General features: G+C 71.6%; 395 protein-coding genes, 7 tRNA genes, 6 pseudogenes and 1 riboswitch (2 of these 409 running past the window's edge). Of the genes and pseudogenes, 225 read left to right on the top strand and 183 right to left on the bottom strand.

What is annotated here, in order from left to right; genetic code table 11:
- Positions 1-366, top strand: the 3' portion of a protein-coding gene (gene dxs, locus ACFMQL_RS03070; protein WP_364067692.1) for a 1-deoxy-D-xylulose-5-phosphate synthase. It extends 1,515 nt beyond the left edge of the window; 366 of the gene's 1,881 nt are visible here — the last part of the coding sequence; its start codon lies off the left edge, out of view; it ends in the stop codon at positions 364-366.
- Positions 367-495: 129 nt separating this feature from the next.
- Positions 496-1,968, top strand: coding sequence for an amino acid permease (locus ACFMQL_RS03065; protein WP_364067347.1), 1,473 nt, complete (start codon positions 496-498; stop codon positions 1,966-1,968).
- 28 nt (positions 1,969-1,996) lie between these two features.
- Here the strand turns inward: ACFMQL_RS03065 and ACFMQL_RS03060 are convergent, their stop codons facing one another.
- From ACFMQL_RS03060 to ACFMQL_RS03045, 4 genes are all read right to left on the bottom strand, one after another.
- The gene (locus ACFMQL_RS03060) at positions 1,997-2,380 is read right to left on the bottom strand and encodes an SSI family serine proteinase inhibitor (RefSeq protein WP_364067349.1); all 384 of its coding nucleotides are present in this window, start codon (positions 2,378-2,380) and stop codon (positions 1,997-1,999) included.
- A 98-nt stretch (positions 2,381-2,478) separates the two neighbouring features.
- Positions 2,479-4,578 (bottom strand): 3-hydroxyacyl-CoA dehydrogenase NAD-binding domain-containing protein, encoded by a 2,100-nt coding sequence (locus ACFMQL_RS03055; protein ID WP_378784484.1) that lies wholly within the window; start codon positions 4,576-4,578, stop codon positions 2,479-2,481.
- On the bottom strand, positions 4,575-5,738 hold the full coding sequence (locus ACFMQL_RS03050; RefSeq protein WP_364067694.1) for a thiolase family protein: 1,164 nt from the start codon (positions 5,736-5,738) through the stop codon (positions 4,575-4,577). The genes ACFMQL_RS03055 and ACFMQL_RS03050 overlap by 4 nt, the downstream gene beginning before the upstream one ends.
- 62 nt (positions 5,739-5,800) lie before the next feature.
- The gene (locus tag ACFMQL_RS03045; RefSeq protein ID WP_364067351.1) at positions 5,801-6,532 is read right to left on the bottom strand and encodes a hypothetical protein; all 732 of its coding nucleotides are present in this window, start codon (positions 6,530-6,532) and stop codon (positions 5,801-5,803) included.
- 400 nt (positions 6,533-6,932) lie between these two features.
- Between ACFMQL_RS03045 and ACFMQL_RS03040 the strand changes: the two genes are divergently transcribed.
- The 6 genes from ACFMQL_RS03040 to ACFMQL_RS03015 all read left to right on the top strand — a co-directional run bounded on the left by ACFMQL_RS03040 (position 6,933) and on the right by ACFMQL_RS03015 (position 16,192).
- Positions 6,933-8,318, top strand: a complete 1,386-nt coding sequence (locus ACFMQL_RS03040; RefSeq protein ID WP_378784482.1) for an LCP family protein — start codon at positions 6,933-6,935, stop codon at positions 8,316-8,318.
- Between the two features lie 227 nt (positions 8,319-8,545).
- On the top strand, positions 8,546-9,901 hold the full coding sequence (locus tag ACFMQL_RS03035; RefSeq protein ID WP_378784480.1) for a hypothetical protein: 1,356 nt from the start codon (positions 8,546-8,548) through the stop codon (positions 9,899-9,901).
- A 202-nt stretch (positions 9,902-10,103) separates the two neighbouring features.
- Complete coding sequence (locus ACFMQL_RS03030; RefSeq protein ID WP_378784478.1) at positions 10,104-11,096, top strand: LacI family DNA-binding transcriptional regulator; 993 nt, start codon at positions 10,104-10,106, stop codon at positions 11,094-11,096.
- Positions 11,093-11,758, top strand: coding sequence for a sugar phosphate isomerase/epimerase family protein (locus tag ACFMQL_RS03025; protein WP_378784477.1), 666 nt, complete (start codon positions 11,093-11,095; stop codon positions 11,756-11,758). The genes ACFMQL_RS03030 and ACFMQL_RS03025 overlap by 4 nt, the downstream gene beginning before the upstream one ends.
- An 855-nt stretch (positions 11,759-12,613) precedes the next feature.
- The gene (locus ACFMQL_RS03020) at positions 12,614-13,534 is read left to right on the top strand and encodes an alkaline phosphatase family protein (protein ID WP_364067361.1); all 921 of its coding nucleotides are present in this window, start codon (positions 12,614-12,616) and stop codon (positions 13,532-13,534) included.
- 75 nt (positions 13,535-13,609) lie between these two features.
- On the top strand, positions 13,610-16,192 hold the full coding sequence (locus ACFMQL_RS03015; protein WP_378784474.1) for a PEP/pyruvate-binding domain-containing protein: 2,583 nt from the start codon (positions 13,610-13,612) through the stop codon (positions 16,190-16,192).
- Positions 16,193-16,218: 26 nt separating this feature from the next.
- Here ACFMQL_RS03015 and ACFMQL_RS03010 read toward each other — a convergent pair whose 3' ends face one another.
- The 5 genes from ACFMQL_RS03010 to ACFMQL_RS02990 form a co-directional block, all read right to left on the bottom strand.
- The gene (locus tag ACFMQL_RS03010) at positions 16,219-17,085 is read right to left on the bottom strand and encodes a sugar phosphate isomerase/epimerase family protein (RefSeq protein ID WP_378784472.1); all 867 of its coding nucleotides are present in this window, start codon (positions 17,083-17,085) and stop codon (positions 16,219-16,221) included.
- 17 nt (positions 17,086-17,102) lie between these two features.
- Complete coding sequence (locus tag ACFMQL_RS03005) at positions 17,103-18,269, bottom strand: dihydrodipicolinate synthase family protein (RefSeq protein WP_364067367.1); 1,167 nt, start codon at positions 18,267-18,269, stop codon at positions 17,103-17,105.
- Positions 18,266-19,411: a Gfo/Idh/MocA family protein gene (locus ACFMQL_RS03000; RefSeq protein WP_378784471.1), complete on the bottom strand. Its 1,146-nt coding sequence runs from the start codon at positions 19,409-19,411 to the stop codon at positions 18,266-18,268. Before ACFMQL_RS03000 ends, ACFMQL_RS03005 begins: the two co-directional genes overlap by 4 nt.
- Before the next feature lie 530 nt (positions 19,412-19,941).
- Positions 19,942-21,165, bottom strand: coding sequence for an HRDC domain-containing protein (locus ACFMQL_RS02995; protein ID WP_378784469.1), 1,224 nt, complete (start codon positions 21,163-21,165; stop codon positions 19,942-19,944).
- Between the two features lie 45 nt (positions 21,166-21,210).
- The gene (locus ACFMQL_RS02990; RefSeq protein ID WP_378784467.1) at positions 21,211-21,807 is read right to left on the bottom strand and encodes a DUF3000 domain-containing protein; all 597 of its coding nucleotides are present in this window, start codon (positions 21,805-21,807) and stop codon (positions 21,211-21,213) included.
- Between the two features lie 598 nt (positions 21,808-22,405).
- On the opposite strand from ACFMQL_RS02990, the gene hemE reads away from it, so the two are divergent.
- The 4 genes from hemE (at position 22,406) to ACFMQL_RS02970 (ending at position 27,663) form a co-directional block, all read left to right on the top strand.
- The gene (hemE, locus tag ACFMQL_RS02985; protein WP_364067375.1) at positions 22,406-23,428 is read left to right on the top strand and encodes a uroporphyrinogen decarboxylase; all 1,023 of its coding nucleotides are present in this window, start codon (positions 22,406-22,408) and stop codon (positions 23,426-23,428) included.
- An 807-nt stretch (positions 23,429-24,235) separates the two neighbouring features.
- Positions 24,236-25,639, top strand: coding sequence for a protoporphyrinogen oxidase (hemG, locus tag ACFMQL_RS02980; RefSeq protein ID WP_378784466.1), 1,404 nt, complete (start codon positions 24,236-24,238; stop codon positions 25,637-25,639).
- 5 nt (positions 25,640-25,644) lie between these two features.
- A complete protein-coding gene (gene hemQ / locus ACFMQL_RS02975; RefSeq protein WP_364067379.1) occupies positions 25,645-26,346 on the top strand; it encodes a hydrogen peroxide-dependent heme synthase in 702 nt (233 codons plus the stop codon).
- 492 nt (positions 26,347-26,838) lie between these two features.
- On the top strand, positions 26,839-27,663 hold the full coding sequence (locus tag ACFMQL_RS02970) for a hypothetical protein (protein ID WP_378784463.1): 825 nt from the start codon (positions 26,839-26,841) through the stop codon (positions 27,661-27,663).
- A 181-nt stretch (positions 27,664-27,844) separates the two neighbouring features.
- On the opposite strand, the gene msrB is transcribed toward ACFMQL_RS02970, so the two are convergent.
- On the bottom strand, positions 27,845-28,246 hold the full coding sequence (gene msrB, locus ACFMQL_RS02965; protein ID WP_364067383.1) for a peptide-methionine (R)-S-oxide reductase MsrB: 402 nt from the start codon (positions 28,244-28,246) through the stop codon (positions 27,845-27,847).
- Between the two features lie 506 nt (positions 28,247-28,752).
- Here msrB and ligD (ACFMQL_RS02960) point away from each other — a divergent pair.
- Positions 28,753-29,754 (top strand): non-homologous end-joining DNA ligase, encoded by a 1,002-nt coding sequence (gene ligD / locus ACFMQL_RS02960; RefSeq protein WP_378784462.1) that lies wholly within the window; start codon positions 28,753-28,755, stop codon positions 29,752-29,754.
- 101 nt (positions 29,755-29,855) lie between these two features.
- On the opposite strand, the gene ACFMQL_RS02955 is transcribed toward ligD (ACFMQL_RS02960), so the two are convergent.
- Together ACFMQL_RS02955 and ACFMQL_RS02950 are read right to left on the bottom strand one after the other, a co-directional pair.
- Entirely contained in the window at positions 29,856-30,668 is an 813-nt protein-coding gene (locus ACFMQL_RS02955; protein ID WP_378784461.1) for an MBL fold metallo-hydrolase, read from the bottom strand.
- A 6-nt stretch (positions 30,669-30,674) separates the two neighbouring features.
- Positions 30,675-30,860 (bottom strand): hypothetical protein, encoded by a 186-nt coding sequence (locus tag ACFMQL_RS02950; RefSeq protein ID WP_364067386.1) that lies wholly within the window; start codon positions 30,858-30,860, stop codon positions 30,675-30,677.
- Between the two features lie 354 nt (positions 30,861-31,214).
- Between ACFMQL_RS02950 and ACFMQL_RS02945 the strand changes: the two genes are divergently transcribed.
- Together ACFMQL_RS02945 and ACFMQL_RS02940 are read left to right on the top strand one after the other, a co-directional pair.
- Positions 31,215-31,550, top strand: a complete 336-nt coding sequence (locus ACFMQL_RS02945; protein WP_364067388.1) for an RNHCP domain-containing protein — start codon at positions 31,215-31,217, stop codon at positions 31,548-31,550.
- Entirely contained in the window at positions 31,550-31,957 is a 408-nt protein-coding gene (locus ACFMQL_RS02940; RefSeq protein ID WP_364067389.1) for an RNHCP domain-containing protein, read from the top strand. Before ACFMQL_RS02945 ends, ACFMQL_RS02940 begins: the two co-directional genes overlap by 1 nt.
- Before the next feature lie 176 nt (positions 31,958-32,133).
- Here the strand turns inward: ACFMQL_RS02940 and ACFMQL_RS02935 are convergent, their stop codons facing one another.
- The 3 genes and pseudogenes from ACFMQL_RS02935 to ACFMQL_RS02925 form a co-directional block, all read right to left on the bottom strand.
- Entirely contained in the window at positions 32,134-32,994 is an 861-nt protein-coding gene (locus ACFMQL_RS02935; RefSeq protein ID WP_378784459.1) for a tetratricopeptide repeat protein, read from the bottom strand.
- Positions 32,995-33,037: 43 nt separating this feature from the next.
- A complete protein-coding gene (locus ACFMQL_RS02930) occupies positions 33,038-33,403 on the bottom strand; it encodes an aldehyde dehydrogenase family protein (protein ID WP_378784458.1) in 366 nt (121 codons plus the stop codon).
- Positions 33,404-33,585: 182 nt separating this feature from the next.
- Positions 33,586-34,104, bottom strand: a pseudogene (locus ACFMQL_RS02925) (aldehyde dehydrogenase family protein); the annotation flags it as partial.
- 182 nt (positions 34,105-34,286) lie between these two features.
- Between ACFMQL_RS02925 and ACFMQL_RS02920 the strand changes: the two are divergent.
- Positions 34,287-35,360, top strand: a complete 1,074-nt coding sequence (locus ACFMQL_RS02920; protein WP_378784457.1) for a class I SAM-dependent methyltransferase — start codon at positions 34,287-34,289, stop codon at positions 35,358-35,360.
- A 32-nt stretch (positions 35,361-35,392) separates the two neighbouring features.
- Here the strand turns inward: ACFMQL_RS02920 and ACFMQL_RS02915 are convergent, their stop codons facing one another.
- Positions 35,393-36,775 (bottom strand): MFS transporter, encoded by a 1,383-nt coding sequence (locus ACFMQL_RS02915; protein ID WP_378784456.1) that lies wholly within the window; start codon positions 36,773-36,775, stop codon positions 35,393-35,395.
- 211 nt (positions 36,776-36,986) lie between these two features.
- On the opposite strand from ACFMQL_RS02915, the gene pgeF reads away from it, so the two are divergent.
- Positions 36,987-37,694, top strand: a complete 708-nt coding sequence (gene pgeF / locus ACFMQL_RS02910; RefSeq protein ID WP_364067395.1) for a peptidoglycan editing factor PgeF — start codon at positions 36,987-36,989, stop codon at positions 37,692-37,694.
- Positions 37,695-37,988: 294 nt separating this feature from the next.
- Here the strand turns inward: pgeF and ACFMQL_RS02905 are convergent, their stop codons facing one another.
- From ACFMQL_RS02905 to ACFMQL_RS02895, 3 genes are read right to left on the bottom strand one after another with little or no spacing between them, the layout of a single operon-like run.
- Entirely contained in the window at positions 37,989-38,351 is a 363-nt protein-coding gene (locus ACFMQL_RS02905; protein WP_364067397.1) for a hypothetical protein, read from the bottom strand.
- 24 nt (positions 38,352-38,375) lie between these two features.
- Positions 38,376-39,533 (bottom strand): ATP-dependent DNA ligase, encoded by a 1,158-nt coding sequence (locus ACFMQL_RS02900; protein WP_364067398.1) that lies wholly within the window; start codon positions 39,531-39,533, stop codon positions 38,376-38,378.
- Positions 39,526-40,251, bottom strand: a complete 726-nt coding sequence (locus ACFMQL_RS02895) for a pyrimidine reductase family protein (protein WP_364067399.1) — start codon at positions 40,249-40,251, stop codon at positions 39,526-39,528. The genes ACFMQL_RS02900 and ACFMQL_RS02895 overlap by 8 nt, the downstream gene beginning before the upstream one ends.
- A 145-nt stretch (positions 40,252-40,396) precedes the next feature.
- Here ACFMQL_RS02895 and ACFMQL_RS02890 point away from each other — a divergent pair, with 145 nt between their 5' ends.
- Positions 40,397-40,789: a hypothetical protein gene (locus tag ACFMQL_RS02890; protein WP_378784453.1), complete on the top strand. Its 393-nt coding sequence runs from the start codon at positions 40,397-40,399 to the stop codon at positions 40,787-40,789.
- A 152-nt stretch (positions 40,790-40,941) separates the two neighbouring features.
- Here ACFMQL_RS02890 and glgX read toward each other — a convergent pair whose 3' ends face one another.
- Positions 40,942-43,074, bottom strand: coding sequence for a glycogen debranching protein GlgX (glgX, locus tag ACFMQL_RS02885; RefSeq protein ID WP_364067402.1), 2,133 nt, complete (start codon positions 43,072-43,074; stop codon positions 40,942-40,944).
- Positions 43,075-43,154: 80 nt separating this feature from the next.
- A complete protein-coding gene (locus ACFMQL_RS02880; protein WP_364067403.1) occupies positions 43,155-43,580 on the bottom strand; it encodes an OsmC family peroxiredoxin in 426 nt (141 codons plus the stop codon).
- Between the two features lie 514 nt (positions 43,581-44,094).
- Between ACFMQL_RS02880 and ACFMQL_RS02875 the strand changes: the two genes are divergently transcribed.
- Entirely contained in the window at positions 44,095-44,655 is a 561-nt protein-coding gene (locus ACFMQL_RS02875) for a hypothetical protein (RefSeq protein WP_378784451.1), read from the top strand.
- Between the two features lie 166 nt (positions 44,656-44,821).
- Positions 44,822-45,400 (top strand): HD domain-containing protein, encoded by a 579-nt coding sequence (locus ACFMQL_RS02870; RefSeq protein ID WP_364067406.1) that lies wholly within the window; start codon positions 44,822-44,824, stop codon positions 45,398-45,400.
- A 46-nt stretch (positions 45,401-45,446) separates the two neighbouring features.
- Here the strand turns inward: ACFMQL_RS02870 and ACFMQL_RS02865 are convergent, their stop codons facing one another.
- The gene (locus ACFMQL_RS02865) at positions 45,447-46,790 is read right to left on the bottom strand and encodes an ankyrin repeat domain-containing protein (RefSeq protein WP_364067407.1); all 1,344 of its coding nucleotides are present in this window, start codon (positions 46,788-46,790) and stop codon (positions 45,447-45,449) included.
- A 184-nt stretch (positions 46,791-46,974) separates the two neighbouring features.
- Here ACFMQL_RS02865 and ACFMQL_RS02860 point away from each other — a divergent pair, with 184 nt between their 5' ends.
- Positions 46,975-47,691, top strand: a complete 717-nt coding sequence (locus tag ACFMQL_RS02860) for a DUF1707 domain-containing protein (RefSeq protein WP_364067408.1) — start codon at positions 46,975-46,977, stop codon at positions 47,689-47,691.
- A 79-nt stretch (positions 47,692-47,770) separates the two neighbouring features.
- Here ACFMQL_RS02860 and ACFMQL_RS02855 read toward each other — a convergent pair whose 3' ends face one another.
- From ACFMQL_RS02855 to ACFMQL_RS02835, 5 genes are all read right to left on the bottom strand, one after another.
- Complete coding sequence (locus ACFMQL_RS02855; protein WP_378790127.1) at positions 47,771-48,469, bottom strand: sirohydrochlorin chelatase; 699 nt, start codon at positions 48,467-48,469, stop codon at positions 47,771-47,773.
- A 59-nt stretch (positions 48,470-48,528) separates the two neighbouring features.
- Positions 48,529-49,257: a phosphoadenylyl-sulfate reductase gene (locus ACFMQL_RS02850; protein ID WP_364067410.1), complete on the bottom strand. Its 729-nt coding sequence runs from the start codon at positions 49,255-49,257 to the stop codon at positions 48,529-48,531.
- Positions 49,258-49,423: 166 nt separating this feature from the next.
- Positions 49,424-51,112, bottom strand: a complete 1,689-nt coding sequence (locus ACFMQL_RS02845) for a nitrite/sulfite reductase (RefSeq protein WP_364067411.1) — start codon at positions 51,110-51,112, stop codon at positions 49,424-49,426.
- Positions 51,113-51,222: 110 nt separating this feature from the next.
- The gene (locus tag ACFMQL_RS02840) at positions 51,223-51,306 is read right to left on the bottom strand and encodes a putative leader peptide (RefSeq protein ID WP_311132608.1); all 84 of its coding nucleotides are present in this window, start codon (positions 51,304-51,306) and stop codon (positions 51,223-51,225) included.
- 74 nt (positions 51,307-51,380) lie between these two features.
- Complete coding sequence (locus ACFMQL_RS02835) at positions 51,381-51,506, bottom strand: hypothetical protein (protein WP_378790275.1); 126 nt, start codon at positions 51,504-51,506, stop codon at positions 51,381-51,383.
- An 18-nt stretch (positions 51,507-51,524) separates the two neighbouring features.
- Between ACFMQL_RS02835 and ACFMQL_RS02830 the strand changes: the two genes are divergently transcribed.
- The 5 genes from ACFMQL_RS02830 (at position 51,525) to glyA (ending at position 56,644) form a co-directional block, all read left to right on the top strand.
- The gene (locus tag ACFMQL_RS02830) at positions 51,525-52,307 is read left to right on the top strand and encodes a TIGR03084 family metal-binding protein (RefSeq protein ID WP_378784450.1); all 783 of its coding nucleotides are present in this window, start codon (positions 51,525-51,527) and stop codon (positions 52,305-52,307) included.
- A 54-nt stretch (positions 52,308-52,361) separates the two neighbouring features.
- Positions 52,362-52,736 carry a YccF domain-containing protein gene (locus tag ACFMQL_RS02825; RefSeq protein WP_378784449.1) on the top strand — a complete coding sequence of 125 codons (375 nt, stop codon included), beginning with the start codon at positions 52,362-52,364 and terminating at the stop codon, positions 52,734-52,736.
- Between the two features lie 63 nt (positions 52,737-52,799).
- Positions 52,800-53,732, top strand: coding sequence for a YihY/virulence factor BrkB family protein (locus ACFMQL_RS02820; protein WP_378784448.1), 933 nt, complete (start codon positions 52,800-52,802; stop codon positions 53,730-53,732).
- Between the two features lie 38 nt (positions 53,733-53,770).
- Positions 53,771-55,216 carry a serine/threonine-protein kinase gene (locus tag ACFMQL_RS02815; RefSeq protein WP_378784446.1) on the top strand — a complete coding sequence of 482 codons (1,446 nt, stop codon included), beginning with the start codon at positions 53,771-53,773 and terminating at the stop codon, positions 55,214-55,216.
- Between the two features lie 177 nt (positions 55,217-55,393).
- Complete coding sequence (gene glyA / locus ACFMQL_RS02810; RefSeq protein WP_378784445.1) at positions 55,394-56,644, top strand: serine hydroxymethyltransferase; 1,251 nt, start codon at positions 55,394-55,396, stop codon at positions 56,642-56,644.
- 175 nt (positions 56,645-56,819) lie between these two features.
- On the opposite strand, the gene ACFMQL_RS02805 is transcribed toward glyA, so the two are convergent.
- Both ACFMQL_RS02805 and ACFMQL_RS02800 read right to left on the bottom strand, forming a co-directional pair.
- A complete protein-coding gene (locus tag ACFMQL_RS02805; protein WP_378784443.1) occupies positions 56,820-57,551 on the bottom strand; it encodes an anti-sigma factor family protein in 732 nt (243 codons plus the stop codon).
- Positions 57,548-58,036: a sigma-70 family RNA polymerase sigma factor gene (locus tag ACFMQL_RS02800; protein ID WP_378790126.1), complete on the bottom strand. Its 489-nt coding sequence runs from the start codon at positions 58,034-58,036 to the stop codon at positions 57,548-57,550. Before ACFMQL_RS02800 ends, ACFMQL_RS02805 begins: the two co-directional genes overlap by 4 nt.
- Before the next feature lie 353 nt (positions 58,037-58,389).
- On the opposite strand from ACFMQL_RS02800, the gene rsgA reads away from it, so the two are divergent.
- Together rsgA and ACFMQL_RS02790 are read left to right on the top strand one after the other, a co-directional pair.
- Positions 58,390-59,487 (top strand): ribosome small subunit-dependent GTPase A, encoded by a 1,098-nt coding sequence (rsgA, locus tag ACFMQL_RS02795; protein WP_378784442.1) that lies wholly within the window; start codon positions 58,390-58,392, stop codon positions 59,485-59,487.
- 508 nt (positions 59,488-59,995) lie between these two features.
- On the top strand, positions 59,996-60,655 hold the full coding sequence (locus ACFMQL_RS02790; RefSeq protein ID WP_364067422.1) for a phosphoribosyltransferase family protein: 660 nt from the start codon (positions 59,996-59,998) through the stop codon (positions 60,653-60,655).
- Here the strand turns inward: ACFMQL_RS02790 and ACFMQL_RS02785 are convergent.
- Positions 60,620-61,093, bottom strand: coding sequence for an ATP-binding protein (locus ACFMQL_RS02785; RefSeq protein WP_364067423.1), 474 nt, complete (start codon positions 61,091-61,093; stop codon positions 60,620-60,622). The two genes, ACFMQL_RS02790 and ACFMQL_RS02785, sit on opposite strands and share 36 nt — an antisense overlap.
- A gap of 188 nt (positions 61,094-61,281) precedes the next feature.
- On the opposite strand from ACFMQL_RS02785, the gene ACFMQL_RS02780 reads away from it, so the two are divergent.
- Entirely contained in the window at positions 61,282-62,106 is an 825-nt protein-coding gene (locus ACFMQL_RS02780; RefSeq protein WP_378784441.1) for a helix-turn-helix domain-containing protein, read from the top strand.
- Between the two features lie 132 nt (positions 62,107-62,238).
- Entirely contained in the window at positions 62,239-62,472 is a 234-nt protein-coding gene (locus tag ACFMQL_RS02775) for a DUF397 domain-containing protein (RefSeq protein ID WP_364067425.1), read from the top strand.
- Between the two features lie 86 nt (positions 62,473-62,558).
- Here ACFMQL_RS02775 and ACFMQL_RS02770 read toward each other — a convergent pair whose 3' ends face one another.
- The 6 genes from ACFMQL_RS02770 to ACFMQL_RS02745 all read right to left on the bottom strand — a co-directional run bounded on the left by ACFMQL_RS02770 (position 62,559) and on the right by ACFMQL_RS02745 (position 67,136).
- The gene (locus ACFMQL_RS02770; RefSeq protein ID WP_364067427.1) at positions 62,559-62,909 is read right to left on the bottom strand and encodes a hypothetical protein; all 351 of its coding nucleotides are present in this window, start codon (positions 62,907-62,909) and stop codon (positions 62,559-62,561) included.
- A 179-nt stretch (positions 62,910-63,088) separates the two neighbouring features.
- Complete coding sequence (locus ACFMQL_RS02765; RefSeq protein WP_364067428.1) at positions 63,089-63,217, bottom strand: hypothetical protein; 129 nt, start codon at positions 63,215-63,217, stop codon at positions 63,089-63,091.
- A 511-nt stretch (positions 63,218-63,728) separates the two neighbouring features.
- Complete coding sequence (locus ACFMQL_RS02760) at positions 63,729-64,040, bottom strand: WhiB family transcriptional regulator (protein WP_080036407.1); 312 nt, start codon at positions 64,038-64,040, stop codon at positions 63,729-63,731.
- 100 nt (positions 64,041-64,140) lie between these two features.
- On the bottom strand, positions 64,141-64,986 hold the full coding sequence (locus ACFMQL_RS02755; protein WP_364067429.1) for a sucrase ferredoxin: 846 nt from the start codon (positions 64,984-64,986) through the stop codon (positions 64,141-64,143).
- Between the two features lie 127 nt (positions 64,987-65,113).
- The gene (locus tag ACFMQL_RS02750) at positions 65,114-66,631 is read right to left on the bottom strand and encodes a glycerol-3-phosphate dehydrogenase/oxidase (protein ID WP_378784439.1); all 1,518 of its coding nucleotides are present in this window, start codon (positions 66,629-66,631) and stop codon (positions 65,114-65,116) included.
- The gene (locus ACFMQL_RS02745; RefSeq protein WP_364067432.1) at positions 66,624-67,136 is read right to left on the bottom strand and encodes a helix-turn-helix domain-containing protein; all 513 of its coding nucleotides are present in this window, start codon (positions 67,134-67,136) and stop codon (positions 66,624-66,626) included. The genes ACFMQL_RS02750 and ACFMQL_RS02745 overlap by 8 nt, the downstream gene beginning before the upstream one ends.
- A 31-nt stretch (positions 67,137-67,167) precedes the next feature.
- Between ACFMQL_RS02745 and ACFMQL_RS02740 the strand changes: the two genes are divergently transcribed.
- Positions 67,168-68,730 (top strand): FAD-binding oxidoreductase, encoded by a 1,563-nt coding sequence (locus tag ACFMQL_RS02740; RefSeq protein WP_364067700.1) that lies wholly within the window; start codon positions 67,168-67,170, stop codon positions 68,728-68,730.
- Positions 68,731-68,778: 48 nt separating this feature from the next.
- Here the strand turns inward: ACFMQL_RS02740 and ACFMQL_RS02735 are convergent, their stop codons facing one another.
- Complete coding sequence (locus tag ACFMQL_RS02735) at positions 68,779-69,132, bottom strand: hypothetical protein (protein ID WP_364067433.1); 354 nt, start codon at positions 69,130-69,132, stop codon at positions 68,779-68,781.
- A 545-nt stretch (positions 69,133-69,677) separates the two neighbouring features.
- Here ACFMQL_RS02735 and ACFMQL_RS02730 point away from each other — a divergent pair.
- Genes ACFMQL_RS02730 through ACFMQL_RS02720 form a run of 3 tightly spaced genes read left to right on the top strand, consistent with a single transcriptional unit; the run spans position 69,678 to position 72,432 of the window.
- Entirely contained in the window at positions 69,678-70,835 is a 1,158-nt protein-coding gene (locus ACFMQL_RS02730; protein ID WP_378784438.1) for a metallophosphoesterase family protein, read from the top strand.
- A 29-nt stretch (positions 70,836-70,864) separates the two neighbouring features.
- A complete protein-coding gene (locus ACFMQL_RS02725; RefSeq protein WP_378784437.1) occupies positions 70,865-72,283 on the top strand; it encodes a bifunctional 3'-5' exonuclease/DNA polymerase in 1,419 nt (472 codons plus the stop codon).
- Positions 72,223-72,432, top strand: a complete 210-nt coding sequence (locus ACFMQL_RS02720; protein WP_378784436.1) for a hypothetical protein — start codon at positions 72,223-72,225, stop codon at positions 72,430-72,432. Before ACFMQL_RS02725 ends, ACFMQL_RS02720 begins: the two co-directional genes overlap by 61 nt.
- Before the next feature lie 109 nt (positions 72,433-72,541).
- On the opposite strand, the gene ACFMQL_RS02715 is transcribed toward ACFMQL_RS02720, so the two are convergent.
- The 9 genes from ACFMQL_RS02715 to ACFMQL_RS02675 all read right to left on the bottom strand — a co-directional run bounded on the left by ACFMQL_RS02715 (position 72,542) and on the right by ACFMQL_RS02675 (position 83,109).
- Positions 72,542-73,810 (bottom strand): MFS transporter, encoded by a 1,269-nt coding sequence (locus tag ACFMQL_RS02715; RefSeq protein WP_378784435.1) that lies wholly within the window; start codon positions 73,808-73,810, stop codon positions 72,542-72,544.
- A gap of 351 nt (positions 73,811-74,161) precedes the next feature.
- Entirely contained in the window at positions 74,162-74,983 is an 822-nt protein-coding gene (locus ACFMQL_RS02710; RefSeq protein ID WP_378784433.1) for an MOSC domain-containing protein, read from the bottom strand.
- Complete coding sequence (locus ACFMQL_RS02705; RefSeq protein ID WP_364067438.1) at positions 74,980-76,176, bottom strand: Cmx/CmrA family chloramphenicol efflux MFS transporter; 1,197 nt, start codon at positions 76,174-76,176, stop codon at positions 74,980-74,982. The genes ACFMQL_RS02710 and ACFMQL_RS02705 overlap by 4 nt, the downstream gene beginning before the upstream one ends.
- A 52-nt stretch (positions 76,177-76,228) precedes the next feature.
- Positions 76,229-76,801, bottom strand: coding sequence for a TetR/AcrR family transcriptional regulator (locus ACFMQL_RS02700; RefSeq protein WP_364067440.1), 573 nt, complete (start codon positions 76,799-76,801; stop codon positions 76,229-76,231).
- A 41-nt stretch (positions 76,802-76,842) separates the two neighbouring features.
- Positions 76,843-78,132 carry a hypothetical protein gene (locus ACFMQL_RS02695; protein WP_378784431.1) on the bottom strand — a complete coding sequence of 430 codons (1,290 nt, stop codon included), beginning with the start codon at positions 78,130-78,132 and terminating at the stop codon, positions 76,843-76,845.
- Complete coding sequence (locus ACFMQL_RS02690; protein WP_378784429.1) at positions 78,087-79,037, bottom strand: serine/threonine-protein kinase; 951 nt, start codon at positions 79,035-79,037, stop codon at positions 78,087-78,089. The genes ACFMQL_RS02695 and ACFMQL_RS02690 overlap by 46 nt, the downstream gene beginning before the upstream one ends.
- Before the next feature lie 235 nt (positions 79,038-79,272).
- Positions 79,273-80,661 carry a DUF1116 domain-containing protein gene (locus tag ACFMQL_RS02685; RefSeq protein ID WP_378784428.1) on the bottom strand — a complete coding sequence of 463 codons (1,389 nt, stop codon included), beginning with the start codon at positions 80,659-80,661 and terminating at the stop codon, positions 79,273-79,275.
- Between the two features lie 121 nt (positions 80,662-80,782).
- Complete coding sequence (locus ACFMQL_RS02680) at positions 80,783-82,246, bottom strand: FdrA family protein (protein WP_378784426.1); 1,464 nt, start codon at positions 82,244-82,246, stop codon at positions 80,783-80,785.
- Entirely contained in the window at positions 82,243-83,109 is an 867-nt protein-coding gene (locus ACFMQL_RS02675; protein ID WP_364067445.1) for a DUF2877 domain-containing protein, read from the bottom strand. The genes ACFMQL_RS02680 and ACFMQL_RS02675 overlap by 4 nt, the downstream gene beginning before the upstream one ends.
- Before the next feature lie 130 nt (positions 83,110-83,239).
- Between ACFMQL_RS02675 and ACFMQL_RS02670 the strand changes: the two genes are divergently transcribed.
- From ACFMQL_RS02670 to ACFMQL_RS02625, 10 genes are all read left to right on the top strand, one after another.
- The gene (locus tag ACFMQL_RS02670) at positions 83,240-84,841 is read left to right on the top strand and encodes a PucR family transcriptional regulator ligand-binding domain-containing protein (RefSeq protein ID WP_364067446.1); all 1,602 of its coding nucleotides are present in this window, start codon (positions 83,240-83,242) and stop codon (positions 84,839-84,841) included.
- A gap of 21 nt (positions 84,842-84,862) precedes the next feature.
- Positions 84,863-85,066 carry an RNA-binding S4 domain-containing protein gene (locus ACFMQL_RS02665; protein ID WP_364067447.1) on the top strand — a complete coding sequence of 68 codons (204 nt, stop codon included), beginning with the start codon at positions 84,863-84,865 and terminating at the stop codon, positions 85,064-85,066.
- A 148-nt stretch (positions 85,067-85,214) separates the two neighbouring features.
- Complete coding sequence (locus ACFMQL_RS02660) at positions 85,215-85,859, top strand: NYN domain-containing protein (protein WP_364067449.1); 645 nt, start codon at positions 85,215-85,217, stop codon at positions 85,857-85,859.
- 75 nt (positions 85,860-85,934) lie between these two features.
- Positions 85,935-87,257: a solute carrier family 23 protein gene (locus tag ACFMQL_RS02655; RefSeq protein WP_364067450.1), complete on the top strand. Its 1,323-nt coding sequence runs from the start codon at positions 85,935-85,937 to the stop codon at positions 87,255-87,257.
- Between the two features lie 184 nt (positions 87,258-87,441).
- A complete protein-coding gene (locus ACFMQL_RS02650; protein WP_364067451.1) occupies positions 87,442-88,851 on the top strand; it encodes a solute carrier family 23 protein in 1,410 nt (469 codons plus the stop codon).
- Positions 88,848-89,690: an FAD binding domain-containing protein gene (locus ACFMQL_RS02645; protein WP_364067452.1), complete on the top strand. Its 843-nt coding sequence runs from the start codon at positions 88,848-88,850 to the stop codon at positions 89,688-89,690. Before ACFMQL_RS02650 ends, ACFMQL_RS02645 begins: the two co-directional genes overlap by 4 nt.
- The gene (locus ACFMQL_RS02640; protein ID WP_378784422.1) at positions 89,680-90,189 is read left to right on the top strand and encodes a (2Fe-2S)-binding protein; all 510 of its coding nucleotides are present in this window, start codon (positions 89,680-89,682) and stop codon (positions 90,187-90,189) included. The genes ACFMQL_RS02645 and ACFMQL_RS02640 overlap by 11 nt, the downstream gene beginning before the upstream one ends.
- Positions 90,186-92,546: an aerobic carbon-monoxide dehydrogenase large subunit gene (gene cutA / locus ACFMQL_RS02635; protein ID WP_364067455.1), complete on the top strand. Its 2,361-nt coding sequence runs from the start codon at positions 90,186-90,188 to the stop codon at positions 92,544-92,546. The genes ACFMQL_RS02640 and cutA overlap by 4 nt, the downstream gene beginning before the upstream one ends.
- Before the next feature lie 18 nt (positions 92,547-92,564).
- Complete coding sequence (locus tag ACFMQL_RS02630) at positions 92,565-92,990, top strand: hypothetical protein (RefSeq protein WP_378784420.1); 426 nt, start codon at positions 92,565-92,567, stop codon at positions 92,988-92,990.
- A gap of 38 nt (positions 92,991-93,028) precedes the next feature.
- Positions 93,029-93,445 (top strand): hypothetical protein, encoded by a 417-nt coding sequence (locus ACFMQL_RS02625; protein WP_364067459.1) that lies wholly within the window; start codon positions 93,029-93,031, stop codon positions 93,443-93,445.
- Positions 93,446-93,449: 4 nt separating this feature from the next.
- On the opposite strand, the gene cydB is transcribed toward ACFMQL_RS02625, so the two are convergent.
- The 3 genes and pseudogenes from cydB to ACFMQL_RS02610 form a co-directional block, all read right to left on the bottom strand.
- Positions 93,450-94,331: a cytochrome d ubiquinol oxidase subunit II gene (gene cydB / locus ACFMQL_RS02620; protein WP_364067461.1), complete on the bottom strand. Its 882-nt coding sequence runs from the start codon at positions 94,329-94,331 to the stop codon at positions 93,450-93,452.
- Between the two features lie 58 nt (positions 94,332-94,389).
- Positions 94,390-95,704: pseudogene (locus ACFMQL_RS02615) on the bottom strand (cytochrome ubiquinol oxidase subunit I); the annotation flags it as partial.
- 196 nt (positions 95,705-95,900) lie between these two features.
- Complete coding sequence (locus tag ACFMQL_RS02610) at positions 95,901-96,737, bottom strand: polysaccharide deacetylase family protein (protein WP_364067463.1); 837 nt, start codon at positions 96,735-96,737, stop codon at positions 95,901-95,903.
- A 134-nt stretch (positions 96,738-96,871) separates the two neighbouring features.
- Here ACFMQL_RS02610 and ACFMQL_RS02605 point away from each other — a divergent pair, with 134 nt between their 5' ends.
- The 3 genes from ACFMQL_RS02605 to ACFMQL_RS02595 are packed head-to-tail and all read left to right on the top strand — an operon-like array spanning position 96,872 to position 99,244.
- On the top strand, positions 96,872-97,582 hold the full coding sequence (locus tag ACFMQL_RS02605) for a carbon monoxide dehydrogenase subunit G (RefSeq protein ID WP_364067465.1): 711 nt from the start codon (positions 96,872-96,874) through the stop codon (positions 97,580-97,582).
- 57 nt (positions 97,583-97,639) lie between these two features.
- Positions 97,640-98,536: a hypothetical protein gene (locus ACFMQL_RS02600; protein WP_364067467.1), complete on the top strand. Its 897-nt coding sequence runs from the start codon at positions 97,640-97,642 to the stop codon at positions 98,534-98,536.
- A gap of 39 nt (positions 98,537-98,575) precedes the next feature.
- The gene (locus ACFMQL_RS02595; RefSeq protein WP_364067469.1) at positions 98,576-99,244 is read left to right on the top strand and encodes a DsbA family oxidoreductase; all 669 of its coding nucleotides are present in this window, start codon (positions 98,576-98,578) and stop codon (positions 99,242-99,244) included.
- Between the two features lie 57 nt (positions 99,245-99,301).
- Here the strand turns inward: ACFMQL_RS02595 and ACFMQL_RS02590 are convergent, their stop codons facing one another.
- Positions 99,302-99,961, bottom strand: coding sequence for a thymidine kinase (locus ACFMQL_RS02590; protein WP_364067471.1), 660 nt, complete (start codon positions 99,959-99,961; stop codon positions 99,302-99,304).
- A 77-nt stretch (positions 99,962-100,038) separates the two neighbouring features.
- On the opposite strand from ACFMQL_RS02590, the gene ACFMQL_RS02585 reads away from it, so the two are divergent.
- The 6 genes from ACFMQL_RS02585 to ACFMQL_RS02560 all read left to right on the top strand — a co-directional run bounded on the left by ACFMQL_RS02585 (position 100,039) and on the right by ACFMQL_RS02560 (position 107,295).
- The gene (locus tag ACFMQL_RS02585) at positions 100,039-100,410 is read left to right on the top strand and encodes a hypothetical protein (RefSeq protein WP_364067472.1); all 372 of its coding nucleotides are present in this window, start codon (positions 100,039-100,041) and stop codon (positions 100,408-100,410) included.
- A gap of 7 nt (positions 100,411-100,417) precedes the next feature.
- Positions 100,418-102,418: a hydantoinase/oxoprolinase family protein gene (locus ACFMQL_RS02580; RefSeq protein WP_378784416.1), complete on the top strand. Its 2,001-nt coding sequence runs from the start codon at positions 100,418-100,420 to the stop codon at positions 102,416-102,418.
- Complete coding sequence (locus tag ACFMQL_RS02575; protein WP_364067476.1) at positions 102,411-104,219, top strand: hydantoinase B/oxoprolinase family protein; 1,809 nt, start codon at positions 102,411-102,413, stop codon at positions 104,217-104,219. The genes ACFMQL_RS02580 and ACFMQL_RS02575 overlap by 8 nt, the downstream gene beginning before the upstream one ends.
- Before the next feature lie 11 nt (positions 104,220-104,230).
- Positions 104,231-105,115 carry a Gfo/Idh/MocA family protein gene (locus ACFMQL_RS02570; protein ID WP_378784414.1) on the top strand — a complete coding sequence of 295 codons (885 nt, stop codon included), beginning with the start codon at positions 104,231-104,233 and terminating at the stop codon, positions 105,113-105,115.
- 82 nt (positions 105,116-105,197) lie between these two features.
- Entirely contained in the window at positions 105,198-106,205 is a 1,008-nt protein-coding gene (locus tag ACFMQL_RS02565) for an NAD-dependent epimerase/dehydratase family protein (RefSeq protein WP_378784413.1), read from the top strand.
- Positions 106,206-106,239: 34 nt separating this feature from the next.
- Positions 106,240-107,295 carry a dihydrodipicolinate synthase family protein gene (locus ACFMQL_RS02560; protein ID WP_378784412.1) on the top strand — a complete coding sequence of 352 codons (1,056 nt, stop codon included), beginning with the start codon at positions 106,240-106,242 and terminating at the stop codon, positions 107,293-107,295.
- Positions 107,296-107,395: 100 nt separating this feature from the next.
- Here ACFMQL_RS02560 and ACFMQL_RS02555 read toward each other — a convergent pair whose 3' ends face one another.
- Positions 107,396-108,637 (bottom strand): hypothetical protein, encoded by a 1,242-nt coding sequence (locus ACFMQL_RS02555; RefSeq protein ID WP_378784411.1) that lies wholly within the window; start codon positions 108,635-108,637, stop codon positions 107,396-107,398.
- Between the two features lie 61 nt (positions 108,638-108,698).
- Here ACFMQL_RS02555 and ACFMQL_RS02550 point away from each other — a divergent pair, with 61 nt between their 5' ends.
- The 5 genes from ACFMQL_RS02550 (at position 108,699) to ACFMQL_RS02530 (ending at position 113,893) form a co-directional block, all read left to right on the top strand.
- Complete coding sequence (locus ACFMQL_RS02550; protein ID WP_378784410.1) at positions 108,699-109,850, top strand: DegT/DnrJ/EryC1/StrS family aminotransferase; 1,152 nt, start codon at positions 108,699-108,701, stop codon at positions 109,848-109,850.
- Positions 109,851-110,045: 195 nt separating this feature from the next.
- The gene (locus ACFMQL_RS02545; RefSeq protein ID WP_378784408.1) at positions 110,046-111,179 is read left to right on the top strand and encodes an extracellular solute-binding protein; all 1,134 of its coding nucleotides are present in this window, start codon (positions 110,046-110,048) and stop codon (positions 111,177-111,179) included.
- A gap of 33 nt (positions 111,180-111,212) precedes the next feature.
- Positions 111,213-112,079, top strand: a complete 867-nt coding sequence (locus tag ACFMQL_RS02540) for a carbohydrate ABC transporter permease (protein WP_378784406.1) — start codon at positions 111,213-111,215, stop codon at positions 112,077-112,079.
- Complete coding sequence (locus ACFMQL_RS02535) at positions 112,076-112,945, top strand: carbohydrate ABC transporter permease (RefSeq protein WP_378784404.1); 870 nt, start codon at positions 112,076-112,078, stop codon at positions 112,943-112,945. The genes ACFMQL_RS02540 and ACFMQL_RS02535 overlap by 4 nt, the downstream gene beginning before the upstream one ends.
- Before the next feature lie 15 nt (positions 112,946-112,960).
- The gene (locus ACFMQL_RS02530; protein ID WP_378784403.1) at positions 112,961-113,893 is read left to right on the top strand and encodes a dihydrodipicolinate synthase family protein; all 933 of its coding nucleotides are present in this window, start codon (positions 112,961-112,963) and stop codon (positions 113,891-113,893) included.
- On the opposite strand, the gene ACFMQL_RS02525 is transcribed toward ACFMQL_RS02530, so the two are convergent.
- From ACFMQL_RS02525 to ACFMQL_RS02515, 3 genes are read right to left on the bottom strand one after another with little or no spacing between them, the layout of a single operon-like run.
- A complete protein-coding gene (locus tag ACFMQL_RS02525; RefSeq protein WP_378784402.1) occupies positions 113,828-115,828 on the bottom strand; it encodes a hypothetical protein in 2,001 nt (666 codons plus the stop codon). The genes ACFMQL_RS02530 and ACFMQL_RS02525 overlap by 66 nt on opposite strands.
- A gap of 43 nt (positions 115,829-115,871) precedes the next feature.
- Entirely contained in the window at positions 115,872-116,603 is a 732-nt protein-coding gene (locus ACFMQL_RS02520; RefSeq protein WP_378784400.1) for an amidohydrolase family protein, read from the bottom strand.
- Positions 116,600-117,370, bottom strand: coding sequence for an amidohydrolase family protein (locus tag ACFMQL_RS02515; protein WP_378784398.1), 771 nt, complete (start codon positions 117,368-117,370; stop codon positions 116,600-116,602). The genes ACFMQL_RS02520 and ACFMQL_RS02515 overlap by 4 nt, the downstream gene beginning before the upstream one ends.
- A gap of 148 nt (positions 117,371-117,518) precedes the next feature.
- Here ACFMQL_RS02515 and ACFMQL_RS02510 point away from each other — a divergent pair, with 148 nt between their 5' ends.
- From ACFMQL_RS02510 to ACFMQL_RS02495, 4 genes are read left to right on the top strand one after another with little or no spacing between them, the layout of a single operon-like run.
- Entirely contained in the window at positions 117,519-119,486 is a 1,968-nt protein-coding gene (locus ACFMQL_RS02510; RefSeq protein ID WP_378784397.1) for a PQQ-binding-like beta-propeller repeat protein, read from the top strand.
- A 19-nt stretch (positions 119,487-119,505) separates the two neighbouring features.
- Positions 119,506-120,177 (top strand): amidohydrolase family protein, encoded by a 672-nt coding sequence (locus ACFMQL_RS02505; protein ID WP_378784396.1) that lies wholly within the window; start codon positions 119,506-119,508, stop codon positions 120,175-120,177.
- Complete coding sequence (locus ACFMQL_RS02500) at positions 120,174-120,896, top strand: amidohydrolase family protein (RefSeq protein WP_378784394.1); 723 nt, start codon at positions 120,174-120,176, stop codon at positions 120,894-120,896. The genes ACFMQL_RS02505 and ACFMQL_RS02500 overlap by 4 nt, the downstream gene beginning before the upstream one ends.
- 13 nt (positions 120,897-120,909) lie before the next feature.
- On the top strand, positions 120,910-122,070 hold the full coding sequence (locus ACFMQL_RS02495; protein ID WP_378784392.1) for a DegT/DnrJ/EryC1/StrS family aminotransferase: 1,161 nt from the start codon (positions 120,910-120,912) through the stop codon (positions 122,068-122,070).
- 166 nt (positions 122,071-122,236) lie between these two features.
- Here the strand turns inward: ACFMQL_RS02495 and ACFMQL_RS02490 are convergent, their stop codons facing one another.
- Together ACFMQL_RS02490 and ACFMQL_RS02485 are read right to left on the bottom strand one after the other, a co-directional pair.
- Positions 122,237-122,659 carry an NAD-binding protein gene (locus ACFMQL_RS02490; protein ID WP_378784390.1) on the bottom strand — a complete coding sequence of 141 codons (423 nt, stop codon included), beginning with the start codon at positions 122,657-122,659 and terminating at the stop codon, positions 122,237-122,239.
- Positions 122,660-122,742: 83 nt separating this feature from the next.
- Positions 122,743-123,051, bottom strand: a pseudogene (locus tag ACFMQL_RS02485) (NAD(P)-binding domain-containing protein); the annotation flags it as partial.
- Positions 123,052-123,161: 110 nt separating this feature from the next.
- On the opposite strand from ACFMQL_RS02485, the gene ACFMQL_RS02480 reads away from it, so the two are divergent.
- Positions 123,162-123,827, top strand: a complete 666-nt coding sequence (locus tag ACFMQL_RS02480) for a histidine phosphatase family protein (RefSeq protein ID WP_364067480.1) — start codon at positions 123,162-123,164, stop codon at positions 123,825-123,827.
- On the opposite strand, the gene ACFMQL_RS02475 is transcribed toward ACFMQL_RS02480, so the two are convergent.
- Positions 123,828-124,358, bottom strand: coding sequence for a hypothetical protein (locus ACFMQL_RS02475; RefSeq protein WP_364067482.1), 531 nt, complete (start codon positions 124,356-124,358; stop codon positions 123,828-123,830).
- Between the two features lie 80 nt (positions 124,359-124,438).
- Between ACFMQL_RS02475 and ACFMQL_RS02470 the strand changes: the two genes are divergently transcribed.
- Both ACFMQL_RS02470 and ACFMQL_RS02465 read left to right on the top strand, forming a co-directional pair.
- Positions 124,439-125,596 (top strand): CoA transferase, encoded by a 1,158-nt coding sequence (locus tag ACFMQL_RS02470; protein ID WP_364067484.1) that lies wholly within the window; start codon positions 124,439-124,441, stop codon positions 125,594-125,596.
- 74 nt (positions 125,597-125,670) lie between these two features.
- Positions 125,671-127,155, top strand: coding sequence for a carboxyl transferase domain-containing protein (locus tag ACFMQL_RS02465; RefSeq protein ID WP_364067486.1), 1,485 nt, complete (start codon positions 125,671-125,673; stop codon positions 127,153-127,155).
- Between the two features lie 114 nt (positions 127,156-127,269).
- On the opposite strand, the gene ACFMQL_RS02460 is transcribed toward ACFMQL_RS02465, so the two are convergent.
- From ACFMQL_RS02460 to ACFMQL_RS02440, 5 genes are read right to left on the bottom strand one after another with little or no spacing between them, the layout of a single operon-like run.
- Positions 127,270-127,665 (bottom strand): hypothetical protein, encoded by a 396-nt coding sequence (locus ACFMQL_RS02460; RefSeq protein ID WP_364067488.1) that lies wholly within the window; start codon positions 127,663-127,665, stop codon positions 127,270-127,272.
- Complete coding sequence (locus ACFMQL_RS02455) at positions 127,662-128,108, bottom strand: hypothetical protein (RefSeq protein ID WP_364067490.1); 447 nt, start codon at positions 128,106-128,108, stop codon at positions 127,662-127,664. The genes ACFMQL_RS02460 and ACFMQL_RS02455 overlap by 4 nt, the downstream gene beginning before the upstream one ends.
- Before the next feature lie 45 nt (positions 128,109-128,153).
- Positions 128,154-128,930, bottom strand: a complete 777-nt coding sequence (locus ACFMQL_RS02450; RefSeq protein ID WP_364067492.1) for a carbon-nitrogen hydrolase family protein — start codon at positions 128,928-128,930, stop codon at positions 128,154-128,156.
- Entirely contained in the window at positions 128,890-129,810 is a 921-nt protein-coding gene (locus ACFMQL_RS02445) for a DUF418 domain-containing protein (RefSeq protein ID WP_364067494.1), read from the bottom strand. Before ACFMQL_RS02445 ends, ACFMQL_RS02450 begins: the two co-directional genes overlap by 41 nt.
- Complete coding sequence (locus ACFMQL_RS02440) at positions 129,807-131,453, bottom strand: hypothetical protein (RefSeq protein WP_378784387.1); 1,647 nt, start codon at positions 131,451-131,453, stop codon at positions 129,807-129,809. The genes ACFMQL_RS02445 and ACFMQL_RS02440 overlap by 4 nt, the downstream gene beginning before the upstream one ends.
- A gap of 25 nt (positions 131,454-131,478) precedes the next feature.
- Here ACFMQL_RS02440 and ACFMQL_RS02435 point away from each other — a divergent pair, with 25 nt between their 5' ends.
- A complete protein-coding gene (locus ACFMQL_RS02435; protein ID WP_364067498.1) occupies positions 131,479-132,645 on the top strand; it encodes a pyridoxal phosphate-dependent aminotransferase in 1,167 nt (388 codons plus the stop codon).
- A 28-nt stretch (positions 132,646-132,673) separates the two neighbouring features.
- On the opposite strand, the gene ACFMQL_RS02430 is transcribed toward ACFMQL_RS02435, so the two are convergent.
- Together ACFMQL_RS02430 and ACFMQL_RS02425 are read right to left on the bottom strand one after the other, a co-directional pair.
- Positions 132,674-133,768: an FUSC family protein gene (locus ACFMQL_RS02430; protein WP_364067500.1), complete on the bottom strand. Its 1,095-nt coding sequence runs from the start codon at positions 133,766-133,768 to the stop codon at positions 132,674-132,676.
- Positions 133,769-133,843: 75 nt separating this feature from the next.
- A complete protein-coding gene (locus ACFMQL_RS02425) occupies positions 133,844-134,224 on the bottom strand; it encodes an alpha/beta hydrolase (RefSeq protein WP_364067502.1) in 381 nt (126 codons plus the stop codon).
- A 91-nt stretch (positions 134,225-134,315) separates the two neighbouring features.
- Between ACFMQL_RS02425 and ACFMQL_RS02420 the strand changes: the two genes are divergently transcribed.
- The 8 genes from ACFMQL_RS02420 (at position 134,316) to ACFMQL_RS02385 (ending at position 140,757) form a co-directional block, all read left to right on the top strand.
- Positions 134,316-135,407 carry a ring-opening amidohydrolase gene (locus ACFMQL_RS02420; protein ID WP_378784386.1) on the top strand — a complete coding sequence of 364 codons (1,092 nt, stop codon included), beginning with the start codon at positions 134,316-134,318 and terminating at the stop codon, positions 135,405-135,407.
- Positions 135,408-135,462: 55 nt separating this feature from the next.
- Positions 135,463-136,011 (top strand): SseB family protein, encoded by a 549-nt coding sequence (locus ACFMQL_RS02415; protein ID WP_364067506.1) that lies wholly within the window; start codon positions 135,463-135,465, stop codon positions 136,009-136,011.
- Positions 136,012-136,196: 185 nt separating this feature from the next.
- On the top strand, positions 136,197-136,778 hold the full coding sequence (locus ACFMQL_RS02410) for an A24 family peptidase (RefSeq protein WP_364067508.1): 582 nt from the start codon (positions 136,197-136,199) through the stop codon (positions 136,776-136,778).
- A gap of 44 nt (positions 136,779-136,822) precedes the next feature.
- Positions 136,823-138,004: a chorismate synthase gene (gene aroC, locus ACFMQL_RS02405; RefSeq protein ID WP_364067510.1), complete on the top strand. Its 1,182-nt coding sequence runs from the start codon at positions 136,823-136,825 to the stop codon at positions 138,002-138,004.
- Positions 138,001-138,504: a shikimate kinase gene (locus ACFMQL_RS02400; protein ID WP_378784384.1), complete on the top strand. Its 504-nt coding sequence runs from the start codon at positions 138,001-138,003 to the stop codon at positions 138,502-138,504. Before aroC ends, ACFMQL_RS02400 begins: the two co-directional genes overlap by 4 nt.
- The gene (gene aroB, locus ACFMQL_RS02395; protein WP_364067514.1) at positions 138,501-139,571 is read left to right on the top strand and encodes a 3-dehydroquinate synthase; all 1,071 of its coding nucleotides are present in this window, start codon (positions 138,501-138,503) and stop codon (positions 139,569-139,571) included. Before ACFMQL_RS02400 ends, aroB begins: the two co-directional genes overlap by 4 nt.
- Positions 139,568-140,002: a type II 3-dehydroquinate dehydratase gene (gene aroQ / locus ACFMQL_RS02390; protein ID WP_364067516.1), complete on the top strand. Its 435-nt coding sequence runs from the start codon at positions 139,568-139,570 to the stop codon at positions 140,000-140,002. Before aroB ends, aroQ begins: the two co-directional genes overlap by 4 nt.
- Positions 139,999-140,757 (top strand): SGNH/GDSL hydrolase family protein, encoded by a 759-nt coding sequence (locus tag ACFMQL_RS02385; protein WP_364067518.1) that lies wholly within the window; start codon positions 139,999-140,001, stop codon positions 140,755-140,757. Before aroQ ends, ACFMQL_RS02385 begins: the two co-directional genes overlap by 4 nt.
- Before the next feature lie 186 nt (positions 140,758-140,943).
- Here ACFMQL_RS02385 and ACFMQL_RS02380 read toward each other — a convergent pair whose 3' ends face one another.
- Entirely contained in the window at positions 140,944-142,944 is a 2,001-nt protein-coding gene (locus tag ACFMQL_RS02380; RefSeq protein ID WP_364067520.1) for an ATP-dependent DNA helicase, read from the bottom strand.
- A gap of 374 nt (positions 142,945-143,318) precedes the next feature.
- Here ACFMQL_RS02380 and ACFMQL_RS02375 point away from each other — a divergent pair, with 374 nt between their 5' ends.
- Positions 143,319-144,410 (top strand): hypothetical protein, encoded by a 1,092-nt coding sequence (locus tag ACFMQL_RS02375; protein ID WP_378784382.1) that lies wholly within the window; start codon positions 143,319-143,321, stop codon positions 144,408-144,410.
- A gap of 80 nt (positions 144,411-144,490) precedes the next feature.
- Entirely contained in the window at positions 144,491-146,059 is a 1,569-nt protein-coding gene (locus ACFMQL_RS02370; protein WP_378784380.1) for a Na+/H+ antiporter, read from the top strand.
- A gap of 45 nt (positions 146,060-146,104) precedes the next feature.
- Here ACFMQL_RS02370 and ACFMQL_RS02365 read toward each other — a convergent pair whose 3' ends face one another.
- Complete coding sequence (locus tag ACFMQL_RS02365) at positions 146,105-146,362, bottom strand: UBP-type zinc finger domain-containing protein (RefSeq protein ID WP_364067526.1); 258 nt, start codon at positions 146,360-146,362, stop codon at positions 146,105-146,107.
- A 93-nt stretch (positions 146,363-146,455) separates the two neighbouring features.
- Between ACFMQL_RS02365 and ACFMQL_RS02360 the strand changes: the two genes are divergently transcribed.
- Together ACFMQL_RS02360 and ACFMQL_RS02355 are read left to right on the top strand one after the other, a co-directional pair.
- Positions 146,456-147,034: a GntR family transcriptional regulator gene (locus ACFMQL_RS02360; RefSeq protein WP_378784379.1), complete on the top strand. Its 579-nt coding sequence runs from the start codon at positions 146,456-146,458 to the stop codon at positions 147,032-147,034.
- Positions 147,035-147,095: 61 nt separating this feature from the next.
- The gene (locus ACFMQL_RS02355; protein ID WP_364067530.1) at positions 147,096-147,908 is read left to right on the top strand and encodes an NAD(P)-dependent oxidoreductase; all 813 of its coding nucleotides are present in this window, start codon (positions 147,096-147,098) and stop codon (positions 147,906-147,908) included.
- A gap of 249 nt (positions 147,909-148,157) precedes the next feature.
- Here ACFMQL_RS02355 and ACFMQL_RS02350 read toward each other — a convergent pair whose 3' ends face one another.
- The gene (locus tag ACFMQL_RS02350) at positions 148,158-150,350 is read right to left on the bottom strand and encodes a transglycosylase domain-containing protein (RefSeq protein WP_378784377.1); all 2,193 of its coding nucleotides are present in this window, start codon (positions 150,348-150,350) and stop codon (positions 148,158-148,160) included.
- Complete coding sequence (gene bla, locus ACFMQL_RS02345) at positions 150,350-151,297, bottom strand: class A beta-lactamase (RefSeq protein ID WP_364067534.1); 948 nt, start codon at positions 151,295-151,297, stop codon at positions 150,350-150,352. Before bla ends, ACFMQL_RS02350 begins: the two co-directional genes overlap by 1 nt.
- 414 nt (positions 151,298-151,711) lie before the next feature.
- Between bla and ACFMQL_RS02340 the strand changes: the two genes are divergently transcribed.
- From ACFMQL_RS02340 to ACFMQL_RS02325, 4 genes are read left to right on the top strand one after another with little or no spacing between them, the layout of a single operon-like run.
- The gene (locus ACFMQL_RS02340; protein WP_364067536.1) at positions 151,712-152,098 is read left to right on the top strand and encodes a hypothetical protein; all 387 of its coding nucleotides are present in this window, start codon (positions 151,712-151,714) and stop codon (positions 152,096-152,098) included.
- Between the two features lie 56 nt (positions 152,099-152,154).
- On the top strand, positions 152,155-152,487 hold the full coding sequence (locus tag ACFMQL_RS02335) for a DUF202 domain-containing protein (RefSeq protein WP_364067537.1): 333 nt from the start codon (positions 152,155-152,157) through the stop codon (positions 152,485-152,487).
- Between the two features lie 21 nt (positions 152,488-152,508).
- Positions 152,509-152,844 (top strand): DUF202 domain-containing protein, encoded by a 336-nt coding sequence (locus ACFMQL_RS02330; RefSeq protein ID WP_364067706.1) that lies wholly within the window; start codon positions 152,509-152,511, stop codon positions 152,842-152,844.
- 55 nt (positions 152,845-152,899) lie between these two features.
- Positions 152,900-153,202 (top strand): hypothetical protein, encoded by a 303-nt coding sequence (locus tag ACFMQL_RS02325; protein ID WP_378784375.1) that lies wholly within the window; start codon positions 152,900-152,902, stop codon positions 153,200-153,202.
- 194 nt (positions 153,203-153,396) lie between these two features.
- Here the strand turns inward: ACFMQL_RS02325 and ACFMQL_RS02320 are convergent, their stop codons facing one another.
- Positions 153,397-155,247 carry an ABC transporter ATP-binding protein gene (locus tag ACFMQL_RS02320; protein WP_378784374.1) on the bottom strand — a complete coding sequence of 617 codons (1,851 nt, stop codon included), beginning with the start codon at positions 155,245-155,247 and terminating at the stop codon, positions 153,397-153,399.
- On the bottom strand, positions 155,244-156,968 hold the full coding sequence (locus ACFMQL_RS02315; protein WP_364067542.1) for an ABC transporter ATP-binding protein: 1,725 nt from the start codon (positions 156,966-156,968) through the stop codon (positions 155,244-155,246). The genes ACFMQL_RS02320 and ACFMQL_RS02315 overlap by 4 nt, the downstream gene beginning before the upstream one ends.
- Positions 156,969-157,190: 222 nt before the next feature.
- On the opposite strand from ACFMQL_RS02315, the gene ACFMQL_RS02310 reads away from it, so the two are divergent.
- Positions 157,191-157,682: a nucleoside deaminase gene (locus ACFMQL_RS02310; RefSeq protein ID WP_364067544.1), complete on the top strand. Its 492-nt coding sequence runs from the start codon at positions 157,191-157,193 to the stop codon at positions 157,680-157,682.
- A gap of 36 nt (positions 157,683-157,718) precedes the next feature.
- Entirely contained in the window at positions 157,719-159,029 is a 1,311-nt protein-coding gene (locus ACFMQL_RS02305; RefSeq protein WP_378784372.1) for a sensor histidine kinase, read from the top strand.
- Positions 159,030-159,043: 14 nt separating this feature from the next.
- Here the strand turns inward: ACFMQL_RS02305 and ACFMQL_RS02300 are convergent, their stop codons facing one another.
- Positions 159,044-159,802: a hypothetical protein gene (locus ACFMQL_RS02300; protein WP_378784370.1), complete on the bottom strand. Its 759-nt coding sequence runs from the start codon at positions 159,800-159,802 to the stop codon at positions 159,044-159,046.
- Between the two features lie 53 nt (positions 159,803-159,855).
- On the opposite strand from ACFMQL_RS02300, the pseudogene ACFMQL_RS02295 reads away from it, so the two are divergent.
- Positions 159,856-159,903 (top strand): annotated as a pseudogene (locus tag ACFMQL_RS02295) (hypothetical protein); the annotation flags it as partial.
- 47 nt (positions 159,904-159,950) lie between these two features.
- Positions 159,951-160,322 (top strand): TetR/AcrR family transcriptional regulator C-terminal domain-containing protein, encoded by a 372-nt coding sequence (locus tag ACFMQL_RS02290; protein ID WP_364067550.1) that lies wholly within the window; start codon positions 159,951-159,953, stop codon positions 160,320-160,322.
- Between the two features lie 28 nt (positions 160,323-160,350).
- Here ACFMQL_RS02290 and ACFMQL_RS02285 read toward each other — a convergent pair whose 3' ends face one another.
- Positions 160,351-160,803 (bottom strand): transglycosylase SLT domain-containing protein, encoded by a 453-nt coding sequence (locus ACFMQL_RS02285; protein WP_364067552.1) that lies wholly within the window; start codon positions 160,801-160,803, stop codon positions 160,351-160,353.
- A 334-nt stretch (positions 160,804-161,137) separates the two neighbouring features.
- The gene (locus tag ACFMQL_RS02280) at positions 161,138-161,539 is read right to left on the bottom strand and encodes a transglycosylase SLT domain-containing protein (RefSeq protein WP_364067553.1); all 402 of its coding nucleotides are present in this window, start codon (positions 161,537-161,539) and stop codon (positions 161,138-161,140) included.
- 189 nt (positions 161,540-161,728) lie between these two features.
- On the opposite strand from ACFMQL_RS02280, the gene ACFMQL_RS02275 reads away from it, so the two are divergent.
- Both ACFMQL_RS02275 and ACFMQL_RS02270 read left to right on the top strand, forming a co-directional pair.
- On the top strand, positions 161,729-162,214 hold the full coding sequence (locus ACFMQL_RS02275; protein WP_364067555.1) for a glutathione peroxidase: 486 nt from the start codon (positions 161,729-161,731) through the stop codon (positions 162,212-162,214).
- 96 nt (positions 162,215-162,310) lie between these two features.
- Complete coding sequence (locus ACFMQL_RS02270) at positions 162,311-163,459, top strand: hypothetical protein (protein ID WP_364067557.1); 1,149 nt, start codon at positions 162,311-162,313, stop codon at positions 163,457-163,459.
- Positions 163,460-163,533: 74 nt separating this feature from the next.
- Here ACFMQL_RS02270 and ACFMQL_RS02265 read toward each other — a convergent pair whose 3' ends face one another.
- The gene (locus ACFMQL_RS02265; protein WP_364067559.1) at positions 163,534-164,598 is read right to left on the bottom strand and encodes a LacI family DNA-binding transcriptional regulator; all 1,065 of its coding nucleotides are present in this window, start codon (positions 164,596-164,598) and stop codon (positions 163,534-163,536) included.
- A gap of 177 nt (positions 164,599-164,775) precedes the next feature.
- Here ACFMQL_RS02265 and ACFMQL_RS02260 point away from each other — a divergent pair, with 177 nt between their 5' ends.
- Positions 164,776-165,990 (top strand): sn-glycerol-3-phosphate ABC transporter ATP-binding protein UgpC, encoded by a 1,215-nt coding sequence (locus ACFMQL_RS02260; protein WP_364067561.1) that lies wholly within the window; start codon positions 164,776-164,778, stop codon positions 165,988-165,990.
- Positions 165,991-166,118: 128 nt separating this feature from the next.
- On the opposite strand, the gene ACFMQL_RS02255 is transcribed toward ACFMQL_RS02260, so the two are convergent.
- A complete protein-coding gene (locus tag ACFMQL_RS02255; protein WP_364067563.1) occupies positions 166,119-166,868 on the bottom strand; it encodes an SDR family oxidoreductase in 750 nt (249 codons plus the stop codon).
- A gap of 254 nt (positions 166,869-167,122) precedes the next feature.
- Positions 167,123-167,458 carry a carboxymuconolactone decarboxylase family protein gene (locus tag ACFMQL_RS02250; protein WP_364067565.1) on the bottom strand — a complete coding sequence of 112 codons (336 nt, stop codon included), beginning with the start codon at positions 167,456-167,458 and terminating at the stop codon, positions 167,123-167,125.
- Positions 167,459-167,706: 248 nt separating this feature from the next.
- Here ACFMQL_RS02250 and ACFMQL_RS02245 point away from each other — a divergent pair, with 248 nt between their 5' ends.
- Positions 167,707-169,902, top strand: coding sequence for an AAA family ATPase (locus ACFMQL_RS02245; RefSeq protein ID WP_364067567.1), 2,196 nt, complete (start codon positions 167,707-167,709; stop codon positions 169,900-169,902).
- Positions 169,903-169,924: 22 nt separating this feature from the next.
- On the opposite strand, the gene ACFMQL_RS02240 is transcribed toward ACFMQL_RS02245, so the two are convergent.
- Positions 169,925-170,923, bottom strand: a complete 999-nt coding sequence (locus ACFMQL_RS02240) for a methyltransferase domain-containing protein (RefSeq protein WP_378784365.1) — start codon at positions 170,921-170,923, stop codon at positions 169,925-169,927.
- Here ACFMQL_RS02240 and ACFMQL_RS02235 point away from each other — a divergent pair.
- Positions 170,805-171,971 carry a TerC family protein gene (locus tag ACFMQL_RS02235; protein WP_364067572.1) on the top strand — a complete coding sequence of 389 codons (1,167 nt, stop codon included), beginning with the start codon at positions 170,805-170,807 and terminating at the stop codon, positions 171,969-171,971. The two genes, ACFMQL_RS02240 and ACFMQL_RS02235, sit on opposite strands and share 119 nt — an antisense overlap.
- A gap of 18 nt (positions 171,972-171,989) precedes the next feature.
- Here ACFMQL_RS02235 and ACFMQL_RS02230 read toward each other — a convergent pair whose 3' ends face one another.
- Both ACFMQL_RS02230 and ACFMQL_RS02225 read right to left on the bottom strand, forming a co-directional pair.
- Positions 171,990-172,394, bottom strand: a complete 405-nt coding sequence (locus ACFMQL_RS02230) for a hemerythrin domain-containing protein (protein WP_378784364.1) — start codon at positions 172,392-172,394, stop codon at positions 171,990-171,992.
- A complete protein-coding gene (locus tag ACFMQL_RS02225) occupies positions 172,331-173,482 on the bottom strand; it encodes an LLM class flavin-dependent oxidoreductase (protein WP_378784363.1) in 1,152 nt (383 codons plus the stop codon). The genes ACFMQL_RS02230 and ACFMQL_RS02225 overlap by 64 nt, the downstream gene beginning before the upstream one ends.
- Before the next feature lie 71 nt (positions 173,483-173,553).
- Between ACFMQL_RS02225 and ACFMQL_RS02220 the strand changes: the two genes are divergently transcribed.
- Positions 173,554-174,036: a hypothetical protein gene (locus tag ACFMQL_RS02220; RefSeq protein WP_378784362.1), complete on the top strand. Its 483-nt coding sequence runs from the start codon at positions 173,554-173,556 to the stop codon at positions 174,034-174,036.
- 89 nt (positions 174,037-174,125) lie between these two features.
- The gene (gene glnII / locus ACFMQL_RS02215) at positions 174,126-175,145 is read left to right on the top strand and encodes a glutamine synthetase (RefSeq protein ID WP_364067578.1); all 1,020 of its coding nucleotides are present in this window, start codon (positions 174,126-174,128) and stop codon (positions 175,143-175,145) included.
- 69 nt (positions 175,146-175,214) lie between these two features.
- Here glnII and ACFMQL_RS02210 read toward each other — a convergent pair whose 3' ends face one another.
- The 4 genes from ACFMQL_RS02210 to ACFMQL_RS02195 form a co-directional block, all read right to left on the bottom strand.
- Positions 175,215-176,753 (bottom strand): aldehyde dehydrogenase family protein, encoded by a 1,539-nt coding sequence (locus ACFMQL_RS02210; RefSeq protein ID WP_378784359.1) that lies wholly within the window; start codon positions 176,751-176,753, stop codon positions 175,215-175,217.
- 205 nt (positions 176,754-176,958) lie between these two features.
- Entirely contained in the window at positions 176,959-177,861 is a 903-nt protein-coding gene (locus tag ACFMQL_RS02205; protein WP_378784358.1) for an alpha/beta fold hydrolase, read from the bottom strand.
- A gap of 74 nt (positions 177,862-177,935) precedes the next feature.
- Entirely contained in the window at positions 177,936-178,205 is a 270-nt protein-coding gene (locus ACFMQL_RS02200; RefSeq protein ID WP_364067584.1) for a DUF1876 domain-containing protein, read from the bottom strand.
- A 281-nt stretch (positions 178,206-178,486) separates the two neighbouring features.
- On the bottom strand, positions 178,487-179,029 hold the full coding sequence (locus tag ACFMQL_RS02195; protein WP_364067586.1) for a cupin domain-containing protein: 543 nt from the start codon (positions 179,027-179,029) through the stop codon (positions 178,487-178,489).
- 355 nt (positions 179,030-179,384) lie between these two features.
- Between ACFMQL_RS02195 and ACFMQL_RS02190 the strand changes: the two genes are divergently transcribed.
- The 5 genes from ACFMQL_RS02190 (at position 179,385) to ACFMQL_RS02170 (ending at position 188,099) form a co-directional block, all read left to right on the top strand.
- The gene (locus ACFMQL_RS02190) at positions 179,385-181,169 is read left to right on the top strand and encodes an SWIM zinc finger family protein (protein ID WP_378784357.1); all 1,785 of its coding nucleotides are present in this window, start codon (positions 179,385-179,387) and stop codon (positions 181,167-181,169) included.
- Positions 181,170-181,200: 31 nt separating this feature from the next.
- Positions 181,201-182,634: a DUF5691 domain-containing protein gene (locus ACFMQL_RS02185; RefSeq protein ID WP_378784356.1), complete on the top strand. Its 1,434-nt coding sequence runs from the start codon at positions 181,201-181,203 to the stop codon at positions 182,632-182,634.
- The gene (locus tag ACFMQL_RS02180; RefSeq protein ID WP_364067590.1) at positions 182,631-183,695 is read left to right on the top strand and encodes an AAA family ATPase; all 1,065 of its coding nucleotides are present in this window, start codon (positions 182,631-182,633) and stop codon (positions 183,693-183,695) included. Before ACFMQL_RS02185 ends, ACFMQL_RS02180 begins: the two co-directional genes overlap by 4 nt.
- Positions 183,696-184,276: 581 nt before the next feature.
- Entirely contained in the window at positions 184,277-186,880 is a 2,604-nt protein-coding gene (locus ACFMQL_RS02175; protein ID WP_378784353.1) for a DUF5682 family protein, read from the top strand.
- A gap of 58 nt (positions 186,881-186,938) precedes the next feature.
- A complete protein-coding gene (locus tag ACFMQL_RS02170; protein WP_378790125.1) occupies positions 186,939-188,099 on the top strand; it encodes a VWA domain-containing protein in 1,161 nt (386 codons plus the stop codon).
- Between the two features lie 10 nt (positions 188,100-188,109).
- Here the strand turns inward: ACFMQL_RS02170 and ACFMQL_RS02165 are convergent, their stop codons facing one another.
- Positions 188,110-189,555: a DHA2 family efflux MFS transporter permease subunit gene (locus tag ACFMQL_RS02165; RefSeq protein ID WP_378784352.1), complete on the bottom strand. Its 1,446-nt coding sequence runs from the start codon at positions 189,553-189,555 to the stop codon at positions 188,110-188,112.
- A 102-nt stretch (positions 189,556-189,657) separates the two neighbouring features.
- Here ACFMQL_RS02165 and ACFMQL_RS02160 point away from each other — a divergent pair, with 102 nt between their 5' ends.
- The 3 genes from ACFMQL_RS02160 to ACFMQL_RS02150 all read left to right on the top strand — a co-directional run bounded on the left by ACFMQL_RS02160 (position 189,658) and on the right by ACFMQL_RS02150 (position 192,887).
- On the top strand, positions 189,658-190,404 hold the full coding sequence (locus tag ACFMQL_RS02160) for a TetR/AcrR family transcriptional regulator C-terminal domain-containing protein (RefSeq protein WP_364067596.1): 747 nt from the start codon (positions 189,658-189,660) through the stop codon (positions 190,402-190,404).
- A 72-nt stretch (positions 190,405-190,476) separates the two neighbouring features.
- On the top strand, positions 190,477-191,871 hold the full coding sequence (locus ACFMQL_RS02155; RefSeq protein ID WP_378784351.1) for an MFS transporter: 1,395 nt from the start codon (positions 190,477-190,479) through the stop codon (positions 191,869-191,871).
- A gap of 11 nt (positions 191,872-191,882) precedes the next feature.
- Positions 191,883-192,887, top strand: a complete 1,005-nt coding sequence (locus tag ACFMQL_RS02150; RefSeq protein WP_364067600.1) for an enolase C-terminal domain-like protein — start codon at positions 191,883-191,885, stop codon at positions 192,885-192,887.
- A gap of 105 nt (positions 192,888-192,992) precedes the next feature.
- Here the strand turns inward: ACFMQL_RS02150 and ACFMQL_RS02145 are convergent, their stop codons facing one another.
- Both ACFMQL_RS02145 and ACFMQL_RS02140 read right to left on the bottom strand, forming a co-directional pair.
- On the bottom strand, positions 192,993-193,211 hold the full coding sequence (locus ACFMQL_RS02145; protein ID WP_364067602.1) for a hypothetical protein: 219 nt from the start codon (positions 193,209-193,211) through the stop codon (positions 192,993-192,995).
- Positions 193,212-193,279: 68 nt separating this feature from the next.
- Positions 193,280-194,737 carry an LCP family protein gene (locus ACFMQL_RS02140; protein WP_378784349.1) on the bottom strand — a complete coding sequence of 486 codons (1,458 nt, stop codon included), beginning with the start codon at positions 194,735-194,737 and terminating at the stop codon, positions 193,280-193,282.
- A gap of 222 nt (positions 194,738-194,959) precedes the next feature.
- On the opposite strand from ACFMQL_RS02140, the gene ACFMQL_RS02135 reads away from it, so the two are divergent.
- The gene (locus tag ACFMQL_RS02135) at positions 194,960-195,820 is read left to right on the top strand and encodes an enoyl-CoA hydratase-related protein (RefSeq protein WP_364067606.1); all 861 of its coding nucleotides are present in this window, start codon (positions 194,960-194,962) and stop codon (positions 195,818-195,820) included.
- Position 195,821: 1 nt separating this feature from the next.
- Positions 195,822-196,799: an alpha/beta hydrolase gene (locus ACFMQL_RS02130; RefSeq protein ID WP_378784347.1), complete on the top strand. Its 978-nt coding sequence runs from the start codon at positions 195,822-195,824 to the stop codon at positions 196,797-196,799.
- Here the strand turns inward: ACFMQL_RS02130 and ACFMQL_RS02125 are convergent.
- On the bottom strand, positions 196,772-198,265 hold the full coding sequence (locus ACFMQL_RS02125) for an alpha/beta hydrolase family protein (RefSeq protein WP_378784346.1): 1,494 nt from the start codon (positions 198,263-198,265) through the stop codon (positions 196,772-196,774). The two genes, ACFMQL_RS02130 and ACFMQL_RS02125, sit on opposite strands and share 28 nt — an antisense overlap.
- 107 nt (positions 198,266-198,372) lie before the next feature.
- Here ACFMQL_RS02125 and ACFMQL_RS02120 point away from each other — a divergent pair, with 107 nt between their 5' ends.
- The 3 genes from ACFMQL_RS02120 (at position 198,373) to ACFMQL_RS02110 (ending at position 204,418) form a co-directional block, all read left to right on the top strand.
- The gene (locus tag ACFMQL_RS02120; RefSeq protein WP_364067612.1) at positions 198,373-199,491 is read left to right on the top strand and encodes an exonuclease SbcCD subunit D; all 1,119 of its coding nucleotides are present in this window, start codon (positions 198,373-198,375) and stop codon (positions 199,489-199,491) included.
- Entirely contained in the window at positions 199,492-203,457 is a 3,966-nt protein-coding gene (locus tag ACFMQL_RS02115) for an AAA family ATPase (RefSeq protein ID WP_378784345.1), read from the top strand.
- A 76-nt stretch (positions 203,458-203,533) separates the two neighbouring features.
- On the top strand, positions 203,534-204,418 hold the full coding sequence (locus ACFMQL_RS02110; RefSeq protein WP_364067616.1) for an NAD(P)-dependent oxidoreductase: 885 nt from the start codon (positions 203,534-203,536) through the stop codon (positions 204,416-204,418).
- A 63-nt stretch (positions 204,419-204,481) separates the two neighbouring features.
- Here the strand turns inward: ACFMQL_RS02110 and ACFMQL_RS02105 are convergent, their stop codons facing one another.
- Complete coding sequence (locus ACFMQL_RS02105; protein WP_364067618.1) at positions 204,482-205,114, bottom strand: HAD family hydrolase; 633 nt, start codon at positions 205,112-205,114, stop codon at positions 204,482-204,484.
- Positions 205,115-205,221: 107 nt separating this feature from the next.
- On the opposite strand from ACFMQL_RS02105, the gene ACFMQL_RS02100 reads away from it, so the two are divergent.
- On the top strand, positions 205,222-206,508 hold the full coding sequence (locus ACFMQL_RS02100) for an MFS transporter (protein WP_378784343.1): 1,287 nt from the start codon (positions 205,222-205,224) through the stop codon (positions 206,506-206,508).
- Positions 206,509-206,536: 28 nt separating this feature from the next.
- Entirely contained in the window at positions 206,537-207,976 is a 1,440-nt protein-coding gene (locus ACFMQL_RS02095) for a citrate synthase (RefSeq protein ID WP_378784341.1), read from the top strand.
- Between the two features lie 140 nt (positions 207,977-208,116).
- Here the strand turns inward: ACFMQL_RS02095 and ACFMQL_RS02090 are convergent, their stop codons facing one another.
- The 3 genes from ACFMQL_RS02090 to ACFMQL_RS02080 are packed head-to-tail and all read right to left on the bottom strand — an operon-like array spanning position 208,117 to position 213,702.
- Positions 208,117-211,221 carry a chromosome partitioning protein ParA gene (locus ACFMQL_RS02090; RefSeq protein ID WP_378784339.1) on the bottom strand — a complete coding sequence of 1,035 codons (3,105 nt, stop codon included), beginning with the start codon at positions 211,219-211,221 and terminating at the stop codon, positions 208,117-208,119.
- A gap of 56 nt (positions 211,222-211,277) precedes the next feature.
- Entirely contained in the window at positions 211,278-212,510 is a 1,233-nt protein-coding gene (locus ACFMQL_RS02085) for a hypothetical protein (protein WP_378784338.1), read from the bottom strand.
- A complete protein-coding gene (locus ACFMQL_RS02080; RefSeq protein ID WP_378784337.1) occupies positions 212,503-213,702 on the bottom strand; it encodes a hypothetical protein in 1,200 nt (399 codons plus the stop codon). The genes ACFMQL_RS02085 and ACFMQL_RS02080 overlap by 8 nt, the downstream gene beginning before the upstream one ends.
- 249 nt (positions 213,703-213,951) lie before the next feature.
- Here ACFMQL_RS02080 and ACFMQL_RS02075 point away from each other — a divergent pair, with 249 nt between their 5' ends.
- Positions 213,952-215,133 carry an AAA family ATPase gene (locus tag ACFMQL_RS02075; protein WP_378784335.1) on the top strand — a complete coding sequence of 394 codons (1,182 nt, stop codon included), beginning with the start codon at positions 213,952-213,954 and terminating at the stop codon, positions 215,131-215,133.
- Positions 215,134-215,136: 3 nt separating this feature from the next.
- On the opposite strand, the gene ACFMQL_RS02070 is transcribed toward ACFMQL_RS02075, so the two are convergent.
- From ACFMQL_RS02070 to ACFMQL_RS02050, 5 genes are all read right to left on the bottom strand, one after another.
- Positions 215,137-215,364, bottom strand: coding sequence for a hypothetical protein (locus ACFMQL_RS02070; RefSeq protein WP_378784333.1), 228 nt, complete (start codon positions 215,362-215,364; stop codon positions 215,137-215,139).
- 73 nt (positions 215,365-215,437) lie between these two features.
- Positions 215,438-216,556, bottom strand: a complete 1,119-nt coding sequence (gene corA / locus ACFMQL_RS02065) for a magnesium/cobalt transporter CorA (RefSeq protein ID WP_378784332.1) — start codon at positions 216,554-216,556, stop codon at positions 215,438-215,440.
- A gap of 25 nt (positions 216,557-216,581) precedes the next feature.
- The gene (locus tag ACFMQL_RS02060) at positions 216,582-217,058 is read right to left on the bottom strand and encodes a nuclear transport factor 2 family protein (protein WP_364067633.1); all 477 of its coding nucleotides are present in this window, start codon (positions 217,056-217,058) and stop codon (positions 216,582-216,584) included.
- A gap of 7 nt (positions 217,059-217,065) precedes the next feature.
- Positions 217,066-217,947, bottom strand: a complete 882-nt coding sequence (locus tag ACFMQL_RS02055) for an amidohydrolase family protein (protein ID WP_364067635.1) — start codon at positions 217,945-217,947, stop codon at positions 217,066-217,068.
- A gap of 21 nt (positions 217,948-217,968) precedes the next feature.
- A complete protein-coding gene (locus tag ACFMQL_RS02050) occupies positions 217,969-218,481 on the bottom strand; it encodes an LLM class flavin-dependent oxidoreductase (RefSeq protein ID WP_378784329.1) in 513 nt (170 codons plus the stop codon).
- A 109-nt stretch (positions 218,482-218,590) separates the two neighbouring features.
- Here ACFMQL_RS02050 and ACFMQL_RS02045 point away from each other — a divergent pair, with 109 nt between their 5' ends.
- Both ACFMQL_RS02045 and ACFMQL_RS02040 read left to right on the top strand, forming a co-directional pair.
- Complete coding sequence (locus ACFMQL_RS02045) at positions 218,591-219,289, top strand: M50 family metallopeptidase (RefSeq protein WP_364067639.1); 699 nt, start codon at positions 218,591-218,593, stop codon at positions 219,287-219,289.
- Positions 219,290-219,335: 46 nt separating this feature from the next.
- Positions 219,336-221,111, top strand: coding sequence for a protein kinase (locus tag ACFMQL_RS02040; RefSeq protein ID WP_364067641.1), 1,776 nt, complete (start codon positions 219,336-219,338; stop codon positions 221,109-221,111).
- Here ACFMQL_RS02040 and ACFMQL_RS02035 read toward each other — a convergent pair.
- A complete protein-coding gene (locus tag ACFMQL_RS02035) occupies positions 221,100-223,274 on the bottom strand; it encodes a thiamine pyrophosphate-dependent enzyme (protein WP_378784328.1) in 2,175 nt (724 codons plus the stop codon). The genes ACFMQL_RS02040 and ACFMQL_RS02035 overlap by 12 nt on opposite strands.
- Positions 223,275-223,518: 244 nt before the next feature.
- Between ACFMQL_RS02035 and ACFMQL_RS02030 the strand changes: the two genes are divergently transcribed.
- The gene (locus tag ACFMQL_RS02030; protein ID WP_378784327.1) at positions 223,519-224,577 is read left to right on the top strand and encodes a hypothetical protein; all 1,059 of its coding nucleotides are present in this window, start codon (positions 223,519-223,521) and stop codon (positions 224,575-224,577) included.
- 11 nt (positions 224,578-224,588) lie between these two features.
- On the top strand, positions 224,589-224,828 hold the full coding sequence (locus ACFMQL_RS02025) for a hypothetical protein (protein ID WP_378784326.1): 240 nt from the start codon (positions 224,589-224,591) through the stop codon (positions 224,826-224,828).
- Positions 224,829-225,240: 412 nt separating this feature from the next.
- Here the strand turns inward: ACFMQL_RS02025 and ACFMQL_RS02020 are convergent, their stop codons facing one another.
- Entirely contained in the window at positions 225,241-225,840 is a 600-nt protein-coding gene (locus ACFMQL_RS02020; protein ID WP_378784325.1) for a TetR/AcrR family transcriptional regulator, read from the bottom strand.
- A 61-nt stretch (positions 225,841-225,901) separates the two neighbouring features.
- Here ACFMQL_RS02020 and ACFMQL_RS02015 point away from each other — a divergent pair, with 61 nt between their 5' ends.
- The 6 genes from ACFMQL_RS02015 (at position 225,902) to ACFMQL_RS01990 (ending at position 235,236) form a co-directional block, all read left to right on the top strand.
- Complete coding sequence (locus tag ACFMQL_RS02015; protein WP_378784323.1) at positions 225,902-227,473, top strand: carboxyl transferase domain-containing protein; 1,572 nt, start codon at positions 225,902-225,904, stop codon at positions 227,471-227,473.
- A 3-nt stretch (positions 227,474-227,476) separates the two neighbouring features.
- On the top strand, positions 227,477-229,429 hold the full coding sequence (locus tag ACFMQL_RS02010) for a biotin carboxylase N-terminal domain-containing protein (RefSeq protein WP_364067651.1): 1,953 nt from the start codon (positions 227,477-227,479) through the stop codon (positions 229,427-229,429).
- Positions 229,429-230,334: a hydroxymethylglutaryl-CoA lyase gene (locus ACFMQL_RS02005; RefSeq protein WP_364067653.1), complete on the top strand. Its 906-nt coding sequence runs from the start codon at positions 229,429-229,431 to the stop codon at positions 230,332-230,334. Before ACFMQL_RS02010 ends, ACFMQL_RS02005 begins: the two co-directional genes overlap by 1 nt.
- A gap of 4 nt (positions 230,335-230,338) precedes the next feature.
- A complete protein-coding gene (locus tag ACFMQL_RS02000) occupies positions 230,339-231,475 on the top strand; it encodes an acyl-CoA dehydrogenase family protein (protein WP_364067655.1) in 1,137 nt (378 codons plus the stop codon).
- A gap of 93 nt (positions 231,476-231,568) precedes the next feature.
- On the top strand, positions 231,569-232,003 hold the full coding sequence (locus tag ACFMQL_RS01995; RefSeq protein WP_364067657.1) for a GNAT family N-acetyltransferase: 435 nt from the start codon (positions 231,569-231,571) through the stop codon (positions 232,001-232,003).
- Positions 232,004-232,149: 146 nt separating this feature from the next.
- Entirely contained in the window at positions 232,150-235,236 is a 3,087-nt protein-coding gene (locus ACFMQL_RS01990; protein WP_378784320.1) for an AAA family ATPase, read from the top strand.
- A 624-nt stretch (positions 235,237-235,860) separates the two neighbouring features.
- Here the strand turns inward: ACFMQL_RS01990 and ACFMQL_RS01985 are convergent.
- The 3 genes from ACFMQL_RS01985 to ACFMQL_RS01975 all read right to left on the bottom strand — a co-directional run bounded on the left by ACFMQL_RS01985 (position 235,861) and on the right by ACFMQL_RS01975 (position 240,435).
- Entirely contained in the window at positions 235,861-238,500 is a 2,640-nt protein-coding gene (locus ACFMQL_RS01985) for a hypothetical protein (RefSeq protein WP_378784319.1), read from the bottom strand.
- Between the two features lie 82 nt (positions 238,501-238,582).
- The gene (locus tag ACFMQL_RS01980; RefSeq protein WP_364067663.1) at positions 238,583-239,512 is read right to left on the bottom strand and encodes a sugar kinase; all 930 of its coding nucleotides are present in this window, start codon (positions 239,510-239,512) and stop codon (positions 238,583-238,585) included.
- Positions 239,509-240,435 (bottom strand): pseudouridine-5'-phosphate glycosidase, encoded by a 927-nt coding sequence (locus ACFMQL_RS01975; protein ID WP_364067665.1) that lies wholly within the window; start codon positions 240,433-240,435, stop codon positions 239,509-239,511. Before ACFMQL_RS01975 ends, ACFMQL_RS01980 begins: the two co-directional genes overlap by 4 nt.
- A gap of 231 nt (positions 240,436-240,666) precedes the next feature.
- Between ACFMQL_RS01975 and ACFMQL_RS01970 the strand changes: the two genes are divergently transcribed.
- Positions 240,667-242,187 (top strand): phytoene desaturase family protein, encoded by a 1,521-nt coding sequence (locus ACFMQL_RS01970; protein WP_378784318.1) that lies wholly within the window; start codon positions 240,667-240,669, stop codon positions 242,185-242,187.
- A gap of 30 nt (positions 242,188-242,217) precedes the next feature.
- On the opposite strand, the gene ACFMQL_RS01965 is transcribed toward ACFMQL_RS01970, so the two are convergent.
- Positions 242,218-242,811: a helix-turn-helix domain-containing protein gene (locus tag ACFMQL_RS01965; RefSeq protein WP_364067669.1), complete on the bottom strand. Its 594-nt coding sequence runs from the start codon at positions 242,809-242,811 to the stop codon at positions 242,218-242,220.
- Between the two features lie 86 nt (positions 242,812-242,897).
- Here ACFMQL_RS01965 and ACFMQL_RS01960 point away from each other — a divergent pair, with 86 nt between their 5' ends.
- From ACFMQL_RS01960 to ACFMQL_RS01950, 3 genes are all read left to right on the top strand, one after another.
- Positions 242,898-244,097 carry a cytochrome P450 gene (locus ACFMQL_RS01960; RefSeq protein ID WP_378784316.1) on the top strand — a complete coding sequence of 400 codons (1,200 nt, stop codon included), beginning with the start codon at positions 242,898-242,900 and terminating at the stop codon, positions 244,095-244,097.
- Positions 244,098-244,162: 65 nt separating this feature from the next.
- Complete coding sequence (locus ACFMQL_RS01955; RefSeq protein ID WP_364067671.1) at positions 244,163-244,861, top strand: response regulator transcription factor; 699 nt, start codon at positions 244,163-244,165, stop codon at positions 244,859-244,861.
- Positions 244,858-246,258, top strand: coding sequence for a HAMP domain-containing sensor histidine kinase (locus tag ACFMQL_RS01950; protein ID WP_364067673.1), 1,401 nt, complete (start codon positions 244,858-244,860; stop codon positions 246,256-246,258). The genes ACFMQL_RS01955 and ACFMQL_RS01950 overlap by 4 nt, the downstream gene beginning before the upstream one ends.
- Before the next feature lie 129 nt (positions 246,259-246,387).
- Here ACFMQL_RS01950 and ACFMQL_RS01945 read toward each other — a convergent pair whose 3' ends face one another.
- From ACFMQL_RS01945 to ACFMQL_RS01895, 11 genes are all read right to left on the bottom strand, one after another.
- A complete protein-coding gene (locus ACFMQL_RS01945; protein ID WP_364067675.1) occupies positions 246,388-246,654 on the bottom strand; it encodes a hypothetical protein in 267 nt (88 codons plus the stop codon).
- Between the two features lie 69 nt (positions 246,655-246,723).
- Entirely contained in the window at positions 246,724-247,575 is an 852-nt protein-coding gene (locus tag ACFMQL_RS01940) for a helix-turn-helix transcriptional regulator (RefSeq protein ID WP_364067677.1), read from the bottom strand.
- Between the two features lie 109 nt (positions 247,576-247,684).
- Positions 247,685-247,912, bottom strand: a complete 228-nt coding sequence (locus ACFMQL_RS01935; protein ID WP_364067679.1) for a hypothetical protein — start codon at positions 247,910-247,912, stop codon at positions 247,685-247,687.
- 153 nt (positions 247,913-248,065) lie between these two features.
- Entirely contained in the window at positions 248,066-249,079 is a 1,014-nt protein-coding gene (locus ACFMQL_RS01930; RefSeq protein ID WP_364067681.1) for a phosphotransferase family protein, read from the bottom strand.
- Between the two features lie 222 nt (positions 249,080-249,301).
- Positions 249,302-250,072: a hypothetical protein gene (locus tag ACFMQL_RS01925; RefSeq protein WP_364067682.1), complete on the bottom strand. Its 771-nt coding sequence runs from the start codon at positions 250,070-250,072 to the stop codon at positions 249,302-249,304.
- A complete protein-coding gene (locus tag ACFMQL_RS01920; RefSeq protein WP_378784313.1) occupies positions 250,069-251,310 on the bottom strand; it encodes an acyclic terpene utilization AtuA family protein in 1,242 nt (413 codons plus the stop codon). The genes ACFMQL_RS01925 and ACFMQL_RS01920 overlap by 4 nt, the downstream gene beginning before the upstream one ends.
- Before the next feature lie 5 nt (positions 251,311-251,315).
- Positions 251,316-252,080: an enoyl-CoA hydratase-related protein gene (locus tag ACFMQL_RS01915; RefSeq protein WP_378784311.1), complete on the bottom strand. Its 765-nt coding sequence runs from the start codon at positions 252,078-252,080 to the stop codon at positions 251,316-251,318.
- Positions 252,077-254,008 carry a biotin carboxylase N-terminal domain-containing protein gene (locus ACFMQL_RS01910; protein ID WP_378784310.1) on the bottom strand — a complete coding sequence of 644 codons (1,932 nt, stop codon included), beginning with the start codon at positions 254,006-254,008 and terminating at the stop codon, positions 252,077-252,079. Before ACFMQL_RS01910 ends, ACFMQL_RS01915 begins: the two co-directional genes overlap by 4 nt.
- Positions 254,005-255,540, bottom strand: a complete 1,536-nt coding sequence (locus ACFMQL_RS01905) for an acyl-CoA carboxylase subunit beta (protein ID WP_378790124.1) — start codon at positions 255,538-255,540, stop codon at positions 254,005-254,007. Before ACFMQL_RS01905 ends, ACFMQL_RS01910 begins: the two co-directional genes overlap by 4 nt.
- Positions 255,541-255,696: 156 nt before the next feature.
- Positions 255,697-258,348 carry a serine/threonine protein kinase gene (locus tag ACFMQL_RS01900; RefSeq protein WP_378784308.1) on the bottom strand — a complete coding sequence of 884 codons (2,652 nt, stop codon included), beginning with the start codon at positions 258,346-258,348 and terminating at the stop codon, positions 255,697-255,699.
- Positions 258,349-258,516: 168 nt separating this feature from the next.
- Positions 258,517-259,878: an FAD-linked oxidase C-terminal domain-containing protein gene (locus tag ACFMQL_RS01895; protein WP_364066678.1), complete on the bottom strand. Its 1,362-nt coding sequence runs from the start codon at positions 259,876-259,878 to the stop codon at positions 258,517-258,519.
- A 52-nt stretch (positions 259,879-259,930) separates the two neighbouring features.
- On the opposite strand from ACFMQL_RS01895, the gene ACFMQL_RS01890 reads away from it, so the two are divergent.
- The gene (locus tag ACFMQL_RS01890; RefSeq protein ID WP_364066676.1) at positions 259,931-260,503 is read left to right on the top strand and encodes a hypothetical protein; all 573 of its coding nucleotides are present in this window, start codon (positions 259,931-259,933) and stop codon (positions 260,501-260,503) included.
- Between the two features lie 32 nt (positions 260,504-260,535).
- Here ACFMQL_RS01890 and ACFMQL_RS01885 read toward each other — a convergent pair whose 3' ends face one another.
- A complete protein-coding gene (locus tag ACFMQL_RS01885) occupies positions 260,536-261,816 on the bottom strand; it encodes an aminotransferase class I/II-fold pyridoxal phosphate-dependent enzyme (protein ID WP_364066674.1) in 1,281 nt (426 codons plus the stop codon).
- A 164-nt stretch (positions 261,817-261,980) separates the two neighbouring features.
- Between ACFMQL_RS01885 and ctaD the strand changes: the two genes are divergently transcribed.
- The 3 genes from ctaD to ACFMQL_RS01870 all read left to right on the top strand — a co-directional run bounded on the left by ctaD (position 261,981) and on the right by ACFMQL_RS01870 (position 267,596).
- Positions 261,981-263,690, top strand: coding sequence for a cytochrome c oxidase subunit I (gene ctaD / locus ACFMQL_RS01880; RefSeq protein ID WP_364066672.1), 1,710 nt, complete (start codon positions 261,981-261,983; stop codon positions 263,688-263,690).
- A 223-nt stretch (positions 263,691-263,913) separates the two neighbouring features.
- The gene (locus tag ACFMQL_RS01875; protein WP_364066670.1) at positions 263,914-266,610 is read left to right on the top strand and encodes an immune inhibitor A domain-containing protein; all 2,697 of its coding nucleotides are present in this window, start codon (positions 263,914-263,916) and stop codon (positions 266,608-266,610) included.
- 47 nt (positions 266,611-266,657) lie between these two features.
- Positions 266,658-267,596: a diacylglycerol kinase family protein gene (locus ACFMQL_RS01870; protein ID WP_364066668.1), complete on the top strand. Its 939-nt coding sequence runs from the start codon at positions 266,658-266,660 to the stop codon at positions 267,594-267,596.
- Positions 267,597-267,688: 92 nt separating this feature from the next.
- On the opposite strand, the gene ACFMQL_RS01865 is transcribed toward ACFMQL_RS01870, so the two are convergent.
- A complete protein-coding gene (locus ACFMQL_RS01865) occupies positions 267,689-268,489 on the bottom strand; it encodes an SWIM zinc finger family protein (RefSeq protein ID WP_364066666.1) in 801 nt (266 codons plus the stop codon).
- Positions 268,490-268,505: 16 nt separating this feature from the next.
- Positions 268,506-270,998 (bottom strand): DEAD/DEAH box helicase, encoded by a 2,493-nt coding sequence (locus tag ACFMQL_RS01860; RefSeq protein WP_378784305.1) that lies wholly within the window; start codon positions 270,996-270,998, stop codon positions 268,506-268,508.
- A gap of 1,298 nt (positions 270,999-272,296) precedes the next feature.
- Between ACFMQL_RS01860 and ACFMQL_RS01855 the strand changes: the two genes are divergently transcribed.
- The 11 genes from ACFMQL_RS01855 to ACFMQL_RS01805 all read left to right on the top strand — a co-directional run bounded on the left by ACFMQL_RS01855 (position 272,297) and on the right by ACFMQL_RS01805 (position 281,028).
- On the top strand, positions 272,297-273,112 hold the full coding sequence (locus tag ACFMQL_RS01855; protein WP_364066662.1) for a methyltransferase domain-containing protein: 816 nt from the start codon (positions 272,297-272,299) through the stop codon (positions 273,110-273,112).
- 9 nt (positions 273,113-273,121) lie between these two features.
- Positions 273,122-273,307 carry a hypothetical protein gene (locus ACFMQL_RS01850; protein WP_364066660.1) on the top strand — a complete coding sequence of 62 codons (186 nt, stop codon included), beginning with the start codon at positions 273,122-273,124 and terminating at the stop codon, positions 273,305-273,307.
- A gap of 61 nt (positions 273,308-273,368) precedes the next feature.
- Positions 273,369-273,749 (top strand): phage holin family protein, encoded by a 381-nt coding sequence (locus tag ACFMQL_RS01845; RefSeq protein WP_364066658.1) that lies wholly within the window; start codon positions 273,369-273,371, stop codon positions 273,747-273,749.
- Positions 273,746-275,104 carry a DUF3618 domain-containing protein gene (locus tag ACFMQL_RS01840; protein WP_378784303.1) on the top strand — a complete coding sequence of 453 codons (1,359 nt, stop codon included), beginning with the start codon at positions 273,746-273,748 and terminating at the stop codon, positions 275,102-275,104. Before ACFMQL_RS01845 ends, ACFMQL_RS01840 begins: the two co-directional genes overlap by 4 nt.
- Positions 275,105-275,168: 64 nt before the next feature.
- Positions 275,169-275,624: a protease inhibitor I42 family protein gene (locus tag ACFMQL_RS01835; protein ID WP_364066706.1), complete on the top strand. Its 456-nt coding sequence runs from the start codon at positions 275,169-275,171 to the stop codon at positions 275,622-275,624.
- Positions 275,625-275,649: 25 nt separating this feature from the next.
- Positions 275,650-276,384, top strand: coding sequence for a DUF1838 family protein (locus ACFMQL_RS01830; RefSeq protein WP_364066654.1), 735 nt, complete (start codon positions 275,650-275,652; stop codon positions 276,382-276,384).
- Between the two features lie 21 nt (positions 276,385-276,405).
- Positions 276,406-276,810 carry an HIT family protein gene (locus ACFMQL_RS01825; protein WP_364066653.1) on the top strand — a complete coding sequence of 135 codons (405 nt, stop codon included), beginning with the start codon at positions 276,406-276,408 and terminating at the stop codon, positions 276,808-276,810.
- A 270-nt stretch (positions 276,811-277,080) separates the two neighbouring features.
- Complete coding sequence (locus tag ACFMQL_RS01820; protein ID WP_364066651.1) at positions 277,081-278,262, top strand: histidine kinase; 1,182 nt, start codon at positions 277,081-277,083, stop codon at positions 278,260-278,262.
- Positions 278,263-278,295: 33 nt separating this feature from the next.
- On the top strand, positions 278,296-279,045 hold the full coding sequence (locus ACFMQL_RS01815; protein WP_364066649.1) for a LytTR family DNA-binding domain-containing protein: 750 nt from the start codon (positions 278,296-278,298) through the stop codon (positions 279,043-279,045).
- Positions 279,042-279,515 (top strand): hypothetical protein, encoded by a 474-nt coding sequence (locus tag ACFMQL_RS01810; protein ID WP_364066647.1) that lies wholly within the window; start codon positions 279,042-279,044, stop codon positions 279,513-279,515. Before ACFMQL_RS01815 ends, ACFMQL_RS01810 begins: the two co-directional genes overlap by 4 nt.
- 25 nt (positions 279,516-279,540) lie before the next feature.
- Positions 279,541-281,028 carry a cation acetate symporter gene (locus tag ACFMQL_RS01805; RefSeq protein ID WP_364066646.1) on the top strand — a complete coding sequence of 496 codons (1,488 nt, stop codon included), beginning with the start codon at positions 279,541-279,543 and terminating at the stop codon, positions 281,026-281,028.
- Here the strand turns inward: ACFMQL_RS01805 and ACFMQL_RS01800 are convergent.
- The 3 genes from ACFMQL_RS01800 to ACFMQL_RS01790 form a co-directional block, all read right to left on the bottom strand.
- Positions 281,025-281,153, bottom strand: coding sequence for a hypothetical protein (locus ACFMQL_RS01800; RefSeq protein ID WP_364066644.1), 129 nt, complete (start codon positions 281,151-281,153; stop codon positions 281,025-281,027). The two genes, ACFMQL_RS01805 and ACFMQL_RS01800, sit on opposite strands and share 4 nt — an antisense overlap.
- Complete coding sequence (locus ACFMQL_RS01795) at positions 281,146-282,075, bottom strand: hypothetical protein (protein ID WP_378784301.1); 930 nt, start codon at positions 282,073-282,075, stop codon at positions 281,146-281,148. Before ACFMQL_RS01795 ends, ACFMQL_RS01800 begins: the two co-directional genes overlap by 8 nt.
- Positions 282,076-282,143: 68 nt before the next feature.
- Positions 282,144-283,190 (bottom strand): LacI family DNA-binding transcriptional regulator, encoded by a 1,047-nt coding sequence (locus ACFMQL_RS01790; protein ID WP_364066640.1) that lies wholly within the window; start codon positions 283,188-283,190, stop codon positions 282,144-282,146.
- 11 nt (positions 283,191-283,201) lie between these two features.
- On the opposite strand from ACFMQL_RS01790, the gene ACFMQL_RS01785 reads away from it, so the two are divergent.
- The 11 genes from ACFMQL_RS01785 to ACFMQL_RS01735 all read left to right on the top strand — a co-directional run bounded on the left by ACFMQL_RS01785 (position 283,202) and on the right by ACFMQL_RS01735 (position 296,282).
- Positions 283,202-284,359 (top strand): PLP-dependent aspartate aminotransferase family protein, encoded by a 1,158-nt coding sequence (locus tag ACFMQL_RS01785; protein WP_364066638.1) that lies wholly within the window; start codon positions 283,202-283,204, stop codon positions 284,357-284,359.
- A 163-nt stretch (positions 284,360-284,522) separates the two neighbouring features.
- Positions 284,523-285,683 (top strand): sugar ABC transporter substrate-binding protein, encoded by a 1,161-nt coding sequence (locus ACFMQL_RS01780; protein ID WP_364066636.1) that lies wholly within the window; start codon positions 284,523-284,525, stop codon positions 285,681-285,683.
- The gene (locus ACFMQL_RS01775; RefSeq protein WP_364066634.1) at positions 285,680-286,564 is read left to right on the top strand and encodes a sugar ABC transporter permease; all 885 of its coding nucleotides are present in this window, start codon (positions 285,680-285,682) and stop codon (positions 286,562-286,564) included. The genes ACFMQL_RS01780 and ACFMQL_RS01775 overlap by 4 nt, the downstream gene beginning before the upstream one ends.
- On the top strand, positions 286,561-287,412 hold the full coding sequence (locus ACFMQL_RS01770) for a carbohydrate ABC transporter permease (RefSeq protein WP_364066633.1): 852 nt from the start codon (positions 286,561-286,563) through the stop codon (positions 287,410-287,412). Before ACFMQL_RS01775 ends, ACFMQL_RS01770 begins: the two co-directional genes overlap by 4 nt.
- A 205-nt stretch (positions 287,413-287,617) precedes the next feature.
- Complete coding sequence (locus tag ACFMQL_RS01765; RefSeq protein WP_364066631.1) at positions 287,618-287,947, top strand: DUF485 domain-containing protein; 330 nt, start codon at positions 287,618-287,620, stop codon at positions 287,945-287,947.
- A gap of 17 nt (positions 287,948-287,964) precedes the next feature.
- A complete protein-coding gene (locus ACFMQL_RS01760; RefSeq protein ID WP_378790123.1) occupies positions 287,965-289,563 on the top strand; it encodes a cation acetate symporter in 1,599 nt (532 codons plus the stop codon).
- A 340-nt stretch (positions 289,564-289,903) separates the two neighbouring features.
- The gene (locus tag ACFMQL_RS01755) at positions 289,904-291,295 is read left to right on the top strand and encodes an ABC transporter substrate-binding protein (RefSeq protein WP_378784298.1); all 1,392 of its coding nucleotides are present in this window, start codon (positions 289,904-289,906) and stop codon (positions 291,293-291,295) included.
- Between the two features lie 49 nt (positions 291,296-291,344).
- Positions 291,345-292,229, top strand: coding sequence for a sugar ABC transporter permease (locus ACFMQL_RS01750; protein WP_364066627.1), 885 nt, complete (start codon positions 291,345-291,347; stop codon positions 292,227-292,229).
- Positions 292,226-293,053 carry a carbohydrate ABC transporter permease gene (locus ACFMQL_RS01745; protein WP_364066624.1) on the top strand — a complete coding sequence of 276 codons (828 nt, stop codon included), beginning with the start codon at positions 292,226-292,228 and terminating at the stop codon, positions 293,051-293,053. The genes ACFMQL_RS01750 and ACFMQL_RS01745 overlap by 4 nt, the downstream gene beginning before the upstream one ends.
- Before the next feature lie 8 nt (positions 293,054-293,061).
- Positions 293,062-294,771 carry a hypothetical protein gene (locus ACFMQL_RS01740; protein ID WP_364066621.1) on the top strand — a complete coding sequence of 570 codons (1,710 nt, stop codon included), beginning with the start codon at positions 293,062-293,064 and terminating at the stop codon, positions 294,769-294,771.
- The gene (locus ACFMQL_RS01735; protein ID WP_364066618.1) at positions 294,768-296,282 is read left to right on the top strand and encodes an FAD-dependent oxidoreductase; all 1,515 of its coding nucleotides are present in this window, start codon (positions 294,768-294,770) and stop codon (positions 296,280-296,282) included. The genes ACFMQL_RS01740 and ACFMQL_RS01735 overlap by 4 nt, the downstream gene beginning before the upstream one ends.
- Before the next feature lie 55 nt (positions 296,283-296,337).
- Here ACFMQL_RS01735 and ACFMQL_RS01730 read toward each other — a convergent pair whose 3' ends face one another.
- Positions 296,338-297,960 (bottom strand): beta-N-acetylglucosaminidase domain-containing protein, encoded by a 1,623-nt coding sequence (locus ACFMQL_RS01730; RefSeq protein WP_364066615.1) that lies wholly within the window; start codon positions 297,958-297,960, stop codon positions 296,338-296,340.
- Between the two features lie 32 nt (positions 297,961-297,992).
- Between ACFMQL_RS01730 and ACFMQL_RS01725 the strand changes: the two genes are divergently transcribed.
- The 7 genes from ACFMQL_RS01725 to ACFMQL_RS01695 all read left to right on the top strand — a co-directional run bounded on the left by ACFMQL_RS01725 (position 297,993) and on the right by ACFMQL_RS01695 (position 309,494).
- Positions 297,993-299,840 (top strand): MBL fold metallo-hydrolase, encoded by a 1,848-nt coding sequence (locus tag ACFMQL_RS01725; RefSeq protein ID WP_364066612.1) that lies wholly within the window; start codon positions 297,993-297,995, stop codon positions 299,838-299,840.
- Positions 299,837-300,880: a LacI family DNA-binding transcriptional regulator gene (locus ACFMQL_RS01720; protein ID WP_378784295.1), complete on the top strand. Its 1,044-nt coding sequence runs from the start codon at positions 299,837-299,839 to the stop codon at positions 300,878-300,880. The genes ACFMQL_RS01725 and ACFMQL_RS01720 overlap by 4 nt, the downstream gene beginning before the upstream one ends.
- A gap of 1,524 nt (positions 300,881-302,404) precedes the next feature.
- Positions 302,405-303,370 (top strand): ROK family protein, encoded by a 966-nt coding sequence (locus ACFMQL_RS01715; protein WP_378784294.1) that lies wholly within the window; start codon positions 302,405-302,407, stop codon positions 303,368-303,370.
- Positions 303,371-303,510: 140 nt separating this feature from the next.
- Complete coding sequence (locus ACFMQL_RS01710; RefSeq protein WP_364066603.1) at positions 303,511-304,095, top strand: SIS domain-containing protein; 585 nt, start codon at positions 303,511-303,513, stop codon at positions 304,093-304,095.
- Positions 304,096-304,124: 29 nt separating this feature from the next.
- Positions 304,125-306,671, top strand: a complete 2,547-nt coding sequence (locus ACFMQL_RS01705) for a glycoside hydrolase family 38 C-terminal domain-containing protein (RefSeq protein ID WP_364066600.1) — start codon at positions 304,125-304,127, stop codon at positions 306,669-306,671.
- A complete protein-coding gene (locus ACFMQL_RS01700; RefSeq protein WP_378784291.1) occupies positions 306,668-308,665 on the top strand; it encodes a hypothetical protein in 1,998 nt (665 codons plus the stop codon). The genes ACFMQL_RS01705 and ACFMQL_RS01700 overlap by 4 nt, the downstream gene beginning before the upstream one ends.
- 118 nt (positions 308,666-308,783) lie before the next feature.
- Entirely contained in the window at positions 308,784-309,494 is a 711-nt protein-coding gene (locus ACFMQL_RS01695; protein ID WP_364066594.1) for a TioE family transcriptional regulator, read from the top strand.
- Positions 309,495-309,657: 163 nt separating this feature from the next.
- On the opposite strand, the gene ACFMQL_RS01690 is transcribed toward ACFMQL_RS01695, so the two are convergent.
- The 4 genes from ACFMQL_RS01690 to ACFMQL_RS01675 are packed head-to-tail and all read right to left on the bottom strand — an operon-like array spanning position 309,658 to position 313,328.
- Positions 309,658-310,245 carry an ATP/GTP-binding protein gene (locus tag ACFMQL_RS01690; RefSeq protein ID WP_364066591.1) on the bottom strand — a complete coding sequence of 196 codons (588 nt, stop codon included), beginning with the start codon at positions 310,243-310,245 and terminating at the stop codon, positions 309,658-309,660.
- Positions 310,226-310,567, bottom strand: coding sequence for a DUF742 domain-containing protein (locus ACFMQL_RS01685; RefSeq protein WP_364066588.1), 342 nt, complete (start codon positions 310,565-310,567; stop codon positions 310,226-310,228). Before ACFMQL_RS01685 ends, ACFMQL_RS01690 begins: the two co-directional genes overlap by 20 nt.
- 35 nt (positions 310,568-310,602) lie before the next feature.
- Positions 310,603-311,025 (bottom strand): roadblock/LC7 domain-containing protein, encoded by a 423-nt coding sequence (locus tag ACFMQL_RS01680; RefSeq protein ID WP_364066585.1) that lies wholly within the window; start codon positions 311,023-311,025, stop codon positions 310,603-310,605.
- Positions 311,022-313,328, bottom strand: coding sequence for a nitrate- and nitrite sensing domain-containing protein (locus tag ACFMQL_RS01675; RefSeq protein ID WP_364066582.1), 2,307 nt, complete (start codon positions 313,326-313,328; stop codon positions 311,022-311,024). The genes ACFMQL_RS01680 and ACFMQL_RS01675 overlap by 4 nt, the downstream gene beginning before the upstream one ends.
- A 329-nt stretch (positions 313,329-313,657) precedes the next feature.
- Between ACFMQL_RS01675 and ACFMQL_RS01670 the strand changes: the two genes are divergently transcribed.
- A complete protein-coding gene (locus tag ACFMQL_RS01670; RefSeq protein ID WP_364066579.1) occupies positions 313,658-314,695 on the top strand; it encodes a terpene synthase family protein in 1,038 nt (345 codons plus the stop codon).
- Positions 314,696-314,710: 15 nt separating this feature from the next.
- Here ACFMQL_RS01670 and ACFMQL_RS01665 read toward each other — a convergent pair whose 3' ends face one another.
- Positions 314,711-315,550 (bottom strand): prenyltransferase/squalene oxidase repeat-containing protein, encoded by an 840-nt coding sequence (locus ACFMQL_RS01665; protein ID WP_378784288.1) that lies wholly within the window; start codon positions 315,548-315,550, stop codon positions 314,711-314,713.
- Positions 315,551-315,627: 77 nt separating this feature from the next.
- On the opposite strand from ACFMQL_RS01665, the gene ACFMQL_RS01660 reads away from it, so the two are divergent.
- Both ACFMQL_RS01660 and ACFMQL_RS01655 read left to right on the top strand, forming a co-directional pair.
- Positions 315,628-315,786 carry a hypothetical protein gene (locus tag ACFMQL_RS01660; RefSeq protein WP_378784287.1) on the top strand — a complete coding sequence of 53 codons (159 nt, stop codon included), beginning with the start codon at positions 315,628-315,630 and terminating at the stop codon, positions 315,784-315,786.
- A 63-nt stretch (positions 315,787-315,849) separates the two neighbouring features.
- Complete coding sequence (locus tag ACFMQL_RS01655; RefSeq protein WP_378784286.1) at positions 315,850-316,050, top strand: hypothetical protein; 201 nt, start codon at positions 315,850-315,852, stop codon at positions 316,048-316,050.
- Between the two features lie 232 nt (positions 316,051-316,282).
- Here ACFMQL_RS01655 and ACFMQL_RS01650 read toward each other — a convergent pair whose 3' ends face one another.
- A complete protein-coding gene (locus ACFMQL_RS01650; protein ID WP_378784284.1) occupies positions 316,283-317,656 on the bottom strand; it encodes a cytochrome P450 in 1,374 nt (457 codons plus the stop codon).
- Between the two features lie 401 nt (positions 317,657-318,057).
- Here ACFMQL_RS01650 and ACFMQL_RS01645 point away from each other — a divergent pair, with 401 nt between their 5' ends.
- Together ACFMQL_RS01645 and ACFMQL_RS01640 are read left to right on the top strand one after the other, a co-directional pair.
- A complete protein-coding gene (locus ACFMQL_RS01645; protein WP_364066570.1) occupies positions 318,058-319,080 on the top strand; it encodes a polyprenyl synthetase family protein in 1,023 nt (340 codons plus the stop codon).
- 269 nt (positions 319,081-319,349) lie between these two features.
- Positions 319,350-320,279, top strand: coding sequence for an aldo/keto reductase (locus ACFMQL_RS01640; RefSeq protein WP_364066567.1), 930 nt, complete (start codon positions 319,350-319,352; stop codon positions 320,277-320,279).
- 288 nt (positions 320,280-320,567) lie between these two features.
- On the opposite strand, the pseudogene ACFMQL_RS01635 reads toward ACFMQL_RS01640, so the two are convergent.
- Positions 320,568-320,906, bottom strand: a pseudogene (locus ACFMQL_RS01635) (STAS domain-containing protein); the annotation flags it as partial.
- A 143-nt stretch (positions 320,907-321,049) separates the two neighbouring features.
- Between ACFMQL_RS01635 and ACFMQL_RS01630 the strand changes: the two are divergent.
- Positions 321,050-321,499, top strand: a complete 450-nt coding sequence (locus tag ACFMQL_RS01630) for a helix-turn-helix domain-containing protein (RefSeq protein ID WP_378784283.1) — start codon at positions 321,050-321,052, stop codon at positions 321,497-321,499.
- 185 nt (positions 321,500-321,684) lie between these two features.
- Here the strand turns inward: ACFMQL_RS01630 and ACFMQL_RS01625 are convergent, their stop codons facing one another.
- Positions 321,685-322,260 carry a TetR/AcrR family transcriptional regulator gene (locus tag ACFMQL_RS01625; RefSeq protein WP_378784282.1) on the bottom strand — a complete coding sequence of 192 codons (576 nt, stop codon included), beginning with the start codon at positions 322,258-322,260 and terminating at the stop codon, positions 321,685-321,687.
- Positions 322,261-322,407: 147 nt separating this feature from the next.
- Here ACFMQL_RS01625 and ACFMQL_RS01620 point away from each other — a divergent pair, with 147 nt between their 5' ends.
- A complete protein-coding gene (locus ACFMQL_RS01620; RefSeq protein WP_364066559.1) occupies positions 322,408-322,953 on the top strand; it encodes a helix-turn-helix domain-containing protein in 546 nt (181 codons plus the stop codon).
- On the opposite strand, the gene ACFMQL_RS01615 is transcribed toward ACFMQL_RS01620, so the two are convergent.
- Both ACFMQL_RS01615 and ACFMQL_RS01610 read right to left on the bottom strand, forming a co-directional pair.
- On the bottom strand, positions 322,891-324,378 hold the full coding sequence (locus ACFMQL_RS01615; RefSeq protein ID WP_378784281.1) for a wax ester/triacylglycerol synthase family O-acyltransferase: 1,488 nt from the start codon (positions 324,376-324,378) through the stop codon (positions 322,891-322,893). The two genes, ACFMQL_RS01620 and ACFMQL_RS01615, sit on opposite strands and share 63 nt — an antisense overlap.
- A 137-nt stretch (positions 324,379-324,515) precedes the next feature.
- A complete protein-coding gene (locus ACFMQL_RS01610) occupies positions 324,516-325,562 on the bottom strand; it encodes a sulfite oxidase (RefSeq protein WP_378784280.1) in 1,047 nt (348 codons plus the stop codon).
- A 1,137-nt stretch (positions 325,563-326,699) separates the two neighbouring features.
- On the opposite strand from ACFMQL_RS01610, the gene ACFMQL_RS01605 reads away from it, so the two are divergent.
- Positions 326,700-327,137 carry a YkvA family protein gene (locus tag ACFMQL_RS01605; protein ID WP_378784278.1) on the top strand — a complete coding sequence of 146 codons (438 nt, stop codon included), beginning with the start codon at positions 326,700-326,702 and terminating at the stop codon, positions 327,135-327,137.
- Between the two features lie 839 nt (positions 327,138-327,976).
- Here ACFMQL_RS01605 and polX read toward each other — a convergent pair.
- A complete protein-coding gene (gene polX, locus ACFMQL_RS01600) occupies positions 327,977-329,656 on the bottom strand; it encodes a DNA polymerase/3'-5' exonuclease PolX (RefSeq protein WP_364066547.1) in 1,680 nt (559 codons plus the stop codon).
- 242 nt (positions 329,657-329,898) lie between these two features.
- On the opposite strand from polX, the gene ACFMQL_RS01595 reads away from it, so the two are divergent.
- On the top strand, positions 329,899-330,096 hold the full coding sequence (locus ACFMQL_RS01595) for a hypothetical protein (protein WP_378784275.1): 198 nt from the start codon (positions 329,899-329,901) through the stop codon (positions 330,094-330,096).
- Here the strand turns inward: ACFMQL_RS01595 and ACFMQL_RS01590 are convergent.
- Positions 330,093-331,061 carry an aldo/keto reductase gene (locus ACFMQL_RS01590; RefSeq protein ID WP_378784274.1) on the bottom strand — a complete coding sequence of 323 codons (969 nt, stop codon included), beginning with the start codon at positions 331,059-331,061 and terminating at the stop codon, positions 330,093-330,095. The two genes, ACFMQL_RS01595 and ACFMQL_RS01590, sit on opposite strands and share 4 nt — an antisense overlap.
- Positions 331,062-331,235: 174 nt before the next feature.
- Positions 331,236-332,273, bottom strand: a complete 1,038-nt coding sequence (locus tag ACFMQL_RS01585) for a zinc-dependent alcohol dehydrogenase family protein (RefSeq protein WP_378784272.1) — start codon at positions 332,271-332,273, stop codon at positions 331,236-331,238.
- 112 nt (positions 332,274-332,385) lie between these two features.
- On the opposite strand from ACFMQL_RS01585, the gene ACFMQL_RS01580 reads away from it, so the two are divergent.
- Together ACFMQL_RS01580 and ACFMQL_RS01575 are read left to right on the top strand one after the other, a co-directional pair.
- Positions 332,386-333,783, top strand: coding sequence for a glutamate--cysteine ligase (locus ACFMQL_RS01580; protein WP_378784270.1), 1,398 nt, complete (start codon positions 332,386-332,388; stop codon positions 333,781-333,783).
- A gap of 177 nt (positions 333,784-333,960) precedes the next feature.
- Positions 333,961-334,875, top strand: coding sequence for a hypothetical protein (locus ACFMQL_RS01575; RefSeq protein ID WP_378784269.1), 915 nt, complete (start codon positions 333,961-333,963; stop codon positions 334,873-334,875).
- A 7-nt stretch (positions 334,876-334,882) separates the two neighbouring features.
- Here the strand turns inward: ACFMQL_RS01575 and ACFMQL_RS01570 are convergent, their stop codons facing one another.
- Positions 334,883-335,635 carry a PaaX family transcriptional regulator C-terminal domain-containing protein gene (locus ACFMQL_RS01570; protein ID WP_378784266.1) on the bottom strand — a complete coding sequence of 251 codons (753 nt, stop codon included), beginning with the start codon at positions 335,633-335,635 and terminating at the stop codon, positions 334,883-334,885.
- A 31-nt stretch (positions 335,636-335,666) separates the two neighbouring features.
- Here ACFMQL_RS01570 and ACFMQL_RS01565 point away from each other — a divergent pair, with 31 nt between their 5' ends.
- Positions 335,667-337,325 (top strand): acyl-CoA dehydrogenase family protein, encoded by a 1,659-nt coding sequence (locus ACFMQL_RS01565; protein ID WP_364066529.1) that lies wholly within the window; start codon positions 335,667-335,669, stop codon positions 337,323-337,325.
- Here the strand turns inward: ACFMQL_RS01565 and ACFMQL_RS01560 are convergent.
- A complete protein-coding gene (locus ACFMQL_RS01560) occupies positions 337,302-338,192 on the bottom strand; it encodes a hypothetical protein (protein ID WP_378784265.1) in 891 nt (296 codons plus the stop codon). The genes ACFMQL_RS01565 and ACFMQL_RS01560 overlap by 24 nt on opposite strands.
- A 240-nt stretch (positions 338,193-338,432) precedes the next feature.
- On the opposite strand from ACFMQL_RS01560, the gene ACFMQL_RS01555 reads away from it, so the two are divergent.
- Together ACFMQL_RS01555 and ligD (ACFMQL_RS01550) are read left to right on the top strand one after the other, a co-directional pair.
- Positions 338,433-339,179 carry a crotonase/enoyl-CoA hydratase family protein gene (locus ACFMQL_RS01555; RefSeq protein ID WP_378784264.1) on the top strand — a complete coding sequence of 249 codons (747 nt, stop codon included), beginning with the start codon at positions 338,433-338,435 and terminating at the stop codon, positions 339,177-339,179.
- A gap of 53 nt (positions 339,180-339,232) precedes the next feature.
- Entirely contained in the window at positions 339,233-340,426 is a 1,194-nt protein-coding gene (ligD, locus tag ACFMQL_RS01550; protein WP_364066520.1) for a non-homologous end-joining DNA ligase, read from the top strand.
- A gap of 130 nt (positions 340,427-340,556) precedes the next feature.
- Here ligD (ACFMQL_RS01550) and ACFMQL_RS01545 read toward each other — a convergent pair whose 3' ends face one another.
- Both ACFMQL_RS01545 and ACFMQL_RS01540 read right to left on the bottom strand, forming a co-directional pair.
- Positions 340,557-341,975 (bottom strand): NAD(P)/FAD-dependent oxidoreductase, encoded by a 1,419-nt coding sequence (locus tag ACFMQL_RS01545; protein ID WP_378784262.1) that lies wholly within the window; start codon positions 341,973-341,975, stop codon positions 340,557-340,559.
- A gap of 72 nt (positions 341,976-342,047) precedes the next feature.
- Positions 342,048-342,941 carry an NAD(P)H-binding protein gene (locus ACFMQL_RS01540; protein WP_364066514.1) on the bottom strand — a complete coding sequence of 298 codons (894 nt, stop codon included), beginning with the start codon at positions 342,939-342,941 and terminating at the stop codon, positions 342,048-342,050.
- An 82-nt stretch (positions 342,942-343,023) separates the two neighbouring features.
- Between ACFMQL_RS01540 and ACFMQL_RS01535 the strand changes: the two genes are divergently transcribed.
- Positions 343,024-344,781 carry a thiamine pyrophosphate-dependent enzyme gene (locus tag ACFMQL_RS01535; protein ID WP_378784260.1) on the top strand — a complete coding sequence of 586 codons (1,758 nt, stop codon included), beginning with the start codon at positions 343,024-343,026 and terminating at the stop codon, positions 344,779-344,781.
- 7 nt (positions 344,782-344,788) lie between these two features.
- Here the strand turns inward: ACFMQL_RS01535 and ACFMQL_RS01530 are convergent, their stop codons facing one another.
- Complete coding sequence (locus tag ACFMQL_RS01530) at positions 344,789-345,535, bottom strand: IclR family transcriptional regulator (RefSeq protein WP_378784258.1); 747 nt, start codon at positions 345,533-345,535, stop codon at positions 344,789-344,791.
- Positions 345,536-345,615: 80 nt separating this feature from the next.
- Between ACFMQL_RS01530 and pobA the strand changes: the two genes are divergently transcribed.
- Entirely contained in the window at positions 345,616-346,776 is a 1,161-nt protein-coding gene (pobA, locus tag ACFMQL_RS01525) for a 4-hydroxybenzoate 3-monooxygenase (RefSeq protein WP_364066505.1), read from the top strand.
- A gap of 299 nt (positions 346,777-347,075) precedes the next feature.
- The gene (locus ACFMQL_RS01520) at positions 347,076-347,387 is read left to right on the top strand and encodes a DUF6401 family natural product biosynthesis protein (protein ID WP_364066503.1); all 312 of its coding nucleotides are present in this window, start codon (positions 347,076-347,078) and stop codon (positions 347,385-347,387) included.
- Between the two features lie 157 nt (positions 347,388-347,544).
- Here the strand turns inward: ACFMQL_RS01520 and ACFMQL_RS01515 are convergent, their stop codons facing one another.
- The gene (locus tag ACFMQL_RS01515) at positions 347,545-348,339 is read right to left on the bottom strand and encodes a hypothetical protein (RefSeq protein ID WP_378784256.1); all 795 of its coding nucleotides are present in this window, start codon (positions 348,337-348,339) and stop codon (positions 347,545-347,547) included.
- Between the two features lie 1,179 nt (positions 348,340-349,518).
- Positions 349,519-350,283 (bottom strand): HpcH/HpaI aldolase/citrate lyase family protein, encoded by a 765-nt coding sequence (locus ACFMQL_RS01510; RefSeq protein ID WP_378784255.1) that lies wholly within the window; start codon positions 350,281-350,283, stop codon positions 349,519-349,521.
- A gap of 263 nt (positions 350,284-350,546) precedes the next feature.
- Here ACFMQL_RS01510 and ACFMQL_RS01505 point away from each other — a divergent pair, with 263 nt between their 5' ends.
- From ACFMQL_RS01505 to ACFMQL_RS01495, 3 genes are all read left to right on the top strand, one after another.
- Positions 350,547-351,725 (top strand): four-carbon acid sugar kinase family protein, encoded by a 1,179-nt coding sequence (locus ACFMQL_RS01505; RefSeq protein ID WP_378784253.1) that lies wholly within the window; start codon positions 350,547-350,549, stop codon positions 351,723-351,725.
- Entirely contained in the window at positions 351,722-352,720 is a 999-nt protein-coding gene (gene pdxA, locus ACFMQL_RS01500; protein WP_364066494.1) for a 4-hydroxythreonine-4-phosphate dehydrogenase PdxA, read from the top strand. The genes ACFMQL_RS01505 and pdxA overlap by 4 nt, the downstream gene beginning before the upstream one ends.
- A 422-nt stretch (positions 352,721-353,142) precedes the next feature.
- Complete coding sequence (locus ACFMQL_RS01495) at positions 353,143-353,946, top strand: DeoR/GlpR family DNA-binding transcription regulator (protein WP_378784251.1); 804 nt, start codon at positions 353,143-353,145, stop codon at positions 353,944-353,946.
- Here ACFMQL_RS01495 and ACFMQL_RS01490 read toward each other — a convergent pair.
- The 6 genes from ACFMQL_RS01490 to ACFMQL_RS01465 form a co-directional block, all read right to left on the bottom strand.
- Positions 353,943-354,689, bottom strand: a complete 747-nt coding sequence (locus ACFMQL_RS01490) for an alpha/beta fold hydrolase (protein ID WP_364066490.1) — start codon at positions 354,687-354,689, stop codon at positions 353,943-353,945. The genes ACFMQL_RS01495 and ACFMQL_RS01490 overlap by 4 nt on opposite strands.
- Positions 354,690-355,239: 550 nt before the next feature.
- A tRNA-Val gene (locus ACFMQL_RS01485) sits at positions 355,240-355,311 on the bottom strand.
- A gap of 19 nt (positions 355,312-355,330) precedes the next feature.
- Positions 355,331-355,402: transfer RNA gene (locus ACFMQL_RS01480), tRNA-Gly, on the bottom strand.
- Between the two features lie 51 nt (positions 355,403-355,453).
- Positions 355,454-355,524 (bottom strand) — tRNA-Cys (locus ACFMQL_RS01475).
- A gap of 15 nt (positions 355,525-355,539) precedes the next feature.
- Positions 355,540-355,611 (bottom strand) — tRNA-Gly (locus tag ACFMQL_RS01470).
- A 179-nt stretch (positions 355,612-355,790) separates the two neighbouring features.
- Positions 355,791-357,656 (bottom strand): N-acetylmuramoyl-L-alanine amidase, encoded by a 1,866-nt coding sequence (locus ACFMQL_RS01465; RefSeq protein ID WP_378784250.1) that lies wholly within the window; start codon positions 357,654-357,656, stop codon positions 355,791-355,793.
- 381 nt (positions 357,657-358,037) lie between these two features.
- On the opposite strand from ACFMQL_RS01465, the gene ACFMQL_RS01460 reads away from it, so the two are divergent.
- The 8 genes from ACFMQL_RS01460 (at position 358,038) to ACFMQL_RS01425 (ending at position 367,553) form a co-directional block, all read left to right on the top strand.
- On the top strand, positions 358,038-358,313 hold the full coding sequence (locus tag ACFMQL_RS01460) for a hypothetical protein (RefSeq protein WP_364066484.1): 276 nt from the start codon (positions 358,038-358,040) through the stop codon (positions 358,311-358,313).
- Positions 358,314-358,326: 13 nt separating this feature from the next.
- Positions 358,327-360,147 carry a glutamine--fructose-6-phosphate transaminase (isomerizing) gene (gene glmS / locus ACFMQL_RS01455; RefSeq protein WP_364066481.1) on the top strand — a complete coding sequence of 607 codons (1,821 nt, stop codon included), beginning with the start codon at positions 358,327-358,329 and terminating at the stop codon, positions 360,145-360,147.
- A 58-nt stretch (positions 360,148-360,205) separates the two neighbouring features.
- Entirely contained in the window at positions 360,206-360,961 is a 756-nt protein-coding gene (locus ACFMQL_RS01450; protein WP_364066479.1) for an SAM-dependent methyltransferase, read from the top strand.
- 100 nt (positions 360,962-361,061) lie between these two features.
- The gene (locus ACFMQL_RS01445) at positions 361,062-362,027 is read left to right on the top strand and encodes a tripartite tricarboxylate transporter substrate-binding protein (RefSeq protein ID WP_378784248.1); all 966 of its coding nucleotides are present in this window, start codon (positions 361,062-361,064) and stop codon (positions 362,025-362,027) included.
- Between the two features lie 4 nt (positions 362,028-362,031).
- Positions 362,032-362,236: riboswitch (cobalamin riboswitch) on the top strand.
- Positions 362,237-362,363: 127 nt separating this feature from the next.
- Complete coding sequence (locus ACFMQL_RS01440) at positions 362,364-364,523, top strand: ribonucleoside-diphosphate reductase subunit alpha (protein WP_364066473.1); 2,160 nt, start codon at positions 362,364-362,366, stop codon at positions 364,521-364,523.
- Between the two features lie 12 nt (positions 364,524-364,535).
- Positions 364,536-365,531 (top strand): ribonucleotide-diphosphate reductase subunit beta, encoded by a 996-nt coding sequence (locus ACFMQL_RS01435; protein WP_364066470.1) that lies wholly within the window; start codon positions 364,536-364,538, stop codon positions 365,529-365,531.
- 19 nt (positions 365,532-365,550) lie between these two features.
- Positions 365,551-366,672, top strand: a complete 1,122-nt coding sequence (locus tag ACFMQL_RS01430; RefSeq protein WP_364066467.1) for a mechanosensitive ion channel domain-containing protein — start codon at positions 365,551-365,553, stop codon at positions 366,670-366,672.
- Between the two features lie 410 nt (positions 366,673-367,082).
- Complete coding sequence (locus tag ACFMQL_RS01425; RefSeq protein ID WP_364066464.1) at positions 367,083-367,553, top strand: TspO/MBR family protein; 471 nt, start codon at positions 367,083-367,085, stop codon at positions 367,551-367,553.
- 3 nt (positions 367,554-367,556) lie between these two features.
- On the opposite strand, the gene ACFMQL_RS01420 is transcribed toward ACFMQL_RS01425, so the two are convergent.
- Both ACFMQL_RS01420 and ACFMQL_RS01415 read right to left on the bottom strand, forming a co-directional pair.
- Positions 367,557-368,540: a DUF2804 domain-containing protein gene (locus ACFMQL_RS01420; RefSeq protein ID WP_364066461.1), complete on the bottom strand. Its 984-nt coding sequence runs from the start codon at positions 368,538-368,540 to the stop codon at positions 367,557-367,559.
- A gap of 77 nt (positions 368,541-368,617) precedes the next feature.
- Entirely contained in the window at positions 368,618-369,559 is a 942-nt protein-coding gene (locus ACFMQL_RS01415; RefSeq protein WP_364066458.1) for a type II CAAX endopeptidase family protein, read from the bottom strand.
- Between the two features lie 202 nt (positions 369,560-369,761).
- Here ACFMQL_RS01415 and ACFMQL_RS01410 point away from each other — a divergent pair, with 202 nt between their 5' ends.
- Positions 369,762-371,030, top strand: coding sequence for a sensor histidine kinase (locus tag ACFMQL_RS01410; protein WP_378784245.1), 1,269 nt, complete (start codon positions 369,762-369,764; stop codon positions 371,028-371,030).
- A 2-nt stretch (positions 371,031-371,032) separates the two neighbouring features.
- On the opposite strand, the gene ACFMQL_RS01405 is transcribed toward ACFMQL_RS01410, so the two are convergent.
- A complete protein-coding gene (locus ACFMQL_RS01405; RefSeq protein WP_378784243.1) occupies positions 371,033-372,004 on the bottom strand; it encodes a zinc-binding dehydrogenase in 972 nt (323 codons plus the stop codon).
- A 178-nt stretch (positions 372,005-372,182) separates the two neighbouring features.
- Here ACFMQL_RS01405 and ACFMQL_RS01400 point away from each other — a divergent pair, with 178 nt between their 5' ends.
- A complete protein-coding gene (locus tag ACFMQL_RS01400) occupies positions 372,183-372,710 on the top strand; it encodes a GNAT family N-acetyltransferase (protein WP_378784241.1) in 528 nt (175 codons plus the stop codon).
- Between the two features lie 8 nt (positions 372,711-372,718).
- Here the strand turns inward: ACFMQL_RS01400 and ACFMQL_RS01395 are convergent, their stop codons facing one another.
- Genes ACFMQL_RS01395 through ACFMQL_RS01385 form a run of 3 tightly spaced genes read right to left on the bottom strand, consistent with a single transcriptional unit; the run spans position 372,719 to position 375,325 of the window.
- Positions 372,719-373,261, bottom strand: coding sequence for a TIGR00730 family Rossman fold protein (locus ACFMQL_RS01395; protein WP_364066446.1), 543 nt, complete (start codon positions 373,259-373,261; stop codon positions 372,719-372,721).
- 24 nt (positions 373,262-373,285) lie between these two features.
- The gene (locus ACFMQL_RS01390) at positions 373,286-374,380 is read right to left on the bottom strand and encodes a zinc-binding dehydrogenase (RefSeq protein WP_364066443.1); all 1,095 of its coding nucleotides are present in this window, start codon (positions 374,378-374,380) and stop codon (positions 373,286-373,288) included.
- 24 nt (positions 374,381-374,404) lie between these two features.
- On the bottom strand, positions 374,405-375,325 hold the full coding sequence (locus ACFMQL_RS01385; protein ID WP_364066440.1) for a LysR family transcriptional regulator: 921 nt from the start codon (positions 375,323-375,325) through the stop codon (positions 374,405-374,407).
- A 68-nt stretch (positions 375,326-375,393) separates the two neighbouring features.
- Between ACFMQL_RS01385 and ACFMQL_RS01380 the strand changes: the two genes are divergently transcribed.
- The 4 genes from ACFMQL_RS01380 (at position 375,394) to ACFMQL_RS01365 (ending at position 383,786) form a co-directional block, all read left to right on the top strand.
- Positions 375,394-376,947, top strand: a complete 1,554-nt coding sequence (locus tag ACFMQL_RS01380; RefSeq protein WP_378784239.1) for a sensor histidine kinase — start codon at positions 375,394-375,396, stop codon at positions 376,945-376,947.
- 535 nt (positions 376,948-377,482) lie between these two features.
- Positions 377,483-379,375 carry a cellulose binding domain-containing protein gene (locus ACFMQL_RS01375; RefSeq protein ID WP_378784238.1) on the top strand — a complete coding sequence of 631 codons (1,893 nt, stop codon included), beginning with the start codon at positions 377,483-377,485 and terminating at the stop codon, positions 379,373-379,375.
- A gap of 269 nt (positions 379,376-379,644) precedes the next feature.
- A complete protein-coding gene (gene rpoB, locus ACFMQL_RS01370) occupies positions 379,645-383,112 on the top strand; it encodes a DNA-directed RNA polymerase subunit beta (protein WP_364066433.1) in 3,468 nt (1,155 codons plus the stop codon).
- An 86-nt stretch (positions 383,113-383,198) separates the two neighbouring features.
- Positions 383,199-383,786: an AAA family ATPase gene (locus ACFMQL_RS01365; protein WP_378784236.1), complete on the top strand. Its 588-nt coding sequence runs from the start codon at positions 383,199-383,201 to the stop codon at positions 383,784-383,786.
- Between the two features lie 5 nt (positions 383,787-383,791).
- Here ACFMQL_RS01365 and ACFMQL_RS01360 read toward each other — a convergent pair whose 3' ends face one another.
- From ACFMQL_RS01360 to argG, 9 genes and pseudogenes are all read right to left on the bottom strand, one after another.
- Complete coding sequence (locus ACFMQL_RS01360; protein WP_364066425.1) at positions 383,792-385,000, bottom strand: MFS transporter; 1,209 nt, start codon at positions 384,998-385,000, stop codon at positions 383,792-383,794.
- A gap of 221 nt (positions 385,001-385,221) precedes the next feature.
- A complete protein-coding gene (locus ACFMQL_RS01355) occupies positions 385,222-385,740 on the bottom strand; it encodes a hypothetical protein (protein WP_378784235.1) in 519 nt (172 codons plus the stop codon).
- Between the two features lie 236 nt (positions 385,741-385,976).
- Positions 385,977-386,591 (bottom strand): annotated as a pseudogene (locus tag ACFMQL_RS01350) (nucleoside hydrolase); the annotation flags it as partial.
- Positions 386,592-386,607: 16 nt separating this feature from the next.
- Positions 386,608-386,982, bottom strand: coding sequence for a hypothetical protein (locus tag ACFMQL_RS01345; RefSeq protein WP_378784233.1), 375 nt, complete (start codon positions 386,980-386,982; stop codon positions 386,608-386,610).
- A gap of 412 nt (positions 386,983-387,394) precedes the next feature.
- Positions 387,395-388,573 (bottom strand): glycosyltransferase family 4 protein, encoded by a 1,179-nt coding sequence (locus tag ACFMQL_RS01340; RefSeq protein ID WP_378784232.1) that lies wholly within the window; start codon positions 388,571-388,573, stop codon positions 387,395-387,397.
- On the bottom strand, positions 388,570-389,439 hold the full coding sequence (locus ACFMQL_RS01335; RefSeq protein WP_364066412.1) for a sulfotransferase: 870 nt from the start codon (positions 389,437-389,439) through the stop codon (positions 388,570-388,572). Before ACFMQL_RS01335 ends, ACFMQL_RS01340 begins: the two co-directional genes overlap by 4 nt.
- A gap of 382 nt (positions 389,440-389,821) precedes the next feature.
- Positions 389,822-390,181, bottom strand: coding sequence for an ATP-binding protein (locus tag ACFMQL_RS01330; RefSeq protein WP_364066409.1), 360 nt, complete (start codon positions 390,179-390,181; stop codon positions 389,822-389,824).
- A 156-nt stretch (positions 390,182-390,337) separates the two neighbouring features.
- Entirely contained in the window at positions 390,338-391,138 is an 801-nt protein-coding gene (locus tag ACFMQL_RS01325) for an SAM-dependent methyltransferase (RefSeq protein ID WP_364066406.1), read from the bottom strand.
- 940 nt (positions 391,139-392,078) lie between these two features.
- Entirely contained in the window at positions 392,079-393,545 is a 1,467-nt protein-coding gene (argG, locus tag ACFMQL_RS01320) for an argininosuccinate synthase (RefSeq protein WP_364066403.1), read from the bottom strand.
- Between the two features lie 298 nt (positions 393,546-393,843).
- Between argG and ACFMQL_RS01315 the strand changes: the two genes are divergently transcribed.
- The 5 genes from ACFMQL_RS01315 to ACFMQL_RS01295 are packed head-to-tail and all read left to right on the top strand — an operon-like array spanning position 393,844 to position 397,787.
- The gene (locus ACFMQL_RS01315) at positions 393,844-394,512 is read left to right on the top strand and encodes a TetR family transcriptional regulator (protein WP_364066400.1); all 669 of its coding nucleotides are present in this window, start codon (positions 393,844-393,846) and stop codon (positions 394,510-394,512) included.
- The gene (locus ACFMQL_RS01310; protein ID WP_364066397.1) at positions 394,509-394,709 is read left to right on the top strand and encodes a ferredoxin; all 201 of its coding nucleotides are present in this window, start codon (positions 394,509-394,511) and stop codon (positions 394,707-394,709) included. The genes ACFMQL_RS01315 and ACFMQL_RS01310 overlap by 4 nt, the downstream gene beginning before the upstream one ends.
- Complete coding sequence (locus ACFMQL_RS01305) at positions 394,706-395,929, top strand: cytochrome P450 (protein WP_364066395.1); 1,224 nt, start codon at positions 394,706-394,708, stop codon at positions 395,927-395,929. The genes ACFMQL_RS01310 and ACFMQL_RS01305 overlap by 4 nt, the downstream gene beginning before the upstream one ends.
- Positions 395,930-395,977: 48 nt before the next feature.
- Positions 395,978-396,634, top strand: a complete 657-nt coding sequence (locus ACFMQL_RS01300) for a nucleoside/nucleotide kinase family protein (RefSeq protein WP_378784229.1) — start codon at positions 395,978-395,980, stop codon at positions 396,632-396,634.
- 58 nt (positions 396,635-396,692) lie between these two features.
- Positions 396,693-397,787, top strand: coding sequence for an MFS transporter (locus tag ACFMQL_RS01295; protein WP_378784227.1), 1,095 nt, complete (start codon positions 396,693-396,695; stop codon positions 397,785-397,787).
- Between the two features lies 1 nt (position 397,788).
- Here the strand turns inward: ACFMQL_RS01295 and ACFMQL_RS01290 are convergent, their stop codons facing one another.
- Positions 397,789-398,211, bottom strand: a complete 423-nt coding sequence (locus tag ACFMQL_RS01290) for a hypothetical protein (protein ID WP_364066388.1) — start codon at positions 398,209-398,211, stop codon at positions 397,789-397,791.
- Positions 398,212-398,453: 242 nt separating this feature from the next.
- Here ACFMQL_RS01290 and ACFMQL_RS01285 point away from each other — a divergent pair, with 242 nt between their 5' ends.
- On the top strand, positions 398,454-398,936 hold the full coding sequence (locus ACFMQL_RS01285; RefSeq protein WP_364066385.1) for a hydrogenase maturation nickel metallochaperone HypA: 483 nt from the start codon (positions 398,454-398,456) through the stop codon (positions 398,934-398,936).
- Here the strand turns inward: ACFMQL_RS01285 and ACFMQL_RS01280 are convergent.
- A complete protein-coding gene (locus ACFMQL_RS01280) occupies positions 398,924-400,216 on the bottom strand; it encodes an ArsB/NhaD family transporter (RefSeq protein ID WP_378784224.1) in 1,293 nt (430 codons plus the stop codon). The two genes, ACFMQL_RS01285 and ACFMQL_RS01280, sit on opposite strands and share 13 nt — an antisense overlap.
- Before the next feature lie 152 nt (positions 400,217-400,368).
- On the opposite strand from ACFMQL_RS01280, the gene ACFMQL_RS01275 reads away from it, so the two are divergent.
- The 6 genes from ACFMQL_RS01275 (at position 400,369) to ACFMQL_RS01250 (ending at position 405,156) form a co-directional block, all read left to right on the top strand.
- Positions 400,369-401,103: a class I SAM-dependent methyltransferase gene (locus ACFMQL_RS01275; RefSeq protein WP_364066381.1), complete on the top strand. Its 735-nt coding sequence runs from the start codon at positions 400,369-400,371 to the stop codon at positions 401,101-401,103.
- A 199-nt stretch (positions 401,104-401,302) separates the two neighbouring features.
- Positions 401,303-401,737 (top strand): hypothetical protein, encoded by a 435-nt coding sequence (locus ACFMQL_RS01270; RefSeq protein ID WP_378784222.1) that lies wholly within the window; start codon positions 401,303-401,305, stop codon positions 401,735-401,737.
- Positions 401,738-401,875: 138 nt separating this feature from the next.
- Positions 401,876-404,122 (top strand): protein translocase subunit SecD, encoded by a 2,247-nt coding sequence (gene secD, locus ACFMQL_RS01265; RefSeq protein ID WP_364066376.1) that lies wholly within the window; start codon positions 401,876-401,878, stop codon positions 404,120-404,122.
- Between the two features lie 205 nt (positions 404,123-404,327).
- Complete coding sequence (locus ACFMQL_RS01260; protein ID WP_364066374.1) at positions 404,328-404,717, top strand: VOC family protein; 390 nt, start codon at positions 404,328-404,330, stop codon at positions 404,715-404,717.
- A 51-nt stretch (positions 404,718-404,768) separates the two neighbouring features.
- Positions 404,769-405,017, top strand: a complete 249-nt coding sequence (locus ACFMQL_RS01255) for a hypothetical protein (protein ID WP_378784219.1) — start codon at positions 404,769-404,771, stop codon at positions 405,015-405,017.
- Positions 404,983-405,156, top strand: coding sequence for a hypothetical protein (locus ACFMQL_RS01250; protein WP_364066369.1), 174 nt, complete (start codon positions 404,983-404,985; stop codon positions 405,154-405,156). The genes ACFMQL_RS01255 and ACFMQL_RS01250 overlap by 35 nt, the downstream gene beginning before the upstream one ends.
- Positions 405,157-405,186: 30 nt before the next feature.
- Here ACFMQL_RS01250 and ACFMQL_RS01245 read toward each other — a convergent pair whose 3' ends face one another.
- The gene (locus ACFMQL_RS01245) at positions 405,187-407,277 is read right to left on the bottom strand and encodes a SpoIIE family protein phosphatase (protein WP_378784217.1); all 2,091 of its coding nucleotides are present in this window, start codon (positions 407,275-407,277) and stop codon (positions 405,187-405,189) included.
- Between the two features lie 164 nt (positions 407,278-407,441).
- Positions 407,442-408,068, bottom strand: a complete 627-nt coding sequence (locus tag ACFMQL_RS01240; protein ID WP_364066364.1) for a TetR/AcrR family transcriptional regulator — start codon at positions 408,066-408,068, stop codon at positions 407,442-407,444.
- A gap of 141 nt (positions 408,069-408,209) precedes the next feature.
- Between ACFMQL_RS01240 and ACFMQL_RS01235 the strand changes: the two genes are divergently transcribed.
- The 4 genes from ACFMQL_RS01235 (at position 408,210) to ACFMQL_RS01220 (ending at position 413,331) form a co-directional block, all read left to right on the top strand.
- Complete coding sequence (locus ACFMQL_RS01235; RefSeq protein WP_364066362.1) at positions 408,210-409,397, top strand: SGNH/GDSL hydrolase family protein; 1,188 nt, start codon at positions 408,210-408,212, stop codon at positions 409,395-409,397.
- A gap of 198 nt (positions 409,398-409,595) precedes the next feature.
- Positions 409,596-410,996, top strand: a complete 1,401-nt coding sequence (locus tag ACFMQL_RS01230) for a xylan 1,4-beta-xylosidase (protein ID WP_364066359.1) — start codon at positions 409,596-409,598, stop codon at positions 410,994-410,996.
- Positions 410,997-411,152: 156 nt separating this feature from the next.
- Positions 411,153-412,151, top strand: coding sequence for a sporulation protein (locus ACFMQL_RS01225; RefSeq protein WP_364066357.1), 999 nt, complete (start codon positions 411,153-411,155; stop codon positions 412,149-412,151).
- A gap of 202 nt (positions 412,152-412,353) precedes the next feature.
- Entirely contained in the window at positions 412,354-413,331 is a 978-nt protein-coding gene (locus tag ACFMQL_RS01220; protein WP_364066355.1) for a winged helix-turn-helix domain-containing protein, read from the top strand.
- A gap of 69 nt (positions 413,332-413,400) precedes the next feature.
- Here ACFMQL_RS01220 and ACFMQL_RS01215 read toward each other — a convergent pair whose 3' ends face one another.
- Both ACFMQL_RS01215 and ACFMQL_RS01210 read right to left on the bottom strand, forming a co-directional pair.
- Positions 413,401-413,937, bottom strand: a complete 537-nt coding sequence (locus tag ACFMQL_RS01215; RefSeq protein WP_364066353.1) for a hypothetical protein — start codon at positions 413,935-413,937, stop codon at positions 413,401-413,403.
- A gap of 133 nt (positions 413,938-414,070) precedes the next feature.
- On the bottom strand, positions 414,071-415,549 hold the full coding sequence (locus ACFMQL_RS01210; protein WP_378784214.1) for an Nramp family divalent metal transporter: 1,479 nt from the start codon (positions 415,547-415,549) through the stop codon (positions 414,071-414,073).
- Between the two features lie 199 nt (positions 415,550-415,748).
- Here ACFMQL_RS01210 and ACFMQL_RS01205 point away from each other — a divergent pair, with 199 nt between their 5' ends.
- The gene (locus ACFMQL_RS01205; RefSeq protein WP_378784213.1) at positions 415,749-416,159 is read left to right on the top strand and encodes a hypothetical protein; all 411 of its coding nucleotides are present in this window, start codon (positions 415,749-415,751) and stop codon (positions 416,157-416,159) included.
- A gap of 325 nt (positions 416,160-416,484) precedes the next feature.
- Here the strand turns inward: ACFMQL_RS01205 and glgC are convergent, their stop codons facing one another.
- The gene (glgC, locus tag ACFMQL_RS01200; protein WP_364066346.1) at positions 416,485-417,720 is read right to left on the bottom strand and encodes a glucose-1-phosphate adenylyltransferase; all 1,236 of its coding nucleotides are present in this window, start codon (positions 417,718-417,720) and stop codon (positions 416,485-416,487) included.
- A 157-nt stretch (positions 417,721-417,877) separates the two neighbouring features.
- On the opposite strand from glgC, the gene glgA reads away from it, so the two are divergent.
- Complete coding sequence (gene glgA, locus ACFMQL_RS01195) at positions 417,878-419,050, top strand: glycogen synthase (RefSeq protein WP_364066343.1); 1,173 nt, start codon at positions 417,878-417,880, stop codon at positions 419,048-419,050.
- A gap of 165 nt (positions 419,051-419,215) precedes the next feature.
- On the opposite strand, the gene ACFMQL_RS01190 is transcribed toward glgA, so the two are convergent.
- Entirely contained in the window at positions 419,216-419,620 is a 405-nt protein-coding gene (locus tag ACFMQL_RS01190; RefSeq protein ID WP_364066341.1) for a nitroreductase family deazaflavin-dependent oxidoreductase, read from the bottom strand.
- Positions 419,621-419,727: 107 nt separating this feature from the next.
- Between ACFMQL_RS01190 and ACFMQL_RS01185 the strand changes: the two genes are divergently transcribed.
- A complete protein-coding gene (locus ACFMQL_RS01185; RefSeq protein WP_378784210.1) occupies positions 419,728-426,774 on the top strand; it encodes a CHAT domain-containing protein in 7,047 nt (2,348 codons plus the stop codon).
- Between the two features lie 113 nt (positions 426,775-426,887).
- Here ACFMQL_RS01185 and ACFMQL_RS01180 read toward each other — a convergent pair whose 3' ends face one another.
- From ACFMQL_RS01180 to ACFMQL_RS01160, 5 genes are all read right to left on the bottom strand, one after another.
- A complete protein-coding gene (locus ACFMQL_RS01180; RefSeq protein ID WP_378784209.1) occupies positions 426,888-427,334 on the bottom strand; it encodes a hypothetical protein in 447 nt (148 codons plus the stop codon).
- Positions 427,335-427,445: 111 nt separating this feature from the next.
- A complete protein-coding gene (locus ACFMQL_RS01175) occupies positions 427,446-427,994 on the bottom strand; it encodes a GNAT family N-acetyltransferase (protein ID WP_378784207.1) in 549 nt (182 codons plus the stop codon).
- A 43-nt stretch (positions 427,995-428,037) separates the two neighbouring features.
- Positions 428,038-428,745 (bottom strand): hypothetical protein, encoded by a 708-nt coding sequence (locus ACFMQL_RS01170; RefSeq protein ID WP_364066332.1) that lies wholly within the window; start codon positions 428,743-428,745, stop codon positions 428,038-428,040.
- Positions 428,746-428,907: 162 nt separating this feature from the next.
- A complete protein-coding gene (locus ACFMQL_RS01165; protein ID WP_378784204.1) occupies positions 428,908-429,840 on the bottom strand; it encodes an SPFH domain-containing protein in 933 nt (310 codons plus the stop codon).
- 132 nt (positions 429,841-429,972) lie between these two features.
- Entirely contained in the window at positions 429,973-431,304 is a 1,332-nt protein-coding gene (locus tag ACFMQL_RS01160) for an MFS transporter (protein WP_378784201.1), read from the bottom strand.
- 103 nt (positions 431,305-431,407) lie between these two features.
- Between ACFMQL_RS01160 and ACFMQL_RS01155 the strand changes: the two genes are divergently transcribed.
- The 3 genes from ACFMQL_RS01155 to ACFMQL_RS01145 all read left to right on the top strand — a co-directional run bounded on the left by ACFMQL_RS01155 (position 431,408) and on the right by ACFMQL_RS01145 (position 433,144).
- A complete protein-coding gene (locus ACFMQL_RS01155; RefSeq protein ID WP_364066325.1) occupies positions 431,408-432,079 on the top strand; it encodes a GntR family transcriptional regulator in 672 nt (223 codons plus the stop codon).
- 11 nt (positions 432,080-432,090) lie between these two features.
- Complete coding sequence (locus ACFMQL_RS01150) at positions 432,091-432,450, top strand: DUF2203 domain-containing protein (RefSeq protein WP_364066323.1); 360 nt, start codon at positions 432,091-432,093, stop codon at positions 432,448-432,450.
- 64 nt (positions 432,451-432,514) lie between these two features.
- On the top strand, positions 432,515-433,144 hold the full coding sequence (locus tag ACFMQL_RS01145; RefSeq protein ID WP_364066320.1) for an alpha-ketoglutarate-dependent dioxygenase AlkB: 630 nt from the start codon (positions 432,515-432,517) through the stop codon (positions 433,142-433,144).
- Positions 433,145-433,279: 135 nt separating this feature from the next.
- Here ACFMQL_RS01145 and ACFMQL_RS01140 read toward each other — a convergent pair whose 3' ends face one another.
- Positions 433,280-434,158 carry a D-alanyl-D-alanine carboxypeptidase family protein gene (locus tag ACFMQL_RS01140; RefSeq protein ID WP_378784199.1) on the bottom strand — a complete coding sequence of 293 codons (879 nt, stop codon included), beginning with the start codon at positions 434,156-434,158 and terminating at the stop codon, positions 433,280-433,282.
- A gap of 323 nt (positions 434,159-434,481) precedes the next feature.
- Positions 434,482-435,660: a glycosyltransferase family 4 protein gene (locus tag ACFMQL_RS01135; protein WP_378784198.1), complete on the bottom strand. Its 1,179-nt coding sequence runs from the start codon at positions 435,658-435,660 to the stop codon at positions 434,482-434,484.
- Between the two features lie 284 nt (positions 435,661-435,944).
- Between ACFMQL_RS01135 and ACFMQL_RS01130 the strand changes: the two genes are divergently transcribed.
- The gene (locus tag ACFMQL_RS01130) at positions 435,945-436,919 is read left to right on the top strand and encodes a LacI family DNA-binding transcriptional regulator (RefSeq protein ID WP_364066703.1); all 975 of its coding nucleotides are present in this window, start codon (positions 435,945-435,947) and stop codon (positions 436,917-436,919) included.
- Positions 436,920-437,037: 118 nt separating this feature from the next.
- Here ACFMQL_RS01130 and ACFMQL_RS01125 read toward each other — a convergent pair whose 3' ends face one another.
- Positions 437,038-438,534 (bottom strand): alpha-N-arabinofuranosidase, encoded by a 1,497-nt coding sequence (locus ACFMQL_RS01125; protein ID WP_364066314.1) that lies wholly within the window; start codon positions 438,532-438,534, stop codon positions 437,038-437,040.
- Between the two features lie 303 nt (positions 438,535-438,837).
- Between ACFMQL_RS01125 and ACFMQL_RS01120 the strand changes: the two genes are divergently transcribed.
- Genes ACFMQL_RS01120 through ACFMQL_RS01110 form a run of 3 tightly spaced genes read left to right on the top strand, consistent with a single transcriptional unit; the run spans position 438,838 to position 441,919 of the window.
- Positions 438,838-440,172 carry an extracellular solute-binding protein gene (locus ACFMQL_RS01120; RefSeq protein ID WP_364066311.1) on the top strand — a complete coding sequence of 445 codons (1,335 nt, stop codon included), beginning with the start codon at positions 438,838-438,840 and terminating at the stop codon, positions 440,170-440,172.
- Positions 440,169-441,089, top strand: coding sequence for a carbohydrate ABC transporter permease (locus tag ACFMQL_RS01115; protein WP_378784196.1), 921 nt, complete (start codon positions 440,169-440,171; stop codon positions 441,087-441,089). Before ACFMQL_RS01120 ends, ACFMQL_RS01115 begins: the two co-directional genes overlap by 4 nt.
- On the top strand, positions 441,086-441,919 hold the full coding sequence (locus tag ACFMQL_RS01110) for a carbohydrate ABC transporter permease (protein WP_364066307.1): 834 nt from the start codon (positions 441,086-441,088) through the stop codon (positions 441,917-441,919). The genes ACFMQL_RS01115 and ACFMQL_RS01110 overlap by 4 nt, the downstream gene beginning before the upstream one ends.
- A gap of 382 nt (positions 441,920-442,301) precedes the next feature.
- Here ACFMQL_RS01110 and ACFMQL_RS01105 read toward each other — a convergent pair.
- The 4 genes from ACFMQL_RS01105 to ACFMQL_RS01090 form a co-directional block, all read right to left on the bottom strand.
- A tRNA-Val gene (locus tag ACFMQL_RS01105) sits at positions 442,302-442,376 on the bottom strand.
- A gap of 4 nt (positions 442,377-442,380) precedes the next feature.
- Positions 442,381-442,451: transfer RNA gene (locus ACFMQL_RS01100), tRNA-Cys, on the bottom strand.
- A 19-nt stretch (positions 442,452-442,470) separates the two neighbouring features.
- Positions 442,471-442,542, bottom strand: a tRNA-Gly gene (locus ACFMQL_RS01095).
- A 42-nt stretch (positions 442,543-442,584) separates the two neighbouring features.
- A complete protein-coding gene (locus ACFMQL_RS01090) occupies positions 442,585-443,220 on the bottom strand; it encodes an ACT domain-containing protein (protein WP_378784195.1) in 636 nt (211 codons plus the stop codon).
- 83 nt (positions 443,221-443,303) lie between these two features.
- Here ACFMQL_RS01090 and dusB point away from each other — a divergent pair, with 83 nt between their 5' ends.
- Complete coding sequence (dusB, locus tag ACFMQL_RS01085; RefSeq protein ID WP_364066302.1) at positions 443,304-444,416, top strand: tRNA dihydrouridine synthase DusB; 1,113 nt, start codon at positions 443,304-443,306, stop codon at positions 444,414-444,416.
- A 117-nt stretch (positions 444,417-444,533) separates the two neighbouring features.
- Here the strand turns inward: dusB and ACFMQL_RS01080 are convergent, their stop codons facing one another.
- Positions 444,534-445,688, bottom strand: a complete 1,155-nt coding sequence (locus ACFMQL_RS01080) for an ROK family protein (RefSeq protein WP_364066299.1) — start codon at positions 445,686-445,688, stop codon at positions 444,534-444,536.
- 171 nt (positions 445,689-445,859) lie between these two features.
- On the opposite strand from ACFMQL_RS01080, the gene ACFMQL_RS01075 reads away from it, so the two are divergent.
- The 8 genes from ACFMQL_RS01075 (at position 445,860) to ACFMQL_RS01040 (ending at position 455,496) form a co-directional block, all read left to right on the top strand.
- Complete coding sequence (locus ACFMQL_RS01075) at positions 445,860-447,179, top strand: glycoside hydrolase family 36 protein (protein WP_364066297.1); 1,320 nt, start codon at positions 445,860-445,862, stop codon at positions 447,177-447,179.
- Positions 447,176-448,120: a sugar ABC transporter permease gene (locus ACFMQL_RS01070; protein WP_364066295.1), complete on the top strand. Its 945-nt coding sequence runs from the start codon at positions 447,176-447,178 to the stop codon at positions 448,118-448,120. The genes ACFMQL_RS01075 and ACFMQL_RS01070 overlap by 4 nt, the downstream gene beginning before the upstream one ends.
- A gap of 7 nt (positions 448,121-448,127) precedes the next feature.
- A complete protein-coding gene (locus ACFMQL_RS01065) occupies positions 448,128-448,769 on the top strand; it encodes a carbohydrate ABC transporter permease (RefSeq protein ID WP_378784194.1) in 642 nt (213 codons plus the stop codon).
- Positions 448,697-448,954, top strand: coding sequence for a hypothetical protein (locus ACFMQL_RS01060; protein ID WP_378784192.1), 258 nt, complete (start codon positions 448,697-448,699; stop codon positions 448,952-448,954). Before ACFMQL_RS01065 ends, ACFMQL_RS01060 begins: the two co-directional genes overlap by 73 nt.
- 41 nt (positions 448,955-448,995) lie before the next feature.
- Entirely contained in the window at positions 448,996-450,342 is a 1,347-nt protein-coding gene (locus ACFMQL_RS01055; protein WP_378784189.1) for an ABC transporter substrate-binding protein, read from the top strand.
- 8 nt (positions 450,343-450,350) lie between these two features.
- Positions 450,351-451,892 carry an alkaline phosphatase D family protein gene (locus tag ACFMQL_RS01050; RefSeq protein WP_364066288.1) on the top strand — a complete coding sequence of 514 codons (1,542 nt, stop codon included), beginning with the start codon at positions 450,351-450,353 and terminating at the stop codon, positions 451,890-451,892.
- Positions 451,893-452,029: 137 nt separating this feature from the next.
- Complete coding sequence (locus tag ACFMQL_RS01045; RefSeq protein ID WP_378784187.1) at positions 452,030-453,874, top strand: NPCBM/NEW2 domain-containing protein; 1,845 nt, start codon at positions 452,030-452,032, stop codon at positions 453,872-453,874.
- Between the two features lie 14 nt (positions 453,875-453,888).
- Positions 453,889-455,496, top strand: coding sequence for a beta-N-acetylhexosaminidase (locus tag ACFMQL_RS01040; protein ID WP_378784185.1), 1,608 nt, complete (start codon positions 453,889-453,891; stop codon positions 455,494-455,496).
- A gap of 85 nt (positions 455,497-455,581) precedes the next feature.
- On the opposite strand, the gene ACFMQL_RS01035 is transcribed toward ACFMQL_RS01040, so the two are convergent.
- A protein-coding gene (locus ACFMQL_RS01035) for a DUF2087 domain-containing protein (RefSeq protein ID WP_378784182.1) crosses the window boundary here: on the bottom strand, positions 455,582-455,589 show its end. It continues 496 nt past the right edge of the window; only the last 8 of its 504 coding nucleotides appear in the window; its start codon lies off the right edge, out of view — the gene reads right to left on this strand; it ends in the stop codon at positions 455,582-455,584.

Below are 455,589 nucleotides of genomic sequence, written 5' to 3'. Positions count from 1 at the left end.
GCGCAGGTCTGTCTCGACGCCGCGAAGCTGCTCGACGCGCAGGGCATCGCCACCACCGTGGTCGATCCGCGCTGGGTCAAGCCGCTCGACGAGGCGCTCGTCACGGCCGCGGCCGCGCACAAGCTGGTGGCGGTCGTGGAGGACAACGGCCGCGTGGGCGCGGTGGGCGACGCCGTGGCGCGGCTGCTGCGCGACTCCGACGTGGACGTCCCCGTCCGCACCTACGGCATCCCGCAGCAGTTCCTCGACCACGCCAAGCGGGCCGCCATCCTCGGCCGGATCGGCCTGACCGGGCAGGACCTCGCCCGCCAGATCACCGAGGCCGTCGCGCGGCGCACCTCCTCGGTCGAGCCCGCCCGCCGCTGACCCTGCACAAGCCCCGCCTGGCGTCCCGTTCGCGGCGGTGATCATGCCTGATCACCGCCGCGAACCAGGTGCTCCAACGGGTCCGCCGCACGAGAGAATGATCACTGTGGGTGTGGGAAGGATCACCCAGTGGACATCTTTCGCACGAAGAGCGTGGAACAGTCGATCCGCGACACCGAAGCCCCCGAGCACCAGCTGCGTAAGCGCCTGACCGCCGTCGACCTCACCGTCTTCGGCATCGGCGTGATCGTCGGCACCGGGATCTTCGTGCTGACGGGACAGGTCGCCAGGGACGTGGCGGGGCCGGCGGTGGCGGTCTCGTTCATCGTCGCCGGCGTCGTGTGCGGGCTCGCCGCGCTGTGCTACGCCGAGTTCGCCTCCACCATTCCGGTCGCCGGGTCCGCCTACACCTTCTCCTTCGCGACCCTGGGTGAGTTCCCCGCCTGGGTGATCGGCTGGGACCTGATCCTGGAGCTGGCGCTGGCGGCGGCCGTGGTGTCGGTCGGCTGGTCGGGCTACTTCGCCTCGCTGCTGGCCTCGCTCGGCCTTGAGCTGCCCGCCTCGATCGCGGGTGAGGACCCGGTGGTGAACGTGCCCGCCGTGGTGATCGTGGCCGTGCTCACGGCGGTCCTGGTGGCCGGGATCAAGCTGTCCTCCCGGGTCAACCTCATCCTGGTGATCACCAAGGTCGCGGTGGTGCTGCTGGTCATCTTCGCCGGCCTGTTCTTCATCAACGGCGCCAACTACACGCCGTTCATCCCCGACCCCATCTCCACACCCCGCGTGGAGGGCCTTCAGGCGCCGCTCGTGCAGGTGCTGTTCGGCATCCAGCCGGTGGCCTTCGGCGTGATCGGCATCTTCTCCGCCGCCGCCATCGTGTTCTTCGCCTTCATCGGCTTCGACATCGTGGCGACCGCCGCGGAGGAGACCATCGAGCCGCAGCGCGACGTGCCGCGCGGCATCATCGGCTCGCTGGCCATCTGCACGCTGCTGTACGTCGCGGTCTCGCTCGTCGTGGTCGGCATGCAGAAGTACAGCAGCCTCAGCGAGGCGGCGCCGCTGTCGGACGCGTTCATCTCGGTCGGCCAGGCGTGGCTGGCCACGATCATCAGCGTGGGCGCGATCGCGGGCCTGACGACCGTGGTGCTGGTGCTGCTGCTCGGCCAGGCCAGGGTGCTGTTCGCGATGTGCCGCGACGGGCTGCTGCCGCGCCAGCTGGCCGTGGTGCACCCGACGTTCGGCACCCCGGCGCGGCTGACCGTCCTCATCGGCGTGGTCACGATGGCGCTCGCCGGGTTCGTCTCGTTCGGGGAGCTGGCCGAGCTGGTGAACATCGGCACGCTGTTCGCGTTCGTGGTGGTGTCGCTGGGGGTGATCATCCTGCGGCGCACACGGCCCGACCTGCCGCGCGGCTTCCGCACGCCGCTGGTGCCGGTGCTGCCGATCCTGTCGGTGCTGGCCTGCGTCTACCTGATGCTCAACCTGCCGGTGCAGACCTGGCTGCGCTTCGTGGTCTGGATGCTCATCGGCATCGTGCTCTACTTCGCCTACGGCTACCGGCACAGCAGGACCGCGGCCCCCTGGCGGGCGTCAGAGGAGTGAGGGTTCCGCCAGGGGGCCGGGGGAGTGGTCAGAGCGCGAGGACCGCTCCGGCGGTGGCGCGCATGTAGCAGCCGTTGACGAAGACCTTGCCCCAGCGGACGTCCTTGCCGTACCACTTGCCGACGATCACGGCCGCGTGCGGCTGGACCTCGTGCGTGCAGGTGGGGTTGGGCTTGACGTTCAGCTTGTTCGGGTCGCCGCCGGCCTTCTGGAGCAGGCGGCAGGCGGCCCGAGCGTTGGGGTGGGTGCCGCCGGTGGGCGCGCAGTTGAGGTAGGCCGACTTGGCGCTGCCGCCCTTGACCCCGTAGACGACCTTGAGACGAGCCTTGGGGGCTGCCGCGGCCAGCACCGGGGAGGACGACGTGGCCAGGAGGGCGGCGCAGAGCATGAGGGTGCCTGCTGCTCTCATCATGGTTACTCTCCGTTCGTAGGACGGCACCAAACGCTACGACGGAAAGGGTGAAGAGGAGAGGAGGTCCGCGTACGGACCTCCTCAAGGACGGTTAAAACTCAGGCTTGCCGAGGTTTCGGCACGGAGGCCACGCCGGGCGGCAGGAAGCGCGGCGTGGCGAAGCCGGTCCTGTCGAGGTACGGCGTGATCCCGCCGAGGTGGAACGGCCAGCCCGCGCCGAGGATCATGCACAGGTCGATGTCCTGCGGTGCGGCGACCACGCCTTCGTCCAGCATGATGCGGATCTCCTCGGCCAGCGCCTTCAGCACCCGCTCGCGCACCTGCTCGGCCGTGGAGGGCGAGGTGCCGCCGGAGAACAGCGCGACCGCCTCGGGGTCGAGCGTGAGGTCCGGCCGGTAGACACCGGGCTTGCCGGACTCGACGAGCTTGGCGAGGTTCTCCGAGACGCCGAAGCGGCCGGGGAACGCCTCGTGCAGCGTCTCGGCCACGTGCAGGCCCACGGCGGGGCCGACGAGCTGCAACAGCGCGAACGGCGTCATCGGCAGCCCCAGGCCGTCGAGCGCGTGCTCGGCCGTCTCCAGCGGCGTGCCCTCGTCCACGGCCGCGACGACCTCGCCCATGAAGCGGGTGAGCAGCCGGTTGACCACGAACGCGGGCGCGTCCTTGACCAGCACCGACGACTTCTTCAGCGTCTTGCCCACGGAGAACGCGGTGGCCAGCGTGGCGTCGTCGGTGGCCGCGCCCCTGATGATCTCCAGCAGCGGCATGACGGCGACCGGGTTGAAGAAGTGGAAGCCGACCAGCCGCTCCGGGTGCTTCAGGTCGGCGCCCATGGCGGTCAGCGACAGCGACGAGGTGTTGGTGGCCAGCACGCACTCGGCCGAGACGACCTCCTCGACCTCGGCGAACACCTGCTTCTTGACCGCCAGATCCTCGAAGACGGCCTCGATGACGAAGTCGGCGTCGGCGAAGGCGTCCTTCGTCAGCGAGCCGGTGACCAGCGACTTGATGCGGTTGGCCTGGTCGGGCGAGAGACGGCCCTTGGCGAGCAGCTTGTCCACCTCGCCGTGCACGTACCCCACGCCCTTGTCGAGGCGGGCCTGGTCGAGGTCGGTCAGCACGACCGGAACCTCCAGGCGGCGGGCGAACAGCAGCGCCATCTGCGAGGCCATCAGGCCCGCGCCCACCACGCCGACCTTGGTGACCTTGCGGGCCAGCGACGGGTCGGGCGCGCCCGCGGGCCGCTTGGCGCGGCGCTGCACCAGGTCGAAGGAGTAGAGCCCGGCCCGCAGCTCGTCGCTCATGAGCAGGTCGGCCAGCGCCTCGTCCTCGGCGGCGAAGCCTTCGTCCCTGGAGGCGGTCTCGGCCAGCGCGATCAGGTCGAGCGCCCGGTACGGGGCGGGCGAGGCGCCCCGCAGCTTCATGTCCACCAGGAAGCGCGCGTCGGCCACGGCCTTCTCCCAGCCCTCGTGGGCCGGCCGCTCCACCGTCACCTCGCCCTTGACGACCCTGGCGGCCCAGCGCAGCGACTCCTCCAGGAAGTCGGCGGGCTCGAACATGGCGTCGGCGACGCCCAGCTCGTACGCCTCCTTGCCCTTGATCATGCGGTTGTTGGAGAGCGGGTTCTCGATGATGAGCTTGACCGCCTTCTCCGGCCCGATGAGGCGCGGCAGGAGCTGCGTGCCGCCCCAGCCCGGCACCAGCCCGAGGAAGCACTCCGGCAGCGCCACCGCGGTCACCCCGGAGGAGATCGTCCGGTACGTGCAGTGCAGCGCGATCTCCAGGCCGCCGCCCATGGCCGCGCCGTTGACGAACGCGAACGACGGGATGCCCAGCTCGCCGAGCCGGCGGAACACGTAGTGGCCGAGCGCGCCGATGGCCTGCGCCTCCTCGCGGGTGGCCAGCGCGGCCGCGCCCTTGAGGTCGGCGCCGACGGCGAAGATGAACGGCTTGCCGGTCACGCCGACGGCCGCGAGGTCGGTGCGCTGGGCGATCTCCGACAGGGCGCCGTTGAGCGCGAACAGGCCGTGCGGGCCGAAGGTGTTGGGCTTGGTGTGGTCGAAGCCGTTGTCCAGGGTGATGAGCGCCATCGTGCCCGCGCCGTACGGCAGCTGCACGTCGCGTACCAGCGCCTTGGTGACCACTTCGTCGGTGTTGCGCTCGCTCAGCAGCGACCGCCAGGTCTCGAACTCGCTCATGCCAGGTTCTCCCAGATCACGGTGCCGCCCATGCCCATGCCGACGCACATGGTGGTGATGCCGTAACGCACGTCGGGACGCTCGCCGAACTGCCGGGCGAGCTGCGTCATCAGCCGCACGCCCGAGGAGGCGAGCGGGTGTCCGTAGGCGATCGCGCCGCCGTACGGGTTGACGCGGGGGTCGTCGTCGGCGATGCCGAAGTGCTCCAGGAAGGCCAGCACCTGCACGGCGAACGCCTCGTTGATCTCGAACAGCCCGATGTCGGAGATGTCGAGCCCGGCCAGGCGCAGCGCCCGCTCCGTGGACGGAATCGGCCCCACGCCCATGACCTCGGGGTCCACGCCCGCGAACGCGTACGACACCAGCCGCATCTTCGCGGTCAGGCCCAGCTCCTCCGCGACCTCGCGGGCGGCCACCACGCACCCGGTGGCGCCGTCGTTGATGCCCGAGGAGTTGCCCGCCGTGACGCGGCCGTGCGGCCTGAACGGCGTCTTGAGCCCGCTCAGGCCCTCCATGGTCGTGCCCGGCCTGGGCGCCTCGTCCTCGACGGCCAGGCCCCAGCCCTTCTCGGCGGTCCTGATCGCCATCGGCACGAGGTCGGGCTGGATCTTGCCGTCGGCGTACGCCTTGGCCGCCCGCTCCTGCGACAGCACCGCGAAGGCGTCGGCGCGCTCCTTGGTGATGGAGGGGTAGCGGTCGTGCAGGTTCTCCGCGGTCATGCCCATGACCAGCGCGCTCGGGTCGACCAGCCGCTCCGACAGGAAGCGCGGGTTGGGGTCGACGCCCTCGCCCATCGGGTGGCGGCCCATGTGCTCGACGCCGCCGGCGATCGCCACGTCGTACGCGCCGAACGCGATGCCGCCGGCGACCGTGGTCACGGCGGTCATCGCGCCCGCGCACATGCGGTCGATCGCGTAGCCGGGCACGCTCTTGGGCAGCCCGGCCAGCACGGCGGCGGCGCGGCCGATGGTCAGGCCCTGGTCGCCGGTCTGGGTGGTCGCGGCGATGGCGACCTCGTCGACGCGCTCGGGCGGCAGGGCGGGGTTGCGGCGCATGAGTTCGCGGATGACGCGGACGACCAGGTCGTCCGCGCGGGTCTCCGCGTACAGCCCTTTCGGCCCGGACTTGCCGAAAGGTGTGCGCACGCCGTCGACGAACACGACGTCACGAGAGGAAGGCACGGATTCGCTCCTCGTAGTCAGCTGAGGTTCCGTGCCCAATGCTACTCGTCAGTAACTACTCCGCAGACGAGGGCGGCGGTGAGCAGGCCGTAGACGATGCCGGTCGCCGGCTCCCATAGGTGGGCGCGGGCGCCGAGCAGGGCGGCGATGGCCACGGCCGCGCCGGTCCACAGCAGCGCGCTTTCGCGCCTGCGCATCCCGCGGCCGGGGTCCCAGGGGTCGCCCGGCGCGCCGCCGCCGGAGCGCAGGGCGCGGGTCACGGTCACCGCGACGTCGCGGCCCCACCACAGCAGGAACAGCACGCCGGCGGCGACGGCGATCGGTGCGGTCGCCTCGATGACGGCGTTCAGGGTGTCGGCCACGCCGTACTGGGCGGCCTGGCCGAACAGTCGCGGAACGGTCCAGCCGAGTAACAGCGTCACCGCCCAGCAGCCGGCGACCGCGAGCCTGGCCAGGGCCCGGGTGCGGCCGGAGAATGCGGTGGCGTACAGCTCGCGCTCACGGTCGCGGACGCGGCGGGCGCGGGCGCCCCAGACGTACTGGGTGATCGCCATGGCGGGCAGGGCGGCGGTGAAGACCGCCAGCGACAGCACCGCGAGCGGGAGCGTCTGCTCCCTCGTCGCGGCCCTGTCGGCGAGCAACTGCGCGGTGGTCAGCAGCGCGATCGAGGCGGTGAGCGCCACGAGGGCGCCGCGCCTTGCGGACCTGGCCTGGGCGCGCAGCCCGGCCAGCTCCTGGGCGCCGGGAGGAGGAGCCATCTCGGTCAGAAGCATGACGTCATGATGGCGTCACCCTGTGTGGTCACGCCCGGTGTTCGCGCGCTTTGGATGGAGCCCACGCTCGGGTAAGGCAGGAGTGCCCCTGAGGGCACCCTCCGGCCGGTGCTTCCTTACGAACCTTGACGTGATGACAGGAGTCATCCTCGTAGAGCGTCGTTTATGACTATGCTTCGCGATCATGGCGCGAGGGGTGAACCGCATGAGGGAACGGCACGACGAAGCGGTTCTGGGCCGGCGCGTCGCTCCACGGTCACCGTCTCGCGAGCCGTCGCCCCCGCAGCGGCCGCGCGAGAGGCCGCGGGAGGAGCCGCGTGACGATCCGCATCCGCGGTCCGGTGGCAGGGGCGGGTCGCGGTCCGGCAGGAGCCGCCTCACGCTGGGCGGCTGGATCAGCGTGGGGCTGACGGTCGTGCTGGTGGGCGTCACGCTCGGCGGTTACGCCTACTACCGCTATCTCGACAGCGGCATCGATCGCCAGCCGTTCAACGTGGGCGCGAGCCGTCCGCCCGAGACCGGCGCGCTCAACGTGCTGCTGGTGGGCTCCGACTCGCGGGCGGGCGACAACAAGAAGTACGGCCCGAAGTCGCAGCACCTCGGCGAGCGCACCGACACGATCATGCTGCTGCACATCTCCCCGAACCGGGACAACGCCACCATGATCAGTTTCCCGCGCGACTCGATGGTGCCGATCCCGGAGTGCACGGGCCGCAACGGCCAGGTGGTGCCCGCAGGGCTCCGGCAGATCAACTCCGCCTTCAACGACGGCGGCATCGAGTGCACGGCCAAGACGCTCGAGTCCCTCACCAACATCAAGATCAACCACTTCGTGAAGGTGGACTTCACCGGCTTCAAGGGCATCGTCGACGCCCTCGGCGGCATCGAGATCTGCCTTCCCAAGCCGGTCAACGACCCCAAGGCCAAGCTGGTGCTCAGCGCCGGCAAGCACGTGGTGAAGGGCGAGCAGGCGCTGGGGTACGTACGGACCCGCTACGCGCTCGGCGACGGCAGCGACCTGGGCCGCATCCAGCGGCAGCAGGTCTTCCTCACCCAGGTCATGAAGAAGGTCACCGACGGCGGCCTGCTGACCAACCCCGGCAAGCTCAACGCCTTCCTGCACGCCGCCACCCAGTCGGTGACCGTGGACGAGGGGCTCACGCTCGAACGCATGCTGGAGATCGCCAACAGCGTGCGCGGCATGACGGCCAAGGAGCTCAAGGGCATCACGGTGCCGGTGGAGCCGTACCCGCCGGACAAGAACCGCGTGCAGTTCGCCCAGCCGGCCGCCCGCGACTTCTTCGAGAACGTGCGCAACGACGTCGAGGTCACCAAGTCGCCCACGCCCGGCAAGTCCACCGCGCCCGCGGTCAAGCGCGAGCAGGTGCGGCTGCAGGTGCTCAACGCCTCCGGCGAGGAGGGCAGGGCCGTGCAGGTGGCCGACGCGCTCGCCGCCCAGGGGTTCGTGGTGACGCAGGTCGGCAACGCCGCCCCCGCCGACGTCACGACCATCCGGTACGCCAAGAAGGACGCCAAGGACGGCCCCGCCTACGGCGACGCGGTGGCCGCCCGGCTGTCGAAGGAGAAGCGCACTCCCATCGAGGGCAAGGTCAAGGCGCTGGTCTCGCAGCCGTACACGCTGAAGAGCCCGCCCGCCCAGATGCCCAAGGGCCCGATCATCCAGCTCGTCATCGGCAAGGACTGGCCGGGCGTGCGGGTCCTGTCGGCGATCCCCGACTCGCTCAAGGACAAGGTGGTCGACACCAGCACCAATCCCTGTCTTTGACCAGGTCAGCGGCGCTGGATGCATCTGGAGATCAGGTGGTCGTACCCGGGCGGTGTGACGCTGAAACACCTTTGGGGCGAAAGTTACGGGGGTAGTTTCAGCGAAACAAGTGAAATTTCCGGACAAGTAGTGGTAGGAAGGGGCGCGGTCCGTATACGCACTAGAGAGGTTCCACCGTGGCGCGCGACGATAACGACAGGCCATACGACGACGGGCAAGGTAGGTCGTTGAACCCGGAGCTGATGACGGGTGACGTGCTGTCTCCGCGGTGGAGCACCGAAGACACCGACGAGCAGCCCGCGATCCAGGTCAGCGGCAACGAGACCTACATCATGCCGGACAGGGGCGGGCGTGACGTGCTCGACGACCCCGCGCCGCCGCGCGATGTGCTCGACGACCCCGTGCGGCCGCACGACGTGCTCGACGACCCGCACGACGTGCTCGGCGGGCGCGAGCCCTCCGCGTCCCATGACGTGCTGGGCGGCTACGACCAGGGCTATGACCATGGCTACGACCAGGACGCGCGCGAGTACGGCGCGCGCGACCTGAGCGGTCGCGGCGTGGACGACGTGCTCGGCGCGCGCGAGTACGGCGGATCGAACGGGCCGCACGACCTGCCCGCCGACGACTACAGCGGGCCCCACGCGCTCGACGACTACAGCGGGCCGCATCGGGTGGACGACTACAGCGGGCCGCACCGGATCGATGACTACAGCGGGCCGCATCGCACGGATGACTACAGCGGGCCGCACCCGATCGAGGACGACAACGCGTACCTGCCGCTCGACCGCGGCTACGACCCGAGCCGTGACGACGACCTGGACGACGACCGGCCCAAGCGCGGCTTCCTCGGCTCCGGCTGGACCGACGACAGCGACGACGACCGTGACGACCGCGGCTCCCGCGGCTCGCGCGACTACGACGGGCGCGGCGGCGACGGCGAGGGCGAGGTGCGCCGCCGTACCAGGATGCTGCTCGTGGCGGCGGCCGCTGTGGTGCTGGTCGGCGTCGGTGTCGGCTGGATGCTCACCGGCACGTCCTCCGACGACCCCTGCGCGGGCGCCCAGTGTGCGAGCGCCGGCGAGGTGTCCTCCCCGTCCGACGAGGCCGTTCCCGAGGAAGAGGAGGAGGCACCGGTCGAGGACGAGGAGGCCGAGCCTGCGGACGAGGCCACCGACGACACGGCCGACGACTCGACCGCCACCACCAACACCAACAACACCGACACCACCGGCAACCGGCCGAACCGGCCCACCGCGACCACCCCGGCCGAGCCCGTGCAGCAGCAGCCGCGCCAGCGGCCGACCCGCGAGCCCTCGGCCGAGCCGTCGACCCGGCAGCCGCAGCGCCAGGAGCAGAACACCCCGGAGCGGAGCGAGCGCTCCGACCAGGAGACCGAGCGTCAGGCGAACAACGACCAGCCGAAGGACGTCGACGACTCCAACACCAACAGGAACGACACCGGCTCGCAGGAGAGCACGCAGGAGACGGACACCGGTAACCCGGCGGAGTCGGCCACCGAGGCCCCGGTCCAGGAGGACAGGGGCGGCGGCTTCCTCGACATCCTGTTCCCCTGGCTCTGACCGGTTTCCCCTGGCTCTGACCGGTTTCCCCTGGCTCTGACCGGCGCGGGCTCCCGACGGTCGCGGGGCCGGGGCCGGTCGGCCTCCCGGTGTGGTAGATCGTGTTCCCGGTAGGGCATTCTGTTGCCGCCGGGCGTGGACATGGCAGGATGCGGGTCCAGGCGCCGGCGGCAGCTGTGGAAACCGCTTTCCGGGAGGTCTCGTGGTCACGCTTGAGGACGTCGCCAGGCAGGCGGGCGTCTCGCTCGCGACCGCCTCGCGGGTGCTCAACGGCAGCACCCGCCAGGTGGGCGCGACACTCCGGGCACGCGTCGAGCGGGCCGCGGACGAGCTCGGCTACCGGGCCAACATCGCCGCCCAGACGCTCGCCAGGGGGGCGAGCAACGTCATCGGCATCGTCGTACACGACCTGACCGACCCCTACTTCGCCGCCCTGGCCGACGGCGCTATGCGGGCGGCGGCCACCCACGGACTGCTGGTCATGGTCGGCACCACGCACCGCGACCCCGAGCAGGAGATCGCCTACGTCTCCACGCTCAATGCCCAGCGGGTGCGCGCGGTGCTGCTGGCCGGCTCCCGGGTCGCCGACCCCGCCGTCACCGGCAGGCTCCGCGATGAGCTGGCCCGCTACCAGGCGGGCGGCGGCCGGGCGGCGTGCGTCGGCCAGGACCTCCTGGGCGTCGACACCGTCGCGCCCGCCAACCGTCGCGGCGCCGCCGCGCTGGCCAAGGCGCTCGCGGAGCTCGGCCACACCAGGTTCGCGGTGCTGGCGGGGCCGCCGCATCTGGTGACCGCCGCCGACCGCAGCGCCGGTTTCGCCGCGGCGCTCGCCGAGCTGGGCCTGCCGGAGCCGCAGATCATCCACGGGCCCTTCGACCGCGACGGCGGATACGCGGCGGCCCAGCAGGTCCGCGACGCCACCTGCGTGTTCGCGGTCAACGACGTGATGGCGGTGGGCGCGCTCGCCGCCTACAGGGAGCGCGGTGTGCGGGTGCCCGACGACGTGTCGGTGGCCGGGTTCGACGACATCGTCACCCTGCGCGATCACGTGCCCGCGCTGACCACCGTACGGCTGCCGCTGCAGGACATGGGAGCGCGCGCGCTCGAGCTCGCGCTGAACGAGACCGACCAGGTGGTGGTCGAGGAGGTCGCAGGCGAGGTCGTGCTCCGCGAGAGCGTCAGGAGGATCGCGTGAGGCTGGCGGTCAGCACGCTGGGCATGCCCGGCGAGGACCTGGACCGGGCGATCGAGATCGCGACCGGTCACGGGTGCCAGGGGCTCGAACTGCGGCTGCATCCGGACACCGGGGTGCACGCCGGGCTGGACGAGCGGGAGCGGGCCTCCGTACGGGAGCGGATCGAGGCGGCCGGGCTGGAGATCTCCGCCCTTGCCGGATATGTCGGCATCTGCGAGCCGGGGTCCGACGAGCCGGTGATCGAGGCGCTCATCGCCGACCTGCGCCTCGCCGCCGACCTCGGCGCGCCCGGCGTCCGCGTCTTCCCGCGCGGCGGCGACCCGTCCGTGGGCGCGCGCCGGCTCAAGGCGGTCTCCGGTACGGCCGCCGACCTCGGCCGCCGCGTGCTGGTCGAGACGCACGACGAGATGGCGACCGGCGCCGCCGTGGCCGCTTTGCTCGCCGAGGCCGACTGCCCCGGCACGACCGGCGCGATCTGGGACCTGCTGCACCCGTGGCGGCACGGCGAGCCGCCCGCCCGTACGCTCGCCGAGCTGCGGCCGTACCTCGGCTACGTTCAGGTCAAGGACGCGGTCTCCGCGCAGGACACCACCCCCGTGCCCATGGGCAGCGGCACGGTGCCGCTGGAGGAGTCGGGCGAACTGCTGCGCGCGGCCGGCTGACGACGGGTGGGTGTCGCTGGAGTGGGAGCGCACCTGGTACCCGCAGGTGCCGCCGGTCGAGGAGATCCTCCCGGGCGCAGCCGGCTGGGTCCGCCGCTTCTCCGCCTGACCCCGCACCTCTCCGTCTGACCTCGGACGTCTCTCCGCCTGACCCCGCACGTCTCCTTCCGCCCTCTGGCGTCTGCGGTCTCTTCGCGCCCTGCTGGCATTCGCGCGTCTCTTGGCGTTGCCGTCCGATGCTCGTCGGTCTTCTCGCGTTGCCGTCCGTCGCTCGTCGGTCTTCTCGCGTTGCCGTCCGATGCTCGCCGGCCTCCTCGCGCCGCCGCCTGGCGCTGCCTTTGCCGCCGTCCGGTGCCCTCCGCGTTTCTTCCGCGCTGAGCGTGCTCGCGTGCCGGGCCTGCCCCGGCCGCTCGTGCGGGCCGCGCGTGTCGCCTTCCGGCTTCGAGGGGCGTGACGAGTCGCGTGCGCTGGACGCTCGTGCGGGCCGCGCGTGTCATGCCCGCCCGTGTAGTCCGCCGGTTCGTGCGCCTTGCCTGTTCGGGCGCTGCCCTGCCGAGGCGCCGATCGTCCGAGTGTCGACCTGTCCGGGGTGCCCGGCCTGTCCGGGGTGTCGGCCCGTTCGGGGTGCCGGCCCGTTCGGGGTGCCGGCCTGTCCGGGGTGCCCGGCCTGTCCGGGGTGTCGGCTCGTCCGGGGTGCCCGGCCTGTCCGAGGTGTCGGCCCGTCCGGACGCCGGCCTGTTCGGGGCGGGGCTCATTCGCGCGTCTTGTGTGACTCTCTGGTGTGCTTGCGCGGGCGAGGGCGTTCACCGACATCCGCTGATTTCTCCGGCGGGGCGGTGGTGTTGAGTTGGGGGCATGTCCCCTTCCCAGAACAAGGTGCTCGTCGTCGGCATGGACGGGCTCCGCTTCGATCGGCTGGTCGCGCTGGACGCCCCCGTCCTGGCCGGCCTGATGTCCACCGGCGCGTACGGCACCAGCAAGCTGCCGTACGGCGAGGCCGGCACACCGCGTACGGGGTCGCCCGGCGAGGTCGTCCCCAAGAGCCCCGAGCCCGGAGACTGCGACCGGGTGATCAGGTCGCGTACGGACTCGGGTCCGGGCTGGTCGTCGATCGCCACCGGCGTCTGGCCGGACAAGCACGGCGTCGTGGACAACGCGTTCACCGACCCGCGTTTCCTGAAATATCCGGACTTCTTGACGCGGGCCGCGACGGCCGATCCCGGCCTGGACACCGCCGCCTTCTTCTCCTGGGCCGCGCTCGCCGAGCACGGCGCGTTCGGCCCCGCCATCGGCCACCGCTTCGTGCTCGACGGCTACGCCATCGGCTGGGCGAACGCCGACGCCCAGGTCACGGCGGCGGCCGAGAGCTACGTGACCGGCAACAGCCCTGACGCCGTCTTCGTCTACCTGGGCGACACCGACGAGGTGGCCCACGCGCTCGGCCCTCACCGCCCCGAGTACGCCGCCGCGCTGCGCACCCAGGACGCCCAGCTCGGCCGCCTGCTCGACGCCGTACGCGCCCGCCCCTCCTTCTCCCGGGAGAGCTGGACGGTGCTGGTCACCACCGACCACGGCCACGTGGACGCGGGCGGCCACGGCGGCGTCTCCGACGAGGAGCGCACGGTCTTCGTGATCCTCAACCGCCTGGGCGACGACCTGGGCGGGCGCTCCCTGGAGGCGCCCCGGCTGGTGGACGTCGCCCCCACGGCGCTGGCCGCGCTCGGCGTGGCCGTGGACCCGGCCTGGAACCTGGACGGGGTGCCGCTGGAGATCTGATTCATCGTGTGTTGAATTCTTGCCGGGGAAGCGCCACACTGAGGGCGAGACGCCGAACGGCAGGGGAAACACGCGATGAAGACCATCCTGAGCTTCGCCGAGATCGATGCGGGGATGCTCGCCGAGGTGGGCGGCAAGGCGGCCAACCTCGGTGAGCTGACCAGGGCGGGCCTGCCGGTGCCGCCCGGGTGGGTGCTCACCACGGAGGCGTACCGCCAGGTCGCGGCGGGGCTCGACACGAGCGGCCCGCAGGTGGCGGAGCGGGCCAGGAAGCACCTGCTCGACGCGCCGATGCCGGACGAGGTGCGCGAGGCGATCGTGGAGGCGTACCGGGGGCTCGGCGACGGGGTGCCGGTCGCGGTGCGCTCGTCGGCCACCGCCGAGGACCTGCCGTTCGCCAGCTTCGCGGGCCAGCAGGACACGTTCCTCAACGTGGTGGGGGAGGAGGCCGTGTTAACGGCCGTACGCCGCTGCTGGGCCTCGCTATGGACCGATCGCGCGGTCGCCTACCGCGAGTCCAACGGCATCGGCCACGCCGCCGTACGCCTCGCCGTGGTCGTGCAGGAGATGGTGGACGCCCGCACGGCGGGCGTGATGTTCACCGCCAACCCCGTCACCGGCAGGCGGCGCGAGATCGTCATCGACGCGAGCCCCGGCCTGGGCGAGGCGGTGGTCTCCGGTGCCGTCAACCCCGACCGGTTCCGCTTCCGCGACGGCCGGGTCATCGAGCGCCGCGCCGGGGACAAGCCGCTGGCGATCAGGCCGCTGCCCGGCGGCGGCACCGAGCGCGTCGAGCAGCCGCACGACGGGCTCTGCCTGACCGACGACGAGGTACGCCGCCTGGCCGGCCTCGGCGCCCGCGTCGAGGAGCACTACGGCGCGCCCCAGGACACCGAATGGGCCATCGACGCCGCCGGAACGCTCTGGCTCACCCAGGCACGGCCCATCACGACGCTCTATCCGCTGCCCGAGACCACCCGGCCGGGTCTGCGGGTGTACTTCTCGGTCAACGTCGCGCAGGGCGTCATGGGGCCGCTGACGCCCATGGGCGTGGCCGCGTTCCGGATGATCAGCGCGGGCGGGGCCGGGCTCGCCGGGCACGCGCCCGCAGACCCGTACGACGGCGCGGGGTTCCTGGCCGAGTCGGGGCACCGGATCTGGCTCGACATCACCGCCGCCGTGCGCAACCGCGCCGGCCGCGCCCTCCTGCCGCGCGTGCTGACGTTGGGCGAGGCCAGGGCCGTGCCCCTCGTACGCGGCCTGTTCGAGGACCCGCGGCTCGCCCCCGCGTCCCGCTCGCTGCGCCCGTTCCTGCGCGGCGCGCTGCGCTTCGCCCGCAACGTGCGGGTGCCCGAGCGCGTGCTCGTGGCGCTCACCAGCCCGCGCAGGGCGCTCGCGCACACCGTCCGGCTCGGGGCCGAGCTGGACCGGCGGCTGCGCGTGCCCGAGTCCGCCACCCCCGCCCAGCGGCTCGACCACGCCGAACGCGTGCTCGCCGGGACGTTCCCGCTGATCATCCGGATCATGCCGACCGCGATCACCGGCTACGCCCTCTACGCGCTGTCCTCGAGGCTGTCGGGCGTGCCGATCGACGAGATGAGCGACGTCCTGCGCAGCGTCCCGCACAACCCGACCACCGAGATGGACATCGAGCTGTGGCACCTCGCCACCCGCGTCGAGCCCGAGCCGTTCCGCGAGCTGCCGGTCTCCGAGCTGGTCGCCCGCTACCAGGCCGGAGAGCTGCCGCCGGTCGCCCAGCGCAAGATCACCGCGTTCCTCGCCAGATACGGACACCGCGGGGTGGCCGAGATCGACGCCGGAGTGCCGCGCTGGTCGGAGGAGCCCGGCCACATCCTCGGCGTGCTCGCCAACTACCTGCGCATGGACGGCGGGCTCACCCCGGCCGAGCTGTTCGAGAAGGGCGCGCGGCAGGCAGGGAAGACGATCGGCGAGCTCGCCGCGCGGGCCGGGCGGCGCGCGCGGTGGCGGGCCCCCGTCGTGCGGTGGGCGCTGGGACGCACCCGGCAGTACGCGGGGCTGCGCGAGCTGCCCAAGTTCTACCTGGTCAAGACGCTCGCGGCGGTCCGCCGCAGCCTGCTGGTGGTGGGGGAGCACCTTGTGGAGCAGGGCGTGATCGACCGCGCCGGCGACGTCTTCTTCCTCGACCTGCGCGAGGCCAGGGCCGCGCTGCGCGGCGGCGACCTGCGCACGCTGGTGGCCGGGCGGCGGGCGACGTACGAGCGGGAGCGGCGCCGCAGGCACGTGCCCAGGCTGCTGCTGTCCGACGGCACGGAACCCGAGGCGGCATTCGAGGCGGAAGCCACCGAAGGAGCCGCGGACGGGGCCGCGCTCACCGGCACGCCCGCCTCGCCCGGCACGATCACAGGCGTCGCCCGCGTCGTGCTCGACCCGCACGGCGCGCACCTGGAGCCGGGCGAGATCCTCGTCTGCCCGTCCACCGACCCGGGCTGGACACCGCTGTTCCTCACGGCGGGCGGGCTGGTGATGGAGATGGGCGGCGCGATGTCGCACGGCGCGGTGGTGGCCAGGGAGTACGGCATCCCCGCCGTCGTCGGCGTCCCCGAGGCCACCCAGCGCATCGGCACCGGCGAGCGGATCACCGTGAACGGCGCCGCCGGCACGATCACCCCCGCCTGACCGCCGCCAGGCGAGGGATCTCACCCTCAGGCCGGCACGACCTGCTCGAAGCGGGCCTTCATGGTGGCCACCACCTCGTCGGGATCGGCGGCCCAGATGTCGGCGTTGAAGATCTCGACCTCGACGTCGCCCGCGTACCCGGCGGCCTGGACGGCGCGCGTGATCGGCGGGAAGTCGATCACGCCGTCGCCCATCATGCCCCGCCCGAGCAGCACGTCCTCGGGCAGCGGGTGCAGGTAGTCGCACACCTGGTAGCTCGCGATCCTGCTGCCCGCCCGCGCGATGTCCTCCGCCAGGCGCGGGTCCCACCACACGTGGAAGGTGTCCACGACCACACCGACCTGCTCCTCGGGGTAGGGCAGGCTCAGCTCCAGCGCCTGGCCGAGCGTGGACAGCACCGCCCGGTCGGGGCAGTAGATCGGGTGCAGCGGCTCCAGCGCCAGCTTGACGCCGCGCTCGCCGGCGTACGGGGCCAGCTCGGCCAGCGCCTCGGCCACGCGTTCGCGCGCGCCCGCGAGGTCGCGGGTGAAGCCGTCGTCCGGCAGCGCCTCGCCGGGCTTGACGCCGGGCAGGCCGCCCACCACCATCACCAGGCAGGCCGCCTCCAGCTCGGCGGCCTCGTCGATGGCCCGCCGGTTGTCGTCGAGCGCGCGGGCGAACGCCTTGCGGCCCTCCTCGCCCGGCAGCCCGCCCGCGGTCAGGAAACCGCCCCGGCACAGCGACGACACGCGCAGCCCGGCCGCGCGCACCAGCTTGACGCTCTCCGCGAGGCCCTGCTCGGCGACCTTCTCCCGCCACAGCCCGATGGCCTCAAGGCCGTGGCGGACGCAGCCGTCCACCGCCTCGGCCACCGACCAGCGCCGGGTCGTCCACTGGTTCAGCGACAGGCTCATGCGGCCTCCGTCCCCGCTCACAGACCGTTCACCGCCAGCAGCGCCTGCATCCTGCGCACGGCGAGCTCCTGGTCCGCGAGCAGACCCGCCTGGTCGGCCAGCCGGAACACCTCCGACAGGTGCAGCAGCGAACGCGCCGACTGCGCGCCGTTCACCATCGCGAACGCGTCCTGATGGCCGTTCAGCCAGGCCAGGAAGACGATGCCGGTCTTGTAGTGATACGTCGGCGCTTCGAAGATCTTGCGCGACAGGGTGACCGTCGGGGCGAGGATCTCGTCGTACCGGGTGAGCAGCCGCTCCCGCTCCGCCTCGTCGGTGGCCGACTCTGCGGCGTCCAGCACCCGCAGCGCCGCCGCGGCGGCCGGGGCGATCGCGTCGAAGATGCCGAGCAGCGCGTGGGAGCCGCTCTTGATCAGCGACGGGTAGTTGAAGTCGTCGCCGGTGTAGAGCTTGACGCCCTCGGGCAGCGCGGCGCGCAGCCGCACCTCGTGCTCCTCGTCAAGCAGCGACACCTTCACGCCGTCCACCTGCGCGGCGTGCGCGTGGATCAGCTCGAGGAACGACTCCGTGGCCGCGTCGATGTCGCGCGAACCCCAGTAGCCCGCCAGGTTCGGGTCGAACATCTCGCCCAGCCAGTGCAGGATCACCGGGCGGTCGGCCAGGCCGAACAGCTTCCCGTACACCCGGTGGTAGTCCTGCGGGCCCGTGGCGACCGCGGCGAGCTGGCGCGAGGCCATGATGATCACGCCCGCGCCCGCCGACTGCACGGTCTCGATCTGCTCGGCGTACGCGGCGGTGATCGCGTCCAGGTCGGCGGCCTGCGGCGCGTGGTCGGTGCCCGCACCGCAGGAGACCAGCGTGGCCGGGTCGCCGAACGCGCGGGCCTCGGCGGCGCTGCGCGTGATGAGCTGCTGGGTCGCCGCCCAGTCGAGGCCCATGTTGCGCTGCGCGGTGTCCATGGCGTCGGCCACCCGCAGCCCGTGCGACCACAGGTGGCGGCGGAAGCGCAGCGTCGCGTCCCAGTCGACGGCGGCGGGGGAGCCCGGCGTGTTGTCGCCGAGCGGGTCGGCGACGACGTGCGCGGCGGCGTACGCGATGCGCCCGCTCGCCGGCGTGGCCTCCACCGGCCAGCTCGCAGGCTCCCGCAGCGGATACGACCCGAATCCGGGCAGTTCGATCCTCACAGCTCCGGCACCTCGATCCTGCGGCCCTCGGCGTTCGAACGCAGCCCCAGCTCGGCGAGCTGCACGCCCCTGGCGCCCGAGGCGAAGTCGTTCGGGAACGGCGCGTCCTCCAGCACGTGCCGGATGAAGTTCTCCCACTGCACCTTGAAGCCGTTGTCGAACTCGGCGTTGTCCGGCACCTCCTGCCAGTCGTCGCGGAAGCGCGCGGTGGCGGGCAGGTCGGGGTTCCAGACCGGCTTCGGCGTCACCGAACGGTGCTGGACGCGGCACTTGCGCAGGCCCGCGACCGCGCTGCCGTGCGTGCCGTCCACCTGGAACTCCACCAGCTCGTCGCGGTTCACCCTGACCGCCCAGGAGGAGTTGATCTGCGCGATGATGCCGCCTTCGAGCTCGAAGATCCCGTACGCGGCGTCGTCGGCGGTCGCCTGGTAGGTGTTGCCCTGCTCGTCCACCCGCGACGGGATGTGCGTGACGGCCTTGGCGTAGACCGACTGCACCCGGCCGAACAGGTTCTCCATCACGTAGTGCCAGTGCGGGAACATGTCGAGCACGATGCCGCCGCCGTCCTCGGCGCGGTAGTTCCACGACGGGCGCTGCGCCTCCTGCCAGTCACCCTCGAACACCCAGTAGCCGAACTCGCCCCGCACCGACAGGATGCGGCCGAAGAAGCCGCCGTCGATGAGCCGCTTCAGCTTGAGCAGGCCCGGCAGGAACAGCTTGTCCTGCACGACGCCGTTCTTGACGCCCTTGGCCGCCGCGGCCTCGGCCAGCGCGATCGCCTCCTGGGTCGACTCGGCGGTGGGCTTCTCGGCGTAGATGTGCTTGCCGGCCTCGATGGCCTTCAGCACGGCCTTGACCCGGGCGCTGGTGACCTGGGCGTCGAAGTAGATGAGGTTGGCGTCGTCGGAGAGGGCGGCGTCGAGATCGGTGGTGAAAGCCGAAATTTCGTGCTTCTTAGCGATATCTGCAAGCTTGTCGGCGTTACGGCCGACCAGGACGGGCTTGAGAGTCACCCTGGAGCCGTCCGAGAGCGCGACGCCGCCCTGCTCGTTGATGGCCAGAACGGAACGGACCAAGTGCTGGCGGTAACCCATCCGTCCGGTGACGCCGTTCATCACGACGCCGATCGTGCGCACGCTCATGAGGATCCCTTCAGGCACAACCAGTGGAAAGCGCTTTCCCGAACGGTAAGGCCCGCCTGCCAAGGGCGTCAAGAGCCCCACCCGCCCGCGGCCTGCGGCGAGCGCCCCTGACCCGGCACTCAGTCCCACCCGCCAGGCTCCGGCCGCCCTGCGGCGAGCGCCCTTGACCCTGGCACTCAGCCCCACTCGCCAGGCTCCGGCCGCCCTGCGGCGAATGGCCCCTGACCGGGCGCTCAGCGCCATCCGGTCAGGGCGCGGACGGCGGCCACGGCGGGCTCACGTCACGAGCGGCATCGCCCGCTTCGCGCACGGGCCGGGTCGTGGCGGGCTCGTTCTTTGGCTCGACGTCCGCCCGCTGCTCGCCTGACTGTGGCGGGGCGTCGCCCGCTCACGCGCACGGACGGGGACCGTGGCGTCAGGGGCGGGGCCGTGGGTGTTGCGGCCGGCCTGCGGGTTCGCTTGGTCAGCCGGCTTCAAGGCGGCGGCGGGTGGGCGGTTCCCGGGTGGACGGCCACCCGGGAACCGCCGCATTACGACTCGCCCTGTGTCTCCAGGCGGGCCAGTGCCTTGGCGATGGGGTGGGCGGCGAGGGCGAGCTGCCACTCGCGGGCGCCGAGCTTGCGCAGCCGGGCGGTCACGGTCTCGTCCGTGATCTCCTCGGGCGGCTCCCAGGTGAGCCTGCGCACGGCGTCGGGCTGCAGCAGGTTCTCCGCCGGCATGTGGTGCTCGTCGGCCAGCGCGGCGACCACGGCCCTGGCGGCGGCGAGCCGCTTGGCGGCGGCCGGGTCGCGGTCGGCCCAGCGGTTGGGCGGCGGCGGGCCGTCGCCGGGGGTGCTGGGTTGGGGAAGCTGGCTGTCGGGCAGCTCGCGGGCGCGGGCGACGGCGGCGAGCCAGTCGTTGATGTGACGACGGGCGCTTCGCCCGGTGAATGCCGAAATTTCGGTCAATGCCTTCTTGGTGCGCGGCCCTTCCAGCGCCGCCGTCACGATCGCCGCGTCGGGCAGCACCCGGCCGGGCGCCAGGTCAGCCTCGCGGGCGATGCGGTCGCGCATGTTCCACAGCTCCCGCACGATCGCCAGCGCGCGCACGTTCCGTACCTTGTGGATGCCGGACGTGCGCCGCCACGGGTCGGGACGCGGCGCCGGCGGCGGGGTGTTGAGCACGGCCTCGAACTCCTCGCGCGCCCACTCCAGCTTCCCGGCATCGGCGAGCTCCTGATACAGCGCGTCGCGCAGCTCGACCAGGACCTCCACGTCGAGCGCGGCGTAGCGCAGCCAGTCCAGCGGCAGCGGCCTGGTGGACCAGTCGGCCGCCGAATGACCTTTCTCCAGGCGCAGGCCGAGCACGGTCTCCACCATCGTGCCCAGGCCCACCCGCTCGTAGCCGAGCAGGCCGGCCAGCTCGGTGTCGAACATCTGCCGCGGCTTGAACCCGATCTCCATCAGGCACGGCAGGTCCTGGGACGCGGCGTGCAGCACGATCTCGGCCTCGGCCAGGGCCTCGTCGAGCGAGGACAGGTCGGGGCAGCCGATCGGGTCGATCAGCGCGGTGCCCGCGCCCGCCCTGCGCAACTGCACGAGGTAGGCGCGGTTGCCGTAGCGGTAGCCCGAGGCGCGCTCGGCGTCGACGGCGACGGGGCCGCTGCCCGCCGCGAACCTCGCCACGACCTCGGCCAGCCCGGCCGCGTCGGCGACGACGGGAGGGATGCCTTCGCGTGGCTCCAGCAGCGGCTCCACGGTGCGTTCTTCTGTCATGAGTTCACCGACCTCATGACGCAGGTGCTGTCTTGACTGGTGCCCTCACTTCGTTCGGTCACTCTCCGGATCATCACGTCGACGGGGCAGGGCGGCCACGTCGGGCGGAAGGGGCGGAATGCCCGCGGCCAGGCACATCAGATCACACCAAGCGGCGACATGGCCGGACAGATCCTCCTGAGCGGGGGACCAGGAGGCCCGCAACTCCAGCTCGGTCGTGACCGGATCGTCGGCCTTGTTGCCGAACCCCTCCGACACGGCTCTTGTCACGGTACCGCCGGCGGCGGAGTAGTCGGCTTGGTGGGCCTCGAGGGCCTCGGTCAGCCAGCTCCAGGCCACGGGGCCGAGCAGCGGATCGGAGGTGATCTCCGGCTCCATGTCGGCCCTGACGTAGGCAACCAGCCGGAACGGGCCCTCCCAGCCGCGCTGGCCGTCGGGATCATAGAGCAGGATCAGCCGGCCCACCGCCAGCTCGTCGTCGCCGCGGTAGACCGACGCGCCGATGGCGGCCGAGTAGGGGGCCAGCCGCTGGGGGGCGGGCAGGTCCTCAAGCTCGATCTCCTGCCGTACCTCGGTCAGCCGCATGCTCTCCGCGGCCCGCGTGAACGCGGCGGGAGGCGGCGGCTGGTCACCGAGCGTCATAGCCGAAGCGTAGGCCGAAGTCGGACGAAAGGGGACCACGGGGGTGCTCATCCTTCGTGATCAAGCCGCTGCCGTAACCAGCTGGCGAACCGGACGGGTGGCCTCGGCGGCGCCGGACATCAGGGCGTGACCGCAGTCGACACAGGCCCACTCGGGGCACAGGCCCGGCTCGTGCCCGTCGGCGCACGGCGGCTGCTCGAACGGCCGCTCACCGTCGCAGGACGGGCAGCGCACACTGCGGCGCTCTGGGGAACTCCACAACGCGGTCATCGCACGAGTCATCGAACCGGGGCCTTTCTTCGGGTCGTGGCTCCGACGTTGGCACGAGCCGCTGACAATTCCCCGCAACGCGCTCGGCGTGTCCCGAAAGTGGTCGATGAATCGGTGCCGCGCGGTGGCTTGGGGAACTTTTGGCCCAGTCGAGACCGGCTCTCTGGGCGGGCATGGGGTGTGTTGGACCCGTGCGGGACGCCGATGCCGAGCAGACCGGTAAACCTTCATCTGGCTATCTGATCATGATTTGGGGTGTCCAATGCATGTTTTTCCGACACCTCGCACCCGTGTCCTGACCGCGCCCCGCCCATGGCACCCTGGTGAGGTGAACCTCGCCGACTCAGCCTTCCTGCGCGCCTGCCGCCGCCAGCCCGTCCCGCACACCCCCGTCTGGTACATGCGCCAGGCCGGCCGTTCGCTGCCGGAATACCTGAAGGTCCGCGAGGGCGTGCCCATGCTGACCGCCTGCTCGACGCCCGACCTCATCGTCGAGATCACCATGCAGCCCGTCCGCCGCTACGGCGTCGACGCGGCCATCTTCTTCAGCGACATCGTCGTACCGCTCAAGGCCATCGGCGTCGACCTCGACATCAAGCCCGGCGTCGGCCCCGTCGTCGCCGAGCCCATCCGCGACGCCAAGGGCCTCGACGCGCTGCGTCCCCTCGAGCCCGGCGACGTCCCCTACATCACCGAGGCCGTCAAGGCGCTCACCGCCGAGCTCGGCGACACCCCGCTCATCGGCTTCGCCGGCGCGCCCTTCACCCTCGGCTCCTACCTCATCGAAGGCGGCCCGTCGAAGAACCACGACCGCACCAAGGCCATGATGTACGGCGCGCCCGAGCTGTGGCACGCGCTCATGGAGAAGCTGTCCGACATCGTGCTGCAGCACCTGCGCATCCAGATCGCCGCAGGGGCCTCCGCCGTGCAGCTCTTCGACTCGTGGGTCGGCGCCGTCGCGCCCGACGACTACCGCGAGTTCATCCTGCCCCACACCCGGCGCATCTTCGAAGGCGTCGCCGGCGTGCCCCGCATCCACTTCGGCGTCGGCACCGGCGAACTGCTCGGCGTGCTCGGCGAGGCCGGAGCCGACGTCGTCGGCGTCGACTGGCGCGTCCCTCTCGACGAGGCCGCCCGCCGCATCGGCCCCGGCAAGGCGCTCCAGGGCAACCTCGACCCCGCCATCCTCCTCGCCCCCTGGGAGGTCGTCGAGCGCAAGGCCCGCGAGGTGCTGCGGCGCGGCGAGGCCGCCGAAGGCCATGTGTTCAACCTCGGCCACGGCGTGCTCCCCAACACCGACCCCGACCAGCTCAAGCGCCTCACCGACCTCGTCCACGAGCACACCCGCTGACGGGTTCTCTTTCGCCGCATCCGAGCGCGCCTCCGGTCCGGACCTGGCCCTCTGCTTGGCGTCGCCGTTGTTCGGCTGAACGAGGGTTCATTTCTCCGCGTCTCGTGCCTCCGCTCAGGCCCGGGCCCTCCGCTCGGTCTCGCCGTTGTTCGTGCGCGAGGGTTCGTGCTCGGGGGGTCGGTGTGCGGGCGCGGGCGGTCCGGCCGCTCCAACGCGGCCTCGCCGTGCCGTGCGTGAGTGCTCGTGTGCGTGCGCGGCCGGTCGGCCGTTTTCCGCCGCTCTGGGGCGCGGGCGCGCGACCACGCCGCCGGCCTCCGCCGAGCGCGCGCCGGCCGCCGGTTCGCTCCTCTCCCGCCGTTTCGGTGCTCGGCGTTCTTTGGGAAAACCCCTCGGGCTGGGCGCCGTTATGCGTGTCGGAGACCCGCTGCGCTCGCCGTAGTTCACGCATCGGTCGCCCGCCGTCCGGTGGTGGCCCGCCGCTGAGGGGGGTCCCCGAAGCAGTGCGCAGGGTGCGCGGCGTGTGGCGTTCCGGCCCTCCGACGGGGCTGGGATGGTCTCCGGGGCAGTGTCCAGGGGTGCGCGGCGCGTGACGTTCGAGCCGCCGCCGATAGGGCTGGGTGGCCTTTCCGCGGTGTGCGGGGCGTGGTGTTCGGGCCGCCGTGCGTAGGGCGTGGTGTTCGGGGGCGTCGTGCGTAGGGCGTGGTGTTCGGGGGCGTCGATTTGTGCCGCTCTGCGGTGGCGGGGTGTGTTGTGGGAGGTCTGCCCCGCGGGGATGGGCGCGTATGAGAGGCGGTAGCGTTCGGAGGCGTGGAAGGGAATCGGGCGCACGTGGTCGTCGTCGGCGCGGGTATCTCCGGACTCGCCGCGGCGTGGTATCTCCGCCAGGGCGCGCGTGAGCGCGTGAAGGTGACGGTCCTGGAGGGCTCGCCCCGCATCGGCGGCAAGCTCTATGCCTCGGAGGTCGCCGGGGTGAGCGTCGACGCGGGCGCCGAGGCGATGCTGGCCCGCCGTCCCGAGGGCAAGGAGCTGGCCAAGGCGGTCGGGCTCGGTGACGACCTGGTCCTCCCCGGCACCACCCGCTCCGCCGTCTACAGCCGCGGCGCCGTCCGCTACCTGCCCAAGGGCCAGGTCATGGGCGTGCCCGCGGACCTCGCCGAGCTGGCCAAGTCAGGCATCATCTCGCCGGGCGGGCTGCTGCGCGTGCCGCTCGACCAGGTGCTGCCCGCGACGCTCGTGCGCACCGACGTGTCCGTCGCCGCCTACATCCGCGCCAGGATGGGCGCCGAGGTCGTGGACCGGCTGGTCGAGCCGCTGCTCGGCGGCGTCTACGCGGGCCGCGCCGACATGCTGTCGCTGGAGGCGACGATGCCGCGGGTGGCCGCGATCGCGCGATCCGAGCGTTCACTGCTCAACGCCGCCCGCCACCTGGTCGAGGAGACACCGAAGAACCAGGGCCCGGTCTTCACCACCCTGCGCAGCGGCCTCGGCGGCCTGCCCGAGGCGGTCGCGAAGGCGTCCGAGGCCGACATCAGGACCGGCGTCACCGCCCGCGAGCTGCACCGCACCGAGACCGGCTGGCGGCTGGTCACCGGCCCGGTGCCGCGCCCCGAGGTCGTCGAGGCGGACGCGGTGATCCTGGCCACGCCGGGCCCGGCGACGAGCCGCCTGCTCAAGACCGAGGCCCCCAAGGCGGCCGACGAGCTGGCCCGCATCCAGTACGCCAGCATGGCCGTCGTCACGCTCGCCTACCCGGTCGACGCCTTCCCCGAGCCGCCCGGCACCAGCGGCTACCTGGTGCCGCCGGTGGAGGGACGGCCGGTCAAGGCGGTGACGTTCAGCTCGGTGAAGTGGCCCCACCTGTCGAAGGACCTGGTGATCCTGCGCTGCTCCATCGGCCGCGTCGGCGAGGAGCACCTGCTGCAGCGCGACGACGTGGAGCTGGTCGCGCTGGCCACCGCCGAGATGGCCGACGTGATGGGCGTGCGCGGCCTGCCCATCGACAGCCGGGTGACCCGCTGGGGCGGCGGGCTTCCGCAGTACAACGTGGGCCACCTCGACCGGGTGGCCAGGGTGCGCGCGGCGGTGGCCGTGCAGCCCGGCCTGGCCGTCTGCGGGGCCGCCTACGACGGCATCGGCATCCCCGCCTGCATCGCCACCGCCCGCACGGCCGCCGCCCGGATTCTGGACCACCTCTCCCTGAGAGCAGAATAGGCAGCATGACAGAGGGCGCACCGCGGCTCAAAGCCCGCGATCTCAATCAGGTGATCCGTTACACGATGTGGTCGGTCTTCCAGGCGACCGAGCCGTGCCCAGGCGACCGCGACGGCCTGGCGGCCGAGGTGCAGGAGCTGCTCGACCAGGCGGCCGGCAAGGGCGTCGTGACCAGGGGGGTCTACGACGTCGCCGGGTTCAGGGCCGACGCCGACTTCATGTTCTGGTGGCACGCTCCCACGCCCGAGGACCTCCAGGACGTCTACGCCAGGTTCCGCCGCACCCGCCTGGGCCGCCACAGCAGGCCCGTCTGGTCGGCGATGGCGCTGCACCGGCCCGCCGAGTTCAACAAGTCGCACATCCCGGCCTTCCTGGCCGAGGAGGAGCCGCGCGCCTACGTCAGCGTCTACCCGTTCGTGCGCTCCTACGAGTGGTACCTGCTCGACGAGTCCGAGCGTCGGGCGATGCTGGCCGAGCACGGCAGGATGGCGCGCGACTACCCCGACGTGCGGGCCAACACGGTGGCGTGCTTCTCGCTCAACGACTACGAGTGGATGCTCGCGTTCGAGGCGAACGAGCTGCACCGGATCGTCGACCTCATGCGTACGCTGCGGGGCGCCCAGGCGCGCCGGCACACCCGCGTCGAGATCCCCTTCTACACCGGCGCGCGCAAGCCGCTGCCTGAGCTCATCGCCGCCCTGCCGTAGTTCTCCCGGCCAGGCCCCGCCCTCTCGGCTGGATGCACCGGCCTGGGCGGCCGGACGCATCAGCCCGGCGAATCGGTCGCGAGCCAGACCCAAATCGGCGATCTCGCTGCAGCGCTCTATCCGCTTTGTCACAATCGGGGAAATCTCTGCCTCGCAGGGCGTGAGCGGGGTGGCACGTTCCAGGTGTGCGGGCTTGGAGGGCTGGTGGAGAGGTCCGGAAGGCGGGGCCGTCGGGGGCGGCACGCGGCAGGACGCCGATCGGCGCGGTCCGAAGGAGACGGTCCCGGACCCGCCGGGCGGTCTCCGGCGGAGGTCCGGCGGTCGGAGCGGATCGGGCGCGCCGGGCGGTCTGCGGAGGACGTCCGGCGGTCTGCGGAGGACGTCCGGCGGTCTTCGGGGGAGGCTCGGCGGTCCCGGCGGGGCGGCTCCGGCGGGAGGGCCAGACGGCGCCGAGGGCTGCTGCGACGGGCGGGACGGGCGGCGCGCGGGCGGGTGGCCGTCGCCGCCGGGGTGACCGTGGGCGGCGCGGTCGTGGCGCTCGCGATGCAGGGGATGTTCGGCACCCCGGTCACGTACGGGCTGCTCGGCACGGTCGTCGCGCCCCCGGCGAGCCAGGCGGCCGAACACCACGCGAGCGACGGACGGCGGGCCAGGGGCGGGCCCGCGGCCGCCGCGGCGGCGTCGCCGGGTGGAGCGAGCGCAGGCAGAAGCGCCGACAGCGGCGCAGGCGGAGGCACCGACGGCAAAGAGGGCAAAGAGGGCAAAGAGGCGGACGGCGGCAAAGGCGCGAACGCGCAGGCCACCAGCAAGGGGGCGCGCAAGCCGGAGCCGCCCGAGCCGTCGAAACCGGCCCCGAGCACGAACTCCGGCCTGGTGCCCGGCACGACCGACCCGAACGACCTGCCGGCCGCAGGCCCGGCCACGCGCGGCGCCGAGCCGAGCGGTGCGAGCGAGCCGACCGGGGGCGACGGCAAGGACTACAAGGCCGACGGCCCCTCGCGGCATACGGATCATCAGGCGGCCGAGTACTTCCGCGCGAACTGGGGGCCGAACGACAAGGCCGTGAAGCGTCTCAGGGACATCCGCACCGTGGGCGGATATCTCCGCATTTATACGGACCTACCGGAGAGCGCGGACAACTCCCGTACCGCCATCACCTTGTGCGAGCGCGGGCTCGCCTACCTCCACGAGCGCGGCGTCGAGAACCCCGTGGTGTTCGTGCACTCGGAGTTCGGCCAGAACGGCAACCCGGTGCTCGCCAACATCATCGGCCCCTCGGATCGGAGCTGCCGCGTCACATATCCAGACCCCCGATGACCGGCGGCAGCCGCGGGCCCGGGTCAGCGGACCCGGACCCGTGTCTTCGAGCACACCTCGCATCGCTGTGTGACCACCCGCCCGATGGTCTCAATCGTCACCCACCGGTGGCGAAGATGGACAAAGCGCACGCGGTGCTCGTACCCCTCGCGGGCGATCGATACGCCCCGTCGTTACCCGATCACGCCTTGGGTTCGAGCCGGAGCGAGATCGAGTTGATGCAGTAGCGGTCGTCCGTCGGCGTGGGGTAGCCCTCGCCGTGGAAGACGTGCCCCAGGTGGCTGTCGCACCGGGCGCAGCGCACCTCCGTACGGACCATGCCGAGGCTGCGGTCCTCAAGCAGCCGGACCGCGTCACTGTCGGACGGCGCGTAGAAGCTCGGCCACCCGCAGTGCGACTCGAACTTCGTGTCAGAACGGAACAACTCGGCACCGCAGGCGCGGCACGAGTAAACCCCCTCGGTCTTGGTGTCGACGTATTCCCCCGTGAACGGGCGCTCGGTCCCGGCCTCCCTGAGGACGTGGAACTCCTCAGGCGTCAGCTGGGCCCGCCATTCCGCCTCGCTCTTGACCACCTTGTCCATAACTCCAGAGTACGAGATACGGCAAAAAGAGATCTCCGCAGGGTGAAGCATCCGTTCTCGGGGAAATTCGCGTCTTTCTCGGCAAGGAGGTGTCTTCACCTCCTGCCAAGGGGTGAGATCACCTGCGGATCCCGCCGAGCGGCACAGCCCACGCCCGTGCTGGCGCCGCTGGGGATCGAAACGGCCGGCCGGGTGGCGCGCCAGCGCCCGGAACGGCGGAAGGGTGATCTGGCGGCCCGTCCCGTCGAGCCCTCGGTCCCGCCACCGAGGAGGCTCCGGGACGGGCCCACCCCGTCCGGCTCTCTCCGTCTCCGGCCCAACTCCGTCCGGTTCTCCGAAGACGGTGGCCTCTCCGGACGACGAGCGGAAGCGGCGCGGCGAGAGCGCCGGAGCCGTGCGGGTTCCTGGCGAGCTGCCGCACCGGCCCAGCGACCAGCGGCCGGAGGAATTCTGTTACGGCTCGTGATGACCGGTCATTGTCGGTCCCTCGGGGTAGGTTCGGGGGCATGGCATCGCCGTACATCGAGCTCGAGGTGGGGAAGCGGACCGTCAAGGTCACCAATCCCGACAAGGTCTACTTCCCGGAGATCGGCGCCACCAAGCGTGAGCTGGTCGAATACTACGTGAGCGTCGGCGAGGGCGCCCTGCGGGCGCTGAAGGACCGTCCGACCAACCTCAAGCGTCATCCCGACGGCGTGCAGACCGAGGCCATCTATCAAAAGCGCATGCCGCCCCGGCATCCCGACTGGCTGGAGTCGGTGGAGGTGACGTTCCCCAGCGGCCGCACGGCGCGTTCGCTGCGCGTCACCGAGGTGGCCGCCATCGCCTACTGCGCCAACCTCGGCACCATCGACTTCCACCCGTGGCAGGTGCGCGCCGCCGACGTCGAGCGTCCCGACGAGCTGCGGGTCGACCTCGACCCGCAGCCCGGCCTGGAGTTCGACGCGGCGCGCAAGGCGGCGTTCCTCACCAAAGAGGCGCTGGACGAGCTCGGCATGACCGGCTTCGTCAAGACCTCGGGCAACCGCGGCGTGCACATCGCCGTCCGCATCGAGCCGCGCTGGGACTTCATCCAGGTGCGCCACGCCGGCATCGCGCTGGCCAGGGCCGTCGAGGCGCGCGATCCGAGCCTGGTCACCACGGCGTGGTGGAAGGAGGAGCGCGGCGAGCGGGTGTTCATCGACTTCAACCAGAACGCGCGCGACCGCACGATCGCCAGCGCCTACTCGGTCAGGGCGAAGCCGCACGCGCCCGTCTCGACCCCGCTGACCTGGGACGAGCTGGCCGACGCCGACCCGCGCGACTTCGACATCCGCACGGTGCCCGCCCGCTTCGCCGAGGTGGGCGACGTGCACGCCGCCATCGACGACCGGGCCTACTCGATCGAGCCGCTGCTGGAGATGTACGCCGAGGACGAGCGCGGCGACATGCCGTACCCGCCTAACTACCCGAAGATGCCGGGCGAGCCCAAGCGGGTGCAGCCGAGCAAGGCCCGCTCCGACACCTGACCACCAGCCGGTCAGCGGCGCACGAGGCGCCGTTCCGCGGCTGACGCGCAGCGCTTTCAGCGGCGCACGACGCGCCGTTCCGCGGCTGACGCGCAGTGCTTTCAGCGGCGCACGAGGCGGTGCGGGGCCAGCTCGCACGTCTCGCCCCGGCTCAGGCAGACCACCCGGTCGGCGAGGCCCGCCTGCTCCATGTGGCGCAGGAAGTCGTCCAGCGGGGAACTGAAGACCGTGTAGTCGTCGTAGTGGATCGGTACGACGGTGCGCGGGTTGATCATGTCGGCCCAGGCCGCGCCCTGCTCGCCGTCCATGGTGACCATGAGCGTGCCGAGCAGCTTGGTCCCGCCCAGGTGGACGAGGGCGACGTCGATGTCGGGGAAGCGGCGCGGGATCGCGTCGAGCCGCCGGTCCAGCACGGTGTCGCCGCTGATGTGCAGGCGCAGCTCGACCCGCTCGTCCGGGCCGCAGAACTCCAGCATCGTGCCCATCACGGGCGGCAGCAGCGCGTCGGCGGAGCCCGGCGCGTGCTTGGCGGGCAGCGCGGTGATCCGTACGCTGCCGCCTGGGCCGTGCAGGCGGTACTCCGCCCAGGTCATCAGCCCGACGGCCTGGCCGAAGCCCTGCCGATGGAGGGTGCGGGAGGCGGCCGGGGTGGTGACGATGAGCATGTCCCTGTCGATGCCCTTGCGCGCCACCCGGTCCCAGTGGTCGCCGTGCATGTGGGAGAGCACGACGGCATCCAGCGGCGGCAGGTCCTCGATCCGCAGCGCCGGGTCGGTACGCCGCCGCGAGGCCAGGCCCCACCCGAGGTAGGCGAGCTGGCCGCGGTGCAGGAAGTTCGGGTCCGTCAGCAGCGTGAAGCCGTTGTAACGGATGAGCGTGGTCGCGTTCCCGATGAACTGAAGGCTGCCTGCCACCGCTGATCACTCCGGATGCTTCGGCCGCTGCTCCGGAGGCACGCCGCCGCCCTTGCCTCCGCCCCTGCGGCCCTTGTCCGTGCCGTGCGGGTGGCCGGAGCGCTGTTTGCCGCCGCGTACGAGGCCGGCCGAGTTCGTGTTGACGGCGGACTTGCCTGACCTGCGAAGCTCTGGCTGTTGCGGATTGCTCATGGCATTCGTCCCCCCTCGTTCAGGGGTCCACTGCCACGGCCGTACGACGCCAAACACCCCCGTACGCCGCCCCGCGCGGAAATTCGATGGCGGTCCGGAGCCGTGCCCCGTTACCCTCGCATCCGTCCGTGGATCAGCCGTATCGCGTGGTCGCGCACCGCGCCAGAAGGAGGGACTTGATGCCTGGCACCGCGCCTAGCGCGCCTCGCAGTCGTGCCACCGGCGGATCCCGCCTCTGAGCGAGAGACGACGACCACAACCGGACAGGCCGTACCGGCCGGCGTGCCCGCGAGGCTCGCTCGGCGCTCCCTTGCTGCGTGACATCGAAGACCAATCCGGCAAGGAGTACCCAGGTTGTCCACCAACGGCAATCCTCTTCTCAACACCTTCGTGTGCGTGCGCTGCGGCCTCACGGTCACCGCGAACGCCCCCGACGGCACCCGGCGCAACCACTGCCCGAGCTGCCTGCACTCGCTGCACCTGCAGGACGAGTGCAGCTCACGGATGATCCCGATCTCGATCGCCGTGCTGCGCACCGGGGAGTGGATGATCATCCATCGCTGCACCCGCTGCGGCGAGCTGACCTCGAACCCCATCTGCGGGGACGACAACCAGCTCATCCTCATGCGCATGGCGGTACGCCCGCTCGCGCAGCCGCCGTTCCCGCTCGAGGCGTTCGGTGATCTGTGATGCCGAGGAGGAACGTCACACGCGACCGCGCCCGGCCGCAGCGGCGCAAGAAGGTCCATCACGCGGAGCCCGCGGACGCCTTCCGCTGCGTCGCCTGCCGGCTCGACGTGCCCATGGTCGCGCCCGGCACGGCGCACCGTAACCACTGCCCCAACTGCCTGACCAGCCTGCACGTGGATCACCGCGTGCCCGGCGACCGCCGGGCGGGCTGCCGGGGCCGGATGGCGGCGCTGAGCGTCACCGTCCGCGGTGACGGCGAGTGGCTGATCATCCACAGTTGCCAGTCGTGCGGCGAGCTGAGCGCCAACCGCATCGCGGGCGACGACAACGCGCTGGCGCTGCTGCGCATCGCCATGCGGCCGCTGTCGGACGCCCGCCTGCCGGTCAACGCCCTGCTCGCGCTCTGACCGTGGCTGCTCCGGCCAGGGCTGTTCTGGCCGGGCTGCTCTGACTGGGGCCGTTCCGACCAGGACTGTTCTGGCTGGACTGTTCTGGCTGGGCTGCTCTGGCCAGGGCCGTTTCAGCCAGACCGGGACCGCGCACCGCGCCCGCGGCGGCGCGGTCCCGGCGTGGCCCGTCAAGCTCAGTCGCCGAACTCCAGGTGCAGGGCCCGGGTGAAGTCGGCGATGGCCTCCTCGTGCCGGTCCAGGTCCTGCAGGATCTCGCCGCGCACCTTGAACGCCCAGATGTACTCCTGGTCCAGCTCGATGGCGGCGTTCAGGTCCTTCAGCGCGCCCTCGTTGTCGCCCATCTCGCTCAGCACCGCGCCCCGGCTGCCGAGCGCGCGGGTGGCGGTGGGCTTCAGCTCGATCGCCCGGTTGAGGTCGGCGAGCGCCTCGTCGTACCGGTCGATCATGCGCAGCGCCTCGCCCCTGCGGCTCAGCGCCCGCACGTAGTCGGGGTCGAGCTCCAGCGACTTGGTGTAGTCGTCGATGGCCTCGGCGTAGAGGTTCATGTCCTGGTAGAGCTCGCCACGGGCGAACCACGAGTACGGCTGGTCCTCGTTCAGTTCGATGATCTTGGTGTGCACCGCCAGGGCCTCGTCCATCCGGTCCAGCCCCACCAGCGCCTCCGCCTTCCCTTCGAGGATCCACGACGTCTCGGGGGAGAGGGTGAGCGCGTGCTCGAAGTCCTCCAGCGCCTCCTCGTAGCGCTCCATCGCGGTGTACGTCTGGCCGCGCGAGCCGAGCGCGTACGCGCTGTCCGGCTCCAGCTTCAGCGACTCCTCGAAGTCGTCGAGCGCGGCCTGGTACCGCTTGATCAACCGGTGGCACTCGCCGCGCAGCCGCCAGGCGCGGGCGTCATCCGGCACCAGCGCGATCGCCTCGGTCAGGTCCGCTATCGCGGCGTCGTGCCGTAAAAGGGCGTTGTACGACACCGCCCGGCTGCGCAGCACCGAGGCCCGGGACTGTGCGGCCGCTTCGGACAGCCCCGAATGATCCATGATCCCCTGATCTATGGGGGGTAAATCTATCCGACTGATACGACTAGATCCGGATGATGGCGGCCTTCTCCCGGGTGTACTCCAGGACCGCGTCGTGGCCGTACCCGCTGTCCTCGACCCCGCCGAACGGCAGCCCCGGCGGCATCTGGCGGAACGTGTTCACCCAGACCGTGCCGGTCCGCAGGTCCCGGACGAACCGGTGCGCCCGCCGCAGGTCGCGCGTCCACACGCCGGCCGCCAGGCCGTAGCGGGAGTCGTTGGCGATGGCCAGGGCCTCGTCATCGGTCTCGAACGGGATGGCCACCGCGACCGGACCGAAGATCTCCTCCTGGCACACCCGCAGCCCGTTGTCCTCGGTCGTATACAGCGTGGGCGCCACCCAGTAGCCGCCGGGCAGCTCAGGCACCACCTCGGCCCCGGCCCGGCCGCCGAAGACCAGCCGGGCGCCCTCCTTCCCGGCCGGCTCCAGTACGACGTGACGCGCTCGTACTGGCCCGCCGAGACGATCGGCCCCATCGTCGTGGCGAGGTCGAGCGGGTCGCCGACCTCCTCGCCGAGGCCGCTGACGATGTTGAGCACGCCGGGCGGCAGCACCTCGGCCAGCAGCTCGCCGATCCGCAGCACCGACGCGCTCGCCTGCTCGGCCGGCTTGACGACCACCGTGTTCCCGGCGGCCAGCGCGTACGCGGCCTTGGCGGAGAACGTCGAGATGGGGGAGTTCCACGGGATGATGCAGACCGCCACTCCGTACGGCTCGCACCGGGTCAGCCCGAGCGCGTCCGGCCCGAGCTGCACGGTGTCGCCCTTGACCGCGTCGAGGCACTGCCCGGCGGCGATCTGCCACAGGTGCGCCATGCCCGGCAGGTCCTTGGTGAGCGTGTCGCGCAGGATGCGGCCGTTGTCGCGGGTCTCCAGCCTGGCCAGCTCCTCGGCGTGCCGGCCGAACAGCTCCGACACCTTGCGCAGGTAGTGCGCCCGCGCCAGGGCGGGCAGCGCCGACCAGGAGGGGAAGGCGCGGCTCGCGGCCTCGGCGGCCGCGGCTGCCTCGGCGGGGCCCGACGCGGGGATGCGGGCCCAGGGCTCGCCGGTCGCGGGGTTGACCGTCTCCATCGTGCGCGGGGCCGGGACCAGCTCGCCGCCGATGAGGTTGCGATAGTCGGGCACGTGGCCAAGCGTACGCTTGCTCAAGCAGCATGACCAGGAATAGCACTTGATCCCGCAAAGTGGCCAAATATGGACGCATGGTAAAGGTACGGCCGGGGCACAACCGCTCGCGAGGCGGGGTGATGGCGATGGCGAAACGATTGCTCGCGCGGCTGGCGTACGGGTCGCGCTATGACGATGTGCCCTGGGGCCAGCGGGTCTACGTACGGCCGGGGGAGCGGCTGGCCCGCGAGGCGCAGTGGCTGTGGCTGACCAGGCGGGCGCCGGTGATGTCCAGGGCCGCGTACGAGAGCATGCGGCCGCTCGGCGCGATCGAGGAGTTTCTCGACTGCATGATGTGCGGGGAGTCTGTGCAGCAGCCGCTGTTCGAGCCCACCGGCGGCAAGGGCTGGCGCTATCACGTCGTACGCTGCCCCTCCTGCGGCTTCCTCTACCGCAACCCGAACGTCCGGCCCGAACGCCTCGGCGACCTCTACGCCAGCGGCTACAGCACCTTTCTGACCGGCAAGTACGCCGCCAACCGGCAGCGTCGCTACGACCTGACGATGCGGGCCTTCTCCCCGGTCTTCGACGAGGGCAAAGAGCGCAGGCTGCTCGACTTCGGCTCCGGCGTCGGGCTCTTCCTGGAGCTCGCCGAGGAGCGCGGGTTCGACGCGTGCGGCGTGGACCTGTCGCCCGAGTCGGTCGAGCAGGCCAACAAGCGGCTGCACAAGGCGCGCACGTACTTCGGCGCGCCGCAGGACGTGCCCGAGATCGCCGCGGGCGGCTTCGACGTCATCACGCTCTGGTCGGTGCTCGCCCACCTGCCCAGGCCGCTCGACGACTTCCGGCTGTTCAGGAGCCTGCTCGGGCCGGGCGGCGTGCTGCTCATCCTCACCGTGAACGCCAACTCGCTGCTGCTCAAGGCGTACGGGTCGAAGTGGAGCGGCTTCACCAAGAACCACCTGATGTTCTACTCGGCCGATACCGTGCGGACGCTGCTCGCCCGTACCGGCTTCGCGGGCGTGGCCTTCGCCCCCCACTACGGCGACACGGTCGAGGCCGGCACCACGAATCTGCCCGCCGGCCTGGTGGCGCGGCTGCGCAGGAACGTGCGGCTCAGCGACGGCGGCAACATGCTGCGCGTGCTCGCCTTCGCCGATGAGGAGGCCATCGGCCGCTACTGCGGCGGCCCGCTGACGATCCACCGCCTCGCACCGTGAGGAGTTCCGCTGAGGCGGCGGCGCGTATCGGCTCACGCTCTGGCGGGCTCTTTGAGCGCGGCGGCGGTGCGAATCCGTTCGCGGGTGAGCGGCGTGAGCAGCAGGCCCGCCGCGACGGCGGCGGCGCCGACGAGCACGCACACTACGAAGCCGTCCTGCAGGCGACCCTGCACGGTGCCGAGGAGCGGACCGAACACGGCGATGCCGACCGCCCCGCCGACCTGCCGCGAGGTGTTGAACGCCGCCGACGCCGCCCCGTGCAGGGCGGGCCCGACGGCGGCGATCGCCTGCGAGGTCATCGTCGGCACGAGCAGCCCCGAGGCGAACCCCGCGGGCACCAGCGCGAGCGCCAGCGGCCATAGCGCCGGAGCCGTGCCCGCCCACGCCACCAGCAGGAACGTCACCACCAGCACCGCCTGAGCGGCCCCCAGCACGGCCGGCCGCCCGAAGCGGCGCGCGAGGCGGGCCGCGCACAGGTTCGCGACCGCGATGAGCCCGGTCAGCGGCAGGAACAGCAGCCCGCTGGCCAGCGCCCCGAGCCCGCGCCCCTGCTGCAGCATCAGGCTCATCGCGAACAGCAGCCCGTAGAAGGCGAAGTTGAACAGCGCGCCTTGCGCCGCCGTCGCGACGAACGCCCGGTCGGCGTAGAGGCCCGGCGGCAGCAGCGGCGCCCGGCTCGCGCGTACGGTCAGGATGAACCCGGCGAGCCCGGCCACGGCCAGCACCGCCGCGGTGACGACCGGCGCGCTCGACAGCCCCTGGGCGGGCGCCTCGATGAGCGCGAACACCAGCCCGCCGATCAGCAGGGTCGCGGTCGCCATGCCGGCCACGTCCAGGCGGCGCTCGCCACGCGGCACGGCCGGCATCGACCGCACGCTCCAGATGGCGGCGGGGACGCCGATGAGCACGTTGACCCCGAACACCGTCCGCCAGTCCGCGACCGCCACGAGCGCGCCGCCCAGCAGCGGACCCGCCGCCATCCCGACACCCCCCGCCGCCGACCACCGGCCGACCAGCCGGTTCCTGGCATGCTCGTCGGGTGCCGCCGCCGTCGCCAGGACGAGCGCGCTGGGCAGCAGCAGCGCCGCCCCCACGCCCTGCACCAGCCGGGCCGCGTTCAGCACCCCCATCGTGGGCGCCGCCGCGCAGGCCGCCGAGGCGATCGTGAAGACGAGCAGGCCCGCCACGAACGCCCGCTTCGCCCCGAGGGTGTCGGTGATCGCGCCCGCACCCAGCATCACCGCCGCGAACGACAACGTATAGGCGTTGACCGCCCACTCCAGCTCGGCCCGTGAGGCGTCGAGGTGGGAGGCGAGCTGGGCGAGCGTGAGGTGCACGATCGTGCCGTCAACGAAGACCATGAAGGCGGCGATCAACGCCAGTACGATGACAACCCGTCGGTGTTCGATAGCCATAGAACGAACTGTACGTGGTGTTCTATGTCAATCGAACACCGGGGTTCGTTCTGGCCGGATACGCCCGGGGGTCCGCCTGATCAGAAGCTGCGCATCAGACGAACCGTCGCTTGCCAGAGGGCCGCTCGTGGAAAGGGGGTCAGCCGCCCGGCGGGCGTCTCCGGAGGAAGCGGGGCGTCGGGGTGAGGGCGCGGTCGCCTAAGATCGGGGCATGGAGCTCGCCCCCGGCGTACACGTGGCCATCACCGACCGGAACGGCGGCGTCGGCGCCCCGCCGTACGGTTCGCGCAACCTCGGCGGCATGGTCGGCGACGACCCGGAGGTCGTGCGTGCCAACCGGGCGGGCCTGGTGGCCGAGCTGGGCGTGCGGGCGGTGGTGTTCATGCGCCAGGTCCACAGCGCCGAGGTGGCGTACGTCAGCGAGCCGTTCGGCGACGACCCGCCCCCGCTCGACGGCGTGTTCACCACCGAGCCCAAGCTGGCGCTGGCGTCGCTCGGCGCCGACTGCCCGGCCGTGCTGGTGGCCGATCCGGTGGCCCGCATGGTCGGCGCCGCCCACTCCGGGCGTCCCGGCACCGAGGCGGGCATCGCCACCGCGCTGGTGACGGCCATGGCGGGCAAGGGTGCGGAGCCGGGCAGGATGGTCGCATTCATCGGCCCCGGCGCGTGCGGGCGCTGCTACGAGGTACCCGCAGAGATGCGGGAGAAGGTCGCCGCGAAGGTCCCCGCCACCTGGTCCACGACCTCGTGGGACACCCCCGCCCTCGACCTGCGGGCCGGCATCGAGGCGCAGCTCAAGGCGGCGGGCGTGAGCGACGTACGCCATGACGCGCGCTGCACGATCGAGTCTCAGGAGCTTTACTCGCATCGCCGCGAACAGCCCACCGGCCGCTTCGCCGGCCTCATCTGGCTCGCCTGACCGCCCGCTCGGTTCCTGGGCCGCCCGCTCGTTCCTCGGCCGCCCGCTCGATTGCCCGGCCGCCCGCTCGGTTCTTCTGACCGCTCCCGCGCTTCAGCTCGGGCATGTGGGCGTGGTGCGATGTGCGCCGAGCGGTCCGTCCCCTCAAGCCCCCTCTCCGCTTGCGGGTGTTGCGCAAGCGGTCACGTGTTCGTCCGCCCCGTGCCCCGGTTCACGATCGCTTCACCAGGGTGGCCTGCCGCAGAGAATCGGTCTTTCGTGGCTTGTCGCCGCCTGCGGCTCCCTCCGGGGCGATCACGCCGACGGGCCGGCCCCTCTGTTCCTGGGGCTGTTGAAGATGGCGTTGATGATGAGGATGCCGATCCACACCGGGATCAGCCCGGTCATCCGGCCCTCCCCGAGCAGCAGGAACAGGACGGTCGACACGGTGCCCAGGGAGACGGACACGATGGCGAGCGCGAGCCGCTGCCCTTCGGACGGACCCTGGCGGGCCGGAGTCCGGCTGTTGGGTGGGAGCTGGTTCAGGCGCTCGTCCACCCGCCGGTCGATCTCCTGGCCCATCTTGTCGAGGAACGACTCCACGACGGCGTCTTCGTACTCGGGCCCGAGGTCGCGGCGTGCGGACACGGCGGCCTTGAGCTCATCCCCTGTCGTCATATTCGAGATATATCTAGACATCTGCTAGCGCACAAGGATGTCCTCAAGGTTGTAATGCACCGGACGCTCAAGCTGCTCGTACGTGCACGACTCAGGGGTGCGGTCGGGACGCCAGCGGCGGAACTGCGCGGTGTGCCGGAACCGGTCGCCTTCCATCTGGTCATAGGCCACCTCGATCACCAGCTCGGGCCGCAGCGGGATGAACGACAGGTCCTTCTTGGCGTTCCACCGCGACACCGCGCCGGGCACCCGCTGCCCGCCCCTGGACGGCCCGGCCGCCGGCTGGCCGATGTTGGCCGCCGCCTGTTCGGCCCAGTGGCCCCACGGGTGCTCGCTCAGCTCCGCGATGTACGGCTTGAGCTCCTCGACCAGCTCGGCCCTGCGCTTCATCGGGAACGAGGCCGCCACCCCGACGTGGTGCAGCCGCCCGTCGTCGCCGTAGAGGCCGAGCAGCAGCGAACCGACGATGGGCCCCGACTTGTGCTCGCGGTAGCCGCACACCACGACATCGGCCGTGCGCTCGTGCTTCACCTTGAACATCGTGCGCTTGTCGGGCACGTACGGCTGGTCGCCCGGCTTGACGATGATGCCGTCGAGCCCGGCGCCCTCGAACATCTCGAACCACTCGCCCGCCTGCCCCTGGTCTTTCGTGACCGGGGTGAGCCTGATGGAGCCGCCCTTTTGGGGGAAGAGCGTTTCGAGTCGCGCCCTGCGCTCCGCGAACGGCAGCTCCATCAGCGACTCGTCGCCCAGCGCCAGCAGGTCGAAGGCGACGAACTGCGCGGGCGTGCGCTCCGACAGCATCTGCACCCGCGACTTGGCGGGGTGGATGCGCTGCTGGAGCGCGTCGAAGTCGAGCTGGCTGCCCATGGGCAGCACGATCTCGCCGTCGATGACGACCTTGTCGGGCAGCTCGGCCCGCGCCGCCTCGACCAGCTCGGGGAAGTAGCGCGTGAACGGCCGCTCGTTGCGGCTGCCGAGATAGACCTCGTCGCCGTCGCGGAAGACGATGCAGCGGAAGCCGTCCCACTTCGGCTCGTAGAACAGCGTGCCGTCCTGCTCCGGCATGGCCTTGACCGGCTTGGCCAGCATGGGCGGCACGGGCGGCCGCACCGGCAGGCCGGGCACCGGCGGCGGTTCTTCCTCGGCCCCACCCGGCCCGGCGGTCGGCTCGTCACTCATGGCTTCGCTCCCTTGTGTATCTGCAGAAGAGCACGCCGTCCTCCTCCAGCACGTGCTCGAGCCGGAGGCCGACCTGCGCGGGCTCGCCGTTGAGAATGCGGGCGGCGCCGCCGCCGACCAGCATCGGGCTGATCGTCAGGCACAGCTCGTCGACCAGGCCGCGCGCGGAGAGCTGGGCGTTGATGCGCGGGCCGCCCTCGCACAGCACGCGGGTCAGACCCCGCTCGTGCAGCGCCGTGACGGCCAGCCGCATGTCGACGCTCGCGTCACCGGCCACCACCAGGTCGGCGCACTTGGCCGCCAGCCTGCGCCGCTCCTGCGGCGCGGCCTCGCAGGTGATGACGATGGTGCGGCTCGGCGCGTCGGTGAACAGCTCACCGTCGAGATCGAGCGCCAGGCCGCGGCTGATCACGGCGATGGGCGGCACCTCGGGCCTGCCCTCGCGGTGCTCGGCCCACCAGTCGCGCGGCGGGACCGGGCCGTAGCCCTCCTTGCGCACGGTGGCGGCGCCCGCGAGGATCACGTCGGCCAGCCCGCGCAGCGTCTGGAAGATGCGCCGGTCGCCCTTGCTGGACAGCGGCCCCGACCGGCCTTGGAGCCAGGCGGCGCCGTCGGCGCTCGCGACCATGTTGACGCGCAGCCACGGCCGGTCGCCGGGGTACGCGTACGCCTGCGCAATGTCTGGGTTGTCCTGAATGTCGGGATAGATGCGCCGCACCCCTCTACCTTGGCACAGCGCACCGACAATCGGCTCCGAGCCCGGATTCGGGACAGGATAGTACTTTCGTGAATCGGCGGACTTCTTACCAATTCTTTGCTTAACGTGCCCATAGGGGATGGGCTGACAGGAAGAGGGGGACGCCGTGAGCCTGGCCACCGCCGTCGCGTGGACGATCGCCGCGATCGCCGGAATCTACCTGCTGTCATACGGGCTCACCGGCGGCGGGCTGAAGCGCGCGAAGGTCACCAGGTTCCCCGCCGCGCTCGTCGTCTCACATCCGGCGCTGGCCGTGACCGCGCTGGCCTGCTGGGCCGGCGGGCTGATCACCGGCAACCGGGCGCTGGTCTGGGCCGCGTTCGCCGGCCTGGCGGCCGCCGCGCTGCTGGGGTTCGTGATGTTCACCCGCTGGCTCGGCGCCAGGCACACCACGGCAGCGCGCGGTTTCCCCGCGCTCGCCGTGACCCTGCACGGCGTGGCCGGCGTCACCGCGTTCACACTCGTGTTCCTGAGCGCCAGCGCCGCCCGGTCCTTCTGACCTCGCCGGGGCCCGGCAACGCCGCCCGGCTCTTCTGACCTCGCCGGGGCCCTACAGCGCTGCCCGGTTCTTCTGACCTCGCCGGGGCGCCGGCGGCGCCACCGCCCTGACCTGCCGTCACCCCCGCCGAGACCGAACAGCGGCCCCGCCGCTCAGAGCGGCTTACCGTTCTGGCGGGGCTGGCGCAGCACCTGCAGCGAACGCGCCGTGACCGCGACCACGTCGCCCGCCGACCAGCGCTCGTCCTCGTAGACGTCCTGGATCGTGTCGTGGGTGGTGTCGAGCACCGGCACCCACCCGGTGCCGAACTCCTCGCCGGGCAGCGTGAACGACAGGTTCTCGTGGTGGGCGTTGATGAGCAGCAGGAACGAGTCGTCCACGATGCGCTCGCCCCGGGGCCCCGGCTCGGTGATGGCGTCGCCGTTCAGATAGACCATGAGCGACTTGGCGTAGCTGATGTGCCAGTCGCCGGCCGTCATCTCGCGTCCGCCGGGCGTCAGCCACACCAGGTCGCGCCTGCCGTCGTCGGGATGGCGGCCGTGGAAGAAGCGCCGCCGCTGGAAGACGGGGTGCTCGCGGCGCAGCTTCGACAGCGCGCGTACGAACTCCAGCAGCTCCGCCTCGGTGTGCACGTGGGACCAGTCGATCCAGGCGAGCTCGTTGTCCTGGCAGTAGGCGTTGTTGTTGCCCCGCTGGGTGCGGCCGATCTCGTCGCCGTGGGACAGCATCGGCACGCCCTGCGACAGGAACAGCGTGGCCAGGAAGTTGCGGCGCTGGCGGCGGCGCAGGGTGACGATCTGGGGGTCCTCCACGGGGCCCTCGGCGCCGCAGTTCCAGGAGCGGTTGTCGTTGGTGCCGTCGCGGTTGTCCTCGCCGTTGGCCTCGTTGTGCTTGTGGTCGTAGGAGACGAGGTCGGTGAGCGTGAAGCCGTCGTGGCAGGTGACGAAGTTGATGGAGGCGACGGGTCGGCGGCCGGAGGACTCGTACAGGTCGGCTGAGCCGGTCAGGCGGGAGGCGAACTCCGGCAGCGCGGAATGGGTGCCCCGCCAGAAATCTCGTACGATGTCGCGGTATTTCCCGTTCCACTCCGTCCACAATGGCGGGAAGTTTCCGACCTGATAACCACCGGGCCCGACGTCCCACGGCTCCGCGATGAGCTTGACCTGCGAGATCACCGGATCCTGCTGGATGAGGTCGAAGAACGCGCTCAGCCGGTCGACGTCGTGCAGCTCCCTGGCCAGCGCCGACGCCAGGTCGAAGCGGAAACCGTCGACGTGCATCTCCAGCACCCAGTAGCGCAGCGAGTCCATGATGAGCTGCAGCGCGTGCGGCGAGCGCACGTTGAGCGAGTTTCCGCACCCGGTGTAGTCGAGGTAGTAGCGCCGGTCGCCGTCGTGCAGGCGGTAGTAGGCGGCGTTGTCGATGCCTCTGAACCCGAGCGTCGGCCCCATGTGGTCGCCCTCGGCCGTGTGGTTGTAGACCACGTCGAGGATGACCTCGATGCCGGCCTCGTGCAGCGCCTTCACCATCGCCTTGAACTCCAGCACCTGCTCGCCCCGCGTGCCGGAGCCGGAGTAGCCGCTGTGCGGGGCGAGGTAGGCCATGGTGTTGTAGCCCCAGTAGTTGGTCAGCCCGCGGGCCACCAGGAAGTGCTCGGGGATGTAGTGGTGCACCGGCATGAGCTCGACCGCCGTCACGCCCAGCGACAGCAGGTGCTCGATGATCGCCGGATGCCCGACCCCCGCGTACGTGCCCCGCAGGTCGGGCGGCACGTCGGGGTGTCGCATCGTCAGCCCGCGCACGTGGGCCTCGTAGATCACGGTCTGGTGGTACGGGATGCGCGGCGGCCGGTCGTTGCCCCACTCGAAGAACGGGTTGATCACGACGTTCTTCGGCATGTAGGGCGCGCTGTCCTCGGTGTTGCGCCGGCTCGGGTCGGTGAAGTAGTAGGGGAACAGCGCCTGGTTCCAGGTCAGCTCGCCGTCGATGGCCTTGGCGTAGGGGTCGAGCAGCAGCTTGGCGGGGTTGCACCGGTGGCCCTGCGACGGGTCGTACGGGCCGTGCACGCGATAGCCGTAGCGCTGCCCCGGCTGGATGCCAGGAAGGTAGCCGTGCCAGACGAAACCGTCGACCTCGGGCAGGTCGATCCGCTCCTCGGTGCCGTCGTCATGGAACAGGCACAGCTCGACCCGCTCGGCGACCTCGGAGAACACCGCGAAACTTGTGCCCACGCCGTCCCAGGTGGCGCCGAGTGGATAGGGCTCGCCCGGCCAGACCTCACGCATGTGACCCGATTGTCGCACGCGCGAGCGCTCTTGGTCGCGCAACGGTCTGATCGCTAATCAGTAAGAAGATCGGGCCGGGGTCAGAGCAGCTCGGCCTTGAGCGTGATCGTGGTGCCGGCGAGCGCCTTGCTGACCGGGCAGCCGGCCTTGGCGTTCTCGGCCGCCTGCTGGAACTGCTCGGCGGTGAGGCCGGGCACCCGGCCCTGGACGTTCAGCACGATCCCGGTGATGCCCTCGCCCGGCTGGAACGTCACGTCGGCGCTGGTGCGCAGCGACTCGGGCGGCGTGCCGGCCCCGGCGAGGCCGTGCGCGAGCGCCATCGAGAAGCAGGAGGAGTGCGCGGCGGCGATGAGCTCCTCGGGGGAGGTCTTGCCATTGGCGGCCTCGGCCCTGGACGGCCACGAGACCTCGAACGTGCCGACGCCCGACGTGTCGAGAGAGACGGTGCCCGAACCGTCGAGCAGGGCGCCTTTCCACTGTGTTGTGGCGGTGCGCGTGGTGGCCATGCGTGTTCCCTCCGTCGCGTTCTGCAAGACGACACTATCGCGACGCGAAAGAATCTCGCGGGGCGGGGTCATCCCGCTCCTTCCTCGTCGTCCGGGAACGCCCGCGCGCCTGCGACCCCAGGCGCGCCGCGCGCCCGCCCGTTCTGCCCCTTAAGCCCGCGAAATTTGACTAATTCCACACATCGCACTTATCCGTAAATGGAAAAGGTGCGGGCGTTCGCCTATTACCGCATCGCCGCCCGAAACTTGATTACCAACCCCCAAAAGTCTGGTACAACGACCCCTTCGCCGAACCTTAAGGATTTGACGGGTTGTTTGGATCAGTACGGGTAAACGCGATTCTGTGCACGGGTACGTCTGCCCCTGTCCAAGTGCTCCGATAAACGGAGCCTTGGATTTCGGGTCGTTCTACCCAGGGCGGTAAGAAATGCACGTTCAATCGCATCAACCACATGGCCCAGCGCTGCGCCGGCGTCTCGCCACCCTCGCGCTGGCCGGCACCGCGGCCGGCGTCATGGTCCTTCCCTTCGGCCAGGGGATCGCCGGAGCGAGCGCGGGCGCGCCCGTCGTCCCCGTCGCCGCCGGTCACGCCTCCGGCGAGAAGCCGGTGCTCAAGTGCGGCAAGCGCTGCGGGCCGTACTGGTGGGGCCGCCCCTGGTGGGGACACCACCACCATCACCACCACGACCACGAGTTCCACGAGGAGCACCACTTCCGCGGCCACCGCCACGACGACCGGCGGCACGAGCCCGCCCGCGAGGCCCCGAGGCCCGAGGAGCCGGAGCAGGAAGAGCCGGAGCCGCCTGAGCAGCCGCCCCAGGTGCCGCCGAAGCGGCCCCACAAGCCGGTCAAGCCGATCAAGTTCAAGCCGGTCAAACCGCACAAGCCGCACAATCCATACAAGCCGCACAATCCGTACAAGCCGTATAAGCCCGTCAAGCCGGTGAAGCCCATCAAGGAACGGCCGATCTTCAAGGAGAAGCCGCGCTACGACGACTGGGCGCCGTGGGACAGCTGGCGCAACGGCCTGAGGAGCGACTGGGGCAACGACTGGCGCGACGGCGACTGGGACTGACGACGCGCGCCTGACACAGGGCCGGACGCCGCGATCGGGGAGCGGCGACGTAGGCTTGCCAATCCTCGACCAGTTGACCGGAGGACGCCGCGAACGGACGCACAACCGGACGTACAACCGGACGCGGCGTCCTCCGGATGGCGGCACGAGACGAGAGGGGGTCCCCATGGCGGGTGACGACACGACCGGTCTGGCCGACCTGCTGTACGAGTTCGGGCTGCTCAAACGCTATAAGCGGACGGGCTGGCTGGTGGCCGGGGTACGCGACCCCGAGAGCATCGCCGAGCACTCGTTCCGCGCGGCCGTCATAGCCGCCGTGATCGCCAGGCTCGAAGGGGCGAACCCGGAGCGGGCCGCGTTCATGAGCCTGTTCCACGACACTCAGGAAACGCGCATCACCGACATCCCGTACGTCGGCAAGCTCTACCTCAAGCCGGCGCCCAACGAGGAGGTCACCGCCGACCAGGTGCGCGGCGTGCCCGCCGAGGTGGCCGGCATGCTGCGCGACGCGGTGGCCGAATACGAGGAGAAGGCCAGCCTCGAAGCCGTCTGCGCGCGCGACGCAGACAAGCTGGAGTGCCTCATCCAGGCCGTGGAGTACCGCGAGCAGGGTCACCAGAACGTGCAGGGCTGGATCGACAGCTCGCTCGCGGCGATCACCACGACGACGGGCAAGCGCCTGGCGGAGGAGGCGCTGAGCACGGGGACCCTGGACTGGGTGACCCGCGTGCTCAACGGCGGCTGACCGCACACGCGGGCCCTCAGCAGGGCGCGCGGCAGGGGAGGGGCGCTCAGGAAGGCTGCTCCGAGACGAGGTCCCTCGCGTACTCGTCGTCGCTCTCGGCCAGCACCCGCGCGGCGCCCTGGGCGGCGCGCTCATCGCCGCGCACGGCCAGCCCGCGGGTGGCCTCGGCCACCGTGCGCAGGTCGGAGTCGGACAGCCGGGCCGCCAGCGCCTCCCTGATCTGCGGCGTGTCGGCGTCGAGCCCGGCGAGCCCGGCGGTGGCCCAGTCGCGGATCTCGGCGTTGTCGTCCTCGGTCATCGAGATCAGCAGCGCCAGCCCCTCCTCGTGATCGGGCGGCAGCACGTCGGCCAGCGCGATGGCGTCGGTCATCGTGCGCTTGTGATCGGGGCGTCCGATGATGTCCAGCACGTACGGCAGCGCGCGAGGGTCGCCCTGGTGGCCGAGCGCGGCCAGCACCGAGCGCAGCACCTGCGGGTTGCTCTCGGTCGTGACCATCTTCTGCAGCAGCGGCAGCGTCCTTTCCAGGTACGGCTTCTCGCCGTCGGAGAACCCGAACTGCGCGATGGCGTCGACGCCGAACTCCCGCTCCCTGGCGTCCTCGCTCACGCACAGCCTGGCCAGCGCCTCGTAGGTCTCGTCGTCGGCCCGCTTGGCCAGCGTGTCGGCCACGATCCACCAGGTCTCGGCGTCCTCGTCCACGTCGCGGTGCGCCAGGGCCCGCGCCACGAGCTGCTCCACCGGCGTGTGGACGCCCGCCGCGTCCTCCAGCAGGGTCGCGATGGCGGCGTGGCCGCGCTGAGCCTGCACCTGCTCGCTCTCGGAGCCGTCGGCCGAGCGCCCCGCCACGGTCACCAGCTCGGTGCCGTCCTTGGCGTACTGGCGGGCGACGACGTACTCCCAGCCCTCCTGCTCGATCTGGTCGAGCAGCGCGCTCTCCAGGTGCACGCCGACCCAGTCGAGGGCGATCTCCAGCGGCGTGTCGCCGTCACCGTCGTACTTCTCGTGGTCGGCCCCCGCCTCCAGCAGCGTCTGCACGACGCCCAGCGCGCCGCGCCTGGCGGCCAGGGTGAGCGGGGTGTCGCCGTCGCCGTTGGTGGCGTCGACGTCGGCTCCCGCCTCGATCAGCACCCTGGCGACGGCGGCGTTGCCGTTGGCCGCGGCCCACAGCAGCGCCGTCCAGCCGCCCGCCTCGCGGCCGTCGACCTCGGCGCCGGCCTCCAGCAGCGCGGTGGCCACCTCGGTGCGGTCCCAGGCGGCGGCCGCGCAGAGCGGCAGGCCGCCTTCCTCGCCCTCGCTGGCCCTGTTGGGATCGGCGCCGCTGGCGAGCAGCTTGCCGACGGTCTCGGTCTCGCCGTGCAACGCCGCGCGGTAGAGCTGTTCCTCATGCATGACAGGGACCCTAGCCTGGTCCGGCCGCGCCCCGGACCAGACCGGGGTCCCGTGTCATGGCGTGGTACGCGCCTCGCCCATCGGTTGGTTCACGTCTGACCAGAAATATGCATGTTTCGAGGTATCAAGTTATTCCTCCCCAGGGAGGAGGATCGCCCGGGCGGAAACGCGATATGTTGCGAACATGACTGATCCTGGGGAGCTGCGCGCGTCGGACGCCGAGCGCGAAGCCGTCGTCGAGCAGCTGCGCATCGCCTCGGTCGAGGGCAGGCTCACCCTGGCCGAGCTGACCGACCGCACCGAGGCCGCCTACACCGCGCGAACGCACGCCGAGCTGGCCATGCTCACCCAGGACCTGCCGTCAGGCGGCGTGCGCCCGCCCGCACCCGCAGGGCAGGGCGGCAAGAAGCGGCGCTGGTTCGTCGCCGTCATGGGCGACTCCAAGCGGCGCGGCACCTGGCGCATCGACCAGGAGCTCGGCGCCGTCGCGGTGATGGGCGACGTGGTGCTCGACCTGCGCGAGGCCGAGGTCCGCACCGACCAGGTGGACATCATGGCCGTCGCCCTGATGGGCGACGTGAAGATCATCGTCCCCGACGGCGTGAACGTCGACATCGACGGCGTCGCCGTCATGGGCGACAAGAAGGTCAAGGTCGCGCAGGCCGCGCCAGGCGTGAACGTCCCCGTGGTGCGCGTGCAGGCGTACGCGGTGATGGGCGACGTCAAGGTGGTCGGCGACTCGCACGTCAAGCCGCTGCAGCGCGGCTTCGCCGCCTGGCGCGAGCACTGGCGGCAGCTGCACGGTGAGGACTGGCGCGAGATCAGCCGCCAGGTCCGCGCCGAGGCCCGCGAGCTGCGCAGGCAGCTTCGCGACGGCGACGGCCGCCACTACGGCTACTGACGGCCCCGGCAGGCCCCGGTCAAGGGGCGGCGCCACCGGCCCGGCCGGCCGCCGTGAGCGGCCGGGCACCGTAGCAGGGTCAGCCGGCCAGCGCCACCGGCTGACGCAGCGCGTCCTCGTACCGTTCGAGCAGCACCTCCGCCAGCTCGGGCGCCGCTCCCAGCACGTCGGCCACCGCGTCCGCGCCCGCCTCCAGCGTCTCGCGCCGCACCTTGTCGGCGAAGAAGCCCGGAGCCAGCAGGTACGGGGCCACGACCACGCGCGGCGCCCCCGCCCGCTTGAGCGCGGCCACCGCCTGCGCGGGGGTGGGCCGGGCGGCCGAGGCGTACGCGGGCGTCACGGTCCACCAGCCGGACCGCCGCCACACCCGCGCCGTCTCCGCCACCACGGCGTTGGCCCTGGCGTCGCTGGAACCCGCCGACACCAGCACCACCGCCGTGCCGGGGTCGCCCGCGGGCACGCCCGCCTCGGCGAGCCGCCGTTCGAGCACGGGCAGCAGCAGCGGGTGCGGGCCGAGCGTGCGCCCGTAGCCGACCCGCAGCAGGGGGTCGCGCCCGCGGGCCTCGGCGAGCGCCGCGGGCAGGTCCACCCGGCTGTGGTAGGCCTCGGTGAGCAGCAGCGGCAGCACCACCGCCGTGCGCAGCCCGCTCAGCGCCTGCTGCAGCGACGGCGCGCAGTGGTCGAGGTAGGCCACTCGCACGTCCAGCGGCACCTGGCCGAGCAACGCGGCCACGGTGGCGGCGGCACGCGGATCGCGCGATCCGTGGGCCACCGCCACCAGTGGCACGCGGCCGGAGGCCGTCCCGCCTGCCAACGGGACGGGTCCCCCGCCGGGGATCACAGGTGAATGCCGCATTCGACCTTCCCCAGGCCCGCCCAGCGTCCGCTGCGCGGATCCTCTCCCTCGGCGACCTGCCGCGTGCACGGCGCGCAGCCGATCGAGGGGTAGTTGTCGTAGTGCAACGGGTTGATCAGCACCCCGTTGTCGGCGATGTAGTTGTCGACGTCCTCCTGCGTCCAGCCGGCGATGGGGTTGACCTTCACCATCTGCCGCTTGGCGTCCCACTCCACGACCTTCACACCGGCCCTGCTGGGCGACTCGTCGCGGCGGATGCCGGAGATCCACGCCAGGTACGGCTCCAGCGCGCGGTTCAGCGGCTCGACCTTGCGCAGGTAGCAGCACAGATCAGGGTTGCGCCCGAACAGCCGCGGCCCGAGGTCGCGGTCCTGCTCCTCGACCGTGCGCGACGGCTTGACGTCGATCACGTTGACGTCGTAGACCTGCCGCACCGCGTCACGGGTGCCGATGGTCTCGGCGAAGTGATAGCCGGTGTCGATGAACAACACGTCCACGCCGGGCTTGACCCTGCTCACCAGGTCGATGAGGAGTGCGTCGCTCATCGAGGAGGTCAGGCACAGCCGGTCGCCGAACGTCGCCGCCGCCCACCGGATGACCTCGCGGGCGGGGGCGTCCTCAAGGAACTTGGCGGCGGACTCCACGATGCCCTGCAGGTCGAGCACGCCGCGCTGCTCTCTCAGCCCGATCTCCACGTCGACGAGCGTCATATCTTCACTCCGATCCCCAGGAAACTCAGCTTGAAGGCACGAGCGCAGGCGCGGCAGTACCAGCCGCCGCCCGTCCCGGACCCGGCGCGACCGCCCTCGGCGGGCTCGTACGGCTCAAGGTCCTCGTCACCGCAGTAGGGGCAGTGGAAGGGAACCGCTCGTTCGGTCATTTCAGGTCGGCCTCGTCTGCTCGCTGCACCCAGTCGGCGAACGACTCGCCTTCCTTCTTCTGGCTGTCGTAGTTGGACACGACGCGCGTCACGTAGTCGGGCAGCGCCTTGGCGGTGGTCTTCAGCCCGCGCACCTTCCTGCCGAAGCCCGAGTTCACGCCGAGAGAGCCGCCCAGGTGGATCTGGAAGCCCTCGACCTGGTCGCCGTTCTCGTCCACGACGAGCTGGCCCTTCAGCCCGATGTCGGCGACCTGGATGCGGGCGCAGGAGTTGGGGCAGCCGTTGACGTTGATGGTCAGCGGCTGGTCGAAGTCGGGCAGCCGCCGCTCCAGCTCGTCGATGAGGTCCATCGCGGTGGTCTTGGTCTCGACGATGGCGAGCTTGCAGTACTCGATGCCGGTGCAGGCCATCGTCTGGCGGCGGAACGTGGACGGGTTGACCTGCAGATCGTTGGCCTCCAGCTCGGCCACGACGGAGTCGACCTTGTCGGGCGCGATGTCGAGGATGACCATCTTCTGCTCGACCGTGGTGCGCACCCGGTCGGAGCCGTGCCGCTCGGCGATGTCGGCGATGACGCGCAGCTTGTCGCCGTCCACCCGGCCCACCTTGGGCGCGAAGCCCACGTAGTAGTTGCCGTCCTTCTGCTGGAAGACGCCGACGTGGTCGCGGCGGCTGCCGCGCGGCTGCTCGGGCGCGGGCCCGTCGGGCAGCGGCTCCTTGAGGTATTCGGTCTCCAGGACCTGGCGGAACTTCTCCGTGCCCCAGTCGTTGACCAGGAACTTGAGCCTGGCGCGGTGGCGCAGCCGCCGGTAGCCGTAGTCGCGGAAGATGCCGACGACGCCTTCGTGCACGTCGGCGACCTTGTCGGGGGTGACGAACACGCCGAGCCGCTTGGCCAGCATCGGGTTGGTGGACAGCCCGCCGCCGACCCACAGGTCGAAGCCCGCCTCGCCGCGCTCGTTGACCACGCCCACGAACGCCACGTCGTTGATCTCGTGCACGGTGCAGTGGGCGGGGCAGCCGCTCAGCGCGGTCTTGAACTTGCGCGGCAGGTTGGAGTAGGCCGGGTTGCCGATCACCCGGTCGTGGATGTCCCTGATCTGGTCGCTGGCGTCGATGACCTCGTCGGCGTCGATGCCGGCCAGCGGGCAGCCCATGATGACGCGCGGGGTGTCGCCGCACGCCTCGGTGGTGGACAGCCCGACGGCCTCCAGCCGCTCCCAGATGTCGGGCACCGACTCGATCTCCACCCAGTGGAGCTGGATGTTCTGGCGGTCGGTCAGGTCGGCGGTGCCGCGGGCGTACTCGTTGGAGATGTCGGCGATCGTACGCAGCTGGGCCAGGTTGAGCTGGCCGCCGTCGATGCGCACGCGCAGCATGAAGTAGCGGTCGTCCAGCTCCTCCGGCTCCAGTACGGCGGTCTTGCCGCCGTCGATGCCGGGCCTGCGCTGGGTGTAGAGGCCGTACCAGCGGAAGCGGCCGCGCAGGTCGGCGGGGTCGATCGAGTCGAAGCCCCGCTTGGCGTAGATGTCGATGATCCGTTGCCGGACGTTGAGCCCGTCGTCGTTCTTCTTGTTCTCTTCGTTCTTGTTGAGCGGCTCACGGTAACCGAGAGCCCACTGGCCTTCGCCGCGCGGGCGTCTGTGGTGCCGGCTGGCAGGAGTGCGGCTGGCAGGGGTGCTCATTGCGCGTCCTTCTGATCATGGGCGCGCGCAACGTCCTCCTGGGCTCGTCATCGAGACCCAGGGCTGGTGAGAAAGGAGTGCGACGCGCTCAGCGGGAAAACGAATGTCGGTTAACGGGCGTCGCAACAGATGGCACTGCGGACACGCTGAAGGTCGACGTGGCGTCGACCGACGAGCATGGGGTCCGCTGGCATGGTTCGAGAGTACTCTGGCTGTCCGAGATGTCCAAGACGGGGTCCAGAGTGTGGGATAGTGTCCTGTCGTCCCGTCAGCCCTGGCGCGGCCAGGCGAGCTTCGAATCCTTCGGCAGCGCCTGCTCGCGGTGCTGGCAGTCGCACCACGAGCCGCCTCGGCATTCCTCGTGGCGCTTGTCCTTGCAGCTCTGGCAGATCACGCTTGCATTATGAACCTCATGGCCGAGCTCGTCGGTGACCTGCGCGCCGAGACCCGCGCGCTGCTCGCGCTGCTGCCGCCAGCGGACGACGACGGCTGGGAGCGGCCGACCCCCGCCGAGGGGTGGGCGGTGCGCGACCAGGTGAGCCATCTGGCGTGGTTCGACGACGCGGCCGTGCTCGCCGCCACCGACCCCGATGCCTTCGCCGCGCTGGCCGCCGGCACGGGCCCGGGCGCGGGGCCGGACATGGTGGACGACCTCGTGGCCGAGTCGCGCGGCACCCCGCCCGCCGAACTGCTCGCCTGGTTCGGCACGGCGCGGACGCGCGCATTGGAGGTGTTCGAGGGGCTGGACGCGCGGGACCGGGTGCCGTGGTTCGGGCCGCCGATGTCGGCCGCCTCGTTCGTCACCGCCCGGCTCATGGAGACGTGGGCGCACGGCCAGGACGTCGCCGACGCGCTCGGCGTCGAACGGGAGCCGACCGACCGGCTGCGGCACGTCGCCATGCTCGGCTACCGCGCCAGGCCGTACAGCTTCGCCGTACGCGGCCTGCCCGTGCCCGACGACCCCGTACGCGTGGAGCTGTCCATGCCCGGCGGCGGCACCTGGACGGCCGGCCCCGATGACGCGCACTCCGCCGTACGCGGGACGCTGCTCGGCTTCTGCCTGGCCGTCACCCAGCGCGCCCACCTGTCCGACACCGGCCTCGAGCTGATCGGCGAGCCCGCAAGGGCCTGGATGGAGATCGCCCAGGCGTTCGCCGGGCCGCCTGGCAAGGGGCGCGCGCCCAAGCAAGGGTGAGTTCAGGGTCATTCCGGATGACGCGAACGGCATGATCGATGACATCCTGTAAACATGCGCACAATTCTGAACGTCATCTGGCTCATCTTCGCAGGCATCTGGTTGGCCGCGGGCTATGCGCTGGCCGGGATCATCTGCTACATCCTCATCATCACGATCCCGTTCGGCATCGCCTCGTTCAGGATCGCTGCGTACGCGCTGTGGCCGTTCGGCAGGACCGTCGTGCGCGACCCCGACGCCGGCGCGTTCACGACGATCGGCAACATCATCTGGCTCATCTTCGCGGGCATCTGGCTGGCCATCGGCCACGTGCTGACGTCGATCCCGCTGTTCATCTCCATCATCGGCATCCCCATGGGCATCGCCAACCTCAAACTCGTCCCCATCTCCCTCCTGCCGCTGGGGGCGCGCATCGTCGATGACCACTAGGTCAGGTGCTCGTCGCGGGACGTAAGCTGTGGCGAAGAGTCACTGCTAATACCGTTGGGTGCCATGACGTCCACCGAAGCCCCTCCCCGGCCCAAACGAGGGCTCGTCACCCATGCGAGGGCCAGGCTCAGCTGGGTGCTCGACACCAAGTCGTGGGCGATCGTGCGCGCCGCCACGAACGCCGGCGTCACCTATCGCGTGACCGGTCTGGCCGGTGAAGCGGCCTTCTTCGCGCTGCTGTCGCTGCCGCCGTTCGTGCTGGGGCTGATCGGCGTGCTGGGCAAGCTCGGCACGTGGCTCGGCCCCGGCGTCGTCGGCGAGGTGAAGACCTGGGTCATCCAGCAGGCCGCCCTGCTGTTCACCGAGGACGCCGTCGACAAGGTCATCAACCCGCTCATCACCGACGTGCTCAGCGACGACGCCGGCAAGGTGTCGATCATCTCGCTGGGCTTCCTGCTCTCGCTCTGGTCGGGCTCGCGGGCGCTCTATGTCTACGTCGACCTGATATCCGTCGCGTACGGGCTGGGGGAGGAGCGCGGCATCATCCGCACCCGCCTCATGTCGTTCGGCCTGTACGTCGTGGGCCTCATCATCGGCATCATCGTCATGCCGATCCTCGTCGTCGGGCCCACGCTCATCAAGGACGCCCTGCCCGCCGACTACGGCGTCCTGGTGGACGTGGCCTACTGGCCGGTCGTCATCGTCGGCTCCGTGCTCTTCCTGACCGTGCTGTACCACGTCAGCGTGCCCGTGCGCACGAAGTGGTACCGCGAGCTGCCCGGCGCCATCCTGGCGCTGTTCTTGTGGATCGTCTGCGCGGCCGTGCTGCGCGAGGTGCTGGCCGCCTGGTTCTCGCCCGTCTCCGTGTACGGCTCCCTGGCCGCGCCCATCGCGCTGCTGCTGTGGCTCTACATCACCGCGCTCGCCGTGCTCATCGGCGCCATACTCAACGCGGAGGTCGACCGGCTCTGGCCCGGCGTGAGCCGGACCAAATAGCGTTCCTTCCGCCTGGGGTGTCCGGAATAATCCCCTCGATGGAATCGCCACAGCGGGTCGGTCCCTACACCCTGGTGAAGAAGCTCGGCGAGGGCGGCATGGGCGTCGTGCACCTCGCCCACGATCCTGCGGGACGGCAGGTCGCGCTCAAGATGATGCGCGCCGACCTGGCCGGGCAGGAGGAGTTCCGGCGCAGGTTCGGCAAGGAGAGCGAGGCCGCGCGGCGGGTCGCGAGGTTCTGCACCGCACCCGTGCTGGACGCCGGGTTCCACGACGGCATCGCCTACATCGTCACTGAATACGTCGAGGGCCCCGATCTGTCGGCGGTGGTCTCGCGGGCGCCGCTCACCGGCGCGAACCTGGAGGCGCTCGCCGTCGGCGTGGCCACCGCCCTGGCCGCCATCCACGCCGCGGGGGTCGTCCACCGCGACCTCAAGCCGTCCAACGTGCTGCTCAGCCCGCTCGGGCCGCGCGTCATCGACTTCGGCATCGCGCAGCTCGCCGACGCCTCCGGCGCGGTGGCGACCGTCGCCAGGTCGATGGGGACGCCCGCGTACATGTCGCCGGAGCAGGCCAGGGGCGAGCACGTGACCCCCGCGAGCGACATCTTCTCCTGGGGCTCGCTGGTGGCGTACGCGGGCACCGGCAGGCCGCCGTTCGGCACCGGAGGCGTGCCCGAGGTCATCTACCGCGTGATCAACCACGCGCCCCGGCTCGACGGGCTCGACGAGCGCGTCCGGCCGCTGGTCGAGCGGGCGCTGGACAAGGACCCGGCCCGCCGGCCGACCGCCCAGCAGCTCATCGACGCGCTGCTCGGCCGCGCGCAGGTGCCGGTGGCCGCCGCCACCCAGGCCGTCTCCGAGACGTGGACGCCGGTCGTCCTCCCGCTCAACCGGCCCGAGGTCAGGCCGTCCGGACCGCAGGCAGGGCCGCCTGTGCCCGCCGGGACGTCCGCGACCTGGCAGCAGGGCGCTCCCCGGCGCAGGCTCTGGCCGGTACTCGTCGTGGGCGTGCTCGCCGCCGTCGTGGGCGCGGCCGCCGCGCTCGTCGCCGTACGTCCTTGGGAGCGGCCGGGACCCGTGCCCGGCACGCCTGAGGCGACCCACAAGGTGGATGCGCTCGGCACCACGTTCGAGGTCACCATCGACTCCCTGGTCCGCCAGGGCAAGGCCGCCCGCCTGCAGTGGACCGTGAAGAATGTGGGGAAAGAGGAACCCCTCATCTATCGCAAGTTGGGCAGGAACGCTAACGACTCCACGGTGTCACAGGTGTCGATCGTTCCGCCGGGCGTGGGCGACGCGCCCTACCCGGTGATCGACGAAGGCCATTGCCGGTGCGCCACCGTCCCTGGAGGCTTCTTTCACCAGGGCGAGCAGCTCCAGCTCTGGGCCGTCTTCGAGGGCCTGCCCGAGGACGCCGACCACGTGGACGTCAACCTGAGGCTCTTCGGCCTGTTCAGGCACGTGGCCGTCGAAGAGGCGTGAAGAACCTGGCACGCTTCGCCGGCGTGCTGATCACCAAGGATCAGGGGCCTGTCACATCCGCTATCGTCTAGGGCGAGACGCGACTGGCGCATCAGGTGGGAACGACCACCAGGGAGCGAAAGGAGCGGAGGCCGTGCGCCTGGGTCTTCGCAGATCGTCAACGATGACAGGAGAGTCATGGGTTCTCTCGCTAGCGTCGACCCGCAGATCGCCCAGCTCATCCAGGCTGAAGAGCGTCGCCAGGCCGACACCGTCAAGCTGATCGCGTCCGAGAACTACGTGTCCAAGGCCGTGCTCGAGGCCACCGGCACGGTGCTGACCAACAAATACTCCGAGGGCTACGCGGGCAAGCGCTACTACGAAGGCCAGCAGGTCATCGACCAGATCGAGACCCTCGCCATCGAGCGCGCCAAGTCGCTGTTCGGCGTCAACCACGCCAACGTCCAGCCCTACTCCGGCTCGCCCGCCAACCTCGCCGTCTACATGGCGTTCCTGCAGCCCGGCGACACCGTGATGGGCATGGGCCTGCCGTTCGGCGGCCACCTCACCCACGGCTGGTCGGTCTCGGCCACCGGTAAGTGGTTCAACCCGGTCCGCTACGGCGTGCGCAAGGACACCGGCCGCATCGACCTCGACGAGGTCCGCGAGCTGGCCCTGCAGCACCGGCCGAAGCTCATCTTCTGCGGCGGCACCGCGATCCCGCGCACCATCGACTTCGAGGGCTTCGCCTCGATCGCCCGCGAGGTCGGCGCCGTGCTCGCGGCCGACATCGCCCACATCGCGGGCCTGGTCGCGGGCGGCGCACACCCGTCGCCGGTCGGCCACGCCGACGTGATCTCCACGACCACCCACAAGACGCTGCGCGGCCCGCGCGGCGCGATGCTCATGTCGATGACCGACGAGCACGCCACCGCGCTCAACAAGGCCGTCTTCCCCGGCCTGCAGGGCGGCCCGCACAACCACACCACCGCCGCCATCGCGGTCGCGCTCCACGAGGCCGCCCAGCCGGAGTTCCGCGAGTACGCGCACCAGATCGTGCGCAACGCCAAGGCGCTGGCCGACGAGCTGTCCGCGCGCGGCTTCGACCTCGTCTCCGGCGGCACCGACAACCACCTCATCCTGCTCGACCTCACGCCCAAGGGCATCGGCGGCAAGCCGGCCGCGCAGGCGCTCGACCGCGCCGGTCTCGAGACCAACTACAACACGGTCCCGTTCGACCCGCGCAAGCCGTTCGACCCGTCCGGCATCCGCATCGGCACGCCGTCCGTCACCTCGCGCGGCATGGGCGAGAACGAGATGCGGCAGATCGGCGCCTGGATCGACGAGGTCGTCTCGGCCGTGGCCAAGGGCGACGCGGAAGACGTCATCAACCGCGTGCGCAACGAGGTCACCGAGCTGACCTCGCAGTTCCCCGCCCCGGGCCTGTAAGAGCCGCGTACCACCACGCCCGTCAGGGGCGCGGTGGCCACCGGAGACGGCCAAGCGCCCCGCCGCACGGGCTCCCATGCGCGGCGGGGCGCTGTTCGCGAGCGGGGCGTGGCCGGAATGCCCCGCCCGCCGATCGTGGCCGCGTACGCGGCGCGCCGCCGTGAACGGCGGCGGGTCAGGTCTCGATGGTGAGCAGCCGCCTGCCGTCCGAGGTGACCACCTCGAAGTAGTCGATGTCCGCAAGCCGCGTCGCGCTGCCACCGTGCATGTAGAGCGGGTCCGGCGACCCCGGCACTCCGTACCCGGCTGGAGGTACGGACCACCCGGTCATCACCCGGCGCTCACCCGACTTGGCGACCGAGATCAGCTCGCACTCCAGAGGCCCCTTGACGCCCGCCAGCTTCAGCGCCGCGTGCGTGCCCCACTTCTTCGACTCGACCACCAGCCCCCCGGTGACGCCGTCCACGCCCTTGCCCTGGATCGGGCGGCCCTCGACGTAGAACTGCTCCGCGGTGCCCATGTGCGTACTCATCTCACCGCTTCGGCCCTGCGCGAGCGGCGCGGCCTCGCCCGCGTCGAGCTGCGTGCCGACCACCAGCCCTCCGGCCACCAGCGTGACCGCCGCCGCCATGCCGATCACGAACGTCCCCCTGCGCGCCCGCCGGTCGGCCGCGCGCTTGCGCCGCAGCAGGCTCACCACGTCGGAGCGGCGGTCATCGGAAGGGGGGCCGAGGTCCTCGACAGGGCCGATGCCGTGCAGCACGTTCGCCACGCCCGACAGCTCGTGCAGCTCGTAGCGGCACGAATTGCAGCCCAGCAGGTGCGCCTCGAACGCCAGCCGGTCGTCCTCGTCCAGCAGCCCGAGCGCGTAGGCGCCCACGTCCGTGTGCTCGACTCTCGAAGTCACGCCGTCACCCCCCTCTCCTCCAATGCGATGCGGAGCGCGCGGACGGCGTAGTAGACGCGGGACTTCACGGTGCCCACGGGGATGCCGAGGGCCGCGGCGGCGTCGTTGACCGACCGGTCCCGCAGGATCGTCTCGTTGAGGATCTCGCGATGTGCCGGCGACAGCGCCTTCAGCGCCTCGGCCACGACGACCTGATGCAGCAGTCCCTCCATCTCGTCGGGAACGGGCAGGCTCTCCAGCGGTCCGGCGCCCGACTCCTGCGGCCGGGCGTCCTTCCGCCGCCGATCATCGATCACGATACGTCTGGCGACCGTGGCGAGCCAGGGCATCAACGAGACCGAGTCAGGGTCGAGCCGCTCCGCACTCCGCCACGCCCTGATCATCGTCTCCTGCACCACGTCTTCCGCCCACTGCCGATCGCCCGCGGTCAGCCGGATCACGAAGGCCAGCAGCGGCCTGTGGTACTCCCGGTAAAGCGCGGACACGACCACCTCGTCGTCCGGGCGTACGCGCCGGATCCAGTGGCGTAAGCGCGGCTTGCCCGACGGTACGGCTTCCTCGGCCGAGGACGGGGGATACGTGCTGGTTCGCATCATTCCCCTTTCTCAGTCCGTCGGCAGGTGGTACGGCCGGCCGCCCTGACGCGGTTCAACAAGCGGCGGAACATAATGCGATTGCATCGCCGGGGCCGCTTGCGTAGAGTCGCTTCGGCAAACGATCGAGGAGGTGAGGACTATGCGGGTCATTGTCTTCGCCGTGCCTTCAGTCCACCTCCGGGCGCTCGTCTGAGCGGCCCCGAGCCTTCCTTGTCACCTTCTCGATCAAAGGTTTCACTGCGTTGTCTTACGATCTTTCGCTGTTCGGCTGGACCGGCCTGCGCGCCGCCGACCTTCCCGACGGCACCGTCCCCGCCCGGGTGTCCCGCGTCGATCGCGGCGCCGCCGAGGTGATCGCCGCCGACGGCCAGCACCACGTCAAGTACGGCGCCCGCGTACGCCGAGCCTCGGCCGCCGACCCCGTCGCGCTGCCCTGCGTCGGCGACTGGGTGGCGCTCACCTGGCTGCCCGAGGGCCGCTACGAGCTCGACGAGGTGCTGCCGCGCACCACCGCGTTCGTACGGGGCGGCGTCAGCCGCGACTCCGTCGGCGGGCTGTCCGGCGACGGCCAGGGCCAGGTGCTCGCCGCCAACGTCGACATCGTCTTCGTGGCCGAGCCGTCCATGCACTCCACCGACTTCGCCGACCTCGGCCGCATCGAACGCCTCGTCGCGCTGGCCTGGGAGTCCGGCGGCACGCCCGTCGTGCTCGTCACCAAGTCCGACCTGTTCGACAAAGGACTCGACGACCTGCTCGCCGACGTCCGCACGGCCGCGCCCGGCGTGGACGTGCACGCCGTATCGTCCCTGAAGGGCGACGGCGTCGAGCTGGTCGCCGGCTACCTCGAGGGCTCGCGCACCGCCGTCATCCTCGGCCCGTCAGGAGCCGGCAAGTCCACCCTGGTCAACGCGCTGGCCGGGGAGACCGTCATGGAGACCCAGCAGGTACGCGCCGCCGACGGCCGCGGGCGCCACACCACCGTCCACCGCGAGCTGATCCCGCTGCCCGGAGGCGGGCTGATCATCGATACGCCGGGCATCCGGCGGGTCGGCCTCTACGACATCGGCGATGGCGTCGACCGCGTCTTCTCCGACATCGACGCGCTGGCCGCCGGCTGCCGCTTCGGCGACTGCGGCCACGACAGCGAGCCCGGCTGCGCGGTGCTCGCGGCCGTCGAGAACGGCGACCTGCCGGAGCGCCGCCTGCACAGCTGGCGCAAACTGCAGCGCGAGGCGTTGTGGATGGCGGCCAGGACGGACGCGCGGCTGCGCAAGGAGCAGCAGAACCGGTGGAAGGTGATCCACAAGGAGATGCGCCGCTCCGGCCGCAACCGGCCCTGACGTCGGTGCACGGGCGGCCAGGCGACCCCGTGAGCCTCGCGCCCAGGCGGTGGCCGATCCCCCGGCCTCGGCGCGGTGGGCGGGCTGGCGAGCTTGCGGCCTCGGGGCGGTGGGCGCGGGCGTACGCGAGTGCTCGCCGAGCGGCCGGTCCCGCGAGCGCTCGGCGAGCGGCCGGTCGCCGAGCGCTCGGCGAGCGGCCGGTCGCGCGAGTGCCCGGCCGCCCTCCCGAGTGGGGGCGGGCGCACCCGCCTGACCGGTCGGTGCCGGCCCAGGTGCCGGGCACCCGGCGGCAGGAGCGCTGTCGCGCGTCCTCCCGTTTCGGTCGCTGTCAACGGTGGCGCGACCCCACCCTTTCGGCGACCCCACCCTTTCGGCTGTGCGCCGAGGGAACCCTCGCGGAAGTGCCCCTTCCGAACGGGTTGGCGCGGGACGGCCGCAGACTCCGGAGGAAGCCGACTCCGGCGGAAGGGGACGAAAGGGGCGGCGGGGAGCGGGTAGGGCACCAATCATGGAGCTCTTCGCAGACCGGGCCCAGGCAGGGGCGCTGCTCGCGGAGCGGTTGCGGGGCGCGCGCGACCCCGTGGTCCTCGCCCTGCCGCGCGGCGGCGTGGCCGTGGCGGCGCCGATCGCGCGTCGTCTCGGCGTGCCGCTCGAGGTGCTGGTGACCAGGAAGATCGGCTACCCGCCGGCTCCCGAGCTCGGGGTCGGCGCGGTGGCCGAGGGCGGTGAGCCGGTGTTCGACCACGTGCTGCTGCGCCGTCTCGGCATGACGCCGGAGTCGGTGGCGGACGTGGTACGGCGGGAGCGGCGCGAGCTGGCCCGCCGGGTACGCGTCTACCGCGGCGACCGCCCGCCGCCGTCGCTGGAGGGCCGCGAGGTGATCGTGGTGGACGACGGGCTGGCGACGGGCGGCACCGCACGGGCGGCGCTCAGGGCGGTGGCCGCGGCCAAGCCCGCGAAGGTCACGCTGGCCGTCCCGGTCGGGTCGCCGGACACGGTGGCGTCGCTAAGGGATGAGGCGGACGAGGTGGTGGTGCTGCGGACCCCGGCGGACTTCCATGCGGTCGGGCAGTGGTACGAGGACTTCGAGCAGCTCACCGACGACGACGTGCTGCGCCTGCTGGAGGAGGGGTCAGCCGGTGATGACGGCCCAGACGAGTTTGCGTGAGCCGCCGGCGGACAGCCAGCCCCAGGCGGAACAGAGGGCGTCCACGAGCCGCAGGCCGCGCCCGTACTCGGAGAAGACGTCGGGCGCCGCGGCGACCGGCACGGTACGGCTGTGGTCGGTGACCACGCAGGCCAGATCGCTTCCGTGGGCCAGGATCCTGAGCTGTGCGGCGCCGCCGCCGTGGCGGATCGCGTTGGTCACCAGTTCGGAGACCACCAGTTGCAGGTCGAAGGCGGCCTCCACGACGCCCCAGGTGCCGAGCGTCTGATCGACGAAGCGCCGTGCGGTGGCCACGCACGCGGGCTCGACTGTCGCGTTGCGGGGAAAGGGGAAGACGGCGTCGCACTCGCCGGGCCGCCCGTCGACCAGGATGGACGAGAGCCATGCCGGTGGCCGGGAACCAATGGCGGCTTGCGGCCGTGCGTCGAAAGTCGTCATCCTGGCCCCCGAAGCGCGGTCTGGTGATCCAATACCCATCTTTACGGCCAGTGCTTACCGATGCAAGACTTTTCGTAGTTTACGGATGCGAATCGCATCTGCACGTGCAGAAGAGTCCGAGGAGCGGTGGAGTGAGCGCGGAGAGCACGGAGGGGAAGCTTCTCAGCCATACGCCTGGAAGCCCTACGGTGCTGCGGATTCTGCTGGGAACTCAGCTGCGCAGGCTCCGCACGGAAAAGGGTATCTCCCGGGAGGACGCCGGGTATGCGATTCGCGCATCTCATGCAAAGATCAGCCGATTGGAGCTAGGTCAGGTCAGTTTCAAGCAGCGTGACGTGGCCGACCTGCTCACCCTGTACGGCGTCACCGACCCCAAGGAGCGCGAGCCGCTGCTGGCCTTGGCCAAGCAGGCCAACGCCCCCGGCTGGTGGCACCGGTACAGCGACCTGCTGCCCTCCTGGTTCGAGGTCTACATCGGCCTGGAGGGCGCCGCGTCCAGCATCCGCACGTACGAGAACCAGTTCGTCCCCGGCCTGCTGCAGACGCCCGAGTACGCCAGGGCGGTGATCTCGCTGGCCCACGAGAAGGCGCCGAAGGACGAGCTGGACCGCCGGGTGGCGCTGCGGATGACGCGGCAGAAGCGGCTGGAGACCGGGCTGACGGTCTGGGCGGTGATCGACGAGGCCGTCGTGCGCCGCATGCTCGGCGGCCGCGAGGTCATGCGCGCGCAGATCGCCCACCTCCTCGACGTCACCGCGGAGCGCAACGTGACCGTCCAGGTCATGCCGTTCGAGCGGGGCGGGCACGCGGCGGCCGGCGGCCCGTTCAGCATCCTGCGCTTCCCCGAGCGCGAGCTGCCCGACGTCGTCTACATGGAGCAGCTCACCACCGCCCTGTACCTGGACAAGCCCGCCGACTCCGACCACTACATGGAGGTCATGGACCGGCTGAGCGTCCAGGCGGAGGAGCCGAGGGCGACCAGGCGCTTCCTGGAACGCCTGCTCTCCGACTGAGTCACATATCCGTGTGATCCACTCCATAGAGGGATTTTGGCTGTCCGGTATATGGAGCGCGTCGTGTTGCCGTATTGTCACCTCGCAAGCGCGGATGCACGTGCATCCGTAAGATCGCGAGGAGCTGCCCCCATGCAAGAGTTCCGGAACGGAACGCCCGCCGGCCGCCTTCCCGTCGTCTGGCGCAAGAGCAAGCGGAGCAACCCCAACGGCAACTGCGTCGAGGTCGCGAGCCTGCCCAACGGGGAGATCGCCATGCGTAACTCACGCTTTCCCGACGGTCCCGCGCTTGTCTACACGCCGGCCGAGATGACCGCGTTCGTCCTTGGTGCCAAAGACGGCGAGTTCGACGACCTGATCGTCTGACCGCATCCCGTGTTCCGCCCTCGAGGGCGGAACACGGGATGGCGTTCCTGGCCGCGCTCCCGCGCCGCGCCGCCTTTTCGGTCAGGTCAGGTGGTTTCGGTTTCGGGCGGGAGTGCGTTGTGCCAGCGCCCGTTCGTCTGGCGAGGCCGTCCCGGCAGGTCGCCGCGGCCCGTGGCCCACAGCAGGGCGGCCCAGGGGTCGCCGCCCTCCGGGGCGTCGGGGAGAAGGCGGCCGAGCGCGCGTGCGCACACGCCGGCGGGCGGCGTCCATGGCAGGCCCAGCCCCTGCGCCAGGTCGTGCACGTGCATGAGCGTTTCGACCAGGCCCATCGCGGCGGAGGCCGAGGTGTCGGCGGGGCCGAACATGTGATGGGCGCGCGCCTGCGGCGGCGCCGTGCGCACGACCGCGATGAGCAGTGCGCTGCTGCTCTGCAGCACCTGAAGCAGCCCGGTGACGCCGCTCCTCGGTCGGCGTGCACGCTGTTGCGCGGGCCGCCCGGCCTCCTGCTCTCCATCATGAACGGCACGTAGGCGTCGAACGGCGGCACTGTCAGCCCGAGCTGGACGGCGTAGGCGAACAGATCGTCGGCGAGGTGCTCGGCCGTCTCCCCGCACGTTCATTCGAGCGAGCCCGCCCTGGAATCCCAGGCGGCGGGCTCGTCGGCGTGCGCGAGGATCTCGACGGCCCGCGCGATGACCTCTTGCAGATCGCCGGCCGGGACGGAGGCGGTATGCGAAGTCGGCATGACCGCGACGGTATCGGTCGCCTCCGACGCCCCGCGCGTGGCGAGCCCCGGATGATGCCAGAAGCAGGCAGGGGTATGCGGGGGAAGATGCTGAATTGGTGCAGTGACGAAAAATGTCGGATGCGTCGGCTAGCGTGCCTTTCGTGAGGACAAAGACACGAGAGGGGCGCCGGCGCGTATGAGGGGCCGCACGGGCGATGCGCCGGAAAGCCCGTACGTGGTGATCCGCGTCGGGGATGCGCGCCGAGGCAGCCCGTACGCGGTGATCCGCGTCGGTGATGCGTGCCGAGGCGCGGACGTGGCCTCTCGCCGAAGCGGATCGCGACCGCGGCCGGTGTGCGCGGTGCGGAAAACAACACATCCCCCCGCTCGTTCGCGAAGGGATGCCGGTGGCCTGATCAGGCAGTTGTCCCGACCGGGTTCGCCAGAGCCTGGGCATGGAACGCCAGGCTCCGGTTCATCGGGACAACTGCGTGATCACGCGATGTGTGGTGAAGGTGCCGGGTGTGTGTCAGGCGGCGGAGATGCCGGCGCTGGCCGCGCGGCGCATGCGACGGCGACGCTCGCTGGCTCGCTCGTCCTCGTTGAGACCGCCCCACGTGCCGTACTTCTCGGGCCGGGACAGCGCGTAGTCAAGGCACTCGTTGCGGACAGGACACTGGGCGCAGATCGCCTTGGCCTTCCGCTCACGTACGTCACGCTCGGGCTGCCGCTCCCCATCGGGGCCGAAGAAGAGCACGAGGTCCTCACCCCGGCACGCGGCATCATCCTGCCAACCCCAGCTGGGGCGGGGGCGGGCGAGCTGCCGACGTACCTGAGACATGAGAAAACCACCTTCGTGAGAGGTATTTCGGGATTTAAGCCGCATTGGACGCTTTTGGCATCACTGTTCCAACGCAAGGCTGGGCCGTGATGTTCCCAGATCAGGTGAGGGCGGGCGTGGCGTACCGCACAGGCGTGAGCCTGTCCAGCGAAACCAGCCGGTAGGTGGTGATCGTCTCGGCACAAGCCGTACCACACGGCGCAGCGAACGCCGATGGTTCGATCACAACCTGGAGCCGGACGTCACCACAGCGCACGATGGCCTGAGTGACGTCGCCGTCCATCCTGGAGGATTCCACGGCCACTGCGCCGACGGAGCGCTCTCCCGTATGGGCTCGGGCAAAGTGCTCGACGGCTTGCAATGGCTCAGGGATGCCTGCGCGTCCCCGGTAACGGTCGAGGATGACCTCGCCCGCCCGGTACGCGTTAGCCGCTGCCAGTGCAGCAGCCTGAGACATGCTGCCGTAGAAAATTCCGTGTGGCAAGCACACGAGGTTGGCGGCGTAGCGATCGCCGCCAACGTGTGACGTTTCCCACACTCTGTCCGGCATTTTTTCGGCCAGGGACCGAGCGAGGGGCAGTCCAATGCGGGCGCAGCACGCATTGCGCTTGGCGTGCGTGCAGACCAGAAATACCGGCTCGTCTTCAAGTATGCAGGACTCGGGGACCACTCCGGCCACCAGCGCGTCCAGGTCAAGATCGTCAGGACCTGCGATGACGCCCCCGGCGAGCCACGGACGGTCGCCCACGGCGTAGGCCACTAGCACACGGATCCCCTGCTCCTGCTGGCGGGTCCGCCTTCCGGGGCGGCGGATCAGCTGGGGCCTGATACCGCGTTCGAGCGCTCTGCGGACGAGTTCCGAGATTTTTTCAGGAAGTTCGAAGTTTTCCAGGTGCGAGGGCCACGGTCCGGTGTATTCGACGAGCAGCCACAGCCTCGCGCCCACCGTGGCGCTCGCCAGAGTGGGCACCGCTCCGGTGTGGCACCCGGCCGGATGCTCGCAGCCCCTTGCCAACGCACATGCTCCTTCCCCGAACCGACTTAGGTAAGACTAACCTAACGGTTCGGAGAGGTCATGGGCGGGAGGTTCGGTGCAATACCTCCCGTGTCGCCGCAAGGGCCCGCTCCCGGTCCTGCGCCACGAGGCCGATCCGCGTCCGCCGGTCGAGCAGGTCGCCCTCGTCGAGCGCGCCCTCGTGCAGCACCGACCAGAGCAGGTCGCCCGCCGTCAGCCCCAGCCCGACCTCCTCCGGGTGCGCCTTGACCAGCTCGTACGCGGCATCCGCCTCCGAGCCGTACCGATCGGTCACGCGCGGCGGCACGTTCGACGGGCGCGGCCCCGCGCCGATGAGCGGGATCCGCCGCGTACGGCACCGCCCGGCCCGCAGGTTCGCGTGCGCGACCGCCCGATCCACCGCGTCCTCGGCCATCCGCCGATATGTCGTCAGCTTCCCGCCCACGACGGTCACCACGCCGTCGCCCGCGAACACCGCGTGCCTGCGCGACAGATCGGACGTCCTGCCGTCGGCCGCCAGAAGCGGCCTGAGGCCCGCGTACGCGCCCGCGACGGCCTCTCTGGTCACCGGAGTCTCAACAACCCGGTTCAACACCTCCAGCAGCGTTCTGACGTCCTCCTCGGGCGCTTCGGGGACGTCCGGCACCGGGCCGTCCACGGGCTCGTCGGTGAGCCCGACGTACACGCGGCCGTCGTGCTGCGGGAGCACCAGCGCGAACCTGTTGCTCTCGCCGGGCAGCGGCAGGTGCAGGCCCGCGATGAGGCCGGGCAGCGAGCGGGACGCGAGCACGAGGTGGGTGCCGCGCGACGGCCGCAGCCGCACCCGGGGGTCCAGCTCGCCCGACCACACGCCGGTGGCGTTGATCACCACCCGGGCGCGGATCGTGAACTCCTCGCCGGTCAGCTCGTCGCGCACGTCGGCGCCGTTGCCGGTCAGGCGCAGCGCGCGGCAGCGGGTCAGGATCCGCGCCCCATGCGCGGCGGCGGTCCTGGCGATCGCCACGACCAGGCGGGCGTCGTCGAGCAGCCGGCCGTCCCACGACAGCAGGCCGCCGCGCAGGCGCCCGGACGCGCCGTCCGCGCGCAGGACCGGCGCGAGCCTGCGGGTGCGCTCCGGGCTGAGGCGGCTGGGGCCGGGCAGCAGGCGGCGCGGCGTACGGGCGGCGGCGCGCAGCGCGTCGCCGAGCCGGTAGCCGGTCATCACCATGGCCGCCTGGCTCCGGGAGACGTCAGGGGTCAGCGGCAGCACGTACGGATGGGCCTTGACCAGGTGCGGAGCGGTCCTGCGGAGCAGGATGCCGCGCTCGACCGCGCTCTCGTACGCCACGTCGACCTGCCCCTTGGCCAGATAGCGCAGGCCGCCGTGCACCATCTTGGAGCTCCATCTGGATGTGCCGAAAGCCAGGTCGTGCGCGTCGATCGCCGCTACGCTCAACCCCCGTGAGGCGGCGTCGAGCGCGGCGCCCGCGCCCGTCGCGCCGAGCCCGACGACCAGCACGTCCAGCCGCCGGTCCGAAAGCTCGGCGACCTCGCGCAGCTCGCGCGATCGTCGTGCGGCATTCAGCGAGCTATCCAAGGTAGGCCTCCAGTAGCGCGGCAAGCTCGGCGTCGAGCTCGTCCATGGTCACGGGGTCGAGCATGGTCGATGCGGACAGCAGGAACGACTGCGCGACGAGCAGCACCGCGCGCGCCTTGCGCGGCCCGCCCGCGACCGGCTCCAGCACCTGGAGCACGGCCTCGTGGCTGGCGCCGCGCCGATCGAGCAGATAGGGCAGCAGCAGTTCGGGGTCCGCTTCCACGATCTTGCGCCACAACGGGTGCTCGCGCAGCCCCCTGACGCCCGCCACCACCGCGCGTACCGGGTCGGACAGGTCGAGCTCCGACACCACGCGTACCCACTCCCTGGTCATGAGGTCGGCGACCAGCGTGCGCACGTCGGGCCAGCGGCGGTAGATCGTCATCCGCGAGACGCCCGCCCTGCGGGCCACGTCGGTGAGCGTCGTCCTGCGCACCCCGTAGGCGAGCACGCAGTCACGTGCCGCGTCCAGCACAGCGTCGTCATTGTGACGATTCGACGTCATGTGTCACAGTGTAAAGGTGACTGGAGAACCCATGCTGTGGTCGGGCTGGGGCGACCCGGCCAAGGCCCGCGAGCTGCCGGACCAGGTCAAGAAGCTGCTGGGCGACCTGCTCGGCGTCCGCGCGCCCGTCGCTCCCGCCGCCGCCCTGGAGGAGGTGCGGCTGCCCCCGATCGCCCTCACCGAGGCCCTGCTCGGCGCGCTCGCCGGCGTCGTCGGCGAGCAGCACGTGCTGACCGGGCACGAGGACCGCGTCCGCCACACCCGCGGCAAGTCCACCCCCGACCTGCTGCGCATGCGCGCCGGCGACGGCGGCGACGCCCCGGACGCCGTGGTGCTGCCCGGCTCGCACGACGAGGTGGCCGGGCTGCTGGAGCTGTGCTCGCGCGAGCGGATCGCGGTCGTGCCCTTCGGCGGCGGCACCTCCGTCGTGGGCGGCCTCGCGCCGAGCGGGCGCGACCGCTTCGCCGGGGTCGTCGCGCTCGACCTGCGGCGGCTCGACCGGCTGCGCTCGGTGGACACTGAGTCGATGCTCGCCGACTTCGAGCCGGGCGTGCGCGCGCCCGACGCCGAGCGGCTGCTCGCCGCGCACGGGCTGACGCTCGGGCACTTCCCCCAGTCCTTCGAGTACGCCACGCTCGGCGGCTTCGCCGCGGCCCGCTCGAGCGGCCAGGCGTCCGCCGGATACGGCCGCTTCGACGACATGGTGGCCGGGCTCACCCTGGCCACCCCGACCGGCACGCTCGAACTCGGCCGCGCACCCAAGTCGGCGGCCGGGCCCGACCTGCGCCAGCTCGTGCTCGGCTCCGAGGGCGCGTTCGGCGTCATCACCTCGCTGCGGCTGCGGGTGCGGCGCGCGCCCGCGGAGCGGCGCTACGAGGGGTGGCGCTTCCCTGCGTTCGCCGCCGGGTCGGCCGCCGCGCGGGCGCTCGCCCAGGAGGGGCCGCTGCCGGCCGTGCTGCGGCTGTCGGACGAGACCGAGACGATGGTCGGCCTGGCCGATCCCGAGGCCATCGGCTCCGGCGGCCCCGGCGGCTGCCTCATGATCACCGGGTACGAGGGCGCCGACGTGGAGCCGCGCCGGGCCCGGGCGTCGGCCGTGCTCGCCCGGTACGGCGGCGAGCCGCTGGGCGAGGGGCCGGGCCAGGCGTGGGAGCACGGCCGCTTCTCCGCGCCGTACCTGCGCGACTCGCTGCTCGCCGCCGGCGCGACCGTCGAGACGCTGGAGACGGCCGGCTTCTGGTCGAACCTGCCGCGCCTGTACGACGCCGTCAGGCTCGCCCTGCTCGGCGCGCTCGGCTCGCCGCTGGTGCTCTGCCACATCTCCCACGTGTACGAGACCGGCGCCTCGCTCTACTTCACCGTCGTCGTCGCCCAGGACGGCGAGCCGGTGGCGCAGTGGGAGCGGGCCAAGGAGGCGGTGAACGCGGCCGTCGTCGAGGCAGGCGGCACGATCACGCACCACCACGGCGTCGGCCGCGACCACCTTCAGGCCTACGGGCGGGAGATCGGCCCCGTCGGGGTGCGGATCCTGCGCGCGGTCAAGGAGTCGCTCGACCCCGAGGGCGTGCTCAACCCCGGCGTGCTCATCCCGTAGGCGGCTCCGGCGCGGCACCGGCCGGGTCTACGAGGCCGGCGTATCGGGTCAGGTGTCCTCGCCCGGCCGTATCGCGTCGGCCTCGGCCAGCGCGGCGGCGGCTTCGCTGTAGTGGTGCTCGGCCTCGTACACCGCGGCCAGCGTGTGCAACGAGGCGATGAGCGGCGCGCCGCCGATGGAGCGGGCGGCCGCCACCGCCTCCTGCGCCATCGGCAGCGCCTCCGTGGAACGTCCCCATGACAGAAGCTGCCGCGCGGTCGTGCGGAGGCAGCGCACCAGGAGCTCGGTGTGCTCGCGAGGCGACTCGTCGGCCAGCATCCGCGCGCGGGCGATCGCCTCGCGGAAACCGTTGAGCGCGGTGCTTCTGCTCCAGCGCGGTCGGGTTTGCGCGAATGCCAGCAAACCCTCGATGGCCTCTACGCCGGAAGTGCCTTTTCGGGTCGCGTCATCCGGGCCCTTACGGCTCATCGGAGCCTCCCCTCGGCGATCCCAACCGCTTGCTTGGGGGAGGAAGGCTACACCATTGCGAACCTTCTGTGTTCCGTACGGTACGGAGCGTTCAGGTCGCATGGAAGGTAGATCACGGTAAAGATGTGGTCATGGTGGAAGTAGCGGCTGAGCGGGGAAAGCAGCTTTCGTCCCGGGTGTCGGAGGAAGGGGCGGGCTGGGCATGCTCGCAGATTGGGACGTTTCAGCAGCTCAGACCGGATCGCAAGGGCTTCAGCTGGTTGAATCCCGCGACGTTGTGGCGCTCGCGTAACGAGGTGCTCGCGTCCTTGTTCGGCGATCCTTCCGGGCAGGTGCGCAAGCGGTGGATCGAGGCGCAGAAGCCCCGCGGGATTGATCCGGAATTTCGCATCAAGCCGCCTGTCGGGGGAAATTTCTCTTTCCTGTTACTGGGCGATACCGGCGAGGGCGACGCGTCCCAGTACGCCGTTGTTCCGGGCATGCTGAAAGTCGGTTCCGGCACGTCCTTCGCCATCATCGCCAGTGACGTGATCTATCCGACCGGATCCGGCAACGAGTACGGCGACAAGTTCTTCCGTCCGTACCAGGATTACGACGCGCCGATCTACGCGATACCGGGAAACCACGACTGGTACGACGGGCTCGGCGGCTTCATGCGGGTCTTCTGCGACGCCCCGCCGCTCAAGCCCGTGCCGGACAAGGGGCTGCGCGGGCTGCTGTGGCGCAAGCCCGACCCCATCGACGAGGAACGGCTCGCCGAGGCCCGCAAGCTGCGCGGCAGGCCGTCGCAGCAGGCCGAGGGCCAGGCCGCGCAGCCGGGCCCGTACTGGGCGATCGAGAGCGAGAGCCTGCTCATCGTCGGCGTGGACACCGGCATCGGCAACGTCATCGACCGCGACCAGACCGAGTGGCTGCGCCGGGTCTCGCGCGACCCGCGCCCGAAGATCCTGGTCACCGGTAAGCCGATCTACACCGGCAACGAGTACAAGCCCTCACCGCTGGAGGACGGCGGGACCATCGACGACATCGTCCGCGACCCCGCGCACCGCTACGTCGCGGCCATCGGCGGCGACGTGCACAACTACCAGCGCTACCCGGTCAGGCTCGGCGACGGCCGGGTGATCCAGTACGTCGTCTCGGGCGGCGGCGGCGCGTTCATGCACGCCACCCACACCATCGAGCGGGTGGACGTGAACGGCGTGCACGAAGACGACTTCAGGTGCTATCCGCTGCGCGGCGACTCGCTGTCGTTCTACAGCCAGCTCTACGCCCGCAGGCTGCGCATGCCGTGGCTCTACCTGACGCCCGCCGAGGCGGCGTGCATCATGAACGAGCGCATCAAGAACGCCCCGGTCAGAACGCCCACAGGACCGGTGCGCATCACCCGGCGCATGCGCTGGGCGGCGCGGCTGCTCGGCGCCTGGACGTGGCCGCTGCGGCTGCCGGTCGACCGGATGTTCCACCGCTACCTGTCGGAGCTGTCCGACTGGGACACGCCGCCGTTCTTCAAGCAGTTCCTGCACGTCTCGGTGACGCCGCAGGAGCTGACCCTGCGCTGCTTCGCCGCGACCGGCTGCCTGGGGCAGGAGCTGAACCCGCCGCTGGAGGACGAGGTCCGCATCAGCCTGGCGTTCTGATTGTCGGAGCCGTTTGGCACCCTGGTGGCGTGTACGTGGTGCTCGCGGGGGACACGGTGCTGCCGGTCGGCGGCGCGCCGCGCCGTCCCGCCGTCCTGGCCGACGCGGTGCGCGAGCTGGAGGCGGCCGAGTCCCCCCGGTGGGTGTGGGCCGACACGCGCGAGGCGTACCCGCCGCTCATCGAGCGGGGCGTGCGCGTCGGGCGCTGCCACGACATCGCCTTGACCGAGCGGCTGCTGCTCGCCTACGAGGGCCGCCACGACGAGCCGCGCTCGGCCAGGGCCGCCCACGCCAGGCTGCACGGCCTGCCGGTGCCCGACGAGCGGCCGAGCGAGCCCGGCACGCTGTTCGCGCCCGAGCCGCCGTCGGCCGAGCTGGTCGCCGAGGTGCTCGACGACCAGCTCAGGCGCATCGCCGCGCTGCCGGAGCCGGGCCGGTTCCGGCTGCTGGTCGCGGCCGAGTCCGCGGGCGCGCTGGTGGCGGCCGAGATGTCCCACGAGGGCATGCCGTGGCGCAAAGACGTCCACGACGCGCTGCTGACCGAGCTGCTCGGGCCGCGTCCCGTCCACGGCATGCGGCCGGCCAAGCTGCAGGCGCTGGCCGACGAGGTGGCGGCGGCGTTCGGCCATCCGGTCAATCCCGACTCCGCGCAGCAGCTCATCAAGGCGTTCAAGGGCGCGGGCATCTCGCTCAAGACCACCAGGTCGTGGGAGCTGAAGCAGATCGACCATCCGGCCGTCGCGCCGCTGCTGGCGTACAAGGAGCTGGCGCGGCTGCACAGCGCGCACGGCTGGGCGTGGGCCGACCAGTGGGTGCACAAAGGCCGGTTCCGGCCCGAATACGTGGTCGGCGGCGTGGTGTCGGGCCGGTGGGCCACCAACGGCGGCGGCGCGCTGCAGATCCCGAAGGCGATGCGGCGGGCGGTGCTGGCCGACGACGGGTGGGTGCTGGTCGTGGCCGACGCCGCCCAGCTCGAGCCGCGAGTGCTCGCCGCGATGGCCGGCGACGGGCGGCTCGCCGAGGCGGCGGGGGAGATCGACCTGTACTCCGCGCTGGCGAAGTCGTTCGGCGGCGAGCGGGCGCACGCCAAGATCGCGATGCTGTCCGCCATGTACGGCGGCACCAGCGGCGACGCCTCCCGGCTGCTCGCCGTCATGCGGCAGCGCTTCCCCAAGGCGTACCAGTTCGTGGAGGACGCGGCCAAGGCGGGGGAGGAGGCCGGCTCGTACGCTCCTGGCTCGGCCGCACCTGCCCGCCGCCGTCCGCGCGGTGGAAGGAGCTGGTCGCAGGGCCCGAGGGCGCGCGGGCGGCCCGCGACCGCGGCCGCTTCACCCGCAACTTCGTGGTGCAGGGCACGGCAGCCGAGTGGGCGCTCGCGCTGCTCGCCGTGCTGCGCGGGCGGCTGCCCGAGCCGGCCAGGCTGGTGTTCTTCCAGCACGACGAGGTGATGGTCCACTGCCCCGCCGAGCAGGCCGAGGAGGTCACGGCGGCGGTCGGGGTGGCGGCGGCCGAGGCGACCAGGCTGCTGTTCGGGCGGACGCCGGTGCGCTTCCCGATGGAGACGGTCGCCGTCTCCTGCTACGCCGACGCCAAGTGACACCCCGGCCGCATCGTCGCGGATCCCGCCTCAGCCCGTCTGGGCCCGCAGCCGGAGGGTGCGCGGTGCGGGCCCAGGGTGCGGTGCGGGCTCAGGGGGCGGTGCGGGCTCAGGGGGCGGTGCGGCGACGTACGGCGAGCAGCCAGAGGCCCGACAGCCCGGCCATGACGGCGACGACCAGCCCGAGCACGCCGTAGCCGAGCAGGCCCACGATGGCGCCCGCGACGATCGTGCCGGTGGCGCCGCAGACGTTCATCAGCAGGTCGGACAGGCCCTGGACGGCGGTCCGCCGCTCCAGCGGCACCGACTCGCTGACCAGCGCCGAGCCCGCCACCAGCCCGCACGACCAGCCGAGTCCGAGCAGCACCAGCGCCGCCGTCACCTGCCACACGCGGTGCCCGGCGGTGCCCGCCAGCGCGGCGGCGCTCACCAGCAGGGCCATGCCGAGCACCAGCACCGGCACCTTGCCCGCCTTGTCCGCCAGCCAGCCGACGACCGGCGACAGCACGTACATGCCGGCGATGTGCAGGCTGATCACCAGGCCGATGACGTCGAGGTTCGAGCCGTCGTGGTGCAGCTTGACCGGGGTCATCGACATGACCGACACCATGGCCGTGTGGCTCACCGCGATCATGACGAGGGCATGGCGGGCCATCGGGGTGGTGCGCAGCGCCTGCAGGCCGGTGCGGATCATGCCCCGGCGCTTGCCGCCTTCCTCGCGGGTGCCGTGCAGCTCGCGGGCCAGCGCGAGCGGGTCAGGACGCAGCATCCCCAGTACGACGACCAGCGCCAGCCCGAAGGCCAGCGCCGCGAACGCGAACGGCCCCGCCTTCTCCACCAGCCCGAGCCCCACGCCGAGCTCGTCGGAGGGCTCGGCGAGATTGGGACCGGCGACCGAGCCGATGGTCGAGGCCCACACCACCAGCGACAGGTGCCGGGCCGAGCGGTCGCGCGGCGACAGGTCGGTGGCCGAGTAGCGGGCCGCCAGGTTCGCCGCGCTGCCGCCGCCGACCAGCACCAGCCCGGCCAGCAGCAGCGGCCACGTACGCAGGCTGATCGCCAGCACCGAGACCAGGCAGCCGGCCAGCGCGGCGAAGTACGCGAGCGACAGCCCGGCCCGCCGCCCGCCACGGCCCGCCGCCCTGGCGGTGGGCAGCGCGAGCAGCGCCGCGCCGAGCACCGTGGCCGTGCCCGCGAACCCGCTGATCACCGTCGAGCCCGACAGCTCGTCCACCACGACGGAGCTGAGCGCGAGCCCGACGGCGACGCCCACGCCGCCCACGATCTGCGACGCCGAGAGCACCGCCAGCGTGCGGCGCTGGATGCGGACGATCCGCTCGGGAAGGGGTGCGGTGGATTGTGTGGGGGCACTGGTCACGCGTGAAGTCTCGCATAACCCCTAACAACACCCCATAGGGGACAGTGCGCCTCTTTCCGGCGGATGCCCGGCCCAGGCCGAGCGCGCCTCTTGCGGGGCGGGTGTGCCGCCGTGCCGGCCGCGCCTCCTGCGGGGCGGGTGTGCCGCCGTGCCGGTCGCGTCTTCTGCCGGGCGGGTGTGCCGCCGTGCCGGTCGCGTCTTCTGCCGGGCGGGTGTGCCGCCGTGCCGGTCGCGTCTTCTGCCGGACGGATGCGCCGCCGCGCCGATTGCGCCTTTTGCCGGGCGGATCCACTTGCCGGGCGGATCCACCGGCTCGCCGAGCAGACGGGGCTGGGCGGATCCGCCACCGTGTCAGAGGATCGTCACCGGGTCGCCGACGGCGATGTGACCCGGGCCGTCCGGGATGATGTTGACGCCGAACCAGACCTTGCCGTCCCGCTTGCGGTAGCGCGACAGCGTCCTGATCGGCTCCTTGCCCTTGTCGCAGGTGTCGGGGTCGATGGTGGTGAGCACGCACCGCGCGCACCCCTTGACGGCCCGGAACTCCACCTCGCCGATGCGCAGCCGCTTCCACTCGTCCTCGGCGAACGGCTCTAACGGCATCCCGTCGACCACCACGTTCGGCCGGAACCTGCGCATGGTCAGCGGCGCGGGCGGCTCCTCACCGCGTTCGAGCGCGTCCTCGGTGATCCAGTCGTTGAGCCTGGCGAGCGAGGCCGCCGAGGTGAGCAGCAGCGGGAAGCCGTCGGCGAGGCTGACCCGATCGTCCGGCCGCCCGTAGTCCGGGTCGACGGGACGACGACGGGGGTCGTCCAGCCACTTGAGCCGCACCGGCCGTCCGACCAGAGCCGTCAGCCACGCGGCGGCGTCCTCGCCGCAGTCGGTGAGCTCCACCTCGCGCCCCCACAGGGTGACGGGGGAGAGTGCGGCGGGGGATGGGGTCACGGTCAGCGGCTCGGCGTGCGGCCCCGTCAGCGTGAGCGTGTCACCGTCGAGCAGGGGGACGATGGACAGCAGCCGCGGCTCGACGCGGGCGGTCAGGGTGCGGCCGTCGGCGTCGGCGATGAGGTAGCGGCGGTCGCCGGCCAGCCCCCACGGCAGCACGTCGGCCTCGCTCACCTCATGACCCGTGGTGGATTTGACGGGATAGTACGAGATGCTCGCCAGCTTCATACGGCAGACCGTATCTCCACCTCAGGCGATTGCCGAAGGGGGTTTTCGCGGCGCTCCAGGGCCGCCGACAGCGCGGCCGCGGCGAGGGCGGCGACGCCGATCGCGGCGCCGATCCAGGCGACCGAGGCGTACCCGAGCCCGGCGTCGATCGCCAGGCCGCCTGCCCAGGGCCCGGCGGTGATGCCGACGTTGAAGGCGGAGACGTTGAAGGCGGCGGCCAGCGTGGGCGCGCCCTTGGCCAGCGCGAAGGGGCGGGCGTTCAGCGCCGGGTTGGTGCTGAAGCCGAACGCGCCGAGCAGGAAGACCAGCGGGATCGCCAGCACGGCGACGCCGGCGGACAGCCACAGGGCGGCCGAGGTGAGCACGAGACCGGTGATGCCGGCGAACAGCAGCGGGAACGGCCGGGCATCGCCGATCCTGCCGCCCAGCGTGATGCCGATCAGCGAGCCGACGCCGTACAGGCCGAGCACCACGGGCACCCAGACCTCGTCCAGGCCGGTGACGTCGGTGAGCAGCGGGCTCAGGTAGCTGAAGCAGGCGAGCAGCGCGCCGGTGCTCAGCGCGGTGATGCCGTAGGCGAGCAGGACCCGCGGCCTGGCGATCGCGCGCAGCTCGGTGGCCGCGCTCGGGGCGTCGTCCGCGTCGGGGCGGCCTCCGGGGATGGTGGCGAGCACGCCGATCGCGGCCAGCACCGTCAGCCCGGCGACCGCCCAGAACGCCGCACGCCAGCCCATGTGCTGGCCGATCAGCGTGCCCGCGGCCAGGCCGACGACGGTGGCCACGGTGAGCCCGCCGGCCAGCACGCTCATCGCCTTGACGCGGGAGGTGGCCGGCACCAGGCCGATCGCGGTGGCGGCGGCCACGGCCCAGAAGCCCGCGTACACGAAGGCGCCGATCACGCGGGTGGCGAACAGCACGGCGTAGTCGGCGGTCAACGCGCCCGCCACGTGGGACAGCGCGAAGATCGCGAGAAACGTGAGCAGTACCGTACGGCGCGGCATCCGGAGCGTGGCGACGGCCAGCAGCGGCGCGCCCACCAGCATGCCGATGGCGAACGCCGAGATCAGCAGGCCCGCCTCCGGGATGGACACGCCGAGGTCGGTGGCCATACCGGGCAGCAGCCCGGCCAGCATCAGCTCGGACGTGCCCTGCGCGAAGATCGACAGGCCGAGGATATAGATGGCCAATGGCATGGCTACCTCCTTCATTTTGAATTGATCAGTACAAAAACCGGGCATGAAAAAATCAGAAGACGCTCAGCGCGACGTTCGCCGTCGATTCGAGCGTCTGCTTGTCGGCGCCGGCCCGCGCCATCACCCGCAGGCCGTTGACCGTGGCGGCGACGAAGCGGGCCAGCGCCAGCGGATCATGCCCCGAGTCCACCTCGCCGCGCGTGCGCGCGGCCTCGATGCCGGACCTGAGCAGCTCTATGCGCTTGGCGTTGTCGTGGCGCAGCAACGCGGCGATCTCGGGGTCGCGGGGGCCGAGCTCGATGCTGGCGTTGACCACCATGCAGCCGGCCGGTTCGTCGGGGGCGGGCTCGACCGCCCACCAGAGCACGGTCTTGACCTTCTCCTTGATCGGCAGGTCGCTGTCCATCAGCTCGGCGAGCGATCGGTTGTGCACGTCCATGTAGTGGCGCAGCGCGCGCATGAACAGATCGTGCTTGCTGGCGAACGTGTTGTAGATGCTGCTGCGGCCGAGGCCGGTCGCGGCGCACAGGTCCTGCGTCGAGGTGGCCTCGTAGCCCGCGTTCCAGAACGCGCGCATCGCCGCCTCGATCGCCTTGTCCTCCTCGAACTTCCTCGGCCGTGCCATGCACCGCATGCTACCGGTTTTGGACTGATCGATGCAATACGTCAGGCGACGGGCTGGAACGTGTCCAGGAACACCTTCCGCGTCGCCGCCTGCTCGTCCCACCGCAGATCGGGCAGGTCGAACGTGATCTTGTGGGCCAGCTCGGTGCCGAGCGCGGCGTACCTGACCAGGGCGTGCATGGGGACGCCCTGGTCCGTGGTGTAGGTGTACTCCCAGTCGGCGGCCGGAGTGCCCCGGTACTTCACGGCCTGCAGGCGCACCTGGATGTAGTTCTCCCTGCCGCCCTCGGCCTCCAGCTTGCCCAGCTCGGCCACCCCGCCGTCGGGCTGCGGGACGGCCTTCTCGACCACGATCCGCATGTTCGAGTCCTTCGGCCCGCTGAACGTGGCCACGCCGCCCGCCACCGACAGCTTCCAGTCCTGCGGCACGGCGGCGGTGAACCTGGGGCCGGCGTGCTCCTTGTAGCCGTTCGGCACCGGAGACGGCCGGCCCGCTTGTGCGGCGGTGCTCGCGGCCGACGGCGCGGCGGACACCGGGGCCTCGCCGGAGCCGCCGGTCAGGACGACCGCGAGGGCCCCCGCGACGACGGCCACCGCCGCCACGGAGCTGCCGATCGCCAGCGGCGTCGGGCGGCCGCCGCGCATCCACAGCCCCTCGTCGTCCTCTCGCCTGCGCCGGCTCTTGCCGGTACGCGGCTCGACCGGCGGCAGCGAGGTCAGGCTGCCCTTGCTGACCTCGGCGCTGATGTTCCTGGACAAGTCGGCCAGGTCGTCGGGCGTGGGCAGCGGCCACGGAGCGGCGCCCGAGGTGCGGCTGTCGGTGGTGAGGGGGAGTATCGGCTGCGGGCGCGGGCCGCTGCCGCCGTCGAGGTCGTCGTCGAAGTCGCGGGCCGGGGGAGTCGGGGGCGGCGGCGCGCCGAACGGCTGCTGCTGCGGTCCCGACGCCCCGAACGGAGGTTGCTGCGGTCCCGACGCGCCGCCCAGGGAGTCGTAGGGGCCGGACGAGCTTGCGAGGGAGTCGTACGACGGCGCGGACGGGCTGCTGAGCGAGTCGTACGACGGCGCGGACGAGCCCCCGGCCGAGGTGTAAGGACCGGACGAACTCGCCAGGGAGTCGTATGGCCCGGACGCGCTCGAAGGATACGGCCCCGACGAGCCGGCCAGTGAGTCATAGGTGCCGGGTGCGTCGCCGGTGGCGGGCGGCTGCGGCAGCCGGTCGGTACGGTGGCTGCCCGACGGGCTCGTCATCCCCTCGTACGGCATCGAGTGCCCGCCCGACGGGCTGCTCACAGGGTCGTACGGCACCCGCACGGGCCCCGACGGCGTCTCCACGATGCGCGAGGGCAGCGGCCCGGACGGCGGCTCCAGCGGCGGCAGCAGGCCGGCGTGGAGTCGGTCGGGCTCGGCAGCGTCTCCGGCGTACGCGGCCGCGGCGCGCCGTGCGCGCGCAGCACCGCCTCCAGCATCTCCATGACCTGGTCGACGGTCAGCCGCTCGGCCGGGTTCTTACGCAGCAGGCCCTCGATCACCGGCCGCAGCGCGCCCGCCCGCTGCGGCTTGGTCGGCTCCTGGGTCAGCACCGCGCCGAGCACCGCCACCGGATCCGGCCCCTCGTACGGCGGCCGCCCCTCGACCGCGGCGTACAGGGTCGCGCCGAACGACCACAGGTCGGCGGCGGGACCGATCGGCTGGCCCGACAGCCGCTCCGGCGGGATGTACGCGGGCGAGCCCATGAGCAGGCCGGTCTGCGTGATCGTCACATCGCCCTCGATGGCCGCGATGCCGAAGTCGGTCAGCACCACCCGGTCGGAGGTCAGCAGCACGTTGCCGGGCTTGATGTCGCGGTGCAGGATGCCCGCCGCGTGCGCGTGCCTGAGCGCGTCGAGCACCCGGATGCCGATCTCGGCCGCCTGGACCACCGGCAGCGGGCCGCTCTGGCGTACGGCCTGCTCCAGCGACCACGCGCGCACCAGCTCCATCACGATCCAGGGCCGGCCGTCCTCCTCGACCACGTCGTGCACGGTGACGATGCCGGGATGCGTGAGCCGCCCGGCCGACCTGGCCTCGCGCAGCATGCGCCGGTGCGCGATCTGCCTGCCCGCGTTGTCCAGCCCGTACGGCAGGATCAGCTCTTTGACCGCGACGTCACGGTCGAGCAGCACGTCATGGGCGTGCCACACCATGCCCATGCCGCCCCTGCCCACGGGCGACAACAACCGGTAACGCCTGCCGATCAAGCGTCCCTGGCTCTGCGGAGCGCCGCCTCCCGTGGTGCCCCCGTCTGGGCCGGGTCCGCTGAGCAAGCGGTCGGCTGCCATCTTCCGCCCCCATCTCGCCTCATCCGTCACGTGCGTTCTTCACGCTACTTGCAGATTATGGAGGATCGTCACGATATCGGCGGTAAATGAACAAGGGAAGGCGAGGCGCGCTGACACCATTCCTGACATGCGGAAATATCAGTAATAAAATGGATCACTTACGCATATCGGACAGCGCGTGGAGCGCTCTCACAAAGGCCTCGACGGGCGGCTCGACCAGGCCCGCGCCGACCTGCCCCGTGCCCGCGACCCGGCCCGCGATCCCCGTGTTGACCACCGGCAACAGCCCTGTCCGGGCCACCAGCGCGACGTCGATGCCGACCGGCGTGCCGCGGAAGCCGAGACCGGGGATCTGGTAGACGGGATGCTCGGCGAGCGTGATCTCGTACATCGAGCGCGTGGCCCGCACCGCGTCCGCCACCTCGCCGCCCACGAACCGCACGATCGCCGGCGCCGCCGCCATCGCGAAACCGCCCAGTCCCGACGTCTCCGTGATCGTCGAGTCGCCGATGTCCGGATTAGCGTCTTCGGGGCCGTACGTACCGAGATAGAGCCCATGCGGCACCCCCGCGGGCCCGGTGAACCAGCGCCCGCCCAGCCCCGAGACCTGCACCCCGAAGTCGGTGCCGTTGCGCGCCATCGCCACCACCAGCGACGAGCCGGGCACGTCGCGGGCGGCGTCGGTGCTCACCTTGGCCGCGGCCATGCCCGCGTTCAGGAAGAAGTGGTCGTTGCCGTTGATGAAGCGCAGCACTTCGGCAGCCTCGCCGGGCGCCGCCTCCACGATCGCCGGGGCCAGCTCGCGCAGCAGCAGCGAGGTGGCCGCGCGGTTGCGGTTGTGCAGCTCGTCGCCCATCTGCAGGGCCTGCGCGATCAGCGCGCGCAGGTCGATCGGCCCCGTACGCTCAAGCGCCCCCGCCAGCGCCGGGCCCAGCACCTGGTCCATCCAGCGCAGCCGGTCGAGCACCTCGGGTCCGTACGCGCCGTAGCGCAGCACCTTGCCCAGGCCCTCGTTGAGCGAGCAGTACGCGGTGCCGCCGTGCTCGGCGTCGCGCACCTCGAACAACCACATCGACGGGCTCACCACGCCCGCCATCGGGCCGACCGCGCCGTGCTCGTGGCAGGGGCGCAGCTCGACCGCGCCCGCCGCCAGCCGGTCCGCCGCGTCCTCCTCGTCGGCGGCGAGACCTTCGAGCAGCATCGCACCGATCAGCGCGCCGCGCATCGGCCCCGACGCCCGCTCCCACGTGATGGGCGGGCCCGCGTGCAGGAACACGCCGGGTTCGAGGACCCCCGACGCCCGCCGCACGCCCACCAGGTGCGGGCGGGCGGACGTCAGCCGCCCGACGGCCACCGCGTTGGCCTCCTGCCTGCGCGGATCGGCGAGCACCCGGGCCAGCGCCTCGGCGGTGCCCGGCAGCGGCGGACGCCACGCGACCGGTGTCGTCGGCACGGCCTGTGCGCGCAGCGCCTCGTCGAGCAGCCCCGCCCCGACGGTGATGACGCGGGGCGGCCCGTCGAGCAGGCGCGGCTGAGCTGTCATGACAGGCTCCCGGCGAGAAGGACGGCGCGGGCCCGCCCGCGCCGTGCGGGCGCACTCCCGGCGTGGCGGGCGGTTCGCGGGCTCACGGCGGGCTTCCTGTTGCGGCGGGCGGTTCGCGGGCTCACAGCAGGCTCCTGGCGTGGCGGGCGGCCTGGGCGTTGGAGGCGAAGACCGACGCGCCCGCCTCGCGGAACGCCTGCGCCTGCCGGTCCACATCCTGCGGGTCGCCCCGGGTGCCGATCAGGGCGATCACCACCGTGGCCGGCGTACGGGCGATCGCGGGCGCGAGCGAGGCCGCCGGGTCAGGGTCGGCGCCGTGGCCGAGGACGACGTCCATGAGCACCACGTCCGTCTCCACAGCCCGGGACAGGGTTTCCACGCGCAGCGTCGGGTCGATCATCGGATGGGCGCGGCCCCTGGTGTAGGCGTCGTCGCCGAAGTCCACGAAGTCGCCGGTGCCGGCGAGCAGCGCGGCCTCCGCGCTCAGCGTGCCGCCGGCGTACAGGCCCTTGAGCGTTTTGGCGGCGGGGCGCGGGCCTGGCTCCGCGAGCCAGGCGGGCCACTCGGGGACGGCCCTGCCGAGCGCCCGCAGCACCTCCTCGGCAGCCCCAGTCAGATCAGGCGCTGTGAGATCAGGCGCTGTGGGGTCCGGCGCTGTGGGGTCCGGCGCTGTGGGGTCCGCCGCCGCGGGGTTCGCCGCCGCGGGGCCCGCCACTGCGGAGCGCGACGCCGCATCGGGGCGGTTCACGCCGAGAAGCGCGCGTACGACCGGCGTGCGCAGCGGTAGTTCCGCCACCGAGCGCGCCACCTCGGGCGATGGCGGCTTGGAGACGAGCACGATGAGCTCGGTGGCCGGGTCGTCGTCGAGCATGCGCAGGGCGCGCCGCGTGGACAGGCCGCCCACCTCGGCCGACAGGTCCCTGCCGCCCACGCCGAGCACGTGGCTCACGCCCACGCCCGCCCAGTCGAGCAGCGACGTCACCTGCTGCGCCCCCGTGCCGGACGCGGCCACCACGCCGACGGGGCCCGGCGACAGCACGTTCGCGAAGCCCAGCCCGGCGCCGGCGATCACGGCGGTGCCGCAGTCAGGGCCCATGACCAGCACGTCCTTGGCCTCGGCCAGCTCCTTCAGCCGCCGCTCCTGCTCGACAGGGACGCCGTCGCTGAAGATCATGACGGGCAGTCCGGCCTCGACGGCGTCCAGCGCCTCGAAGAAGGCGTACTCGCCGGGCGTCGAGACCAGCACCAGGCCGGCGGGTTCGCGGGCGGCGGCCGAACGGGTGGTCAGCGGCGGCTGCTCCGAAGCCGCCGTCCCGGCCGGCTGCGCCGTCGCCGTGAGCAGCCGCTCCGCCTCCTCGACGGCCGGGCCCGCGTCGTCGGCGCGTACCGCGATCACCAGGTCGGACGGCCCCGCGTCCGGCACCTGGAAACCCATGTCGCGCAGGATCGAGACGTTGAGCTCCGTCGCCATCGCGACCATGCCGGCCGTCACGCCGGGCAGCTCCGACAGGGCGCGGCTGACCCGCATGAGCGTCACCGAGTCGTGGTAGGCGCCCCGCCGTACCAGCACCACCGGCTCGCTCATCCCGCCGCTCCCGAGGAGGCCGCGAGCGACAGCACGGTGCGCGCGCCGATACCGATGCCCTGCGCGAGGTCCGCGCCGGAGGTGTGGCCGAGCCGGTACAGGCGGCGCAGCGCGGGCGCGAGCGCCTGCCGCCCGGCCAGGCCGCGCAGCACGGCGAGCACCTCGGGGCTTGCCTCGCCCCTGGCCGCGCAGTGCAGCAGCGTGGCGGAGATCGGTGTCGTACGGGTGCGGGCGTCGTACGTCACGGTCGCCGCCAGCCAGTCCGCCAGCCACACGGCCCGCCCCGCGCCCGCCGCCCCGCCCAGGTGCCGCAGCGCCACCAGCAGCCCGGCGAGCACGTCGTCGCCGCTCGGCGTCAGCCCGGGACCCAGCCCGACGAGCCGCTCGGCCGCCGTCACCGCGCCGAGCAGCCACCCCTTCGCGCAGCTCTCGGCCAGCAGCTCAACGGAGGCGTCACCGGCCAGCCCGGCGCCGGGAGGGTCGGTCAGCTCGTCTGCGGCCCGCGCCAGCAGGTCGCGGTCCAGCGGGGCCAGGGGCGGCGACGGATCCCACCACCGGCGTACGGTCAGGCTCAGCGGGCCCAGCTCGATCGCCCGGTCGCCCACCGCCGCGTCGTCACCCATCGTGAGGTTCGGCAGCGGGCCGGCCAGCACCACGGAGTTCGGCAGCCGGGTGGCCTCACCCGTGATCACCGCGATCACCGACGGTTCCGCCTCGGTCCTGACCTCCAGGTAGACGCCCTGGGAAAAGGCCGCGAGCACCCGCGCGGGGCGCCGCTGGGACTCCAGCAGCGCGCGCACCGCCGTGCTCGCCGCGCCCGTGACGTGCACGCGGGTACGCCGCGCATGAGTACTGACGGTCACCTGACCTCCCAACCGACCTTGGAAGTGACCGTAGAACGGCGGCCGGAACCCTCCGTACGGGTAAATTTGCCAACAGTGAGCGGGAAGGTTGGCTCTTCCTGACAGACGGCCGCCGCGTCACAATCAGCTCATGGAGCCCCCCGTCCGCCTCGCCAGCACCGGCACGATCATCCACGGCGTATCCGTCGGGGAGGTGCTCGGCGCCTCCACCCTCGCGGGCGCGCGGCTGATCGCGGGCGAGAGCGGGCTCGGCCGCATCGTGCAGCGGCTCAACGTCATGGAAGTGCCCGACATCCTGGCCTGGGTCAAACCGCACGAGCTGCTGCTCACCACCGGCTACCCGCTGCGCAACACGCCGCAGTCGCTCGGCAGGCTGGTGGCCGACCTCGACGAGCGCGGGCTGTCCGCGCTGGCCATCAAGCTCGGCCGGTACGTCGACGAGCTGCCCGACGAGATGGTCGAGCAGGCCGACAGGCTCGGCTTCCCCCTCATCCTGCTGCCCAACGACGTCGGCTTCGACGACATTCTCAACCAGGTGCTGACCGACATACTCAACCGGCAGGCCGCCGTGCTCGCCCGCGCCGAGGAGGCGCACCGGGCGCTCGTGCAGGTGGTCCTGGCCGGGGGCGGGCTCAACGAGGTCACCGCCGAGGTGGCCCAGCTCCTCGACGCGGCGGTGGCGGCCGTCGACGGCACCGGCCGCGTGCTGGCCACCGCCGGGCCGCCCGAGCACGTGACGGTGCTGCGCGAGTCGATCACCCACGAGGGCCCGCCCGCCTCGTCGCAGCCAGGACGGACGCGCTCGTTCGCGGCCGCACCGGTGCTGGCCGGCGGCCACCACCACGGCAGGATCGTCGCCTACAGCCCGTCCGGGGCGATCAGGGACGGCGACATCGGCATACTCGAACGCGCCGCCACCGTCGCCGCGCTCGTCGTCACCCGGCAGGAGGCGGTCAACGCCGTCGAGAGCAAATACCGCGCCGACTTCCTGCGCGACGTGCTCACCGGGCGGGCCGGCACCGCCGAGCGGGTCACCTCACGGGCGCGCGCGTTCGGCTGGAACCTCGCCCGCCCCGTCACCGTCCTCGTGGCCGAGCTCGACCCCGACGGCGACGAGCGCAGCGCCCAGGACCGGCTCGTCGCCTGCTGGACCGCCGCCATCAGGCGGCACGATCCAGAAGGCGCGGTCGCCGGGTTCTCCCACGAGGTCGTGGCCGTCGTGGACGCCTCGCTGGACGCCGTCAGGATCGCCAAGGACGCCGCCTCCGCCTTCGCCGACGTGCCGCCCGCCACCTTCTCCACCGGCACGTCGCGGCCCAGCCCGGGGGCGGAGACGCTGCCCGAGGCGTACGCGCAGGCGCTCAAGGCGGCCCGCGTCGGCCGCCAGCTCCACGGCCCGGGAGCGGTCGCCCACTTCGACCAGCTCGGCGTCTACCGGCTGCTGTCGCTCGTCAACGACACCGACGAGCTGCACGCGTTCGTCCGCGAGACGCTCGGTCCTCTCGCATCCGACGACGACGCCGAGAACGCCGATCTGCGCCGCACCCTCCAGGTCCTGCTGGAGACCAACCTCAACGTCGCCGAGACCGCCCGCCGGCTGCACTTCCACTACAACACCTTGCGCTACCGCATCGGCAAGCTCGAACGCCTGCTCGGCACCTTCACCGACGACCCCCACCTGCGGCTCAACCTCACCCTGGCCCTGCACGTGCTGCGCATGCGCGGCATCTGACGCCGTCTAGGCTGGTCGGTCGTGGACTTCGAACTGCGCGACGACTACATCCCGCTGTGCGACCTGCTGAAATACTGCGGGATCACCGAGACGGGCGGCATGGCCAAACAACTCATCGCCGAGGGCCTGGTGAAGGTGGACGGCGAGGTCGAGCTGCGCAAACGCGCCAAGATCCGCTCCGGTCAGGTGGTCAGCGGCGACGGGTTCTCGATCCGCGTGGCGTAACGGCTCAGGCGTTCACGAAAAGTCATCACGTCATTACTCGCCGTTTACTAGCATCGGTGCCGCAAAAGAAACGGCCCCCTGAAGGGGGCCGTAAAGCCCGGGACGTGAGTGCCGGGCGTTCTTGACTCCATGCTAGGAGATAGTGGCTGTGCGTGACAAGCCGAATGGCACCGGCGGGCGTGTGGGCGTCTACATCGACGGATTCAACCTGTACTACGGGCTCAAGCGACTGAGCCGCCGTCGCGATCTCTGGCTCGACCTCGCCGGGCTCGCCGGCGACCTGCTGCGCGACGGACAGTCGCTGCAGCGCATCTGCTACTTCACCGCCATCGTGCGCAACGACCGGCAGGCGGCGGCGCGCCAGCGCGTCTACCTGGCCGCCGTGCGGAGCCGGGGCGTCGAGGTGGTGCTGGGGCGCTTTCAGGAACGACCCATCCAGTGCCGCGAGTGCGGCTGGATATGGCGCTCGTATGAGGAGAAGAAGACCGACGCCGCCATCGCCAGCTTCATGGTGGCGGACGCGGCGCTCGACCTGGTCGACGTGGTGCTGCTCATCTCCGCCGACACCGACCTCTGCGCCCCGATCGAGAAGATCCGGGCGATCGACGACCTGAGGGGGAGCAAGACCAGGATCGTCAGCGTGTTCCCGCCGGGCAAAGGCGCCGACGGGCTGCGCAGGTGCAGCGACGCCTGGTTGCCGCTCGGACAGGCGCTCATCCGCCGCTGGCAGCTTCCCGACGTGCTGCGCGGGCCGGATGGGGCGGAATATCGGCGCCCGGCGTACTGGAATTAAGGCGCACCCTCTATTGTGCTCTGCGACATATCTACGTGGAGTACCCGCTGGTCAGGCGGAGATTGAGGTGCGGGCGTGGCGTTGGGGTGGAAGGTGCACGGCGATGGCAAGCGCCTGACGCCGGGTGAGGTGGTCAGGCCGGACGAGCGGCTGAGCTGGCCCAGGATGGTGGGCATCGGTGCGCAGCACGTCATCGCGATGTTCGGTGCGACGTTCGTGTTCCCGCTGGTCATGGGGCTGGATGCGAACCTGGCCGTGATGATGTCGGGCGTCGCGACGATCCTGTTCCTGCTGATCGTCAAGGGCAAGATCCCGAGCTACGTGGGGTCGAGCGCGTCGTTCGTGGGCGCGGTGGCCGCGATCAGGGCGGCGGGCGGCGACGACGCGACCGTCACCGGGGCGCTGCTCGCGGTCGGGGTGGTGCTCGCGGCCTGCGGGTACGCGATTCACAAGCTCGGCGTCGGCATCCTGCACCGGGTGTTCCCGCCCATCGTCACCGGCGGGGTGGTCATGCTGATCGGGTTCGGCATGGCGTACGTGGCGGCCGACGTCTACTGGCCGAAGGACCCGTGGGTGGCGCTGCTGACGATGGCGGCGACGTTCGTGTTCATCGGGGTGTTCCGCGGCTTCCTCGGCCGGATCGGGGTGCTGCTCGGCCTGATCTTCGGGTTCGTGCTGTCGTATGTGTGGGACGTCGTCGGCGGGAAGATCACCGCGCCGGACGACAGCGGCCAGGTCACCGAGCACTTCCGGGTGAATCTCGACGCGGTGGCGCAGGCCGACTGGGTGGGGCTGCCGTCGTTCCACGGGCCGGTGTTCGAGGCGTCGGCGATCGTGCTGGTGCTGCCGGTGGTGATCGCGCTCATCGCGGAGAACGTCGGGCACGTCAAGGCCGTGGGCGAGATGACCGGCGCGGACGTGGACGCCTACATGGGCCGGGCGGTGATGGCCGACGGCGTGGGCACGGTGGTGGCGACCTCGGTCGGCGGCTCGGCGACGACCACGTACGCGGAGAACATCGGCGTGATGGCGGCCACCAAGGTCTACTCGACGGCGGCGTACTACATCGCGGCGGTCATCGCGATCCTGTTCGGGCTCTGCCCGAAGTTCGGCGCGCTCATCGCGGCCACGCCGGGCGGCGTGCTGGGCGGGGTGACGACCATCCTGTACGGCATGATCGGCCTGCTGGGCGCGAAGATCTGGATCGAGAACCGGGTGAATTTGTCGGACCCGGGCAACCTGGTGCCCACGGGCGCGGGCATCATCTGCGCGGTCGGCCCGGTGGCGTTCCCGATCACGGACACGTTCGCGCTGAGCGGCATCGCGCTCGGCACGATCGTGCTGCTGGTCGGCTACCACCTGCTGCGCGCCGTGCGCAGGGAGCCCGTCTCCTCGTAGACGACCCCTGACATCCCTCTCATGACACCCCTCACAGGGCGGGCCGGCGCATGTGCGCGATGTTGGCCCTGGTCGGCGGGGCAGATTTGGCAGATCATGCCCGTGTGGGTACGTGCCGTCCGGCCTAATGTGCCCGCAACGGTACGGGTCGCCGGCCCAGCGCCCAGCACAAGAGGGGCTTGCCATGGTTGTGGGATGGACCAAACACGGTGACGGCAGGCATCTGGCCCCCGGCGAGGTGGTCAGGCCGGACGAGCGGCTGAGCTGGCCCAGGATGGTGGGGTTCGGCGCGCAGCACGTCATCGCGATGTTCGGTGCGACGTTCGTCTTCCCCCTGGTGATGGGGCTGGACCCGAACGTCGCGGTGATGATGTCCGGCGTCGCGACGATCCTGTTCCTGCTGATCGTCAAGGGGAAGGTGCCCAGCTACCTGGGCACCAGCGCGTCGTTCGTCGGTGGCGTGTTCGCCATCAGGGCGGCGGCCGGCGGCGACACGGCCGGCGCGGACGCGATCGTGACGGGCGCGATCCTGGTGGCCGGGTTCGTGCTGGCGCTGGCCGGGCTCGCCATCCACTTCCTCGGGGTGGGCATCATCCACCGGATCTTCCCGCCGGTGGTGACCGGCGCGGTGGTGATGCTCATCGGGTTCGGCCTGGCGTTCGTGGTCGCGGACACCTACTGGCCGCAGGACCACTGGGTGGCGCTGGTCACGATGATCATCACGTTCCTGGTGATCGTGCTGTTCAAGGGCTTCATCGGGCGGATCGGCGTGCTGATCGGGCTGGTGGCGGGGTTCGTGCTGTCGTGGGTGCTCGACGTGACGGCGGGGCCGATCACGTCGGTGCTGCCGGGCGCGAACCTGCGCGACGCGTCGGGCGCGCCCTGCCAGGCCGAGGGCACGTACTGCGTGGCCACGGCGTTCCCGCACGACCGGGTGAGCTTCGACGCGGTGGCGCAGGCCGACTGGTTCGGGCTGCCGGACTTCCATGCCCCCGACTTCAAGACCTCTGCGGTGCTGCTCGTGCTCCCCGCCGTGATCGCGTTGATCGCGGAGAATGTGGGGCACGTCAAAGCCGTGGGGGAGATGACGGGCACCGACGTGGACTCGTACGTGGGCCGCGCCGTGACGGCCGACGGCGTCGCCACCGTGGTCACCAGCGCGGTGGGCGGCTCGCCGACCACGACGTACGCGGAGAACATCGGCGTGATGGCGGCCACGAAGGTCTACTCGACGGCGGCGTACTACATCGCGGCGCTGATCGCGATCCTGTTCGGGCTCTGCCCGAAGTTCGGCGCGCTGGTCGCGGCCACGCCGGGCGGTGTGCTCGGCGGTGTCACGGTCATCCTGTACGGCATGATCGGCCTGCTCGGCGCGAAGATCTGGATCGAGAACCGGGTGAACTTCGCCGATCCTGTGAACATGGTTCCGATCGGGGCGGGCATCATCCTGGCCATCGGACCGGTACAGCACGCCATCGGAGGCGACTTCATCCTGGAGGGCATCGCGCTCGGCACGATCGTGGTGCTGGGCGGCTACCACCTGCTGCGCGCCATCGCCGGGCGCAGCCCGGATGCCGTACGGAGCGAGGCGTGAAACCGCCGCCGTTCACCTACCACGCTCCGCGCGACGTCGGCGCGGCGCTGCGGACGCTCGCGGAGGTGGCGGCGGCCGGCGGGAAGGTGCTGGCCGGCGGGCAGAGCCTGATCCCCATGCTCAACATGCGGCTGGCCGCGCCCCCGCACCTGGTGGACATCAACCGGGTGGCCGGGCTCGACGGCCTGGAGGTGACGGCGGAGGGCGTACGCGTCGGCGCGCTGGTCCGGCACTCCGACGCCGAGCGAGCGGGCGCGCACCCGCTGCTGACCAAGGCGCTCAGGCTGGTCGCCCACCCCGTGATCAGGAACCGGGGCACGGTGGTGGGCAGCCTCGTGCACGCCGACCCGGCCGCCGAGCTGCCCGCGGTGCTGGCGGTGCTGGGCGGTCACGTGCGGCTGGCCCGGTGGAGCGACGGCGCCGAGTCGGTACGCGACGTGCCGGCCGCCGAGTTCTTCACCGGTCCCATGGAGTCGGCGGTACGGCCGGGCGAGCTGGCCGTCTCGGCGTTCTTCCCCGCCCTTGAGGAGGGCGCGGGGGCGGCCTTCCACGAGGTGGCGCGCAGGCACGGCGACTACGCGCTGGCCGGGGTGTGCGCGCTGGTCACGCCGGACGGGCGGGCGCGGCTGGCCTGCATCGGGGTGGGGCCGGTGCCGGTGGTGGTGGACCTGGACGACGCGCACGACCTCGCGGGGGCGGCGGCCGCCGTACGCGCCGCGACCGATCCTGACGACGACCTGCACGCCACCGCCGCCTACCGGCGGCACCTGGTGGGCGTGCTGGCCGAACGGGCGCTGCGCGAGGCGGCGCGGGAGGGGGCGCGGGCCGGTGACGCATGAGACCGTTCAGCAGAACGACACCCTGCACGAGATCACGCTGGTCGTGAACAGCACGGCCCGCAGGGCCCGGGTGCCCGCGCGCCGCCTGCTGTCCGACTGCCTGCGGCACGACCTCGGGCTGACCGGCACGCACGTCGGCTGCGAGCACGGCGTCTGCGGCTGCTGCACGGTGCTGCTCGACGGCCGCCCGGTGCGCTCGTGCCTGACGTTCGCGGTCACTGTGGACGGCGCCGAGCTGACCACCGTGGAGGGGCTGGCCGGTCCGGGCGGGCGGCTGTCGCCGGTGCAGCGGGCTTTCGCCGAGTGCCACGGCCTGCAATGCGGCTTCTGCACGCCCGGCTTCCTGTGCACGGTGACCGCGCTGCTGCGCGACAACCCGGCACCGGCCGACGAGGAGGTCGTCGAGGGCATCTCGGGCAACCTGTGCCGCTGCACCGGCTACCAGAACATCGTCAAGGCCGTGCGCCGGGCCGCCGAGCTGCTGGCGGAGGAGACATGAGCACACGGTGGCTCGGCGAGCCGGTGGCGCGCAGGGAGGACCCCAGGCTGCTCACCGGCCAGGGGCGCTACCTCGACGACCTCGGACGCGACGCGCTCGCGGCGGCGTTCGTCCGCTCACCGCACGCGCACGCCCGCATCCGCGACATCGACGTCTCGGGAGCGCTCGACGTGGACGGCCTCATCGCCGTCTACACCTGGGAGGACCTGCCCGAACGCGTCGGCCGGCCGCTGCCGCTGCTGATCCCGCACCCGGCGCTCACCCACGGCCGCACCGCGTACCCGCTGGCCAGGGACGTCGTCAGGCACGTCGGCGAGCCCGTCGTCATGGTGGTGGCGACCGACAGGTACGCCGCCGAGGACGCCTGCGCGCTCATCCGGGTCGACTACGAGCCGCTGAAACCCGTCGTCGGCCTGGAGGAGGCCGTGCAGGGGGCGCAGCTCGTGCACGAGGACGTGCCGGGCAACGTCGGCGCGCACCTCGTCCAGGAGGTGCAGTCCGCCGACGGGCGCGCCGCCAGGGAGGCCATCGAGAGCGCCCCGCACACCCTCGCGTTCCGTCTCGACATCGAGCGCAGCGCCAGCATGCCGCTGGAAGGCCGCGGCGTGTACGCCCGCTGGGACGGCCGCGACCTGCGCGTCTACTCCAGCACCCAGACCTCCACCAGCGTCAGGATGGCCGTGGCCGCCGCGCTCGGCCTGCCGCTGCCGCAGGTCGAGGTGATCGCGCCCGACGTGGGCGGCGGCTTCGGCGTCAAGATCGTGCACCCGTGGCCGGAGGAGATCCTGGTGCCGTGGGCGGCGATGACGCTGAACCGCGAGATCAAGTGGACCGAGGACCGCCGCGAGCACTTCGTGTCGTCGGCGCACGAGCGGGCCCAGGTGCAGTACGTACGGGTCGGCTTCGACGACGACGGCCGCCTGCTCGGCCTGGATGTGACGATTCTGCACGACCACGGGGCCTACACCCCTTACGGGATCATCGTCCCGATCGTCACCTCGACGCAGTTGCTCGGGCCGTACAAGCCGGGCGCCTACCGGGTCGAGTTCACCGCCGTCTACACCAACACCGTGCAGGTCACCCCGTATCGCGGTGCCGGGCGGCCGCAGGGCGTGTTCTGCATGGAGCGCACGCTCGACAAGATCGCGCGCTATCTGGGCAAGGACCGCACGGAGGTGCGGGCGGTCAACTTCATCCGGCCCGACGAGTTCCCGTACGACCAGGGGATGACCTTCCAGGACGGGCGGCCGCTCATCTACGACAGCGGCGACTACCCCGAGATGCTCCGCATGATCAAGGAGCTGATCGGCTGGGACTCCTTCGAGCGGCGTCCGGGGCGCGGCATCGGCATCGGCTGCTACGTCGAGGGCACCGGCGTGGGGCCGTACGAGGGCGGGCACGTGCAGGTCACCTCCGACGGCCGGGTGCACGTCTCGACCGGGCTCACCTCGCAGGGACAGGGCCACGAGACGGCCTTCGCCCAGATCGCCGCCGCCGAGCTGGGCGTCCCCATCGAGCGGGTCAGCGTGGTCACCGGCGACACGCGCCGCTTCGGGTACGCGGTCGGCACCTTCGCATCGAGGGCCGCCGTCGTAAGCGGCAACGCCATCGCGCTGGCCTGCAGGAAGGTCCGCGAGAAGGCGCTGCGCATCGCCGCCGACGCCCTGGAGGCCGACCCGGCCGACCTGACCGTCACCGACGGGGTCGTGCACGTCGCCGGCACGCCGTCGGCGTCCATTCCGCTGTCCACGGTGGCCGTGCTCGCCAACCCGCTCAGGTACGCCTTCGACGAGGAGGCGGCCAGGGCCACCCAGTTCAGCGGCGCCGCGGACCCCGAGAAGCCGCCGGTCGCCGAGGGCGACGAGCCGGGACTGGAGGGGCGCGACTACTACTCGCCGATCCGCTCCACGTTCGCGGCCGGCATGCACGCCGCCATCGTGGAGACCGACCCCGACACCGCCGAGATCAAGGTCGTCAAGTACGCGGTGGTGCACGACTGCGGCCGGCTCATCAACCCGATGATCGTCGAGGGGCAGATCCACGGCGGCGTCGCCCAGGGCATCGGCGGCGCCCTCTACGAGCGGATGATCTACGACCAGCACGGCCAGCTCGTCAACGCCTCGTTCATGGACTTCCTCATGCCGTACGCGACCGAGATCCCGCGCATCGAGACCGGCCACCTGGAGACGCCGTCGCCGCTCAACCCGCTCGGCGTCAAGGGCGCGGGGGAGGCGGGGGTGATCCCGGTGTCGGCGGTCATCGCCTCGGCCGTCGAGGACGCCGAGGGCATCCCGATCGACCGCATGCCGATCTCACCGTCCGACCTGTACGCGCTGCGGGTGAACCGGAGGCCATGAGGGTGCGTACCCTCGCACATGACGACATTTCCACGTCTGGCCGCTTTCGCGCTGCTGGCCGGACTCGTCGCCGGCTGCTCATCGGGAGGCGGCTGGAACGACTACGTCGCAGCAGGCGATGCCGCGCCGCCCAGCCCGCAGCCGATGACCGTCGAGCAGATCTCGGCCAAGGTCGGCTGCAAGCCCAAGATGCAGGTGGAAGCCGAGGACATGCGCACCGCGTTCTGCAAGACGAAGGACGGCGAGTTCTTCGTCAACACCTTCAAGACCGAGAAGCTCAAGGACCAGTGGATGGACCAGGCGCCCGAGTACAACCCGCACCTGGTCGGCCCCAAGTGGACGGTGCTCGGGCCGCTGAAGGTGCTGGAGGTGCTCAAGGGCCCGCTCAACGGCGACCTGCACCTGACCGACCACCGGGTCTCCCAGACGCCGGCCTCCAAGTGACGCTGAACCCGGCTCGCCGCGGATCCGTACCTCCGCACATGACGACATTTCCCCGCCTGGCCGCCGTCGCGCTGCTGGCCGGACTGGTCGCCGGCTGCTCATCGGGGAGCGCCGGCGGCTATGTCGCGGCGGGCGCGCGGCCCGGCGCCGCCCCCCTCACCGTCGAGCAACTGGCCGCCAAGGTCGGGTGCGAGCCGCGGATGCAGGTGGACGCGCCGGAGATCCGTACCGGCTACTGCAAGACCCCCGACGGCGAGTTCTTCGTCACGACCTTCGCCGGCCAGAGCGGCAAGGAGGCCTGGATGGCCGCCGCTCCCGAGGACGACCCGCACCTGGTCGGCGACCTGTGGGCGGTGCTGGCCGGCCGGCAGGTGCTCGACCTGCTCGAGGAGCGGCTCGGCGGCGACCTGCACGTCAAGGACGCGGCGACCAAGGAGATGCGGGTCGTCGGCTGACGGCTCAGCCCGCCGCCACCAGGACCCGCTTCCTGAACACCCAGTACGTCCAACCCTGGTAGACCAGCACGAACGGCAGGGCGATCAGCCCGATCCAGCTCAGCATGGTCAGCGTGTACGGCCCCGACGCGGCCTCGGCCAGCGTCAGCCCCGGCAGCGGCCGCACCCGCAGCTCCATGAAGGCCGCCAGCGTGGTCAGCACGATCGCGCCGGCCGTCGCGCCGAACGCCCAGCCCTCCCTGCGCCGCCAGATCAGCGCCGTGGCCGCGGCCAGCGCCGCCATGGCGCCCAGCGCGGGGACGGTGCCGAGGCTCGACAGCGCGACCACCGCGACCGGCAGCGTCGCACCGGCGGCGGCCAGCGCGGCGGCCCTGGCGCGGCGGCGCAGCCGGCCGGTGGTCTTCAGCGCCAGGAAGACCCCGCCGTGCATGACGCACACGGCCAGCGTGAACAGACCGCCGGCCACGGCCGCGAGCACGCTGCCGAACAGCAGGTGGCCGAAGACCGCGCCCCACAGGAAGGCGGGCAGCACGCTGCCCGCCGCCACCGCGGCGTCGCACCAGGCCGGGTTCGCGACCTTGCCGCGCCACTCCAGGCCGATGCCGCGCAGGATCAGCCCGACCAGGATCAGCGTCACCGGCAGGTAGAACGTGCTGAACACGCCGGAGTACCAGGCGGGGAAGGCGGCGAACATGGCGCCGACCGCGGTGATCAGCCACACCTCGTTGCCGTCCCACACCGGGCCGATGGTCTGCAGGCCGGCCCGCCGCTCGCCGGCGTTTCTGCCGACGGCCGGGGCCAGCATGCCCACGCCGAAGTCGAAGCCTTCGAGGACGAAGTAGCCGGTCCACAGGAAGGCGATGATGGCGAACCACAATTCGATCATGACTAGCTCCTCGGCTCTCAGTACATGAGCGACGGTTCGAGCCGCTCGCGCGCGGGCTCGGGGCCGGCTCCTCGATGCCCTTACGTACGTGCCGGGCCAGCAGCACGGCCTCGGCCACGGTGAAGACGCCGTACACGAGCGTGAAGACGGCCAGCGAGACGGCCACCTGGGTCACCGTCACGCCGGGGGAGACGCTCGCGGCCGTCAGCAGCTCACCGGCCACCGTCCACGGCTGGCGGCCGATCTCGCTGAGCAGCCAGCCCGCGATCACCGCGATCAGCGGCAGCGGCAGCGCGAGCAGCAGCGCCTTCGACAGCCACGCGGGGAAGTCCCGCTTGCGCCTGGTCAGCCACAGCCCGAGCACCGACAGCCCCACGGTGGCCAGCCCGAAGCCGATCATCACGCGGAACGACCAGAACACGACGGGCTGGTTCGGGCGGTAGTCGCCGGGGCCGAACCGCTCCTCGAACCGGCGCTGCAGGTCCTCGGTGCCCGCGACGACCGCGTCGGGGTCGTGGGCGGACAGGAAGCTCAGCACCTTGGGGATCTCGATGCCGGGGGCGATGCTGAACGGCGCGCCCGCCGTGTCGTGCTCAAGGCCCTCGGCGGCGGCCAGCTTCATCGGCTGCTGCTCGTACATGAGCCTGGCCGACATGTCGCCGGTGCCCGCGACGACCGCTCCGGCCAGCGCGGTCATCACCAGTGCCGCGCGGGCGGCGCCGCGCCACATGGCGGCGGCCTGCGTGCCGCGCGTGCGCAGCAGCCAGTAGCCGCAGACCGCGAGCACGAAGCCGCCCGCCACCACGAACGCACCGCCGATCACGTGCGGCACCTGGGCCAGCGCGGTGTCGTTGGTGAGCACCGCCCACAGGTCCGTCATCCTGGCCTTGCCGTCCACGACCTCGTAGCCGACCGGGTGCTTCATCCAGGCGTTGGCCGCGAGGATGAAGTAGGCCGACAGGTTGGAGCCGATGGCGGCCGCCCAGATGGTGGCCAGGTGCACCTTCTTCGGCAGCCGGTCCCAGCCGAAGATCCACAGTCCGAGGAACGTCGACTCCATGAAGAAGGCCAGCAGCGCCTCCATCGCCAGCGGCGCGCCGAAGACGTCGCCGACGAAGGTGGAGTACTCACTCCAGTTCATCCCGAACTGGAACTCCTGCACGATGCCGGTGACCACGCCCATGGCGAAGTTGATCAGGAACAGCTTGCCAAAGAACTTGGTCAGTTTGAGGTAGTGCTCCTTGCCCGTGCGGTGCCAGGCCGTCTGCAGGCCGGCTGACGAAGATCCCGAGACCGATGGTCAGGGGCACGAACAGGAAGTGGTACACGGTGGTCACCCCGAACTGCCACCGAGCCAGGTCAAGTGCGTCCATCATCCCCGCCGAAAGAGTCGTTGCTCTACAAGCTGTAGTACATCTACTGCCAGTAGTACTACAGCTCGTAGAGCATTGGGGTGCGAGGTTCGTCACATCCCCGTGCCTACTGGATTCGTGCTTCGAGAATGCCCGGCTGGGGCGGGGTGCCGCGTCGTCCGCCGGACGGATCGTCCGGTACGTCAGAGGGCGGAGCTCAGCGCGGGTCGGCGGCGTCCAGGTACGCCTGGAGGTTGCCCAGCGCGTAGCCGCGGCGCTTGATCTTCTTCACCAGGATGCGGAAGTCCCTGGCCAGGTTGGGGCGGAAGTGCAGCAGCAGGATGTCGCCTGGGCGCAGCCGCTTGTCGGGCACCTGGTAGGCGATCTTGCCGCCCGGCTGCACGGTCGCCGTCCACAGCAGCACGGCCCGCACGCCGCAGCTCTTGGCGGCCCGCAGCGTGTCGGTGTTGTAGTTGCCGAACGGCGGGCGGAACAGCGCCGGCCGCGTCCCGATCTCCTTTTTGATCAGCTGGGCCGAGCCGCAGATCTCGCGGCGCTGCGCCGCGCGGCCGAGCAGGCGGAGGTTGGGGTGGGTGAGCGTGTGGTTCTCGATGGCCGCGCCCGCGTCGCGGAGCTGCCGGAAATATCCCCACTTGCCGGCGCCGACGTAGCGGGCCGTGCCGCCCGCCTGGTCGGGCGTGCCCTTGGCCTCCACCGCGTCCCGCATGGCGAAGACCGTGATCGGGATGCGCTCGTCGCGCACCTGCCGGACGAACCCCGGGTCCTGCTCCCAGCCGTCGTCGATGGTCAGGAAGACCACCTTGCGCGTGGTGGGGATGGAGCTGATCACCGGTGGCAGGTCGCCGGTGCGGGCGATCGGGCGTACCTCGCCCTTGCGCGGCCTGACGCCCGGAGGCCCCTGCGGAACGGTGGCGCGGGGTGAGGCCGTCGCCCGCGGCGTCCGCTCCGGTGCGGCGGGATCGGCAGGCGCGGCCGTGCCGCCGGAGCCGCCGGAACCGCAGGCGGACAGGGCGAGCACGCACACGGCGCCCATTGCGCCCGCTTTCCTGTACGCCCGCCACATCTTCACCATCGGCCCCTATCTTGCCAGTCATGATCGACCGGCCCGTCCGCATCTGGCAGGTGTTGCCGTTAAGCCGCGGCGCCCCGGCTGCTTAGAGTGGCGACATGAACGTGGCGGGCAGTGTCGTGATCGGGGTGGACAGGGACCGGCTGTGGGCGGCGTTCCGCGACCCCGCCGTGCTGGTGCGGACCATCCCGGGGTGCGAGCGGCTTGAGGAGTGCGGTCCTGACACGTACCGGATGACGGTCAACGCGGGCGTCGCCTCCGTCAAGGGCGTCTACCAGGGCGAGGTGGCGCTGTCCGACCCCGTCCCGCCGGAGCGCTTCACGCTCAAGGCGCGCGGGCAGGGCGCGCCCGGCACCGTGGACGCCACCGTGCAGGTCAGGCTCAGCGAGGCCGACGGCGGCACCAGGGTGGACTACGACGCCGAAGCGGTCATCGGCGGCATGATCGGCGGCGTCGGTCAGCGCATGCTCGGCTCGGTGGCCAAGCGCACCGCGCAGGAGTTCTTCACCGCCGTCGAAGACCTCCTCCGCGCCCCGGTCCCGGCCGCCGTCCCTGCTGCGGAAGCCGGAGCCACGGAGGCCGGAGCGGTAGCGGCTGGTGCGCCGCTCGCGGGCGCGGGCGCCCAAGGGACGGGTGCGCTCACCTCCGGCGCGCCGCTCGCCGGCGCCGTCTACGAGCGGCCCGCCGAGCCGCGCACCCAGACCCGCCCGTGGGTGATGCTGGCCGCGTTCGGCGCCGGGGCCGGCGTGGCGCTGGCCGGGGTGACGCTGGGCTGGCTCCTGGGACGGGGCACCCGCCGCCGCGCCTGACAGTGCTGACCTCCGCGACTATCGCGGAAAAGGATCTCCCGGCGTAGCGTGGCTGGTATGCGGCAGGCACGCGCTGAAGACGCACGTACGGAGGCCAGGAGGATCGTCCGCAGCCTGCTCGGCGAGGAGCACCCGACGGCCGAGCGGCTGATCGGCGACGTGCGTCCCGTGCTCGGCGACGAGCGCACCGAGCGCGCGCTCGAGCTCGCCCGCGGCGCCGCGCTCACCCGGCGCTCCGCCGAGCTCGCCGCGCTCGCGGCGCTGCTCGTCGGCACCCGCGAGCTGGGCGTGGCCTGGTGGGAGAAGCCGCGCGGCGGGAAGCTGCCGCCGCCCGACGAGGTCGTGCGCACCGCCGTGGCCATCGAGCCGTGGACCGATCTCACCACGCTGGAGATGCTCGCCGCCTGGATCGCCGACGACGCCGCAGACGAGCTGTGGGGCGCGCCGGTCGCGCAGGTCGATCTCAACTCCTGGCAGGCCGAGGACCGCTTCGCGCTGCCGCCCGGCGTCAAGCCGGGTCAGCGGCTCGTCGTCCACTTCGACGCGGGCGGCCGGCTCGACGCGGTCGTCATCCGGCGCGCAGACGACGAGCTCGGCTCCAACCTCGACTTCCACTCGCTGCGCTACTCCCGGCCCGCCGAGGCCCAGTGGAGCTGGGGCGTCGCGGCCGGGCTCGGGCCGCACCGCCTGCCGGGCGAGAGCCCCGACCCGTACGCCCGCGGGGTCCCCGAGTCCGCCGCCGCCGTCCTGCGGGCCTGGGCGGTCCGCCATGGCGCCACCCGCGAGCAGCTCGGCGACCGGTGGGAGACGGTCGGCGACGTGGTGGCCGCCATCGAGCGGGTCGACTGGATGTGGCGCAGCGGCGAGTGGTTCGGCTGGTGGCGCGGGGCGTCGGCGCTGGTCGACGACTCGGCGTACCTGCCGTACCGGCTGGAGGAACTGGCCGCCGGATAGGCGAGGAATCTTGGCGGCCCGCGCGCGGTTTGCACCGGCATGAAGGTTGAGATCTTTTCAGATGTCGCGTGCCCCTGGTGCTACATCGGGCACACACGGTTCGACAAGGCCGCCGAGCGGTTCCGTGCCAAGGGCGGCACCATCGAGGTGACGATGCGCCCGTTCCAGCTCGACCCGAACGCGACGGCCGAGGGCCAGCCGCTGATCCCGATGATGGAGCGCAAGTTCGGTCCCCAGGCGAAGCAGATGGTCGAACGCGTCAAGGGCGTGGGCGCGGAAGAGGGCCTGGATCTGCGCTTCGAGGACGCCATGAGCGTCAGCACGTTCGAGGCGCACCGGCTCATCAGCGTCGCCACCAAGCAGGGCCGCGGCGAGGAGATGGCCGATCGGCTGTTCCGCGCCTACTTCACCGAGGGCCGCAACGTCGCCGACGCCGCCGTGCTGGCCGAGCTGGCGGCCGAGGTCGGCGTCACCGACACCGGCGAAGGGGCCGACGAGGTGCGCGAGCAGCTCGCCAGGGCGCACGCGCTGGGCATCAGCGGAGTGCCGCTCTTCCTCTTCGAGGGCAAGTACGCGGTCTCGGGCGCGCAGCCCGAAGACGCCTTCGCCGCCGCCATCGACGAGGTGGCCGAGCGCGTGGGGGAGACCCCGATCACCCAGCTCGCCGCCCCGGCCGACGGGTGCGCCGACGGCGCCTGCGCCATCTGACCGCCCGGTGGCAAGCCGCCAGATCCCCGTGCCGTCCCGCTCGTACGAGAGCCGCCGTCAGGCGGCGGAGCCCGACTCCGAGCCAGACCCCTCACCGAGCTGGCCGGCACGGTGGTGGCGGCGGCAGAGCACCTGATAGCGCACCGGCGCGTCGGCGGTGTCGCCGATCACGACCTGCTCGCCCGTGCGCACCATCTCCCCGCCCACGACGCGGGCGTTGAGCAGCCCAGGACGCCCGCACCAGCACAGCACCTCGACCTGCAGCCGGCACACCTCGTCGGCCAGCTCGAACAGCCGCTGCGCCGCGGGGAACATCACCGAGCGGAAGTCCGAGGCCAGCCCGAACGCGTAGACGTCCACGCCGTGCTCGTCCACCAGGTCGGCGAGCTGCTCGATCTGCGCGACGGTGTAGAAGCAGGCCTCGTCGCAGATCAGATAGTCGATGCGCTCGTCGTGCGAGGTGACGAGCGCCACCAGGTCGAGATCGTCCTCCACCTCGATCGCGTCCCGGCCGAGTCCGATCCTGCTGGTCACCCGGGGCCCGCCCGAGCGGTCGTGCTTGGTCAGCACCAGACCCCGCCTGCCCTGCCGTGCGTGGTTGTAGTTCATCTGCAGCGCCAGCGTGGACTTCCCGCAGTCCATCGGCCCGAAGTAGAACTTGAGCACGGCATCTCTGGCGCCCGCAGGTGCGGGGGACAAGGCAGACAGATCAGTCACGGGCCGCCAGCTTAGTGGCTTGGCTTGTTCCATGACCTCGTGGGACATTTCTCCCCTGGAGTTACAGGAGGACATCAGTGGTCACCGACAAACCAGCCTCGCTCGACGCCATGATGACGCAGGACGATCTCACCCCGGCCCAGGCCGACGCCAAGCGCTGGCGTTATGGTTTCCTCGTCGTCGTGGCGGGCATCGTCGCGGTCCTCGCGGCCTTCGGCGCGGCGGTGTTCGCCAGCGCCGAGTTCGCTCCCCTGTTCGCGGGCGTGGCGGGGGTGATCGGAACCATCATCGGCGCTTATTTCGGCGTTCAGGCAGGTCAGTCGGGTAAGGCCAGGGTGGAGGCCGAACTGGCCAGAACCCAGGAGATGGTCGTACGCCTGGCCGCGTACGTCGGCACGGAGAACGCGCCCCGAGTCATAGACGAAGTGCTCGGCCGGCGCCGGAGCTGAGGAGCCCATGCGTAGCGTCCGTATCGGAGTGGACACCGGAGGCACGTTCACCGACGTCGTGGCGGTGGACGAGCGGACCGGTGAGATCCTCACCACCAAGACCCCCTCGACCCCCGCGAACCCGGCCGACGGATTCCTCGCCGGCGTCGGCAAGCTGGGTCCGCTGGAGGTCTCCTCGATCGTCCACGGCACCACGGTGGCCACCAACAGGCTCCTCGAAGACCGCATCGAGAACCTCGGGTTCATCACGACGGAGGGCTTCGAGTTCATCCTGGAGATCGCCAGGCAGAGCGTGCCCGACGGCTACGGCAACTCCTACTTCTGGGTCAAGCCGCCCAGGATCGTCCCCGTCCACCTGATCAAGACCGTCGGCGGGCGGCTCGACCACCGGGGCGAGGAGGTGCGGCCGTTCTCCGAGGAGCAGGCCGTCGAGGTGGCCCGCTGGTTCCGGGCCAAGGGGATCAACGCGATCGGCGTCTGCTTCCTGCACTCCTACGCCAACCCCGAGCACGAGCGGCGTATGCGCGACGTGCTGGCCCGCGAGCACCTCGGCGCGGTGGTCTCGCTCTCCAGCGACGTGCTGCGCGAATACCGCGAGTACGAGCGCTCGGTGACCACGCTCGTCGACGCCGCGGTCAAGCCGGCCATGCGCAGCTACCTGGCCAACCTGTCGAGCAGGCTCGGCAGGTCGTTCTCCGTCATGAAGTCCAACGGCGGCATCCTGTCGGCCCGCGAGGTCGTCAACCAGCCCATCACCACCGTCCTGTCGGGCCCGGCGGCCGGTGCGCTCGGCGCGGCGCTGCTCGCCCGCACGGCCGGCCACGACTCGGTGATCACCCTCGACGGCGGTGGCACCTCGACCGACGTGGCCGTGGTGATCGACGGCGAGCCCTCCATCACCACCGAGGGCACGATCGGCCGCTACCCCTGCAAGATCCCGATGATCGACATCGTCACCGTCGGGGCGGGCGGCGGCTCGATCGCCTGGATCTCGCCCGAGGGCACGCTCAAGGTCGGCCCCCGCTCGGCCGGCGCCGACCCCGGCCCCATCTGCTACGGCAGGGGCGGCACCGAGGTGACGGTCACCGACGCGCACGTCTTCCTCGGCCGCATCCCGCCGCACCTGCTGGGCGGGGAGATCCCGCTCGACGTCGACGCCGCACGGCACGGCATCGAGTCGCTGGCCGCCAAGCTGGGGCTCACACCGGAGCGCACCGCGACCGGCATCCTGGAGATCAGCGCGTTCAACCAGAGCAACGCCATCCGCCAGCTCACCGTCAAGCGGGGGCTCGACGTGCGGGACTTCCCGCTGGTGACCTTCGGCGGCTCGGGGCCGCTGCTGGCCTGCCGGCTGATCGACATCCTCGGCCTGCCGTCGGTCCTCGTGCCCCGCGACCCGGGCAACGTCTCGGCGTTCGGGCTGCTGTCCGTGGACGTCAAGAACGACTACGTCCGCACGTACGTCACCCGCGACCTCTCGCTCGGCAAGGCCGTCGAGATCTTCCACGACCTGGAGCTGCAGGCCGCCGAGGCGCTCGACCGCGAGGGCTTCACCGAGCCGATCTTCCAGCGCAGCGCCGACCTGCGCTACTACGGCCAGGCGTACGAGGTGCGGGTGCCCGCCCCCGCGGGCGAGATCGACGAGTCCTGGCACGCCGAGGTCGTCGCCCGCTTCCACGACGCCCACGAGAAGCTGTACGGCTACGCCTATCGCGACGACCCGCGCCACGGCGTCGAATGGGTCAACCTGCGCGTCTCCGGCACCGGCCCCATCGACCGCCCGGTCATCCCGCGCCTGGAGCGGCCGGGACAGGGCGCCACATCGGTGCGTCCCGTGCACTTCGACGAGACCCGCGACACCCCGATCCACCAGCGCGCCGCGCTCGGTCCCGGGGCGACCGTCACCGGACCGGCGGTGATCGAGGAGTACGGCTCCACGATCCCCATCCACCCGGGCTTCACCGCCAAGGTCGACGAATACGGAAATGTGGAGATAAGTCGTGACTGATCCGATCCTGGTGGAGATCGTCGAGGGCACGCTCGCCTCCGTCGAGAAGGAGGTCGAGACCGCCATCGCGCGCACGGCCCGCTCGCCGATGATCCGCGACGCCCACGACTTCCGCGCCGGCATCCACGACGTCCGGCTGCGCAAGCTCACCGGACGCTCCTACAGCGCCCTCGTCCAGCCCATCGTCCGCGACTTCCCCATCGAGACGATGAAGCCCGGCGACGTCTACTTCCACAACGACGTCTACCTGTCAGAAGGCGGCATCGGCCACCTGCCCGACCTGTGCGTCACCGTCCCCGTCTTCCACGAGGGCGAGGTGGTCGCGTTCGTGCAGGCGTTCGGCCACCACGACGACATCGGCGGCTCGGTGCCCGGCTCCATGCCCTCCCACGCCCGCTCGGTCTACGAGGAGGGCCTGATGGTGCCGCCGATCAAGCTGCGCGACCAGGGCGTGCCCAACGAGGCCGCGCTGCGCATCATGACCCGCAACTCCCGCATGCCCGACTCGCTGGCCGGCGACCTCGACGCCGAGTGCTCGGCCTGCCTGATGGGCGCGCGGCGGCTCGCCGAGCTGTTCGAACGCTACGGCAGGCAGGCCGTCGAGGAGTGCTTCGACGCGATCATCGACAAGACCACCGAGACGTTCCGCAGGGAACTGCTGTCGAAGATCCCCGAGGGCACGTACGTGTGGGAGGACTACGCCGAGCACGACGGCGTGGACGAGCCGCGCCTGCACGCCCAGCGCATCACGCTCACCGTCGACCACTCCGCGCAGGCGCCGCTCACCATCGACTTCACCGGCACCTCGCCCCAGGCCAAGGGCCCCATCAACCACGCCGGCGACTACGCCGACGGCGTCTTTTTGAAGAAGTGGCTCGCCCCCGTGCTGCGCAACCTCGCCGACACGCCGGAGCGCATGGCCGAGCTTGACGTCAACGAGGGCGTCGTGCCGCTGATCAAGATGGTCTTCCCCGAGAAGGGCACCCTGCTCACGCCGATCTTCCCCGCCCCCACCAACGCCCGCACCTTCGTCATCCTGCGCCTGCTCGGCGTGCTCGCCGGCGTGCTGGCCAAGGCCACCGGCGGGCGCATGCCGGCCGACCAGGAGACCATCCGCTACACCGGCGTGTACGGGGTGGACGACGAGGGCCGGCCGTACCTGATGCGCGAGGTGCTCGGCGGCGGCTCCGGCGGACGCTGGTACGCCGACGGCGAGGACACCATTCACATCGTGCCCGACTCGCGCAACATCCCCGTCGAGTTCGCCGAGGCCCGCTGGCCGCTGCGGGTCGAACGGCTCGGCCTCGCCTGCGACTCCGGCGGTCCCGGCATGTTCAGGGGCGGGCTCGGCTACGACAAGCACATCAGGATGCTGCGCAACGCCTCGTACATGTCGATCGCGGACCGGTCGATCCTGTCCTGCTGGGGCGTCAACGGCGGGCTCGCCGGGCGGCCGTTCCGCGTCGAGATCAACGGCAAGGAGATGGAGGGGCTCGTCGACGACTACCCCGTACAGGCCGGCGAGGTGATCAGGATCCGTACCACCGGAGGCGGCGGCTGGGGCTCGCCGTACGATCGCGACCCGCGCGCGGTGGCGGCGGACGTGCGCGACGGCAAGGTGTCGATCGCGGGCGCACTCGGCGACTACGGCGTGGTGCTCGACGGCGACCGCATCGACGAGCAGGCGACGGCCGAGCTGCGCGCCCGCCTGCGGCCCCCGGCCGACCGCTTCTTCGACCGGGGACCCGGCTACGCCAAGCTCGCAGGCGGCCGCACCCACGCCGAGGTCGACGAGCTGTAGGGAGCCTTATCGTGCGCATCGTTCTCGCCGGGCTGGCCACCAGCCACCCGTACACCGACGCCCGTACCCTGGCCCGCCACGCCGAGCTGGTGGTGTGGGAACCGGACCAGGAGCGGTTGCGGCGCTTCACCGGCGAGCACCCGGGAGCCAAGGTGGCCGGCGGCCTCGGCGAGGCGCTGGCCACGGAGCCCGACGGCGTGGTGCTCACCGTGCCGAACCCGGTGCTGCCCGAGGCGCTGGCGCGGGTGCTGGAGACCGGCGTGCCGTGTTTCGTGAACAAGCCGGCCGCCGCGAGCCGGGCCCAGCTCGACGCGCTCGACCGGCTGGCGATCCACGACCGGGTGCTGTCGAGCTCGGTGCTGCGCTTCGCGCCCGCGTTCGCGGGAGCCACCATCGACCCCGCAGAGGTGCTGGCCGTGCGGGCCACCGTACGGCACGACGTGGGGCTGTGGGCGGGCGGCTACAACGCCTGGCAGGACACCCCCGGCGAGGGCGGCGGGACCATGGTGACCATGGGCGTCCACGGCGTGGAGCTGCTGGTCGCCCTTCTGGGGCCGGACGTGCGGCTGGTGGGCGCCGCCGGTGCCAAGCGGTTCTACGAGGGCTTGCGCTCCGAGGACACCGCAGTGATGGCGCTGCGCTGGGGGAACGGCGTCACGGGCACGGTCGAGATCATCGGCGTCTCCGATGAGGAGTCCTATTCCGTCACCGTGCACCGGCGCGGCGGCTCGGACTCGATCGTGATCGAGGGCGGCGACGATCCGATCAAGGGGCTCGGATACGAGGGCACCATCGAGGCGTTCCTGTCCATGGTGCGCGGTGCGCCGAGCCCGGTGCCCTGGGCGGAGACCCGGGCCATCCTCGATGTGCTGATCACCGCGCGCGAGAACACCTGACCTCTCCTGCGTAACCGTTGACAGCCGAAGTCTGTCACAGTTACGGTCTGGGCCGTAAATGACAGACGGAGGAGATGCCCGCGTGCGCACGACAGCGGAACTCGAGGAGCGGCTGGCGCGGCCGAGCGCCGGGCTCGTGGACGATCTGCGCCGGCTCGACGGCGACATCCTGATCCTGGGCGCCGGCGGCAAGCTCGGGCCCAGCCTGGTCCGGCTGGCGCTCAACGCCTCTCAGGGGAGCCGGCGGATCATCGCCGTCTCCCGCTTCTCGGAGCCGGGGCTCGCCGAGTCGCTGGCCGGGGACGGCGCGACGGTGGTGGCGGCCGACGTGGCCGACGAGCGGGCGCTGCGCGACCTGCCCGAAGCCCCCAACGTGGTCTTCCTGGTGGGGTCCAAGTTCGGCACGCAGGGGCGCGAGCACGCCACCTGGTTCACCAACACGTACCTGCCGGGCCGGGTGGCCGACCGGTTCAGGCACAGCAGGATCGTCGCCCTGTCCACCGGCAACGTCTACCCGCTGGTCCCGGTCACCACCGGCGGGTGCACCGAGGACTCGCCCGCCGGGCCCGTGGGCGAGTACGCCATGAGCTGCCTGGGCCGGGAGCGGGTGCTGGCGCACTTCTCGGAGCTGCACGGCACGCCGATGTCGCTGATCAGGCTCAACTACGCGGTCGAGCTGCGCTACGGCGTGCTCGTCGACCTGGCGCGCAAGATCGTCGCAGGGGAACCCATCGACCTGGCGACGGGGCAGGTGAACGTGGTCTGGCAGGGATACGCGAACGAGGTCACGCTCCGGTCGCTGGCGCTGGCCGGCACGCCCCCGTTCATCCTGAACGTGACGGGACCCGAGACGATCTCGGTACGCCAGGCCGCGCGGGACCTCGGCGCGGCCCTGGGCAAGGAGCCGGTCTTCACCGGCGAGGAGGCGCCGACCGCACTGCTGTCGAACGCCTCGCGCTGCCATCGGCTGTTCGGCTATCCCGAGCTCACGCCCGCCGAGCTCATCGAGCACACCGCGCGGTGGGTGGCGGAGGGCGGGCCGCTGCTGGACAAGCCCACCAAGTTCGAGCGCCGCGACGGGCGCTTCTGACCAGCGAGCATTTTCCGGAGAAGGGGGACCTCACGTGCTCAGCACGGTTTCAGAGGCGCAGACGTCCGTGCGCGACCTGTTCAGGCGCGGCATGGTGATCCCGGCGCACCCGCTCGCGCTCACCGCGGACAGGAAGCTGGACGAACGCCGCCAGCGGGCCCTGACCCGTTACTACATCGAGGCGGGCGCCGGCGGGCTGGCGGTGGGCGTGCACACCACGCAGTTCGCCATCCACGGCACCGGCCTGCTCGCACCGGTGCTCGAACTGGCGGCGCGCACCGCCGGGGAGTACGAGCGCGAGGTCGTGCTGGTCGCCGGTGCGACGGGCCCCACCGCTCAGGCGGTGGCGGAAGCAGAGCTGGCCAAGTCGCTCGGCTATCACATGGTGCTGCTCAGCCCGTACCGCGAGCTGGACGAGCAGGGGCTCATCGAGCGGGCCAGAGCGGTGGGCGAGGTGCTGCCGGTGATCGGCTTCTACCTGCAGCCGGCGGTAGGCGGACGCCCCTTGTCGCGGGACTTCTGGACGAACCTGGCCTCGGTGGAGTCCGTGGTGGGGGTCAAGGTCGCCCCCTTCGACCGCTACCGCACGCTGGACGTCCTGCACGGCGTCGTACGCGCGGGGCGGGCCGGTGAGGTGGCCCTCTACACCGGCAACGACGACCACATCCTCGCCGACCTCATCACCACGCACCGGGTCGTGGTCGACGGGCGCGAAGTGGACGTCGAGTTCGTCGGCGGGCTGCTCGGGCAGTGGGCGGTGTGGGTACGGCGGGCCGTCGAGCTCCTGGAGGAGGCCGAACTGGCCCGGGGCGGGGACGACGCGGCCGTACGCCGGTTGCTCACCCTGGACGGGCACCTCACGGACGCCAACGCGGCCATCTTCGACTCGGCGAACGGGTTCGCCGGGTGCATCCCGGGGATCCACGAGGTGCTGCGGCGCCAGGGGTTGCTGGAGGGGCGGTGGTGCCTCGATCCCGAGGAGGAGCTTTCGCCCGGGCAGCTCGCCGAGATCGATCGGATCTGGGACGCCTATCCGTGGCTCCGGGACGACGAGTTCGTCATGTCGGGTCTCGACCGCTGGCTGTCTTGAGCTTCCATGCCCGCTCACGCCGCCACCCGATCCGCACCCGCCCGGCATGCGCCCGCGTGGCGGGCGCACGGTCCGAATGCGCTCGCCCGGTGCGTACGTTTCAGGTCCGCGCCGGCCGTGCCGGATGCCGGGTCAGAGGGTGAGGCGGTACAAGGTCAGCGGGCGGCCGCTGGAGCCGCTGGTCAGGTTGCCCGTGCGTTCGGCCAGGCCCGCGAGCTCCAGCCGGTGCAGCATGCGCCGGGCCGTGCGCTGCTGGACGGCGAGCCGGTCGGCGATCTCGCGGGTCGTCAGCGGCTCGTCCCCGACCGCCGCCCGCGCCTCCAGGAGCTTCTCCAGGGTGGACACCGACAGCCCGACGCGGCGGGCGATGACCGGCAGGGCGGGCGTGCCAGGCCGGGGCAGAGGCGGTGGCCGATTCCAGGACGATGTCGGTGTCGGCCCGCAGCGACAGCACGGCGGCCACATCGCCGATCCGGCGGGCCCTGGCCAGGGCGCGGCGGGCCAGGCTCTCGGCCTCCGCCGCGCTGCGGCCCAGGCCGAAGCCGACGTGGACGACGTCGTTCTGGCCGGCCAGGCGCGCCAGCATGGCCAGCCCCGTGAAGCCGCCCGTGGCGTCGTGCAGCGGCCCGCGGGTCGTCACCAGCAGGTGGGTGCCGCCGCGAAAGGCGGCCAGGGTGCCGCCGAGGGCGGTGGCCTCACGCAGCAGTCCCTCCGCATTGGCCACCTCGATGAGCCCGAGCGCGATCTGGGCGTCCTCCTGCGCCTGCCCCTCGGCGGTCAGCATGAGCTGGCGCAGCGCCACCCGTACCGAATGGACGGAGGGCACGAGGCGCAGCACGTGCAGCTCGTCGCGCAGGGCCTCGTGCACGGAGCTCAGGCAGGTGATCACCGCGTGCGGGGGCCCCTTGCGGTGGAAGGCGATCGCCTTCTTGGACGTCATCCCCGGCCGGTACGGCAGTACGCGCAGCTCTGCGGTCGGCAGCCCCGCCTCGGTGAAGGTGGCGTTGACGTCGGCCGTCGGCAGCGTGTCGATGGACAGCCTGGTGACGTCCTCGCCCTGGCGTTGCAGCCGCACCAGGGCGCTGAGCAGCGTCGCTCCCGAATAGTCGACGAACGCGGCCGGGCGGGTCAGCGCGTCGGCGTCACGGGAGAGCATGTAGGGCACGATGCCGGTGAACAGCCAGCCCTCGACGGAGGCGGCGTGCGCCTCGACGATCGCCGGGGCCTCCGACTCGTGGTCGTAGTCGAGGCGCAGCGTGGTGACGCCCGGTTGCTCCTCGCAGACGGCCGCGACGTCATCGACCAGGTCGTGCGGGCCGACGACCCCAATGACGATTCCCACGCACGCCTCCCCACGCCCTTATTTCGGTCGAGACCGCAATCATATCCAAGTGAGGTGCCCGGTGAAGTTCCCGTCCATGGCGGAAGCGAACGGCCGTACGCTCGGCGACGAGGAGGTGGCCGCCGTAGAACGGGTGATCCGTTCCGGCATGCTCAACTCCGTCTGGGGGAGCGAGGCGCGCGCCCTGGAGGCCGAGATCGCCCGATTGTACGGCGCCCGCCACGCGATCACCTGCAGCTCCGGCACGGCCGCGCTCCATCTGTCTGTCGTGGCGTGTGCGCCGGACCCCGGCGACGAGATCATCACGACGCCGATCACGGACTTCGGGACCGTGGCCCCCATATTGGCGCAGAACGCCGTTCCCGTCTTCGCCGACGTGGATCCCCGCGACGGCAATCTCGATCCTGACGCGGTGGCCCGCCTCATCGGGCCGCGGACGAAGGCGATCATGGCGGTTCACCTGTTCGGCGCACCGGCCAGGGTCGGCGAGCTGCGCGCGCTGGCCGACGAGCACGGCCTGATGCTCATCGAGGACTGCGCGCAGGCGTGGCTGACCGAACTGCCCGGCGGGCGGCTCGCGGGCACGATGGGTCAAATCGGCTGCCTCAGCCTCCAGCAGTGGAAGCACATCACCTGCGGCGACGGCGGCGTGACGATCACCGACGACGACGAGCTGGCCAGGCGGATGCGGTTGTTCGCGGACAAGGGCTGGGACCGCGCGGCCGGCCGGTCGCACGCCTCCTTCGGGCTCAACTACCGCATGACCGAGCTCCAGGCCGCTGTTGCGCGAGCTCAGCTCGCCAAGCTGCCCGGGGTGGTCGCCGCCCGCCGCCGCACCGCCGTGCAACTGCTGGAGGCGCTGAAGGACCTCCCGGGAGTGCGGCTGCCGCGCCCGGACGGCCACGCCTGGTGGCTCTTCCCGGTCGTGTGCCCGGACGGTGACGCGCCGGAGCTGGCCGCGCACCTCGCGGCGGCCGGGATCCCCGCGCGGGCCGGCGATCTCGCCGAGCCGCTGAACCGGGCGCCCGTGTGGGGCGCCGCGATCTACGGCACGTCCAGGTTCCCCCTCGATGGGTACACGCCCCATCCCTGCCCGCGAGCCGAGCGCATGGTGGAGCGTACGTTGCTGGTCATCGACTGGAACGAGAACTACACCTCCGAGCACGTCGAACTCATCGCCCGGGAAATGGCGAAGTTCCGGTCTCGACCGTAGTTACGTTCATGTATCAAGCATTGACCCCGGCAAGACGCGCTCACTAGGTTTCGGTCAGGACCGGTATTAGTCGAAAGGGAGCCGCCGATGAAGAGAGCAGCGGCAGCCGGCGTGGTGGCCGCGTTGAGCCTCGCGGTCGCCGGATGCGGATCCAGCGGTTCGGACAAGAGCGCCGTGACCTTGTGGATGTATCCCGTGATCGGGGATCAAGCCAAGAGCCAGGCCTTCTGGGGCAAGGTCGAGAAGGACTTCGAGACCGCCAATCCACAGATCGACGTCAAGATCGATCTGCAGCCCTGGGAGGGCCGCCAGGAGAAGGTCACCACCGCGCTGGTCTCGAAGAAGGGCTTCGACCTGGTGGTGCTCGGCCCCGACCAGATCCCCCAGTACGCCCAGCAGGGCACGATCGAGGCCGTGGACGACGTCGTCGCCCCCGCGAAGACCTCCTATCTGCCGGCCGCGCTGTCGGCCCTCACGGTCAACGGGAAGCTGTACGGCGTCCCCATCTACCAGACCATCACCGCGCCCATCTACAACAAGAAGCTGTTCGCCGACGCGGGCGTGAAGAAGGTGCCGGAGACGCTGGCGGAGCTCAAGGAGGCCGCGCCCAAGCTGGCCGCCAAGAAGGTCGCCATCCTGGACTACCCGGGCAAGCCCGATGTCAGCCTGAATCAGAGCTTCTACCCGTTCCTGTGGGCCAACGGCGGCTCGGTGTTCTCCGCCGACGGCAAGAGCGTCGCCTTCAACGGTCCTGAGGGCGTGGCCAGCCTGCAGCTGCTGCTCGACCTGAAGGCCGTGGGCGGCCTGCCGGAGAACACCGCCAGCAAGGGCAACGACATCGAGGGCGGCCCGCTGGCGGCCGGCAAGACCGCCATGTACCACGCGGCCACCGCGGGCCAGGCCGACCAGCTCGCCGCCGCCATCGGTGCCGAGAACGTCGGCATCGGCCTGCCGCTCGAAGGAACGAAGCGGGTGGCGTTCGGCATCCCCGGCGGTCTGGTGCTGGCCAAGCACTCCGAGAACAAGGACGGCGCCAAGAAGTTCGCCGCCTATCTGGCCTCACCGGAGGTGACGGCCAGGCTGTCGCAGGAGTCGGGCTTCTTCCCCGCGCGCACGGACGTCACCGTGCCGGGGCAGTCGGAGTCGTCCAAGGAGTTCGCCAAGTCACTCCAGTACGCCTTCCCCGGCGACACCCACCCCAAGGCCCGCCAGGTCATGGGCGTGCTCGCCCCGCACATCCAGGCCGCGCTGCTCGGCAAGGAGGACGCCAAGACCGCGCTCGACGCGGCCGCCAAGGAGGCCACCCAGTTGCTCTCCAGCGGCGGCTGAGCCCCCGGACACCCGCCAGAAAGGAGTCACCTGGTGCGCCAACGCCTGCGTGACCCGGTCACCGGACTGCTGTTCGTGCTGCCCGTGCTCGTGCTGTTCCTCATCTTCCGGATCTTCCCGTCGCTGGGCGCGGCGGGCATGAGCCTGACGAACTGGAACATCGGCGGTGAGTGGGACTTCATCGGCGCGGGCAACTACGCCCGGCTGCTCGACGATGTGAACTTCTGGCTGAGCCTGCGGGTCACGCTCGTGTACGTGGCGATCTACGTGCCGCTCACCCTGCTGGTGTCGCTCGGCACGGCGTTGCTGCTCAACCAGGTGGTCTTCATGCGCGGGTTCTTCCGCGGCATGCTGTTCCTGCCGTACGTGACGAGCTTCGTGCTGGCGGGCATCATCTGGCGCTGGATCTACGAGTTCGACGGGCTGATCAACGGCCTGCTGGCCAAGCTGGACCTCGGGCCCGTCGCGTTCCTGGAGCAGACGGCCCTGGTCCTGCCCGCGCTGGCCGTGGTGTCGGTGTGGAAGGGGTTCGGCTACTCGATGCTGATCCTGCTGGCCGGGCTGAAGTCGATCCCGTCCTCCTATCTGGAGGCCGCCACGGTGGACGGCGCGAGCCCGTGGCAGCGCTTCCGCAGCATCACGCTGCCGCTGCTCAAGCCCACGATCTTCTTCGTCGTGGTGATCGAGACGATCAGCGCGTTTCAGACCTTCGACACCGTGTACGTGATGACCGGCGGCGGCCCGGTCAGGGCCACCTACACCCTCATCTACGGCATCTACGACCACGGCTTCCGATCGTTCGACTTCGGCTACGCCGCCACGTGGGGCATGGTGCTGTTCGCGATCGTGCTGGTCGTGTCGCTGATCCAGCGCCGTTTCCTGGACCGGGGGAACACATGACGATCACCGCCACCCGTACCGCCTCGGGACCGCGCACGACCCAGGCGGCCCGGCGGCGGCGCCGCGGCACGAAGTGGCCGCTGGTGGCCCTGCTGGCGCTGCTGTCACTGCTGACCGTCGGCCCGTTCGTGGCGATGTTCATCGTGGCGCTGTCGCCGGCGGGCGCACCGACCGTGCCGCTTCAGTGGCCGGACTCCCTCACGCTGGACAACATCACGCGAGTACTGTCGTCGTCGGGCTTCGTCACGTGGACGGTCAACTCGCTGATCTACGCCCTGGTCTCCGTGGTGATCATCCTGCTCACCTCGTCCATGGCGGGGTACGCGTTCGCCAAGAAGCGTTTCCCCGGCCGCGAGGCGATGTTCTGGACGTTCCTCGCCACCATGATGGTGCCCTTCCAGGCCACCCTCATCCCGACGTTCGTGCTGGTCAACGGTTTGAGCGGGGTGGACACCTTCTGGGGCCTCATCGTGCCGACGCTGGCCAACTCGCAGGCCGTCTTCCTCATGCGGCAGTTCATCCTCGGGCTGCCGGACGAGCTGTTCGACGCCGCCAAGGTGGACGGGGCCTCGGAGTGGCGGGTCTACTGGACGATCGTGGTGCCGCTGATCAAGCCGATCCTCGCGACGCTCGGCGTGTTCGTGTTCCTGTGGCACTGGAACGACTTCCTGTGGCCGCTGGTCGTCGGGCAGAGCGACGCCACCCGCACGCTGACCGTGGGGCTGACCACGTTGCGGACGGAGGAGCTGCAGTTGTCGGTGCTCATGGCGTCGGCGGCGGTGTCGGTGCTGCCGTGCCTGCTGGTGTTCTTCCTGCTGCAGCGGTACCTGGTCAACAGCATCGCGATGACCGGCCTGAAATCTTGACATAGGGTCTGCCGGGTGGACATAGCGGTACGAGATCTTCGAGAACGGCTCCGGGGCGCGCTGATCGCCGCCGCGGCCACCCCCATGACCGCCTCCGGCGAGGTCGACCTCGACGTGGTCTCGCGTTACCTCGCCGGCCTGGTGGCCGACGGCGCCGATGGGCTGGCCGTGCTCGCGCACACGGGCCGCGGCCCGTACCTGGCCCCTGACGTGCGCGCCGCCGTCGTCGAGCGCGCGGTCGCGCTCGGCGTCCCCGTGATCGTCGGCGTGGGCGGCGGGGACGAGGATCCGGTGGCGCAGGCGCGGGCGGCGGCCCGGCTGGGCGCGGACGGCCTGCTCGTGTTCCCGTCCGAGGGCGACCGGGCGGCGCTGCACGAGGACCTGTGGCGGGCCGCCCGGCTGCCGATGATCGCCTTCGACCTCTACACGCGTCCGTGTCCGGAAGAGACACTGCGCGAGCTCCTCGCCCACCCGGGCGTGGCCGGGCTCAAGACCGCGCTGCTGTCGGACGCGATGGGCTGCCAGCGTGCCATCGCGCTCGCCCGGCAGGCCGGTCGGCTGGCGATCACGGGGGAGGACCGCATGTTCGGCCCCTCCCTGCTCTGGGGCGCGCAGGCGGCCCTGGTCGGCATCGCGGCGGCGAGCGTCGGCGTGAGCGCCGCCGTCCTGAAGGCGTACCAGGGCGCGGACCTGCGCGCGTTCGAGGCGGCGTCGGGGCGGCTTGACCGCCTGGCGCAGGTCACGTTCACCGAGCCGATGGAGGGTTATGTGCAGCGCATGCTCTGGCTCGCCGCCGCCGAGGGCCGGGTGCCGGAGGCGTACGCGCACGACCCCTACGGCCCGCCCCTGCCGGAGGAGGAGCGGGCCGCGCTGGTGGCGCGGTCACCGGCCGTCGATGGCGACCCGGACGAGATCGCGGCCGCGCACCGCGTACAGGGCCCGGCGTGAGGGGTCGAGCGCCAGCTTGGGCTCGCCGCCGAACCATTCACCGGCCAGCCCCTCCACGATCGCCTTCGCGGTGAACGAGCGCAGGTCGATCTTGTAGATCTTGTCGCCGTCGGTGCAGTACGCGACCCGCCCGGTGACGAACAGCTCCCCGCCCTTGGCCCCGACTTCGATCGTCTTGGTGACCTTCCTCCGGCGCAGGTCGAACTCGAAGACCTCGCCCGTGCCGGCCATGCCGTACAGGCTCGTCCTGCCGCAGGACAGCGAGGAGATCTGGCGGGCGCCTGGCACCGGCTCCACCTGCCAGAGCAGCTTCCGCTCGACCAGGTCGAACGCGGCCAGCCGGGCGGTGGTCGTGACGGGCGGCAGGCCCAGGCCCTCCTGGATGAGGGTGCCGAGGTAGGCGACGCCGTTCCGGGCGGCGACCGAGTAGACGGTCTGGCGCTCCACGACGGGCCGGTACGTCTCGTACGAGCCGGTGCGGGGCGAGTAGAGGGACAGTGCGCCGTTCATGTGGCCGGGCTCCGGCTGCGTGGGCATGATGACCAGGCCCGTCCTTGTGTCGTAGGCCAGGTCGCGCGGGCGGTCCTGCTGGTTGCCGGTGCGCGCGATCAGCTCGGCCTCGGTGGCGCCGGGGCGGTGCGCGTACAGGGCGGCCTGGGTGTAGACGCCGAGGTAGGTGGTCTCGCCGACGGTGAGCAGCGTCTTCGGCTCGCCCGCTATGGCGAGCCTGCTCACCTGGCCCGTGGCGAGGTCGTGCACGTCGGCGCCGCCCTTGCCGCCGACGTAGACCCGCCGGCCGTCGGAGTGCACGGACATCGGCTCCTCGGGGGCGGCTTTGAAGCCGCGCTGCACGAGATTGACGTAGTCGAGCGAGCCGGCGGCCGGGTCGTAGACGAAGACCGCGCTGTCCTGGACGCCGTAGACGCGCCCGCCATGTTCCAGGATGCGGTGGGTGGCGGCCTCGAAGTAGGGCACCCCGAGCACCTCCAGCTCCTCTGTGGCCAGGTGGTAGCGGTAGAACGTGCCGGAGGGGCGGCCGGCGAAGTAGACGTGCCCGTCGTGGATCAGGACGGAGACGATGTACTTCTCGCCGGGGGCGGTGGCCTTGACGACCTTGTAGTTCTCGGGCGCCGCCTTCTCCAGCACGAGCAGCTCGCCCAGCGAGTTGAGGCCGCAGGCGAGATGGGTGTCCGACATGTCCATGCTGGAGACCCAGTCACGGTCGGCCACGGCGGCCGGTAACAGATCGCGCTTCTCGCCGGTCGTGCGGTTGATCGCGATGAGGTGGGCGTGCGTGCCGATCCCGGCGTAGACGTGCGTGGCGTCGGCCTGGATGCTGCGGACGTACGCCTCGCCGGGAGCGGGCTGGCCCAGGTCGCGGCTCTGGCCCGTGGCCGGGTCGTACTCCCAGACGCGGCCGGGCTCCGACGTGCCCAGGTAGACCTTGCCGTCGGGGGAGGAGGCCATGGTCCAGATGTAGTGGTCGGGGTAGTCGGCGACCTTGGTGACCTGACCGGCGACGGTGTCGATCTTGTAGAGGGCGGACTTCGCGTGGGTGCCGACGTAGACGTCCGTGCCGACCTTGCACATCGCCCAGATGCCGACACCCGTCGGAATGTCGAAATGGGCCGTGACCGAATCCTGCGCGAGGTCGTACGCGCCGACCACGTTGGGCGACAGGCCGCGCGAGCCCGCATAGAGCACGCCGCCGACGAACTCGCCGTTGCCGAGCGGGCTGGCGACGCTCGCCGGGCCGAGGCCGGTGAGGGTGCCTTCCTTCTCGCGGCGAGCGGTTACCTGGGCGGTCTGCTGGGCGGGGACGTTGGCGGCTTCGTGGCCGGCCGCCCGGACGGCGGCGTGGGCGGGCAGGGCGGGGACGGTGGCGGCCGCCGTGGTCAGGGCGGCCGCCTGGAGGAAACGGCGGCGGGGGATCATGCGCTGGCTCCCTTGGTCAAGTTTCGCCGCACGGTATAACGGGCTAGGCCGTAATGTCCAGATCTGGAAAGAGAGCGGCGGCGTTGCGCCAGGCGATCCGCTCGGCGACCGCGGCGGTGAGCCCCGCCGCGGCGACCGCCCCGAACGCCGACGACGGGTCGATCAGCGTGGCGTCGGTCCCGAACAGCAGCTGGGCCGGGTTCACGCCCGCCACCACCTCGGCGATGCGCCCGGCGGGGGCATGCGACCAGCAGGGCTCCAGGTAGAGGCGGTCGCAGGCGTTCGCGGCCTCGATGGCGTGCCTGAACCCGTCGGCGCCCATGTGCCCGGCGATCACCCGCAGGCCCGGGATGTCCAGGCAGACCTGCGCCAGCTCCAGCACCGAGGTGCCCCAGGTGTGCACGAGCGCGGGCCGGCCGGTCCCGGCCACCAGCGTCAGCGCGTCGCGCAGGCGGCGCGAGCCGACCGGCGAGCCCGTGTAGTCGGTATGGATCTTGACGCCCGCGAACCGGCCGCTCGGCAGGTACGCCGCCAGATCCTCCTCCGCCTCGCGCAGCCGTCGCGGGTTGACCGTGACGTAGCCGAGCAGCCGATCCTGCGTCTCCAGGTATGCGGCGAGTGCGCGGTTGCCGGCCTGGGCGTCGTAGATGACGGCCTCGGTCGCCGAGACGATCGCCCGGTCGATGCCGTAGCGGTCCATGGTGGTGAGATTGGCCTCGGCCACGTCCATGGTGAAGAACCACGGGCCCCAGTGGGCGTGCACGTCGATGATCACGATTCGCCTCCGAGCAGCCGCCTCGCGTTGCCCCCCGCCACGGCGGCGGCCTCGTCCGGCTTCAGGCCGCTGGTGGCCAGGCGCAGGAGGGGCACGAGGGGTTCGTAGTGCGGGGTGCGCGAGCCGAACAGCAGGCGGTCCGCACCGAGCTCGGCGGCGGCCAGCTCCAGCGCGTCGGGGGAGTTGAGCAGGCGGGTGGAGGTGTGGAAACCCGGCTCGTCCGCGGCGGCGACCAGGAAGTCGCCCAGGTGGTAGAAGTGCGTGTCCAGGAAGACCACGCGCGCCTCGATCCCGGCGAACGGCTGCCAGAACCGCCGGACGTCGCCGCCGGTGAGCACCACCAGCCCGAGCCGCGCCGCCCGCCGGGCGACGTGCCGGACCGAGGGAAAACCCGCCTCGACGCCCTGCTCCTCAGGGAACAGCCGCACGGCACGTACCCCCTTTGCCGCCAGCCGCTCCAGCTCCCGCGCCGCACCGACCGGGTCGCGCAGGTCCACCGCGCCCACGGGCACGACCTCGGGAGCCGTCTCCGCGAGCAGTTCGTCGTTGCCCGAGCGCACGTCGAACAGCGCGGCCCGCAGGCTCGCCACCGCCGCCGACCTGATGCGGTGCTGCTCCAGGAGCGCGAGCACCGAGCCCGGCGTGCCCGGTGGCCCGTCACGGTCCGGGTACGCCCCGAACAACACGTCCACGTCGAGCGAGACCTCCAGCCCGCCCAGCAGCCGACCGGCGTCGAACGGCATACCGGTCTCATCCTTAATCGCCATGCCGCACATGATGCCATTGACGTGTAGCGTGCATAAGGTTACGGTCTGGGCCAAAATCGCCATGCCGCACATGATGCCATTGACGTGTAGCGTGCATAAGGTTACGGTCTGGGCCAAAATCGCTCAGCAATGAACGTGAGGTGCTCGGATGTTCCGCACGCTCCTGGTCGCCCTGACGGCGCTGTTACCCACGCTCCTCACCGGTCCGGCGGCCCGCGCGGCGACGGCGTGCGACGCGCCGGCGGTGGAGCGGTTCGGCCCGGCGTCGGTCACCGGCGCCATCGTGGGCGCGGCCGTGCTCGACGGGCACGCCTACGTCGTCACCCGGGGGCTCAAGCCGCCCGTGCTCGCGGACATCGACCTCGCCACCCGCGAGGTGGTCAGGAGCGTCACGCTGCCGGACGGCCCCGCCGCCGGCGAGCCGGAAGGCGCATGGGCCACGGCGGTGTCCGGCGGCAAGGTCTACGTCGGCACGTACCCGGTGCCCGACCTGTACAGCTTCGACCCGGCCACAGGTGTGGTGGAGCATCTGCGGTCGTTCGGGGCCAACGGCGGGTTCGTCTGGAGCCTCGCCGCCGCGCCCGACGGCACCCTCTACGCCGGCACCTACCCCGACGGCCGCGTCAGGGAGTACGTGCCCGCCACCGGCGAGGTGCGCGACTTCGGCGTGCTCGCCCAGGGCGAGCGGTACGTCCGGGCGGTCGCCGCCGACGACACCTACGTGTACGCCGGCCTGCTCGACAAGGGCAAGCTCGTGCGCATCACCCGGGCCGACGGCGCCATCAAGGAACTGGCGACCGGCCCGGCCGGCATCGGCGCGGTCGCCGAGCACGACGGCCGCGTGCTTGCGGCCGCCGGCGGCACGCTGATCGACGTGCGCGCGGACGGCACGGACGAGCGCCGCGTCAGCCTCGGCTCCGGCACCATCGACATGCTGACCGTGGCCGGCGACGGCACCGTCTACGCCACCTCCCGCCCCGACGGCGCCGTGCACCGCTACCGCACCGGCGACACCGCGTTCGCGAAGGTCGCCGACCCGCCCTCCCCGGCCGACGAGACCAGGCGGCTGCACCTGGCCGACGAGCACACCCTGCTCGGCTTCGCGGGCAGCGGCGGCATGTGGTCGCTGGACCTGAGCACCGGACGCTCCACGCTGACCGACCTGATCGAGGCCGGCCTGCCCGCCGGTCCCGAGCGGCCGCAGAGCATGCTGCTCGTGAACAACCGCGCGGTCTACGTCGGAGGTCACTTCTCCATGGAGGTGCGCGACCTGCGCACGGGTGAGCGGCGCCGCTTCCGCATGCCCGGCGAGCCGAAGGACCTCGTACGGCGGGGCGACAAGATCTACGCCGCCATCTACCCCAGCGGCCAGATCGTCTCCGTGGACCTGCGCACGGACGAGGTGCGCAGCCTCGGCACCCTCGGGCACGGCCAGCAGCGGCCCTGGGACATCGAGTACGACCGCGTCACCGACAAGATCGTGGTCGCCAGCGCCCCGCTGGGAGCCGCGCTGGAGGGCGCGCTGTCCGTGATCGACCCCGGCACCGGCCGGATCGACGTCTACAAGGGCGTCATCCCGGACCAGAGCCTGATGAGCCTCTCGCTCGATCCGCGCGGTGGCGTCGTCTACCTGGGCGGCGATGTGCTCGGCGGCGGCGGGACCCCGCCGGTCGCGACGTCGGCGTCCGTCGCCGCCTTCGACCTGCGCGCCCGCAGAGTGCTCTGGCAGGTGGACCCCGTGCCGGGATTCCGCACGTTCCAGGACATCAAGGCGCACGACGGCCTGCTGTACGGCGTGTACAAGCGCGACTCGGGCGCCTGGATCGCCATGGACCTGGCGACGAAGAGGGTCGTGCGCCAGGGCAGGCTCTCCGGGTACGGCGAGCTGACCGTGCACCGGGGCAGGGTGTTCGTGTCCACGTTCTTCGGCGGCGGCAATGCGTACGAGCTGGGGAACGAGGCGAAACTCCGCGCCACCGGGCTCGGCGACGAGTGGTACACCAACCCGCAACTGCACTTCGAACCGGGCTCCTGGTGGGCGTGGGCGCTGGTGGGCCGCGATCTGGCCAGGATCAGGCTCGACCCGCGCTGCCCGGCCTTGACCATCACTCCGTAACGCGGCTAGGTTTCGGTCTGTGCCGAAATTTGTGTTCGATGCCCACCGGCTCGTCGGCCCCGTACCGTTCGACGACCTGCCGAGCGATCCCCGGGGCGAGATGGACCGGCTGGGCATCGACCGCGCCTGCGTCACCCACACGCTCAGCCTCTACTCCGACCCGCAGGCCGGCAACGAGGCGCTGCTCGCGATCGGCGACCTCCGCCTCGTCCCGGTGCCCGTGGTGGTGCCGGGGGAGACGCGCCACGACTGGGACGGCGTGCCGATGATCAGGCTCTGCCCCGAGCGCCACCGCTTCGACCTCACCGGGCCGCGCACGCTGCGCTGCCTGGAAGCGCTCGGCCTGCCGGTCGCGATCGACCTCGACGAGACATCGCCCGCCCAGCTCCGGCACCTGGCCGAGCGCCTCCCCGGCCAGCGCATCCTCGTGCTCAACCCCGGCTACCGCAGGCTGCGCGCGCTGGCCGAGCTGATGGAGGAGGCACCGAACGTGTGGGCCGAGATCGGCACCGTCAACACCCAGGGCGGCGTCGAGTGGCTGGCCGCGCGGTTCGGGGCGCGGCGGCTGGTGTTCGGCACCGGGGCGCCCGTATCCGACGACTGCGGGCCGCGCTTCCTGCTCGACCACCTCGACCTGCCCGCCGAGGACGTCGAGCGGATCGCCGCGGGGAGCCTGGAGGCACTGCTGTGATCCTTGACGCCCACGGACACGTCGGAACCTGGCCCGACTTCCTCATCCCGCACCCGACCGCCGAGCACCTCGTGGCCACGATGGACCGGATCGGCGTCGATGCGATGGGCATCAGCCATCTGCTCGCCGTCGGCCCCGACGCGGTGCGCGGCAACGAGCTGGCCATGGAGATCGCCGAGCGGTTCCCCGGCAGGTTCGGGGTCTGGCAGGTCTACAACCCGCACCACCGCACGCCGCTCGCCCACGAGGGCGTGTGGGGGGTCAAGCTCCATCCCGACGTCCACCAGTGCCGCCTGGACGATCCCCGGTACGAGCCGGTCTGGCGGCTCGGGCTGCCGGTCCTCGCGCACGGCCAGACCGACTCGCCGTGGAGCGACCCCGCCCAGTTCGCCGCCATCGCCGCCCGGCATCCGCAGGTCCCGCTGATCATGGGTCACACCGGGCTCTGGCCGTACGGGTTCGGCCGGGCGGCCCGGCTCGTGGCCGGGCACCCGAACGTCTACCTGGAGACGTGCGGCTCGAAGATGACCGGCCGCTGGATCGCCCGGCTGGTGGAGATCGCCGGGGCCGAGCGGGTGCTGTTCGGCTCCGACGCCTGCTTCCTCGACCTGCGCACGGGCTACGGCCGCGTCGCCCTGGCCCCGCTCTCCGGCGCCGACCGCGCCCTCGTCCGCGGCGCCAACCTGGCCCGCCTGCTCGGCCTGCCCGTCCAGCCATGAAGGGACGCCTCTCGTGACCCTCGCCATCCACGGCGGCACCCCTGTCCGCACCCGCCCCTGGCCCTCCTGGCCGCCGCCGATCGACCCCGCGCAGCGCGCGCTCGTCACCGAGGTGCTGGAGAGCGGTCTCTGGGGAGCCACCCAGGACGGCTCCGTGGTGGCCGACCTGGCCGCCGCGTTCGCCCGGCGCAGCGGCGTCCCGTACGGCGTCGCCGCCTGCAACGGCACGCTGGGCCTGTTCGCCGCGCTGCGCGGCCTCGGCGTGGGCAGAGGGGATGAGGTGATCGTCCCGGCGTACACGTTCGTCGCCTCGGCCACCGCGGTGCTGCTGGCCGGAGCCGTGCCGGTCGTCGCCGACGTGGACCCGGCCGACCTGCACCTGTCGCCGAGGGCCGTGGAGGCCGCCGTGACCGGCCGGACGGCGGCGATCATGCCGGTGCACCTGGCGGGCAGCCCCGCCGCCATGGACCCGCTGAACGAGGTGGCCGCCCGCCACGGGCTCGCGGTCGTCGAGGACGCCGCCCAGGCGCACGGCGCCACGTACCGCGACCGTCCCGTCGGCGGCCTGGGCGATGCTGGCGTCTACAGCTTCCAGGCGAGCAAGGCGATGACCGCGGGCGAAGGCGGCCTGGTCGTCTGCCGCGACCAGGCCGTGCACGACCGCGTCTGGTCCATCTGCAACGTCGGTCGCGAGCCCGGCGGGCGCTGGTACGGTCACCCCGCCGCCGGCTGGAACCTGCGGCTCACCGAGATCCAGGCGGCGCTCCTGCTGCCCTGGCTCGACCGTCTCGACGAGGAGGTCGAGCGCAGGAACGCCTTCTGCGCCGCGTTCGAGCGCGAGCTGGCCGCCGTCCCCCGGGTGAGCGTGGTGCCGCAGCCGGAGGGAACGACGCGCGACTCGCGCCACCTGCTCATGCTGCGCCTGGACGGTGACGTGGACCGGGAGTTCCTGCTCGCCGCCATGGCCGCCGAGGGAGTGCCGCTGGACGCCGGCTACCCGCCGCTCGGCTCGATGGCCGCGCTCACCGCCGAGGGCGCCCGAGCCGAGCCCTGCCCGGCTGCCGAGGAGGCCGCGCGGACCGTCGTGTGGGTACGCCAGCCGATGCTCATGGAGGCTCCGGAAGCGGCCTCCGACATCGCCGAGGCGCTCGCGAAGGTGCTCGGCAAGGAGTAAGGAGTAAGGCCGCCGGGCGGGGAGATCGTCCCCGCTCCCGGCAAGCCGAGGGCGAGGAGATCGTCCCCGCTCCCGGCAAGCCGCCGGACATGAAGCGCCGCTCGCGTGCGGCGCTCGCGTCCGGCGGGGCGCCGAAGGCGGCACTCGGGCTCAGCCCGGCGCGGGCTCAGAAGCTGGCGAAGTAGGTGGCCGCCATGTCCTCGTCGCCGTGGCCCTGCGCCTCGGCGCGGCGGAACCGCTCACCGGCGGCGGCCACCACGTCGAGCCGCACCCCGGCGGCCTCGCCCGCCTCGGTGATCAGCCGGGTGTCCTTCTCGGCGTTGCGCACCGAGAACGCCGGCGCGAAGTCGCCCGCCAGGATGGCCTTGGACTTGGCCTGGAAGTACAGGCTGTCCAGCGGCCCGCCGCCGATCACGTCGAGGACCAGCTCGGGGTCGATCCCGAGCCCCTTGGCCAGGGCGAGCGCCTCGGCCACCACGGCGGTCGTGGAGACGGCGACGCTGACCGTGGCCAGCTTGAGCCGGGTGCCCGCGCCGCTCGCGCCGTCCTCGTCGAGCCAGAACGTACGCTTGCCGACCGCGCCGAACACCGGCTCCAGCGTCTTCCTCGCGGGCTCGGGCCGGCCGCGAGAATGATCAGCGCGCCCTGCTCGGCGGGCTGCTTGGTGCCCTGCACCGGCGCGTCGACGAACGTCAGCCCGTGCTGCGCGGCCAGCGCCGCCAGCCGCTCGACGCCCGCCACGCCGACCGTGCTCATCTGCGCCCACACCTGGCCGGACCGCAGCCCCGGCGCGGCGGCGGTGATCGCCTCGTGCACCGCGTCGCCGTCGCTCAGCATAGTGACGATCACATCGGCGCCTTCGACCGCCCGCGCGGGCGAGTCCGCCACGGTGGCGCCGTCGGCCTCCAGGGGCCTGGCCTTGTCGAGCGTGCGGTTCCACACCGTGACCTTCAGACCGGCCTTGGCGAGATTGCGGGCCATGGGGAGCCCCATGATGCCCGTTCCGAGAACTGCAACAGAAGTCATATGGTGATCCTACGACTATTAAATGATCACTCACTTGGCCGGGGGGCGTGTGTGAAGATGGCGGCATGCGACCGTCCGGCATCATGGCCGTGCGTCACGGCGAGAGCGAGGCCAACCTCGCCTACCGGCTCGCGGGTGACCGGCCGCTGGTCTACGAGCGCGGCGACGACGAGGTGACGCTGACCGAGCTGGGCCGTACGCAGGCGGCGGCGCTCGGCGGGATGCTCGCCGCGCTGCCCGAGGACGAAGCCCCCGAGCTGGTGTGCTGCTCGCCGTACCGGCGGGCGCTGGACACCTGGGAGATCGCCGGGCGGGAGTGGGGCGCGCGCCCGCCCGTCATCGTGGACGACCGGCTGCGCGATCAGGAGCCGGGCGAGTTCGCCGGGCTCAACCTGGCCGCGCTGCGCGAGCGCTTCCCCGGCGAACTGGCGCGGCGCGAGGCCGAAGGCCCCTACGCCTACCGCCCGCCGGGCGGTGAGTCGCTGGCCGACGTCACGGTCAGGCTCCGCGACTTCCTCGCCGACGACCTGGGCGGGCGGGCCGACGGGCGGCGGCTGCTGATCGTCGCGCACGACTCCGTGGTGCTGGGGCTGCGCCACGTGCTCGGCGGGCGGCCCGACACGGAGCTCGCGGAGGTGCTGGCGTTCGCGCCGGTGCTGAACGGGTCGGTGTCGGTGTGGCGGGCGGGCGAGCTGGTCCGCTTCAACGACGTCACCCACCTCGCGTCGTGATCACGTTCTGATGACGAGATCGGCGCGCTCCTTCGTACGGTCGGCGGCGAACCACTCGCGCTCGGCCGCGAACCACTCCCGCCAGCGCGGCTCCAGCTCGGGCCCGTCGCGCTCCAGCACCCGCCGCATCCGCTCGGCGTCGTCGGCCTCCACCCACACGGTGTAGGCGAGCAGATCGGCCACCGAGGCCCGCGCCGTGCCGACCCCTTCGATCACCAGCGCCGGGGCCGGCGGCACCGCCACCTGTTCGGCGTACGCCCCGCGCACCCAGTCGTACCTGCGGAAACCGCCCGGCCGGCCGTGCTGGAGCGGGCGCAGGACCTGCGACTCCAGCAGGTGGAACCAGCCGCCTGGCCCCTCCTCCCACGGCACGGGGAAGTCGTCGCTGTGGATCACCTGGCAGCCGAGCTCGGCCCCGAGCCGTCCCGCGAACGTCGTCTTGCCCGATCCCGCGGGCCCGTCCACCGCCACCAGGCGTACGGGACCGCAGGACGGAGCCAGACCGGTGATGCGCGAAGCCAGATCGATCATCGCCATCAGGGTAGAGGAAGAGGGGCGGACGCCTGCGAGAATGTTCATTCACCCCATAACGCGCGTGGGAGGTTGGGATCGTGCTCGGACCCCTCAGCGGCATCGTCGTGCTCGATCTGTCCAGGGCCCTGGCCGGGCCGCACGCCGCACAGCTCCTCGGCGACCTGGGAGCACGGGTGATCAAGGTCGAGCATCCGGACGGAGGCGACGAGTCACGCGGCTGGGGGCCGCCCTTCGTCGGGCCTGATCACGACATCTCCACCTACTTCCTGGCAGCCAACCGCAACAAGCAGTCCATCGCCGTCGATCTGAAGTCCGATGAGGGCAAGCGGCTCATCAAGCGGCTCGTCCGCCAGAGCGACGTCCTGATCGAGAACTTCCGTACGGGAGTGCTCGACCGCCTCGGCTTCCCCGTCGAGCGGCTGCACGAGCTCAACCCCCGCCTCGTCATCCTGTCGATCACCGGCTTCGGCCACGACGGCCCCGAGGCCGGCCGCCCGGGCTACGACCAGATCGCCCAGGGCGAGGCCGGCCTGATGTCGCTGACCGGCCCTTCGCCCGATGAGCCCTACCGCGTCGGCGCGTCCATCGCCGATCTGCTGGCCGGCATCCACGGCGCGTACGGCGTGGCCTCCGCGCTCTTTGAGCGCGAGCGCACCGGCAAGGGCCGGGTGGTGCGCACGTCCCTGCTCGCCGCCGTCACCGGCGTTCACTCCTACCACGGCACCGCGTGGACGGTCGGCGGCCAGGTGCCCAGGGCGAGCGGCAACCATCACGCCTCCATCACCCCGTACGGCGCGTTCCGCTGCGCCGACGGCATGCTGCAGATCGCCGCGGGCAACGACAGCCAGTGGCGCAAGGTCGCCGCGCTCCTCGGCATCGACCCCGAGCAGCCGCGCTACGCCACCAACCGCGACCGGTTCCTGCACCGCGACGAGCTGATCGCCGACATGGAGAAGGCGCTGGCCGCCCACGACCGCGACCACTGGCTGGCCGAGCTGAGCGCGGCCGGCGTGCCCGCGGGCGCGATCAGGACGCTCGACGAGGTCTACGGCTGGGAGCAGACACGTTCGCAGGGCCTGGTCATCCAGGTCGATCACCCGGTGCTCGGCCCCATCGAGCTGCCGGGACCGCCGCTGCGCTTCGACGGCCTGCCTCCGATGACGCACACCGCCCCGCCCGCACTCGGCCAGGACGGCCCCTCCGTGCTCGCCTGGCTCGAGGAGCGCGAACGATGAGCGACGATCGGTGGCACCGGCGGGGGCGCTCGTGCGTCAACATTGCATCGTTGGCAGACATCTAGGGAGCGATAGTGAGCCGACCGGACGCGCGCACGCTGATTGACACGGTCCTTGACCGGGGGTCGTGGAAATCATGGGATGTGCCGCCCGCCGATCCGGCCGAGCCAGGCTCCTCCTACGCCGACGAGCTGGCCGCGGCCCGCATCAAGTCCGGCTACGACGAGGCCGTGATCACCGGCGAAGGGCTGCTCGGCGGCCGCAGGGTGGCCGTCGTCGCGTGCGAGTTCTCGTTCATGGCGGGCTCGATCGGGGTGGCCGCGGCCGAGCGGTTCGTCACCGCCGTCGAGCGCGCCACCCGCGAGCGGCTGCCGCTGCTCGCCGCGCCCGCCTCCGGCGGCACGCGCATGCAGGAGGGCGCGCTCGCGTTCGTCCAGATGGTGAAGATCACCGCGGCGATTCAGGCGCACCGCTCCGCCGGTCTGCCGTACGTGGTCTATCTGCGGCATCCGACGACCGGCGGCGTGTTCGCGTCGTCGGGGTCGCTCGGGCACGTCACGGCCGCCGAGCCTGGGGCACTGATCGGGTTCCTGGGGCCGCGGGTGTTCGAGTCGCTGCACGGCTACCCCTTTCCCGAGGGCGTGCAGGTCGCCGAGAACCTCCACCGCAAGGGCCTGCTGGACGCCGTCGTGTCGGCGGAGGAGGCCAGGGAGGTGGCGATCAGGGCGCTGTCCGTGCTGGCCGACGACGGCTCGGGCGTGGTCGCGGGCGAGCCGCCCGAGGAGGACCTGCGGCCGGTCGAGGCGTGGGAGGCCATCACCCGGTCCCGGCGCGACGACCGTCCCGGCGTACGCGCGCTGCTCAAGCTCGCCGCCACCGACGTCACCCCGCTCAGCGGCACCGGCGAGGGCGAGAACGAGCCGGGGCTGCTGCTCGCGCTGGCCAGGTTCGGCACCGCGCCGGCTGTGGTGCTCGGCCAGGACCGGCGCTTCCAGCGCACCAACGCGCCGCTCGGCCCGGCCGGGCTGCGGGTGGCCAGGCGCGGCATGCGCCTCGCGGCCGAGCTGGGCCTGCCGCTCGTCACCGTGATCGACACCGCGGGGGCCGACCTGTCGAAGGCGGCCGAGGAGGGCGGGCTGGCCGCCGAGATCGCGCGCTGCCTGGCCGACATGGTGACGCTCGAGGCGCCCACGGTCTGCCTGCTGCTCGGCGAGGGCGCGGGCGGGGCCGCGCTGGCGCTGCTGCCCGCCGACCGGGTGCTCTGCGCCCAGCACGCCTGGCTGTCGCCGCTGCCGCCCGAGGGCGCATCCGCCATCCTCTACCGCTCGGTCGACTTCGCCCCCGAGATCGCCCAGGCGCAGCGCATCCGCGCCACCGACCTGCGCAGCGACGGCATCGTGGACCGGGTCGTGCCCGAGCTGCCCGACGCCGCGTACGAGCCGCGCCAGTTCTGCGAGCGGGTGGGGCGGGCGCTGGAGTACGAGATCGCGCACCTGCTGCGGCAGGGCAAGGAGGAGCGGCTGGCCGCCCGCCACGCCCGCTACCGCCACCTCCGCTGACCCGCCACCCGGCCCGGCCGGCCTCCGACCGGCGCGCAGGCCCGCGCCGGTCATCGCGCCTCCGGCGTGCCGGTGTGCGCGGAGGGCACCGCGACTCCGGCCCGCCGCAGCCCGCTAGGGCACCGGGATGCGTTCGATGCGGATGGAGGTGACCTCTTCGCGGGGCACGACGACCTCGTACGCCCCGTGATCGACCATCCAGTAGCCCAGCGCCTCGGCCTTCATCCCGCTGTGGCCGGTGTAGGCGATGTGCAGGCCGTCGTCGTCCTCGTCGAGCACGATGCACGGCTCGCCGCCGAACGCGCCGACGGTGCGGATGAGCACCAGCGACTCCACCTGGGAGCGCGGCACCGTCCGCCGCCAGTAGCCGGAGGCGGGCTCGAAGCCCTCCAGCTCGGTCTCGCTGAACAGCACCACCTGGTCGCTGTCGGGGCCGAGCGCCGCGGGCAGCGTGTGCTCGCCGAAGCGGGCGACGAAGCCCGAGGCGATCGGCGTGGTCTCGACGCTCATGCGGCGGGCCGCCAGGTCAGCCCGTCGTACTCGGCGAAGGGCCGCTCGCCCTCGGCGGTGACGTGGACGATCTGCGCCCCTGCCGGTATCGGCATGGGGATGGTGTGGAACTGCGGCACGACGTGCTCGGACGAGGTGGTGAACCCGTTGCCCGCGAACGGTGGCGCGTCGCTCCAGTCGCCGCCCATGTGGGGCCCGTAGGGCACCTGGTAGTTGTCGACGTCGCGGGCGTACCAGCGCATGACGTAGAGCTCGGGCACCTCGGCGAACAGCTCGGAGCCGTCGAAGGACAGATCGAGCCCGTAGAACAGCGCCTCGGGGGTGGTCAGCCTGACGCAGTCCTGGACGCGATAGACGTAGCCCGAGATGACCGTGCGCTTGCCCGACAGGTAGGGCACGAGCAGACGCGGCGGGACGACCTTCTGCATCTGCGTTCCACTCACGGGTCTACTTTACGATCGCTTGACCCCCGGATGGGCCACTCCCCGCTACAGAACGCGATGTTCGAGACACGGCAGGGTGGCGCGGGCGGTCGTCGTGAACTCGTGGTCGATCTCGACGAGGCGTACGCCGGGCCCGGTGCCCATGTCGGCGCGGACCACGCCGAGCGGATCGACCAGCATGCTGCGGCCCACGCCGTAGCCGTCGGACGACTCGGCGGGGTTGGGCGCCTGGCCGACGGCGGCGGTCCACATGGTGTTCTCCAGCGCCCGAGCCCTGACCAGGGTGATCCAGTGGTCCTCCTTGAGCGGCCCCGAGCCCCAGGCGGCGATCACCGCGAACAGCTCGGCGCCCTTGTCGACCAGCGCCCTGGCCAGCTCGGGGAAGCGCACGTCGTAGCAGGTGATCAGGCCCACCTTGAGCCCGGCGAGCTCGGCGACGACGGGCTCGGTGCCCGGCTCGACCAGGTCGGACTCCTTCGCGCCGAACGAGTCGAACAGGTGGATCTTCCGGTACGCCGCCGCGATCGCGCCCTGGGCGTCGATGGCCACGGCGGTGTTGCGCACGCGGTCTTCGCCGGTCTCGAACGTGCCGGCGATCACCGCGATGCCGTGGGCGCGGGCCGACTCGGCGAGCCCGGACACGAAGGGGCCGTCGAGCGGCTCGGCGAGGCTCGTGATGCGCCGCCCGTAGCGGGTGAGCGTGGCCTCGGGGAAGATCGCAAGGTCGGCGCCTTCGGCGGCGGCGATCGCCTCCCTGGCCCTCTTGAGATTGGCAGACGGGTCAGGGGACACCTGGATCTGGCAGAGGGCGATGGTCGTCACGGCTTGACTCTAGCCGGTTCGGCACGGGACGGAAGTAGGTGAGGCAGCGCCAGATCCACTCCAGGGGCCCGTACCGGAACCGCCCGAGCCACCACCGGCTGAACAGCGCCTGGACGACCAGCGTCACCGCCGCAAGGGCGGGCACGGACCAGCGGGTCGGGTCGGCGTTGAGCAGCGGCACGGCGAGCACGATCACGGCGGTGCCGGTGACGTAGTTGGTCAGCGCCATCTTGCCGAGCGGCTCCAGCACCGCCGACAGGCGGGGGCGCAGCACGAGCAGCAGGCCCAGCGAGTACGCCGCCGCGCCCGTGATCGCGGCCACGTTGTAGACGGCGCCGTCGCCGGTGGCCCGCCCGGCGGCCGTCAGCAGCGCGGTCGCGAGCGCCGTGACCGCGAACCCCGGCAGCAGCAGCTCGCGCGGCGGCCGCAGCCGCCACAGCGCCATGCCGAGCAGGAACAGCCCGGGGATCAGCAGCACGCCGCCGCCCACCATCAGCCCCCAGATGGTGACGATGACGCCGAGCAGCAGCACCGGCAGCCCGCCCGGCAGGAACGAGGCGGGCAGCAGCACCAGCGCGCCGTAGAAGGCGTAGTCGGTCAGCACCTCGCCCTCGTAGAAGGCGTGCTGCACCTTGCCGATGCACAACAGCCAGAACAGCCGGCTCAGCAGCGCCCACCTGCTGTTGCCGCGCAGGAACAGCAGGAAGCTGATGCCGAACAGCATCGAGAAGATGGGGTAGAAGCGGCTCTGGAACAGGGTCTCGATCGTCCAGTCGAGCGGGACGCGCGGCTCCTTGTGGGTGTGCTGCCAGGTGTTGACCAGCATGATGCCGCCCACCGCGAAGCCGCGTAGGGCGTCGAGCTCACGGATGCGCGTCACAGGACCCAGGTGAACCACCATACGAGGAATCCCGCGCCGATGGCGGCCGCGGTGATCTGTGGCCACCTCCGGTTGTGCAAAAGCGCCGCCAGAGTGAGCACCACGGAGACGACCGCGAGCCAGGCGTACCACTCGATGATCGCCGGCACGCCGACGGTCAGGGCGCTGGCGTTGCTTGCGGCCAGTTCCCACACGGCCTGGCCGGTCAGCCCCGCGAACGCCAGCCCCGACAGCCCGCCGAACGCGGGCAGCGCGAGGCCCTTCAGCGCGGCCGTGACGAGCTGGATCAGGCAGGCCGCGGCGAACAGCGCGAACGGCACGGCCAGCCACGGCGTCTTCGCGATCTCGTACGGGGCTGCCGTCACGCGCAGCTCCACCGGCCGCGCCTCGGGGCAGGGGCCGGACGGCGGCGCCGCCGGGTCGGCCACGAACGCGGCTACCTTGCGCCGGCCGCAGTCGTCGGCGGCGAGGACGGAGTGAGACCTGTCGACTCGGGCGCCGAGCAGGGTGACCGGGGAAGCGGCCGGGTCGCGGCGGCCGGCCAGGACGTAGACGGGCGCTTTGAGCGTGGCCGTGGACAGCGCGGCGGGCTCGGGGGCTTCGGAGAGGTTCCAGGCGTCGCACACCGCCTTGTCGGCGGCGACGGTGAAGAGGCGGGACGCGGCGGGCGGGCGGCCGTCCTGGCAGCGTACGGCGTGATACAGTCCGGCCTCGCGCGCCGCGAGCTCGTCGCCGAGCCGCTCCACGAGCGGGCGCAGCAGCGCGTCGTCGCCCTCGGCCAGGGCGCTCACCAGCGCGGGCGCCACCGCGGCCGTCCCCGCGTCGCGCAGCGCCACGCCGAGCAGCGCGGCCAGGTCGTCGCCGCGCACCCGGGCCGTGAACTCCCTGCCGAGCAGCGGGTCCACCGCGCTCACCCGCGCCGGGCGGGCGTTCAGCCGGGCGACCGCCCGCTCGAAGGCGTCGCGCGCCCCCAGCCCGGCCATGACGGCGGCCGGGTCGTCCGCACCGTCGCCAGGCGGCGGGTACGAGCCGAGCACCACCGACCGCGTCCCCGCCGGATCGGCGGCGGCCACGGCCGCCATGACGCGGGCGGAGTAGCCGGTGCCGAGCAGGTTCCAGGTCTCGTAGCCGAGCTTGGAGCGCAGCGCGACCACGTCGGCCACGATCTCGCCCGTACGGTAGCCGCGCAGATCGACGCCCTGCCCGGCGAGCCGGTCGCGGCAGCGCGCGGCGGCGGCGCCCACGTCGGACGGCGGCTCGCGCAACCGCCCGAGCAGCGCCTGCGCCGTCTCGGGACAGGCCAGCGCGGGCCGCGACCACGCGCCGCCGCGCTGCTCGACCGTCACCACGTCACGGTCGGGGAACACGCGGGTCAGCCGCTCCAGGTGCCGCATCGACGGCGCGCCCGGCCCGCCGCCCATGAACACCACCGGGTCGGGCTTGCGGTCGCGGGCGAGCGAATGGCGCACCGCGTACGCCACCTTGATCGTGCGCCCGGGGGCCTCCCTGCGCTCGGGCACCTCGAGGAAGCCGCAGACCGTGCGGGCGGGCACGGGGACCGGGCAGGGACTCGGATCGGCCTGGGCCGGTGTCGCCGAGGGAGGCGCGGACAGGGCGAGGGCGAGCACGACCCGAATGAACACGGCACGAGACTAATAGTGTGGAGCCGTGACCGAACCACTTGTTGCCAGGATGCGCGCCTTCGGCACGACGATTTTCGCTGAGATGAGCGCGCTCGCCGTACAGACCGGATCGATCAACCTCGGGCAGGGCTTCCCCGACACCGACGGCCCGGCGGCGATGCTCGACCGCGCGGTGCAGGCGATCGGGGCGGGCGCCAACCAGTACCCGCCGGGACCCGGCGTGCTGGAGCTGCGGCAGGCGGTCAGCGAGCACCGTTCGGCGCACTACGGGCTCACCTACGACCCGGTGAGCGAGGTCCTCGTCACGGTGGGCGCCACGGAGGCGGTGGCGGCGAGCGTGCTCGCGCTCTGCGAGCCCGGCGACGAGGTGGTCGTCTTCGAGCCCTACTACGACTCCTACGCCGCATCCATCGCGCTGGCGCAGGCCAGGCTGGTCCCCGTCACCATGCGCCCGGTCGAGGGCCGCTTCACCTTCGACCCCGGCGAGCTGCGCGCCGCCGTCACGCCGCGCACCCGCGCGATCCTGGTCAACTCCCCGCACAATCCCACCGGCACCGTCTTCACCCGCGACGAGCTGACCGTCATCGCCGAGCTGTGCCGCGAGCGCGACCTGATCGCCATCACCGACGAGGTGTACGAGCACCTCACGTTCGACGGCGTCGAGCACATCCCGATCGCGACGCTGCCCGGCATGCGCGAGCGCACGGTGATGATCTCCTCGGCGGGCAAGACGTTCTCGGTCACCGGCTGGAAGACCGGCTGGGTCTGCGCGCCGCCCGCCCTGGTCACGGCGGTCTCGACGGTCAAGCAGTTCCTCACCTTCACCGCGAGCGCGCCGTGGCAGCTCGCGGTCGCGTACGGGCTGCGCCACGAGATGGAGTGGGTGAAGGCGCTCGCCTCCGGGCTCCAGGACAAGCGCGACCGCCTCATGGAGGGGCTGGCGGCGGCCGGGTTCTCGGTGCTGCGGCCCGCCGGCACGTACTTCGTCCAGACCGACATCCGGCCGCTGGGCTTCGAGGACGGCCTTGAGCTGACCCGCCGCCTGCCCGAGCTGGCCGGCGTGGTCGCGATCCCCACGCAGGTCTTCTACGACCGCCCCGAGCGCGGCCGCCACTTCGTCCGTTTCGCCTTCTGCAAGAAGGAGGAGGTCATCGACGAGGCGGTCTCCCGCCTGAAGCGCCTGTCGGCCTGAGCGGGCGTCGCGGTCCGGCCGCGCGCTTCTAGCGGCGCTCGCCCTTGCTCGCCTCGTCCAGCGGGGTCAGCGCCGCCGTGGCCTCCTCGTGCTCCATGCCGGTCGCCTGCAGCAGGTCCACCACGACCGAGCGCAGCTGGGCGATGATGACGTGCGCGGAGAAGCCCAGGCCCTTCGGGCGTTCCCTGGCGGCCACCGCGAGCAGCGCGTGGCGGGCCAGCGAGGGCTCACGTCCCGCGCCCAGCTCGAGCTGCAGCAGCAGCGCCGCCTCCGACACCTCGCGCATCGCCTCGGCCAGCGCCGCCGGGGGCGGGCTCGCCTCGCCGAGCGACGCCAGCGTCCGCCTGACCAGCACCCGGGTGTTGCGCAGCGCCAGGTCGACCGGCATGGCGGCGGTCTCGTACCGCGCCAGCCGGGCGCGCCGGTGCCAGTGCAGCGGGGAGATCATGGCGATCTCCTTGCTGGTCTCCAGCGCGGCCTCGAACTCGGCGACGGCGGCCTGCGTCGTACGGGCCTCCTCCAGCGCCTCGGCCGCCAGCTCCACGTCGCGCTTCTCGATCGCCTCGGCGGCGCGCTCCATCACGGTGGACAGCGCGTCGAGCACCCCCGACAGGTGTTTGGCCGCGATCGAGAACGGGCTCGCGGGCATCAGCGCCACCGCCGCGATGCCGACGATGCCGCCGGTGAGGGCGTCGAGCATCCGGTCGAGCCCGCCCACGTTCTCGCCCGGCAGCAGCGTGGCGACCAGCACCGCAGACGAGCCCGCCTGCGCGACGAACAGCGCCCCGCTGTTGAGCAGCACCGCCACCGTCATCGCCAGCGCCACGACCAGCGCGAGCTGCCAGGCGCCCGAGCCGATCCAGGACACCAGCAGGTCGCCCACGCCGACGCCGAGGCTCACCCCGACGACCAGCTCCACCAGCCGCCGCAGCCGCTGCCCGAGCCCGACGCCGATGCAGATCAGCACGGAGATCGGGGCGAAGAAGGGCCGGGGGTGGCCGAGCAGCTCGATGGCGATGAGCCAGGCGATGCCCGAGCCGACCGCGCATTGCGCGATGGAGGGCGCCGTCAGGGCGAATGTGCCCAGCCGTTCCTTGACGAGGTCGCTGAGCCTGGTACGCACCCCATCTACAATGGCGGATCTTTGTGACATCAAGGTCAAGTTTGCACCATATAACCCCTTTTATTGTGGATGGGGTCACATGGTGGACTCGTCGAGGAACGCGTCGACCGCCCGCAGGAACTCCTCGCGCGCTCCCACGTGGATCAGATGCCCCGCCTCGATCGTGACCAACCGTGCTCCCGGGATGCGCCCGGCGATGTCCGCCGCGTCGAGCGGGCTCGCCGCGCCGCCGGACAGCACCAGCGTGGGCGCCTTGATCGTGCCCAGCCCGGCCACCCAGGCGGGGTCGGGATCGATGAGCCGGCGTTCGGTCTCGTGCATCATCCGCCAGTCGAACGGCGCGGGACCGTCCTCCTCGATGGGCGGCCGTCCGGTGATCGGATGGTCGCTCCCGCCGTGCCCGCGCAGATCGGGGACGATGACGTGGCGACGGCGGCGATGAGCGCAGGTTGACATCACCGCCGGTCTACGTGGGCACACATTGACCATGAACCCCGCTGGCCGGCTCGGTAGCGTCAGCGGAAACCGGGCAGGAGGAGGGCAACGCATGCCGGAACCGATCGAAGTGCGCAAGGTGCCGATCGAGAGCGTCACCGACGCCTCCGGCCTGTCACGCCTCATCGACGACGGCGTGATCGAGGCCGCACGCGTGCTCGCCGTCATCGGCAAGACCGAGGGCAACGGCGGCGTCAACGACTACACGCGCATCCTGGCCGACCGCGCCTTCCGCGAGGTGCTGGCCGAAAACGGGCATCCGGCGCCGGAGAGCGTGCCGCTGGTGTGGTCGGGCGGCACCGACGGCGTGCTCAGCCCCCACGCGACCATCTTCGCCACCACGGCGGACGCCCCCGCGACGGACGAGCCGCGGCTGTCGGTCGGCGTGGCCATGAGCGAGGTCATCCTGCCCGAGGACATCGGCCGCCCGGCCATGGTGGAGAAGGTCGCGGCGGGCGTACGCGAGGCCATGAAGATCGCCGGCATCGACGACCCGCGCGACGTGCACTACGTACAGACCAAGACGCCGCTGCTCACGCTCGCGACGATCAGCGACGCCAAGAGCCGCGGGCAGACCACCGCCATCGAGGAGACCGGCCCCTCGATGGACCTGTCCAACTCCACCGCCGCGCTCGGCATCGCGGTCGCGCTCGGCGAGATCGAGATGCCCCGCGAGGACCAGATCCACAAGGACCTGTCGCTGTACTCCTCGGTTGCCTCCTGCTCGTCCGGCGTCGAGCTCGACCGGGCGCAGATCGTGCTGGTCGGCAACGTACGCGGGATCGGCGGGCGCTACCGCATCGGCCACAGCGTCATGAAGGACGCGCTCGACGCCGACGGCATCTGGGCGGCCATCAGGGACTCCGGCATCCCGCTGCCCGAACGCCCCCACCCGTCCGATCTGAAGGGCCGGCTGGTGAACGTCTTCATGAAGTGCGAGGCCGACCCGTCGGGGCGGGTGCGCGGGCGGCGCAACATCATGCTGGACGACTCCGACGTGCACTGGCATCGGCAGATCAAGGCCGCCGTCGGCGGTGTCGCGGCCTCGGTGACCGGGGATCCCGCGGTGTTCGTGTCGGTGGCGGCCGTGCACCAGGGGCCGTCGGGCGGCGGCCCGGTCGCGGCCATCGCCGACCTGGGCTAGCACCCGGCCGGTCTTCCGGCGGGAGCGGGGCGGGCGCCGGATAGGCTCGTACGTTGTGCCGAACATCCCGCAACCACTCGACCCGCACGACGACGGCTCCGCCGCCCCCGCCGTGACCGCCGCACTGGCCGCCTACGACGCGGGCACCGGCGGCCCCGCCGAGGTGCTCAACGCGCTCAGCACGGCCCGCCTGCTGGTCCCCGTGGTCGCGCTGCTGACCGAGACCGAGGTCGGCGCCCACGGGCTGCGGCAGGAGAAGGAGAGCGAGATGGCGCTGCCCAAGCTCGTCGGCAAGGACGGCAGGCAGGCGGTGCTCGCGTTCACCGGCACGGAGTCGCTGACCCGCTGGCGGCCCGACGCCCGCCCCATCCAGGCCACCACGCTGCAGGTCTGCAAGGCCGCCGTGCAGGAGCAGGCGGCGGCGGTCGTGGTGGACGTCGCGGGTCCCGTGCAGTTCGTGATCGAGGGCGACGTGCTCGCCGCGCTGGCCGCCGTCGAGTCCGGCACGGTGAGCGAGCTGAGCGGGGTCACCGTGGCCAGGGTCGCCCCCGGCCCGGCACCGGCCAAGCCCAAGCGGCGGTGGTTCTCCAGAAAGAGCCGCTGACCCGCGGCCCTGGGGCGTGATCCGCGCGAAGCAGCCGGGCGGGCCGCTGACCGCGCGGGATGCGATCCGGGCGGGCGGGCCGCTGACCGCGCGGGATGTGATCCGGCCGGGCGGGCCGCTCGCCGCGCCATACCCGTTGCGCGCATCGGCCGCGGGAGGGCGGGGAGCGGGCTAGGTTCTGCGGCGTGCTCGCACTCATGGCGGCGATCGGCCTGATCTGCGGCGCCCGGATCAGGGCGCTGGCCGGCACCTACGACGACGGCCACGCGCCGGCACCGGGCCCCCTGGTGATCGAGCTGGCCGCCGCGGCCCTGGTGACCGTGATCGCGTGGCGGGCCGGTCCCGCGTACGCGTGCTTCGCCGTCATCGGCACCGCCCTGGCCGTCATCGACTGGCGCACGTACACGCTGCCCGACGCGATCACGCTGCCGGCGTACCCGATCATGGCGCTCGCGCTCCTTCCGGCGGGAGAGCTGCCGGCCGCGCTGGCCGGCGGTGCCGCGCTCATCGCGGTCTACGGCGTGCTGTGGCTGGTCAGGCCGGAGGCGATGGGGTTCGGCGACGTCAAGCTCGCCGGGCTCATCGGCATGGCGTGCGGCCCGCTGGGCTGGCCCGCGGTCGCCGCGGCGGCACTCGCCGGGCAGGTGTTCGGCGCCCTGTACGCCCTGTTCCTCCTGCTGTCCCGGCGCGGCACCCGGGACACCCAGTTCCCCTTCGGCCCCTTCATGCTGCTCGGCGCGTTCACGACACTCTGTCTCGCTGGGTGAGCGGAGGGACATCCCACTCGGTGGCACGTGGAAGACTTGTACGCATGTTGCGCTGGTTGACCGCCGGAGAGTCCCACGGGCCCGAACTCGTCGCGATCCTCGAGGGCCTGCCGGCCGGGGTCGAGGTGACCACGGCCGACATCGACGAGGCCCTGCGCCGCCGCAGGCTCGGCTATGGCCGCGGCGCGCGGATGAAGTTCGAGCAGGACAAGGTGACGATCGTCGGAGGCGTACGCCACGGCCGCACCATGGGCAGCCCCGTCGCCATCCGCGTCGGCAACACCGAGTGGCCCAAGTGGGAGAAGGTCATGGCGGCCGACCCCGTCGACCCCGCCGAGATCGAGGGCCTGGCGCGCAACGCCCCCAGGTCCCGCCCGCGCCCCGGCCACGCCGACCTGGCCGGCATGCAGAAGTACGGCTTCGACGACGCCCGCAACGTCCTCGACCGGGCGAGCGCCCGTGAGACCGCCGCCCGCGTCGCGCTCGGCGAGGTTGCGCGGCGCTTCCTCAAGCAGGCGCTCGGCGTCGACATCGTCAGCCACGTCACCGAGATCGGCGGCGCCCGCACCCCGGCCGAGACGCTGCCCGGCCCCGGCGACCTCGCCAGGATCGACGCCGACCCGGTCAGGTGCGCCGACCCCGAGGGCAGCGCCGCCATGGTCGCCGTCATCGATAAGGCGCACAAAGACGGCGACACGCTCGGCGGCGTCGTCGAGGTCCTCGCCTACGGCCTGCCGCCCGGCCTCGGCAGCTACACCCACTGGGACCGCAGGCTCGACTCCCGGCTGGCCGGCGCGCTCATGGGCATCCAGGCGATCAAGGGCGTCGCGGTCGGCGACGGCTTCGAGACCGCGCGCAGGCCCGGCTCCCGCGCCCACGACGAGATCGAATACAGCACCGAAGACGGCGTGCGCCGCATCACCAACCGCGCGGGCGGCGTCGAAGGCGGCATGACCAACGGCGAGATCCTGCGGGTCAGCGCCGCCATGAAGCCCATCTCCACGGTGCCGAGGGCGCTGGCCACGATCGACGTCAAGACCGGCGAGGCGGCCAAGGCCCACCACGAGCGCTCCGACGTGTGCGCCGTGCCCGCGGCCGGCGTCGTGGCCGAGGCGATGGTCGCGCTGGTGCTGGCCGACGCGGCGCTCGAGAAGTTCGGCGGCGACTCCGTCGAGGAAGTCGCCCGCAACCTGTCCGGCTACCTCTCTTCTATGGTGATCAAATGACAGCCAAGGCCGTGCTCATCGGGCCTCCGGGATCCGGCAAGACCACGCTCGGGCGGCTGCTCGCCGAGCGGCTCGGCGTCGGGTTCCGCGACACCGACGCCGACGTCGAGGCGGTGGCGGGCAAGCCCGTCTCCGACATCTTCGTCGAGGACGGCGAGGAGCGCTTCCGCGAGCTCGAACACGAGGCCGTGCGCCGCGCGCTGGCCGAGCACGACGGCGTCCTGTCGCTCGGCGGCGGCGCCGTGCTGCACGAGGAGACGCAGGCCCTGCTTGAGGGACACCACGTCGTCTACCTCCAGGTCGGGCTGGCCGACGCGGTCCAGCGGGTCGGCCTGGCCAGCGCCCGCCCGCTGCTGGTGCTCAACCCGCGCAGCAGGCTCAAGGCGCTGATGGAGGAGCGCCTGCCCATCTACGAGCGGCTGGCCAAGATGACCGTGGTGACCGACAAGCGGGAGCCCGAAGAGCTGGCCGACGAGATCATGAAGGGGCTGCCCGGGTGAGCGCCACCAGGATCCACGTGCGGGGCGACAGCCCGTACGACGTCGTCGTCGGCACCGGCGTGCTCGCCGAGCTGACCACGCTGCTCAAGCCCGGCGTGCGCACCGTCGCCGTCATCGCGCCCGAGACGCTGCCCGAGATCACCAGGCCGGTCCGCGAGGCGCTCGAAGGCGCCGGCTACGAGGTGGCCGAGCTGACCGTGCCCGACGGCGAGCAGTGCAAGACCGTCGAGGTGGCCGCGCGGCTCTGGTCCGAGCTGGGCCGCCACGGCGTGACCCGCTCCGACGCCGTGGTGGGCGTCGGCGGGGGCGCGACCACCGACCTCGCCGGGTTCGTGGCCGCCACGTGGCTGCGCGGCGTCCAGGTGGTGCTCGTGCCCACCACGCTGCTCGCCATGGTCGACGCCGCCGTCGGCGGCAAGAACGGCATCGACACCGCCGAGGGTAAGAACCTCGTCGGCACCTTCCTGCCGCCCGCCGGCGTGCTGTGCGAGCTGTCCACGCTGGCCGGGCTGCCCAAGGCCGACTACGTCGCGGGCCTCGCCGAGATCATCAAGGGCGGCTTCATCGCCGACCCCGAGATCCTGCGGCTCGTCGAGTCCGACCCCGAGGCCGCCACCCGCCCCGACGGCCCGCACACCCGCGAGCTGATCGAGCGCAAGATCCGGGTCAAGGCCGACGTCGTGGGCGCCGACCTGCGCGAGGCCGGGTTGCGTGAGATCCTCAACTACGGCCACACGCTCGCCCACGCCATCGAGCGCGACGAGCACTACACGATCCGCCACGGCGAGGCCGTCGCCATCGGCATGGTCTACGCCGCCGAGCTGTCCAGGCTGTCCGGCCGCGCCGACGTCGTCGACCGCACCCGCTCCATCCTCACCTCCGTGGGCCTGCCGATCAGCCACCGCGCCGACGCCTGGCCGCGGCTGCGCGACCACATGCGGCTCGACAAGAAGAACCGCGGCGCCAAGCAGCGGTTCGTCGTGCTCGACGACCTGGCCAGGCCCGGCCGCCTCGAAGACCCCGCGGAAGAGCTGCTCGAAGCCGCCTACAAGGAGATCTCCGCATGATCCTCGTCCTCAACGGCCCCAACCTGGGCCGGCTCGGCGTCCGCGAGCCCGACGTCTACGGCTCCGAGACTCTGGAGGACCTCGCCGCCCTCTGCCGCGACACCGGCCGCAAGCTCGGCCACCACGTCGAGGTGCGCCAGACGGACGACGAGGCCGAGATGATCGGCTGGATCCACGAGGCGTGCGACGGCCGCATCCCGGTGGTGCTCAACCCCGCCGCGTTCACCCACTACTCCTACGCGCTCAAGGACGCCATCGCCCAGCGCACCGCCCCGCTCATCGAGGTTCACATCTCCAACCCCGCGGCGAGGGAAGAGTTTCGCCATACCTCCGTCGTGGCCGGGGTGGCGACGGGCACGATCGCCGGCTTCGGACTACAGTCATACGTCCTTGCGCTGCACGCTATCGCGGAGATGATCACCACCTCATGAGGCACTACAAGTCCTTCGTCGCGCTCGGCGACAGCTTCACAGAAGGACTGAACGATCCCGGTCCGGACGGGCACTACCGTGGCTGGGCCGACCGGGTGGCCGAGCGGCTCGCCGCCGATGACCCCTCCTTCCGCTACGCCAACCTCGCCGTCCGCGGCAAGCTCCTCGACCAGGTCGTGGCCGAGCAGGTGCCGCCGGCCGTCGACATGGCGCCCGACCTGGTCAGCTTCTGCGCCGGAGGCAACGACCTGCTCAGGCCGGGCAGCGACCCCGACGTGATGGCCAAGACGCTCGCGCGTGCCGTGCGCGACCTGCGCTCCGGCGGGGCCGACGTGCTGCTGTTCACCGGGGTGGACCCGCGTGACACGCCCATCATGCGCCGCCTGCGCGGCAAGTTCGCCATCTACTACCTGCACCTGCGCTCCATCGCCGACCTGTACGGCTGCAAGCTCGTCGACCAGTGGTCCATGCAGGGGCTACGCGACTGGCGGGCCTGGAGCGCCGACCGGCTGCACATGAACGAGGACGGTCACCGGCTGGTGGCCGCCCGCGTGCTCGACGTGCTGGGCGTGCCGTTCGAGGAGGACTGGCGCAAGGAGTGGCCGCCGCGCACCGTCGATCCCCGCACCCGGCGGCGCGAGGACGCCCAATGGATCAAGGAGCACCTGGTGCCGTGGGTGTCGCGCCGGATCCGCGGCGTCTCCTCCGGCGACGGCCTCTCGCCGAAGCGCCCCGAGCTCGCCCCCTGGGCCTGATCGCTCGGCCGGGCGGCGCGCTGTAGGACAGCCTCCAGGACAGCCAGGCCCCGACGGTCTCGGGCCTGTCGTCCAGGACGATCAGCCGCCCGTCCCGCAGTCCCAGCCGCCATGGTTCCCTGAGCGGTTCGCCGGGGTGGATGCCATCACCGACGGAGCCCGCCCCCGCCGTCGCCGGCGGGGACGTCAGGAGGAGGCGGCGGCGAGGCGCTTGAGCGCGGCGCGCGGAACGGCCGGGTCGGTGGTGCGCCAGAACGGCGGCAGCGAGCCCAGCAGGAACCCGCTGTAGCGGGCCGTCACCAGCCGCGGATCGAGCACCGCGATGACCCCCTTGTCGTCCTGCGACCGCAGCAGCCGCCCGACGCCCTGCGCCAGCAGCAGCGCGGCGTGGTTGGCCGCCACGGCCATGAACCCGTTGCCGCCCTTGGCGGCCACGTGGCGCTGCCTGGCGGAGGTCAGCGGGTCGTCGGGACGGGGGAACGGCACCCGGTCGATGATGACCAGCCGCAGCGAGGGCCCGGGGACGTCGACGCCCTGCCACAGCGACAGCGTCCCGAACAGGCAGGTCGGCTCGTCCTCCGCGAACTGCTTGACCAGCAGCATCGTCGAGTCGTCGCCCTGGCACAGCAGCGGCACGTCGAGCCGGTCGCGCAGCGCCTCGGTCGCCGCCTTGGCGGCGCGCATCGAGGAGAACAGCCCCAGCGTGCGCCCGCCGGCCGCCTCGATCAGCTCGGCGATCTCGTCGAGGTACGCCTGCGGCAGCCCGTCGCGGCCCGGCTGGGGGAGGTGTTTGGCGACGTACAGGATGCCCGAGCGCGGATGGTCGAAGGGCGAGCCGACGTCGATGCCCTGCCAGTCCTTACCGGCCTCGCCGAGCCCCCACTGGGCGGCCAGCGCGTCGAACGTGCCGCCGAGCGCCAGCGTGGCCGAGGTGAGCACGACCGTGCGCTCGCCGAACAGCTTGTCGCGCAGCATGCCGCTGACGCTGAGCGGCGCCACCCGCAGCACGGGCGGGCGGCGGTCGCTGCCCGGGTCGAGCCAGACGACCTCGGCGCGGTCGGCCTCGGTGGCGTGGCCGTAGGCGTCGAGCATGCGCACGGCGGTGTCGTGCACCTCGTCGAGCGCGGTGAACGCGGCCTTGCGCTGGCCCGCCTTGTCGGGGTCGTCTTTGTCGGCGTTGCGCGGCCCCAGGGCGGTGATGCAGCGCCAGGCGGTGTCGCGGATGGCCTGCAGGGTCAGCCCCAGCACCTGCGGCAGCTCGTCGATGCGGCCGGGCGGCGCGGCGGCCAGCAGCGCCTTGAGGTCTTCGCCCGCCTCCATGAGCTGGTCGGCGATGGGCTGGTCGATGAGGCGGCCCACGCGGCGTACGGCGAGCATGACCGACGCCTCCGACAGCTCCGACGTCACCACGGACGTCACCCTGTCGACCAGCTCGTGCGCCTCGTCGACCACCACGACCTCGTGCTCGGGCAGCACCGGCAGCTCGCCCATGGCGTCGATGGCGAGCAGCGCGTGGTTGGTCACGACGACGTCGGCCTCGCCCGCGCGCGCCCTGGCCAGCTCGGCGAAGCACTCCGCGCCGCTCGGGCAGCGGCTCGCGCCCAGGCACTCCTGCGCGCTCACCGAGAACTGCCGCCACGCCTGGTCGCTCACGCCCGGCACCAGCTCGTCGCGGTCGCCGGTCTCGGTCTCCTCGGCCCACTGCTGGATGCGCTGCACCATGCGCCCGGTGGCGCTCACCTCGCGCGGGTCGAAGAGCTGGTCCTGCTCGTCCTCCTCGGGCCAGCCGGCGGACGCCTTGTAGCGGCACAGGTAGTTACGGCGGCCCTTGAGTATCGCGTACGTCGGCTCGTGCGGCAGCTCCTTGCCGAGCGCCTCAGCCAGGCGGGGCAGGTCGCGATCGACGAGCTGGCGCTGCAGCGCGATGGTGGCGGTGGAGACCACGACGGGTTTGTCGCTGTCCATCGCGTGGCGGATGGACGGCACCAGATAGGCCAGCGACTTTCCCGTGCCCGTGCCCGCCTGGACGGCCAGATGCTCCTTGGCGTCGATGGCGCGTTGCACGGCCCGCACCATGGTGATCTGGCCTTCGCGTTCGCTTCCTCCAAGAGCGCTGACCGCGATGCTGAGCAGTTCTTCCACTGGCGGGAGATGGGAATCGGGCACGGCAGTAAACGCTACCCGCATTCCGGGGCCGCCGCGCCGAACGCGGTGTGATCGGCCAGACGCATCCCGGCGTTCCGGAAAACTCCCGGCGGGTTGCGTGGCACACTGGGCGATCGGAACGCCAACTGGTAGGTGGGGGATTTCACCGGACGTGACCAGGGGGGTTCTGGGAGTAGATGGGAAGGCCGGTTAAGTAGGGTTTTCCGGGGTTGAGTGGACGAATAAAGGCTGGTTAAAGCAGTATGTCTGCCATGTCGGAAGTTGTCCCGTTGCCGTCGTTCGGCGAAGTCTTCTTCGATGCGCGAGGTCAGGAGCGGTGTCTGCGTGTCACGTGGCATGAGGGCACCCTCGTCCTCAGCCTGTGGCGCGGGGAGATGTGCACTGCGAGCTTCCGCATGCCGATGGAGGATGTCGGCCGGCTGCTCGACACCCTCGACGAGGGGTACGCCGAGGCGACCGGCGAGCAGGCCGCCGTGCCCGCGCACGACCCGGGCACCGAGGTCATCCCCGGCACCGGCCAGTACCACCGGCCGCCCCAGCCCGGGCAGGCCCCGCCCCAGCAGGCCCAGCAGGACCGGCAGCACGCGCAGCAGCCCGCCCAGCAACGCGGACAGCAGGAGCGGCAGCAGCCGCAGCACGCGCAGGCCTCGCCGCTCGACGACCGCCCGACGGCGGCGCTCTCGCCGAACGACGTGCTGGTGGCCAGGGGCAACCCGCCGCAGGACAAGCTCGTCGCCTCGTACGGCGACTCGGGCGCGCGCGACGCCTACGGCGAAACCACCGCGCCCCGCGAGTCCTTCAAAGACCAGCGCGCCCCCTTCACGGGCCCGCAGTACGTCGACTCGACCGCCCCGCAGCCGAAGTACACCGGCGACCCCTTCAGCGGCCCGCAGTACACCGGCGACCCGCTCAGCGATCCCCGCTACGCCCAGCCGCAGGGCCGCCAGGCCGAGCCGTTCACCGGCCCGCAGTACGTGGATCAGGACCGCGGCTACCAGATGCCCGCCGAGCAGCGCCGACCGTCGCCGGTGAACACCGACCCGCTCGGCTTCCCCTCGCAGGCCGCCGACCCGTACCAGCAGTCGCAGCCGCGCCGCGACCAGTACTCCGCCGACCCCTACCCTTCTGACCCGTACCCGTCCGACCCGTACGGTGGCCGGCGTTCCGACGGCTACGCCCAGCCCCAGCAGCAGGCCCAGCCGCAGCCGACCGTGGCGGGCCTCGGCACGCCCATGCACGGCATCCCCGGCGCGGGCCGCCGCCGCCCGGCGCCTCAGCCCGCCGCCGACGACTACGGCTCCTACCAGAACCCGGCGGCCAACCCGGTCGACCCGCTGCTGTCGCTCGGCCGGCAGGAGCAGCAGTACCCGCAGTCCGAGGCCGAGATGACCCGCCCGTACGTGGACCCCATGTTCTCCACGGGCGAGCGCCTGCGCCCCGAGCAGCAGCCGGACTACCACGAGAGAAGCGACCGCAGGGAGTGGTGAAACCCGGCCTCCCGCCGCCAGGTACGCTTCAGCGCGGAACGACCTGCTGAGGCGATCACATCCAGACGCGGGGGGCACTCGTGGGTTCGAGCGGTGGCCTGCAACTGCTGTTGCTGGCCGGCGGCGCGGTCGCGGTCGCGGCGCTCGCACGGCGGCACAACTGGCCGGCTCCGCTGCTGCTGGTGGCGGCCGGGCTGGTGGTCTCGCCGCTGCTGCCCGAGGTGCCGCTCGACCCCGAGCTGGTGCTCTACGTCTTCCTGCCGCCGCTGCTCTACTCCGCCGCGCTCAACAGCTCCTATCAGCGGCTGCGCGACGTCAGGCGTCCCGTCGCGCTGCTGTCGGTGGGGCTGGTGCTGTTCACCGCGGTCGTGGCCGGGCTGCTCGTCCACCTGCTGCTGCCGAGCCTGCCGCTCGCGCTGGCGTTCGCGCTCGGCGCGATCATCGCGCCGCCCGACGCGGTGGCCGCCGTCGCGGTCGGCCGCAGGCTCGGGCTGCCGCGCAGGACGCTGACCATCCTCGTCGGCGAGAGCCTGTTCAACGACGCCACCGCGCTCACCCTCTACAGGGTCGCCATCGGGGCGGCCACCGGCGGCGCGATCAGCCTCTGGGCGGGCCTCGGCGAGTTCCTGCTGGCCGCGCTCGGCGGGGTGGCCATCGGCCTGGCGCTGGCGCTGGCGTGCGCCTGGGTGCTCGAACGCCTCAGCGACTCGATGGTCGAGACCACGGTGATGCTGCTCATCCCGTTCGGCGCGTACCTCGCCGGCGAGTCGCTGCACGCCTCCGGCGTGATCGCCGTCGTGGTCGTCGGACTCTACCTCGGCCACCGCATGCACCTGCGCGGCTTCAGCACCCGGCTGGTGGCCGGCGCCGTCTGGAAGGTCGTCGCCTTCTTCCTCGAAGCGATCGTGTTCGCGCTGATCGGGCTGCAGCTCGTGCCCGTCGTGCGCGGCATCACGGGCTACCGGCCCTGGGAGGTGGCGCTCTACGCGGCGGTGGTGCTGGCCGCGGTGATCGCCGCCAGGTTCGCCTGGGTGTTCGCGCTGGCGCCGCTCATCAGGGCGGCACCCAGGACCGATGTCCGGCAGGCCGTGGTGCTCAGCTGGGCGGGCATGCGCGGCGTGGTCTCGCTGGCGGCCGCGTTCGCCATCCCCGAGAGCGTGCCCGCGCGCGACCGGGCGCTGCTGCTGTTCCTGACGTTCACCACCGTGATCGGCACGCTGCTCATCCAGGGCACCACGTTCCCCACGCTGATCAGGAAGCTGCACGTGTCGACCAGGAAGGAGCGCTATGAGGACCTGCTCGCCGAGGCGGCCGCCCAGCAGGCGGCGCTGGAGGCGGGGCAGGCGGAGCTCGACCGGCTCGTCGCCGAGCTGGGCCACGAGCCCGACAAAATCCAGAAACAGGTCATCGACCAGCTCAGGGAGAACGCCTGGCGGCGGTCGCTGGCCGCCTGGGAACGCCTCGGCGGCGGCACCGGGCCAGACGGCGCCGAGACGCCGAGCACGCTCTATCGCCGGATGCGGCGCGAGATGCTGAAGGCCGAGCGCAAGGTCTTCGTCCGCCTGCGCGACGAGCGGCGCCTGGACGACGAGGTGCTGCGCCAGGTGATGACCCAGCTCGACTTCGAAGAGGCCATGCTCGACCGCTGACGCCCCGGATGCTTCGGGAAGCCGCGAGCGGGAGCCCCGGTGGGGTCAGCCCAGCTCGTTGTCCACGAAGCACCAGCGCCAGGTCTCACCCGGCTGGAACGACTGGATGACCGGATGTTCGGTCTCGTGGAAGTGCGCGGTGGCGTGCTTGCCGGGGGAGGAGTCGCAGCAGCCGATGTGGCCGCACTCCAGGCAGCGCCGCAGATGCACCCACGGCCAGCCGAGGGACAGGCACTCCTCGCACCCGTCCGGCGTCTTCGCGGGCGGGTCGCCCGCCTGTGCCAGATGCTCGCACGTCGCCATGGGGAAATCCTATGCCCGGCGAAACGATCACCCATGGGGCGGGGCAGGGGCATGGGGACGCGTAGGATGCCTGCGCACGTCGAGGAGGCTGACATGGGAGTCACAGAGGGGACGATGACCGGGATCCCGCCGGTCGTGGTGCGCCGGGCGCTGCCGACCGAGCCCGCCGTACGCGCGTCGAAGTCCCTGTTCCTGGCCGAGGCCGAGCGGCAGGGGCTCAAGGCCGGCCGCCGCATGCTGTACGTGGGCCAGGAGCCCGCCCCCGAGCACATCGCCGAAGGCCTGCGCGTGGCGGCGGGCACCGGCGTCATCGCGCGGCGCAAGCTGCTGACCGCCTCCGACGTCCCCGTACGCATCGCCACCAGCTACTTCCGCGCCGACCTCTTCGCCGGCACGCGCATCGCCGAGCCCGGTTTCGTGCGGCCGTCGCTGCAGTCGGCGCTGGAGTCGCTGGGCCACGCGTTCGGGCACGCCGAGGAGACGCTGATCGCCCGGCCGCCGACGGACTTCGAGCGGGAGACGCTGGACCTGGCGGCGGGGGAGTGGGTCGTCCAGGTGCTGCGGACGAGCTACTCGACCGAGGACGTCCCGATCCACGCCCTGGAGACGATCTGCGCCGCCACCCGCCACATCTTCACCGTCACCCAGGTGACGGGGCACGACGAGTTCTGACCTTTCCTCGGCCGTTCCCGGCGGATCGAGAATGTCGGTGGGCGGTGGCAGGATGCCGGGCATGATCCTGGGGAAAGTCATGCTCACCGGCGCTGCCGGGCGGGTCGGGTCGGTGCTGCGCGAGCCCTTGCTGCGCCGGGTGCGCCGGTTGGTCTCGGTCGATCGGGTGCCGCTGACCGCGCTGGCGGCGCACGAAGAGGTCGTACGCGCCGAGCTGGGCGGCGCCGACGACGTGATGCCGCTGGTCGAGGGCGCCGACGCGGTGGTGCACCTCGCGGGCGTGCCGGACGAGGCGCCGCTGCCCGACCTCCTCGAGGGCAACGTGCTGGGCACCCACCACGTGCTGGAGGCGGCCCGGCGCACCGGCGTGCGGCGCGTCGTGCTGGCGAGCAGCAACCGCCTCACGGGCTGCTACCCGGCCGCGCAGACCGTCTCGCCCGCGATGCCGCCCAGGCCCGACGGGCTCTACGGCGTCAGCAAGGTCGCCGTCGAGGCCCTGGGGCGGCTCTACGCCGACAAGTTCGGGCTGGAAGTGGTGTGCCTGCGCATCGGCAGCCTGGAGCCCGAGCCCACCGACCCCCGCCACCTGGCCACCTGGCTCAGCCCGCGCGACTGCGCCGGGTTCGTCTGGGCCGCCGTGACCTGCCCCGAGGTGTCGTTCCTCGCCGCGTACGCGGTGTCGGCCAACACCCGCCGCTTCTGGGAGCTGGACGAGCGTCTGGGCTATCAGCCGCTTGACGACGCGGAGACGTACCTCGACCGCCTCCCCGCAGAGGCGGCCTCCTATCCGGGCGGAGCGCTCCAGGGCGGCGTCTACGCCTCCCCCGGCTTCACCCTCCCGCACCTGCTCAGCACCCGGCCGGCCCGAGACTGACCACATCGCCCCTGCGACGGTTGCCAGGGTGCCCGGTCGCGCGCTGGAGGCAGGTGCGCGGTGGCCGGGCGGGGGCATGGCTCGGCACATCGCCGTCGAGAGGCCGACCGAGCCGCCCCTGCCTCGGTCGTCGCCGGGGTCGCCCGGTCGCGCGCTGCGGACGCGAAGGGCGGGGCATGCGCGGGGCCCGGCGAGGCTGTGGCCGGATGCCTGCGCCGGGCCCGCATCAGCGGCGGGCGATTCGCGTGCTCACCGCTGAGGGTCCGAGCTCGGAGCCGGGCCGGCCGACGTGGTGGCGGTGGGGGAGGGGCCGGGCGTGGTGCCTTCCTCGCCCTCGCCTTTCTTGTCCTTCTTCTCCTTCGGGTCCGGTTCCGGGCGGCAGCCGGTCGTGCAGCCCTCGAAGCGGCTGGTGATGATCGGGGTGAACGGGGTGGGCGGGACCTTGCGCAACGCCTGGATCATGGTGTCGCGCCAGATCGGCCCGGGGACGCTGGCCCCCTGCACCGACCCGTAGTAGCGGCCGCCGATCGTCACCCCCGTCAGCTTGTACTGCTGCGAGCCGCGCGGGTCGCCGAGGCTGACGGCGCCCGCCAGGTCGGGGGTGAAGCCGGCGAACCAGGCCGAGGCGTACCCGTCGGTGGTGCCGGTCTTGCCGGCGGCGGGCCGCCCGATGCCGCCGACGCCCCGCATCGTCCCGTCGGTGAACACGCCGGACAGCACCTCGGCGGTGGCGTCGGCGATGGCGGGCTCCAGCGCCTGGCGGCACTTGGGGCGGTAGCGGGTGGTCTTGCCGTCCCTGTCGGTGATGTGGGTGATGGCCATCGGCGCGCAGTACCTGCCGCGCGCACCGATCGCCGCGTAGGCGGAGGCCACCGTCACCGGGTCGGTCTCGTTGATGCCGAGCGTGAACGTCTCGTACTCCTGCAGCTTCTTGCCGTCCGCGCGCCGGATGCCGAGCGACTTGGCGGTCTTGACGGTGTCGCAGAGGCCGACCCGCTGCTCCAGCTCCATGAAGAAGGTGTTCACGGAGTTCCAGGTGCCGGTGCGCAGCGTCTTCCAGCCGGGCGAGCCTTCGTCGTTGGTGACGGTGTGCGAAGGGTCGCCGATGTTCTGGCCCGCGCAGTTCTTGAACGTCGAGTACGCCGGCGCCCGGTAACCGGCGCCCGCGGCGAGCCCGTCGTCCAGCTTCATGCCCTTCTTCAGGGCGGTGATCAGCGTGAACGTCTTCATCGTCGAGCCGGGCTGGAATCCGACCCCGCCCCCGTGCGCGGCGTCGGCGACCACGTTGTAGGAGATCTCGTTCTTGGCGGCGTCCGTGCCGTAGCGGCGGCTGGCGGCCATCGCCCTGATCGCACCGCTGCCCGGCTCGACCAGGGCCTCGGCGGCGACGGGCCGGTCGGAGGCGTGGACGTAGCGCTTGATGGCGCGCTCGGCGGCGGCCTGCATCTTCGGGTCGAGCGTGGTCCTGATGGTCAGCCCGCCCCGGTTGAGCATGGCCAGCCGGGCCTTCGCGGTACGGCCGAAGTCCGGATTGCTGAGAATCTCGTGCCGTACATAAAGGCAGAAGTACGGATATTTGCTGCCTTCGCAGCCTCCGGGAAGCCGCGTCCCCTTGTACCCGAGCTTGGTCGCCTTGGCTTCGGCCGCCTCCTCCGGCGTGATCTTCCCCAGCTCCGCCATCCGGTTCAGCACCACGTTCCTGCGGTTCAGCAGCCGTTTCCGGTGCTCCGGGCCGAGGTTGGGGTCGGTGGCGTTCGGGTCCTGCACCGCGCCGGCCAGCGTGGCGGCCTGCGGCAGCGTCAGGTCGGCCGCGCGCACGCCGAAGAACCGCTTGGCGGCGGCCTCGACACCGTACGCGCTCGCGCCGAAGTACGCGATGTTCAGATACTTCTCGAGGATCTGGTCCTTGGTGTACTTCTGCTCGATCCCCATCGCATAGCGCAGCTCGTTGAGCTTGCGCGTGTAGCTGGCCTCGACGGCCGCGTTCCGCTCCTCCTCGGTGTCGGCCGAGTTGAGCAGCACCTGCTTGACGTACTGCTGGGTGATGCTCGACCCGCCCTGGCTGGTGCGGCCCGTCTGCAGGTTGGTGGCGAGGGCGCGCAGCGTGCCCTCGATGTCGATCGCCCCGTGCTCGTAGAAGCGGTAGTCCTCGATGGCCACGATCGCGGTCCGCATCACCTCGGCGATCTCGTCGAGGCCGACGATCTCGCGGTACTCCTCGTAGAAGCGGGCGATCTCGTTGCCCTTGGCGTCCTGCACGATCGTGACCTCGGCGGGCGGCGGCTCGGCGAGGTCGACCGGCCTGAGGTTCACCTCGTCGGCCGCCGCCACGAACCCGGCCCCCATGCCCCCGATGGCCGGGATCGCGATCCCGGCCACCAGCACGCCCGCCCCCGTGGCGGCGGCGGCGAGCCGCAGCAGCTTGGTCCCCCGTCCGCGCATCAGAGCCTGCCGAGCCCGCGGGCCAGAATCGTCGCGGTCCGCGCGATCACCTTGTTGTCGATCGGCTGCCCGGCCTCCTTGCGGTTGGTGTAGATGGCAAGGATGATCGGCGCGCCGGACCGGCCGGACGGCCAGGCGATCGCGATGTCGTTGCCCGCGCCGATCTCGTCATTGCTGCCGGTCTTGTCGCCGATCGTCCACTTCTTCGGCAGGCCGGCGCGGATGCGCGCGTCACCGGTCTCGTTCGCGATGAGCCAGCCGTTCAGCCGCGCGCGGTCCTTCGGGTGCAGCGCGTTCCCGGCGGCGAGCCTGCGCAGGTCGCGGGCGGCGGCCGCGGGGGTGGTGGTGTCGCGCTTCTCCTTCGGCGTCCAGACGTTCAGCTCGACCTCCCAGCGGTCGAGCCGCGAGACCGGGTCCTTGAGCGTACGCAGGTACTTGGTCAGCCCGGCAGGACCGCCGATCTGCTTGAGCACCATGTTGCCCGCGGTGTTGTCGCTCAGCGTGATGGCGGCCTTGCAGAGCTGCGCGACCGTCAGCCCGTCCTTGACATGCTTCTCGGTGGTCGGCGAGTGCGGCTTGAGGTCGGCCGCCGTCCACTTCACCCGCTTGTTCATCAGGCCGGGCTCGGAGGTGCGCGCCTTGTGCAGCGTGGCCCCGCACGCCAACGCCTTGAACGTCGACAGCAGCGGGAACCGCTCACCCGATCGGTAACCCACCGTCCTCCCCGTCGCCGTGTCGATCGCGTACGCCCCGATGCGCCCCTTGAAGGACGCCTCCAGCGCCCGCAGCTCCTTGCTGACCCATGCCTGCCCGGCAGGCTCCGCGGTGACCGCCGCGGCTGCCGCGGTGGCCGGGCTCGCGGTCGCGGCCCCGCCCGCCAGCAGAGAGATCGTCAGAGCAGTCGCCTGCAGCGCGGCCGCAAGCCGCCGGGCACGAAGCTGTCGCATGCCATGTCCTTGCCGTCGTTCGATCAGATCAGAGGGCAGGAGCAAAGCAGACGCGAAAGCACGATGTCTAATAGCGATATCGCGAAAGTATTCATATCGCTTTCCATATCCTTGCAGGTCAGAGCCCTGGTGGGAGGGACGGGGCCCGACGGTGGACGGTCAGAGGTACGGCGGTGGAGGGTCAGATGTCCGACGGTGGAGAGTCGGGGGCCGGGTGGTGGACGGTCAGGGGTCGGGTGGTGGACGGTCAGGGGCCGGGTGGTGGACGGTCAGGGGCCGGGTGGTGGACGGTCAGGGGTCGGGTGGTGGAGGTGTACCGGATGGTCGTGATCGTCGCCGGTCCCCCATGCACGGTCTCCACAAGGTGTGCGCTCGGTCACGTCACGTGGCCGAGCGCTTGGGTAGGGTCAAGGTATGCGTCCACTCAAGAGCCGGTACGTGCCCCTGGCCCTTTTCGCCTCGTGCGTGTTCGCGGCCGGTTGTAGCGACGTCAACGAGACCATCGACAAGGCCCAGGCGTGCATCGAGGCGCCGAAGATCGTCTCTGAGCTGGCCGCCGAGCTCACCAAGCTGACCGACGACCCCGAGGCCATGGACAAGGCGATCGACGACGCCGCGGCCAAGCTGAGCGACGTGGCCGACACCGCGGCCAACACGACGCTCAAGGAGGCGAGCGACAGCCTCGCCGCGACGCTGACCGGCATCACGATCGACGACGTCAACGACGCGGTCGACGCGGCGCAGAAGGTCGCCACGGAAAGCGCCGAATACGTGAAACGGGTGGCCCAGGCCTGCAGCTGAGACGCCGACAATCCCGGCTTCTCTAGGGGAAATGGGGACGAAATACCCTTTTTTCCATGGAACCCGACCCGCGTTTCACCTTGGCCAATGAACGCACATTCCTCACCTGGCTGAGCACGGCGCTGGCACTCAGCGCGGGTGGGGTGGCCATGGCGGCGGTGCCGTCCGACGTGTTCGTGCCGTGGATCCGTACGACGCTGGCCATCGTCCTCGTCACCCTCTCCGCACTGGCGGCCGGCATGGCCTACCCGCGCTGGCGCAACATCCAGCGCGCGCTGCGCGACCAGGCGCCGCTCCCGCCGCCCGCGCTGGCGGCCGTCTTCGGTTACGGCGTCGCCGCCGTGGCCGTGGTCGCCCTCGTCCTGATCATCCTGTCGGCGCGGGCCTGACCGGCGAGGCCCGGCGTGGGGATGACCCCGGAAGAGGAGATCTGGGACCAGGGCCTGCAGAGCGAGCGCACCCGGCTGGCCTGGGTGCGCACGGCCGTGGCGCTGTCCACCGGCGGGCTGGGCGCGGCCGGCCTCGCCGTTCGCAGCGGCCTGCCGGTGCCGGCGATCGCCGCGTTCGCGCTGGCCGCGCTCTGCGGCGGCGTACTGCTGATCAGGACCAGGCTGCGCTTCCGGCGCGTGCAGGCGGCCCTGCACCACGGCCGGCCCCTGGACTCCGGGCTCGACGCGCTCTTCGCCTGGCTCGGCACGCTCAGCGTCGTCGCAGGCTCCGTGATCTTCGTGTTCACCGTCAGGTGAGGCCGGGTTGCGGCAGGTCAGGAGGGAGGCGGACACTCGAAAGGGGGGTGACCTCATGGAAGAAGAACTGAGGATCGTGCCTTTCGAGTGTCAGCGCTGCTGGCACGTCTGGGAGGAGGACTACGTCGTCAGGCACCAGGAGGACCAGCACGGCAACGCGGCCGAGATCTGGCTGCGGAACGGGCTGCCCGTACCGCCGCCCTCGGCGGCCGCCGTCTGCCCGAAGTGCGGCTGCCAGAAGGCCAAGGTGTTCCCTGACGGCTACCTGACACGCCATCCGGAGCTGATCAAACAGGCGGAGCCCGCAGCCCCCGACGAGACGCCGCTGCTCAGCCCGGTACGCCGGCCGCTGTACTGACTCCCGCCGGGGAACGGCGTGCGCCGCACCGGCCAGTCCCGAAGGAAGACCGGCCCGGAGGAAAGACCGGCCCGAGGGAAGACCGCCCCGGAGGAACCGGCTCCGGAGGGAGGCCGGCTCCGGAGGAACCGGTTCCGGAGAGGAAGGCCGGCTCCGGTGCCGCGATCGGCGCCGGAACCGGCCCGTTGAACCCCCTAGCTGAGGCTCTCCAGCCACGCCTGGTGCAGCCCGGCGAACCGGCCTGAGGCGGCGATGAGCTGGTCCGGCGGCCCGTCCTCGACGATGCGGCCGCGATCCATCACCAGCACCCGGTCCGCGATCTCCACGGTGGACAGCCGGTGCGCGATGATCAGCGCGGTGCGCTCGGCCAGGATCGTCCGCAGCGCCCGCTGCACCAGCCGCTCGCTCGGCACGTCGAGGCTGGAGGTGGCCTCGTCGAGGATGAGCACGGCGGGGTCGGCGAGGAACGCCCGCGCGAACGCGACGAGCTGGCGCTGGCCCGCCGACATGCGGCCGCCGCGCTTGCCCACCTCGGTGTCGTAGCCGTCGGGCAGCGCCGAGATGAACTCGTGGGCGCCGATCGCCCTGGCGGCCTCGCGTACCTGGTGGTCGGTGGCGTCGGGGCGGCCGAACCTGATGTTGTCGGCGACCGTGCCCTCGAACAGGAAGTTCTCCTGTGTCACCATGACCACGGCCTGGCGCAGCGTGGCCTCGTCGAGCGAGCGCAGATCCACGCCGTCGAGCAGCACGCGGCCCTCGGTCGGGTCGTAGAAGCGGGAGATCAGCTTGGCCAGCGTGGTCTTGCCCGCGCCGGTCGCGCCGACCAGCGCCACGCTCTGCCCGGCCGGGATGGTCAGGTCGAGGCGCGGCAGGATCGGCATCTCCTTGACGTAGGCGAACTCGACGCCGTCGAAGCGGACGTTGCCCTTGGCCCGGCCGCCCGGCAGCGCGACGGGCTCGCGCGGCTCGGGCACGGAGGGCTCCTCCTCCAGCACGCCGGACAGCTTCTCCAGCGCCGCGCCGGCCGACTGCAGCGTGTTGTAGAACTGGCTGATCTCTTGCATCGGCTCGTAGAACTGCCGCAGATAGAGCATGAAACCGGCGAGCACGCCGACCTCCACCTCGCCGTGCAGGGCGAGGTAGCCGCCGTAGAGCAGCACCGCGCCGATCGTCATGTTGCCGATCAGCTTGATGCCGGTCATGAACGTCGCGCCGAGGATCATGCTGCGCGCGTTCGCCTCGCGGTAGTCCTCGTTGAGCTGCTCGAAGATGTCCTGGTTACGCGGCTCCCTGCGGAACGCCTGCACCGCGCGGATGCCGATCATCGACTCCACGAAGTGCACGATCACCAGGGCGACCGTCTCGCGGGTGCGCCGGTAGACCACGGCCGACTGCCGCTGGAACCACTTGGTGAACAACAGCAGCAGCGGCAGCGGGATCAGCGCCACCAGACCCAGGTGCACGTCCAGCACCAGCAGCAGCACCGCCGTGCCGACCAGCGTCAGCACCGCCTTGACCAGCGCGTCGAAGCCCGACTGCACCAGCTCGGCGATGGCCTCGACGTCCGAGGTCAGCCGGGAGATCACCCGGCCCGAGGTGTACTGCTCGTGGAAGCTCAGCGACAGCCGCTGGAAGTGGTCGAACACCCTCCTGCGCAGCGTCAGCAGGATGTTCTGGCCGATCGAGCCCATCAGGCGCAGGAAAGCCCGGCGGGTCAGCGCCTGGGTGACCGCGGCGGCCAGGATCACCGCGACCACCGTCAGTAGCACTGTCGGGGCCTCGCCGCCGGTGATCGGCGGGATGCCCCGGTCGATGCCGACCGAGACCAGGAACGGGATCGACAGCCCGGCCGCGTTCGAGACCACGATGATCAGGACGAGCAGCGCGATCTTCTTGCGGTACGGCCTGAGCAGGTCGCCGAGCAGCCGCCGCGAGCGGGCCCGCAGCAGCACCGACACCTTCTCCGGCAGCTCGTCCTGGTCCTCGGAGGCGACGCCGCGCCAGGAGGCGCTGGAGGCGTTCTTCTCGGGAGCCGTCGTGGTCATCGCAGCGCTCCTTCCGACGCGTCGTCGAAGTCGGCGTCCTGCGCCAGCAGCTCGCGGTATTCGGGCACCTCCGCCAGCAGCTCGCGGTGCTGGCCGACGTGGGTGATCGTGCCGTCGCGCAGCAGCGCGACCTTGTCGGCGAGCAGCACCGTCGAGGCGCGGTGCGCCACCACGATGCCGGTGGCGTCGCGCAGCACATGGCGCAGCGCCTCCTCGACCAGGGCCTCGGTCTCGGCGTCGAGCGCGGATAGCGTGTCGTCGAGGACGAGGATGCGGGGCTTGCTGAGCACCGCCCTGGCCAGCGCGAGCCGCTGTCGCTGACCGCCGGACAGCGACAGGCCCTGCTCGCCGATGCGGGTGTCGAGGCCCCACGGCAGGTCGTAGACGAACATCGCCTGCGCGGTCCGGATGGCCTGCTCCAGCTCCTCCTCGGTGGCGTCGGACCGGCCCAGCATGAGGTTCTCGCGCACGCTCATCGAGAACAACGTGGGCTCTTCGAACGCGGTGGCCACCACCTGGCGGAGCTGCTTCAGGTCGAGGTCGCGGATGTCCTGGCCGTCGATCGTGACCCGGCCGGAGGTGGGGTCGAGCAGGCGGGGGACCAGCGCGGTCAGCGTGGTCTTGCCCGAGCCCGTCGCGCCGACGATGGCGACCGTCTCACCGGGCTTCACCTCCAGCCAGACGTCGTGCAGCACCGGCTGCTCGGAGTCGGAGAAACGGAAGCCCACGCCCTCGAAGCGCAGGTGGCCGCGGGGGTTCTCCAGCTTCTTCGTGCCGCTCTCGATGGCCGGGACGGTGTCCATGACCTCCATCACGCGGTCGGCGGAGGTCATCGCCTCCTGCGCCATGACCAGGAGGTAGCCGAGGCTCGCCACCGGCCAGACCAGCTGCAGCATCAGCGTCGTGAACGCGACCAGCGCGCCCAGCGTCAGCGCCCCGGAGCCGACCGCCAGCGCGCCCAGCAGCAGCACCAGCGCCAGCGTGATGTTCGGGACGATCTCCAGGAAGGAGAAGAACTTCGACGACAGGCGGACCTTGTCCATCGAGGAGTTGTAGACCTTGAGCGCGGCGTCGTCGTAGCGGTCGTAGACGTGGTGCCGGCGGCCGAAGGCCTTGATCGTGCGGATGCCGATCGCCGACTCCTCGACGAACGTGGCGAGGTCGCCCTGTTCGTCCTGGACCTGCCGGGAGATCTTGATGTAGCGCTTCTCGAAGCGCTGCGAGGTCCACACGATCGGCACGACCGAGGCCAGCACCAGCAGGCCGAGCGGCCAGTACTTGTTGAGCAGCAGGATCGTGACGGTGACGACCTGCAGCACGTTCATGACCAGGAACAACGCGCCGAATCCGAGGAAGCGGCGCATGGTCGACAGGTCGGTTGTGGCACGTGACAACAGCTGGCCCGACTGCCAGTCGCCGTGGAAGGCCATGGGCAGCCGCTGCAGGTGTGCGTACAGGTCGTTGCGGATGGCGGTCTCCAGGCCGAGCACCGGTTTCACCTGGATGTAGCGCCGGAAGAAGATCAGCAGCGCTTCGAGTGCGCCGACGCCGACCGCGAGCAGGCCCAGCGGGAGCAGCCCGTCGGGGTCGCGGTGGGCGATGGGCCCGTCGATGACCTTCTCGATGATGAGCGGAAAAATGATCACCATGGCGATGCCGACGAGAGCGGTCACCCAGATGGTGATCAGACGTAAGACGTAGGGCCGTAGATACGACCGCATGCGCCACAGGGAGTAGGCGCGTGATCGGGAGGATCTGGAGGACGGCAGGGCAGGGCGAGGTTGGTGCGTGTCGGGAGGCATCCCTTCTAATCTAATACGTCGGATCAACCGATTTTCTGTGGCCTTCGGGTGGGTTTCCTGTACATGACGTGGGAAAACGTGAAAGGTCATGCACTTTCGGCGGTCCGTTAACCGTGGTCAACGTCGGAGAAGGAGGGGTCGATGATCGACCAGAACGAGCTGCCGTACCTGCGGCGCTGCGTCGAGCTGGCCCGCCAGGCGCTGGAGGAGGGCGACGAGCCGTTCGGCTCCGTCCTGGTCTCCGGCGACGGCAAGGTGCTCGCCGAGGACCACAACCGCGTCGCATCGGGCGATCGTACGCGGCATCCCGAGTTCGCGCTCGCCCGCTGGTCGGCCGAGAACCTCACGCCCGAGGAGCGCGCCGCCGCCACGGTCTACACCTCAGGGGAGCACTGCCCGATGTGCGCGGCCGCGCACGCCTGGGTCGGGCTCGGCCGCATCGTGTACGCCACGTCCTCGGAACAGCTCTCCGCCTGGCTCGGCGAGCTGGGCGTGCCGCCACCGCCCGTACGCACGCTGCCGATCAACGAGGTCGCGCCCGGCGTGACCGTCGAAGGCCCGGTGCCCGAGCTGGCCGAAGAGGTGCACGAGCTGCACCGCCGCTTCCACGGTGGACGTCCGACATCCGTTTGACCTGGGGTTTGCAGCCCACGTGGCACAGTCGGTCACATGGTCAACCGCCGCTCCATCAGGGCGAAGATGACGCTGGCGACCGTGGTGTCGTTCGGCGTCGTCCTGCTGGGCGGAGCGGCCCTGATCTCGGTGACGTGGCCGAACAGGGCGCGGGCCGACCTGACGGAGCAGGTGGCCACCGCCAGCCGGCACGTCACCACGATCATCGACAACCGGCGCTTCGACGGCCCCATCCAGCCGCTGAACGGCATCGGTCTGCTGCAGGTCGTCACCTACGACGGCCGTGTGGTCGCCGCCAGCGCCGGGCTGGCCGGCCAGCCGCCGATCACGAACGCCCGGCCCACCGGCGGCGACTCCCAGGTCGACACCCGCGTATGCCGGCCCGAGGGCTGCCTCATCGTGGTCGGCACCAGCAACCGCGCCACCGTCTACGGTCCGGTCGTCGCGTACGCGGCCGTCCGCGAGCCGTTCCTGCTGAACTCGTCGTACCTGCGCCTGGTGCTGTTCGCCTCGGCCGTGCTGCTGCTCGCGCTGATGGCCTGGGGCACCTGGTACGGCGTCGGCCGCGTGCTCGCCCCCGTCGAGGTGATCAGGAGGGGGCTGCAGCGGATCAACGCCGAGGACCTCAGCCGCCGCGTCGCCGTGCCCGACACCCAGGACGAGGTGGCCGAGCTCGCCGTCACCGTCAACGAGACGCTCGACCGGCTGCAGGACGCCGTCGACCGGCATCGGCGCTTCGTCTCCGACGCCTCCCACGAGCTGCGCACCCCCATCACCGGGCTCATGGTCCGCCTGGAGGAGGGCCTGCACGACCGCAGCGAGGCCGACTGGCGGGCCGCGCTCGACGACGCGCGGCGGCTCGCCGACATCGTCGAGGACCTGCTGCTCATGGCCCGCCTCGACGCCGGCGCGCCCGTCAAGAAGAAACGCCTCGACCTCGGCCGCCTCGTGGAGGACGAGGTGGCCCGCCGCCCCTCCCGGCTGCCCGTCACCGTACGCGCCGAACCCGGCGTGTACGTCCGCGGCAACCGGCTCCGCCTCGCCCGCCTCCTCATCAACCTGCTCTCCAACGCCGACCGCTACGGGGACTCCAAGGTGGAGGTGCACGTGCGGAGCAGCGGGGACCAGGCCGTGCTCGAGGTCGTCGACGATGGGCCTGGTATCCCGGAGGAGATGAGAGAGCGGGTGTTCGAGCGGTTCACCCGCCTCGACAAGACGCGGTCGCGGGATGTCGGGGGGAGTGGGCTAGGGCTGCCGATCGCCAGGGACATCGCCAGGGAACACGGTGGGGAGCTCACGATTGAAGGGCCGCAGACCCGCCTCGTCCTCCGCCTGCCCCGCGACTAGACCTGCCTGCACCTTCACCCGCTCGTCCACATCGGGGCGTTCGCGCAGCACCTCGTGGATGCGCAGCAACGGGGCGTACCTCGAATAGCGGCGGTTGGCCATGCGCATGAGGCGAAGCACGTCTGGTCCCGGCAGCACGCGGGCGTCCACCGCCAATCTCCCGCATCCAGGGCGAGTTGCGATGACAGTACGCGGCGAGACGGTACCGCTCCACTGCCCGGCCAGGTGAAGAAGGCGAGGTCCGCGACATCGATCTCGGCGTCCCGCTCGAATGACACCTCCAGCGTCCTGATCCCGTCGCGCAGCTGATGGCGGACCTTGACCGTGCGGGTCAGCGCGTCCCACTCGGCCCTGGTGAGCTGGGACTGCCACAGGCGGGCCATCCTGCGCCACCGCTCGTTCGCGTGCTCCTGCTGGTCTTCCTGGAACAGCTCGGCTCCGGTCAGCGGCCCGCCGGCCGTCAGGACGGCGAGCAGCATGAGGTTCGCGGCATAGGCGGCGCAGCGGGCGGTGACCTCCGCGCGGACCGGCTGGTAGGCGTCGAACGCCGAGCCCTGTCTGGTCATCAGCGCCCGCGAGAACAGTTCACACAGATGCCGGCATAGCAGCGTGCGCCGGTCGGGCGGCAGGTCGGTGGCCAGGCGGTGGGCGAGGAAGTCCACCGTGGGGGCGCGGCCCGCGAGCGCCGCGTACGACAGCAGCGCGTGCAGGAACCCGTCGTCCGGCGTGGCCGGGCGGCGGCGCGACTCGGCGAACGCCAGTTCCTCGGCCATGTCCGCCAGCTCTCTGGCCACCAGACGGGCGACCAGGTACGCCCCGGAAACGGATCGTCGCCGCGGCCGTCGAGCTGATCGAGCGGGAGGGCGCGGACGCGGTCTCCATGCGGCGGATCGCGGCCGAGCTGGGCGTCCGCGCTGCACGATGCTCGTGGTCAGCAGGCAGTCGCGGTCGGCGGCCGGGCGGCTGCCGGTGGAGCGGGCGCTCGCGACGCTGCGTGAGGCCGGGTTCGACGGGGCCGGCGCGGTACGCGTGCTGCGCATGCTCATCGCCTACATCGTGGGCTCGCTGCTGCGGGAGGTCGGGGTGACACCGACGTTCGCGCCTGCGCAGACCGGGACGATCCGTGCGGACGGTGTGGATCCCGCGCTGTTCCCCGAGGTGACGTCGCTGGCGGGGCTGTTGGGGGAGTGCGATCACGAGGCGGAGTTCGGATTCGGGCTCGACCTGCTGATCAGGGCGGTCGAAGAGCGGGCCGGGAGGCGGGAGAGCGGAGCGGAGGAGGGCATCCGGTGAAGCGGCGCCGGATGCCCTCCGGAGCCTGCTAGTACCAGTTGTGCGATCTGAAGTGTCCCCAGGCGCCGCAAGGCCTGCCGTACCTCCCCTTGATGTAGGCAAGGCCCCACCGGATCTGCGTCTCCGGGTTCGACTTCCAGTCGCGGCCGGAGATGCGCATCTTCGTGGCCGGGAGGGCCTGCGGGATGCCGTACGCGCCGGATGACCGGTTACGTGCCCGGTGGTTCCAGTTGCTCTCCCTGGTCCACAGGTTGTCGAGGCAGCGGAACTCGCGGAGGTTCCACGAGCGCTGGACGACGTGTCCCAGGGCGATCTTCTTGTTCCTGTTGGCCGGCCGGATGGCCGAGATCTTCGGCTGGGCCGACGTGGTCCATGTCCTCACTTTGATCGGGTGCGTCTCGGCCGTGGCCTCGGTGACGCCCATGGCGGTGAATGCGCTGACAGAGATGAGTGTGCCGGTGAGCACGCGTTTGCTGTCCAAATCGATCCTTGCTGCCGGGCCGCGTGCGGACGGGCGCGCTCGAGGCGCGCCTTGCCGGTCCGCGCCCGTGGCTCGGGCGCGGAGGGTCCGCGCGGCCCTCCGGGATCCTGCTACCGCCCGATCGTGCTGGGCGGCCCGGAGGGCACCGCGACGTGTCCTTTAGCACGATTCCTATTACGCACGGTCACCATCGGTCACTCACAGTGACACTCGAAGGGCGGGTGTTTGTGTGATCGTTGCGGATAAAAGGCCCCCTCGCTGGAGCGGGATTGCACGCTCCGCTCCCGGGCTGGGCGGGCCTTGACGGAAAAAGCGAGCGAGCCTGGGGTTTGGCTCAGTACCAATGGTGGGACTGGAAGTGGCTCCAGGCCCGACACGGCGTCTTGTAACGCTGCTTGATGTAGCCGAGTCCCCAGCGGATCTGCGTGCGGGGATTGGTACGCCAGTCGCGCCCTGACGAGGCCATCTTGTGGCCGGGGAGCGCCTGCGGGATGCCGTAGGCGCCGGAGTGGCGGTTGCCCGCTCGGTGGTTCCAGCCGCTCTCTCGGGCCCAGAGCCTGACCAGGCACCTGAACTGGGCCGTGTCCCAGCCGCGCTTGGCCACCATGGCCTTGGCGATGGACTTGTTCTTGCTGCTGGTGGCCTGGGAGCTCTGCGCCTGTGCGGCCGAGGCGCCGCCGGTCGTCACGAGCGTGGCGGCCAGCACCAGAACGCCGGTACGGCGAAGCATGGGCATGCGGGTTCCCTTTCGAGGGGGTTTCACGGACCGCGCCACAGTGCCCGAGCGGTTCCCTTGACAGGGAATTGACCTTGTATACGAAGATCGTCAGTAAAGATCACGATATATACCATCTTCTGGGGATTTGTCCGGAAAATGAGGACTGTGTCACAAATCTGGCCCTGACTCGTTCTGTAGGGTCGGATCATGAGCCTCAGTGACATCCCGCTGCGCACTCTCGACGACGCCCCCACCACGCTCGGCGCCCTCACCTCCGGCGGTCCCGCCCTGATCGTGAACGTGGCCTCGCGCTGCGGCCTGACCCCGCAGTACGCCGCCCTCGTCGAGCTCCAGCGCCGCTACGGCCCCCGCGGCTTCACCGTCGTCGGCATGCCCTGCAACCAGTTCGCCGGCCAGGAGCCCGGCACCGCCGAGGAGATCAAGGAGTTCTGCGCCGCCACGTACGGCGTGGACTTCCCGCTGCTGGAGAAGGCCGACGTCAACGGCCCCGGCCGCCACCCGCTGTACGCCGAGCTGACCCAGGCGCCCGACGAGCAGGGCGAGGCCGGCGACGTGCAGTGGAACTTCGAGAAGTTCCTGGTGGACCGCGAGGGCAAGGTCGTGGCGCGCTTCCGCCCGCGCACCACGCCCGACGACCCGGCGGTCATCGCCGCGATCGAGAAACTCCTGTGAAGGCCTGATCGCCAAGCGTTACGAAGTCATGACGCTACGCGTGCGGGCCGGTGGGTAATCAACCCCGTTGTCGCTGGTCGGCCCGCAGGGAGCGTGATGACGATCAATCCGTATGCCGGCAACCCGTACGCGGGATCGCCCTTCACCTACGCCGCCGAGCCCGCCGTGTCGCCGTACGCGATCGTCGAGCTCATGCCCGGCGTGCGCAACCTGTGCGAGTACGCCCGCGTGGCTCCGGGTGACCGGGTGCTGCTGCTGATGGAGCACACCGTGGACCCGGTGGTGGTGCAGGCCATCGCCGCAGCGGCGGCGCTGCGCGACGCGGACGTGCGCATCCTGTCGGTGCCGCCGTTCAGCGCGGGCGGCTGGGACCGCGAGGCGCCGCTGCAGATCGAGACCGCCGCCTTCCACGAGGCCGACGTGGTGATCAGCGGCACCTGGTGGGGCGAGGTCCACACGGCGCCGCTGTTCTTCGACCAGATCAGGGCGCGCTCGGCCCGGTTCGTGTCGCTGCACATGACCGCGACGGCCGGCGCGCTGCTGACCGGCGCCCGGCTGCCCGTCGAGGTCTTCTACGCGCTGGTGGCCAGGGCGCTGCGGCAGCTCTCCACGGCCTCGTCGATCAGGGTGACCTCCGCGCGGGGCACCGACCTGACCTTCGGCGGCTTCACGTTCGAGGACCCCGGGCCCGGCGGGCTGCGGCCCGGCGACTGGCGGCCGTTCCCGTACGGGGGTGTCAACTTCTGGCCGACCGAGACCGAAGGCGTGCTCGTCGTCGAGGACTCCACGGTCACCGGCGTCCCCGAGGAGCCGCTGCGCATCACGCTCGAAGGCAACCTCGTCCGCAAGATCGAGGGCGGCGCGGCCGCCGCGCAGCTGCGCAGGTACGCGCCCGAGGGCTTCTACATGCGGCACGCGCTGTTCGGGCTCAATCCGAAGGTGCGGCTGGCCGGCGGCACCCAGTTTGAACGGGAGAAGCACGCCGGCGCCTTCTACTGCGGGCTCGACGGACTGACCGGCGGCGTGCCGGTGACGTCCGGGCCCGGCTTCGCCCACTGTGACTGCCAGGTGGACCGGCCGACCGTGGTGGTGGACGGCGAGCTGTTCGTCGAGGACGGGCGGCTGCTGATGCTGGACGAGCCGGAGATCAAGCTGGTGGCCGCCCGCTTCGGCCCGCCCGAGGTGATCCTCGACGACAACCCGGTGATGGTCCTGCCCCGCCGCTACACGGGCGGCGCCGCGTAACGAGAGCCGCCCGCCCGGCTCCTGAGCGTCGGGCCCCGCCCAGCGCACGGGTACCAGCGTCGCGTGAAAACGGCTCAGCGGCGGGGGCCGCAGCTACCCCGGACGATCAGCTCCGTGGGCAGCACCACCGAGCGCTGCCGCCGCCCGCCCGAGCGCAGCACCAGCTCGGCCGCCCGATAGCCCATGTCGCGTCCCGGCTGGGCGACGACGGTCAGCGGCGGTGAGCACAGCTCGGCCCAGGGCACGTCGTCGTACATGATGAGCGAGACGTCCCTCGGCACCCGCAGGTCCAGCTCCCTGGCCGCGAGCACGGCCGCCTCGCCGAGCACGTTTCCGCCCGCGACCACCGCCGTCAGGTCGGGGCGGCTCTGGAACAGCCCGGAGGCGGCGGCGTAGGCGGAGTCGCGGCTGCCGGTGCCGAACACGATCAGCTCCTCGTCCAGCGGCTCGCCCACCGCCTCCCTGAAGGCCGCGGCCCGCCGGTCGTGGCCTGGGCCGCCGATGAAGGCGATGCGCCGGTGGCCGAGCCCGCGCAGGTAGCGCACCGCCGTACGGATGCCGCCCCGGTCGTCGGCCACCACGGACGGCACGTCCAGCGGCTTGGCGCGGGCCGGAGGAGGCGCGGCGCCGTCGAGCAGCAGCAGGTCGTTGAGGGCGCTGACCGCGGGATCCTCCTCCACGGGCGGTGCGGCAGGCAGCCGGTCGGCGAAGACCACCGTCATGCCGGCGCGGATCGCCGGCGCCCAGCTCTCCTCGTCGCCGGACGGCACCGCGATGAGCCGGTCGACGCTCTGCTCCAGCAGCATGCCGATCAGCTCCGACTCCTGCTCGGGGTCGCCTCCCGTGGAGCCGATCACCACCGGCTCACCGGCCGAGCGGGCGCAGGCGAGCACGCCCTCGGCGAGCTGCGCGTGGAAGGTGTCGGTCAGGTCGGGAACGAGCAGGCCCATGCCGCCGGTGCGGCGCTGGCGCAGGTTGCGGCCGAGCGCGCTGGGGCGGTAGTCGAGCTGCGCGGCGACGGCCAGAACGCGCTCGCGGGTCTGCGGGCTGGCCGAGCCTCCCGACAGCACCCGGGAGACGGTGGCGACGCCCACGCCGGCCGCCTCCGCCACATCTTTGATCGTCGCCCGCTTCGCCATGGAAACGATTCCATCATGGTTTCCGGTAAAGGAAAAGGTTTAGAGACGACAAAGGCTGGTCATGCCGTAACCCTTGACACTCATGTCCGTTTCGGGTGAGATGCTTGAAAACGTATCCACGCAAGTGGGAAACGGGACCAACATCCGGGCTGCAGCCCTGGAGCGCGAAGGAATGTCATGGCATCCATCGTTCTGACGAACGTCGACAAGGTCTACGCCGGTGGCGTCAAGGCCGTGAACGGACTCAACCTTGAAATCAAGGACGGCGAGTTCATGGTGCTCGTCGGCCCGTCCGGTTGCGGTAAGTCGACCGCGCTCCGGATGATCGCCGGCCTGGAGGACATCAGCGCCGGTGAGATCGCCATCGGCGGCAAGGTGGTCAACCACCTCCCGCCGAAGGACCGCGACATCGCGATGGTCTTCCAGAACTACGCGCTGTACCCGCACATGACGGTCGAGGAGAACCTCGCCTTCGGCCTCAAGCTCCGCAAGATGCCCAAGCCGGAGATCCAGAAGCGGGTCAACGAGGCCGCCAAGATGCTCGGCCTGGAGACCTACCTCAAGCGCAAGCCGGCCGCGCTCTCCGGTGGTCAGCGTCAGCGTGTCGCCATGGGCCGCGCCATCGTGCGTGAGCCGCAGGCGTTCCTCATGGACGAGCCGCTGTCCAACCTGGACGCCAAGCTCCGCGTCTCCATGCGCGCCTCGCTCAACCAGATGCACGAGCGCCTCGGCGTCACCACCGTCTACGTCACGCACGACCAGGTCGAGGCCATGACCCTCGGCGACCGCGTCTGCGTGCTCCGCGACGGCATCCTCCAGCAGGTCGACACCCCGCAGAACCTGTTCGACAAGCCCGTCAACCTCTTCGTGGCCGGCTTCATGGGCTCGCCCGCGATGAACTTCGTCACCGCCGAGCTGGTCCGCACCGACGACGGCCCCGCGGTGGCCTTCGCCGACGTCAAGCTGCCGATCCCCGAGTCGACCTTCTCCGACAAGCCGGGCCTCGACCAGTACATCGGCAAGAAGATCATCCTGGGCATCCGTCCCTCCGACTTCGAGGACGCCGCCTCCGCCGGCAACCACGCCAACGGCTGGGCCACGCTGCCCGTCAAGGCGGAGGTCACCGAGGAGCTGGGCTCCGAGATCAACGTCCTGTTCCTGATCGACGCCCCGCCGGTCGAGCACAAGGACACCGTGGCCGCCGCCGACGCCGGTGACGACGACGACGCCTCGCTGCCGCTGTCGGGCGACAAGTCCCTGTGGACCGCCCGCGTCAACGCCCGCAGCCACGTGCGCCCCGGCCAGCAGATCGACCTGGTCGTCGACACGCACAACATGCACTTCTTCGACGCGTCCTCGGGTCTGGCCATCGGTCACGAGGCCAACCGCTGAGGCACCGGCCTCCCATTCCCGGTCGCGGCTAGACGCCCGCGACCGTCCGGGCCCCCACCGCGACCCCCTCCCGCGGCGGGGGCCCATTCTTCTTCAGAGCCCCCGGCGCGTGTACGGCGCGGCGGCCCTCAGCGGCCGATCCGCTGCGACACCTTCTCCTGCACGCTGCGCGGTACGAGCCTCCCGACCGCCACGATCGTCTTGTAACGCAGGTCGGGGATCGACACCCGCTTGCCGAGCGCGAGGTCCCGCATCGCGGCGCGCACCACGTCGTCCGCCTTGAGCCACAGGAAACCCGGGATCGACGACGTGTCCATCGACGCACGCTGGTGGAACTCGGTCCTGACGAAACCGGGGCACAGCGCCATGATCTTGATGCGCGGGTTGCCCACCTCGGCGGCGGCCGACTGGCTGAAGTTCACCACCCACGCCTTCGAGGCGCTGTAGGTGCCCCGGGTGAAGAACGCCGCCACCGACGCCACGTTCACGATCGCGCCGCGGTCGCGCTCGCGCATGCCGGGCAGGGCCGCAAGCGTCAGCCGCAGCACCGCCTCGCAGTGCACCCTGAGCATGCGCACCTCGCGCTCGGCGGGAACGTCGGGGAAGTGGCCCGCGTTGCCGAAACCGGCGTTGTTGATCAGGAGATCGACGCCCTCGCGCACGCGTGACTCCACCTTGGCCAGGCCCTCCTCGGTGGCCAGGTCGGCGGGCAGCACCTCGACGGGAACGCCGTATCTCAGCTTCAGCTGGTCGGCGGTGCGGGCAAGACGGAGCTCGTCCCGGGCCACGAGGACGAGCGAAAACGCGTCGGCGGCCAGGCGCCGGGCGAAAGCGGCGCCGATCCCAGAGGTGGCGCCGGTGATCAGTGCGGTAGGCATGTCTGAACCCTAACGTTCGTGGCAGGATGAGGCCCGTGCGCCTCGTCGCGGCCGTGAGCTCCTCAGCGCTCCTGCCCGGTGCCCTGCCGGCACGCACGCCGGCCGCCCCGGCTCCCGGCACGCCGCCGCCCGCCCCACCACGGCCAGGACCTCGGCACGAGAACGCCTGGCAGGAGGCCGACCGGCAGCCGGCCGGCGCGAAGGGCGGCGCCGGGTTCTGTGCGGTGAGGACGCGGGCGGCGAGCTTTACGCGCTCAGCCTGCGGGGTCCGCTCGATCGCGTCGATCCTGCCTGACGCGTTCGATCAGCGACTCGACCTGGTCGTTCAGCTTCGCGCCGCGGGCCCAGCCGGCGTAGTGGGTGAGGAAGATCACCACCTCGCGCAGCTCCGCCTCGTTCAGCTCTCCGGCGCGCAGGGCGACGTCGAGCTGCACGTCGAGCAGGTCATGCAGGCCCTGGCCGACGAGCAATCCGAGCAGGAGCAGCCGGCGCTCCCTGACCGACAGCACCGGACGTGACCAGACCTCGGCGAAGATCCGCTCGGCGGTCATGCCGAAGGAGTCGACGGTCTCCATGGCGGGTTCTGTCATTGCGCACTCCGCGGGTGTCGGAAGGGATCCTCATATCTTTCGCTACTTCCCGAGATGAACCAATGGGAGGTTGCATGAACGTTGGAACTCCGCGTTGCGAACCCGCCCCCGGCCCTCGGATGCCGTATCTCAAGTAAAGCCAACGCGCGGCCAAGATTTGGTCAAGAATTTCTGCGCGCAATCGGGCCTCAATCCGCGAGAAACGGGCACAACCTCTGCGGTGATCCGTTAAGCGGAGGTAAGCCCTGGTGAAGACGGCACGGGCCGCGCTCGCGCATGCCCGGCGCGGGTTCGTACACGCTGCTCGGGGCGGCGTCGAGACGTATCTTCCCGGCGACATCACGACCCGTTTGCGGGACGTGTGGGGGCAGGACCACGTCGTCGAGCGCGTACGCGAGGACATCGTCGTCCTCGAACGGCCCGACGAGATCGAGCGGCGCGGCGGGTACGTGCCCGGCGGCCTGCTGCTGTGGGGGCCGCCCGGCACCGGCAAGTCGCTCTTGGCCGAGGCGGTGGCAGGGGAGACCGGCAAGCCGTACGTGTACGTGGACTCGAACACGTTCATGGGACTCGGCGTCCTCAAGGTCAGGTTCCTGTTCAGGAGGCTGCGCGGGCTCGCAGCGCGCCATGGCGGCGTCGTCGTCTTCTTCGACCAGGCGGACGCGCTCGGCGGCTCCGGCGTCCTGCGATCCCTCACCGCCGAGCTGACCGGGCTCACCAGGCCGCGCGGGTTCGTCAACCGGCTGGTCCGTCCGCTGCTCGGCATGCCGCCCGAGCCGCCGCCCGCGTACCGCATCTTCGTGATCATGGCCGCCGGGCGGCCCGACGCGCTCGACGAGGCGCTGCTGCGGCCCGGCCGTATCGACCGCGTCTACCAGGTCGGCCATCCGTCCAAGGCCGGGCGCGTGCGCATCTTCCAGGGATGCCTCGGCAAGGTGGCGCACCAGCTGACCGCCGAGCAGATCGACAGGCTCGCCGCCGTCACCCCGTACGCCACCGGCGCCGAGATCAAGGACCTCGTCAACGAGGCGCTCATCGCCGCCATCGGGGCCGGACGGGAGGTCATCACCTGGTCTGACATGCTGCGGGCCAGACGGCTCAAGCGGTTCGGGGCGGCCGAGGAGGTCGAGCGCGCCGAACGGCACGCCCTGGCCGTGCACGAGGCGTGCCACGCCGTCATCGCGTACGTCACCCGCCCCCACCGTGATCTCGACGTCGCCACCGTCGAGAAGGGCACCTGCCACCTCGGTCCGGTCAGGACAGAGGAGGCCCGGTGGAAGTCCGATCACGAGGCCGACATCATGGTCGCCCTCGCCTCGCTGGCGGGTGAGCGCATGTTCTTCGGCGGCGACAGCTCCTGCGGGGTTTCCGAGGACCTGTACGCCGCCACGTACCTGATGGCTTCGATGGAGTCGCGCTGGGGGATGGGCACCGGCCTCGCCTCCCTGCCCGCGCTCCAGAAGCTGGAAATCAGGCCCGCGCCCGGCGCCGTCGGCGAGCGTGTCGAGGCCGGCCTCGCCCGGCTGCTCGAACGGACCGGGGAGCTGCTGCGGGAACACCGCCGCGAGGTGCTGTGCCTGGCGCACGCGCTGGAGACGCACGGGACGCTCGACGGTGACGACGCCGTCGCGGTCATCCGCGCCGAGCGGGGGCCGCTGATCGACGGCACCGTGTACGCCTCCGACGCGTTCTACCAGGCGCTGGAGGACTACCACCGGGACGCCGTCAAGGCGCACTGGGCGCACAGCCCGATCGACAGGGATCCGCCGGTGCCGCCCAGCACCGCCCTGCCGCCCGGGGCCGTCCTGCCACCGGGTGCCGCCCTGCCGCCCAAGGCCGCCGTGCCGCCCGGGGCCGCCGTGCCGGGGGACCGGCCGCAGTTCGTGCCCTGGGCCGCCGCGGCGCCGCCCCGGCAGCCGTTCGCCCAGCGGCCCGGACGACCGTCCGCTCGGCCACCCGGGCAGCCGGCTCAGCCGTCGGCCCCGCCGGCGGTTCCGGCGACGGCTCCGGCGGCGGCGGGGGCCGGGTCGTCGGTGTGGCGGCGGACCGCCGGGCGGGTCTGGGCCGTCGTCGCGAGCGCCCTCGTCCTCGTCCTGCTCTCCCTGCTCACCGCGCTGGCCGTCACGGGCACGCTGTCTCGCACCGGCGGTGTCGCCGAGCCGGGCGGCAGGGCGGGCGTCACCATCGTCGGGGCGGGCGGTGATGCGGTGGCCGAGCCCGGCGTCCCGTCAGCGGGGCTGCTGTTCGTGCTGTTCGTGGTGATCGTGGCGGTGATCGTCGGCGCGGGGCTGGCGTACGCGGCCGTGAGACGCATGCGTACGGCGCAGCTCGCCGCAGAACGCGAACGCGACCAGGCGCACGCACGCGCCCAATTCCTGGCCGCCACGCTGGACCCGGCCACGGCCATGCGCCTGCTCGGCTACGACGGCACCGGACGTACGTGAACGAAACCGCACCGAAGCGAGGTCAGCGCTCGGCGACCACGATCATGCGGCGGCTGTCCATCGTGAGCGGCCCGCCGTCCGCGCCGAAGCCCCGCACGGCCGCGAACCCGGCGTCGAGCAGCCGGTCGCGCAGCTCGGGGAAGGTGAACATGCGCACGGAGTACGGCACGTGCCGCACCCGTCCGTCCCGGACGACCGTCCGCTTGACCACGTTCCTGCTGGTGAGCAGATCGAGCCGGTAGCGGTCGATGAGCAGGTCGCCGTCGCGCTCGACCACCGTTGACGCCTGGTAGGTGCGGACGACGGCGGCGTAGTTGTTGAGGTCGAGCGCGAGCCTGCCGCCTGGTTTGAGCGCCGCGGCGGCCTGGGCGAGCACGCGCCGGTCATCGGCGTCGTCGAAGTAGCCGAACGCGGTGAACCAGCTGACGACGCGGTCGAAGCGGCCCGTCCACGGCAGCCGCCGCATGTCGCCGTGGACGTAGTCGACGGTGACGCCGAGCTCGCCGGCCGTTGTGCGGGCGCGGTCCAGGAAGGGCTGCGAGGAGTCCAGGCCGGTGACGCGGCAGCCGCGCGCGGCGAGCCTGTTGGCGATCCGCCCGTGGCCGCAGGCGAGGTCCAGCACCTCCATGCCGGGCCGCAGATCGAGCAGCCGCCAGACCAGATCGGTCTGGCGTCGCCGCGGGCGTCGAGGTGGTCGGCGAAGAAGTAGAGATAGTCGTCTCCGAAGAGACCTTCGGCGTCGAACGCGGGCTCTGTCACGGCGCTCCCCTCTGTCTCCTGCCGCTGAACCGTACGGGTCCCATGGTGGGATGGCCGCCGTATCGGGTACAACCCTGCGAGGAGTACGCGCACGCGAGCAGTCGCAGCCCCCACGACGGCCCGGCCAGCCGTGGGGGAGCCCGATGGACGTATCAGCGGCGGTGTGGTGGCTGACGATCCTGGGGATCGTCGCGCTGCTGGCGTTCGACTTCTTCTTCCACGTCCGCAAGGCGCACGTGCCCACCCTGCGCGAAGCGACCATCTGGTCCGCCCTGTACGTCGGCATCGCGCTGCTGTTCGGCGTGGGCGTGTGGTGGTTCGGCGGCTCGGAACCGGGCGCGGAGTACTTCGCCGGTTACGTGACGGAGAAGGCGCTGTCGGTGGACAACCTGTTCGTCTTCCTCGTCATCATGAGCAGTTTCAAGGTGCCGCGCGCCGACCAGCAGAAGGCGCTGCTGTTCGGCATCGTCTTCTCGCTGCTCGCGCGGAGCGCGTTCATCGTGCTGGGGGCCGCGCTGATCAACCTGTTCGCCTGGGTTTTCTACGTGTTCGGCCTCGTGCTGCTGATCACCGCGGGCAACCTGCTCAAGCCGGAGGGGGAGGAGAGCCACTCACCGGACAACCTCATGGTGCGTACGGCGCGCAGGCTCGTGCGCACCAGCCAGGAGTACGACGGCGACCGGCTGTTCACCACCCGGAACGGGCGGCGCGAGATGACCCCGATGCTGCTCGTCATGATCGCCCTCGGCGGCACCGACATCCTCTTCGCGCTCGACTCCATCCCCGCGATCTTCGGCCTCACCCAGAACGTCTACATCGTCTTCACCGCCACCGCGTTCTCCCTGCTGGGCCTGCGCCAGCTCTACTTCCTCATCGACGGCCTGCTCGACCGCCTCATCTACCTGACCTACGGCCTGGCCGTCATCCTCGGCTTCATCGGCGTCAAGCTGATCCTGCACGCGCTGCACGAGAACAACGTGCCGTTCATCAACGACGGCCAGCCGGTGAAGGTCGTCGAGATCAGCACCGGGCTGTCCCTCTGCGTGATCATCGGCGTGCTGGCGATCACCGTGATCGCCTCGCTGCTCAGCCCGCGCGGGCGCTCCCGCAACACGGTGTCCAGGGTCCGCCGCCACGCCCAGCAGTACCTGGACATCGAGCGCGACCCGGAGGTACGCGAGGAGATCTACCGGCGGCTGCTGGACGAGGAGGCCCGGTTGCGCGCGCTGCCGGCCAGGCACCGCGACCTCGTGGACGACCGGCTGATCTCCCTGGTGCGCCGCGCCCACGAGGAGCACGACAGAGCCTGACCGGCGCCTGACCGGGGCTCAGATGCGGATGCCGAGCCGGGCGATCGGCTCGACCAGCTCCTCCTCCTCGTACGCGAAGTGCGACGACAGCACCTGCACCAGCCGGTCCACCCCGGCCCGCACCTGCTCGATCGCGGCCGGATCAGCGAGCAGCGCCACGCACGCGGCGTCGAGCTCGCCGAGCATCTCGGCGATCACCTCGTGCTCCTGCTCCAGCTTCTTGATCACCGGCGCCAGCGTCGAGTCGCGCTCCAGGATCGCCGGGAACATCGACTCGTCCTCGATCGTGTGGTGCACGGTCAGCAGCCGGTTGAAGGTGGCGCAGAACGTGCCCAGCGTCCAGTGGTTCTGCCGCACGCTCAGCCGGTTGATCGCCGAGCGCAGCGCGCCCGCGTCCCCCTGGCCCGCGGCCACCTGCTCCACCGCGTCCTGGACCTGCCGCAGCTCCTGCCGGTAGCCGTTGTGCACCTGCACGAGATGCCGGCCCATGCGCAGCTGCCCGGGCGTGAGCGCGGCCGGGTCCCGCTTGGGCATGCGCGGACGGCCGTCCTCGTCGAGGGCGGCCCAGGCGGGCGCGGGAGAAGAGAGTGTGACGGGCGCCTCGGCCGGCTCCCCGGCGCGCCGCGTTCCCTGGCCGTTTCCTTGGACACGGCCTCGCGCACGGCCGGCGCCACCTCTTCGGCGAACGCCCGCAGGTCCCGCTCGGCGTCCTCGCCCGGCGCCAGCACGAACCCGGTCATCCCCACCTCGAACACCAGCTCCGTGAGCTGCTCCGCCCACAACGCGGCAGGCCCCTCCAGGAACCCGCGGCCCGGCAGCGGCGAGAACACGCCGCCCACGTTGTAGACCTTGCGGATGCCGGCCGGGTCGCGCCCCGCGTCCTCGGCCGCCGCGTCCAGCACCTTCGCCTGCCTGGCCACCGCCTCGGGCGGGCTGTGGAAGGACGAGGTGAGCCAGCCGTCGCCCATCCGCCCGGTCAGCTCCAGCATCCTGCGCTTCATCGCACCGATCCAGATGCCGATCGGGTGCGCGGGCAACGGCCCCGGCTTGGCCCCGCGCAGCCGATGATGCGTGCCCTCGAACGTCACCGGCGCGCCCGGCGTCCACAGCGCCCGCAGCACGGTGACGGCCTCGGCCAGCGCCTCGATCGACTCACCCGGAGACAGCCGCCGCCCGCCCATCGCGGCGATCGCGTCCCAGAACGCCCCCGCGCCCAGCCCCAGCTCCACCCGGCCGCCGCTGAGCAGGTCGAGCGAGGCGGCAGCGCGCGCCAGCACGGCGGGCGGCCGCAGCGGCACGTTCACCACGTCGGGCACCAGCCGGATCCGCTCCGTACGCGCCGCCACCACCGACAGCAGCGTCCACGTGTCCAGGAACCCCTCCTGATACGGATGGTCCTGGACCCCCACCAGATCCAGGCCGAGCCGGTCGGCCAGCGTCACGTGGCGTAGCAGCCGCTCGCGCCCCTCGGCCTCCGGCGACAGGAACGCGCCGAACCACAGATCGTGCATGTCGAAATCCCCCCGAGACGATGTTCGCACGCCCCCGTGAACCGCCGCCCGCTGCCCTCCGTCTTGAGGGTGTGCTTCGATCTCGCGCGCCGCTGACCGCCGCCCTGCTCCTGACCTGCGTCGCCTGCGGCGGCGGGGTGGAGTGCACGGCGATCGGCACCCCGGTGGGGGTGGGCGTCACGGTGCGCGCGGCGCTCGCCGCCCGCGCGCAGGCGGCCGAGCTGGAGGTCTGCTGGGACGGCTCCTGCAGGCGCACCCGCACCGAGCTGCTGCCCAGCACGCGGGCGAGCGGGCAGACGTGCTCTGGCGACACGTGCGCGGCGACGGCCGTGCCGACCGGCGACACGCACGGCTTCGCCGGCGTCGCCGGGCTGCCCACGCGACCGGTGGAGGTACGGCTCACGCTGCTCGACGCCGGATCGCGGCCGCTGCTCGAGGGCAAGGTGCGGGCCACCCCCAAGGAGCGCTATCCCAACGGGCCCCGGTGCGGCGCGGGTGGCCCTAACACCACTGTTACAGTCGGGGCCGATGGGAACATGCAGGCGGAATCCTGATTAACACGGCGTTCACATCAGAGCAAAAACCGGGAAACGGCTGTCCGTAAGACTCGGCGTGGCTTGAGAAGAACCCCGAAAGGACCGCCGTGAGCTATAAGGCTGAGTACATCTGGATCGACGGCACCGAGCCGACGGCTCTGCTGCGCTCGAAGACGAAGATCCTGGCTGACGGGGCCGAGCCGCCGGTCTGGGGGTTCGACGGGTCCAGCACCAACCAGGCCGAGGGTCACTCCTCCGACCGCGTGCTCCGGCCCGTGTTCGTCTGCCCCGACCCCATCCGCGGCGGCGACAACAAGCTCGTGCTGTGCGAGGTCGAGGAGATCGACGGCACGCCCCACGCCAGCAACACCCGCGCCCTGCTGCGCCCGGTCGCCGAGCAGTACGCCGCCCAGGAGTCCTGGTTCGGCATCGAGCAGGAGTACACCTTCTTCAAGGGCAGCCGCCCGCTCGGCTTCCCCGAGGGCGGCTTCCCCGCCCCGCAGGGCCACTACTACTGCGGTGTCGGCGCCGAGGCCGTGTTCGGCCGTGAGATCGTCGAGCTGCACCTCGACCGCTGCCTCGCCGCCGGCCTGAAGATCTCCGGCATCAACGCCGAGGTCATGCCCGGCCAGTGGGAGTTCCAGGTCGGCCCGGCCGGCCCGATCGAGGTCGCCGACCACCTCTGGGTCGCCCGCTACCTGCTCTACCGGACCGCCGAGGAGTTCGGCGTCGAGGCCACCCTCGACCCCAAGCCCGCCCGCGGCGACTGGAACGGCGCCGGCGCGCACACCAACTTCTCCACCAAGGCCATGCGCGAGAGCTACGACGCCATCATCACCGCCTGCGAGGCGCTCGGTGAGGGCGACAAGCCGATGGAGCACGTCTCCCAGTACGGCGCCGACATCGAGCTGCGCCTGACCGGCCACCACGAGACCTCGCCGTGGAACAAGTACTCCTACGGCGTGTCCGACCGCGGCGCCTCGGTGCGCATCCCGTGGCAGGTCGAGGTGGACAAGAAGGGCTACATCGAGGACCGCCGCCCCAACGCCAACGTCGACCCGTACGTGGTCACCCGCCTGCTGGTGAGCACCTGCTGCGCCGCCCTGGAGAAGGCCGGCCAGGTCTGACCCCGGCGATCTGACGCGTTGCCCTGCTTGACGGGCCCCTCGCGGGAGCGGGGGCCCGTCAGCGCGTTTTCAGGCCAGGCGGAAGTCCAGGTCGGGGACGATCTCCGCGACGTCCATCTGCGCCTTCTGCAGCCGGCCCGAGTGGTCCCAGTTCATCGCCTGCCAGCGGGTGAACTGATCCAGCACCCACATGCCGGACTGGCGGCTGCCGTTGCCCGACTTGCCGTTGCCGCCGAACGGCAGGTGCGCCTCCGCGCCCGAGGTCGAGTTGTTGACGCTGACCATGCCCGCCGAGATGCCCTCGCGGAAGCGGAAGGCGTTCTTGGCGTCGGTCGTGTAGATCGAGCTGGACAGGCCGTACCCGGGCAGGTTGGCCAGCTCGATCGCCTCGTCCAGCGTCGAGAACGACGTCACGCCCACGATCGGGCCGAACGTCTCCTCCATGAACAGCCGGTCACCCGGCCGCACGCCGTCCACCACCACCGGGTGGTAGTAGAGCCCGTCAGCGCCGTCGAAGTCGCCGCGCGGGTTGTCCTTCGTGATGCGGCCCTTCGCGGCCGTCGCCACGCGGTGATGCGGCTCGATCCAGGTCAGGTACTCCTCGTAGCGGTCGGCGAACTTCTGGTCGAGCAGCGGCCCGGCCAGCACGTCCTCGCGCGGATCGCCGATGCGGGCGGCGTCCACCGCGCGTACGAACCGCTCGAGGAACGCGTCGTGGACGCTCTCGTGCACGATCACCGTGCCGAGGCTCGTGCAGCGCTGGCCCGCCGTACCGAACCCCGAGAACAGCGCGCCCTCCACGGCCAGGTCGAGATCCGCGTCCGGCATGATCACCATCGGGTTCTTGCCGCCCAGCTCCAGGCAGGGCGACTGCAGGTGGCGACCGGCCAGCTCGCCGATCTTCCTGCCGACCGCGCTCGAACCGGTGAAGCCCACCTTCTGCACGCTGCCCGCCTCAAGGGCCAGCTCCAGGCCCCTGAACGTCTCCGCGCCGTCGGCGAACACGATGTTCAGCACGCCGTCGGGCAGCCCGGCCGCCACGAACAGCCGGTACATCGCGTGGGCGGAGGCGGCTGCGTACTCGGCGGGTTTCCACACCACCGCGTTGCCGCACAGCAGCGCCGGCACCAGGTACCACGACGGGACCGCCACGGGGAAGTTGCCCGCCGTCACCACCGCCGCCACACCGACCGGCGTGCGGAAGGTGAACAGGTTCTTGTCCGGCATCTCCGACGGGACCGTCTGCCCGTACAGCCTGCGGCCCTCGCCGAGGAAGAAGTCACAGGTGTCGACGATCTCCCTGACCTCGCCGAGCGCCTCACCGTACGGCTTGCCGATCTCCTCGGTCACCAGCGCCGCCAGGCGCTCGGCGTTCGCCTCCACCAGACGCCCGATCGAGGCGATCACCCGGCCGCGCACCGGCGCGGGCACCTTGGCCCACTCGCGCTGCGCCTCCTTGGCCGTACGGCAGGCGGCGGCGAACGTCTCGGCGTCCGCCAGCCCGACCCGGGCCACGATCTCGCCGGTGCGGGCGGGGTTGATGGAGTCGTACGTGGACGCGGACTCCGCGTCCTTGCCACCCACGATGGAAACGATCTGACGGCTCACCGCTGCCCTCCTCATAGTTCCTTCGGCTAGACAATCATCTCGCCGCAAAAAACCCAAGGTGGGTCGGGCGGGCGCGCCTTGCCGGGGTGGGCGTGCGACTTCCCGGCCGAGGCGAGGACCGCGATGCGGTCAGGTGCCGCGCACGCCCCGAGGGTGACAGGCGACGGCGGGATGCACCTTCGAGAGGGCCGGTTCGGCGACGCGATCATGCGTTCGACAGGATGAGCTTGGCGACGCGGCGCGGCACGCCCTCCGACAGCAGCGAGTGCCCCATCCCCTCGACCGTCTCCAGCCGCGCGCCCGGGATCGCGGCGGCCAGCGCCTCGCCGTGGGGGAGCGGGAGCAGCGGATCCTCGGTGCCGTGCACGACCAGCGTGGGCGCCTTGATCCGCGAGAGCGGTGCGCGCCTGTCGTCGCTCAGCACCCGCCCGGCCAGGTCGTGGTTGGCCGCGGCGGCCGGGTTCTCCGCCTCGTCGTGGGCGTACTCGGCCAGGCGCCGCGCCGCGTCCTCGTCGAACGGCAGCGCGTCGCCGCTCAGCACCCGCCACGTCTCGACGCCCGCCGCGATGCTCTCCTCGCGGGTGGTGCGCGGGGTCGTCGCCGCCGTCTTGAGGTGGTCGAGGAAGCGCGGGTGGGGTGGCGGCAGCGTGCCGGGGTCGGGGTCCTGGCCGGCCAGCGCGCGTGCCCAGATGGGGCCTTGGTCGACGTTCATGGGCGTGCTCATGACGAGGGTCAGCGCCGTGACGCGTTCCGGCCGGTGCACGCCCAGCCACTGCGCGACCGCGCCGCCGAGCGAGGCCCCGGCGATGTGGGCGGCGCCGATGCCGTACGCGTCGAGCACGGCCACGGCGTCACCGGCGAGGTCGGCGAGCGCGTACGGGTGGGCGGAGAAATCGACCCAGTCGGAGCGGCCCGTGTCGCGGTGGTCGAACCGGATCACCCGCCGCCCGCCGGACACCAGAACCTCCACCAGCTCGTCCGGCCAGCCGGGGCCCGGGGTCGAGGTGCCCATGACGAGCAGCACCGCCGGATCGGCCGGATCGCCGGAGCGCTCGGTCCACAAACGCAGGTTCCCGGAATTGATGAATCGTGCTTCGTCGGCTGCCATGGCCGCGAATATAACCGCTAATTCTGCATTCATCGAATAAATGCAGAATTAGCGGAATTCGTGATATAATAGATTTACCAAGAACGGGAGGTCGGGACCGCCGCCATCGACTCGGAGATGTCGCGGTTCGTCATCGCCGCCAGCTGTCCGGCCAGGTCGGACAGCGCGCGGGAGACCGCCAGCTCGTCCCCGATCCGCGGCACGGCCGGGTCCGACGGGTTTCTCCGTGCGTGGCCCCTTCCTTCCACCCGCTGGCCGCCGGTGGTGGTCAGCGTCGCCCGTGCCGAGGTGTCATCGCCGACCTCGTCGAGCGCGATCCGTACAATCCATTCCTTCGTCTCCATGACCAACACCTCCACCCAGCCGCCTTCCCATGCGGATCCCCTTAAACCTGTCCGCGAAGATCGGCGCCAGGTGCTTGTGCGGGGCGGCGCGGACACGGGCGTACTGATCGGAGCGGATGAGCCGAACCCGGCGGAAGACGGGCTGCCGTAACGCCTGCCGTCAGGTGGAGACGCCTGGGCGCGTCAGGCGGAGGCGCTTGGGGCGTGTCAGGCGGAGACACGGTTGGGGTGCGGTCAGGTGGAGGAGCTGGGTGCGCGTCAGGTGGAGACGCCTGGGCGCGTCAGGCGGAGAAATCGGCGAAGTCGAAGCCTGGGGAGACGATGCAGCTCACCAGCACCGCCTCGTCCCCGGCCGGGCGCGCCGACTGCCAGACCCCGCCCGGCACGATCGCCTGCGGCACCTGGCCGTTCTCGACATCGGGGCCCAAGGTGACCACGGAGTCGCCGATGGTCAGCGCCAGCGGCCCACCCCGATGCCACAGCCACAGCTCCGTCGAGCGCACCACGTGCGGCACGGACTCCTCGCCCGGGTGGAGCAGGAAGTAGATGGCGGTGGCGCTGGCCCGCTCGCCCGGATAGCCGTCCGGCGTGAACGTCACCGGCGACCGCCACGTCTCCCTGAACCAGCCGCCCTCGGGGTGGGGCAGAAGATCGAGGGCAGCGGCGATGGGCGGCCGCTCGACGAAGGCGACGGGGGCGCCGGTCACGTCTCTGCGCAGAAAGCGACCGTCGAGGACGAGCTGGCCTTCCAGATCGCCGGCCAGTGCCTCCGCCTCGTCCGCCACCTCGATGGACGGGCCGTCGGGGTAGATCCGCAACTCCACACGCCGAGTTTAGGACGTACCACCTCGATCAAGGACGAGACCTGACCTATCTGCCCGTACAAGCGACGGATCACGGCCGGGTGCACCAGGGCGGAGCCGGCCACGACGGCTTCTCTGAGGCCCGGTCCACCGCTGGCGCCGGGACTCGGGTCCGAGGGTGGGTCGGTCACCTCCCCGACAAGCGCCACGAATCGAGCCGGCGACTTGACTGGGTCGGCCGACCACGGCTGTAGGGGCGCCGGCAGGGGTGGTCGAACCGGAGAGATATGGGCGGGTTCGTGAGGTGGTGAGGAGGCTGGTCACGGCTGGAAAACAGGGCCGGGAATTGTCGGTGCGGCTGGCTAGTCTGCGGCAGGTGATCGAACGGTGGAGCCGTGATCAGGTCCTCGCACTCGCCCCCGATGCCTCGTCTCGCAAGGCGGCGCAGGGCGTGGCCGCGCCCGGGAAATGGCCGGTGCGCGGCCGTACGGGCATGGTCGTTTACGGCGAGTGCAAGGGCAGCGGCGCCAAGCCCTACCTGGCGTGCGTCGACCTGAGCGAGCCCGCCTACCGCTGCAGCTGCCCGAGCCGGAAGTTCCCGTGCAAGCACGCTCTGGGGCTGCTGCTTCTGTGGTCGGAGGAGGCGGTGCCGGGTCAGGAGGCGGCGCCGCAGTGGGTGACGGAGTGGCTCGACGCACGCGCCGAACGCGCCGCCCGCCGCAAGACCGCCGCCTCGAAGGCCACCGATGGGCAGACCGCTGTCTCAGAGGCCGCTGATGGACAGACCGCTGTCTCAGAGGCCGCTGATGGGCAGACCGCAGTCTCGGATACCGCCGAGCCTGGGACCGCTGTCTCAGAGGCCGCCGAGGGGCGGACCGCTGTCTCGGAGGCCGGCGGGTCGGGGACCGCGATCCCGGAGGTCGCCGCGCTTAGGACCGCCGTGCCGGAAGAATCCGCGGTGAGCACCTCCGCCCGGGAGGTCGCCGAGACGAACACCGCCGCTGATTCCACGAGTGCCGTGTCGGCCGGGGATGGCGAGACCGCGAGCGTGACCCCCGGCGGTGGGCCGGGTGGCGGCAGGGGTGAGGCGGGCTCAGGCGGGCGAGGTGGTTCGCGTGGCTCGGGGGCGGAGTCCGTACGTCATGGGCGGGTCGCCGCCGGGCTGGCCGAGCTGGAGCGGTGGCTGGCCGACCAGGTACGCCAAGGTCTGGCGGTGGCGGCCGAGCACGACTGGGAGGGTCTGGCCAAGCGGCTGATCGACGCTCAGGCGCCCGGAGTGGCCGGCATGGTGTCGCGGCTGGCCCGCGTACGGGCCGAAGAAGGCTGGCCGGGGCGGTTGCTGGAGGAATACGCCCTGCTCAACCTGCTCGCCGTCGCCTACCGCCGGAGGGCCGAGCTGCCGCCGGACCTCGCGCGTACGGTGCTCATCCGCGTGGGGTTCCCGGTGACGAAGGAGGAGGTGCTGGCCGGGCCGGTGGTCCGCGATGTGTGGCACGTCCTGGGCCGGCGTGACGAGACGCAGGACCTGCTGACGGCCCGCCGGGTGTGGTTGCGCGGCCGTCACACGGGGCGGGCCGCTCTGATCCTGTCCTTCGCTCCCCAGGGCCGGCCGCTGGACGCGTCCCTGGTGACGGGCACCGCGATCGACGCCGACCTGGCGTACTACCCGGGCGCCGCCCCACTTCGAGCCCTGGTGGCGACCCGTTACGCCGTGGCAGCGCCTCGCCCGGCCACGGCGGCCCGTGCGATGGCGCAAGGACTCGCGGGGCCCGGTTCGGTGCCGCCCGCATCCACGGCGGCGGGGACTGGTTCGGTGCCGTTCGGATCGGCGGTGGCGGGGACTGATTCGGTATCGCCTGGATCGGCGGTGGCGGAGGCCGGTTCCGTGCCGCCGGGGATGACGGTCGCCGAGGCGCTCGACGAGATCGCCGGAGTGCTGGCCGAGGATCCGTGGACCGAGTCCTGGCCGCTCGTACTCAAGGACGTGATCCCCGACCGGCGCACCCTCGGCGGCCTCCCGCTGCACCCGCGCTCCATCGACCCGTGGCGGCTCATCGCCGTCTCCGGCGGGCACCCGCTGACCGTGGCCGTCGAATGGACCCCGGTCGGGCTGCGTCCCCTGACCACCTGGGACGAAGAGGGAACGACGGTGATCTTGTGACCGGCCGAGACGACGAACGAACGGGGGCGCCATGACCGGATGGGACGACCTGACCTCGACCGCGCTCGTGGGCACCGACCGCCGCCCGTACACCGGTGACCTGCTGGAGGCAGCGGCCGTGGAGACCGTACGGCGGCGAGCCGGCGCTAGCACCCCCGGCGAGCACACGCCCGACGGCGGAAAGCCGAGCGATGGCGCGTCCGGCGAAGAACGGAAAGCCGCCGAAGAACGCGGAGCCGGCGAAGGGCGGGAGCCGGGCGGTGGCCGGGCGCCGGAGGAGGAGCGGGCGGCCATCGGGCGGCGGGCGGCGGAGCGGCTGCGGCGGATCCTCGACGGCGAGCACGAGCGCCTGCTGCCCGAGTGGCTGGCCGCCGCGGCGGCGACCGGCCGCAGGGTGCCGCCGTACGTGCTGCCCGAGCTGCTCGATCGCGGCCGGAGGGACCGTTCGATACGGGTGCACCTCGGCGTGCTGGCCGGGCAGCGGGGCCGCTGGCTGGCCGGGCTCAACCCGGCGTGGGACTACCTGCTGGACGAGCCCACCGGCGAAACGTGGGAGCTGGGCGGCGCCGCCGACCGGCGCGCCCACCTGAGCGCGCTCAGGGCGGCCGACCCCGGCCAGGCGAGGGCGCTGCTGGAGAGCACGTGGGAGCAGGAGGCGCCCGACGACCGGGCCGGGTTCGTGGAGGTGCTGGCCGAGGGGCTGAGCATGGCCGACGAGCCGTTCCTCGAGCAGGCGCTGGACGACCGCCGCAGGGAGGTGCGCCAGGCCGCCGCCAACCTGCTGACCCGTCTGCCGTCCTCCCGCATGTCCCGGCGCATGGCCGAACGGCTGCGCGCCTGCGTCACGATCGACGGTGACGTCATCGCCGTCGAGGCGCCTGCGTACTGCGATAAGGAGATGGAACGCGACGGCATCCGCCAGAAGCCGCCCCGCGGCATCGGCGAGCGCGCCTGGTGGCTGCAGCAGATCATCGCGCGCGCCCCGCTCAGCGCATGGGGCCACCGGCCCGCCCGGCTGCTCGCCATGAAGATCCCCGACTGGGACGCCGACGTGAAGAGCGCCTGGGTGCGCGCGGCGGTCTTGCAGCGCGATCCGGAGTGGGCGCGGGCGATGTTCGGCTGGGACCCGATCGCCGACCTGCTGGTCGCCCTGCCGCCGGAGGAGCAGCAGGAGCTGGCGGCCAGGTTCGTCGCAGAGCACGACCTCGACAGCCAGCTCATCATGGTGCTCGGCGGGGTGTCGTCCCATTGGGGCGAGGGCCTGGCCACGGCCGTCCTCCGCAAGATCGTGAAAGTGAACACCACGCAGCCGTGGAACCTCGCCGAGCTCGTCAAGCTGGCCGGCGAGCACATCGACCCGGCCCTGCACGAGCTGGCCGAAGACTTCTCACCGGCCGAACCCGTCCAGAAGGTCGCCTCCCTGCTGCGGTTCCGCGCCGACATGTACAAGGAGCTCACCCGATGACCGTTCTGCGCCCGCACGCGGAAGACCAGTACGCCGAGGAGCTGGCCCTCCTCGCCAAGGACGACGACCGTCCAAGGCCACCGGGCTGGAAGCTGTCGCCGTGGGCGGTGACCACGTACATCATGGGCGACGGTGACCACATCACCCCTAAATACGTGGGTGCGCGCCGCATCGTCGAGGTCGCCGTCGCCACCCTCGCGACCGACCGCGCGCTGCTGCTGCTCGGCGTGCCCGGCACCGCGAAGACCTGGCTGTCCGAACACCTCGCCGCCGCCATCAGCGGCGACTCGACGCTGCTCGTGCAGGGCACGGCCGGCACCGCGGAAGAGGCCATCCGGTACGGCTGGAACTACGCGCGGCTGCTGGCCGAAGGCCCGTCGCTCGACGCGCTCACCCCGTCGCCGGTGATGCGCGCCATGGCCGAGGGCCGGGTGGCCAGGATCGAGGAGCTCACCCGCATGCCGTCCGATGTCCAGGACGCGCTGATCACCGTACTGTCCGAGAAGACGCTGCCCATCCCGGAGCTCAACCGCGAGGTCCAGGCCCAGCGCGGCTTCAACGTCATCGCCACCGCCAACGACCGCGACCGGGGCGTCAACGAGCTGTCCAGCGCGCTGCGCCGCCGCTTCAACACCGTCGTGCTGCCCGTGCCCGCCACCGCAGAGGAAGAGGTCGACATCGTCGCCCGCCGCGTCGCCCAGCTCGGCCGCTCGCTCGAGCTGCCCGAGACGACCACAGGGCTGGCGGAGATCCGGCGGGTCGTGACCGTGTTCAGGGAGCTGCGCAACGGGGTGACCGAGGACGGCCGCACCAAGATCAAGTCGCCCAGCGGCACCCTCTCCACCGCCGAGGCCATCTCCGTGCTGACCAACGGCATCGCCCTGGCCGCCCACTTCGGCGACGGGGTGCTGCGCCCGTCCGACGTGGCCGCCGGGATCGTCGGCGCGGTGGTGCAGGAGCCGGTGTCGGATCGGGTGGTGTGGCGGGAGTACCTGGAGACGGTGATACGCGAGCGTACGGACTGGCATGACTTCTACCGCGCCTGCCGCGAGGTGTCATGACCATCTCACCTCTGCCCTCGTCTTCGGCTCCCGGCACCGGGTCCGGCGTCCCTGGGCCCGGCGACGCCCCGGCAGGTTGTGCGTCGCCCGCCGCTTCACCGGCCGGTCCGCCTCCGCTCGGTGTCACTGCGGAAGGTGTCGCTGCGGCCAGTGGCGCTTCGACTTCGTGCGGTGCCGAGTCCGACAGTCCCGGCTCGGGGCGCGGCGTTTTCGACGGTGGTGCCGTGTTCGACGGTTCCGGCTTGGGGCGCGGCGTTTTCGACGGTGGTGCCGTGTTCGACGGTTCCGGCTTGGGGCGCGGCGTTTTCGACGGTGGTGCCGTGTTCGACGGTTCCGGCTTGGGGCGCGGCGCTTTCGACGGCGATGCCCGGAGTGCAGCGGGTGGCGGGACGCCGGGTGCCTTAGGTCCGGGAGCGGAGGCACTGGGTGGCGCGACGCAGGGTGTGACGGCCCTTGACGGAGAGTCGGATGGCGATGGGGTGATACCGGGATCGGCGGACGACGGCAGGGTGACGACCGATGGCAGGGTGCTGCCTGGCACCGGGTTTGGTGGCGCGGAATCCGGAGGCGGGGACCCGCGGGTGTCCGTCCTTGGCGTGCGGCATCACGGCCCCGGGTCGGCGCGGGCCGTGCGGCGGGAGCTGGAGCGGCTGCGTCCCGACATCATCCTCATCGAAGGCCCGCCCGAAGCCGACGCGCTGATCGCGCACGCGCCCGGCCTCGAGCCGCCGGTCGCGCTGCTCGCCCACGTGCCAGGGGCGCCGTCGCGCGCGGCGTTCTGGCCGTTCGCCGCGTTCTCGCCGGAGTGGCAGGCGATCCTGTACGGCACGTCCGCCGGCATCCCGGTCCGCTTCTGCGACCTGCCCGCCGCCCACTCCCTCGCCGAAGACCCCGGTGAAGAGCCCGCCGAAGCCCTGGCGAGCGGTCCCGCCGAGGGGCAAGCAGGCGGCTCAGCCGAGGCTCCGGCAGGTGGACGAGCCGAGGGGGTGGTCGGCGGGCGGGCCGGGGAAGCGGCCGGTGGAATAACCGGCCCCTCGCCTGGCGAGCTAGCCGGAAGGCCGGGCAACGGCGACGTCGGGAGGCCGGGTGGCGGGCTGGCCGGGTCGGGTGACGGCGTGGCCGGGAGGCCGGGCGGCGAGGCCGGGGATACGGGCGGCGAGGCCGGGGATACGGGCGGCGGGGCCACGCAGGACCCTCGCGAGCAGCCAGCGGCCCAAGCAGGCCCCGGCAAAGCGCGTATCGACCCCATCGGGGCGCTGGCCGCGGCGGCCGGGTACGACGATCCCGAGCGCTGGTGGGAGGACGTTGTCGAGCACCGGGGCGTGGTCGAGCACCGGGGCGGTGACACGCCGTTCGCGGTGATCGCCGAGGCCATGGCCGCCGTACGCGAGGGGTACCGGCCGGACGAGCGGGAGGCCAGGCGCGAGGCGTACATGCGCAAGACCATCCGTACGGCGCTCAAGCAGGGTTTCACCCGGATCGCGGTGATCTGCGGCGCCTGGCACGTGCCCGCGCTCACCGCCCCGTTCCCGCCCGCCGCCGCCGACAACGCGCTCCTGCGCGGCCTGCCGAAGGTGAAGGCGGAGCTGACGTGGGTGCCGTGGACGTACGGGAGGCTGGCGTCCTGGAGCGGCTACGGCGCGGGGATCACCTCGCCCGGCTGGTACCACCACCTGTTCGAGGCCCGGGACCGCCCGATCGAGCGGTGGCTGGCACAGGCGGCGGAGGTGCTGCGCGACGAGGGGCTGGCGGTGTCGTCGGCGCACGTCATCGAGTCGGTACGGCTCGCCGAGGCCCTCGCCACGCTGCGCGGCCGCCCGCTGGCGGGGCTCGGGGAGGTCACCGAGGCGGCCAGGGCGGTGCTATGCGAGGGCGACGACCTGGCGGTGGAGCTGATTCAGCGGCGCATGGTGGTCGGCGACCGGCTCGGGCACGTCTGCGACGGCGTACCGATGGTGCCGCTCCAGCGTGACCTGCGCGACCGGCAGCGGAAATTGAAGCTCAAGCCCGAGGCGCTCGACCGGGAGATCGACCTCGACCTGCGCAAACCGCTCGACCTCGGCCGCAGCAACCTGCTGCACCGGCTGCGGCTGCTGGGGGTCGGCTGGGGCACGCCGGGGCAGGCGCGCGGGAAGGGCACGTTCAGGGAGACGTGGACGCTGCGGTGGCGGCCGGAACACGACCTCGCGCTCATCGAACACGCCGCCCTGGGCACCACCGTGGTCGCCGCCGCCGCGCAGCGCGCCCGCGACCTGGCGGCGACCGGGACGGCGACGCTGGCGGACCTGACGGGGCTGGTGGAGCAGTGCCTGCTGGCCGACCTGCCGGAGGCGCTGCCGGACGTTCTGGGCGCTCTGTCGGCCAAGGCGGCACTCGACACCGACGTCACCAAGCTGATGGCGGCGCTGCCCGCGATGGTGCGTGCCCACCGTTACGGCGATGTGCGCGGCACGTCGGCGGAGGGGCTGGAGGCGATCGTCCGGTCGATGCTGGAACGCATCTGCGTCGGCCTGCCGGTCGCGGTGACCGGCCTGGACGACGACGCGGCCGCCGACCTGCTCAAACATGTGGACGCGGTGCATTCGGCGGTCGCCCTCCTCGACGCCCCCGACGCGGGCACTCCCGCAGGGCGGGCCGTCAGTGCCGCCGGGGCTCCTCCGGCGGGCGGTGCCGCACGGGACGAGGCTCGCGGGAGCGGGACGGCTCGGGGACGGTGGATGGCGACGCTGCGCGGTATCAGCGATCGCCAGGACCTGCACGGGCTGATCGAGGGCCGGCTCGCGCGAATCCTGCTGGACGCCGGTGAGCTGCACGACGCCGGTGACCGGATGGCCAGGGCGATGTCCCGGGGGCAGGCCCCGGCGCGGGCGGCAGCCTGGGTGGAGGGGTTCCTGGCGGGCGGCGGGTTGTTGCTGGTGCACGATCCGCGTCTGCTGGGGCTGGTCGACGAGTGGCTGACGGGGTTGTCCCGCGAGCAGTTCACCGACGTGCTGCCGCTGCTGCGCCGCACGTTCGGCGCGTTCGCGGCACCCGAACGCAGGGCCGTCGGCGAGCGCCTGCGTGCGGCGGGTCGCGACGAGGGTGCGGGCCGGGACGACGTGGACGAGCGCCGCGCCGCCCCCGCCGTCGCCACCGTCCTGTCGATCCTCGGCGGGACGGCACCCGCAGCGAGGTCACGCGGATGATCGTCAGCAGCAACGGCCGAGTCAGGGGGCGTCAGTGAGCGGTGAGCGGGATGAGCGGATGCGGCGGTGGCGGCTGGTGCTGGGCGGGGGCCCGGCCGACGGCACCGGGTGCGCGCTGGACGGCGCCGACGCGCAGATGGACGCGGCGCTGGCGGCCCTCTACGACCAAGGCGGCGCGTCCAGGGACGGCGACGGCGGGCGGGCGGACCGGCGGGAGGGCGGCCTGAGCGCGTCGGCGCCTCGGGTGGCGAGGTGGCTGGGCGACATCCGGACGTACTTCCCGTCCACGGTCGTCCAGGTCATGCAGAAGGACGCCATCGAGCGGCTCGACCTCACCAGGCTGCTGCTGGAGCCCGAGATGCTGGAGGCCGTCGAGCCCGACGTGCACCTGGTGGGCACGCTGCTGGCGCTCAACAAGGTGATGCCCGACCAGGCCAGGGAGTCGGCCAGGGCGGTGGTGCGCACAGTGGTGGCGGAGCTGGAGCGCAGGCTGACGCAGAAGACGCGGGTGGCGGTGTCGGGGGCGCTGGACAGGTCGGCGAGGACGCACCGGCCGAAACGGGTGGCCGACATCGACTGGGACCGGACGATCCGGGCGAACCTGAAGAACTACCTGCCCGAGAAGAACACGGTCGTCCCCTCCCGGCTGGTGGGGTACGCCCGCCGCCGGCGGTCCGTGCAGCGGGAGGTGGTGCTGTGCATCGACCAGAGCGGGTCGATGGCGTCCTCGGTGGTGTACGCGAGCGTGTTCGGCGCGGCGCTGGCGTCGATGCGGGCGCTGAAGACGTCGCTGGTGGTGTTCGACACGGCGGTGGTCGATCTCACCGACCGGCTGCACGATCCGGTGGAGCTGCTGTTCGGTACGCAGCTCGGCGGCGGCACCGACATCAACCGGGCCGTCGCCTACAGCCAGGGCCTCATCACCCGCCCCACAGACTCGATCTTCGTGCTGATCAGCGACCTGTACGAGGGCGGGGTCCGGGAGGAGATGCTGCGCCGGGTGGCGGCGATGACGCGGGCCGGCGTCCAGGTGATCGTGCTGCTCGCGCTGTCCGACGAGGGCGCGCCGTTCTACGACCACGAGAACGCGGCCGCGCTCGCCGCGATGGGGGTGCCCGCGTTCGCCTGCACCCCTGACGCCTTCCCCGGCCTCATGGCGGCGGCGATCGAGCGGCGCGACATCGCCCGCTGGGCCGAGCAGCACACCCCTGCCCCTTGAGCGTCCCGTCTCACGCGCCCGGCTCTTGGGGCCGGGCGTGGCGGGGCAGCAGGTACGACAGTCCGAACGTGAGCGCCAGCAGCCCCACCTCGACCCATACCGTGAGCTGCATGGCCGAGCCGAAGCTCCACCGGTCGGCGAGCAGGTGGAAGAAGAGCGTGCCGAGCACCGCGGTGCCGAACGCGCCGCCGAGCTGCTGGATGCCGGTCAGCGTGCCGGAGGCGGAGCCGGACTCGTGCGGCTCGACGCCGGCGAGCACGATGTCGAAGAACGGCGCCATGACGAGCCCCATGCCGATGCCGGCGAGCGCGAGGCCGGGGGCGAGCTGCAGGGTGGAGACGTCCGTGCCGGCCAGGTGAATGGTGAGGGCCAGGACGGCCGCGCCGGCCGCCATGACGAGCGTGCCGATCTGCAGCAGGCCGCGGCCGAGCTTCTCCTGTAGCCCCGACATGGCCAGGCCGAAGCCGACGACGCCGCCGAGCGCCTGCGGCAGCGCGGCGAGACCGGCCTCGAGCGGGCTGAAGCCGAGCCCGAGCTGCGTGTAGAGGGTGAAGACGAGGCTGAAGCCGATCATGCCGGAGAAGAACGCGAGCCCGGCGACCAGGCCGCCGGTGAAGGCGCGCTTGCGGAACAGGCTGGGCGTGACGAGCGGGTCGCGGCCTGAGGCGGTGCGGCGGGCCTCGTACCGGCCGAAGAGGGCGAACACCGCGATCGAGGCGGCCATCGACACGAACGTCCAGGCGGGCCAGCCCAGCTCGCGGCCCTGGATGAGCGGGAAGACGAGCAGGAACGCGGCGAGCGAGACGAGCCCGACACCGGGCAGATCGAGGCGGGTGGCGGCGGGGGAGCGGTATTCCGGCAGGTAGCGCAGCGCGGCGAGCACGGCGGTGAGGCCGAGCGGCAGGTTGATCAGGAAGATCATGCGCCAGCCGGTGCCGAAGAAGTCGGCGTCCACCAGCCAGCCGGCCAGCACGGGACCGCCCACGGACGAGATCGTCATGACGGGCCCGAACATGGCGAACGCCTTGCCCACCTCATGGGGCGGGAACATCTCCTTGATCAGCCCCAGGCCCTGGGGGATCATCACCGAGCCGAACAGGCCCTGCAGCACGCGGCTGGCGATCAGCATCTCGGGGCTGACCGCGATCCCGCACAGCAGTGAGGCAAGGGTGAAGCCGGAGGCGCCGATCACGAACATGCGCTTCTTGCCGTACAGGTCGCCGAGGCGCCCGCCGGTGATCAGGCCGACGGCCATGGCGAGGGTGTAGCCGGCGCCGAGCCACTGCACGAGGCTCTCCGAGCCGCCCAGGTCCCGCCGGATGGTGGGTGCGGCGATCGTGGTGACGAGCGCGTCCAGGAGGTCCATGACCTCGGCGGCGAGGATCACGAACAGGGCGATCCACCGCCATCGGTACGGATGGACCCCGGCCTGCGCCGAGGCGGCGGTCACGGTCATGAGCGGTCTCCTTCGATAACGGTGTTCCAGCGAACGAACAGCGTTCGTAAACGAACATCGTTTTAGTGGCGAACGCCGTTCGTGTCAAGTACGCTGTTCGTCATGGTGGATCGCAAAGGAGCGGAGGGCGTCCCGGCGCCGCCGTGGCGCAAGACGCGCAAGCCGGCACAGCCCAAGCGGCAGCTCAGCCAGGATCTGATCATCGAGACCGGCCTGCGGATCCTCGACACCGAGGGGCTCGACGCGCTCAGCATGAGACGCGTGGCCCAGGAGCTCGACACCGGCCCGGCCTCGCTCTACGCCCACGTCGCCAACAAGGAGGAGCTGCTGGAGCTGCTCTACGACCGGGTGCTCGGCGAGATCCGGCTCCCGGAGCGCGATCCGGCCCGCTGGAAGGAGCAGCTGCGGGCGTACGCGCTGGAGGTGCACCGCGTGCTCATGGCGCACGGCGACGTCGCCAGGGCGGCGCTGGCCACGATCCCCACGGGCGAGAACTCCGTGCGCGCGGGCGAGTTCATCTTCGGCCTGCTCGTGGAGGCGGGCATGCCGCCCAGGGAGGCGGCCATCGCGCTTGACCGGCTCTCCCTCTACATCGTCGGCGACGCCTACGAGGCGTCGCTGCACTACACCCGCATGCGCGCGGCCGGCTTCACCGACAAGCGGGAGTACTTCGAGTCGTGGGTCGGCCAGATCATGACCTACTACCGGGCGCTGCCGCCCGAGCAGTTCCCCCACGTCACCAAGCACGTCGACGACCTGGTGGACGCCGGCGGCGAGGAACGCTTCCGCTACGGGCTCGACCTCATACTCGACGGCATCGAGGCGCGCATGCCGGGCAAGCGGGCGTAGGCATGCCTTAGGCCCAATTGCCTAGGCCCGATGCCCGATGTGCCGGACGGGGCCGGCCCGTAGTTTGCCCGCATGACAACGACTGTGGAGAAGAACGCGGCGGCCCCTGCCGGGGTGCTGTCCGCCGCTTACCGGGCATTGAGCATCGGCCTTGTGGCGCTGGTGACGCTGACGGCGTTCGAGGCCATGGCGGTCAACACCGCGATGCCGGTGGTGGCGCGCGACCTCGACGGCCTGCCGCTGTACAACCTCGCCTTCAGCGCCACTCTGGCGGCCAGTGTGATCGCGACCGTGCTGGGTGGGCGGTGGGCGGACCTGCGCGGGCCCATGCAGCCCATCGCGGCCGGGGTCGCCGCTTTCGTGGCGGGCCTGCTGCTGGCCGGGCTGGCGCCCACGATGGAGGTGTTCGTGGTCGGCCGGTTCGTGCAGGGCCTCGGCGCCGGGCTCATCCAGGTGTCGATGTACGTGCTGGTCGCCCGCGCCTATCCGCCCGAGATGCATCCCCGCGTGTTCGCCGTGTTCTCGGCCGCCTGGGTCGTGCCGTCCATGGTGGGCCCGGCCATCGCCGGGTTCGTCGTGGAGAACGCGAACTGGCGGTGGATCTTCCTCGGCGTGACGCTCATCGTGATCCCGTCGGCGCTGCTGCTGTGGCGGGGCTCCGCCGGGCGTACGGACGGCGACGGCCAGACCCAGGACGACGCCGAGCCCGCACCCGCGCTCGGCCGCAAGCTCGTCTGGGCCACGCTGACCGCCGTCGCCGCCGCGCTGCTGCAGTACGGCGGCGCGCTCAAGACGGCCGGCCTGCCCCTGCTCGCGGCGGGCCTCGTGCTGCTGGCCGTGGCCCTGCCCAAGCTGCTGCTGCCCGGCTCGCTGCGGGCCGCCCGCGGCCTGCCCACCGCGCCCGTCCTGCGCGGCCTGGCCTTCGGCGCGCTGACGGCCACCGAAGTGTTCATCCCGCTCATGCTCATGAACGAGCGCGGGATGAGCGCCACCGGCGCCGGCGTCGTGCTCACCATCGGTGCGCTCGGCTGGTCAACCGGCTCCTGGATCAAGGGCCGCGGCGTGATCGGCAACCTGGTCGCCATCAGGGGCGGCGCCGCCATGATCGCCATCGGCATCGCGATGGTCACGCTCGTGCTGATCGACGCCGTGCCGATCGCGGTCGCCTACGTCGCCATGGCCATCGCCGGGCTCGGTATCGGCGTGCTGCACCCCACGGTGTCCGTCCTGGTGCTGGAGATGTCCAAGGAAGGCGAGGAAGGCGCGAACAGCGCGGCCGTGGGCGTCGGCGAGTCGGTGTTCACCGTGATGGCCGTCGCGCTCAGCGGCGCCCTGTTCACCGCCGCCGGCGGCAGCTACCTGATCGGCCTCGCCTTCACCGCCCTCCTCGCCGCCGGGGCCTTTCTGCTCGCCCCGCGTTTCGTGCACGCCGCGGCACCGGGCACTATGGAGGGAGCCGCGTCATAAAAGGGGGATGCATGCCGCGAGTGCGGGAGCTTGAGGTCTTCCGGCTTGTCCTGCCCTTCGGCAGGAAGACGGAGACCCTGCTCGTCAAGCTCACCGACCATGGAGGCATGGTCGGCTGGGGTGAGGCGACCGCTCCTCCGGCCAAGGCCTGGTCGAGGCTGGAAGAGACGCTGGCTGCGCTGCTCATCGGCGTCGACTGGGAGCATCCTGACACCGTGCCGAGCGGCGACAGCGCCGTCGACATGGCCTGCTGGGACCTGTGGACCAAGATGCGCGGCGTGCCGCTCGCCGAGGCGATCGGCGGCACCCGCACCTCCCTCGTGGCGACGGTGCGGCTCGGCCCCGACACGTCGGTCGAGAGCCTGGTGTCCCGGGTCAACCAGCAGATCTGCGCCGGATACGGGCACGTCACGCTCGACGTCAGGCCGGGCTGGGACGTCGAGCCCGTACGCGCGGTGCGGCAGGCGTACCCGGCGCTGACCCTGGCCGTCGACTGCGGCAACGCCTACAGCGACCTCGGCCAGCTCGTCGCGCTCGACTCCTACGGCCTCGAGGTCATCGAACGCCCCTTCGCCGTCACCGACGTCTACTCCCACGCCGCGCTCCAGGACCAGGTGGCCGCCTCCGTCGCGGTCGAGGTCTCCTCATCCGCCGAGCTCGACGACTTCCTCACCCTGCGCGCGGCCCGCGTGCTGCTGCTGCGCCCGTCGGCGTTCCCGTCGCTGTCGGAGGCCAGGCGCGCCCACGACCGCGCCGCCGCCGCGGGGTGGGACATCCAGTGCACCGGCGGCCAGGGCGCGGGCCTGGCCAGGGCGGCCACGGTCGCGGTGGCCAGCCTGCCGGGGTGCACGCTGCCGTGCGACGTGACGCAGCCGCCCCGCCAGAACCAGATCGTCACGCCCGTCGTCGGCGCGAACGCCGGGGTCATCGCGGTGCCGCTGACCCGGTCGGGGCTCGGCCACGACGTCGACGAGCAGCGCCTGCGGCGGATGACCAAGGAGTCGTTCCACGCGTAGGGCGTGTCAGGGGGGCGGGGATCGGGTCGCCGTCCTCGTCCCACCACTACGCCACCCCTTCCGGCGGGCCGTACGCGTCCCGCCGCGCCCCTCGTTCAGGCGGGGTCATGAATGCAGCGAGCGGGCCAGGTTCACGCGCGTGATGTACTCGGAGATGCCGGAGAAGTGGGCGCCGGCCGCGATGAGCGCGTCCCGGATGCCGGCCGTCCTGTCCGTGATCGCGCCCGTGGGCGTGCCGGCGACGATGGCGAACGCGAGCGCCGCGAGGGCGAGCAGGTGGCTGCGGCGGTGCACGATGAACCTCCCGAGGCGGTGTGTGATCACGACACCGCCCAGGAGATCACGACCGGCCCGCCTCATCGCGGGTACGCCACAGCGGCCAGGCGCGTTCTTTACCCCTTGTTCGAGGGGGCGCCGCAGCCCTGGGTGAGGCCCTGCACTGGGTTGTCGTCGTCCTGCTTGGGCCGCTTGTTCGCGGTCTTCTTCGGGTTGGGCGTCTTCGCCGGCGCGGCCGTCCCGGAGCCGGTCGGAGACGGCGACGGCGAGGCGGTGGCGGCGACCGGCCGCTCGGCGCGCTCGGACTCGCGGATCGCCTTCGCGGCCAGCGACCGGATCAGCTCCCAGTCGGGGTAGCCGGTGTTGATCAGCGGCGGGACGAACTGCAGGCTCGTCACCTTGGCGTTCTTCACCTTGAGCGCCAGCGGCACCAGGTGCTCCAGCATCGGCCGCGGGATGTCGGTCCTGATCAGGCCCTTCGTGGCCCGCGCGACCTGGTTGAACCTGGTCAGCAGCGTCGCCGGGTCGGCCTGGTCGAGCAGTGCGCCGAGCACGCAGCGCTGGCGGCGCATGCGCGTGTAGTCGTCGCTGAACGTACGGGATCGGGCGTACCACATGGCGTCGGCGCCCTTCAGCCGGCGCGTGCCCGCCTTGACCAGGCCCTCGTTGTACTTGCCGAACACGACGTCCTGCTCGACGGTGATCGTGATGCCGCCGATGGCGTCGATGAGCCGGGCGAAGCCCCACATGTTGACCAGGGCGTACCAGTCGACGCGGAGGCCGAGCGTGTAGCCGATGGTGTCCATCAGGACCTTGGCGCCCTGGTGCTGCTTGCCGCCGAACAGCTCGGGGTGGGCGTCGGCGTACTCCCACACGCTGTTGAGCAGGTCGCTGCTGCCGCCGTTGGGGTCCTTCGGCAGGTCGAAGCCGTGGGGGAAGCGGCGGGCCATCGGCGTGCCCGGACGGAAGCGCACGTCCTCGAGGTTGCGCGGCAGGCTGAACAGCACGGTGTTGCCGGTCCGCACGTTGACGCTGGCCAGGTGCATGCTGTCGGTGCGCACGCCCACCCGGTGGTCGTCGGCGTCCCCGCCCAGCAGCAGGATGTTGATCCGCTCGCGCCCCGCCCACGGGTCCTCGGGCTTGGGCGCGGGGGGCGTCGGCTCATCGACGGCCTCGACCGGGGCCTGGAAGATGTCGTCGAGCGCCTGCCGGTAGGTGCTCGCCGAGTGCGCGGCGTACGCGAACGGCAGCACCACCACGACGGCGAGCAGCCCGGCCAGCGTGCCGGTGAGCACTTGCCCCGCCTGACCGAGCCGGTGGGGCCGCAGCACCACGAACGAGTGCACGATCAGCGCGAACCAGGCCGCGCCCAGCACGCCCGAGCCGATCATGACGGCGGTGATCCACGAGTCCTGGGTGGCCGAGCCGAGCAGCGTGCCGAGGTCGTTGGAGAGCACGAACGCCAGCAGGCCGAGCAGCGCGACGGCGTACAGGGAGATCAGGACGAGGCCGGTCTTGCGCCGGCGGCACGCAGATGAGCGGCCCCGGGTGCCAGTGCCGCCAGCACGAGCCACCCGAGGACCCCCGCGGCGCTCACTGGGGCGCTCACTGGTTTCTTCGCCTGCTCCACGCCTTCCCCGTTTCCCCGCGTACCACCATAGGTGCTGAGACCTCCACCCGCGGTGAACCGCGTGGCGCGGTCGCCCCAGGCTCCATTGAGGCGGCAGCCTATGCACTTAATACGAAAAATGTCGTTATCAGGGGGTGAACTTCAGCAACCGAATAACATTCTGTGCATGGGCTTCTCTGAGATCGAGTACGGGGTGACCGATCGCATCGCCACCGTGACATTGAAACGCCCCGACCGGCTGAACGCCTTCACCTTTACGATGCGCGGAGAGTTGATCGAGGCTTTCGACCTGGCCGACGCCGACGACGACGTCCGCGCGGTGGTGGTCACGGGCGCGGGCCGCGCCTTCTGCGCCGGGGCCGACCTGGGCGGCGGCGGAGGCACGTTCAAGGGCCGCGCATGGGGCGAGACCGTCGACGGCGTGCCGCGCGACGGCGGCGGCACGGTCGCGCTGCGCATCGCCCGCTCGCTCAAGCCCGTCATCGCCGCGATCAACGGCCCCGCCGTCGGCGTCGGCGTCACGATGACGCTGCCGATGGACGTCAGGCTCGCCTCGGAGACGGCCAGGTTCGGGTTCGTCTTCGCGCGGCGCGGCATCGTCACCGAGGCGGCGTCGAGCTGGTTCCTGCCCAGGATCGTCGGCATCTCCAAGGCCATGGAGTGGGCCGTCACCGGCCGCGTCTTCTCCGCGGCCGAGGCGCTCGAAGGGCGGCTGGTCTCGCGCGTCTGCCCGGCCGACGAGCTGCTGCCCGCCGCGTACGAGCTGGCCAGGGAGATCGCCGACAACACCTCCGCCGTCTCCGTCGCGGCCATCCGCCGCCTCATGTGGTCGGGCCTGTCGGCGTCCTCGCCCTGGGAGGCGCACGCCGCGGACTCCCGCCTGATGGCCGAGCTCGGTGGCGCGCCCGACACGGTCGAGGGCGTCACCGCGTTCCTGGAGAAGCGGCGGCCCGACTTCCCCATGCGGGTCAGCAGCGACCTGCCGCCCGGGGTGCCCTCATGGCCGGATGATCCCTATGGTGTCTAGCATGTACGAGATCACCGTGCTGCCCATGCCCGACGACTTCGAGGGCGAGGTCGTGGCGACGCTGGTGTCCAGGAGGGCAGAGACCGCCTCCCGCAGGGCGGTGCTCTACCTCCACGGCTTCACCGACTACTTCTTCCAGGACCACCTCGCCGAACACTACGTGCAGCGCGGCATCGACTTCTACGCGCTCGACCTGCGCAAGTACGGCCGTTCCCTGCTGCCGCACCAGACCAGGGGCCTGATCAGGAGCGTCACCGAGTACTTCGCCGAGATCGACGAGGCCGTGCGCATCATCAGGCGCGACCACGACGAGCTGACCGTCAACGCCCACTCCACCGGCGGGCTGGTCGCCGCCCTGTGGGCCGACCGGGTGCGCGGCCGCGGCCTGGTGCAGGGGCTCGTGCTCAACAGCCCGTTCTTCGACCTCAACGTGCCCACGCCGTTAAGGCTGGCCGCCGACCTGCTCAAGACGCCGCTGTCGTACACGAAATGGGTGCTGCCGCTGCCGTCCAGCGACGTCTACGGGCGCACGCTGCACCGCAGCCACGGCGGCGAATGGGACTACGACCTGGAGCTGAAGCCGCTCGGCGGGTTCTCCGTGCACGCCATGTGGCTGGCCGCCATCCGGCGCGCCCAGCGGCGGCTGCACGCCGGGCTGTCGGTGGACGTGCCGGTGCTGGTGCTCGCCTCGGCCAACGGCCTGCGCGTCCGCGACTTCGTCCCCGAGGCCCGCTCGGCCGACATCGTGCTCGACCCCCGCCACATCGCCCGCTGGTCCACCTCGGTCGGGCCGCACGTGACGTGCGTGCGCATCCAGGACGGCGTGCACGACCTCGTGCTGTCCGCCGAGCCCGTGCGCAAGCAGGTCTTCGCCGAGATGGACCGCTGGATGGAGGCCTTCGTTCACCAGGACGCTCACCAGGACGTTCACCAGGACGTTCACCAGGGCGTTCACCAGGGGAACGAGAAAAGGCCGTAGTAAGCCGCCGCCACCAGCAGCAGCCCGGTCCCGCCCAGCACGCCCCCGACCGACACGTACTGCCAGCGGGTGGGCTGCAGGCCCTCGCGCAGCGCCGACACGTACGCCGCCACCGCCGTGACCTCCTGGATCAGCATGAGCACGGCGAGCAGCCGCACCACGAGCCAGCCGGCCAGCACGGCCGGCCAGGCGCCCGCCTGGTTGACCGAGAACAGCACCAGCAGCGTGATGAACGCCGCCACCGAGGCCAGCAGGGCGAGCCCGGTCCACGCCATCCTGGTCAGCCGGCGCCTGATCGGCGCCCACAGGCGGGCGTTGGTCTCGACGGGGGTCTGGTCGCGGTGGCGCAGCCGTACGACCATGGCCGCCACCGGGCCCGCCACGTAGCCGACGGCGGCCAGGCAGATCGTCAGGCCGAGCATCGTGCCGCCCGCGTACCAGGGGGCGGCGGGCACGTCGCTCGCCTCGAACCGCTGCACCGGGGTCGCGCCCGCCATGTGGACCGCCGGCGTGGCCGTGCCCGGCAGGCCCTTGATCCAGTTGGCCAGGGTCTCCAGGTAGCCCGCGGTGAAGTCGCCGCCGTTGACCCGCATGGCATGGTCGCCCTTGGCCATGAAGCGGATCGTGTACTTGTCGTTGCCCGCCTTCTCCAGGGCCGTGATGAGCGCCTTGGTGGACTCGACGAAGGGGATCGAGGGGTCGGTGGTGCCGTAGAACGCCAGGACCGGCTGCTTGACCTGGCTTAACGCGGGCATCGCGTCGTAGCGCAGGAAGTCGAAGCCGACCCCGCCCATCGCCCTGGTCAGCAGGTCGCGTACGCCGACGGGGGCGCGCAGCCGCAGCAGCTGCTCGTTCAGCGCCCAGGCGACCTGGCGCAGCGGGGAGACGTTGGGCGACGACACCAGCACGATGAAGCCCACCGACGTGCTCTTGGCCGCCGCGATCGGCACCACCCAGCCGCCCTCGGACACGCCCCACACGCCCACCAGATCCGGGTTCACCTCGGGCCGCGTGCGCAGGTACTCGACCATGCGCAGCGCGTCGTCCGCCAGCAGCCCGAAGTCGCGGTGACGGAAGTCGTAGCCGACCGTGCGCTTGTCGAACGCGATCGTCACCACGCCCGCCCTGGACAGGAACTCCGCCTGCGGCGTGAACTCCGTACGCGAGCCGTTGCCCGACCCCGACACGAACACCATCGCCGGATGCCGCCCGGGAGCGATCGGCACCCGCAGCGTGCCCTCCAGGCGCTGGCCCTCCGCGGGGACCGAGATCTCCTCCTCGCGGAACTCGTGGACGGTCGCGACGGGCTTCAGCTCGGCGGCGGGCTGCGGCGGGATGGCCTGGAACGCGGGATCGACCTTGAGCGGCGGCGGATCGAACGCGGGCGGAAGGACGTAACCGACCGCCGCGAGAGCCACCAGCACCAGGCCGGCGGCGACGCTCAAGGTGCCACGGCCAGTGCGCATCGGCCTCCCCATGTGCGTTGGTTTGCCCGCCGATCTTCCAGAGTACTCCCGGCGCGTGGGGCTGGAGAGACCCCATATGTCAGTGAGACCTGTTAGCTTCCTGCGACATGCGGATCCTGCACACCTCCGACTGGCATCTCGGGCGCTCCTTCCACCGCGAGAGCCTGCTCGCCGGGCAGGCCGCGTTCATCGATCACCTGGTCGAGACCGTGCGCTCCGAGCGGGTCGACGTGGTGGCGGTGGCCGGCGACGTCTACGACAGGGCGCTGCCGCCCGTCGACGCCGTCGCCCTGCTCGACGACGCGCTCGCCAGGCTGCGCGGCGCCGGCGCGCGCGTGGTGCTGATCAGCGGCAACCACGACTCGGCGCTGCGGCTGCGGTTCGGCTCGGCGCTGTTCGAGTCGGCGGGCGTCCACGTCCGCACCGCGCCCGACAGGTCGTGGGAGCCCGTCGTGGTGGACGACGTCGCCTTCTACGGCATTCCCTACCTGGAGCCGGAGCTCGTACGCGCCCAGTGGGAGCTGCCCGACCGCAGCCACACCGCCGCCATCACCTACGCCATGGACCGCATCAGGGCCGACGCCGCCCGCCACCGCGCCTCCGTGGTGCTCTCCCATTGCTTCGTCACCGGCGGGCAGGCCAGCGACAGCGAGCGCGACATCAGCGTCGGCGGGGTCGCCCACGTGCCGCTGAGCGCGTTCGACGGGGTCGGCTACGTCGCACTCGGCCACCTGCACGGCCGCCAGCGCATGTCCGAGACCGTGCGCTACTCCGGCTCGCCGCTGGCCTACTCCTTCTCCGAGGCCGGCCACGTCAAGGGCTCCTGGCTGGTCACGATGGGGGAGAAGGTGGAGGACGTCGACTTCGTGCCCGCGCCCGTGCCCCGCCCCGTCGGCCGGCTGCGCGGCGACATCGACGACCTGCTCACCGACCCCCGCTACGCCGCCTACGAGGACCACTGGCTGCAGATCGTCCTCACCGACCCCGTGCGGCCCAAGTCCGCGATGGACCGCCTGCGCGCCCGCTTCCCCCACACGCTCGCCCTCTCGTTCGAGCCGGTCGGCGCCGTCGCCGCCGCCGAGCCCGTACGCGTCACCGGGCGGCCCGAGGCGGAGGTCGCGCTCGACTTCGTCAAGGAAGTACGCGGCGAGCCTGCCGCACCCGAAGAGGAGGAGCTGCTAAGACAGGCCATCGAGGCGTCCAGGGTGAAGGAGACGATGGCGTAGATGCGCCCCCACAGGCTCACGCTGACGGCGTTCGGGTCCTTCCCCGGCACCGAGACCGTCGACTTCGACGCGCTGGCCGAAGCCGGGCTCTTCCTCGTCCACGGCCCCACAGGGGCGGGCAAGACCACCATCCTCGACGCGCTCTGCTTCGCCCTCTACGGCCAGGTGCCCGGACAGCGCAACAGCGCCCGCAGCCTGCGCTGCGACCACGCCCCGCCCGGCACCGGGCCGTCGGTCACCCTCGAGGTGTCCATCAGAGGGCGTTTACTGCGCATCCAGCGCTCCCCGGCCTGGCAGCGGCCCAAGCTGCGCGGCACGGGCTTCACCGAGGAGAAGGCCAAGGTGGTCGTCTCGGAGTGGCAGGGCTCCGACTGGCACGGCCTCACCACCCGCCTCGACGAGGCCGGCGACCTCATCGGCGGCCTGCTCGGCATGAACGCCGACCAGTTCTGCCAGGTCGCCATGCTGCCGCAGGGCGACTTCGCCCGCTTCCTGCGCGCCGGCGGCGACGAGCGCGCCAAGCTGCTCGAACGCCTCTTCAGCGTCAAGGTGTTCACCGCGGCCGAGTCCTGGCTCGCCGAGCACCGCAAGCAGGCCTGGCGCGAGGCGCAGGAGCTGCGGCAGGAGGTCGATTTCGCCGTCAAACGCGTCGAGGAGGCCGCCGGTCCCGACCTCCTCGGCCGGCTCACCTCGGCCGCGCTGGGGAGCGCGGCTACCGGGGGCGGCGTCCACGCCACCCTGGCCTTCGACGACGATCCCGCTCCGGCGGCGCGCGGCGAGGACGCCTCGGCCGGCACCGCTCCGGCGTCGGATCGCGAGGGCGAGGCCGTTGCGGCGGCGGGCCGGGACCGTGAGGCCGCCCTACGGGACGATCGCGCCGGAGCGGCCGGCGTCGTGGCGGGGGACGACCGTACGGCGGGTTCGGCCGACGGACAGGTGCGGGCTGCCGCTGACGGGCAGGGGCAAGCAGTCTCCGACCGGCAGGGGCGGGCCGCCTCCGACGAGCAGGGACAAGTGGACGCCGGCGGAGAGGCGCCGTCGCCTGAGGAGGAGCCGTTGCGGTGGGCGGGCGCGCTGCTCGACGCCGCGCGGGCCGTCGTGACGCGGGCGGAGGAGGAGCACGCCGCGGCGGGTGCCGCCTTGCGGGCCGCGCGGACGCGCTTCGAGCAGGCCGCCGCCCTGGCCGAGCGCCAGCGCCGGTACGCCGAGGCGCTCACCCTGCGCCGCACCCTCGACGAGCGGGCCGACGAGCGCGCCGACCTGCAAGCGATCCTCGACGACGCCGCCAGGGCCGACCGCGTCGTCCCGCTCGTCACGGCCGCCCGGCAGCGCGCCGAGGCCGCCGCCAAGGCCCGCGCCCTGGCCGCCGACGCCATCGCCCGCGCCCGCCCCCTCCTGACCTCAGCCCCGCCCGCGGGCTTCGGCCACCCATCCGGCGCGCCCAGGCAGGGCGCCCCCGCTCCCGGCCCCACCGCGCAGCGGCCCACCGCACCCGGTGCGGATGCGCCCACCGCGCAGCGGCCCGCCGCTCCCGGCGCCGCCGCGCAGTGGCACGCCGGGAAGGCTCCTGCCACGGAGAGCCCGTCGGACCAGGGGCGGATCGATGCGGGTGCGCCGAGTGCCGGGGAGCTGGCGGCGTTGGAGCGGGCGCGGCAGGACGAGATCGCGCGGCTGCAGGAGCTGCTGACCGAGGAGGCCAGGCTCTCGGTGGTGCGGCGCGACCTGCTGCGCGTCGAAGACGAGCTGGCCGAGCTGCTCCGCGCCGACGAGCGGGTGAGCGCCCGGCTGGCCGAGCTGCCGGCGTTGATCGAGCGGGCCGAGGCGGGGCTGGCGGCCGCGCGTACGGACGCCGCGCGGATCCCCGCGGCGAAGGCCGCGCGCGACGCGGCCGCGCACCTCATCGAGATCGACCGCGAGCTGGCCGCCCTGGCGGAAGAGCTGGACGTCCTGGCGCAGCGGGAGGCCGAGGTGGCGGCGGCGGAGGCCGAGCTGCCGGCCAGGCTCGCCGAGGCGGAGGCCGCGCTGGACGACGTACGCGCGCAGGCCGCCGCGATCCCCGCGCAGACGGCGGCGCTGGAGGCGGCCAGGGCGGCGCTGGAGGCGACGCACCGCAGGGAGGCGCTCGCCGCCGAGCTGGAGGAGGCGAGGGCCGCGCACCAGGTGCTCGTGGACCAGGCGCAGGCCGCCCGCGAGCGCTGGCTAGACCTGCGGCAGGCCCGCATCGACGGCATGGCCGCCGAGCTGGCGCGCGATCTCGCCGACGGGCAGCCGTGCGCGGTCTGCGGCTCCGAGCACCACCCCCAGCCCGCCAAGCCCGCGCCGAGCGCCCCGTCGGCCGATGACGAGCGCGAGGCCGAGGCCGCCCACGACGCCGCGCTGAGCGAACGCGAGGCCGCCGAGCGGGCCCTGGCCTCGCTGGAGTCCCGCCACGCCGACGCGGCCGCGGCCACCGGCGATCTCGACGTGGCCGCCGCCGAGGAGCAGGTGCAGCAGGCCGAGCAGGAGCTGGCCCGCCTCCAGGCGATCGCCGACCGCGAGCCCGCGCTGGCGCAGGCCCTCGAACGGGTCGAGGCCGACCGCGAACGCGTCCGCGACCAGGCCCGCGAGATCGCCGAAGCCCTGGCCGCCCACCGGGCGCACCGGGCGCAGCGGGAGGCCGAGCGGGCCCGCGTGCGCGCCCAGCTCGACCTCGACCCCGACGCGGTGGCCGAGTCCGTGCTGGCGGAGGCCGAGCGAGAGCTGCGCAGGCTGCAGGAGTCGGCGGCCGCCGAGCCCCGGCTGGCGCAGGAGGTGGCCAGGCTCGGACAGGAACGCAATGAGCTGGAGGAGCAGAGCCGCCAGGTGGCGGCGCGCCTCGCGGCCGCCCGCACCAGGCAGGAGGAGCTGAGCGGCGACGCCGGACGGCTCACCGCGCGGCTCGACGCGGCCCGCGGCGGCGACGCCACGCTGACCGCCCGCCTGTCCCGGCTGAGCGACGAGGCCGAGCTGCTGCGCGAGGCGCTGGAGGCCACGCAGGCGGCGGTGTCCGCGCGCGACGAGCTGGCCAGGGCGAAGCAGGCGGCCGAGGAGGCGGCGGCCGAGGCCGGGTTCGGCGACGTGCGCGACGCGGAGGCCGCCTACCGGAGCCAGGCGGAGCGCGAGCGCAAGGCCGAGCTGCTGCGGCGACTCGACGATCAGCACGCGGCCGTCAGCGGCGTGCTGGCAGACCCCGAGCTGGTGGCCGCGGCGGCCGAGCCCGCGCCCGACCTGGCGGCGGTTCAGGCCGAGCGCGACGCGCTGGAGGAGACGTACACGCGGCTGGCGAGCGTACGCGACAGGGCGGCGGCCAGGGCGCGGCGGCTGGCCGAGCTGCACGACGAGCTGGCCGGCCACCTCGAACGCTGGCGTCCCGCCGCCGACCGGCACCGCCTGGCCGAACGCATGGCCTCGCTGGCCAGCGGCACCTCCAGCGACAACCAGTGGAGCATGAGCCTGTCGTCGTTCGTGCTCGGCGAGCGGCTGCGGCAGGTGGTGGCCGCCGCCAACGAGCGGCTCGACCACATGTCCGGCGGCCGCTACCTGCTCAGGCACGACCTGGGCAAGACGGCCGGCTCCCGGACGCGCGCGGGCGGCGGGCTCGGCCTGCGCGTGGTGGACGGCTGGACCGGCGTCGACCGCGACCCGGCCACGCTGTCCGGCGGCGAGAGCTTCATCACCTCGCTGGCCCTGGCGCTCGGGCTGGCCGACGTCGTCACCGCCGAGGCGGGCGGCGCGGAGCTGGGCACGCTCTTCGTGGACGAGGGGTTCGGCACGCTCGACGAGGACACGCTCGACGGCGTTCTCGACATCCTCGACGGGCTGCGCGACGGCGGCCGCGCCGTGGGCATCGTCAGCCACGTGTCGGAGCTGCGTTCCCGGATCACGGCTCAGCTCAAGGTCGTCAAGACCCGTACGGGCTCCACGCTGCGCGCCGCCGGCACCGGCTGACCCCCGCAGGGCCGGCCGCAGGGGCGGGTATAGGTTGTGGGCGAGATCGAGGGGTCCAGCTTGCGAGGAGCGGCTCATGCGCGTCGTCGTCACCGGAGCACACGGCAAGGTCGGCAGGGCCGCCGTCAAGGCCCTGCAGGAGGCGGGGCACGAGGTCACCGCCACCGATCTCACCCGCCCGGTCTGGGAACGCCACGATCCCGGCGAGCCCCGCTACAAGCAGGCCGACCTGACCGACGCCGGGCAGGCGTTCGCCGTGACGCACGGGGCCGACGCCGTGGTGCACGCGGCGGCCATCCCCGACCCCACCATGAACGCGCCGCACGTGGTGTTCCAGAACAACCTGATGGCCACGTTCAACATGATCGAGGCGGCGGTACGGCTGGGCGTGCGGCGGTTCGTGAACATCTCCAGCGAGACCGTGCCCGGGTTCTTCTTCGCCGAGCGGCCGTTCCTGCCGGACTACGCGCCGGTGGACGAGGAGCACCCGATCCGGCCGCAGGACCCGTACGCGCTGTCGAAATACTTCGGCGAGCAGCTCATGGACGCGGCGGTGCGCCGGTCGGACATCAGGTGCATCTCGCTGCGGCCGAGCTGGGTGCAGCACGAGGGCAACTACGAGCGCAACCTCGGGCCGGAGGTGCGCGGCGAGGTCGAGGTCGGGGCCGGGCTGTGCAGCTACACCGACGTGTACGACCTCGCCGATGCGATCGTGCTGGCCGTCGAGTCCGACCTGCCGGGGCACGAGGTGTTCTACATCGCCGCGCCTGACAACGCGGGCGGGCACGACTTCGCGGCCATGCTGCGGCGGAGCTTCGGCGACAAGATCGAGCTGCGGCCGCTGTCCAGGGCCGACTCGTCGGGCATCTCGTGCGAGAAGGCGTACCGGATGCTCGGCTGGACGCCCAAGCGGACGTGGCGCGACTACCTGGACGACAACGGCCGCGCCCGCCAGAAGTGACGGCCGGCCCGCGGTTGAGCCGGGCCTCGTCTGCGGGCGGGGCCTGTCGTCAGGCGGGGCCTGTCAGGTGAGGGCCGCGATCAGGCCGGGGAGCTCGGCGGGGTGGCGGAAGAGCGTCGCGCCCAGCCCCTTCAGGCGTGCGATCGGCGTGAGGCCGCCGGCGTACGCGAAGCACCGCATGCCCGCGCTGATCGCCGCCGTCACCCCGATGGGACTGTCCTCCACCACCACGCACTTGTCCGGCTCGGCCCCCATGGTGGCGGCGGCGTGCAGGAACAGGTCGGGCGCGGGCTTGCCCGCGGCGACGTCCTCGACGCTGAAGACGCGCCCGTCGAAGTGGTGGGACAGCCCGGCCAGCCGCAGGTTGCGGCGGATGGTGGCATGGCGGGCGTTGGAGGCCACGCAGAACGGGATGGTGAGCCGTTCGAGCACGTCGGTGATGCCTTCGACGGCGCGCAGCTCTCTCTGGATCGCCGCGCGGTACTCCGCTCTGAACCGGTCGCGCCAGCCGGGCGGGGTGGGCCCGATCTGCTGCTCCCAGTAGTCGCCGGTGGCGCCGACGAACTTCTCGATGTATTCGGCCTCGGTCATCGTCCGGCCCAGGCGGCGCAGGGCCGCCAGCCCGACGCGTACGGAGATGGACTCGCTGTCCACCAGGACGCCGTCACAGTCGAAGATCACCAGCTCGACGGGCAAATGCCCCCCTTTCTACATGGATGTTCCGTATGTGAAACCTAACATTGCGCAGGTGATAGCGTCCTCGTATCGCTTCACAAGACGCACGTCCACATAGTGAGACACTCATGAAGGTTTCCCCTCAGACCGGCGCCCCCAGCCGGTCCAGGATCGCTGCGGCCAGCCTCATCGGCACCGCCATCGAGTTCTACGACTTCTACATCTACGGCACCGCCGCCGCCCTGGTGCTCAACACCGCGTTCTTCCCCGACATGGACCCGGTGGCGGGCAGCCTGGCCTCGTTCTCGACGTTCGCCGTGGCGTTCATCTCCCGCCCGCTCGGCTCCGCCCTGTTCGGGCACTGGGGCGACCGCATCGGCCGCAAGTCCATGCTGGTCGTCTCGCTGCTGGTGATGGGGCTGTCCACGGTCCTGATCGGCCTGCTGCCCGGTTACGCCGCCATCGGCGTGATCGCGCCCGTCCTGCTCGTGCTGCTGCGCTTCACCCAGGGCATCGGGCTCGGCGGCGAGTGGGGTGGCGCGGCGCTGCTGGCCACCGAGCACGCCCCGCCCGGCAAGCGCGGCCTGTACGCGATGTTCCCGCAGCTCGGCCCGTCGGCCGGGTTCATCGTCGCCAACGGGCTGTTCCTGATCCTCGGCGAGGTGCTGAGCGACGGGCAGTTCGACAGCTGGGGATGGCGGCTGCCGTTCGTGGCGAGCCTGCTGCTGGTGATCGTCGGCCTGTACGTCCGGCTCAAGATCTCCGAGACGCCCGTCTTCCAGGCCGCCATGGACCAGCACCGCATCGCCAGGGTGCCGTTCGTCGGCCTGATGAAGCACCAGTGGAAGCGTGTCCTGCTCGGCGCCGGCGCCATGACCATCGCGTACACGCTCTTCTACACCGCCACCACCTACTGCCTGGCGTACGGCACCGACACCCTCAAGATCTCCAAGACCACGATGCTCGCGCTGTCGATGGTCGGCGTGGTGTTCATGGCGGCCGGCACGGTGGCCTCGGCCATGGTGTCCGACCGGCTGGGCCGCCGCCGCACGCTCATCACCGGCACGATCGGCGCCGTCGTGTGGGGGCTGGTGATGTTCCCGCTGATGGAGACCCGCTCCACGTTCCTCGTCGGGCTGGCCCTCGCGGGCGCGCTCGCGCTCATGGGGCTGGTCTTCGGGCCGATGGGGGCGTTCCTGCCCGAGCTGTTCAGGACCGAGTACCGTTACAGCGGCTCGTCCGTCGCCTACAGTCTCGGCGGCGTGCTCGGCGGCGCGGTGCCGCCGCTGGTCGCCACCAGCATGCAGGCGAGCGGGCTGGGCGTCATGGCGGTCGGCGGTTACGTCTCCGCGATGGCGATCCTGAGCCTGCTCTGCCTGCTCGCCCTGCCGGAGACCGGCGACCGTACCCTGTGAGGTGTCGTCAACGGAGGGTTCTGCCGGGGTGGAGTGGATCGACGCGGCCACGGCGGCCGAGCGGCTCGGGATCAAGCCCGCCACGCTGTACGCGTACGTGAGCCGCGGCGTCGTGCAGCGCCGGCACAGCGAGGACGGCCGGCGCAGCCTCTTCTCCGCCGAGGAGATCGAACGCCTCGCCCGCCGCGGCCGGCCGCGCGCCCAGCCGCCGGAGCTCGTCATCGAGTCCGCCGTCACGTCGCTCGGCGTGGACCGGCCCTACTACCGGGGCACGGACGCGCTCGCGCTCGCGCGTACGGCGGCGTTCGAGACCGTCGCCGAGTGGCTGTGGACCGGCGACCCCGGCGTATGGCTACGGGCCGCGCCGGGCGGGCGGCGGCTCCAGCCCGACGGAGGGCTACGGGCCACGCCGGGCGAGCGACGGCTCGAGCCTGACGCGGGGCTGCGGGGCGCGCCGGGCGGGAGGTGGCTCGAGCCTGACGCGGGGCTGCGGGGCGCGCCGGGCACGTGGCGCTTCGAGCCCGGGGACGGGTTGCGGGCCGCCGTCGCCGCTCAGCGCGGCCTGCCCGGCGACCTCATGCCGCTCGACCGCCTCCAGGTCATCGTCACGGTGCTCGGCGCGTCCGACTCCCTGCGCTACCAGCTCGACCCCGACTCCGTCACCGCCACCGCCCGCCGCCTCATCGCGGGGCTGGTGGACGCGCTGCCGCCGCTCGGCGAGCCCCAGGGCGACACGATCGCCGAACGTCTCTGGTCCCGCCTGTGCCCGCACCCCGCCACGCCCGGCCTGCTCGACGCGCTCAGGGCCGCGCTGGTGCTGCTCGCCGACCACGAACTCGCCGCCTCCACGCTCGCCGCCCGGGTGGCCGCCTCCGCCAAGGCCGACCCGTACGCCGTCGTCCTCACCGGGCTCGGCGTGCTGGGCGGACCGCTGCACGGCGGGGCCTCGTACGCCGCAGAACGCCTCCTCGACGAGATCACCCACCCCGGCGAGGCGCCCCGCGTCATCGGCGAGCGCGTACGGCGCGGCGAGCGCATCCCCGGCTTCGGCCACAGCGTCTACAAGAACGGCGACGCCCGCGGCACCCTCCTCCTCGACCTGATCAGGAAGGCCGTCACGGAAACCGGCGCCCGCACCGCACCCTGCCCACCGGCCAAGCGCGCGCATCGGGGCGGACCGGGCGAGCCCGCGCGCCTTGGGGATCCGGGCGAGACCGTTCTCCGGCCGGATCGGATCGACGTGGTGGATGCCGTGCTGGCGGAGATGCGCCGGCGCCGCCTGCCCCACCCCAACGTGGACCTCGCCCTCGCCACCCTCGTCACCGTCAGCGGCATGACGCGCGGCGCGGGCGAGGCCATCTTCGCGGTGGCCAGGGCGGCGGGCTGGCTGGCGCACGCGATGGAGGAATATCGCCGCGGCTCTCTCCTCCGCCTCCGCGCCTCCTACACCGGCCCGCCACCGAAGTGACCACGAAGCCCCCGGACGTCCACCACCGCCGCCCGCGCGCAGCCCGCGCTGGGCTCAGCCGGCCGCGCCCGGCGCCTCACCGTTCGCGGGCGGGCTCACGCCGTGACCGCGGGCGCCTGCCCCGCCGTTCGCGGGCGGGCTCACGCCGTGAGCGCGGGCGCGCCGCGCTCCACGTACGCCGCCAGCGCCCGGACCCGCTCCGCGTGCTGGTCGTGCCCCACGATGACCGGCGGCTCGTTGTACGGCATGGCGTCCGACGACCGCCGCAGCTTGATGTACTGCCCGCACGCGTCGATCGCGTACGGCTCCATGTCGTCCTGCAGCGCCCCGATCACCGTGATCCCGTACGTCTCGCCGATCCGCCGGAACAGCGCCACCGCCTCCCGCCGGTGCTCCTTGCCCAGGTTGCGCCCGAGCTCGTCGAGCACCAGGCACAGGTGGCCGCCGCCGGATGAGGCGATGGCCGCCGCGCACACCAGCTTGACGGCCTTCTCGTCCATGAGCGCGGTGTTGGCCCGCCGGTTGTACGGCACGAACGCCTGCCCCTCGCCCCGCCGCCACTTGGGCGTGACCCGCCACTGCCAGCGCTGCTCGGGGTCGGCGGGCGCGGGCGGGACGGGGAACTCCAGCGTGGCGCCGTAACCGCCGTACGAGGTGTCGAGCTTGTCGAACTCCTCGGCCACCCGCGCCAGCCGCGCCTTGATCGCGGCGGTCAGCGCGGCGCGGTGCACGGCCGTGGACTGGGCGGCCTCCTCCGCGCCCCTGGCCGCCGCCGCCAGGTCGCGCTGCCGGGAGACGAGCTGGGCCTCGATCTGCCGCCGCTGGTGGCGTTCGTACTCCTCCTGGCCGCGCAGATAGGACGACAGCGACCCGCAGACCGCCGAGAACGTCGCCTGCTCCCGCGCCGTGCTGCCCTCCCGCTCGCTCAGCAGGAAGCGCAGCTCCTCGGGCAGCTCCGCGTCCTCGTCGGGGAACGTGTCGCGCAGCGCCTGGTCGAGGTGGCGTTCGGCGATCCGCCACCACTCGTCGGCGGTGCGCGTGCGCTCCTGGTCGGGCAGCGCCTCCAGCCACTCGCGGGCGCTGTCGATGGTGCCGCCCCAGTCTTCGGCGAGCGCGTCGAGCTTGAGCGCCTCGCGTTCGGCGGTGACCTTGGCCTCCTGCTCGCGGGCCTGCGCGCGCTCGCTCTCGTGCCGGTGCCTGCGCCCTTCCAGCCGCTCGATCTCCATGTCGCGGGTACGTGCCCGGAAGTCGAGCGCGGCGGCCTGGCGCTCGGCCTCGGCGACCTTGGGCGCGAGCTCCTCGATGGCGGCGTTCAGCTCGGCCAGCTTGGCCCGCCGCTCGCCCAGCTTGACCTCGAGCTCGGCCAGCCGCACCCCGGCCCTGGCGCCTTCGAGCCGCCGCTGCGCCTCGGCGACCGTCTCCTCCGCGTCGCGTACGGCCTGGGCCGCGCTCTCCTGGACGTCCTTGGCCCGGTTGAGCCGCTGCTCGGCGGCCTTGATGCGGGCCTCGCGCCCGGTCGCCACCCCCTCGAACGCCCCGACGACGCTCACCCCGGCCGCGCTCACCAGCACCGACCCCGGCAGGTCGGCCAGGGCTTCGGCGGCCGCGCCGAGCTGAGTGGCGTCCACGATCACGGCGTGCTCGTGCGGCCAGCCGCGCAGGCCACCGGACGCGCCCGCGTCGCGCGCCTGCTCGGCCACGTCGAGCGCGTCGAGCAGCCCGGTCGCGCCGATCCCCGCCGCCGCCAGCGCGTTGAGCTGGGCCGCCGCCGGACCGCCCTCAGCGTCATCGAGGGCCGCCTGCGCCGAGGCCACCTCCTGGTCGGCCACGCCGAGGGCCTTCAGCGCCTCGTTGAGCCGCAGCCGCGCCTCGCCGAGCTCGCGTTCGGCCGCCGGCACGTCGCGCCCGTCGGCGAAGCGGCGGGTCTCCTCCAGCGCGGGGATGAGCCCGCGCAGCTCGTCGGCGGAGTTCTCCGTCACGGCGCGGTCGGCGTCGAGCTTGCTCGCCCGCGCCTGCAGCGCCGCCAGCTCCTTGCGCGCCTGCGACACCTGCCGGTCGAGGGTGTCCTCGCGCAGCGTGGCGATCTCCGCCTTGACCAGGGCGACGGCCTCGGCCGCCGCCTCGCCGGCCGCGCGGTGGCGCTCAAGGTCGGCGGCCAGCGCCTCGTCCTTGGCGGCGGCGTCGGCCAGCCTGCGGGCCTGCCGCCCGCGCCAGCACCGCTGCGCGTCGGCCAGCCGGATGCGCGCCTGGTCGCGCCGGTCGAACGTGCTCAGCAGCGCCTTCGACTCCGACTCGAACTCGGCCAGCCGGTCGGCCGCCTGCGCCGCCCGCACCCGCTTGGCGTGTTCGTCGCGGCGGGCCTCGCGCTCCTGCTCCAGCTCGGCGTCCAGGCCGGTCAGCGCGGCGATGGCCTCGAAGACCCGCTCGGGCGAGATCTCGTTGAGCGGCTGGGAGAGCAGGTTGGTGGCGACCTTGCTGCGCACGGACGTGGACAGGAACGACACGCACCTGACCTTGTCGCCGTAGAGGACCTTGGTGAGGTCGCGGGCCACGACGTCGCGCCGCCCCGCAGAGCGCGGCAGCGACGCCCAGATCTCGTCGGCCCGCGCCACCCGCTCGGCCTCCGACGGCGACGCCGCGAGGTGAATCCCCTCCCGCCAGCGGATCTCCAGGTGGGGCGCCTCCTGGTTGACCCGCAGCCACACGGTCAGCGCCCCGCCCGAGGTGTCGGGCACGTCGAACAGCTCGCCGTCGGAAGGCTCCGCGCCGAACAGGTCGCCGCCGGACGACCCGCGATCGGAGGGCCTCCCCTTGGACGGCCCGTCGTCGGACAAGCCACCGCCGGACGGCTCGCCATCGGACGGGGCAACGCCTGCCGCCGCCTCCCGAGAGCCGGAGGCCGGCGGGGCGAACCCGTTCATCCCGGGCGGCGCGAAGACCCCCACGATGTAGCCGTGGTCGGCGCTCGCCCACTGCCGCGACCCGGCGCCGCTGGCCAGCTCCGCGTTGAACAGCAGCTCCGACACCGCCTTCGCACCCGAGGCGAACCGCCACTGCTCGTCGCCAAGCAGCGCCGTGATCGAGGCGATGAACGACGACTTGCCCGCGCCGTTGGAGTCCTTCGGCCCCGCGCCGGCCACCACGATCAGCGTGCCGGGAACGGTGGGCACCGGATGGGTCGACAACCGCGAGATGTTGACCGCCTGCACGGCGATCAGCACGCGGTCCCCGACGACGTTCTCCACTTGCGACACCTAAACCCCCGTAACCCTTCCATCCCTCATCAACGCTGACATGTGACTCATTTGGCCGACCTTCGGGCGAGCACCGCCGCCGCGAGCGGCGTGTTGGGCCCGGCTGCCAGGATCAGCTCCTCCTGCAACCGCCGCCGCGCCGCGGGGGTGAGCCGGTGGAACTGCGGCCCCGGCACGTAGCCGCCCGCCTCCTCGCCCGCCTTCACCTGGCTGATCAGCCCCGCGTGCCGCAGCACGCGCAGCGCCGACTCCAGCTCGCCGATCGGCAGCTGGGTGTGGCGGCGCAGCTCGTCGGCCGGTGTGGGGTGCGGCGACAGCCAGGAGTCCTCGGGCAGCAGGCCCTCGGCGCGCGGGATGGCGACCGAGTGCACGAGGATGAGCGTCAGCACCGCGCGCTCGCTCACCCCCAGCCGGGCCGGGCCATCGGCGGCGACGCGGGCGGCGACGGCGTCGTCGTAGCCGGAGATCCAGCGGTCGCGGTGCTGGATCAGCGTACGGCCGCGCCTGGCCAGCATCTCGGCCAGCGTGTGGCGCAGCGCCGGGTCGCGCAGGGCGGCGAAGCGCACCTCCTGCACCGGCTCGGCCGCGTGCTCGACCACCATGAACGCCGCCACCAGCTCGGCCCTGCGCCGCTCGTCGTAGCCGCTCAGCAGGTCGTCGAACTCGGCCATGGCCGGCTCCGCCCTGCCGCCCGCCTCGCCGCCGACGGCGCTCTGCCCGGCGGCCACCAGGTCGTCGTCGGGCACCACGGTCAGCTCGGGACGCGCGGGCTCGGGCAGCCGGCGTACGAGCTCTTGAAGCTGCGCGTGCGACTCGGGCGGCCACAGGGCGCAGCGCGGGCCCAGCGTCACCACGCCGTCGTCCAGCACCACCCACGCGGAGTCGTGCAGCCGCCGCAGCGCGCCAACCGCCCAGTTGCGCATCAGGTCGTCGGTACGGCCGATCAGCTCGCGATAGGTGTCGAGCACCACGTCGACGGGCGGGCCTGCCGGCCACGGGCAGGCCGACAGGTCCTGCCAGCAGCACTTGAGCACCGCCGCCAGCACCCGCCGCGTCTCGCCGGAGCGCTCCACCGGCACCGGCGCCACCTGATGCTCGTCGAGCAGCGACGGCGTCACACCGTCAGGCCACACCGGCAGCGCTTCGCCGGTGGAGTCGGCCCTGGTCAGGCGCATCATGCCGGGCGGCGCGGGCTCCGCGGCGCCGAGCTTGACGGGACCGCCCGAGCGGGCGCGGGCGTGGGCGAGAGCCGCGGGCTCCGGCACGGGACGTTCAGCCATGGACGCGCTCCAGGTAACCCTCGGACAGCCAGGTGGGCTCGCGGTCGGGATCGATGGCGAGCCCGTCGGACCAGACCAGGCGGTAGGGAAGCTCGGGCCGCAGATCGACGGTGGTCAGGTCGGCCAGCACACGCCGCGCCGCCGCCCAGTCGGAGCCCAGCGCGTCGCGCAGCGCCACCCGGTCGGCATCGCCGAGCAGCGACTCCGCCGTCTGCCGCAGCCGCTCGAGCGCGGCGTCCTGCGAGGTGTCCAGCTCGGACTCGGGACCCGGATCGGGCAGGTTGGAACGCGGGGGAGTGGGCTGCGCGGGCGCGGGACGCGGCGCCTCGTCGACCGCGCGGGCGATCGCCGCGGGATCGTGCCAAGGCGCGGGCGCGTCGAACACGAACCCGTCGAGCACCGCCGCCAGCCGCTCCTTCGACGCGGTCTGCGCGAACGTGCGCCACGTCTCGGTCGGCAGCAGCGTGAGATTACGGGTGGTGCCCGCCGAGTCGGCCAGCCAGGCCGCCCGCCGTGAGGCGTCGCTGTAGGCGTAGATGGCCGCGCGCAGGTCGGTGCAGACCCGGTCGAGCTCCGGCCAGCGGGTCAGGATCGTGGCGTGCAGGCCCTGCGCCCGCTGGGCGATCTCCTCGGTGCCCCACAGCTTGGGCGCCTGCTCGCGCAGCTCCTCGATGGTGCCGTGGGTGAGCGTGATCAGCTCCAGCGCCCACAGCCGGAACGCCCGCGCCAGGTTGAGCGCACTCTGCCTGGCCTCCTCCATCGTGGTGCGCGGATCGGCGACATTGAGGTCCTCGAGCGCGAGCAGCCGGTGCATCTCCGACTGGCCGCCGTCGTCCATCATCCGCCTGATGAACATCAGCCCCACCACGCTCGTGAACGACGCGCGGTAGCGGAGCTGGTTGGGCTTGGGGAACACCTCGCGGATCGCGCCCAGCCCCTTGAGCACCCGCAGCCGGTTGTCGAACTGGTCGGTGGGGTAGGCCCGGCAGGCGAAGCGCATCTGCTCGTGCGTCAGCCACTCCTCGCCCGCCTCGGCGAACGCCGCGAACAACGTCTCGGCGATGTCGACCATGGCCGGATCGTCGACCACCGCCCCGCTGTCGCGGGCCAGCGCGGCGAACATGCGGCGGTAGGTCGACAGGACCGCCTCGTCGGTCAGCACGGAGTCGAGGGTCAGGGGCTGTTCGGACACGGGCACTAAGGTACGGCTTCGGACCGACACTCCATGCACGCCCGCACCGCCGATCCCATCGCTACCAGCCGGTACGTCCACGCGAGTGATCTGCGGGCGCTAGGGTGATGCACGGTAATACGGGGGCAACGGTGCGCAGTCGTACATGTCGGGGGTGCGGGACTTTGTGCCACTCGCAGCATGGCAGGACCGCCGTGGCCTCCACCGGAGGGCCGCTCTCCGAGTACGCCGGCTGAGAAGGGGACTCAGTTGACCCAGTACCACTACCAGGACCACGCCGAGCAGGCCGCCTACCGCTACCCGGACGCTGCCGAGCAGGCTGTGCCGCCGTACCAGCACCAGCAGCAGGCCGTCCACCCTCAGCACACCGGGCCGTACGACGCCTCCGCCCAGCTCCAGCAGAACGCCCAGCTCCAGCAGAGCCCCCAGCTTCCGCAGAACGCGCAGGCCCAGCAGAGCGCGCAGGTCCAGCAGCAGAACGCCCAGCTCGCCGGCCAGTTCGCGCAGCGCTTCCGCCTGCTCGCCAGCAACATCGAACGCGTCATCAGGGGCAAGCACGAAGCCATCGAGCTGGCCCTGATCTGCCTGTTCGCCGAGGGTCACCTGCTCGTCGAGGACGTCCCCGGCACCGGCAAGACGACGCTCGCCCGCTCGCTCGCCGCCAGCGTGGACGCCGAATGGCGGCGCATCCAGTTCACGCCCGACCTGCTGCCCAGCGACATCACCGGCGTGTCCATCTTCAACCAGGCGCAGCAGACGTTCGAGTTCCACCACGGGCCGGTCTTCGCCAACATCGTGCTCGCCGACGAGATCAACCGCGCCTCGCCGAAGACGCAGGCCGCGCTCCTGGAGGTCATGGAGGAACGCCGGGTCACCGTCGACGCCGAACCCCACCCGGTGCCCAGGCCGTTCCTCGTCGTCGCCACGCAGAACCCCGTCGACATGGACGGCACGTACCCGCTGCCCGAGGCCCAGCTCGACCGGTTCCTGATGAAGATCTCCGTCGGCTACCCCGACCACGCCTCGGAGGTCGAGGTGCTCAAGGGCATGCCCACCGGGCCGCAGGTGGACCGGCTGCCCGTGGTGGCGCGCTCGTCGGACGTCGCCGGAATGATCGACTTCGCCTCCCGCATCCACGTGGCCGACCCCGTCTACGACTACATCGTCTCGCTGTGCGCGGCCACCCGTACCAGCCCGCACCTGCGCCTGGGCGCGAGCCCGCGCGGCAGCCTCGCCCTGCTGCGCGCCGCCCGCGTCAAGGCCGCCGCCGCGGGACGGCACTATGTGGTGCCCGAGGACGTCAAGGCGCTCGCCGTGCCCGTGCTGGCACACCGCCTCATCCTCACCCCCGAGGCCGAGCTCCGCGACATCACCGCCGCCACCGCACTCACCGAACTCCTGACCACCATGCCGGTCCCCCAGGCGGCCTGACCGCTACCCCGGGCCATCGGGCGAGGGGGAGTCCAGCAGCAACGGCTTCAACTGCCGGAAGAATTCGACCGCATCCGCCACCGAATCCCGCCCCGGCGCGCCTTCCATGATGTTGACGGACAGTAGCTTCTCGTGATCGGGCGTCCACCCGTAGACGAACGCGATGCTCCTGCCTTGCGCGTTCTTCCGCCGCGCCGAGAATCCGGGCCCGAGCCCGTCGGGGAGATCCATTCCGTGGAGGACCCGTTTGGTGTTCTCCGACCCTTCAGGACTCTTTCATGAAATATCCGGAAAGGTGCGCGGCTCAGAGCCAGTCTCTCCGCTTGAAGACGATGTACAGCACCAGGCACACCACGCCCATGAGCACGAGCGCGAACGGATACCCGAACACCCAGTGCGTTTCCGGCATGAAATCAAAATTCATCCCGTAAATGGTCCCCACCAGCGTCGGCGCGAAGAGGATGGCCGCCCAGGCGGAGATCTTCTTGACCTCCTCGCCCTGCTGGATGCTGGCCTCCGTCATGCGCGCCATCTCGGCGTTCTGCGCCTGGGTGACCAGCGTGGAGTTGACGACGAGGATGTTCTGCAGCATCTGGCGGAAGGACGAGATGCGCTCGGTCACGGTGATTGCGTGGTCGGCGACGTCGCGCAGGTAGCTCTGGAGCTCGTCGGTGACGCCGTACTTGCGGGCGCCGGCGATGAACCCGTGGATCATGCCGACCAGCGGCGCGGTGGCCCGCTGGAACTCGATCACCTCGCCGGACAGCTCGTAGACGCGCCGCGACACCGACGGGTCGCCGCTGAAGACCTGGACCTCGATCTCCTCGATGTCCTTCTGCAGCCCGGCCACGACCGGCGCGTACCCGTCCACGACGGCGTCGAGTATCGCGTACAGGACGGCCTGCGGGCCTTGACGCAGCAGGTCGGGGTCCGACTCCATGCGCTTGCGGACGCCCTGCAGGTCGGGCGCCTCGGCATGGCGTACGGTGATCACGAAGTTGGGGCCGACGAAGACGTGCAGCTCGCCGAAGGCGACCTCCTCCACGTCGTCGAGGTAGCGGGCGGCGCGCAGCACGACGAAGAGGGTGTCGCCGTAACGGTCGGCCTTGGGCCGCTGGGAGCCGACGATGGCGTCCTCGAGGGCCAGCTCGTGCAGCTCGAACTCCTCGCCGAGCTTGACCAGCTCCCACTCCTTGGGCCGGTAGAGCCCGATCCACGCCATGGAGTCGGGCATCTGCTTGAGGCGTTCGAAGGCGTCGGCGAGCGAGCCGGGGTTGTCGACCCGCTCGCCGTCGCGGTAGATGGCGTTGTCGATCACGGTCGGCCGATAGGGATGCTCCTCCACGGCGCGCGGGTCCATCGAGTGTTCCGGCGCCTCCTCGCGGGTTTCTCCGCCGCGCCTGAGACCCCTCACCCTGGCCATGGGCGAACCTCCCAACCGGAAAGAACTAAGACGAGCTCATCAGCTCGTTGAGCTGCTGTGTCGCACGGTCTCTGATGGTCTTACGCCACATGGGCGTCCAGCCGAACACCAGCCCGTGCGGCCGGCCCAGCGCCATCTTCGACCAGCGCTTGAAGTCGAAGTCGTCACGATGGCGGACGATCAGGTCGTCTTCGAACCTGAACAGCGCGTCGATCTCGTTGACGACCTGGCGGCCCGTGCTGGAGAAGGTGTAGCGGGCCGTCCAGTGGGCGGTGCCGGTGAAGTCGTCGGCTGTCACGTCACGATATTCGGACTTCAGCCCGTCGCGCACGCCGAGCTGCAGCCGCCACATCCTCATCACCCGGTCGCGCCCCTCGACCTCCTGGAAGATGGGATCGCTGAAACTGACTTCGGGGTGGTAACAGCGCTCCATGGCCGCGAAGTCCGCGCGGCCGAGAGCGTCGTAGAAAGCGCTGATGAGCGCCACGTGCCGATCGTTCACCCTTCTATCAGATCATGGCGGCACCGTTGTCCCAGCACACGGCCCGCAACCAGGCATCGCCCAGATCGAGGCGGGCCAGCGCGTCGAGCTGGTGCGCGTACGAGTACGGGATCGTGGGGAAGTCCGTGCCCAGCACCACCTTCCCCGCCAGGCCGAGATCACGCAGCGCGGGCCGCAGCCGGTCGGGGAACGGCATGCGCTTCTCGCTGAAGTCGGTGAAGGCCATCGTGGTGTCCAGCGCGACCCGTTCGTAGCGGGCGGCCAGCTCGAAGAACGGGTCGTACTCGGGCATGCCGAGGTGCGCGATCACCACCCGCAGCGCCGGATGGCGGCGCAGCACCTCGGCGATGGGCTCGATCCCGACATGTCCACCGGGCACGGGCACCGAGCTCGCGTGCACCACGACCGGCACCCCCGACTCGGCCAGCAGCCCCCACACGCCGTCCAGCTCGGGCACCCGCGGATCGAACCCGCCCACCTGCAGGTGCACCTTGAAGATCCGGGCGCCGTCGTCGAGCGCCTTCCGCGCGTACGCCTCCACGCCCGGCTCGGGGTAGAAGGTCGCGGACGGCAGGCAGCCCGGGGTGCGGCGGGCGAAGCCGAGCGTCCAGGCGTTCAGGTCGGACGCCATGCCGGGTTTGTGGGCGTACGCCAGCGCGGGGAACGTCCGCACGCCCAGCTCCCGCAGCCGCTCGACCCGCTTGTCGACCGGCCACTCGTACGTGATGGGCCACCCGTCGCCCATCAGCGGCCCGCCGTGGTGGAAGTGGTGCCACACCCGGCGTTCCATGCGTTCGGGCAGGAAGTGCACGTGCAGGTCGATCAGGCCGGGCAGCCCCAGCCGTCGCCACCAGCCAGGCACTTCGGCGTCAGATACCACGCACGACACCCTAAACACCCCGAAGGGGCTTCACCAGGTGGAGATCTGCGGGATCACCTCGCCGCCCAGCAGCTCGATCGCCTTGAGCTGGTCGCCGGCGCGGGCGGTCACGTAGACGGCGGTGAAGCCGAGCTCGTGCAGGCTCCTGAGCTGGTCGAGCACGCGGCCCGCATCGTCGTCGGGCCCGAGCGCCAGCACGCTCGTCTTCTCGATCTCGTCGTAGTCGCGGCCCTCGCGCTCGCAGTGGCCGCGCAGCACGTCGAGCTTACGGGTGACGTCGGGGCCGCCGAAGATGTTGCAGGCGTCGGCGTACTTGGCGACCAGGCGCAGCGTCTTCTGCTCGCCGGAACCGCCGATCATGATCTTGGGGTGCGGCCGGCTGACGCTCTGCGGCGAGTTCAGCGTGCGTTCCAGCCGGTAGTGCCGCCCCTCGTACGGCTCCTGGCCGCCGCTCCACATCTGACGGCAGATCTGCAGCGTCTCCTCGAGCCGCTCCGCCCCGCCCGGCCAGGTGAAGTGCTGAATGTGCAGTCCGAGTTCCATGGGCCGGCTCCTCATGATCGGAAATGGCTGCGGCCATTATCACTCCGCGTGCGCCGCCGCTTCCGCAGGGACTCCGCGGACCCGGCGAAGCGATTAGGGTTTGTCCTCGATGGACAAGTTCTGGGCCCACCTGATCGCCACGCAACCCGACCCCGAGCCCTGGGTGGTGGCGGGCTCGGCGCTCGCGGCGCTCGTGATCGTCGGCTTCCGCATGCCCTGGCAGGTCTCCCGCGGCCTGATCACGATCGCCCATGAGGGCGGCCACGCCCTCATGGCGCTGCTCACCCGGCGCAAGCTCGAAGGCATCCGGCTGCACTCCGACACCTCGGGCGTGACGCTGACCAGGGGCAGGCCCACCGGTCCCGGCATGGTGCTGACCGCGATGGCGGGCTACATCGCGCCGCCGCTGCTCGGGCTGGGCGCCGCGTGGCTCACCGAGCAGGGCCACATCACGCTGCTGATCTGGGGCGTGCTGCTGCTCTTAGTCTGCATGCTGCTGCTGATCCGCAACCTGTACGGCGCCCTCATCCTCCTCGTCACCGGCGGCGCCGTCTTCGCCCTGATCATGTACGCCCCCGCCGGGGTCCAGCAGGTCGTGGCCCTGGTCGCCACCTGGTTCCTGCTCTTCGGCGGCATCCGGCCGATCATCGAGCTGCAGCAGAAGCGGCGCCGCAGGCAGGCCAGAGACTCCGACGCCGACCAGCTCGCCCGGCTGACGTTCCTGCCCGGCGGCTTCTACGTGTTCTTCTTCCTGCTGGTGGCACTGGCGTCCATGGCGTTCGGTGCGTACCTCATGAATCCCCTCTGATCCCGCTATTTCCCACTAAACTCCACAGCAACGGGGGGAGAGTGGAGTGCTGCCAGTCGAGGACGCACCCGGCTACCGGGTACTCGATCAGGTGGGCCAGGGCGGATTCGCCGTCGTTTACCGCGCCTACCAGGAGCGCCTCGACCGGGTCGTGGCGCTGAAGGTGCTGTCCGTCGACCGGGTCGACCAGCGGACCATGCGCAGGTTCCAGCGCGAGTTGCAGCTCACCGGCCGCCTCACCGGCCACCCCAACGTCGTCACCGTCTTCGACACCGGCATGACCGCGTCCGGCAAGCCGTACATCGCGATGGACTTCTTCGAGAACGGCTCGCTGCGCGACCGGATCCGCAGGGAGGGGCCGCTGCCGGTCCCCGACGTGCTGCGCACCGGCGTCAAGCTGGCCGGGGCGCTGGCGGCCGTCCACGAGGCCGGGGTGCTGCACGGCGACATCAAGCCGCAGAACATCCTCATCTCCCGCTACGGCGAGCCGGCGATCGCCGACTTCGGCGTGGCCAGGGTGGTCGACGCGGCGGAGATCTCGGCCACCTCGCAGGCGTTCACGCCGCTGCACGCCGCCCCCGAGGTGCTCACCGGACGCCCCCACTCGGCCGCCACCGACGTCTACTCGCTCGGCTCCACCCTCTATCACCTGCTGGCCGGGCAGCCCGCCTTCCACAACCCGGCGGACCCGTCGATCGCGCCGCTGATGTACCGAGTGCTGAACGCCGAGCCGCCGCCGATCAACCGCCCCGACGTGCCGCCCGCGGTGCTCGCGCCGGTGCTGCGCGCGATGGCCAAGCAGCCGGAGGCCAGGTACGGGTCGGCGCGCGAGCTCGCCCGGCACCTCCAGGCCGTGCAGGCGGAGCTCGGCCTGCCGGTCACCGACCTGATCGGCGCCGGCACCGCCGCGCCCGCGTCCTCGAGCGGCACCGCCTTCCCCGCGACGGGCCCGCAGCACTCCGCCCCTTCAGGCACGGGCTCGCAGTACGTCACCCCTTCCGGTACAGGCGCGCAGCACGCCGCACCCTCCGGTACGAACCCGCACCACTCATCGGGTGCCCGGGCTTTCCCGGCGACAGGGCAGCACCAGGCGCCGACCGGAGCCGCTGCGGCCACGAGCGGGGCGTTCCCCGCGACGGGCCAGTACCTTCCCCCGCCCCAGCCGCCCATGGGAGGGCCGCCGGCGCAGGGACCGTCGCCGATGCAGGGGCCACCGGCAGTGCAAGGGCCACCGGCAGTACAGGGGTCGCCGCCAGTGCAGGGGTCCCCGCCGGTGCAGGGGGCGCCGTCGTTACAGGCGCCGCCGCCCCAGCACTCCCAGCCCGCACCGAACCCGGGCGCAAGCAGCGCGCGTACCCGCACCATCCTCCTGATCGCCGCCGCCGTGGCGGTGATCGCGGTCGGCGGCACGGCGCTGGCCGTCTTCCTCTCCCAGCCGCCGGACCGGCCCGGCACGACCACCACCACTCCGACGACGGCCACGGGCACGCAACGCCCGCAGGGCGGGCAGGATGTATCGGCCTACGCGCCCCGCGAGGTCAAGCTGACCGCCGACCAGGGCGCGCTGATCGAGCTGAAGTGGACGCTGCCAGAAGCCGCCCGCCGCCATCCGGTGGTCATCCAGCGCTCCCCGGGCGAGCAGGGCAGGCAGACCGTCACCGCGCTCGGGCAGGGCGCGACCACGGCCAAGGTCACCGGCCTCGACCCGGACAGCGGCTACTGCTTCCTGGTGGGCGTGCCGGTCCAGATCTCGGAGAACTCGACGGTCGCCTGGTCGGAGCCGTACTGCATCAGGGGAGCGGTGGCCCGCTCAGCCGAGTAGCTTGCGCGCCGCCTGCTCGATCTCCTCCTCCGACAGCAGCACGTGATCGGCCGCCGGGCCGAGCGGGATGAAGCTGTCCTCCGACGTCACCCGCGCGACCTTCCCGGTGAACCCGGCGTCGAGCAGCTCGGCCACGATGCCCTCGGAGACGCCGCCGGAGTGCCGGGTCTCGTCGGCGATCAGCACGGCGCCCGTCAGCTCGGCCGAGCGCAGCAGGTCCTCGATCGGCAGCGGCGCCAGCCAGCGCAGGTCGAGCACGCGGCAGCCGTACCCCTCCTGGGTGAGCCGCACCGCGGCGCGCAGGCTCATCCGCACCCCGTTGCCGAACGTGACGATCGTCAGGTCGCGCCCGTCGCCGTAGGAGCGGGCCTTGCCGATCGGCACGTGCGTCTCGGCCCAGCGCGAGGGCGGCGCGTACGGGGCCAGCCAGCCGCCGTCGCCGTCCTCGAACAGGTCACGGGTGTGGTAGAGCGCGATCGGCTCCAGGAACACGCACACCGACCCGGCCGTACGGGCCGCCGCCAGGCACGTGCGCAGCATGGCCGAGGCGTCGTCGGGCCGCGCCGGCGAGGCGATGACCAGGCCGGGGATGTCGCGCAGCGCGGCCACCGCGTTGTCGTTGTGGAAGTGGCCGCCGAACCCCTTCTGGTAGGCGTAGCCGGCCACCCGCACCACCATCGGGTTGCTGTAGGCGCCGCGCGAGAAGAACGACAGCGTCGAGCCCTCGCCGCGGATCTGGTCGAGCGCGTTGTGCAGGTAGGCGAGGTATTGGATCTCGGGTACGGGCAGCAGCCGCGACACGCCCTGCCCGAGCGCGAGGCCCAGGATGGCCTGCTCGTCGAGCAGCGTGTCGAAGACCCGGCCGGGGCCGAACCGCTTCTGCAGCCCCCTGGTCACGCCGTAGACGCCGCCCTTCTTGCCGACGTCCTCGCCGAACACGGTCAGCTCGGGGTAGACGGCCAGCGCGTCGGCGAGCGTGCGGTTGATGGACTGCGAGAGGGTCAGCGGCTTGTCGTTCTCCGGCAGCGCCCCGGCGAACGCCTTCTCCCGCACCGCGGGCGAGGCCGCCATCGGGCTGATCTTGGCGATCAGCTCGGGCTTGCGCGGCGCGATCGGCTCCATGACCTCCTTGGCCGAGCCGAGCCGCGGGCGGCGGGCGGTCTCCTGGGCGATGAGCAGGATGTGCTCGCGCGCCAGCTCGTACTGCTTGAGCAGCTCGTCCGGCGTCTCCAGCCCCGCCTCCACCAGCATCGCCGCGGTGCGCAGCAGCGGGTCGCGGGCGAGGTCGGCCTTGATCTCGCGCTGGGTGCGGTAGGCGGACTCGACGTCGGACCCGGCGTGCCCCATCAGCCGCACGGTCCGCAGGTGCAGGAACGCGGGGGAGCGGCGCTCGCGTACGTGCTCGACGGCGCGCACGGCCACGTCGTACGCCTCGGCCAGGTCGCACCCGTCGGCGGCGAAGTATTCGATGCCCGGCCGCCGCACCGCGGCCTCCACCCAGCCCTTGGGCGTGCGCACGCTGATGCCGATGCCGTTGTCCTCGCAGACGAACAAAAGCGGCATGCCCAGCCCCTGGTAGGTGGCGTAGGCGGCGGTGTTGAAGCCGGTCTGCGCGCTCGCGTGGTTGATCGAGGCGTCGCCGAAGCTGCACACCGCGATCGCGTCCTCCGGCCAGGCGGACGGCACGCCCAGCGACCGCGCCCGCTCGATCGCGAACGCCACGCCCACCGCCCTCGGCAGGTGGCTGGCGATCGTGGACGTCTGGGGGATGACGGCCAGGTCGGGATGGCCGAAAACCTTGTGCCGCCCGCCCGCGATGGGCTCCTCTGACGAGGCGGTCAGTCCCAGCAGCACGTCGCGGATGCCCTGCTCGGGCAGCCTGCCCGCCTGCTCGGAACGGGTGAGGTAGAACGCGCCCGAGCGGTAGTGGAGCAGCGCAGGGTCGCCGGGACGCAAGGCGGCGGCCACCGCCGCGTTGCCCTCGTGACCGGCCGAGCCGATCGTGTAGAAGCCCTCATCACGCTCGCGCAGCCACCGGGCCGCGATGTCGAGCAGCCGGCTGTCGAGCTGGCGCCGGTAGAGCGTCCTGCACTGCGCACCGGTCAGTGACGTGCCGTCCCGGATCGGAAGCCCCGGATCTCGCGGAGTGCCCGCTTCCAGCATTGCAACGGCCTGGGTGAAATGAGTCTCTACTGTGTCGCGCGCCACACCCCCGATTATGTCTTTGATCGGCGCTGACGTCTTCCGGACGCAGGCGAGATGTTGTGGAGCGGTCCGATTGACCCCTGTAGATAACTGTTTGTCAGAATTCACAACCTTCACCGCGGGGGCCACGTCTACTAGGAGCACACGCGTGGCACCCTCAATGCCGCGTTGAAACCAATGGGGTCTCCAGAAAGGAACCCGCATGTTGCAACGCATCCGTGTAGCCGCCCTCGCCCTCGTTCTGGGGGCCGGGGCACTCGCCGCGGGCCCGACCGCGGCAGCGGCGGCTCCCGTACCGAGCATCAGCACCGTGGGCCTGCGCCCCGCGGCCCCGATCGTGGTGTTCGACAAGGACGTCGCCGTCACGTTCACGTTCACCACGAGGTTCGCGGAGAAGGCCGAGCTCAAGCTGAACGGCGCCGCGGTGCCCGTCACCTCGTCGCGCATCCGGGGCGGCCTGAAGTGGACCGGCACCAAGTCGTTCGGCGCGAGCGCCGCCGGCAAGTGGACGTACACCGCCACCGCCTTCGGTGACGGCGAGGCCACCAAGACCGGCTCCTTCGAGGTCGTCAAGGCGCTCACCACCCGGATCGCCGGCTTCAAGGCCGAACCCGGCCGGGTCACCAGGGGCAAGCCCATCAAGGTCGCCGGCCGGCTGCTCGCCGACGGCAAGGCCTACCCCGGCCAGAGCGTCTCCATCACCTTCCGCGAGCGCGGCTCCGACGACTACCGCGAGGTCACCAAGGTGACCAGCGGGCGCGGCGGCTGGTTCTCCGCGAACGTACGCGCCCGGTCCACCGGCTGGTGGCGGGCCGAGTTCGCGGCCACCGCGACCGCGCGGGGCACCGTCAGCGACTCCGACCGCGTGGACGTCAGGCGGCCCACCCTCGCCAGCCGGATCTCCGGCTTCGACGTCCGTCCCGAGCCCGTGGACAAGGGCGACAGGCTCCGCTTCAGCGGCACCCTGCGCGCCGAGCGCCGCGGCGGCCTGTCCGGCCAGCGCGTGTCCATCTTCTTCCGGGCCGACGGCTCGCGCCGGTGGGAGTACGTCACCAGCGACGTGACCGGGCGCGGCGGCCGCTTCTCCGCCACCGCCACGGCGCAGAAGTCCGGCTGGTGGCGCGCCGAGTACCGCGGCACCCGCGGCGTCGACGGCACCGTCAGCCGTCCCGACCGGGTCCAGGTCAACGAGCCCAAGAAGGACACCCGGCTGATCAAGTTCGACGCCTACCCCAGCCGGCCAAGCGCGGCGGCACCCTGAAGTTCAGGGGCGTGCTGCTGGTCTCGGACGACGGCTCGTGGGAGGGCTACGCCGGCAAGGTGGCGCTCTACTTCAAGCCGCACGGCTCCAAGAAGTGGCAGTACGTCAAGACCACCGCCTCCGGCGACAGCGGCCGCCTCTACACCAAGGCCAGGGCCTGGACCTCCGGCCACTGGAAGTTCGTGTTCCGCGGTGACGCGGCCACCAACGGCGACGACAGCGCCACGGACTTCGTCCGCGTACGGCGCTGACCTTCACGCACTGAGCGCTCTGCGAGTGCACTGGCGAGGCCCGGGGGGCACCTCCCCGGGCCTCGCCCTTTCGCCTGGGCTGGCTACCTCTGGCCCCCCGCTTGCTCGAAGCGCTCGCCGATCTCGATCTGCTCGAAGCGCTGATCGAGCTGTTCGAGGCGCTCGTTGAGCGAGTTGCAGCCGGCCTTCATCTCGGCCCTGATGGCTCGGGTCTCTCGAGTGATCAGAAAGCCCGGCTCTCCAGGTCAAGGTACTTCTCTTCGAGATCCAACATGCGGTTGCGCTCCTTAAGGCATTCGGGGGGATGGCTGTGACGTGCCGCGCGGCGCATCGGGAAAGCTGCCCTCCGTGCAAGATCGTGCGCAGTGAGATGTGAAAGTCCTTCCCGTCGATTCGTCTCGACGGCGGGAAGTTAATGAGCCCTAACGGCGGCGTCGATGGCGGCCCTGGCCATCGCGTGCAGCAGCGGCCGCATCTCGCCCGCGGGCAGCTCGCCGGCGCTGTGCGGGGTCGAGTTGAGCAGCCCGAAGACGGCGTGCGTCGCGGCGCGCAGCCGGGCGGCCGGGCATGACGGGTGCAGCTCGGCGAGCACGGTCACCCACTCCTCGACGTAGAGCCGCTGCAGCCGCCTGATCTGCCTGCGCTGCGGCTCCGGCACGTTGCCCAGCTCCCTGTCGTGCACGGTGATCAGCGCGGGCTGCTCGAGCGCGAACGTGATCTGCACGTCGAGCAGCTCGTCCAGGGTCCGCTTGGGGTCGGGTGAGGAGGTGGCGACCGCGACGGCCGACTCGCGCAGCCGCGAGCTGACGTCGAGCAGCATCTCCGACAGCAGCGCGTCCTTGCCGTCGAAGTGCCGGTAGAGGGCGGGGCCCGAGACGCCGACGGCGGCGCCGATGTCCTCGATCGAGACGCCGTGGAAGCCGCGCGCGGCGAACAGCTCGGCGGCCGCCTCCAGGATTTCCGCGCGCCTGTTGCGGCGGCCGCGGGTAGAGGGGGCGGAGGCGGTGGTCACGTCTCACATGCTAGACGATGAGGTTAATGGTGACTAACATCCGAGCCATGGGAGGGGAGCCATGAGCAGCGACTGGCCGGTGCTGAAGTCGGCGATCGAGCCGGGCAGCGAGGCGTACAAGCGCAACGCCGAGCTCAACGAGCGGCTGGCCGCCGAGCTGCTCGAACGCCTGGCGACGGCGGCGCTCGGCGGGCCTGAGCGGGCGCGGCGGCGGCACGTCGAGCGCGGCAAGCTGCTCCCGCGCGACCGCGTGGACGGCCTGCTCGACCCGGGTTCGCGTTTCCTGGAGCTGTCGCCGCTCGCGGCCGGCGGCCTGTACGACGACCAGGCGCCCGCCGCCGGCATCATCACCGGTGTCGGCCGCGTCTCGGGCCGCGAATGCGTGATCGTCGCCAACGACGCCACCGTCAAGGGCGGCACGTACTACCCCATGACGGTCAAGAAGCACCTGCGCGCCCAAGAGGTGGCCCTGCACAACCACCTGCCGTGCGTCTACCTCGTCGACTCCGGCGGGGCGTTCCTGCCCAGGCAGGACGAGGTGTTCCCCGACCGCGAGCACTTCGGCCGCATCTTCTACAACCAGGCCACGATGTCGGCGCGCGGCATCCCGCAGATCGCCGCCGTGCTCGGCTCGTGCACGGCGGGCGGCGCGTACGTGCCCGCGATGAGCGACGAAGCGGTCATCGTACGCAACCAGGGCACGATCTTCCTGGGCGGCCCGCCGCTGGTGAAGGCGGCGACCGGCGAGGAGGTCACGGCCGAGGAGCTGGGCGGCGGCGAGCTGCACGCCCGCGTCAGCGGCGTCACCGACCACCTGGCCGAGGACGACGCCCACGCCCTCGCCATCGTCCGCGACATCGTCGCCACGCTGCCGCCGCGCGCCCCGCGCCCGTGGGAGACGATCAAGCCCGAGCCGCCCCGCCACGACCCGCGCGACCTGTACGGCATCATCCCGGCCGACACCCGGCAGCCGTACGACGTGCACGAGGTGATCGCGCGGATCGTCGACGGCTCGCGGTTCCTGGAGTTCAAGGCCGAGTACGGCCCCACCCTCGTCACCGGCTTCGCCCACATCCACGGCCATCCGGTCGGCATCCTGGCCAACAACGGCATCCTGTTCAGCGAGTCGGCGCTGAAGGGCGCCCACTTCATCGAGCTGTGCGACCAGCGCGGCATCCCCCTGGTCTTCCTGCAGAACATCAGCGGATTCATGGTCGGCAAGGCGTACGAGGCGGGCGGCATCGCCAAGCACGGCGCGAAGATGGTGACGGCGGTGGCGTGCACGCGGGTGCCCAAGTTCACGGTGGTGATCGGGGGCTCGTTCGGCGCGGGGAACTACGCGATGGCGGGGCGGGCGTACTCGCCCAGGTTCCTGTGGATGTGGCCGAACGCCCGCATCTCGGTCATGGGCGGCGAGCAGGCCGCGAACGTGCTCACCACCGTCGGCGACGCCGATCCCGACGCGATCAGGGCGCAGTACGAGCATCAGGGCAACCCGTACTACTCCACGGCCCGGCTCTGGGACGACGGCGTGATCGACCCGCTCGACACCCGCACCGTCCTGGGCCTGGCGCTGTCCGCGGCGGCCAACGCGCCGCTCGAACCCGCCGGCTTCGGCATCTTCCGGATGTGACGCATGTTGTTCGACCGTGTTCTGATCGCCAACAGGGGCGAGATCGCCGTACGGATCATCCGCACGCTGCGCGCGCTCGGCATCACGGCGGTGGCGGTGCACACGCCGTCCGACGCCGGGTCCAGGCACGTCCGCGAGGCCGACGTCGCGCTCCAGGTGCCGTCCTACCTGGACGTCGAGGCGATCATCGGGGCGGCCCGCGAGTCGGGCGCGCAGGCCGTGCACCCCGGCTACGGGTTCCTGGCGGAGAACGCCGCGTTCGCCCGCAGGTGCGCCGAGTCCGGGCTGGTCTTCGTCGGGCCGCCCCCCGCGGCGATCGAGGCCATGGGCGACAAGATCCGCGCCAAGGCCACCGTGTCGGCGGCCGGGGTGCCGGTGGTGCCCGGCGCGGCCGAACCCGGGCTTGAGGACTGGCGCGACTTCCCCGCCCTGATCAAGCCGTCCGCGGGCGGCGGGGGCAAGGGCATGATCCTCGTACGGTCGGCCGCCGAGCTGCCCGACGCGCTGGCCTCGGCCAGGCGTACGGCGCGGGCCGCGTTCGGCGACGACACCCTGCTCATCGAGCGCTACGTCGAGCGCCCCCGCCACATCGAGATCCAGGTGCTGGCCGACGCCCACGGCGGCGTCGTGCACCTCGGCGAGCGCGAGTGCAGCCTGCAGCGCCGCCACCAGAAGATCGTGGAGGAGGCGCCGTCGCCGTTCCTCACCCCGGAGACGCGCGCGAGCATGGGGGCTGCGGCGGTCGAGGCCGCCCGCGCCGTCGGCTACGTCGGGGCGGGCACCGTCGAGTTCATCGTGGACGGCGTCACCGGCGCCTATCACTTCATGGAGATGAACACCCGGCTCCAGGTCGAGCACCCCGTCACCGAGCTGGTCACCGGGCTCGACCTGGTGGAGCTGCAGCTCAGGGTGGCGGCGGGGGAGCGGCTGCCGTTCGCGCAGGAGGACGTGCGGCTCGACGGGCACGCGGTGGAGGCCCGGGTGTACGCCGAGGACCCGGCGCGCGGCTTCCTCCCCACCGGCGGGCGCGTGCTCGCACTCCGCGAGCCCGGCATGCGCGACCGAGCGGGCACGACGGTCGTGCGGGTGGACTCCGGGCTGGCCGAAGGGGGCGTTGTCGGCAGCGAGTTCGACCCGATGATGGCCAAGGTGATCGCCTGGGCGCCCGGCCGCGCGGCGGCGTACCGTGCGCTGGACCGCGCGCTCGCCCGCACGGCCGTGCTCGGCGTCGTCACCAACGTGCCGTTCCTGCGCGCGCTGACCGCGCACCCGGCCGTCGCCGCCGGAGAGCTGGACACCGGCCTGGTCGAGCGGGTCCTGCCCGAGCTGCTGCCTGAGGCGGAGACGCCCGAAGAGGTGCGGGCCGCGGCCGGGCTCGTCTTCCACGACCTGCCGCGCGGCGACGACCCGTGGGAGGTCGCCGACGGCTGGCGGATCGGCGAGCCGGCCTGGACGACGTGGCGGCTGGAGTCGCGCGACGGCGTGCACGCCGTACAGGTGCGCGGCCTGCCCGCCGAGACGGCCGAGGTCCGCGTGGGCGATGAGGCGGTGCCCGCGCGCATTCACCGCGACGGCGCCGAGCTCACCGTCACGCTCGGCGGGCGCAGCGAGCGCTACCTGTGCGTACGCGACGGCGACACGCTCTGGCTCGGCCGCGACGGCGCGTCCTGGTCGTTCACCCGCCACCACATCGGCGACCCCGGCGACCGGCCGGGCGCTGCGGCGGCCGGCGACGGCGTCGTCAGGAGCCCCATGCCGGGCACCGTCCTGGTGGTCAAGGCCCAGCAGGGCGAACGGGTCAGCGAGGGACAGCCGCTGGTCATCGTCGAGGCCATGAAGATGGAGCACACGGTCACCGCGCCGCGCGACGGGGTGGTCTCCGAGCTGACCGTCCAGGCGGGGCAGCCGGTGGACATGGACGCCGTCCTGGCCGTGGTCACCGCCGAGGAGGCGTGATGCCGTACCCGATGAGAGGTCTTCCGCAGCAGGTCACGATCTACGAGGTCGGTCCGCGCGACGGCCTGCAGAACGAGTCCGCCGTCATCCCCGTCGAGGTCAAGGCCGAGTTCATCGACCGGCTGGCCGACGCGGGACACAAGGTGATCGAGGCGACCAGCTTCGTGCACCCCAAGTGGGTGCCCCAGCTCGCCGACGCCGACGAGCTGCTGCGCCGCCTGCACCGGCGCACCGGCGTGCGCTATCCCGTGCTCGTGCCGAACGAGCGCGGCCTGGACCGGGCGCTGGAGCTCGGCGTCGACGAGATCGCGATCTTCGCCAGCGCCACCGAGACCTTCGCCGCCAAGAACCTCAACCGCAGCCTGGAGAGCCAGTTCGACATGTTCGAACCGGTCGTGGCCAGGGCGCTGGACAACGGGATCAAGGTACGCGCGTACGTCTCCATGTGCTTCGGCGACCCCTGGGAAGGGCCCACCCCGATCGCGCAGGTCGTCTCCGTCGGCGAACGGCTGCTCGGGCTCGGCTGCTACCAGCTCTCCCTGGGCGACACCATCGGCGTCGGCACCCCCGGCCACGTCACCGAGCTGATCCGCGCCTTCCGCTCGCCGGACCGGCTCGCCGTGCACTTCCACGACACCTACGGGCAGGCGCTGGCCAACACCCTGGCCGCGCTCCACTGCGGCGTCACCACCATCGACGCCTCCACCGGCGGGATCGGCGGCTGCCCCTACGCGGAGTCCGCCACCGGCAACCTCGCCACAGAAGACCTCGTCTGGATGCTGAGAGGACTCGGCATCGAGACGGGGCTCGACCTGAGCAAGCTCGTCGCCACCAGCACCTGGCTGGCGGAGCTGCTCGGCCGGCCGAGCCCGTCCCGCGTCGTACAGGCGCTGTCGAAAGGCTGAGATCATGCTCAATGACGAGTACGAAGAGCTGCGCAAAACCGTCGAGGCGTTCGCCCGCGAGGTGGTCGCGCCCGTGATCGGGGACTTCTACGAGCGCGAGGAGTTCCCGTACGACATCGTGCGCCAGATGGGCGCCATGGGGCTGTTCGGCCTGCCCATCCCCGAGGAGTACGGCGGCATGGGCGGCGACTACTTCGCCCTCTGCCTGGCGCTGGAGGAGCTGGCCAGGGTCGACTCCAGCGTCGCCATCACCCTTGAGGCGGCGGTCTCGCTCGGGGCGATGCCGATCTACCGGTTCGGCACGGATGAGCAGCGCCGTACGTGGCTGCCGAAGCTCGCCTCCGGCGAGATGCTGGGCGCGTTCGGGCTGACCGAGCCGGGCGGCGGTTCCGACGTGCCGGGCGGCATGCGCACCACGGCCGTGCTCGACGGCGGCCAATGGGTGATCAACGGGACGAAGTCGTTCATCACGAACTCCGGCACCGGCATCACCGGCGTCGTCGGCGTGGCCGCGCTCACCGGCGACGGCGAGATCTCCACCATCCTCGTGCCGAGCGGCACGCCCGGGTTCACGGTCTCGAAGAAGTACTCCAAGGTCGGCTGGAACGCCTCCGACACCCGCGAGCTGGCCTTCACCGACTGCCGCGTGCCCGCGGAGAACCTGCTCGGCGAGCGCGGCCGCGGCTACGCCCAGTTCCTGCGCACGCTCGACGAGGGCCGCGTCGCCATCGCCGCCCTCGGCGTCGGCCTGGCCCAGGGCTGCGTGGACGAGTGCCTCAAGTACGTCAGGGAGCGCAAGGCGTTCGGTCACCCCATCGGCCACTACCAGGCCATCCAGTTCAAGATCGCCGACATGGAGGCCCGCGCGCACACCGCCCGCCTGGCCTACTACCACGCCGCCGAGAAGATGCTCGCGGGCGAGCCGTTCAAGAAGGAGGCGGCGATCGCCAAGCTCGTCTCCTCCAATGCCGCCATGGACAACGCCCGCGAGGCAACCCAGATCTTCGGCGGCTACGGCTTCATGAACGAGTTCCCCGTCGCCCGTTTCTACCGCGACGCCAAGGTGCTGGAGATCGGCGAAGGCACCAGTGAAGTGCAGCGCATGCTCATTGCCCGACAACTCGGACTTGGCGATCTGTGACCCGCTCCGCCCGTTTCATCCCGTCACGAAAAGCGGGGAAACGTCAAGCAAGGGTTTGCGTCGGCCACGACCGACGATCTAGTGTCGTTGCTCATGACGGCTGACGATCTTCTCATCAGGAGAGCGGAGAAAGCGGACGCGGACGAGGTGTTCGCGCTGGCCCGCGAGTTCGGCCTGACCTTCAGTCCCGAGCGCGAGGCCTTCGACGCCGCGCTGCCCGCGCTGCTGGCCAACGACGATGCCCTGCTGCTCGCGGCCGTCGTCAACGGGCGGGTGCGCGGCTACCTCCTCGGCTTCGTCCACCTCACGCTCTTCGCCAACGGGCCGGTCGCCTGGGTGGAGGAGGCCATGGTCGAGTCGGGCTCCCGCCGGCAGGGCATCGGCCGGTCCCTGCTCGAGGAGTTCGAGAAGTGGGCCCGCTCGCGTGAGGCCGGTTACGTCGCGATGGCCACGCGACGGGCGCCGGAGTTCTACCACGCGCTGGGCTACGAGGCGTCGGCCACGTTCTTCCGCAAGGTCCTGCGCTGACCTACGGCCCGGCGCCTCGGAGCAGTGGAGTGCGCCGCCCCGCGTGGTGACGTCCCCCGAGAGGGTCGTGTTCGCTCGCGGGGGAAGCCGCAGGGAAGGCCCCGTCCCCGGGCGATTCTGTCGCCGCAGGATGGCATGCTGAGGGCGTGAGCATCCACGCCGTGAGCCCGCTGTTCGTCGGGCGCTCCCGCGAGCTCGCCGCGCTCGGCGACGCTCTGGCCAGGACGCGCGCCGGCATGTCGGCCACCGTGCTCGTCGGCGGCGAGGCGGGGGCCGGCAAGACCCGCCTCATCAATGAGTTCATCGGCTGGCACGCCGACGACGCGCTCGTGCTCGTCGGCGGCTGCCTGGAGCTGGGCACGGAGGGCCTGCCGTTCGCGCCGTTCACCGCCGTGCTGCGGCGGCTGGTCCGCGAGCTGGGCCGCGACGCCGTCGCCGCGCTGGTGCCCGGCGGCAGCACGCGGGGTCTCGCCAGGCTGCTGCCGGAGTTCGGCGAGCCGGGCAAAGAGGGCGCCGAGGCCAGGGCGCGGCTGTTCGAGGAGGTTCTCGGCCTGCTCGAACGCCTGGCGGAGGAGCGGCCCGTCGTCCTCATCGTCGAAGACGCCCACTGGGCCGACCGCTCCACCCGCGATCTGCTGACGTTCCTGGTCCGCTATCAGCGCACGGCCGCCCGCGTGCTGCTCGTGGTGACGTACCGCACCGACGAGCTCCACCGCACCCACCCGCTGCGGCCGCTGCTCGCCGAGCTGGGCCGGATCGAGTGGGTGAGCAGGGTCGAGCTGCGCAGGCTCACCCGCAAGGAGACCGTCGCGCTGGCGGCGGGCATGCTGGAGCGCGAGCCGTCCCAGTCCGACATGGATCTCATCTACGCCCGCAGCGAGGGCAACCCGCTGTTCGCCGAGGCGCTGCTCAGCGAGTCCGGGGCGGGCGAGTCGCTGCCGGAGTCGCTGCGCGACCTGCTACTCGCCGCCGTCGAGCGGCTGCCCGACGAGACGCAGGAGCTGCTGCGGGTGGCCAGCGCCGGCGGGCAGCGCATCGAACACGCCCTGCTCAGCGCCGTCGCGGGGCTCGACGACGCCGCGCTCTCCCGCGCGCTGCGGCCGGCCGTCGCGGGCAACGTCCTGGTCGTCGACGGCGAGGGCTACGCCTTCCGCCACGCCCTCATCCGCGAGGCGCTCCACGACGACCTGCTGCCCGGCGAGCGCATCCGCCTGCACACCCGCTACGCCGAGGCGCTGGAGCGCGACCTGTCGATCCTGCCCGCCCCGCGCGGCGCGATCGAGCTGGCACACCACTGGCACCTGGCCCACGACTCCACGTGGGCGCTGGTCAGCGCCTGGCACGCCGCGGCCGCCGCCCGCAAGTCCGCCGCGTACGACGAGCAGCTCCGCATGCTCTCCCGGGTGCTGGAGCTGTGGGACCAGGTGCCCGACGCGGCCGAGCGCATCGGCGCCGACCGGCTCGACGTGCTCAGGCGGACCGCCATCGTCGCCCACCTGGCCGGCGAGTTCGAACGCGCCATCGCCCTGGCCGGCGCCGCACTCGACGACCTCGCCCGCGATCCCGGGCTCGAGGCCGACCCCGTCAGGGCCGTCACGCTGCTGCGCCAGCGCGGCCACGCCCGCTACGACCTCGGCCGCCCCGGTTTCCTCGACGACCTGCGCAGGGCCGCCGAGCTCGTGCCCGCCGACCACCCCCGGCTGCGCGGCAAGGTGCTGGAGTCGCTGGCCCGCATGCTCCACGGCCCGGAGAACATCGAGGAGCGCGCGGCCACCGCCCAGCTCGCCAGAGAGATCGGGCACTCCCTGGGCGATGCCACCATCGAGGCCCACGCCATCATCGACCTCACCTGGGCGCAGGCCGACTACTCCGCCATGGAGCCGCAGCTCGAGGCGTTCGCCGAGGCCCGGCGCATCGCCAAGCGCGGCGACGCCTACAGCGCGCTCATGCGCTGCGCGATCAGCGAGTCCGACACGCTGGAGGGCGCGGGGCGGCACGAGGAGGCCGCCAGGGTCGCCAGGGAGGGGGTCGAGGAGGCCGCGCACTACGGTATGGCCCGCACCGCCGGCACCTTCCTGTCGATCAACCTGGCCGAGCCGCTGGTGTCGCTCGGGCGGTGGGACGAAGCGCTCCAAGTCATCGAGCACGCTCTCGACCTCGCGCCGCCCGCGCCTTACGCCGCCAGCCTGCAGGGCCTCGCCACCGACATCGCGCTCGCCCGGGGCGACTACGACCGGGCCGACCGGCTGCTCGACCTCGCCCGCAGAGTCCTGTGCGGCGGCGCCCACCGCGAGCAGTCCGTGCTGCCGCACCTGCGCAGAGAGCTGCAGTTGCTCGCCGCCCGCGGTCAGCTCGGGGAGGCCCTGACGGCGGCCGCGCGGGCGCTCGACGAGCACAACCTGCGCACCAGCCCGCGCTACGCCTGGCCGGTGCTGACGATGTTCGCGGAGCTCATCCGCATGGCGGTGCCCACCCCGCGCTTCCTCGAGGCGATCGCCGGACTGGGGACCGCCGCCTTGGTGAGCGGTTACGCTGCCGCAGGCCCGGACGGCGGTGCGGCCGCGTCCCTCGCGGGCGGGGACGCCGCCGACTACGAGAGCGCTGCCGATGGGGCGGCGAGCGGGGCCGCGCTCGTGGGGCAGGCGCTGTCGATGCTGCCGAGGCTGCGGGCGCTCGGGCAGGACCTGGGCGTCGGGGGGCGGCTGCAGGAGGCGCACCGGCTCACCTTCACCGCGCTGACCGGCCCGGACAAGCCGCTGGACGACGACGTCGAGCCGGCCGCCTGGCAGCTCGCGGCCTGGGAGCAGGCGGTGGAGGCGTGGGCGGCGTTGCGGCAGCCGTACGCGGAGGCGCAGTGCCGGCTGGCGGCCGGTCAGGCGGCGCTCGCCTGCGGTGCCCGCCAGAAGGTCGCCGCCCATGTCGATCGGGCCCGCTCGCTGGCCCGCGATCTGGGCGTCACACCGTTGCTCGAAAAGCTCGACGTGCTCGGCAGGCGCGCCAGGATCGGCGGGCCGGACGAGGGCGGCGAGCGCCAACCGCTGGGGCTGACCGCCCGCGAGCTGGAGGTGCTGCGTGAGGTGACGAACGGGCGCAGCAACCGCGAGATCGCGCAGGAGCTGGTCATCTCGGTCAAGACGGTCAGCGTGCACGTCTCCAACATCCTGGCCAAGCTCGGCGTCGCCACCCGAGGCGAAGCCGCCGCCACCGCCCACCGCCTCGGCCTTTTCGACTAGCCGACCCCGGGGGTGGTGTTCGGTGCTTGCCGGGTCCGGTGGCGGTCGCTGCTGTCCCACTGCTTCGGCCTTTTCGACTAGCCGACCCCGGGGGTGGTGTTCGTGCTCGCCGGGTCTGGTGGCGGTTGCTGAGGTCCGCGCTGTTTCGGCCTTTTTGAGTACCTGTGCCGGGGGCGGTGCGGGCGGAGGCCATCGTGCTTGCCGAGTCCGGTGGCGGTCGCCGCTGTCCCGTTGCCGCGGCCTCGCGGGCCGGCCGTGGGTGCCGCGAGGGCTGGGACACGCGCTCTTGCGCCTCCTGAGCGGCCGGCACCGCCCACCGCCCCCGGCCCTCGACCTGCTGACAGTGCTCGGAGGGGGCACAGGGTTTCTTCGTGCGCCATGGGCCCGGCTGCTGCCCGTCGGCGCTGCGACCACCTCGTTCTGAGCGGTGGTGCGGGCGTGGTGCGGAAGTGCCTCGCTGCCGTGACCGTCGCGGCCACGGTGCGGTCATCAGAGACGGCGCGCTCACCTGCCCCCGCGAGCCCCTGCGGGCGCTCGCGGGGGCAGGCCGGCGCAGATGGTGTCTTGGCCCGCTGAGCGCGCGGCTGGCGGGGCCGAGATGGTCCCAGCGCGGGCGCGGTTGCGTCAGGCGGTCAGCTGGGCTTCGAGGCGGTAGCCGTCCACCGTGACGTAGACCTGGTCGCCAGGGCGGGCGTTCAGGCGCATGAGCACCGGCTGGAGCGAGTCGAAGACGGGCTGCTGACCCTGCCAGACCAGGACGATGGCGTTGTCGCCGGGGCCCGTGACCGACAGCAGGGTGCCGGGGCGCATGCCGAGCTGGGCCGCGTACCTCTCGGGGACCGGCACGGGACCGCCGCGCAGGTGCTCGGGGGTGACCTCGATGCGCTGCCAGCGGCGCGGGTCGGCCGACGGGCTGGGCGGCGGCGGAGGAGGCGTGGGCGGCGTGCCGGCCAGGGCGCCGGAGAGCACGGGCGAGCGGCCGCCCGACAGTGCCGACAGGGTGGCGAGCGCGGCGGACGGGTCGATGGAGCCGGCCGCGGGCGGGATGGGCTGGCCGCCACGGTGGTGGTGGCCGTTGGCACCCGGGGTACGGCGGGGGAGCGGCTGCGCCGGGGCGGGGGCCGGGGCCGATGAGGACTCGCGGGTCTCGGTCTCCGGAGGCAGCGCGTCGAGCCACGCCTTGGCGGAGTGGGCGCGGATGCCGAGTTCGCTCAGCAGCTCGACGGGATCCGCGTCGGGCGGGGCGGAGGCGAGGAGCTGCCGCGTACGCTGCTGAAGGCCCTGGAGGTCGCCGACGACCAGCCAGCCGTCCTGCAGCCGCCGGTCGGGCATGAGCGTCACCAGCACCCGCCACAGCGGCGTGCGCAGGGACGGGACGACCACCGGGTGGGCCGGGTCGGCGCCGATGAGCTGCTCTTCTGTGGCCGCCGCGCCCAGCCACTCCGTCAGCCGGAACATGTGGCCGGTGACCGGCGCGGACTCGGAGGAGCGCAGCCACTGCAGGACGCGCTCCTCGGCGGTGCGCTGGGCCTGCGAGAGCGCCTCACGCTCGACGAGCAGCTTGTGGGCGAGCGTACGCAGGCTCACCGGGTCCTCGGCGAACAGCCGGTGCTGGGCGACGGCCAGTTCCAGCTTGTCGAGGTTGCGGAACAGGTTGTCCACGACCCTGACCATGGCGTGGTCGGGGTCGGTGGGTGCGGGGCCGGAGCCCGCGTAGGCGGGCGTGCGCTTGGCGGGGCCGCCGGTGCCGGGGACCGCGGGGAGCGAGCCCGTGTGCGGGCCGCCCGCGGATGCCGCCGCGCCGCCAGGAGCGCCGGTGTCCTGGCGGGTGGGGCGCTGCGGGAGGCGTTCCTGCTGGCCTGGCACGGGACGCTGCGGCAGGCCGGAGCCGCCGCCCTGCCCCGCACCCGGAGCCCCGTTCCCGGCGACCGAGGGGAAGGAGCCCGTCTGGCGCGAGCCGGGCGCGCCGTCGGAGACAGCGGGGAAGCCGCCGGTCTGGCGCGAGCCGGGCGCGCCGTCGGAGACCGCGGGGAAGCCGCCGGTCTGGCGCGAGCCGGGCGCGCCGTCGGAGACCGCGGGGAACGAGCCCGTCTGGCGGGGGCCGGGTGCGCCCTCGGGACGGCGCTGCCCGTCGCCGGGCACACCGGGGAAGGAGCCGGTCTGCCGGGGGTCGGACGCCGCCGGGAACGAACCGGTCGTCCGCGAGCCGGGCGGAACGGGGAACGAGCCGCTCGTACGGGCGTCGCCGCCCGCGGCGGGGAACGTCCCGCTCGTGCGCGCGTCTCCCCCAGCGGCGGGGAAAGCGCCGCTCGTGCGCGGGTCCGCCCCGGACGGGCCGTCGGCGGAGGCGGCGGCGGGGAAGGAGCCGGTCTGCCGCGAACCGGCCGGGTCGGAGACCGCCGGGAAAGAGCCCGTCTGCCGGGGACCGGGCGCGCCGTCGGAGGTCGCGGGGAAGCCGCCGGTCTGGCGGGAGCCGGGCGCGCCCTCGGGCGGCAAGGCCCCAGGACGCTGCTGGTCGCCGGAGAGTGACGCGGCGGGGCGCTGGGGCAGCGGGCCGCTCTGCGTGCCGGACCCCGAGCCGTCACCCGTCGCGGGCCCGCCGACGGAATCGCCCTGGGCCGCGTACGGACCGGTCTGCGCCGCCGGCTGCTGCGCGGCGGGATCGCCCGGCGCGGGCACGGGACCGGAAGTCGCATCCTGCGCGGGCACGGGACCGGAAGGCGCATCCTGCGCGGGGAACGCGCCCGACGGGACGCCCTGGCCGCGCTGGAGCGGCCGGGTGACCTCGGGATGCCCGGATGCGGCGGGCGTGGGGGAAGCGGCGGCGGGCGCGTCGGCGGCCTGGGCCGGGATGCGGCCGAGGATCTCGCGGAAGACCGAGCCGATGACCACCTCGGGCGTGGCCGACGGCGTGCCGAGATCGCTCGGAGACAGGCGGCGCAGCCGCTGCCAGCCGCCGAGGCCGGTGATCGCCGTACGGGTGGCGTCGGGCCAGCCGGGCAGCGCGGGGTCGATGTGGTGCACCGTCAGCGCGGGCAGCAGGTCGGACAGAGGCAGGTGGTCCCAGCGGGACGCGGCGAGCCGGGCGAGGCGTTCGCAGATCCAGTCGAGCCCGGTCATGCCGAGGGCTTTGGGCAGCGGCACGGAATGCCACCACCCCGCGGGCAGACGGGGGTCGCCCAACGCCTCGGCCACCTGCTGGGGACGGCTCCAACGCAGCGCAGGGACCAGGTCGCTCAGGCAGATCGATGACTCGACTTCCATCGGCGGACCTTATCCTCCCCAGTGAGCCGCGTGTGCTGCCCGTGACGCATGTGGCTAATGGTGCAGCCTACGCGGCAAGCTATCAATCAGTGTGAATAGGGTAAAGACGGTTCAGATCCAAACCGTACCGTGGACGGCCGCCCACCTGGGCCACACATGCGGCACCGGCACGGCATCCCGCCTCCAGAGCCGCCTGCGGTCCCGCGCCGCGCAGTGTCGTGGCGATGTATCCCGCGGCGAACGCGTCACCGGCTCCCGTGGAGTCGACGACGTCAGCGGGCCGGCCTTTGGCCGTCGCCACCACCTCACCGTCTTTCGCGGCCAGAGCTCCGTCGGCGCCGAGCTTCACGACCGCTGTGCCATATCTCTCACTCAAGAGTACGGCGGCACGCTCGGCCGATGTCGCCCCGGTGAGCACAAGCGCCTCGTCGAGGTTGGGCAGGACGAGATCGGCCGCGGCCGTCTGGCGGATGAAACGTTCAGCGCCGAAGTCCCGCAGCGGCCCGGATGAGGCGGGATCGACGCTGATCAAGACGCCCGCGGCGGCGGCGTCGGCCATCGCGCGGGCGGCCAGGCGCAGGCCCGGCTCGGCGAACAGGACGTACCCGGACAGGTGCAGACGGCCGACGCCGTCGAGCAGGGCCGGATCCCAGTCGGCCTCGGAGATCAGGCCGCCTGCGCCGCGGTTGGTGAGCATCGAGCGCTCGCCGCTGCTGTCCACCATGGCGATCACCACGGCCGTGGGGTGGTCGGGATCGACGGAGAAGTGGGGCCGGACGCCCGTCCTGATCAGTTCGGTGGCGTGCCACTCGCTGCTGTCGTAGCCGAGCCTGGCCAGCAGGTGCACCTCGGCTCCCAGGCAGGCGGCCCAGGCGGCGGTGTTGGCGCCGGAGCCGCCCGGACGCAGCACGATGTCGGCCGCCATGTCGGCGCCGGCCAGGACGGGCGAGCCGTGCCTGGCCACCACGTCGGTGACGACGTCACCGACGATCAGGAGGGCGCCACCGGTCACGACCGTGCCCAGGCCACGGCGATGCGGGCGGCCAGCGCGGCGTTGCCGCGCACGGCGGCGAGGTTGGCCTCGAGAGAGGCGCCCTTGGTGCCGTCCACCAGGTAGCCGAGCAGGAACGGGGTGATCGCCTGGCCCTTGACGCCCTCGCGCTCGGCGGCGGCCAGCGCCTCGGCGAGCACCCGGTCGTGCAGCTCGGGGTCGAGCTGCTGCTCCTTCGGCACCGGGTTGGCGACGATGAGGGCCGTCTCGGGGCCGCCGAGGGCGTCCTGGCCGCGCATGACGGCCGCCGCCTCCTCGGCCGACTCGATGCGCCACTCGACCGGCTGGCCGGAGGAGTGGAGGTAGAAGCCGGGGAAGGTGTCGGTGCGGAACCCGGCCACGCTCACCCCGCGCGTCTCCAGCCGCTGTAGCGTGGCCGGCACGTCGAGGATGGACTTCACGCCCGCGCACACGACCGTGATGCGGGTGCGGGCGAGCGTGTCGAGGTCGGCGGACTCGTCCTGGTCCTCGGTCCACTGGCGGTGCACGCCGCCCAGGCCGCCGGTGGCGAAGACGCGGATGCCGGCGCGGGCGGCCAGGAACGATGTGGCCGACACGGTGGTCGCGCCGCTCGCCTTCAGCGCCGCCGCCAAGGGCAGGTCGCGCTGGCCCAGCTTGCGCAGGCCGGACTCGGTGGCGATGCGCTCCAGCTCCACCTCGTTCAGGCCGATGCGGGGCACCCCGTCGAGGACGGCGATCGTGGCGGGCACGGCGCCCCCGTCGCGGACGATCGCCTCCAGCTCGCGCGCCACCTCCAGGTTGCGCGGCTGCGGCAGCCCGTGGGAGATGATCGTGGACTCCAGTGCCACGACCGGCGCGCCGCTCGCCAGGGCCTCGGCGACCTCGTCGGACGGCTGCAGGACTGCGTCGGTGGTGCTGCGCATGGTGAGGCTCGTGCTCCTTGGATGTGTGGCCCAGCGGGTGAAAAACGGTGACTCTGATGAGGTTTGCTCCGAACCGAGCAGCGTACGACCCCTTGGCCCGGCCGTCCACCTGAGGATCACACGGCCGGCGGGAGCCCGCCAAGGACGCCGCCAAGGACGCTGCCAAGGACGCCGCCAAGGACGCGGACTCGCACGTGGCGCCAGAGGGCGAACGGGTCGTATGGTGCCAGGATGAGTGCGTATGACGTGGTCGTGGCCGGAGGCGGGCACAACGGACTGGTGGCGGCGGCGTACCTGGCGCAGGCGGGGCGGCGGGTGCTGGTGCTGGAGCGGCACGAGCACGTCGGCGGCCTGGCGATCTCGGCGCAGGCGTTCCCCGGCGTGGACGTGCGGCTGTCGCGTTACTCCTACCTCGTGAGCCTGCTGCCCTCGAAGATCGTCCAGGATCTCGGGCTCGAGCTGGAGCTGCGCCGCCGGCGCTACGCCTCCTACACGCCCGTGGGCGAGACCGGCCTGCTGGTGGACAACGAGGACGACCTGCGCACGGCGGCCTCGTTCAGAAACGTGACGGGCGGAGAGGCCGACCACGAGGCGTGGCGGCGCTTCTACGGCATGGTCGCCGAGACCGCGCGGGTGCTGGCCCCCACCCTGCTGGAGCCGCTGCGGCCGCAGGCCGAGATCGAGCGGATGGTCGGGCCCGAGGCGTGGGGCGAGCTGTTCGGCCGGCCGATCGGGCAGAGCGTGGCCGAGCGGTTCGCCGACGACACCGTACGCGGTGTCGTGCTCACCGACGCGCTCATCGGCACGTTCGCGAACCCCGATACCGACCTGCTCGCCAACCGCTGCTTCCTCTACCACGTGATCGGCGACGGCACCGGCGACTGGAACGTCCCCGTCGGCGGCATGGGCGCGGTCTCCGGCGCGCTGGAGGCGGCGGCCAGGCGGGCGGGCGCCGAGATCAGGACGGGCGTGGAGATCATCGGCATCGACCCGGACGGCGAGGTGACGTTCACCGAAGGCGGGGCCGAGCACACCGTGCGGGGCGGGCACGTGCTGGTCAACCTGCCGCCCGCGGTGCTCGACCGGGTGATGGGACGGCCCGCGACCGTGCCCGAGGGCGCGCAGCTCAAGGTCAACATGGTGCTGTCGCGGCTGCCCCGGCTGAAGGATCCCGAGGTGGATCCGCGGGCGGCCTTCAGCGGTACGTTCCACATCAACGAGGGGCGCGACCAGCTCGCGCGGGCGTACGAGCAGGCGGCCAGGGGCGAGATCCCCGAGCTGCCGCCCGCCGAGGTCTACTGCCACTCGCTGACCGACCCGTCGATCATCGGCCCCGAGCTGCGGGGACGGGCGGAGACGATGACGCTGTTCGGCCTGCACATGCCCGCCCGGCTGTTCCGGAAGGATCCGGAGAAGGCGCGCAAGCTGGCGCTGGAGGCCACGTTCGCCTCGATCAACTCCGTGCTCGCCGAGCCCATCGAGGACTGCCTGCTCACCGCCCCCGACGGCACCCCGTGCGTCGAGGTCAAGACGCCCGTGGACCTGGAGACCGACGCGGGCCTGCCCGGCGGCCACATCTTCCACACCGACCTGAGCTGGCCGTACGCGGACGGCGACGCCGACGGCCACGGCGGCTGGGGCGTCGAGACCGAGCACGAGCGCATCCTGCTGTGCGGCGCCGCCGCGCGCAGGGGCGGCGGCGTCAGCGGCATCGGCGGCCACAACGCCGCCATGGCCCTGCTCACGCGCTGACGGGCCCTGCTCACGCGCTGACGGCGGCCGTCAGCCGCCCGGCGGCTCCGGCGTGGCCGGGGCCGCCGGCTCGTCGGCGATGAGCTTGGAGGCGACGCGCAGCGCCACCTCGTTCATCCGCGACAGGTCCGCCTCCGGGCCGAACAGGACGGGCACGTTGGCGAGGATCACCGCGATGACCGCCAGCCTGGCCTCGAACTGCCGCTCCATGCTCTCGTCCGGTGCGCACAGCAGCGAGACCATGGAGAACACGCCCTCCCGCAGGCGATCACCGCCCGGGTGGTGCTCCAACGCGCCCTGGTTCACCTGGGCGAATCTGAACAGCGGCCGCCACTGGTCCGACAGCAGCCCGGAGATGCGCCGCAGGATCTCCTGCCGCGCCTCGGTGGTGGCCGGTTGCTCCCGGCCCCAGGCCACCAGCTCTTCGATCGACTCCACCAGCCGTTCGATCACCCCGGCGAGGATCTCCTCCTTCGTACGGAAGTGGTAGTACAGCGCCGGCCTGGTGATCTGCAGCCGCTCCGCCACCTCCTGCAACGAGGTCTTGTCGTATCCCCGCTCGGCGAACAGCTCCAACGCGACCTGCTGGATCCGCTCTCGTGTGTCCGTTCGCCGTCCTGCCATCTCGCTCCCTCTGTTGACGGCCGGCCGCCACGTTGTTTACTTTCGCGTAAGTAAGCAATGTGGCCCGGCTATGTACGGAGCAGACTATGGCGGAAACCTTCCCTGTCCAGCGCACGTGCCCGTTCGCTCCGCCGCCCGCGTACAAGGGCTGGCGCGACCAGGCCCCCCTCGTCAAAGCCGAGACCGGCCGTGGCGAGGTGTGGCTCGTCACCCGGCACGCCGAGGCCCAGCAGGTGCTCTCCGGGTCCGGCTTCAGCACCGACCCCAGGACGCCCGGCCATCCGAACGCCCTCGACACCGCGAACATGACGCCCGAGGAGATCGCCGCCGCCCGGGAGTTCGGCGTCGGCTTCTTCATCGACTACGACCCGCCCGAGCACACCCGCTACCGCCGCCTGCTCATCCCCGAGTTCACGGTCCGCAGGGTCAGGGAGATGCGCCCGGACATCCAGCGGATCGCCGACGAGCTGATCGACGACATGGTGGCCAAGGGCGACGAGGCCGAGCTGGTGGAGGCGTACGGGCTGGCGCTGCCCTCGCTGGTCATCTGCCGGCTCCTCGGCGTCCCGTACGCCGACCACGACTTCTTCCAGTCCCGCACCCGGACGATAGTGGACGCCTCCGCCGACGAGGGCACCAGGCGCGCCGCGTCGTTCGAGATCAGGTCCTACCTCGACGACCTCATCGCCCGGGTCGAGGCCGCCCCCAAGGACGACCTGCTCGGCCGGCTGGCCACCAGCGGCAGGCTCACCCACGAGGAGATGACCGGCGCCGCCTTCCTGCTGCTGGTCGCCGGCCACGAGACGACGGCGAACATGATCCCGCTGTCCGCCTACACCCTGCTCCGCCACCCCGATCAGCTCGCCGCCCTGCGAGCGAACCCGGACGCCTGGCCGGCCGCCGTGGAGGAGCTGCTGCGCTACCACTCCATCGCCGACTTCGTGGCGTTCGACCGGGTCGCCGTCGAGGACCAGGAGCTCGGCGGGCGGCTCATCAGGAAGGGCGAGGGCGTGTACGTGCTGGGCGCCTCGGCCAACCGGGACGAGCGGGCGTTCGAGCGTCCTGACGAGTTCGACATCGAACGCGGCGCCCGCCACCACGTGGCCTTCGGCTACGGCGTGCACCAGTGTCTGGGCCAGAACCTCGCGCGGGCCGAGCTGGAGATCGCGCTGCGCACGCTGTTCGACCGCCTGCCCGATCTGCGCGTCATCGTGCCCGAGGAGGAGCTGGAGCCGAAGTACGGCAACGGCGTCTTCGGCCTCACGCGAATGCCCGTCGCGTGGTGATCCTCAGTCAACGAAGGTGAGATCGTTCATCCGCTTCTCATGATGACGTCTTACCTTTGGTAAGTATGAGTGAGCCCGCACGTCTTTTGGTGGTCGATGACGAGCCCGCGCTGCGCGAGGCGCTGCAGTCGAGCCTGGAGTTCGAGGGTTACAAGGTCTTCACCGCCGACGACGGCCAGCAGGCGCTCGACGCGCTGGCGGCGGAGACGTACGACGCGGTGCTGCTCGACGTGATGATGCCGCGGCTCGACGGGCTCACCGCCTGCCGCAGGCTCCGGTCCTCCGGCAACCACGTGCCCATCCTCATGCTCACCGCCCGCGACGCCGTCGGTGACCGGGTGTCGGGGCTCGACGCCGGGGCCGACGACTACCTGGTCAAGCCGTTCGAGCTGGACGAGCTGCTGGCCCGGGTGCGCGCGCTGCTGCGGCGCGGCGCGCTGAGCGCGAGCGCCCCCGAGGGCGACGTGCTCGCCTACGGCGACCTGCGCATGGACCCGGCGACCAGAGAGGTCACCAGGGGCGAGCGCAGGCTCGACCTGACCCGCACCGAATATCTGCTCATGGAGCTGTTCCTGTCCCATCCCCGCCAGGTGCTGACCCGCGACCAGATACTCAGCGAGGTGTGGGGCTTCGACTTCGAGCCGACGTCCAACTCGCTCGACGTCTACGTCATGTACCTGCGGCGCAAGACCGAGGCCGGTGGCGAGCCGCGCGTGATCCACACCGTGCGCGGGGTGGGGTACGTCCTGCGGAACTCCCCATGAGCGGGAACGCGAGCAAGGCAGCAGCAGGCGGGCTGCGTGCCCGCCTCGTCGCGCTGTCCCGGCGGGGCAGCCTGCGCACGCGGCTGACGCTGCTCGTCACGGTGGCCGTGGCGGTGGCGATCGCGGCGTGCGCCGGCCTGTCCTACTACATCGTGCAGACGCGGCTGCGCAGCAACCTCGACATGAGCATCGTGGAGTCGCTGAAGGACAGCGACCGCGACTACCTCAAGCACCACTGCACGCCCGAGGGCACGCAGGGCATGTTCGACGGCATGGCGACGCTGCTGCGCTCCGACGGCAGCACCTGCTCGATCGGGCCGCCCATCGTGCCGGTGTACGAGAAGGACTCCGAGGCGTTCGAGCCGTGCGAGCCGGTCTACCGCGACGGCTACACCAGCGACGGCACCCCGGTCCGCGTGGTGGCGCTCAACTTCGAAAACGGCGTGGCCGTGATGGAGGCCAGGCCGATGTGGCTGATCAGTAACACGCTGCGGCGCTCTGCCCTCATGCTCGCCGGCATCACCGCGCTCGGCGTCATCGGCGCGGCCTGGGCCGGGCTCGTCATCTCGCGGGCCGCGCTGCGCCCAGTGGGCGAGCTGACCAAGGCCGTCGAGCACATCGCGCAGACCGAGGACCTCGGCACCCGCATCCCCGTCACCGGCAACGACGAGATCGCCCGCCTGTCGTCGTCGTTCAACGCCATGACCGCGGCGCTGGCCGGGTCGAGAGAGCGGCAGAAACAACTCGTCGCCGACGCGGGACACGAGCTGCGCACGCCGCTCACCACCCTGCGCACGAACATCGACCTGCTGCTGCGCAGCGAGCAGACCGGACGCAGCCTCGACCCGGCCGCCAAGGAGCGGCTGCTGGTCAACATCAAGGCGCAGTTCGCGGAGCTGTCCACGCTGGTCGCCGACCTGCTCCAGCTCGCCAGGGGCGACAACGACCACGAGCCGCACGCCGAGCTGGCGCTGCACGAGGTGGTGACCGCGGCGGTCGAGCGGGCCAGGCTGCGCGGCGCCGACGTGCGCACGGACCTGAGCCCCTGGTACCTCGTGGGCAACGCCTCCTCCCTGGAACGTGCCGTGCTCAACCTCATGGACAACGCGGCCAAGTTCAGCCCGGGCGGCCAGATCGAGGTGCGGCTGCGCGACGGCCGGCTGACCGTCCGCGACCACGGCCCCGGCCTGCCTGAGGAGGAGCTGCCGCACGTCTTCGAACGGTTCTGGCGCTCGCCGTCCGCGCGCAGCCTGCCGGGCTCCGGCCTGGGCCTCGCGATCGTCAAGCAGGCCGTGGACGAGGTGGGCGGCACCGTACGCCTGGACAACGCCCCCGGCGGCGGCGCGATCGCCACCATGGACCTGCCGGGCAGCCCGGTCCGCCAGTCCGAGTCCTGAAACCGGGGCTCCGCGTTCCGGCCCGCGCGGGCGGTGGCGTGGGCGGTGGCGTGGGCGATCGTCACGGCGGAGAACGCCGACCGGCCCGAGGCGCAGAAGGTGTCTACAAGGGCGGCTGCTGAGGCCGGGTCAGGCGGGGAGCGCGGCGAGCAGGAAGGCGAGACGGGCGGCGGCCGACTCGACGTCGTCGGTGGTGCCGAGGCGGTAGCCCCAGGAGGTGATGAACGCGCCCTCGTCGGAGCAGGTCACGGTCTCGGCGAGGGTGGAGGAGAACCGGTTGCGGACCGATACGTACGCCGGGTCGCAGGCCAGCGCGATGCTCTGGACCGACAGGTCCGCGTGACGACCCGCGTGCCAGGCGAAGCGCTCAAGGCTGAGCGCGGTATCAAGCATCATGCGTCACCTCCGCAACGTCTCGCGACAGAATTGCACGATCTTGGTGCGGGAGGCAAGCAATTGCTGTGGTTAATGTGGACTTTGTTTCCGGTAATCGTGAAGAACGGAGATGATGACCTCCCGCCCGGCCTCGTCGAACTCCGCGACCTTGACGTAATCGTCGAAGGCCCGCACGTAAAAGCCGATGTCGTCGGGGTCGCGCAGCATGAGGTCCTTCGTCATCGTGGCGACCGCCACCATCGACTCGTTGTAGATCCAGAAGCCGTTGATGGGACTGGACGGCAGCTCGGCGTCGAACGGGATGACGCCGAACTCCACGTTGGGCAGCGTGCTGACCGCGAGCAGGCGGTCGAGCTGGCCGCGCATCACGTCCGGCGGGGCCAGGGCCGTGCGCAGCGCGGCCTCGGTGACGACGAACCTGAACGTGCGCGTGCGGTCGTACAGGATCTCCTGGCGCTGCATGCGCACCCGGACCGCCGCGTCGATCTGGTCGGCGGCGCTGTAGAGGCGCTTGACCTTGCGGAAGACGTGCCGGGCGTACTCGGAGGTCTGGAGCAGGCCCACGATGATGCCGGGTTCGAAGACGCGGAAGAGCTTGGTGCGGGCTTCGAGGTCGCGGACGTCCTCCTGGAGCGCGGCCAGGCCGCTGCGGTGGCGCTGCTTCCAGTCGTCGTGGCGTTCGAGCAGGGCGAGCGACTGGCGGATGAGCCTGTCGGTGGTGTCGGGTGAGGCGTTGACCGCCTGCGCCCACACGACCACGTCGTCCTCGGTGGCCGTCTGGCGGGCGTTCTCCAGGCGGGAGACTTTGGAGGGCTGCCAGCGCAAGCGCTCGGCCAGCTCCTTGCCCGACAGGTGGGCCGCCTCACGCAATTGGCGTAATTGGCTGCCGAGGTCGATGCGCGCCTGCTGAAAGGACGTCACGCCGCAGAAGGCTAGCCCCGGTCGCGCCGATCATGCCAGCCTCCGCCGCAAATGTGATCAAGCGGTTTCCGTGGGTGTTCCGCCGCTGGTCGGGAAAGCGGTTACCGTCCTATCTCCGGTCCTCGGCGGCTTCCGGCAGGACCCTTCTGGCGATGTCGGTGAGGAGCTCGCGGGGGACCTCGACCGCGGCCTCGCCGTCCAGGACGTCACGGAGGTCGGCGAGCGCCTCCGCGTCGGTGACGCGCAGACCTTGCACGACGATGGTGCCGCGATCGGTCTCGTACAGGGTGGGGCAGGCGCCGGCCTCCGAGGTGGAGCCGAGGAACCGCAAGCGCATGACGATCCTTCCCCGATGGCTGATGCAATTGCGCGCAATTGTACGGGTCGGGGGATGGCGTGTGATCATTTTTCCGGAAATCGTGATATATGACTGGTGGAGCGGCGTGCCATTTATGGTGATTTATGGTGATTTAGCGGCGCAATCTGGGTGTCAGGTGAGCCCGCCGTCCATGAACTCCCGCGCCCGCTCGAACAGGCCCAGCGTCGTCGCGTGCAACAGGTCGCCGATGTCCTTGGGCGCCTTGCCGGCGCACGCCCGCGCGTGCGTGCCCTCCAGCACGATGCCCAGCTTGAAGCAGGCCATCACCGCGTACCACTCGATCGCCGACATGTCCCGATCCGACAGCTCGGCGTAGTAGGCGACGATCTCCTGCGGCGCGGGCAGGCCGGGCACGTGACCGGCGCTCGTCGGCCAGGTCGCGAGCAGCCAGCCCAGGTCGAGCAGCGGGTCGCCGATCGTGCACATCTCCCAGTCCACGATCGCCGCCACGCGCGGGCCGTCCCAGGCGAACATCAGGTTCGCGAAGTGGTAGTCGCCGTGCATGATGCCCGGCGTGAACGCGTGCGGCAGGTGGCTCGTCAGCCAGCCGGCGGTCTCGTGCAAGCCCGGGATGTCGGGGCCCGGATAGCCGTCCAGCTCTCCGTACGAGTCGAGCTCCTTCAGCCAGCGTGGCACCTGCCGCTCCAGGAAGCCGTCCGGCCGCCCGAACCCCGGCAGCACCGCAGGATCGACCCGCCCCAGCTCCGCCAGCGCCGCCGCGGCCTCCAGGCCCATGCGGTGCCTGATCGCCGGGTCGGAGGCGTGCGGCTCCGGCAGCCCCGTCGAGGGGTTGAACCCGTCCACCGGCTCCATCAGGTAATACACCGGGTCGCACAGGGTCTGCGCGGCCACCAGCGCCGGCGCCGGGACCTGCGTGCCGCGCAACGCCCTCAGCACCCGCGCCTCGCGCCGCAGCACCTCGTTGCTCTTGCTGCGGGCGTGCACGGGCGGGCGGCGCAGGACGTACGAGCGGCCGCCGCGGTTGAAGCGGACCATGACGTTCTGCGTGCCGCCGGGAACCGGCGTCACGTCCGTGATGGGGCCCTCGGGCAGGCCCTGGGCGTTCATCCACACGCCCAGGGCGTCGAAGTCGATCGTGCCTACGTCGATGTGGGTGGAGGTCATGAGCCGCCCCTCGACCGAACGAGATTCTGGCGCACGACCCTACGAGAGCGGATCGCGCCCGGTCAACCCCGCTTTGCCGGTTCATATGAGGGGATGTGCGAGGGTGCGGCGGCCGATGACGTCGGGCCCCGCTGGTGGTGAGGGCTCGGCCGGCGGAGCGGGTCTGCCGGCGACAGGGCCGATCGGCGGGCGGCCGGTTCGGAGGGCGGTGGGTGTACGGGGTCAGGGGGACAGTTCGGCCGGGACCTCGACGGTGCGGGCTCGCAGCTCCTCGCCCAGGGCCTTGGCCTGCGGGTCCAGGCGGGTGCTCGCCGCGACACCTTGGCCCAGCAGGCCGTGGATCACGAAGTTGACGGCCTTGAGGTTGGGCAGGTCGTGCCGGTCCACCCGGTACGGCCGCAGCCCGGGCAGGAGGTCCTTCAGGGTCTCCGGGGTGAGGTACGCGGCCAGCCAGTCGTAGCGGGCCCGGCTGTCGGTCCACACCCCGAGGTTCGCGTTCCCGCCCTTGTCGCCTGAACGGGCACCGGCGATCCGCCCCAGCGGGATCCGCACCGTCTGCTCGGAGAACACCGCTTCGCCCTTTGCCGGGTGGTGGCTGGGGGCCTCGATGACGGGCGGCGGTCCGGTGGGCGGGGGCGGCTGCTCGAAGGGGATCTCCTCGCCGTCCACGAACACGCGGGGGCGGACCTGGCCGGCCGGGACGAGGACGGGCCAGTGCACGCCGTACGGGGAGGCGTCGCCCGGCGGGGTGAGGGCGTAGAAGCCGGGGTAACTGGCGAGGCCGGTCTCGACGACGGCGGAGGAGAAGGCGCGGCCCGCCGTGCGGCGGTCGGCGGACTTCACGGTGATGCGGAGCAGCGCCGTCCCGCTCACCGCCGCCCCAACGCCGCCCGCCGCCCCAACGCCGCTCTCCGCCCCCACGCCGCCCGCCGCCCCCACGCCGCCCTCCGCCGCTACGCCGCTGCCGGCCGCGCGGCCGGCAGCCGTCGTCACCCCGCTTCCGGCCGGGGTGCGGTCTGCGGCCGCGGGGGTGGACTCAGCGTCCAGCGGGAGGTTCGGGTGGGGGCAGGGCCCGTGAGGGGGCCTGCCGCCGCAGGGGCGGCCGCGCTGCCCGGCAGAGCGCCGAGCGGGATGTCCGGACGGGGGCTGAGGCCGGTGGAGGCGTCCGGGTGGGGACCTAAGCCGGTGAGGGTGACCGTGACCTCGTCGAAGGTCTCGCGGGGGATGCGGGCCCACAGGGCCTCCTCGGCCATGCGGGCCTTGGCGGGCAGGTCGAGGCCGGTCAGGACGAGGGTCATCGTGTTGCGGTAGCCGCCCAGGGAGTTGACCGACGCCTTGAGCGTCGCGGGCGGCGGTTCGCCGCGCACGCCGGAGATGCGCACCCGGTCGGGCCCGTCGCCGGTGAGCGTGATGGTGTCGAAGCGGGCGACCACGTCGGGGCCGAGGTAGCGGGGGCCGCCGAGTTCGTAGACGAGCTGCGCGGTGACGGTGCCGACGGAGACGAGCCCGCCGGTGCCCGGGTGCTTGGTGATGACGCAGGAGCCGTCGGCGTGCAGTTCGGCGAGCGGAAAGCCGCAATGCGCCAGGTCGGGAACGTCCTGGAAGAACGCGTAGTTGCCGCCGGTCGCCTGGCAGCCGCACTCGATGACGTGCCCGGCCACCACCGACCCGGCGAGCGCGTCGAGGTCGCCGGGTCCCCAGCCGTACCGCCAGATGCCGGGGCCGGTCACGAGCGCCGCGTCGGTCACCCGCCCGGTCACCACGACGTCGGCGCCCGCGGAGAGCGCGGCGGCGATCGGGCGGCCGCCGAGGTAGGCGTTGGCGGTGAGCGGGGTGGCGTCGAGGCGCTCGCCGGTGTCGGCGTTGACGAGGTCGAGGGGCAGGCCGGTGAGGTCGTCGCCGGTGACGTACGCGATGGACGGGCGCAGGCCGAGGCGGGCGGCCAGCTCGTGCACGGCCTCGGCACAGCCGGCGGGATCGAGGCCGCCCGCGTTCGAGACGATCTTGATGCCGCGGTCGAGGCAGGGTCCGAGCACGTCTTCGAGCTGCCGCAGGAACGTCGGCGCGTAACCGGGACGGCCCTTGAGCCGGTTGCCGGCCAGGATGAACATGGTCAGCTCGGCCAGCCAGTCGCCGGTCAGCACGTCGATGGGGCCGCCTTCGACCATCTCGCGGGCGGCCGACAGCCGGTCGCCGTAGAAGCCGCTGCAGTTGGCGACGCGCAGCACCATGGGGTTCACACCACCCAGGCGGGCGGGCGCTTGGCCTTGAACGCGGCGATGCCCTCCTGCCCCTCCTCGGAGGTGAAGCGCTCGGCCGACAGCTCGGCCATGCGCCGCAGCCCTTCCTGGAACGACATCCCCGGCACCTCCCTGACCAGCCGCTTGGTGATGGCGAGCGCCTCGGGCCCGCCCTTGATCAGCATCTCGGTGTAGTAGGCGACGGTCGCGTCCAGCTCCTCCTCGGGGACGGCCCGCGACAGCAACCCGATCTCGACGGCCCGCGCCGCGTCGAACACCTCGCCGGTCAGGAAGTACTCGGCCGCCGCCCGGGCCGACAGCCTTCTGAGCACCGGCACGGCGATCATGGCGGGCGCGACCCCGAGACGTACCTCGCTGAACGCGAACGAGGCCGTCAGCGGCGCGATCGCGAAGTCGCAGGCGGCGACCAGCCCGATGCCGCCCGCCCTGGCGGTGCCGTTGAGCCGGCAGACGACGGGCTTGGGGCTCTCCCAGATCAGCTCAAGAATGTCCGGGAACGACGCCGTGACCGGCGCGTTCCCGTCATCGCGGCCCTGTTCCTTGAGGTCGGCACCCGAGCAGAACACCGGCCCCGTGCCGGTCAGCACGATCACCCGGGCGGCAGGCTCGTCCAGCGCCCATCGCAGATGCTCCGACAGCTCGCCGAGCAGGGCCACGGACAGCGCGTTGCGGTTGCGCGGCGAGTCGAGCGTGATCGTCGCGACGCCCGCGGCGAGGTCCCTGTGCACCAGGCCCGTCATGTGTCCTCCTCCTGGATGATCGCCAGCACGGCGCCCGCGTCGACCTGCCGGCCCTTCTCCACGTGCACGCCGGACACCACCCCGTCGGCCGGTGCGGTGATCCGGTGCTCCATCTTCATCGCTTCGAGGACGAGGACCGTCTGTCCCCTGGTCACCCGGTCGCCGGGCGCCACCTCGACGCGCAGCACGCTACCGGGCATGGGGGCGAGGAGCGATCCAGGGGCGGTGTGCTCGGCGGGTTCGGGCAGGCGGGGGAGCGGGGTGAGCCGCGCCGCACCCTCGGCGTGGTCGACGTAGAGCGGGCCGTCCTCGTCGTACCTGGCCACCTCGTAGGCGCGCCGCACGCCGTCGCGCTCCAGCACCACCTCATCGGGCGCGGCGCTGACCACGTGCACGCCGGGAGGCATCGGGTCGTACACGACGGGCCCGGTCTCCTCGAAGGTGACGCGTCGGGGCTGGGAGCGGACGTTGCGCCAGCCGGACGGCAGCCCGGCGAGGACGCGGGCCCGCCGCCGGTTGGAGGCGGCCATGGCGAGCGCGGCGGCCAGCGGCACGAGGTCGCCGCCCGGCGCAGAGGAGCCGGGGGCGGCGGGAGCGCCGGAGGCGCCGGAGGCGCCGGCGGGCTCGAAGGCGCCGGAGGCGGCGGTGAGGGGCCCGTCGAGGAGACCGGTGTGCGTGTCACCAGCCGCAAAGTCCCGATTTTTCAGGACTTCGAGTAACAAATCGCGGTTCGTCGGTACGCCGTGCAGCCTCGCCCGCCGCAGCGCCCCGGCCAGCTTCCGCACCGCATCGGCCCGCGTCGCCCCGTGCGCGACCACCTTGGCCAGCATCGCGTCGTAGTGCGGCGGCACCACGGACCCCGACTCCACGCCCGCGTCCACCCGCACCTCGCCCGGCACCTCGAACCGCCACAGCGTCCCGCTCTGCGGCACGAAGGAGGAGTCCTCGGCGTACAGGCGGGCCTCCACCGCCCACCCCGACGGCTCGGGCGGCGACGGCGGCAAGGCCGCGCCCTCGGCCACCTCGATCTGCAGCCGGACGAGATCGACGCCGTACACCAGCTCGGTCACCGGATGCTCGACCTGCAGCCGGGTGTTCATCTCCAGGAACGCCACCCGGTCGCCCTTGACCAGGAACTCGACCGTGCCCGCGCCGACATAGCCGATCTTGCGTACGGCCCTGGCGGCGGCGTCGTACAGCACCTCGCGCAGCGCGGCCGTGACGCCGGGGGAGGGGCACTCCTCGATCACCTTCTGGTGCCGCCGCTGCACGCTGCACTCGCGCTCACCCAGCGTCCACACGCCGCCGTGGCGGTCGGCCAGCACCTGCACCTCGACGTGCCTGGCGTGTTCGAGCAGGGGCTCGGCGAAGACCGTGCCGTCGCCGAACGCCGCCGCCGACTCGCGCCGCGCCGACTCCACCGCCTCGGCCAGCTCGCCGGGTTCGCGCACCACCCGCATCCCGCGCCCGCCGCCACCCGCGGACGCCTTCACCAGCAGCGGGAACTCCCCGGGCGCGGCCAGATCGAGCGAGGGCAGCACCGGCACCCCGGCCTCTTCCATCAGCCGCTTCGCCCCGATCTTGACGCCCATGGCGGCGATCGCCTCGGGCGGCGGCCCGACCCACACCAGGCCCGCGTCCAGCACGGCCCGCGCGAAATCGGCGTTCTCCGACAGGAACCCGTAGCCGGGATGCACCGCGTCGGCCCCGCTCGCCTTGCAGGCCGCGAGGATCCGCTCGATGTCCAGGTACGTCTCGGCGGCCGGCACACCGGGCAGGCGTACCGCCAGATCGGCCTCGGCCACGTGCGGCGCGCCGGCGTCGGCGTCGGAGAAGACGGCGACCGTGGAGATGCCGAGCGACCGGCAGGTACGGAAGACGCGCCGGGCGATCTCGCCCCGGTTCGCGACCAGCAGGCGGGTGATCACGGCCGGAACACCCCGTAACCCGCAGGCTCCGGCACCGGCGCGCTGTTGATCGCCGACAGGCACATGCCCAGCACCGTCCGCGTGTCGCGCGGGTCGATCACCCCGTCGTCGTACAGGCGGCCCGATAAGAAGAACGCCGCGGACTCCGCCTCGATCTGCTGCTCCACCATGGCCCGCATGGCCGCGTCCGCCTCCTCGTCGTACGGCTTCCCCTTGGCCAGCGCCGACTGCCGGCCCACGATGGACAGCACCCCGGCGAGCTGCGCGGGACCCATCACCGCGGACTTCGCGCTCGGCCAGCTGAACAGGAAGCGGGGCTCGTACGCGCGCCCGCACATGCCGTAGTTGCCCGCCCCGTACGACGCGCCCATGACCACGGTCAGATGCGGCACCGTCGAGTTCGACACCGCGTTGATCATCATCGCGCCGTGCTTGATGATGCCGCCCTGCTCGTAGTCCTTGCCGACCATGTAGCCGGTCGTGTTCTGCAGGAACAGCAGCGGGGTGCGGGTCTGGTTCGCGAGCTGGATGAACTGGGCCGCCTTCTGCGACTCCTCGCTGAACAGCACCCCGCGCGCATTGGCCAGCACACCTATCCGGTAGCCGTGGATGCTCGCCCAGCCCGTCACCAGCGAGGCACCGTACAGGGGCTTGAACTCGTCGAACTCGCTGCCGTCCACCACCCGGGCGATCACCTCGCGCGGGTCGAACGGCACCTTCAGATCCTCGGGCACGATGCCCAGCAGCTCATCCGCCGGATACGCCGGCTCGCGCACGCCGGGGTCGGGCTCGCGGCCCAGCTTGCGCCAGCCCAGCGAGGCGATGATGCGGCGGCCGATGCGTAAGGCGTCGTACTCGTCCTGCGCCAGGTGGTCGGCCAGGCCGCTGACCCTGGCGTGCATCTCCGCGCCGCCCAGCGACTCGTCGTCGGACTCCTCGCCGGTCGCCATCTTCACCAGCGGCGGGCCGCCCAGGAACACCTTCGCCCGCTCCCGCACCATCACGACGTGGTCGCTCATGCCCGGCACGTACGCGCCGCCCGCCGTCGAGTTGCCGAACACCAGCGCCACCGTCGGCACCCCCGCGGCCGACAGCCGCGTCAGGTCGCGGAAGACCTGGCCGCCGGGGATGAAGATGTCCTTCTGCGACGGCAGGTCCGCGCCGCCGCTCTCCACCAGGTTCACGTACGGCAGGCGGTTGCGCAGCGCGATGTCGGCGGCGCGCAGGGTCTTGCGCAGCGTCCACGGGTTCGACGCCCCGCCGCGCACGGTCGGGTCGTTCGCCGTGATCACGCACTCGACGCCCTCGATGACGCCGATGCCCGACACCAGGCTCGCCCCCACCGGGAATTCGGTGCCCCACCCCGCGAGCGGCGACAGCTCCAGGAACGGCGAGTCGGGGTCGATCAGCAGCTCCACCCGCTCCCGCGCGGTCAGCTTGCCGCGGGCGCGGTGCCGCTCGACGTAGCGCGCACCGCCTCCGGCCACCGCCTTGGCCTGCTCGGCGGCCAGCTCGGCCAGCTTGGCGAGCATCGCCTCCCTGCGGGCGCGGTAGCCGGCCGAGCCGGTGTCGAGCCTGCTGACGATCACGGGCGCCCTCCTCGTACGGAGCCGACGATCATGCCCACGCTAACGCAGGCCCGCGCTCCGTCACACCCCGCCGATCCGGCGACCGGCGGGGTGCCGGGGTCAGCTGCAGTGGCTCCAGTCCGACTTCCAGACGTAGGAGTTCCAGGCGCCGCCCCAGATCACGCACTTCTTCTTGGCCGGCAGCTTCACCGGGCCCGCGTGGGAGCTGAACTTGCCGGGGTCGTTCGCGCTGGCGCCGCCCTTGACCTGGAGGATGGCGCTCATGTTCACCTTGGTCGGGTGGACCAGGCGGGAGATCGTGACCACGCAGTTCATCCCGGAGCCCGCGTTGTAGAGCAGGTAGATCGTGGCGTGGTTGGCCAGCGCCTGCGAGTCGATGATCTGGAACCCGGCGCCGCACAGCGCCCCGGGCTGGGCCGTGTTCTGCTTCAGCTCCCTGCTCGGGCCGACCTGCTTCTTGTTGCGGGACGCGGTGGGCTTCGGGCTCTTGGACGGAGCGACCGTCGGCCTGCGCGTCAGCGTGGGCGGCGGCACCGTCATCGTCACCGTCGGGACCTGCGCGATCGGCTTCCGCGTCGGCTTCGGCTTCTCGGTCTTCTCCGGCCCGATGTCCAGCGTCGGCACCGGGCCGGGGGTGCTCGGCGGCGCCGGCGTCGGCGAGTCGTCCGAGGTGGGCGCCTCGCCCTGGCCGGAGCCTCCGTCCGGGCTGGTGGAGGACTGCCCGACGACCACGACAGGGACCTCCTTGGCGGAGTTCGCCTGTACGACGACCGCGCCCACGACGACCAGCAGGGCCGCGGCGGCGGCGCCGGAGAGCGCGAGCGTGAGCGTACGCCGCTGCCCGGACTGCCCCCCGTTGCCCGCCTTGTTCGCGCCGGGTCGTTGACCGGGCGCGCCGTGCTGACCGGGGCCTCCAGGACCTCCGGGGCCGCCGGGACCGGCCGGGCCGCCCTGGAACGGGCCGCCGGGAGCGCCGGCGCCGTGCGGCATGCCGCCAGGCCCGGCCTGCCCAGGACCGCCCTGCGCGGGAACGCCCTGTCCGGAAGCGACCTGCCCAGGAACGCCCTGTCCGGGGCTGCCTTGCGCAGGAACGCCCTGGCCTGGGCCGCCCTGTCCGGGAGAGCCCTGGTTGAAGGCATGCGGGCCCTGAGGGTGCGGTCCCGCACCCATGGGGCCGGGAACACCCGGCTGGAGACCGCCCGGCTGCTGAGGTCCGAACGGCATCGCGCCAGGCCCCTGACCGGGCGCGCCCTGCGGCCCGCCCTGCCCAGGAACGCCCTGCCCGGGAACGCCCTGCGGGCCGCCCTGAGCGCCTGCGGCCTGCCCGGGTACGCCGCCCTGCGCCGGTCCGCCGGGTCCGCCGGCGGGGACGCCGGGCGGCAGGGGACCGGTGGTCTGGGGCATGCCCGCGTGAGGAGCGCCGGGCACGCCGCCCTGACCCGGCACGCCGCTCTGACCGGGGACGCCGCCCGGTCCGGCGACGACGGTCTGCCCTGCACCACCCGGACCGGCGACGGCGGTCTGTCCCGCGCCGCCCGGCACGGGGGCGCCGGTCTGGCCTGCGCCGCCCGGCACGGGGGCGCCGGTCTGGCCTGCGCCGCCCGGCACGGGAGCGCCAGGCCCGGTGAGACCGGCCGGGCCGGTCAGGCCGCTGGGCCCGGTGATGCCCGGGTTCTGCGCGCCGGGGCCGGGCTGGGCACCGGCGGCCGGCTGGCCGTAGTCGCCGGTCTGGGGCGGAGCCGCGCCCTGAGGGCCGCCCACGACGTACGGACCGGTCCAGGGACCGGGGTACTGATCCTGCCCGGAGCCGTCACCGCCCGCCTGGGCGCCGCCCTCAAGGCCGGGCTGCCCGCCACCGGCCGGGAGGGCCGGCTGCGCGTTCCCGGCGGGGTCGGCGGCCGGGGTGGCGCCGGTGACCGGCTCGATGGCCGCCCTGGGCGCGGGCTGCCCGGTGAGGCGGACGATCAGCTCGTCCGCGGTGGGCCGCTGGGCCGGGTCCTTGGACAGGCAGGCGGCCACCAGCTCGCCCAGCACGCCGTCCAGCGACCCCAGCTCCGGCTCCTCGTTGAGGATCCGGTGCATGACGACGGGGATGGAGTCGGCGCCGAAGGCGGGCTTGCCGGTGGCGGCGAACACCATGGTGACGCCCCAGGCGAACACGTCGGCCGCCTCCGACACGGGCGCGCCGGTGAGCTGCTCGGGCGCCAGGTACGACGGCGTGCCCATCGCCATGCCGGTGGCGGTGGCGCCCGGCGAGTCGAGCGCGCGGGCGATGCCGAAGTCGATCACGACGGGGCCCTCGGGCCCCATGAGCACGTTCGCGGGCTTGAAGTCGCGGTGCAGAATCCCGGCCCTGTGGATGGCGGCCAGGGCGGTCGCGGTACTGATGGCCAGGCGTTCGAGCGCCGCCCCCCGTCGCGGCCCCTCGTTGATGACCAGCTCACGCAGCGACGGCCCCGGCACGTACTCGCTGACGATGTACGGCCGGCTGCCGTCGAGGTCGGCGTGCAGGACCGGCGCGGTGCAGAACCGCGCCACCCGCTGAGCGACGGCCACCTCGCGCAGGAACCTGGTCCTGGCGTCGGCGTCGGCTACGAGGGCGTTGTGCAGCAGCTTGACGGCGACCTGTTCCCCGGAGTCGCTCTTGCCGAGATACACAACCCCCTGGCCGCCCTCGCCGAGCCGGGCGACGATGTCAAACGCCCCCAGCCGCCGCGGATCGTCCGCCGCCAACGGCTGGAACTGATTCACGTCGGACCCCCATAACAACCCAATAGATGAGGCAAAACGCTACCAGCGCGACGCTTGAGGCGTCTGCCGTACGTGTCAGAAGTTTCGGGTTTTGACGCGCAAAGTCAGCGTTCCTGCGCAGGTCGTGTACACCGCGAACCCCAAGGTCACGGCTTGGTCAACCGAAGATCAGATCGCCTTGCCGGGGTTGAGGATGCCCAGCGGGTCGAAGAGGGCCTTGATACCCCGCTGGAGCTCGGCCGCCACCGGCCCGGACTCCAGCTCCAGCCAGCGCCGCTTGAGCAGGCCCACGCCGTGCTCGCCGGTGAGCGTGCCGCCGAACTCCAGCGCGCGCCGGAACACCTCGTCCGCCGCCGCCCACACCTCAGGCGGCGGTTCGAGCATGCCGTGCTCGAAGATGAAGACCGGGTGCAGGTTGCCGTCGCCCGCGTGCGCGACGGTCGCGATCATCACGTCGTGGCGCGCCGCCGCCTCCTCGATCGCGGTGATCATGTCGGGCAGTACGGAACGCGGCACGCACACGTCCTCGACCAGGCAGGCGCCCAGCCGCTCCTTGGCCCCGTACGCCAGCCGGCGCAGCCCCACCAGCTCGTCGGCCTCGGCCGGGCTGGAGGACACGGCCACGAACGTGGCGCCGTTCTCGGTGCAGATGCGCTGCATGCGCTCGACCACCGCCTGACCGTCGGGCGCGTCGGACTGCCCGATGAGCATGGCCTGCGTCGTGGCCTCCAGGCCGATGTTGCGCCAGTCGTCGATGGCCTTGAGCGTGGCCCGGTCGAGCAGCTCCATGAGCGACGGCTGGCAGCCGGCCGCCATGATCGCCGAGACCGCGGCGCCCGCGTCGCGCAGCGAGCCGAACTCGGCGGCGAACGTCGCGGGCGGCGCGGCGGGCGCGCGGCGCAGCCGCACGGTGGCGGCGGTGATCACGCCGAGTGTGCCCTCCGAGCCGACGAACAGGCCGGTGAGGTCGTAGCCGGTGACGCCCTTCATCGTGCGCCGTCCGGTGTTCAGCACCCGCCCGTCGGCCAGCACCACCTCGAGGCCGAGCGCGGAGTCCCTGGTCACGCCGTACTTGACGCAGCGCAGGCCGCCGGCGTTGGTGGCCAGGTTCCCGCCGATGGTGGAGATCTCGTACGACGACGGGTCCGGCGCGTACATGAGGCCGTGCTCCCTGGCGGCCTTGTCGAGGTCGGCGGTGATGACGCCGGGCTCGACCACCGCGATCTCGTCGGCGGGCGACAGCTCCTTGATCGCGGTCATCTTGGCCAGCGACAGGATGATCGAGCCGTCACCGGCGACGGACGCGCCCGCGAGTCCCGTGCCGCCGCCGCGCGGCACCACCGGCACCCGGTGCTCGCTCGCCCACTTCAGGGTCGTCACCACGTCGTCGCGCGAGGTGGCCAGCACGACGCCGAGCGGCTTGCCGGGGGCGAGGAACGTGCGGTCACGGGCGTAAGAGTCGATCACATCGGGGTCGGTCACGACACGCGCTTCGGGCAGGGCGCTCACCAAGGCATCAATCGGTCTCACACCCTGCAGCCTATGGTTTGCGCAGTGCGTTCCTTAACGCCAGACTGCCCGGGTGAATGTCGAGTGCCCGGTCTGCTCCAAGGACGACCAGGTCGTCGCGGTCCCCGGAGCGGTCGCCGCCGGGACGACGTACAAGATCGGCCGGGTGCGCCTACCGGGTGCGCGCGAGGTCGCCGACCTGCCGACGGCGGCGGCGCTCGGCGCGTCCAGACACGTGATGAGCCGCACCCAGCTCGCGGTCTGGCTGTCGTTTCCCAGCCGCCACTACACGCCGTGGACCAGGAACCAGGGCTACGTGCTGCTGCTGCTCGCGGCCCTGATACACCTGGTCATGTCGCTGATCATCGCGATGGGGCAGGACCCGTCCTGGAGCGAGGTGCTGCTCGCGCCGTTCTGCCTGACCGGCCTGTTCTGGGGGTTCGGGCTGCTGAACGTGCTCGGCTCGTACGGCGCGCGCAAACGCGACCGCGTGGAGGCCCCGGCCAGGGAGAAGGCCCTGGCCGTGTGGGAGAGCCTCTACTACTGCGCCCGCGACAACGTCGCCTTCGAGCCGGGGGTCGGCGTCCCGTTCCATCCGAGCGAGACGCGCGAGTACATCTTCGGCTTCAGGCCCGGCGCCCGCTGACGGGCGCCGGGAGGTGAGACGGGCCGGCCGTATCAGCCGCGCTCTTCGGCCACCAGGCGGACGCACACGGCCAGGCCCTCGATGGCCTGCTCCAGCTCGTCCAGCTCGGGGTAGGTGGGCGCGATCCTGATCGTGCGGTCCTCGGGGTCCTTGCCGTACGGGTGCGTCGCGCCCGCCGGGGTGAGCGCGATGCCGGCCGCCTTGGCCTTGGCCACCACCTCTGCCGCGTGCGGCACCTCCAGGCTGATGAAGTAGCCGCCCTTGGGGCTGGTCCAGGTGGCCAGGCCGCTCAGCCGCTCGGTGAGGATCTTGTCGACCAGCTCGAACTTCGGCCCGATCAGCGCGGCGTGCTTGCGCATGTGGGCCTCGACCCCGGCCGGGTCGCGCAGGAACTCGACGTGGCGGAGCTGGTTGATCTTGTCGGGGCCGATGGACTGCTTCGAGGTGTTGTGCAGGAACCACTCGACGTTGGCCGGCGAGGAGCCGAAGAACGACACGCCGGAGCCCGCGAGCGTCACCTTCGAGGTGGAGGCGTAGACGAACACGCGGTCGGGGTTGCCGTGCTCGGCGGCCAGCGTGAGGATGTCGGCCAGCTCGTCGGGGGTGTCGGTGAGGTGGTGGACGGCGTAGGCGTTGTCCCAGAAGATGCGGAAGTCGGGCGCGGCGGCCGGCATGGCGGCGAGCCTGCGCACGGTCTCGTCGCTGTAGGTGATGCCGGACGGGTTGCTGTACTTCGGCACGCACCACATGCCCTTGACGCTGGCGTCGGTGGCGACCAGCCGCTCGACGACGTCCATGTCGGGGCCCTCGGCGTTCATCGGCACCGCGACCATGGTGATGCCGAGCCGCTCGCAGATCGTGAAGTGCCGGTCGTAGCCGGGCACCGGGCACAGGAACGTGACCTTCGGCTCCTCGATCCACCGGCGGGCGGCGCCGGGGACCTTGCTGAGCAGCGCGTGCACGACCGTGTCGTGCATCAGCGCGAGGCTCGCGTTGCCGCCGACGACGAGCTGCCCGGCCGGGACCTGCAGCAGCGGCGAGAACAGCTCGCGCAGCTCGGCCAGGCCCTGGAGGTTGCCGTAGTTGCGCCCGTCGGTGCCGTCGGCCGCCCGGTAGGAGGTGGGCAGTTTCAGCAGATCGTTGGAGAGGTCGAGCTGGCGCGGCGACGGCTTGCCCCTGGTGAGGTCGAGCGAGAGTCCTCGCTGGACGAGGTCGGCGTAGTCACGCTGGGCGGTCACGAGCATCTCCTCCGATTCTGGTTGGCTTACGCAGGATAGAAGATGCCGCCCGCTGATCCGGCGGGCTTCCGTCATGTGGACAGCGCGCGGGCCCCGCCTGTCACGCACGTTCCGGCGGGCAGGGGCGCGGGCGCAAAGCTTTCGGCGAGCAAACCCAAAGAACGCCTTCACGAGCGGCGGTCGTTGGCGTGCAATGGGTAGATCGGGGCAGGCACAACTCCGCGTCGGAGGGAGCAGCCGTGACGACCGTTCGGGAGACCTCGATCGAGCAGGTACGGCGCCGTCGCACCGGGACGGTGATCGCCTCGTGGCTGTCGACGACCGACCACAAGGTCATCGGGTACCTGTACCTGATCACGTCGTTCGGGTTCTTCCTGGTCGGGGGCGTCATGGCCCTGATCATCAGGGCGGAGCTGGCCGCGCCCGGCATGCAGCTGGTCAACCAGCACCAGTACAACCAGCTCTTCACCATCCATGGCACGATCATGCTGCTGCTGTTCGCCACCCCGCTGTTCGCGGGGTTCGCGAACGTGGTCATGCCGCTGCAGATCGGCGCGCCCGACGTGGCCTTCCCCCGGCTGAACGCGGTGGCGTACTGGCTGTTCCTGTTCGGCGGGCTGATGGTGCTGGCCGGGTTCGTCACGCCCGGGGGCGCGGCGGACTTCGGGTGGTTCGCGTACACGCCGCTGGCGACCTCGACGTTCTCGCCGCAGGCCGGCGGTGATCTGTGGATCATGGGGCTGGCGCTGTCCGGCCTGGGCACGATCCTCGGCGCGGTCAACTTCATCACCACGATCATCGGCATGCGCGCGCCCGGCATGACGATGTTCCGCATGCCGCTGTTCACCTGGAACGTGCTGCTGACCAGCATGCTCGTGCTGATGGCGTTCCCCGTGCTGGCCGCCGCGCTGCTGGTGCTCGAAGCGGACCGCAAGCTCGGCACGCAGGTCTTCCTGGCCGACAACGGCGGGCCGCTGCTGTGGCAGCACCTGTTCTGGTTCTTCGGCCACCCCGAGGTGTACATCATCGCGCTGCCGTTCTTCGGCATCATCACCGAGGTCATCCCGGTCTTCAGCCGTAAGCCGATCTTCGGCTACCTGGGCCTGGTGGGCGCCACGATCGCGATCGCCGGGCTGTCGATGACGGTGTGGGCGCACCACATGTTCGGCACCGGGCAGGTGCTGCTGCCGTTCTTCTCGTTCATGACGTTCCTCATCGCGGTGCCGACCGGGGTGAAGTTCTTCAACTGGATCGGCACGATGTGGCGGGGCCATCTGACGTTCGAGTCGCCGATGCTCTTCGCCGTGGGCTTCCTGGTGACGTTCCTGCTCGGCGGGCTCACCGGTGTCATCCTGGCCTCGCCGCCGCTCGACTTCCACATCACCGACACGTACTTCGTCGTCGCCCACTTCCACTACGTCGTCTTCGGCACCGTGGTGTTCGCCATGTTCTCCGGGTTCTACTTCTGGTGGCCGAAGATGACCGGCAGGATGCTCGACGACCGGCTCGGCAAGCTGCACTTCTGGACGCTGTTCATCGGCTTCCACACCACGTTCCTCGTCCAGCACCTGATCGGGCAGCTCGGCTTCCCGCGCCGCTACGCCGACTACAGCGCGGCCGACGGCTTCACGCTGCTCAACCAGATCTCGTCCGTCGGCGCGTTCCTGCTCGGCGCCTCGACGCTGCCGTTCCTCTACAACGTCTGGAAGACGGCCAGGCGCGCGCCCAGAGTCACCGTCGACGACCCGTGGGGCTACGGCAACTCCCTGGAATGGGCCACGAGCTGCCCGCCGCCGCGTCACAACTTCACCCGCATGCCGCCCATCCGCTCCGAGCGGCCCGCCTTCGACCTGCACTACCCGCACGAGGTGACGACCGGGTCGGCCTCCGGCGAGGTCGCAGGCGACGAGACCCCGCAGGTGCCGCCGCGCACCGACGCGCCCGGCTGAGACGCGCCATGCGTGCACGGTGCCCTGATGGGTGCTGTGCGTCTGATGGTGTGATTGTCGTGTTTTGATCACGTTTCAACAACGCACTTTACGATCCGTTGACGCAGGCTCTAGCGTCCGGCATTGCATACCCCATGGCCATGCGCCCGGCGAACCCGGGCAGAGAGGGTTCCTGGTGCCCAGCACAAAGCGCCTGTTAGCAACAGTCCCGGCGGTCGCCCTCTTGAGCGCCGCCCTTGCCGTGCCCCCGGCTCAGGCGACCTCCGTCGCCACATACGAGCCCACGGCCGCGGACTACTACATCAACTACGCACCCCCGCAGGTCCAGAAGGACGTCAAGGAGCCGTCACTCGGCAACCAGAAGGCCCGCTCGCTGACCCCGGCCGAGAAATTCGACCGGAAATTCAGCAGCGGCAACCCGGCCGCCGGCCGCGTGCTCGCCGCCCGCGAGCGCGAAGCCATCAGAACCGGCCGCAACCCGGCTGAATGGATCTTCAAGAAGTCGAAGCAGGCCCGCACGGCCAAGCTCCTGACCATCCTCGTCGAGTTCGACGACCAGGCCAACGACGACTTCTCCGGCTTCAACCGCCTGCGCACGGTGGACAGCGCCCCCGACGACTGCGTGGTCGAGCCGCCCGGCACCCTGCTGAACGGCCCGCTGCACAACAACATCCCCGACCCGGCGAAGCTGCCGTACAAGGACAACAACACGTTCTGGGTCAAGGACTTCAGCCCCGAGCACTACAACAAGATGCTCTACACCGACAAGGGCATCACCGAGCGCGTGCGCAAGGACCTGAAGGACCCCCGCGACGGCAAGCCCGGCATCGACATCTCCGGCCACACGCTGAAGAAGATGTACGAGGAGATGTCCAAGGGCGCCTACTCCGTCACCGGCTCCGCCGTCGGCTGGATCAAGGTCCCGCACTCCGAGGCCTGGTACGGCGCCGCGGCCTGCGGCGGCGCGCCGCAGGACATGTCCGGCCACCCGGACAACCCGCTCGGCGCGCAGCAGCTGCCCATCGACGCGGTCAACGCCCTGGCCGCCGCGCAGCCCGACTTCCCGTGGGAGGACTACGACGTCGAGGACGTCTCCGACGCCGACGGCGACGGGAACTTCGCCGAGCCCGACGGTGTGATCGACCACCTGGTGCTGGTGCACGCCGGCAAGGACAAGAGCTCCGACGGCGGCGCCGAGGGCACGTACGCGATCTGGGCGCACTCCAGCGCGGTCGCCGGCGGCCACCAGATCCCGGGCAGCGACAAGAAGATCGCCAACTACATCGTGCAGCCCGAGGACGCCGGCGTCGGCGTCTTCGCCCACGAGTACGGCCACGACCTCGGCCTGCCCGACCTGTACGACACCACCGGCGCGGCCAGCTCCGCCGTGGACTTCTGGGACCTGATGTCCAGCGGCTCCCACGCCGGCCCCATCTACCAGTCGATGCCCAGCCACATGAGCCTGTGGGGCAAGTGGGTGCTCGGCTGGGCCAACCCGAAGGTGTTCGACCCGGGCGACAAGGCCAGGCTCGTCACCGTCGGCCAGTCGTCGCGCACGCCCAAGCTCACCGAGGACGGCGTCCGGGTCAACCTGACCTCCGCCCCGCTGAAGATGGTCGAGCCGCACAGCGGATCGAACGCCTGGTGGAGCGGCCCCGAGCAGGACTGGGCCAACCTCACGCTGAACCGCGACCTTGAGGTCCCCGCCGGCTCCGACGTCAAGCTGTGGATGTGGAACAACTACGAGATCGAGTCCGACTGGGACTTCGGCTTCGTGGAGGTCTCCACCGACGGCGGCCAGACCTGGACCCAGCTCAAGATGTTCGACGAGGCGGGCAACGAGGTCACCACGCCTGACGACTACCCCGACCCGCACGGCAACCTCGTCACGTTCGGCAACAAGAAGCACGGCGTCACCGGCGGCACCGGCGGGGTCTGGCGGCACGACTACGTGGACCTGACGCCGTACGCCGGTCAGACGGTCAAGTTCCGGCTGACGTTCAACAGCGACGCCGCCTACCAGGAGCGCGGCTGGCACGCCGACGACTTCGAGCTCGTCAGCGACGGCACCACCGTCTGGAGCGACGACGTCGAGAGCGACACCGGCTGGAAGCCCATCGGCGGCACCTGGACCAACACCAGCGGCGGCGGCTGGGTCCGCAACAACGGCGAGCGCGAGATCTCCCGCTTCTACCTCGCCGAGTGGCGGAACTTCGACGGCTTCGACAAGGGCCTCGCCTACACCTACGACACCGACTACCTCCGCGAAGGGGCATGGAAGGTGCAGAAGGTGAAGTACAACGCCCCCGGCCTGGTCGTCTGGTACCGCGACTCGACGTACCCGAATAACAACCTCGTCAGCAGCCTGCAGCAGCCGCCGAGCATCGGCCCCAAGGGCAGCCTGCTGATCGTGGACTCCCACTACGAGCCGCTGCGGCGCACCGGCAAGGCGGCCGAGCTGGACCCGTCGCTCAACAAGAACCTGCAGGGCCGCGTCCAGACCTCCAACGCCGCGTTCGGGTTCGTCAAGACGTACCCGTTCAAGGAGTGCGTGGAGGCTCCGGACGAGCCGGGCAGCGCGTACTGCACGGACTTCAAGGCGCAGAAGCCGGTGAAGAACTTCACCGACGCCAAGACCTGGTACCCGGGCATCGAGGTGATCGACGGCGGCCTGTACTACCGGGACGCCGACGCCTCGGTGGTCGTGCCGTCGAAGAACGACCAGCCCTACAGCACGCGCGTCGTGCACCAGGACGGCACCCCGGCCACCGAGCTGTACGGCCAGGTGGTCGCCGGCTCGACGCTCGGCACCGGCAACCCCGGTGACGAGGGCAAGGCGCTCGGCGTGCAGTTCAACCTGGTGAGCCCGCTGCCGGGCAACCTCGGCGCGATCGTCCGCGTGGTCCCGCCGAAGAAGTGATCCATGGGGGCCGCCGGGCGTCCGGCGGCCCCCTACCATTGATGACCATGGCCGAATTGCGCAGCAAAGACGAGCACACCGCGGCTATCCGCAGGGATCGCCGGGTGGCGGTGGTGGTGAACACCCGCTCGCGCCGTGGCCGACGCCACTACTTCGAGGTGATCGAGCAGATCCACAACCTCGGGTTCGAGCCGCTGGCGGAGCTGTCGGTCTACAACCCCAAGCGGCTGCGCGAACTCCTCGACACCGCCCTCGCCACCGAGCCCGACCTGCTGATCGTCGGCGGCGGCGACGGCACCCTGTCATCCGCCGTGCGCCACGTCGCCCACCGCGACGTGGCGCTCGGCGTGCTGCCGCTCGGCACCACCAACAACTTCGCGCGCAGCCTCGGCCTGCCGCTCGACCTCGCCGGCGCGATCAAGGTGTTCGAGACCGGCAAGGTCGCCGACATCGACCTCGGCCTGGCCGACGACCGGCCGTTCGCCAACCTCGCCAGCTTCGGGGTGTCGGTCGAGGTGGCCGGCAAGGTCAAGCCGTGGCTCAAGCGCATACTCGGCAGGCCCGCCTACCCGCTCACCGCGCTGACCATCCTGCCGGGGCACCGGCCGTTCCGCGCGTACATCACGGTCGAGGGGCAGCGTCACGAGCTGCTGACCCACCAGCTCAACATCGCCAACGGCCGCTTCCACGGCGGCTGGCAGGTGGCCAAGGACATCAGCATCGACAACGGCATGCTGGTGGCGTACCAGCTCGGCTCGGGCAAGAAGCTGCGGCTGCTGGGCGAGACCCTGATCAGGGCGACCACCGGCCGCTGGCGCAGCCTGGCGGGCGGTCCTTTCGTCATCGGCAGGGAGATGCTGCTGGAGACCGATCCGCCGATGGCGGCCGACGTCGACGGCGAGGTGCGGCTGCGCACCCCGATCAGGCTGCGCGTGGTCCCGAACGGAGTGCGCGTGATGGTGCCGGCGGAATTCGAGGACCGCTGAGTCAGCGGCTCACGCCCAGGAGAAACCCATAGCCTTCGCCCTTTCCACGTGACTGACCGATGTACCCACGGTAAACGAGAGATCGCGTTCCGTCACGAGGGCTCTGCGTTCCCCAGCCTCCGGTACGCCTCCATGAGCGGGCCCGCCACCTCGGCGGGCGGCGGGAAGAGCCGCGCCAGCAGGTCGGGCGTGACCGTCACCGGGCGGCGTTCCGGCCGGTGCGCCGTGGCACCCGGGGCGTAGAAGTCGGCGAGCCGCTCGGCGAACGGCACGTCCGCCACCTCGGGCACCCCGCCCGCCGCCGGCTCGGCCGCCAGCGAGCCCAGCAGCCGCTCGCGCGTCCGCCCCCGCCAGGCCAGCACCAGGAACGGATCGTCGTCGAACGACTCGGCCAGCAGGTAGAGCACCGCCGACAGGTGCTTGCACGGGAACCCCCAGTCGGGGCACGAGCACTCCATGTCGAGATCGCGCGGGAACAGGTCGATGCCCATCGAGGCGAACAGCTCCTCGATCTCCGGCGGCATCTCACCGGCCAGCAGCCGCGCCCGGTGCACGGCCTGGGCGGCGATGCCCTCCTCGATGGCGCTCCAGCGCTCCTCGTCGTACGCCTCGATCCTGATCACGACCTCGTACGGCCGGGGCCGCGAGCCCTGCACCGACGCCCGCACCTCGCCCGCCGCCAGGTCGATCGCGAGCACCTGGCCCTTGCGGGCGTAGGACCGGCCGCGCGAGAGCCTGCCCTTGTCGCAGATGCGCTCCAGGATGTCGATGAAGCGGCGCGACCACCAGGTGGAGCCGATGCTGCCGCGCCGGGAGCGGGCCTTGATGCCGCCCTCGACCGCGATCGGGCCTGCGCTGTCGTACCAGTCGCGCCGGTGACGGCGTCCGTCCATGGGGCCCGCCATGGCCTCAGCCCACCCCCTCGGCGCTGAGCCGGAACACCTCGCGCAGCTCCTCCGTGGACAGGTCGGTCAGCCAGTCCTCGCCGGTGCCGACCACCCGCTCGGCCAGCGCCTTCTTGCGCTCGATCATCTCGTCCACGCGCTCCTCCAGGGTGCCCGCGCAGATGAGCTTGCGCACCTGGACGTTCTTGCGCTGGCCGATGCGGAACGCGCGGTCGGTCGCCTGATCCTCGACCGCCGGGTTCCACCAGCGGTCCACGTGGATGACGTGGCTCGCGGCCGTCAGGTTGAGCCCGACGCCGGCGGCCTTGAGCGACAGCACGAACAGCGCGGGCTCCGGGTCGTTCTGGAACCTGTCCACCATGCGGTCGCGGGTCTTCTTCGGCAGGCCGCCGTGCAGGAACAGCACCGGGCGGCCGAGGCGCTGGGCGAGGTAGGGCTGGAGGAGGGTGCCGAACTCGGCGTACTGGGTGAACAGCAGCGCCTTTTCCCCCTCTTCCAGAATTTCTTCTGACAACTGTTCCAACCGGGTGAGTTTTCCGGATCTGCCGGACAGGTGGGAGCCGTCCTTGAGCAGATGCGCCGGATGGTTGCAGACCTGCTTCAGCTTCGCCATCGCCGACAGCACCAGGCCGCGCCGCTCGATGCCCTCACTGTCGTCGATCTTGCCCAGCATGTCGTCCACGACCGCCTGGTAGAGCGTGGCCTGCTCGGTGGTGAGCGCGCACCACTCCTTGACCTCCAGCTTCTCCGGCAGGTCCGTGATGATCGACTTGTCGGTCTTCAGCCGGCGCAGGATGAACGGCCCCGTCGCCCTCCTGAGCGCCCGCGCCGCCTGCTCGTCCTGGCGGGCCTCGATCGGCTCCTGGAACCGCGTCCTGAACCGGGCGCGCGGCCCCAGCAGGCCCGGGTTCGCGAACTCCATGATCGACCAGAGCTCCGCCAGGTGGTTCTCCACCGGCGTGCCCGTCAGCGCGATCCTGGACGCCGCCGGGATCGAACGGACGGCCCTGGCCTGCAGCGTGCCGCTGTTCTTGATCGCCTGGGCCTCGTCGCACACCACCCGCCGCCACCGATGCTCCTTCAGCGTCGCCAGGTCGCGGTAGGCGGTGCCGTACGTGGTGATCACCAGGTCGGCCCGGCCGATCCCGGCGGCGTCGCGGGCGCTGCCGTGGTGCACGTACACGCGCAGGGCCGGCGCGAACCTGGCCGCCTCCCGCTGCCAGTTGCCGATCAGCGACATCGGGCAGACGAGCAGCGTCGGCTCCACGTCCGGTCCTGCGGCGGCGGCGCGTTCGTGGACCAGCAGCGCCAGCGTGGTGATCGTCTTGCCCAGCCCCATGTCGTCGGCCAGCACCCCGCCGAGCCCCAGCTCCGACAGGAAGTTCAGCCAGGCGAGCCCGCGCTCCTGGTACGGCCGCAGCGTCGCGTCCAGGCCCGCCGGCGTGGCAAGCGGTGCCAGCCGCCGCTCCGCCTGCCCCGACAGCAGATCGCCGAGCACCCCGTCGGCGTCCACCTCGAGCAGCGGCAGCTCCTCGTCGTCGCCCTGCACGATCCTGCGCAGCAGGTCGGCGGCGCTCGCCTCGCCCGTACGGCTGCCCTCCAGCGCCCGCAGCGCAGCCTTGAGCTGCCGGTCGTCCAGCTCCACCCACTGGCCGCGCATCCGCACCAGCGGCACCTTCAGCCTGGCCAGCTCGGCCAGCTCCTCCTCGCTGATCGTCTGACCGCCGACCGCCAGGTCCACCCGGAAGTCCACCAGGTCCGCCATCCCGAACCCTTGGCTGGTCGCCGCCGACTGCTTCTTCGTCCTGGTCGTCATCTTCAGGCCCAGCCGCGTACGGCCCGCCCAGCGCGGCAGCTGCACCCCGAACCCGGCCGCCTGCAACAGCGGCGCCGCCTGCCGCAGGAAGGCGAACGCACCCGCCGTGTCCAGCGTCAGCTCGCTCGGCTCCGGCACCCGCAGCGCCCGCTCCAGCTCCGGATAGAGCCGCACCGCCCGCCCGAGCCCGGCCAGCAGGTCGCGTTCGGGGTGCCCGGGCAGCCCCGTCACGCCGCCCCAGACGGTGGCGGCCGGGACGTAGAGGCTGGGGTCGTCGGCCGCCTGCAAGGCCAGCTCCACCCGCCACTGGTCGTGTGGCTCGGCGCTGGGCTCGGCTGTGGGCTCGAGGAGGCGGAAACACACGCGGGTGGCGCCCTCGGCCGCCGTGACGGCCGCGTACCAGCGCTCCAGCTCGGCCCGCAGCTCAGGAACGTCAGGACAGGCCGGGTCGGGCCCGGTCAGCGCGGCCAGCCAGCGATCGGACGGGGTGTCTCGCCCGCTGCTGCGGAGGGGAGCGGTGAGCGCACGGCGGACGATCGCGTCGGTGAACGCCTCCAGCGCCTCGGCCTGCACCTGCGCCGACGGCCGCTCGGCATCGGAGGTGCGGCACGCGGGCGGCATGGCCAGAGCCAGCTCACGAAAGTACGCGGCGTCGGCCCCGGTGAGCACCGGCCGCCACACGGCATGTCCCGGCCGGCCTGCTGCGAGGCCGGGATGTCAGGGGGAGCGGTGCGGACCAGCTGCGGGATGACGCGTCCCCTGCGTACGAGGTCGCGGGCGAAGCCGGCGACGGCGGCCCAGTGGCGCAGGGTGGCGGTCTCCGTCCGCACCTCCAGCACCCGAAGGGCGTCGGCGGGAGCGGGGACGACGACGGGCACGAGCCAGGGCCGCAACCTGGGCCGTGAGACCTCCACCAGCCGCCCGGTCTCCGGCGACGGCAGCGGCTCCTTGGCCGATCCCGGCAACAACAGGGTCAGCTCGCGCACGTCGCTCGGCGCGCCGTCCTGCCCGGCCGCGTCGCGGAGAGACGCGGCGAGCGCGGAGGCCGGGACAGCGTGCGGATGGGGACGAGGAGCGGCGGTGGTACGCGAAGGCGAGGCACCGGCCGTGTCGGCGCTCTCCGCCCAGAACGCGAGCCCGTCACCCGCCCAGACCCCGTGTACCAGCACCTCGGCAGGCTACCTCCCCACATGCCAAGCCCAAGCCACAATCACGCCCACCCACCCCGACTCGCCCCTGCTCACCGCCGAGCCGCCACCGCCCGCGTGCCGGCCTTCGCTCGCCGCTGAGCTGCCGCCGTGCGTGTGCCGGCCTTCGCTCACCGTTGAGCTGCTACTGCCCGTGTGCTGGCCTTCGCCTACCGCCGAGCTGCCGCCGCCCCACCACCGGGCCGCCACCATTCCACCGCCGCCGCGTGTCGGCATCGGCCCGCTGTGGGGCGGCGCCGTCTCATGAGCGCTCGCGCCGGAGCCGGCCGGTCCGTTCACATCGGAGCTGGGTGTCGTCCGCGCCGAGGGCATCTGACGGCTGTTTGCGTCGGTACCGGTGTCGGCGCGTCACTGTCGGCCACCACTGCCTACCGCCGCCTGTGTGTCGGCATCGGCCGGTCGCCGGGCCGGCGCCGCCCAGCCGAGCAGGCCGAAGTGACGTGCGGCCGCCCAGCCGAGTTGGCCGGCGCGACGCCGTCCCCTGGCGCGACGTCCTCTGGCGGGACGCCATCCCCGGGCACGCCGTCCCCGGGCACGACGTCCTCTGGCGTGACGTCGTCCCTGGCGTGACGTCGTCGCCCGGCGCGACGCCGCCTACCGTCGCCGGGCCGCCGCCACCTCACCCCCTGTGAGGACATCGGTCGGCCGTCACCCCGTCTCCGGGCCGGTCGGCTGACGCCGGCCGCGTGGCGGCGGATCGGTGTCGGCAAGCCGGGATGGGCGGAAAAGGGGCAGTTCGTCTGGAGTGGGGGCATAGGAGGGGGTGTGGTGATGAAGACGAGGAGTGCGGGGATGGGGTTCGCCGGGGCGGAGGGCGCGTGGCGTGAGCGGCTGGGCTCGTTGCGGGACGTCGTACGCCAGGAGCTCGTCACCCGTCAGCTGGCTGTGCACCTGCCCGGACGACCCTGCCGGGTGCTCGACGTTGGCGCGGGCCAGGGGACGCAGGCGCTGAGGCTGGCCGCACGGGGCCATCTCGTGACGGCGCTCGACGCGTCGGGCGAGCTGCTCGGCGTCCTGGAGGCGGGGATCCAGCCGGGCATGCACGTCAGGACCGTGCACGACCGGGCGGAGCGGCTGGACGCGCTGTTCGAGCCGGGGAGCTTCGATGTGGTGCTCTGCCACGGCGTGCTGATGTACCTGGACGACCCGGACCCGCTGCTCGCCTCCCTGGCCCGCCTGCTCGCGCCGGGCGGGCTGCTGTCGCTGCTCGTACGCAACGGCGACGCGCTGGCCATGCGGCCGGGCCTGCTGGGCGACTGGCCGGAGGCGCTGCGCGCGTTCGAGGAGACCGGCTACGTCAACCGGCTCGGCGTCGCGGCCAGGGCCGACCGGCGGGAGGAGCTGACCCGGCGGCTCGCCGATGTGGGGCTGGAGGTACGGCAGTGGTACGGCGTACGCGTGTTCACCGACACCGCACCCGACACGGCCCCCGTGCCCGACGACCTCGACGGCCTGCTGGCGGCCGAGGAGCGGGCGGGCAGGACCGACCCGTACCGGAGCGTCGCCCCGCTGACCCACTTCATCGCCGCGAGCAGCCGGCACCGAGGCGGTGGATTTTCCAGGAACGCGGCGAACGCAGGGGAGTAGGCTGAAGATATGAACACTCCCGGATCGTGGTGTGAGCGGCCCAAGCCGCAGGCTCCCTCGTGCGAGCTGCCCTCCCCGTGGAGCAGGCCGAAGCAGCCCGACAACTGGTGCAAGGCCGACAAGGCCGACGGGCCGGGCAAGGATCCGGTGGTGTCCGTTCTGGGCTTCCTGCTCAAGGCCGCCACCAAGCGATAGATCCGCGATAGAAGACCACCTGTCTGGGTAGTCGCCTTCCTCAGCGGAGGAGGCGAACGTCGTGAACGACACCCACAAGCTGGTCACCGACCTCTCCGAGCAGGTCTCCAGGCTCGTGAGGGATGAGCTCCGCCTCGCCAAGATGGAGCTGACCGCCAAAGGCAAGCGAGCGGGTCTCGGCGCCGGGATGTTCGGCGCGGCGGGGATCACCGCGTTCTTCGGCGGTGGCGCCCTTGTGGCCGCCGTCATCATGCTGCTCGCTCTCGTACTGCCCGGCTGGGCCGCCGCCGCCATCGTGGCGGTGGCGCTGTTCATCGTCGCGGCGGTGCTCGGGCTCGCGGGCAAGAAGGAGGTCAAGCGGGCTCAGCCGCCCGTCCCCAGGCAGACCATCGCCAGCGTCAAGGCCGACATCGACATGGTCAAGGAGAGTGCACGGCGATGAGCGAGACCGACCCCGGATTCAGCGATCACCATGCCGGTTACGTCGGCGCCCGCAGAGCGACCGTGGGCGAGCCGACCGACCGCGAGTCCATGAACGTCCCCCAGACCCGGCCCGGGGCCGCCGAGAACGCGCACGAGGCCGAGCTGGCACGCGAGGGCCACGAGACGTTCATTCCTGAGTCCCCCGTGCGGGACGAGCGCGAGGACGCCGCCGAGCACTCGCGCACCGAGGAGAAGTCGCTGCGGGGATCCCGCGGCGGGAGGGAGCGGCGTACGTCCAGCCGGATGAGCACCCAGGGTGAGGCGGTCCCGGTACGCGGGGACGGCCACGGAAGGACAACTGAACGCGAGGCGTCCGGGCGGCGTTCGCCTCCGATGACGGAGGACGACCTGCGCCGTGAGATCGAGGAGACCCGGCGGGAGCTGGGCGCGACGGTCGGGGCGCTGATGGCCAAGGCCAACGTCAAAAACTGGGCCGGGCACGCGGCCGGCAGAGCCAGGGCCCGCGCCAGGAACCGGGCAGGGCATGCGAGAGAGGTGGCCAGGGAGCGTGCCGAGCATGCCGCCGAGGTCGCGAGGGAACGCGCCGAGCATGCCGCCGAGGTCGCTAGGGAACGCGCCGCGGGCGCTGCTGGAGTCGTCAAGGGAAGGGCGTCGCACATGGCCGACGTGGCGATCAAGGCCCGTGAAGGGGTGCCCGAGCACGTCAAGGACGCGGCGGCCGGTGCCAGGAGGCGGCCCGCGCTGCTGGTGGTGATGGTGGCGGCGGGCGCGGCCAGCGTGTTCGCGCTGCGCCAGATGATGCGGCAGCGGTCGATGCCCGCGCGCCGGACGACTCTGGGCCGGACGGTGTTCCACCTGTCCATGACCGGTCGGATGCCGCCGCGCAGGACCCCGTTCGGCCAGGCCGTACTCGGCCGGGCCCTGCCGAGCCGGACGCCGCCGCGCGGGACCCTCGCGAGCCGGACTTTCACGCGTCGGTCCCTCATGGGCCGGACGCTCCCGAGCCGGTCCCTCATGGGCCGGACACTCCTGCGCCGGACGGAGCCGCGCCGGTCGATGGAGCGCGGGATCGAGCCCTACCGGAGCGCGCTGCGCCAGGCGATGGCGACCCGGTCGATGCCGGGCCGGTCGCTGTCGGAGCGTACGGCGCTGAGCGAGTCGGTGGCGCGCCGGGTGATGCCGGCCCGGACGGCGCTGAGCGAGTCCGTGGCGCGCCGGGTGAAGCCGAGCCGGACGGCGCGCGGCCGGTCGATGTCGTTCCTGACGAGGACGAGGCGGCCCATGGCCCGGCGTCGCCTGGTCGAGGTCGGGCGGCACCGGGACCGGATCCGGATCGTCATCAGGCTTCCATAAAGGCGGCAGAAGCCGCAGGGCCTGCGGCGGGACGCAGGGTCCCGGCGGGTAGCCTTCCAGGGTGATGCGTGGAACGGTGGCCGCCGCCCTGCTCGTCCCGCTGCTCGCCGTGTCCGGGTGCGGCGCCGGGGAGTGGGTGACCGACTACGGGAAGGTCGCCAAGGGCGGCAAGGGCACGAGCGTCCAGGTGGAGGTGACGCCGGGGCAGCGGTTCTCGCTGGCCGTGCCGGAGAACCGCTCGGTGGGCGACGACTGGGACCTGGTGGAGCTGCCCGACACGAAGGTGGCCTCGTTCATCAGCGAGGAGCACGAGAGCGAGGGCGACGAGCCCGGATCGAGCGGCACCGCGTACTTCGTCTTCAACGGCAAGCACCCCGGCACGACCGAGATCAGGCTGCGCGACTGCTGGCGCTGCGGGCAGGACAGGACGCCCGCCACCGAGGAGAGCAGGCAGCAGTCAGGCGAGGCGGTCTTCACGGTGACCGTGCGCGAGCGGCCGTCCACCGGCATTCCCCGCTAGCCGAGCCGCCCGTAGGCTGCGCGGCATGGACTTCATCCGGGTCCGCGCGTCCTCCGACGGCGCGGAGACGATCTCGTACTGGACCGGCGACGTCTACGGCTGGCAGGACGACGACGGCCCGCACCACCTGTTCGGCTTCGAGGGCGTGAACGTCGCCAGAGCCGTCGAGACCGGCGACGGGTGGCGGCTGCTCGCCCGTGAGGCGGCGCTCTACCTCGACCCCCGCGACCGGCGGGTCCTCGACACCTGGCACAACCCGCTCACCGGGCGCGACGTCGAGGTCCAGCACGTCTTCAACGACCCGGTCAACCAGCGCCTCGGCGGCCACCCGGTGCCGGAGACGCGGCTCGGCGGGCAGGTCGTCTACAACGTGGACGTCCGGCTCGCCTACCCATCGCCGCTCAAGGTGGCCGAATATCCGGAGAACTCGGCGAGCGACACCTACCGGGCGCTGGAGCTGTTCCAGTTCTTCGTCGCGGCGGCCGACCTGGACTCGGGCGTGCCGGACGTGCCGTGCGTGTTCTCGTGGTGCCGGGTCTCGCCGTGGCTGCCGTGGATGGCGATGGGGCAGCGCGGTGGCGGGCTCGTCTACCACTGCCGGGGCGCGAAGGTGCCGGAGGTCCCCGTACGGCTGCGCGAGCGGATCGGCGAGCACTTCCTGCACGCGCCGGAGCGCTGGTCGGAGCCCAACATGACGAGCTGGACGGCCTTCGCACGCCGCGCGAGAGGCGGCCAGGGCGCAGGCACGGGTGAGCGGTAGGTGGAGCGGTAGGGTCGGCGCGTGAGCACTGACCTGTTCTGCGAGATCATCGCCGGTGAGCGAAGCGCCCACATGGTGAGCTCCGACGACGTGGCGCTGGCCTTCCTCGACATCCGGCCGGTCTTCAAGGGACACGTGCTGGTGGTGCCGCGCGTCCACGTCGAGACGCTCACCGACCTCGATGACGTCGGGCCGTTCTTCGAGCGGGTCAAGGCCGTGGCGCGGGCTGTCGAGGAGGGCCTGGAGGCCGGTGGCACGTTCGTGGCGATGAACAACCGGATCAGCCAGAGCGTCCCCCACCTGCACGTGCACGTGGTGCCGCGCCACAGGAAGGACGGGCTGCGCGGCTTCTTCTGGCCGCGCACCACGTACGAGTCCGCCGACGAGGCCGCCTCCTACGCCGCCCGCATCGCCAAAGCCCTCTGAGCCCCCTCCGGAAACACCCCTGCGCTGAAAGCGCCGAGGGACCGCGTCCGCGAGCGCTCAGGGGACTGCGCTGAAAGCGCCGTGAGACCGCGCCCGCAGTGCTGAGGGGACTGCGCTGGAAGCGCCGAGGGATCCGCGCCCGTAGCGCTGAGGGGACCGCGCCGAAAGCGCCGGGGGTGCGTCGAAGACGCGAGCGGGGCGTGCGGAAAGCGCGGCCGGGGGCTCGCGCGCACTCGGCTGCGCGGCCGCTGTGAGCTAGGCTCAGGCCGCGTGGAGTACCTCGTCGGCTCGGCCGTCGTCGCGGTGCTCGTCGGCGTGCCCGGCGTCGTGCTGTGGCGGGTCATGCGCGGGCGCAGGGAGCTGGGCACCAGCCCGGCCGAGCGGGCGACGTTCGAGACCCTGCACACCGCCTCCATGGCGGGGCCGCCGCTGCGGGCCGGGCTGACCGCCGACGGCGCCGAGCGCGCCTCCCGCCACCTGCGCAAGCTGCTCGGCTCGGCCGCCCTGGCCATCACCGACGGCGAACGCCTGCTCGTCTACGACGGCGAGGGCGACGACCACCACGCCGGCCAGGCGTTCGAGCACGCGGCGGCCACGCTCAAAGACGGCCGCACCCAGGTGCTCACCATCGACTGCGACCTGCTCGAATGCCCCATCAGGCACGCCGTGGTGGTGCCGCTGACCACCGACGACCGGGTGGTGGGCACGCTCGCCGCCTACGGGCAGAACGCCTCGGCCGGGCTGGTCAGAGCCGCCCAGGAGGTGGCCGGCTGGGTGGACTCGCAGCTTGAGCTGGCCGAGCTGGACCGCTCGCGCACGCTGCTCATGGAGGCCGAGGTGCGGGCGCTGCGCGCGCAGATCTCGCCCCACTTCATCTACAACTCGCTCACCACGATCGCCTCGTTCGTGCGCACCGACCCCGAGCGGGCCAGGGAGCTGCTGCTGGAGTTCGCCGACTTCACCCGCTATTCCTTCCGGCGGCACGGCGAGTTCACCACGCTGGCCGAGGAGCTGCGCTCGATCGACCGCTACCTGATCCTGGAGCGGGCCAGGTTCGGCGACCAGCTTCAGGTGACGCTGCGCATCGCGCCGGAGGTGCTGCCGGTCGCGGTGCCGTTCCTGTGCCTGCAGCCGCTGGTCGAGAACGCCGTACGCCACGGTCTTGAGAGCAAGAACGGCGTCGGCCGCATCACGATCATCGCCGAGGACGCGGGAGCGGAGTGCCGCATCAGCGTCGAGGACGACGGGCTCGGCATGGACCCCGAGCGGCTGCGCCGCATCCTCGCGGGTGAGATCGCCCCGGCGGGCGGCGTCGGGCTGGCCAACGTGGACGAGCGGCTGCGACAGGTCTACGGCGACGAGTACGGGCTCGTGGTCGAGACCGCCAAGGGCGCCGGCACCAAAGTCAACATCCGATTGCCGAAATATCACCCAGGTGTCTCCGCCCGTTGACCTCGATCTTCGATGTCGGTTTCATCACTGTCTATGGCACAACTCCGGGTACTCGCGGTCGACGACGAGCTGCCCGCTCTGGAAGACCTGTCGTATCTGCTGCGCGCAGACCCCAGGATCGGGGAGGTGGTCACCGCGAGGGACGGCGCGGCCGCGCTGCGCCTGCTCGACCGTGCCATCGCCGAAGGAAGACCGATCGACGCCGTGTTCCTCGACATCAGGATGCGCGGCCTCGACGGCGTGGTGCTCGGACGGCTGCTGTCGCAGTTCGCCAACCCGCCCAGGGTGGTGTTCGTGACCGCGTACGAGGAGCACGCGGTGGACGCGTTCGAGATCAAAGCGGAGGATTATCTGCTCAAACCGGTGCGGCCCGAGCGGCTGGCCGAGGCGATCAGGCGGGTGGCGGTCTCGGCCGACGTGCCCGCAGAGGGCGGCGAGAGCGACACGATCCCGGTCGAGCTGGGCGGGGTGACCCGGTTCGTCTCCAGCGCCGACGTCATCTACGTGGAGGCGCACGGCGACTACGCCCGCCTGCACACCGCCTTGGGCAGCCACCTGGTGCGCATCCCGCTCGCCACGCTGGAGGAGCGCTGGTCGTCGGCCGGGTTCGTCCGCGTGCACCGCAGCCACCTGGTCGCCGTCAAGCACATCAAGGAGCTGCACATCGACTCGGGCAAGTGCACCGTACGCGTCGGGGACACCGAGCTGCCGGTCAGCCGCCGGCACACCCGGGAGCTGCGCGACCTGCTCGTGCGGCGGGCCAGGAAAGGCAGGCACGAATGAGCCCCGAGCCGCGTCAGGGCCGGCGCTCGCCGCTGCCCCGCACCGACGGGACGCGCCGCTCCGCCGACGGCTCCCGGCGCGCGCCGGACGGCCGCAGGGGCGCCGACGTGCCGCGCCGCGTCGCCGTCACCAGCCCCCGTACGGCCGCCGCCCGCCGCCCGCGCTACCCCGCCACCCGCGAGATCGACGAGCAGACCCGGCTCGGCGAGGTCTACATGCACTCGCTGCTGCGCACCCAGTTCCGGCTGGCCATGTTCGTCTGCACGGTGCTCGCCTGCGTCGTCGGCGGGCTGCCGCTGCTGTTCCTGCTCATCCCCGAGCTGCGCGAGGTGCACCTGCTGGGGGTGCCGCTCCCGTGGGCGGTGCTCGCCGGGCTGATCTACCCGGCCTTCGTCACCGGTGCCTGGCTCTACGTCCGCCAGGCGGAGCGCAACGAACGCCACTTCGCCGAACTGGTCGAACGCCGGTGAAGGCGCGGGCGGGCGGGCGGATCGCATGAGCCTGACAGCGGTGCTGGTCGTCATGGTGGCGGCCGTGCTCATCGGAGCCTTCGGGATCAGGTTCTCCCGTACGACGTCCGACTTCTACGTCGCGTCCCGCACGGTCAGCCCCCTGTGGAACGCCTCCGCCATCGGCGGCGAGTACCTGTCGGCGGCCTCCTTCCTGGGCGTCGCCGGGCTGATCCTGTCCTTCGGCGTGGACATGCTGTGGCTGCCGGTCGGCTGGACCGGCGGCTACCTTGTGCTGCTCGTGCTGGTGTCCGCGCCGCTGCGGCGGTCGGGGGCGTACACGCTGCCCGACTTCGCCGAGGCGCGCCTTGAGTCGATGACCGTGCGCCGCACCGCGAGCGTGCTCGTCGTGCTCATCGGCTGGCTCTACCTCATGCCGCAGTTCCAGAGCGCCGGGCTGGTGCTGCGCACGATCACCGGCGCGCCCGTCTGGGTGGGCGGCCTGCTCGTCGCCGTGGTCGTCGCGGTCAACGTGCTGTCGGGCGGCATGCGGTCGATCACGTTCGTGCAGGCGTTCCAGTACTGGCTCAAGCTGACCGCGCTGGCCGTGCCGCTGGTGTTCCTGCTGATCGCCTGGCACGGCGACGGCGCTCCCGGGCTCAGCCCCGCCGACCAGGCCACCTGGCAGGTGCCGCTCGTCGGCGGCAAGGAGTACGGGCTGTACTCGACGTACTCGCTGATCCTCGCGACCTTCCTGGGCACCATGGGGCTGCCGCACGTGCTCGTGCGCTTCTACACCAACCCCGACGGCCGGGCCGCCCGCCGCACGACGCTGGTCGTGCTCTCCCTGCTCGGCGCGTTCTACCTGCTGCCCGCCGTGTACGGCTGGCTCGGCCGCCTGTACGCGCCCGACCTCGTGCGCACCGACACGGTCGTGCTCACCCTGCCCAGCCGGATGATCGGCGGCACGCTCGGCGACCTGCTGACCGCGCTGGTCACCGCGGGGGCGTTCGCCGCCTTCCTGTCCACCTCGTCGGGGCTGACCGTGTCCGTGGCGGGCGTCATCGCCCAGGACCTGCTCAAGGGCGGCGTGCGCTCGTTCAGGGAGGCCACGCTGATGGCGGTCGCGGTGCCGCTGGCCCTGGCGCTGTGGGCGCGGGCGCTGCCGGTGGCGGACGTGGTGGGGCTGGCCTTCGCGGTGGCCGCCTCGTCGTTCTGCCCGCTGCTCGTGCTCGGCATCTGGTGGCGGAGGCTGTCCACGATCGGTGCGCTCGCCGGGTTGCTCGTGGGCGGCGGGCTGGCCTGCGGCGCGGTCCTCATCACCATCGTCGGCGGGCCGCAGAGCGGTCTGGCGGGCGCGCTGCTCGCCCAGCCGGCGGCCTGGACGGTGCCCATCGCGTTCACCGTGATGATCGCGGTGTCGTTCCTCACGCCGCACCGCGTGCCCGCCGGGGTGGCGCGGACGATGGTACGGCTGCACACGCCGGAGAACCTCGACCTCGACCGCGGCGACTGGCGGCCCCGCTCGTCCTAGCCCCGCCGCTTCTCTCCGTCCTGCGGGTCGGTGAGCGCGGCGGCCACGCGGAAGTCGATGCTGACGTCGCGGTACGTGACGCCGGGCTCGACCTCGTCGGGCAGGTTCGTCCGGTCGCTACCCAAAAAGCACTCGCCATCCGGCTCGACCATCGCGCGGACCACCACCTTGGGTTTGCGGTGGTGGCGCAGCTCCTTCGCCTTCGCCTTCGCGCTGATCTCCACGTCGGGGTTCGTCGGGTGTTGCGGCTTCGGCATCCTGCCTCTCCTCCTCGTTGCCAGGGATCGCGGGTGGTGCGACCTCGCGTACGACGCCCGTCGCGTCGCGTACGGTGTCGCCGGCGCTCGCGCCCACCTCGCGTACGGCGCCTCCGGCGCCGGTTCCCACGTCGCCGACCGCGCCGCCGGCCCCGGTGCCGACCTCGCGCACGGCCCCTCCGGCTCCCGTGCCCACGTCACGGACGGCGCCGCCCGCGCCCGCCCCGACGTCTCGTACGGCGCCTCCGGCACCGGCGCCCACGTCGCGCACCGCGTGGCCCGCACCGGCGCCCACGTCCCGTACGGCGCCGCCCGCGCCCGCACCGAGATCGCGCACGGCACCGGCCGCGCCCGCGCCCACGTCGCGGACCGCGCCGCCCGCGCCCGCACCGACGTCGCGGACCGCGTGGCCTGCGCCGGTGCCGAGGTCCTCGACCGCGCGCCCGACGCCCCTGGTGAGGTGTTCGAGGAGCTGCGGGTTGGTGTCGATGGTCTGCAGCACCCGATCGATGATGCGGGCCACGTTGTCCAGCCGGACCTTCAGCAGCGCCTGCGCCTCCACCCCCTTGATCGTGAGGTTGACGCTGCCGAGGAAGACGTCCGCGCCGACGTTCAGCTTGAGCAGGTCGAGCACCTCGGCCTGGAGCGACACCCTGGCCCGCAGGTCCTGCACGTCGAGCGTGATCTCGTCCACCTTGACCTCGGGCACGTCGAGGTAGACGTCCGGGTCGGTGTTCACCCTGGCCGCCTCGGCGCCGTCGGACGCCGGTCCGCTCCCTTGAGCCGTCATCCCGTGTGAGCTACCCGCTCAGCCGGGCGGCGTTCGCGGTCTTGTGGAGACGTGACCAGCTTTTGGACTCAGCGCGGCGGCAGCTCGCCGGAGCCGCGGGCCACCAGCTCGACGGGCACCTTCACCCTGCGCGCCGTGCGTGACGGGTTCAGCAGCAGGTCCACGGCGGCCCTGGCCAGCCGCGCGGTGTCGTAACGCACGACGGTGACGCCCGGGTTGAACACGCCGGCCAGCGCGAAATCGTCGAACCCGACGTACGCGGGCCGCTCGGGACGCTCGCGCAGCGCCTGCAGGATGCCGATCGCGGCGCGGTTGTTGGTGGCGAAGAAGGCCGTGGGCGGTTCGTCGAGGTCGAGCAGCCTGCCCACCTCGCCCGCCACGCGGGCCGGGTCGTACACCGCGTGCACGACCAGCCGCTCGTCGGCGGGGATCGCGGCGGCGGCCAGCGCCGCACGGTAGCCGGCCGCCCGGTCGCGCACGGAGCTGATGCCCTCGTCGTCGGAGATCAGCGCGATCCTGCGGTGCCCGTGGGCCAGCAGGTGCTCGGTGGCGACCTGGCCGCCGCGCACGTCGTCGAGCAGCACCGCGTCGGCGGTGACCAGGCCGGGCGGCACCCGGTCGACGAACACCGTGGTGAGACCGGGGTGCCGGGCCAGCCAGCCGTGGTCGGCGGGGGAGGGCACGACGATGAGCGAGTCGACGCCCCGGGCGTACATCGACTCGATGAGCATGCGCTCCTTGTCGGCGCTCTCCTCGTACGAGCCGAACACGACGAGCGCCTCGTGCTCGGCCGCAGCGGCCTCCACGGCGGCGGCCAGGCGGCCGTAGAACTCGTTGGAGATGTTCTCCATGACGAGCCCGAGCGTCAGCATGGACGCGCCCCTGGCGAGCCGGGCGGCGGCCTCGTTGCGGCGGTAGCCGAGCGCGTCGATCGCCGCCTGCACCCGCTGCTGCAGCGAGGCCCGCACGTGCGGCTCCTGGTTGACGACCCGGGAGACGGTCTTGAGGCTCACGCCCGCGTGCCTGGCGACGTCGGCCATGGTGGGCTTGCGGGTGACCGCCGCGCGAGCCTCGCCGGCCGGAGCCACCAGGTCGCCCTGCTCGCGCGCTGTCATAGTGTGCCCCCATGGATGACGAATGGATCTGTAGCCGGTTGGGTGAGGACGAGCCTTGGGTGCTGGGCGCGGTCAACCCGCCGGTCTTCGAGAACTCCCTGTTCACGTTCGAGACGGCCGAAGAGCTCGGCGAGGCCGTCAGGAACGAGGACGAGCGCTACGTCTACTGGCGGGGGACCAACCCGACGGTGGATCTCGCCCAGCGTAAGCTGGCGGCGCTGGAGCGGGGAGAGCGCGCGAAGTGCTTCGGCTCCGGCATGGGCGCGATCTCGGCGACCATCTCCTCGCTGGTGTCGGCGGGCGATCACGTGCTGGTGCTCGGCGCGGTCTATGGGCCCACCACCCAGTTTCTGCGCTATCTCGAGAAGTTCGGGGTGTCGCATACGCACGTCGACGACCTCGGGGCGGGTGATAGCGCTATCAGAGCCAGCACCCGCCTACTGTACTTCGAGTCGCCGTCCTACATGGCCTACCGCGTCGTGGACATCGCGGAGGTCACGGCGTGGGCGCGCGAGCGCGGGCTGGTGACCGTGATGGACAACACCTGGTCCACCCCGCTGTTCCAGAAGCCGCTCACGATGGGCGTGGACCTCGTCGTGCACTCGCTGTCGAAGTACATCGGCGGGCACAGCGACCTCGTGGGCGGCGTCGTGGTGGGGCCGTCCCGGCTGATCAGGCCGCTGGCGCTGCAGGAGTACCAGCTCTACGGCGCCGCGATGTCGCCGCACGACGCGGCCAAGGTGATCAAGGGGCTGCGCACGCTGCCGGTGCGGATGGCGGCGCACCAGGAGCGCGGGCTCGCGGTGGCGTCGTTCCTGGAAGGCCATCCCGCGGTGCGTGAGGTGAACCATCCCGGCCTGCCGTCGCATCCCGGGCACGCGATCGCGCTGCGGCAGATGTCGGGCTTCTCCAGCGTGTTCAGCCTCGTGCTGAACACGGAGTCGCGCGCGGAGGTCGGAGCCTTCCTCGACAAGCTGCGGCACTTCCGGATCGGGGTGTCCTGGGGCGGGTTCGAGAGCCTGGTGAACGCGCCCGCGCTGACCACCGAGGAGAGCGTCCGCCGGACCATGGGCATCCCCGTCGGCCTCGTCCGCCTCTCCGTCGGCCTCGAACCGGCCGACACCCTCATCAAGGATCTCGGTCTGGCGCTGGAGGGCGTGTCCGCCTAACGTGAAGGACAGCATGTGATTGACAGCGCTGTCTGTCCCTCGCGGGAGGCTCGTCATGAGAAGTCCCCTCCTAGCCGCCGCAGCCGCCGTCACACTCGTCCTCGCGGGATGTGGCTCCTCCGGATCCCAGTCCGGGGGAGCCGAGGGAGGCGTGCGGCTGCGGATGATCGAGAGTCTGACCAGTCCCCAACGTACGAAGCTCATCAAGTCCCTCATCGAGGGCTTCGAGCAGGAGAATCCCGGTGTCACCGTCGAGCTGGTCTCCCCGCCCCTCGACAGCGCCGACCAGAAGATCACCCAGATCCTGCAGACCAAGAAGGACCTGGACGTGCTGGAGGTGCGCGACCACACGGCCAAGTCCTTCTCCAACAACGGCTGGCTGGCCGAACTGCCGACGACCGAGTGGGAGGGCTGGTCCGACCTGACCGAGCTGGCCAGGAAGAAGGCGGTCGAGGTGGGCGGCAAGGCGTACCTCATCCCGTACGGCTTCTACCAGCGCACGCTGTTCTACCGCACCGACCGCGGCATGACCCGCCCGCCCGCCACCTGGCAGGAGCTGTACGAGGAGGCCAGGAAGCAGACCACCGGCGACCGGTACGGCTACTCCTTCCGCGGCGGCAAGGGCGGCGCCGACTACGCGGTCATGATGATCAGCGCGTACAACGGCGAGGCGCTCGACCCCGAGAAGTCGTTCTTCCTCAAGGACAAGCGGACGATCTTCTCGACGCCGGAGGCGGCGCAGGCGCTCGACCTGTTCGTCAAGATCTACCGGGAGGCGTCGCCGCCCGACTCCGTGGCCTGGGGCTTCCCCGAGATGGTGCAGGGCTTCACCTCGGGCGTCACCGGCATGCTCATCCAGGACCCGGAGGTCATCAAGACGGTCGAGGAGAGCGGCCTGACCAACTGGGCCACCGCCCCCATCCCCAAGGGCCCCACCGGGTACGCCTTCCAGCCCGTCGGCTACGCCGGCTGGGGCGTCACCTCCTTCAGCGAGCACCCGGAGGAGGCGGTCAAGCTGGTGCAGTACCTGTCGGAGGCCGAGCAGAGCATCGCCTTCGCCAAGGGCAACTCGCTCATCCCGATCTCGAAGCAGGCCCAGAACGACCCGCAGTTCTCGCAAGGCGCGTGGAAGGCGTACCTGGAGGCGCAGCAGGACCCGAAACAAGTGATCACGATCAGGCCGGTGGACTACCCGGGCTGGAGCCGGTTCCTCGTGGACTCCGACCGTGACGTCCAGGCCCTGATCACCGGCAAGAAGAGCACGGCCGAGGTCCTGAAGGCGTGGGACGCGTTCTGGACCGACCAGGCCAAGAAGGTCTCTTGAGGACGTTCACCGTCCGGCGCGCCCGCTTCATCGCGCTGTGCCTGCTGCCGGGCGTGGTCTTCGTCGCGCTGTTCACCTACTACCCGATGATCCGCGGCGCGGTCATCGCGTTCCAGCGCTACTCCCTGTTCGACCTGACCTCGACCCCGTTCACCGGCCTGGAGAACTTCCGCGCGGTGCTGGCGGAGGAGCGCTTCTGGACGGCGCTGCGCAACACCGGCACCTGGGTGGCGGTCTCGCTGTTCTTCCAGTTCTTCCTCGGCTTCGGGCTGGCGCTGCTGCTGCGCAGGCACTTCCGGGGACGCGGGCTGTACCAGGCGTGGGTGTTCTTCCCGTGGGCGATGTCGGGGTTCCTCATCGGGCTGCTGTGGCGGTGGCTGTTCAACGGCCAGTTCGGCGTGATCAACGACCTGCTGCTCAAGGCGGGGATCATCGACGAGCGCATCGGCTTCCTGGCCACGCCGGGCTGGGCGATGACGTCGGTGATCGTGGCCAACATCTGGTACGGCGTCACGTTCTTCGCCATCATGATCATGGCCGCGCTGCAGTCGGTGCCCGGCGAGCTGTACGAGGCGGCGGCCGTGGACGGCGCCTCACGGTGGCGGCGGTTCTGGCACGTGACGCTGCCCCACATCAGGCCCACCCTGGCGCTGATCGTGCTGCTGCGGATCATCTGGATACTCAACTTCCCCGACCTGATCTACGCGATGACCGGCGGCGGCCCGGCCGGCAGCACGGACATCGTCACCACGTTCCTCATCCAGCAGGTCATCGGCGGCGACTACGGCAGGGCGGGCGCGGTCGGCCTGCTCGTGCTGGGGCTGCTGCTGGCCTTCAGCGTCTTCTACCTCAACGCCACGAGATTCGAGAAGGCACGATGACGGCCGAGACATCGCGCGCGCCGCTGCGGCGCCTGGCCACCGCCGCCAAGGCCGTCGTCCTGGCGGCCTGGCTGCTGATCACGGTCTTCCCGCTGTACTGGATCGTCGTCACCTCGCTCAAGCCGCAGCCGGAGATCTTCACGGTCCCGCTGCGCTACTGGCCGTCGAAGGTGACCTTCGAGCACTACGAGGAGCTGTTCTCATTCGCCGACTTCGGCACCTACCTGCTCAACTCGCTGCTCGTGTCGCTGGTCTCGGCCGGGGTGGTGACGGCGATCGGGGTGCTCGGCGGCTACACGCTGGCGCGCTTCGCCTTCCCCGGGCGCGGCGCGCTGATGCTGGCGTTCCTGGTCACCCAGATGATCCCGCTGTTCATCGCGCTGGGGCCGCTCTACCTGCTGATGTCCGACCTCGACCTGCTCAACAGGCTGGCCGGGCTGATGCTGGTGTACGTCGCCATGCTGGTGCCGTTCTCGACGATCATCATGCGCGGCTTCTACGAGCGGGTGCCGGTGGCGCTGGAGGAGGCCGCGCAGGTGGACGGCGCCTCCCGGCTCGCCGCGATGGTGCGGGTGGTGATCCCGGTCATGCTGCCGGGCATCGCGGCGACCTTCATCTTCGCGTTCGTGCAGTGCTGGAACGAGCTGTTCCTGGCGATCACGTTCATCGACAGCGAGGACGCCAAGACGATCCCGGTCGCCATGAACTCCTTCATCACCCAGTACGACATCGACTGGGGCTCGATGGCGGCGGCCACCGTCGTCTCGGTGCTGCCGACGCTCGTGCTGTTCGCCGCCGTCCGCCGCTACATCGTCGAGGGGCTGACGGCAGGCGCGGTGAAGGGGTGACGGCGAGGAGGGTGAGGAAGAGGGTGAGATAGGGCGATGAACGGTTCTATCGACCGCTCATCGCGCGAGAAAGACCTTTCACCGCAAGCCACCCCCAACTAAGCGCGGTGAGCCAGCGGCTCGCCGAACAACCCACCGGCGGCCCTCCACGACGGGTAGGTTGCGCTCTTACGTTGGGCGTGATCCGCATCACAGTGGAGGTCTCGTGACGACACAAGAACATGACGCATCGGTCTATGAACAAGTGCAGGAGAGCAGTGAGTTCCAGGACCTGAAGCGGCGCTTCCGCCGCTGGACGTTCCCCATGACCGTGGCGTTCCTCGTCTGGTACCTGCTGTATGTGGTGCTGTCGGGCTGGGCGCGCGGCTTCATGGGCATCAAGGTGCTCGGAGAGATCAATGTCGGGCTGATCTTCGGGTTGCTCCAGTTCGTCTCGACCTTCCTCATCGCCTGGGCCTACTCCAGGCACGCGGAGAAGAAGCTCGACCCGATCGCCGACAAGCTGCGTCACGAGGTGGAGGCGAAGTCCAAGTGAGCTCGACGACTCTGGGGATGATCCTCTTCCTCACCTTCGTGGCCGCCACCCTGGCGATCACGGTCTGGGCGAGCCGCCAGACCAAGACGGCCGCCGACTACTACGCGGGCGGCCGGTCGTTCAGCGGCGTGCAGAACGGCCTGGCGATCGGCGGCGACTACATGTCGGCCGCCTCGTTCCTCGGCATCGCCGGCATCATCGCCCTGTCCGGCTACGACGGCTTCCTCTACTCGATCGGCTTCCTCGTCGCCTGGCTGGTGGCGCTGCTGCTGGTGGCCGAGCTGATGCGGAACTCCGGCAAGTTCACCATGGCCGACGTCCTGGCCTTCAGGATGAGCCCCAGGCCGGTCCGCACGGCGGCGGGCGTCTCGACCATCGTCGTCAGCATCTTCTACCTGCTGGCCCAGATGGTCGGCGCGGGCGCGCTGGTCGGCCTGCTGCTCGGCATCACCGGCGAGGCGGGCAAGGCGTGGACGATCGTCGGCGTCGGCGCCCTGATGATCGTGTACGTCGTCTTCGGCGGCATGAAGGGCACCACCTGGGTGCAGATCGTCAAGGCCGTGCTGCTCATGGGCGGCGCCGCGCTGGTGACGCTGCTGGTGCTCGGCAAGTTCGGCTTCAACCTCTCGGCGCTGCTCGGCCAGGCCGCCGCCACCAGCGGCCCGGAGGGCAACCCGGAGAGCTTCCTGATCCCCGGCCTGAAGTACGGCACCGAGGCGCAGGGCCTGGCCGGCAAGATCGACCTCATCAGCCTGGGCCTCGCGCTCGTGCTCGGCACGGCGGGCCTGCCGCACATCCTCATCCGCTTCTACACCGTGCCCACCGCCAGGGACGCCCGCAAGTCGGTGCTCTGGGGCATCGCCATCATCGGCGTCTTCTACCTGCTCACCCTGGTCCTCGGCTTCGGCGCGGCGGCCCTGGTCGGCAAGGAGGACATCGCGGCGGGCGACGCGGCGGGCAATACGGCGGCGCCCATGCTGGCACAACGCATCGGTGAGGAGATCTTCGGCACCGTCGGCGGCACGATCCTGCTGGCGCTGATCGGCGCCGTCGCCTTCGCGACGATCCTCGCCGTGGTGGCCGGCCTGACGCTCGCCTCCTCCTCCAGCTTCGCCCACGACCTGTACGCGCACGTCTTCAAGCGCGGCCAGGTGACCGAGCGGCAGGAGGTCGTGGTGGCCCGCGTCTCCGCCCTGATCATCGGCGCGATCGCGATCGGCCTCGGCATCCTCGCCCAGGGCCAGAACGTGGCCTTCCTGGTGGCGCTGGCGTTCGCGGTGGCGGCTTCGGGCAACCTGCCCGCGATCCTCTACAGCCTGTTCTGGAAGAGGTTCAACACCGCGGGCGCGGTCTCGGCCATCTACGGCGGTCTCGTCTCCGCCCTGCTGCTGGTGATCTTCTCGCCGGTGGTCTCCGGCACCAAGACGGCGCTGCTGCCGGATGCGGACTTCGCCTGGTTCCCGCTGAGCAACCCCGGCATCATCTCGATCCCGCTGGGCTTCCTGTGCGGCTGGATCGGCACCGTCCTCAGCAAGGAGTACAACGCCGCCAAGTACGCCGAGATCGAGGTCCGCTCGCTGACCGGCGTCGGCGCCGAGAAGGCGAGCCAGCACTGATGATCGGGGGCTGACACCGGCAACCGCCTCCTCCGAGAAGGGGCGCCCGTCCCTGCCCCAGGGCGCCTGCACCCGAGGGCCCGGCCGACGGTTCTCCGGCCGGGCCCTCTCGCGTGCGCGGAATCCCCGGCGTGGCAGGGGTTGTGGGCGTCTGAGTGGCGCGTTCCACACCCTGGGAGTAGTTAACGTCACCGAAACGCAGTGCATGGAGTGGTTGACGGGATTTCAGCGGTATGGGTACGTTCTCAGATGTGTGAACGTTGCCACACTGGCCTGGCGCCACGTGGCCGTCATCAGCATGCCTGATGCCCCGCTTGATCAGTGTGGAGGCGAAACCCCCATGAGAACCCCACTTGTCCGCTGGTCCGTCCTGTCCGTGTCGCTGGCGCTCGCGCTGACGTCCTGTGCGAAGGGCACCGGCGGAGCGGCCGCCCCGACCCCGTCGGCCGGCCAGTTCAACCCCACTGCCTCCTACCAGGGCACGATCTCGGTCATGGGCTTCGGCGCGACCGACGAGATCGGCAGCACCCGTGTCGATCTGGCCAAGAAGGCGCTCGGCGGCGCCGACGTGAAGCTCATCGAGGGTGACCTGGACATCCAGCAGTTCCTGTCGTCCGTCGCGGCCGGCGACCCGCCAGACATCATCTACGCCAACCGCGACCAGATCGGCACTTTCGCCTCACGAGGTGCGATCGTTCCCCTGACCGCCTGTGTCCAGGGCGAGCAGATCGACACCTCGATGTACAACCAGGATGCTCTCGCCCAGGTGACGTTCGGCGGCGAGGTCTACGGCATCCCCGAGTTCAACCAGGTCCAGATCACGATGGCCAACGCCGATCTGCTCAAGCAGGCCGGACTGACCATCGACGACGTCAACGGCTCCGACTGGGACAAGATCACCGCCGCGACGAAGAAGCTGACCAAGACGTCGGGCGGCAAGCTCAAGGTGATCGGCTTCGACAGCAAGCTGCCCGAGTTCCTGCCCCTGTGGGCCAAGTCGCTCGGCGCCGACCTGCTTTCGGCCGACGGCAAGACCGCCCAGCTCAACAGCCCCGAGGTGGTCAAGGCGCTGGAGTTCGCCGTCTCCATCTACGACGCGCAGGGCGGCTTCGCCAAGGTCAAGGCCGTGCGCGACTCGGCGGACTTCTTCGGCAAGGGCAACCAGTACGCCACCAACGCGCTCGGCGCGATGCCGATGGAGCAGTGGTACGTCAACGTACTCAACGACGTCTCGCCCAAGGCGCCGATGGCCTTCGACACCTTCCGCACCCCCGAGGGCAAGCCGCTCGCCTACTCCTCCGGCTCGGCGTGGGCCATCCCCAAGGGCGCAAAGAACCCCGGCGCCGCCTGCCGCTTCGCCAAGACCATGACGCTGGTCGACACCTGGAAGGCCGCCGCCCAGGCCCGCGTCGAGAAGCGCAAGGCCGAGGACAAGCCGTTCACCGGCATCCTCACCGGCAACGTCAAGGCCGACGCCGAGATCGAGAAGATGCTCACCTCCGGCGGCGAGGTCTGGGACGCCGGCGTCAAGGCGTTCTACGAGGCCAACAAGCACACCTTCAGCCTCCCCGCCAACCCGGCCGACAAGGAGTTCAAGGACGCCTGGCAGAACGCGGTGAACCGGGTGCTCAACGGCCAGGACGAGCCGAAGGCGGCCCTCGACAAGGCTCAGCAGGAGGCGCAGGAGGCGCTGGACAAGGCGTGGGCCGGCTGGACGAAGCGTACGAACTGAGATGTCCCCTTCCCACGTCCGAGCACCGCGACGGCGGACCATGCGGTTCATGGAGACCAGGGCGGCGCTGCTGTTCATCAGCCCCTGGATCGTCGGGTTCCTGGTCTTCACCGCATGGCCCGTCATCAACAGCGCATATCTGTCGCTGACCGACTACGACGTCATCAACGACCCGAACTACGTCGGCTTCGACAACTACGTGCAGCTCTTCGAAGATCCGAAGGTCGGCCTGGCGCTGTGGAACACGTTCGTGTTCTCCGTGCTGTCGGTGCCGACCCACCTCGTGGTCGCACTCGGGCTGGCGCTGCTGCTCAACAGCGCCAGCAAGGCCACCGGTTTCTTCCGCACGGCCTTCTTCCTGCCGAAGATGACGCCGCCGGTCGCGATCGGCATCCTCCTGCTGCTGCTGTTCAACGGCCAGAACGGCCTGATCAACGCCTTCCTCGGCCTCTTCGGCATCGACGGCCCCGCCTGGACCACCGACCCCGACTGGGTCAAGCCGGGCCTGGTGCTGATGAACCTGTGGACGGTCGGCTCCTCCGTGGTCATCATCCTCGCCGCCTTGCGCGGCGTCCCGCAGGAGCTGTACGACTCCGCCCTCGTGGACGGCGCGGGCTGGTGGAAGCGCCTGTTCCGCATCACCGTGCCGATGATCAGCCCCACGCTGTTCTTCCTGTTCATCGTGGACACCATCAACGCCCTGCAGTCGTTCACCGAGGCGTACACCGCCTTCTTCGGCGCGGGCAACACCACCTACAGCAACGACGCGGCGCTGTTCTACGCGATCTACCTGTTCCAGCAGGCCTTCGAGTTCCTGCACATGGGGTACGCCTCCGCGCTCGCCTGGCTGCTGTTCATCGTGATCATGGCGATCACCGCCGTGCAGATCGTGGTGACCAGGCGCTTCGTCCACTACGAAGGGGGTAACCCATGAGGCGCGCCGCGAAGATCGCGACCTGGGTCGCGCTTGGCGCGTTCACGATCGCGTTCATCTACCCGTTCATCTGGCTGCTCAGCGCCTCCTTCAAGCCGCGCAGCGAGGTCTTCGACAACCGGATCATCCCCGAGACGTTCACGCTGGAGAACTACATCCGGGTGTGGCACGAGGCCCCGCTCGGCCTGTGGATGGCCAACACGCTGCTGGTGACGGTGCTCGCGGCGGTCGCGGTGACGATCACCAGCGCGATGGTGGCCTGGGGGTTCGCCTACTTCCGCTTCCCGGGCAGGAACTTCCTGTTCGGCATCGTGCTGGCGACGATGATGCTGCCCGGCGCGGTCACCATGATCCCGGTGTTCCTCATCTGGAACTCGCTCGGCGCGGTCGGCACGCTCACCCCGCTGTGGGCGCAGAACCTGTTCGGCAGCGCCTTCTACATCTTCCTGCTGCGGCAGTTCTTCATGGGCCTGCCGCGCGAGCCGTTCGAGGCCGCCAAGATCGACGGGGCGAACAACTGGAAGATCTTCACCCGCATCGCCCTGCCCCTGTGCAAGCCCGCGGTCGTCGTGACCCTGCTGTTCGAGTTCCAGGCCGCCTGGACCGACCTCATGCGGCCGCTCATCTACCTGCGCGACTCCAGCACCTTCACCGTGCCGCGCGGGCTGAAGGCGCTGCTCGACCAGTTCGGCTTCGGCGGCGAGTGGCACTGGGAGATCGTCATGACGGCCAGCGTCATCACCACCATCCCGATGATCATCCTGTTCTTCCTGGGCCAGAAGCACTTCATCAGGGGCATCGCCACGACGGGAAGCAAGGGATGAGCCTGCCCATGCGGATCACCACCACCGACACCGCCTACCACCTCGACAGCGGCCATTACCGGCTGACCGTCTCCCGTACCGACCCCAGCGCCGAGCTCGAAGGGTGGATGTCGCTCAACCTGCTGTCCTCGGTCAGCACCAGGGGCGGGCGCGACGAGACGTACGAGACGCTGCCGCCCGTGCTCGCCGAGCGCGACGGCGCGGCCGTGTTCGACTTCCCCCAGCGCACCACCGAGTGGCAGAGCAAGACGGTCAGGCTCACCTGCACGCCCGAGACGGTCGCGGTCGAGGTGCGGGTCGAGGGCGACGGCGTGCTCAGCGACGTGACGCTGCTCGGCGGCCGGGCCGTGCTCAACACGCGCGCGTCCGGCGTGTTCCGTTCCGGGGTGCACGCGCGCGGCGTGTTCAGCCCCACGCCGGCGCACCCGGTGAGCGTGGTGCGGCCGGTGTCCGCGCCGGTCGCGCTGACCGTCGTCGGCGACGCCTCACCAGGCCGGCTGCACGCCGTCTTCTCGCCGCCGCCGCTGGTGCTGGCCTTCTGCAAGGACGCGCCGTCCGGGGCGACGGCGGTGCCGGACGGGCCGTGGCTGGGCGCCTCCGTACGCGCCGGGATCGCCGATCTGACCTTCACCGAGGTCGCGTACGAGCCGGTGGACGGCGGCGCGCTGCTGCGCTTCGACTACGAGTGCCACACCGAGGTGCACGGCTCCTGGACCTCGCCCGCCGTCGTGCTCCGCCTCGCCGCCTCGCCATGGGAGGCGATCGGCCACCACCGGGCCGACCTGATCGAGCACGGCCTGGCCCCGCAGGGGCCGAAGGGGGAGCGGGCCGCGTGGTGGAGCGAGCCGATCTTCTGCGGCTGGGGCGCCCAGTGCGCCAGGGCCGACGGCGTCTCGCCGGTCACGCTCTCCCGCCGCGACCTGTACGACGAGTGGCTGGCCAGGCTGGAGGAGCACGGCCTGGTGCCGGGCACGATCGTCATCGACGACCGCTGGCAGCTCACCTACGGCAACCTGGAGCCCGACGAGACCAAGTGGCCGGACTTGCGCGAGTGGATCGCCGCCAGGCACGCCCGCGGCCAGCGGGTGCTGCTGTGGTGGCGGGCCTGGTCGGCCGACGGCCTGCCGGTCGAGGAGTGCATCACCGACGCCGCGGGCAGGGCCGTGGCCGCCGACCCGACGAACCCCGCCTACCGGCGGCGGGTCCGCGCCATCATGCAGCGGCTCCTCGGCGACCTCGACGCCGACGGATTCAAGATCGACTTCACGCAGTGGTCGCCCAGCGGCTCCCACCTGAAGACGTACGGCTCCACCTGGGGCCTCGCCCTGCTTCACGAGCTGCTCGCCACCATGTACGACGCCGCCAAGCAGGTCAAACCCGACGCCCTCATGGTCACCCACACCCCGCACCCCGCCTTCGGCGACGTCAGCGACATGATCAGGCTCAACGACGTGCTGGAGCTGGACGCCGCCGGCGACCCGGTGCCCGCCGTCGACCAGCTCCGCTACCGCCACGCCGTCGCCGCGCACGCCATGCCCGGCCACCTCATCGACACCGACCAGTGGCCGATGCCGACCAAGGCCGACTGGCTCGCGTACGCGCAGGCGCAGCCCGAGCTGGGCGTGCCCGCGCTCTACTACGTCGAGTCCATCGACAACAGCCGCGAGCCGATCACCGGCGACGACCTGCGCCAGGTCGCGCGATGGTGGCGGCGGTGAGGCAGGCGGAGGTCGTCGTCTACGGCGCCACGTCGGGCGGGGTGTGCGCCGCCGTGGCCGCCGCCCGGCGCGGCCTGGACACCGTGCTGCTCGAACCCGGCAGGCACGTCGGCGGCATGACCTCGGGCGGGCTCGGCTACACCGACATCGGCGACGTCCGCGTGCTCGGCGGCATGGCGGCCGAGTTCCGGCAGGCCGTCGCCGACGCGTACGGGGTCGCGCCCGGCCACTACGCGGGCCCCGAGCCGCACGTCGCCGAGCGGATCTTTTCGTCCTGGCTGGAGCGGGCCGGGGTCGAGGTCGTCTTCGACGCGCCGCTGCGCACCGTCGTCACCTCGGGCGACCGCATCTTCTCCGCCGTCACCCGGCAGGGCGACTACGCGGGCGGCGTCTTCGTGGACGCGAGCTACGAGGGCGACCTGATGGCCGCCGCCGGGGTGGGCTACCGCGTCGGCCGCGAGGACCGCTCCCTGCACGGCGAGCGGTTCGCCGGGCGGCGCGAGGTGATGCCCGGCATGCACAACTTCCCGCCGTACATCTCGCCGTTCAGGGACGACGGCACGCTGCTCCCGCAGGTCGCCGACGGCCCCATGGCCGAGGTGGGGGAGGGGGACGGCGGCGTCATGTCGTACGGCTACCGCGTCTGCATGACCACCGCGCCCGGCCGCATCCCGTTCGAGCGCCGGCCCGGCTACGACGACGACCACTGGGAGCTGGGCCGCAGGCTCTTCCGCCACTGGCGCGAGCAGGGCTACGAGCCCCGCGCGGGCCGCCTCGTCGGCCTGGAGCCGAACCTGCCGAACGGCAAGTGCGACGGCAACTCCCTCGGCCCGTTCTCGCTGAGCGTGCTCGACCGCTCCGCCTGGGCCTACCCCGACGCCGGGCCCGAGGAGCGCGAGCGCATCCGCCTGCACCACCTCCACCACGCCCAGGACCTGCTGTACTTCCTCTCCCACGACCCCGAGGTGCCCGCCTCGGTACGCGCGGAGCTGAGCCGCTGGGGGCTGCCGCCCGACGAGTTCGCCGACACCGGCCACCTGCCGCACCAGCTCTACGTCCGCGAGGCGCGGCGCATGCTGGGCGAGGTCCACCTCACCGAGCACGACCTCGTCGAGGGGCGGCGGCACGCCGACGCGGTCGCCATGGGCTCCTACCACCTCGACATCCGCGAGGTGCAGCGCACCTGGCGCTGGGTGTACGAGCACCCCGACCCCATCCCCATGGTGGTGACCGAGGGATACCTGTCGGTCGGCGTGGCGCCGTACCAGATCCCCTACCGGGCGCTGGTGCCGCGCAGGGAGGAGTGCGCGAACCTGCTCGTGCCCGTCTGCGTGTCGGCCTCGCACGTGGCGTTCTCCTCCATCCGGATGGAGGTCCAGTACCAGATGCTCGGCCACGCGGCCGGGCTCGCCGCCGCCCAGGCCGCCGGGAGCGGCAAGGCGGTGCAGGACGTGGACGTGGCCGCGCTCCAGGAGGAGCTGGTGGCGGCCGGCCAGGTCCTCTCGCTCTGACCGGTGTACGTGAGCGCCCGCCCCGGGATCCCGCCCCGGGGCGGGCGCACGTGCGTCAGGCGCCCGCGCGGTCGAGGACCTGGCGGATGAACGGCGGGATGACGCGGCGCAGCACGTTCGCCTCGTGCTCCTCGGCACGGGCCAGCGCCTGCGCCACCTGCTCGGGCGTGCGGCCCCCGTGCAGCAGGTCGAGCGCGGCCAGGCCGGCCGCGGCCATGTCGCGGGCGGCCGCCACCCAGCGCTCCAGCTCCCGCGCCAGCGCCCCCGGCACGTCCGTCGGCAGGCCCGCGAGCCGGTCCAGCTCGGCCCGCAGCCGCTCGTCCGGCCCGCCCTCCAGCACGGACGCGCACAGGGCGGTCAGCTCGGGGCTCTGGTCCGCGCCGGGCGGCCAGGCCGAGCAGGCCCGCACCAGCGGCAGCAGCTCGGCCGCGCCCGGCACCAGCCGCACCGCACGCTCGTGCGCGCTGCCCGGCTCGTACGCCGCCAGGTGCCAGGCGTAGTCGGCCACCGTCGTCAGCGCGATGCGCGAGGCCGCCGCCTGCACCATGGGGTTGGCCGTGATGCCCTCCAGCGGCGCGCCGTCCAGGTCCGTCGCCCGGCCGGTCAGCGGCCCGAGGAAGACCCGGGAGAAGTCGAAGTCGTTGACCGGGAAGTTGTCCCAGAGCGCCACCCGGTGCCCGTAGGAGTCGGCCGCCGCCCGCGTCTCGCCGGCGGTGATCGCGCCCACGACGATGTCGGACCCGGTCCACCAGACCAGCACGTCGGCGGGCAGCTCGGCGGCCAGCCGATCGCGGTAGGCCGAGCGAGCGGTGCCCGCGTAGTCGGTGGGCACCATGGTCAGCGGCCGGTCCGCGCCGCGCGGGGCGAGGAAGTTGTCCGCGAAGTCGCGGCAGACCGCCGCGTGGGCGCTCGCGCTCGCGCCCTCCGCCGTGCCGTACGCCGCCTTGTCGGGCTCGTGGCTCAGCTCGGGCGGGATGTCGTCGAACAGCAGCGCGTACTCCCGTACGCCGATCTCCCACACCTGCTCGGCCTTGGCCCGCAGCGCCGCCCGCTCGGCCGGGTCGCTGTAGACCATCGACAGGCCGGGGCTGAGCGCGAAGACGAACCTCACGTGCCGCCTGCGCGCCTCCGCGACCAGCTCGCCGAGCCTGGCCAGCTCTTCCTCCGGGTACGGCTCACGCCACCGCTCGCGGTGGTACGGGTCGTCCTTGGGCGCGTACACGTACGTGTTGAGCTTGTGCCTGGCCGAGAAGCGCAGGTGCTCCATGCGCTCCTCGTGGCTCCACGGCGTGCCGTAGAAACCCTCGATCGTGCCCCGGAGCGGCAGGTCCGGCCAGTCGCGCACGTCGATCTCCGGCACGCAGGCCGCGTGCGCGGCGCAGGGCGCGGCGAGCAGCGCGAGCAGGGTCTGCGCGCCGTAGAACGCCCCCGCGGGGTCGGCGCCGCTGATCAGCACGCCGCCCGGTCCCGCGCTGAGCGCGTAGCCTTCGGGCGGCAGCTCGGCGTCCACCCGCACCTCGACGGGCACGGCTTCGCCGGTGCCCAGAGTTTCGGTGAGTACGGCGACGGCGCTGGCCGCGGCGGGATCGCCCGTGATCCGGCACCCGCTCAAAACGACGTGATCGGTGCCGATGGTGGCCTTCTTCGGACGGGGGACAATCCACTCCAGGGCATCCATTGTGGGAACGATACCGGATAGACTCCTGGCCCGTGGGTAAGGAAGTCACCGAAGTCGCGCCCGGGGTGCTCCGCGTCGAGGACACCTGCAACGTCTACGTCATCAAGGCCCCCGACCGCCCCGACGGGCAGCGCACCGGCATCGCCGTCGACTTCGGCTCCGGCCGGGTGCTCGACCTGCTCGACGAGCTCGGCCTCGACCGCATCACCGACGTGCTGGTCACCCACCACCACCGCGACCAGGTGCAGGGGCTGCACCGCGCGGCGGCCGCGGGCGTCGCGATCCACGTGCCGCCGGTCGAGCGCGACCTGTTCGACAAGGTCGACGAGCTGTGGTCAGGCCGCCAGATCTACAACGACTACGACCTGCGCGACGACCGCTTCTCGCTGCTGGAGCCGGTCGAGATCACCAGCGTGGTGCCCGAGTACCGCACGGCCCGGTACGGCGGCATGGACGTACGCGTGCTGCCCACCCCCGGCCACACGCCCGGCTCGGTCACCTACGTGGTCGGCAGGATCGCCTTCACCGGCGACCTGATCTACGCGCCCGGCAAGGTGTGGTCGCTGGCCGCCACCCAGTGGTCGTACACCGAGAACGAGGGCCCCGCCATGGTGGTCATCAGCGCCGAGCTGCTCCAGCGCGAAGACCTTGACCTGCTGCTGCCCTCCCACGGCGACCCGATGACCGAGCCCGCCGACGCGCTGTCCCGGCTCTCGGCCGCCATGCAGCGCTACGTCGACTTCCGCCGCCCCCGCCCGTGGGACCTGCGCGGCCTGCTCACCAACCCGTTCATCGAGATCACGCCCCACCTGCTGATGAACAGGTCCAGCCAGTCCTACAGCTACGTGCTGCTGTCGGAGTCGGGCGCCGCCATGGTCTTCGACTTCGGCTACGACATGTGCACCGGCCTGGTCAAGAGCACCGCCCGCGAGGCCCGGCGGCCCTGGCTGGCCTCCCTGCCCGCACTGCGCGAGCACTACGGCGTCACCGCCGTCGAGGTGGCCGTGCCGACCCACTACCACGACGACCACGTCGCCGGCATGCCGCTGCTGCGCGACGTCGAGGGCACCGAGATCTGGACGCCGTCCCACATCGCGCCCATCCTGGCCACGCCGCTCCACCACGACCTGCCCTGCACGTGGTTCGACCCCATCCCGTCGGACCGGGTGCTCGGTCTGGGGGAGACCGTGCGCTGGCGGGAGTACGAGATCACGGTGTACGACCTGCCGGGGCACACCATGTACGCGGCGGCGTACGCGTTCGAGGTGGACGGCCACCGGGTGCTGGTCACCGGCGACCAGCAGGACGGCCTCGGCGTCCCCGGCGAGCGCCAGGAGATACTGAACTTCCAGTACAAGAACCGCTTCCAGATCGAGGACTACCGCAAGAGCGCCGCGCTCTACAACCGGCTCCGCCCCGACCTCATGGTCAGCGGCCACTGGCGGCCCCGCTGGGTGGACGACGACTACCTGCGCATGCTCACCGAACGCGGTGAGGAGCTGATCGCGCTCCACCGCGAGCTGCTGCCCTCCGACCGGTTCGATCTCGGTGCCGACGGGGTGCTGTGCCGGCTGACGCCGTACTATACGAGCGTCCCCGCGGGCGGCGAGATCACGTTGACCGCCACCGTGCGCAACCCGTGGCCGGACAAGGCGGTGGCCACCATCGAGCCGGTGGTGCCGCCCGGCTGGCGGCGCGAGCCGGGATCTTTGGCGCTTAGGCTGCCCGGAGGGGGTATGGAGCAGGTGCATCTGCGGCTCGGCGCGCCCGCGGAGCCGCGCCGCCGCGTACGCCTGGCAGTCGATCTGACCATCGGCGACCTGCGACTCGGGCAGCACGCCGAGGCGCTGGTCGACGTGGTCACGGAAGGGAACCGATGACCGTAGAACGGCGCCGCACCCCCGCAGGCCGTTCCCGCCGTCCCACGATCAAGGATGTCGCCGAGGCCGCCGGCGTCTCCCGCTCCACCGTCTCCCGGGCCCTCACCGGGCGCGGCTATGCGGCCAGCGACGTGCGCGAGCGCGTGCTGCGCGCCGCCGAAGAGCTCGGCTACGTGCCCGACGTCATGGCCCGCACGCTCAAGCAGCAGGTCAGCCGCTCTGTCGGGGTGCTGGTGAGCGACCTGCGCAACCCGTTCTACGCCGAGCTCGCCGCAGGGGCCAGCGCCGCGGCCCGCGAGCGCGGCTACACCATGGTGCTCGCCGACACGAGCCTGTCCGGCGAGACCGAGACCGAGGCCGCCGAGGCGCTGGTCGCGCTCAGAGTCGCCGGCGTGATCGTCACCCCCAACTCCTCCGCCGTCTCCACCTACCTGTCCTCACACGGCATCCCCGTGGTCGAGGTCGACCGCCAGTTCGCCGCCGGCTCCACCGACGGCGTCGTGGTCGGCAACCGCGTCGGCGCCCGTACCGCCACCGCCCACCTCGTCGGGCTCGGCCACCGCCGCATCGCGCTGTTCATCGACGAGACCGACTGGACCACCGGCTACGAGCGCTACCAGGGCTACCTTGAGGCGCTGACGGCCGGCGGCATCACCGTCGACCCCGACCTCGTCGTCTCCTCCGGCTGGGACGTCGCCGACTCCCGCCGCCGCGCCCTCGACATGCTGAGCGGCCCCGACCGGCCCACCGCCGTCTTCGCCGCCAACAACGTCCTCGCCGAAGGCGTCTGGCGGGCCATCGGCGAGCGCGGCCTGGCCGTACCACGGGACATCAGCCTGGTCGCCTTCGACGACGCCCCCTGGATGAGCATGGTCTCGCCCCAGGTCACCGCCGTCTCCCAGGACACCTTCAACCTGGGCGCCACCGCCGTCCGCCGGCTCCACGAGCGCATCGAGATGCCCGACGCCGACTCGGTCACGACCGTACTCAACGTCCGCCTCATCGAACGCGAATCAACCGCCCCACCACCCGCCCTCTGAGCGCCTCGTCTTTGCCGAGCGTTGGGACCGCCCCGCGCCCAGGGCGTGTTTCCCGCGCTCCAGGGTCTTGTCCGCCTCTGCGAGGGGTGGTTCTCGCGTCCCGCGGTGCGCTTTTTCGTGTCCTGGGGGTGCTGCCTGCGCTCGGGGGTGCTGCCTGCGCTCCGGGGGTGCTTTCCACGTCCGCGAGGGGTGCTTCCCACGTCCCGAAGCGCCTTTCGCGTCCCGGAAGGTGGCTTCCTGCGCCCCAGGGTGCTTTTCGCGCCCCGCGCCTCGGGAGAGGGCCGCGCACCACGCACCTCGCACAACCAGCCCGATCGGCACCGCGCGGGACCGGCGATCCGCCCCCGCCGCGTTTGGCGCCTTGGCGTGCGGTGCGAGTTGCGACGCGGCGGCGCCTGTGGTGTGGGGAGCGATCGTTGCGGGGTGGTGCCTGCCGATCTGCCCCCGCCGCGTTTGGCGCTCTGGCGTGCGGTGCGAGTCGCGGCGCGGCGGTGCCTGTGGTGTGGGGAGCGATCGTGCGGGGTGGTGCCTGCGGCGCCGGGGGCGACCGTCACGGTGCGGTGCCTGCGATCCGCCCGCGTCGAGCCCAGCGCTTCGGCGCATCTGGCGCGGTGCCGCCGCGTCGTGCCCTGCGATCCACGGACGCAGCCGAAGCGGCGTGACGGGGGGCTCTGGTGCGCACTGAAGGCGGCGCGATGCCCGTGGCTGAGGCGCGAGCCACGACGGACGGCGCGTGCGCTGGAGCCCTTCGGGCCCGGCGCTTCGGCGCTACGGGACGCGTCCGTCGCCCGGTGGCAGGCGATTCGGGGCGCGTCCGTCGCCCGGTGCCAGGCGACGCGGTCGCCAGCCGACCCCACGGGCGCTTCGTGCCGTCCACGGGCGCTTCGTGCCGTCCAGGGGCGGATGCGTGGTGTCCAGGGGTGGCTGCATGTTGTCCACGGGCGGCTGCGTGCGGTCCAGGGGTGGCTGCGTGCGGTCCAGGGACGATCGCCGGGCCGGCGACCTTCACGATCGCGCCCGCGAGGCTCCGGGCGGTGACCGTGACCTGGCGCATGGTCGCCACGCGCCTCGTCCTCGGCTGCGTCGCGGTCGGCGCCTTCGCGACCCCAGCGTGCGGCCGGTACGGAGCGGCGCCCGTCGCCTGGGCGGCTCACTGCCGGGCGGTGCGGGTGCGGTCGCATCGAGCCCTCTTGCCCTGTGACCCCGAGGTGAGCGGCACATGCGTGCCCTACGGCTGGGCGCTTCGGTCGTCCGGCGGGTGGCCGGCGCGCGGTGTGGGTCGCGGTGCGGGTCGCGGTGCGGGTTCGTGGGCGATCGGCGGATCGCCGGCACGTCGGCGACGGCCGCTGCCCAGCCGCGTGACAGGCCCCCGGCGCTCTGCATGTCTCAAGAAGTGGACACACATGTCTGCGATCTGACATTTCACGGCCGCCGTGCGTTGACCCGCGGGGAAAACTCGCCCTAGGATCCAATGTGGGAACGATGTCATAGGCATGTGCGTCAGTCGTTCCCGTCGGAGGCCCAATGGAGCACGATCTTCCCCCAGTTCTGTCGCTGGACATCGGCGGCACCAAACTCGCCGCGGGCGTGGTCACAGGCGATGGCCTGATCCACGGCTGGCAGCTCGCCCCCACCCGCAGGGAGGAGGGCCCGCAGCGCGTCCTGGCCAGGCTGTTCGACCTGGGCAGGAAGGCGATCGCGGAGGCCGGCATGCCCGAGATCGCCGCCGTCGGCATCTCCTGCGGCGGGCCGCTGAACACGGCGACCGGCGTGCTGGAGTGCCCGCCGCACCTGCCGGGGTGGATCGACGTCCCGATCGGCGCGCTGGCCACGGAGGCGTACGGCGTCCCCTCAGCCCTTGAGAACGATGCCACGGCCGCGGCGCTGGGCGAATTCCGGTACGGCGCGGGGCGCGGCACCAGCACCATGCTCTACCTGACGATCTCCACGGGCGTGGGCGGCGGCTCGGTCATCGGCGGCCGCCTGCACCGCGGCGCGGCCGGCAACGGCGGCGAGCTGGGGCATGTCATGGTGCGGCCGGGCGGGCGCCGCTGCTCGTGCGGGCGGCACGGCTGCCTGGAGGCGTACGCATCCGGCACCTCCATCGCCGAGCGCGCCAGGGAGGCGCTGGCCGCCGGCCGTCCCTCGTCCCTGTCCGCCATCGAGAACCCGACCGCCGAGGACGTCTCCCGCGCCGCCGAGGCCGGCGACCCGCTCGCCGTCGAGATCTGGGACGAGACCACATGGGCGCTGGGCAGCGCGCTCACCGACCTGGTGAACGCGTTCGAGCCGGAGCTGGTCGTGCTCGGCGGTGGCGTCACCCGTTCGGGGGCCCGGCTGCTCGACCCCGTCGCGGCGGCGGTCGCCAGGGACGCCATGCCGCCGGCCGCCCGCAGCGCCCGGATCGAGCTGGCCAAGCTCGGCGCGGGAGTGTGCGTGGTCGGGGCCGGTGCCGTCGCGCACGATCTCGTCGCGGGCGCCCCCCGCTGACCCCCAGAAGGCCGCTGACCCCCAGAAGGCCCTCGGCAAGGCCCCAGCCCTGATGAACCGCTCAGCGTAAGGCCCTCGAGGCGCGAAGTTCCGTCCGCAGCGGAGCCGAAGACCCACCGACCTCTCCACAGGAAAGACCCATGTCCGACGTTTCTTCCACGCCCGAGCTGCTGGCGCAGCACGTAGAAGGCCACCTCGCCGCCGCGCGCGGCATGGCGGCGCTGCTGCCCGCCGTCGAGGCCGCCGCGGACCTGCTCATCGAGACCTTCACCAGGGGCGGCACCCTCTACACGATGGGCAACGGCGGCAGCGCGGCCGACGCCCAGCACTTCACCGGCGAGCTGATCGGCCACTACCGGCGCGACCGCCGCCCGCTGCCCGCCGTGACGCTCACCACCGACGCCACCGTCATGACCTGCATCGCCAACGACTACGTCTACGAGGACGTCTTCGCCCGGCAGGTGCAGGCGCTCGCCAAGCCAGGCGATGTGGTCGCCGCCTTCACGACCAGCGGAAACTCCCCGAACGTGGTCGGCGCGCTGCAGGCCGCGCAGAGCAATGGAGCGGTGACGGTACTCTTCGGCGGCAACGACGGTGGCAAGGCCGCCGCGTACGCCGACCACCTCCTCCTAGCCCCCAGCACCGAGACCCCGCGCATCCAGGAGATCCACACACTGATGCTGCACATGATCAGCGACAAGATCGACGCGTGGGCGGCCGCATGACCAGGCGTCGTTCCAGGTCGCGGGCTCCCATGTCGAACGCGCCCTCCGGCAGCCAGCCCTCCGGGCTGTCCCGCGCGCAGCGCCCGGCGGCCACCCCCCAGCGCACCCTCCACATGATCGGCAACGCCCACCTCGACCCGGTGTGGCTGTGGCCGTGGCAGGAGGGCTACCAGGAGGCGCGGGCCACGTTCTGGTCGGCGATCCACCGCATGGACGAGTACCCCGACTTCGTCTTCACCTGCGACCAGGTCGTGCTGCTCTCGTGGGTGGAGGAGTCCGACCCCGAGCTGTTCGCCAGGATCCAGGAGAAGGTGGCGGAGGGCCGCTGGGTGATGACCGGCGGCTGGTGGGTGGAGCCCGACTGCAACATGCCGTCCGGCGAGTCGTTCGTCCGCCAGGGCCTGTACGGCCAGCGCTACCTCAAGGAGAAGTTCGGCGTCACCGCCACGGTCGGCATGAACGTCGACCCGTTCGGCCACAACGCCATGCTGCCCGCCATCCTGCGCGGCCAGGGCATGGACTCCTACACCTTCCTCCGTCCTGGACCGCACGAGAGCGAGCTGCCCGGCACCATGTTCTGGTGGGAGGCCCCGGACGGCAGCCGCGTGCTGGCCTACCGCATCCCGTTCGAGTACTGCAGCCCGCCCGGCGACGTCGCCGGCCAGACCGAGAAGGCGCTCGCCCAGCTCGACCGCTCGCTCGGCGACCTGATGATCTTCTACGGGGTGGGCAACCACGGCGGCGGCCCCACCAAGGCGAACATCGAGTCGATCCACCGCTACGACCGGATGGGCTCGTTCGGCGAGATGATCCTGTCGTCGCCGCGCCGCTACTTCGACGAGATGATCAAACGGCTGGGCGAGGAGGGCCTGGCCGAGCTGCCGGTCTGGCGCGACGACCTGCAGCACCACGCGGCCGGCTGCTACTCGTCGCACTCCGGCATCAAGCTGTGGCAGCGCCGCGCCCAGGCGGCGGTGCTGTCGGCCGAGCGGTGGGCGGCCATCGCCGGTCACGACGCCCGCGCCGACCTGGAGCGGGCCTGGAAGCAGGTGCTGTTCAACCAGTTCCACGACGTGCTGCCCGGCTCGGCCATCGAGCCCGCGTACGACGACGCCCGCGACCAGCTCGGCGAGGCCGTCGCGATCTCCAAGCGCATCATCACCAGGGCGCACAACGTGATCGCCCGCGACGTGCACGTGCCCGAGGAGCCCGGCACCCAGCCGGTGATCGTGTTCAACCCGCACCCGTGGCCGGTCTCCACCCGCGTCGAGCTGCAATACAGCGTCGCCCCCAACGGCGTGCACGTGGTGGACGCCGACGGCGCGGACGTGCCGTGCCAGCGCATCCAGTCGGTCGCCACCACCGACGACAAGGGCCGCGGCGCGACGGTGTTCAAGGCCGAGCTGCCGCCGCTGGGCTACCGCCTCTACCGGCTGCGCCAGGGCCCCGGCATGAACCCGGCCGGCACGCTGTCGGCGTCCCGGCACCACCTTGAGAACGACGTGCTGCGCCTGGAGCTCGACCCGGTCACCGGCTGGCTGTCCAGCCTGGTCGACAAGCGCACCGGCGTGGACCTGGTGGCCGGCGCGTCCGGCGAGCACACGCAGGTGTGCGAGGACCCCACCGACACCTGGGGCCACCGCGTCGTCTCCTACGACTGGCCGGGTCAGCCCATGGCCGTCACCGACATCGTGCTGCGCGAGAGCGGGCCGCTGCGCGCCCGCATCCGCGTCGAGCGCGAGTGGGGCCGCTCCACCATGGCCGAGGAGTTCATCCTCGGCGCGGGTGACGACGACGCCGTGGAGGTGCGGGTCACGCTCGACTGGCGCGAGCAGGCGCACCTGATGAAGCTGCGCTTCCCGGTCGGGCTCGAGAGCCCGGTGGCGACGTACGAGATCCCGTTCGCGCACCTCACCAGGCCCATCGACGGAGCAGAGGAACCGGCGCAGTCGTGGGTGGACCTGTCGGGCTCGATCGGCGGCACCCGCGCGGGCCTGGCCGTGGTCAACAACGCCAAGCACGGCTACGACGTCGCGCCTCCCGGGCCCGGCCGCAGCCACAGCATCGGCATCACCGCCGTGCGCAGCCCCGTCTACTCCTGGCACGACCCCAGGCTGCTCGACCCCGACGGCTTCTACTCGTACCAGGACCAGGGCGTGCAGCGGTTCTCGTACCTGCTGGTGCCGCACGCGGGCGACTGGCGCGAGGCCGGGCTCACCCGCCGCGCCGCGCTGCTCGGCTCCCCGGTACGGGCGATGCTGGAGAGCTTCCACGACGGGCCGCTGCCCAGCTCGCGCGGCTACCTCGACGACGGCGGCGGCCAGGTGATGGTGACCGCCGTGAAGCTGCACGAGGACACGCCTCGCGATCTCGTGGTCAGGGCCGTCGAGACCACCGGCAGGCCCGGGACGGCGACGCTGAACATCCCCGTCGCCGGCATCCGGCTCACCGCCGACTTCGGCCCCTGCCAGATCCGCACGTTCCGCATCCCGCTGGACGACCCGCTCTCGGCGGTGGAGACGGACCTGGTGGAGATGGAGGTCCGCAAGGGCGCGTTCACGGTGGAGCCGTGGTGACGGACGACCCCGGCCCCGCCGGAGCAGGGGGAGAGCAGGACCCGCACCCGCCCGGCGACGCCTCCGCGGCGGCCGGCGGCCTTTCGGCGGTCGCCGCTCCGGAGGCCGAGGGGGCCGCGCCCGTGGTGATCGCCGTGCCCGGCGGTGGCGAGCTGCGGGTCGAGGTGCTCGGCACGGGGCCGTTCGCGGTGGACTGGAGCTGGGGCGAGCCGCTGCCGACCGGCCGCCGCGCGCTGCGGCTCGACATACGCTACGACGGCGCCGAGCCGGCCGCGGCCACCGTACGCGTCAGCAGGTCGGTGGCCTCGGCCGCCGCCCCGTGGTGGCTGATCCCCGGCCTGTTCTACGGCGAGAACCGCCCGGCCGGCTGCCACCGCGTCTTCCCCCGCTTCGAGCCCGGCGCCGACCGTCCCGGCGAGATGGTCTCCGCCTCGTGGGGGTTCCGCGCCGACCGCGCCGCCACCCCCGCCGTCCTGGTGTGGGGCGACGACGGGGGCGCCGCGCTGATCGCCGACGAGGTCTCGCCGCTCGGCATCACCGGTCTTGAGCTCTCGTACGCGGAGGGGCGGGCGACCGTCGCGCTGCTGTTCCCGTACCGGGAGCATCCGATCACCTACTACGGCTCGGCGGACCCGCTGCCCGCCCAGGCCGCCACTCACGTCTGGCGGCCGGGCGAGTCGCGGTCGCTGACGCTCGCCACCGCGCCGCTGCCCGCCGACCGGCACGCGTACGCGCCGCTGCTGCGCGAGGACCGTGAGCTGCGGCTGCCGGCGGCCCCGATCGAGCCGTGGGAGGACGTGACCACCGCCGCCGACATCGCCGCCGAGGGCCTGTACCGCTGGCACTACGACCCCGACCCCGGCGTGCTGCTGGAGACGGTCGGCTTCGACAGGGAGGTCAGCGGCGGCGACGGGCGGCCGGTGGACCGGCAGGCCATGCACGTCGGCTGGGTGAGCGGCATCCCCTGGGCGGCGGCGCTCCTGGAACACGGCCTGCGCACCGGGCGGCCCGAGCACGTCGCCGCCGCGGAACGGGTCATCGGCTTCATCTGCGCGAACCTGTCGCCGTCCGGCACCTTCTGGGGCACCTGGTACCGCATGAGCGGCTGGTCGCAGAGCTGGAGCCCGGTCAAGGGCGCCCTGCACGCGCGCACGCTCGGAGAGGCCACCCTGTTCCTGCTGCGCGCGCTGCGCCTGCGGCCGAACCCCGAGTGGGCCGCCGCCGCCCGCTCCAACCTGGACGTCATGGTCGCCCGCCAGCGCCCCGACGGCAACCTCGGCACCCTGCACCACGCCGAGACCGGCGAGGTGCTGTCCTGGTCGGGCGCGTCCGGCCTGACCTGGGTGGCCGCCCTCGCCGAGTCCGGCGAGCCCGGCGATCTGCGGGCGGCCGAGCGGGCGGGGGAGTACTACGCCAGGTTCGTCGAGGACGAGTTCATCTACGGCGCGCCCGAGGACGTGGACCTCGCACCCACCTCCGAGGACGGGTACGCGGCGGTCATGGCGTACATGGCGCTGCACCGCCGTACCGGCGCGGCCCGCTGGCTCGACCTGGCCCGCCGGGCCGCCGACTGGATGCTCACTTTCCGCTACACCTACAACGTGCGCTTCGGCCCGCGCACCCCGCTCGGCGCGTACGGCTTCGCCACCCGGGGCGCGGATCAGGCGTCGCCGTCCAACCAGCACCTGCACGCGTACGGGCTGGTGTGCACGGCGGAGCTGGCCGAGCTGTCGGAGGCGCTGGGGGATCCGTACTACGCCGAGCGGGCGCAGGAGACGCTCGACTGCTTCCGCCAGCTCCTCCCGGCGGCCGACGGCGACATCAACGCCTACCGTGGCATGATCACCGAACGGTACTACCAGACGGACTGCTTCCAGCCGAAGGGCATGTACCTGACGCTGTCGCACGCGTGGAGCGCGGGGGTGCTGCTGCTGGCCTGCGAACAGGTGCTCGCTGCCAAACCGGGAGACGCCTACCGAGCAGAGCCCACGTGACATTGCACCGGTTCGATCTTCCGTCGGCTCGCCGCTAGGATTGGACGCTGGTTGAACCTTCGACCCCGGTGTCCGCGCACATCCGCGCGTGCACCCTCAAATCCGGCGAGGTGCGTCGATGCCCGGTGGCCGACTGCGGCCGGTGGACCTGGCCCGCCCGCACGGCCTGTCCACCCAGGCGGTGCGCAACTACGAGCAGGCCGGCATCCTGCCGCCCGCCGCCCGCACGGAGAGCGGCTACCGCGCCTACACCCCTCGCCACGCCCAGGCGCTGCGGGCGTTCGTGGCGCTGATCCCCGCCCACGGCCACCGCACGGCCACGGCGATCATGCAGGCGATCAACCGGGGCGAGACGGACGCGGCGCTCAAGCTGATCGACGAGAGCCACGCCCAGCTTCTGGAGGACCGCCGCACCCTCCAGGCGGTGGAGGAGGCGCTGCGCGCGCTGGCCCCCGCCAGACCGGTCGAGCCGGGGGTGACGTTCATCGGCCCGCTGGCCAGAAGGCTGGGCATCCGGCCCGCCACCCTGCGCAAGTGGGAACGGGCCGGGCTCGTGCAGCCGCGCCGCGACCCGCGTACGGGCTACCGCGTCTACACCGGTGCCGACGTCCGCGACGCCCAGCTCGTCCACCAGCTCAGGCGCGGCGGCTACCTGCTGGAGCAGATCGCCCCGCTGCTCGCCCAGGTGCGCGCGGCGGGCGGCCAGGAGCCGCTGCAGAGCGCCCTGCGCGAGTGGCGGGGCCGCCTGTCGGCGCGCGGCCGGGCGATGATCAAGGGCGCGGCCGAGCTGGAGACGTACCTGAGCGAACACGTCGAGCCCGCCCCCTGACAGAGCCCGCCCCCTGACAGAGCCCGCCTCCCGACAGCCGGACAGGCCCTGGAACGCAGACCGGCCCTGAACACTGACAGGCCCTGAACGCTGACCGGCCTTGGAACGCAGAAAGGCCCGCCTTCACAGGCGGGCCTGACCGCACGGCCGGAGCAGGGAGGGGTCAGCTGCCGACCGGTTCTGCGCGCAGCCGTGCCGAATGCTTGACCAGCGTGATCAGCACCTCACGGCTGGAGTCGCGCTTGCGGGCGTCGCACATGACGATCGGGATGTCCGGCCCGAGCTGGAGCGCGAGGCGTACCTCGTCCAGCTCGAACGTCGGCGCGCCCTCGAAGCAGTTGACCGCCACCACGAACGGCGTGCCCCGCCGCTCGAAGTAGTCGACCGAGGGGAAGCAGTCGGCCAGCCGCCGGGTGTCGGCCAGGATGACCGCGCCCAGCGCCCCCTCCGCCAGCTCGTCCCACACGAACCAGAACCGCTCCTGGCCGGGCGTGCCGAACAGGTACAGGACATAGTCGTTGTTGAGTGTGATACGGCCGAAGTCCATCGCCACCGTGGTGGTGCGCTTGGCCTCCACCGAGGTGAGGTCGTCGACCCCGATGCTGCGATCGGTCAGCACCTCCTCGGTACGCAGCGGCCTGGTCTCGGAGACCGCGCCCACCATCGTGGTCTTGCCCGCGCCGAAACCGCCCGCGATCAGGATCTTGATCGCCGTCGGAAGGCGCGGACGCTCAGAGCGAGCGAAGGCCATCGAGCACCGCCCTGTACATCTTTATGTCGTGCATGTCCACCTCGGATTGCGGTTCCTGGGCAGAGACGAGTTCGCGGTCGAACAGGTCACCGAGCAGCACCCGGATCGTGCCGGCGGGCAGATCCAGGTACGCGGCTATCTCGGCGACGGACTTGGGTTCACGGCACAGCTGCAGGATGCGCAGGTGCTCGGGGTCCAGCCCGGCGTCGGGGCCCGGCGGCGGGCCGACCGCCAAGGCCATGGAGATCAGGTCGAACCTGCCGTGGGCAGGCTGCGTACGGCCACGAGTCACCACGTACGGGCGGATGATCTCCGGATCCACCCAGTGCTCGTCCGTGGGCTCGTCGTCCGGCCCTCTCACCCGTCGCTCCCGGCGATCGCCTCGGCGTTACGGGCGCCGGAGGTGAGGTACTGGCCGACCCTGGCGACCATCATCGCCATCTCGTACGCCACCAGGCCGATGTCGGCGTTCTGGTTGCACAGGACGGCGAGGCAGGCACGCTCGCCGGCGGTGGTCACGATGAGGAACTGGCTCTTCCACTCGACGACCGTCTGCCGGACCCTGCCGCCGGAGATGTGGTCGGACACGCCCTTGGCCAGGCTCTGAAGCCCGGATGCGACGGCGGACAGATGCTCGCCGTCGGTCCGCTGCAACCCGGCCGACGACGCCATGAGCAGACCGTCGGACGACAGCACGATGGCGTGCTCCGCGTCCTTGACGCGGCCGATCAGGTCGTCCATCAGCCAGTTGAGGTCGGTGCCCGACGTGGTGGGGCTCATTCCGTACCTCCCGTCTGCTCATCCAGCATCTTGGCCGCCTCGGAGCGGCCGAGACGGGTGCCTGACTGCAGGGATCCCATCATCGCGCGGATCTCCTCCGGCGAGCGCTCGTCATCGTCCTCCTCGAAATCGGGCTGCGTGGGCGCTTCTTCACGCAGCGCTGGTGCCAGGTTGGCCTGGGGTACCCGGAAGGGCAGCCCCGACGGTGTGAACTCGGTCACAGGTTTCTGCTCCGTGGCCGGCGTTTCTTTCTGTGGTTCTCGCTCAGAAGTGTCCTCCTGAACGGGCTCGGTTTCGGTAGCCGGCCTGGTCACGGGCTCGGGCCTCGGCCGGGAGACCGGCTCGGGCCTGCTCGCGGGCTCGGGGGCCTGCCGGGTCTCCTTGACCTCGCGTACGGGCGTCGGCGCCGCGAGCGGGGTGGCCGAGCGCGCCGAGCTGAGCGTGCGGACGTTCTCCGCCAGCGGCCTGGTCGCCGTGGCGACGCCCGCCTCCCTGCCGCGCTCCCTGCCGGGGGTGCGGCGCGGCAGCCGCTCGCGCCCGCCGTCCGTGCTGTCGGGTGACGGGTCGAGCTGGACGAGCTCCTGCGGCAGCAGCACCACGACGGTCGTGCCGCCGTACGGGGACGCCTTGAGCTTCACCTGGATGTCGTGGCGCTTGGCGAGCTGGCTGACCACGTAGAGGCCCAGCTGGGCGGTGCCGGAGATGCGGAACTCGGGCGGGTCGGCGATGCGCTTGTTGGCCGCCTCCAGGTCCTCGGGCTTCATGCCGAGACCGCGGTCCTCGATCTCGATCACGTAGCCGTTGGCCACGAGCTGGCCGCTGACCTGCACGTTGGTGTACGGCGGGGAGAACGACACGGCGTTCTCGATCAGCTCGGCGAGCAGGTGGATCACGTCACCGACGGCCCGGCCGGCGAGCACCACGTCGCCCATGGGCATGAGCGAGACGCGGGTGTAGTCCTCGACCTCGGCCAGGGCGCCGCGGACGACGTCCACCATGGGGACCGAGCGCCGCCACGTACGGGCGGGGGAGGAGCCGGACAGAACGATGAGGTTCTCGGCGTTGCGCCGCATCCGGATGGCCAGGTGGTCGAGCCGGAACAGCTCCTTGAGCTCCTCCGGGTCGGTCTCCCGGCGCTCCATGACGTCGAGCACGGTGAGCTGGCGGTGCACCAGGCCCTGCGTCCTGCGGGCCAGGCTGAGCAGAATGTCGCGGATGCTGCGGCGCAGCTCGGCCTGCTCGGCGGCGACGGCGATGGCGGTGCGCTGCATGGTGTTGAACGCCTGGCCCACCTGGCCGATCTCGTCGTCACCGAAGTCGAGCGCGGGGGCCTCCTTGGCGACGTCGACCTTCTCGCCGTGGCCGATGCGCTCCACGATGCTGGGCAGACGGTGGTCGGACAGCTCGTGCGCGGCGTCGCGCAGCTTCTGCAGCTGGGCGATGAGGGCACGTGCGGTGGTGATCGACAGGACGATGGACGCGATGACCGCGATCAGGCCGAGACCACCGGCGAGGACCAGCCGGACGATGACGTTGACGGCGACGGGGATCGCCCGCTCGACGACGCGGTCACCCGCGGCGAGGACCATCGTGTTGAGGTCGTTGAGCGCGGTGTCGGTGGCCTGGCGCCAGGTCGAGGAGGTGAACGGCACGCCGCCGTTCTCCGGTCCCTGCTCGGCGACGAGGGTCTCCAGGTTGCGCAGCCGGTTGAACGACTGGCCGTTGATGACCTTCTCGTACTCGGACTGGTTGAAGTCGGACAGCTCGGAGCCCGCCTGGTCGGCGACGATCTTCCAGGCGCCGGTGGTGGCGACGAACTGCGCGTGCTCGGAGGCCGACAGGCGCCCGCTGACGAGCGCGCCGGACAGCAGCGCGTCCTCCTTGGTGATGATGTCCCGGGCCCGGCTCAGCGCCAGCAGGTTGCGGATGTCGCTTGCCAGCGCCTTGTCGTCGAGGGTGGCCAGCGCGCCGTACAGGTTGAAGATCGAGTCGATGATCTCGCTGTAGGCGTCGGTGGCCGACACGCGGTTGAGCCGGCCGGCGTCGACGGCCTGGCGAGTCTGCTTGATCATGTCGAGGCGGCGGAAGACCTCGTTGAGCCGCTCCGAGCCTTCCTCGTCGGTGGCCCAGTCGACCAGCGTGCCCGTGGCGGCCTCCCTGAAGGAGGCGAGCGTGCTGTCGGAACGCTTGCGCTGGGCCTCCATCTCCTTACGAGAGCGGGAGGTGGGGTCGCTCAGGTGAACGGCCGAGATCCGGCGCTCCTTCTGCAGCTCTACCAGCAGAGGCTCACTGGGGTCGACCACGCTGTCATTGACCTGGGTGACCCACAGGAGGTTGACGCCTTCGCGTAGAGTTACCCATGCCGCGAAGACCCACAGCGCCGCCAGGGAGAGTAGCAGAGCCGTGACTTTGGTCCGCAGTCTCGTATTGCGGGAGCCCATTTTACCCACCCTGAGAAAGTGATACTGAGTGCTGGCCACCTGCACGCACGGCGGTGGCAACGGACGGTGTCGATCACGAGACTGTAGCGCAGGACAAAGTGCCCCTCAAGCAACACCAATCGCTTTGCACACAAATATCCGATTTTTGACAGATTTAGTCAGAAATCGGATAAAATGGATATCCTGCGCGGGTGCAAGACGCCAGCTCCGCATACTTCGACATTCGTAATGACCTAGCAGACCGCCTGCTCAAAGCCTCCCATCAGCTCGCCGGGGTCCCCGAGCAGGACCGCGCGGCCGTCCTCACGGCGGCGCTCGACGCCGTGCCCGAGGCCGACCGGCTGCTGCGCCCCCACACCACACTCTTCGCCGACGGCGACAGCGCCTCCAGCCGGCTCGCCTTCAGCTGCCTGTCGGCCGCCGCCACGTTCCCCGCGGCGCGCCGCGACCAGATCGCCGACCTCGGCGCGCTCACCGCCGTCCTGTTCGGCATGGACGACATCGCCGACAGCATCGCGGGCGATTGGACCGACGCCGACGTGGACGCGTTCTTCGCCCGCATCCGCGGCGTGCTGTCCGGCGACGAGCCCGGCGAGTCCGAGGACTCCGGTCCCATGGGAGAGGCGCTGAGCGCGTGGCGGGCCTGGTGCGGGCGCTTCCGCGCCCACCCGGGAGCCGAAGCGCACGTGCCGTCGCTGCTCGGCCAGCTCGACCTCGCCGGCCGCGCCATGGCGCTGGAACGCCGCTGGGCCATGGGCGGCGAGCCCTGGCCCGGCTACGACCGCTACCTCGACAACGGCGGACTGACCATCCTCTACCGCACCTGGTGGGCGGCGGCCCTGGGCGTCTGCGGCCCCGAGCCGGCCCGCACCGAGCACTGGGCCGTGGTCGAGCCGGCCACCGCGCTCGGCGCCGAGTGCATGCGCCTGGCCAACGACCTGCGCACGTTCGAGCGCGAGCGGCGCGAGGGCAAGCCGAACTCCGTGCTCATCCTGGAGCGCGCCGGGACGAGCACGGAGGACGCCGTCGAGCGGGTGCGCGCGCACATCGCCGAGCTCAACGCAGCCTTCGACGCCGAGCTGCGGCGGCTGCCCGCCGAACTGGCCGGCGTCGTCGAGGGACAGCGCAGGAGCGTCGCCTTCAACGGCGCCTGGTACATGGCCAGGGACACGCACGCCTACACCGTGGCCGAGCTGGCCGCGGACGCCCGCTCCGAGTCGCAGTCTTAGAAACACGGGCGTCGCTCAAGACGTCACGGTCGCCCGCGCCGCCAGATACGACGAGGCGATGACGGCGGCGCGGGTGATGGCGAACGGCGCGTAGAGGTCCTTGTCGTGCCAGAGCGGCGGGTGCTCGCCGCCCGTCGAGCCCGCCAGGTAGGCGAGCCCCCGGTCGGCGGCCTCGATCCGGCGCGGATCGTCCCGTCCCTCGGTCAGCAGCAGCACCTGCATGGCGTACGCGGTCTCCTCAGCGGTGCCCTCCCAGCGCCCCCACGATCCGTCGGGCCGCTGGGTGGACAGCACCCACTCGGCCGCCGCCCGCACCGCCGGAGCCGCGCCGGGGCCGCCGAACTCGTCCAGCGACAGCGCGCAGCTCACCGTGGCGTAGTAGGGCGAGGCGTGCCAGCGGTCGGTCCAGCTCCCGTCGGGCTGCTGGCGCTCGCCGATCCACGCCGACAGGTCGGCGATCGTCTCGGCGTAGCGGGGCGCGGCGTCGGGGCGGCGGGCGACGTACTGGCCGAAGGCGTCCAGCACGTGCGCGTTAACGCTCACAGAGGTGCCCTGCTCGCCGGGCCAGGTCGCGAAATGGGTGCCCGACCGGAAGCGCCACAGGCAGTCCGGCTCGTACGGCGCCCCCGCCAGCGACAGCGTGTACAGCGCCACGGAGGTGGTGTCGGCGTCGGCCGGCAGGCCGTATCCGGCGGGCGTGCCCTCGGGCCCGATGGCCGCCCTGATGTCGGCCAGCATCTCCGGCGGCACCTCGACGGGCACCCCGGCGCGTACCAGCCAGCTCAGCACCCAGCTCCGCTCGAACACGGTGATGGGCAGGCCCACCGGCACCGGGCCGCCGTGCAGCCGGACCACCGCCTCCAGGTGCTGCCTGGCGGGCTCGCCGTCCGGGCTCCCCCTCGCCGGCCTCGGGGCGGCCCAGCCACGCCGCGGTGGCGGCGGGGGAGGCGCCGATCGTGCCGATCGGCGTCGGGCGGATGCCGGGCGCGCCCGCCGCCTCCGCGCCGGCGATCTCCAGCGCGTGCAGCAGCTTCTCCGGCACCTCGGCGCCCGACTTGATCCACTCCCTGACGAGCCGGAGCGTGTCGTAGGTCATGCCCTCGGGCAGCGGCAGCGGCTCGTGACCCGCGCCCAGCTCGGCGAGGTGCTGGTTGATGAGCGACACCAGCGACGGCACGATGTGCTCGATCGCCGGCATGTCGGGCAGGTCGAGCCGCTCCTTCAGCCAGCCGCCGAGCACCTTCAGGCCGCGCTCGGCCGTCTCCAGCAGGCGGTCGCGCCCGATGCCGGGGTCGCTCCGCGTCAACGCGGCCAGGATGCCCTCGGTCGCGCTGAGCGTCGGCACCAGGCCGTAGCCGTCGGGTGCGCCCCAGGAGCCGTCGGGGCGCTGGGTGCGGACGAGGTAGCCGATCCGCTCGCCGTGGCCGGTCAGCCAGGGGGCGAGGGAGACGAGGCGGCCGGTCTCGTACACCGAGGGCGACACCTGGCCCCAGGGCCGGAGCATGAGGCTGGCGAGGAGCTCGTTCGCGGTCGCGGTCAGGTCGGCCGGGTCGGTGGCGGTGGCGAGGCTCACGTTGGTCCCGTTCTTCACGCCGCGCGCCGCCGTTCGTTGGGGTGCAGGCGCAGCCACAGCTTCTCCTTCGGCCGTACGGACGCGCCCGGCAGCGGGGTGAGCCGCTGCGGGTTGGTCAGCTCAGGCCGGTACCTGCTCAGCACGTTGGCGATCACCAGCGGGGCCTCGACGTAGAACAGGTGCTGGCCGAGGCACACGTGCGGGCCCGCGCCGAACGGGATGAAGGAGTAGCGGTGCTTGATCGCGGCCTTCTCGTCGGCCCAGCGGTCGGGGTCGAACTCGTCCGGCCGGTCCCAGAACTCCTTCAGCCGGTGCGTCGTGTACGGGCTGACCAGCACCTGCGAGCCGGCCTTGATGCGCATGCCGCCGATCTCGATGTCGTTGACCGCCTGCCGCGGGATGATCCACGCCGACGGGTAGACGCGCAGCAGCTCCTGGAGCACCATCCGCAAGTACGGCAGCTGGCCGACGTGCTCGGCGCGCACCGGCCCGCCGTCCACCACGTCGTCGATCTCCTGCCGCAGCCGGGCGTTGACCTCGGGGTGGTCGTGCAGCACCGACCACAGCCAGGTCAGCGACATGGCGGTGGTCTCCGAGGCGGCGCCGTAGATGCTGACCAGGTCGTCGCGCACCTGCTTGAGGTCGGCGCGGCCCTCCTTCTCCAGGCGGGCCGACAGCAGCTTGGAGACGACCTCCTTGCTGGAGGTGTCCTCGCGCTTGGCCTGCTCGATGAGCGGGTAGACGATCTCGTCGATCTTCTGGGCCGAGCGCAGGAACGCGCGGTCGCCCGGCACCTTGATGGAGTACGGCGCGAACGGGAAGAGTAACCGGAACCCGATCGAGGTGGCGCAGGTGGCGAACTCCGGCGCCAGCCGCTCGGCGGTGTCACGCGAGATCCGCCCGCCGAACAGCACCTTGATGACCGCCTGGTTGACGATCGTGGTCATCTGGTGCCCGCCGTCGATGAGACGTCCGGTCTCGGCGAACTTGTCCATCTCGAGCATGCACTCGGCGATGATGTCGGCCATGTCGTCGGCCAGCGAGGCGATGTAGCGCGAGGTGAACAGCGGCGCGAGGATCTTCCTGGTGGAAGCCCACGCCTCGCCTTCACCGAGGATGCTCTGGCCGGTCACGCGGCGGAGCGGCCGCCAGAACATGCCTTCACGGACGAAATTGGTCCAGTGGGTCTTGAGTACCTGCTCCACGTGATCCGGGTGTGAGACCAGATACGGCCGGAATGGACCCAGATTGACGCGGACGATCCGGCCCGCGGCCTCTGTTCCCATGTTGGCCAGTTCCGTCACCGGGTCCTTCACCAGGCGGGGTAGTGCCCGGTGGAAGGGGACGACGTGGGGAGTGGACACGGAGGTTTCCGTGGGGTGCGGCATGGCGGCGATACCCCGATCAGAGAGCGTTATGTAGCTAGAAGTGTTCTATGTGAGGAAATCTCACTCAATGAGTGATTATTGTACGAAAGTGCGTGTATGATCAAGCTTGGGCGGAAAAGAGAGATGTCGCCCTTCTGTTGATTCACGGAGGAATGATGGTGGTCGGTTCCATTCGTGGTACGGTTTCCGGCTCCATCTCCGCCGTCCTCGACCAGTCACTTCTCCCGGGTGCGATGGTGTGCGGAACCCGGAGGTCGCTCGCAAGCGGTGCTCGGGACGCGCGTCGGCTCTGCTGGCACCTGTCTCACATGACGGGCATGTCATGACAGATATCAAAACCACGTGGAGTATCACATGCTTCTGCATGGAGTTTCAAGATCAACCGGAGGTAGGGGCCCCCGATGAGCGTCAGCCGCCCGGCCGTTCTGCCGCAGGGCGCCGACCCCTTGGCACGCTTCCGTCGCCTGCTCGAACCCGCCCTGCGTGAGGCCGTCGCGGCGCTGCATCCCTGGGGTGCCAAGATGGCCGCGTTCACGCTCGGCTGGTCCGACGTGGACGGCCGCCCGCTTGAGGGCGGTGTCGGCAAGGGCGTCAGGCCGGCTCTCGTCATGCTCAGCGCCGAAGCGGTCGGCGGCACCGCCGAGTCCGCGCTGCCCGGCGCCGTGGCGGTCGAGCTGGTGCACGCCTTCTCCCTGGCCCACGACGACATCATCGACCGCGACGAGCTGCGCAGGCATCGGGCCGCGCTGTGGAAGGCGTACGGTGTGGGGCCGGCGCTGCTGACCGGCGACGCGCTGCTGGCGCTGGCCGTCGGCCAGCTCGCCGGGCGTCCCGAGGCGATGCCCTACCTGTCCGCCGCTTTGATGGAGCTGGTGCAGGGGCAGACCGCCGACATGGCCTTCGAGGACCGCCCCTGGCGCGGGCCCGGCGAGGTCACCGTGGACGAGTACGCCGCGATGGCGGCGGGCAAGACCGGCGGCCTGCTGGGCGCCGCCGCCGCGGCCGGCGTGGCCCTGGGCGGTGCGCCCGAGCTGGCGGGGCGCATGTGGCAGATGGGACGCGACCTCGGCGTCGCCTTCCAGATCGCCGACGACATCCTCGGCATCTGGGGCGACCCCCGTATGACCGGCAAGCCCGTCCACAGCGACCTGCGGCGGGAGAAGAAGACTCTGCCGGTGCTCGCCGCGCTGGCCGGCGACGGACCGGCCGCGCGCGAGCTGTCCGACCTGCTCGCGGCGGGCGTCGAAGGAGAGGAGTCGGTACGGCACGCCGCCCGACTGGTGGAGGAGGCCGGCGGCCGCGCCGGTGCCGAGAGCCTCGCTGAGCGGTACGTGGCCTCGGCGCTCGGCGTACTCGACGAGTGCCTGCCGCACGCCACCGACCTGCGCGCCCTGTGCGGCAGCCTGGTTCACCGGTCCGCCTGATCACCCGGATCGCAGAAGCACCGGTGAGCACCGGGCAGGGCGGAGGTCGGGTCGCCTGAGCCTCGGGCGTGTGAGCGCCGGTCGAGCCGGCATCGGTCCTGGTCGGCGTGGTAAAGGGCGGAGGCCCGGGTCGCCTGAGTCCCGGGCGCATGAGCGCCTGGCCGAGGAGCCACGCGTCAGACCACCGCGTGCCGCGCGCTCGCCTCTCATGAGGGCCCAAGGGCGGGGCCGCGCCAGGCCGCCGGAATCGGGCTGCGGATAATGGCGGGATGAGAACTATTGGCAATTCCGACCTGTCCGTATTTCCGATTTCGCTCGGCACCAATGTCTTCGGCTGGACGGCCGACAAGGAGACCTCGTTCGCGGTCCTGGACGCCTACGTCGAAGGCGGCGGCAATTTCCTCGACACCGCCGACGTGTACCCGTACTGGGCCACCGAAGAGCCCACGTCCGAGACCATCATCGGCGAGTGGCTGGCCGCGCGCGGCAACCGTGAGTCCATCGTGCTGGCCACCAAGGTCGGCTCGCTGGAGGGACGCAGCGGGCTCAAGGCCGACAACATCAAGGCGGCCGCCGAGGACTCGCTGCGGCGGCTGCGTACGGACTACATCGACCTCTACTGGGCGCACTTCGACGACCCTGACACGCCGCTGGCCGAGACGCTGGCCGGGTTCGACGCGCTGATCCGCGAGGGCAAGGTCCGCTACATCGGCGCGTCCAACTACACCGCGCCCCGGCTGGCCGAGGCGCTCGCGACCGCCGATAAGGAGGGCCTGGCCAGGTACGTCGCGTTGCAGCAGCCGTACAACCTGGTCGAGCGCGGCTACGAGGGCGAGCTGCGCGACCTGGTGGCGCGCGAGGGGCTGTCGAGCACCCCGTACTCCGGGCTCGCTGGAGGCTTCCTGAGCGGCAAGTACAAGCCGGGCGCCACCGTGGACAGCCCCCGGGCGTCGAAGGCGGGCGAGTACCTGAACACCGAGCGCGGCCCCAAGGTGCTGGAGGCGCTGAACAGGGTGGCGGAGGAGCGCGGCGCGGCGCCCGCGACGATCGCGCTCGCCTGGCTGGCCGCCCAGCCGACGGTGACCGCGCCCATCGCGAGCGCCCGCAACGTCGAGCAGCTCGGGCCCCTCCTCGCGGCGGCCGGCACCACGCTGACCGCCGAAGAGCTCGCCCTGCTGGACGAGGCGTCGCGCCCCTGACGGGCACGACGCCTTGGGATCTTGATCATGCTGCGGCCGGGCCACGGCCGGGCCGCACTGGGGCTGAGGCCGGATCGCGGACCAGGCACAGGCCATGCGACCGGGCTACCCCATCAGCTCCTCGTCGACGAGCCGCCGGCTGGAGGCGACCAGCCCGATGCGGCGGCGCATTTCGCGCACGTCGACGCCGGACCGCAGGTCAGGCCGGGGTCAGGACAGGCCGTGCTGCTTGCACCAGTCCTCGACGCTGCCGGCCGCCTCCTCGACGACCTGCTTCCAGTGGGGGTCGGCGGTGATCGCCTCGCCGACGGAGGAGTGGGAGGCGAAGACGGCGGTGAGCCCGGTGATGCGGAAGATCTTGGAGATCCGCTCGGTGGTCATCACCAGCGCCAGCGAGCCCTCCTGCGTGCGGAGCCGCTTGAGCCCGCCGACCAGGACGCCGAGGCCGGTCGAGTCGAGGAACTCGACCGTGCTCAGGTCGGCGATGAGGTGGACGACGCCCTGGCTCGCAAGGCCGATCACCTGCTCGCGCAGCTTCGGAGCGGTGAACACGTCGACCTCACCGGCGATCTTGAGCACGGCGCAGTCGCCGACCGGTCCGACCACCTCGATGCTGATGTCTTGCATGTCGCGCCTCACCATCGGCCGTATCCGCGGCCTGTCATCGGCAACATTGACGGGGAAATCTGTACATTGACGGTACTGCCACGATCGCCTTGTCGTCAACGCTTGACTTTCGGTGTCATCGTGCACAATGACACTCCGAAGGGGTGATCGCATTGCGGGTCGAAGAGGCCATCGGCCGACAGATCGCACGCCTGCGGGCGGAGCGCGGGATGTCACTGACCGAGCTGGGCGAGGCGCTCGGCCGCTACCTCGACAGGCCCTGGAGCCGCCAGGCCGTCCACCAGGCCGAGCGCGGCCAGCGCGCCTTCACCGCAGCCGAGCTGACCGCGCTCGCGCTCGCCCTCGACACCTCGGTCCCGGTGCTGTTCCGCGCCGAGAACGACCGCATCGAGCTGCCCGGCGGTGCCGTCTCCCCCGAGGACTACCGGGGCATCCTGCTGAACAGGGAGCCCGACATGCCGCTCGACGGAGTCGAAGAGCTGATCATCGCCCTGCACGACATCGGCGAGGTGCTCTCGCGCCCGGCGCTCGCCCGGCTGGCCCGCATCGGCCGCGTGGCCGACCAGGTCGCCGGCCCCGACCCCCAGCCCTGAGCCGGTCTCCGGGCGTAGGCCGTCGGTGCTCGGCGGCGGCCACGTTCAGACGGCGCGGGGTCAGCAGCCGCACCACCAGCCTGCCGGCCGGCATCGGCGCCGCCCCGGCCGCACTCGTCAGCACCAGAGACTCGGTGAGGGCCGCCCGCGCCTGAACGGCCGGCGCCGCGAGGTGGTGACCGCCGTCATGATCCGCCTCTCTCGGGCCCGGCGCCCTCCAGGAACGTGGCCCGCAGCAGCCGGGGCAGGTCCCGGCGGGCCACGTCACCGTGGCGCAGGCTCTCGCGTACGGTCGCCATCAGCCCGTACACGGTGTTGCTCACCCACCGCACGGGCAGGTCGGCGCGGAGCACCCCGGCGCGCTGGGCGGCGGCGTAGAACTCCAGCTCGCGCGCCTCCAGCTCCTCGGCGCGGCGGCGCAGTTCGGGCTCGATCATGAGCGTGTAGTCGGTCAGGCCGAAGCCGTACTCGTCGGCGATCTCGATCATGCCGACGATCAGCGCGTCCAGCGCCTCGGCCAGCGCCTTCGGATTTTGCGACGCGGTCGCGGCGGCCAGCCCGCACTGCTCCTGGAGACGTTCCCGCCGGTCGTGGGCGCGGTGCGCGAGCGCGAGCATCAGCTCTTCGCGGCTGCTGAAGTGGCGGTGCAAGGTCGCCCTGCTGACGCCGGCCGCCTCGGCGAGCTGCGTCATGGAGGCGAGCGGGTTCTCGTTGAGGTGATGGATCGCGGCCTTCATGATCTGGTCGCGGCGCACGGCCATGGCAGACACCTGCGTAGCTAACGAGACAGTTTCGTCTCAAATGCTACACGGCGGTCTCGCGAGGTGCGTCCGGGGTGACACGTGCGACACCCCTCTCGCCCCGACGGCATGGCGTGTCACTCGCACCCCGCATTAATGTGCTGAGCTGTGGTGATCGGTGACGTCCGCACGCGCATCCTGGACGCGGCGGAGGAGCTGTTCGCGGGCCGCGGGTACGAGGCCACCACGACCGCGGTCATAGCGAAATTCGCGAAAGTGCCCAAGCGGCTGATTGCTCAGTACTTTCCGCAGAAGATCGACATGCTGGTCGCTCTCGTGAACGAACGCGCCGTCATCGAGGAGGGCCGCGAGGTCGAGGCCGTGCCCGGCGACCTGGCCGGCACGCTCGCCCGGCTCGCCCGCGCCCTGCCGCTGCGCGCCTCGCCGTCGATGCGGCGCATCTTGTTCCGCGAGGCCGACACCCACGGCTCGGTCAAGGAGCGGCTCACCCGGCTCAACGGCGAGCTCGTCAGGCGGGCCAGGTTCGCGCTCGAGCTCGCCATGCCCGGGGCGCGCGGCGACGCGGCCAGGCTGGAGGTGGCGGCGGCCATGTTCGCCGCCGCCCTGCTGTACCAGGAGAACCTGTGCCAGCTAACCGGCCACCAGATCGACCCCGACGCCGTCGCGGAACTCATCGCCCACTCGCTCGTCTGACAGCTCGTCGAGCGCCGTGCGCAGGTGGGCGAGCAGGCTCCACACGTCGTCCACGCGCTCGGGGCAGGCCACGATGCCGAAGTCGAGCATGCCGTCGTACGAGAAGCACGTGATGGTGAGGCCGCCGCTGACGTCGCTCAGCACCGACAGCGGGTAGTACGACAGCACCCGCCCGCCGCACAGGTAGAGCGGGAACTGCGGCCCCGGCACGTTGCTGACGATCAGGTTGACCGGCGGGAAGGCCATGCCGGCCAGGCGGAACACGGCCGGCGTGGCCAGGCTCGTGACCGGGGCGGGCAGCAGCGAGCACAGCTCGCTCGGCCACGTCGCGGGAGCGAGTGCGAACCGGCGCTTGGCCCGGCTCATCACCGCGCCCATGACCCGCAGCCGCTCCAGCGGGTCCGGTACGTTCGTCGGCACCGGGGCCATCATGGCCGAGATCTGGTTGCCGATCAGGTCCTCGGCTCCCTTACGGCGCACCGCGACGGGCACGGCCACGACCAGCGGCGCGTCGGGCAGCGCATCCCGCTCCACAAGCCACGAGCGCAGCGCGGACGCGCACAGCGTCATCACCACGTCGTTGACGCTCATGCCGTGCGCCTTGGCGATCTTCTTGATGTCCTTGAGCGGCAGTGAGCCGAACGACAGGTGGCGGCGGGCGCTGATCGGGCCGTTGAACGGTGTGCGCGGCACCGCCAGGCGCGGCAGCTCGGGCCGGTGCTGCCGGTCGCCGCTGACCGCCCTGGCCGCCTTGGCGATCAGCTTCGCGCCCGGGAGCGCGGCGGCCAACGGGATGGCGTCCAGATCCGCCGCCGCCCTGATCATCGAACGGGCGGCGCGCAGCGGCTGGGCGGCGCCGTGCACCGCCGCTCCGACCAGCATCCCCGCGAGCCCCGCCTTCTGGGGCGCCGCTGGCGCGGCCGGTCGCGTCTTTGCCGAGGTCAGGTGGCCGTCGGGGCTGAGATCGAGCAGCGCCGCCAGGGTCTCCGCCCCCGAAACCCCGTCGATGGCCGCGTGATGCACCTTCGTGTAGACGGCGACCCGGCCCCCGCGCAGGCCCTTGATCAGGTGCATCTCCCACAGCGGCCGCGTCCTGTCGAGCCTGCGGGCGTGGATCTCCGCGACCGCCGCCGCGAGCTGCCGGTCGTCGCCCGGCGCCGGCAGGGTCAGCTCGAAGAGATGGCGGTCGATGTCGAGATCGGGATCGGCGACCCAGTACGGATGATCGAGCCCCAGCGGCACCTCCGCCAGGCGCATGCTGAGCGCGGGGGACAGGTGCAGGCGGGCGCGCAGCAGCTCCGCCAGCGCGTCTCTGCGGACCATGCCGTCCGCCGGGTCGAGCACCGCCAGTCCGGCCACGTGCGCGGCGGTGGTCGCCGACTCCAGGTGGAGGAATTGGGCGTCGAGTGCGGTCAGCTGACGCATCGGCTCTCCTTTTCCCGGTGATGCCGGCAGCATCACATGACGGGATTTCCGGAAGGTTTCCCGGGGAGTCCGCCAGATGAATTCAGCCGCTTTGTCAGATGAAAATTGCCCAAGGCGGGCGATGGATGACTTTTTCGTCAGCCGAAGACGACGTGCACGGGGTGTCGTACGACGGCGTCGAAGTGATATCCCATCGGGTGTTTGGTGCACGTGAGCGGCTGCGTGGCGCCGGTCTCGTCGGTCGCGCGGGCCATCAGCAGCCTCGTGCCGGTGCGCCGCGGCGTCCACTCGATGTGCCACGGCAGCCAGGCTTTCGCCAGGTGGTGGCCGTGGTGCTCGGCCTCGCGCCAGGTGAGCCCGCCGTCGTCGCTCACCTCCACCCTGACGATCCTGCCCCGCCCCGACCACGACCGCCCGCGCAGGATCCGGACGTCCGGCAGCGGCACCCTCGCATTCCACGGCAGCTCGAACGCGCTCTTGATCGGCTGCGTGGTGACGTCCGCGTAGAAAACGGTGTTCCACGGCGTGAAGATCTTCTCTGTGGCGACTTCGAGCTCCCCGAGCCATTTGATCGACGCGATTCCCACCCATCCCGGCACCACCAGCCGCGCCGGAAATCCATGGTCCGGAGGAAGCGGCACGCCGTTCATTTCGTAGGCCACGAGCACGTCGTCCATCGCCTTGGCGATCGGCAGTGGCCGGCGCACGTGGCCGTACTCCTCGAACGGCTCGTCCAGCCCCGTCGCCAGCACGTCCACCGCCTCCGGCAGCACGCCCACCTCCTTGAGCAGGTGTTTCAGCGGCACCCCGCGCCAGCGCGCCACCCCGATCCCGCCCAGACCCCACTGCGTGCCCGGAGCGCCGTCGTGCTGCTGCGTCCGGTAGAAGCGCCGCCCGTTGCCGGCGCACTCCAGCGCCACGTCGTACGTGCGGGACGGCATCGCGCGCAGCTCGTCGTACGTGAACGCGTGCGGCCGCCGGACCCCGGGGCCGTGGACGCGCAGCTGCCAGGTGGTGACGTCGATGAGGGGCGTCGAGGTGTGGTTCCTGACGAAGAACCGGTCGTTCGGCGTGTGATAGCCGAGGCCCGCCATGGACTCCCACCTCATCTCGGCGCTGTTGCCATGCACCCGGAACAGGTGGTCGGGCAGCGGCTTGACGATCGATGCCGTGGCTTGCCTCATGGAGCATCACCTCGTTGTGACTATTTCCTACCTGGAAACCATCTAATCTCCTGCGGCTGACTCCGCGCGCCCTTCCTTGCCGAAATCTGCCCAGCCTGTACAGGAACGTTCCCCGCCCGCTCACCTACCCGCCACCCACCCCACCCCAACGACCCTCGTCGCGCCCCGCCCAACGCCCCCGCCCAACGGCCCCGGCCACGCCGTATGACCAACGCCCCGGCTGCGCCCTCACCCCTGCCCCGACCTCACCGCACACGGGCACTCGCGGGTGAGTGGGGACATGCCGGGGCGCACGGCATTGGCGTGCGAGGGGCGTGGGTGTGCTGGCGATCGGGGTGCGGTGACGATGTCAGGGGGAGCGGTGTGGTGGTTACGCGCGACTGCCGCGATCCCGCCTAACGCCCCGTCTGCGCCCTCGCCCGTCCCAAGCCCCGCACCGAGCCCACCGCCCTGCACCGAGCCCACCGCCCTGCACCGAGCCCACCGCCCTGCACCGAGCCCACCGCCCTGCACCAGGTGGGCCGCTCGTTCTGGGGTTGTCGCCCGTTCGGGGCTCGCCGTCTCGCCTCTGGGGTCGCCGTCTCGTGGCGGGCCTGTCGTTCCGCTTTGCGCCGCCGCCCGTTTGGGCTTGTCACCCTGCACCGGGGCCGCTGTCCTGTGTCGGGCTTGTCGCCCCGCTCCGTGGCCACCGCCTCGTACCGGGTAGTGCCTCATGCCACTTGCCGGAGCTTGTCCGCGCCACCCATCTCTCTCCGCCGCGCCTGCGGCTTCGGTCGGTTCTCGCCGCCTGGCCGCCGGTGGTCCGGTGGTCCGGTGGTGATGGGCGTCGTGCCATTGGTCTGGGCGCCTTGGCCAGCCGTTCGCCGAGCGTCGGCGCGCCCGCGTGAACCTCCCACGGGGGCTTCGGCCGTTGCCCGGCAGGGCGTCACGTCGCGATGGGATGGCAGGACAATGCGCCGCGCCCAATGAGCACGACACACAGAAGCGCTCCCAGCCGGGCCCCGACTCGTGGTGACTTACGGTTGCCGGCGGTTCCTGTCGGCCGGCTCCGGCTCCGGCTCTCGGCGGGTTGCCGTCTTCGGATTCTGGCTGCACCGTGGTCGTGGTCTTGTCGGCGGTGGGAAAGGTGTCGAGCGGTTGACCGATACGTGGTGGTGGGATCTGCTGATCGGGGTGGCGGTCGCGGTCGTGGCCTGCTGGGTGGCGCTGGTGGTCGTGCTCGCCGCCGTCCGGCCGCGCGGCGGCCTGCTCCGGGAGTCGCTGCGGCTGCTGCCCGACATGCTGCGACTCGTTCGCCGCCTCGCCGCCGACCGGGACCTGCCCCGTGGCGTACGGGTGCGGCTCTGGCTGCTGGTCGCCTACCTGGCGGTGCCGATCGACCTGATACCGGACTTCATCCCCGTCATCGGGTACGCCGACGACGCCATCGTCGTGGCGGCCGTCCTGCGGTCGGTGGTGCGGCGAGCCGGCCTCGACACGGTACGCCGCCACTGGCCCGGCACCCCGGACGGCTTCACCGCCCTCACCCGCCTCACCGGCCTGAGCACTCCTGATGCGCCTGAGTCTCCACGGTGAGCACCCGCCCCACCGGCGGGCTTCGCCTTCCGCCGGTGCAACCCACCGCAAGCCGATCAAGGCGCGGGGGGCTTCGCGAACAGCGTGATTGCCACCGCCCACCCACGGAGGAAGCCCGCAAAGGCGCTGACGGCCTCACGCGGCTCGATCGTCTCCGCGCGATGGACGGCAGGCAGGTTGTGGCGGCTGGACGGTGGTTCCAGAGGCGACCACGTGGAAAGCCGGTCCCGAGGCGACCGCGTGGTGGGTCGGTCCTGAGGCGATGGTGTGGTGGGTCGGTCCTGAGGTGACGGCGTGGTGGGTCGTTCGCGGTGGGACTGGAGGCGGGCGAGCCGCACCGACGACAGGATCCTGCGCTCGGGTTTCTGATCCTTGGGTTCGCCTTTTGAGTCGCATCGGGCGCTCGGGGCGGTGAGTGGCGTTGGCACGTAGGTCGCGTGGACGTGCTTCGCGGGCGGGGAAAACCTCGCGCACGTGTCGTGCTTCCGCTGGCCTGCCATGTAGGCCCGCGCATCTGGTGACCGACCCAGGGAACACCGTCGTCCGGCTGCGCCTCGTGCGGCTGCGCCTCGTGCGGCTGCGCCTCGTGCGGCTGCGCCTCGCGCGGCTGCGCCCCGCCCGGCTCCCGCCTCGCGCGGCTGCGCCCCGCCCGGCTCCCGCCTCGCTCGCCTGGCGCCCGGCAGGCCGTCCGCTCGGGTCAGGCGGTGGGGTCAGGCGGTGGGTCAGGCGGTTGGGCTCCTCGGGTGTCGTGGCAGGTCCTGGAGGTGGGGGCCGGCGTCACGGCTCCGGGTGATGACTCGGGGCAGACCCGCCTGCCCAAGCAAGCGAACCGGGGAAACCTACCTGCCCAGGAAGGCGAGCAGCCGGTCGAGGGGCCAGGTGTTGATGACGTCGTCCGTTGTCAGCCAGGCCCGCTGCGCGATGCCCACCCCGTAGCGCTGGTGCGCGAGGTGCGGGATCGCGTGGGAGTCGCTGTCGATCGAGAACTTGACCCCGTGGTGCCGGGCCAGCCGTACCAGGTCGGACGGCAGGTCGGAGCGGTCGGGGTAGGAGTCGATCTCCATGGCGGTGCCGGTGCGGGCGGCGGCGCGGAAGACGGCGTCCCAGTCGGCGTCGACCGGCGGCCGCTTGCCGATCTTGCGGGTGGTGGGGTGGCCGATGATGTCGACGTACGGATTCTCACAGGCCGCGATGAAGCGGCGGGTCATCTCGTCGCGCGACATCGTGAAGTGGGAGTGGACCGAGGCCACGCACACGTCGAACTCCCGCAGGATCTCCTCGGGCCAGTCGACCGAGCCGTCGGGCGCGATGTTGAGCTCGGTGCCGTGCAGCAGCCGCATCTTCGGGTATTTCGCCTGCAGCTCGGCCACCCGCCCGCGCTGCTCCAGCGCCTTGTCCAGGGTCATGCGCTGCATCGCCAGGTCGGGGGCGTGGTCGGTGACCGCGTAGTAGGAGTAGCCGCGGGCAGCGGCGGCGGCCACCATGTCCTCGAGCGTCGCGATGCCGTCGGTGAGGTCGGTGTGGGTGTGCAGGTCGCCCTTGAGGTCGCCCAGCTCCACCAGCACCGGCAGCTCGCCGGCCAGCGCCGCCTTGACCTCGCCGCCGTCCTCGCGCAGTGGCGGCGGTACGTACTGCATGCCCAGCGCGTGGTAGATGTCCTCCTCGGACTCGGCGGCGATCACCCGGTCGCCCTCGAACAGCCCGTACTCGGATAGCTTCCAGCCCTTCTTGACCGCCAGCTCCCTGATGGCGACGTTGTGCTCCTTGGAGCCGGTGAAGTACTGCATGGCCGCGCCCCACGACCCGGCCGGCACCACCCGCAGGTCGACCTGGATGCCGGAGGTGGTGCGTACGGACGTCTTCTTGTCGCCGGCGGCGATGACCTCGGCGACGTAGGGCTGGGCGCGGAAGTCGCTCATGATCGACTCGGGCGCCACGGCGAGGATGTCGATGTCGCCGATGGTGTCCTTCATGCGCCGCAGCGACCCCGCGTACGCGATGCGCTCGGCCTTCAGCGACTCCATCACCTGCTCGGCCAGCGCCATCGCGATGCCGATGTGGACCCGGCGGCCCGACTGCTCGAGCTGCTGGATGCCCTTGAGGAGGTTGGCCAGGGTCTTGGGGCCGAGGCCCTTGACGCCGTCGAGCCGGCCCGAGGTGATGGCCTCGCTGAGCGCCTCGGTGGAGTCGATGCCGAAGTCCTCGTACAGCATGATGGCGGTCTTGGGCCCGAGCGAGGGGACCCTGGTCAGCCGCCGCACGCCCTCGGGGACACGCCCGCGCAGGTCGTCGAGCTGGCGGAAGCTCCCGCGCTGCAGGAACTCCTCCATCTTCTTCGCGATCGCCTCGCCGACCCCCGGGACCGAGCGCACGTCGACGACCGAGATGTCCTCGGGGAACCCCGCGATGGCCTTCGCCGCCTTCTGGTAGCTGCGCACCCTGAAGGCGTCGCCGCCGGTGAGCGCGAACAGCTCGGCGTATTCCTGCAGCGCCGCCGCAGCCTCCTCGTTTGCCCGCATGCCCCCACCTTAGGGCCTCGCTCCGACAATTCCGCGCAGCCCGATTTGCCGACGAAATTGTCAATAACATGGCCGGACAGAGCGTCCGCGATGTCCAACGCTCTCCTAGCGCAAGGGGATCATGGGAGATTGTCAACAATCGATCGGCGCGATCTTCTCCGGACTACCGGGGTTCAGGGCCGCGGGGGCCCGGCTGCTGCGCTGGTACACCGGCCGGCGGGCCACCCAGCGGAAAGGCTGAGATGACCACCGCCCCGCGGGCGGACGTGACGCCCATGCTCGACGTGCGCGACGAGGCGCTCGCCGCGTCCGGCCCGCCGGACCGCCGTGACCAGCTCACCACCCGATCCCTGCCGCGCTCCGCCGAGCCGCGGTCACGCGTGTACGAGCTGGTCCGGCAGGCCAAGGCCGGCCACCGCCCCGAAGGCGACGCCTCCTAGAGCCGCACCTCGCGCGGCCGGTACGCCTCCTCCAGGAACCGCACCTCGTCGTCCGTCAGCGTCACCGACACGGCGGCGAGCGCGTCGTCCACGTGACCCTCCTTCGTGGCCCCCACGATGGGCGCGGTGATCTCGGGACGGCGCAGCACCCACGCCAGCGCGAGCTGCGCGGCGGGCACACCCCGGTCGGCCGCGAGCTGCGCGACCCGGTCGAGGATCAGCTTGTCGTTCTCGGGGTCGTACAGGTACGCGATGCGCTGGTCGGATCCGGCCCGCGCGGTCGAGGCGGACGAACCGGCCCTGGCCAGCACGCCGCGCGCCAGCGGGCTCCATGGGATCACGCCCACGCCCTGGTCGGCGCAGAGCGGCAGCATCTCCCGCTCCTCCTCGCGGTAGAGGAGGTTGTAGTGGTTCTGCATCGAGACGAACTTCGTCCAGTCGTTCACCTCGGCCACGTGCTGGGCCTTGGCGAACTGCCAGGCGTACATGCTGGAAGCGCCGATGTAGCGGGCCTTACCGGCCCTGACCACGTCGTTCAGCGCCTCCATCGTCTCCTCGATCGGCGTCTCGTCGTCCCAGCGGTGGATCTGGTACAGGTCCACGTAGTCGGTGCCGAGGCGGCGCAGCGAGGCGTCGATGCTGTCGAGGATGTGCTTGCGTGACAAGCCGCGGTCGTTGGGGCCGTCGCCCATCGGCAAGCACACCTTGGTCGCCAGCACGTAGTCCTCCCGCCTGGGGAAGATCGCGCGCAGCGCCTTGCCGGTCACGACCTCGCTCTCGCCGGTGCTGTAGACATCGGCGGTGTCGAAGAACGTGACGCCTCCGTCCGCGGCCCTGCGGATGAGCGGCTCGGCCTGGTCGTACGGCAACGACCACTCCAGCTTGGCGGGGTCGCCGTAGCTCATCATGCCGAGGCACACCCGGGAGACCTTCAGACCCGTATTACCAAGACGCACATAATCCATGAACCTCACCCTACGTCCCGGCCTCCCGCTCATCCGGTGAGGGGTGTACGGCCGATCACGAGGGCCGGCGAGCGGGGCGCCCGGCCGGTCGGGCGCCCCGGGCGGGAGGTCCGGCGAGATGGCCGGGCGGGGGTCCCGAGGTCCGGGCGGATGGTCAGGGTGCGGAGCGGATGGTCAGGGTGCGGAGCGAGGGGTGATCATGGTGACGCCCGGCACCGAGCCCATCGACGCCAGCGCCTTGCCCGCGTCGGCGAGCCCGATCGTGCGGGTGACGAGCTGGTCGGGGTGCAGGATCCCGGCCCTGATCATCTCCAGCATCGGCGGGTACGCGTGCGCCGCCATGCCATGGCTGCCGAGCAGCCGCAGCTCGTGGCCGATCACGCGGGCCATCGGCACCGGCGTCGGCCCGCCTGGCAGCAGGCCGACCTGGACGTGGCGGCCCCTGCGGCGCAGGCTCTCGACGGAGGCCGCGCACGTCTGCGGGCTGCCCAGCGCGTCGAGCGAGACGTGCGCACCGCCTCTGGTCAGCTCCCTGACCTGGGCGGCCGCGTCGCCGGCCGAGCCGTTGACGAAGTGGGTGGCGCCGGCCAGCTCGGCCAGGTGCAGCGCGTCGGTGCTGATGTCGACCGCGACGACCCTGGCCCCGGCCGCCGTGGCGATCATGATGGCCGACAGGCCGACGCCGCCGCAGCCGTGCACGGCCACCCACTCGCCCGGACGCACCTCGCCGACCTGGACCACGGCGCGGAACGCGGTGGCGAACCTGCAGCCGAGCCCGGCCGCCGTGGCGAAGGCCATGTCCTCGGGAACGGCGATGAGGTTGACGTCGGCGTGGTCGATGGCGACGTACTCGGCGAACGAGCCCCAGTGCGTGAAGCCGGGCTGGGTCTGCCGCTCGCAGACCTGCTGATCGCCGGTAGCGCAGGAGGGGCAGGAGCCGCAGGCGCAGATGAACGGCACCGTGACCCGCGCCCCCGGCCGCCAGCCCCGTACGTCGGAGCCGACCGCCTCGACCACGCCCGCCAGCTCGTGGCCCGGCACGTGAGGCAGGACCTTGATGTCGGGGTCGTGCCCCTGCCAGCCGTGCCAGTCGGACCGGCACAACCCCGTCGCCTCGACTCTGATCACCGCGCCGTGCGGGGCGGGGGAAGGGTCGGGCAGCTCACGAACGTCGAGCTCACCACCGAAGATGTCAAAGGCAACCGCGCGCATCCCCCGAGCTTAGAGCGCGTCGCCGCAGGTCGCGCAATCCCCGGGAGCGGCATGTGACCTGAACCTCCGCCGGAACACGTGTTAACGACCAACTCTTGGACAGAAGAGGGTGATGGGTAAGGATCTCGAAAAGGAGCGATTCACCGAGGCGGAGTTCGCCCGCTTCGGCGAGCGCATCCAGCAGCAGCTCTCGGTCTTGCGCGAGCTGCTCACCACCCCCGGCTTCGGCGAGGGTCCCGTGACGATCGGGGCCGAGCTGGAGCTGTTCCTCATCGACGACGAAGGCATGCCGCTGCAGCGCAACGACCAGGTGCGCGACGCCCTGGGCGACCCCCGCGTGGTGCTCGAGCTGGGCCGCTACAACATAGAGGTCAACCTCACCCCCATCCCGCTGGCGGGGCGGCCGTTCGAGACCTTGGGCGCGGAGGTCCAGGAGGCCATCACCAAGATCGACGGCGCGGTGGCGGGCGGCGGCGCGCTGCCCATCGGCATCCTGCCGACGCTCGACGCCGGGCACTTCACGCTGGGCGCGATGAGCGACCAGAACCGCTACCGCGCCATGAGCAGGGGCCTGCGGCGGCTGCGGCTCGAACCGTTCCTGGTGAAGATCGGCAACCTGGAGCTCTCCGTCGAGGACGTGATCCTGGAGAGCGCCAACACCTCCTGGCAGGTGCACATCCGCACCCCGCCGGAGAGCTTCGCCCGGCTGTTCAACGCCGCGCAGCTCGCGATCGGCCCGGTGCTGGCCGCGTGCGGCAACTCGCCGTTCTTCCTGGGGCGCGAGCTGTGGGAGGAGACGCGGATCGCGCTCATGGAGGAGGCGGCCGACGACCGCGACGTGCAGCGGCCGGAGCGCAGGGACGGGCGGGTGACGTTCGGCTCCGACTGGGTGCGCGAGGGCGCGCACGAGCTGTTCGAGCGGTACGTACGGGACTACGACCCCATCGTGCCCGACATCACCGAGGGCGCGCCGGAGCACGAGGTGCCGGAGCTGCGGCTGCACCAGGGCACGATCTGGCAGTGGAACCGCCCCGTCTACGACCCCGCGGACGGCGGTCACCTGCGGATCGAGCTGCGCGCCCTGCCCGCGGGGCCGTCCTGCGCGGACATGGCCGCCAACACGGCGTTCCTGCTGGGGCTGACGCTGTCGCAGGCCGAGCGGGACCTGACCGGCTACCGCTTCGCGCAGGCGTACCAGAACTTCTACCGCGCGGCCATGGACGGCCTCGACGCCAAGCTGTCGTGGCCCGGCAGGGACGGCGAGTACGAGGCCGCCGAGCTGGTGCTCTCGCTGCTGCCCGAGGCGCGGGACGGCCTGCTCAAGGCCGGGGTGACGGCGTCGGACGCGGACCGGGCGCTGGACGTCGTCGCGCAGCGGACCAGGCTGCGGCGCACCGGTTCTGTGTGGCAGCGCGAGGCGCTGGCGCGTTTCGGCGGCGACCGGGGGCGCATGGTGCGGCGTTACCGTGAACTCGCGCTTTCCGGGCTGCCCGTGCATTTGTGGAAGTAAGTGCAAACCATATTTCTCGCCCGTCCGTCAAACTGGTCAAGAGACGGAAAAGGTGAGGACAATATGGCGGCATCGGGGATGGTATCCACCGATACAGCACGTTTTGCGCTGAATCGGGCGACGGGCGATCTGGCGGAGGGAGCGGACAAACTCGCTGGCGAAATCGGCAGCACCGCCGTGGAGGCGGTGCTCGCCAACGCCAACAGGAGAGGCACGAACAAGGGCGCGGCCGCCGCGATGGGATCGATGAATCCCCGGCCGCCGATCTGGTACGCCTTCGACAACGGCGACCAGAACACCCCCGACTGGTACCCCCAGGGCCTGACCGGCAGCGACGACTCCGGCGGCATCGGCGTCCCGGCGTTCATGATCAGCTGGTATTTCAAGCCGACGGCGGGCGAGCGCGGCATCAGGGTCTCGTTCTTCAGCCCCCAGACGCTGAAATACCAGCACGCGCTGCTGGTGCTGGCCAAGCCCGACGGGTCGTACGGGCCGATCAACATCCACGCCGGCGGCATCGCCTGCCACGGCGACCTGCTCTACGTCGCCGACACCGTGCGCGGCCTGCGCGTCTTCGACCTCCGCCACATCCTCGACCTGCGCACCGCGCAGAAGGACCTCGGCGACCCCGACAGGATCGGCCGGCACGGCGGCAAGCTGCACGCCTTCGGCTACCGCTACATCGTCCCCCAGACCGACTTCTGGCGGGTCACCCAGGCCGGGCCACGCTTTTCGTACGTCGCCATCGACCGCAGCGGCGACACGCCCAGGCTCATCACCGGCGAGTACCGCGAGGGCGACGGTAACGGGTGGGTGGCGCGCTGGCCGCTCGACATGGAGGGCGGGGCGCCCGAGGACGCCTACATCACGGGGCAGGAGAAGATCCAGGGCGCGGTGTCGTACGACGGCAAGTGGTACCTCAGCCAGGCCGTCAACGCCACCACCAACGGCAGGCTCCGGGTCTTCGACGGCGACACACTGACCACCCGGCCGTTCCCCATCGGCCCCGAGGACCTGACCGTGCAGGACGGCAGGCTGTGGAGCGTCACCGAGTTCCGCAACAAGCGCACGATCTTCGCCGTGCCGCTGTGACCGTTACCTAGCTGCGCAGGTGCTCCTGCAGCACCTCCCGGTAGCGGCGGTCGAAGTCGTCGTAGCGTTCCCGCAGCCGGGCCCCGGGCCAGCCGTCCGGCAGCAGCTCACCGGGCAGCAGCGGGTCGGCGAGCAGGTGGCGCAGCACCGCGGCCGAGACGAGGAAGCCCTCGGCCAGCCCGCCCGTCTCGCGCGCCCCGCCGAGACCGGTCTCCAGCACCCGGTCCAGCGCGCGTTCGAGCCGCACCGCCTCCGCCGCCCAGCCGTTCAGGTCCCACAGCAGGGGAGTGGGATCGTCGTGCGGGCGGCCGTCGATGAGCGTGCACTGCGCGGTGACGATCTCCGGCCAGACCCGCACCAGGTTCGCCGGGCGCATCCAGGTGCCCTCGCGCAGCTCCGCCAGGCGCAGCGCGGTCATGGTGTGCCGGAACGCGGCCCGGTCCGCGGGCGCGCGCCGCTCGGCGGTCACCACGACCACCTCCCACGTGCCGTCCCACGGCTTGACATGGGGGTCGCGGCTCTCATCCTGCCTGGCCTGGCGCTCGACCAGGCGCTGCGACAGCGCGTACATGCCGCCTGACTGCACCAGGTCGCCCGCCGCGACCATGCGCGACAGCGCCACTCGCACCGTGCCCTCGGCGATGCCGAACAGCGCCCCGATGCGCACCAGGTCCCGGGCGGGCAGGCGGGGCGGGTGGCTGCCCAGCAGCGCGCTCAGCACCGCCGATCGGGCGCTCAGCGTTCGATTACGCTCTTCCATCGCGTGTCGAGTATATGTAACATCCGCGAATATGAGCCGGTATCTCGTCGAGCCGTACGACCACAGCGACCGCTACGCCACCGAGCGCTACCAGGGCGCGCAGGGCCGCAACTGGTGGCGCTGCGACCCCACGCTCCGCCTGCTCATGCGCCGCCTGCTCGGCGACGGCTACGCCTGGGCCGAGCCGCACCTCGACCGGCTCGGCGAGCTGATGGGCGGCCTCATCGCGCGCTGCGCCGAGGAGACCGACCGCAACCCGCCGCGGCTGGAGAAGTACGACAAGTGGGGCAGGGACGTCAGCGAGGTCGTCATGCCGCCGTCCTTCCACGCCGCCCGCGACGCGCTCATGGCCGACAACTTCACCTCGCCCGCCTTCGCCGAACAGGCCCGTGCGAACGGGGCCGACCCGGCCGCGCTGGCCGCCGCCTGGACGTACCTGCTCGACCAGGCCGACATCGGCATGGGCTGCGCGCTCGGCACTGGCGGCGACATGGTGGTCTCGCTCGCCGAGAAGCACGCGCCCCCGGACGTACGCGACCGGGTCAGGGAGATCTTCGCCAACGGCTACTACTCCGGCGAGGCCGCCCAGATGTTCACCGAGCGGACCGGCGGCTCCGACCTCGCCGCGCTGGAGACCACCGCCACGCCCGCCGGCGACGCGTGGCTGCTGGACGGCCTCAAGTGGTTCGCCTCCAACGCGGGCGGCTCGGCCTTCGTCGTGCTCGCCCGGCTGCCCGAGGGGGCGGTCGCGCCGTTCCTGGTGCTGTGGGAGCGGCGGGACGGCAGCCGCAACGGCGTACGCATCCGGCGGCTCAAGGACAAGCTCGGCACCAGATCGGTGGCGTCCGCCGAGGTCGAGCTCACCGGCGCCGAGGCCTTCCTGCTCGCCGACCCCGCGGGCGGCGGCTCCGGGCTCGGCACCATGATGAAGCTCACCAACACCTCGCGGCTCGGCGTCGCCATGATGGGCGTCGGCGTGGCCAGGCGCGCGCTCGTCGAGTCGGTCTGCTACGCCTCCGCCCGCGAGGCGTTCGGCAGGCCCCTCATCGAGCAGCCGCTGATGCGCCGCAAGCTCAGCAAGCTGATCGTCGAGGTCGAGGCCGCGCAGGCCATGGTCTTCGACGGGCACGTGGGGCCCCGGCTGCGGCTCGCGCCCGCCCTCATCAAGCTGCGCGCCTCCCGCCTCGGCGTCACCGCCGCCAGTGACGCGATCGAGGTGCACGGCGGCAACGGCTACATCGAACAGTGGCCCGTCGCCAGGCTCCTGCGCGACGCCCAGGTCAACCCCATCTGGGAGGGCGGCGACAACATCCTCTGCCTCGACGTACGGCGCGCCATGGAGAAGGAGCAGGCCCACCTGCCCTTCCTCGCCCACCTGCGCACGCTCGCCACCTCAGACCTCGTCCAGGCGCGTGTGGAGGACCTCGCCAAGGCCATCGAGGTCTGGTCGGGGCTCGACCGCGCCACCGCCGAGGCCCGCCTCTACCCGCTGGCGCAGTTCATGGCCGACGTGTACGCCGCCGCGCTGCTGGAGAACCAGGCGACGTGGGGCATCGACGACGACCGCAAGGCCCTCGTCGCCCGCCTCTACGCCGAAACCCACCTCACCGACCCCGGCCCACTCCGCGGCCTCGACCGCCCCGCCACCGACCCCTTCGACACCCTCCTAGCAGGCTCGGTCACCCTCTGAGCCCGCCGTCTCGCCGTCTTCGCCGAACAGCGCTTCGACGGTGGGGGTGGTGTAGGAACGGTTCAGCCAGGCTTCGAGCTGGGCCAGGTCCGTGCAGGAGGAGATGCGGGCGCGGACGTCGTCTGTGACTTCCAGCCCTCGGAAGGCCAGAGTGGTCAGAATGCCCTTCGCCAGGCCCTCGGCCTTCCCTTCGGCCTTCCCCTCGGCCTTGCCCTCCGCTTTTCCGCGTCCGAAGTGCTCTTTCGCGAAGGGGCTGTAGACCGGCCAATAAGTGGATGACATGAGAATCTCCTCCATGAGTTGCCGAGTCTCAGGCGCGGACATGTTGTAGGCGTACTCATAGTACTTCGGCCTGTCCTCGTCTTTGCTGTCGCGGATGGCTGCGGTGAATGTCTCCACGACCTTGCGGTTTCGGCCGTGCATCATGACAGACAGGGCCGCGAGTTCGAGGTGCTCAGCTGCCAGTTTTGGGTCGATTATGGGCGGTATGTCGTCAGGTCCGAGAACCTGGGCCTGCAGACGATAGCCGGTGAGGCCGGATTCGATAGGAGTAGCGTAATATGCCGCATCTTTCCGATTCGGGCAGATGACGAGGACCGTGACGTCGCATCGCTGCATGAGCCACAGCGCGGCGGCGTAGCGGGCCAGCTGCCTGGGCTCTTTAGAGCGATCGAATTGGGCCTCCACGATGACGGCGTGAAAGGCGTGTTCGGGCCCGCCCATGATGAGCACCAGATCGGCCGTTATGTCCTCAGAGCGACGAGTGCTGAAGGATGGATTCTCTACGCGGACGAGTGGAGTCTCCGGCAAGCGCACGCCCTTGAGGTTGCTCAGCAACTCCACTGCCAGGGACGGCCGTTCGGTCATCAATTTGACGAGAGCGTCATGGTTCGCTGACGGCATGGCGCACATCATTGCACCAAGGAACGGCAAAGTGATGGCCTTTCGCGTTATCTCGCAGGCTCTTTCTTCTAAACCAAACGGAAGTCTGGAGGCTATTTACGGCTTTCGGCTGAAAAATCGCTTCGAAGTGGGCGCTGGGCGGGAGAGGGGTGAGGGCGTACGCTCGGCACGTTCTCCGAGGCACGTATCCCCGAGGAGGGTCACATGACCGTACGCGTGGAGCGCCAGGGGCCGGTGACCACCGTGGTGATCAGCAGGCCGGAGGCGCGCAACGCCGTCGATCGCAAGACCGCCGACGCGCTGGCCGACGCGTTCCGCGAGTTCGAGGCCAGTGACGCCAGCGTGGCGGTGCTGTGGGGCGAGGGCGGCACGTTCTGCGCGGGAGCCGACCTCAAGGCGCTCGACAACCGCGTCGCCGAGCAGGGCGACGGGCCGATGGGGCCGACCAGGATGCGGCTCGGCAAGCCGGTCATCGCGGCCGTCGCCGGGCACGCCGTCGCGGGCGGGCTGGAGCTCGCGCTCTGGTGCGACCTGCGGGTCGCCGAGGAGGACGCGGTGTTCGGGGTGTTCTGCCGCCGGTGGGGCGTGCCGCTCATCGACGGCGGCACCGTACGGCTGCCGCGGCTCATCGGCACCTCGAGAGCCATGGACATGATCCTCACCGGACGGCCGGTCGGCGGGCGGGAGGCGTACGAGATCGGGCTGGCGAACCGGCTCGTCCCCACCGGCACCGCGCGGCGCCACGCCGAGGAGCTGGCCGCGGAGATCGCCCGGTTCCCGCAGGCGTGCCTGCGCGGCGACCGGATGTCGGTGCTGGAGCAGGAGGGGCTGACGGAGGAGGAGGCGATGCGGAACGAGCTGCGCCACGGCCTGATGTCGCTGCCGGACGCCTCCGAAGGCGCGGCCCGCTTCGCGGCGGGCGCCGGCCGCCACGGCGCCTTCCCCGCTTAGGAGCCCGTGTCGCCTTCCCGGGGGTTGTCGGTGGGCGCGCGTATGGTGACCGTATGCCTGACATCGAGGTCGCCGGGCGTGCGGTCCGCATCACCAACCCCGACAAGGTGGTCTTTCCGCGGACCGGGCACACCAAGCTCGACCTGGTCCGCTACTACCAGGCGGTGGGCGAGGCGGCGCTGCGGGGCGTCCACGGGCGGCCGATGGTGCTCAAGCGCTTCGTGCACGGCATCGAGCAGGAGGCGTTCTTCCAGAAGCGGGCCCCGGCCAAGCGGCCCGACTGGATCGAGGTGGCGGAGCTGAAGTACCGCTCGGGGCTGAGCGCCGAGGAGGTGGTCTGCACCGACCTCGCGCAGCTCCTGTGGGTGGTCAACCTGGGCTGCGTCGATCTCAACCCCCATCCCGTACGCTCCGACGACCTGTCCAGGCCCGACGAGCTGCGCATCGACCTCGACCCCGTGCCGGGCGTCGCGTGGGCCGACGTGCTGGCCACGGCGCAGGTGGCGCGGGAGGTGCTGGCCGACCACGGGCTGGTGGCCTGGCCCAAGACGTCGGGTTCGCGAGGCTTCCACGTGTACGCCCGCATCGAGCGGCGGTGGCCGTTCTCGCAGGTGCGCAAGGCGGCCGAGACGGTGGCCCGCGAGGTGGAGCGGCGCGCGCCCGGCCTGGCGACCAGCCGGTGGTGGAAGGAGGAGCGCCACGGGGTGTTCGTCGATTTCAACCAGAACGCCTACGACCGCACGGTGGCCTCCGCCTACTCGGTGCGGGCGGTCGAGGACGCCCGGGTCTCCACGCCGCTGACGTGGGACGAGGTGCCGGGCTGCCGTCCTGAGGCGTACACGATCGACACCGTGCCGGCGCGGCTGGCCGAGCGCGGCGACCCCTGGGAGGACATGGACCTTCACCCCGGCTCACTCGACGGCCTGCTCGCGCTGGCCGAGGAGCTGGGCCCGCCGCCCAAGCCGCCCAAGGGCACCGGGCGCAGGCGGCAGACCAAGCCGCTGATCGAGATCGCCAGGGCCGAGCACAAGGACGAGGCGATGGCCGGGTTCGAACGGTGGAAGGCCCGCCATCCGAAGGCCGCGGCCCACCTGGAGCCCGCCGATGTGCTGGTGGACGGCATGCGGGGGCGCAGCAGCGTCTGGTACCGCATCCGGGTCAACCTGCAGCACGTGCCCGAAGGCGAGCGGCCCCCGCAGGAGCCGCTCGAGGTCGACTACGACCCCTGGCGCGGCGCCTCGGACTGACCGGAGCGGGTCCGGAGGCCGGCAAGCCGGCCTCCGGTCGGCCTGCGGGTGTCTGCGGCTTCGGAGGCTTCCAGGCCAGGCGGACCGGCGGCCTCCGGCCGACCGGCGGACCCGGGTCGTGCCCGCGCGTTCAGCGGCCGGCGATGAAGTTCGCCAGGTGGGCGTAGGGCGAGGTCCGGGTGCCGCGCTCGTTCTCGTGCCGGTCGGCGGCCCGGAACAGCGCGTAGATGAGCTGCACGCCGATCCAGCGCAGCGGCTCGGGCTCCCACTGCCGCACCTGGCGGCCCACCCACGGCAGCCGCGTCAGCGGCGTGTCGCGGCGCAGCACCAGGTCGCGCAGGGTACGCCCGGCCAGGTTGGTGGTGGTGACGCCGCTGCCGACGTAGCCGCAGGCCCAGCCGAGCCCGCTGGCGTGGTCGAGGTGCACGGTCGAGCACCAGTCGCGGGGCACGCCGAGCACTCCGCACCAGGCGTGCGCCACCGGCACGTCCACGGCGGCGGGGAAGAGCTTGACCAGCATCCGCCACAGCAGCGCGACGGTCTGCGATTGGGTGACGCCGCGCCGGTCGGTACGCGAGCCGAACCGGTACGGCACGCCCCGCCCGCCGATCGCGATCCGGTCGTCGGCGGTGCGCTGGGCGTAGACGTAGGCGTGGGCCTCGTCCTCCAGCAGTTCGCTGCCCTGCCAGCCGATGTGCTTCCACACGTCGGGCGGCAGCGGATCGGTGACGATCATCGAGCTGTTCATCGGCAGCCACTGGCGGTGCTGGCCGTGGAGGCTGGCGGTGAAGCCCTCGGTGGCGCGGATGACGTACTCGGCGGTGACGTCGCCCCGGGTGGTGAGCGCGGTCGCCTTGCCGCCGCCGTTCCTGGGGCGGATCTCGGTGACGGTGGTGTCCTCGTAGATGTCCACGCCGAGCCCGGCCACGACGGCGGCGAGCCCGACGGCGAGCTTGGCGGGCTGGATGCGGGCGCAGTGCGGCGAGTACGCGGCCTCGATCGCCCCCGCCACCTGGACGCGCTCGCGCTGCTCGGCACGTTCCATGATGCGCATGTCGGCCTCGCCGTAGCCCCAGCGGCGCAGGTCGGCGACCTCGGCGCGCAGCCGCCGCCGCTGCGCCGGGTTGGTGGCGACGTGGATCAGCCCGCCCTTGTGCACGTCGGCGTCGATGCCTTCGGCGCGGGTGACGTCGATGACCTCGTCCACGGAGGCGAACATGGCCCGCTGCAGATCGATCATGGCCTGCTTGCCGCGCGCCTTGGCGTGGCGCTTGCGGGAGCCGGCGAACTCGGCCGACAGCCATCCGCCGTTGCGCCCGGATGCGCCGAACCCGGCGAACTCCTTCTCCAGGATCGCGATGCGCAGGCCGGGGTCGGCCTTCTTGAGGTAGTACGCGGTCCACAGGCCGGTGTAGCCGCCGCCGACGATGGCGACGTCGTAGTCACGGGGGCCGGGCAGCGCGGGCCGCCGTGCGGGCAGGCCGATCTGCCGGTACCAGAAGGAGACGCCGCCGTTGGCGAAGTCTCTGGTCAGCGGGATGCCTCTCATCACCGGACACATTGTCCAGTACCACTCGCCAGACCAACAAGTCGGCGAAGTGTAATGAAACAGGACAAACCACTAGCTGCGTGTCTGACGCTCGTAACCCTCGTCGCCCCCGTAAACGCGCAGGTCGGGGTCATGCTCAGGCTGGTTCGCCGGGCTCGTGGGCGAGGCGGTGTGCTCGGTGGCGAAGTCGTCGGACAGCATCGGTTCGGGCGGGAGCAGGTAGTCGCGCCAGCCGATCTCGCCCTTGGGCTCGGCATCCGTGAGCAGCGCGCCTGCTCGCTGGGCGGCGTACAGACGGCCCGGATACCGTACGGGAACGCACGGCCGGCGCAGTCCCGAGGACCGCAGCCACACCGTGACCAGCTCCTCGGTGTCGATCACCTGCGGCCCGCCGAACTCGATCTCCCGCTCGGCCGGCGAGGCGCTGAGCAGTGCGGCGGCCCGCGTGGCGACCTCGCCGGTGTGCACCGGCTGCCAGGGCAGCGAGCGGTCCACGGGCAGCACCGGCAGCGACGACAGGTCGCTCAGCCTGCGGTGCAGCCACTGGTGGAACGGGGTCGTGCGGAGGATCGTCCAGCCCAGGCCGCTCTCCATGACCAGCCGCTCGGCCTCCAGCTTGTGCCGGAGGTGCCCGTACGCGGCCTTGTCGGCGCCGACCATCGAGGTGAACAGCACGTGCGGCACCCCCGCCGCGCGCGCCAGGATCAGCAGCGCCCTGGTGCCGGGCACGTCCACCGCGCCGCGCCCCTTGCGGCCGCTGGTGGCGAGGTGGGCGATCGCGTCCACCCCCTCGACGGCCTCCTCGACCCCGTTGCCGGAGATCAGATCGCCCCAGATCCACTCGACGCTGCCGCGATCCTCCCGCTTGGCCCGGCTCAGCGCGCGCACCTCGTGCCCCGCCTTGAGCAGGGCGGGTACCAGCGCCCCGCCGAGTGTGCCGGTGGCTCCCGTGACCAGTATGCGCATGACGGCCCCCTACCCGCCCACATGGAGAAATGTCCGTAGATCAGTGCGTATGTCGTCCTCCGGGCGGGGTAGGGCGCGTCCCATGGCTCGTATCGCATCGGAATCGCTGGTCGAACGCCTCGCCGCATGGGGAGTCGACACCGTCTTCGGGCTTCCGGGTGACGGCATCAACGGCGTCATGGAGGCCCTGCGCCGCCACCGTGACCGGATCCGTTTCGTCCTCGTCCACCACGAGGAGGCCGCCGCCTTCATGGCCACCGGCTACGCCAAGGCCACCGGCCGCATCGGCGTCTGCCTGGCCACCTCGGGCCCCGGCGCCATCCACCTGCTCAACGGCCTGTACGACGCCAAGCTCGACCACCACCCCGTGCTGGCCATCACCGGCATGCAGGAGACCTCCGTGCTCGGCACCGGCTACCAGCAGGAGGTCCACCTGGACAAGCTGTTCGCCGACGTGGCCGAGTACAACATGATGATCACCAACCCGGTGCAGCTCCCGTCGCTGGTCGACCTCGCCGTCAGGACCGCCTACGCGCGGCGCGGCGTCGCCCACCTGGCGCTGCCCAACGACATCCAGGTGGCGGAGGAGGGCTGGGACCCGTACCGGAACGTCGCACCCGCCCGCGCACCCGAGACCGCGCCCGTCTACCTCCAGCCGTCCGGCCTGCCCAGGAAAGAGGACCTGGAGTGGGCGGCCGAGGTGCTCAACCGGGCGGAACGCCCCGCCATGCTGGTCGGGCAGGGCGCGCTGCACGCCCGCCAGGAGGTGCTGGAGGTGGCCGAGGCGCTGGGCGCGCCGATCGTCAAGACGCTGCCCGGCAAGGCGGTCGTGCCGGACGACTCGCCGTACACGACGGGCGGGCTCGGACTGCTCGGCACCCGGCCGAGCGAGGAGCTGATGGACGACGCCGACGTGCTGTTCATGGTCGGCACGAACTTCCCGTACTCGAAGTTCCTGCCCGAGACGCGCGACGCCCGGGTGGTGCAGTTCGAGGCCGACCCGACCAGGGCGGGCGCGCGCATCGCGACCGACGTGCCGGTCGTGTGCGACGCCAAGGAGGGGCTGCGGGCGCTGCTGCCGCTGCTGGCCCGCAAGGACCGCGGCCACCTGGCGAAGTACCAGAAGATGATGGCGAAGTGGCGCGCCGACATGGAGGCGCTGGAGAACCCCGACCGCGAGCCCATCGCCCCGCAGTACGTCATGTCCATCCTGGACCAGCTGGCCACCGACGACGCGATCCTGACCTGCGACAGCGGCACCGTCGCCACCTGGGCGGCGCGCCACTGGACGATCCGCGGCGAGCGCGAGTTCTACCTGTCGGGCACGCTCGCCTCGATGGCGAACGGCCTGCCGTACGCCATCGCCATGCAGCACGCCTTCCCCGGCCGGCAGGTCATCGCCTACGTCGGCGACGGCGGCTTCTCCATGCTGATGGCCGAGTTCCTCACCGCCGTGCAGCAGCGGCTGCCGGTCAAGGTGATCATCAACAACAACAACGCGCTCGGCCAGATCCTGTGGGAGCAGATGGTGCTCGGCTTCCCCGAGCACGGCGTGCGCTACGCCGAGCCCGAGGCGGACTTCTCGGCCTGGGCCAGGTCGTGCGGCGGGTTCGGCGCGAAGGTGTCCAAATCGGAGGACGTCGCCCACGCCGTCGGCCAGGCGCTCGCGCACGACGGCCCGGCCCTGGTGGACGTGGACGTCAACCCGAACGAGCCGCCCATGCCCGGCAAGGTCTCCTACGACCAGGCCAAGAGCTTCGCGCAGGCGTTCCTCAAGGGGCAGCCGCACCGGTCGGCCATCGCGACCACCCTGTTCAGGGACCGCATCCAGAAGCTCTGAACCCGTCTCATGACAGCGCACGGGCGATCCCGGCGGCGGCGGCCCGCAGCGGCTCCACCAACCGGGGCAGCTCGCGGGCCCGCCGCGAGGACAGCACGATGCCGAGCGCCGCCACCGCGCGCCCGTCCACCAGCACCGGGGTCGCCGCCGAGCAGGAGCCGAGCGTCATCTCCTCGTACGTCAGCGCGTACCCCTGGGCCCGCACCGCCGTCAGCTCCCTGGCCAGCCGGCCGGGCTCGATGATCGTGTGCGGGGTGGGGCGTTCGAGCTTGCGCGCCAGGTAGGACTTGACGAACCAGTCGGGTTCGTACGCCAGCAGCGCCTTGCCCACGCCCGTCGGGTGCATCGGCAGCCGGCCGCCGATCCGCGACACGATGGGCACCGCCCGCCTGCCGTACACCTTGTCCACGTACAGGACCTCGAGGCCGTCCCTGACTGCGAGGTGCACGTTCTCGCCCGTCGAGGCGAACAGCTCCTGCAGCCACGGATGCGCCAGCTCCTGCAGCCGGTTCGGCGCGAGCTGGCCCAGCTCCCACAGCCGCGGCCCCACCCGCAGCCGGCCGTCCGGCCCGCGCCCCAGCGCCCGCCACGCCTCCAGCTCGCCGACCAGCCGGTGCGCGGTGCTCAGCGGCAGCCCGCTGCGCCGGGCCAGCTCGGTCAGCGTGAGCTGGGGATGCGCCGCGTCGAACGCGCCGAGTATGGCCAGGACCTTGGACGTCACCGAGCGCCCAGCCTCGCGGGAACCGCCTGACATGTTCACGATCCTGCACCGCGTTTCCGCTCAGTGGAAGGGGCCTCTCGGATAGATCACCTCGAACCACCATGCTTTCCCTCATGCGAACTCAGGTCGGGATCATCGGTGCAGGTCCTGCTGGACTGCTGCTGTCTCATCTGCTTCACCTGCGCGGCATCTCCTCCGTGGTGCTGGAGAAGCGCAGCCGCGAGTACGTCGAGCGCCGGGTGCGGGCCGGCGTGCTCGAACAGGGCACGGTGGACACGCTGGTCGAGGCCGGCGTCGGCGAGCGGATGCTGCGCGAGGGCCTGCCGCACCACGGCATCGAGCTGAGGTACGGCGGCGCGGGCCACCGCATCGCCTTCGAGAAGCTGGTGCCCGGCAGGTCCATCACCGTCTACGGGCAGCAGGAGGTCGTCAAGGACCTCATCGCCGCCCGCCTCGCCGCCGGCGGTGACCTGCGCTTCGAGGTCGAGGACGTCGCGGTGCACGACGTGGATTCGGAGCGGCCGTACCTGACCTTCGGGGGCGAGCGGCTCGACTGCGACATCATCGCCGGCTGTGACGGCTTCCACGGCGTGTCCAGGCCGTCCATCCCCGAAGGCGTGCTGACGATCTACGAGCGTAACTACCCCTTCGCCTGGCTCGGCATCCTCGCCCGCGTCGCGCCCTCCTCCGAGGAGCTCATCTACGCCAGGAACGAGCGCGGCTTCGCCCTGCACAGCATGCGTACGCCCGCCATCAGCCGCTTCTACCTCCAGGTGCCGCCGGACGCGCGGCTCGACGACTGGCCGGACGAGCGCATCTGGGGCGAGCTGAAGGCCCGCCTGGAGACCGTGCCCGGCTTCGAGCTGGCCACCGGCGAGATCCTGGAACGCGGCGTCACGCCCATGCGCTCCTTCGTGGCCGAGCCCATGCAGTACGGCCGCCTCTACCTGGCCGGCGACGCCGCCCACATCGTCCCGCCCACCGGCGCCAAGGGGCTCAACCTGGCCGTGGCCGACGTGCGGGTGCTCACCGAGGCGCTCACCGCGTACTTCAAGGACGGCACGACCGAGCTGCTCGACGCGTACTCGCAGACCTGCCTCAAGCGGGTGTGGCGGGCGCAGCACTTCTCGTACTGGATGACGACGCTGCTGCACACCTTCGACGAGGACGACGCGTACGCACGGCGGCTGCAGCTGTCGTACCTGGACTACGTCACCTCGTCGGAGGCCGCCGCGACGACGCTCGCCGAGAACTACGTCGGGCTGCCGTTCTAGGAGGCGGTCACCTCGGGCGGGCTGACCGCTTCGTCCTATCCCCGAAGACCCCCGTCACGACGCCTCCGGAGAGCGACCCGCACAGCGTCGCGCCGGCCCTTCAGGGGGCTGACCTCCTTCCGTCCCACTCTTGGAGGCCGCCACTGTGACGCTCGCCGACGGCGGCGACCAGCTGGCCCTTCAGGGGGCTGACCTCCTTCCGTCCCTCCCTTGGAGGCCGCCACTGTGACGCTCGCCGGCAGCGGCGACCAGCTGGCCCTTCAGGGGGCTGACCTTGAACAATGCTTTAAAGTGTGCGGGTGGTCTTCGAGGATGGATGGGCGGTTTCGCCCCTGCGCTGGCTGATGGACACCCTGGGCGAAGCCCAGCTCGCCCGCATGGGCAGTGACCCCGGACTGGTCGCCGCGATCGACCAGCACGCCGCGGCACTGCGCGACGCCATCCCGCTCGACCGGGAGACGCTGGGCGACTACCTGCTCGGCTTCCTCGACGAGCTTCGCCACCGCGGCTGGACCTACACCGGCGAGCCCGACGCGGCGTCCCTGCGGCTGACCGCGGTGTGCTGGCTGACCCGCGAGCTGGGCCTCCTGGAGGACGGCCACCCGGCCTGATCCCCGGCGCGGCACGTGCCCCAAGCGGATCGCCCGGGGCTCGTGCCGGTGGCGCCGCCGGCGAGGCTGCGCGAAGACGCCCTGAGGCGCCGGAAGCGCCGGAGACGCCGAGGGCACCGGAGACGCCGAGGGCGCTGGAGCGCCGGCGTGCGCCGGGTCAGCCGGGCGGCATGTCCGAGCGGGTGGCGCCGCCGCCGCGCGGCGTGGTGCGCATCGGCTCGGTCTCCTCGCCGCTCATCGCGCGAGCGTCCTCCCGCCCGCGCTGGTACGCCTCCGCGTGCGCCCTGGCCTGCGGAGCCTCCGCCTCGATGCGGCCCAGCCAGCGCTCCCAGCGCTGCTGCATCGGCCGGACGAGCCCACCACCGACGCCGATGGCCGCGATCGCGCCGATGGTGGCCAGCACGGTGATCAGCACCGGCGTGGTGACGGCCGTGGCGACGCCGATCTGGTTGAGCGCCGCGATGATGCCGAGCGCCCAGATGAACACCGCCGCCGCGGTCGCAATCCACCGTCCGTACGACAGGCCGCCGAGCGCGCCGGACAGGATGTCCCTGACGGCCTTGGCGATGGCGCCCGTCACCACGATGATCACGATGGCCACGATGGCGAGAGGCAGCCAGCTCACCACTGCCGCCAGCAACGACGAGACCGGGTTGGGCCCGAAGACGTTGAAGCCTATCTGCAGGGTGATCAGCAGGATCGCGTAGAAGACGATCCTTGCGATCAGGCTGCTCGGGTCGTACTTGCTGCGCTCAAACCAGCGCCGCATCCCGCCGCGCTCGACCACCCGGTCGAAACCGACCCGATCGAGTACCTTGTCGACGACCTTCTCCAGAGCCTTGGCCACGATCCACCCGATGATGAGAATCACCAGGAACGCGACCAGCTTGGGAACGAACGTCGCTATTGACCGCCAGGCGTCCGATATGCCTTGGCCGAGGTTGATGTCCACGGTTTCCTCCTCCGAGGAGCCAATGCCTCGGCGCTACCCGGACAGAAACCGCCTATACACGGAGCGCCGCCATTTAGTTCGCTTTATGGTCAAAACTTCCCATATGGCACGAGTGCTGCGGGTGCGGTGGTCGTGGGAAGGCGCGGGACGCGTGAGACGGTGGGAGACCCGTGAGACGATGCGGGACGCGTGAGACGGACCGGGGGATGAGACGGTTCGGAACGTGCGAGAAAGGGCGGCGCGCTTCGGGCCGATGACAGGCCGGCTTCGGTCCCCGCACCCGAAACCACGGCCCCCGGCAGGCTATCGGTCTCGGCCCTCGGCTGGCCGCTGGTCTCGGCCCCCGGCAGGCTATCGGTCTCGGCCCTCGGCTGGCCGCTGGTCTCGGCCCCCGGCAGGCTATCGGTCTCGGCCCTCGGCAGGCCGCTGATCTCGGCCTCGGCTGGCTGCTGGTCTCGGTCCCCGGCTGGGCGCTGGTTTCGGCCTTGGTCCGCCACCGCCCCTGGTCGGCCCACCGGCTCTCCCGGGCCACAAGCCTTGCTGGGTTACCGGCCGTGCTGGGCTGCTGGCCGTGCTGGGTTACCGGCCGTGCTGGGCTGCTGGCCGTGCTGGGTTACCGGCCTTGCCGGGCTACCGGCCGCCGGGCTGCCGGCCCTGCCGAGTTACCGCCCTGCCGGGCCACCGGTCTACCTGCCGCCCAGCTTCCGAGTATCCACGCCGAGCGCCGTCCATCACCTTCCTCGCACAGCACAGGAGCGAGTTCTCCACTGCGTGGCACAGCCTCCGCCTGACGCGAATCCGCGCGTTCACGTCAAGGGCCGTCACTGCACCTCCTCCTTCCACAGGCAGGGGAGGTGCAGTGGCTCGCCTCCGGATGGCGCGAGCCGTGCACGGCGCGTTTCAGGTGCGCGGCGGCGGACCGCTCCTGGCGGCGGAGGGTGTGCGACGGTGGACCGCTCCTGGTGGCGGAGGGTGTGCGGGCGGTGGATCACCTCCCGTCGGCGGAGGGGGCGCGGTGGCAGGCCGCTCCTGGCGGCGGAGGGCGCGACGGCTGAGGGGCGCCGCGACTCGGAGCGCGGAATGGCGGAGGCGCGGCGGTTCTCGGTACGGCCGGGTTCTGGTGCGAAAAGGGCGCTAGAGGGGAAAGGGCGCTGGCGCGGAAAGGAGGGGAGGGGCAGGTCAGCCGGAGGTGGCGGTCTTCAGGTGGGCGGCGGCGGCCTGTTCCAGGTGGAGGAGGTCGGAGGCGACGGTGGCGAAGGTGAAGCCCTCCGCCAGCCGCCGTGCCGCCTGCTCGCCGCTCGGGTTGTGGATGCCGGCCGCGATGCCGGCGTCGGCCGCCGCCGTACGGATGCGTTCGAGCGCCGCCTCGAAGACATCGGCGACCTCGGGGTCGTTCGGGAACCGGCCGCCCACGGCGAGGCACAGGTCGGACGGGCCGACGTACACGCCGTCCAGGCCCGGCGTGGCGCAGATCCGCTCGATGTTCGCCAGCCCGTCCGGCGTCTCGATCATGGCGAGGACCAGCACGCTCTCGTCCGCCTCCGCAGGCGTCGGCCCGATGCGCAGCATCGAGCGCATAGGCCCGTACGAGCGGCGTCCCGCGGCCGGGTAACGCGCGGCGGAGACCGCCCGGGCGGCGTCGTCGGCGGTGTCCACCAGCGGCACGATCACACCGGCCGCCCCGAAGTCCAGCGCTCTGCCGATCATCGCGGGGTCGCCGGACTCCACGCGTACGAGCCCGGCGGACCGGCCGCCCGCGTCGATCGCCATGAGGTTGGCGAGCAGGCCATCGGTGCCGATGAAGCCGTGCTGGCCGTCGAGTGCCACGTAGTCGTAGCCGAGGCGGGCCAGCCGCTCGGTGGCGACGGGCGCGTCCAGGACCACCCAGTAGCCGACGCATCGTTCCCGGTTGCGGATCTTCCTGGCGAACTCGGCTGCGGTCACGGCATCTCCTGACTCGTCGCGTGCGGGCCACGTACGGGCGGCTTCAGGCTGCTCGCCGCCACCGTGCCAGGATCCCGCCGTCCGGAGCCCGCGCGAAGGACGCCCCGGACGCCGGAACCCGCATGCGTGGCAGGCCGGACATCGGTCCCGGCAGCGGATGACCCACGTGCACGGCGAGCCCGATCGGCGTCCAACCGGCTTCCGAGCACGCCGCCCTTCCGCCACTGTGGCATGATTTGCGCGTTTCGTGCAATGCTGGTTGCGTGATTCGCGCACAAGCGGATGCGGTGCTGGTGCTGGCCGACGATCTGACCGGGGCGGCGGAGACGGCCGCTGTGCTCATGCCCGCCGCCGGCGCCGCGCTGATCGCGCTGTCCGGGCCGCCGTTCACGTCCGCGCCGCCGGTGCTGGTCGGCGACCTCGGCACCCGCTATCACCCCGACGCGAAAGCCCTGGTACGGGCGGCACTCGCGGACGCGGACGGCCGTACCGTCCTCATCAAGATCGACTCGCTGCTGCGCGGGAACGTCGCCGCCACCGTCGCCGCCGCCTCCCTCGACGCGCCCGTGGTCATGGCCCCCGCACTGCCGTCAGCCGGCCGCACGGTCGTGGACGGAGTGCCGTACGTCCAAGGCGTCCCGCTGCGCGAAACGCGCACATGGCACATCGAGCCCAGGCCCGCACCCAGGACGGTCGCCGAAGCGCTCGACGGCCACCCCTTCACGCACATACCCCTCGCCACCGTCCGCGCCGGTCACCCCACCCTGACGGAGGCGCTCGCGCGGGCGTTCGGCGCGGCGGGCCGGGTGGCGATCTGCGACGCGGAGACGGACGCCGACCTCGACGCGGTGGTGGCCGCCGCGTTCGCCGCCGACCCGCGTACCCGCCTGGTGGGAGCCGGCGGCCTCGCCACCGCCCTGGCCCGCGCCCGCGACGGGGGATCGGACGGCGAGGGCCACCCGCCGCCGCCCGAGGGGCCGCCTCCCGGCGCGCCCCTGCTGGTCATCGTCGGGACCGCACACCCCGGCGTGTCCGACCAGGTCGAGCTGTTGATCCGGTACGGCGTTCAGCAGGTCGCCCTGGACCCGGCCGAGCCACCGGACATCACAGCGCCACGCTTACGCCGAGCCCTGGACACGGGGCCCACGGTGCTCACCACCTCGGGCCCCCTGCCCGACGCCTTGGAGGAGATCGTTCAGGACGCCCTCGGCGACCGGCCCGCGAACCTCGTCATGACCGGCGGCGGGACGGCCAGAAGAGTCCTCGACGCGCTCGGCGTCCGCGAGCTGACCCCGGTCGGACAGGTGCACCACGGCGCCGTCCACTGCCACACGCCCCAGGGCCACGCGGTCATCACCAGGCCGGGCGGCTTCGGCGGCCGCGACAGCCTGCTGCGCATGACCGCCCACCTCGCGCCACACCACTTCGAAAGGCACACATGAGCACACCTCTGATCGCCCTCACCATGGGGGACGGCTCCGGCGTCGGTCCCGAAGTCATCGTCGGCGCGCTGAACGCCCCCGAACCGGCCGCGTTCTGCCGCCCGCTCGTCATCGGCGACGCCGGACGCCTGCGCCAGGCCGCCGGCATCCTCGGCGTGACCGCCAGGGTGGAGACGGTGGACGGGGTGGCGGACGCGGTGTTCGAGCCTGGCCGCATCAACGTCATCGACCCCGGCCTCCTCCCGGCCGACCTGCCGTGGGGCGAGGTGTCGGCGGTCGCGGGCAACGCGGCCTACGAGTACGTACGGCTGGCCGCGGAGCTGGCGATGTCCGGCCAGGTGCAGGCGATCTGCACGGCCCCGCTCAACAAGGAGGCCCTGCACGCCGCCGGACACATCTACCCCGGCCACACCGAGCTGCTCGCCCACCTGACCGGCACAGAAGAGGTGTCGATGATGCTCTCGACCGCCAAGGTCAAGGTCATCCACGTCACCACCCACATCGGCCTCATCGACGCGGTCGCGCGCATCGAGCCCGGCCTGGTCGAACGGACGATCCGGCGCGGCGAGGCGGCCATGCGCGGCACCGGCCTGGAGCGTCCCAAGATCGGCGTGTGCGGCATCAACCCGCACGCGGGCGAGAACGGCCTGTTCGGGTACGGCGAGGAGGAGGAGAAGATCGTGCCCGCCGTCGAACGTCTGCGGGCCGAGGGCATGGACGTGCACGGGCCGCTCCCCGCCGACACCGCCTTCTTCCTGGCCGGACGCGGCGACTACGACCTCATCGTGGCCATGTACCACGACCAGGGACACGGCCCCGTCAAGATTCTCGGCCTGGAGGCGGGCGTCAACATCACCGTCGGCCTGCCCGTGATCAGGACCTCCGTGGACCATGGGACCGCGTTCGACATCGCGGGCAAGGGCCTCGCGGACCCCGGCAGCATGATCGAAGCCCTCCGCCAGGCCGCCGAACTCTCCCAGGCGCAGACGTCATGACGGCCCCATCACCACACCCCCGCCCGACGCTGGTCGGGGACGCCGCCGGGGGAGCGCAGAAGGGGCTGAACGGGCGGACCACGGGGGATCGAGCCGCCGGGGAGCAACCTGCGAAGGATCGTGCTGAGAGGACGCGGACCGCGACGGGCCAGAGCGCGGGGGAGCAGCCTGCAAGGGCGCAAACGCCCATGGCGCGAAAACCTAAGACGCAGGGGCTCACGGCGCAGGGGCCCAAGGCGCAGGGGCTCAGTGTGCAGGGGCCCAAGGATCAAGAGCCCAAGGGACAGGGGCCCAAGGATCAGGAGCCTCAAACACAGGGGGCCGAGATGCAGGGGCTCACAGCGCAAGGGCCCAAGGGGCGAGGGCCAGCGGCGCCGGAGCCCAAGGGGCAGAAGCCGGGAAGGCAGGTAGCGAAGGGGCCGGTGGCGAAGAGGCAGGAGGTGAAGGGACGAGGGCCGAAAGGACGGGGAGCGGACGCGCGGCGAGACGAGATCGTACGCCTGGCCACCGAAACCGGCCTGGCCAGCGTCGAGGAGCTGGCGGCCCGGCTGGGCGTCACGCAGTCCACCATCCGCCGCGACCTGGCCCACCTCAAGGCGGCCGGGCTCCTGGCCCGCACGTACGGCGGCGCGATGGCGGTGGTGACCCACCCGGAGGCGTCGCTGCGGCAGCGCATCGGGGAGGCGTTCGAGGCCAAGCGGGCCATCGCGAGCTGGGCGGCGGCGCAGGTCCGCCCGGGCGAGACGATCCTGCTCGACTCGGGCTCGACCACCGGGGCCCTGGCCCACGAGCTGCGCAACGCCGCCGACCTGACGGTGGCGACCACGGGCCTGACCGCACTGCAGGAGCTGGTGGGCGCGACCGGCGTGCACGTCGAATGCCTCGGCGGTACATTGCGGCACGTCAGCCAGGGCTTCGTGGGCCCGCTCGCGGAGGCGGCGCTGAGCCGGATGACGTTCGACCGGGCGTTCCTGGGCGCGGACGGGGTGACGGCCGAGGACGGCATCTGCGAGGCGAGCCTCCAGCAGACCCGGCTCAAGGAGCTGATGATGGCCCGCTCCCAGCACGTCTACGTCCTGGTCCACGCCGCGAAGCTGGGCCGCCGCCCGTTCCACGCCTGGGCCCGCATGCCGGACCGCTGGACGCTTGTCACGGACGCATCCGCCACGGACGACCTCCTGGAGCCGTTCGCGGCGCGAGGCGTGGAGACGGTGATCGCCATCTAGGTCGCTGGGCCTCCCAGGTGCCGGGCGAAGAAGCGGATCGAGCTGTCGATCTCGAACGGCGGGACGCGGAAGTGGCCGCCGGGGTTGGCGTGCAGGGTCTTCTCGGCGGAGCCGAGCGCGTCGTACAGGCGCATCACCGCGTCCCGCGGATTGCTCTCGTCGTCCCACTGCAGCAGGAACTCCACCGGAACCGTGATCTTCGCCGCGGTGCCGATGAGCCATTCGCTGCCGACGAGGCCGAGCACGGCCGCCGTGATCCGGGGCTCGGCCGCGACGAGGCGGATGCCCATCTCGCCGCCCTGTGAAAGCCCGTAGTAGCCGATGGGCCGGTCGTCGCCGACGGAGCCGAGCTGCTGGAGTGCGTCCAGGGTGGTCTGCCAGTCGGGGATCAGCTCGGCCGCCACGACCTCGTTGAGCTCGGGCCAGGCCGGGCCGAAGGGCTCGCCTGCGGCCTCGCGTTCCTGGATCTCCGCGACGAGCCGCCGGATCTCCGGGTGCTCGGGCCTGTCCCCGGTGCCGGGAGCGTCGATGGCGGCGACCGCGAAGCCGCAGGCGGTGACGTACGGGAAGGCCCGGGAGACGACCTCCCAGCCCTTCTTGTGCGAACCGCCGCCGTGCCCGATGAGGACCAGCGGCCGAGGACCGGATCCCTCGGCGGGCGTCCAGAGCACCCCGGGGACGTCTCCGATGGTGAAAAGCTGCTCGCGGATGCCGTCGGTGACGGTCTCCGAGGTGATCTGCATGAGGTGGATTACAGCGGAATGTCCGCCGGTAAGGCGAGCGATTTCGCTGCGCGGCCAGGTGGCCGGTGCGCGGTGTCCGCCGTAGACCGCCGCCGGGTGGCCGATTCCTCGTCGTACGTCCGGGCGGCCGGACGGCGGCACGCCGCAGACCGATCGCCCGCTGCTCGAGCGCCTGCACAGGACTGCCGGAGGAGACGGCCCAGAAGGCAGGCGGGCAAGTGCGGGCGGCCCAGAAGGCAAGCGGGCAAGTGCGGGCGGCCCAGAAGGCAAGCGGGCAAGTGCGGGCGGCCCAGAAGGCAAGCGGGCAAGTGCGGGCGGCCCAGAAAGCAGGCGGGGCAAGTGCGGGCGGCCCGGAAAGCAGGCAGGGCAGCGCGGGCGGCGCGCCGCGTCTGGACGGCAGGCATGGCCTTCGGCCGGTGCGGGTGAGAACGGCAGCGACTCGTGCGTGTCGTGCGGTGGCATGGGCTCGGCGGCTCCACCCACCGGGCACCGCCCCTTACGACAGCGAAAAGCCCCAGGAACATCGCCTGGGGCCTCGGTGCGGGACGTGTGGACGATACTGGGATTGAACCAGTGACCTCTTCCGTGTCAGGGAAGCGCTCTCCCGCTGAGCTAATCGTCCATATTGAGTTGTCACTCAGAGCGGAAGACGGGATTCGAACCCGCGACCCTCACCTTGGCAAGGTGATGCTCTACCCCTGAGCCACTTCCGCGAGGCGTTGGTCTTTATTTTACCGGATCCCGAAGGCTCCGAAGACCGGCCGAGGTGGAGACGGGATTTGAACCCGTGTAGACGGCTTTGCAGGCCGCTGCCTCGCCTCTCGGCCACTCCACCAGGAGTCACGCTCCGAGCGGAAGACGGGATTCGAACCCGCGACCCTCACCTTGGCAAGGTGATGCTCTACCCCTGAGCCACTTCCGCGTGTCTGCTCCGGCGGCGATGCGCCGGGCTCACGGGAAAACCATATCGTCTCCACGGAGTGCCCGTGCGCATCGCGGGCCGTCGAAAACCGATTCTCGGCGATCGATCGCCGATTCGCGGCGGTGGATCGCCGCTTCGTGGCCGGCCGATCGCCCGTTCGTGACGGTGAGGCGCCGGCGTCAGGCCTTCGGATCCACCAGCCGTACGTCCGATGCCATCACGAACATCACCCGGTGCCCGAGCTGGATCTGGTGGTAGCGGGTCTTGCCGGTGGTGGTGACGTGCTTGGAAGGCCGGAAGGCGTTGGCGGAGTAGTGGGTGCCGGTGATCGTGTCGCCCACCGTGTACGTCTGCCCCGGCGGGATCTTGTACTTGAGCGGCGTCAGCGGCTGCGGCGACGCCTTGGTGTAGGCCGACCTCTCGGGGTAGGCGCGGCCGTACACCTTGACCGCCCCCGAGATGGGCGTGACGAGCGGGCCCTTGGCGGGGATCGCGGTCGGCTTGGCGGCCGGGTTGTGGAACCACGCCTTCTGCCCCAGGTACCAGATGGCCGTCCAGTCGCCCTTGCGTTCGGCGACGGCGTAGCGCTGGCCGGTGGAGGCGCGGGCGCTGTGGTCGTACACGCTGTACGTGCTCGGTTTGCCCGGATGCTTGCCGATGTCGTTCACCAGCGGCGCGCTGTGGCTGGGTGACTTGTGCAGCCAGACGGTGGAGGCGCCGTGCGACGGGCACGCCTTGTCGGGCTTGGTGGCCTCGCAGCCGGTGAAGCGCGGCCGGTTGCTGTCGTAGTCGGGCCTGATGATGATCGAGTTGCCGTTCTTGGCCGCCTTGAACGGCTTCTTCATCAGCTCGAAGTAGTGCGCCCAGTCCCAGTACGGGCCGGGGTCCTCGTGCATGCCCGCCACGGTCGCGGGCGTCGTCCCCGGCACGTTGTCGTGGCCGAGGATGTGGGCGCGGTCGAGCGGGATGCGGTATTTGGCGGCGAGGTAGCGCACCAGGCGGGCCGACGACCGGTACATCGCCTCGGTGTACCAGGTGCCGCCCTTGGCCAGGTAGCCCTCGTGCTCGATGCCGATGGAGCGGGTGTTGACGTCCCAGTTGCCGGCGTGCCAGGCGATGTCGTTGGTGGCGACGTGCTGGGCCACGTGCCCGTCGCGGGAGCGGATCGTGTAGTGCCAGCTCACGTACTTGGGGTTGCGGATGAGGGAGGGGATGCCCTGGTAGCCGCCCTCGGTGTCGTGGATGACGATGTAGTCGACCGAGCGCTTGCGCGACAGGCGGTCGTGGTTGCCGTAGTCGCGGTTCTTCTTCTTGCCGAAGCGCCTGTGCGCGGCGGGCATCCACTCGCAGTGCAGCGAGGCGGGGCATTCGGCCTTGCCGCCCGCCGTGTGCCCTTTGGGCGTGCCGGGCTCGTCCTCCTCGTCGAGCTCGGGGAGGCCATCGCCGGAGACGAAGTCGCCCGGGTCGGCGAGCTCGGGGAACGCGGCGGGGTCCCAGATGGTGTCGGGCTGCAGGTCGGGGATGGGGTCGAGCTCCACCAGGTGCCCGTCGTCGGTACGCCGCCGCGCGCCCTCCCGCATCACCGCGAACACCTCGTCGGCGAACGCCCTGGCCGACTTCGGATCGCCGGCCCCGGCGTACTTGGCGACCGCGGCGTGCCAGTCGGCCGGGTCGGTGCTGGGGCGGTCCTGGTAGGAGGCGAGCAGGGCGGCGCCTGCGCGGATGTTGGCGGCCGGGTCGCGGCGCAGCAGTTCCTCGGGCAGCCCGGCGAGCTTGGCCGCCTCCGGCAGCGTGGTGGGCTGCCGGGCGGCGGCGGTGCGCATCGCCGCGTGGGTGATGGCGTCGACCTTGGGGGACATCGGCCTGCTCTCGTCGCCGCGCGGGTCGGCGTGCCCGTCGCCGAGGTGCTCATGACCGGCGGCGCCGGCAGGGAAGGCGTCCACCAGGTGCATCGGGCCGTAACCGCCGGCGGTGCTGGGCCGCCCGCCGTTGGCGTCCCACCGCGACTCCAGGTACGACACCGCGAGCAGCACGCTCTCCGGCACCCCGTACTCCCGGGCTGCGGCGGCGAAGTCCGCCTGGCGGCCCGTCGCCGCCGCGGCTGCGGGTGCGGAGGTGGTGGCCGGCGAGGTCGTGAGGGGGAGGCCGGCCGGACGGTGAGGACGCCGGCGACCAGGCCGGCGGCGAGCCAGAGCTGCATGTACATCTCCCCAGGAACGTCACGATATGACTACTCAGCGTAACCATTCCCAGAAAGGGATGTGTCAGACGGGTCGGTTGATACGCATGTGATCAGCCTGATCTCGCGGCGAACGTGGCATCTTGATCATGTGAGAGTGATCGGCCGACACCGCTCGGCGCATTTCCTGCCCGATATCGGGCAGGATGTTGGCGTGTCTCGTTCCAGAGCCGTATGGTCCTCGTCTGTGTCCACGGCACGGCATCCGTACGAAGATCTCATCGCGCACCTCACGCGGACGAGCCCGCTCGGCCCCGGCGAGGCCGCCCGCGTGATCGCCGACGTGCTGGCCTACTTCTCCGAGTCCACGGAGGAGTTCGTCAGGCGCCGGCACGGCGAGCTGAAGGCGCGCGGCCTGACCAACGACGAGATCTTCCCCCGGATCGCCTCGGAGTTACGGAGCCGCAGGGTCGCGGCTCCGGAGCTGTCCCTCAGGCAGCTCCGCAGGATCGTCTACGGATGAGAAGGAGACCTCGATGTGCGGAATCGTGGCCTATGTCGGCCCCAAGGACGCCGCGCCCATCTTGCTGGAGGGGCTGCAGCGGCTGGAATACCGGGGCTACGACTCGGCCGGAATCGTGGTGTCCAACAAGGGGCTGAAGGTACGCAAGGTCAAGGGCCGGGTCGCCGACCTGGCCAAGGTGGTGCCGGCGCGATTCAAGGGCGGCCTCGGCATCGGGCACACGCGGTGGGCCACCCACGGCGTGCCGAGTGACGTCAACGCGCACCCCCACCTGTCGGCCGACGAGCGCATCGCGGTCGTGCACAACGGCATCATCGAGAACGCCGCCGAGCTGCGCGCCAAGCTGGAGGCCGACGGCGTGGTGTTCGCGTCCGAGACCGACACCGAGGTGCTCGCCCACCTGATCGCCCACGCCGTCGACGAGAACGAGACGCTGGAGGAGGCCGTCAGGAAGACGCTCAAGAGCGTCGTCGGCACCTACGGCATCGCGGTGATCGACGCCGAGCGGCCCGGCGAGGTGGTCGTGGCCCGCAACGGCAGCCCGATCGTGCTGGGCATCGGCGAGAAGGAGATGTTCGCCGCCTCCGACGTGGCCGCGCTGGTCCGCTACACCCGCCAGGTCGTGCACCTGGAGGACGGCGAGCTGGCGGTGATCAAGGCCGACGGCTTCCACACCTTCTCCAGCGACGCCCGCGAGACGGCCAAGGAGCCGCTGACCGTCGACTGGGACGCGGGGCACTACGACACCGGCGGCTACGAGCACTACCTGCTCAAGGAGATCTCCGAACAGCCCGAGACCATCACCAGGACGATGAGCGGGCGGCTGGACGAGCGCTTCCACGTGGCCCACCTGGGCGGGCTCAACATGGACGCCCGCGAGACCCGCGGCTTCCGCCGCGTGAAGATCATCGGGTGCGGGTCGGCGTACTACTCGGGGCAGATCGGGGCGCAGCTCATCGAGGAGCTGGCACGCATCCCGTCCGACGCCGAGCCGGCCAGCGAGTTCCGCTACCGCAACCCCGTCGTGGACCCCGACACCCTCTACGTCGCGATCAGCCAGTCGGGCGAGACCTACGACACGCTGGCCGCCGTGCAGGAGCTCAAGCGCAAGGGCGGCCGGGTCATCGGCATCGTCAACGCCGTCGGCAGCGCCATCGCGCGCGAGGTGGACGGCGGCATCTACCTGCACGCGGGCCCCGAGGTCTCGGTGGCCTCGACCAAGGCGTTCACCTCGACCTGCCTGGCGTTCGCGCTGCTCGCGCTGCACCTCGGCCGGGTGCGCGACCTGTCGCCCGCCGACGGCCGGCGCATCGTCGAGGGCCTGCGCCGCCTGCCCGGCCAGATCGAGCAGATACTCGGGCAGAGCGACCACATCGCCGCGCTGGCCAAGAAGTACGCCCCGCACCCGAGCATGATGTTCGTCGGGCGCGTGCGCGGCTACCCGGTGGCGCGCGAGGGCGCGCAGAAGCTCAAGGAGATCTCGTACGTGCACGCCGAGGCGTATCCGGCGAGCGAGCTCAAGCACGGGCCGCTCGCGCTCATCGGCCCGGACATGCCGACGGTCGCGATCGTCCCAGACGACGAGCTGCTCGACAAGAACCTCACCACGCTCGGCGAGATCCGCGCCCGCGGCGGCCAGGTGCTCATGGTGGGCCACCGCGAGCCCGACCCCAAGCTGGCCGACGACGTCATCGTCATCCCGAAGAACGAGATCGAGCTGGACCCGATCCTGCTGACCATTCCGCTGCAGCTCTTCGCCTACTACGCCGCGGTGGCACTCGGCCGCGACGTCGACAAGCCACGTAATCTTGCCAAGAGCGTTACGGTGGAGTAGCTAATCCAAAATGGCCCAGCCTATCGTTAAATCGCCGCGGACGTCATAAATTCAAAGTGTGCGGCAGTTCGACCATCGCAGGCCCCATCCCGCACGCATGTATGACTACATGCTCGGCGGGAAGGACAACTTCGCGGTCGATCGCCAGGCCCTCGATCAGCTCGCCGAGCTGATCCCGGAGGCGGTCCCGCTGGCCCGCGCGAACCGGGCCTTCCTTCAGCGTGCCGTACGCTACGTCGCCCGCGCCGGGGTCGACCAGTTCCTCGACCTCGGCAGCGGGCTGCCCACGCAGGGCAGCGCGCACGAGGTGGCGCCGGAGGCCAAGGTGGTCTACGTCGACTGCGACCCCGTGGTGCGGGCGCACGCCGCGGTCCTGCTCAGGCGCTCGCCGGGCAGGGCCCGTTTCGTTCAGGCGAACCTGCTCGATCCCGGCGACGTGCTGGACAAGGCGGGGGAGTTCCTCGACTTCGACCGTCCCGTCGGGGTGCTGCTGGTGTCGATCCTGCACTTCATCCCCGACTCCGACGATCCGCAGGGGGCTGTGGCGGCGCTGCGCGAGCGGCTGGCGCCGGGCAGCCACCTGGTGATCTCCCACGCCACGACGGGCCGCGCCGACGATGACGAGCCGTCGTACACCCGCCCCGGCAGCGGGACCGATCGCTCGCCCGCGCGGATCAGGGAGTTCTTCGGCGACTTCCCGCTGGAGCCGCCCGGCCTGGTGCAGGCCACGGACTGGCGGCCGGACCGGCCCAAGCTGGTGGGGGACTGGTCGCTGCCGTCGTCCCTCATGGCCGGAGTTGCCCGTAAAGCCTAATAAGCCCAAAAATCAAGAAAAATCGTGAACTATAGCGATTTTGAATAACGACCGTGACCCCGGTGTATAGCCTGCCGTAATGGGTTAATAACCTGGAGTAATGGGGGTTTCGGGGGAGAAGCACATGCGCCGCCGGCGCTTTCTGGCCTGCGGCCTCGGCATGGCCGCCGCCGTCGCCGGCTGCGGGACCGAGCGGGCCGGGGGAGCCGTGCCGGTCGCCGGGTTCACGCTCAAGCCGGACGGACGGCGCTGGGAACGGGTCGGCCAGGCGTTCGCCGGGGCGGCGCAGGCCGTGGGCTACCAGCCGGGCGGCGGCTTCGACCTGGCACTGAGCGGCCTGCCCGCGGCGGCCGCCGCCGAACTCAACAACAGCCAGAGCATTCTCGAGACCGCCACCCCGCTCGCCAGGCTCAGCGGCGAGGCCCTGGTCGTGGTCGTCCCCGACGGCTCGCCGCTGAAGGACTTCGGCGACTTCGGCGCGCGGATGCTGGCCGACCCCGGGCGCACCCGGCTGGCCGGCGGCTCGCCGGGCGAGCCCGACCACCTGCTGTTCGGTCTCATCGCGCGGGCGCTCGGCGCCGACACCCGGCAGGTCGACTACACCGGCTACCCCAGCGGTGGCGAGGTCATGGCCGCGCTGCTGTCCGGCAGGGCCGTGGCCGCCGCGGGTCCGCTGTCCACCTGGCGGGCCGGGATCGAGCGCAGGCGGATCAGGCCGCTTGCGGTCTCGTCGGCCGCCCGTCTGCCCGAGCTGGACGCGCCGACCCTGCTGGAGTGCGGCGTGCGGGTCGACTTCTCCGACTGGGTGGGCGCGTTCGGCCCGGAAGGCATGGCGGAGGAGGGCCGCGAGGCCGCCGTGCACATGTGCGACGAGGTGCTCGGCTCCTCCGCGTGGGAGGCCGCCTGCCGGGCCGCGGGCTGGCTGCCGATCCCGCTGGCCGGCGACGACTTCGCCCGCTGGCTGCACACCGAGCTGGCCCGCACCCGCGCCGTGCTGCGGGACCTCGGCATGGTCGACACGACCAAAGCCACAACATGCTGGGGTAGTTGCGGGAACGGCCACTAGATGTAGGATCTCGCTCGTCGCTGGTTCGCCTCATCGGAGGCGGAGCAAAAGGGAACCCGGTGAGATTCCGGGGCTGCCCCGCAGCGGTGAGCGGGAACGACCGCCGTCATCAGCACTGGAGAGATCCGGGAAGCGACGGCCAGTAGGTGCTCCACGGAGCTGGAGCGTGCCCGCGAGCCCGAAGACCTGCCAGCGATGCGCCGGGCCGTGCGCCCGTGCGCGCAGTGTTCATGGCCTCGAGGGCGGGCCGGGCACACGCGGGATCGGCGCGCCGCGCCGCGCTCCGCCGTGCTCTCGCCTGCCTTTCGAGGGGAGGCTCGCGAGGAGAGAGAGCACGTGACCCAGATCGTTGAGGTTGACCGCCGGCTGGCCATCGAGGAGGCCGCCGCCCGGGTGATCGCCGATCCGGCCAACTCCCGGGTCGCCGCCGGGCTGCTGGCCGAGGAGATCGCCGACGAGGCGGCCGGGCAGGGCGTGCGGACGTTCTCCGAATCCATCGCCGCCACGCACGCGGCCGGGCTGATCCAGGACCGCCTCGCCGAGTTCGTCGCCGCGCACGCGGCCGAGCTGGACGCGCTGGTCTCGGACGCGGCGGACGCCCGTTTCGAGTACTTCGGGCTCCGTACGGTCTACGACCGCTACCTGCTGCGCCACCCCGAGACGCGGGCGGTGCTCGAGCGGCCCCAGCACTTCTTCATGCGCGTGGCCTGCGGGCTCTCCGGCACCGTCGCGGAGGCGGCCGAGCTGTACGCGCTGATGTCCACGCTGTCCTACCTGCCCAGCTCGCCCACGCTGTTCAACTCCGGCGCGCGCCGCCCGCAGCTGTCGTCGTGCTTCCTGCTCGACTCGCCGCGCGACGAGCTGGAGGCCATCTACGAGCGGTACGGCCAGGTGGCCAGGCTGTCGAAGTACGCGGGCGGCATCGGCATCTCGTGGACCCGGGTGCGCTCGCGCGGCTCGCTGATCAGGGGCACCAACGGTCACTCCAACGGCATCGTGCCGTGGCTGCGCACGCTCGACGCCTCGGTGGCGGCGGTCAACCAGGGTGGCCGGCGCAAGGGCGCGGCCTGCGTCTATCTGGAGACCTGGCACGCCGACATCGAGGAGTTCCTGGAGCTGCGCGACAACACCGGCGAGGACGCCCGCCGCACCCACAACCTCAACCTCGCCAACTGGGTGCCCGACGAGTTCATGCGCCGGGTCGAGGCCGACGAGATGTGGTCGCTGTTCGACCCGAAGGAGGTGCCGGATCTCACCGACCTGTACGGGGAGGAGTTCGACGCGAGATATCGCGCTTACGAGGCCGCCGGGCGATATGTCCGGCAGATTCCCGCTCGCACCCTGTACGGCCGCATGATGCGCACCCTCGCCCAGACCGGCAACGGCTGGATGACGTTCAAGGACGCCGCCAACCGCACCTCCAACCAGACGGCCCGCCCGGAGAACGTCATCCACCTGTCCAACCTGTGCACCGAGATCCTGGAGGTCACCAGCGACGCCGAGACGGCGGTGTGCAACCTCGGCTCGGTCAACCTGGCCGCCCACCTGAACGGCGGTGACATGGACTGGCAGCGGCTGCGCCGCACCGTGCGCACCGCCGTACGCGTCCTCGACCGCACCATCGACCTCGGCTTCTACCCGACGCCGCAGGCCGAGGCGGCCAACAAGCGGTGGCGGCCGATCGGGCTCGGCGTGATGGGCCTCGCCGACGTGTTCTTCACGCTGCGGCTGCCGTTCGACTCGCCGCAGGCTCTCGAGCTGTCCACCAGGATCGCCGAGGAGATCGCGCTGGCCGCGTACGACACCTCGGCCGACCTCGCGGCCGAGCGCGGCCGGCACCCCTCGTACGACGAGACCAGGGCGGCCGGGGGAGTGCTGCACCCCGACCACTACGGCGCGGCCACCGGCCCGCGCTGGGACGCGCTGCGCGCGAAGATCGCCGAGACCGGCCTGCGCAACTCGCTGCTGGTCGCGATCGCCCCCACCGCCACCATCGCCTCGATCGCCGGCTGCTACGAGTGCATCGAGCCGCAGGTGTCCAACGTGTTCAAGCGCGAGACCCTGTCGGGCGAGTTCCTCCAGGTCAACCGCTACCTGGTGGCCGATCTGAAGGCGCGCGGGCTGTGGACCGACCAGGTGCGCGACGACATCAAGCGGGCCGACGGCTCGGTGCAGCAGGTGCCTGGCGTGCCCGGCGACCTCAAGCAGCTCTACCGCACGGCCTGGGAGCTGCCGCAGAAGGCGCTCATCGACCTGGCCGCCGCGCGGCAGCCGTACATCGACCAGTCGCAGTCGCTCAACCTGTTCATGGCGAGCCCGACCATCGGCAAGCTCTCGTCGATGTACGCCTACGCCTGGAAGAAGGGCCTGAAGACCACCTACTACCTGCGCTCGCGGCCCGCGACGCGCATCGCGCAGACCACGGTCGCCGCGCCCCCGGCGCAGGCGGTGGCCTGCTCTCTTGAGAACCCCGAGACCTGCGAAGCCTGCCAGTAAGGAGCCCCGACGATGCTGCTCGACCCCGGCATGGACCTCACCCTGCGGCCCATGCGCTACCCCGCCTTCTACGAGCGCTTCCGCGCCGCCATCCGCAACACCTGGACGGTCGAGGAGGTGGACCTGCACTCCGACCTCGCCGACCTGGCGAAGATGACGCCGCAGGAGCGGCACCTGATCAACCGGCTGGTCGCCTTCTTCGCCACCGGCGACTCGATCGTGGCCAACAACCTCGTGCTCAACCTCTACCAGCACGTCAACGCCCCCGAGGCGCGCCTGTACCTGAGCAGGCAGCTCTTCGAGGAGGCGGTGCACGTGCAGTTCTACCTGACGCTGCTCGACACGTACCTGCCGGACCCGGACGAGCGGGCCAAGGCGTTCGCCGCGATCGAGCACATCCCGTCGATCCGCGACAAGGCCGAGTTCTGCTTCAAGTGGATCGACTCCATCCAGGGGCTGGACCGGCTGGAGACGGCCGCGCAGCGCCGCCAGTTCCTGCTCAACCTCATCTGCTTCGCCGCCTGCATCGAGGGCCTGTTCTTCTACGGCGCCTTCGCCTACGTCTACTGGTTCCGCTCGCGCGGGCTGCTCGGCGGCCTGGCCACGGGGACGAACTGGGTGTTCAGGGACGAGTCCATGCACATGGAGTTCGCCTTCAGCGTCGTGGACACCGTACGGGCCGAGGAGCCCGAGCTGTTCGACGACGAGCTGGGCAAGCAGGTCACGGAGATGCTGGAGGAGGCCGTGGCCGCCGAGCTGGCCTTCGCCGAGGACCTGTGCGGCGACGGCATGCCGGGCATGGGCGTCGAGCAGATGCGCCTTTACCTCGAATACGTGGCCGACCAGCGACTGGTTCGTCTGGGTCTGCCCAAGAGGTACGGTTCTGCCAATCCGTTCGCCTTCATGGAATTGCAGGACGTCCAGGAACTCGCCAACTTCTTCGAACGGCGTGTCTCGGCGTACCAAGTGGCAGTAGAGGGCAATGTGAGCTTTGACGAGACGTTCTAAGACATAGGGGGCAGGTAACGTGCACTCTCCAGCGGACTGGCCGATCCTCGGGATCTCGGTGATCGGCTCGATCCTCCTGGTGGAGGTGGCCAGGCGGCTGCTTCGCAGGGCCAGCCGCAAATGGGACCCGGCCCGTCACCTCCTGGAGCACTGCACGTGGCCCGCCTTCCTGACCGCCGCCGTCGTCGCGTTCAACCTGGTCTTCGGGCCCGGCATGTTCGGCGACACGCCGGGCGAGCGGGCCCTGGCCAGGACCGTCCAGCAGGTGCTCGGCCTGGTCACCATCGCCGCCGTCACCTGGCTCATCGTGCAGGCCACGTACGCGCTGACCGACGTCGTGCTCGAACGGCTCGTCCGGGTCGAGGGTGAGCGCAACCGGCGGGCCCGGCGCATCATGACGCAGATCGCGCTGGTCCGCCGCATCGCCGCCGCCGCCATCATCGTCATCGCGATCGGCGCGATGCTCTTCTCCTTCCCGCAGGTGCGGGCGCTCGGCGCCGGTCTGCTCGCCTCGGCGGGCATCGCCGGCGCCATCGTCGGCATCGCCGCCCAGCCCACGCTCGGCAACGTGGTGGCCGGGCTGCAGCTCGCCTTCAGCGACGCGATCAGGATCGACGACGTGGTCGTGGTGGAGAAGGAGTGGGGGCGCATCGAGGAGCTGACGCTCACCTACGTCGTGCTCAGGCTCTGGGACGAGCGCCGCCTGGTGCTGCCGGTGTCGTACTTCACGCAGAACCCGTTCGAGAACTGGACCCGGCACGGCAGCCGCGTGCTCGCCGTGGTGTACCTGCGGGTGGACTGGTCGGTGCCGGTGCCCAAGCTGCGCGACGCCCTCTATGAGTTCCTGCAGACGAACGCCCTGTGGGACCAGAAGGACTGGACGCTCCAGGTCACCGACGTGCACGAGAACGGCCTGGTCGAGCTGCGGGCCCTGATGAGCGCCGCCGACTCGCCGTCGGCGTGGGACCTCAAGTGCGACGTGCGCGAATTCCTCGTCAACTACATCAGGGAGAACTACCCCGACTCGCTCCCGCGCTTCCGCGTGGAAACCCCGGAGAGCCGCCTCGGCGTCGGCAATGCATCCGGAAACAGCCTCGGAAACAACGCTGGAAACAGCGTCGTACGGGACGCCGGCGAATAAATCGGTGGCCGCGGCGTTGATCGCCCGCCTATCGTGGAAGGCGTCCAGCGACGGGAGAAAGGCGGGAGAAATGCGCGACACGTGCCTCGGCAGGCCGTCCGCCATCCTCCTTGAGCTGCGGCGACGGCTTGTCTGAGCGTTCTTCTGAACGCAATCGGGAAAGCCGCCTCGCCCCCTCCGAGGCGGCTTTGCTGTCATGTACGCGCCGGGCGCGGGGCGGCCTGATCAGCTCCTCACGTCCGGACTCGCGGCCCTGAAAGGAAAGGGCCGCCGGGCCACGGCCTGGCCGTCGGGAATGGCGCCCCCCGGCCGGACCCCGCCCTCGCCCCGGGCCGGTTCACGCCGGCCGGGCCCGGGGCCCGAAACCTCCGTCCGCGCGTCGATCGCCGATGCCGGGGCAGTGGACGGTCATGAAAGGCAAAGTCCTGCTGAAGACCGCGCTCGCGGTCACCGCCACCGCCGTCGCCGGCTCGCTCGGCACCGACCCCCGCTCCACCTGGTACCAGCGGCTGAAGAAACCGTCCTGGCAGCCGCCCCCGCAGGCGTTCCCGCTGGTCTGGACCCCCTTGTACGGGCTCATCGCGTACGCGGGCGCCCGCGCCGCCTCCCGCGCGGACGCCGAGCGGAAACAGGCGTTCACCCGCGCGCTCGCCGCCAATCTGGCGCTCAACGCGGCCTGGCCCGCGCTGTTCTTCCGCACCCGCACCCCAAGGCTGGCGCTCGCCGAGATCCTCCTGCTCAACGCCTCCAACGCGCTGCTCATCCGCAGGACCTGGGCGGCCGACAGGAAGGCCGCGCTGCTGCTGACGCCGTACGCGGGCTGGACGGTGTTCGCCGCCGCGCTCAACGGCGCCATCGCCCGCCGCAACCCCGGCGCCTGACCGTCACCAGCGCTGGCGGGCCTCCTCCGCCCAGCCGGTCAGGCCGTCGAGCTCGACCCACGTGCCGTCGTCGGCCCGCGCCCGCCCGCCGAAGTGACCGAAGCACTGGTGCGTCTCGGAGCCCACGACGCCCAGCTCCGTGCGGGCGACGCGCTCGTGGAACGGCGTGAAGACCGCCTGCACCCGCTCGCCGGTGATCCGCCACGGCTTCATCCAGTCGCCGCGGTCGTACTGCCAGGCGAGCTCCTCGCCGATCTTGTGCAGCCGGCCGTCGAGGAACAGCGCGTTCTCCGTCATCCCGGTGCCGTCGGTCCACTTGCCGCCGAGCTGGATCGCCCGGCCGGGCGCGCTGCCCGCCGCCCAGTTCCACACCGCCCGGTACGGCCAGCGCCCCCGCCCGTGGTCCAGCACGGCGAACGCATCAGGGCCGCCGATCTCGTACGTGGCCGCGCCGAGCCTGAGCCGGCCGCGTACGGGACGGCCGACGTCCTTGACCGTGTACTGAAAGCGCCGCGGCCCCCACGGCACCACCACGCCCAGCGACTCGTGGTCTTCGGGCAGCGGAATATCGAGCTCGACCTCGGCCTGCGCGGTCACGGCCCGGATCGAGGCGCCGTCCGGCCGCTGCACCAGATCGACGGCCAGCCCCGGGGCGCGGGCCGACGCGGTGCCCTCGCCGCTGCGCTCCGGCAGCACGCTCCCGCGCGCCAGCGGCACCACCGCGTCCTTGACGTGCTCGTCGCCGGTCGCGCGGTCCAGCACGTACAGGCCGTGCACGCCGGCGTAGTCGAGCGAGGACACCACCAGGCCGATCACGTGGGACGGCGTGACCACGCCCCAGTACTCCCAGCGCTTGGTGCGGCCCCAGCCGCGCAGGTTGGCCCGGTGCAGCGGGCGGCGCGTCCAGCCGACCGCCCGGGGGTTCAGCCGCCCGTCCGGCAGGCACAGGTCGACGGCCTCGGTGATCTCCCGCTCGTGGGTCGTCATGATCGCAGCGTAGCCGGGCGGGCGCGGAAGCCCATACGGCCTCCGCGCCCGCCCGGCTACGCGCGTTCAGTGCTGGTTCAGTTCTCGTTCACGGCCTGGAGCGCGGGGGCGGCGCTCGGGTCCTCCTCGGGCTTGTAGCCGAGGCGGCCGCGGGTGAGGAGCAGGACCACCAGGGCGCCGCCGAGGCCGGCGAGCAGGGTGACCATGCCGGCGGTGTCGGGGTCGGTGATCGTCGGGAACATGTCCGAGAAGGCGATCGACATGAAGTTGTTGACGCTGACGTGCAGCACGATGATCAGCGGCAGGCTCTGGCCGGTGCGGTTGAACACCCAGGTGATCACGAAGCTGAACGACCAGGCGAAGCCGATGAACACCAGGACGTGCTCCAGCGTGACGTTGGGGTAGCCGCCCCACTCGGTGAGGAAGAGCGGCAGGTGCCAGATGCCCCACAGCGGGCCGAGGATCATGGTGGCGCCGAACGGGCCGTACTTGCGCTGCATGCGGGCCAGCGCGAAGTCACGCCAGCCGGGCTCCTCGGCCAGGCCCGTGGTGACCATCTGGATCAGCAGGCCGGGGATGTAGGCGGCCAGCACCGCCGCGGGCGGCATCTTCACGGCGCCGTCGGAGAGTGCCAGCGAGGTGATGACGAGGGTGACCGGCACGCCCACGGCGGTGATCACGTACCAGAACCAGCGCACCCGCCACTTGGTCATGCGCCCGACCCAGCGGCGGATCCCCTCCTTACCCTCGGTGATCCGCGTCACGAGGTAGGCGGAGAAGATCGGGCCGAGGTAGGCGCCCGGCAGCACGCCGAGGAACTGGGTCGTGCCGAGCAGGGCGGGGAAGTCGAAGTCCCAGATGCCGAGGCCCTGGTTCGAGAGCGCGTACGGCGTCCATGCCACCCAGCTCAGCAGGTTGGCCAGGACGAAGAAGCTGATGAGCGGGCGGCGGCGGATGAAACCTGCGAGCCCGCCCTGGCTCGGCGAAGCCTGGGTGGCGGGGGTGCTGTCGACAGCCATGTGTAGGTATTCCTTGGAGGTCTGCTTGACGGACAGGACAAGCACATCAGCCGGAACCCCCTCGCGTCGTTCCCGCGTACGCCCCAATGCAGGTATAGCCAGGGGTACCGTTTCTTGACACGCGCCGTGACCGAAACGCACTGATCCGTGTAGGCTGCTCCCGGTTCGACGATGATCTCGTGCATCCGGTGAGGAGGAGCACATGCCGGCCACGACCGGGGGACATCGGCGGCTGAAGCTGCGGCGCGCCGCGTTCGCCCGGGGCCGGCTCACCATCGACGCGCTTGAGCGGCTCGCCACCGGGTTCGGCACCGCCGTGCTCGCGCTGCTCACCGCGCTGCTGGTGCTCATCATGCTGCTCGGCTGCCTGATCGGCCTCGGCGGCAAGCTGGCGCCCCTGGCGCTGCGCGGCCTGCGCCAGGCGGCCGACCGCGAGCGCCGCCGCCTGTCCGAGTGGGGGCCCGACCTCGTCGAGCCGGGGCCGCCGCTCGACCGGCTGAAGCCCGCGCTGAGCGACCCCACGGTGCGGCGCGAGGCGGCCTGGATGGTCGTGCACGGCACCTTCGGGCTGCTCGTCGGCCTGCTCGGGCTCACCTTCCCCATCCACGCCGTGCAGGACGCGACCTTCTGGGCCTGGTGGTGGCTGGTGCCGTCCGACGAGGCGGCGACCGCCGCACTGGGGCTGTGGATCGTCGACGACCTGCCCAGCGCGCTCGCCGTGATCCTCTTCACACCCGGCCACCTCGCGGTCACCGTCGCCGTCTCGCCGCTCCTCGCCCGCCTGCAGGCATGGCCGGGCAGGCGGCTGCTCGCCCCCGACCCTGACGCCGACCTGGCCCTGCGGGTGGCGCACCTCACCGCCACCCGCGCCGCCGCGCTCGACGCGCACGCCGCCGAGCTGCGCAGGATCGAGCGGGCCCTGCACGACGGCGCCCAGAACCGGCTGGTCACGGTCAACGTGCTGCTCGGGGCGGCGCTGCGGGCGCTCGAACGCGACCCCGCGACCGCCAGGGAGCCGCTCGAACGCGCGCAGAGCGCCGCCGAACAGGGCCTCGCCGAGCTGCGCCAGGTGGTACGGCAGATCCTGCCGCCCGTGCTGACCGACCGGAGCCTGCCCGACGCGCTCGCCGGGCTCGCCGCGTCCTGTCCCGTCCCCTGCCGGGTCGACGCCGACGTGCCGGTCAGGGCCGCCGCGTCGGTCGAGGCCACCGCCTACTTCGTGGTCGCCGAGGCGCTGACCAACATCGCCAAGCACAGCGGCGCCGCCCGCGCGGCCGTGCAGGTGCGCCGCTGCGGCGACCGGCTGTATCTCCAGGTCGTGGACGACGGGCGCGGCGGCGCCGACGCGCGCGCGGGCTCCGGCCTCGACGGGATGCGGGGCCGGGTCGAGGCGCACGACGGCACGTTCAAGGTCTCCAGCCCGCCGGGAGGGCCGACCGTCGTCCGGGTGGAGCTGCCCTGCGGCGTGTGAGGTCAGCTCCCCGCCGCGGTGAGCACGATCCTGCCGAACACCTCGCCCGCGTCCATCGCGCGGTGCGCCTCCACAGCCCGCTCCAGGGGCAGCACCCCGTGCACCACGCCGGCCAGCTCGCCCCGGCTCGCGGCGGCGAGCTGCTGGGCGGTCACCTCGCGCCGCTCGCCCTCGGGCACCGTGGCCGCGCTGAAGGTGGCGAACGACAGCGACCGCTGGAACGCCGTGAGCAGCTCCATGCCGAAGTCCGCGGGCGGCGGGCCCGCCACGGTGCCGACCACCACCATGCGGCCGTTCGGGTTGAGCCGGGTGAGGAACGCGGGCAGCCCGGGACCGGCGACGACGTCGATGATCACGTCGTACGTTCCGGGCGCGTCCGGGTCGCCGCCGCCTGAGCGGTCGAGCACGTGCGTCGCGCCGAGCCCGCGCAGGCGTTCGCCGCGTTCCCGCGATGAGGTCGTGACGGCCACCACGCTCGCGCCCTGCCGCGCGGCGAGCTGCACCGTCATGATGCCGAGGCTTCCTGCGGCACCGCGCACCAGCACCGACTCGCCGGGCGCGAACCGGGCGTGCCGCAGGCCGAAGTGCGCCACCACGCCCGCGCCGCCGAGCGCCACGGCGTCCACGGCGTCCAGCCCACCGGGCAGGTGGTGCAGGGCCGTGACCGGCACGGCGACCTGCTCGGCATAGCCGCCGCCCACTCCGGTGGCCGCCCACACGCGCCGCCCCACCCACGCCGGATCCGCCCCCGGGCCGACCGCCGTCACCGTTCCGGCGATCTCGCCGCCGGGGATGTGGCCGGGCTTGAAGCCGTACGCGGCGAGCGCGCCGCTGCGGATCAGCACGTCGGCGCCCGCGACGCCGGTGGCCTCGACCGCGACGAGCGCCTGCCCCTCGCCGGGGACCGGGGCGGGCAGCTCGACGACCTCCATGCCCTCGGGCGGGCCGAACTCCTGGATGACCACTGCTTTCACGGGTCTCGCCTTCCTTCATCGCGCGCATGCGCGGGCTTAGCGGACGATGTTATTCCGCTTAATCAGCTTACCGGACGATGCCCTTCCGCTTATCCGGGGGCTGGAGGGAAAATGCGTTGTCCCTCGTCATGGCCGGTTGGTAGACCTGGCGTTCTCCGACGATGAGGGGGATGTCGCGATGCTCACCGGTGCGCTCGTCCGGCTGCGGGCCCTGGAGCCCGCCGACAGCGAGGCCATGTGGCGCTGGTACCACGATCCCGAGGTCGGCCGGTGGATGGACGCCGGCCCGCCCATCTCGCTGGCCCAGAACATGGAGAAGGGCCAGAACCGGCCGCGCAACACGTTCGAGCAGATGCAGCTCGGCATCGAGACCCTGGAAGGGCAGAAGTTCATCGGCTACGTCGCGCTCGGCGACACCGACTTCGTGCGCGGCGAGGCCGTGCTGCAGAGCGTCGCCATCGGCGACCCCGGCTACCGGGGCGGCGGCTACGGCACCGACGCCGTCCGCGTGATAAGCCGCTACGCGTTCGAGGAGATGGGCCTGCACCGCCTGATGCTGTGGGTGGTGGCCGACAACGTGCGGGCGGTGCAGGCGTACAAGAAGGTGGGCTTCGTGGAGGAGGGACGCCGCCGCGAGGCGTTCCGCGCCCGCGGCAAGCGCTACGACTACCTGATGATGGGCCTTTTGGAGCACGAGCTGAAGTAGCCCGTACGTCAGCTCCGCAGGCCGGCCCGCTCCTCCAGATAGGCGAGGGCGCCGACGGCGTCCTCGGCGAAGAACACCAGCTCGGTGACGGGGACGGGGAGGAAGCCCTCGGCCTCCATGCGCTCGAACTGCTGCTTGAGCCCGTCGTAGAAGCCGGCCGTGTTGAGCAGCACGACGGGCTTGGCGTGCATGCCGTGCTTCTTCAGCTCAAGGATCTCGGTGGCCTCGTCGAGCGTGCCGCTGCCGCCCACCATGACGACGAACGCGTCGGCACGGGCCAGCAACCGCGCCTTGCGCTCGGCCAGGTCACGAGTGATCACCATCTCGTCGGCGCCGGGACGGGCCAGGTGGGCGAGGAACTCGACCGAGATGCCCACCAGCCGCCCGCCCGCCTCCTGCACGCCGTCGGCCATCACCTTCATCAGTCCCGAGTCGGAGCCGCCCCACACCAATGTGTGGCCGCCCTCGCCGATCAGCTTCGCCAACTCGCGGGCGGGCACGGTGTAGCGGTCGTCGAGGTCGGCGGCGGAGCAGAAGACGCAGATGTTCACGCCGGCCACTGTACGCCCGTGCGCTCACGGCACGATCAGCGCTTTGACCACCCGCTGAGCCGCCACGTCCTCCAGGGCGCGCTGCGCGTCGCGCAGGGCGTACTCGCCGCTGACCAGGCTCGACCACGGGAACAGCCGCTGGTAGCGGGCCAGCACCTGCACGCCGCGCCACAGGTGCCCGGCGTCGCTGCCCCAGCAGCCGCGCAGCTCCAGGTGGCGGCGGTTGAGGTCGCGGTGCGGGTTGAACGTGGCCTCGCCGGTGTCGGTGTACTGGCCGGCGACGACGTACCGGCCGGCATCCCGGGTCAGGCGCATGCCCTGCGGCACCGCCGACGGCACCCCGGTGGCCTCGATGGTGACGTCCGCGCCCCGGCCGCCGGTCACGTCCATGATCGTCTCCAGGCGCTCGTCGGCGGTCATGGCGGCGATGTCGAGCACGAGGTCGGCGCCGAGCCGCGCGGCCGCGTCCAGCCGCACCCGCGAGCCGCCGATCGCGATCACCTGTCCGGCGCCGCGGAGCTGGGCCAGCGCCACCGCGCACAGTCCGACGGGGCCGATGCCCTGGACGACGACGGTGTCGCCGTACGCGATCTCGCCGAGCGTGGCCGCGTGCAGCGCGGTCGGCAGGCCGCAGCCGCCCGCCAGGAACGACCGCCAGTCCAGGTCGGGCGGCAGGGCCACCACGTGCACGCCGGGCTTGAGATGGATGTACTCGGCCCAGCCGCCGAACAGCCCCTCGTCGGCGGGCATCGTCACCCCGTACACCTTCCGCTCCGGGCAGCGGGTGGTGGCGTGTGCGACCGTGCAGAACCAGCAGCGGCCGCAGGTGCCGTGCACGTCGTGGAAGGTGACGGTCTGGCCGATCTCCAGCTCCTCGCCCCAGATATCGTGCGCCGGCGGCCCCGGGCCCAGCTCGGCCACCTTCCCCACGCTGATGTGCCCGGGAATGATCGGGTACGGCACGCCGGCCAGCCGCCCCTCCCACAGGTGCACGTCGGTGCCGCACACCTCGCTGCCGAGCGTCCTCAGCAGCACCGCGCCGGGCTCCAGGTCGGGACGCTCGTACGAGCGCGGCTCCAGCGGCGCCCGAGGCCCCGGCATGACGACCGCAGAGATCATCCGGTCTCCCTTCCGCCAGGTCCGCTATCGGCGCCGGCCCGTGGCCGCGACGGCCCTGTCCACGGGCTCTCGCGGCAGGCCGTCACCGGGCGGCACGGAGCCGTACAAGCTGCGGATCATCGCGAGCAGCGCGGCGAGGTACGGCGGCGGGTCGTCCTTCCACCAGGCCAGCAGTACCTGGACGTGCGGCGCGTCGGTGACGTGGCGGTAGGCGACCCCGGGGCGCGGGTTCTGGTTGGCGGTGGACTCCGCGGTCACGCCGACGGCCTGGCCGCAGGCGATGACCGTGAGCCACTCGTCGACTCCCTGCACGGTTCTGATGGCCGGGCGCGCGTCCGGCGGCCATAGCTCGGGCGTGGCGGTGCCGGTGCGCGGATCCAGCGCGACGGTGTAGCGGGCGAGCTGGTCGAGCCGTACGGAGCGGCGCCTGGCGAGCGGGTGGTCGGTGTCCATGGCGGCGTAGCGGGCCTCGCAACCCACCAAGGCCACCTCGAACCGGTCGTCGACGAGGGGGCGGCGGAGGACGGAGACGTCGGCGACGCCTTCGGCGAGGCCCGCCGTGGCCGTGTTGGAGTGCACGAACACCAGCGGCAGCCACGGGTAGGCGGCGGCCCACGCCTTCATCAGGTGGCGGGTGTGCTTGCCCAGGGCGCCGAAGGCATAGCCGAGCCGCAGCTCCGAGTACGCCTCCTGGGCGATTCGTTCGAGCCGGGCGACCTCGTCGAGCACCCGCCGCGCGCGGGTGACGAGCCGGGCGCCGGACTGCGTGAGCTTGACGCTGTTGTTCGAGCGTTCGAGCAGCCGGGTGCCGAGCGTGCTCTCCAGAGCGGCGACGGAACGGGAGACGGCCGCCTGCGAGCAGCCGAGGAGGATCGCCGCGTCGGTGAAAGTGCCCGCGTCGACCACCGCCACGAAGGCGCGGAGGTGTCGAAGCTGCACGTCCATGCGCCTAGCGTATAAACCCGACAAAAGGCGTATTGCATAACAAACGTCATAATTTGGACACTGGGGTCATGCCGAGGTCATGGAAGGGCTCCATCCGAACCAGGTACACGGTGATCGCCGCCGTGTTCTCCTTCGTCGTGTACTCCGCGCTCGGGGTGGCGCTGGATCTGGCCGTGCGCCACCACCTGGAGACCGCCGTGTTCGAGAAGATGGAGCGGGCGGCCAGCCAGTGGAGCGCGGCCGCGCACCATGGCGCCCTGGATCGCCCCGTTCCCTCGTACGAGCCGATCGAGCTCATCCAGATCGTCGGCGCGAACCACCAGGTGAAGGCCGCCGGCCGGCGCGCCTCGCCGACCGTCCCGCTCAGCCTGCGGCGGCCGCCGCCCAACGACCGGTTCCAGCGCTACGTCGAATGCGACGAGGGCACCGGCTGCCTGGCCCTGATGGCCGTCCGGCTGAGCCCCGACGAGGAGTCGTGCGTCGTCTACGCGGCCGCGCACGAGCCCGGGCTGCTCGTCGGGCACCGCCTGGAGCTGCTCATCGGCGGCGTGATCGTCTTGTTCACGGGCATCACGGCGTACCGGACCTGGACCGTGGTCGGGCGCACGCTGCGGCCGGTCGCCGCGATCAGGTCGCGCATGTCCGAGATCACCGTGAGCGACCTGAGCAAGCGCGTCCCCGTACCGGACGGCGACGACGAGATCGCCGAGCTCGCCACCACCGCCAACCAGACGCTCGCCCGCCTGGAGGACGCGGTGGAGCAGCAGCGCCGCTTCGCCTCCACCACCTCGCACGAGCTGCGCACCCCCATCGCCGGGCTGCGCGCGCTGCTTGAAGAGGCGGTCAGCTACCCCGACGACATCGACCCGCGCGAGACCATCCGCGACGCCCTCACCAGCACCGACCGGCTCGCGGCCATCGTGGACGACCTGCTGGCGCTGGCCCGCCTTCAGGTCGGCGAGCCCGTGCCGCCCGAACCCGTCGATCTCGGCGAGCTGGCCCGCGCCGAGATCGCCGCGCTGCCGCGCCGCGTGCCCATCGCGGTGGACGCGCCCGAGGGCGTCGTCGTACTCGGCTCGCGCGTGCAGCTCGCCAGGGTGCTGAACAACCTCATGGCCAATGCCCAGCGGCACGCCGGCTCGGGCGTCGAGGTCACGCTGACCGCGCAGGACGGCGAGGCCGTGCTTGCGGTCACCGACGACGGCCCCGGCGTCGACCCCGCCAACCGCGAACGCATCTTCGAACGCTTCGTCCGCCTGGAGGACGGGCGCCTGCGCGACCCCGGCGGGAGCGGGCTCGGCCTGGCGATCTCCCGCGAGATCGCCTGCGCTCACGACGGCTCGCTGCGCGTCGAGGACTCGCCGAAGGGCGCGCGCTTCGTGCTCCGCCTCCCGCTGGCCGATCCGGAGAAGCCGACCTGCCAGGAGGAGCGGCCCTCCCCGGAGGAGGAGTCCCGCTCGGGGGAGGGGTCCCGCTCGGGGGAGGGGTCCCGCTCGGGGGAGGGGTCCCGCTCGGGGGAGGGGTCCCGCTCGGGGGAGGGGTCCGGCGCCGAGGATCCGGACGAGTGGTCCGGCCCGGAGGACCCGGACGAGCCGCCCGCCATGGCACAGTCCGGCCGGTAGGGCTCCGCCGTGGAGCGCGGCCCGCCTGCCCCGCCCGCCGATGCGCCCCGCCTGCCCCGCCCGCTGATGCGCCCCGCCTGCCCGGCCTGCCGGTGCGGTCCGGCTGTCCCGCCTGTCGGTGCGGCGCTGCCGTCCCAGCCTGCGGGTGCGGACCCGGCCCCAGCGCGTGCTCGGTCACTGGGGCCGAGCAGGCAGAGCCGACACGAGGGATCGGGCAAGGCTGAGCAGGGGATGGCAGCGGTCGCCCGGCCGAGGAGTTCTGGCAGCGTTTCTCGCCTGCTCGGCCCCGCCTGCTCGGCCCCGCCTGGGGCGAATCGTCCCCTACCGAGAGCGCCGCACTGGGCCTCCGTGGGGGCGGCTCTTAAGCCTTAATTTCACCTAATTTCCGATAATTTCGGCGTCCAACGGCTCGTTCTACCAGTTCAGGGCGATGAGGCGTCTGAGAAGACCCGAAACATTTCGGCCGATGATTGACACCTTTCGGAGGCGTTCGCACACTGATCGCCAACTACCCCACCCGGAAGGGAGCCCTCTAGTGATCACCGGCTTGGCCCGCTCCAAGATCAGGTTAAGGATGGTCGCGTCGGCGCTGGCGGCCATGCTCGCGGCCGCGGGAGCGGTGGCGACGATCCCGGCCGAGGCGCACGCGGCCTCGGGAGTCGAGAACGAGGGCGCCGACTGCCAGGTCCCCGGCCTGCCCGACGAGGGCTCGCTGCCCACCGTCTCCCGGCTGCCCGACCCGTTCACCAAGCTGGACGGCACCCGCATCACCGGCAAGTCCGACTGGCGCTGCCGCCGGGAGGAGATCAAGAGGCTGGCGGAGAAGTTCGTCTACGGGGAGAAGCCGCCCAAGCCGTCCAGCGTCACGGGCACGGTGTCGCCTACCGGCATCATCGTCAATGTCTCCCACAACGGCAGGAGCGCCTCCTTCTCCGCGGGCGTCGATCTGCCGAGCGGCAACGGCCCCTTCCCGGCCGTCGTCGTGCTCGGCGGGTTCGGCGCCGACACCGCCGCGATCAAGGCGGCGGGCGCGGCCGTCATCAGCTACGACCCCCTCGCCGTCGGCAGGGAGGGCACGCCGCGCGACAACAAGCAGGGCGCCTTCTACACCATCTACGGCGCCAACAGCTCCACCGGCATACTCGCCGCCTGGGCCTGGGGCGTCAGCCGGATCATCGACGTGCTCGAACAGTCGGGCGGCGGCATCCTGCGGGCGGACGCGACCGGCGTCACCGGCTGCTCGCGCTACGGCAAGGGCGCGTTCGTCGTCGGCGCGTTCGACCAGCGCATCGCGCTGACCATGCCGATCGAGTCGGGCAGCGGCGGCGTGGCCGCCTTCCGCGCCATCCCCGGTGAGAGCGGCGCCCAGCCGCTGAGCAGCGCCTACTCCGAGCAGCCCTGGCTCGGCGACGCGTTCGGCTCGTTCACCGGCAGCCCGGCCCGGCTGCCCGTGGACACCCACGCGGTCATCGGGATGATCGCGCCGCGCGGGCTGTTCATCATGGACAACCCGCACATCGACTGGCTCGCCGCCAGGTCCGCGAGCGTGGCCGCGCTGGGCGGCGCCGAAATCTACAAGGCGCTCGGGGCGGAGGGCAACATCACGTACTGGTCGGCCGTGCAGGACGGCACCCACTGCGCGAGCCGATCGGAGTGGCGCACGCCGCTGCAGCAGAACATCCAGAAGTTCCTGCTCGGCACCGGCAGCTACACCGGCTCGATGCGGATCGCCGCCAACAAGAGCGGCAACCTGGCCGAGTGGCGCGACTGGCAGACGCCCACCCTCGGCGACGGCGGCGGCGATGACGACACCACGCCGCCCACCGCGCCGACCGGCCTGGCGGCGGCGGACACCACCGCCACCGGCACCACCCTCACCTGGACGGCCGCCACCGACGACACCGGCGTGGCCGGCTACGACATCCTGCGCGCGCCGGGCGCGAGCGGCGGCACGTTCACCCAGATCGGCACGTCCGCCACGACCTCGTACGCCGACACCGGCCTGACCCCCGCGACCACCTACCGCTACCAGGTCAGGGCGCGCGACGCCGCCGGCAACGCCTCGCAGGTCTCCAACACCGTGCAGGTCACCACCCAGGAGGGCTCGGGCTCGCCGGAAGGCGGGTGCACGGCGGTGCCGACCGTGCAGACGCAGTGGAGCACCGGGTACGTCATCCAGCCGCTCACCATCACCAACACCGGCACCGCGACCATGAACGGCTGGACCGTCACCTTCACCCTGCCCGCAGGCCACCGGCTCGCCGGCTCCTGGAACGGCACCGCGACCGTCAGCGGCCAGACGGTGACCATCAGGAACGTCGCGCACAACGGCACCCTGGCGCCCGGCGCCTCCAACGGCAGCGTCGGATTCCAGGCCGACCGCCCGAGCGGCGACACGAGCCTGCCGTCCGGCTACACCTGCGCATAAGCCCTGGTCCCCCTCGGCCCGCCAGGCAGAAAACGGGCCGAGGGGGACATGACACGAACGCCGGGGTCTGTTGACGGGCCGTCCCCGTCGTGACATAGTGAAAGCGGCACGGAGGGTTGACTTCCCCTTAGTGGTGGACATTCGTTTCTCATCTGCGTTAATCTACTGCCCTCACGCTGCCGTGACGTCCCGCTTTCGCCTTAGTGATCGACGGGTCGTTTGGCATGCGTGGAGCTCTGCCCCATCCGTGCCATCCGGAAGGACCTCTGTTGGCAGTCTCGCGCACCGCCTCCGCCGCGTTCACCGGGCCCCGTCGCGTCTCGTTCGCCCGTATTCACGAGCCTCTCGAAGTCCCGCACCTCCTCGCGCTGCAGACCGAGTCGTTCGACTGGCTGGTCGGCAACGACCGATGGCGCGCCCGCGTCGAGGCGGCCCGCCAGGCCGGGCGGTCCGACGTACCGCTCCAGTCGGGCCTGCAGGAGATCTTCGACGAGATCAGTCCCATCGAGGACTTCTCGGGGACCATGTCCCTGTCGTTCCGCGACCACCGGTTCGAGCCGCCCAAGCACTCCGTTGACGAGTGCAAGGAGAAGGACATGACCTTCTCCGCCCCGATGTTCGTCACGGCGGAGTTCATCAACAACACCACCGGTGAGATCAAGAGCCAGACGGTGTTCATGGGCGACTTCCCGCTCATGACCCCGAAGGGCACCTTCATCATCAACGGCACCGAGCGCGTGGTGTCGTCGCAGCTCGTCCGCTCGCCGGGTGTCTACTTCGAGCGCACCGTCGACAAGACCTCCGACAAGGACCTGTTCGGCTGCCGGGTCATCCCCTCGCGGGGCGCCTGGCTGGAGTTCGAGATCGACAAGCGCGACAGTGTGAGCGTCCGCGTCGACCGCAAGCGCAAGCAGCCCGTCACCGTGCTGCTCAAGGCGCTCGGCTGGACCAGTGAGCAGATCCTCGAGCGCTTCGGCCGGTTCGAGGCCATGCGGGCCACGCTGGAGAAGGACCACACGATCGGCCAGGACGACGCGCTGCTCGACATCTACCGCAAGCTGCGGCCTGGCGAGCCGCCGACCAAGGAGTCGGCCCAGGCCCTGCTCGAAAACCTGTACTTCAACCCCAAGCGCTACGACCTGGCCAAGGTCGGCCGCTACAAGGTCAACAGGAAGCTCGGCGTCGACGCCGACATCACGGTCGGCACGCTGACCGAAGACGACATCGCCGCGATGATCGACTACCTGCTCCACCTGCACGCGGGTGAGGAGTCGATGCCGGGTGCCCGCGGTGACGTGGTGGTCGAGATCGACGACATCGACCACTTCGGCAACCGCCGCCTGCGCAGCGTCGGCGAGCTGATCCAGAACCAGGTCCGCCTGGGTCTCGCCCGCATGGAGCGGGTCGTGCGCGAGCGCATGACCACGCAGGACATCGAGGCGATCACGCCGCAGACGCTGATCAACATCCGCCCGCTGGTGGCGGCGCTGAAGGAGTTCTTCGGCACCTCGCAGCTGTCGGGCTTCATGGACCAGATCAACCCGCTGTCCGGGCTGACCCACCGCCGCCGCCTGTCGGCGCTCGGCCCCGGTGGTCTGTCGCGTGAGCGGGCCGGCTTCGAGGTCCGTGACGTGCACCCGTCCCACTACGGCCGGATGTGCCCGATCGAGACCCCTGAAGGCCCCAACATCGGTCTCATCGGCTACCTCGCCTGCTACGCCAGGATCAACCCGTTCGGCTTCATCGAGACGCCGTACCGCAAGGTCGTCGACGGCAAGGTGACCGACCAGATCGACTACCTCACCGCCGACGAAGAGGACCGTTTCGTCATCGCGCAGGCCAACACGGCGCTCAACCCCGACGGGTCGTTCGCCGAGCGGATGGTGTCGGTGCGGCGCAGGGGCGGCGAGTTCGAGCTGGCCAGGCAGGAAGAGGTCGACTACATCGACGTCTCGCCGCGCCAGATGGTGTCGGTGGCCACCGCGATGATCCCGTTCCTCGAGCACGACGACGCCAACCGGGCCCTGATGGGCGCCAACATGCAGCGTCAGGCCGTGCCGCTGATCAAGGCCGAGGCGCCGCTGGTCGGCACCGGCATGGAATACCGTGCCGCGACCGACACCGGTGACGTGATCCTCGCCGAGCAGGCGGGCGTGGTCGAGGAGGTGTGCGCCGACTACGTCACCACGCACAACGACGACGGCACCCGCACCACGTACCGGATCGCCAAGTTCAAGCACTCCAACCAGGGCACGAGCTTCAACCAGAAGCCGATCGTGTCCGAGGGCGACCGGGTCGAGGCCGGTCAGGTGATCGCCGACGGTCCCTGCACCGACCAGGGCGAGATGGCGCTGGGCAAGAACCTCCTGGTGGCGTTCATGCCGTGGGAGGGCCACAACTACGAGGACGCGATCATCCTGTCCCAGCGGCTGGTGCAGGACGACGTGCTCTCCTCGATCCACATCGAGGAGTTCGAGGTCGACGCCCGCGACACCAAGCTCGGCCCTGAGGAGATCACCCGCGACATCCCCAACGTGTCGGAAGAGGCGCTCGCCGACCTCGACGAGCGCGGCATCGTCCGCATCGGTGCGGAGGTCGTCCAGGGTGACATCCTGGTCGGCAAGGTCACCCCGAAGGGTGAGACCGAGCTGACCCCGGAGGAGCGGCTGCTGCGCGCGATCTTCGGTGAGAAGGCCCGCGAGGTGCGCGACACCTCCCTGAAGGTGCCGCACGGCGAGCAGGGCAAGGTCATCGGCGTGCGGCTGTTCTCCCGCGAGGACGGCGACGAGCTGCCGCCGGGCGTCAACGAGCTGGTGCGCGTCTACGTCGCCCAGAAGCGCAAGATCACCGACGGTGACAAGCTGGCCGGCCGCCACGGCAACAAGGGCGTCATCGCCAAGATCCTGCCGATCGAGGACATGCCGTTCCTGGAGGACGGCACCCCGGTCGACATCATCCTCAACCCGCTGGGCGTTCCCGGCCGAATGAACGTCGGTCAGGTCCTGGAGACACACCTCGGCTGGGTGGCCGCACGCGGCTGGGACATCTCCGGCATCGAGGAGGAGTGGACCGCCCATCTCAAGCAGAACGGCCACGAGAAGGCCGAGCCGTGGACGAAGATCGCCACCCCGGTCTTCGACGGCGCGGGCGAGGACGAGATCGTGGGCCTGCTCGGCAACACGCTCGTCAACCGCGACGGCGACAGGCTCGTGCAGCCGACGGGTAAGGCGCAGCTGTTCGACGGGCGTTCCGGCGAGCCGTTCCCCTACCCGATCGCGGTGGGCTACATCTACATCCTGAAGCTGCTGCACCTGGTGGACGACAAGATCCACGCGCGGTCCACCGGCCCCTACTCGATGATCACGCAGCAGCCGCTGGGCGGTAAGGCCCAGTTCGGCGGCCAGCGGTTCGGAGAGATGGAGGTCTGGGCCCTTGAGGCCTACGGCGCCGCGTACGCTCTGCAGGAGCTGCTGACCATCAAGTCCGACGACGTTCTCGGCCGAGTCAAGGTCTACGAGGCCATCGTCAAGGGCGAGAACATCCCCGAGCCGGGCATCCCCGAGTCCTTCAAGGTCCTCATCAAGGAGATGCAGTCGCTGTGCCTGAATGTCGAGGTGCTCTCCAGCGACGGCATGTCCATCGAGATGCGCGACGCCGACGAGGACGTCTTCCGCGCGGCGGAAGAGCTCGGTATCGATCTGTCCCGGCGTGAGCCGAGCAGCGTGGACGAGGTCTGATCGAGCCCCCGGGGGTGGGCACGCCATCGGGCACGCCGGTGGGTGCGCCGGTGGGTGCGCCGCCCACCCCCGCGATCACCACGCCTATGACGCGTTTCATCCTCACCGGCACCCCCGGCGCGGGAAAGACCACGATCCTGCACGGCCTGGCCGCGCGTGGCCACGCCACCGTCGAGGAGGCGGCCACCGCGGTCATCGCCGCCGAGCAGGCGCGCGGCGATGCCGAGCCGTGGACCCGCCCCTCGTTCATCGGCAAGGTCGCCGAGCTGCAGCGGCGCAGGCAGGAGCAGGCCGGGGGCGGGGTGCGGTTCTTCGACCGCTCGCCGGTGTGCACCCACGCGCTCAGCACGTACGCCGGCCACCCCGTGCCGCCCGCGCTCACCGCCGAGATCGAGCGGATCACCCGCGAGCGGGTCTACGACCGGCACGTGTTCTTCGTCCGTAACCTCGGCTTCTGCGAGCCGACCGACGCCCGCAGGATCAGCTTCGAGGAGTCCCTGGAGTTCGAACGCCTCCACGAGGAGACCTACCGGGCGTTCGGCTACCACCTCATCGACGTGCCCGCCGGGCCGCCGGACGAGCGGATCGCGCTGGTCGAGGAGACGGCGTACCGGCTGGCGGACGGCGCGGGCTGCCCCGCCCGCTCTCAGCCGTCATCACGGGTGCTCTTCTGACGTCATCACGGGGTCACCGGCACCGCCTGGCGGACCGCGGGGGAGAGCCACGACAGCGCGAGCGCGGTCAGCGCGGCGGCGAACGCGGTCAGGATCGGCAGCACGGAGGCGACCTCGTACAGCGCGGTGCCGAGCAGCGGGCCGACGATGAACGTGGCGCCGATCGTCGCGTTGATCAGCCCCGCCACCGAGGCGTGCTGTCCCGGCTCGGCCACCAGGGTCGGCGCGGCGGTGAAGCCGGGCGCCGCCAGGCCGAGCCCCAGCCCCAGCACCACGAACGAGGCGACGATCAGCCAGAGCGTGTTCGCCGCGGCGAGCAGCGCGAAGGCCACGGCCGTGATCGGGGCGCCCACCCGCATCAGCCGCAGCACCGGCCAGCGCAGCACCGGGATGAGCGCGCCCTGCACGGCGACGAGGATCAGCCCGGCCGCGACCAGCGTGACGCCCACCGCCCCGGCCGTCTCCTGCGGTCCGAGGTGCAGGCGGTCGGATACCAGGAAGCCGACGATCACCTGCACCAGGCCGAGCGAGAGGTAGAGGCAGAAGCCGATCGCGAGCAACGGCCACATGCGCGCGTTCCAGGGACGCAGCTTCGCCGGGGGCCGCTCGGGCGGCGGGTCCTGCGCCGCCGCCGGCGGCCGTACGGTGGCCAGCACCCACACCGTGAGCAGCAGGCACACCACGGGCGCCAGATAGACCGGCAGCATGAGCGAGACCACGGCAAGCGCGCCGCCCCCAGCCGGTCCGAGCACCAGCGAGAGCCCCTGAGCCGCGCCGATCAGGCCCGTGGCGCGGGTGCGCTCATCCTGAGTGCTGGTGCTCGCGGCGGCGACGGCGAGCGTGGCCACCGGCAGCGCGGCCAGCCCCGCGCCGAAGACGAGGCTGCGGGTGACCAGCAGCAGGCCGAACAGCAGCGGGGACGACAGGCGGCCGTCGAGCCCCAGGGCGGCGACGACCCCGAACCCGGTCATGCCCGCCGTCGCCAGGCCGAGCCCGCACAGCAGCACCAGGCGTAATCCGAGCCGCCGCAGCGCGAGCCCCCACAGCGGGCTGGCGACGGTCAGCGCCGTGGCGGCGGCGGTGACGACGAGGCCGAGCTGGGTCTCGGTCAGGTGCAGCTCGCGGGAGAGCGGGGCGAGGACGGGGGTCAGAAGTTGCTGGGCCGAGAAAACCACCAGGACGGTGAGAAGTAACGGGATCAGGGCCTTGCGCACCAGATGTCCTTTCTCCGAAAGGTCAGGGACAGCGTACGTGTGCGCAGGAATAACGACAATCATTTCCCGACATGATGGTGTTAGTCAGCACAGCCCCATTTCCCGATTTTTCGTGAAACGGGGTTTTTCATTTGGTGCGAAAACTCAGGGCTTGCGGACCGCCAGGCAGACCGCGTTCCGTGCCCCGCCGCGATGCCGTGACGGGGTGGCAACCACCGAGATCACGTCCTGAATGACCTGATCGACGTGGACGCCAAGGGGAGCAGGGACATGAGCGGGTTCACGAACCCTCCGATGATCGACACGCCGGCCGCGCCCAGTGAGCCGGCCGCCGGTCCCGCCGCTATCTGGCCGAGTGGTAAGGCCGCGAACGAGCCGAGATCGTCGTGGGAGGCCACACGGGAAAGCGCCCTTTCCGGTACTCCATGCTGGAGAGCCGTCTCCCAGGCGACGGCGAGGGCTCCGGATCCCAATCCTCCTATTGCCGCGCTGAGAATGAGCAGGGGAATGCGAGCGTGAAATCCGATGGCGATAAGGGGCGGGCACGTCAGTGCGAACGCGATCCGCCCGAAGACGAGAGGCGCCCGAACCGTCAACCGGTACATGGCGATGCTCATGGCGAGCACTCCGGCGGCTCGCGCGCTGAGCGCCGTTCCCCCGGTGACCGCGCCGAACGTGCCGGCGGCGATGCTGGGGCCGATCACCCCCAGACACCGGCGGAGATGCAGTTCGACACGCACGACGTGCACACGATGACCCATAGCCAGGTGGTGCGGCGGAAGATCCGCCGCCCTTGCGTGACCGGAGCCATTGAGCCGCCCATCAAGGAGGCGGCGCGTGGGATGAAGAAGAGACGGAACGACCGCTGTCGAAGAGGCGTGGACACTAAGACTTTCCTCCACGCCGGTCGATCTCGCCGTCCATCGACGCATCGTCATCGAGGGACGGCGGGCGATCGATCTTGTCCCTGCGCTTCTCAGCGGCCGTTCAGCACGTCGAGGAAACGCTGCTCGAAGGCGGCGGTGCCGGCCGTCGTGGCGTACTGGATCAGGCGTCCGGTGGGGGAGAGCACCGTCCGGCCGGCCGAGGGGCCGTCCGTCACGACGTCGATCCTGCCCCGCGCGAATCCGACGTGCCCGGGGCGTACGGCGCTCATCGCGGCCAGCGGGTCCCACCAGTAGAGCAGCCGGTCGGCGATCAGCGGCCGCACCGCGGGATGCGTGACGATCTCCAGTACGGTGTCCGCGGCCGGCGTGCCGTGGTCGGCGGCGAGCCGGTCGAGGAACGCGTCCGTGATGAGCACCTCGTTGGCGGCGTCCAGCGACACCATCCTGAACACGCCCGTGCCGCGCGTGACCACCGACCGCGCCGCTCCCGGGTCGAGCCAGTAGTTGAACTCCTGCGTGCCGTCGAACTCCGGCGGTGTGCCGCAGCACAGGTTGCCCGGCACGTGCACCGCACCGCCCATCGAGGTGAGCCGGGCGGGGGAGTGCGGCAGCGCGGCGGCCAGGTTGGTCAGCGGCCCCGTGGCGATCACCTGGATCCCGGGGTCCTCTCTGACGAGCTGCCTGATCAGCTCGGGCGCGCGGGTGCGCGACGGGCTCTCGTCACCGGCGGCAGCCCGGCGTCGCGGCCGTCAGCACCCGGTCGAACAGCTCGCGGAGATCGGCGGGGAAGGAGTGAGGGCCGGTACGGGAGTCGTCGGCGATCGCCACCCCGCGCAGGCCCAGGCGGTCGGCCAGGCACCTGGCGTGCCTGATCGCCCGGCCCGGCAGCCCCGCGCCGGCGCTCGTGACCGTGATCGCGCGCAGCTCGATGCGGCCCGCCCGGTGCTCCTGGGAGAGGTACGCGAGCGTGGCCGCGTCGTCGAAGTCCATGTCGGTGTCGAAGATGACGGCGGGCGGACGGGGGTGGGCCGCCGCCGGTGTCGTGAGGGAGGTGAGGGTGAGGGCCAGGGTTAAGACGAGCAGGAGACTTCTCATGGCGCTCCCGTGGTCGGAGACGTTGACGTCCAGTTGAACCGAGCGCGATCGGCTTGTGGAGGAGCGATCCGGAGCGGCCCGAAGTCACGCCCGCCCGCCCGAACGCCGACACCCAGGCCGGACTGAGTTTCGGACATCGCCTGGCAGGCGGGACATCACCGGTCAGACAGGATGTTGTCGGGCAAGCGGGGTATCGTCGGGCAGGCCGGCGGCAGATCAACGCCCGGCCCAGGCGGCGACCACACGGTCACGCGCCAACCCGCGCTGCCGGTGGCCGGGGCGTGGCGGTTCGCTGGGCCGGGTGCGTCACGCTCCGGCGCGCGCTCCCAGCGGACGGGAGCGCGTCGGCACGCTGGGCTTGGCGCTCTGCCGGTGGGGAAGCGCACCGGGAGGCAGGACCGAGCGCCGGACGTCAGCGGGTCGCCCAGGCGGTGTCGTCGAGCGGCCGGCCCGCCTCCAAGGCGGCGAAGAGCTTCTCCCAGAGCGGCATCACGACCTCGGGCGTGTAGCCGTGGGCGGTCTCCGCGGCGGCAGTGCCCAGGCGGAGGCGCAGGTCGCGGTCGCCCATCACCTGGCTGAGCGAGCGGGCGAGCGCGTCGACGTCTCTGGGCGGCACCAGGATGCCGTCCTTGCCCGGGGTGAGCACGTCGGCAGGACCGGTGGGGCAGTCGAAGGCGACGATCGGCAGGGCGTGGCCCATGGCCTCGATCATGGCCATGGGCAGTCCCTCGATACGCGAGCTGAGCGCGTAAATCGACGCCTTCGCCAGCTCTTCGTGAATGCGGTTGCTACGCCCCATGAGCTTGATGCGGTCGCGCATGCCGGTCTCGTCGATGCGCTCCTGCAGCCGCTCCTTCGACGGCCCCGTTCCGAAGATGCGCAGCTTCCACCCCGGATGCTCGGCCGCCGCGGCGGCGAACGCCGGGATGAGCATGTCGAAGCCCTTCTGCGGCACCAGCCGCCCCACCGCGATCACGACGGGGTTGCTCTGGTCGGAGTGCTTGCGACGGTCCATGCTGACGGCGTTGGGGATGCGGACCACCGGCGTGCCGGGCACCAGCTCGCGATATTCGCGGCGGCTGGTCTCGGTGAGGACGGCGATGGCGTCGAAACGGCCGTAGTAGCGGCCGATGTGCTCGCGCACCGCCTCGTGGTAGGAGGCGAGGTTCATGTGCTCCTGCGCGACCCTGATCACGCCGCCCGTGGCGCGGCGGGCGGAGATCAGGTTGAGCGCGGGGCGGGTGGTGACGAGGATGCCGTCGCGCAGGCCGGAGACGTAGTCGATGGCCGCGCCCTCCACGCGTTCGGTGAAGTATTCGGCGGCGAACTCGCCGTACGGGACGATCTTGCCCCTGGCGCGCCGCCACACCTTGCGCACCAGCGAGTCGGTCGCGATGCCGTCGCGCTGGTCGACCAGCGTGGCCAGCCGCACCCGCGGGTCGAGGGCGAACTGCGGCTCGTCACGGCGGCGGACCACGCTGATGATCTCCACGTCGTGGCCCGCCTCGGCCATCGCGCCCGCCTGGTTGAAGACGGTACGGATGGTGCCGCCCATGCCGTACGCGTGCAGCAGCATGTAGCGGATCTTCACGAGAGGTACTCCCAGGTCCGGCACATGTCCTTGAGTACGTCCGGGATCTCATCGGGGGAGGGCAGCTCGCGCCCTCGTTGCACGGTGCCTGACTGGATCTTGTCCTTCCAGTCGCCAAGGCCCTTGACGACCACCTCGGGCTTGCCGTACGTGAGGATCTGCGGTGACCAGGGCACCGACAGGAAGTCGCAGATCTCGCGCCCGACCTTCTCCGGCTCCGCGGTCAGCTCCTCGTAGCGCACGGTCAGGCCCGGCAGGGCCTTGCGGGCCCGCTGCACGGCCTTCATGTAACGCAGGGCGTCGGCCGCGGCCTCCTCGCGGGTGCGCTTGCCGGGGCTGGCCTCGTACCAGGAGGCCGCGATGGAGGCGGGATGGCGCAGCAGGAACACGAACCGCGCGTCCGGCCAGCAGGCCGCGAGCCGCTCGTACGCGAACGCGTTGGCCGGGGTCTTCTCCACGATGAACCGCTTGCCGCTGCGTACCAGCTCGCGGTGGAGCACGCGGTCCCACAGCAGATGTTCGAGGTCGGCCTTGTTGTGCCCGAGGGCTTCCATGGCCTTTTCCGCCAGCGAGGTATCGAATTCCACGCGCAACCGGCGCACGTGCAGCTCATGAGGGGCGTGCAGGTCGGGGTGTGCGTTGAGCATCGCCCGCAGCAGCGTCGAGCCCGACCGTACCGGCGAGATGATGAACACCGGCTGCTTGACGAGGCGATCGGTCTCCGGATCCGCGGGTGGCCGGAACGGCGTCTGCGGCCGCTTCTGCGGAGCGGGTTTCGACGGCTTTTGTCCCGCTTTCCCTACTCGGTTGAGCTGGAATCCTGTGTACCTGGCCAGCGCTCCGTTGATAGTGCGCTGCCACTTCATGCCGAGCGAGGCTACCTGTCTTACCTGGGGATTGCCTGAAGGATGGAAAGGGGTCTCCTGCAGCTTACCCGCTCGTCACACAGGCGCGGTTTCGCCTGGTCAGGGCCTCTGGTTCGTCAAGGGGCAGGGCCTGTGGCCGGTGGAAGGTCAAGGCCGCTGGGCGGTCAGAGGCCGGTGCGTCCGGCCGGTCAAGGGGGGCCGATCGGTCGGGATGTCCTGCCGGTCAGGTTGGTCGGGATGTCCTGCCGTCAGGCGGCTGTAGGTCAGGGCGGCCTGTCGATCAAGGCGTCCGGTCGGGCGCGGCGCCCAGCCGGGCAGATGGCCCGGTCGGTCACTGGGTGCGTCTGGCCACGGGGTGCGTCTGGTCACGGGGTGCGTCTGGTCACGGGGTGACCGCGAACCACACCACCTTGCCGTTGTCGGTGGCCGTCACGCCCCAGTCGTCGGCTATCGCGCCGACGATCTGCAACCCCCGCCCCGAGATCGCGTCCATGTCCGCCGGCCGCAGGCGCGGCATGCCCTCGCCGGGGTCGAAGACCTCCCCGTACACCTGGCCCTCGCGCTTCTCCAGGCGCAGGGCGTAGGCGGAACCCCCGTAGCGTACGGCGTTGGTGACCAGCTCGCTCACGATGAGCAGGCAGTCATCGACGACGTGCGCGAGTCCCCAGTCGGTCAGATCGGTCCTGATCAGCTCCCGCGCCCTGCTGACGCCCGACGGGACGGAGGGCAGAAGGTACTCCACCGTGTGCACCGGTGGCGCCGACAAGGACCCTTGTCGGAGGGCCATACGCATCACATCTCTCGGGTCTTGGGAGCGCTCCCAAACCCACGATAAACGTTCGGCCTCACTCTTGGGAATGCGCGCCGGAAAAGTTTGCCAAACGAGACTTGCGGCGTATCAGGGGATGCGGGCGACGGCGCCGTAGTTGCCGGACTTGCTGGGATCCTCTTGGCAGGCGAGATCGTTGCCCAAAGGCCGCCACTCCGGCACCCAGACCAGGCCGGGCGCCACCAGATCGAGCCCCTCTAAAAGAGCCGCCACCTCTTCCCGTGACCGGACCGCCAGGTGCGGCAAGGTCATCGCGAGCGTGTCGCTGATGGCGGGCAGCAGCTCTTGTGGGACGCCGTCGAACGTGGTGTGCAGTAGAGCCAGAAAACTACCGGCGGGAGCCGAGTGACGGAGTCGCTTGATGACATAGTGGGCATACTCCTCATCGTGGAGGCTGTAGGCCGACAACAGGAGCACCGCCACCGGTCGTTCCCAGTCGATGAAGGTCGTGACGACGTGATCGCTCAGGATCTCGTCGATCTCCCGTACGTCTCCCTCCACTACTCGCACCAAATCCGTGAACGGCTCGATGGTGGCCTGGGCCAGGGTCACCACCATCGGGTTGTTCTCGACGTACAGCACTCTGGGGTACGGGCAAGCGGCGTGTTTCGCCATGTCATGCAGCCCCTGACCGGCGGACAGGCCGCTCGGAATTCCACTGCCGACGATCACGAATTGATCCACTTCTTCCTGGACCGCCAGATAGCGGATCACCCGCGAGCAGAATTCCAGCACCGCACGGGCGGCGTTCGTCAGGGCGGGGGCCGCTTGATCGAAATGGCGCACCGCGTCCTTGTCGGCCTGGAAGTTGTTCTTCCCGCCGGCGGCAGCGTCGAAGATACGCGTGATCCTGGCCTGCGTGGTCTCCAACTTCGCCAAATTACGGACGGCACGCTGGTGCATGAGCGTTGCCCCTTTCCCCTCGCCGCTGACCCTTTTTCGCGGTAAGCGATCTTTGGACCTCACTCAGGACTCGAACCATATGTTCCAACAATTCCAGTCAATGACAACCCGATAGACCCGTTATCTTGGGAAATGTTTGTGACCAGAATCATCGTGGCAAGAAGCACTGAGTGCGGCGCGATGCCCCGAATGTCGGCGCTCCCGCGAGTGATAGCCCTGTGAACAGGGCGGACGCGGATATCGCCCCCCGGACGGCCGGTCGCCGGCCCCTCTGATAAGCCGAGCCGAGCCCGCCGCGCCGGGGTCCTTCAAGGCCAAGCCAGGTTAGCTGCGCTGCGCCGCCGGAGGGGGCTGATTGTGGAGGGATGGTTTAGCTCAGGGTCGGCTGCGCCAAATGTCTGCACCGGGGGTGACTGTGGTGGATGTGAAATTCGGGGCGAAGGGGGTGGACGCCAGCCTGTCCCGCTCGGTGGTCCCGCTCAGCCGGCCGCCGAACGGATCCCCTCGGTGACCAGTTCGACCCGCGCGCGGTCGGACAGGTGGGTTGCGATGAATCGCCTCGCCTGGTCGTTCGGGTCAGTGGGCGGCTTGAGGAAGGTTGCGTGTCGCCGTCATCGGCTGCGGCGGTGGGCTTGCCGGGCGGCATGTGCGGCGGGCCGTGCCGGCTCTGTCGCTTGGAGCGGTCGGACCGGCCGTCGGGAGCACGAAGCCGCTGCCGGCTGGGCTCACCAGCGCGCGCAGCCGGACGCGGGACGGCCGGGCTCCCGTGGGAACCCGGCCGGTGGTCGGTGACCGAGCCCGAGCGGAGGTCGATCGGGCTGGGCCGCTGATCGACGTCAGCGGCGCTGATCGGTGTCCGGATCTCGAGTGAAGGTCCGGGCCGGGCTCAGGGCGAGCCCGGCCGGAGTCAGTCGGTGCCGGACTCCATGGCGGCGTGGTCGAGCATCTCGTCGTCCTCCGGGACCTCCGAGCGGGAGATCGCGTCGCCGCGCGCGGCGATCGCCTCGGCGCCGCCCTCCGTCAGGGAGCCGATGAGGCCGCTGGCGGCCGTCTGCGTGGTGCCGAGAAGCGCCTGGTGGGGGCTGCCCACCATGCCGAGCCCCGCGTACTGCTCCAGCTTGGCGCGCGAGTCGGCGATGTCGAGGTTGCGCATGGTGAGCTGGCCGATGCGGTCGAGCGGGCCGAACGCGGCGTCCTCGACGCGCTCCATCGACAGCTTGTCCGGGTGGTAGCTGAACGCCGGGCCGGAGGTGTCGATGATCGAGTAGTCCTCGCCGCGCCGCAGGCGCAGCGTGACCTCGCCGGTGATGGCCATGCCGACCCAGCGTTGCAGGGACTCGCGCAGCATCAGCGCCTGCGGGTCGAGCCAGCGGCCCTCGTAGAGCAGCCGGCCGAGCTTGCGGCCCTCGGTGTGGTACGCGGCCACGGTGTCCTCGTTGTGGATCGCGTTGACCAGCCGCTCGTACGCCGCGTGCAGCAGCGCCATGCCGGGAGCCTCGTAGATGCCGCGGCTCTTGGCCTCGATGACGCGGTTTTCGATCTGGTCGGACATGCCGAGCCCGTGCCGGCCGCCGATGGCGTTGGCCTCGAGCACCAGGTCGACGGCGGAGGGGAACTCCTTACCGTTGATGCTGACCGGGCGCCCGCGCTCGAAGGCGATGGTGACGTCCTCGGTCGGGATCTCGACCTCCGGGTCCCAGAAGCGCACGCCCATGATGGGCTCGACGATCTCGATGCCGGCGTCGAGGTGCTCAAGCGCCTTGGCCTCGTGGGTGGCGCCCCAGATGTTGGCGTCCGTGGAGTACGCCTTCTCGGTGCTGGCGCGGTACGGCAGGTCGCGGGCGAGCAGCCACTCCGACATCTCCTTGCGCCCGCCCAGCTCGCTGACGAACTCGGGGTCGAGCCACGGCTTGTAGATGCGCAGCGACGGGTTGGCGAGCAGGCCGTAGCGGTAGAACCGCTCGATGTCGTTGCCCTTGAACGTGGAGCCGTCGCCCCAGATCTGCACGCCGTCGTCGAGCATGGCGCGCACCAGCAGCGTGCCCGTGACGGCGCGGCCGAGCGGGGTGGTGTTGAAGTACGTGCGGCCACCGGACCGGATGTGGAACGCCCCGCAGGCCAGCGCGGCCAGGCCCTCCTCCACGAGGGCCTCCCGGCAGTCGACCAGGCGGGCGACCTCGGCGCCGTACGCCGTCGCGCGCCCGGGCACCGAGGCGATGTCGGGCTCGTCGTACTGGCCGATGTCGGCGGTGTAGGTGCAGGGCACCGCACCCTTCTCGCGCATCCACGCGACCGCCACGGAGGTGTCGAGGCCGCCGGAGAAGGCGATCCCGACCCGTTCGCCTACTGGGAGGGAGGTGAGCATCTTGGACACGAGTAGAAGTATATACACACCAATGCATGATCATTCAAAGCCTGCCCCATGAAATGGCGTGACTGAGGCGTGTCATGCCTGGTCAGGGGTGGTTTATTGCGTTTTGTGGCCCAGTCGCAGCCGAGGGTGACCGGCCCGTCCGGCGCGGCGATCTCCGGTGCCGGCGTCAAGCCCGTGCCGCGGCGCGGCAAAACTTAAAGCAGTTGCTTGACTTACGTTCACCGGCTTGATTTTCTGAATCTGCCCGAATCTGACAAGACCGGGTCAGGGTGTGTCAATCCTCATGTGAGAGGTGACCGTGGCCACCAGGACGGCCCGCGCCGAGCGCGTCAACGCCACCCGCGAGCAGATACTCACCGCCGCCGAGCGGCTCTTCGCCGAACGCGGCGTGTACGCGGTCTCCAACCGCCAGGTCAGCGAGGCCGCGGGCCAGGGCAACAACGCCGCCGTCGGCTACCACTTCGGCTCCAAGGCCGACCTCGTACGCGCGATCCTGCGCAAGCACTCCGGCCGGATCGAGGAGCAGCGCCGCCGCATGCTCGCGGAGGTGGAGGGCTCGACCGAGGTCAGGGACTGGGTGAGCTGCCTGGTCCGCGCGATCACCGGGCACCTGGACGCCCTCGGCAACCCCACCTGGTACGCCCGCTTCGCCGCCCAGCTCATGACCGACCCCGCGCTCCGTCAGATCGCACGAGAGGAGGCGCTGACCTCGCCCGCCTTGACGCGCATCCTGGAGGGCCTGCGGGGCTGCCTGCCCGAGCTGCCCGCCGACGTACGCGCGGAACGCCACGAGATGGCGAGCCAGCTCCTCGTCCACATGTGCGCCCAGCGGGAGCGCGCGCTCGCCGAGGGCCTGCCCACCCCACGAACCACCTGGCACGACGCCGGGACGGGCCTGATCGACGCGATCGCCGCGATCTGGTCCGCCCCGGTCACCAAGGAAGCCAAGGAAGGAAGTACCTCATGAAGGTCACCGTGGACCGGGACAAGTGCTGCGGCGCGGGACAGTGCGTGCTGCTCGCGCCCGACGTGTTCGACCAGGGGGAGGACGACGGCATCGTGCTGCTGCTCGACGCGGAGCCGCCCGAGTCGCTGCACGCCGCCGTACGTGAGGCCGCGGCCGTCTGCCCGGCGGGCGCCATCGACGTGAGCGAGGACGCATGACCGACACCGTGCGAGAAACCGCAGGCGAGACCGAGATCCCGCAGTTCCCCGGCGTCAGAGCCGCGAAGTGCCCCTTCGACCCGCCGCCCGAGCTGCGGGCGCTGCAGCAGAACGGGACGCTGGCGAAAGTGCGGCTGTGGAACGGCAGCACCCCGTGGTTCGTGACCCGGCACGCCGCGCAGAAGGAGGTGCTGAGCAGCCCGAAGGTGAGCGCCGACGTCACCAAGCCCGGCTACCCGATCCACACGCGCGCCTTCGGCGGCGGCGGGCTCAGCTTCATCCTCAAGGACGACCCCGAGCACGCCAGGCTGCGCCGCATGGTGCAGGCGGCGTTCACGGTACGCCGGGTGGAGACCATGCGCCCGGCCATCCAGCGCATCGTGGACGACCTCATCGACCAGATGCTCGCCGGGCCGAAGCCGGTGGACCTGGTGGAGGCGTTCGCGCTGCCGGTGCCGTCGCTGGTCATCTGCGAGCTGCTCGGAGTGCCGTACGCCGACCACGACTTCTTCCAGCACAACAGCAAGACGATCATCAAGCGCACCGTGACGCCCGAGGATCGCGCGGTCGCCTTCGGCCGCCTGCACGAGTACCTGGACGGCCTGGTGGCGCAGAAGCTCGACGACCCGGCCGACGACCTGCTGTCGAAGGTGGCCGCCCGGGTCGAGGACGGCGAGCTGACCCGCGAGGAGGCCGCCCAGATGGGCGTGCTGCTGCTCATCGCGGGCCACGAGACGACCGCGAACATGATCGCTCTCGGCACGCTGGCCCTGCTCCAGCACCCCGGCCAGCTCGCCCTGCTGCGCGAGACCGACGACCCCAAGCTGGTCGCGAGCGCCGTCGAGGAGCTGCTGCGCTACCTCAACATCACCCACAGCGGGCGCCGCCGCGTGGCCGTGGAGGACATCGAGATCGGCGGGCAGGTCATCCGCGCCGGCGAGGGCATCATCATCCCCAACGACATCGGCAACCGCGACCCCGAGGTGTTCCCCGACCCCGACCGGCTCGACGTGCGGCGCGACGCCCACCGGCACGTCGCCTTCGGCTTCGGCGTGCACCAGTGCCTCGGCCAGTCCCTGGCCAGGGTCGAGCTGCAGGTCGTGTACGGCACCCTCTACCGGCGCATCCCCACGCTCAAGGCGGCCGTGCCGATCGAGGAGATCCCGTTCAAGCACGACGGCCAGGTCTACGGCGTCTACGAGCTGCCCGTCACCTGGTAGCCGATCGCCTGCCGCGCGAGCCCCCTCGATAATGAGGGGGCCAGGTGGGTGAACGGGGGTGCGTGGCCGATGGGCGCGGAGCTGGCCGAGCGGGTACGCGGGCTGTGCGAGGGCGAGGATCGGGTGCTCGTCGGCATCGCCGGCTGCCCGGGCGCGGGCAAGTCGACGCTGGCCTCGTGGCTGGCAGGTGCGCTCACCGGGGCCGGGCTGCCCGCCGTCCACGTGCCCATGGACGGCTACCACCTCGCCGACGTCGAGCTTGAACGCCTCGGGCGGCGCTCCCGCAAGGGCGCCATCGACACCTTCGACGCCCACGGCTACCTGGCGCTGCTGCGGCGCGTACGCACCGAGACCGGCTCGATCGTCTACGCGCCGTCCTTCGACCGCGAGATCGAGCAGCCCATCGCCGGCGCCATCCCCGTCCTGCCCGAGACCCGCGTCGTCGTCAGCGAGGGCAACTACCTGCTCTCCCGCACCGACCCCTGGCCGGCCGTGCGGGCCGCCATGACCGAGGTCTGGTACGTCGACCTCGACGACCGTGTCCGCCTCGACCGGCTGACCAGGCGGCACGTCCGGTTCGGCAAGACACCGGAGGAGGCGGCCCGGTGGGTCGCCTCGGTCGACGAGCCCAACGCCGCCGCGATCCGCGCCACCCGCGACCTCGCCGACCTCCACATCGACTTCGACGCGCTCACCCTGCCCTGAGCCGCCCCGGCCGCCACGACGGAGTTGCCGGTCCCGCCGGGCCGGGTTAGCGTGCCGCATGCTTCCAGGCGGAGACGCGTCGGAGGCCGAGAGGCCGGGCGGCGCGAGCGAGCGGCCGGTGGGTGGCGCGGGTGAGCGGCCGGTGCTGGCCGAATGTCCGGACTTCCTGCGCCTGTTCGCCGGGAACACGGTCTCCCTGCTCGGATCGAGCGTGACCACGGTGGCGCTGCCGCTGACGGCGGTCGTCCATTTGGGCGCGTCGGCCGGCGAGATGGGCGTGCTGGGCACGCTCGCCCTGGTGCCGCACCTGGTGCTGGGCCTGCCCGCCGGCGTCTGGGTCGACCGCTTACCGTACCGCCGGGTGGTGGTCCTGGCCGACGCGGTCAGGGTGGTGCTGCTCGGCGCGCCGCCCCTGCTGGCCGTGCTCGGGGCGCTGCGGATGTGGCACCTGTACGTGGTCGTCACGCTCGCCGGGGTCGCCGGCCTGTTCGAGTCGGTGGCCGCCCAGTCCTTCACCCCGAAGCTCGTGCCCCGGGACCGCCTGCCGGCCGCCAACAGCACGCTCATGCTGAGCAACGCCACCGTCGGCACCACCGGGTCGGCCGTGGGCGGCCTGCTCGTCTCGGCGCTCACCGCCCCCGTCGCCATCGCCGTGGACGCCGCCTCGTTCGCCGTCTCCGCGCTGGTCAAGTCGCGCATCCGCACGGACGGCCGGCTGCCTGAAGCGGAACGGCGCACCCCCGAACGCGGCCGCCTGCCCGGCGCGCGGCCGGCGAAGGAGATCGGCGAGGGGCTGCGGGCGGTGTTCGGGCACCCGGTCATGCGGGCCGTGTTCCTCGCCGCCACCGTGGGCGCGTTCGCCGTCCTGCTGCTCGCGCAGGTGCTGAAAGGCGCGGGACCCTCCCTGTACGGCGTCAACCAGCAGACCTTCCGCCAGATCCTGATCCCCGCCGGGCTGCTCTCCCGCGCGAACGCCACCTGGCGTTTCCTCGCCTACGGCGGTCAGTCGCTGGGCGCGCTGGCGGGCGGCGCGGCGGGCGCGCTGCTCGGGCTGAAGGCGACGCTGGTCGTGACGTCGTGCCTGATGCTGGCGGGCACCGGCATCGGGCTGTTCTCGCCCGTACGCGGCCTGCGCCGCCTGCCGGACGGCTGAGTCAGTGGTGCGTCATGGCGGGAAGCAGCAGATACCGGTACACCTCGTAACCGACGAAGGCCAGCACCGGCACTCCGGTCGCGATCAATAAGCGGCGCGGCAGCGGCACGCGCGCGGCGGGCCGGGTGACCGGTTCGACGGGCAAGGAGGGCACCCTGGCGGGCGGCAGCGGGTCGGCCGCCGCCAGCTCGGGATGGCGGTCGAGGTAACCGGGCGGGAACGAGGTCAGCCGGGACGACCCGCACGCCGGGCAGCACGGCCCCGACCAGGGCGGCTGCACGGGAAGCCCGTGCTTCGACCAGACCTCGACGGTGCCGCCGTGGCCGTCGGCGAGATGCCGGACCACGTACGGCTCCTCCCAGACGTGCAGGCAGCGCAGGCACTCGAACGGCCAGGAAACGCGGGATTCGAACTCTTCGCGCAAGAGGAAGCACCCCCGGGCGGACTCCGGCGATCAGCGTTCGCTTTGAGTGTCCGCCCGGTGGCACGTTCTCCTTCAAGGCGAGGTTGCGACACTTTCCGCTACACAATGGTCACCGTTTGTGGTGTTGCGTGGCCATAGGAGCTGACTTCTGACTGCGGCCGGCGGACGTTTGTGCAGGTCAGGCGTGCGGTATGTGCGTTACCGGCCGCCCGGGCAGGGCCGGCATGACAGGAGGGGGACGGATGCCGGGGTTGCGGGGGAACGAGAGCGAGCTCTGCGCCGAGTTCGCCGAGGTGATCGACGACCAGGCGGCCGGGCGGCGGGTGGAGGCGGTCCGCGTGCGCATCGGGGCCAGGCACGCGGTGGACGCGGAGGCGTTCAGGCGGGCCTTCAGCGAGGCGGCGCGCGGCACGGCCGCTCAGGACGCGGCGGTCCACCTGGTGCTCTCGCCGGTGACGGTCGAGTGCGAGGCGTGCGGGCGGCGTACGGAGACGCTCGACCCGCCGCTCAGGACGCCCGCGCACGCTCAGACGGCGGCGCGGGGAGCCGCCGGAGCGCCGCCACCGCGCACCTGGACAGGTGACGCAGGGGACGACCGGGACGAGGAGGCGTACGCCTGCCCCCGCTGCGCGAGCGACCGCGTGACCGTGACCGGCGGCGACGAGCTGGCGCTCGAGGCCGTCTGGTTCCGCACGGAACCGATCGTGCCCCCTCAGACCAGGTAGCGCAGCCACAGGTACGGCGCGCACAGCCCGATCGTGACCACGGTGACGATCAGCCCGTACCGGGTGAACTGCCAGAAGCTGATCGGGGTGCCGTTGCGCGCGGCGATGCCGAGCACCACCACGTTGGCCGCCGCCCCCACGGCCGTGGCGTTGCCGCCCAGGTCGGCACCGAACGCGAGCGCCCACCACAGCACCTGCGCGTGCTCGTTGCCGCCCACGGCCTGGACGAGGTCGGCCACGATGGGGCTCATGGTGGCGACGTACGGGATGTTGTCCACGATCGCCGACAGCAGGCCGGACGCGCCGAGCAGCACCATCGTGGTCAGCCCCAGCCGGCCCTGGGTGGCGTCGGCCGCCGCCCGCGACACCTGCTCGATCACGCCGGTGTGCACCAGCGCGCCGACCATGATGAACAGCCCGGCGAAGAACACCAGCGTCGGCCACTCGACCTCGCGGATCGCGTCCGACGTGGTGACCTTGGTGGCCGCGACCAGCACGCCCGCGCCCAGGATCGCCACCACGGACGGCTCGTAGTGCAGCACCGGATGCAGCACGAACGCCGCCATGACCAGCGCGAGCACGGTCAGCGACTGCCACAGCAGCCGCCGGTCGGCGATGGCCTCGCGCTCGTCGAGCGCCATGACCTCGGCCGCGCGCTCCGGGTCGTAGGTGAACGCCTTGCGGAACAGCACCCGGCACAACCCGATGAAGACGATCATCAGGACGACCACCATCGGCGCCATGTGGACGAGGAAGTCGTTGAAGCTGAGACCGCCCCGGCTGGCGATGATGATGTTCGGCGGGTCGCCGACCAGCGTGGCCGCGCCGCCGATGTTGGAGGCCATCGCCTCCGCGATCAGGAACGGCGCCGCCGGCAGCGCCAGCCGCTCGCACACCAGGAACGTCACCGGCGCGATCAGCAGCACGGTCGTCACGTTGTCGAGCAGCGCCGAGGCCAGCGCGGTGATGACCACGAGCAGCACCATCAGCCGGTACGGCCGCCCCTTGGCCCGCTTGGCCGCCCAGATCGCGAGGTATTCGAAGACCCCGGTCTGTTTCAGCACGCCGACGATCACCATCATGCCGAGCAGCAGGAAGATGACGTTCCAGTCGATGCCGGTCTCTTCGGAGAAGAACGCCGCGCTCGCGTCGGTGGCGTGGATCAGCAGCATGATCCCGGCACCGCCGAGCGCCGCCGCCACGCGGTGCACCTTCTCGCTGGCGATGAGGGCGTACGCGACCAAGAACACCGCGACGGCGGCCCACGCGAGAACCGTCACGGGCGGATCTCCGGGGAGAACGTGCTCGGCATGCGGTGAAGCCTCCTCAGGGAACGACGACGACCATCGCCGACCAGACTTCCCGGCACACCTGCCACCAACGTATCAACTAGCGCCAAACAGCACATCATCGGGCGGCATAGGGTGGCCGCATGGCTGACGCGCACTTCGAACACCCCCGCCTCGCCGCCGTCTACGACCCCCTCGACCCCGACCGGGGCGACCTCGACGTCTACGCCGCCATCGCCGCCGAGCTGGGCGCGCGGCACGTACTCGACGTCGGATGCGGCACGGGCACGTTCGCGCTGCTGCTGGCCGGGCGCGGGCTTGAGGTGACGGGCGTCGATCCGGCGGCGGCCTCGCTCGACGTGGCGCGCGCCAAGCCGGGCGCCGAGCGGGTGCGCTGGATCCACGGCGACGCGACGGCCGTGCCGCGCACGCTGGAGGCCGACCTCGCCACCATGACCGGGAACGTGGCCCAGGCGATCGTCGGTCCGGATGACTGGGCGGCCACACTCGACGCCGTGCACGCGGCACTGCGGCCGGGGGGACACCTGGTGTTCGAGACCCGTGACCCGGCCAGGCGGGCCTGGCTGGAGTGGAACAGGGAGCAGACCTACCTGCGGGCCGACATCCCGGGTGTGGGCGTGGTCGAGCACTGGGTCGACCTGCTCGACGTCAGCGGGCCGCTGGTGACCTTCCGCGGCACGTACGTGTTCGCCTCCGACGGTCAGGTGCTGACCTCCGAGTCCACGCTGCGCTTCCGGGAGTGCGACGAGGTGAGCGCCGACCTGGCCGCACACGGCTACGCGGTCAAGGAGGTCAGGGACGCGCCCGACCGGCCGGGCCGCGAGTTCGTCTTCCTGGCCGAACGCCCGGCCGGCTGACAGCCGCGCTTCCCGGCCGGCCGATGCGGCGACGCCCGGCCCGTTGACTCCGGTGACGGGCTCCGCGTGGCACGCCCGCACCTCGGTGTCGACGGGCTCCGGGCGGCGCGCCCGCACCTCGGTGTCGACGGGGCCCGCGCGGCATGCCCGCGTTCCGGCTTCCGAGGGCTAGGGTGAGGCGCGAAGGGAGGGGAGCGACATGCGCAACCGGCTGCCGGCCGTTCTGCTGCTGCTCCTGTCCTGGTTCCTGCCGGCCACCGCGCACGCGCAGGCCGCCCAGCAGGCCGCCGCCGCGCACGCGCAGGCCCCTTTGCAGGCCGCCGCCGCGCACGCGGCCGTCCAGGGGATCGACGGCCTCAAGCGCGACGTTCCCACGGTCCACGCCGCCTCCTGGCCGGCCGAGCAGCGGCACGCCGCGCTCCGGCACGTGCCGCACCCGCCGCCGGCCGTACGCGCCTGGTCGCCGCCCGGCATCGCAGGCGGCGTGCCCGGTGTGGCCGACGTGCCACCGCCCGCGCAGGCCGACTTCCGGCATCCGTGGGCCGTCGTCGTCCCGCGCGCCTCCTGCGGCGCTCCCGCGGGCTGCCGGCCGCCTGCCACGCCGCCCCGCGCTCCGCCCTCCACACGGCACTGACAGCGTCCCTTTTCCGGAACGACCCGCCGCCGCACGCCGCCCCGGCGCGCCCGCGACCCTCCCCGAGTACGGCGAGGGCGCGCGGCATGTCCGCGTGACGGCATGCGCGGGCGGCGGGCCAAGCCTGTGGAGGCTCCCATGAAACGTGCGCCGCTCTGGCGTGCGCTGGCGGCCTGTGCCGTCATCGTGATCTCAGTGATCATCAGCTTCACCAACAGTCCTCGCCTGGGTCTCGACCTGCGCGGGGGCACCCAGCTCGTCTTCGAGACGAAGGACTCGCCCAAGGTCAAGGCGGACGCCGCCGCCACCGACCGGGCGATCAACGTGCTGCGCCAGCGCGCCGACGCGCTCGGCGTGGTCGATCCCACCCTGGTCCGCTCCGGCGAGCGGCGGATCATCGTCGAGCTGCCCGGCGTGCTCGACCCCCGGCAGGCAGCCGAGGTCATCGGGCGTACCGCGCAGCTCTCCTTCCACGCCGTGCTCGGCACCGCGGAGGAAGGCGACAAGTCGGCCGTACGGGACGAGAGCGGCGCGCCGCTCAAGATCGGCCCCGCCGTCATCACCGGCGACGGGGTCACCGACGCCGTCGAGCGCAGCGACCCCCAGCGCGGCCCCGGCTGGTGGGTCAGCATCGACTTCCGCGACGGCGAGGCGTGGGCCAAGCTCACCGGGGAGGCCGCCTGCCAGGCGTACGGCGATCCCCGGCGCCGGGTCGCCATCCTGCTCGACAACGAGGTGATCTCCTCGCCGTCGGTGGACCCGTCCATCGCCTGTGGAGTCGGCATCACCGGCGGCGGCACCGAGATCACCGGGTCGTTCACCCACGAGGAGGCGCGCGACCTGGCCGTGCTGATCAAGGGCGGCGCGCTGCCCGTCCCGCTCGACCTGGTCGAGCAGCGTACGGTCGGCCCGACCCTCGGCGAGGCCGCCATCAAGGCCAGCGCCGAGGCCGCGGTGACCGGGCTGCTGCTGACCGCCGTGTTCATCGTGGCCGTCTACCGCCTGTCGGGGCTGCTGTCCACGATCGCCCTGCTGTGCTACGGGCTCATCTCGTACGCGGCGCTCGTCGCGATGGGCGCCACCTTCACGCTGCCGGGCCTGGCCGGGTTCGTGCTGGCCATCGGCATGGCCATCGACGCGAACGTGCTCGTCTTCGAACGGGCCAGGGAGGAGTACCAGCAGGCGCCCAAGCGGGGGCTGCGCGCGGCACTCCTCCGCGGCTTCAAGAACGCCTGGAGCGCCATCGCCGACTCCAACATCACCACCCTGATCGCGGCCGGGCTGCTGTTCTGGCTCGCCTCGGGGCCGGTCAAGGGGTTCGGCGTCACGCTGGGCGTCGGCGTGATCGCCTCGCTCGTGTCGGCCATGGTCATCACCCGCGTGCTCACCGAGGCCGTCATGAACCGCGCGGGGCCGCGCATCTCCGGCCTCGGCTCCCCGGGCGCCGTCAGAACCTGGCTCAACCGGCGGAACCCGCAGGTCATGCGGGGACGCAGGCTGTGGCTCGCGATCGCGGGCGTCCTCGCGGCGGCGGCCGTCGCCGGGCTCGCCGTACAGGGGCTGAACTTCGGCGTCGAGTTCACCGGCGGGCGGCTCGTCGAGTTCGGCACCTCCAAGCCGATCTCCGCCGAGGCGGCGGGGCAGGCCGTCGCGCGGGCCGGATTCCCGTCCGCCGTGGTGCAGACCGGCGACGACGGCGTCACCGTACGCGCCGCGCGGCTCGGCCTGGAGGAGACCGCCAGGATCGAGCAGGAGCTGAAGAAGACCGACGCCGGAGAGGTCACCAAGCGGCGCGAGGAGTTCATCGGCCCCAGCCTGGGCGAGGAGCTGCGGCGCAACGCGCTCATCGCGCTCGGCGTGGCCGTGGCCATGCAGCTCGCCTACCTCGCCTTCCGCTTCCGCTGGACGTTCGGCGCGGCGGCGGTGACCGCCCTGGTCGTGGACGTCGTCCTGGTGGTCGGCATGTTCGCCTGGCTCGGCAAGCAGATCGACGGCGTGTTCCTGGCCGCGATGCTCACCATCGTGGGTTACTCGGTCAACGACAAGGTGGTGGTGTTCGACCGGGTCAGGGAGCTGTGGGCGGCCCGGCCCAAGGAGCCGTTCGCCGCGGCGGTGAACGGCGCGATCCTGCAGACGCTGCCGCGTACCGTCAACACCGGTCTCGGCGCGCTGTTCATCCTGGTCGCGCTCATGGTGTTCGGCGGCGACTCGCTGCGGGACTTCGCGATCGCGCTGGTCGCGGGCATCGTGGCGGGCACGCTGTCGTCCGGCTTCGTGGCCGGGCCCGTGGCGATCCTGCTGTCGCGCTTCGACCGCAAGCCGCCGCCCGCGCCGCCCGCACCCAAGCCCAAGCGCGAACGCCAGGGCACGGGCGCCGTCGTCTGACGACGCGCCGGGGAAGCCGGGGCGCGTCATGGCGTGGCGCAGGCCGCACGTCTGGCGGCGCGTCAGGAGGGCCGGGCGTCTGGCGGCGCGCCGGGAGAGCCGGGCGTCCGGCGGCGTTGGGGAGGCCGGGCCGCGAACGTGCGGCCTCCCCGGCCTCCCCGGCCTCCACCGGCATTCCCGGCCCGGTGCGGGGAACAGGTCGGGAATGGAGGTGCTGAGCAGCCGCGTACTGCTGCGTCCCCGCGACCCCGAGCGCAGCCGCCGCTTCTACGCCGAGACCCTCGGCCTGGCCGTCTACCGCGAGTTCGGTCCGCCCGAGCAGCCCGGCACCGTGTTCTTCCTCGGCCAGGGCTTCCTGGAGCTCTCGGGCACCGCGCGGGGCACGACCGACGGCTCGCCGTTCGCCCTCTGGCTGCAGGTACGCGACGTCGCCCGGGAGGAGCGGCGGCTCAGGCAGGCGGGCGTCACCGTGCTGCGCGAGGCGCGCAAGGAGCCCTGGGGCCTGGTCGAGCTCTGGATCGAAGACCCCGACGGCCACCGCATCGTGCTCGTCGAGGTCCCCGCCGACCACCCCCTGCGCCGCGACACCCGCTGACCGGCGCGTCCGGGACCGGTCCCGCATGCCACGATCACCGCTGCTCTGGCGGTGGCCGCGTCCGTCGCGTTCGCCCCCGCCGCCGGTACCACCGCCGCGGCACACACCGCCGCCGCGCAGGCCGCCGCGACGCACGCCGCCGGGAGCACGGCGGCGAAGCCGAAGAAGAAGAGCAAGAAGCCGAACCTGCGGGCCTGCTACGACGGCACGTGCAAGCTCACCATCACCAAGCCCGTCTCGTTCCGCGTTCACCCCCAAGCTCGGCATGACGCGCCTGTCCATCTCCTTCTCCTCCACTGAGGTCCACGTACGGGGCTTCGGCGGGGGCGTGATGGTGGAGAGCTGGTTCGACAAGTACTCGAGAGGCCCGATCAACGACATCAAGGTCAAGGTGATCTCGGTGTCCGAGGAGAAGGCCGTCCTTCGGCTGCGCGCCTGAGGGGACGAGTCGTCCGGCGGGCCGCGCCGGCTACGACCCGCCGGCGTTGCGCAGGAGCAGTACGGCGATGTCGTCGAGGCGCTGTTCGATCACGTCCGCGCCGGTCAGCCTGTCGGCCAGGTGGTGCAGGGGCCTGCCGGGCTCAGGGCGGAACCGGGCGGCCAGGGCGGTGATGCAGTCGCCCAGGTCGAGCCCCGGCTCCTCGATGAGGCCGTCGGTGTAGAGGGCCAGCACGGAGCCGGGCGGCATGGGGATCTCGGTGGCGGTGTACGTGGCGCCGGGGTCCACGCCGAGCAGCGGGCCCGGCACGGTCTCGACGACGCTGCCGGGGCCGCCCGGCCGGCCGAGCACCGGCGGCGGGTGCCCGGCGCTGGCCAGGTGCGCGGTCTGGTCCGACAGATCGATGCAGACGTACAGGCAGCTCGTGAAGCGGTCGGGGCTCACCTCGGTGAGCAGCCGGTTGGTGTGCGCGAGCACCTCGCCGGGGTCGGCGCCCGCGGTGGCGTGGGCGCGCATGGCGGTGCGCACCTGCCCCATGAGGGCGGCGGCGGTCACGTCGTGGCCCTGCACGTCGCCGATGACGGCCGCGGCCGTGTCGTCGCCGAGCTTGATCAGGTCGTAGAAGTCGCCGCCGATGTCCATGCCGGGGGTGGCGGGCACGTACCGGGCGGCGACGTCGAGGCCACGGATGCGGGGGAGGGCGTGCGGCAGCAGCTGTTCCTGGAGGCACTGGGCGAGCTCGTGGTTGGCGTCGTAGAGGCGGGCCCGCTCGAACGCCTGCGCGATCAGCCCGGCCAGTGCGGTCAGCGTGGCCCGCTCGTCGCTGCCGAACCGATGCGGGCGGTCGTAGGCGAGGACGCAGGAGCCCATGGGCCGCCCCGAGGTGATCAGCGGCAGGAACGCCCACGCGGACATGTCGTCGAAGCGCAGCGAGCCGGGATAGGCCGCGCGCAGCTCCTCCCACGTCGAGAAGAACTCCGGCCGTTGCCCGCCCGGAGGCACGGGCTTGACGGCCGGGCGGTCGTTGAACGTCTTGACGGCCTTCCTGCTGAAGCCGCGCGATGCGGCCACCCGCTTCCTTCCGCCCGCGCTGGTGAGGATGGCCAGCGCCTGCACGTCGTAGACGGGCATGACGTGGTCGGCGACCAGGTCGATCACCTCTTGGGCGGTCACCGCCCTGGCCAGCGCGGTGGCGAGCTGCAGCATCTCGTGCACGGCGATGACGCGCGGCCGGCGCGCGCCGGGCGGGCGGCGCACGTCCATGGCGGGCGTGATGCGCAGCGTGACGCCGGAGGGGCCGGGGAACATCTGGAACGACAGTGCGCGCCCGACGGGGTCGCGGGTGGTGACGTGGGTGACCTCGCGGGCGACCACGGCGGCGCGGTAGCCGTCCTGGAACGCGGGGTCGCGCAGCCACGGCAGCGCGTCCCACAGCCGCGCGCCGACCACGTCGGCGGGAGAGCGGCCGAGCAGGTCGGCGGCGGGGGCGCTGAGCAGGGTCACGTGGCCGTCGGTGTTCAGCGCGCAGTGGCCTTCCGGCAGCCGGTTGAGGCAGTCGAGGGCGACGAGCCGCGGGTCGGCCTCGTCGGACGGCGGTGGGGGCAGCACGCGGGGCCGGGGGCCCGCGGTGATGGGCAGGCCCGCCCGGTGCGCCCGGTGGATCAGCAGGCCGATCTCGTCGCAGGCCCGCTGGATGACCTCGCGCTGGCGTCCGGTCAGCTCGCGGGTGCGCCCCGCGGGCCACAGCAGCATGACCCCGCCGCAGATCCGGCCGTTGGCGCGCATGGGGGACAGGGCGACGGCGTAGTGGTAGGGCAGGGTCAGCGCGGCTTCGGGGAACTCCCTGGCGAGCTGCTCGCGCCCGGTGATCCAGACCAGCCGCTCCTCACGGACGGCGACGGCGATGGGCATGGGGTCGCCGGTGCGTATCCGCGCCCAGGAGCGGGCGATCGGCGCGGGCATCCCGGTGGCGGCGGCCATCTGGAGCACGTCGCCGGCCTCGTCCAGCAGGTACGCGGCGCCGATGTGGGCGCCGGTCCCGGTGACGGCCTCGATCAGCAGCCCGTCGAGGCGGGACGAACCGTTCGCCGCGCCGCGGGCCTGACCATGCCTGCCGAGCACCTTCTCAGCACGCCTCGCTCACAGCACGTGAACACGGCCACCAGAAGAAACCTCGCATACGTGAAGAATACGCCCACCAGAGGAAATAATCGGTTACGTTCCGCTCATTTCCTTGCCGTCGCCCACAACGGGACCAGGGGCATACCTGAGCGCGCCACCGCAGGTCAGGACACGGGTTCGGGGAGGCGGAGCCCCCGCTGCAGAAGCTGGTGCAGGTGCGCGCGGAAGCGCCGCAGCTGCTCGTGGTCCTCGACGCCGCGCCGCGTTCCCGTACCGTCGAGCACGCCGCTCAGCGCGAAGCCGTGGATGCACCAGATCATCGTGTACGTCGTGTGCAACGCGTCGGCCCCGGCGGGCCCGGCCACCGTGGCGATGGAGTCCACGATGTGCTGGGTCAGCGGCTGCGCCCCCTTGAGCTCCAGATCGACCACGTCGCTGGCGTCGGACAGCCAGCGGTGCGCCCACAGCGCCGCCACCTCGGGATGGTTCACGCACCCGTCGATGTAGGCGTCGATGAGCGCGCGCAGCGCCTCGGCCTTGTGCTCGGGCGGCGCCGCCCCCACCGCGTCGGCCCTCGCCTGGAGCGGCCCCGCCAGGATCTCGCGGGCCCGTTGCATGACCTCCACGTACAGCTCCCGCTTGGCAGGGAAGTGGGCCGCGACCTGCGCCGGGTCCAGTCCCGCCGCCTCGGCGATCTGCGCCATCGAGGTGACGTCGTAGCCGAGCCCGGCGAACAGGCGGGTCGCCGTCCGCAGGATCAGCTCCCGGCGCTCGCCATCAGGAGAGTCCATGAACGCGACCCTAGGCGTACGAAGCAGCCATTCCTACGACGTAACCGGCAAGAGCCGGTAAAACCCCACCCGACCCCGGCGGGACGCTGAAAGGTTCGATAAAGTGCCGAAAATCTGGCGTGTCGATGGGAGGCCGTTCGCATGGACCAGGCGCCGATCCGTCCCGCCCGGCACTGGGTGACCACCTGGACGGCCATGCCCCAGCTCACCGAGCCGGACAACATGCCGCCGCCCCCGTACGCCAAGGAGGGCCTGAGCCTGCCCGACACGACGCTGCGGCAGACGGTCAGGGTGTCGGCCGGCGGGCGGCGGATACGGCTGCGGCTGTCGAACGCCTTCGGCGGCGCGCCCCTGCCGCTCACCCGCGTCTCCGTGGCGCTGCCGCGCGGCGGCGCGGCGGGCACCAGCGCGATCCTGCCCGGCACGTCCAGGCCCGTGACGTTCGGCGGGCGGGCCTCGGCGGTCGTGCCGGTGGGCGCGCACGTGGTGTCGGACCCGGTGGAGCTCGATCTCGCGCCCGGGTCGGTGCTGACGGTGAGCGTCCACCTGGCCGAAGGGCTGGCGTCGGATGAGCTGACCTCGCACCCGGGCTCGCGCACCACCTCGTACCTGATCGGCGGCGACCACGTGACGGCGGAGGACCTGCCCGGCGCCACCCCCGTCGACCACTGGTACCTGATCAGCGCCGTCGAGGTGTGGGCGCCGGAGAGCCTCGGGACGCTCGTCCTGCTCGGCGACTCGCTGACCGACGGCAGGGGCTCCACGACCAACGGCAACGACCGCTGGCCCGACCTGCTGTTCGACCGGCTGCCCGGCATCGCGATCGCCAACCAGGGTGCGGGCGGCAACCGGGTGCTCAACGACGGGCTCGGACCGAGCGCCCTGGCCAGGCTCGACCGCGACGTGCTCGCGCAGAGCGGCGTCCGCTGGCTGGTCGTCTTCGAGGGCGTCAACGACCTGGGCACCGCACCCGCGACCCGCGAGGCGCAGCAGGAGGTCGCCGACGCGCTGATCGCCGCGTACGAGCAGATCGTCGTCCGGGCCAGGGCCAGGGACCTGCTGGTGTACGGGGCCACGCTGACGCCGTTCGGCGGCCACGACCCCTACGACGACCCCGACGGGCACCGGGAGGCGGCGCGGCGGCGAATCAACGACTGGATCAGGACGGCGGACCGCTTCGACGCGGTGATCGACTTCGACGCGGCGGTCCGCGACCCGGCCGCGCCGCACCGGCTCGGGGCCGCGTACGACGAGGGCGATCACCTGCACCTCGGCCCGGCCGGCTATCGGGCGCTGGCCGCCGCCGTCCCCGAGACCCTGTTCCTGTGAGGTACGGAGTTCCTGTGAGGTACGGATGACGCGCTTGACCGCGTTGACCGCGTCCGTGCAGCTCTGCGGGACCTCTGCGGATCGATAACGATTATCTGAGAATCATCTGAGAAATCCGCCCCCCGCCCGTGACCCTCCGCCCACTCATGGAACGCTACCTGCGGAATGCACACGGTTCATGAGTCAGGTGAGTAACGGGTGGCATCGGACAACGGCGGATCGTTCTGGCGCGGGTGGGGAAGGAGCGCGAGGAGGGCGGCGGTCGCCGCGGGCGTCACGGCCTTGGCCGTCGTGGTCGCGAGCTGCGGCACCCAGGGCACCGGCGAGGCGGGCGCGCCGCCGCCGCAGCAGACCTCCGCCGCGCCCCAGACCCAGAGCGCCGCTCCTGAAGGCGACGCCGTCAAGCCGCCGCCCGTGCCGGACGACTGGCCGCGCTGGGGCCTGACGCACACCGGCGTCAGCGCCAACAACGTCACCAGGCGCTTCGAGCAGGTGGTGGCCGGCTGGCTGGGCCGTACGCCGATGCTGCAGAACCAGCACATCATGGGCTTCGGCGCGGTCAACCCCGAGCCGTACCCCGGCGAGTTCTACTGGGAGGACCTCGACAGCCGGCTCAACCTCATGAAGCAGTCGGGCGCCACGCCGATCATCACGCTCTGCTGCGCGCCCGACTGGATGAAGGGCGGCCCGAAGGGGCCCACCGAGGAGTCGGCCTGGGCCGAGCACCTGGAGGACGCCCCCTACCCCGAGCACTTCGACGACTTCGCCGAGCTGGCCGCCGCCGTCGCCGAGCGCTACAGCGACGTCAAGTACTTCCTCGTCTGGAACGAGCTCAAGGGCTTCTGGAAGGACCACTCCAAGCCCGCCGACTACAAGGGCTACACGCAGCTTTACAACAAGGTCTACGACGCGGTGAAGAAGGTGCGGCCCGACGCTCAGATCGGCGGCCCGTACATCGGGTTCGACAGCAACCGCAGGGGCGACTCCGAGCTGCGCGGCGACTGGGGCGTGGTCAACCAGCACGTGATCGACGCCTTCGACTACTGGTTCGAGCACAAGAAGGGCGCCGACTTCATCGTGGTCGACGGCGCCTCGCCCACCGACGCCCACGAGCTGCTGCCCGACGAGTTCGGCGCGCTGTCGAAGTTCGCCGACGTCACCGCCTGGCTGCGGAAGAAGACCGGCGACATGCCGATCTGGTGGTCGGAGTGGTACTTCGTGCCCGAGGACGGCACCCGCTGGAAGGAGCCCATGCGGCTCGCCGTCCAGGCCGTCTCCATGATGGAGCTGGCCCGCGGCGGCGCGGCCACCGCCCTCTACTGGAACCCGCAGGCCAAGGAGGGCGAGTGCGTGGGCTGCATGTGGGACCCGCGCACCGGCGCCCAGACCCCGACGGGGAAGCTGGTCGCGAACTTCACCCGGTGGTTCCCCGCCGGTGTGCCGCTCGACCCCGTGACCTCGTCCGACCCGGCCGTGCGGGTGCTCGCGCAGCCGGAGCAGCTCCTGCTGGTCAACACCAGCGACGGGCCCGTCACGACGACCGTGGACGGCAAGGAGTACCGGCTCAAGGCGTACGAGATCAAATGGACCGGCCGCTGACCAGCCGTAACTTCCGATCTGACCACGGCGCGGACTATGAACGTGCAGGTCAGACCGGATCGGTATGGATGCGCGAGCCCCGGAACTTGGGCGGCGAGCTGATCGTTGACGCCAGCGGCACACAAGTCGATCTTCGAAACAGGGAGAACTAGAGCCGTGGTCTTCAAGAGGATGCTGGGAGCGTTCGGCGTCGGCGCGCCCTCGGTGGACACCGTCCTGTCCACGCCGCGGACCCAGCCGGGCGGCACGCTGGAAGGTGAGGTACGGCTCAAGGGCGGCGAGTTCGACGCCGAGATCGAGCACGTCACCCTCGGCCTGGTCGCCCAGGTCGAGATCGAGCACGGCGACGGGGAGGCGGCCGGGCTCGGCGAGTTCTCCCGCGCTCAGGTCTCCGGCCCCTTCACGCTGCGCAAGGGCGAGGACCGGGTCATCCCCTTCCAGATGCCGGTGCCGTGGGAGGCCCCGATCAGCGAGATCGGCGGGCAGCCGCTGCGCGGCATGGCCGTGGGCGTGCGCACCGAGCTGGCCATCGCCAAGGCCGTCGACAAGGGCGACCTCGACCCGGTGGCCATCGAGCCGCTGCCCTCGCAGCTGCGCATCCTGGAGGCGTTCCTGCAGCTCGGCTTCGCGTTCAAGTCGGCCGACCTGGAGGCGGGGCAGCTCTACGGCGTGCACCAGGAGCTGCCGTTCTTCCAGGAGATCGAGTTCCTTCCCGGCGGCAACTACGCGGGCCTGGTGGGCGAGGTCGAGGTGACCTTCGTCGCCGATCCGGCGGGCCTTGAGGTGGTGCTGGAGGCCGACAAGCGCACCGGACGCTTCTCCTCCAGTGACGCCATCGGCCGCTTCACCATCAGCCACGACGACGCGCTGCGCACCGACTGGCCGGGCGAGCTGAGCCGCTGGCTCGACTCCCTCGCCCAGTACGGCCACGCCGCCCCCTACGGCCACCACGACGCCCACTACGACCCCCATCACCATGGGCACCACGACCACCACGGTCACCACGGGCACCACGGTCACCACGGCGGTCCCGGCCTCGGCATGGTGGCCGCGGCGGGCGCCGCCGGCGTGGTCGGCGGGCTCGTCGCCGGCGAGGTCGTCGAGGAGGTCGTGGAGGAGTTCTTCGAGGGTGACGACGAGGGCGGCGACTGGTAGCCGTCACCGCCTCGCCCGTCACCGCCCCCGGAGCCGCGCCGCCGGGGGCGGTTCTTGTTCTCCGGGGGAGACGCAGGTCAGCCGGGGTGCGAAGCGTTAATAACCGTGCAATCGGGCTGAAAGTGCGAAGAAAGCGCCCTGAATAGGTTGGCTCACTGTCCGTAGAGCCGATCTTCAAGGAGCCGACGTAAACAGCACGACCGTGTGGAGCGAGCTGCACATCACCGCCACGCCTCAGCTGTCCCTCTCGATCTCCCCGCACGTCACGGCGCTGGCCTGGCTGGCCGACGCGCTCGCGGGCCGCCGCCGCGGCCTGCCGGATCTGTGGCGCAAGGCCATCGGCGCGCGCGTCTCCCGGCTCGGTCACCAGGCCGTACGCCCCCTCGCCGCCCCCGGCGCCGCCGCGGGACCCGACTGCCTCGTGCCCCGCCTTCCCAGCGAGGGCGACGCCTCCATGCACGACCAGCTCGCCGCCCTGCGCGACATGCCCCCCGACCGGCTGGTCCGCGACCTGGAGCAGGCGTTCGGCACGGGACCGCTGCCCGTCCAGTGGCGCTCGGCCGCGGAACGCCCCCGCCAGTGGCTGCACGGCTACGCCGGCGCCGTCGCCGACGTCTGGAGCATCGCCGAACCCCTCTGGAAGCGCGCCCGCGCCCTGCTGGACCGCGAGATCGCCCGGGTCGGCGTGGCCACCGTGCGCGGCGGCCCCGAGCTGGTGCTCGGCGCGCTCAGCGACCGCATCGCCTGCACCGAGCGCGGGCTGCGCATCAACGGCCTGGACGGCGGCCGCCACGACCTCGGGGGCAGGAGGATCGTCCTGGTGCCGATGCTGGCCGGCAAGGACGCGGTCATCGCCGGTCTCGACGGCTCCGACGCCGTCTGGATCGCCTACCCGGTGCCCGGCGCGCAGACGCTGTGGAGCAGGCCCGCCGCCCCGGCGCACGACGAGTTGTCGGCGCTGATGGGCCCCGTGCGGGCCGACCTGCTCTGCGCGATCGGCCGGCCGATGACGATGAGCATGCTCGCGGCCGACATGAAGATCACACCGAGCAGCATCACGTACCACTGCGACCGGCTGCGGGACGCCCGGCTGATCACCAAAGAGCGGCGCGGCCGTGAGGTCTGGGTGGGCCGCACCCGCCGCGCGGAGGAGCTGCTCGAGCTCTACCACCGCCGCTGACACAGGGGACGAAACGGAAGGGGCGCGCCGGTCCGCAGCAATCCGGCGCGCCCCCCGTGCTGTCGTCGCTCAGCGGCTGAACTGGTACAGCAGCGGCCCGTCGAGCTTCCAGCCCGGCTCGTTGGCCAGGATCTTCTCGGTGTGCGCGGCGATCGCGAGCCGCCACCTGCCGTTGTTGGACAGGCGGAACACCTTCACGTCACCGCCGGCGCGGGCCGACCCGGGAGCGTAGCCCAAAATGCCGTCATAGCGGAACTTGCCCGACGAGACCAGGCGCTCCCGCTCGTCGACCGACGCCGTGACCAGGTAGCTTGCCTTCTTCTCCCAGCGCAGCCGGAACAGCGGCTTGCCGCCGGGGAAGGGGCTGCGCGAGATGTAGTACAGCGGCGTCTGGGTGGTCGACCAGCCGTGCTTGGTGATCGCGGTGTTCTTCTCCGACTCGCTGCTGGTGTAGAAGAACCCGCCGTCCTTCGTCACCAGCTCGTAGACCTTGACGTGCTCCGCGGCGACCGTCGTCCTGGCGGTGGCGGCCTGGGCGGGGGAGAGGCCGGCGGAGAGCGTGGCGCCCAGCGCCACCGCCAGCGCGAGGCCGGCGGAACGGGTCATACGGCCGAACGGCAAGGCCATCGTGTGTTACCTCCGTTGCTGAATCGGGACGCGCTCAGCTAACACCGCCCGACCGGCTCCGGATCGTCATTTCGGCTATGTTCAAAGCATCGTCGCGGTAGCCCTTTTCGGCCTAGAACGTCACCAGCGGATCCCCGACGAAGTCGGCGATGAAGTTGACGAAGAAGAACCCGAAGAACAGCACGTTGAGCACCAGGATCACGTAGTGCCACGGCCGCGGCCTGGCCGGGCGCGGCAGCCTGCTGTTGAGGTACATCAGCAGGAACGGATAGAGCAGCGCCCCCAGGTTCGACATGTTCGCCGACCACTCCACCAGCCCCACGGGCAGCGACTGGAAGATGATGATCGAGATGACGACCAGCAGCAGGAGCATGAACGGGTAGTAGAAGCGGCGCGGGTCGCCCTCGATCAGCCGGCGCAGGCGCGGGCTGGTGGCGTTGGCCGCGTCCGTGGTGACCCGGACCATCGCCTCGAAGATGCCGAGCTGCGTCGAGAACAGCACCATCACCCCGACGACCAGCGCGATGTAGAAGACCACCCGGCCGTACTCGCCGCCCAGCGCCGAGGCCACGAACGTCGGCACGTTCGCGCGGGTCGGCCGCTCGCCCGCCAGCGTCACCGCCTGGGCCATGAGCAGGGTGGGCAGCAGCATGCCGAGGATCGCCCCGACGAAGAACACGCCCCACATGTCCACCATGAGCAGCCGGTACCAGCGCTTCCATAGGCCGCGGTTCTTCTCGTCGTCGGGGAACGTGATGCCGCTGGCCAGTACCGTCGTGCGGTCGCCGCGCAGGCCGGAGATGTAGCCGACCCGGTGGCCCATGCCGTAGCCCTTGTCGCGGTAGTGGCCCATGACGTACCAGTTCAGGCCCGAGGCCAGCGCCGTGAACCCGGCGAGCGCGCCGAGCTGGGTGGCGGTGATCCCGGCCGGCGGCGCCGATGGCGTCAGGAAGCCGCGGATGCCCTCCCACCACTGGCTCCACGGCACCACCAGCAGGTCCACGGCCAGCAGGGCGATCAGAATGCCGCCGATCATCACCCAGTTCGCCAGCTCCAGGGCCCGGCTGATCTTGCGGGCCGCCGCGGTGATGAGGAAGACCAGCACGAGCAGGGCGATCGCCCACAGGCGCGGCTCGGTCGCGTCGGCCGCCGGAGGGACGCCGTGCACCAGCGCGTACACGCCCTGGCCCGCCGACGCGGCCCAGCCGCCGGCGATGAACGAGAAGATCACGATGAGCACCGACAGCGGCACCCACAGCGGCCAGCCCGGCGGCACCCGCCCCCAGCCGACCACCGGCGTCTCGCCGGTCGCGATGACGTAGCGCGAGCACTCGACGTTGTAGAACGTCTGCAGCAGCGCCGACACCACGATGACCCAGCCGACGCCGACGAATCCGTACTGGCCCACGCTGAGCGGGCCGAGCAGCCACTCTCCGCTGCCGATCGAGATGCCGAGGGCGATCAGGCTCGGCCCCACGGCGTACTTGAGAATCTCCTTGAAGCCGATCTTGGAGACCTTGAAGACCTCCTCCGGCGCGGGCAGGTCGGCGACTTCCAGGTCCGGACGGCTGACTCCGAGTGGGTGCGACATCTCACTGCCTCCTGCCGTTCAGCGTGATCCCGGACGGCCACCGCAACAAGGCCCAATTGCCCGCTGTACGCGGTGATCCGGCGACTTCGCCGCAGTCCCCGCCAAGGTGACGAGACGGTTCAGGCGTGGCGGTTCCTCACCCCTCGGAACGATTACGTAGAGTAGTGGTCGATGTCACAGAGTGACTACAGGGGGGATCATGAAAGGTAAGCTCATAGCGGCAGGCGGTGCGCTCGCCACCGCCGCCGCGCTCTGCGCGATGGCCACGCCGGCCCAGGCGATCGAGCGCTGCGACCTCGGCATCAGTGACCGTACGCACACGCTGCGCATCGACCCGTGGGGCGTGTACGCGGGCAAGCGCAAGGCCAAGGCCTGCCACCGCAAGCGGGTCCACCACGACCGCTTCGACCGCGGCTCCGACGACCTCGGCGACGAGTTCGACGAGGATCTCGGCGACGACGAGGCGGTCGAGGACGAGGACCTCGACCAGGCCGACGAGCGTCCGCACTGGAGCTTCTGGGGCCACCGCGGCTTCGACAACGGCTACGGCGCCGCCCGCTACGGCAACTGGAACGGCTACAACTGGCCGGGCCCCTGGTACGGCGTGTAGTGACGCCATCGGCCGCGCCGGCTCGTAGGCTCGGCCGCCGCCCCGGGGCGCTCTCGCGGCGCCCCGGGCACCCCTCCACCCCCTGTATCACCCTCTGAGCCGCGCCCAGCGGCCCCGCGCCGGCCTCCCAGGAGGCCCGCCCCCCTCACACCGAACGTTCTCCGGCCGCCTCGGCGGCCTTCCGCGTCACCCTCCCGCGGCCGTCGCCTTCGCATGCGCCACCCCACCCGCCGCGCTCACGGCGGGGTCTCAAGGCATGCCCGTGCACCCGTACACACCGAGGGGCGGTGCGCCTCGGAGGGAACCCGAGGCGCACCACGCTGCGTCAGCGGTCGACGATCTCGTTCTTGCCGATCACCACGACCCCGCCCCGGGTCAGCGCGAAGCGGCTGCGGTCGTACTCCGGGTCGAAGCCGATCCGCGCGCCGTCGGGAATGACGACGTTCTTGTCGATGATCGCCTTGCGGACGACCGCGCCGCGCCCGACCTTGACGTTCTCCATCAGCACGGAGTCCTCCACCAGCGAGTGCGAGTGGAGCACCACCTTCGGCGACAGGATGGACCTGATCGCCGTGCCGCCGGAGACGATCACGCCGGGCGAGACCAGCGAGTCGATCGCCCGCCCCACCCGGTCGCCGTCGTTGTGCACGAACTTGGCGGGCGGCAGCGGGTCGTGCCCGGTGAAGATCGGCCACTTGTCGTTGTACAGGTTGAACACCGGATGCGCCGAGATGAGGTCCATGTGGGCCTCGTAGTAGGCGTCCAGCGTTCCGACGTCGCGCCAGTAGCCGCGGTCGCGCTCGGTCGAGCCGGGCACGATGTTGTGGGCGAAGTCGTAGACGTCCGCGCCGCCCGACTTCACCAGCATCGGGATGATGTTTCCGCCGAGGTCGTGCTTGCTGGAGGGGTCGAGCGCGTCCTCACGCAGCGCGTCGATCATCGCCTGCGTCTTGAACACGTAGTTGCCCATCGACGCGAACACCTCGTCGGGGGAGTCGGCCAGCCCCACAGCGTCCTTCGGCTTCTCCCTGAACGCCACGATGCGGCGCCCCTCGGGATCGGTCTCGATCACGCCGAACTGGTCGGCCAGCGACAGCGGCTGCCTGATCGCGGCCACCGTCACGTCCGCACCCGACTCCTCGTGCTGCTCGACCATCTGCCGGGGGTCCATCCGGTAGATGTGGTCGGCGCCGAACACGATGACGTGCTCGGGCTCCTCGTCGTAGATCAGGTTCAGGTTCTGGAACAACGCGTCGGCGGAGCCGGAGAACCACCTCGGCCCGAGCCGCTGCTGCGCCGGCACCGGCGTGACGTAGTTGCCCAGCATCGCCGACAGCCTCCACGTACGCGAGATGTGCCGGTCGAGGCTGTGGTTCTTGTACTGCGTCAGCACGACGATCTTCAGGAACCCGCCGTTCGCGAGGTTGGACAGCACGAAATCGATGAGCCGGTACATGCCCCCGAACGGCACCGCCGGTTTCGCCCGATCCGCCGTGAGAGGCATGAGCCTCTTGCCCTCTCCACCTGCCAGCACAACCGCAAGCACCCTCCGGGACCTCATGCCCAGGACGCTACCCTCAAATGGCCGATCTATCGACGAAACCCGCAGCGAGATCCTCCCGTGTGTCGGTATTTGCGATGCAATGTACGAACCGGAGTTGCCGAGCTTTGGTTTGTCGCTGTGTTCGCTGTGCTCAACCAGCCCGTAGTGTCGTCTCATGCGCGTTGATCTGCTCAGCCGGGAATATCCGCCGGAGGTGTACGGCGGGGCCGGGGTGCACATGGAATACCTGGCCAGAGAGCTGCGGAAGCTGGCCGACGTACGCGTGCGCTGCTTCGGCGCGCCCCGCGTCGAGCCCGGCGTCTCCGCCTACCGCGTCCCCGACGGCCTGGCGGGCGCGAACGCGGCCCTGCAGGTGCTGGGCGTGGACCTGGAGATGGCGGCCGCGTGCGAAGGCGCGTCGATCGTCCACTCGCACACGTGGTACGCCAACTTCGCCGGGCATGTCGCGAAGCTGCTGCACGGCATGCCGCACGTCGTCACCACCCACAGCCTGGAGCCGCTGCGGCCGTGGAAGGCCGAGCAGCTCGGCGGCGGCTACGCGATCTCGTCGTGGGCCGAGCGCACCGCGCTGACCGCCGCCGACGCGGTCATCGCCGTCTCCGAGGGCATGCGGCGCGACGTCCTCGCCGCCTACCCCGAGATCCCGCCGGAGCGGGTCAGCGTGATCCACAACGGCATCGACACCGTCCAGTACGCCCCCGACCACGGCACCGACGTGCTGGAGAAGCACGGCGTCGATCCACGCAGGCCGTACGTCGTCTTCGTCGGCCGCATCACCCGCCAGAAGGGCCTGGTCCACCTGCTGCACGCGGCCCGCTCCTTCGACCCGGCGGCGCAGCTCGTGCTCTGCGCGGGCGCTCCCGACACGCCGGAGATCGCCGCCGAGGTGACCGAGCTGGTCCGCGGGCTCGGCCGCGACGGCGTGTTCTGGATCCAGGAGATGCTGCCCAAGCCGGAGGTCATCCAGCTCCTGACGCACGCCACCGTCTTCGTGTGCCCGTCGGTCTACGAGCCCATGGGCATCGTCAACCTGGAGGCCATGGCCTGCGAGACGGCCGTCGTGGCGACCGCCACCGGCGGCATCCCCGAGGTGGTCGCCGACGGTGAGACCGGCCTGCTGGTGCCGATCGACCAGGCGGCCGACGGCACGCCGCACGATCCCGAGCGGTTCGCCGCCGACCTCGCCGAGCGGGTCAACGCCCTGCTCGGCGACCCGGAGCGGGCGCGCGCGATGGGCGCGGCGGGCCGGGTGCGCGCCATCGAGCACTTCTCCTGGGAACGCATCGCCCACCGCACCGTGGAGCTCTACGAGTCACTGGTGTCCTGACGACGCGCCGAGGGGCCGCTCGTGGCGCCTTGGCGGCGCGCGGAGGGGCGCTCGTGTCCCGGCGGCATGGTGCCTTGCCGGCGTGCCGAGGGCGGTTCGTGTCCTGGCGGCGGCGTGTCGAGGGGGCCTCGCCGTGGCGAGACCCCCTGGCCGGGCGTGGGAGCGTCAGTTGACGCGTTCGAGCACGACGACCGGAATCTCCCGGTCCGTCTTCTGCTGGTACTCGTCGTAGTCGGGCCACGTCCTGACCATCGTCCGCCACATCTCGGGCTTCTCCGAGGGCTCGGCCGTACGCGCGCGGGCGCGGAACCTGTCGGCCTTGACCTGCACCTCCACCTCGGGCTCCGCGAGCAGGTTCTTGTACCACAGCGGATGGTCGGGAGCGCCGCCTTTCGACGCCACGACCAGGTAGTCGTCGCCGAAGCGCTGGTAGATGAGCGGAGTGGTGACGAGCTTGCCGGACTTGCGGCCCTTCGTGGTCAGCAGGAGGACGGTGGTGTTGTTCCAGTCGTGGCCCTCGGCACCATCCGTCTCCTGGTACCGCCGCACGTGTTCCTTGCCGTAGAGCATGCGACGCCTCTACCCATCACGCGCGCCGCCTCACAGCGCCATCGCCCGTCCGGCCCGTCCGGCCCGTCCGGCTGTACGCGGCGGCACGTCGATGAGAGTCTTTGCCCATGACCGATCCGGCCGGGGCGCTGGCAGCCCGCATCGAGCGGTTCGAGCAGGCCGCGGATCCCGAGCTGATCTGGGATCCCGAGGCGCTGTCCGAGGCCGAGCAGGCGATGCTGGCCTGCGCGGGAGACCGGTCCGACGCGGCCACCTGGCGGCTCATCGGCATGCTGCACCTGGCCCGCTACCGGCTCGACCCGCGCACCACCCGCGACGCCGCCGTGGCGGGCGCGTTCTTCGCCGCCGTCGCCGTCGCGGACCCCGGCAGGCTGCAGGAGAAGCTCCGTGGCACGAACCTCCCGCCCGGCGAGTCGGCGGGCACCTGGGCGGGGCTGGTCGAAGAGGTGTGCCGGCACGTCGACCCCGGCGCGTACCGGCATGTCGGGCTGCTCATCCACGCGCTGGTCCGCCGCGCGATGGCCGATCCGATCGCGGAGGTGTCCGAGCGGCTCGGCGAGTTCCTGCTGCAGGAGTCCGTACGATCGTCCGACCCGTCGTGGGCGCCCGGCGCGCTGGGGCCGCTCGGCGCCGGGCTGCTGCGCCTGTACGAGGCCACCGGCGAGCGCGAGGTCATCGACGACGCCGTCCACGTGCTGCTGCGGGCCGCGCTCGGCGAGCCCGCCTACACCCGCGACCTGGCCGCCGCGCTCGCCCTCGCCGCGCCCGGCGACGACGAGCTGGCCCGCGCGTACCTGGCGGCGGCCGAGTCCGGCCCTGGCGACCCCGACCGGTCGCGAGCGCTCCTTGAGCTGGTCGAGCTGATGCGGGCGCGCTCGGTCGCCTCCTGCGCCGACGACGACCTGCTCGCGTTCATCCGGGTCGGGCAGTGCGCGCTGGACTTCTGGCACGAGCGGTGGGCCCATCCGGGGGTGCTGGCGCCGTACGCGTCGGGCCTGATCGAGTGGTACGTCGTCACCGGCGACGAACGCTCGCTCGAAGCCGGCATGGAGATGCTCGACGCGCTGCGCGTCACCCCCGACGAGGACGTGCGCGAGCTGCCCGACCCGCTCGTCCGGCTCCGCCTGCTCGGCGACCGCCGGATGCGCCGCTACGACGTCACCGGCGACCCCGCCGACCTGGAGTCCGCCGTCGAGGCCAGGCGCGAGGCCGTCGGCCAGGTCCCCGACGGGCATCCCGCCAGGGCCGCGCTGCTCGCCTCGCTCGCCGGCGCCCTGCTCAGGCTGGCCGCCGCGACCGGCGGCGACCCCGCCGAGCCCATCGCCGCCGCCCGCGCCGCCCTGGCCGCCCACGGCGAACACGACCCCGCCAGGCCCGACGTGCTGCTGCTGCTCGGCCAGGCCCTGACGCTACGCCTCACGTCCTCGTCCGCTGGGCCCGCTCGGCCTGGCGAGCCCTTGTCTTCCGGCGCTTGCGACGGGCCCGCGCCTTCGGGTGGGGTCGCGTCTTCGAGGGGATTCGCTTCCTCCGGCGGGGCGGACTCTTCGGGTGCGCCGTCCTCTTCGGGCGGGCCGTCCTCTTCGAGTGGGCCGGCTCCTTCCGATGGCTCGTTGCCGTCGGCCGGTGACGCCGACGAGGCCATCGCGGCGTTACGCGAGGCGCTCGCAGCCGAGGAACGGCTCGCCGGGCGGGTCGAGGCGTACGGGCTGATGTCGGAGGTGCTGCGCTGGCGTGCCGCCCGAGCCGACGGCGACCGGCGCGCCGCCGACCTGCGCGAGGCCGTACAGGCCGCCCGGCGGGCCGTGGAACTGGCCGCGAAGGACGCGCGCGGCCAGGCCGGAGCACGGCGCGCGCTGGAGGAGGCGCTGCTGGCGCGCTACACCGCGTACGGCGACCCCCGCGACCTCACAGAAGCGCTGTCGCTGGAGGCCGAGCACCTCGCCCCGGCCCCTGCATCGGACGCGCCCAGGGACACCGCTGAGGCCACCGGCGGCGATGCCGCCCAGGACACCGCCGGGCCCGCCGGTGGAGCCACCGCGCCGGGCACCGCCCGGGATGCCGCAGGAAGGCCCGCGCCGGAGAGCACACCCGGCTCGGCCCTTGAGGACGCCGACGACGCCGACGACAACGAGAACACCCTCGACGCCGTGCTGAAGAGCGTGGTGGACCGGGCGGCCGAGGTGGACGAGCAGCTTGCGGCCGCCGCGACCGAGCTGGCGCTGCGCACGCCGAGCGAGGATCGGGCGCTCACGCTGCTCCAGGTGGCCGAGCGGCGGGCGGCGAGCGCGGCCGAGCGCGGCGAGTTCCTCTCCGAGGCCGCGTCGCGGCTGATCGAGGCTGGGCGGACGGGCGTCGCAGGGCGCGTACTTGAGCGGGCGGCGCAGGCGTTCGAGGCGGCGGGTGAACGTTCGCGCGCCGCCGACGCGCTGACCCGGCTGGCACGGCTCTCCGCACCGGCCGCGCCGGAGCGGGCGTTGGCGGCGTACGAGCGGGCGGCCGCCGCACACCACGACCTCGGCGACCCCAGCGCGGAGGCGCGCGAGCTCACCGGCATGGGTCTGCTGCACCTCGCCTCCGGCGACCCCGCCCGCGCGGCCGAGCTCCATCTGCGGGCCGCCGCCCTGTGCGAGCAGGCCGGGCTGCCCGCCGACGAGGCCGTTCACCAGCGGCACGCCGCGCAGGCGCAGCTCGCCGCCGGAGACCCGGACGCCGCCGTCGCCTGCGCAGCGCGTGCCCGCGACCTGCACCACCACCTCGACGAACCCGTGCCCGCCGCGCTCGCCCTCGTCATCGCCGCCCGCGCGGCGCTCGACCAGGGCGACCTCACCGCCTCAGGCGAACGCATCACCGCCTGCGCCATCGAGCTGGAGGCCGCAGGGGCCTGGGAGGAGGCGTGCCGGGTGCTCGACGCGCACGCCGTCCTGCTCGCCGGACGCGGACACCCCGGGCAGGCCGCCGCCTGCGAGACCCGGCTCGTCGAGGTCGTACGTCGGCACGGGCTGCGGCGCGAGCCCGCCGACGAGTGGTACCGCATCGCCCAGCGCCGCCGCGCCCGGGGCGACGCCGCCGGTGCCCGGGTCGCCTTCGAGCTGGCCGGACGCGAGTACGACGCGCTCGGCAACCCCGACGGGGCCGCGTCCGTGCGCTACAACTTGGGCGTCCTGGCGTACGGGGAGGGCGAGGCCGGGCAGGCGATGGAGGCGTTCGGGGCGGCGGCCGAGACGTTCGCGCAGCTGGACGACCCGGTCAAGGAATCCATCGCGCTGACCATGCGGGCCGCCTGCCTGACCGCGCTCGGGTCGCCGGACGACGCCCTGATCGACCTCGACCGCGCCCTCGAAGCGGCGGGCTCGGATCGGTACGCGCTGCTCATCGCCACCCTCGGGCGCGCGGCCGCGGACGTCGAGCTGGGCGATCTCCAGCAGGCCCGGGAACGGCTCCGCGCGGCCCTCCCGCTCGCGGGTGACGACCGGGTGGCCGAGGGCGTCGTACGGGACCGGCTGGCCGCGCTGCACGGGCTCGCCGGTGAGCTCGACGCCCAGGTGCCGGACCTCGAGGCGGCGCTGTCCGCCTTCCGCGACGCCGGCCGGCCTTGGCTCGCCGCCCTCACCGCCGTCAAGCTGGGTTTCGCGCTGGAGGCCCGCGGCGAGCTCCGCCGTGCCCGCCACATCCTCGAAACCGCTCTCACCACCCTCCAGCCCGCCCCCACCACACCGCTGCCCGGCGAGGAGCTTTCTTTGAAGACGGCGGTGAGCGATCGGACGGCGGCACCTCAGGACCGATCGGTGGGCGCACAGGCGGCTGCCGCTGCAAGCGAAGCCCGGGTCGAGGAAGGCGCCGGCCCAGGCTCCGAGTCCGGCCGCGCCCCGATGGCCGACTCCGCGGAGCGTCCGGCGAGCCTCCCCTTCGGTGCGCAAGGGCCGGGCTCTGCCGGCTCCTCGCCGGATGGAGCCGCCGCCGACGCTCCCGGAGCCGGCCGGACCGGCAGGCTCCTGGGCGGGCCTGCCGGTGTTTCCGGGGCCGGTCGGGTCGGCGGGCCGTTGGGCGGGCCCGCCGGTGTTCCCGGGAGCGGCCGAGCCGGCGGGCAACGAGGCGGTTTCACCCGCGGCTTGACGGCTGTCCCCGGCGACCGCCACGCAGGCGCGCCGACGAGCGGTCCAGCGGGCAGCACGGCGAGCGGCGGCGGTGCCGGGAGCGGCTCGGTGGGTGATGCTGCGGGCGGCTGGATGAGCGGCTCCGTCACCAGCGGCGCCGTCAGCAGCGGCTCCGTCAGCAGCGGCGCCGTCAGCAGCGGCGCCGTCAGCAGCGCCGCGGGCGGCCTTGCGGGCGGTTACGCGGGTGGGGCTTCGGGCGGCTCTGCGGGTGGGGCCGTGGAGGAGGCGCCGTTCGAGCTGATCGCCGTCATGCACACCGACCTCGACGCCGCGGCCCTGTCCCGCCTGGCCGCTCTCCACTTGACGCTCGGCGACCTCACCAGCGGCCGGGCCGCCCTCGCGTCCCTGCGTGCGGGCGGGCGCTGGGGTGACGCGGTCGCCCGGCTGGAGCTCTGGCTCCGGCTGGCGGAAGCGGAAGCAGCCGGCGACTTCGCCCAGGCCCGCGACCTCGCCACCCAAGCCCTCGCCTCCACCCTGGGCGCGCCTGCCGGCGGCGCCGCTTCGCCGGGTGCTTCCGGGGGCGACACAGCCGTGCTGAGTGCCTTTGAGGGCGTCACAGCTGTGCCGGGTGCTTCTGAGAGTGTCACAGCTGTGCCGGGTGCCTTTGAGTGCGACGCAGCCGCGCCGAATGCCTCTGCGGGCGTCACAGCCGCGCCGGGTGCCTCTGCGGGCGACGGAGCCGCGTTGAGCGCGCTCACTGCGGCGGGGGAGCGGTCGTACTTGCTGGCCAGGCTCTCGTTCTACTGCCGGGCTCTCGGGGACCTGCCGGCCGCCTACGCGTACGCCGCCCAAGGGTGCGAGTTGGGCGACGAACGGGTCAGCGAGCACCTGCGGAACCTGGGGGCGGCGGCTCTGGAGCTGGGCCGGGTGGAGGAGGCGATCACGCACCTCGGCGCGGCGGCCGAGCGAGCTCGCGAGGCCTCGCCGATTCAGCTTGCCGGGTCTCTCGCGCTGCTGGGCGATGCGTGCAGTGACGCGGCACGGTGGTCGGAGGCCGCGCAGGCGTACGAGGAGGGGCTGGCCCTGACCGCGCCCGCCGTGTGGCGGCCGCTCCGCATCCCCCTCCTGGCCGGTCGCGCCGCCCTCCATCTCAGGCTCGGCGAACTGGACGCGGCCACCGCCCGCTACCGCGAGGCCATCGCGCTCGGCGAGGAGCTGGCCCGCCACGGCGGCCTCGCCACCGCGTACGCCGACCTGGCACTCGTACACGAGCTTCGCGGCGACCCGGCGGGAGCCCGTCCACTCGCCGAGCGTGCGCTCGACCTCGCACGCGCCCACAACGATGCCCGCGGCACCGTGCTCGCGCTGATCGCGCTCGCCCGCCTGGGCACCACCGAAGCCCGCAGGTGGCTGGAGGAGGCGGCGGAGCTGGCGCGGGAGGCCGGGTACCGGGCGGGAGAGGCGGTCGCGCAGCGGCACCTGGCGGCGCTCGACCTGGCCGAAGGTGCGCACGACCGGGCCCGCCACCGCCTCCGTACGGCCATCGACGTGCTGGCCGGCCTGGGCCACGACCTGGAGCTCCGCGAGGCGCACCACCTGAGCTCCGTCGCCGCCGAGCACCGGGGCGACCTCCCCGCGGCGCTGGACGACGCAGAACGCGCCTGCGCGCTCGGCCACGCCCCCGCACGCGACCGCGCGCTGCGCCTGGCCGTCAGCCTGGGACGGGGAGCCGCGGCGTGGACGTACGCCGAACAGGCCAGGCTCGCCGTCCTGGCCGCGCAGCTCGGCGACCGCCCCTGGCCGCCACCCCCCGGCGTCCCCGCCGACCTCCTGCAAGCCGAAGACGAGGCTCTGACCGCCGTGAGCACGCTCACGTCGGCCGCCGCCCGCACCCGCGACCCGGACAGGGCCGCCCGCCTCGTCCAGCGTGCCCGCACGGCCCTGGCCGGCCTCGAAGGCGTCTGGCAGCGCATGCGGCCCTCGGCACCCCACCACGTCGCCTTACGCCGCCACGCCCGAAGCCCCCAGAAGCACGTGACCGGCCCGCTGAAACACGGGGCCGAAGGGCCGGTGGGGATGCTCGCCTTCCACCTGGACCAGGCCGCCGGCACCACCACCGTGCTGGCCCACCGTACGGGCTGGCCGGAGCCGCGCGCCTTCACCACAGACGTCGGCCGGGAGCTGCTCGACGACTTCCTGCACGCCACGTACGCCCCCAGACCCGGCCTCCTGGACATCGAGGCCCGCCGCCGCCGCGCCGACGCCTGGCGCCGCCTCGGAGACGGCCTGCTGGCCGACGCCCTGCCCGCCCTGGACGGCCAGGCCGGCGACCTCGCCAGGCTGCACCTGCTGCCCGGCGCGGGCTGGCACGGCGTCCCGCTGCACGCGCTCGCACTCTCGGGCGGTCGCCCGCTCATCGAGCGCTGCCCCGTCACCTACGACACCGTCACGAGCGCGGACGGCGGGGGGGCACCGGCGCGGCGCGGCGCGCCCCTGGTGGTCGGCTTCAGCACGGACGGCGGCGAGCGCCCGGCGGTGGAGGAGTCGGGGGCGCTGCTCGGCACGCTCCCCGTCACCGGCAGGGACGCCGTCTCGGCCCGCCTGCCCGGCGTCCGGCCCGTGCTGCACCTGGCCACCCCGGTGGTGCTGGACGAGCGGGACCCGTTCGGCTCGGGCGTCCGGCTGGCCGACGGCCTGCTCACCGCCCGCCACCTGATGACCATGAACGTGGCGGCGGACCTCGTCATGCTCACCCCGCACACCGCGACGGTCATGACCGGCACGGCAACGGCCGTGGCCGCGCTGGCGCACGCCTTCCTGCGCGCGGGGGCGCGCCGGGTGCTGCTCACGCTGTGGCCGGTCGCCCCGGAGATCACCGCCGCCCTCGTGCGCGACCTGCTCTCACGGGTGCGCACCGGCGACGACCCTGCCGAGGCACTGCGCGCCGCCGTGCTGGGGCTGCGCGAGCTCTACGGCCCCGCCGAGCCCGACCTGTGGGCGTCGTACGTGCTCATCGGCCCGCCGGACGGCCCGCCCATCCGCCTGACCGGCCCAAGGTGACCGAAGCCACGTGGCCGGGCGCGAGGTGACCGAGCCACGCCGTGCGTGACCGAGACCACATGACCTGCCGTGAGGTGATCGAAGCCCCGCGCCCCGGCACGAGGCGACCCGGGCTAGAGGTAGGACCGGGTGGCGCTGGCCAGCTCGACCGCCCCGTCGCGGGTGTCGACGTAGATCGCGGTCTCCGGGGTGCGCTCGCGCACGTCCTGGTCGCGGATCGCGAACACGGCGGGCGGCACGCCCACGTCGCCGTACCGCGCGGTGACGGCGGCCCCGATCGCCCGCCGCACGTCGGACACCACCTCGCGCGATTCCTGCCCGGCGCCGGAGGCCGCGAGGTAGCCGAGCATGCCGGCGAAGCGCGGCTCGGTCTCGGCCGGCGGCCGCTGCCCCGGCAGCACGGGACGGTCGAGCCAGAACACGTTGCCCGCCAGGAACGCGGGATAGCCGTCGCCGAGCGTGCGCGCGGTCTCGGCGAGCAGCTCGCCGAACTCGGCCAGGTCCGCCCCGGGCGGCAGGTCCGTGGTGACGAACAGGGGCACGATCAGCGAGTCGAGCATGTGACTATCCCTCCGTGAGGTGCCTCATCGTAGGATGCCCGACCGACAATCCCAGCGCCCGCAACTCCGCGCGGGCTTGACCCGGCGGCGGTGGAACGCGGGGAATGAGGATCAGCGCTCGACCCACTCGTCTTCGAGCGCGGAGTGCACGATGGAGTCGCGCCAGCCCTGCGGCGTGTGCAGGTGGTGGCGGATGCGGCCCTCCTCGACCATGCCGGCGGTGAGCATGGCGAGCTGGGCGGGCAGGTTGGCGGGGGAGCGGGCGCCCCAGATACGGTGCAGGCCGAGCCGCCCGAACCCGAACGACAGCAGCAGGCGCACGAGGTCGGTGCCGATGCCGCGCCCCCACTGCCCGGGATGGAGGCCGAACCCGATCTCGGCGCTGTGCGGCAGCTCGGCCTCGATGCGCAGCCGCGCGACCCCGACCACGTCGCGGTGCCGGGCGTCGAGCACGGCGAGCAGATAGAGCAGGCGCGGCTCGGCCGCGGCGGCCTTCACGGCCTCGTCGACGAGGCCGGCCACCTCCTGGAGGGCGAGCGGCCCGAAGGGCATGTGCTGGGTGGCCGCGGGGTCGCCGTAGACGCCGTGGAGAGCGGCGACGTCCGCCTCCGTGACCTCACGGAGGCAGACGCGTTCGCCTTCGCAGACCACGCGGCGCATGCGCCGACGGTAACGCGAGTCCCGTGATCTTCACAAGCCCTTGTCAAGAGGCGAGTTGACTACCGTAAGCCCTTGCGACAAGTTCTGCGACGGCGCTGTGCGAGCCCAGCGGCTCGGCGTGACCGGCGTTGACCGCCGCCGCGGCCTGCTCGACCAGCGAGCGCGGCGCCTCGTGGCCGATCATGCAGGGCGCGATGGCCAGCCGCTCCGCGCCCGCGGCGCGCAGCCGCTGGGCCGCGACCGGCACACCGGGCTCGGCGTCCAGCGCCGCGGCGACCACCGGCAGCGTGAGCCTGGACGCGAGCAGCACCGCGGTCGCCTGCACGGCGTGCACGGCGCGTTCTCCGCCCACGGTGCCGAGGATCACGGCGTCGACGGGGCTGGAGACGTTGAGCAGGCGCACCCGGTCGGCTCTGGCCAGGCCGCGCTCGGCGAGCCGGATGTGCAGAGCCTCGGCGAGCAGCGGGTGCGGGCCGAGCGCGGGGGTGACGGCGGCGCTGGATCCGGCGGCGGCGACGGCCTTGCCGATCTCCGCGAGTACGACCGGATCATCCCAGGTGAGCAGCGGTACGACGACGGCGTCGCGGCCGGAGGGCAGGGAGTCTGCCAGGTCGCTCACGCTCGTCAGGAGCACCTCGATCTGGGGGTTGTCGACGCGTACCACGGCCGCGATCTCCTCGGCCACGCCTTCCGTCGGGCCCGGGGTGGCGAGCACGAGCACGGGGGCGTCGGGCGGCAAGGACGTAGGCACGGGACGGCGGTGACGACCACCGCCCGGCCGGCGGGAACGTTCTCGTACAGGCAGGCTCACAGGCGGGCAGTTTATGCGCATTCCGAAACGGTTGTTCGGTGAATCGATGGCGATACGGTCACAACCCCGTTGACATGGGCCCGATCCTGGTCCGCAGAGCACTCAGCGGGACGGTATGACGACCGACTGCGGGTTGCCGGGGGCGTAGACGGTGATGCCCTGCGGCAGCGCCTTCAGCTTCTCGATCTCGGCGCAGGAGGGGCACTTGTCGTAGCCGTCCTGGCGCGCCTTGTTCGCCTTGGCCTCCGCTTCGGCCTGGGCCACCTTCGCCTCCGCCTCGGAGACGGCCACCATGGCCGCGAGCGACTCGTTCACCGCCTGCTGCACCTCGCCGGGCAGCGTCACATGCGCCAGCGTGAAGCGCATGTCGGTGAAGAACTCGCCGCCGAGCGTGGCGGGCAGGTCGCGGGCCAGGGAGGCGTTGACCGCGTCCTGCACCCGCACGATGGCGGTGTTGCCGTCCTGCGGCTTGAGCGTGGCGTTCTCCAGCAGCCCGCAGGAGGGCACCAGCTCGGCGCAGCGCAGGGAGCCGATCTGGCTGCGCAGCGCGTTGTCGATCACGGGGCGGACGGCCTGGCCGAAGAAGGCGGACCAGCCCGCGTCGCCGTCCCACGCGTGGAGCGATTGGTCGTTCTGGGCACGGTAGGTGCGGGTGCCGTACTTGTCGTCGAACGTTTTCAGCGTCTCGTGGTCGAGGTTGAGCGTGAAGTAGAAGGTGCCCTCGATGCCGAGGTTCACGCCGTCGCTGCTCGGCACCGTCACCACGTCCACGCCCAGCGCCGTGGCCCGCTTGGCGTCCGCGGTGATCGTGTAGAAGCGCTGCTGGGCCGGATAGGAGTGGACGGAGGACCACAGGCCGGTCCAGGTCAGCCCCGACCCGGGGTCGATGACCTGGCGGACCCGGTTGTCATCGAGCGGGCCTCCGTCGCGGACGACGGCCACCTCGCCGCCGTCCGTGCTCCTCAAGCCCAGCACGCTCCCGACGAGCAGCGGGAACACGATGAGTGCTGTGATGACGGCTAAGGCGGTTCTCATGGGGCCCCTTCCCGCGGGCGGCGTCGGCAGCCGCCGCCCGCTGCTTCCGCGGCATTTCCTGCGATGGTGCTCCGTGGTGCTGCTCGTCGTGCTTCGTGGTGTTTCGTGTCTGGTACGTGCCCCGGCCGGCCGTCAGGCGAACGGCCCCACCGGCCGGGCCTTAGGGGCGCCCTCGTCCTCGGGCACGGCGACCAGGTCGAGGTCGCGGGTCTCGGGAGCGATGGCCAGGCCCACGGCGGTCACGGCCAGGGCGACGACCACGTACGCGGAGACCGCGATCGTGGACTGGAACGACTCGTACAGCTGCAGGGCGATGATCGGGGCGAGCGCGCCGCCGACGACGCCCGCCACCTGGTAGCCCATGGAGGCGCCGCTGTAGCGCAGCCGCGTGCTGAACAGCTCGGCGATGAACGCGGCCTGCGGGCCGTACATCGCGGCGTGGGTCACCAGCGCCACCACGGCGGCCAGCGCGATCAGCGGGAACGAGCCGGTGTCGAGCAGCGGGAAGAAGGCGAACACCCACACCGCCGCGCCGACCACGCCGGCCAGGTAGACCGGGCGGCGGCCGTACCGGTCGGACAGGGCGCCCGCCAGCGGGATCAGCACGAGCTGCAGGGCCGAGCCGATGAGCACGGCGTTCAGCGCGTACGAGCGCGGCAGCTCCAGCGTCCCGGTGATGTAGACGATGATGTACGCGGTGAACGTGTAGAACGCGACGTCCACCCCGATACGCGCGGTGAAGGCCGACAGCAGCGCCCTCGGGTGCGTCCGCAGCACCTCGAGCAGCGGCATCTTGGCCTTCGCGCCCCGCTGCTCGACCTCGGCGAAGAGCGGCGACTCGGTGATCTTCAGCCGGACCCACATGCCGACGAAGACCAGCGCGCCCGACAGCAGGAACGGCACCCGCCACCCCCACGACAGGAACGCCGCGTCCGACATCGTGAACGACATGATCGTCAGCAGGCCGGTGGCCAGCACGTAACCGGCGGGCACGCCGACCTGCGGCCAGCTCGCGTTGAAGCCCCGACGGCGGCCGTCGCCGTGCTCCAGCGACATGATGACCGCGCCGCCCCACTCGCCGCCGAGACCCAGCCCCTGCACGAACCGCAGCAGCGCGAGCAGGATCGGCGCCAGCACGCCGACGGCGGCGTAGCCGGGCAGCACGCCGATGAGGAACGTCGAGACGCCCATCATCAGGAGCGTCACCACCAGCACGGTCTTGCGGCCGACCCGGTCGCCGAAGTGGCCGAACACCACCCCGCCGAGCGGCCTGGCGACGAACGCGACCGCGTTGGTGGTCAGCGAGGCCAGGACCGCCGTGAACGGATCGAGCGACGGGAAGAACAGCTTGGGGAAGACCAGGGTCGCCGCGGTGGTGTACAGGAAGAAGTCGTACCACTCCAGCGACGTGCCGATCAGGCTGGCGAGGATCACCCGCCGGGTCTGTTGCGTGGAGCCTGACATCGGATCGCTCCTTGAATCGATTGGGGGATAGTCTTCAACGTAAGGATCGTTCAACAATTCGACAAGAGGTTTGCTCCATGATTATCTGTTGAATGTGGATAACGTGGTCGCTGATCTCTCTCAGGACCGGCCCCGCCTGGGACGCAGCAGCACGGCCGAGCGGGTGGCCGACATCCTGCGTGACCGCATCAGCGAGGGCTTCTTCCAGCCCGGCCAGCGGCTGTCGGAGGAGTCGATCTCCGAGGCGCTCGGCGTCTCGCGCAACACGCTGCGCGAGGCGTTCCGGCTGCTCGGCCACGAGCGGCTGCTGGAGCACCGGCTCAACAGGGGCGTGTTCGTCCGCCTGCCGTCCGCCGAGGACGTCTCCGACCTCTATCGCGTGCGCCGCGTGCTCGAAGGCGCCGCCGTGCGCCGCCCGCCGTCCGACCACGCGCTGGCCCTGATCAAGGAGGCTTTGCAGGACGCCGAGCGCGCCGCCGCGGAGGACGACTGGCAGGGCGTCGGCACCGCCAACATCCGCTTCCACCAGGCGCTGGTCTCGCTCAACGAGAGCCCCAGGATCGACGAGGCGATGCGCCAGCTCTTCGCCGAGCTGCGGCTCGTCTTCCACGTCATGGAGAACCCGCGCGCCTTCCACGAGCCGTTCATCGAGCGCAACCACGCGCTGCTCGGGCTCATCGAGTCGGGCAAGCCCGACGAGGCCGCCGCCTATCTCGACGACTACCTCGACCATGCGGAACGCCTGCTGATCCACGCCTACGAGCCCACTCGGTAACGTTGTCGGCCATGGACCGGCTCTTCACCGTGGACGAGGCCCGCCTGCTGCTCCCCGGCGTCATGAAGGACGCCGCCGAAGTGATCGCCGCCCGCGCCGACATGGCCGAGATCGACTTCGCCCGCCGCTCCGGCGGCCGGTCCGAGCTGGGCGGCCTGCCCGAGCTCAAAGGGCTCCAGGCGCGCATCGACGAGATCATCACCGAGTGGAGCCGGCAGGGCATCGAGGTCAAGGGCATCGCGCCCGTGCTCATCGACTTCCCGGCCGTGCTCGACGGCGTGTCCGTACGGCTGTGCTGGATCGAAGGGGAGCGGCAGCTCGGCTGGTACCACCGTACGGAGCTCGGCTTCGCCGGCCGCCGCCCCCTGTGACCGGCGCGGCCGCTCCGCCGCCCTACTCGAAAGGATGTTTGAAGAGTGACGTAGACTCGGCTTCATGACAGCCGCGTTCCAAGCATCTTTGCTCTCCTTCGGCGAGGAGCTCGGGCTCGGGCCGCTGGCGGGCGCCGTCCGCCGCACTCACCTCGGCCACGGCGCCTGGATCGACCTGCGGCCGGGCTGGCTGAGCGGCGCCGACACGCTGTTCGAGCGGCTGGCCGAGCAGGTGCCCTGGCAGGCCGAGCGGCGGCGCATGTACGACCGCGTCGTCGACGTGCCGCGCCTGCTCGCGTTCTACGGCGAGGGCGAGACGCTGCCCGACCCGGTGCTCGACGACGCCCGTCGCGCGCTCGACGCCTACTACGGCGAGGAGCTGGGCGAGCCGTTCCGCACCGCCGGGCTCTGCTTCTACCGCGACGGCCGCGACAGCGTGGCCTGGCACGGCGACACGATCGGCCGGGGCAGCACCGAGGACACCATGGTCGCGATCCTCTCGGTCGGCGACCCGCGCTCGCTCATGCTCCGCCCGCGCGGGGGCGGGCCCTCCATCCGCCACGACCTCGGCCACGGCGACCTCATCGTGATGGGCGGAAGCTGCCAGCGGACGTGGGAGCACGCCATCCCCAAGACCAACCGGCCTGCCGGGCCCCGCATCAGCATCCAGTTCCGCCCCCGAGGCGTCCGCTGACCCCTTCAGGTCTATGCGGGCTGCGGTCCTTCGGGATGGGCTGTTGCAGGCTCCCGCGAGTCCGTCGGTCCCGCACGTCGGTCCTTGGGCGGTCGGGGGGTGCGGTGTTCCTCGGCGGGTACGTGAGTGCCGGGGTCAGGCGCGTCGCTGGGCGGCGCCCCAGTCGAGCAGGTTCTCGGCGGTGCTGAAGCGGCGGCTGGAGCTCGACTCGTCGAGCAGCACGCCCACCAGCAGGCGGCCGTCGCGCTCGGTCGCGAACGCCAGGCAGTAGCCCGCCGCCCGGGTGAAGCCCGTCTTCAGGCCGATCGCGTCGGTGTCGCCGATCAGGCGGTTGGTGTTGCGCCACAGGTACGAGCGGTGCTCGTCATTGGCGTCGACGTAGTGCCGGCGGGTCCCGGCGACCTTGCGGATGAGCGGCACCTTCAGCGCGGCGGCGGCCAGCACGGCCTGGTCCCTGGCCGTGGAGTAGCCGTCGCCCCTGGGGGTGGGCAGGCCGTCGGCGTTGACGTACTCGGTGTCCTTCAAGCCCAGCTCGCGGGCGGTGGCGTTCATCTTGGCGACGAAGCCCTTGACGCCGGGTCCGTACGTGCGGGCCAGCGCGTGTGCGGCGTCGGCCCCCGAGGGCAGCATCAGGCCGTACAGCAGCTCGCCGACCGTGAGGCGGTCGCCGGGCCGCAGGCCGGCGGTGGTGCCGCCGCCGTCCTCCGCGTACTCGACGTCCGCGGCCGTGATCCGCACCACGTCGGTGGGCTTGGCGGTCTTCAGCACGACGTAGGCGGTCATGGTCTTGGTGAGGCTGGCGATCGGCATGCGCTTGTCGCCGGCCTTGTCGAGCAGCACGTCGCCGGAGCTCGCGTCCATCAGGTACGCGGCCCTGCCGTAAACGGCGGGGGCGTCCGGGTTGAGGGCGGGAGCCAGGTTGGAGGAGGCCTCGGTGACGGCCGCATTGGAGGTCGCGGTGGTGGCCTCGGCGGGCGCCGTGAGCCCCGTGACCAGGGCAAGTGCGCCTGCCATGGCGGTCAGAAAAACTTTCCGGTCACGCATGCGGACAGAGTGCCGCCCTCTTGGGCCTGCTTTTGCCGAAATGAGGCAGATTTTGTGCAGACTCATCCGGAAACCCCGATATTTCCGGGGAAAAGGGAAGGTAAATCTTTTCGGGGAAAGCCGTGGGGTAGCCGCTCAGCGGGCCATAAGAGGCCACCGGGAGGCCGGTGAGCGGGTCGGGCCGGGCTGTGAGGGGAGCCGGTGAGCGGGTCGGGCCGGGCTGCGAGGGGAGCCAGGTCAGCGGGTCGGGCCGGGCTGCGAGGGGAGCCGCCGGGCCGTTCAGGCCACTCCGCTCAGCGGCTCGGCCAGAACGTGTCCGAGATCCGTTCGCCCGCCGCCAGCTCCGAGAACAGGTCCTCCCACAGCGGCATCACGTGCTCGGCCGCGTACGCCCGCGAGGTCTCCTGCGCCTCCTTGCCCATGCGCACCCGCAGCTCGCGGTCGCCGATCAGCCGGTTCAGCGCGGCGGCGAACGCGTCCACGTCCTCCGGCGGCACCAGCAGGCCGTCCACCCCGTCGGTCAGCACGTCGCCGGGCCCGGTCGGGCAGTCGAACGCGACGACCGGCAGCGCATGCGTCATCGCCTCGATCATCGTCATGGGCAGGCCCTCGTACCGGGAGCTGAGCGCGTACAGGGACGCCCCGGCCAGCTCCTGGTGCATGCGCGCGGTGTGGCCGGGCAGCGACACGTGCTCGCCGAGCCCGTACTGCTCGATGAGGCCCGCCAGCTCTCCTTGGCGTGGTCCGGCGCCGAAGATGCGCAGCCGCCACTGCGGATGCTCGGCCACCACCCGCGCGAACGCCTTGATCAGCAGATCGAACCCCTTCTGCGGCACCAGCCGCCCGGACGCGATCACGACCGGCTCGGTGTGCCGGGACCGCTTGCGGTCGGCCCTCGCGACGGCGTTGGGGATGCGCACGATCGGGGTGCCCGGCAGCAGGCGCTGGTAGTCCTGCATGTTGGCCCGCGTCAGCACCGTGACCGCGTCGAGCGCGCCGTAGTGGCGGGCGATCTCCTTGCGGATCGTCTCGGGGTACGCCGACAGGTTCATGTGCTCCTGCGCCACCTTGATCACCGGCTTGCGGGCGCGGCGGGCGGCGACCAGGCTGAGCGCGGGCCGGCTGGTGACCAGGACGCCGTCCCGCAGCCCCGAGCAGTACTCCATCGCGGCCCACTCCACCCGCTCGGTGAAGTACCCGGCCGCGAACTCGCCGCGCGGCACGACCTTGCCGCGCACCCGCCGCCACGCCCTGCGGGCCAGCGAGTCGGGCCGCAGGCCGGCGCGCTGATCGACCAGAGTGGTGACGGTGATGCGGGGATCGACGGCGAAGTGCAGGCGGTCGCGGCGGCGTACCAGGCTGACCAGCTCGACGTCGTGCCCGGCGGCGGCCATCGCGTTCGCCTGGTTGACCACGGTCTTGACCGTGCCGCCCACCCCGTACGCGTCGAGCATGAGGTAGCGGATCCTCACCGGCCGCACCTCCCGGCGGGGGCAGGGCCCGGACGCCGGGGCGCGCCTCGTGTCAGGGCCGTGACCAGCGCGTTGTCCATCTTCCTCGGCACGTTCATGCGGAAGAAGATTACTGTCCGTTCCTGGCAGTTAGCTGAGAACGTCCGGCCGGCCACCGATCAAGCGCCCTGACGACACCCTTGACGCGACCGCTGAGATCGCGCGCTCGCCCGCCCGGCCTGTTAGCGTTACCGCTAAGGGGGTGAGCCGCGGTGAAAAGCAAGCCCGGCCGGCCTGCGGTGCTCATGGACGTCGCCGTGCTGGCCGGTGTCTCCACCATGACCGTCTCGCGGGTGCTCAACACACCCGATCGCGTCCGCGCCGAGACCAGGGCCCGGGTCCTGGCCGCCGTGCGCGAGCTGGACTACCGCCCCAACCAGGCGGCCCGCCAGCTCGTCACCGGGCGCTCAGGTGTGCTCGGCGTGGTCAGCATCGACACCACGCTCTACGGCCCGGCCACGACGCTCTACTGCATCGAGCAGGCCGCCAGGAACGCCGGCTACAACGTCAGCATCGCCAGCCTCAGCTCGCTCAACCGCACCTCCATGGAGGAGGGCCTGCAGCGGCTGCGCACCCAGGGGGTCGACGGCGTGATCATCGTCGCGCCGCACGAGTCGGCCGTCAACGGGCTGCGACACCTGCCTCCCGAGATGCCCGTCGTCGCGGTCGACGCCGCCGACGACATCCCCGTCCCGGTGGCGAAGGTCGACCAGGTCGCCGGAGCCGCCCGCGTCACCCGCCACCTGCTCGACCTCGGGCACCACACCGTGTGGCACGTCGCGGGCCCGGCCGACTGGCTCGACGCCAACGGCCGCATCGACGGCTGGCGCGGCGTGCTGGAGTCCGCGGGACGCCCGGTGCCCGGCGTGCTGCGCGGCGACTGGAGCGCGCGCTCCGGCTACCAGCTCGGCCGCCGCCTGGCCGAGGAGCCCGACCTCACGGCCGTGTTCGTGGCCAACGACCAGATGGCGCTCGGCGTGCTGCGCGCGCTGCGCGAGGCGGGCAAGCGGGTGCCCGAGGACGTCAGCGTGGCGGGCTTCGACGACATCCCCGAGGCCGCGTACTTCTGGCCGCCGCTGACCACCGTCCGCCAGGACTTCCGCGAGGTCGGCCGGCACGCCTTCCACATGCTGCTCGACCGCATGGCGGGCGCGGAGCCCGAGAGCCGCCGCCTGGTCGAGCCGGAGCTCGTCGTCCGCGACAGCACCGCCCGCGCCTGAGCCCGGCACCCGCCTGTCCGGGGCTGGGGAACGCCCGGCCGAGCCGGCGCCCGCCCAGAGCCAAGCGGCTCAGGCGGGCATCAGGCGGATGGCTCCACGAGGTCGTCAGGCGGATGGCTCAGGAGGTCGTCAGGCGGATGACGTTCCAGGAGACCGGCGGCAGCAGCACGCGCAGCGGTTCCTGCTCGACGTCCGGGTTCGGCCTGGGCGCCACCCGGTCGGGCTCGTCGGCGGTGTTGCGGGCGTAGACGTCGGGGTCGGTCATCGTGGTCGCCTCGGCCACCCGCACCGCGCCCAGCGCCCGCGCGTCGATCTCCAGCGACAGCGGCCCGTCCATCGACCGGTTGACGGCGAACAGCGTCGTGCCGTCCTCGCCGTGCGTGGCCACCGCGTGCACCAGCGGCACCTCGCCGTACGCCTTCGTCTCGTAGACGGGGGAGACCGGCTCCACCCGGAGCACGTCGCCCGTGGCGTACCGGGAGGTCTGCGCGAACGGGTGGAACGTCGTCTGCCGCCAGGCCCGCCCGCCCGGCTCGGTCATGATGGGCGCGATCACGTTGACGAGCTGGGCCAGCGACGCGGCCGTCACCCGGTCGCTGTTGCGCAGCAGCGTGATCAGCAGCCCGCCGAACGTCACCGCGTCGGCCAGGTGGTAGTGGTCCTCCAGCAGCCGCGGGGCGACCGGCCAGTCCTCGGGGGTGCCGGCGTCCTTGAAGCGCGACTGGTACCAGACGTTCCACTCGTCGAAGGAGATGTTGATCCGCTTGCGCGACTTCAGCCGCGCCCCGACGTGGTCGGCGGTGGCCACGACCGACGAGATGAAGTACTGCATGTCGGTGTCGCTGGCCAGGAAGCTGCCGAGGTCGCCGTCGCGCTCTTCGTAGTAGGCGTGGCAGGAGATGAAGTCGACCAGCTCGTACGCCTCCTCCAGCACCTCCGCCTCCCAGGCGCCGAACGTGGGCATGCTGGAGCTGGACGAGCCGCACGCCACCAGCTCCAGCGACGGGTCCACCATGCGCATCGCGCGGGCGGTCTCGGCGGCCAGCCGGCCGTACTCGCGGGCGGTCTTGTGCCCGGTCTGCCAGGGGCCGTCCATCTCGTTGCCCAGGCACCACATCCTGATGCCGTGCGGCTCCTTGGCGCCGTTGGCGACGCGCAGGTCCGACAGGGCCGTGCCGGACGGGTGGTTGCAGTATTCGAGCAGGTCGAGCGCCTCGGCGATGCCGCGCGTGCCGAGGTTGAGCGCCATCATGGGCTCCACGCCGGCCTTGCGGCACCAGCGGACGAACTCGTCCACGCCGACCTCGTTGGTCTCCGTGCTGTGCCAGGCCAGGTCGAGCCGGCGGGGCCGCTGTTCCTTAGGGCCGATGCCGTCCTCCCAGCGGTAGCCGGAGACGAAGTTGCCGCCCGGGTAGCGGACGGTGGACACGCCCAGCTCCCTGGTCAGCTCGAGCACGTCACGCCGGAAGCCGTCGTCGTCGGCCAGCGGATGGTCCGGCTCGTATATGCCGGTGTAGACGCACCGCCCGAGGTGCTCCACGAACGCGCCGAACGTGCGGCGGCGTACGGGGGCGACCTTGAAAGCCGGGTCGAGAGTGATGGTGGCCTGGTGCACGGAGGCGACTCCCTGATATTTCCGTGACGTTACGCGTTTCCCGATTGTTAGCGTTATCAACGTCCCAGGTCAAGAGCGGGAAAGCGGTTGCCCGCTGGGTCTTGACAGGTTTCTTGTTACCGCTAACACTCGGGTAACCCCGCTGAAACGCGGGGCACGCGCGGCGGCCTTCCGCGACCCGGACGGCCCGCCATGTCCGCCTCCGCGCGGAGGCGCCGCTCGGCTGCCCTGAATCCTTCTTTCGTCGCCAGAACTGTCAGCACTGTCAGCGAAACAACCCGGTGCAAGGAAGAGGCCCATCCAGTGCACGGTCCCCCTGACATCAACCGCCGGCACCTTCTAGGCGGCGGCCTCGCCCTCGTCGCCGCCGCAGCGTCGGGATGCGCGCTCCCCGTGGGGTTCGGCTCCTCCCAGACCCGCATCCGGTACTGGCACTTCCTCGGCGCCAGCGACGGCATCACGATGAACGGGATGGTCCGGGCGTTCGGCAAGGAGCACCCGGACATCTTCGTCGAGGAGAACGTGCTCCAGTGGGGCGAGCCCTACTACACGAAGATCGCCATGGCCGGGGCCGGCGGGCGCTCGCCCGACCTGGCCACGTTCCACCTTTCCCGGCTGGCCGGCATCGGCGCCGGGCGCATCCTGGACCCGATCAACCTGGACCTGCTGGCGGAGGTCGGCCTCAAGGCCGCCGACTTCAGCCCGCCCATCTGGCAGCGGGCGCACCTCGACGGCGTGCTGTACGCCATCCCGCTCGACGCCCACCCGATGGTGCTCTACTACAACACCGACATCTGCGAGAAGGCCGGGCTGCTCGGCGAGGACGGCAAGCTGCGGCCCACCACGGGCGTGGACGAGCTGATCGCCGCGCTGACCAAGGCCAAGGAGGCGATGGGCGGCAAGCCGCCGCTCACCATGGACGCGCTCGGCCTGGGCACGGTGGGCCCCTGGCGAGTGTGGTGGACGCTCTACTCGCAAAGCGGCGGCGCGCTGCTGACGCCCGACAACACCGCGATCGCCATCGACGACGCCAAGGCCCTGGACGCGCTGCGGCTGATGCAGCGGCTCGGCACGGAAGGGCTGTGCGACCCGCGCACCGACTACGGCGCCTCCGTCGCCAAGTTCACCAACGGCGAGGCGGCGTTCCTGTGGAACGGCGACTGGGAGACCACCGGCCTGAAGGAGCGCGGCACGCCGTTCAGCATGACCCGCTTCCCCAACGTCTTCGGCACCGGCGCGGCGCAGGCCGACTGCCACGCGTTCGTCCTGCCCCACCAGCGCAGCCGGGACCCCGAGATCGAGCGGGCCACCTACCGCTTCATCGCCTACCTGGTCAAGAACAGCGCCGACTGGGCGGTCGCCGGGCACGTGCCCGCCTACCTGCCCGCGCTCGAAGAGCCCGACTACCTGGCGCTGCACCCGCAGTCGGAGTACCGCTCGGTCATCACGGAGGTCGCGCTGGACCCGCAGGTGTGGTTCACCGGGTCGGCCTCGCGCCTGTGGATCGAGTTCGGCGGCGCGTTCTCGCCCGTCCTCAGCGGCGAACGCAGCCCCGAGGACGGCCTGGCCGCCGCCAAGGCGGCGCTCGACCGGCTGATGACGGCCCCGAACCCCTTCCCCGCCGAGGAGCGCTCATGACCGCCACCGTCGCGCCTCCCGCGAGCGCCGTCGCCGCCGTGAAATCGAAGGTCCGGCGCGGCTGGACGGAGCACGGCCTGCTGTTCGTGGCCCCGTTCCTGCTCATCTACACGATCTTCCTCATCTGGCCGACGCTGCTCGGCTTCAAGATGAGCATGTCCAGCGTCAACGTCGCCGGCACCAACGACCACTTCATCGGCTTCGCCAACTACGCCGAGGCGTTCGCCGACCCGCGCATGTGGCGCTCGCTGTGGAACACGCTGGTCTTCACCGTGCTCAGCACGATCCCGCTGGTGCTGCTCGGCCTGGCGCTCGCGCTGCTGGTGCACCACCTGCGCTTCATGCAGTGGCTGTGGCGGCTGTCGTTCTTCGGGCCGTTCCTGCTGCCGTCGGCCGTGGTGTCGATCCTGTGGCTGCAGATGATCTACCCGCCCGAGTACGGCCTCATCAACGGCACGCTCGGCATCGACATCGTCTGGCTGGGCGATCCGTCGATGGCCATGTGGTCGGTGGTGCTGACCACCGTGTGGTGGACGGTCGGCTTCAACTTCCTGCTCTATCTCGCCGCGCTGCAGTCGATCCCGCAGCACCTGTACGAGGCCGCCTCGATCGACGGCGCCGACGCCTGGGACAAGCTGCGCTCGATCACCCTGCCGCTGCTGCGCCGCACCACGGCGCTCATCGTGGTGCTGCAGCTGGTGGCCTCGCTGAAGGTCTTCGACCAGATCTACCTGATGACCGGCGGCGGCCCCGAGGACGCCACCCGCTCCATCATCGAGTACGCCTACGACATCGGCTTCACCGGCTACCGCACGGGCTACGCCTCGGCCGTGTCGTACATCCTGTTCGTGATCATCGTCATCGTCTCCCTGGTGCAGCTCCGGCTGTTCCGCAAGCGCGAGGAGGCCGCGTCGTGACCAGGCGGTTCAGCTTCAGCCAGTTCGTCCTGCTGGTCGCCGCGCTGGTGCTGGCGGTCCTGTGGCTCGCCCCGATCGCCTGGGCGGTGGCCACGTCGCTCAAACCGGAGTCGGAGACCACGAAGCTGCCGCTGGAGTGGTTCGGCAGCAGGATCACGTTCGAGTCGTACGAGCTGGTGCTCGGCACCGGCGGCATCGTCAAGTGGGCGGTCAACTCGACGGTCACCGCGGTGGTGGTGACGTTCATGACCGTGCTGTTCTCGGCGATGGCGGCCTACGGGTTCGCGCGCACGCAGTTCAAGGGGCAGCGGGTGCTGCTCGGGATCATCCTGGCCGGCATCATGGTGCCGCCGCAGGTGCTCATCGCGCCGCTGTTCGCCGAGATGGTCGCCTTCGGCCTGGTGGACACCTGGTGGGCGATCATCCTGCCGCAGGTGGCCGCGCCGCTGATCGTCTACATCCTGGTGAAGTTCTTCCAGGACGTGCCGGAGGAGCTCGAGCAGGCGGCGTTCGTGGACGGTGCCGGGCGGTGGCGGGTGTTCTTCACGATCGTGCTGCCGCTGTCGCGGCCGGTGCTGGCGGCGGTGTCGATCTTCACGTTCATCAACACCTGGAACAACTTCCTCTGGCCGTTCCTGGTCTCCACCGACCCGAACACGATGACGCTGCCGGTGGGCCTGGCGAACGTCGTGCAGGGCACCTTCGGCCTGCGGTACGCGCAGATCATGGCCTCGGTGGTGCTGGCCGGGCTGCCGCTCCTGGTCGTGTTCGTGCTGTTCCAGCGGCAGATCATCCGCGGCGTCGCGCACACCGGCCTCGCCGGCCAGTGACCTCGCCCGCGGGCCCGCGTCGGCCAGTGACCTCGCACGCGGGCCCGCGTCGGTAGGTGACCTTCGACCGCCGGACGCCTCGCCACGCCGTGATGCGCGCCCGCGGAGACCTTGCGGGTGGTCGGGGTGTGCGGCCTTGGGGGTCGTGAGCGCGCTCCCGCGGAGGTCTCGTGCACGGCCCCGTCGGGCGCCTTGCGCACAGCGCCCCGTCAGGCGGTGGCGAGCGCGCCCGCGGAAGCCCCGCGCACGGCTTTCCGTCAGGGGCGCCTCGCGCGCGGACCCGTTCGACGTGGTGGTGAGGTGCGCTCGGGAAGGTGCCTTGCGGACAGTGAGGCGCACACACGCGAAAGCCCCCGGCCAGACGGCCGGGGGCTTCGTCACGTGGTGGACGATACTGGGATTGAACCAGTGACCTCTTCCGTGTCAGGGAAGCGCTCTCCCGCTGAGCTAATCGTCCATCGAGGTGGCGACGGGATTTGAACCCGTGTGGACGGCTTTGCAGGCCGCTGCCTCGCCTCTCGGCCACGCCACCGAGGTCAAACCCCTCTCCGAGCGGAAGACGGGATTCGAACCCGCGACCCTCACCTTGGCAAGGTGATGCTCTACCCCTGAGCCACTTCCGCGCTGTTGCGTGGTTAACAATAGCGCGTTTTCGGACCGGATGCTTACTTGCGGAGCTGGCGGGCCACGCTTCGCTCGGTCGCCGGGAGGCTCAGGAAGATCTCCAGGATCCGCGTGAGCCGGTGGACCTCGATGCGGTGGAAGGCCGGGCCCTCGCTGCGGCCGAGCAGCAGGGAGAGCGCCAGCGGCGGCAGCGGCGCGTGGATCAGGTGGGGGCCGCCCTCGATGGTCAGCGCCGTCGGCCGGGCCTGCACGTCGGCGGGGAGGGTGAAGTCTTCGGGCGCGCGCCAGCTCGCGTACACGATGCGGCCCTCGGCGGCGGTGGCCGCCCAGTCGGCGCTGAACAGCACCGGCAGCGAGTCGATCAGCGTGGTCAGCGCGCGGTCGCCCGCGGTGGTGATGTATTTGAGTATCTCCAGCTCGGGGTAGGTGCCCGGCGCCTCGCGTGTGGGCCAGATGCCGTCGACGCTCACGCCGTCGATGCTCTCCAGGGATTTGGCCAGATCTTGCCTGGACGTGCTCTCGGGGCTGAAGATCGTGATGTCGTCGACCGCCCGGCCGTCGCCCCTGTCGAGCACGGTCACCTGCGTGATGTCGGCCCCGGCGGCGCCCAGGGCCTTGGTCACCTGCGCCAGCGAGCCCGGCCTGTCGGGCAGCGTGAGGCGTACGCGAAGAAGCATCCATCCCCCTCAACCGACGATGCTGATCACAGACTATCGGGCGGAATACCGGTTACGGCCTGACCTGCGCTACAACTGACGGGGTGAAGATTGGGCCGATCGGGGTGTGGCCCCCGGTGGTGCTGGCGCCGATGGCGGGCATCACGAACGCGCCGTTCCGGGTGCTCTGCCGGGAGCAGGGCGCGGGGCTTTTCGTCTGCGAGATGATCACCACGCGGGCCCTGGTCGAGCGCCATCCGAAGACGATGCGGATGATCAGGTTCGCCGAGTCGGAGCGGCCGAGGAGCATCCAGCTCTACGGCGTCGATCCCGTCGTCGTCGGCAAGGCGGTCCGGATGATCGTGGACGAGGACCTCGCCGACCACATCGATCTCAACTTCGGCTGCCCGGTGCCCAAGGTGACCCGGCGCGGGGGCGGGGCGGCGCTGCCGTACAAGCGGAACCTGCTGCGGCGCATCCTGCGCGAGGCCGTCTCCAACGCCGGGCCGCTGCCCGTGACGATGAAGATGCGCAAGGGCATCGACGACGACCACCTGACCTACCTCGACGCCGGACGGATCGCCGCCGACGAGGGGGTCGCGGCGATCGCGCTGCACGCCCGCACGGCCAAGCAGCACTACGGCGGCGTCGCCGACTGGGAGGCCATCGCCCGGCTGAAGGAGGCCGTGCCGGAGATCCCCGTGCTGGGCAACGGCGACATCTGGTGCGCCGACGACGCGCTCGCGATGGTGGCGCGCACCGGCTGCGACGGCGTCGTGGTCGGGCGCGGCTGCCTCGGGCGGCCGTGGCTGTTCAAGGACCTGGAGAACGCGTTCAACGGCAGCGCCGAGCGGGCCCGCCCGACGCTGGGCGAGGTCGCCGACGTGATGGCCCGCCACGCCCAGGGGCTGGTGGAGAGCTTCGAGACCGAGCGCTACGCGATCGCCGACTTCCGCAAGCACATCGGCTGGTACTTGAAGGGCTTCACGGTCGGCAGCGAGCTGCGGCGCGAGCTCGCCACCGCCCAGTCGCTCGACGCGCTGCGCGAGAGCCTGGCGAAGCTGGAGCGCGACCAGCCGTGGCCGCCCAACACCGACACGCCGCGCGGCAAGTCGGGGGAGCGGCCGAAGGTGCACCTGCCGGACGGATGGCTCGACGACCCGTGGGACTGCCCGATCCCCGAAGGCGACGCCGAGTCCGATATCTCCGGCGGCTGATCCGGCCAGGCCGAAGCCGAACTGACCCGGCCCCGCTGCTCCGGTCCGGCCGGCCCCGTCCTGAGGCTGCCCGATGCGGCTGAACGGGCCCCCGTGCCGTTCAGCGCGTGACCGGAGTCAGCGGGTGACCGGGAGCGGGCCCGCGTCGGGCGTGAAGAGCTGCTCGTCCAGGTGCTCGACGGCGTAGTCGATCGCGCCCGCCACCACGCACTCGTCGCCGAGCGCCGACGCGCGCACCTCGGGCAGCCGCATGCAGCGCCGCTCCAGGCGGTCGCGCAGCCGGTCGAGCAGCACGTCGGCCGAGCGGGAGAAGCCGCCGCCGAGCACCACCATCTGCGGGTCGAGGATGAGGACCATGGCGGCGGTGCCCACGGCGAGGTCGTCGACGTAACGCTCGACGGCCTCGATCGCGACCGGGTCGCCGTCACGGGCGGCGGCCAGCGTGTGGCCGGCCGCGTCCTCCGGCGGCGTGCCGGGCGGCACGGACGCGCACCGCTGCAGGTGCTCGGGAGCGTCGAACCAGCGCGCCTCCTCCAGCATGGAGATCTCGCCGGCCGCCGCGCCGAAGCCGCGGTGCACCTTGCCGCCGATGATGAGCCCGGCGCCCATGCGCCTGCCGACGTGCAGGAACACCACGTCCTTCGCCCCCTTGGCCACGCCGCGCCTGGTCTCGGCCATGGCGGCCAGGCGGCTGTCGTTCTCGATGAGCACCTGGCAGGGGAACATCTCGCGCAGCTTGCCCGCCAGGTCGAGATCGCGCCATGCGGGCACGGCGGCGGAGTAGACGACGTGGCCCTCGACGTCGATGACGCCGATCGTGCCCGCCGAGATCGTCCACACGTCGGAGATCGCCGTATGGCTGAGCGTCAGGCACCCGGAGACGGCCTGCTCGATCGCGGACAGCCTTTCATCGAGCGGCGCGTCGGGCGCGACCGGGCGCCGGGTCTCGGCGAGTATCCGCCCGTCGAGGTCGGACACGGCGGCGCGGATGTTGTGACCCCCGATGTCCACGCCCACGAGGTAGCCGCTGTCGGCGCGGAACCGGTAGCGGCGGGCAGGACGGCCCATCGTGCCGGGGCTCGGTGGCACCTCCTCGACCCAGCCGAGCGCCATCAGCTCGTCGGTGACCTCCTTCATCGACGGCCGGGACAGGCCGGTGCGCTCGGCCAGCGCCGACAGGGTGAGCGGCCCGGCGCCGCGCAGCGCCCTGATGGCGGTCAGGGTGTTGAGCTGCCGCAGCCGGGACAGGTCGCCGCCGCGTAGGTCCGCCATCAACCGTCCTTAATGTAGGTGTCCTCTGTAAGGCGCCATTATGCCAGCTCGTCAGCACCCGTGTAATTCGGCGGCCTCCCATGGTGCAGGAATCGGAGCATTGACCCTCTGTGAGAGCCGGTGCTACTAATGAAGTGCTCCTTCGTAAGTTGCTGAGGAAGTGAGAGCCCCATGCCGTTCGCGGACGTCGGCGACGTCAGGTGCCGCCCTCAAGACGCTCGGATCTTCGAGCACGGCTGGCAGTCCTGGAGCCCCACGGGCCGGTACCGCTGGACCGACGCGCCGCCCCGGGCGGCCACCGAGACGATCCAGATCCTCGCCTACCGGCCGGAGACCCCCGTCCCCGACGGCGTCTTCCAGGGCGAGGGGCTGCTCGCCATCGAGCCGGACGGCGGCGAGAGCGGGGTGGTCGAGCTGTGGTCGGCGCCCGGCCCCGAGCAGGTGCCCTCCATCAGGGTCCGCGAGGAGGGCGGCCGGCTGGTCGTCTCCGCCGACGGCCCGGTACGCCACCACCGCTACGAGGGCGGCCTCGACCGGGCGTTACGTGCCTGGGCCGACGAGATGGCGCGCGGCCACGCGCCGGAGCGTTTCCCCGCCGTCCCGCCCATGTGGTGCACCTGGTACGGCTACTGGGACAAGGTCACCGACACCGACGTCATCGACAACCTCATGCTCTGCGAGCACGAGGGGGTCGGCGCCGAGATGATCCTCATCGACGACGGCTACGAGGCCGAGATCGGCGACTGGCTGGAGGGCAGGCCCGGGTTCGGCTCGCTCCGGCGGGCCGTGGACGCCGTCACCGAGGCCGGCCTGCGGACCGGGATCTGGACCGCGCCGTTCCTCGTCGGCCACCGCAGCCGCATCCACCGCGAGCACCCCGACTGGCTGGTGGGCGGCGCGTACGCCGGCCACATGTGGAACCAGGAGCTGGCCGTCCTCGACGTCACCCACCCCGAGGCCGCCGAGCACCTGGTGAACGTCTTCCGCACGCTGGCCGGGATGGGCATCAGCCACTTCAAGCTCGACTACATCTACGCCGGGGCGCTGACCGGGCGGCGGCACGAGGACATCGACCCGATCGCGGCGTACCGGCTGGGCCTGGAGCTCATCCGCAAGGGCGCGGGACCCGACACCACGCTGCACGGCTGCGGCGCGCCCATGCTGCCCAGCATCGGGCTGGTCGACATCATGCGGGTCAGCCCCGACATGGCCCCCACGCTGCTGCCCAAGTCCGGCGACATCAGCCAGCCCTCCCAGCTCGGCGCCCGGCTCACCGGCGCGGCCCGCGAGTTCCTGCACGCACGCTGGTGGGTGAACGACCCCGACTGCATCATCCTGCGGCCCGAGGTCGAGGCCAGGGAGGAGTGGGCGGCCCACATCGAGGCCACGGGCGGGCTGCGCGGATCCAGCGACCCGATCGCGGCGCTCGACGAGTGGGGCCTGGAGACGACCAGGCGGCTCATGGTCCCGACGGCGACGGACCCGTCATGACCAGCGGCACCGCGCAGCGCCGTGTCGCCGGTGCCGCCGGCCTGGCCCGCCGAGCCGAACGGCCGCCCCGCAGGCGGGGCCGCTGGCACCCGTACCTGTTCATCGGGCCGAGCCTGTTCGGGGTGGTGGCGTTCCTGCTGCTGCCCATGGTCATCGTCATCGTGCTCAGCCTGTTCGACTGGGAGCTGCTGTCGGCGCCCGAGTTCGCCGGTCTGGACAACTACCGCAGGCTGATCGGCGACGGCGAGACCTGGCACTCGCTCGGCGTCACCGTCGGCTACGTGCTGCTCAGCATCCCGCTGCAGACCGTGCTCGCCCTGGCGCTCGCGCTGCTGCTCGACCGCAAGATCACGGGAATGCGGTTCTATCGCGCGCTGTTCGTCGTGCCCTGGATGGCCACGCCGATCGTGCTCGCCCTCATCTGGAGCTGGATCTTCGACCCCCGCGACGGCGCGATCAACAGCGCGCTCGCGATGATCGGCATCACCGGGCCCGACTGGCTGTCCGACCCGGCCTGGGCGCTGCCCGCCGTCGCCCTGGTCAGCGTCTGGCAGTACACGGGCTACAACATGCTGTTCTTCCTGGCCGGGCTGCAGGGCATCCCCAAGGAGCTGCACGACGCCGCCGCCATCGACGGCGCCACCTCGGCCCAGCGGTTCTGGCGGGTGACGCTGCCGCTGCTCAACCCCACGATGTTCTTCGTCATGGTGACGAACATGATCGGCGCGTTCCAGGTGTTCGACACCGTCTACGCGATGACCGCGGGCGGCCCGAGCCGCAGCACCGAGGTGCTCAACTTCCGCATCTTCGAGACCGCGTTCAAGCAGTTCGACTTCGGTTACGCCGCCACGCTGTCCACGCTGCTCTTCGTGATCATCTTCCTGGTCACGGTGGCGCAGGTCAGGTTCTTCGGCAAGCGCACCACCTACGACCTGAGCTGAGGCCGTCATGACTCCCATCACCGCCAGGATCCGGCGCGCCCTGCTCTATGCCGTGCTGGTCGCGGGCGCGTTCATCTCCGTCTTCCCGTACCTGCTGGTGCTGCTCACCGCGTTCAAGACGCAGGCGCAGCTCAGCTCCACCGCGCCGTGGCTGCCCGGCCTGCCGCCGACCACGGACAACCTGGCCACCATGCTGTCCGGCGACTTCCCGCGCTTCATACTCAACACCGCGATCATGACGGCGGTGCTGACCGCCGGGCAGCTCGTGTTCACCACGTTCGCCGCGTACGCGTTCGCCAGGCTCCGCTTCCGCGGCAGGGACGTGCTGTTCTGGCTGTTCGTGGCCACGATGATGGTGCCGAGCGCGGTGACCATGATCCCGCTGTTCCTCATCATGCGGGAGCTCGACCTCGTCAACACCTGGTACGGCCTGCTCATCCCGTACGTGCTCGGCACCCCGTACGGCATCTTCCTGATGCGGCAGTTCTTCAAGACGCTGCCCGCCGGCCTGGAGGAGGCGGCCAGGATCGACGGCGCCGGGCCGCTGACGATCCTGCTGCGCGTCCTGCTGCCGCTGTGCCTGGCGCTGTCGGCACCCTCGCCATCATCACGATCATCTCGTCCTGGAACAGCTTCCTGTGGCCGCTGATCATCACGAGCGGCGACGAGACCAAGGTGATCACCGTCGCGATCGCCACGCTCAAGGACGGCATCGGCGTCGACTACCACCTCATGATGGCCGGCAGCCTCATCGCGCTGGCCCCCATGGTCGTGATCTTCATCTTCTTCCAGAAGTACATCGTCAGGTCGGTGGTCCTCACCGGCCTCAAGTGAGCCTGCTCCGGCAGGCGCAGACCGCAAGAAGAGGTCAGCGAATGCTGAAGAACCCCCCGATTCGCTGCGCGTTGCTCGCCAATGTGCTCGTCAAAGGGCTCGCCACCACACTCGCCTCCGTGCTCGCCCTGTCCGCATGCGGAACGGGCGGGGGAGACGGCGGCGGCGACGGCGGCGGCGAGAAGGTCACCTTGACCTACCGGCTCTGGGACGACCAGCAGAAGGTGGGCTACGAGAAGGTGATGGCGGCCTTCGAGAAGGCCAACCCGGACATCGACGTGCGGATCGAGCTGCTGCCGTACGACCAGTACTGGACGAAGCTCACCGCCGACGCGGTCGCCGGCACCGCGCCCGACGTGTTCTGGATGACCCCCACCCAGTTCCCCGAGTACGTCACCAAGGGCGTGCTGGCCCCCGTCAAGGTGGACACCGCCAAGTACCACCCGACGGTCGCCGCCTCCTTCGAGTACGAGGGCAAGATGTACGGCGTCCCGAAGGACTGGGGCATCGTCGGCCTGCTCTACAACAAGGACCTGTTCAAGAAGGCCGGCGTGGAGATGCCGGACAAGCTCACCTGGGCCGCCGACGGCTCCGGGACCCTGCTGGAGACGGCGCGCAAGCTGACCGTGGACGAGGCGGGCAAGCACCCCGGCGACGCCGGGTTCGACCCGGACAAGGTCGAGACGTACGGCTTCGCGTCCTGGAACCACTACCAGACGCAGTGGATGAACTGGATCGCCTCCAACGGCGGCAAGCTCGTCGACAAGCCGTTCGGCACGTACGTCTTCAACGACGCCGCCTCCGTGCAGGCCCTGCAGTTCGGCGTGGACCTGGTCAACAAGCACCACGTGTCGCCGCCCGCCACCCAGACCAACCCGCCCACCGGCAAGGTCACCGACATGTTCAAGGCGGGCAAGATCGCGATGTTCCCCGCCAACAACGCGCTGCTGCCGTTCGTGGCCCCGGAGTCGACGTTCGAGGTGGGCGTCGCGCCCATGCCCAAAGGGCCGCAGGGCCGCGCGGTCAACCTCAACGGCCTGGCCGAGGCCGTCTACGCCAAGAGCAAGCACCCCGAAGAGGCGATGCGGCTGGCCACCTGGCTCGGCACCCAGGAGCCCCAGAAGATGATGGCCGACGAGGGCTACGTCTTCCCCGCGCTCACCGGCCTGGAGCGGGGCTACGTGGACTTCTGGAAGGCCAAGGGCATCGACGTCACGCCGTTCGCCGAGGAGGCGAAGGGCACGACCTTCCCCCTGCCGATCACGACCGGCTTCACCGGGTTCGAGACGAAGCTCAACCAGATCTTCAACGAGATGTATCTCGGAAAACTCTCTCCGCAACAGGCGGCCGACCAGGCTGTCGCCGAAGGCAACGCCACCGTCAAGTGAGGACCCCCATGATCACCCGGCGTGCTCTTTTCGCCGGGGGCGTCAGCCTGGGCATGTCCGCCGCGCTGGGGGTCACCCCCGCGCGTGCCGCCCGCCGCGCCCCCATCTCCGACCCCTTCCAGCTCGGCGTCGCCTCCGGCGAGCCCACCCCCGACGGCGTGGTCCTGTGGACCCGCCTGGCGATGAACCCGATCGCGCTCGACGGCCGCGGCGGCATGCCCGACCGGCCGGTGACCGTCGAATGGCAGCTCGCCGAGGACGAGAACTTCCGCAAGATCGTGAGAAGCGGCGCCGAGACGGCCCTGCCCGAGTCCGCCCACAGCGTGCACGTGGAGCTGGAAGGGCTCAGGCCCGGCGCGGAGTACTTCTACCGGTTCAAGGCGGCGAACGAGCTGAGCCCCGTCGGCCGTACGCTCACCGCCCCCGCGCCCGGCACCAGGACGAGGGCGCTGAACCTGTCGTTCACCTCCTGCGCCGACTACCAGGCCGGCTGGTTCACCCCCTACCGGCGCATGGCCGAGGACGAGCCCGACCTCATCGCCTTCCTCGGCGACTACATCTACGAGTACGGCGACTACAAGTACCCCGTACGCGACCAGGCCGGCGGCGAATGCCTCGACCTGGCCGGCTACCGGCTGCGCCACGCCCAGCACAAGGCCGACCCGGAGACGCAGATGGCGCACGCCATCGCCCCCTGGGTCGTGGTGTGGGACGACCACGACATCGAGAACGCCTGGGCCGGCGACGTGCCCGAGCAGCCCGACCCGCCGTTCCTCGAGCGCCGGGCGGCCGCGTTCCAGGCGTACTACGAGAACATGCCGCTGCGCCGCGCCCAGAAGCCCGACGGGGCGTACCTGCACCTGTACCGCAGCATCCGCTGGGGCGCGGTCGCCAACCTGCACCTGCTCGACACCCGCCAGTACCGCGACCTGTACGCCTGCACCGGCAAGAGCGGCACGGTCGGCCCCGACTGCATGGAGCGCTTCGAGCCCAACAGGACCATCCTCGGCAGCGAGCAGGAGTCCTGGCTGGACAAGGAGCTGAAGGACTCGGCCGCCACCTGGGACCTGCTCGGCCAGCAGGTCTTCTTCATGGAGATGGACTGGACGAACGGCGAGGGCAAGGGCTACTCCAACGAGGGCTGGGACGGCTACGTCGCCTCCCGCAACCGGCTGACCGCCGCCATCGACACCTACAAGCGCAACGCGGTCGTGCTCACCGGAGACGTGCACTCCCACTGGGCCGGCGAGGTCAAGCGCGACTACCAGGACCCCGAGTCCAAGTCGGTGGCCGTCGAGCTGGTCACCACCTCGGTGACGAGCGCGGGCGACGGCCTGGACGAATACCCCGACACAACCGTCCTGCTGCAGGAGAACCCGCACGTCAAGTTCTTCAACGGCCGGCGCGGTTACGTACGGACCCGGATCACCGAGAGCGAGATGAAGGTCGACTTCCGCTCGCTGGCGCGCGTCACCGAGCCGTACGCCCCGGCCTACACCTCCGGCTCCTTCGTCATCGAGCCGGGCGATCCCACCCTCAACCCCGCCTGACCAGGAGCACCATGCGCATGCTCAAGACCGCTTTCACAAGGGTCGGGGCGGCCCTTCTCGCCCTGCCTCTGACGGCCGCCCTGTTATCCCCGCCGGAGGCCGCGGCGACCGCCACCGCACCGCTGACAGCGCCGCCCATGGGGTGGAGCACCCGCTCGCTCGGCTGCTCGGTCTCCGAGCAGTCCGTACGCCAGGCCGCCGACGCCATGGCGAGCCTCGCCCCGCTCGGCTACCGCTACGTCATCATCGACGACTGCTGGCTGGCCGCCCAGCGCAGCGGCGGCAAGCTGGCCCCCGACGCCACCCGCTTCCCCGGCGGCATCGCCGGCCTCGCCTCCTACCTCCACTCCAAGGGGCTGAAGCTCGGGCTCAGCCTCTCCGCCGGCACCACGGCGTGCTCGGGCGGCGGGCCCGGCTCGTACCGCAACGAGGCCGCCGACGCCGCCCAGATCAAGGCCTGGGGCGTGGACTACGTCAAGTACGACTGGTGCAACATCCCCACCGCCGACTTCCCCGGCAAGAACGTCCAGCAGATCGCCGAGGCGCTCTACCGGCCCATGCGGCAGGCGCTCGGCCAGGACATCGTGTTCGCCATGAACAACGAGGACGGCAGCACCGTCCCGTGGCTGTGGGGCAAGGACGCGGGCGCCACCACCTGGCGCACCAACGTCTACAACAAGCCCATCAACGGCACCTACCCCGACATGGTCGCCATCTGGGAGTTCAACCAGCTCAGAGCCGAGTACGCGGGCCCGGGAAGCTGGGCGGACCCCGACCTCGTCCAGGCCTGCCGCACCGGCATGACCGAGACCGAGCACCGCACCCAGATGACGCTGTGGGCCATGGCCGCCGCCCCGCTGATCCTCCAGACGCCCCCGCAGCAGGCGCCCGCGTCGATCGTCGCCAACCCCAAGGTCATCGCCGTGAACCAGGACCCGCTCGGCGTCCACGGCACGTTCGTCAAAACCGACGGCTGGTACCACGTGCTCGCCAAGCCCCTCGCGAACGGCGACCGGGCGATCGCGCTGTTCAACGAGAGCGACCGGGCGGCCGTCATCTCGGCCAGGCTCGGCAGCGGCCGCTACCGCGTGGAGGAGCTGTGGACCGGCGAGGTCTCCTCCACCACCGGCGAGCTGGCCGCCCAGGTGCCCGCGCACGCCGCCCGGCTCTACCGGGTCGCCGCGACCGACGCGGACGAGCAGGCGCCGCCGCTGGTCACCTTCGAGGCCGACCCGCAGAAGTTCCCCGGCGACGACCGGCCGTCCGTGCTGGAGCCCGGGGTGCCCGGCGAGATCGTCACCCGCGTCACCAACACCGGCGCCACCGCCGCGCTGCGCGACATCGAGGTGACCGCGAAGGCGCCCCAGGGCTGGACGATCGAGGCCGGCACCCCGGCCAGGACCGGCCTGCTGAAGCCGGGCAAGACGTTCACGGTCAGGTGGAACGTCACGGCGACCGCCCCGCCGGGCAGCTACGAGATCGAGTTCCGGCAGGGCGAGCGCACCGCCACCGCCGTCATCATGGTCGCCAAGGGGCCGGGGCCCGGCACGACGTACGTGAGCGACCTCGAATGGACGGCCGTCAAGAACCACTTCGGCCCCGTCGAGAAGGACACCAGCAACGGCGACCAGGCCGGAGGCGACGGCAGGCCCATCACCATCGAGGGCGTCCGCTACGCCAAGGGCCTCGGCGCGCACGCGCCCGCCGACATCGAGTACTACACCGGCGGCCGGTGCACGACCGTCCAGTTCTTCGCCGGCATCGACGACGAGGTGGGCGCGAACGGCTCGGCCGGGTTCGAGGTCTGGGCGGACGGCGGCCGCGTCGCCTACTCCGGCCTGATCACCGGATCGATGCCGGCCCGCAAGGTCACCGCGAACATCGAGGGCGCCCGATTCGTCCGGCTGGTCGCGACCAACGGCGGCGACAACGCCTACTACGACCACGTCGACTTCGCCGACGCCACCATCACCTGCACGTAAGGAGCCGCACGTTCATGATCGTTCCGAAGCCCGTCATGCAGGAGTCCAGGCCGGGGACGTTCGTCCTCGACGCCGGGACCTCGCTCGCGGCCGATCCCGCGCTGAGCGAGGTGGCGGCCTGGCTGCGCGGGGAGCTGGCCCCCGTCACCGGGGGCGAGCTGCTACCGGGTCCGGGCACGGAGTCGGGGGCGATCAGGCTGGTGCTCGGCGAGCTGCCGCCGGAGGCGTACCGGCTGAGCGTCGGGGAGCGCGTCGAGATCGTCGCGGGCGGTCCCGCCGGCGCCTTCTACGGCGCGCAGACGCTCCGGCAGCTGCTGCCCGCCGCCGCGTACCGCAAGGCGCCCGGCGGGCCGCTCGCCGTGCCGGGCACGTACGTCGAGGACGCGCCGCGCTTCGCCTGGCGCGGCTGCGTGCTCGACGTCGCCCGCCACTTCCTCACCAAGCACGAGGTGCTGCGCTTCATCGACCTGATGGCGCTGCACAAGCTCAACGTGCTGCACCTGCACCTCACCGACGACCAGGGCTGGCGGGTCGAGATCCGCCGCTACCCCCGGCTCACCGAGGTCGGCGCGTGGCGCAAGGAGAGCCAGACCGGCTGGAACGGCGCCATGGACGGCCGCCCCCACGGCGGCTACTACACCCAGGACGACCTCAGGGAGGTCGTGGCCTACGCCGCCCGGCGGCAGATCACCGTCGTCCCCGAGATCGACCTGCCCGGCCACACCCAGGCCGCCATCGCCGCCTACCCGGAGCTCGGCAACCTCGACACGCCGCTGGAGGTGCGCACCACCTGGGGCGTCGGCAGGAACGTGCTGAACGTCGAGGACTCCACGATCGCGTTCTTCCAGAACGTGCTGGAGGAGGTCCTGGAGATCTTCCCCAGCCCGTACGTCGTGCTCGGCGGCGACGAATGCCCCAAGGACCAGTGGAAGGAGAGCCCGGCCGCCCAGCGCCGCATCGCCGAGCTGGGGCTGCGCGACGAGGAGGAGCTACAGGGCTGGTTCATGCGGCAGTTCGGCGACTTCCTCGCCGAGCGCGGCCGGCGCATGGTCGGCTGGGACGAGGTGCTGGAGGGCGGCCCGCCGCCCGGCGCGATCATCGCGTCCTGGCGCGGCGAGCTGGGCGCGGTGGCGGCGGCCCGGCGCGGCCACGACGTCGTCAACTGCCCCAACACCTCCGTCTACTTCGACTACCGGCAGGGGCCGGGGGAGGACGAGCCGGTGCCGTTCGGGACGGTGCTGACGCTCGAGGACGTCTACGCCTTCGAGCCGATCCCGGCCGAGCTGCGCGGCGAACCGGCCGCCCGGCACGTGCTGGGCGCCCAGTGCGGCGTCTGGACCGAGCTGATCGACTCGGGCCGCCGGATCGACTACATGGCCTTCCCCCGGCTCGCCGCCTTCGCCGAGACCGTGTGGAGCTCCGAGGATCGCGATCTGCCCGGCTTCCTGCGCCGTCTTGAGGAGCACCTGCGCAGGCTCGACGCGATCGGCGTGGAGTACCGGCGGGCCGAGGGTCCGCTGCCCTGGCAGACCCGGCCGGGCGTGCCCGGCAGGCCCGAGTCGCCCGAACGGTGGCAGGCCAAGCTGGACGCCTGGACGAGCAGGCTGCGCGCGCTGAGCTGACGGCAGCAGGCGGCGTGGTCGTGCGTCTTGGGAGGCACGCCGGCTGCCGAGCGCCCTGCGGCGGCCCTGAGGACGTGAGAACCCGTCAGACGT

Origin of the sequence: Nonomuraea fastidiosa, assembly GCF_042751225.1 — a bacterium.
Taxonomy (GTDB): domain Bacteria; phylum Actinomycetota; class Actinomycetes; order Streptosporangiales; family Streptosporangiaceae; genus Nonomuraea; species Nonomuraea fastidiosa.
This window is presented reverse-complemented; position numbering and strand designations above follow the sequence as displayed.

Bases quoted from the DNA above. Each gene is read 5' to 3' on its own strand.
- ACFMQL_RS01645 (WP_364066570.1), top strand. From the start codon at position 318,058: ATGAGCGTCAGCCGCCCGGCCGTTCTGCCGCAGGGCGCCGACCCCTTG.
- ACFMQL_RS02605 (WP_364067465.1), top strand. From the start codon at position 96,872: ATGAACGTGGCGGGCAGTGTCGTGATCGGGGTGGACAGGGACCGGCTG.
- ACFMQL_RS02335 (WP_364067537.1), top strand. From the start codon at position 152,155: ATGGAACCCGACCCGCGTTTCACCTTGGCCAATGAACGCACATTCCTC.
- ACFMQL_RS01855 (WP_364066662.1), top strand. From the start codon at position 272,297: ATGAAGACGAGGAGTGCGGGGATGGGGTTCGCCGGGGCGGAGGGCGCG.
- ACFMQL_RS02860 (WP_364067408.1), top strand. From the start codon at position 46,975: ATGACTGATCCTGGGGAGCTGCGCGCGTCGGACGCCGAGCGCGAAGCC.
- ACFMQL_RS01995 (WP_364067657.1), top strand. From the start codon at position 231,569: ATGACGGCTGACGATCTTCTCATCAGGAGAGCGGAGAAAGCGGACGCG.
- ACFMQL_RS01305 (WP_364066395.1), top strand. From the start codon at position 394,706: ATGACCGACACCGTGCGAGAAACCGCAGGCGAGACCGAGATCCCGCAG.
- ACFMQL_RS02920 (WP_378784457.1), top strand. From the start codon at position 34,287: ATGGCGAAACGATTGCTCGCGCGGCTGGCGTACGGGTCGCGCTATGAC.
- ACFMQL_RS01345 (WP_378784233.1), bottom strand. From the start codon at position 386,982: ATGAGAAGTCTCCTGCTCGTCTTAACCCTGGCCCTCACCCTCACCTCC.
- ACFMQL_RS01790 (WP_364066640.1), bottom strand. From the start codon at position 283,190: ATGACAGCGCGCGAGCAGGGCGACCTGGTGGCTCCGGCCGGCGAGGCT.
- ACFMQL_RS02865 (WP_364067407.1), bottom strand. From the start codon at position 46,790: ATGCATGAGGAACAGCTCTACCGCGCGGCGTTGCACGGCGAGACCGAG.
- ACFMQL_RS02235 (WP_364067572.1), top strand. From the start codon at position 170,805: ATGGACGTATCAGCGGCGGTGTGGTGGCTGACGATCCTGGGGATCGTC.
- ACFMQL_RS02610 (WP_364067463.1), bottom strand. From the start codon at position 96,737: ATGGGCGCCGTGTGCGTGCTCGCCCTGTCCGCCTGCGGTTCCGGCGGC.
- ACFMQL_RS01555 (WP_378784264.1), top strand. From the start codon at position 338,433: ATGACCGTACGCGTGGAGCGCCAGGGGCCGGTGACCACCGTGGTGATC.
- ACFMQL_RS02360 (WP_378784379.1), top strand. From the start codon at position 146,456: ATGGGAGTCACAGAGGGGACGATGACCGGGATCCCGCCGGTCGTGGTG.
- ACFMQL_RS01080 (WP_364066299.1), bottom strand. From the start codon at position 445,688: ATGGCGGACCTACGCGGCGGCGACCTGTCCCGGCTGCGGCAGCTCAAC.
- ACFMQL_RS02680 (WP_378784426.1), bottom strand. From the start codon at position 82,246: ATGAGCGAGCCGGTGGTGCTGGTACGGCGGGGCGCCTACCACGACTCG.
- ACFMQL_RS02035 (WP_378784328.1), bottom strand. From the start codon at position 223,274: ATGCTGGAAGCGGGCACTCCGCGAGATCCGGGGCTTCCGATCCGGGAC.
- ACFMQL_RS03045 (WP_364067351.1), bottom strand. From the start codon at position 6,532: ATGCTTCTGACCGAGATGGCTCCTCCTCCCGGCGCCCAGGAGCTGGCC.
- ACFMQL_RS02350 (WP_378784377.1), bottom strand. From the start codon at position 150,350: ATGCGCGGACGGGGGACCAAGCTGCTGCGGCTCGCCGCCGCCGCCACG.
- ACFMQL_RS02400 (WP_378784384.1), top strand. From the start codon at position 138,001: ATGACAGCCAAGGCCGTGCTCATCGGGCCTCCGGGATCCGGCAAGACC.
- ACFMQL_RS02790 (WP_364067422.1), top strand. From the start codon at position 59,996: ATGGAGCTCTTCGCAGACCGGGCCCAGGCAGGGGCGCTGCTCGCGGAG.
- ACFMQL_RS01415 (WP_364066458.1), bottom strand. From the start codon at position 369,559: ATGGCTGTCGACAGCACCCCCGCCACCCAGGCTTCGCCGAGCCAGGGC.
- ACFMQL_RS01425 (WP_364066464.1), top strand. From the start codon at position 367,083: ATGAAAGGCAAAGTCCTGCTGAAGACCGCGCTCGCGGTCACCGCCACC.
- ACFMQL_RS01815 (WP_364066649.1), top strand. From the start codon at position 278,296: ATGGCACAACTCCGGGTACTCGCGGTCGACGACGAGCTGCCCGCTCTG.
- ACFMQL_RS01175 (WP_378784207.1), bottom strand. From the start codon at position 427,994: ATGCGCCGCGTGGTCTGCGAAGGCGAACGCGTCTGCCTCCGTGAGGTC.
- ACFMQL_RS02840 (WP_311132608.1), bottom strand. From the start codon at position 51,306: ATGCCAGCGGACCCCATGCTCGTCGGTCGACGCCACGTCGACCTTCAG.
- ACFMQL_RS02535 (WP_378784404.1), top strand. From the start codon at position 112,076: ATGACGATCACCGCCACCCGTACCGCCTCGGGACCGCGCACGACCCAG.
- secD (WP_364066376.1), top strand. From the start codon at position 401,876: ATGAAACGTGCGCCGCTCTGGCGTGCGCTGGCGGCCTGTGCCGTCATC.
- ACFMQL_RS01260 (WP_364066374.1), top strand. From the start codon at position 404,328: ATGGAGGTGCTGAGCAGCCGCGTACTGCTGCGTCCCCGCGACCCCGAG.
- ACFMQL_RS01865 (WP_364066666.1), bottom strand. From the start codon at position 268,489: ATGGACGGACGCCGTCACCGGCGCGACTGGTACGACAGCGCAGGCCCG.
- ACFMQL_RS02300 (WP_378784370.1), bottom strand. From the start codon at position 159,802: ATGGCCGAGGAACTGGCGTTCGCCGAGTCGCGCCGCCGCCCGGCCACG.
- ACFMQL_RS01740 (WP_364066621.1), top strand. From the start codon at position 293,062: ATGCGGATCACCACCACCGACACCGCCTACCACCTCGACAGCGGCCAT.
- ACFMQL_RS02475 (WP_364067482.1), bottom strand. From the start codon at position 124,358: ATGATCGATCTGGCTTCGCGCATCACCGGTCTGGCTCCGTCCTGCGGT.
- ACFMQL_RS01115 (WP_378784196.1), top strand. From the start codon at position 440,169: ATGACCGCCACCGTCGCGCCTCCCGCGAGCGCCGTCGCCGCCGTGAAA.
- ACFMQL_RS01570 (WP_378784266.1), bottom strand. From the start codon at position 335,635: ATGGAAGAGCGTAATCGAACGCTGAGCGCCCGATCGGCGGTGCTGAGC.
- polX (WP_364066547.1), bottom strand. From the start codon at position 329,656: ATGCGGGCAAACGAGGAGGCTGCGGCGGCGCTGCAGGAATACGCCGAG.
- ACFMQL_RS01795 (WP_378784301.1), bottom strand. From the start codon at position 282,075: ATGACGGCTCAAGGGAGCGGACCGGCGTCCGACGGCGCCGAGGCGGCC.
- ACFMQL_RS01805 (WP_364066646.1), top strand. From the start codon at position 279,541: ATGAGCCTGACAGCGGTGCTGGTCGTCATGGTGGCGGCCGTGCTCATC.
- ACFMQL_RS01210 (WP_378784214.1), bottom strand. From the start codon at position 415,549: ATGTCGCACCCACTCGGAGTCAGCCGTCCGGACCTGGAAGTCGCCGAC.
- ACFMQL_RS01185 (WP_378784210.1), top strand. From the start codon at position 419,728: ATGACCGATCCGGCCGGGGCGCTGGCAGCCCGCATCGAGCGGTTCGAG.
- ACFMQL_RS01750 (WP_364066627.1), top strand. From the start codon at position 291,345: ATGGAGACCAGGGCGGCGCTGCTGTTCATCAGCCCCTGGATCGTCGGG.
- ACFMQL_RS01625 (WP_378784282.1), bottom strand. From the start codon at position 322,260: ATGGCCGTGCGCCGCGACCAGATCATGAAGGCCGCGATCCATCACCTC.
- glgA (WP_364066343.1), top strand. From the start codon at position 417,878: ATGCGCGTTGATCTGCTCAGCCGGGAATATCCGCCGGAGGTGTACGGC.
- ACFMQL_RS02265 (WP_364067559.1), bottom strand. From the start codon at position 164,598: ATGGCGAAGCGGGCGACGATCAAAGATGTGGCGGAGGCGGCCGGCGTG.
- ACFMQL_RS02420 (WP_378784386.1), top strand. From the start codon at position 134,316: ATGCCGGAACCGATCGAAGTGCGCAAGGTGCCGATCGAGAGCGTCACC.
- ACFMQL_RS02155 (WP_378784351.1), top strand. From the start codon at position 190,477: ATGACAACGACTGTGGAGAAGAACGCGGCGGCCCCTGCCGGGGTGCTG.
- ACFMQL_RS02995 (WP_378784469.1), bottom strand. From the start codon at position 21,165: ATGACAGAAGAACGCACCGTGGAGCCGCTGCTGGAGCCACGCGAAGGC.
- ACFMQL_RS02150 (WP_364067600.1), top strand. From the start codon at position 191,883: ATGCCGCGAGTGCGGGAGCTTGAGGTCTTCCGGCTTGTCCTGCCCTTC.
- ACFMQL_RS02875 (WP_378784451.1), top strand. From the start codon at position 44,095: ATGGTCCTTCCCTTCGGCCAGGGGATCGCCGGAGCGAGCGCGGGCGCG.
- ACFMQL_RS01545 (WP_378784262.1), bottom strand. From the start codon at position 341,975: ATGAGAGGCATCCCGCTGACCAGAGACTTCGCCAACGGCGGCGTCTCC.
- ACFMQL_RS01445 (WP_378784248.1), top strand. From the start codon at position 361,062: ATGGGGGTTTCGGGGGAGAAGCACATGCGCCGCCGGCGCTTTCTGGCC.
- ACFMQL_RS01585 (WP_378784272.1), bottom strand. From the start codon at position 332,273: ATGCGCGCGGTTGCCTTTGACATCTTCGGTGGTGAGCTCGACGTTCGT.
- ACFMQL_RS01180 (WP_378784209.1), bottom strand. From the start codon at position 427,334: ATGCTCGACTCGCTGATCGTGCCCCTGTTCGTCACCACGGACCTGCCG.
- ACFMQL_RS02240 (WP_378784365.1), bottom strand. From the start codon at position 170,923: ATGGTCGCTTCGCGCAGGGTGGGCACGTGCGCCTTGCGGACGTGGAAG.
- ACFMQL_RS01145 (WP_364066320.1), top strand. From the start codon at position 432,515: ATGACAGCCGCGTTCCAAGCATCTTTGCTCTCCTTCGGCGAGGAGCTC.
- ACFMQL_RS02580 (WP_378784416.1), top strand. From the start codon at position 100,418: ATGCGTAGCGTCCGTATCGGAGTGGACACCGGAGGCACGTTCACCGAC.
- ACFMQL_RS01435 (WP_364066470.1), top strand. From the start codon at position 364,536: ATGCTGCTCGACCCCGGCATGGACCTCACCCTGCGGCCCATGCGCTAC.
- ACFMQL_RS01720 (WP_378784295.1), top strand. From the start codon at position 299,837: ATGACCGTAGAACGGCGCCGCACCCCCGCAGGCCGTTCCCGCCGTCCC.
- ACFMQL_RS02325 (WP_378784375.1), top strand. From the start codon at position 152,900: ATGGAAGAAGAACTGAGGATCGTGCCTTTCGAGTGTCAGCGCTGCTGG.
- ACFMQL_RS01955 (WP_364067671.1), top strand. From the start codon at position 244,163: ATGAGTGAGCCCGCACGTCTTTTGGTGGTCGATGACGAGCCCGCGCTG.
- ACFMQL_RS02115 (WP_378784345.1), top strand. From the start codon at position 199,492: ATGCGCCCCCACAGGCTCACGCTGACGGCGTTCGGGTCCTTCCCCGGC.
- ACFMQL_RS02600 (WP_364067467.1), top strand. From the start codon at position 97,640: ATGCGGCAGGCACGCGCTGAAGACGCACGTACGGAGGCCAGGAGGATC.
- ACFMQL_RS01960 (WP_378784316.1), top strand. From the start codon at position 242,898: ATGGCGGAAACCTTCCCTGTCCAGCGCACGTGCCCGTTCGCTCCGCCG.
- ACFMQL_RS02845 (WP_364067411.1), bottom strand. From the start codon at position 51,112: ATGAGCACCCCTGCCAGCCGCACTCCTGCCAGCCGGCACCACAGACGC.
- ACFMQL_RS01410 (WP_378784245.1), top strand. From the start codon at position 369,762: ATGCCGGCCACGACCGGGGGACATCGGCGGCTGAAGCTGCGGCGCGCC.
- ACFMQL_RS02375 (WP_378784382.1), top strand. From the start codon at position 143,319: ATGCCGATGGAGGATGTCGGCCGGCTGCTCGACACCCTCGACGAGGGG.
- ACFMQL_RS01755 (WP_378784298.1), top strand. From the start codon at position 289,904: ATGAGAACCCCACTTGTCCGCTGGTCCGTCCTGTCCGTGTCGCTGGCG.
- ACFMQL_RS01615 (WP_378784281.1), bottom strand. From the start codon at position 324,378: ATGCGTCAGCTGACCGCACTCGACGCCCAATTCCTCCACCTGGAGTCG.
- ACFMQL_RS02630 (WP_378784420.1), top strand. From the start codon at position 92,565: ATGACGACATTTCCACGTCTGGCCGCTTTCGCGCTGCTGGCCGGACTC.
- hemQ (WP_364067379.1), top strand. From the start codon at position 25,645: ATGACAGAGGGCGCACCGCGGCTCAAAGCCCGCGATCTCAATCAGGTG.
- ACFMQL_RS02745 (WP_364067432.1), bottom strand. From the start codon at position 67,136: ATGACGTCGAATCGTCACAATGACGACGCTGTGCTGGACGCGGCACGT.
- ACFMQL_RS02365 (WP_364067526.1), bottom strand. From the start codon at position 146,362: ATGGCGACGTGCGAGCATCTGGCACAGGCGGGCGACCCGCCCGCGAAG.
- ACFMQL_RS02305 (WP_378784372.1), top strand. From the start codon at position 157,719: ATGGTCAACCGCCGCTCCATCAGGGCGAAGATGACGCTGGCGACCGTG.
- ACFMQL_RS02700 (WP_364067440.1), bottom strand. From the start codon at position 76,801: ATGGCACGGCCGAGGAAGTTCGAGGAGGACAAGGCGATCGAGGCGGCG.
- ACFMQL_RS01640 (WP_364066567.1), top strand. From the start codon at position 319,350: ATGAGAACTATTGGCAATTCCGACCTGTCCGTATTTCCGATTTCGCTC.
- ACFMQL_RS02170 (WP_378790125.1), top strand. From the start codon at position 186,939: ATGCGGCGGTGGCGGCTGGTGCTGGGCGGGGGCCCGGCCGACGGCACC.
- ACFMQL_RS02180 (WP_364067590.1), top strand. From the start codon at position 182,631: ATGACCGTTCTGCGCCCGCACGCGGAAGACCAGTACGCCGAGGAGCTG.
- glmS (WP_364066481.1), top strand. From the start codon at position 358,327: ATGTGCGGAATCGTGGCCTATGTCGGCCCCAAGGACGCCGCGCCCATC.
- ACFMQL_RS02380 (WP_364067520.1), bottom strand. From the start codon at position 142,944: ATGCGGGTAGCGTTTACTGCCGTGCCCGATTCCCATCTCCCGCCAGTG.
- ACFMQL_RS02480 (WP_364067480.1), top strand. From the start codon at position 123,162: ATGCGACCGTCCGGCATCATGGCCGTGCGTCACGGCGAGAGCGAGGCC.
- ACFMQL_RS02515 (WP_378784398.1), bottom strand. From the start codon at position 117,370: ATGGCGATTAAGGATGAGACCGGTATGCCGTTCGACGCCGGTCGGCTG.
- ACFMQL_RS01250 (WP_364066369.1), top strand. From the start codon at position 404,983: ATGACGCGCCTGTCCATCTCCTTCTCCTCCACTGAGGTCCACGTACGG.
- ACFMQL_RS01610 (WP_378784280.1), bottom strand. From the start codon at position 325,562: ATGAGGCAAGCCACGGCATCGATCGTCAAGCCGCTGCCCGACCACCTG.
- ACFMQL_RS01335 (WP_364066412.1), bottom strand. From the start codon at position 389,439: ATGAAGTGGCAGCGCACTATCAACGGAGCGCTGGCCAGGTACACAGGA.
- ACFMQL_RS02330 (WP_364067706.1), top strand. From the start codon at position 152,509: ATGACCCCGGAAGAGGAGATCTGGGACCAGGGCCTGCAGAGCGAGCGC.
- ACFMQL_RS01380 (WP_378784239.1), top strand. From the start codon at position 375,394: ATGCCGAGGTCATGGAAGGGCTCCATCCGAACCAGGTACACGGTGATC.
- ACFMQL_RS03015 (WP_378784474.1), top strand. From the start codon at position 13,610: ATGAAGACCATCCTGAGCTTCGCCGAGATCGATGCGGGGATGCTCGCC.
- ACFMQL_RS01130 (WP_364066703.1), top strand. From the start codon at position 435,945: ATGGACGTCGCCGTGCTGGCCGGTGTCTCCACCATGACCGTCTCGCGG.
- ACFMQL_RS01970 (WP_378784318.1), top strand. From the start codon at position 240,667: ATGAGTGCGTATGACGTGGTCGTGGCCGGAGGCGGGCACAACGGACTG.
- cutA (WP_364067455.1), top strand. From the start codon at position 90,186: ATGAGCACACGGTGGCTCGGCGAGCCGGTGGCGCGCAGGGAGGACCCC.
- ACFMQL_RS01850 (WP_364066660.1), top strand. From the start codon at position 273,122: ATGAACACTCCCGGATCGTGGTGTGAGCGGCCCAAGCCGCAGGCTCCC.
- ACFMQL_RS02015 (WP_378784323.1), top strand. From the start codon at position 225,902: ATGAGCAGCGACTGGCCGGTGCTGAAGTCGGCGATCGAGCCGGGCAGC.
- ACFMQL_RS01935 (WP_364067679.1), bottom strand. From the start codon at position 247,912: ATGCGCTTGCGGTTCCTCGGCTCCACCTCGGAGGCCGGCGCCTGCCCC.
- ACFMQL_RS02030 (WP_378784327.1), top strand. From the start codon at position 223,519: ATGTTGCAACGCATCCGTGTAGCCGCCCTCGCCCTCGTTCTGGGGGCC.
- ACFMQL_RS02905 (WP_364067397.1), bottom strand. From the start codon at position 38,351: ATGACGACAGGGGATGAGCTCAAGGCCGCCGTGTCCGCACGCCGCGAC.
- ACFMQL_RS01930 (WP_364067681.1), bottom strand. From the start codon at position 249,079: ATGACCTCCACCCACATCGACGTAGGCACGATCGACTTCGACGCCCTG.
- ACFMQL_RS02280 (WP_364067553.1), bottom strand. From the start codon at position 161,539: ATGCCCATGCTTCGCCGTACCGGCGTTCTGGTGCTGGCCGCCACGCTC.
- ACFMQL_RS01275 (WP_364066381.1), top strand. From the start codon at position 400,369: ATGGCTGACGCGCACTTCGAACACCCCCGCCTCGCCGCCGTCTACGAC.
- ACFMQL_RS02705 (WP_364067438.1), bottom strand. From the start codon at position 76,176: ATGCCATTGGCCATCTATATCCTCGGCCTGTCGATCTTCGCGCAGGGC.
- ACFMQL_RS01540 (WP_364066514.1), bottom strand. From the start codon at position 342,941: ATGCGCATACTGGTCACGGGAGCCACCGGCACACTCGGCGGGGCGCTG.
- ACFMQL_RS01160 (WP_378784201.1), bottom strand. From the start codon at position 431,304: ATGTCAGGCTCCACGCAACAGACCCGGCGGGTGATCCTCGCCAGCCTG.
- ACFMQL_RS01165 (WP_378784204.1), bottom strand. From the start codon at position 429,840: ATGAGAACCGCCTTAGCCGTCATCACAGCACTCATCGTGTTCCCGCTG.
- ACFMQL_RS02935 (WP_378784459.1), bottom strand. From the start codon at position 32,994: ATGGATCATTCGGGGCTGTCCGAAGCGGCCGCACAGTCCCGGGCCTCG.
- ACFMQL_RS01385 (WP_364066440.1), bottom strand. From the start codon at position 375,325: ATGGACGTGCAGCTTCGACACCTCCGCGCCTTCGTGGCGGTGGTCGAC.
- glgC (WP_364066346.1), bottom strand. From the start codon at position 417,720: ATGAGGTCCCGGAGGGTGCTTGCGGTTGTGCTGGCAGGTGGAGAGGGC.
- glyA (WP_378784445.1), top strand. From the start codon at position 55,394: ATGGGTTCTCTCGCTAGCGTCGACCCGCAGATCGCCCAGCTCATCCAG.
- ACFMQL_RS02125 (WP_378784346.1), bottom strand. From the start codon at position 198,265: ATGCGCACTGGCCGTGGCACCTTGAGCGTCGCCGCCGGCCTGGTGCTG.
- ACFMQL_RS01690 (WP_364066591.1), bottom strand. From the start codon at position 310,245: ATGGCCTTCGCTCGCTCTGAGCGTCCGCGCCTTCCGACGGCGATCAAG.
- ACFMQL_RS01590 (WP_378784274.1), bottom strand. From the start codon at position 331,061: ATGGATTATGTGCGTCTTGGTAATACGGGTCTGAAGGTCTCCCGGGTG.
- ligD (WP_378784462.1), top strand. From the start codon at position 28,753: ATGGCATCGCCGTACATCGAGCTCGAGGTGGGGAAGCGGACCGTCAAG.
- ACFMQL_RS02900 (WP_364067398.1), bottom strand. From the start codon at position 39,533: ATGAGTGACGAGCCGACCGCCGGGCCGGGTGGGGCCGAGGAAGAACCG.
- ACFMQL_RS01400 (WP_378784241.1), top strand. From the start codon at position 372,183: ATGCTCACCGGTGCGCTCGTCCGGCTGCGGGCCCTGGAGCCCGCCGAC.
- ACFMQL_RS01710 (WP_364066603.1), top strand. From the start codon at position 303,511: ATGTCCGACGTTTCTTCCACGCCCGAGCTGCTGGCGCAGCACGTAGAA.
- ACFMQL_RS01235 (WP_364066362.1), top strand. From the start codon at position 408,210: ATGGACCAGGCGCCGATCCGTCCCGCCCGGCACTGGGTGACCACCTGG.
- ACFMQL_RS02120 (WP_364067612.1), top strand. From the start codon at position 198,373: ATGCGGATCCTGCACACCTCCGACTGGCATCTCGGGCGCTCCTTCCAC.
- ACFMQL_RS01055 (WP_378784189.1), top strand. From the start codon at position 448,996: ATGCTGAAGAACCCCCCGATTCGCTGCGCGTTGCTCGCCAATGTGCTC.
- ACFMQL_RS01075 (WP_364066297.1), top strand. From the start codon at position 445,860: ATGCCGTTCGCGGACGTCGGCGACGTCAGGTGCCGCCCTCAAGACGCT.
- aroC (WP_364067510.1), top strand. From the start codon at position 136,823: ATGTTGCGCTGGTTGACCGCCGGAGAGTCCCACGGGCCCGAACTCGTC.
- ACFMQL_RS02460 (WP_364067488.1), bottom strand. From the start codon at position 127,665: ATGAGCGTCGAGACCACGCCGATCGCCTCGGGCTTCGTCGCCCGCTTC.
- ACFMQL_RS01490 (WP_364066490.1), bottom strand. From the start codon at position 354,689: ATGCAGATCACCTCGGAGACCGTCACCGACGGCATCCGCGAGCAGCTT.
- ACFMQL_RS01695 (WP_364066594.1), top strand. From the start codon at position 308,784: ATGCCCGGTGGCCGACTGCGGCCGGTGGACCTGGCCCGCCCGCACGGC.
- ACFMQL_RS02765 (WP_364067428.1), bottom strand. From the start codon at position 63,217: ATGCCGACTTCGCATACCGCCTCCGTCCCGGCCGGCGATCTGCAAGAG.
- ACFMQL_RS02825 (WP_378784449.1), top strand. From the start codon at position 52,362: ATGCGCACAATTCTGAACGTCATCTGGCTCATCTTCGCAGGCATCTGG.
- ACFMQL_RS02000 (WP_364067655.1), top strand. From the start codon at position 230,339: ATGCTCAATGACGAGTACGAAGAGCTGCGCAAAACCGTCGAGGCGTTC.
- ACFMQL_RS02085 (WP_378784338.1), bottom strand. From the start codon at position 212,510: ATGGCTGAACGTCCCGTGCCGGAGCCCGCGGCTCTCGCCCACGCCCGC.
- ACFMQL_RS01040 (WP_378784185.1), top strand. From the start codon at position 453,889: ATGATCGTTCCGAAGCCCGTCATGCAGGAGTCCAGGCCGGGGACGTTC.
- ACFMQL_RS02250 (WP_364067565.1), bottom strand. From the start codon at position 167,458: ATGACAGAACCCGCCATGGAGACCGTCGACTCCTTCGGCATGACCGCC.
- ACFMQL_RS01295 (WP_378784227.1), top strand. From the start codon at position 396,693: ATGCTTCCAGGCGGAGACGCGTCGGAGGCCGAGAGGCCGGGCGGCGCG.
- ACFMQL_RS01090 (WP_378784195.1), bottom strand. From the start codon at position 443,220: ATGCTTCTTCGCGTACGCCTCACGCTGCCCGACAGGCCGGGCTCGCTG.
- ACFMQL_RS03010 (WP_378784472.1), bottom strand. From the start codon at position 17,085: ATGAGCCTGTCGCTGAACCAGTGGACGACCCGGCGCTGGTCGGTGGCC.
- ACFMQL_RS01650 (WP_378784284.1), bottom strand. From the start codon at position 317,656: ATGCCGCACCCCACGGAAACCTCCGTGTCCACTCCCCACGTCGTCCCC.
- ACFMQL_RS01830 (WP_364066654.1), top strand. From the start codon at position 275,650: ATGGACTTCATCCGGGTCCGCGCGTCCTCCGACGGCGCGGAGACGATC.
- ACFMQL_RS02950 (WP_364067386.1), bottom strand. From the start codon at position 30,860: ATGAGCAATCCGCAACAGCCAGAGCTTCGCAGGTCAGGCAAGTCCGCC.
- ACFMQL_RS02740 (WP_364067700.1), top strand. From the start codon at position 67,168: ATGCTGTGGTCGGGCTGGGGCGACCCGGCCAAGGCCCGCGAGCTGCCG.
- ACFMQL_RS02510 (WP_378784397.1), top strand. From the start codon at position 117,519: ATGTTCCGCACGCTCCTGGTCGCCCTGACGGCGCTGTTACCCACGCTC.
- ACFMQL_RS02005 (WP_364067653.1), top strand. From the start codon at position 229,429: ATGCCGTACCCGATGAGAGGTCTTCCGCAGCAGGTCACGATCTACGAG.
- ACFMQL_RS01745 (WP_364066624.1), top strand. From the start codon at position 292,226: ATGAGGCGCGCCGCGAAGATCGCGACCTGGGTCGCGCTTGGCGCGTTC.
- ACFMQL_RS02205 (WP_378784358.1), bottom strand. From the start codon at position 177,861: ATGGCAGCCGACGAAGCACGATTCATCAATTCCGGGAACCTGCGTTTG.
- ACFMQL_RS02775 (WP_364067425.1), top strand. From the start codon at position 62,239: ATGCAAGAGTTCCGGAACGGAACGCCCGCCGGCCGCCTTCCCGTCGTC.
- ACFMQL_RS01215 (WP_364066353.1), bottom strand. From the start codon at position 413,937: ATGACCCGTTCCGCCGGCCTCGCGCTGGCGGTGGCGCTGGGCGCCACG.
- ACFMQL_RS01205 (WP_378784213.1), top strand. From the start codon at position 415,749: ATGAAAGGTAAGCTCATAGCGGCAGGCGGTGCGCTCGCCACCGCCGCC.
- ACFMQL_RS02260 (WP_364067561.1), top strand. From the start codon at position 164,776: ATGGCATCCATCGTTCTGACGAACGTCGACAAGGTCTACGCCGGTGGC.
- ACFMQL_RS01965 (WP_364067669.1), bottom strand. From the start codon at position 242,811: ATGGCAGGACGGCGAACGGACACACGAGAGCGGATCCAGCAGGTCGCG.
- ACFMQL_RS02100 (WP_378784343.1), top strand. From the start codon at position 205,222: ATGAAGGTTTCCCCTCAGACCGGCGCCCCCAGCCGGTCCAGGATCGCT.
- ACFMQL_RS02200 (WP_364067584.1), bottom strand. From the start codon at position 178,205: ATGGAGACGAAGGAATGGATTGTACGGATCGCGCTCGACGAGGTCGGC.
- ACFMQL_RS01840 (WP_378784303.1), top strand. From the start codon at position 273,746: ATGAGCGAGACCGACCCCGGATTCAGCGATCACCATGCCGGTTACGTC.
- ACFMQL_RS01810 (WP_364066647.1), top strand. From the start codon at position 279,042: ATGAGCCCCGAGCCGCGTCAGGGCCGGCGCTCGCCGCTGCCCCGCACC.
- ACFMQL_RS01705 (WP_364066600.1), top strand. From the start codon at position 304,125: ATGTCGAACGCGCCCTCCGGCAGCCAGCCCTCCGGGCTGTCCCGCGCG.
- ACFMQL_RS02525 (WP_378784402.1), bottom strand. From the start codon at position 115,828: ATGATCCCCCGCCGCCGTTTCCTCCAGGCGGCCGCCCTGACCACGGCG.
- msrB (WP_364067383.1), bottom strand. From the start codon at position 28,246: ATGGACAAGGTGGTCAAGAGCGAGGCGGAATGGCGGGCCCAGCTGACG.
- ACFMQL_RS02355 (WP_364067530.1), top strand. From the start codon at position 147,096: ATGATCCTGGGGAAAGTCATGCTCACCGGCGCTGCCGGGCGGGTCGGG.
- ACFMQL_RS01760 (WP_378790123.1), top strand. From the start codon at position 287,965: ATGATCCTCTTCCTCACCTTCGTGGCCGCCACCCTGGCGATCACGGTC.
- ACFMQL_RS02340 (WP_364067536.1), top strand. From the start codon at position 151,712: ATGCGTCCACTCAAGAGCCGGTACGTGCCCCTGGCCCTTTTCGCCTCG.
- ACFMQL_RS01595 (WP_378784275.1), top strand. From the start codon at position 329,899: ATGACCACCGCCCCGCGGGCGGACGTGACGCCCATGCTCGACGTGCGC.
- ACFMQL_RS01580 (WP_378784270.1), top strand. From the start codon at position 332,386: ATGGGTAAGGATCTCGAAAAGGAGCGATTCACCGAGGCGGAGTTCGCC.
- ACFMQL_RS02670 (WP_364067446.1), top strand. From the start codon at position 83,240: ATGGAGCCCCCCGTCCGCCTCGCCAGCACCGGCACGATCATCCACGGC.
- ACFMQL_RS01655 (WP_378784286.1), top strand. From the start codon at position 315,850: ATGAGCGACACCAGCGACGGCACGATGTGCTCGATCGCCGGCATGTCG.
- ACFMQL_RS01785 (WP_364066638.1), top strand. From the start codon at position 283,202: ATGGATGACGAATGGATCTGTAGCCGGTTGGGTGAGGACGAGCCTTGG.
- bla (WP_364067534.1), bottom strand. From the start codon at position 151,297: ATGCGACAGCTTCGTGCCCGGCGGCTTGCGGCCGCGCTGCAGGCGACT.
- ACFMQL_RS02070 (WP_378784333.1), bottom strand. From the start codon at position 215,364: ATGGATCTCCCCGACGGGCTCGGGCCCGGATTCTCGGCGCGGCGGAAG.
- ACFMQL_RS03000 (WP_378784471.1), bottom strand. From the start codon at position 19,411: ATGAGCGTGCGCACGATCGGCGTCGTGATGAACGGCGTCACCGGACGG.
- ACFMQL_RS03055 (WP_378784484.1), bottom strand. From the start codon at position 4,578: ATGAGCGAGTTCGAGACCTGGCGGTCGCTGCTGAGCGAGCGCAACACC.
- pgeF (WP_364067395.1), top strand. From the start codon at position 36,987: ATGGAGCTCGCCCCCGGCGTACACGTGGCCATCACCGACCGGAACGGC.
- ACFMQL_RS01730 (WP_364066615.1), bottom strand. From the start codon at position 297,960: ATGGATGCCCTGGAGTGGATTGTCCCCCGTCCGAAGAAGGCCACCATC.
- ACFMQL_RS01270 (WP_378784222.1), top strand. From the start codon at position 401,303: ATGCGCAACCGGCTGCCGGCCGTTCTGCTGCTGCTCCTGTCCTGGTTC.
- ACFMQL_RS01975 (WP_364067665.1), bottom strand. From the start codon at position 240,435: ATGCGCAGCACCACCGACGCAGTCCTGCAGCCGTCCGACGAGGTCGCC.
- ACFMQL_RS03060 (WP_364067349.1), bottom strand. From the start codon at position 2,380: ATGATGAGAGCAGCAGGCACCCTCATGCTCTGCGCCGCCCTCCTGGCC.
- ACFMQL_RS01050 (WP_364066288.1), top strand. From the start codon at position 450,351: ATGATCACCCGGCGTGCTCTTTTCGCCGGGGGCGTCAGCCTGGGCATG.
- pobA (WP_364066505.1), top strand. From the start codon at position 345,616: ATGCGAACTCAGGTCGGGATCATCGGTGCAGGTCCTGCTGGACTGCTG.
- ACFMQL_RS02710 (WP_378784433.1), bottom strand. From the start codon at position 74,983: ATGAAGCTGGCGAGCATCTCGTACTATCCCGTCAAATCCACCACGGGT.
- ACFMQL_RS01870 (WP_364066668.1), top strand. From the start codon at position 266,658: ATGGCCGAATTGCGCAGCAAAGACGAGCACACCGCGGCTATCCGCAGG.
- aroQ (WP_364067516.1), top strand. From the start codon at position 139,568: ATGATCCTCGTCCTCAACGGCCCCAACCTGGGCCGGCTCGGCGTCCGC.
- corA (WP_378784332.1), bottom strand. From the start codon at position 216,556: ATGGCCAGGGTGAGGGGTCTCAGGCGCGGCGGAGAAACCCGCGAGGAG.
- ACFMQL_RS02730 (WP_378784438.1), top strand. From the start codon at position 69,678: ATGCTGAAAGTCGGTTCCGGCACGTCCTTCGCCATCATCGCCAGTGAC.
- ACFMQL_RS02425 (WP_364067502.1), bottom strand. From the start codon at position 134,224: ATGTCAACCTGCGCTCATCGCCGCCGTCGCCACGTCATCGTCCCCGAT.
- ACFMQL_RS01565 (WP_364066529.1), top strand. From the start codon at position 335,667: ATGAGCCGGTATCTCGTCGAGCCGTACGACCACAGCGACCGCTACGCC.
- ACFMQL_RS02915 (WP_378784456.1), bottom strand. From the start codon at position 36,775: ATGGCTATCGAACACCGACGGGTTGTCATCGTACTGGCGTTGATCGCC.
- ACFMQL_RS02830 (WP_378784450.1), top strand. From the start codon at position 51,525: ATGGCCGAGCTCGTCGGTGACCTGCGCGCCGAGACCCGCGCGCTGCTC.
- ACFMQL_RS02760 (WP_080036407.1), bottom strand. From the start codon at position 64,040: ATGTCTCAGGTACGTCGGCAGCTCGCCCGCCCCCGCCCCAGCTGGGGT.
- ACFMQL_RS01070 (WP_364066295.1), top strand. From the start codon at position 447,176: ATGACCAGCGGCACCGCGCAGCGCCGTGTCGCCGGTGCCGCCGGCCTG.
- ACFMQL_RS01560 (WP_378784265.1), bottom strand. From the start codon at position 338,192: ATGACCGAACGGCCGTCCCTGGCAGTGGAGTTGCTGAGCAACCTCAAG.
- ACFMQL_RS02685 (WP_378784428.1), bottom strand. From the start codon at position 80,661: ATGACAGCTCAGCCGCGCCTGCTCGACGGGCCGCCCCGCGTCATCACC.
- ACFMQL_RS01285 (WP_364066385.1), top strand. From the start codon at position 398,454: ATGCCGGGGTTGCGGGGGAACGAGAGCGAGCTCTGCGCCGAGTTCGCC.
- ligD (WP_364066520.1), top strand. From the start codon at position 339,233: ATGCCTGACATCGAGGTCGCCGGGCGTGCGGTCCGCATCACCAACCCC.
- ACFMQL_RS01905 (WP_378790124.1), bottom strand. From the start codon at position 255,540: ATGCTCGCCAAGCTGGCCGAGCTGGCCGCCGAGCAGGCCAAGGCGGTG.
- ACFMQL_RS02290 (WP_364067550.1), top strand. From the start codon at position 159,951: ATGCTCGTGGTCAGCAGGCAGTCGCGGTCGGCGGCCGGGCGGCTGCCG.
- ACFMQL_RS01715 (WP_378784294.1), top strand. From the start codon at position 302,405: ATGGAGCACGATCTTCCCCCAGTTCTGTCGCTGGACATCGGCGGCACC.
- ACFMQL_RS01045 (WP_378784187.1), top strand. From the start codon at position 452,030: ATGGGGTGGAGCACCCGCTCGCTCGGCTGCTCGGTCTCCGAGCAGTCC.
- ACFMQL_RS02160 (WP_364067596.1), top strand. From the start codon at position 189,658: ATGGTGGATCGCAAAGGAGCGGAGGGCGTCCCGGCGCCGCCGTGGCGC.
- ACFMQL_RS02165 (WP_378784352.1), bottom strand. From the start codon at position 189,555: ATGACCGTGACCGCCGCCTCGGCGCAGGCCGGGGTCCATCCGTACCGA.
- ACFMQL_RS02880 (WP_364067403.1), bottom strand. From the start codon at position 43,580: ATGGCCACCACGCGCACCGCCACAACACAGTGGAAAGGCGCCCTGCTC.
- ACFMQL_RS01390 (WP_364066443.1), bottom strand. From the start codon at position 374,380: ATGATCTCTGCGGTCGTCATGCCGGGGCCTCGGGCGCCGCTGGAGCCG.
- ACFMQL_RS02850 (WP_364067410.1), bottom strand. From the start codon at position 49,257: ATGACGCTCGTCGACGTGGAGATCGGGCTGAGAGAGCAGCGCGGCGTG.
- ACFMQL_RS02315 (WP_364067542.1), bottom strand. From the start codon at position 156,968: ATGCGGTCGTATCTACGGCCCTACGTCTTACGTCTGATCACCATCTGG.
- ACFMQL_RS02940 (WP_364067389.1), top strand. From the start codon at position 31,550: ATGCCGAGGAGGAACGTCACACGCGACCGCGCCCGGCCGCAGCGGCGC.
- ACFMQL_RS02130 (WP_378784347.1), top strand. From the start codon at position 195,822: ATGTACGAGATCACCGTGCTGCCCATGCCCGACGACTTCGAGGGCGAG.
- ACFMQL_RS02275 (WP_364067555.1), top strand. From the start codon at position 161,729: ATGAGCCTCAGTGACATCCCGCTGCGCACTCTCGACGACGCCCCCACC.
- ACFMQL_RS02595 (WP_364067469.1), top strand. From the start codon at position 98,576: ATGAAGGTTGAGATCTTTTCAGATGTCGCGTGCCCCTGGTGCTACATC.
- ACFMQL_RS02255 (WP_364067563.1), bottom strand. From the start codon at position 166,868: ATGCCTACCGCACTGATCACCGGCGCCACCTCTGGGATCGGCGCCGCT.
- ACFMQL_RS01310 (WP_364066397.1), top strand. From the start codon at position 394,509: ATGAAGGTCACCGTGGACCGGGACAAGTGCTGCGGCGCGGGACAGTGC.
- ACFMQL_RS01420 (WP_364066461.1), bottom strand. From the start codon at position 368,540: ATGACGACCCACGAGCGGGAGATCACCGAGGCCGTCGACCTGTGCCTG.
- ACFMQL_RS02050 (WP_378784329.1), bottom strand. From the start codon at position 218,481: ATGGAACTCGGACTGCACATTCAGCACTTCACCTGGCCGGGCGGGGCG.
- ACFMQL_RS01365 (WP_378784236.1), top strand. From the start codon at position 383,199: ATGACGCGTTTCATCCTCACCGGCACCCCCGGCGCGGGAAAGACCACG.
- ACFMQL_RS01065 (WP_378784194.1), top strand. From the start codon at position 448,128: ATGACTCCCATCACCGCCAGGATCCGGCGCGCCCTGCTCTATGCCGTG.
- glgX (WP_364067402.1), bottom strand. From the start codon at position 43,074: ATGCGTGAGGTCTGGCCGGGCGAGCCCTATCCACTCGGCGCCACCTGG.
- ACFMQL_RS02135 (WP_364067606.1), top strand. From the start codon at position 194,960: ATGGGCTTCTCTGAGATCGAGTACGGGGTGACCGATCGCATCGCCACC.
- ACFMQL_RS01770 (WP_364066633.1), top strand. From the start codon at position 286,561: ATGACGGCCGAGACATCGCGCGCGCCGCTGCGGCGCCTGGCCACCGCC.
- ACFMQL_RS01945 (WP_364067675.1), bottom strand. From the start codon at position 246,654: ATGATGCTTGATACCGCGCTCAGCCTTGAGCGCTTCGCCTGGCACGCG.
- ACFMQL_RS01680 (WP_364066585.1), bottom strand. From the start codon at position 311,025: ATGAGCCCCACCACGTCGGGCACCGACCTCAACTGGCTGATGGACGAC.
- ACFMQL_RS01835 (WP_364066706.1), top strand. From the start codon at position 275,169: ATGCGTGGAACGGTGGCCGCCGCCCTGCTCGTCCCGCTGCTCGCCGTG.
- pdxA (WP_364066494.1), top strand. From the start codon at position 351,722: ATGAGCACACCTCTGATCGCCCTCACCATGGGGGACGGCTCCGGCGTC.
- ACFMQL_RS02045 (WP_364067639.1), top strand. From the start codon at position 218,591: ATGGACAAGTTCTGGGCCCACCTGATCGCCACGCAACCCGACCCCGAG.
- ACFMQL_RS01535 (WP_378784260.1), top strand. From the start codon at position 343,024: ATGGCTCGTATCGCATCGGAATCGCTGGTCGAACGCCTCGCCGCATGG.
- ACFMQL_RS02270 (WP_364067557.1), top strand. From the start codon at position 162,311: ATGACGATCAATCCGTATGCCGGCAACCCGTACGCGGGATCGCCCTTC.
- ACFMQL_RS02225 (WP_378784363.1), bottom strand. From the start codon at position 173,482: ATGCACGATCTGTGGTTCGGCGCGTTCCTGTCGCCGGAGGCCGAGGGG.
- ACFMQL_RS02870 (WP_364067406.1), top strand. From the start codon at position 44,822: ATGGCGGGTGACGACACGACCGGTCTGGCCGACCTGCTGTACGAGTTC.
- ACFMQL_RS01915 (WP_378784311.1), bottom strand. From the start codon at position 252,080: ATGACGGGCCTGGTGCACAGGGACCTCGCCGCGGGCGTCGCGACGATC.
- ACFMQL_RS01190 (WP_364066341.1), bottom strand. From the start codon at position 419,620: ATGCTCTACGGCAAGGAACACGTGCGGCGGTACCAGGAGACGGATGGT.
- ACFMQL_RS01920 (WP_378784313.1), bottom strand. From the start codon at position 251,310: ATGGTGCTGCGCGTCGCCAACTGCAGCGGCTTCTACGGCGACCGGCTG.
- ACFMQL_RS02650 (WP_364067451.1), top strand. From the start codon at position 87,442: ATGGTTGTGGGATGGACCAAACACGGTGACGGCAGGCATCTGGCCCCC.
- ACFMQL_RS01780 (WP_364066636.1), top strand. From the start codon at position 284,523: ATGATCGAGAGTCTGACCAGTCCCCAACGTACGAAGCTCATCAAGTCC.
- ACFMQL_RS01985 (WP_378784319.1), bottom strand. From the start codon at position 238,500: ATGGAAGTCGAGTCATCGATCTGCCTGAGCGACCTGGTCCCTGCGCTG.
- ACFMQL_RS02785 (WP_364067423.1), bottom strand. From the start codon at position 61,093: ATGACGACTTTCGACGCACGGCCGCAAGCCGCCATTGGTTCCCGGCCA.
- ACFMQL_RS02185 (WP_378784356.1), top strand. From the start codon at position 181,201: ATGACCGGATGGGACGACCTGACCTCGACCGCGCTCGTGGGCACCGAC.
- ACFMQL_RS02625 (WP_364067459.1), top strand. From the start codon at position 93,029: ATGACGACATTTCCCCGCCTGGCCGCCGTCGCGCTGCTGGCCGGACTG.
- ACFMQL_RS03020 (WP_364067361.1), top strand. From the start codon at position 12,614: ATGTCCCCTTCCCAGAACAAGGTGCTCGTCGTCGGCATGGACGGGCTC.
- cydB (WP_364067461.1), bottom strand. From the start codon at position 94,331: ATGATCGAATTGTGGTTCGCCATCATCGCCTTCCTGTGGACCGGCTAC.
- ACFMQL_RS01240 (WP_364066364.1), bottom strand. From the start codon at position 408,068: ATGGACTCTCCTGATGGCGAGCGCCGGGAGCTGATCCTGCGGACGGCG.
- ACFMQL_RS01530 (WP_378784258.1), bottom strand. From the start codon at position 345,535: ATGTCAGGCGGTTCCCGCGAGGCTGGGCGCTCGGTGACGTCCAAGGTC.
- ACFMQL_RS02990 (WP_378784467.1), bottom strand. From the start codon at position 21,807: ATGACGCTCGGTGACCAGCCGCCGCCTCCCGCCGCGTTCACGCGGGCC.
- ACFMQL_RS02110 (WP_364067616.1), top strand. From the start codon at position 203,534: ATGCGCGTCGTCGTCACCGGAGCACACGGCAAGGTCGGCAGGGCCGCC.
- ACFMQL_RS01885 (WP_364066674.1), bottom strand. From the start codon at position 261,816: ATGACGGAAGCCCGCCGGATCAGCGGGCGGCATCTTCTATCCTGCGTA.
- ACFMQL_RS02010 (WP_364067651.1), top strand. From the start codon at position 227,477: ATGTTGTTCGACCGTGTTCTGATCGCCAACAGGGGCGAGATCGCCGTA.
- ACFMQL_RS02385 (WP_364067518.1), top strand. From the start codon at position 139,999: ATGAGGCACTACAAGTCCTTCGTCGCGCTCGGCGACAGCTTCACAGAA.
- ACFMQL_RS01140 (WP_378784199.1), bottom strand. From the start codon at position 434,158: ATGGCAGGCGCACTTGCCCTGGTCACGGGGCTCACGGCGCCCGCCGAG.
- ACFMQL_RS01150 (WP_364066323.1), top strand. From the start codon at position 432,091: ATGGACCGGCTCTTCACCGTGGACGAGGCCCGCCTGCTGCTCCCCGGC.
- ACFMQL_RS02820 (WP_378784448.1), top strand. From the start codon at position 52,800: ATGACGTCCACCGAAGCCCCTCCCCGGCCCAAACGAGGGCTCGTCACC.
- ACFMQL_RS02815 (WP_378784446.1), top strand. From the start codon at position 53,771: ATGGAATCGCCACAGCGGGTCGGTCCCTACACCCTGGTGAAGAAGCTC.
- ACFMQL_RS01950 (WP_364067673.1), top strand. From the start codon at position 244,858: ATGAGCGGGAACGCGAGCAAGGCAGCAGCAGGCGGGCTGCGTGCCCGC.
- ACFMQL_RS02310 (WP_364067544.1), top strand. From the start codon at position 157,191: ATGATCGACCAGAACGAGCTGCCGTACCTGCGGCGCTGCGTCGAGCTG.
- ACFMQL_RS02320 (WP_378784374.1), bottom strand. From the start codon at position 155,247: ATGACCACGACGGCTCCCGAGAAGAACGCCTCCAGCGCCTCCTGGCGC.